The organism is Streptomyces sp. NPDC017095, assembly GCF_044332325.1.
Taxonomy (GTDB): Bacteria; Actinomycetota; Actinomycetes; order Streptomycetales; family Streptomycetaceae; genus Streptomyces.
This window is the reverse complement of sequence record NZ_JBIROU010000003.1, coordinates 1-456415: the sequence shown is the minus strand read 5'-3', so window position 1 is coordinate 456415 and position 456415 is coordinate 1. Positions and strand designations below refer to the sequence as shown.

The 456415-nt window shown below is 72.9% G+C and carries 394 protein-coding genes, 6 tRNA genes, 9 pseudogenes and 1 riboswitch (1 of these 410 cut by a window edge); of the genes and pseudogenes, 249 read left to right on the top strand and 160 right to left on the bottom strand.

What is annotated here, in order from left to right; all coding sequences use genetic code 11:
• The 7 genes from ACH4OA_RS08190 to trxA all read left to right on the top strand — a co-directional run.
• Positions 1 to 1541, top strand: partial view of a DUF6049 family protein gene (locus tag ACH4OA_RS08190; RefSeq protein WP_397968190.1) — the 3' portion only. It extends 832 nt beyond the left edge of the window; the window shows 1541 of its 2373 coding nt (coding positions 833-2373); its start codon lies off the left edge, out of view; it ends in the stop codon at positions 1539 to 1541.
• A gap of 45 nt (positions 1542 to 1586) precedes the next feature.
• Positions 1587 to 4001, top strand: coding sequence for a murein biosynthesis integral membrane protein MurJ (gene murJ / locus ACH4OA_RS08185; protein ID WP_397968188.1), 2415 nt, complete (start codon positions 1587 to 1589; stop codon positions 3999 to 4001).
• Between the two features lie 118 nt (positions 4002 to 4119).
• A complete protein-coding gene (locus ACH4OA_RS08180; protein ID WP_397968186.1) occupies positions 4120 to 5835 on the top strand; it encodes a protein kinase family protein in 1716 nt (571 codons plus the stop codon).
• 25 nt (positions 5836 to 5860) lie between these two features.
• Entirely contained in the window at positions 5861 to 6613 is a 753-nt protein-coding gene (gene sigM / locus ACH4OA_RS08175) for an RNA polymerase sigma factor SigM (protein WP_397945904.1), read from the top strand.
• On the top strand, positions 6610 to 7539 hold the full coding sequence (locus tag ACH4OA_RS08170; RefSeq protein ID WP_397968183.1) for an anti-sigma factor family protein: 930 nt from the start codon (positions 6610 to 6612) through the stop codon (positions 7537 to 7539). The genes sigM and ACH4OA_RS08170 overlap by 4 nt, the downstream gene beginning before the upstream one ends.
• Positions 7540 to 7693: 154 nt before the next feature.
• Positions 7694 to 8662, top strand: a complete 969-nt coding sequence (trxB, locus tag ACH4OA_RS08165) for a thioredoxin-disulfide reductase (protein ID WP_397968181.1) — start codon at positions 7694 to 7696, stop codon at positions 8660 to 8662.
• Between the two features lie 46 nt (positions 8663 to 8708).
• Positions 8709 to 9041 (top strand): thioredoxin, encoded by a 333-nt coding sequence (gene trxA, locus ACH4OA_RS08160; protein ID WP_365880081.1) that lies wholly within the window; start codon positions 8709 to 8711, stop codon positions 9039 to 9041.
• Positions 9042 to 9115: 74 nt separating this feature from the next.
• On the opposite strand, the gene ACH4OA_RS08155 is transcribed toward trxA, so the two are convergent.
• The 9 genes from ACH4OA_RS08155 to rpmH form a co-directional block, all read right to left on the bottom strand.
• Positions 9116 to 9733: a GNAT family N-acetyltransferase gene (locus tag ACH4OA_RS08155; protein WP_365880083.1), complete on the bottom strand. Its 618-nt coding sequence runs from the start codon at positions 9731 to 9733 to the stop codon at positions 9116 to 9118.
• A 198-nt stretch (positions 9734 to 9931) separates the two neighbouring features.
• A complete protein-coding gene (locus tag ACH4OA_RS08150; RefSeq protein ID WP_397945906.1) occupies positions 9932 to 11038 on the bottom strand; it encodes a ParB/RepB/Spo0J family partition protein in 1107 nt (368 codons plus the stop codon).
• Positions 11035 to 12108 (bottom strand): ParA family protein, encoded by a 1074-nt coding sequence (locus tag ACH4OA_RS08145; protein ID WP_397936776.1) that lies wholly within the window; start codon positions 12106 to 12108, stop codon positions 11035 to 11037. The genes ACH4OA_RS08150 and ACH4OA_RS08145 overlap by 4 nt, the downstream gene beginning before the upstream one ends.
• Positions 12109 to 12435: 327 nt before the next feature.
• The gene (gene rsmG, locus ACH4OA_RS08140; RefSeq protein ID WP_365871600.1) at positions 12436 to 13152 is read right to left on the bottom strand and encodes a 16S rRNA (guanine(527)-N(7))-methyltransferase RsmG; all 717 of its coding nucleotides are present in this window, start codon (positions 13150 to 13152) and stop codon (positions 12436 to 12438) included.
• 115 nt (positions 13153 to 13267) lie between these two features.
• Positions 13268 to 13780, bottom strand: a complete 513-nt coding sequence (locus tag ACH4OA_RS08135) for a R3H domain-containing nucleic acid-binding protein (RefSeq protein WP_365871602.1) — start codon at positions 13778 to 13780, stop codon at positions 13268 to 13270.
• A gap of 15 nt (positions 13781 to 13795) precedes the next feature.
• The gene (yidC, locus tag ACH4OA_RS08130) at positions 13796 to 15073 is read right to left on the bottom strand and encodes a membrane protein insertase YidC (protein WP_365871604.1); all 1278 of its coding nucleotides are present in this window, start codon (positions 15071 to 15073) and stop codon (positions 13796 to 13798) included.
• 3 nt (positions 15074 to 15076) lie between these two features.
• Positions 15077 to 15442: a membrane protein insertion efficiency factor YidD gene (gene yidD, locus ACH4OA_RS08125; RefSeq protein ID WP_365871606.1), complete on the bottom strand. Its 366-nt coding sequence runs from the start codon at positions 15440 to 15442 to the stop codon at positions 15077 to 15079.
• Positions 15439 to 15810 (bottom strand): ribonuclease P protein component, encoded by a 372-nt coding sequence (gene rnpA, locus ACH4OA_RS08120; RefSeq protein ID WP_365871608.1) that lies wholly within the window; start codon positions 15808 to 15810, stop codon positions 15439 to 15441. The genes yidD and rnpA overlap by 4 nt, the downstream gene beginning before the upstream one ends.
• Positions 15811 to 15831: 21 nt before the next feature.
• The gene (gene rpmH / locus ACH4OA_RS08115) at positions 15832 to 15969 is read right to left on the bottom strand and encodes a 50S ribosomal protein L34 (RefSeq protein ID WP_003956500.1); all 138 of its coding nucleotides are present in this window, start codon (positions 15967 to 15969) and stop codon (positions 15832 to 15834) included.
• A 371-nt stretch (positions 15970 to 16340) separates the two neighbouring features.
• On the opposite strand from rpmH, the gene dnaA reads away from it, so the two are divergent.
• The 9 genes from dnaA (at position 16341) to ACH4OA_RS08070 (ending at position 29462) form a co-directional block, all read left to right on the top strand.
• Entirely contained in the window at positions 16341 to 18233 is a 1893-nt protein-coding gene (dnaA, locus tag ACH4OA_RS08110; RefSeq protein ID WP_397945907.1) for a chromosomal replication initiator protein DnaA, read from the top strand.
• 1289 nt (positions 18234 to 19522) lie between these two features.
• The gene (gene dnaN / locus ACH4OA_RS08105; protein ID WP_397936545.1) at positions 19523 to 20653 is read left to right on the top strand and encodes a DNA polymerase III subunit beta; all 1131 of its coding nucleotides are present in this window, start codon (positions 19523 to 19525) and stop codon (positions 20651 to 20653) included.
• Positions 20654 to 20836: 183 nt separating this feature from the next.
• Entirely contained in the window at positions 20837 to 21712 is an 876-nt protein-coding gene (gnd, locus tag ACH4OA_RS08100) for a phosphogluconate dehydrogenase (NAD(+)-dependent, decarboxylating) (RefSeq protein WP_397936543.1), read from the top strand.
• Between the two features lie 35 nt (positions 21713 to 21747).
• Positions 21748 to 22869: a DNA replication/repair protein RecF gene (recF, locus tag ACH4OA_RS08095; protein ID WP_397936541.1), complete on the top strand. Its 1122-nt coding sequence runs from the start codon at positions 21748 to 21750 to the stop codon at positions 22867 to 22869.
• Positions 22866 to 23453 (top strand): DUF721 domain-containing protein, encoded by a 588-nt coding sequence (locus ACH4OA_RS08090; RefSeq protein WP_397968178.1) that lies wholly within the window; start codon positions 22866 to 22868, stop codon positions 23451 to 23453. Before recF ends, ACH4OA_RS08090 begins: the two co-directional genes overlap by 4 nt.
• A 375-nt stretch (positions 23454 to 23828) precedes the next feature.
• On the top strand, positions 23829 to 25910 hold the full coding sequence (gyrB, locus tag ACH4OA_RS08085) for a DNA topoisomerase (ATP-hydrolyzing) subunit B (RefSeq protein ID WP_397936538.1): 2082 nt from the start codon (positions 23829 to 23831) through the stop codon (positions 25908 to 25910).
• Positions 25911 to 25952: 42 nt separating this feature from the next.
• The gene (gyrA, locus tag ACH4OA_RS08080; protein WP_397936536.1) at positions 25953 to 28547 is read left to right on the top strand and encodes a DNA gyrase subunit A; all 2595 of its coding nucleotides are present in this window, start codon (positions 25953 to 25955) and stop codon (positions 28545 to 28547) included.
• Between the two features lie 18 nt (positions 28548 to 28565).
• Positions 28566 to 29297, top strand: a complete 732-nt coding sequence (locus ACH4OA_RS08075) for a DUF3566 domain-containing protein (RefSeq protein WP_365871624.1) — start codon at positions 28566 to 28568, stop codon at positions 29295 to 29297.
• An 88-nt stretch (positions 29298 to 29385) separates the two neighbouring features.
• Positions 29386 to 29462, top strand: a tRNA-Ile gene (locus tag ACH4OA_RS08070).
• A 216-nt stretch (positions 29463 to 29678) separates the two neighbouring features.
• Here ACH4OA_RS08070 and ACH4OA_RS08065 read toward each other — a convergent pair.
• From ACH4OA_RS08065 to ACH4OA_RS08055, 3 genes are all read right to left on the bottom strand, one after another.
• Entirely contained in the window at positions 29679 to 34262 is a 4584-nt protein-coding gene (locus ACH4OA_RS08065) for a WD40 repeat domain-containing protein (RefSeq protein WP_397968176.1), read from the bottom strand.
• 508 nt (positions 34263 to 34770) lie between these two features.
• A complete protein-coding gene (locus tag ACH4OA_RS08060) occupies positions 34771 to 35556 on the bottom strand; it encodes a glycosyltransferase family 2 protein (RefSeq protein WP_397968173.1) in 786 nt (261 codons plus the stop codon).
• 166 nt (positions 35557 to 35722) lie between these two features.
• Entirely contained in the window at positions 35723 to 36109 is a 387-nt protein-coding gene (locus ACH4OA_RS08055; protein WP_365871664.1) for a DUF6344 domain-containing protein, read from the bottom strand.
• A gap of 349 nt (positions 36110 to 36458) precedes the next feature.
• Between ACH4OA_RS08055 and ACH4OA_RS08050 the strand changes: the two genes are divergently transcribed.
• Positions 36459 to 36587: a DLW-39 family protein gene (locus ACH4OA_RS08050; RefSeq protein ID WP_003999697.1), complete on the top strand. Its 129-nt coding sequence runs from the start codon at positions 36459 to 36461 to the stop codon at positions 36585 to 36587.
• Positions 36588 to 37150: 563 nt separating this feature from the next.
• Positions 37151 to 38380, top strand: coding sequence for a hypothetical protein (locus ACH4OA_RS08045; RefSeq protein WP_397968170.1), 1230 nt, complete (start codon positions 37151 to 37153; stop codon positions 38378 to 38380).
• A 107-nt stretch (positions 38381 to 38487) separates the two neighbouring features.
• Here ACH4OA_RS08045 and ACH4OA_RS08040 read toward each other — a convergent pair whose 3' ends face one another.
• Both ACH4OA_RS08040 and ACH4OA_RS08035 read right to left on the bottom strand, forming a co-directional pair.
• Complete coding sequence (locus tag ACH4OA_RS08040) at positions 38488 to 40152, bottom strand: serine/threonine-protein kinase (RefSeq protein ID WP_397968167.1); 1665 nt, start codon at positions 40150 to 40152, stop codon at positions 38488 to 38490.
• Positions 40153 to 40271: 119 nt separating this feature from the next.
• Complete coding sequence (locus ACH4OA_RS08035) at positions 40272 to 40820, bottom strand: helix-turn-helix domain-containing protein (RefSeq protein WP_397936525.1); 549 nt, start codon at positions 40818 to 40820, stop codon at positions 40272 to 40274.
• 183 nt (positions 40821 to 41003) lie between these two features.
• Between ACH4OA_RS08035 and ACH4OA_RS08030 the strand changes: the two genes are divergently transcribed.
• The 3 genes from ACH4OA_RS08030 (at position 41004) to ACH4OA_RS08020 (ending at position 41975) form a co-directional block, all read left to right on the top strand.
• A tRNA-Ala gene (locus tag ACH4OA_RS08030) sits at positions 41004 to 41076 on the top strand.
• A gap of 219 nt (positions 41077 to 41295) precedes the next feature.
• Positions 41296 to 41580, top strand: coding sequence for a hypothetical protein (locus tag ACH4OA_RS08025; protein WP_397936523.1), 285 nt, complete (start codon positions 41296 to 41298; stop codon positions 41578 to 41580).
• Positions 41562 to 41975, top strand: a complete 414-nt coding sequence (locus ACH4OA_RS08020) for a DNA-binding protein (RefSeq protein ID WP_397968166.1) — start codon at positions 41562 to 41564, stop codon at positions 41973 to 41975. Before ACH4OA_RS08025 ends, ACH4OA_RS08020 begins: the two co-directional genes overlap by 19 nt.
• A 259-nt stretch (positions 41976 to 42234) precedes the next feature.
• Here the strand turns inward: ACH4OA_RS08020 and ACH4OA_RS08015 are convergent, their stop codons facing one another.
• The 5 genes from ACH4OA_RS08015 to ACH4OA_RS07995 all read right to left on the bottom strand — a co-directional run bounded on the left by ACH4OA_RS08015 (position 42235) and on the right by ACH4OA_RS07995 (position 46013).
• On the bottom strand, positions 42235 to 42711 hold the full coding sequence (locus tag ACH4OA_RS08015; protein WP_397968163.1) for a hypothetical protein: 477 nt from the start codon (positions 42709 to 42711) through the stop codon (positions 42235 to 42237).
• Entirely contained in the window at positions 42708 to 43049 is a 342-nt protein-coding gene (locus tag ACH4OA_RS08010; RefSeq protein WP_397968160.1) for a hypothetical protein, read from the bottom strand. Before ACH4OA_RS08010 ends, ACH4OA_RS08015 begins: the two co-directional genes overlap by 4 nt.
• Positions 43046 to 43585 carry a hypothetical protein gene (locus tag ACH4OA_RS08005; protein WP_397968158.1) on the bottom strand — a complete coding sequence of 180 codons (540 nt, stop codon included), beginning with the start codon at positions 43583 to 43585 and terminating at the stop codon, positions 43046 to 43048. Before ACH4OA_RS08005 ends, ACH4OA_RS08010 begins: the two co-directional genes overlap by 4 nt.
• 91 nt (positions 43586 to 43676) lie before the next feature.
• Positions 43677 to 44870 carry a helix-turn-helix domain-containing protein gene (locus tag ACH4OA_RS08000; protein ID WP_365871690.1) on the bottom strand — a complete coding sequence of 398 codons (1194 nt, stop codon included), beginning with the start codon at positions 44868 to 44870 and terminating at the stop codon, positions 43677 to 43679.
• A 237-nt stretch (positions 44871 to 45107) separates the two neighbouring features.
• Positions 45108 to 46013: a helix-turn-helix transcriptional regulator gene (locus ACH4OA_RS07995; protein ID WP_365871680.1), complete on the bottom strand. Its 906-nt coding sequence runs from the start codon at positions 46011 to 46013 to the stop codon at positions 45108 to 45110.
• A 251-nt stretch (positions 46014 to 46264) separates the two neighbouring features.
• On the opposite strand from ACH4OA_RS07995, the gene ACH4OA_RS07990 reads away from it, so the two are divergent.
• The gene (locus ACH4OA_RS07990; RefSeq protein WP_365871682.1) at positions 46265 to 47713 is read left to right on the top strand and encodes an MFS transporter; all 1449 of its coding nucleotides are present in this window, start codon (positions 46265 to 46267) and stop codon (positions 47711 to 47713) included.
• A gap of 718 nt (positions 47714 to 48431) precedes the next feature.
• Here the strand turns inward: ACH4OA_RS07990 and ACH4OA_RS07985 are convergent.
• From ACH4OA_RS07985 to ACH4OA_RS07970, 4 genes are all read right to left on the bottom strand, one after another.
• On the bottom strand, positions 48432 to 49922 hold the full coding sequence (locus tag ACH4OA_RS07985; protein ID WP_397945936.1) for a hypothetical protein: 1491 nt from the start codon (positions 49920 to 49922) through the stop codon (positions 48432 to 48434).
• A 150-nt stretch (positions 49923 to 50072) separates the two neighbouring features.
• Positions 50073 to 53804, bottom strand: coding sequence for an ACP S-malonyltransferase (locus ACH4OA_RS07980; RefSeq protein WP_397968155.1), 3732 nt, complete (start codon positions 53802 to 53804; stop codon positions 50073 to 50075).
• A gap of 307 nt (positions 53805 to 54111) precedes the next feature.
• Positions 54112 to 54774 (bottom strand): ScbR family autoregulator-binding transcription factor, encoded by a 663-nt coding sequence (locus tag ACH4OA_RS07975; RefSeq protein ID WP_397936507.1) that lies wholly within the window; start codon positions 54772 to 54774, stop codon positions 54112 to 54114.
• 97 nt (positions 54775 to 54871) lie between these two features.
• Positions 54872 to 55603, bottom strand: coding sequence for a response regulator transcription factor (locus ACH4OA_RS07970; RefSeq protein WP_397968153.1), 732 nt, complete (start codon positions 55601 to 55603; stop codon positions 54872 to 54874).
• Positions 55604 to 55991: 388 nt separating this feature from the next.
• On the opposite strand from ACH4OA_RS07970, the gene ACH4OA_RS07965 reads away from it, so the two are divergent.
• Both ACH4OA_RS07965 and ACH4OA_RS07960 read left to right on the top strand, forming a co-directional pair.
• Positions 55992 to 56951 (top strand): ScbA/BarX family gamma-butyrolactone biosynthesis protein, encoded by a 960-nt coding sequence (locus ACH4OA_RS07965; protein ID WP_397936503.1) that lies wholly within the window; start codon positions 55992 to 55994, stop codon positions 56949 to 56951.
• 28 nt (positions 56952 to 56979) lie between these two features.
• The gene (locus tag ACH4OA_RS07960) at positions 56980 to 57906 is read left to right on the top strand and encodes an NAD-dependent epimerase/dehydratase family protein (RefSeq protein WP_397968150.1); all 927 of its coding nucleotides are present in this window, start codon (positions 56980 to 56982) and stop codon (positions 57904 to 57906) included.
• 131 nt (positions 57907 to 58037) lie between these two features.
• Here ACH4OA_RS07960 and ACH4OA_RS07955 read toward each other — a convergent pair whose 3' ends face one another.
• Positions 58038 to 59495: a hypothetical protein gene (locus ACH4OA_RS07955; protein ID WP_397945939.1), complete on the bottom strand. Its 1458-nt coding sequence runs from the start codon at positions 59493 to 59495 to the stop codon at positions 58038 to 58040.
• Between the two features lie 138 nt (positions 59496 to 59633).
• The gene (locus ACH4OA_RS07950) at positions 59634 to 60887 is read right to left on the bottom strand and encodes an MFS transporter (protein WP_365872815.1); all 1254 of its coding nucleotides are present in this window, start codon (positions 60885 to 60887) and stop codon (positions 59634 to 59636) included.
• Positions 60888 to 61010: 123 nt separating this feature from the next.
• Between ACH4OA_RS07950 and ACH4OA_RS07945 the strand changes: the two genes are divergently transcribed.
• Together ACH4OA_RS07945 and ACH4OA_RS07940 are read left to right on the top strand one after the other, a co-directional pair.
• Positions 61011 to 61394, top strand: a complete 384-nt coding sequence (locus tag ACH4OA_RS07945; protein ID WP_397945940.1) for an ArsR/SmtB family transcription factor — start codon at positions 61011 to 61013, stop codon at positions 61392 to 61394.
• Positions 61395 to 61466: 72 nt separating this feature from the next.
• The gene (locus ACH4OA_RS07940; RefSeq protein WP_365872819.1) at positions 61467 to 62102 is read left to right on the top strand and encodes a pyridoxamine 5'-phosphate oxidase family protein; all 636 of its coding nucleotides are present in this window, start codon (positions 61467 to 61469) and stop codon (positions 62100 to 62102) included.
• Positions 62103 to 62126: 24 nt separating this feature from the next.
• Here ACH4OA_RS07940 and ACH4OA_RS07935 read toward each other — a convergent pair whose 3' ends face one another.
• On the bottom strand, positions 62127 to 65546 hold the full coding sequence (locus ACH4OA_RS07935) for a BTAD domain-containing putative transcriptional regulator (RefSeq protein WP_397968146.1): 3420 nt from the start codon (positions 65544 to 65546) through the stop codon (positions 62127 to 62129).
• Between the two features lie 195 nt (positions 65547 to 65741).
• Between ACH4OA_RS07935 and ACH4OA_RS07930 the strand changes: the two genes are divergently transcribed.
• The 4 genes from ACH4OA_RS07930 (at position 65742) to ACH4OA_RS07915 (ending at position 70572) form a co-directional block, all read left to right on the top strand.
• Entirely contained in the window at positions 65742 to 66284 is a 543-nt protein-coding gene (locus tag ACH4OA_RS07930; protein WP_397936491.1) for an SDR family oxidoreductase, read from the top strand.
• Between the two features lie 226 nt (positions 66285 to 66510).
• Positions 66511 to 67755: an MFS transporter gene (locus ACH4OA_RS07925; RefSeq protein WP_397936489.1), complete on the top strand. Its 1245-nt coding sequence runs from the start codon at positions 66511 to 66513 to the stop codon at positions 67753 to 67755.
• 187 nt (positions 67756 to 67942) lie between these two features.
• On the top strand, positions 67943 to 69349 hold the full coding sequence (locus ACH4OA_RS07920) for an NtaA/DmoA family FMN-dependent monooxygenase (protein ID WP_397968143.1): 1407 nt from the start codon (positions 67943 to 67945) through the stop codon (positions 69347 to 69349).
• Positions 69346 to 70572, top strand: a complete 1227-nt coding sequence (locus tag ACH4OA_RS07915; RefSeq protein WP_397936485.1) for an LLM class flavin-dependent oxidoreductase — start codon at positions 69346 to 69348, stop codon at positions 70570 to 70572. The genes ACH4OA_RS07920 and ACH4OA_RS07915 overlap by 4 nt, the downstream gene beginning before the upstream one ends.
• Positions 70573 to 70662: 90 nt before the next feature.
• Here the strand turns inward: ACH4OA_RS07915 and ACH4OA_RS07910 are convergent, their stop codons facing one another.
• Positions 70663 to 71352, bottom strand: a complete 690-nt coding sequence (locus ACH4OA_RS07910) for a DUF5324 family protein (protein ID WP_365872831.1) — start codon at positions 71350 to 71352, stop codon at positions 70663 to 70665.
• Between the two features lie 216 nt (positions 71353 to 71568).
• Here ACH4OA_RS07910 and ACH4OA_RS07905 point away from each other — a divergent pair, with 216 nt between their 5' ends.
• Together ACH4OA_RS07905 and ACH4OA_RS07900 are read left to right on the top strand one after the other, a co-directional pair.
• The gene (locus ACH4OA_RS07905; RefSeq protein ID WP_397936482.1) at positions 71569 to 72099 is read left to right on the top strand and encodes a peptidylprolyl isomerase; all 531 of its coding nucleotides are present in this window, start codon (positions 71569 to 71571) and stop codon (positions 72097 to 72099) included.
• 122 nt (positions 72100 to 72221) lie between these two features.
• Positions 72222 to 73109 carry a rhomboid family intramembrane serine protease gene (locus ACH4OA_RS07900; RefSeq protein ID WP_365872835.1) on the top strand — a complete coding sequence of 296 codons (888 nt, stop codon included), beginning with the start codon at positions 72222 to 72224 and terminating at the stop codon, positions 73107 to 73109.
• 272 nt (positions 73110 to 73381) lie between these two features.
• On the opposite strand, the gene crgA is transcribed toward ACH4OA_RS07900, so the two are convergent.
• Complete coding sequence (crgA, locus tag ACH4OA_RS07895; RefSeq protein WP_365872837.1) at positions 73382 to 73636, bottom strand: cell division protein CrgA; 255 nt, start codon at positions 73634 to 73636, stop codon at positions 73382 to 73384.
• Positions 73637 to 73788: 152 nt separating this feature from the next.
• Here crgA and ACH4OA_RS07890 point away from each other — a divergent pair, with 152 nt between their 5' ends.
• The 5 genes from ACH4OA_RS07890 (at position 73789) to ACH4OA_RS07870 (ending at position 77874) form a co-directional block, all read left to right on the top strand.
• Positions 73789 to 74577, top strand: a complete 789-nt coding sequence (locus ACH4OA_RS07890) for a DUF881 domain-containing protein (protein WP_397945947.1) — start codon at positions 73789 to 73791, stop codon at positions 74575 to 74577.
• 125 nt (positions 74578 to 74702) lie between these two features.
• Positions 74703 to 74864, top strand: coding sequence for a hypothetical protein (locus ACH4OA_RS07885; RefSeq protein ID WP_365872841.1), 162 nt, complete (start codon positions 74703 to 74705; stop codon positions 74862 to 74864).
• Complete coding sequence (locus ACH4OA_RS07880) at positions 74861 to 75499, top strand: aminodeoxychorismate/anthranilate synthase component II (protein ID WP_397936478.1); 639 nt, start codon at positions 74861 to 74863, stop codon at positions 75497 to 75499. The genes ACH4OA_RS07885 and ACH4OA_RS07880 overlap by 4 nt, the downstream gene beginning before the upstream one ends.
• A 563-nt stretch (positions 75500 to 76062) precedes the next feature.
• Positions 76063 to 77085 (top strand): class E sortase, encoded by a 1023-nt coding sequence (locus ACH4OA_RS07875; protein WP_397968361.1) that lies wholly within the window; start codon positions 76063 to 76065, stop codon positions 77083 to 77085.
• A 39-nt stretch (positions 77086 to 77124) separates the two neighbouring features.
• Positions 77125 to 77874: a class E sortase gene (locus ACH4OA_RS07870; protein ID WP_365872845.1), complete on the top strand. Its 750-nt coding sequence runs from the start codon at positions 77125 to 77127 to the stop codon at positions 77872 to 77874.
• A 71-nt stretch (positions 77875 to 77945) separates the two neighbouring features.
• Here ACH4OA_RS07870 and pknB read toward each other — a convergent pair whose 3' ends face one another.
• The 6 genes from pknB to ACH4OA_RS07840 all read right to left on the bottom strand — a co-directional run bounded on the left by pknB (position 77946) and on the right by ACH4OA_RS07840 (position 86345).
• Positions 77946 to 79961 carry a Stk1 family PASTA domain-containing Ser/Thr kinase gene (gene pknB / locus ACH4OA_RS07865; RefSeq protein ID WP_397936476.1) on the bottom strand — a complete coding sequence of 672 codons (2016 nt, stop codon included), beginning with the start codon at positions 79959 to 79961 and terminating at the stop codon, positions 77946 to 77948.
• Positions 79962 to 80157: 196 nt separating this feature from the next.
• Positions 80158 to 81642, bottom strand: coding sequence for a penicillin-binding protein 2 (locus tag ACH4OA_RS07860; RefSeq protein WP_365872850.1), 1485 nt, complete (start codon positions 81640 to 81642; stop codon positions 80158 to 80160).
• Positions 81639 to 83090: an FtsW/RodA/SpoVE family cell cycle protein gene (locus ACH4OA_RS07855; protein WP_397945949.1), complete on the bottom strand. Its 1452-nt coding sequence runs from the start codon at positions 83088 to 83090 to the stop codon at positions 81639 to 81641. Before ACH4OA_RS07855 ends, ACH4OA_RS07860 begins: the two co-directional genes overlap by 4 nt.
• A gap of 27 nt (positions 83091 to 83117) precedes the next feature.
• Complete coding sequence (locus ACH4OA_RS07850) at positions 83118 to 84803, bottom strand: Stp1/IreP family PP2C-type Ser/Thr phosphatase (protein ID WP_397968140.1); 1686 nt, start codon at positions 84801 to 84803, stop codon at positions 83118 to 83120.
• A 140-nt stretch (positions 84804 to 84943) separates the two neighbouring features.
• A complete protein-coding gene (locus ACH4OA_RS07845; protein WP_365872856.1) occupies positions 84944 to 85474 on the bottom strand; it encodes an FHA domain-containing protein in 531 nt (176 codons plus the stop codon).
• 10 nt (positions 85475 to 85484) lie between these two features.
• Positions 85485 to 86345 (bottom strand): FhaA domain-containing protein, encoded by an 861-nt coding sequence (locus ACH4OA_RS07840; RefSeq protein ID WP_397936470.1) that lies wholly within the window; start codon positions 86343 to 86345, stop codon positions 85485 to 85487.
• 466 nt (positions 86346 to 86811) lie between these two features.
• Between ACH4OA_RS07840 and ACH4OA_RS07835 the strand changes: the two genes are divergently transcribed.
• The 4 genes from ACH4OA_RS07835 to ACH4OA_RS07820 all read left to right on the top strand — a co-directional run bounded on the left by ACH4OA_RS07835 (position 86812) and on the right by ACH4OA_RS07820 (position 90145).
• Positions 86812 to 86895: transfer RNA gene (locus tag ACH4OA_RS07835), tRNA-Leu, on the top strand.
• Between the two features lie 531 nt (positions 86896 to 87426).
• Positions 87427 to 88767, top strand: coding sequence for a DUF2252 domain-containing protein (locus ACH4OA_RS07830; protein WP_397936469.1), 1341 nt, complete (start codon positions 87427 to 87429; stop codon positions 88765 to 88767).
• Positions 88768 to 88954: 187 nt separating this feature from the next.
• The gene (locus tag ACH4OA_RS07825) at positions 88955 to 89767 is read left to right on the top strand and encodes a hypothetical protein (RefSeq protein ID WP_365872862.1); all 813 of its coding nucleotides are present in this window, start codon (positions 88955 to 88957) and stop codon (positions 89765 to 89767) included.
• 48 nt (positions 89768 to 89815) lie between these two features.
• Positions 89816 to 90145 (top strand): rhodanese-like domain-containing protein, encoded by a 330-nt coding sequence (locus tag ACH4OA_RS07820; RefSeq protein ID WP_365872880.1) that lies wholly within the window; start codon positions 89816 to 89818, stop codon positions 90143 to 90145.
• A 162-nt stretch (positions 90146 to 90307) separates the two neighbouring features.
• On the opposite strand, the gene ACH4OA_RS07815 is transcribed toward ACH4OA_RS07820, so the two are convergent.
• From ACH4OA_RS07815 to ACH4OA_RS07790, 6 genes are all read right to left on the bottom strand, one after another.
• A complete protein-coding gene (locus tag ACH4OA_RS07815) occupies positions 90308 to 91372 on the bottom strand; it encodes a 2Fe-2S iron-sulfur cluster-binding protein (protein ID WP_397968137.1) in 1065 nt (354 codons plus the stop codon).
• On the bottom strand, positions 91372 to 91935 hold the full coding sequence (gene paaD / locus ACH4OA_RS07810) for a 1,2-phenylacetyl-CoA epoxidase subunit PaaD (protein ID WP_397968134.1): 564 nt from the start codon (positions 91933 to 91935) through the stop codon (positions 91372 to 91374). Before paaD ends, ACH4OA_RS07815 begins: the two co-directional genes overlap by 1 nt.
• A complete protein-coding gene (gene paaC, locus ACH4OA_RS07805; RefSeq protein ID WP_397968132.1) occupies positions 91929 to 92660 on the bottom strand; it encodes a 1,2-phenylacetyl-CoA epoxidase subunit PaaC in 732 nt (243 codons plus the stop codon). The genes paaD and paaC overlap by 7 nt, the downstream gene beginning before the upstream one ends.
• Positions 92657 to 92944 (bottom strand): 1,2-phenylacetyl-CoA epoxidase subunit PaaB, encoded by a 288-nt coding sequence (gene paaB, locus ACH4OA_RS07800; protein ID WP_365872870.1) that lies wholly within the window; start codon positions 92942 to 92944, stop codon positions 92657 to 92659. The genes paaC and paaB overlap by 4 nt, the downstream gene beginning before the upstream one ends.
• Positions 92941 to 93957, bottom strand: coding sequence for a 1,2-phenylacetyl-CoA epoxidase subunit PaaA (paaA, locus tag ACH4OA_RS07795; RefSeq protein ID WP_397945957.1), 1017 nt, complete (start codon positions 93955 to 93957; stop codon positions 92941 to 92943). The genes paaB and paaA overlap by 4 nt, the downstream gene beginning before the upstream one ends.
• A gap of 526 nt (positions 93958 to 94483) precedes the next feature.
• Complete coding sequence (locus ACH4OA_RS07790) at positions 94484 to 94639, bottom strand: hypothetical protein (protein ID WP_397968129.1); 156 nt, start codon at positions 94637 to 94639, stop codon at positions 94484 to 94486.
• A gap of 129 nt (positions 94640 to 94768) precedes the next feature.
• Between ACH4OA_RS07790 and ACH4OA_RS07785 the strand changes: the two genes are divergently transcribed.
• The 3 genes from ACH4OA_RS07785 to ACH4OA_RS07775 are packed head-to-tail and all read left to right on the top strand — an operon-like array spanning position 94769 to position 97328.
• Positions 94769 to 95356, top strand: coding sequence for a DUF5819 family protein (locus ACH4OA_RS07785; RefSeq protein ID WP_397968127.1), 588 nt, complete (start codon positions 94769 to 94771; stop codon positions 95354 to 95356).
• Positions 95353 to 96567: an HTTM domain-containing protein gene (locus ACH4OA_RS07780; RefSeq protein WP_397968124.1), complete on the top strand. Its 1215-nt coding sequence runs from the start codon at positions 95353 to 95355 to the stop codon at positions 96565 to 96567. Before ACH4OA_RS07785 ends, ACH4OA_RS07780 begins: the two co-directional genes overlap by 4 nt.
• On the top strand, positions 96564 to 97328 hold the full coding sequence (locus ACH4OA_RS07775) for a TrmH family RNA methyltransferase (protein WP_365884069.1): 765 nt from the start codon (positions 96564 to 96566) through the stop codon (positions 97326 to 97328). The genes ACH4OA_RS07780 and ACH4OA_RS07775 overlap by 4 nt, the downstream gene beginning before the upstream one ends.
• Before the next feature lie 39 nt (positions 97329 to 97367).
• On the opposite strand, the gene paaN is transcribed toward ACH4OA_RS07775, so the two are convergent.
• Positions 97368 to 99059, bottom strand: a complete 1692-nt coding sequence (gene paaN, locus ACH4OA_RS07770) for a phenylacetic acid degradation protein PaaN (protein WP_397968122.1) — start codon at positions 99057 to 99059, stop codon at positions 97368 to 97370.
• Positions 99060 to 99207: 148 nt separating this feature from the next.
• On the opposite strand from paaN, the gene ACH4OA_RS07765 reads away from it, so the two are divergent.
• Positions 99208 to 100722, top strand: coding sequence for a 3-hydroxyacyl-CoA dehydrogenase (locus ACH4OA_RS07765; protein WP_397936455.1), 1515 nt, complete (start codon positions 99208 to 99210; stop codon positions 100720 to 100722).
• Positions 100719 to 101306 carry a TetR/AcrR family transcriptional regulator gene (locus ACH4OA_RS07760; RefSeq protein WP_365883410.1) on the top strand — a complete coding sequence of 196 codons (588 nt, stop codon included), beginning with the start codon at positions 100719 to 100721 and terminating at the stop codon, positions 101304 to 101306. Before ACH4OA_RS07765 ends, ACH4OA_RS07760 begins: the two co-directional genes overlap by 4 nt.
• 42 nt (positions 101307 to 101348) lie before the next feature.
• Here ACH4OA_RS07760 and ACH4OA_RS07755 read toward each other — a convergent pair whose 3' ends face one another.
• Entirely contained in the window at positions 101349 to 101846 is a 498-nt protein-coding gene (locus ACH4OA_RS07755; RefSeq protein ID WP_397968120.1) for an Lrp/AsnC family transcriptional regulator, read from the bottom strand.
• A 174-nt stretch (positions 101847 to 102020) separates the two neighbouring features.
• Here ACH4OA_RS07755 and pdhA (ACH4OA_RS07750) point away from each other — a divergent pair, with 174 nt between their 5' ends.
• From pdhA (ACH4OA_RS07750) to ACH4OA_RS07720, 7 genes are all read left to right on the top strand, one after another.
• Positions 102021 to 103187, top strand: a complete 1167-nt coding sequence (gene pdhA / locus ACH4OA_RS07750) for a pyruvate dehydrogenase (acetyl-transferring) E1 component subunit alpha (RefSeq protein ID WP_397936452.1) — start codon at positions 102021 to 102023, stop codon at positions 103185 to 103187.
• On the top strand, positions 103184 to 104188 hold the full coding sequence (locus ACH4OA_RS07745; protein ID WP_397968118.1) for an alpha-ketoacid dehydrogenase subunit beta: 1005 nt from the start codon (positions 103184 to 103186) through the stop codon (positions 104186 to 104188). Before pdhA (ACH4OA_RS07750) ends, ACH4OA_RS07745 begins: the two co-directional genes overlap by 4 nt.
• Entirely contained in the window at positions 104188 to 105639 is a 1452-nt protein-coding gene (locus ACH4OA_RS07740) for a dihydrolipoamide acetyltransferase family protein (protein ID WP_397968116.1), read from the top strand. The genes ACH4OA_RS07745 and ACH4OA_RS07740 overlap by 1 nt, the downstream gene beginning before the upstream one ends.
• A 71-nt stretch (positions 105640 to 105710) precedes the next feature.
• Complete coding sequence (locus tag ACH4OA_RS07735) at positions 105711 to 106625, top strand: NTP transferase domain-containing protein (protein WP_397968114.1); 915 nt, start codon at positions 105711 to 105713, stop codon at positions 106623 to 106625.
• A complete protein-coding gene (locus ACH4OA_RS07730; protein ID WP_397968111.1) occupies positions 106622 to 108028 on the top strand; it encodes a molybdopterin molybdotransferase MoeA in 1407 nt (468 codons plus the stop codon). The genes ACH4OA_RS07735 and ACH4OA_RS07730 overlap by 4 nt, the downstream gene beginning before the upstream one ends.
• The gene (locus tag ACH4OA_RS07725; RefSeq protein ID WP_397936444.1) at positions 108025 to 109122 is read left to right on the top strand and encodes a potassium channel family protein; all 1098 of its coding nucleotides are present in this window, start codon (positions 108025 to 108027) and stop codon (positions 109120 to 109122) included. The genes ACH4OA_RS07730 and ACH4OA_RS07725 overlap by 4 nt, the downstream gene beginning before the upstream one ends.
• A gap of 29 nt (positions 109123 to 109151) precedes the next feature.
• A complete protein-coding gene (locus ACH4OA_RS07720; protein ID WP_397968109.1) occupies positions 109152 to 110132 on the top strand; it encodes an NAD(P)H-quinone oxidoreductase in 981 nt (326 codons plus the stop codon).
• 52 nt (positions 110133 to 110184) lie between these two features.
• On the opposite strand, the gene ACH4OA_RS07715 is transcribed toward ACH4OA_RS07720, so the two are convergent.
• Positions 110185 to 111024, bottom strand: coding sequence for a hypothetical protein (locus tag ACH4OA_RS07715; protein WP_397968106.1), 840 nt, complete (start codon positions 111022 to 111024; stop codon positions 110185 to 110187).
• Positions 111025 to 111198: 174 nt separating this feature from the next.
• Between ACH4OA_RS07715 and ACH4OA_RS07710 the strand changes: the two genes are divergently transcribed.
• Positions 111199 to 111741, top strand: a complete 543-nt coding sequence (locus ACH4OA_RS07710) for a bacterial proteasome activator family protein (protein WP_365871288.1) — start codon at positions 111199 to 111201, stop codon at positions 111739 to 111741.
• Positions 111742 to 112045: 304 nt separating this feature from the next.
• Here the strand turns inward: ACH4OA_RS07710 and ACH4OA_RS07705 are convergent, their stop codons facing one another.
• The gene (locus tag ACH4OA_RS07705; RefSeq protein ID WP_397945962.1) at positions 112046 to 113677 is read right to left on the bottom strand and encodes a protein kinase; all 1632 of its coding nucleotides are present in this window, start codon (positions 113675 to 113677) and stop codon (positions 112046 to 112048) included.
• A gap of 343 nt (positions 113678 to 114020) precedes the next feature.
• Between ACH4OA_RS07705 and ACH4OA_RS07700 the strand changes: the two genes are divergently transcribed.
• On the top strand, positions 114021 to 115667 hold the full coding sequence (locus ACH4OA_RS07700; RefSeq protein WP_397968104.1) for a protein kinase: 1647 nt from the start codon (positions 114021 to 114023) through the stop codon (positions 115665 to 115667).
• A 96-nt stretch (positions 115668 to 115763) separates the two neighbouring features.
• Here the strand turns inward: ACH4OA_RS07700 and ACH4OA_RS07695 are convergent, their stop codons facing one another.
• Positions 115764 to 116780: a phosphotransferase gene (locus tag ACH4OA_RS07695; protein WP_397936435.1), complete on the bottom strand. Its 1017-nt coding sequence runs from the start codon at positions 116778 to 116780 to the stop codon at positions 115764 to 115766.
• 517 nt (positions 116781 to 117297) lie between these two features.
• On the opposite strand from ACH4OA_RS07695, the gene pdhA (ACH4OA_RS07690) reads away from it, so the two are divergent.
• From pdhA (ACH4OA_RS07690) to ACH4OA_RS07680, 3 genes are read left to right on the top strand one after another with little or no spacing between them, the layout of a single operon-like run.
• On the top strand, positions 117298 to 118515 hold the full coding sequence (gene pdhA / locus ACH4OA_RS07690; RefSeq protein WP_365871296.1) for a pyruvate dehydrogenase (acetyl-transferring) E1 component subunit alpha: 1218 nt from the start codon (positions 117298 to 117300) through the stop codon (positions 118513 to 118515).
• 1 nt (position 118516) lies between these two features.
• A complete protein-coding gene (locus ACH4OA_RS07685; protein WP_397936434.1) occupies positions 118517 to 119494 on the top strand; it encodes an alpha-ketoacid dehydrogenase subunit beta in 978 nt (325 codons plus the stop codon).
• A gap of 10 nt (positions 119495 to 119504) precedes the next feature.
• The gene (locus tag ACH4OA_RS07680; RefSeq protein WP_397945964.1) at positions 119505 to 120914 is read left to right on the top strand and encodes a dihydrolipoamide acetyltransferase family protein; all 1410 of its coding nucleotides are present in this window, start codon (positions 119505 to 119507) and stop codon (positions 120912 to 120914) included.
• An 85-nt stretch (positions 120915 to 120999) separates the two neighbouring features.
• Here the strand turns inward: ACH4OA_RS07680 and ACH4OA_RS07675 are convergent, their stop codons facing one another.
• Together ACH4OA_RS07675 and ACH4OA_RS07670 are read right to left on the bottom strand one after the other, a co-directional pair.
• Positions 121000 to 121935 carry a Bro-N domain-containing protein gene (locus tag ACH4OA_RS07675; RefSeq protein ID WP_397968102.1) on the bottom strand — a complete coding sequence of 312 codons (936 nt, stop codon included), beginning with the start codon at positions 121933 to 121935 and terminating at the stop codon, positions 121000 to 121002.
• 219 nt (positions 121936 to 122154) lie between these two features.
• Positions 122155 to 123057: a D-alanyl-D-alanine carboxypeptidase family protein gene (locus tag ACH4OA_RS07670; protein ID WP_397936430.1), complete on the bottom strand. Its 903-nt coding sequence runs from the start codon at positions 123055 to 123057 to the stop codon at positions 122155 to 122157.
• Positions 123058 to 123268: 211 nt separating this feature from the next.
• On the opposite strand from ACH4OA_RS07670, the gene ACH4OA_RS07665 reads away from it, so the two are divergent.
• Positions 123269 to 123943 (top strand): GntR family transcriptional regulator, encoded by a 675-nt coding sequence (locus ACH4OA_RS07665; protein ID WP_397936428.1) that lies wholly within the window; start codon positions 123269 to 123271, stop codon positions 123941 to 123943.
• Complete coding sequence (locus tag ACH4OA_RS07660; protein ID WP_397936426.1) at positions 123940 to 125247, top strand: nitrate/nitrite transporter; 1308 nt, start codon at positions 123940 to 123942, stop codon at positions 125245 to 125247. Before ACH4OA_RS07665 ends, ACH4OA_RS07660 begins: the two co-directional genes overlap by 4 nt.
• Positions 125248 to 125287: 40 nt before the next feature.
• Here the strand turns inward: ACH4OA_RS07660 and ACH4OA_RS07655 are convergent, their stop codons facing one another.
• Complete coding sequence (locus tag ACH4OA_RS07655; protein ID WP_365871310.1) at positions 125288 to 126112, bottom strand: maleylpyruvate isomerase family mycothiol-dependent enzyme; 825 nt, start codon at positions 126110 to 126112, stop codon at positions 125288 to 125290.
• A gap of 189 nt (positions 126113 to 126301) precedes the next feature.
• Between ACH4OA_RS07655 and ACH4OA_RS07650 the strand changes: the two genes are divergently transcribed.
• The gene (locus tag ACH4OA_RS07650; protein ID WP_365871312.1) at positions 126302 to 127102 is read left to right on the top strand and encodes a carbon-nitrogen family hydrolase; all 801 of its coding nucleotides are present in this window, start codon (positions 126302 to 126304) and stop codon (positions 127100 to 127102) included.
• Positions 127103 to 127173: 71 nt separating this feature from the next.
• Here ACH4OA_RS07650 and ACH4OA_RS07645 read toward each other — a convergent pair whose 3' ends face one another.
• Both ACH4OA_RS07645 and ACH4OA_RS07640 read right to left on the bottom strand, forming a co-directional pair.
• Positions 127174 to 127668 (bottom strand): LURP-one-related family protein, encoded by a 495-nt coding sequence (locus ACH4OA_RS07645; protein WP_365941515.1) that lies wholly within the window; start codon positions 127666 to 127668, stop codon positions 127174 to 127176.
• 76 nt (positions 127669 to 127744) lie between these two features.
• Positions 127745 to 128728 carry a GlxA family transcriptional regulator gene (locus ACH4OA_RS07640; protein WP_397968100.1) on the bottom strand — a complete coding sequence of 328 codons (984 nt, stop codon included), beginning with the start codon at positions 128726 to 128728 and terminating at the stop codon, positions 127745 to 127747.
• Positions 128729 to 128780: 52 nt separating this feature from the next.
• Between ACH4OA_RS07640 and ACH4OA_RS07635 the strand changes: the two genes are divergently transcribed.
• From ACH4OA_RS07635 to ACH4OA_RS07625, 3 genes are all read left to right on the top strand, one after another.
• A complete protein-coding gene (locus ACH4OA_RS07635) occupies positions 128781 to 129185 on the top strand; it encodes a cupin domain-containing protein (RefSeq protein WP_397968099.1) in 405 nt (134 codons plus the stop codon).
• Between the two features lie 145 nt (positions 129186 to 129330).
• Positions 129331 to 130191 carry a calcium-binding protein gene (locus ACH4OA_RS07630; protein ID WP_397936421.1) on the top strand — a complete coding sequence of 287 codons (861 nt, stop codon included), beginning with the start codon at positions 129331 to 129333 and terminating at the stop codon, positions 130189 to 130191.
• A 75-nt stretch (positions 130192 to 130266) separates the two neighbouring features.
• Positions 130267 to 132087, top strand: a complete 1821-nt coding sequence (locus ACH4OA_RS07625; protein WP_397968096.1) for a thioredoxin-like domain-containing protein — start codon at positions 130267 to 130269, stop codon at positions 132085 to 132087.
• A 12-nt stretch (positions 132088 to 132099) separates the two neighbouring features.
• Here the strand turns inward: ACH4OA_RS07625 and ACH4OA_RS07620 are convergent, their stop codons facing one another.
• From ACH4OA_RS07620 to ACH4OA_RS07610, 3 genes are all read right to left on the bottom strand, one after another.
• The gene (locus tag ACH4OA_RS07620) at positions 132100 to 132357 is read right to left on the bottom strand and encodes a hypothetical protein (protein ID WP_365880927.1); all 258 of its coding nucleotides are present in this window, start codon (positions 132355 to 132357) and stop codon (positions 132100 to 132102) included.
• Positions 132358 to 132423: 66 nt separating this feature from the next.
• A complete protein-coding gene (locus ACH4OA_RS07615; protein WP_397936419.1) occupies positions 132424 to 133731 on the bottom strand; it encodes a M18 family aminopeptidase in 1308 nt (435 codons plus the stop codon).
• Positions 133732 to 133842: 111 nt separating this feature from the next.
• The gene (locus ACH4OA_RS07610) at positions 133843 to 135669 is read right to left on the bottom strand and encodes an acyl-CoA dehydrogenase (RefSeq protein ID WP_397936418.1); all 1827 of its coding nucleotides are present in this window, start codon (positions 135667 to 135669) and stop codon (positions 133843 to 133845) included.
• Positions 135670 to 135877: 208 nt separating this feature from the next.
• On the opposite strand from ACH4OA_RS07610, the gene ACH4OA_RS07605 reads away from it, so the two are divergent.
• Positions 135878 to 136357 carry an SseB family protein gene (locus ACH4OA_RS07605; RefSeq protein WP_365880921.1) on the top strand — a complete coding sequence of 160 codons (480 nt, stop codon included), beginning with the start codon at positions 135878 to 135880 and terminating at the stop codon, positions 136355 to 136357.
• A 113-nt stretch (positions 136358 to 136470) separates the two neighbouring features.
• Positions 136471 to 137442, top strand: a complete 972-nt coding sequence (locus tag ACH4OA_RS07600; protein ID WP_397936417.1) for a pirin family protein — start codon at positions 136471 to 136473, stop codon at positions 137440 to 137442.
• A 73-nt stretch (positions 137443 to 137515) separates the two neighbouring features.
• On the opposite strand, the gene ACH4OA_RS07595 is transcribed toward ACH4OA_RS07600, so the two are convergent.
• The 5 genes from ACH4OA_RS07595 to ACH4OA_RS07575 are packed head-to-tail and all read right to left on the bottom strand — an operon-like array spanning position 137516 to position 140084.
• Positions 137516 to 138124: an alkaline shock response membrane anchor protein AmaP gene (locus tag ACH4OA_RS07595; RefSeq protein ID WP_397945968.1), complete on the bottom strand. Its 609-nt coding sequence runs from the start codon at positions 138122 to 138124 to the stop codon at positions 137516 to 137518.
• 22 nt (positions 138125 to 138146) lie between these two features.
• Positions 138147 to 138932 (bottom strand): DUF6286 domain-containing protein, encoded by a 786-nt coding sequence (locus tag ACH4OA_RS07590; RefSeq protein WP_397968094.1) that lies wholly within the window; start codon positions 138930 to 138932, stop codon positions 138147 to 138149.
• A 52-nt stretch (positions 138933 to 138984) separates the two neighbouring features.
• Positions 138985 to 139383, bottom strand: a complete 399-nt coding sequence (locus ACH4OA_RS07585; RefSeq protein ID WP_397968092.1) for an Asp23/Gls24 family envelope stress response protein — start codon at positions 139381 to 139383, stop codon at positions 138985 to 138987.
• Positions 139380 to 139547, bottom strand: a complete 168-nt coding sequence (locus tag ACH4OA_RS07580) for a hypothetical protein (protein WP_397936411.1) — start codon at positions 139545 to 139547, stop codon at positions 139380 to 139382. Before ACH4OA_RS07580 ends, ACH4OA_RS07585 begins: the two co-directional genes overlap by 4 nt.
• A 48-nt stretch (positions 139548 to 139595) precedes the next feature.
• Complete coding sequence (locus ACH4OA_RS07575) at positions 139596 to 140084, bottom strand: Asp23/Gls24 family envelope stress response protein (RefSeq protein WP_365883651.1); 489 nt, start codon at positions 140082 to 140084, stop codon at positions 139596 to 139598.
• Between the two features lie 154 nt (positions 140085 to 140238).
• Here ACH4OA_RS07575 and ACH4OA_RS07570 point away from each other — a divergent pair, with 154 nt between their 5' ends.
• The 4 genes from ACH4OA_RS07570 (at position 140239) to ACH4OA_RS07555 (ending at position 143029) form a co-directional block, all read left to right on the top strand.
• Positions 140239 to 140814, top strand: coding sequence for a sigma-70 family RNA polymerase sigma factor (locus tag ACH4OA_RS07570; RefSeq protein WP_365883650.1), 576 nt, complete (start codon positions 140239 to 140241; stop codon positions 140812 to 140814).
• A gap of 98 nt (positions 140815 to 140912) precedes the next feature.
• Complete coding sequence (locus ACH4OA_RS07565) at positions 140913 to 141506, top strand: hypothetical protein (RefSeq protein ID WP_397968091.1); 594 nt, start codon at positions 140913 to 140915, stop codon at positions 141504 to 141506.
• Complete coding sequence (locus tag ACH4OA_RS07560; protein ID WP_365883648.1) at positions 141503 to 141889, top strand: hypothetical protein; 387 nt, start codon at positions 141503 to 141505, stop codon at positions 141887 to 141889. The genes ACH4OA_RS07565 and ACH4OA_RS07560 overlap by 4 nt, the downstream gene beginning before the upstream one ends.
• A 63-nt stretch (positions 141890 to 141952) precedes the next feature.
• Positions 141953 to 143029 carry an AI-2E family transporter gene (locus ACH4OA_RS07555; protein WP_397945973.1) on the top strand — a complete coding sequence of 359 codons (1077 nt, stop codon included), beginning with the start codon at positions 141953 to 141955 and terminating at the stop codon, positions 143027 to 143029.
• Between the two features lie 30 nt (positions 143030 to 143059).
• Here ACH4OA_RS07555 and ACH4OA_RS07550 read toward each other — a convergent pair whose 3' ends face one another.
• Positions 143060 to 145192: a SpoIIE family protein phosphatase gene (locus ACH4OA_RS07550; RefSeq protein ID WP_397968088.1), complete on the bottom strand. Its 2133-nt coding sequence runs from the start codon at positions 145190 to 145192 to the stop codon at positions 143060 to 143062.
• Positions 145193 to 145346: 154 nt separating this feature from the next.
• On the opposite strand from ACH4OA_RS07550, the gene aspS reads away from it, so the two are divergent.
• Positions 145347 to 147110, top strand: coding sequence for an aspartate--tRNA ligase (aspS, locus tag ACH4OA_RS07545; protein WP_397968086.1), 1764 nt, complete (start codon positions 145347 to 145349; stop codon positions 147108 to 147110).
• A 25-nt stretch (positions 147111 to 147135) separates the two neighbouring features.
• Here the strand turns inward: aspS and ACH4OA_RS07540 are convergent, their stop codons facing one another.
• On the bottom strand, positions 147136 to 147828 hold the full coding sequence (locus ACH4OA_RS07540) for a nucleotidyl transferase AbiEii/AbiGii toxin family protein (RefSeq protein ID WP_397968085.1): 693 nt from the start codon (positions 147826 to 147828) through the stop codon (positions 147136 to 147138).
• A gap of 97 nt (positions 147829 to 147925) precedes the next feature.
• On the opposite strand from ACH4OA_RS07540, the gene ACH4OA_RS07535 reads away from it, so the two are divergent.
• On the top strand, positions 147926 to 149269 hold the full coding sequence (locus tag ACH4OA_RS07535) for a polysaccharide lyase family 1 protein (RefSeq protein ID WP_397968084.1): 1344 nt from the start codon (positions 147926 to 147928) through the stop codon (positions 149267 to 149269).
• 74 nt (positions 149270 to 149343) lie between these two features.
• On the opposite strand, the gene metG is transcribed toward ACH4OA_RS07535, so the two are convergent.
• The 4 genes from metG to ACH4OA_RS07515 all read right to left on the bottom strand — a co-directional run bounded on the left by metG (position 149344) and on the right by ACH4OA_RS07515 (position 155873).
• A complete protein-coding gene (gene metG, locus ACH4OA_RS07530; protein ID WP_397968083.1) occupies positions 149344 to 151059 on the bottom strand; it encodes a methionine--tRNA ligase in 1716 nt (571 codons plus the stop codon).
• A gap of 148 nt (positions 151060 to 151207) precedes the next feature.
• Positions 151208 to 152944: a VWA domain-containing protein gene (locus tag ACH4OA_RS07525; RefSeq protein WP_397968080.1), complete on the bottom strand. Its 1737-nt coding sequence runs from the start codon at positions 152942 to 152944 to the stop codon at positions 151208 to 151210.
• An 85-nt stretch (positions 152945 to 153029) separates the two neighbouring features.
• Entirely contained in the window at positions 153030 to 154985 is a 1956-nt protein-coding gene (locus ACH4OA_RS07520) for an FUSC family protein (RefSeq protein WP_397968078.1), read from the bottom strand.
• A gap of 99 nt (positions 154986 to 155084) precedes the next feature.
• Positions 155085 to 155873: an alpha/beta fold hydrolase gene (locus ACH4OA_RS07515; protein ID WP_397968077.1), complete on the bottom strand. Its 789-nt coding sequence runs from the start codon at positions 155871 to 155873 to the stop codon at positions 155085 to 155087.
• 88 nt (positions 155874 to 155961) lie between these two features.
• Between ACH4OA_RS07515 and ACH4OA_RS07510 the strand changes: the two genes are divergently transcribed.
• Entirely contained in the window at positions 155962 to 157311 is a 1350-nt protein-coding gene (locus tag ACH4OA_RS07510; protein WP_397936395.1) for a PLP-dependent aminotransferase family protein, read from the top strand.
• Here the strand turns inward: ACH4OA_RS07510 and ACH4OA_RS07505 are convergent.
• Both ACH4OA_RS07505 and ACH4OA_RS07500 read right to left on the bottom strand, forming a co-directional pair.
• Entirely contained in the window at positions 157211 to 158137 is a 927-nt protein-coding gene (locus tag ACH4OA_RS07505; protein WP_397936394.1) for a hypothetical protein, read from the bottom strand. The two genes, ACH4OA_RS07510 and ACH4OA_RS07505, sit on opposite strands and share 101 nt — an antisense overlap.
• Positions 158138 to 158403: 266 nt before the next feature.
• The gene (locus ACH4OA_RS07500) at positions 158404 to 158886 is read right to left on the bottom strand and encodes a hypothetical protein (protein ID WP_397968075.1); all 483 of its coding nucleotides are present in this window, start codon (positions 158884 to 158886) and stop codon (positions 158404 to 158406) included.
• 203 nt (positions 158887 to 159089) lie between these two features.
• Here ACH4OA_RS07500 and ACH4OA_RS07495 point away from each other — a divergent pair, with 203 nt between their 5' ends.
• Positions 159090 to 160250: a PP2C family protein-serine/threonine phosphatase gene (locus ACH4OA_RS07495; RefSeq protein WP_397936773.1), complete on the top strand. Its 1161-nt coding sequence runs from the start codon at positions 159090 to 159092 to the stop codon at positions 160248 to 160250.
• A 108-nt stretch (positions 160251 to 160358) separates the two neighbouring features.
• Positions 160359 to 161681, top strand: a complete 1323-nt coding sequence (locus tag ACH4OA_RS07490) for a hypothetical protein (protein ID WP_397968074.1) — start codon at positions 160359 to 160361, stop codon at positions 161679 to 161681.
• A 5-nt stretch (positions 161682 to 161686) separates the two neighbouring features.
• Here ACH4OA_RS07490 and ACH4OA_RS07485 read toward each other — a convergent pair whose 3' ends face one another.
• Together ACH4OA_RS07485 and ACH4OA_RS07480 are read right to left on the bottom strand one after the other, a co-directional pair.
• Positions 161687 to 163642, bottom strand: coding sequence for a YncE family protein (locus ACH4OA_RS07485; RefSeq protein ID WP_397968071.1), 1956 nt, complete (start codon positions 163640 to 163642; stop codon positions 161687 to 161689).
• A 112-nt stretch (positions 163643 to 163754) separates the two neighbouring features.
• Positions 163755 to 164003 (bottom strand): hypothetical protein, encoded by a 249-nt coding sequence (locus tag ACH4OA_RS07480; protein WP_397936388.1) that lies wholly within the window; start codon positions 164001 to 164003, stop codon positions 163755 to 163757.
• Between the two features lie 65 nt (positions 164004 to 164068).
• On the opposite strand from ACH4OA_RS07480, the gene ACH4OA_RS07475 reads away from it, so the two are divergent.
• Positions 164069 to 165412, top strand: a complete 1344-nt coding sequence (locus ACH4OA_RS07475) for a tetratricopeptide repeat protein (protein ID WP_365881614.1) — start codon at positions 164069 to 164071, stop codon at positions 165410 to 165412.
• Positions 165413 to 165415: 3 nt separating this feature from the next.
• Here ACH4OA_RS07475 and ACH4OA_RS07470 read toward each other — a convergent pair whose 3' ends face one another.
• Complete coding sequence (locus ACH4OA_RS07470; protein WP_397936386.1) at positions 165416 to 166207, bottom strand: hypothetical protein; 792 nt, start codon at positions 166205 to 166207, stop codon at positions 165416 to 165418.
• A 242-nt stretch (positions 166208 to 166449) separates the two neighbouring features.
• On the opposite strand from ACH4OA_RS07470, the gene ACH4OA_RS07465 reads away from it, so the two are divergent.
• Entirely contained in the window at positions 166450 to 167415 is a 966-nt protein-coding gene (locus tag ACH4OA_RS07465; protein ID WP_397968069.1) for a nucleoside hydrolase, read from the top strand.
• Between the two features lie 15 nt (positions 167416 to 167430).
• Here the strand turns inward: ACH4OA_RS07465 and ACH4OA_RS07460 are convergent, their stop codons facing one another.
• Complete coding sequence (locus ACH4OA_RS07460; RefSeq protein ID WP_365881608.1) at positions 167431 to 168513, bottom strand: HoxN/HupN/NixA family nickel/cobalt transporter; 1083 nt, start codon at positions 168511 to 168513, stop codon at positions 167431 to 167433.
• A gap of 26 nt (positions 168514 to 168539) precedes the next feature.
• Positions 168540 to 168724: riboswitch (cobalamin riboswitch) on the bottom strand.
• Positions 168725 to 168803: 79 nt separating this feature from the next.
• Between ACH4OA_RS07460 and ACH4OA_RS07455 the strand changes: the two genes are divergently transcribed.
• Together ACH4OA_RS07455 and ACH4OA_RS07450 are read left to right on the top strand one after the other, a co-directional pair.
• Positions 168804 to 169154, top strand: a complete 351-nt coding sequence (locus ACH4OA_RS07455; protein ID WP_365881606.1) for a metalloregulator ArsR/SmtB family transcription factor — start codon at positions 168804 to 168806, stop codon at positions 169152 to 169154.
• Positions 169155 to 169234: 80 nt separating this feature from the next.
• The gene (locus ACH4OA_RS07450; RefSeq protein ID WP_397968066.1) at positions 169235 to 170893 is read left to right on the top strand and encodes a glycoside hydrolase family 13 protein; all 1659 of its coding nucleotides are present in this window, start codon (positions 169235 to 169237) and stop codon (positions 170891 to 170893) included.
• Here the strand turns inward: ACH4OA_RS07450 and ACH4OA_RS07445 are convergent.
• Positions 170890 to 171627, bottom strand: a complete 738-nt coding sequence (locus tag ACH4OA_RS07445) for a DUF4142 domain-containing protein (RefSeq protein ID WP_365941502.1) — start codon at positions 171625 to 171627, stop codon at positions 170890 to 170892. The genes ACH4OA_RS07450 and ACH4OA_RS07445 overlap by 4 nt on opposite strands.
• Before the next feature lie 299 nt (positions 171628 to 171926).
• Here ACH4OA_RS07445 and ACH4OA_RS07440 point away from each other — a divergent pair, with 299 nt between their 5' ends.
• On the top strand, positions 171927 to 172874 hold the full coding sequence (locus ACH4OA_RS07440; RefSeq protein WP_397968063.1) for an MIP/aquaporin family protein: 948 nt from the start codon (positions 171927 to 171929) through the stop codon (positions 172872 to 172874).
• Positions 172875 to 172957: 83 nt separating this feature from the next.
• Here ACH4OA_RS07440 and ACH4OA_RS07435 read toward each other — a convergent pair whose 3' ends face one another.
• The 3 genes from ACH4OA_RS07435 to ACH4OA_RS07425 all read right to left on the bottom strand — a co-directional run bounded on the left by ACH4OA_RS07435 (position 172958) and on the right by ACH4OA_RS07425 (position 175700).
• A complete protein-coding gene (locus tag ACH4OA_RS07435; protein ID WP_365883874.1) occupies positions 172958 to 173308 on the bottom strand; it encodes a cytochrome C oxidase subunit I in 351 nt (116 codons plus the stop codon).
• Positions 173305 to 175026, bottom strand: coding sequence for a cytochrome c oxidase subunit I (gene ctaD / locus ACH4OA_RS07430; RefSeq protein WP_397936377.1), 1722 nt, complete (start codon positions 175024 to 175026; stop codon positions 173305 to 173307). The genes ACH4OA_RS07435 and ctaD overlap by 4 nt, the downstream gene beginning before the upstream one ends.
• 368 nt (positions 175027 to 175394) lie before the next feature.
• A complete protein-coding gene (locus ACH4OA_RS07425; RefSeq protein ID WP_397968061.1) occupies positions 175395 to 175700 on the bottom strand; it encodes a hypothetical protein in 306 nt (101 codons plus the stop codon).
• On the opposite strand from ACH4OA_RS07425, the gene ACH4OA_RS07420 reads away from it, so the two are divergent.
• Genes ACH4OA_RS07420 through ACH4OA_RS07410 form a run of 3 tightly spaced genes read left to right on the top strand, consistent with a single transcriptional unit; the run spans position 175693 to position 177942 of the window.
• Positions 175693 to 176064 (top strand): hypothetical protein, encoded by a 372-nt coding sequence (locus ACH4OA_RS07420; RefSeq protein WP_397968058.1) that lies wholly within the window; start codon positions 175693 to 175695, stop codon positions 176062 to 176064. The two genes, ACH4OA_RS07425 and ACH4OA_RS07420, sit on opposite strands and share 8 nt — an antisense overlap.
• Positions 176065 to 176120: 56 nt before the next feature.
• Entirely contained in the window at positions 176121 to 176621 is a 501-nt protein-coding gene (locus ACH4OA_RS07415) for a SigE family RNA polymerase sigma factor (RefSeq protein ID WP_365883540.1), read from the top strand.
• A 58-nt stretch (positions 176622 to 176679) separates the two neighbouring features.
• On the top strand, positions 176680 to 177942 hold the full coding sequence (locus ACH4OA_RS07410; protein WP_397968057.1) for a hypothetical protein: 1263 nt from the start codon (positions 176680 to 176682) through the stop codon (positions 177940 to 177942).
• Positions 177943 to 178166: 224 nt separating this feature from the next.
• On the opposite strand, the gene ACH4OA_RS07405 is transcribed toward ACH4OA_RS07410, so the two are convergent.
• A complete protein-coding gene (locus tag ACH4OA_RS07405; RefSeq protein ID WP_397968360.1) occupies positions 178167 to 179474 on the bottom strand; it encodes a hydrolytic protein in 1308 nt (435 codons plus the stop codon).
• Positions 179475 to 179702: 228 nt separating this feature from the next.
• On the opposite strand from ACH4OA_RS07405, the gene ACH4OA_RS07400 reads away from it, so the two are divergent.
• The 4 genes from ACH4OA_RS07400 (at position 179703) to ACH4OA_RS07385 (ending at position 186700) form a co-directional block, all read left to right on the top strand.
• Complete coding sequence (locus ACH4OA_RS07400) at positions 179703 to 180425, top strand: LuxR C-terminal-related transcriptional regulator (RefSeq protein WP_397936371.1); 723 nt, start codon at positions 179703 to 179705, stop codon at positions 180423 to 180425.
• A 187-nt stretch (positions 180426 to 180612) separates the two neighbouring features.
• Complete coding sequence (locus ACH4OA_RS07395) at positions 180613 to 183798, top strand: hypothetical protein (RefSeq protein ID WP_397968054.1); 3186 nt, start codon at positions 180613 to 180615, stop codon at positions 183796 to 183798.
• A complete protein-coding gene (locus tag ACH4OA_RS07390; protein WP_397936368.1) occupies positions 183795 to 184502 on the top strand; it encodes a DUF4255 domain-containing protein in 708 nt (235 codons plus the stop codon). The genes ACH4OA_RS07395 and ACH4OA_RS07390 overlap by 4 nt, the downstream gene beginning before the upstream one ends.
• A 47-nt stretch (positions 184503 to 184549) precedes the next feature.
• Positions 184550 to 186700: an AAA family ATPase gene (locus tag ACH4OA_RS07385; protein WP_397968358.1), complete on the top strand. Its 2151-nt coding sequence runs from the start codon at positions 184550 to 184552 to the stop codon at positions 186698 to 186700.
• A 36-nt stretch (positions 186701 to 186736) separates the two neighbouring features.
• Here ACH4OA_RS07385 and ACH4OA_RS07380 read toward each other — a convergent pair whose 3' ends face one another.
• Entirely contained in the window at positions 186737 to 188692 is a 1956-nt protein-coding gene (locus ACH4OA_RS07380; RefSeq protein ID WP_397968051.1) for an actin cross-linking domain-containing toxin, read from the bottom strand.
• A gap of 247 nt (positions 188693 to 188939) precedes the next feature.
• On the opposite strand from ACH4OA_RS07380, the gene ACH4OA_RS07375 reads away from it, so the two are divergent.
• The 13 genes from ACH4OA_RS07375 to ACH4OA_RS07315 all read left to right on the top strand — a co-directional run bounded on the left by ACH4OA_RS07375 (position 188940) and on the right by ACH4OA_RS07315 (position 202831).
• Entirely contained in the window at positions 188940 to 190499 is a 1560-nt protein-coding gene (locus ACH4OA_RS07375) for a phage tail sheath family protein (RefSeq protein WP_397936364.1), read from the top strand.
• A gap of 52 nt (positions 190500 to 190551) precedes the next feature.
• On the top strand, positions 190552 to 190992 hold the full coding sequence (locus ACH4OA_RS07370; RefSeq protein ID WP_365879724.1) for a phage tail protein: 441 nt from the start codon (positions 190552 to 190554) through the stop codon (positions 190990 to 190992).
• Positions 190989 to 191510 (top strand): hypothetical protein, encoded by a 522-nt coding sequence (locus ACH4OA_RS07365; protein WP_397968049.1) that lies wholly within the window; start codon positions 190989 to 190991, stop codon positions 191508 to 191510. Before ACH4OA_RS07370 ends, ACH4OA_RS07365 begins: the two co-directional genes overlap by 4 nt.
• The gene (locus tag ACH4OA_RS07360; RefSeq protein ID WP_365879720.1) at positions 191507 to 191665 is read left to right on the top strand and encodes a DUF6760 family protein; all 159 of its coding nucleotides are present in this window, start codon (positions 191507 to 191509) and stop codon (positions 191663 to 191665) included. Before ACH4OA_RS07365 ends, ACH4OA_RS07360 begins: the two co-directional genes overlap by 4 nt.
• 4 nt (positions 191666 to 191669) lie before the next feature.
• Complete coding sequence (locus ACH4OA_RS07355; protein WP_397968046.1) at positions 191670 to 194909, top strand: hypothetical protein; 3240 nt, start codon at positions 191670 to 191672, stop codon at positions 194907 to 194909.
• 58 nt (positions 194910 to 194967) lie between these two features.
• The gene (locus ACH4OA_RS07350; RefSeq protein ID WP_397936361.1) at positions 194968 to 195393 is read left to right on the top strand and encodes a phage tail protein; all 426 of its coding nucleotides are present in this window, start codon (positions 194968 to 194970) and stop codon (positions 195391 to 195393) included.
• Positions 195394 to 195505: 112 nt separating this feature from the next.
• Complete coding sequence (locus ACH4OA_RS07345; RefSeq protein WP_397936359.1) at positions 195506 to 196228, top strand: LysM peptidoglycan-binding domain-containing protein; 723 nt, start codon at positions 195506 to 195508, stop codon at positions 196226 to 196228.
• On the top strand, positions 196225 to 198051 hold the full coding sequence (locus ACH4OA_RS07340) for a VgrG-related protein (protein WP_397936358.1): 1827 nt from the start codon (positions 196225 to 196227) through the stop codon (positions 198049 to 198051). Before ACH4OA_RS07345 ends, ACH4OA_RS07340 begins: the two co-directional genes overlap by 4 nt.
• A 45-nt stretch (positions 198052 to 198096) precedes the next feature.
• Positions 198097 to 198414 (top strand): PAAR domain-containing protein, encoded by a 318-nt coding sequence (locus ACH4OA_RS07335; RefSeq protein WP_365880523.1) that lies wholly within the window; start codon positions 198097 to 198099, stop codon positions 198412 to 198414.
• On the top strand, positions 198414 to 198836 hold the full coding sequence (locus tag ACH4OA_RS07330) for a GPW/gp25 family protein (protein ID WP_365880525.1): 423 nt from the start codon (positions 198414 to 198416) through the stop codon (positions 198834 to 198836). The genes ACH4OA_RS07335 and ACH4OA_RS07330 overlap by 1 nt, the downstream gene beginning before the upstream one ends.
• Positions 198836 to 200797, top strand: a complete 1962-nt coding sequence (locus ACH4OA_RS07325) for a putative baseplate assembly protein (protein WP_397968043.1) — start codon at positions 198836 to 198838, stop codon at positions 200795 to 200797. The genes ACH4OA_RS07330 and ACH4OA_RS07325 overlap by 1 nt, the downstream gene beginning before the upstream one ends.
• On the top strand, positions 200794 to 201357 hold the full coding sequence (locus tag ACH4OA_RS07320; RefSeq protein ID WP_397936351.1) for a phage tail protein: 564 nt from the start codon (positions 200794 to 200796) through the stop codon (positions 201355 to 201357). Before ACH4OA_RS07325 ends, ACH4OA_RS07320 begins: the two co-directional genes overlap by 4 nt.
• A gap of 700 nt (positions 201358 to 202057) precedes the next feature.
• Positions 202058 to 202831 (top strand): NADase-type glycan-binding domain-containing protein, encoded by a 774-nt coding sequence (locus ACH4OA_RS07315; RefSeq protein WP_397968041.1) that lies wholly within the window; start codon positions 202058 to 202060, stop codon positions 202829 to 202831.
• A gap of 69 nt (positions 202832 to 202900) precedes the next feature.
• Here the strand turns inward: ACH4OA_RS07315 and ACH4OA_RS07310 are convergent, their stop codons facing one another.
• Positions 202901 to 203287, bottom strand: a complete 387-nt coding sequence (locus ACH4OA_RS07310) for a MerR family transcriptional regulator (protein ID WP_365880533.1) — start codon at positions 203285 to 203287, stop codon at positions 202901 to 202903.
• 377 nt (positions 203288 to 203664) lie between these two features.
• Here ACH4OA_RS07310 and ACH4OA_RS07305 point away from each other — a divergent pair, with 377 nt between their 5' ends.
• A complete protein-coding gene (locus ACH4OA_RS07305; protein WP_397936350.1) occupies positions 203665 to 204039 on the top strand; it encodes a hypothetical protein in 375 nt (124 codons plus the stop codon).
• Between the two features lie 218 nt (positions 204040 to 204257).
• Here ACH4OA_RS07305 and ACH4OA_RS07300 read toward each other — a convergent pair.
• The 4 genes and pseudogenes from ACH4OA_RS07300 to ACH4OA_RS07285 form a co-directional block, all read right to left on the bottom strand.
• Positions 204258 to 204569, bottom strand: a pseudogene (locus ACH4OA_RS07300) (SCO5918 family protein); the annotation flags it as partial.
• A gap of 237 nt (positions 204570 to 204806) precedes the next feature.
• Positions 204807 to 206297: a DEAD/DEAH box helicase gene (locus ACH4OA_RS07295; protein WP_397936349.1), complete on the bottom strand. Its 1491-nt coding sequence runs from the start codon at positions 206295 to 206297 to the stop codon at positions 204807 to 204809.
• A 180-nt stretch (positions 206298 to 206477) separates the two neighbouring features.
• The gene (locus ACH4OA_RS07290) at positions 206478 to 206681 is read right to left on the bottom strand and encodes a cold-shock protein (protein WP_397936348.1); all 204 of its coding nucleotides are present in this window, start codon (positions 206679 to 206681) and stop codon (positions 206478 to 206480) included.
• A 652-nt stretch (positions 206682 to 207333) separates the two neighbouring features.
• Positions 207334 to 207555 (bottom strand): hypothetical protein, encoded by a 222-nt coding sequence (locus tag ACH4OA_RS07285; RefSeq protein WP_365883974.1) that lies wholly within the window; start codon positions 207553 to 207555, stop codon positions 207334 to 207336.
• A 404-nt stretch (positions 207556 to 207959) separates the two neighbouring features.
• Between ACH4OA_RS07285 and ACH4OA_RS07280 the strand changes: the two genes are divergently transcribed.
• A complete protein-coding gene (locus tag ACH4OA_RS07280) occupies positions 207960 to 208391 on the top strand; it encodes a hypothetical protein (RefSeq protein WP_397936346.1) in 432 nt (143 codons plus the stop codon).
• 123 nt (positions 208392 to 208514) lie between these two features.
• On the opposite strand, the gene ACH4OA_RS07275 is transcribed toward ACH4OA_RS07280, so the two are convergent.
• Positions 208515 to 208847 carry a nitrilase-related carbon-nitrogen hydrolase gene (locus tag ACH4OA_RS07275; protein ID WP_397968039.1) on the bottom strand — a complete coding sequence of 111 codons (333 nt, stop codon included), beginning with the start codon at positions 208845 to 208847 and terminating at the stop codon, positions 208515 to 208517.
• 403 nt (positions 208848 to 209250) lie between these two features.
• A complete protein-coding gene (locus ACH4OA_RS07270) occupies positions 209251 to 209598 on the bottom strand; it encodes a helix-turn-helix transcriptional regulator (protein WP_397936343.1) in 348 nt (115 codons plus the stop codon).
• Positions 209599 to 209729: 131 nt separating this feature from the next.
• Between ACH4OA_RS07270 and ACH4OA_RS07265 the strand changes: the two genes are divergently transcribed.
• The 4 genes from ACH4OA_RS07265 to ACH4OA_RS07250 all read left to right on the top strand — a co-directional run bounded on the left by ACH4OA_RS07265 (position 209730) and on the right by ACH4OA_RS07250 (position 212399).
• A complete protein-coding gene (locus tag ACH4OA_RS07265) occupies positions 209730 to 210200 on the top strand; it encodes an STAS domain-containing protein (RefSeq protein WP_397968037.1) in 471 nt (156 codons plus the stop codon).
• Positions 210201 to 210446: 246 nt separating this feature from the next.
• Complete coding sequence (locus tag ACH4OA_RS07260) at positions 210447 to 211529, top strand: alpha/beta fold hydrolase (RefSeq protein WP_397968035.1); 1083 nt, start codon at positions 210447 to 210449, stop codon at positions 211527 to 211529.
• 73 nt (positions 211530 to 211602) lie between these two features.
• On the top strand, positions 211603 to 211797 hold the full coding sequence (locus tag ACH4OA_RS07255; RefSeq protein WP_397968033.1) for a hypothetical protein: 195 nt from the start codon (positions 211603 to 211605) through the stop codon (positions 211795 to 211797).
• A 44-nt stretch (positions 211798 to 211841) separates the two neighbouring features.
• Positions 211842 to 212399, top strand: coding sequence for a CGNR zinc finger domain-containing protein (locus tag ACH4OA_RS07250; protein WP_397936336.1), 558 nt, complete (start codon positions 211842 to 211844; stop codon positions 212397 to 212399).
• A gap of 8 nt (positions 212400 to 212407) precedes the next feature.
• Here ACH4OA_RS07250 and ACH4OA_RS07245 read toward each other — a convergent pair.
• Positions 212408 to 212518 (bottom strand): annotated as a pseudogene (locus ACH4OA_RS07245) (TetR/AcrR family transcriptional regulator); the annotation flags it as partial.
• A gap of 126 nt (positions 212519 to 212644) precedes the next feature.
• Entirely contained in the window at positions 212645 to 213937 is a 1293-nt protein-coding gene (locus tag ACH4OA_RS07240) for a M6 family metalloprotease domain-containing protein (protein WP_397968030.1), read from the bottom strand.
• 275 nt (positions 213938 to 214212) lie between these two features.
• Here ACH4OA_RS07240 and ACH4OA_RS07235 point away from each other — a divergent pair.
• A pseudogene (locus tag ACH4OA_RS07235) lies at positions 214213 to 214907 on the top strand (tyrosine-type recombinase/integrase); the annotation flags it as partial.
• Positions 214908 to 215181: 274 nt separating this feature from the next.
• On the opposite strand, the gene ACH4OA_RS07230 reads toward ACH4OA_RS07235, so the two are convergent.
• Positions 215182 to 215646, bottom strand: coding sequence for a hypothetical protein (locus ACH4OA_RS07230; RefSeq protein WP_397936313.1), 465 nt, complete (start codon positions 215644 to 215646; stop codon positions 215182 to 215184).
• Positions 215647 to 216697: 1051 nt separating this feature from the next.
• On the opposite strand from ACH4OA_RS07230, the gene ACH4OA_RS07225 reads away from it, so the two are divergent.
• From ACH4OA_RS07225 to ACH4OA_RS07210, 4 genes and pseudogenes are all read left to right on the top strand, one after another.
• Positions 216698 to 216898 carry a hypothetical protein gene (locus tag ACH4OA_RS07225; protein WP_397968027.1) on the top strand — a complete coding sequence of 67 codons (201 nt, stop codon included), beginning with the start codon at positions 216698 to 216700 and terminating at the stop codon, positions 216896 to 216898.
• A 542-nt stretch (positions 216899 to 217440) separates the two neighbouring features.
• A complete protein-coding gene (locus tag ACH4OA_RS07220) occupies positions 217441 to 218025 on the top strand; it encodes a hypothetical protein (RefSeq protein ID WP_397946005.1) in 585 nt (194 codons plus the stop codon).
• Between the two features lie 369 nt (positions 218026 to 218394).
• Entirely contained in the window at positions 218395 to 218808 is a 414-nt protein-coding gene (locus ACH4OA_RS07215; RefSeq protein WP_397936308.1) for a hypothetical protein, read from the top strand.
• Positions 218809 to 219078: 270 nt separating this feature from the next.
• Positions 219079 to 219327: pseudogene (locus ACH4OA_RS07210) on the top strand (site-specific integrase); the annotation flags it as partial.
• A gap of 89 nt (positions 219328 to 219416) precedes the next feature.
• Here ACH4OA_RS07210 and ACH4OA_RS07205 read toward each other — a convergent pair.
• A tRNA-Gly gene (locus ACH4OA_RS07205) sits at positions 219417 to 219490 on the bottom strand.
• Between the two features lie 237 nt (positions 219491 to 219727).
• Here ACH4OA_RS07205 and ACH4OA_RS07200 point away from each other — a divergent pair.
• The 3 genes from ACH4OA_RS07200 to ACH4OA_RS07190 all read left to right on the top strand — a co-directional run bounded on the left by ACH4OA_RS07200 (position 219728) and on the right by ACH4OA_RS07190 (position 221214).
• Entirely contained in the window at positions 219728 to 219886 is a 159-nt protein-coding gene (locus tag ACH4OA_RS07200) for a hypothetical protein (protein WP_397936306.1), read from the top strand.
• Positions 219887 to 220121: 235 nt separating this feature from the next.
• Positions 220122 to 220697: a dCTP deaminase gene (gene dcd, locus ACH4OA_RS07195; protein ID WP_318202246.1), complete on the top strand. Its 576-nt coding sequence runs from the start codon at positions 220122 to 220124 to the stop codon at positions 220695 to 220697.
• 13 nt (positions 220698 to 220710) lie between these two features.
• On the top strand, positions 220711 to 221214 hold the full coding sequence (locus ACH4OA_RS07190) for a phosphoribosyltransferase (RefSeq protein WP_397936304.1): 504 nt from the start codon (positions 220711 to 220713) through the stop codon (positions 221212 to 221214).
• 71 nt (positions 221215 to 221285) lie between these two features.
• Here the strand turns inward: ACH4OA_RS07190 and ACH4OA_RS07185 are convergent, their stop codons facing one another.
• On the bottom strand, positions 221286 to 222398 hold the full coding sequence (locus ACH4OA_RS07185; protein WP_397968024.1) for a YIP1 family protein: 1113 nt from the start codon (positions 222396 to 222398) through the stop codon (positions 221286 to 221288).
• A gap of 171 nt (positions 222399 to 222569) precedes the next feature.
• On the opposite strand from ACH4OA_RS07185, the gene ACH4OA_RS07180 reads away from it, so the two are divergent.
• Complete coding sequence (locus ACH4OA_RS07180) at positions 222570 to 222929, top strand: antibiotic biosynthesis monooxygenase (RefSeq protein ID WP_365875508.1); 360 nt, start codon at positions 222570 to 222572, stop codon at positions 222927 to 222929.
• Between the two features lie 183 nt (positions 222930 to 223112).
• On the opposite strand, the gene ACH4OA_RS07175 is transcribed toward ACH4OA_RS07180, so the two are convergent.
• Positions 223113 to 225395 carry a (Fe-S)-binding protein gene (locus tag ACH4OA_RS07175; RefSeq protein WP_397947930.1) on the bottom strand — a complete coding sequence of 761 codons (2283 nt, stop codon included), beginning with the start codon at positions 225393 to 225395 and terminating at the stop codon, positions 223113 to 223115.
• A gap of 201 nt (positions 225396 to 225596) precedes the next feature.
• On the opposite strand from ACH4OA_RS07175, the gene ACH4OA_RS07170 reads away from it, so the two are divergent.
• The 5 genes from ACH4OA_RS07170 (at position 225597) to ACH4OA_RS07150 (ending at position 230895) form a co-directional block, all read left to right on the top strand.
• A complete protein-coding gene (locus ACH4OA_RS07170) occupies positions 225597 to 226625 on the top strand; it encodes an MraY family glycosyltransferase (RefSeq protein ID WP_397968021.1) in 1029 nt (342 codons plus the stop codon).
• 94 nt (positions 226626 to 226719) lie between these two features.
• Entirely contained in the window at positions 226720 to 228558 is a 1839-nt protein-coding gene (gene dnaK, locus ACH4OA_RS07165) for a molecular chaperone DnaK (RefSeq protein WP_365875514.1), read from the top strand.
• Positions 228555 to 229220: a nucleotide exchange factor GrpE gene (grpE, locus tag ACH4OA_RS07160; RefSeq protein ID WP_397936299.1), complete on the top strand. Its 666-nt coding sequence runs from the start codon at positions 228555 to 228557 to the stop codon at positions 229218 to 229220. The genes dnaK and grpE overlap by 4 nt, the downstream gene beginning before the upstream one ends.
• A 33-nt stretch (positions 229221 to 229253) precedes the next feature.
• On the top strand, positions 229254 to 230423 hold the full coding sequence (dnaJ, locus tag ACH4OA_RS07155) for a molecular chaperone DnaJ (protein ID WP_365875518.1): 1170 nt from the start codon (positions 229254 to 229256) through the stop codon (positions 230421 to 230423).
• Between the two features lie 4 nt (positions 230424 to 230427).
• The gene (locus tag ACH4OA_RS07150; RefSeq protein ID WP_365875520.1) at positions 230428 to 230895 is read left to right on the top strand and encodes a heat shock protein transcriptional repressor HspR; all 468 of its coding nucleotides are present in this window, start codon (positions 230428 to 230430) and stop codon (positions 230893 to 230895) included.
• A 71-nt stretch (positions 230896 to 230966) separates the two neighbouring features.
• Here ACH4OA_RS07150 and ACH4OA_RS07145 read toward each other — a convergent pair whose 3' ends face one another.
• Positions 230967 to 232451: a PA14 domain-containing protein gene (locus ACH4OA_RS07145; protein WP_397968019.1), complete on the bottom strand. Its 1485-nt coding sequence runs from the start codon at positions 232449 to 232451 to the stop codon at positions 230967 to 230969.
• Positions 232452 to 232745: 294 nt separating this feature from the next.
• Here ACH4OA_RS07145 and ACH4OA_RS07140 point away from each other — a divergent pair, with 294 nt between their 5' ends.
• Both ACH4OA_RS07140 and ACH4OA_RS07135 read left to right on the top strand, forming a co-directional pair.
• Positions 232746 to 233852, top strand: a complete 1107-nt coding sequence (locus ACH4OA_RS07140; RefSeq protein ID WP_397968018.1) for a sugar ABC transporter substrate-binding protein — start codon at positions 232746 to 232748, stop codon at positions 233850 to 233852.
• Positions 233853 to 234032: 180 nt separating this feature from the next.
• Positions 234033 to 235076 (top strand): LuxR C-terminal-related transcriptional regulator, encoded by a 1044-nt coding sequence (locus ACH4OA_RS07135; protein ID WP_365875526.1) that lies wholly within the window; start codon positions 234033 to 234035, stop codon positions 235074 to 235076.
• A 36-nt stretch (positions 235077 to 235112) separates the two neighbouring features.
• Here the strand turns inward: ACH4OA_RS07135 and ACH4OA_RS07130 are convergent, their stop codons facing one another.
• Positions 235113 to 236057 (bottom strand): helix-turn-helix transcriptional regulator, encoded by a 945-nt coding sequence (locus ACH4OA_RS07130; RefSeq protein WP_365875551.1) that lies wholly within the window; start codon positions 236055 to 236057, stop codon positions 235113 to 235115.
• 430 nt (positions 236058 to 236487) lie between these two features.
• Between ACH4OA_RS07130 and ACH4OA_RS07125 the strand changes: the two genes are divergently transcribed.
• The gene (locus tag ACH4OA_RS07125) at positions 236488 to 236823 is read left to right on the top strand and encodes a hypothetical protein (RefSeq protein ID WP_365875528.1); all 336 of its coding nucleotides are present in this window, start codon (positions 236488 to 236490) and stop codon (positions 236821 to 236823) included.
• 220 nt (positions 236824 to 237043) lie between these two features.
• On the opposite strand, the gene ACH4OA_RS07120 is transcribed toward ACH4OA_RS07125, so the two are convergent.
• Positions 237044 to 237457, bottom strand: coding sequence for a pyridoxamine 5'-phosphate oxidase family protein (locus ACH4OA_RS07120; RefSeq protein ID WP_397936294.1), 414 nt, complete (start codon positions 237455 to 237457; stop codon positions 237044 to 237046).
• Positions 237458 to 237581: 124 nt separating this feature from the next.
• Between ACH4OA_RS07120 and clpB the strand changes: the two genes are divergently transcribed.
• Positions 237582 to 240179, top strand: a complete 2598-nt coding sequence (gene clpB, locus ACH4OA_RS07115; RefSeq protein WP_365875532.1) for an ATP-dependent chaperone ClpB — start codon at positions 237582 to 237584, stop codon at positions 240177 to 240179.
• Positions 240180 to 240292: 113 nt separating this feature from the next.
• Positions 240293 to 240823 carry a YbjN domain-containing protein gene (locus ACH4OA_RS07110; RefSeq protein WP_365875534.1) on the top strand — a complete coding sequence of 177 codons (531 nt, stop codon included), beginning with the start codon at positions 240293 to 240295 and terminating at the stop codon, positions 240821 to 240823.
• 54 nt (positions 240824 to 240877) lie between these two features.
• Here ACH4OA_RS07110 and ACH4OA_RS07105 read toward each other — a convergent pair whose 3' ends face one another.
• On the bottom strand, positions 240878 to 242062 hold the full coding sequence (locus ACH4OA_RS07105) for a pyridoxal phosphate-dependent aminotransferase (RefSeq protein ID WP_365875535.1): 1185 nt from the start codon (positions 242060 to 242062) through the stop codon (positions 240878 to 240880).
• A 905-nt stretch (positions 242063 to 242967) separates the two neighbouring features.
• On the opposite strand from ACH4OA_RS07105, the gene ACH4OA_RS07100 reads away from it, so the two are divergent.
• The 14 genes from ACH4OA_RS07100 (at position 242968) to ACH4OA_RS07035 (ending at position 257900) form a co-directional block, all read left to right on the top strand.
• Positions 242968 to 243510 (top strand): DUF2617 family protein, encoded by a 543-nt coding sequence (locus ACH4OA_RS07100; RefSeq protein WP_365875539.1) that lies wholly within the window; start codon positions 242968 to 242970, stop codon positions 243508 to 243510.
• 120 nt (positions 243511 to 243630) lie between these two features.
• Positions 243631 to 245253 (top strand): polyamine aminopropyltransferase, encoded by a 1623-nt coding sequence (locus tag ACH4OA_RS07095; RefSeq protein ID WP_397968015.1) that lies wholly within the window; start codon positions 243631 to 243633, stop codon positions 245251 to 245253.
• 81 nt (positions 245254 to 245334) lie between these two features.
• A complete protein-coding gene (locus ACH4OA_RS07090; protein WP_397968014.1) occupies positions 245335 to 246507 on the top strand; it encodes an SRPBCC family protein in 1173 nt (390 codons plus the stop codon).
• Positions 246508 to 246552: 45 nt separating this feature from the next.
• Complete coding sequence (locus ACH4OA_RS07085) at positions 246553 to 247341, top strand: aldose 1-epimerase (protein WP_365875545.1); 789 nt, start codon at positions 246553 to 246555, stop codon at positions 247339 to 247341.
• Between the two features lie 10 nt (positions 247342 to 247351).
• Positions 247352 to 247900, top strand: a complete 549-nt coding sequence (gene pyrE / locus ACH4OA_RS07080) for an orotate phosphoribosyltransferase (protein ID WP_365875547.1) — start codon at positions 247352 to 247354, stop codon at positions 247898 to 247900.
• A 143-nt stretch (positions 247901 to 248043) separates the two neighbouring features.
• Entirely contained in the window at positions 248044 to 249066 is a 1023-nt protein-coding gene (gene fbaA / locus ACH4OA_RS07075) for a class II fructose-bisphosphate aldolase (protein ID WP_397936285.1), read from the top strand.
• A gap of 65 nt (positions 249067 to 249131) precedes the next feature.
• Complete coding sequence (locus tag ACH4OA_RS07070; RefSeq protein WP_397968011.1) at positions 249132 to 250628, top strand: MFS transporter; 1497 nt, start codon at positions 249132 to 249134, stop codon at positions 250626 to 250628.
• Positions 250629 to 250795: 167 nt separating this feature from the next.
• Positions 250796 to 251209: a DUF3151 domain-containing protein gene (locus tag ACH4OA_RS07065; RefSeq protein WP_397936282.1), complete on the top strand. Its 414-nt coding sequence runs from the start codon at positions 250796 to 250798 to the stop codon at positions 251207 to 251209.
• A 174-nt stretch (positions 251210 to 251383) separates the two neighbouring features.
• Positions 251384 to 252232, top strand: coding sequence for a tryptophan 2,3-dioxygenase family protein (locus ACH4OA_RS07060; protein ID WP_365879394.1), 849 nt, complete (start codon positions 251384 to 251386; stop codon positions 252230 to 252232).
• On the top strand, positions 252225 to 253409 hold the full coding sequence (gene kynU / locus ACH4OA_RS07055; protein WP_397968008.1) for a kynureninase: 1185 nt from the start codon (positions 252225 to 252227) through the stop codon (positions 253407 to 253409). The genes ACH4OA_RS07060 and kynU overlap by 8 nt, the downstream gene beginning before the upstream one ends.
• 208 nt (positions 253410 to 253617) lie before the next feature.
• On the top strand, positions 253618 to 254532 hold the full coding sequence (locus ACH4OA_RS07050; protein WP_397936278.1) for an alpha/beta hydrolase family protein: 915 nt from the start codon (positions 253618 to 253620) through the stop codon (positions 254530 to 254532).
• Positions 254533 to 254645: 113 nt separating this feature from the next.
• Positions 254646 to 256001: a sensor histidine kinase gene (locus tag ACH4OA_RS07045; RefSeq protein ID WP_397947914.1), complete on the top strand. Its 1356-nt coding sequence runs from the start codon at positions 254646 to 254648 to the stop codon at positions 255999 to 256001.
• Positions 255998 to 256663, top strand: a complete 666-nt coding sequence (locus ACH4OA_RS07040) for a response regulator (RefSeq protein WP_397968005.1) — start codon at positions 255998 to 256000, stop codon at positions 256661 to 256663. The genes ACH4OA_RS07045 and ACH4OA_RS07040 overlap by 4 nt, the downstream gene beginning before the upstream one ends.
• Before the next feature lie 19 nt (positions 256664 to 256682).
• Positions 256683 to 257900, top strand: a complete 1218-nt coding sequence (locus tag ACH4OA_RS07035) for a cytochrome P450 (RefSeq protein WP_397968003.1) — start codon at positions 256683 to 256685, stop codon at positions 257898 to 257900.
• 79 nt (positions 257901 to 257979) lie between these two features.
• Here the strand turns inward: ACH4OA_RS07035 and ACH4OA_RS07030 are convergent, their stop codons facing one another.
• Positions 257980 to 258807: a diacylglycerol kinase gene (locus tag ACH4OA_RS07030; protein ID WP_397936273.1), complete on the bottom strand. Its 828-nt coding sequence runs from the start codon at positions 258805 to 258807 to the stop codon at positions 257980 to 257982.
• Positions 258808 to 259004: 197 nt separating this feature from the next.
• Here ACH4OA_RS07030 and ACH4OA_RS07025 point away from each other — a divergent pair, with 197 nt between their 5' ends.
• Positions 259005 to 260288, top strand: a complete 1284-nt coding sequence (locus ACH4OA_RS07025; RefSeq protein WP_365883834.1) for an adenylosuccinate synthase — start codon at positions 259005 to 259007, stop codon at positions 260286 to 260288.
• An 84-nt stretch (positions 260289 to 260372) separates the two neighbouring features.
• Here the strand turns inward: ACH4OA_RS07025 and ACH4OA_RS07020 are convergent, their stop codons facing one another.
• The 3 genes from ACH4OA_RS07020 to ACH4OA_RS07010 form a co-directional block, all read right to left on the bottom strand.
• Positions 260373 to 261023 carry a hypothetical protein gene (locus tag ACH4OA_RS07020; protein ID WP_365941453.1) on the bottom strand — a complete coding sequence of 217 codons (651 nt, stop codon included), beginning with the start codon at positions 261021 to 261023 and terminating at the stop codon, positions 260373 to 260375.
• Positions 261024 to 261142: 119 nt separating this feature from the next.
• On the bottom strand, positions 261143 to 261838 hold the full coding sequence (locus tag ACH4OA_RS07015; RefSeq protein WP_365876980.1) for a GntR family transcriptional regulator: 696 nt from the start codon (positions 261836 to 261838) through the stop codon (positions 261143 to 261145).
• A gap of 155 nt (positions 261839 to 261993) precedes the next feature.
• The gene (locus tag ACH4OA_RS07010) at positions 261994 to 263349 is read right to left on the bottom strand and encodes an aspartate aminotransferase family protein (RefSeq protein WP_397936270.1); all 1356 of its coding nucleotides are present in this window, start codon (positions 263347 to 263349) and stop codon (positions 261994 to 261996) included.
• A 159-nt stretch (positions 263350 to 263508) separates the two neighbouring features.
• Here ACH4OA_RS07010 and ACH4OA_RS07005 point away from each other — a divergent pair, with 159 nt between their 5' ends.
• Complete coding sequence (locus tag ACH4OA_RS07005; protein ID WP_397968000.1) at positions 263509 to 265905, top strand: protein kinase; 2397 nt, start codon at positions 263509 to 263511, stop codon at positions 265903 to 265905.
• A 59-nt stretch (positions 265906 to 265964) separates the two neighbouring features.
• Here the strand turns inward: ACH4OA_RS07005 and ACH4OA_RS07000 are convergent, their stop codons facing one another.
• A complete protein-coding gene (locus ACH4OA_RS07000; protein WP_397936267.1) occupies positions 265965 to 266714 on the bottom strand; it encodes an SLATT domain-containing protein in 750 nt (249 codons plus the stop codon).
• A gap of 289 nt (positions 266715 to 267003) precedes the next feature.
• Between ACH4OA_RS07000 and ACH4OA_RS06995 the strand changes: the two genes are divergently transcribed.
• The 7 genes from ACH4OA_RS06995 to ACH4OA_RS06965 all read left to right on the top strand — a co-directional run bounded on the left by ACH4OA_RS06995 (position 267004) and on the right by ACH4OA_RS06965 (position 273504).
• Positions 267004 to 267345: a YbaB/EbfC family nucleoid-associated protein gene (locus tag ACH4OA_RS06995; protein ID WP_365877008.1), complete on the top strand. Its 342-nt coding sequence runs from the start codon at positions 267004 to 267006 to the stop codon at positions 267343 to 267345.
• Between the two features lie 73 nt (positions 267346 to 267418).
• The gene (gene recR / locus ACH4OA_RS06990) at positions 267419 to 268018 is read left to right on the top strand and encodes a recombination mediator RecR (RefSeq protein WP_365876988.1); all 600 of its coding nucleotides are present in this window, start codon (positions 267419 to 267421) and stop codon (positions 268016 to 268018) included.
• Positions 268011 to 268673: a DUF5063 domain-containing protein gene (locus tag ACH4OA_RS06985; protein WP_365876991.1), complete on the top strand. Its 663-nt coding sequence runs from the start codon at positions 268011 to 268013 to the stop codon at positions 268671 to 268673. Before recR ends, ACH4OA_RS06985 begins: the two co-directional genes overlap by 8 nt.
• Positions 268674 to 268884: 211 nt before the next feature.
• Positions 268885 to 270156, top strand: a complete 1272-nt coding sequence (locus ACH4OA_RS06980; RefSeq protein WP_365876993.1) for an aspartate kinase — start codon at positions 268885 to 268887, stop codon at positions 270154 to 270156.
• Positions 270156 to 271217: an aspartate-semialdehyde dehydrogenase gene (locus ACH4OA_RS06975; RefSeq protein ID WP_397967998.1), complete on the top strand. Its 1062-nt coding sequence runs from the start codon at positions 270156 to 270158 to the stop codon at positions 271215 to 271217. The genes ACH4OA_RS06980 and ACH4OA_RS06975 overlap by 1 nt, the downstream gene beginning before the upstream one ends.
• A gap of 368 nt (positions 271218 to 271585) precedes the next feature.
• Positions 271586 to 272266: a SigE family RNA polymerase sigma factor gene (locus tag ACH4OA_RS06970; RefSeq protein ID WP_397967995.1), complete on the top strand. Its 681-nt coding sequence runs from the start codon at positions 271586 to 271588 to the stop codon at positions 272264 to 272266.
• 143 nt (positions 272267 to 272409) lie between these two features.
• Positions 272410 to 273504, top strand: coding sequence for a hypothetical protein (locus ACH4OA_RS06965; RefSeq protein ID WP_397967993.1), 1095 nt, complete (start codon positions 272410 to 272412; stop codon positions 273502 to 273504).
• A gap of 31 nt (positions 273505 to 273535) precedes the next feature.
• On the opposite strand, the gene ACH4OA_RS06960 is transcribed toward ACH4OA_RS06965, so the two are convergent.
• Positions 273536 to 274327 carry an SURF1 family protein gene (locus ACH4OA_RS06960; RefSeq protein WP_365877001.1) on the bottom strand — a complete coding sequence of 264 codons (792 nt, stop codon included), beginning with the start codon at positions 274325 to 274327 and terminating at the stop codon, positions 273536 to 273538.
• 156 nt (positions 274328 to 274483) lie between these two features.
• Between ACH4OA_RS06960 and ACH4OA_RS06955 the strand changes: the two genes are divergently transcribed.
• The gene (locus ACH4OA_RS06955; RefSeq protein ID WP_397936259.1) at positions 274484 to 276289 is read left to right on the top strand and encodes a prolyl oligopeptidase family serine peptidase; all 1806 of its coding nucleotides are present in this window, start codon (positions 274484 to 274486) and stop codon (positions 276287 to 276289) included.
• A gap of 151 nt (positions 276290 to 276440) precedes the next feature.
• Here the strand turns inward: ACH4OA_RS06955 and ACH4OA_RS06950 are convergent, their stop codons facing one another.
• Both ACH4OA_RS06950 and ACH4OA_RS06945 read right to left on the bottom strand, forming a co-directional pair.
• Positions 276441 to 278387 (bottom strand): potassium channel family protein, encoded by a 1947-nt coding sequence (locus ACH4OA_RS06950; RefSeq protein WP_397967990.1) that lies wholly within the window; start codon positions 278385 to 278387, stop codon positions 276441 to 276443.
• 125 nt (positions 278388 to 278512) lie between these two features.
• Entirely contained in the window at positions 278513 to 280579 is a 2067-nt protein-coding gene (locus tag ACH4OA_RS06945; RefSeq protein WP_397936258.1) for an NAD(+) synthase, read from the bottom strand.
• A 161-nt stretch (positions 280580 to 280740) separates the two neighbouring features.
• Between ACH4OA_RS06945 and ACH4OA_RS06940 the strand changes: the two genes are divergently transcribed.
• A complete protein-coding gene (locus ACH4OA_RS06940; protein WP_397967988.1) occupies positions 280741 to 281139 on the top strand; it encodes a hypothetical protein in 399 nt (132 codons plus the stop codon).
• A gap of 475 nt (positions 281140 to 281614) precedes the next feature.
• Here ACH4OA_RS06940 and ACH4OA_RS06935 read toward each other — a convergent pair whose 3' ends face one another.
• The 6 genes from ACH4OA_RS06935 to ACH4OA_RS06910 form a co-directional block, all read right to left on the bottom strand.
• Positions 281615 to 282091, bottom strand: coding sequence for a DUF5994 family protein (locus ACH4OA_RS06935; RefSeq protein ID WP_397936255.1), 477 nt, complete (start codon positions 282089 to 282091; stop codon positions 281615 to 281617).
• A 186-nt stretch (positions 282092 to 282277) separates the two neighbouring features.
• Positions 282278 to 282565: an SCO5918 family protein gene (locus ACH4OA_RS06930; RefSeq protein WP_365880892.1), complete on the bottom strand. Its 288-nt coding sequence runs from the start codon at positions 282563 to 282565 to the stop codon at positions 282278 to 282280.
• A 46-nt stretch (positions 282566 to 282611) separates the two neighbouring features.
• Positions 282612 to 283019: a CBS domain-containing protein gene (locus ACH4OA_RS06925; RefSeq protein WP_397936252.1), complete on the bottom strand. Its 408-nt coding sequence runs from the start codon at positions 283017 to 283019 to the stop codon at positions 282612 to 282614.
• A gap of 189 nt (positions 283020 to 283208) precedes the next feature.
• Positions 283209 to 284666 carry a DEAD/DEAH box helicase gene (locus ACH4OA_RS06920; protein ID WP_397936250.1) on the bottom strand — a complete coding sequence of 486 codons (1458 nt, stop codon included), beginning with the start codon at positions 284664 to 284666 and terminating at the stop codon, positions 283209 to 283211.
• A gap of 271 nt (positions 284667 to 284937) precedes the next feature.
• The gene (locus ACH4OA_RS06915; RefSeq protein ID WP_007383480.1) at positions 284938 to 285141 is read right to left on the bottom strand and encodes a cold-shock protein; all 204 of its coding nucleotides are present in this window, start codon (positions 285139 to 285141) and stop codon (positions 284938 to 284940) included.
• A 241-nt stretch (positions 285142 to 285382) separates the two neighbouring features.
• Entirely contained in the window at positions 285383 to 285721 is a 339-nt protein-coding gene (locus tag ACH4OA_RS06910) for a MerR family transcriptional regulator (RefSeq protein WP_397936249.1), read from the bottom strand.
• A 354-nt stretch (positions 285722 to 286075) separates the two neighbouring features.
• Between ACH4OA_RS06910 and ACH4OA_RS06905 the strand changes: the two genes are divergently transcribed.
• Positions 286076 to 287173 (top strand): ATP-binding cassette domain-containing protein, encoded by a 1098-nt coding sequence (locus ACH4OA_RS06905; RefSeq protein ID WP_397936247.1) that lies wholly within the window; start codon positions 286076 to 286078, stop codon positions 287171 to 287173.
• Positions 287170 to 287964: an ABC transporter permease gene (locus ACH4OA_RS06900; protein ID WP_397967986.1), complete on the top strand. Its 795-nt coding sequence runs from the start codon at positions 287170 to 287172 to the stop codon at positions 287962 to 287964. Before ACH4OA_RS06905 ends, ACH4OA_RS06900 begins: the two co-directional genes overlap by 4 nt.
• Here the strand turns inward: ACH4OA_RS06900 and ACH4OA_RS06895 are convergent.
• Positions 287942 to 291100 carry an ATP-binding protein gene (locus ACH4OA_RS06895; RefSeq protein ID WP_397967983.1) on the bottom strand — a complete coding sequence of 1053 codons (3159 nt, stop codon included), beginning with the start codon at positions 291098 to 291100 and terminating at the stop codon, positions 287942 to 287944. The two genes, ACH4OA_RS06900 and ACH4OA_RS06895, sit on opposite strands and share 23 nt — an antisense overlap.
• Before the next feature lie 124 nt (positions 291101 to 291224).
• Here ACH4OA_RS06895 and ACH4OA_RS06890 point away from each other — a divergent pair, with 124 nt between their 5' ends.
• From ACH4OA_RS06890 to ACH4OA_RS06875, 4 genes are all read left to right on the top strand, one after another.
• Entirely contained in the window at positions 291225 to 291482 is a 258-nt protein-coding gene (locus ACH4OA_RS06890) for a hypothetical protein (RefSeq protein WP_397936244.1), read from the top strand.
• A gap of 52 nt (positions 291483 to 291534) precedes the next feature.
• Entirely contained in the window at positions 291535 to 292086 is a 552-nt protein-coding gene (locus ACH4OA_RS06885; protein WP_397967982.1) for a phosphatase PAP2 family protein, read from the top strand.
• A 97-nt stretch (positions 292087 to 292183) separates the two neighbouring features.
• Positions 292184 to 292612 (top strand): phage holin family protein, encoded by a 429-nt coding sequence (locus ACH4OA_RS06880; protein ID WP_397967980.1) that lies wholly within the window; start codon positions 292184 to 292186, stop codon positions 292610 to 292612.
• Complete coding sequence (locus ACH4OA_RS06875; RefSeq protein ID WP_365941455.1) at positions 292609 to 293121, top strand: DUF3618 domain-containing protein; 513 nt, start codon at positions 292609 to 292611, stop codon at positions 293119 to 293121. Before ACH4OA_RS06880 ends, ACH4OA_RS06875 begins: the two co-directional genes overlap by 4 nt.
• 119 nt (positions 293122 to 293240) lie before the next feature.
• Here the strand turns inward: ACH4OA_RS06875 and ACH4OA_RS06870 are convergent, their stop codons facing one another.
• Together ACH4OA_RS06870 and ACH4OA_RS06865 are read right to left on the bottom strand one after the other, a co-directional pair.
• Positions 293241 to 294107 (bottom strand): choice-of-anchor K domain-containing protein, encoded by an 867-nt coding sequence (locus ACH4OA_RS06870; RefSeq protein WP_397936239.1) that lies wholly within the window; start codon positions 294105 to 294107, stop codon positions 293241 to 293243.
• Positions 294108 to 294127: 20 nt separating this feature from the next.
• Positions 294128 to 294739 carry a hypothetical protein gene (locus ACH4OA_RS06865; RefSeq protein ID WP_397936238.1) on the bottom strand — a complete coding sequence of 204 codons (612 nt, stop codon included), beginning with the start codon at positions 294737 to 294739 and terminating at the stop codon, positions 294128 to 294130.
• A gap of 663 nt (positions 294740 to 295402) precedes the next feature.
• Here ACH4OA_RS06865 and ACH4OA_RS06860 point away from each other — a divergent pair.
• The 14 genes and pseudogenes from ACH4OA_RS06860 to ACH4OA_RS06795 all read left to right on the top strand — a co-directional run bounded on the left by ACH4OA_RS06860 (position 295403) and on the right by ACH4OA_RS06795 (position 310819).
• Complete coding sequence (locus tag ACH4OA_RS06860; RefSeq protein WP_397967978.1) at positions 295403 to 297064, top strand: serine/threonine protein kinase; 1662 nt, start codon at positions 295403 to 295405, stop codon at positions 297062 to 297064.
• Positions 297065 to 297302: 238 nt separating this feature from the next.
• The gene (locus ACH4OA_RS06855; RefSeq protein ID WP_397967975.1) at positions 297303 to 298388 is read left to right on the top strand and encodes a hypothetical protein; all 1086 of its coding nucleotides are present in this window, start codon (positions 297303 to 297305) and stop codon (positions 298386 to 298388) included.
• Entirely contained in the window at positions 298381 to 300033 is a 1653-nt protein-coding gene (locus ACH4OA_RS06850; RefSeq protein ID WP_365876356.1) for a polyprenyl synthetase family protein, read from the top strand. Before ACH4OA_RS06855 ends, ACH4OA_RS06850 begins: the two co-directional genes overlap by 8 nt.
• Complete coding sequence (locus ACH4OA_RS06845) at positions 300030 to 300710, top strand: hypothetical protein (RefSeq protein ID WP_397947889.1); 681 nt, start codon at positions 300030 to 300032, stop codon at positions 300708 to 300710. The genes ACH4OA_RS06850 and ACH4OA_RS06845 overlap by 4 nt, the downstream gene beginning before the upstream one ends.
• Before the next feature lie 109 nt (positions 300711 to 300819).
• Entirely contained in the window at positions 300820 to 301290 is a 471-nt protein-coding gene (locus ACH4OA_RS06840; protein WP_365876360.1) for a hypothetical protein, read from the top strand.
• A gap of 82 nt (positions 301291 to 301372) precedes the next feature.
• The gene (locus tag ACH4OA_RS06835; protein WP_397943697.1) at positions 301373 to 302089 is read left to right on the top strand and encodes a hypothetical protein; all 717 of its coding nucleotides are present in this window, start codon (positions 301373 to 301375) and stop codon (positions 302087 to 302089) included.
• A gap of 580 nt (positions 302090 to 302669) precedes the next feature.
• Positions 302670 to 302882, top strand: coding sequence for a hypothetical protein (locus tag ACH4OA_RS06830; RefSeq protein ID WP_397967972.1), 213 nt, complete (start codon positions 302670 to 302672; stop codon positions 302880 to 302882).
• A 61-nt stretch (positions 302883 to 302943) separates the two neighbouring features.
• On the top strand, positions 302944 to 303405 hold the full coding sequence (locus tag ACH4OA_RS06825) for a hypothetical protein (protein ID WP_397967970.1): 462 nt from the start codon (positions 302944 to 302946) through the stop codon (positions 303403 to 303405).
• 539 nt (positions 303406 to 303944) lie between these two features.
• Entirely contained in the window at positions 303945 to 304310 is a 366-nt protein-coding gene (locus ACH4OA_RS06820) for a hypothetical protein (RefSeq protein WP_397943692.1), read from the top strand.
• Entirely contained in the window at positions 304300 to 308562 is a 4263-nt protein-coding gene (locus tag ACH4OA_RS06815; RefSeq protein WP_397968356.1) for a DUF6531 domain-containing protein, read from the top strand. Before ACH4OA_RS06820 ends, ACH4OA_RS06815 begins: the two co-directional genes overlap by 11 nt.
• Before the next feature lie 14 nt (positions 308563 to 308576).
• Entirely contained in the window at positions 308577 to 309020 is a 444-nt protein-coding gene (locus ACH4OA_RS06810) for a hypothetical protein (RefSeq protein ID WP_397967967.1), read from the top strand.
• A gap of 56 nt (positions 309021 to 309076) precedes the next feature.
• A pseudogene (locus ACH4OA_RS06805) lies at positions 309077 to 309282 on the top strand (LacI family transcriptional regulator); the annotation flags it as partial.
• Between the two features lie 104 nt (positions 309283 to 309386).
• Complete coding sequence (locus ACH4OA_RS06800) at positions 309387 to 310187, top strand: phosphotransferase (protein WP_397968355.1); 801 nt, start codon at positions 309387 to 309389, stop codon at positions 310185 to 310187.
• A 167-nt stretch (positions 310188 to 310354) separates the two neighbouring features.
• Positions 310355 to 310819 carry a hypothetical protein gene (locus tag ACH4OA_RS06795; RefSeq protein WP_397967966.1) on the top strand — a complete coding sequence of 155 codons (465 nt, stop codon included), beginning with the start codon at positions 310355 to 310357 and terminating at the stop codon, positions 310817 to 310819.
• 373 nt (positions 310820 to 311192) lie between these two features.
• Here the strand turns inward: ACH4OA_RS06795 and ACH4OA_RS06790 are convergent, their stop codons facing one another.
• Positions 311193 to 312365 (bottom strand): serine hydrolase domain-containing protein, encoded by a 1173-nt coding sequence (locus tag ACH4OA_RS06790; protein ID WP_397967965.1) that lies wholly within the window; start codon positions 312363 to 312365, stop codon positions 311193 to 311195.
• A gap of 71 nt (positions 312366 to 312436) precedes the next feature.
• On the bottom strand, positions 312437 to 313780 hold the full coding sequence (locus ACH4OA_RS06785; RefSeq protein ID WP_397967963.1) for a tetratricopeptide repeat protein: 1344 nt from the start codon (positions 313778 to 313780) through the stop codon (positions 312437 to 312439).
• A 253-nt stretch (positions 313781 to 314033) separates the two neighbouring features.
• On the opposite strand from ACH4OA_RS06785, the gene ACH4OA_RS06780 reads away from it, so the two are divergent.
• From ACH4OA_RS06780 to ACH4OA_RS06760, 5 genes and pseudogenes are all read left to right on the top strand, one after another.
• Positions 314034 to 314162 carry a hypothetical protein gene (locus ACH4OA_RS06780; protein WP_397967960.1) on the top strand — a complete coding sequence of 43 codons (129 nt, stop codon included), beginning with the start codon at positions 314034 to 314036 and terminating at the stop codon, positions 314160 to 314162.
• A 52-nt stretch (positions 314163 to 314214) separates the two neighbouring features.
• The gene (locus ACH4OA_RS06775; RefSeq protein ID WP_397967958.1) at positions 314215 to 314502 is read left to right on the top strand and encodes a hypothetical protein; all 288 of its coding nucleotides are present in this window, start codon (positions 314215 to 314217) and stop codon (positions 314500 to 314502) included.
• 133 nt (positions 314503 to 314635) lie between these two features.
• Positions 314636 to 314803, top strand: coding sequence for a hypothetical protein (locus tag ACH4OA_RS06770; RefSeq protein ID WP_004939628.1), 168 nt, complete (start codon positions 314636 to 314638; stop codon positions 314801 to 314803).
• Positions 314804 to 314898: 95 nt separating this feature from the next.
• Entirely contained in the window at positions 314899 to 316095 is a 1197-nt protein-coding gene (locus tag ACH4OA_RS06765; protein WP_397967956.1) for a JmjC domain-containing protein, read from the top strand.
• Positions 316029 to 316888, top strand: a pseudogene (locus ACH4OA_RS06760) (aldo/keto reductase). The gene ACH4OA_RS06765 and the pseudogene ACH4OA_RS06760 overlap by 67 nt, the downstream one beginning before the upstream one ends.
• On the opposite strand, the gene ACH4OA_RS06755 reads toward ACH4OA_RS06760, so the two are convergent.
• Positions 316876 to 317733 (bottom strand): hypothetical protein, encoded by an 858-nt coding sequence (locus ACH4OA_RS06755; RefSeq protein WP_397967953.1) that lies wholly within the window; start codon positions 317731 to 317733, stop codon positions 316876 to 316878. The pseudogene ACH4OA_RS06760 and the gene ACH4OA_RS06755 overlap by 13 nt on opposite strands.
• A 335-nt stretch (positions 317734 to 318068) precedes the next feature.
• Here ACH4OA_RS06755 and ACH4OA_RS06750 point away from each other — a divergent pair.
• Positions 318069 to 318611: pseudogene (locus tag ACH4OA_RS06750) on the top strand (tyrosine-type recombinase/integrase); the annotation flags it as partial.
• 95 nt (positions 318612 to 318706) lie between these two features.
• Here ACH4OA_RS06750 and ACH4OA_RS06745 read toward each other — a convergent pair.
• The 3 genes from ACH4OA_RS06745 to ACH4OA_RS06735 all read right to left on the bottom strand — a co-directional run bounded on the left by ACH4OA_RS06745 (position 318707) and on the right by ACH4OA_RS06735 (position 320793).
• Positions 318707 to 318780, bottom strand: a tRNA-Pro gene (locus tag ACH4OA_RS06745).
• Between the two features lie 66 nt (positions 318781 to 318846).
• Positions 318847 to 319605, bottom strand: coding sequence for a Pr6Pr family membrane protein (locus tag ACH4OA_RS06740; RefSeq protein WP_397967951.1), 759 nt, complete (start codon positions 319603 to 319605; stop codon positions 318847 to 318849).
• 261 nt (positions 319606 to 319866) lie between these two features.
• A complete protein-coding gene (locus tag ACH4OA_RS06735; RefSeq protein ID WP_365873796.1) occupies positions 319867 to 320793 on the bottom strand; it encodes a metallophosphoesterase in 927 nt (308 codons plus the stop codon).
• A gap of 284 nt (positions 320794 to 321077) precedes the next feature.
• On the opposite strand from ACH4OA_RS06735, the gene ACH4OA_RS06730 reads away from it, so the two are divergent.
• A complete protein-coding gene (locus tag ACH4OA_RS06730) occupies positions 321078 to 321545 on the top strand; it encodes a GatB/YqeY domain-containing protein (protein WP_365873794.1) in 468 nt (155 codons plus the stop codon).
• 99 nt (positions 321546 to 321644) lie between these two features.
• On the opposite strand, the gene ACH4OA_RS06725 is transcribed toward ACH4OA_RS06730, so the two are convergent.
• Positions 321645 to 323996: a transglycosylase domain-containing protein gene (locus ACH4OA_RS06725; protein ID WP_397967950.1), complete on the bottom strand. Its 2352-nt coding sequence runs from the start codon at positions 323994 to 323996 to the stop codon at positions 321645 to 321647.
• A gap of 583 nt (positions 323997 to 324579) precedes the next feature.
• On the opposite strand from ACH4OA_RS06725, the gene wblA reads away from it, so the two are divergent.
• A complete protein-coding gene (wblA, locus tag ACH4OA_RS06720; protein ID WP_365873790.1) occupies positions 324580 to 324918 on the top strand; it encodes a transcriptional regulator WblA in 339 nt (112 codons plus the stop codon).
• Positions 324919 to 325420: 502 nt separating this feature from the next.
• On the opposite strand, the gene ACH4OA_RS06715 is transcribed toward wblA, so the two are convergent.
• Together ACH4OA_RS06715 and ACH4OA_RS06710 are read right to left on the bottom strand one after the other, a co-directional pair.
• The gene (locus ACH4OA_RS06715) at positions 325421 to 326836 is read right to left on the bottom strand and encodes an ArsA family ATPase (protein WP_397967947.1); all 1416 of its coding nucleotides are present in this window, start codon (positions 326834 to 326836) and stop codon (positions 325421 to 325423) included.
• On the bottom strand, positions 326833 to 327810 hold the full coding sequence (locus tag ACH4OA_RS06710; protein WP_397943667.1) for an ArsA family ATPase: 978 nt from the start codon (positions 327808 to 327810) through the stop codon (positions 326833 to 326835). The genes ACH4OA_RS06715 and ACH4OA_RS06710 overlap by 4 nt, the downstream gene beginning before the upstream one ends.
• Positions 327811 to 327905: 95 nt before the next feature.
• Between ACH4OA_RS06710 and ACH4OA_RS06705 the strand changes: the two genes are divergently transcribed.
• The 4 genes from ACH4OA_RS06705 (at position 327906) to ACH4OA_RS06690 (ending at position 330393) form a co-directional block, all read left to right on the top strand.
• A complete protein-coding gene (locus tag ACH4OA_RS06705; RefSeq protein ID WP_009189813.1) occupies positions 327906 to 328064 on the top strand; it encodes a DUF4177 domain-containing protein in 159 nt (52 codons plus the stop codon).
• Positions 328061 to 328525, top strand: coding sequence for a RidA family protein (locus ACH4OA_RS06700; RefSeq protein WP_397943666.1), 465 nt, complete (start codon positions 328061 to 328063; stop codon positions 328523 to 328525). The genes ACH4OA_RS06705 and ACH4OA_RS06700 overlap by 4 nt, the downstream gene beginning before the upstream one ends.
• Before the next feature lie 63 nt (positions 328526 to 328588).
• Complete coding sequence (locus ACH4OA_RS06695) at positions 328589 to 329566, top strand: NUDIX hydrolase (protein WP_397967945.1); 978 nt, start codon at positions 328589 to 328591, stop codon at positions 329564 to 329566.
• Positions 329563 to 330393: an MBL fold metallo-hydrolase gene (locus ACH4OA_RS06690; RefSeq protein WP_397943663.1), complete on the top strand. Its 831-nt coding sequence runs from the start codon at positions 329563 to 329565 to the stop codon at positions 330391 to 330393. Before ACH4OA_RS06695 ends, ACH4OA_RS06690 begins: the two co-directional genes overlap by 4 nt.
• A gap of 36 nt (positions 330394 to 330429) precedes the next feature.
• Here the strand turns inward: ACH4OA_RS06690 and ACH4OA_RS06685 are convergent.
• A pseudogene (locus ACH4OA_RS06685) lies at positions 330430 to 331017 on the bottom strand (nucleotidyltransferase domain-containing protein).
• A gap of 31 nt (positions 331018 to 331048) precedes the next feature.
• Positions 331049 to 331723 (bottom strand): Crp/Fnr family transcriptional regulator, encoded by a 675-nt coding sequence (locus ACH4OA_RS06680; RefSeq protein ID WP_014674022.1) that lies wholly within the window; start codon positions 331721 to 331723, stop codon positions 331049 to 331051.
• 350 nt (positions 331724 to 332073) lie between these two features.
• Here ACH4OA_RS06680 and nth point away from each other — a divergent pair, with 350 nt between their 5' ends.
• From nth to ACH4OA_RS06665, 3 genes are all read left to right on the top strand, one after another.
• Positions 332074 to 333093, top strand: a complete 1020-nt coding sequence (gene nth / locus ACH4OA_RS06675) for an endonuclease III (protein ID WP_397967943.1) — start codon at positions 332074 to 332076, stop codon at positions 333091 to 333093.
• 55 nt (positions 333094 to 333148) lie between these two features.
• On the top strand, positions 333149 to 333844 hold the full coding sequence (locus ACH4OA_RS06670) for an NUDIX hydrolase (RefSeq protein WP_397967940.1): 696 nt from the start codon (positions 333149 to 333151) through the stop codon (positions 333842 to 333844).
• Positions 333845 to 333936: 92 nt separating this feature from the next.
• The gene (locus ACH4OA_RS06665) at positions 333937 to 335136 is read left to right on the top strand and encodes a MarP family serine protease (protein WP_397967939.1); all 1200 of its coding nucleotides are present in this window, start codon (positions 333937 to 333939) and stop codon (positions 335134 to 335136) included.
• A 13-nt stretch (positions 335137 to 335149) separates the two neighbouring features.
• Here ACH4OA_RS06665 and ACH4OA_RS06660 read toward each other — a convergent pair whose 3' ends face one another.
• From ACH4OA_RS06660 to ACH4OA_RS06635, 6 genes and pseudogenes are all read right to left on the bottom strand, one after another.
• Positions 335150 to 335329, bottom strand: coding sequence for a hypothetical protein (locus tag ACH4OA_RS06660; RefSeq protein ID WP_365873769.1), 180 nt, complete (start codon positions 335327 to 335329; stop codon positions 335150 to 335152).
• A 139-nt stretch (positions 335330 to 335468) separates the two neighbouring features.
• Entirely contained in the window at positions 335469 to 336404 is a 936-nt protein-coding gene (locus ACH4OA_RS06655; protein ID WP_397947872.1) for an alpha/beta fold hydrolase, read from the bottom strand.
• Positions 336401 to 336889, bottom strand: a complete 489-nt coding sequence (locus ACH4OA_RS06650) for a phage holin family protein (protein ID WP_397943654.1) — start codon at positions 336887 to 336889, stop codon at positions 336401 to 336403. The genes ACH4OA_RS06655 and ACH4OA_RS06650 overlap by 4 nt, the downstream gene beginning before the upstream one ends.
• A gap of 119 nt (positions 336890 to 337008) precedes the next feature.
• A complete protein-coding gene (gene nhaA / locus ACH4OA_RS06645; protein ID WP_397967937.1) occupies positions 337009 to 338451 on the bottom strand; it encodes a Na+/H+ antiporter NhaA in 1443 nt (480 codons plus the stop codon).
• 199 nt (positions 338452 to 338650) lie between these two features.
• Positions 338651 to 340606 carry an acetate--CoA ligase gene (gene acs, locus ACH4OA_RS06640; protein ID WP_365873761.1) on the bottom strand — a complete coding sequence of 652 codons (1956 nt, stop codon included), beginning with the start codon at positions 340604 to 340606 and terminating at the stop codon, positions 338651 to 338653.
• A 450-nt stretch (positions 340607 to 341056) separates the two neighbouring features.
• Positions 341057 to 342733, bottom strand: a pseudogene (locus tag ACH4OA_RS06635) (SulP family inorganic anion transporter); the annotation flags it as partial.
• Positions 342734 to 342995: 262 nt separating this feature from the next.
• Here ACH4OA_RS06635 and ACH4OA_RS06630 point away from each other — a divergent pair.
• Complete coding sequence (locus ACH4OA_RS06630; RefSeq protein WP_397967934.1) at positions 342996 to 344264, top strand: hypothetical protein; 1269 nt, start codon at positions 342996 to 342998, stop codon at positions 344262 to 344264.
• Between the two features lie 3 nt (positions 344265 to 344267).
• Here ACH4OA_RS06630 and ACH4OA_RS06625 read toward each other — a convergent pair whose 3' ends face one another.
• Entirely contained in the window at positions 344268 to 345248 is a 981-nt protein-coding gene (locus tag ACH4OA_RS06625; protein WP_397943649.1) for an ATP-binding protein, read from the bottom strand.
• Between the two features lie 101 nt (positions 345249 to 345349).
• Between ACH4OA_RS06625 and ACH4OA_RS06620 the strand changes: the two genes are divergently transcribed.
• On the top strand, positions 345350 to 346186 hold the full coding sequence (locus ACH4OA_RS06620) for an oxidoreductase (protein WP_397947867.1): 837 nt from the start codon (positions 345350 to 345352) through the stop codon (positions 346184 to 346186).
• Between the two features lie 367 nt (positions 346187 to 346553).
• On the opposite strand, the gene ACH4OA_RS06615 is transcribed toward ACH4OA_RS06620, so the two are convergent.
• Complete coding sequence (locus ACH4OA_RS06615) at positions 346554 to 347384, bottom strand: HAD-IB family hydrolase (RefSeq protein ID WP_365875606.1); 831 nt, start codon at positions 347382 to 347384, stop codon at positions 346554 to 346556.
• Between the two features lie 593 nt (positions 347385 to 347977).
• Here ACH4OA_RS06615 and ssd point away from each other — a divergent pair.
• The 7 genes from ssd to ACH4OA_RS06580 all read left to right on the top strand — a co-directional run bounded on the left by ssd (position 347978) and on the right by ACH4OA_RS06580 (position 353287).
• Entirely contained in the window at positions 347978 to 349084 is a 1107-nt protein-coding gene (ssd, locus tag ACH4OA_RS06610) for a septum site-determining protein Ssd (RefSeq protein ID WP_397967931.1), read from the top strand.
• Entirely contained in the window at positions 349081 to 350271 is a 1191-nt protein-coding gene (locus tag ACH4OA_RS06605; protein ID WP_397967928.1) for a TadA family conjugal transfer-associated ATPase, read from the top strand. Before ssd ends, ACH4OA_RS06605 begins: the two co-directional genes overlap by 4 nt.
• Before the next feature lie 69 nt (positions 350272 to 350340).
• Positions 350341 to 351201 carry a type II secretion system F family protein gene (locus ACH4OA_RS06600; protein ID WP_397967926.1) on the top strand — a complete coding sequence of 287 codons (861 nt, stop codon included), beginning with the start codon at positions 350341 to 350343 and terminating at the stop codon, positions 351199 to 351201.
• A complete protein-coding gene (locus ACH4OA_RS06595; RefSeq protein WP_397967924.1) occupies positions 351198 to 351989 on the top strand; it encodes a type II secretion system F family protein in 792 nt (263 codons plus the stop codon). The genes ACH4OA_RS06600 and ACH4OA_RS06595 overlap by 4 nt, the downstream gene beginning before the upstream one ends.
• 212 nt (positions 351990 to 352201) lie before the next feature.
• Positions 352202 to 352339 (top strand): DUF4244 domain-containing protein, encoded by a 138-nt coding sequence (locus ACH4OA_RS06590; protein WP_397947861.1) that lies wholly within the window; start codon positions 352202 to 352204, stop codon positions 352337 to 352339.
• Positions 352340 to 352361: 22 nt separating this feature from the next.
• Complete coding sequence (locus tag ACH4OA_RS06585) at positions 352362 to 352700, top strand: TadE family type IV pilus minor pilin (RefSeq protein ID WP_397947860.1); 339 nt, start codon at positions 352362 to 352364, stop codon at positions 352698 to 352700.
• A gap of 131 nt (positions 352701 to 352831) precedes the next feature.
• Positions 352832 to 353287, top strand: a complete 456-nt coding sequence (locus ACH4OA_RS06580; protein WP_397943635.1) for an Rv3654c family TadE-like protein — start codon at positions 352832 to 352834, stop codon at positions 353285 to 353287.
• Between the two features lie 58 nt (positions 353288 to 353345).
• Here ACH4OA_RS06580 and ACH4OA_RS06575 read toward each other — a convergent pair whose 3' ends face one another.
• Positions 353346 to 355817 carry a DEAD/DEAH box helicase gene (locus tag ACH4OA_RS06575; RefSeq protein ID WP_397967923.1) on the bottom strand — a complete coding sequence of 824 codons (2472 nt, stop codon included), beginning with the start codon at positions 355815 to 355817 and terminating at the stop codon, positions 353346 to 353348.
• Positions 355818 to 355977: 160 nt separating this feature from the next.
• Here ACH4OA_RS06575 and bldG point away from each other — a divergent pair, with 160 nt between their 5' ends.
• The 13 genes from bldG (at position 355978) to ACH4OA_RS06510 (ending at position 377999) form a co-directional block, all read left to right on the top strand.
• Complete coding sequence (gene bldG / locus ACH4OA_RS06570) at positions 355978 to 356319, top strand: anti-sigma factor antagonist BldG (RefSeq protein WP_365873753.1); 342 nt, start codon at positions 355978 to 355980, stop codon at positions 356317 to 356319.
• Between the two features lie 403 nt (positions 356320 to 356722).
• Positions 356723 to 357154, top strand: a complete 432-nt coding sequence (locus tag ACH4OA_RS06565; protein ID WP_397967922.1) for an ATP-binding protein — start codon at positions 356723 to 356725, stop codon at positions 357152 to 357154.
• 299 nt (positions 357155 to 357453) lie between these two features.
• On the top strand, positions 357454 to 359859 hold the full coding sequence (locus ACH4OA_RS06560; RefSeq protein ID WP_397943630.1) for a sodium-translocating pyrophosphatase: 2406 nt from the start codon (positions 357454 to 357456) through the stop codon (positions 359857 to 359859).
• A 278-nt stretch (positions 359860 to 360137) separates the two neighbouring features.
• Positions 360138 to 360749 (top strand): small secreted protein, encoded by a 612-nt coding sequence (locus ACH4OA_RS06555; RefSeq protein WP_397947856.1) that lies wholly within the window; start codon positions 360138 to 360140, stop codon positions 360747 to 360749.
• A 61-nt stretch (positions 360750 to 360810) separates the two neighbouring features.
• The gene (locus tag ACH4OA_RS06550; RefSeq protein ID WP_397967920.1) at positions 360811 to 362331 is read left to right on the top strand and encodes a methyltransferase; all 1521 of its coding nucleotides are present in this window, start codon (positions 360811 to 360813) and stop codon (positions 362329 to 362331) included.
• Between the two features lie 273 nt (positions 362332 to 362604).
• The gene (locus ACH4OA_RS06545; RefSeq protein WP_365941464.1) at positions 362605 to 362802 is read left to right on the top strand and encodes a hypothetical protein; all 198 of its coding nucleotides are present in this window, start codon (positions 362605 to 362607) and stop codon (positions 362800 to 362802) included.
• A 256-nt stretch (positions 362803 to 363058) separates the two neighbouring features.
• Positions 363059 to 365902: a type I DNA topoisomerase gene (gene topA, locus ACH4OA_RS06540; RefSeq protein ID WP_397967918.1), complete on the top strand. Its 2844-nt coding sequence runs from the start codon at positions 363059 to 363061 to the stop codon at positions 365900 to 365902.
• A gap of 125 nt (positions 365903 to 366027) precedes the next feature.
• A complete protein-coding gene (gene tmk, locus ACH4OA_RS06535; protein WP_397967917.1) occupies positions 366028 to 369435 on the top strand; it encodes a dTMP kinase in 3408 nt (1135 codons plus the stop codon).
• Positions 369436 to 369710: 275 nt separating this feature from the next.
• A complete protein-coding gene (locus ACH4OA_RS06530; protein ID WP_397947851.1) occupies positions 369711 to 370916 on the top strand; it encodes a DNA polymerase III subunit delta' in 1206 nt (401 codons plus the stop codon).
• Between the two features lie 192 nt (positions 370917 to 371108).
• Positions 371109 to 372719: an alpha/beta hydrolase gene (locus ACH4OA_RS06525; protein ID WP_397967915.1), complete on the top strand. Its 1611-nt coding sequence runs from the start codon at positions 371109 to 371111 to the stop codon at positions 372717 to 372719.
• Positions 372720 to 372826: 107 nt separating this feature from the next.
• Positions 372827 to 372903 (top strand) — tRNA-Thr (locus ACH4OA_RS06520).
• 193 nt (positions 372904 to 373096) lie between these two features.
• Complete coding sequence (locus ACH4OA_RS06515) at positions 373097 to 373990, top strand: glycosyltransferase family 2 protein (protein WP_397943524.1); 894 nt, start codon at positions 373097 to 373099, stop codon at positions 373988 to 373990.
• A gap of 517 nt (positions 373991 to 374507) precedes the next feature.
• Positions 374508 to 377999 (top strand): BTAD domain-containing putative transcriptional regulator, encoded by a 3492-nt coding sequence (locus ACH4OA_RS06510; protein ID WP_397967913.1) that lies wholly within the window; start codon positions 374508 to 374510, stop codon positions 377997 to 377999.
• A gap of 118 nt (positions 378000 to 378117) precedes the next feature.
• Here the strand turns inward: ACH4OA_RS06510 and ACH4OA_RS06505 are convergent, their stop codons facing one another.
• Entirely contained in the window at positions 378118 to 379800 is a 1683-nt protein-coding gene (locus ACH4OA_RS06505) for a bifunctional 3'-5' exonuclease/DNA polymerase (RefSeq protein WP_397943521.1), read from the bottom strand.
• Positions 379801 to 380038: 238 nt separating this feature from the next.
• Between ACH4OA_RS06505 and ACH4OA_RS06500 the strand changes: the two genes are divergently transcribed.
• Positions 380039 to 381142, top strand: coding sequence for a DUF2786 domain-containing protein (locus ACH4OA_RS06500; protein WP_397943519.1), 1104 nt, complete (start codon positions 380039 to 380041; stop codon positions 381140 to 381142).
• An 8-nt stretch (positions 381143 to 381150) separates the two neighbouring features.
• Here the strand turns inward: ACH4OA_RS06500 and ACH4OA_RS06495 are convergent, their stop codons facing one another.
• A complete protein-coding gene (locus tag ACH4OA_RS06495) occupies positions 381151 to 381666 on the bottom strand; it encodes a DUF4232 domain-containing protein (RefSeq protein WP_397947817.1) in 516 nt (171 codons plus the stop codon).
• A 95-nt stretch (positions 381667 to 381761) separates the two neighbouring features.
• Positions 381762 to 382250, bottom strand: coding sequence for a hypothetical protein (locus tag ACH4OA_RS06490; RefSeq protein WP_397943515.1), 489 nt, complete (start codon positions 382248 to 382250; stop codon positions 381762 to 381764).
• A gap of 414 nt (positions 382251 to 382664) precedes the next feature.
• On the opposite strand from ACH4OA_RS06490, the gene ACH4OA_RS06485 reads away from it, so the two are divergent.
• The gene (locus ACH4OA_RS06485) at positions 382665 to 382934 is read left to right on the top strand and encodes a DUF397 domain-containing protein (protein ID WP_397943512.1); all 270 of its coding nucleotides are present in this window, start codon (positions 382665 to 382667) and stop codon (positions 382932 to 382934) included.
• A gap of 159 nt (positions 382935 to 383093) precedes the next feature.
• Here the strand turns inward: ACH4OA_RS06485 and ACH4OA_RS06480 are convergent, their stop codons facing one another.
• Positions 383094 to 383570 (bottom strand): ATP-binding protein, encoded by a 477-nt coding sequence (locus ACH4OA_RS06480; protein ID WP_397943511.1) that lies wholly within the window; start codon positions 383568 to 383570, stop codon positions 383094 to 383096.
• A gap of 364 nt (positions 383571 to 383934) precedes the next feature.
• Between ACH4OA_RS06480 and ACH4OA_RS06475 the strand changes: the two genes are divergently transcribed.
• The 6 genes from ACH4OA_RS06475 (at position 383935) to ACH4OA_RS06450 (ending at position 389678) form a co-directional block, all read left to right on the top strand.
• Positions 383935 to 384759, top strand: a complete 825-nt coding sequence (locus ACH4OA_RS06475) for a helix-turn-helix transcriptional regulator (protein WP_365873634.1) — start codon at positions 383935 to 383937, stop codon at positions 384757 to 384759.
• Positions 384760 to 384846: 87 nt separating this feature from the next.
• Entirely contained in the window at positions 384847 to 386307 is a 1461-nt protein-coding gene (locus tag ACH4OA_RS06470) for an aldehyde dehydrogenase family protein (RefSeq protein ID WP_397967911.1), read from the top strand.
• Positions 386308 to 386424: 117 nt separating this feature from the next.
• Complete coding sequence (locus ACH4OA_RS06465) at positions 386425 to 386973, top strand: DinB family protein (RefSeq protein ID WP_365873618.1); 549 nt, start codon at positions 386425 to 386427, stop codon at positions 386971 to 386973.
• A 26-nt stretch (positions 386974 to 386999) separates the two neighbouring features.
• Positions 387000 to 387641 carry a PadR family transcriptional regulator gene (locus tag ACH4OA_RS06460; RefSeq protein ID WP_365873616.1) on the top strand — a complete coding sequence of 214 codons (642 nt, stop codon included), beginning with the start codon at positions 387000 to 387002 and terminating at the stop codon, positions 387639 to 387641.
• Between the two features lie 76 nt (positions 387642 to 387717).
• Complete coding sequence (locus ACH4OA_RS06455; RefSeq protein WP_397943505.1) at positions 387718 to 388482, top strand: MerR family transcriptional regulator; 765 nt, start codon at positions 387718 to 387720, stop codon at positions 388480 to 388482.
• 200 nt (positions 388483 to 388682) lie between these two features.
• A complete protein-coding gene (locus ACH4OA_RS06450; protein WP_397967908.1) occupies positions 388683 to 389678 on the top strand; it encodes a VTT domain-containing protein in 996 nt (331 codons plus the stop codon).
• A gap of 3 nt (positions 389679 to 389681) precedes the next feature.
• Here ACH4OA_RS06450 and ACH4OA_RS06445 read toward each other — a convergent pair whose 3' ends face one another.
• Together ACH4OA_RS06445 and ACH4OA_RS06440 are read right to left on the bottom strand one after the other, a co-directional pair.
• Entirely contained in the window at positions 389682 to 391340 is a 1659-nt protein-coding gene (locus ACH4OA_RS06445) for a threonine/serine exporter ThrE family protein (protein WP_397943504.1), read from the bottom strand.
• Between the two features lie 133 nt (positions 391341 to 391473).
• Positions 391474 to 391965 (bottom strand): inorganic diphosphatase, encoded by a 492-nt coding sequence (locus tag ACH4OA_RS06440; protein ID WP_030734045.1) that lies wholly within the window; start codon positions 391963 to 391965, stop codon positions 391474 to 391476.
• 124 nt (positions 391966 to 392089) lie between these two features.
• Here ACH4OA_RS06440 and dacB point away from each other — a divergent pair, with 124 nt between their 5' ends.
• The 6 genes from dacB (at position 392090) to folE (ending at position 399671) form a co-directional block, all read left to right on the top strand.
• Positions 392090 to 393622 (top strand): D-alanyl-D-alanine carboxypeptidase/D-alanyl-D-alanine-endopeptidase, encoded by a 1533-nt coding sequence (gene dacB, locus ACH4OA_RS06435; RefSeq protein WP_397967905.1) that lies wholly within the window; start codon positions 392090 to 392092, stop codon positions 393620 to 393622.
• Positions 393623 to 393697: 75 nt separating this feature from the next.
• Entirely contained in the window at positions 393698 to 394831 is a 1134-nt protein-coding gene (locus tag ACH4OA_RS06430; RefSeq protein WP_397943500.1) for a zinc-dependent metalloprotease, read from the top strand.
• A gap of 191 nt (positions 394832 to 395022) precedes the next feature.
• Entirely contained in the window at positions 395023 to 396069 is a 1047-nt protein-coding gene (gene tilS, locus ACH4OA_RS06425; RefSeq protein WP_365873604.1) for a tRNA lysidine(34) synthetase TilS, read from the top strand.
• Between the two features lie 85 nt (positions 396070 to 396154).
• Positions 396155 to 396715 (top strand): hypoxanthine phosphoribosyltransferase, encoded by a 561-nt coding sequence (hpt, locus tag ACH4OA_RS06420; RefSeq protein ID WP_365873602.1) that lies wholly within the window; start codon positions 396155 to 396157, stop codon positions 396713 to 396715.
• A 196-nt stretch (positions 396716 to 396911) separates the two neighbouring features.
• Entirely contained in the window at positions 396912 to 398951 is a 2040-nt protein-coding gene (gene ftsH / locus ACH4OA_RS06415) for an ATP-dependent zinc metalloprotease FtsH (protein ID WP_365873600.1), read from the top strand.
• 114 nt (positions 398952 to 399065) lie between these two features.
• A complete protein-coding gene (gene folE, locus ACH4OA_RS06410; protein ID WP_365873598.1) occupies positions 399066 to 399671 on the top strand; it encodes a GTP cyclohydrolase I FolE in 606 nt (201 codons plus the stop codon).
• Between the two features lie 40 nt (positions 399672 to 399711).
• Here folE and ACH4OA_RS06405 read toward each other — a convergent pair whose 3' ends face one another.
• The 6 genes from ACH4OA_RS06405 to ACH4OA_RS06380 form a co-directional block, all read right to left on the bottom strand.
• Complete coding sequence (locus tag ACH4OA_RS06405; RefSeq protein ID WP_365873596.1) at positions 399712 to 400200, bottom strand: DUF3180 domain-containing protein; 489 nt, start codon at positions 400198 to 400200, stop codon at positions 399712 to 399714.
• 73 nt (positions 400201 to 400273) lie between these two features.
• Entirely contained in the window at positions 400274 to 400885 is a 612-nt protein-coding gene (gene folK / locus ACH4OA_RS06400) for a 2-amino-4-hydroxy-6-hydroxymethyldihydropteridine diphosphokinase (protein ID WP_397947807.1), read from the bottom strand.
• Positions 400882 to 401241: a dihydroneopterin aldolase gene (gene folB / locus ACH4OA_RS06395; RefSeq protein WP_397943496.1), complete on the bottom strand. Its 360-nt coding sequence runs from the start codon at positions 401239 to 401241 to the stop codon at positions 400882 to 400884. The genes folK and folB overlap by 4 nt, the downstream gene beginning before the upstream one ends.
• A gap of 260 nt (positions 401242 to 401501) precedes the next feature.
• Positions 401502 to 402032, bottom strand: coding sequence for a nuclear transport factor 2 family protein (locus tag ACH4OA_RS06390; RefSeq protein ID WP_397943494.1), 531 nt, complete (start codon positions 402030 to 402032; stop codon positions 401502 to 401504).
• Positions 402029 to 402958, bottom strand: a complete 930-nt coding sequence (gene folP / locus ACH4OA_RS06385) for a dihydropteroate synthase (protein ID WP_365873587.1) — start codon at positions 402956 to 402958, stop codon at positions 402029 to 402031. The genes ACH4OA_RS06390 and folP overlap by 4 nt, the downstream gene beginning before the upstream one ends.
• 125 nt (positions 402959 to 403083) lie before the next feature.
• The gene (locus ACH4OA_RS06380) at positions 403084 to 404922 is read right to left on the bottom strand and encodes a phosphatidylglycerol lysyltransferase domain-containing protein (protein ID WP_397943492.1); all 1839 of its coding nucleotides are present in this window, start codon (positions 404920 to 404922) and stop codon (positions 403084 to 403086) included.
• Positions 404923 to 405126: 204 nt separating this feature from the next.
• Here ACH4OA_RS06380 and ACH4OA_RS06375 point away from each other — a divergent pair, with 204 nt between their 5' ends.
• Positions 405127 to 406254 (top strand): alpha/beta hydrolase-fold protein, encoded by a 1128-nt coding sequence (locus ACH4OA_RS06375; RefSeq protein ID WP_397943490.1) that lies wholly within the window; start codon positions 405127 to 405129, stop codon positions 406252 to 406254.
• 96 nt (positions 406255 to 406350) lie between these two features.
• Positions 406351 to 407763, top strand: coding sequence for a hypothetical protein (locus tag ACH4OA_RS06370; RefSeq protein ID WP_397967903.1), 1413 nt, complete (start codon positions 406351 to 406353; stop codon positions 407761 to 407763).
• A gap of 80 nt (positions 407764 to 407843) precedes the next feature.
• On the opposite strand, the gene ACH4OA_RS06365 is transcribed toward ACH4OA_RS06370, so the two are convergent.
• Positions 407844 to 409190: a PH domain-containing protein gene (locus ACH4OA_RS06365; RefSeq protein ID WP_397943487.1), complete on the bottom strand. Its 1347-nt coding sequence runs from the start codon at positions 409188 to 409190 to the stop codon at positions 407844 to 407846.
• A complete protein-coding gene (locus ACH4OA_RS06360) occupies positions 409187 to 409690 on the bottom strand; it encodes a PH domain-containing protein (RefSeq protein ID WP_365875459.1) in 504 nt (167 codons plus the stop codon). The genes ACH4OA_RS06365 and ACH4OA_RS06360 overlap by 4 nt, the downstream gene beginning before the upstream one ends.
• Before the next feature lie 31 nt (positions 409691 to 409721).
• Between ACH4OA_RS06360 and ACH4OA_RS06355 the strand changes: the two genes are divergently transcribed.
• Positions 409722 to 410873: an NADH-quinone oxidoreductase subunit D gene (locus ACH4OA_RS06355; protein ID WP_365875461.1), complete on the top strand. Its 1152-nt coding sequence runs from the start codon at positions 409722 to 409724 to the stop codon at positions 410871 to 410873.
• Positions 410874 to 410938: 65 nt separating this feature from the next.
• Here the strand turns inward: ACH4OA_RS06355 and ACH4OA_RS06350 are convergent, their stop codons facing one another.
• Positions 410939 to 412063: an SAM-dependent methyltransferase gene (locus tag ACH4OA_RS06350; RefSeq protein ID WP_397967900.1), complete on the bottom strand. Its 1125-nt coding sequence runs from the start codon at positions 412061 to 412063 to the stop codon at positions 410939 to 410941.
• Positions 412064 to 412181: 118 nt separating this feature from the next.
• Between ACH4OA_RS06350 and ACH4OA_RS06345 the strand changes: the two genes are divergently transcribed.
• Positions 412182 to 413387: a sensor histidine kinase gene (locus tag ACH4OA_RS06345; RefSeq protein ID WP_397967898.1), complete on the top strand. Its 1206-nt coding sequence runs from the start codon at positions 412182 to 412184 to the stop codon at positions 413385 to 413387.
• Positions 413388 to 413504: 117 nt separating this feature from the next.
• A complete protein-coding gene (locus tag ACH4OA_RS06340) occupies positions 413505 to 414176 on the top strand; it encodes a response regulator transcription factor (RefSeq protein WP_365875467.1) in 672 nt (223 codons plus the stop codon).
• A gap of 33 nt (positions 414177 to 414209) precedes the next feature.
• On the opposite strand, the gene ACH4OA_RS06335 is transcribed toward ACH4OA_RS06340, so the two are convergent.
• The gene (locus ACH4OA_RS06335) at positions 414210 to 415313 is read right to left on the bottom strand and encodes a DUF5937 family protein (protein WP_397943480.1); all 1104 of its coding nucleotides are present in this window, start codon (positions 415311 to 415313) and stop codon (positions 414210 to 414212) included.
• Positions 415314 to 415503: 190 nt separating this feature from the next.
• Between ACH4OA_RS06335 and ACH4OA_RS06330 the strand changes: the two genes are divergently transcribed.
• Entirely contained in the window at positions 415504 to 415710 is a 207-nt protein-coding gene (locus ACH4OA_RS06330; protein WP_397947800.1) for a hypothetical protein, read from the top strand.
• A 180-nt stretch (positions 415711 to 415890) separates the two neighbouring features.
• On the opposite strand, the gene ACH4OA_RS06325 is transcribed toward ACH4OA_RS06330, so the two are convergent.
• Positions 415891 to 417213: a threonine aldolase family protein gene (locus ACH4OA_RS06325; RefSeq protein ID WP_397967895.1), complete on the bottom strand. Its 1323-nt coding sequence runs from the start codon at positions 417211 to 417213 to the stop codon at positions 415891 to 415893.
• A gap of 158 nt (positions 417214 to 417371) precedes the next feature.
• Here ACH4OA_RS06325 and ACH4OA_RS06320 point away from each other — a divergent pair, with 158 nt between their 5' ends.
• The 10 genes from ACH4OA_RS06320 to ACH4OA_RS06275 all read left to right on the top strand — a co-directional run bounded on the left by ACH4OA_RS06320 (position 417372) and on the right by ACH4OA_RS06275 (position 426669).
• A complete protein-coding gene (locus ACH4OA_RS06320) occupies positions 417372 to 418424 on the top strand; it encodes a Rossmann-like and DUF2520 domain-containing protein (RefSeq protein WP_397967893.1) in 1053 nt (350 codons plus the stop codon).
• Positions 418421 to 419422 carry a pantoate--beta-alanine ligase gene (gene panC, locus ACH4OA_RS06315; protein WP_397947796.1) on the top strand — a complete coding sequence of 334 codons (1002 nt, stop codon included), beginning with the start codon at positions 418421 to 418423 and terminating at the stop codon, positions 419420 to 419422. The genes ACH4OA_RS06320 and panC overlap by 4 nt, the downstream gene beginning before the upstream one ends.
• Positions 419419 to 421140 carry an L-aspartate oxidase gene (locus ACH4OA_RS06310; RefSeq protein WP_397967891.1) on the top strand — a complete coding sequence of 574 codons (1722 nt, stop codon included), beginning with the start codon at positions 419419 to 419421 and terminating at the stop codon, positions 421138 to 421140. The genes panC and ACH4OA_RS06310 overlap by 4 nt, the downstream gene beginning before the upstream one ends.
• Positions 421141 to 421144: 4 nt before the next feature.
• Complete coding sequence (gene nadC / locus ACH4OA_RS06305; RefSeq protein WP_397967890.1) at positions 421145 to 422122, top strand: carboxylating nicotinate-nucleotide diphosphorylase; 978 nt, start codon at positions 421145 to 421147, stop codon at positions 422120 to 422122.
• 5 nt (positions 422123 to 422127) lie between these two features.
• Positions 422128 to 422925: a type III pantothenate kinase gene (locus ACH4OA_RS06300; protein WP_365875483.1), complete on the top strand. Its 798-nt coding sequence runs from the start codon at positions 422128 to 422130 to the stop codon at positions 422923 to 422925.
• Positions 422926 to 423110: 185 nt separating this feature from the next.
• A complete protein-coding gene (locus tag ACH4OA_RS06295) occupies positions 423111 to 423767 on the top strand; it encodes a hypothetical protein (protein ID WP_397943529.1) in 657 nt (218 codons plus the stop codon).
• 1044 nt (positions 423768 to 424811) lie between these two features.
• Positions 424812 to 424985 carry a hypothetical protein gene (locus ACH4OA_RS06290; RefSeq protein WP_365875485.1) on the top strand — a complete coding sequence of 58 codons (174 nt, stop codon included), beginning with the start codon at positions 424812 to 424814 and terminating at the stop codon, positions 424983 to 424985.
• Between the two features lie 153 nt (positions 424986 to 425138).
• Positions 425139 to 425585 (top strand): BlaI/MecI/CopY family transcriptional regulator, encoded by a 447-nt coding sequence (locus ACH4OA_RS06285; RefSeq protein WP_397943528.1) that lies wholly within the window; start codon positions 425139 to 425141, stop codon positions 425583 to 425585.
• A gap of 9 nt (positions 425586 to 425594) precedes the next feature.
• The gene (locus ACH4OA_RS06280) at positions 425595 to 426128 is read left to right on the top strand and encodes an amino-acid N-acetyltransferase (RefSeq protein ID WP_365875489.1); all 534 of its coding nucleotides are present in this window, start codon (positions 425595 to 425597) and stop codon (positions 426126 to 426128) included.
• Positions 426129 to 426333: 205 nt separating this feature from the next.
• Positions 426334 to 426669 (top strand): Lsr2 family protein, encoded by a 336-nt coding sequence (locus ACH4OA_RS06275; protein WP_059251614.1) that lies wholly within the window; start codon positions 426334 to 426336, stop codon positions 426667 to 426669.
• Here the strand turns inward: ACH4OA_RS06275 and ACH4OA_RS06270 are convergent.
• Positions 426648 to 427364: an SCO3374 family protein gene (locus tag ACH4OA_RS06270; protein WP_397967888.1), complete on the bottom strand. Its 717-nt coding sequence runs from the start codon at positions 427362 to 427364 to the stop codon at positions 426648 to 426650. The two genes, ACH4OA_RS06275 and ACH4OA_RS06270, sit on opposite strands and share 22 nt — an antisense overlap.
• Positions 427365 to 427794: 430 nt before the next feature.
• On the opposite strand from ACH4OA_RS06270, the gene ACH4OA_RS06265 reads away from it, so the two are divergent.
• On the top strand, positions 427795 to 430320 hold the full coding sequence (locus ACH4OA_RS06265; protein WP_365941961.1) for an ATP-dependent Clp protease ATP-binding subunit: 2526 nt from the start codon (positions 427795 to 427797) through the stop codon (positions 430318 to 430320).
• Positions 430321 to 430430: 110 nt separating this feature from the next.
• On the opposite strand, the gene ACH4OA_RS06260 is transcribed toward ACH4OA_RS06265, so the two are convergent.
• The gene (locus ACH4OA_RS06260) at positions 430431 to 431162 is read right to left on the bottom strand and encodes an HAD family acid phosphatase (protein ID WP_397967886.1); all 732 of its coding nucleotides are present in this window, start codon (positions 431160 to 431162) and stop codon (positions 430431 to 430433) included.
• A gap of 465 nt (positions 431163 to 431627) precedes the next feature.
• Here ACH4OA_RS06260 and ACH4OA_RS06255 point away from each other — a divergent pair, with 465 nt between their 5' ends.
• Positions 431628 to 432179: a M23 family metallopeptidase gene (locus ACH4OA_RS06255; RefSeq protein WP_397947793.1), complete on the top strand. Its 552-nt coding sequence runs from the start codon at positions 431628 to 431630 to the stop codon at positions 432177 to 432179.
• 7 nt (positions 432180 to 432186) lie between these two features.
• Here ACH4OA_RS06255 and ACH4OA_RS06250 read toward each other — a convergent pair whose 3' ends face one another.
• The gene (locus tag ACH4OA_RS06250; protein ID WP_365883801.1) at positions 432187 to 432786 is read right to left on the bottom strand and encodes a helix-turn-helix domain-containing protein; all 600 of its coding nucleotides are present in this window, start codon (positions 432784 to 432786) and stop codon (positions 432187 to 432189) included.
• Positions 432787 to 432914: 128 nt separating this feature from the next.
• On the opposite strand from ACH4OA_RS06250, the gene ACH4OA_RS06245 reads away from it, so the two are divergent.
• Positions 432915 to 434483: an MDR family MFS transporter gene (locus tag ACH4OA_RS06245; protein ID WP_397943460.1), complete on the top strand. Its 1569-nt coding sequence runs from the start codon at positions 432915 to 432917 to the stop codon at positions 434481 to 434483.
• Positions 434484 to 434760: 277 nt separating this feature from the next.
• On the opposite strand, the gene cseC is transcribed toward ACH4OA_RS06245, so the two are convergent.
• The 5 genes from cseC to ACH4OA_RS06220 form a co-directional block, all read right to left on the bottom strand.
• Complete coding sequence (gene cseC, locus ACH4OA_RS06240; RefSeq protein WP_397943458.1) at positions 434761 to 436098, bottom strand: two-component system sensor histidine kinase CseC; 1338 nt, start codon at positions 436096 to 436098, stop codon at positions 434761 to 434763.
• 13 nt (positions 436099 to 436111) lie between these two features.
• Positions 436112 to 436810 carry a two-component system response regulator CseB gene (gene cseB / locus ACH4OA_RS06235; RefSeq protein ID WP_397943456.1) on the bottom strand — a complete coding sequence of 233 codons (699 nt, stop codon included), beginning with the start codon at positions 436808 to 436810 and terminating at the stop codon, positions 436112 to 436114.
• Positions 436811 to 436847: 37 nt separating this feature from the next.
• On the bottom strand, positions 436848 to 437450 hold the full coding sequence (locus tag ACH4OA_RS06230; RefSeq protein WP_397943454.1) for a hypothetical protein: 603 nt from the start codon (positions 437448 to 437450) through the stop codon (positions 436848 to 436850).
• A gap of 41 nt (positions 437451 to 437491) precedes the next feature.
• Entirely contained in the window at positions 437492 to 438031 is a 540-nt protein-coding gene (locus tag ACH4OA_RS06225) for a SigE family RNA polymerase sigma factor (protein ID WP_020941444.1), read from the bottom strand.
• 274 nt (positions 438032 to 438305) lie between these two features.
• The gene (locus tag ACH4OA_RS06220; RefSeq protein WP_365876560.1) at positions 438306 to 439181 is read right to left on the bottom strand and encodes an A/G-specific adenine glycosylase; all 876 of its coding nucleotides are present in this window, start codon (positions 439179 to 439181) and stop codon (positions 438306 to 438308) included.
• 180 nt (positions 439182 to 439361) lie between these two features.
• Here ACH4OA_RS06220 and ACH4OA_RS06215 point away from each other — a divergent pair, with 180 nt between their 5' ends.
• Entirely contained in the window at positions 439362 to 440195 is an 834-nt protein-coding gene (locus tag ACH4OA_RS06215) for a hypothetical protein (RefSeq protein ID WP_397967885.1), read from the top strand.
• Between the two features lie 79 nt (positions 440196 to 440274).
• Here the strand turns inward: ACH4OA_RS06215 and disA are convergent, their stop codons facing one another.
• Both disA and radA read right to left on the bottom strand, forming a co-directional pair.
• Positions 440275 to 441399, bottom strand: a complete 1125-nt coding sequence (gene disA, locus ACH4OA_RS06210) for a DNA integrity scanning diadenylate cyclase DisA (RefSeq protein WP_365876556.1) — start codon at positions 441397 to 441399, stop codon at positions 440275 to 440277.
• Positions 441400 to 441479: 80 nt separating this feature from the next.
• A complete protein-coding gene (gene radA / locus ACH4OA_RS06205; RefSeq protein WP_365876554.1) occupies positions 441480 to 442889 on the bottom strand; it encodes a DNA repair protein RadA in 1410 nt (469 codons plus the stop codon).
• Positions 442890 to 443110: 221 nt separating this feature from the next.
• Here radA and ACH4OA_RS06200 point away from each other — a divergent pair, with 221 nt between their 5' ends.
• Entirely contained in the window at positions 443111 to 444880 is a 1770-nt protein-coding gene (locus ACH4OA_RS06200) for a hypothetical protein (protein WP_397967884.1), read from the top strand.
• Positions 444881 to 444929: 49 nt separating this feature from the next.
• Here ACH4OA_RS06200 and ACH4OA_RS06195 read toward each other — a convergent pair whose 3' ends face one another.
• On the bottom strand, positions 444930 to 445790 hold the full coding sequence (locus ACH4OA_RS06195) for a hypothetical protein (protein ID WP_397967882.1): 861 nt from the start codon (positions 445788 to 445790) through the stop codon (positions 444930 to 444932).
• 71 nt (positions 445791 to 445861) lie between these two features.
• Here ACH4OA_RS06195 and ACH4OA_RS06190 point away from each other — a divergent pair, with 71 nt between their 5' ends.
• From ACH4OA_RS06190 to ilvD, 4 genes are all read left to right on the top strand, one after another.
• A complete protein-coding gene (locus tag ACH4OA_RS06190) occupies positions 445862 to 446794 on the top strand; it encodes a Ppx/GppA phosphatase family protein (protein WP_365876547.1) in 933 nt (310 codons plus the stop codon).
• Positions 446795 to 446919: 125 nt separating this feature from the next.
• The gene (locus ACH4OA_RS06185) at positions 446920 to 447738 is read left to right on the top strand and encodes a sugar phosphate isomerase/epimerase (RefSeq protein ID WP_365876545.1); all 819 of its coding nucleotides are present in this window, start codon (positions 446920 to 446922) and stop codon (positions 447736 to 447738) included.
• Entirely contained in the window at positions 447735 to 448343 is a 609-nt protein-coding gene (locus ACH4OA_RS06180) for a TetR family transcriptional regulator (protein ID WP_397943444.1), read from the top strand. The genes ACH4OA_RS06185 and ACH4OA_RS06180 overlap by 4 nt, the downstream gene beginning before the upstream one ends.
• A 94-nt stretch (positions 448344 to 448437) precedes the next feature.
• Positions 448438 to 450291: a dihydroxy-acid dehydratase gene (ilvD, locus tag ACH4OA_RS06175; protein WP_397967880.1), complete on the top strand. Its 1854-nt coding sequence runs from the start codon at positions 448438 to 448440 to the stop codon at positions 450289 to 450291.
• Between the two features lie 73 nt (positions 450292 to 450364).
• Here the strand turns inward: ilvD and ACH4OA_RS06170 are convergent, their stop codons facing one another.
• Positions 450365 to 452614 (bottom strand): serine/threonine-protein kinase, encoded by a 2250-nt coding sequence (locus tag ACH4OA_RS06170; protein ID WP_397967878.1) that lies wholly within the window; start codon positions 452612 to 452614, stop codon positions 450365 to 450367.
• Between the two features lie 163 nt (positions 452615 to 452777).
• Here ACH4OA_RS06170 and ACH4OA_RS06165 point away from each other — a divergent pair, with 163 nt between their 5' ends.
• From ACH4OA_RS06165 to proC, 3 genes are all read left to right on the top strand, one after another.
• Positions 452778 to 453104: an SH3 domain-containing protein gene (locus ACH4OA_RS06165; protein ID WP_365876536.1), complete on the top strand. Its 327-nt coding sequence runs from the start codon at positions 452778 to 452780 to the stop codon at positions 453102 to 453104.
• 97 nt (positions 453105 to 453201) lie between these two features.
• The gene (locus tag ACH4OA_RS06160) at positions 453202 to 453729 is read left to right on the top strand and encodes an EamA/RhaT family transporter (RefSeq protein ID WP_397943437.1); all 528 of its coding nucleotides are present in this window, start codon (positions 453202 to 453204) and stop codon (positions 453727 to 453729) included.
• A gap of 173 nt (positions 453730 to 453902) precedes the next feature.
• Entirely contained in the window at positions 453903 to 454715 is an 813-nt protein-coding gene (gene proC / locus ACH4OA_RS06155) for a pyrroline-5-carboxylate reductase (protein WP_397943435.1), read from the top strand.
• Positions 454716 to 454825: 110 nt separating this feature from the next.
• Here the strand turns inward: proC and trpS are convergent, their stop codons facing one another.
• Positions 454826 to 455851 carry a tryptophan--tRNA ligase gene (gene trpS, locus ACH4OA_RS06150; RefSeq protein WP_397943433.1) on the bottom strand — a complete coding sequence of 342 codons (1026 nt, stop codon included), beginning with the start codon at positions 455849 to 455851 and terminating at the stop codon, positions 454826 to 454828.
• Positions 455852 to 456415 lie beyond the last annotated feature (564 nt).

Here is a 456415-nt window from a genome sequence, read left to right as displayed (position 1 = left end):
GCACCCCCGGTTCGCGGGAGCACCAGGCGGCCGCCAAGCAGTGGCTGGCCGCCCTGCAGAAGGCGGTGGCCGGCAAGGAGGTCGTCGCACTGCCCTTCGCCGACCCGGACCTGGCCTCCCTGGCACACAACGGCACCAGCGTCACCGGCTCGCTCAGCCACCTCAAGGACGCCACCGACGTCGCCGCGACCACCGTCAAGACCGTGCTCCACGTCACGCCGAGCACCGACTTCGCCTGGCCGGTGAACGGCGCGGTGGACCGGTCCATCATGAAGGTCGCGACCTCCGCCGGGGCCGACCGGGTGATAGCCCGCAGCGACAGCCTCCAGGAGACCGCCGGACTGCCGTACACGCCGTCCGCCGCCCGCCCGGTCGGCGGCGGCACCACGGTGGTGGTCGCCGACACCCGGCTGTCCACGGCCTTCCAGGGCGACCTGACCAAGGCGGGCTCGGCCACCCTCGCCGTACAGCGGTTCCTGGCCCAGAGCCTGGCGCTGAACGCGCAGACGGACACCCAGCGCAGCATCGTCGTCGCCCCGCAGCGCCTGCCCACGGCGAGCCAGGCGCAGGCCATGGCCGCAGCGGCGAAGGCGCTCGAGGGCGGCACCTGGTCCCAGGCCCAGGACCTCACCGCGACCTCCAAGGACAAGCCCGACCCGGGCGCCACCACCCGGGTCCCGTCCGCGTCGGCCTACCCCTCCTCACTGCGCCGGCAGGAACTGCCGAGGACGGCCTTCGAGCAGATCGCCCGCACCCAGGACAAGCTGGACAACTTCCAGGTGATCCTCACCGACCAGTCCCGCGTGGTCACCCCGTTCGGCCGGGCCATAGACCGGGAGATGTCCACGTCCTGGCGCGGCCACGCCCGTGCGGCGGAGAGCTACCGCGGCGGCGTGGAGGCGTGGCTCGACGAGCTGGCCGACCAGGTCAAGCTGATCGACAAGTCCGAGACCAAGCTCTCGGGCCGCAGCGCCACGATCCCGGTGACCGTGCAGAACAACCTCGTCCAGCCCGTGGGCCACCTGGTGCTGCGCCTGGAGTCGACCATGCCGACGCGTCTGGAGATCGGCGGCAAGGCCTACTCCGAGCAGCGCGTGGAGGTCTCCGGCGGACACAGCCAGTCGGTGAAGTTCACCACCTCGGCCAACGCCAACGGCCGGGTCACGGTCATCGCCCGGCTGTACACCGAGGACGGCCGGCCCTACGGTCAAGCCGTCACCTTCGACGTGAAGGTCACCGAGGTCACCCCCACCGTCATGCTGGTCATCGGCGGCGGCGTACTGCTCCTCGTCCTCGCCGGCTTCCGGATGTACACGCAGCGCAAGCGCGCCGCCGCCCGGCAGCCCGAGGACGACGGCCCCGGCACGGCGGCCGGGAACCCGGACGAACCCGGGAACCCCGGGGCACCCGGGGACCGTCTCCCCCAAGAATCCGACTCCGCCCCCGGGGCAGAGGACCCGGAGCAGCCGAGTGACCCTGCGCCGGACACCGCACCGGAAAGCACCGACCCGTCCGGGACGGGTGAGAGAGTGGACCGTTGAGCGATGTCGTGGCCGGTGGGCCCGGGACGATGAGGTGGGGTAAGCATGAACGCGCCGTACGACGGTGACCGCGGCCAGGGCGCGGCCGGCTCGGGCTACCCCGAGCCACCGCCCGAGCCGGGCCAGGTGCCGCCGCAGCACGCGGCGGACATGTACCTCCAGGACGCCTACGAACAGGACCCCTACCGGGCGCAGGACCTGGCCGCCCAGGACCCGGTCGTGGAGGCGCTGTACGACCGCGCCGCGCATCCGCCGCCTCCGGGCTCGTACGACCCGCAGCAGCCGCTGTACGCACCGCCCGCCCCGTCGCCCTACGCCCCCGATCCGCGCGTGTGGGCGCAGCCCCCGGCGCCGGAGCCGGACGGCGCCGCCCCGTACCTGCCGTACGGCGACGACCCGCGCACGACCCAGTTCGTGGGGGTGGACGACCTGGTCACGCACTCCGGCGAGGAGCACCACGAGCCGGACGCCTTCGCGCATCTCTTCAAGGACCAGCAGCACAGCGGCGGGCACACGCCCATGGACCCGCAGGCCGGCCCCGGGCCGGCCGCCGCGCCGGGCGGGACGTACGACTCCGCCGCTCCGTACCCGCAGCAGCCGGGGCCGTATCCGCAGCAGCACGGGCAGAACCCGCAGGGCCACGCGTACGCCGGTGCCGGGTACCCGGCCGGTCCCGCCGCCGGCTACCCGGCGCAGTCCCCGGTGCCCGCTCCGGCCGCCGCTCCGGGTGCCGCCGGACCGTTCGGGGCGGGCGGGCCGGACGTCCTCGCGGCCGGTGGCGCCCCCGCCGTCCCGGCTGCCGCCGCTCCCGCCGCTCCCGCCAAGAAGGGCGGACGGGCGACCGGGCTGCTGAAGTCCAGCGCTGTGATGGCGGCGGGCACCATGGTCTCCCGCCTGACCGGCTTCGTCCGCTCCGCGCTGATCGCCGCCGCACTCGGTCTCGGCTTCCTCGCCGACTCCTTCCAGGTGGCCTACCAGCTGCCGACGATGATCTACATCCTCACCGTCGGCGGCGGCCTGAACTCCGTCTTCGTGCCCCAGCTCGTGCGCTCCATGAAGGAGGACGAGGACGGCGGCGAGGCCTTCGCCAACCGGCTGCTGACCCTGGTGATGGTGGCGCTGGCCGCGCTGACCGGGCTCGCGATGTTCGCGGCGCCGCTGCTGGTTCGGCTGCTGGCCAACCCCGTCGCCAGCGACCCCGCCGCCAACGAGGTCGCGGTCACCTTCACCCGCTACTTCCTGCCCTCGATCTTCTTCATGGGCATCCACGTGGTGATGGGACAGATCCTCAACGCGCGCGGCAGGTTCGGCGCGATGATGTGGACCCCGGTCCTGAACAACATCGTCATCATCGTGACCCTCGGCATGTTCATCTGGGTCTACGGCACCGCCGCCAACTCCCACATGGACGTCACCAGCATCCCGCCGGAGGGGCAGCGGCTGCTCGGCGTGGGTGTACTGCTCGGTCTGGTCGTCCAGGCCCTGGCGATGATCCCGTACCTGCGCGAGACCGGTTTCCGGATCAGGCTGCGCTTCGACTGGAAGGGCCACGGCCTGGGCCGGGCGGCGATGCTCGCCAAGTGGACGGTGCTGTTCGTCCTCGCCAACCAGGCGGGCGCCATGGTCGTCACCCAGCTGTCGATCGCCGCCGGCGCGGACTCCCACGTCAAGGGGACCAGCTTCGCCGCCTACGCCAACGCCCAGCTGATCTGGGGCCTGCCGCAGGCCATCATCACCGTCTCCCTGATGGCCGCCCTGCTGCCGCGTCTGGCGCGCTCCGCCGCCGAGGGCGACGCGGGCGCCGTCCGCGACGACATCTCCCACGGCCTGCGCACCACCGCGGTCGCCATCGTGCCCATCGCCTTCGGGTTCGTCTCGCTCGGCGTCCCGATGTGCACGCTGATCTTCGGCTCCGCCGGCACCGGCGCCGCCACCAACATGGGGTACATGCTGATGGCCTTCGGCCTCGGCCTGATCCCCTACTCCGTGCAGTACGTCGTCCTGCGCGCCTTCTACGCCTACGAGGACACCCGCACCCCCTTCTACAACACGGTCATCGTGGCCGCGGTCAACGCCGGCGCCTCGGCGCTCTGCTACTTCCTGCTGCCGCCGCGCTGGGCCGTCGCGGGCATGGCCGCCGCCTACGGGCTCGCCTACGCCATCGGAGTGGGCGTCGCCTGGCGCCGGCTGCGCAAGCGGCTGGGCGGGGACCTGGACGGCACCCGGGTGCTGCGCACGTACGCGCGGCTGGCCATCGCCTCGCTGCCGGCCGCCCTGCTCAGCGGCGCGGCCTGCTACGGCGTCGGGCACACCCTGGGCCTGGGCGTCGTCGGCTCCTTCGCCGCGCTGATCGCCGGCGGTGCCGTCCTGTTCGGCGTCTTCTTCCTCGCCGCCCGCCGGATGCGCATCGAGGAACTCAACTCGCTCGTCGGCATGGTGCGCGGGCGTCTGGGGCGTTGAGGCGGGGGTAGGCGCACAACCATCGTTCGCTGCCGCGTGTCGTGCATAGCGGCGGACTGTGGGCACAATTGGTTTCGGCGTCGGACAGCGCGCAACGGATGGGGAGGCAGGGACGACGGTGGCGGAACGGAGCACGGCTGCCGTCGACGTGGCAGACAACAGCGGTGAGCAGCCGCTGACCGCCAAGGCGGACCAGGCCACGGCCGACGGGGTGGCCACGAACCCGGAGCGGGACACGGACAGCGACGAGGCACAGGCGAGCGACGACACCGAGGGTCCCGGACGGAAGGCCTCCCCTCCCGAACTGCACAGCGGTCACAAGCTGGCCAGACGTTACCGGCTGGAGGAGTGCGTCACCCGTCTGGACGGATTCAGCAGTTGGCGTGCGGTCGACGAGAAACTCCGCCGGGCCGTCGGCGTCCACATCCTGCCCGCGGACCACGCCCGTTCCCGCGCCGTCCTCGCCGCGGCCCGTTCCTCCGCGCTGCTCGGCGATCCCCGCTTCGTCCAGGTCCTCGACGCCGTCGAGCAGAACGACCTCGTCTACGTCGTCCACGAGTGGCTGCCCGACGCCACCGAGCTGTCCACGCTTCTCGCCAGCGGCCCGCTGGAGCCGCACGACGCCTACCAGATGGTCAGTCAGGTCGCCGCGGCGATGGCCGCCGCGCACCGGGAGGGCCTCGCCCATCTGCGGCTGAACCCGAACGCCGTCCTGCGCACCTCCACCGGCCAGTGGCGCATCCGCGGTCTCGCCGTGAACGCGGCGCTGCGCGGCGTCGGCACCGACACCCCGCAGCGCACCGACACCGAGGCGATCGGCGCCCTGCTGTACGCGGCGCTGACCCAGCGCTGGCCGTACGAGAACGACGCCTACGGCCTGTCCGGTCTGCCCAAGGACATCGGCCTCATCGCGCCGGACCAGGTGCGGGCCGGGGTGCACCGGGGCCTGTCCGAGCTGGCCATGCGCGCCCTGGTCAACGACGGGGCCACCGCCTCCCGGCACGAGGCTCCGTGCACCACGCCGGAGGAACTGGTGCGGGCGGTCGGCGAGATGCCGCGCATCCGTCCGCCCGAGCCCGCCTTCACGGCTCCGCCGGAGTACCAGCGCACGACCTACCAGCAGGGCACCTACGGCCGTCAGGCCCCGCACCCCGGTGCCACGCAGCCGATCGCGCCCCCGCCGCCCCCGCTCCAGACCCGCACCGGCAAGGCCCTGAAGTGGGCGGTGTCGGCGCTGCTCATCGCCGCGCTGGGACTGGGCAGCTGGCAGCTGGCGGACGCCCTGATGGACCGGGACACCTCGGACGACACGCACAAGAGCCGGACGACGGACGGCGACAAGAACGCCACGAAGCCCAAGCCGGTGCCGATAGCGATCCAGGGCGGCCAGGAGTTCGTCGCCAAGGGCGACGCCCAGCACCCCGGTGACGTCCCCAAGACCTACGACAACGACACGTCGTCGTACTGGAGGACCAGGGCCTTCAACGAGGGCCCGACGATCGCCCCGTACAAACCGGGCGTCGGCATCGTGTACGACCTCGGCTCGGCCAGGAAGGTCGACACGGCCACCCTGGCTCTGCGCTACGACGGCGACCACACGACCGTCGAGCTGTACGCGGCGGACTCGCTGACGCCGGCGTCGCTGGACTCCATGACCAGGGTCGGCAGTGCCACGACGACGGGGAACACCGTGACGGTGAAGGTCGCCAAGCCGGACAAGACGCGGTACGTCCTGGTCTGGCTGACGGCCGTGCCGTATTCGGGCTACGACTCGACGCTGTTCAGCAGCGAGGGCTACAAGCAGGCCATCGGCGAAGTGAAGTTCACGGGCTGACGTCTCACCCGGACCGGAGGGGCAGATGGCGGAGGGCGCCGGATACGACGGAGTGGGCGACCGGGACCTGCTCGCCCGTCATGTGGACGGCGACCCCGAGGCGTTCGGCGAGATCGTACGGCGGCACCGCGACCGCCTCTGGGCGGTCGCCCTGCGCACCCTGGGGGACCGCGAGGAAGCCGCCGACGCGGTGCAGGACGCCCTGGTGTCGGCCTACCGGGCCGCCCACACCTTCCGGGGCCAGTCGGCGGTCACGACCTGGCTGCACCGGATCACGGTGAACGCCTGCCTGGACCGCGCGCGCAAGGCCGCCTCCCGCAAGACGGCCCCGGTGGACGATACCGAGCGGCTGGAACAGTTGCTGGAGCCGCAGGAGTCCGCCGCGGCACCGGCCGAGCGGAAGGACCTGCACCGCCAGCTCCTCGAAGCGCTCGGCACCCTTCCGCCGGAACAGCGGGCCGCGCTGGTGCTGGTGGACATGCAGGGCTACCCCGTGGCGGAGGCCGCGCGAATCCTGGACGTGCCGACGGGGACGGTGAAGAGCCGGTGTGCCCGCGGCCGGGCCAGGCTGCTGCCTCTGCTCACCCATCTGCGGCCCGAGGGCGCCGGACACCGCGGTATCGGCAACGGCAAGGAAGACGTCCCGGAAAACGGTCCGGTACGGAACCAGGGGCAGGGTCCATCCGTCCCACCGGCGACGGGGCCACCGAGCGGACACCGCGGGGCCGCGGAACCGAGTGATGCAGCCGTAGTGAAGGGCGGAGGTGGGCGAGCGTGACGACCACGGCGGACACGGCCGGACACCCGGACGTCGCGGAGATCTCCGACCTCACCGAGGGCCTGCTGCCGCCGGACCGGGACAGGCGGGTCCGGAGCCACCTGGCCACGTGTGCCGCGTGCGCGGACGTGTGTGCCTCGCTGGAGGAGATCCGGGACCTGCTCGGATGCGTTCCGGAGCCGGAGCGGATGCCGGACGACGTGGCCGCGCGCCTCGACGCCGCCTTGGCCGCCGAGGCCGCGCCGGCCGCCGGTGCGGAAGGCCCGGCGGTCTACCGCGCCGCGCACCCGGAGGCCGTCAGCACGGAGGATCCGACAGCCCCTGTTTCACGTGAAACATCGCCTCTTCCTGACCGCCCGGCAGGGCGCTCCCGCGCGGCCACCGGACCAGGGCGCAAGGATTCCCGGCAGGGGCGGCGCCGCGGGCGGTTCGTGTTCGGTGCCGTCCTCACAGCCGCCGTACTGGGCGCCGGCGGCCTGGTCGTGAGCTCGCTCCACGACAACTCCGGACAGCCCTCGGCCCAGGGCACTCCGACCGCCTCCGCGGGCACCTTCTCCGGTGACAGCGTGCAGAACCAGGTCCGCTCCCTCCTCACCACCGGCAAGACGCTGCCGCAGGGCAGTGACCGGCCCGGGCAGCGCGCCGAGGGCGGGACGGACTCGCCGGGCTCCACCGAGGGCCCCAGCACCCTGGTACAGACCGCTGTTCCGGTCCCTGACTGTGTCCGGCAGGCGCTCCACCAGAGCACTGACGTCCTCGGCGCCAAGACGGGCACCTACGCCGGGAAGGCCGCCTATCTCGTCGTCGTGGCCGACGCCCAGGACAGCAGGCGAATCACGGCCTATGTGGTCGACGCGGCCTGCGTGCGGCGGCAGACTCCGCCAGCCGGAACGGTCCTGCTGAAGCAGTCCCTCGCACGCCCCTGAGTTTCCGCGCGAACACTCCTGCGGCCGTCCCCGGCCGCGTGTGCCCAGACACACCGGGAATGCGGGCCCCGTAGGATCCGTTGGGTGGGGTGAGAGTCCCGAAAGGGGCTCTCACCCGGTCGACTGACGCAGACCAGAGACGAGGAATTTAGCCGTGAGCGACGTCCGTAACGTGATCATCATCGGCTCCGGGCCCGCAGGCTACACGGCGGCGCTCTACACCGCCCGTGCGTCGCTGAAGCCCCTGGTGTTCGAAGGCGCCGTCACCGCGGGTGGCGCGCTGATGAACACCACCGAGGTGGAGAACTTCCCGGGCTTCCGCGACGGCATCATGGGTCCGGATCTCATGGACAGCATGCGGGCCCAGGCCGAGCGCTTCGGTGCCGAGCTGGTGCCGGACGACATCGTCTCCGTCGACCTGACCGGTGAGATCAAGACCGTCACCGACACCGCGGGCACCGTCCACCGCGCGAAGGCCGTCATCGTCACCACCGGCTCCCAGCACCGCAAGCTGGGCCTGCCGAACGAGGACGCGCTCTCCGGTCGGGGCGTCTCCTGGTGTGCCACCTGTGACGGGTTCTTCTTCAAGGACCAGGACATCGCCGTGATCGGCGGTGGCGACACCGCGATGGAGGAAGCCACCTTCCTCTCGCGGTTCGCCAAGTCGGTGACCATCGTCCACCGCCGGGACACCCTGCGCGCCTCCAAGGCGATGCAGGAGCGCGCCTTCGGCGACCCGAAGATCAAGTTCGTCTGGGACAGCGAGGTCGCCGAGATCCAGGGCGACCCGAAGCTCTCCGGTCTGAAGCTGCGCAACCTCAAGACCGGCGAGCTGTCCGAGCTGCCCGTGACGGGTCTGTTCATCGCGATCGGTCACGACCCGCGCACGGAGTTGTTCAAGGGCCAGCTGGACCTGGACGAGGAGGGCTACCTGAAGGTCGCCGCCCCGTCCACCCGCACCAACCTGACCGGTGTCTTCGCCGCTGGTGACGTGGTCGACCACACCTACCGTCAGGCGATCACCGCGGCCGGCACCGGCTGCTCCGCCGCCCTGGACGCCGAGCGGTTCCTCGCCGCCCTCGCGGACGAGGACCAGGCGGAGCCCGAGAAGACCGCTGTCTGACCCTCCCCTTTCCCCACCCCACCGCACGCACGGTAAGGAGCCCTCCGTGGCCGGCAATCTGAAGACTGTGACCGACGACTCCTTCGACCAGGACGTCCTCAAGAGCGACAAGCCCGTTCTGGTGGACTTCTGGGCAGCCTGGTGCGGCCCGTGCCGCCAGATCGCCCCGTCCCTGGAGGCGATCGCCGCCGAGTACGGCGACAAGATCGAAATCGTCAAGCTGAACATCGACGAGAACCCGGGCACGGCCGCCAAGTACGGCGTCATGTCCATCCCGACTCTGAACGTCTACCAGGGCGGCGAGGTCGCCAAGACCATCGTGGGCGCCAAGCCCAAGGCGGCGCTCATCCGCGACCTCGAAGAGTTCATCACCAAGTGATGTTCCACGTGGAACACGAAGGGGCCAACCCGCTCGGGTTGGCCCCTTCGCTGTGACGGCTTCGCGTGGGCGTCTCACAACGGCCGGAGCGCGGGCTCCTTCTGGACCGCTCCCAGGAGCCGGTCGAGCGCCATCTCCACGTCTTCCTTCCACGAGAGCGTGGACCGCAGCTCCAGCCGGAGCCGGGGGTGCACGGGGTGCTGACGGACCGTCTTGAAGCCCACGGCCAGCAGATGATCGGCGGGCAGCAGACAGGCGGGCTGCTCCCACCGGGCGTCGCCGAACGCCTCGATCGCCTTGAAGCCCCGGCGCAGCAGATCCTTGGCGACCGTCTGCACCAGTACCCGGCCCAGTCCCTGCCCCTGGTAGCCGGGCAGGACCAGCCCGGTCATCAGTTGGACGGCATCCGGCGAGACCGGGCTCGTGGGAAAGGCCGTGGAGCGCGGCACATAGGCCGGCGGGGCGTAGAGCACGAAGCCCGCCGGCACGTCGTCGACGTACACCACCCGGCCGCACGATCCCCAGTCCAGCAGGACGGCGGAGATCCAGGCTTCCTTCTCCAGCGCGGTGGTGCCCGCCTTCAGCGCCGCTTCGCCGCTGACGGGATCCAGTTCCCAGAAGACACAGGAGCGACAGCGGTGGGGAAGATCCTCAAGGTTGTCCAGAGTGAGCGGCACGAGCCGACGCCCCATGAAGGCTGATCCTCGCTTCCTTCGCCCGCCGCATCACCTGCGGCTGCCGGCTGCTGTCCGGTGGATGGGCCCTACTGATCGCATCGTATCCACGATCGGATTCACTCGATACCGTCTCAAAGCAAAGAGCGGGCCGTGTCCGGTACCCATCGGACACGGCCCGCTCCACTGGCTCACCAGGCGCGACGGCGCCGGGGATCAGTCCTGCGTCTCCTCGCCGTCACCGTCGTGAAGGCTGTGCTGGAGGGCCAGCTTCTCGCCGGGGGCGAAGGCGCCGAGGATCCTCTCCAGGTCGTCCGCGGAGGCGAACTCGACGGTGATCTTGCCCTTCTTCTGGCCCAGCTCGACCTTCACCCGGGTCTCGAAACGGTCCGACAGCCGGGTGGCCAGGTCGTTCAGTGCCGGAGAGGGTACGGAGCCGGCCCGCGGCCCCCGGGCGCGCGAAGCCTTCTGCGGCCGCGAGCCCATCAGCGTCACAATCTCTTCCACGGACCGCACCGAGAGGCCCTCGGCCACGATCCGGTGGGCCAGCCGGTCCTGCTCCTCCGAGTCGTCCACGGCCAGCAGCGCCCGGGCATGGCCGGCCGAGAGCACCCCGGCGGCCACCCGCTTCTGCACGGTCGGGGACAGCTTCAGCAGACGCAGCGTGTTGGACACCTGCGGGCGGGACCGCCCGATCCGGTCGGCCAGCTGGTCGTGCGTGCAGTTGAAGTCCTTCAGCAGCTGGTCGTACGCGGCCGCTTCCTCGATCGGGTTGAGCTGCGCCCGGTGCAGGTTCTCCAGCAGTGCGTCCAGGAGGAGCTTCTCGTCCTCCGTGGCCCGCACGATGGCCGGGATGGCCTCCAGGCCGGCCTTGCGGCACGCCCGCCAGCGCCGCTCGCCCATGATCAGCTCATAGCTGCCGGGACCCAGCTGCCGCACCACGACGGGCTGGAGCAGACCGACCTCCTTGATGGAGGTGACCAGTTCCTGTAGCGCGTCCTCGTCGAAGATCTCACGCGGCTGGCGCGGGTTCGGCGTGATGGCGTCCAGCGGGATCTCGGCGAAGTGGGCTCCCACCGGAGGCGCGGGCGCCTCGGCGGCCGAGCCCGCCGGAGCCGGCTCGGATTCCTGGGCGACCGGCGGCAGCGTGGCCACCTTCGCCGCGGCCACTCCGCGGTCGCTCGTCAGCACCGGGACAGCCGCGGGAGAGCGGGACGCTCCGCCTCCGATCGTCGCCGGGGCCGAAGCCGAGGCCTTCTCCGTCGGGGCCGGGGGAATCAGTGCGCCGAGACCACGACCCAGCCCCCTCCGTCGCTCACTCACTGGATCCCCTCCACCATGCTCGGGTCGTTCTGTGCGCCGATATGGGCCTGGCTCGCGTCATAGCTGATGCCGACACCCCTCAGCGCGATTTCTCGGGCCGCCTCGAGATACGAGAGGGCACCGCTAGATCCTGGATCGTAAGTCAGCACCGTCTGCCCATAACTCGGCGCCTCCGAGATACGGACCGAGCGGGGAATGCTCGTCCGCAGCACCTCGTCGCCGAAGTGGCTGCGCACCTCTTCCGCGACCTGGGACGCGAGGCGCGTCCGGCCGTCGTACATGGTGAGCAGGATGGTCGACACATGCAGGGTGGGATTCAGGTGCCCGCGCACCAGGTCCACATTGCGGAGCAGCTGACCGAGGCCCTCCAGCGCGTAGTACTCACACTGGATCGGGATGAGCACTTCGGCGCCGGCGACGAGCGCGTTGACCGTCAGCAGGCCGAGCGAGGGCGGGCAGTCGATGAGGATGTAGTCCAACGGCTGCTCATACGCCTGGATGGCCCGCTGCAGCCGGCTCTCCCGGGCCACCAGCGACACCAGCTCGATCTCCGCACCGGCGAGATCGATGGTGGCCGGGGCGCAGAAGAGGCCCTCCACATCCGCGACGGGCTGGACGACCCCGGCGAGAGGCTTGCTCTCCACCAGGACGTCATAGATGGAGGGGACCTCGGCGTGGTGATCGATCCCGAGGGCCGTGGACGCGTTGCCCTGCGGGTCGAGGTCGATCACCAGGACGCGGCCACCGTGCAGAGCCAGCGAGGCGGCAAGGTTGACGGTCGTCGTCGTCTTGCCCACGCCGCCCTTCTGGTTGGCGACCACGATGATTCTGGTCTGTTCGGGTCGCGGCAGCCCTTCGCCGGCGCGGCCGATAGCCTCCACCGCCAGCTGGGCCGCACGACCGATGGGAGTGTCGTCCATCGGGGGTGGTGTTTCACGTGAAACATCCACCCCCATCGACTCGGTACGGGGACCGGGGACCGGATCGGTCATCGGTCCCGCGGTGTTGGCGTCGGACCGCAAGGATTCACTCTCCTCGACTTCAGGCTCGCGATGAACAGAGCCTCCCATGTCTTCAGGGTCGTGAACCAGTGAGGCCTGGTGTTCTGTGGAGAAATCCACCTCTGTGGACAACTCCGTCCCCCCGGAACGGGACGGAGCCGACGAAGGAACTGGATCATCCTCCCGGAGTCCACCGAGAGGCTTCCGGTCGCGAGGTTCGGCCGCGGCGCGGCCGCGACTGATGATGCCGTGCAGCAGTGAGCGACGTTTCACGTGAAACACGATGCACAGCGTCGGCAACGGGACCCCCGCGACACTCCGCCCGACATACGTGGCGCAGCTTGGGTGGAGTACGCCCCGTCGTCAGGATGGGTCAGTGCCGCCCGTCCCCCAGGGTCAGCGACGGCGACGGACGCGACCGGTACGGGCCGCCTTGGCGCGCTTCGCGGCGAAGCGCACCCCACCCGGGCTCTCTCCGACCTCGACCCGCACCACGGTCGACAGGGGATCCACCACGCCCTCACCCACGTGGAGGATGGACGTCTCGACCGCGCCCAGCTTGCTCAGCGCGGACGCAGCGGCCTTCAGCTCCTCCTCGGCGGTGTCGCCCTTGAGCGCGAGCATCTCGCCGTACGGGCGCAGCAGCGGGATACCCCAGGCAGCCAGACGGTCCAGCGGGGCCACGGCCCGTGCCGTCACCACATGCACCGGCGGCAGCTTGCCCAGGACCTCCTCGGCACGGCCGCGGACCACGGTGACATGGTCCAGGCCGAGCAGTTCGACGACCTCGGTGAGGAAGTTGGTGCGCCGCAGCAGCGGCTCCAGCAGGGTGATGTTCAGATCGTCGCGGACCAGGGCCAACGGGATGCCCGGCAGTCCGGCACCGGAGCCGACATCGCAGACCGTCACTCCCTCCGGAACGGCCTCGGAGAGCACCGCGCAGTTCAGCAGGTGCCGCTCCCACAGGCGGGGCACTTCCCGCGGGCCGATCAGGCCGCGCTGCACGCCCGCCTCGGCGAGAAGTTCCGCATAGCGGACCGCATCGGCGAAGCGATCACCAAACACTTCCCGCGCCTGCTCGGGCGCGGGGGGAAGCTCCGCTGCCTCCGTCACGGGGACCGTCCTTCCGTACCGCGCCGGTGCTTCGCGCACCGGCCATCAGAACTACCAGGCTGACAAAGTTCGGCCCCGCCTGCTCAACAGACGGGGCCGGTGGAATCGAGGCCGATCAGGCGGGCAGCACGACGACGAAGCGCTCCGGCTCCTCGCCCTCGGACTCGCTGCGCAGTCCAGCGGCCTTGACCGCGTCGTGCACGACCTTGCGCTCGAACGGGGTCATCGGCTTGAGCTTCACGGGCTCGCCGGTGCTCTTCACGTCGGCGGCGGCCTTGGCACCCAGCTCGGACAGCTCGGACCGCTTGTTGGCACGGTATTCCGCGATGTCGAGCATCAGCCGGCTGCGGTCACCGGTCTCCCGGTGCACGGCCAGACGCGTCAGCTCCTGCAGCGCCTCCAGCACCTCGCCGTCCCGGCCGACCAGCTTCTGCAGGTCACGGCTGCCGGTGTCGCTGACGATCGACACGGAGGCGCGGTCGGCTTCGACGTCCATGTCGATGTCGCCGTCGAGATCGGCGATGTCCAGCAGACCTTCCAGGTAGTCCGCCGCGATCTCGCCCTCCTGCTCCAGGCGGGTGAGGGTGTCTGCGCCCTCGGCAGCGGCAGAGGTGGTGCCTTCCGTCACGGGATGGGCTCCTTCTTACTTCTTGGACGGGGACTTGGGCCGCTGCGGGCCACCCTTGCGCTGGCCGGACTGGGCCTTGCTGCGGGTGCCGGAGCCGGGCTTCTGGGGCTGCTTGGCAGCCGCGGGCTTGGCGTCCCGCGGCTCGTCGGTCTTCTCCAGCGACAGGGAGTCATCCGTCCGGGTCACCCCGGACTGCCGCTGGGACTTGGACTGACGCTTGGGCTGCTGGCGCCGGGGAGCGGCGACGGCGGCCGTGTCGGTGCCGGTGACCTCACCGTCCTCGGTCTGCGCCGCGGCCTGGACCACGCTCTTGGTCACGGAGCCGTCGGGCTGGGCGGCGAGGCCGGCCTTGTTCAGCGCGTTGATGAACTTGCGCTCGAACTCGTTGCGGTCGCGGCCCTTGGCGACGATCGCCTTGACGATGGTCTTCTCGCTGCGCCGGCGGATCTTGCCGTGCTGCGTGACGTGCTTCGTCAGCCGGTCCAGGTAGGCGGCCTGGGCCTTGGAACCCGGGGTCGGGTTGTTGTGGATGACGTACATCTGCTGGCCCATGGTCCACACGTTGGTGGTCAGCCAGTAGACGAGGACACCGACCGGGAAGTTGATGCCGAAGAAGGCGAACATCAGCGGGAAGACGTACATCAGCATCTTCTGCTGCTGCATGAACGGCGTCTTCACCGTGGTGTCGACGTTCTTCGTCATCAGCTGGCGCTGCGTGTAGAACTGCGACGCCGACATCATGACGATCATGATCACGGTCACGACGCGGACGTCGGTGACCGAGGCGCCCAGCGCGTGGATCGTGCTGGAGCCGTCCTTGAACTTGGCGGCGAGCGGGGCCCCGAAGATGTGTGCGTTACGGGCACTGGACAGCAGCGACTCGTTGATGACACCGATGGTGTCGCCCGAGGCGATGCCGTTGAGCACGTGGTACAGGGCGAAGAAGAACGGGGACTGCGCCAGGATGGGAAGGCACGAGGAGAGCGGGTTGGTGCCCGACTCCTTGTACAGCTTCATCATCTCTTCGGACTGACGCTGCTTGTCGTTCTTGTAGCGCTCCTGGATCTTCTTCATCTCGGGCTGGAGCGTCTGCATGGCCCGGGTCGCCTTGATCTGCTTCACGAAGAGCGGGATCAGGCAGATGCGGATCAGGACCACCAGGGACACGATGGACAGGCCCCAGGCCCACCCGGTGTCAGGCCCGAAGATCGCTCCGTACACCCTGTGGAACTGGACGATGACCCAGGAGACGGGCCAGGTGATGAAACTGAAGAGGCTGGCAATCGTGTCCACTAATCATGCTCCTTGGGCATGGGACGAGGTCTCTGCGGCCGGGCTCGAAGGAGACTCGCGATGAAGCTCCGTCTCGGTGGCCGGTTCGGCGGCGGAGGGCCCCGCCTTGCGTGCGCGCCACGCGTTGCGCAGCATTTCGTGCCACCGCGGGCGCTTGCGCGGCGGAACATGGTCCACACCACCCAGCGACCACGGATTACACCGGAGGATGCGCCAGGCGGTGAGTGCCGTTCCCTTGATCGCACCGTGCCGGTCGATGGCCGTGTAGCCGTAGTGAGAACACGACGGGTAGTACTTGCACACCGGCCCCAGCAGCGGACTGATCGTCCACTGGTACAGCTTGATCAGAGCCAGCAGCGGGTACTTCATCGCGTGCCCCCTCCCAGCAGCCGCTGGAGAGCGGCGTCCAGGTCTCGGGCCAGCTGTGCGTGGTCTGCGTCGCCCGCTCCGGGCAGCGCTCGTACGACTACCAGGCTACCGGGGGGGAACAGGGCGACTCGGTCACGCATCAGATGACGCAGTCTGCGCTTCACCGTGTTGCGCACGACCGCGCCACCCACGGCCTTGCTGACGACGAAACCCGCACGCGTCGGGGGAGCGCTCTCCCCTGGCGCGTGCGGGTCCGTGGCACCGCTACGAAGGTGGACGACGAGCGTCGGGCGACCGGCCCGGCGCCCTCGTCGTACCGCGGTCGCGAAGTCCTCGCGCCGCCTCAGCCGGTTCTCGGTGGGCAGCACGATGTCATGACCTGACCGGGATCAGGCGGACAGACGGGCGCGACCCTTGCTACGGCGGGACGCGAGGATCGCGCGGCCGGCACGGGTGCGCATACGCAGCCGGAAGCCGTGGGTCTTCGCGCGACGACGGTTGTTCGGCTGGAAGGTGCGCTTGCTCACTCGGGGGCTCCAGAAGAATCAGTAGTGGCGGGGTGCCGTCCTGGCTGTCACCGTGCGCCCACGAGTAGCTCGCTTCACGCCCGAGTGCACCGCTTCCCGATCACCTGACGTGATCTGTGCCCATCGGAGGCAGGCGGCAGCAGCCATCGACAACTCGACCTGGTTACGGTACGCGGGACTGCGCCATTCGGTCAAACCGGGGGTCGACGAGAGACACTATCCACAGGCTGGGGACAACGACTTGAACCCTACCCGCCGCGCTGACTACCGTGGCTGAACTCCGATTCGTTCCTTATCCCCGCCCGATCCGATTTTGATCCCGACCCGTCCCCGAACCACACGTTCGTGGGACCTGTGAGAGAGCGTGCCCTGTGGCTGACGTACCTGCCGATCTTGCCGCAGTGTGGCCACGAGTGCTGGAGCAGCTCCTCGGCGAGGGCCGCGGACAGGGCGTGGAGTCCAAGGACGAGCACTGGATCCGGCGCTGCCAGCCGCTCGCGCTGGTCGCGGACACCGCCCTCCTCGCGGTGCCGAACGAATTCGCGAAGGGCGTACTGGAGGGCCGGCTCGCGCCGGTCGTCAGCGAGACCCTGAGCCGTGAGTGCGGCCGTCCCATCCGGATCGCGATCACCGTGGACGACTCGGCGGGCGAACCGCCGGCGCCCCCCGCCCAGCAGCCGCAGCCGCGCTACGAGGAACCGGAGCTGCCCTCGGGGCCGTACGAGGGCTACGGCCGCCACCGCGGCGACCAGCACCCGGGCCCCGACCCGCGGTCCGATCAGCATCCGTCCGGCCGCCCGGACCAGCTCCCCACCGTGCGCCCGGTCTACCCGTCCGAGTACCAGCGCCCCGAGCCCGGCGCCTGGCCGCGCCACGGGCACGAGGAGTACGGCTGGCAGCAGCCCCGGCTCGGCTTCCCCGAGCGGGACCCGTACGCCTCGCCGTCCTCCCAGGACGGCTACGGCTCCGGCGAGGACGCGTACGGCTCGCCCCGGGACTACCGCCCGAAGGGCGCGGACCGGCAGCCGTACGAGCAGCAGCGCGGGGACTACGAGCCGTCCCGCCAGGACTACGACTCCGGGCGCGGCGAGTACGACCAGCGCGACCCGGTCCGCCGTGAGCTGCCCGACCCGGCGGCGCACCGCGGCACCGGCCGCCCGGACGTGTCCGCCGGCGGCGCCCCCGGTCCACCGGCCGCACAGCCGGCGCAAGCGCCGGGCGCCGGGGAGCCGACCGCGCGGCTGAACCCCAAGTACCTGTTCGACACGTTCGTCATCGGCGCCTCCAACCGGTTCGCGCACGCGGCGGCGGTCGCGGTCGCCGAGGCGCCGGCCAAGGCGTACAACCCGCTGTTCATCTACGGGGAGTCCGGGCTCGGCAAGACCCACCTGCTGCACGCCATCGGGCACTACGCGCGCAGCCTCTACCCGGGCACGCGGGTGCGGTACGTCAGCTCGGAGGAGTTCACCAACGAGTTCATCAACTCCATCCGCGACGGCAAGGGCGACAGCTTCCGCAAGCGCTACCGGGAGATGGACATCCTGCTCGTCGACGACATCCAGTTCCTCGCGGACAAGGAGTCGACGCAGGAGGAGTTCTTCCACACCTTCAACACGCTCCACAACGCCAACAAGCAGATCGTGCTCTCCAGCGACCGGCCGCCCAAGCAGCTCGTCACCCTGGAGGACCGGCTGCGGAACCGGTTCGAGTGGGGGCTGATCACCGACGTCCAGCCTCCCGAGCTGGAGACGCGGATCGCGATCCTGCGCAAGAAGGCGGTCCAGGAGCAGCTGAACGCCCCGCCGGAGGTGCTGGAGTTCATCGCCTCGCGGATCTCGCGGAACATCCGTGAGCTGGAGGGCGCGCTGATCCGGGTGACGGCGTTCGCCTCGCTCAACCGGCAGCCGGTGGACCTGGGCCTGACCGAGATCGTCCTGAAGGACCTGATCCCCGGCGGCGAGGACAGCGCGCCGGAGATCACGGCCACGGCGATCATGGGCGCCACGGCGGACTACTTCGGGCTGACGGTGGAGGACCTGTGCGGCACCTCGCGCGGGCGCGCGCTGGTGACCGCGCGGCAGATCGCCATGTACCTGTGCCGCGAGCTGACGGATCTGTCGCTGCCGAAGATCGGCGCGCAGTTCGGCGGCCGTGACCACACCACCGTGATGCACGCCGACCGCAAGATCCGCGCGCTGATGGCCGAGCGGCGCTCGATCTACAACCAGGTCACCGAGCTGACCAACCGCATCAAGAACGGCTGAGACCGGCCGCAGACCGGTACGGAGGGCGTCCTCGGGATCCACGCGGTCCCGCGGGCGCCTTCTCGCGTCAGGGAGGCCCGCACGAACGCGTCGCCTCACGGACGGCCCCTGCCCCGCTCGGTGGCCGGCGCCGCCGTCGCGGTCGTCCACTGCCCTGCCTCGGTGCCCGGCGCCGCCGTCGCGGACGGCCGCTGACGCGCTCGGCGCCCTGCCACGCCCGGTGCCCCTGGCCCGCCAGGTCCCCCTGGCCGGCGTTCCCGCCGTCGCCGCCTGGGGTCCTACCCCGGGCCGGCCGGGCCCCGCTCGGCCCCCACAGGCCCCACCGCGCCCCCAGCCGAACGCCCGCCCGGCCCTCGCCCAGCCACGCCCCGTCTCACCCGGCCTCGCCCCACCCCGTTCAGCCCCATCCGGACCTCGTCCGGCCCCCATCCGGCCCCCCTCCACCCCGCGCAAGCCCGTTCCGGGCCGTCCGGGCCGGCTTCCGGTGGCTTCGGACGGGCCGGGGACCGTTCCTCGGTCGTCACCTGGTGTTCGATTACCTGCCGGGTTACGGCCTTCCTCCACAGATTCGGTGACTTTCTTCCGTCCACACCCTGGGGACTGCCGAGTTGTCCAGAACGCTGTCCACAGGAAGGCTGGGGCCAAGACGTCCGCCCAGCTCAGCACCCTGTGGAATCGTGGACAAACGATCTCCACAGGGTGTGGATAACCCTCGGGCCCGCGAACGAGGGCCGAGGTTGTCCACGGCTACCCCACAGGCTGGGGACGGTTGTCCCCAGCAGAACCGGGCTTCTCCACATCGCTGTCCACTGTTCGGCAACCCGACGCACCCGCTCACCGCGTCGAGTGAAAGGCGTCACAGGAAGCTGCCGGATTGGGCTGTGGGAAACCTGGGTATTCCTGGGGACGCAGCTGGGGAGAACTGCCCTCAGCCTGTGGGCGCTGTGTGCAGAACTTTCTGTTCTCCACAGAAGGGCCTGGTTGTCCACCGCCTCCGTACACAGGGTCGGTGGATAAAATTCCTGCGCTGAGCTGGGCAAACGTGGTTATCCACGGTATCCACAGGCCCTACTACTACTCCCGACTAGAGAGAGTTCGGCGACCGTTTCGAAGCGGGGGCTGTGCACAACTCGCTGTCTCGGGCCCGGCTGCCCCTCGGCCCGACTTGACCCCGACGGGCGCCTACTGTCAGTGCCGTGCGTCAGACTGGTCCCCGGTGTCCTGCCCGTCGCAGTGGGCGGTGACACCGAGTCGGAGGACTCAGTAGCAACAGCAGGAGGCGGCTTACGGTGAAGATCCGGGTGGAACGCGACGTACTCGCGGAGGCAGTGGCCTGGGCGGCACGCAGCCTCCCGGCCCGTCCGCCGGCGCCTGTCCTCGCCGGCCTGCTGCTGAAGGCCGAGGACGGCCAGCTGAGCCTGTCCAGCTTCGACTACGAGGTCTCCGCCCGGGTGAGCGTCGAGGCGGAGGTCGAGGAGGAGGGCACCGTCCTGGTGTCCGGCCGGCTGCTCGCCGACATCTCCCGTGCCCTGCCCAACCGGCCGGTGGAGATCTCCACAGACGGTGTACGGGCGACCGTGGTCTGCGGCTCCTCCCGCTTCACCCTCCACACCCTGCCGGTGGAGGAGTACCCGGCGCTGCCGCAGATGCCGAACGCGACCGGCACCGTGCCCGGTGAGGTCTTCGCCGCGGCCGTCGCCCAGGTGGCCATCGCCGCCGGCCGGGACGACACCCTGCCGGTGCTCACCGGTGTGCGGATCGAGATCGAGGGCGACACCGTCACCCTGGCCTCCACCGACCGCTACCGCTTCGCGGTCCGCGAGTTCCTGTGGAAGCCGGAGAACCCGGACGCCTCCGCCGTCGCCCTGGTGCCGGCCAAGACGCTGCTGGACACCGCCAAGGCGCTGGGCGCCGGGGACACCGTCACGCTGGCGCTGGCCGGGGCCGGTGCCGGTGAGGGCCTGATCGGCTTCGAGGGCGCCGGGCGGCGGACGACCACCCGCCTGCTCGAAGGCGACCTGCCGAAGTACCGCACGCTGTTCCCGACCGAGTTCAACTCCGTCGCCGTGATCGAGACGGCGCCGTTCGTGGAGGCGGTCAAGCGTGTGGCCCTGGTCGCCGAGCGGAACACCCCGGTGCGGCTGAGCTTCGAGCAGGGCGTGCTGATCCTGGAGGCCGGCTCCAGCGACGACGCACAGGCTGTGGAAAGGGTCGACGCGCAGTTGGAGGGCGACGACATCTCGATCGCCTTCAACCCGACGTTCCTGCTGGACGGCCTGAGCGCGATCGACTCGCCGGTGGCGCAGCTGTCGTTCACCACGTCCACGAAGCCGGCGCTGCTGAGCGGCAGGCCCGCGGTGGACGCGGAGGCCGACGACGCGTACAAGTACCTGATCATGCCGGTGCGGCTCAGCGGCTGACCGTCGTCCACAGGGTGTGCACGGGCCGGGCGTCCGGTGTGGATGCCCGGCACCGGGCCGGGAGCACGTGGGTCTCCGCAGGTGAGCGGCTATGCCCACAGCTGTGCATGAGCGTCCGGGTTTAGGCTCGGCTCGGCACCTCGGTGCCTTCCACGCCACACAGCGACCTAAGGAACACAACTGATGGAGCTCGGTCTCGTCGGCCTCGGCAAGATGGGCGGCAACATGCGCGAGCGGATCCGCCGCGCGGGCCACACCGTCATCGGATACGACCGCAACGCGGACCTCGCGGACGTCGACAGCCTGGAAGAGCTGGTGAGCAAGCTCAGCGGCCCGCGGGTGGTCTGGGTGATGGTCCCGGCCGGCGAGGCCACCCAGTCGACCGTGGACCGGCTGGCCGAGCTGCTGGAGCCCGGCGACGTGGTCGTGGACGGCGGCAACTCCCGCTGGACCGACGACGAGCGGCACGCCGAGGAACTGGCCGCCAAGGGCATAGGCTTCGTCGACTGCGGTGTCTCCGGTGGCGTCTGGGGGCTGGAGAACGGGTACGCGCTGATGTACGGCGGCGACGCCGAGCACGTCGCCAAGGTGCAGCCGGTGTTCGACGCGCTGAAGCCGGAGGGCGACTTCGGCGCGGTGCACGCGGGCAAGGTCGGTGCGGGCCACTTCGCCAAGATGGTCCACAACGGCATCGAGTACGCGATGATGCAGGCCTACGCCGAGGGCTGGGAGCTGCTGGAGAAGGTCGACTCCGTCACGGACGTCCGTGAGGTCTTCCGCTCCTGGCAGGAGGGCACGGTCATCCGCTCCTGGCTGCTGGACCTCGCGGTCAACGCGCTGGACGAGGACGAGCACCTGGACGGTCTGCGCGGTTACGCGCAGGACTCCGGCGAGGGACGCTGGACCGTGGAGGCCGCCATCGACAACGCGGTGCCGCTGCCGGCGATCACCGCGTCGCTGTTCGCGCGGTTCGCCTCCCGCCAGGAGGACTCGCCGCAGATGAAGATGATCGCCGCGCTGCGCAACCAGTTCGGCGGCCACGCCGTAGAGAAGAAGTAAGCCGCAGCAGGAGCAGGGAGGTCGGCGGGACGACCATGCACGTCACGCATCTTTCGCTGGCCGACTTCCGCTCGTACGCCCGGGCCGAGGTCCCGCTCGACCCGGGCGTCACCGCCTTCGTCGGCCCCAACGGGCAGGGCAAGACCAACCTCGTGGAGGCGGTCGGCTATCTGGCGACGCTCGGCAGCCACCGGGTCGCCTCGGACGCGCCCCTGGTCCGCATGGGCGCCGAGCGGGCGATCGTCCGGGCGCAGGTCCGCCAGGGCGACCGGCAGCAGCTGATCGAGCTGGAGCTGAACCCGGGCAAGGCCAACCGGGCCCGGATCAACCGGTCCTCGCAGGTCAGGCCGCGCGATGTGCTGGGCATCGTACGGACCGTGCTGTTCGCGCCCGAGGACCTCGCCCTGGTGAAGGGGGATCCCGGGGAGCGGCGGCGGTTCCTGGACGAGCTGGTCACCGCGCGCTCGCCGCGCATGGCGGGCGTGCGCTCCGACTACGAGCGGGTGCTCAAGCAGCGCAACACCCTGCTGAAGACCGCCGCCCTCGCGCGCCGGCACGGCGGGCGGTCCATGGATCTGTCCACGCTCGACGTGTGGGACCAGCATCTGGCGCGCGCGGGCGCCGAACTGCTCGTCCAGCGGCTGGATCTCATCGCCGCGCTGGGTCCGCTGGCCGACAAGGCGTACGAGCAGCTCGCTCCCGGCGGCGGTCCGGTGGCGCTGGAGTACCGGTCGTCGGCGCCGGGCGAGGCCCACACGCGCGAGGAGTTGTACGAGCAGCTGAGGGCGGCGCTCGCCCAGGTGCGCAAGCAGGAGATCGAGCGGGGCGTCACGCTGGCCGGCCCCCACCGGGACGACCTGGTCCTCAAGCTGGGTGAGCTGCCCGCGAAGGGCTACGCCTCGCACGGCGAGTCCTGGTCCTACGCCCTCGCCCTGCGGCTGGCCTCGTACGACCTGCTGCGCGCCGAGGGCAACGAGCCGGTGCTGATCCTGGACGACGTCTTCGCCGAGCTGGACGCCCGCCGCCGGGAGCGGCTGGCGGAGCTGGTCGCGCCCGGCGAGCAGGTGCTGGTCACCGCCGCCGTGGACGACGACGTGCCCCAGGTGCTGGCCGGCGTCCGGTACGCGGTGGCCGGCGGGACGGTGGAGCGCGTATGAGCACCGGCGAACCCGCACCCGACGCCCCGGACGTCCGCAGCACCCCGGCGGCGCCCAAGGCGCCGGCCGCCCGGGGCGCGAAGGAGCCCTCCGGTGTCGACCTCGCGCGCGTGGCGTTGCGCGCCGCGAAGGAGCAGGCACGCGCGCGCGGGGACGCGGCGCGCCAGCGCAAGCAGGTGCGGCGCGGTGCCGGGCTGCGGTCCGGGGCGCGCGCCGACGGCCGCGATCCGATGGCGCTGGGCTCGGCGATCAACCGGCTGATCACCGAGCGCGGCTGGGAGACGCCGGCCGCGGTGGGCGGTGTGATGGGCCGCTGGCCGCAGATCGTCGGCGAGGACCTGGCCAAGCACTGCGTGCCGCAGCGGTACGACGAGGACGAGCGCGTGCTGACCGTCGGCTGCGACTCGACGGCCTGGGCGACCCAGCTGCGGGTGCTCGCCCCGGCGCTGGTGGCCCGGCTCAACGAGGACCTCGGGCACGGCAGCGTACGGGTGATCAAGGTGCTCAACCCGGGCGGTCCGCCCCGGCGCTACGGCCCGCTGCGGGCCCCGGGGAGCACCGGCCCCGGCGATACGTACGGGTGACGTACCTCACGTCCTGCCAGGTGCGCCGGAGGGCCGTCGTAGCCGCGTGCCACCGGTGTGGACCAGGGCCGGACGGGCCCGGGACGGCCTTCTGACCCGCCGGTAGCCAGGGGTTGACGGCCCGAAGCGCTGAGTGCCGCTGTGAGCCCCTTGGGGGCCCCTTCCACATATCGGGACCCGGCGGAGACCGGTTGAGGGCGGCACATGGGAGCCCAGGTGCCCGCAAACCCCCATCGATGTCAGTGCTACCGGTAGACTGGAAGACAATCCCGCCCCCATGTGGGGACCGCCCGGGAAAAGCTGAGCAACGCTGATCAAGGCTTACCAACGCAACATGCCGCAGCCGCTCCGGCAACCTGCCGACGAGCCCGGCTCGTGCTGTGCCAGAAAGGGCGCTTCGTGGCCGATTCCGGCAACCCCAACGAGAACATCCCGTCCACCGACGCCGGCGTGAGCGGCGAGGCCGCCGGGACCCCCGCGGCCTCCGCCTCCTACGACGCCAGTGCCATCACCGTGCTCGAAGGGCTGGACGCGGTCCGCAAGCGGCCCGGCATGTACATCGGCTCCACGGGCGAGCGCGGTCTGCACCACCTGGTGTACGAGGTAGTCGACAACTCGGTCGACGAGGCGCTGGCCGGTTACGCCGACACCATCGACGTGACGATCCTCGCCGACGGCGGCGTGCGCGTCGTCGACAACGGCCGTGGCATCCCGGTGGGCATCGTGCCCTCCGAGGGGAAGCCGGCGCTCGAGGTCGTGCTGACCGTGCTGCACGCGGGTGGCAAGTTCGGCGGCGGCGGGTACGCGGTCTCCGGTGGTCTGCACGGTGTCGGTGTGTCCGTGGTGAACGCGCTGTCCATGAAGGTCGCCGTCGAGGTGAAGACCGACGGGCACCGCTGGACGCAGGACTACAAGATGGGCGTGCCGACGGCCCCGCTGGTCCAGCACGAGGCGACCGAGGAGACCGGGACGTCGGTCACCTTCTGGGCCGACCCGGAGATCTTCGAGACGACCGAGTACTCCTTCGAGACGCTGTCCCGGCGTTTCCAGGAGATGGCGTTCCTCAACAGGGGCCTGACGATCCGGCTCACCGACGAGCGCGAGTCGGCGAAGGCCACCAGCGGCGCGGACGAGGCGGGCGCCGACGAGAAGGCCGAGGTCAAGGCCGTCACGTACCACTACGAGGGCGGCATCGTCGACTTCGTGAAGTACCTCAACTCCCGCAAGGGAGAGGCGGTGCACCCGACGGTCGTCTCGCTGGAGGCCGAGGACAGGGACAAGAGCCTGTCCCTCGAGGTCGCCATGCAGTGGAACAGCGGCTACAGCGAGGGCGTGTACTCCTTCGCGAACATCATCCACACGCACGAGGGCGGCACCCACGAAGAGGGCTTCCGCGCGGCCCTCACCAGCCTGATCAACAAGTACGCGCGCGACAAGAAGCTGCTGCGCGAGAAGGACGACAACCTCACCGGCGACGACATCCGTGAGGGTCTGACCGCGATCATCTCGGTGAAGCTCAGCGAGCCGCAGTTCGAGGGCCAGACGAAGACGAAGCTGGGCAACACGGAGGCCAAGACCTTCGTGCAGCGGGCGGTCTACGAACACCTCAACGACTGGCTGGACCGCAACCCGGTGGAGGCCGCGGACATCGTCCGCAAGGGCATTCAGGCGGCCACCGCGCGCGTGGCGGCCCGCAAGGCGCGCGACCTGACGCGGCGCAAGGGCCTGCTGGAGTCGGCCTCCCTGCCGGGCAAGCTGTCCGACTGCCAGTCGAACGACCCCACCAAGTGCGAGATCTTCATCGTCGAGGGCGACTCCGCCGGCGGCTCGGCCAAATCCGGCCGCAACCCGCAGTACCAGGCGATCCTCCCGATCCGCGGCAAGATCCTGAACGTGGAGAAGGCGCGGATCGACAAGATCCTGCAGAACCAGGAGATCCAGGCGCTGATCTCGGCCTTCGGCACGGGTGTGCACGAGGACTTCGACATCGAGAAGCTCCGCTACCACAAGATCATCCTGATGGCGGACGCCGACGTCGACGGCCAGCACATCAGCACCCTGCTGCTGACCTTCCTGTTCCGCTTCATGCGGCCGCTGGTCGAGGCCGGGCACGTGTACCTGTCCCGCCCTCCGCTGTACAAGATCAAGTGGGGCCGGGACGACGTGGAGTACGCCTACTCGGACCGGGAGCGCGACGCGCTGATCGAGCTGGGCCGCCAGCGCGGCAAGCGGGTCCGCGAGGACTCCATCCAGCGCTTCAAGGGCCTCGGCGAGATGAACGCCGAGGAGCTGCGCGTGACCACCATGGACCAGGAGCACCGGGTCCTCGGCCAGGTCACCCTCGACGACGCCGCCCAGGCCGACGACCTGTTCTCGGTCCTCATGGGCGAGGACGTGGAGGCGCGCCGCCAGTTCATCCAGCGCAACGCCAAGGACGTCCGCTTCCTCGACATCTGAGTCGGTCTCAGCTGACCGCACCAGGAAGGATTCCCACCAGCAATGGCCGACGAGAACACCCCCGTCACCCCGGAAGAGGGCGGCGAAATCGTGATGCGTGTCGAGCCCGTCGGGCTCGAGACGGAGATGCAGCGCTCGTACCTCGACTACGCGATGTCCGTCATCGTCTCCCGCGCGCTGCCCGACGTCCGTGACGGTCTCAAGCCCGTCCACCGGCGGGTGCTGTACGCGATGTACGACGGCGGCTACCGCCCCGAGCGCGGCTTCTACAAGTGCGCCCGTGTGGTCGGCGACGTCATGGGCAACTACCACCCGCACGGCGACTCCTCCATCTACGACGCCCTGGTGCGCCTCGCCCAGCCGTGGTCGATGCGGATGCCGCTGGTGGACTCCAACGGCAACTTCGGCTCCCCGGGCAACGACCCGGCGGCGGCCATGCGCTACACCGAGTGCAAGATGGCGCCGCTGTCGATGGAGATGGTCCGCGACATCGACGAGGAGACCGTCGACTTCACGGACAACTACGACGGCCGTTCCCAGGAGCCGACCGTCCTGCCGGCCCGCTTCCCGAACCTGCTGATCAACGGCTCGGCCGGCATCGCGGTCGGCATGGCCACCAACATCCCGCCGCACAACCTGCGCGAGGTGGCGGCCGGCGCCCAGTGGTACCTGGAGAACCCCGAGGCCTCCCACGAGGAGCTGCTGGACGCGCTCCTGGAGCGCATCAAGGGTCCGGACTTTCCGACCGGTGCGCTGGTGGTCGGCCGCAAGGGCATCGAGGAGGCGTACCGCACCGGGCGCGGCTCCATCACGATGCGCGCGGTGGTCGAGGTCGAGGAGATCCAGAACCGCCAGTGCCTGGTGGTCACCGAGCTGCCGTACCAGGTGAACCCGGACAACCTCGCGCAGAAGATCGCCGACCTGGTGAAGGACGGCAAGATCGGCGGCATCGCGGACGTCCGGGACGAGACCTCGTCGCGTACCGGCCAGCGCCTGGTGATCGTCCTCAAGCGGGACGCGGTCGCCAAGGTCGTGCTGAACAACCTGTACAAGCACACCGACCTGCAGACGAACTTCGGCGCCAACATGCTGGCGTTGGTCGACGGCGTGCCGCGCACCCTTTCGCTGGACGCGTTCATCCGGCACTGGGTGACGCACCAGATCGAGGTCATCGTCCGCCGGACGAAGTTCCGGCTGCGCAAGGCCGAGGAGCGGGCGCACATCCTGCGCGGTCTGCTCAAGGCCCTGGACGCCATCGACGAGGTCATCGCGCTGATCCGGCGCAGCGATACCGTCGACGTCGCGCGCGGCGGCCTGATGGGCCTGCTGGAGATCGACGAGATCCAGGCCAACGCGATCCTGGAGATGCAGCTGCGGCGGCTGGCGGCCCTGGAGCGGCAGAAGATCGTCCAGGAGCACGACGAGCTGCAGGCGAAGATCAACCAGTACAACCAGATCCTCGCCTCGCCGGTCCGCCAGCGCGGGATCGTCAGCGCGGAGCTGACCGCGATCGTCGACAAGTACGGCGACGACCGGCAGACCAAGCTGATCCCGTACGAGGGCGACATGTCCATCGAGGACCTGATCGCCGAGGAGGACATCGTCGTCACCGTCACGCGCGGCGGTTACGTCAAGCGGACGAAGACGGACGACTACCGGGCGCAGAAGCGCGGCGGCAAGGGCGTGCGCGGGGCGAAGCTGAAGGAAGACGACATCGTCGACCACTTCTTCGTCTCCACCACCCACCACTGGCTGCTGTTCTTCACCAACAAGGGCCGGGTGTACCGGGCGAAGGCGTACGAGCTGCCCGACGCCGGCCGGGACGCGCGCGGACAGCACGTGGCGAACCTGCTGGCCTTCCAGCCGGACGAGGCGATCGCCGAGATCCTCGCGATCCGGGACTACGACGCGGCGCCGTACCTGGTCCTGGCCACGAAGGCCGGCCTGGTAAAGAAGACGCCGCTGAAGGATTACGATTCGCCGCGCTCCGGCGGTGTCATCGCGATCAACCTGCGCGAGCGCGAGGACGGCAGCGACGACGAGCTGATCGGCGCGGAACTGGTCTCGGCCGACGACGACCTCCTGCTGGTCAGCAAGAAGGCCCAGTCGATCCGGTTCACCGCCTCGGACGAGTCCCTGCGCCCGATGGGCCGTGCCACCTCCGGTGTCAAGGGGATGAGTTTCCGGGAGAGCGACGAGCTTCTCTCGATGAATGTCGTCCGACCCGGTACGTTCGTGTTCACTGCCACCGACGGTGGGTACGCGAAGCGGACCGCCGTCGACGAGTACCGCGTCCAGGGCCGCGGCGGCCTCGGCATCAAGGCCGCCAAGATCGTGGAGGACCGTGGGTCGCTCGTCGGCGCGCTGATTGTCGAGGAGAACGACGAGATCCTCGCCATCACCCTCTCCGGCGGTGTGATTCGTACGCGAGTCAGCGAGGTCAGGGAGACGGGCCGTGACACGATGGGCGTCCAACTGATCAACCTGGGCAAGCGCGATGCCGTGGTCGGCATCGCACGTAACGCCGAGGCCGGGCGCGAGGCGGAGGAAGTCGACGGCGACGTGGCCGTGGACGAGACCGCCGAGGGTGCCGCGACCGCCGGCACGGACGAGGGTGAGGCACCCTCGGCCGAGTAGCACGAGGAGTGAGTCATCGTGAGCGGAGCCACGGGCGCCGGATCGGCCGGTACCTCCACGGGTACGGAAACGGACGGCGGCGGCCGTGGCTCCGCCGCGCGTACGGCAAGTGCGAGCGACCCGCACACGACGAACCTGAAGCCGGTGAAGGCGTCCGAGAGGGACTCTTCCCGTACGTCTGGATCCCAGGGGGGAACGTTGACGGACACCCGAGGTCCGGCCGCGGCCGGCGAGGCACGGGCGGCGTCGCCGCTGCCCGGCGAGCGGCACCCGGAGCAGCCCGGCGGGCCGTACCACCCGCCGCAGGCCTATCCGGCGCAGGCCCCGGCCGGCGCGGTCCGCAAGCCGCGCACCGGCGTGCGCCAGCCGACGGCGCCGCGGACCCGCAAGGCGCGGCTGCGGGTGGCCAAGGCCGACCCGTGGTCGGTGATGAAGGTCAGCTTCCTGCTCTCCATCGCGTTCGGCATCTGCACGATCGTCGCCTCGGCGGTGCTGTGGATGGTCATGGACGCGATGGGCGTGTTCTCGACGGTCGGCGGCACGATCTCGGAGGCGACCGGCTCGAACGAGGCGAACGGCTTCGACCTCCAGGCGTTCCTGTCCCTGCCGCACGTCCTCACGTTCACGTCGGTCATCGCGGTCATCGACGTGGTCCTGGCCACGGCGCTCGCGACGCTCGGCGCGTTCATCTACAACCTCTCCGCGGGCTTCGTGGGCGGCATCGAGCTGACCCTCGCGGAGGACGAGTGACGGCCCCCGACAACCGATTTTGGGACTGACGGGATCGTGCGCTAACCTTCAGGAGTCAGCGCGCGGGACACACACCGCAAAGCGCGGCGGGGCTATAGCTCAGTTGGTTAGAGCGCATCCCTGATAAGGATGAGGCCACAGGTTCAAATCCTGTTAGCCCCACCAGCGAGAAGAACCCCCAGTCTTAACGACTGGGGGTTCTTGACGTTTATGGGTGACCTCTTCTTCCCGTCGGTATCCCGGTGCCGAAGGGGGCCGGGGAGACGGGAATGCCCGACCGCTGGCGACGGGGGATGCACCAGCGATCGGGCTATGGCCAAGGGTAACAAGGTTGCCGGTGGCGTGGGGCCAAGTCCGGGGGGAATCAAGCAGGTTGGCCGATCATCGACCGCACGGAGGGTCGTAGGAGAGGCGGGGCAGGTACTCGTGCCAGCGCTGTTTCGTCAGGACGCCCCGGGTGACCGCGCAGATGTGGCGGATCGCCGTTCCGGTGTCCAGGTTCCACAGGCGGACCGTGTCCGTGCCGCTGGAGACGCCGAGGACGCGGCTGCCGGGACTGAAGGACAGGAACGTGCCCGTCTTGGCGTTGGGGCTCATCGACTGGCCGACCGGGGTGGCGTCGGCGGGGTCGGCGACGTTCCACAGGCGGACCGTGTTGTCGTTGCCGCCGCTGGCCAGCGTGTGGCCGGCCGCGGCGAACGTCAGGGACGTCACCGCCTCGGTGTGGCCGGTCAGCGGGGCGCCCAGGGCGCTCGCCGCGGCCGGGTCGGTGACGTTCCACAGCCGTACCGTGTCGTCGTCGCTGCCGCTGGCCAGCGTGTCCCCCCGCGGGCTGAAGGCGAGCGTGTTGACCGGCCCGGTGTGCTCGGTGAGCGGCTTGCCGAGCGCCGCGGCGCGCGCCGGGCGGGTGACGTCCCATAGCCGGATCGTGCTGTCCGCGCTGCCGCTGGCCAGCGTGTGCCCGTCCGGGGCGAAGGCGAGGGCGTTGACATAGCCCCGGTGGCCGGTGAGCGGTGTGCCGAGCCGTACGGCGTGCGCGGGATCGGTGACGTCCCACAACTGGATGGTGCGGTCGTCGTAGGCGGTGGCCAGGGTGTGCCCGTCGGGGCTGTAGGCCAGCGCGTCCGGGCCCATGAAACGGGTCCGCAGGATCAGCGGCGGGCCGGCCGCGACCGGGTGGGCGGGGTCGGTGACGTTCCACAGGTGCACCGTGCGGGCGCCGGTGAGGACGGCGAGGACGCGGCCGTCGGGGGAGAACAGCAGCGAGCGCTGGTCGCCGTCGGCCCGCATGAACGGCCTGCCGAGCGGCACGGGCCGGCCGGGCCGGGTCACGTTCCACAGCCGTAGCCTGCCGTCCCGGGCGGCCGTGGCCAGCACCCGGCCGTCCGGCCGGAACGCACCGGTCCGGCCGATCATGTCCGAGGCCGGCACCGACCACAGCCGCACCTTGCCGTCCCCGCTGCCGGTGGCGAGGGTACGGCCGTCCGGGCGGAACCCGAGCGCGTACATCTCCCCGCTGCTGCCCGCGAGCGGCTCGCCGACCTGGGACGGGGACGCCGGGTCGCTGACGTTCCACAGGCTCGCGGTGCTGTCCGCGCTCGCGGCGGCCAGCCGGTCCCCGTCGGGACTGAACGCCACCGACCAGACCGGCCCGGTGTGCCCGGTCAGCGGCGAGCCGGCCGGCGCCGCGCGGCCGGGCACCCGTACGTCCCACAGCCGTATGGTGTCGTCCGCGCTGCCGCTGGCCAGGGTGTGCCCGTCGGGGCTGTAGGCCACCGAGTGCACCAGGTCCGTGTGCCCGCGCAGCGTCCTGACCTGGGCGGGCCGGCGCGGCGCGGACACGTCCCACAGCCGGATCGTCTCGTCGTCGCCGCCCGTCGCCAGCGTCCGCCCGTCCGGGCTGAACACCACACAGCGCACCGCGGCGCTGTGGCCGCGCAGCACGGACAGCGCGACGGGCCGGCGCGGGTCGGTCACGTTCCACAGCCGTACGGTGCTGTCCTCGCCGGCCGTGGCCAGGGTGCGGCCGTCCGGGCTGAACGCGACCAGGTAGATCGTGCCCCGGTGGCCGGTGAGCGGCGCCCCGAGCGGCAGCGGGCGCGCGGGGTCGCCGACGTCCCACAGCCGGACCGTGCCGTCGTCGCCGGCGCTGGCCAGGGTGCGGCCGTCCGGGCTGAAGACGGCGCTGCTCACCCAACTGGTGTGCCCGGTCAGGGGCTTGCCGAGCGGGGCCGGGCGGTGCGGGTCGGCCACGTTCCACAGCCGGACCGTGTGGTCGTAGCTCGCCGTGGCCAGGGTCTTGCCGTCGGGGCTGAACGAGGTGAGGTAGACGGCACCGGTGTGGCCGGACAGCGGGGTGGCCAGCGGCGCGTTCACGATCGACAGCAGCCTGCTGTACGTGCCCTCGTCGTCGGACCGCAGCCGGTGCGCGACCAGGTCGAGCTGGGCGGCCAGCGACGGATCGCTGTGCTGCACCCGGTCCGCCTCGGCGAGGACCTGCTCGAACACGGCGTCGTCGCGCTGCTTCCAGGCGATCACCGCGGAGCCGGCGGCCAGCACGGCCAGTGCCACCAGCGCCGCCACCGCGGCCCTGCTCAGCCACACCGTGCGCTTGCGCAGCCGCACCGAGGCGGCCAGGAACTCCACCGCGCTGCGGGTCAGATAGGTGTCCCCGGCCGACCGGGCCCAGCTACGGGCCTGCTCCAGCCGCGAGCCCCGGTACAGCAGCGAGCTGTCCCGGCCCGAGTCCTCCCAGGCCCGGCCGTCCTCCTCCAGCCGCTGGCGCAGCAGGTGGTCGCCCCGGCCCTCGTCGATCCAGTGCCGCAGCCGGGGCCAGGCGTGCAGCAGCGCCTCGTGGGTGATCTCCACGGTGTCCGCGTCCAGCGTCACCAGCCGGGCCCGGACCAGGGCCTCCAGCGACTCCTCGGTCTTGTCCGGGTCCGCCGACTCCTCGGCGAGCTGCCGCCGGGTGCCGCGCCGGCGCGTGGCCTGGGTGTCCTCGCCCAGCCGGACCAGCCGCAGCAGCAGCAGCCGGGCGGCGGCCCGGGCCGCGGGGTCCAGGCCGGACCAGGCCCGCTCGGCGGTCGCGGCGACCGCGCCCTGGATGCCGCCGGCCGCGCGGTAGCCGGCCAGCGTCAGCCGGCCGGCCTTGCGGCGCTGCCAGGTGGCCAGCAGGGCGTGCGACAGCAGCGGCAGCACGCCCGCGTCGTGCGCCCCGCGCGGGCCGTCGGCGCTCACCTCGCGCACGATCAGCTCCGCGAGCCCCGGCTCCAGCTCCAGCCCCACCGCCTTCGCCGGGCCGGTCACCGCCTCGCGCAGTTCGGTGCCGGTCAGCGGGCCGAGCACCATGTGGCGGTGCTGGAGGGCGTCGGCCAGCTCCGGGTAGCCGAGGCACTGCTCGTAGAAGTCGGCCCGTATGCCGAGGACGACCCGGACGGGCGCGGGTCCGGCGGAGCCGGGGGGCGGGGTGCAGGCGGCGTGCAGGAAGCGGATGAAGGTACGCCGGTCCGCCTCGTCGGCGCAGAGGGTGAACGCCTCCTCGAACTGGTCCACGATGACGACCGGCCGGGCGTCCGGCGCGGTCGCCCGGCCCGCCCAGGCCGCGACCGCCTCGCGTACGGCCCGCGCGATGTGCGGGGCGTCGCAGCCCGGCAGCGCCGGGTTCCGCGCCGCCGCCCGCTCGGCCCGGCACGCCTTCGCGGCCACGGCGGCCAGCTCGGGGATACGGCGCACCAGCTCGCCCAGCGGATCGGGGCCGGGGACGAGCTGGAGGACGGGGCCGGGGGGATCGGCGGGGTGGGCGGGAGCGGGGCTTGCGGATGGGTCGGAGGGGGAGGGAGGTGCGGGGGATGCGGTGGGATTGCCGGTACCCGTGGGGCCGTTGGTGCTGCTGGGAGTGGTGCCCGGGGCACCCGTGGGCCTGCTGGTGCCGGTGGCACCGGGAGGCCGGCCGGTTCGCTGCGGGGCGGGGTGGAGCGGTGCCGCCTGGTCGTGCGGGGCGGGATGGCGGGGCGGGGCCGGGGACGGGCGGGCCGTGGCATTCGGGTCGGCCGGTGACGGGCGGGTCGTGGAGTCCGGGTCGGCCGGGGCGGGCTGGGACGGGAGAGGAAGGGAGATCTGCCCGGCGGGACCGGCGGCCTGGGCAGGGTGTGCCGCCCTGTCGTGCCGGGCGGGACGGGCCTCGGACGGGTGGGCCGTCGTGTCCTGGCGGCCGGGGGCGGCCTGGGCAGGGTGGGTTGCCGGGTCCGGGCGGGCCGGGGTGGTCTGGGTCGGGTAGGTTGCCGGGTCCGGGCGGGGCCGGGGGGACGGGAGCCGGGTGTCGGGCGGTGGGGCGGTCCGGGCCGTGGGGGTACTCAGGGCGCCGCCGCGGATGGCGGGGACCAGGCCGGCGTTGAGCAGGGACGACTTCCCGGCGCCGGACGCGCCGACCAGCATGACCAGTCCGCCCGACCGCTCGGCCGCGCGGAGCTGGGCGACGAGGGCCCTCGTACTGCGTTCCCGGCCGAAGAACCACCGGGCGTCCTCCCACCGGTAGGGGGCCAGCCCGCGGTACGGGCACACACCCCCGGCGACGGGCGGCGCCTGGGCCGGCGGCCGCCGGTTCTCCTCGGCGGGCGGCGCGTGGCGGTCGCCGGCCGGGCCGGTCAGGGCCAGCTCCCACAGCCGCTGCCAGTGGGCGAGGTCGTAGAGTCCGGTGGAGACCGGGGCGGGGCGCAGCCGCCGGGCTTCCGGGATCAGGATCTGGAGGACCGCCGCGAGGGCGGCGAACTGGGCCGGTACGTTCTTGGCCCGGCGCCAGTCACTGATCCGCTGCGCGGACACCCGTACGGGCCGGCCGCGTTCGTCGACCCGCTGCAGCCGTACGACCGCCTCGGCGACACTCTTCAGGGGAGGGTTTCCGGCCTCCTTGTACAGCAGCGCGAGCCGCTCGGCGAAGGCTGTGCGTGCCCCTGAGTCGGAACTCAAGGCCCCACCCCTTACTTTCCCCCGCGTGTGGACGTCCGGACCGGAAAACCCACCCTATACGTCTGACCTGCGGTTAAGGGGAGGACTTCAGTCCGGAACCTCCTCGTGGGGGACGACAGATGGCAGGATCCGAACCCGGTAGTGGACCGGTCACCCACTGTCCGGACAGGCCACCGCCTCAGTGCTCGGAGAGACAGCCCGCGGCACCGAACGTTCTCGGTCAAATTCGGTCACCCCGCGCCGCGTGCGGCGGCTGAGCCACGCGCGACCCAGAGAGCCGGCACTCCGGCCCCGATCTTCGATCCGTGCCGCGCCGACATGGCACGGGTCGACGGCCCCGCACCGTTCGGCACCGGTCCCCACGAGGGGAGGGACCGGTGCCGGGCGGGCGGGAAGCTGAAACCGGCGGTCTTCCCCACGCCGTCCGTCCACACCGCCCGTGCGCCTCGGCGGTGCCCCGGCCGCAGTGGAAGTTCAACCGTCGTGGGAGCTCAACCGTCGTGGGAGTTCAGCCGGCCGGCGGGACATCAGCCGGCGGCCAGCTCCAGCCGTAGCCGGCGAGCGCGCGGGCCCGGGCCTCCGCGACCGCCGTACGGGCCGCCAGTTCGGCGGGGTCGGCATGGGCGGCCTGGCCGGTGACCTGTCCGCCCCACTTGCGGTACAGCAGACCGGTCCGCGCGGTGAACCAGCCGCGGCTGACCGCGTCCAGCGCCAGCAGCAGCCCGGTGTCCTCGGAGGCCGGCAGCGCCATCCAGCCGCCCAGGGCGAGCAGCAGCTCGCGCCGTACGCACAGGCTCGCCGGATGGACCGGCAGGCGGAAGCCGTTCCGCTGCCAGCGGGCGAGCACGGTCCCGCGCTCCACCGGGCCGTCGCCGGGGTCGCCGGGGAAGCCGGCGGTGGAGCCGTCGGGCAGCAGGTCCAGGACGCGGGAGGCCGTCCAGCCGACGGCCGGGTGCGCCTCCAGCACGGCCAGGTCGCGGGCGAGCGCGCCCGGCGTGAGCTGGTCGTCGGCGTCCAGCACCTTGACGTACCCGCCCTCGGCGCGCGCCAGCGCGAGCGTCCGGGCCACGCCGGGGCCGCCGGGCCGGCCCTGCCGGAAGGAGACGCGCGCGTCGTCCGGGACGTACGGCCGGACCTCGTCCGTCGTGCCGTCCTCCTGGACGAGCCACTCCCACTCCCAGCCGGCGGGCAGCCGCTGTGCGCACAGGGAGGCGTACGCGTCCGGCAGGAACCGGGCGGACGGGCCGTGGACAGCGGTGACTACGGTGACGCGCCGGCTCACGGCAGCGCTCACCACCTTTCCGTGGGGCGGGGCGAGTTGCGGCTGCCAGCATGGCCTACGGCGGGCCGGGGCAAACGCGAGACCCCCGGCCGGTGCGGCCGGGGGTCTTTCCGTTTCGACTGGTGCGTACGCAAGTCGCCGTGGTGTCGAGACGTTGCGGTACTGCGCGCGGGCCGGCTCAGCACAGGAGCGGCGCCGGGGCGTGGCCCGGGGCCGGGACCTCCGCCTGCCGCGGCTGGGCTTCCGCGGATGCTTCCGTCTGGACTTCCGTCTGGGCCGGTGTCAGGGGCCGGTGGCGGCAGCTCGGGGACTTTCCGTGGGCCTCGGCCCTGATCCGCTGCTTCATCGTGGGGGGCAGGGCCCTGGCGTGGGACCAGGCCCAGTGGCGCGTCGCCGGGACCGCCGGGTTCGTGCGGTGCGCGGTGCCGGTGCGCGGGCTCTCGGTCCGGGGACCGGCCGCGGCGGCGGTGGCGGTGCCCGCGGTGACGAGACCGAGCGCCGTGCACAGCGCGAGGAAGGCGGTGACGATGGCGGTCCACAGCTTCATGACCTTGTTCTGGGCCATGACCCCTCACTTTCGGGTTGGGCGATTTGCGTACTTTGTTCATCATGTGTATGGGGGCGGGGAAGTGGTGGACCGACGCCCGTGGCGCGTCGATGTTCCGATGAACACCACCCGGATGGCCGCAAGGCGGTCGGAAAGCTCCCATAAGCCGATGAGCGCGAGCGAAAGGGGAGCAAGGTAACTGTACGTGCGGGTGTGGTCACCCTGCGGCCAAGACGGCGTCCGACCTGGGCTATCGCGCTCGCGGGGGCGGGAGTTGGGGCCCGGCGCAGGTCACCGATCGATATCGGTCGGTGTGTATAGTCGGGCGCCAGAGGTCCCCTACGTCAAGGAAAGACGAGGTCGCGCGGTGAAGAAGCTGCTCCTGGTCGCACTGGCCGCCATCGGCGGGCTCCTCGTGTACCGCCAGATCCAGGCGGATCGCGCCGAGCAGGACCTGTGGACGGAGGCGACTGACTCCGTGCCCACGGGTTCGTGAGTCCCGAAACCGAAGCACATACCGAATCTGTACGGACCCCGGCCGCCTGAGCGGCCGGGGTTCTGTGCTTCCCGCCGGGCCTCCGGGGCGTCTCGCGTTGCGGGGGCGTGCCGGGTGAGGTAGGCGGAGGGGCGGGGGCGTGCCGGGGTGGCGCCGGTTTCGGACGGGTGTACCCGTTGCCCGGATGGCGCAGGGCCGGCCGGGGCAGGATGGGCCCGGTCCGGCGGGTGGTGCGACGACGGGGGTGGTGGCGCGTGCGGAGGCGAGCGGGCGGGGCTGCGGCGGGACGGTGGCGGCGGGCCGCCGCGAGGGCCCGGCGCGTCGCACTGGTGCTGCCGGCGGCCTGGGCCGTCTCGCTGTCCGGCCCGGTGACCGCCCTGGCCGGCGCCGCGTCGGCGGCCGCCGCTCCGGTTGTGGCGGCGCCGGCTGTCGCCGCTCCGGCTGTCGCCGCTCCGGTTGTCGCCGCTCCGGCCGTCGCCGGTGCGCGGTCGGAGTCGGGGCGCGCATCGGGAGTGGGGCGCGCATCGGGAGCGGTGCCGGAGGCGGGGCGGGGCTCGGGAGCGGTGTCGGAGGCGGAGTCGTACGCCTTCGTGCCCGGCGCCCGGAGTGTCGTGGGCGCGGCGGACACCTCGGCCGCCGAGGCGCTGGAGGCCGGCCAGACCTACCGCAGCTCCCTCCCGCGCGGCGGCAGGCTCTACTACCGGCTGCGGCTCACCGCCACGGACACGGCGTACGTCCCCGTCACCGCCGTACCGCCCGCGGACGCCACCGTCACCGCCACCGACGGCATCCGCGTCTCGCTCCGGGACGCGCACGGCACCTCCTGCTCCTACGCCTCCGCCCGCTTCGGCGCCGGGCTCAGCCCGCGCCCGGTCACGGCCCTGGGGCAGCGCGAGACGGGCAAGGCGCTGTGCCAGGGGGCGGGCACGTACTACCTGCTCGTCGAGCGTCTCGACGCCCAGGGTGCCGGCACGGCGGCCACGTCCGGGCGGTGGGACCTGGAGATCACGCCCGCCACGGAACCGGGCCTGGCCCGGGCCGGCGCCACGGACCCGCCGCGCGCCTGGGACTCCGCCACCCCCGCGCCCCTCCCCGGCCGGCCCCGCGACCGCACCGGCGGCACCGGGTTCGCCACCGCGCGCCCGCTCGGCCAGGGCGTCTGGCGGACGGCCCTCACCCCCGGCGAGACCCGGTTCTACGCGGTGCCGCTGGACTGGGGCCTGCGCCTGCACGCCTCGGCCGGGCTGGACGGCGCCCCGGGCCACGGCTACGCCGGCGGCGCCCTGAACCTCTCCCTCTACAACCCCGTCCGCGGTTACGTCGACGGCATCTCCCTCGGCTACACCGGCGCCGCGAAGTCCGCCGCGCTCGCTCCGCTGCCGCCGGTGGAGTACGCCAACCGGTACGCCGTCCCGGCCGGCGTGACCTCCGTCCGGTTCGCCGGCCACTACTACCTGGTCCTGCACCTCAGCACGCGTCTGGCCGGCACGTTCGGGCAGGGGCCGTTCGAGGTGACCCTGCGGGTACGGGTGGCCGGGCGGACGCACGCGGGACCCGGATACGCCGGCAGCCCCGAGCCCGGGGGCGTCTTCACGGTCACCGAGCGGGACCGCGCGGCCGCGCTGGCCGGGGGCACAGGAGGCACCGGGGGCCCGGGACCGGGCGGGGCGGGCGGCGGGAACCGGGCGATGCGGCTGGTCGCCGTCGGCGGGATCGGCTCCGGGACAGCGCTGCTGCTGGTCCTCGGCGGCTGGACGGTGGCGGCCCGCCGCTCGCACGCGCGCACCCGGTGAGGTGAGCGGGCCCGGCCCCGGCGAAGACCGGCTCGGGCGGCGCAGAGCCGGTCAGCAGCCGACCTGTGGCCGGTCAACAGCCGGTCGGTGGCGGGGGCAGTGGCCGGTCAGTAGCGGGTCAGCGCCCAGAAGCCGACCGCGTAGCAGGCGAGCGCCAGCAGCAGGATCACGAGTACGGCGCGGGCGGGCGGTCCGGGCCGCGGGGCCGCGCGCCGCGCCCGCCGGTGCCGGGGCTGCGAGACGGGACGGGCGGGAGAGACGGGAGGGGCCCCTGCGGTGGCTCGCGGGTCGCGGGCCGTGTACGCGGCGGTGTCGGTGGTGGCGTCGAGGGGCGGGGGCGGCAGGGGCCCAGGAGCCCGCGTCGGCATCGGCACGGGTGCGGGAGGGGGCGGGAAGGTGTGTGGGTGCGGGGCGGGTACGGGATCGGGGGGCGGGGGCTGCTGGGGTGGCGGCAGCCGGAAGCTGCCGGTGTCCGACAGGGAGCCGGTGTGGGTGGGTTCGCCGGAACCATGGGCGGGCGTGCCGGAACCCGTGACCAGGCTCCCGCTCGTCCCCGCGCTCATGCCCGCGCTCGCGTCCGCCCGCGCGCCCGGCGTACCCGCGCTCACACCCCCGCCCCCGTCCGCCCGCGCGCCCGGCACCGCTCCCGTGCCCGAGTGCCCGCCCGAGCCAGTGTCGGTGCTGTCGCCCGTAACGCCGCCCGTGCCCGGTGCCGTACCCGGACGCCTGGCCGAGTCCGTGCCCGTGCCGTCCCCTGTAATCCCGCCTGTGCCCGGTGCCGTACCCGGACGCCTGCCCGGGTCCGTACCCGTGCCAACCCCCGTAACCCCGCCTGTGTCCGGCGTCGTCTTCCTCCCCGGCACCAGGTCCAAGGCGACGCCGGACGCCTGGCGGAGGGGGCCTGCGGGGCCGAAACCGGGGGGCAGGGGGCCGAGTTGGTCGAAGATCTCGACGAGTTCGTCGTCGGGGCCGGGCTCCGGCAGGAGTTCCGCGGCGTCGGCGAGCGCCTTGCGCGCTCCCGTGGCCGTACGGAAACGCCGTGCGGGGTCGGGCTGGAGCAGCGAGGCGACGACGCCCCAGACCGGTTCCGGGATGCCCTTCGGCGCGCCGGGCGTGCCGTGCTCCTCGAAGTACCGCACGAGGGCGCCGGCGTCCGGCTTGGCGCCCTGGAGGAGGTAGAGGGCGACCAGGCCCACGGCGAACAGGTCGGCGGGGAAGTCGGGTTCGGCGCCCAGTAACTGCTCGGGGGCGAGGTAACCGGGCGTGCCCACCACGAGGTTGGTCTCCGTCAGCCGGGGTTCGCCGAGCCGCATGGCGATGCCGAAGTCGGAGAGCCTGAGGCGTGGCCGGCCGGTGCCGGTGGCTTCGAGGAGGACGTTGGCGGGCTTGATGTCCCGGTGGACGACGTCGTCCGCGTGGACGGCGGCGAGCCCGGACAGCAACTGGTCGAGGAGCGTGCACACGAAGGCCGGCGGCAGGGGGCCGTAGTCGTTGACCAGGTGGACCAGGGAGCCGCCGGCGACCAGGTCCATGGTGAACAGCACCTTGTCGTCGTCGGCGGCCCAGCTGGCCGGGGCGAGGACGTGCGGGTGGTCGATGCGCAGCCCCTGCTCGCGGACGAAACGGAGCAGGGAGTGGGCGTCGCGCTGCCGCAGGACCTTCGCGGCCACGTAACGCCGTCGGCGATGGTCCCAGGCACGCCATACGGCGCCCACGCCACCGCGTCCGATCGGGTCGGCCAGCTCGTACCGGCCGGCGAAGACCTCACCCATGACAGCCGCCGCTCCTCTTCCCGGCCCTGTGCGGCCGACCGCTCGCGGACATCCCGTGCCCCGGCCGGTCCGGTTCCCCCCGGCGGACCGGCCCGTGGATCAGTTCGGGCGGGAGTGGATCAGTTCTGGTGGGACTGGTAGTGCGCGACGGCGTCGGCGGTGCGGCCGGCGCCGTAGACGCGGAGGAACTCCGCGAGTTCGGGGTGGCTCGGCGCGAGGGCGTCCGCGGCGTCGATGATGTCGCCGGCGGCGGCCACCGAGCGGAGCAGCGACTGGATCTCGCGGACCACGCGCTTGACCGTGGGCGCGCCCGAACTGGTGGTGGTCTGGGTGGTGTTGTTGAGCACGGATCCCCCTTGCGACTTCTTGATCTCGTCCATGCGGTCGGTCGCCTCGGCGGCGCTGACACTGCCGTCCGCGACCTGGGCCGCCAGGTCCTGGAGCAGCTGCACCCGCTGGACGACCGCGGGATTGCCGATCTTGGCACGCTGACCGCTCATCAGCTGGGAGAGCATCGGAGCGGAAAGACCGAGGACCGCCGCGAGCCGCGCCTGGTTCAGCCCGAGATCGTCGATGAGCTTACGGAAGAGCGCCCCCAGCGGCTCCCCGTACCAGTTCCGCTGCAGCTCGCGCGCTCTGGCGGTGGCTTCCTGCTGTGCGGCGTCCATGGCGTCTCCCCATCGCTTCCCCTGAAGAACCGCGGTTCGCTGTAGCGAACCACGTCGAGCATCTTACGGAGAGTGGTCATCCGCGGGGACCCCCAATCTTTTTGCGGAATACGGGGGGTGACCCGGTACTCTGGTCTGCGGCACCCGCCGGGAAGCAGACCGTCCGGCCGGGAGCCGCTGCGCGGGGCCTTAGCTCAGTTGGTAGAGCGCCGTCTTTGCATGGCGGATGTCAGGGGTTCGACTCCCCTAGGCTCCACTCCTCGAATGCCCCTCTGACCTGCGGAAACGCTGTCAGGGGGGTCTTTTTGTCCTGATTATCTGTGCTGGCATGTCAGCACGATGGTGCTGACATGTGTCGCCTCCCCCGCTGGAATCCCCTAGGCTCACGCAGCTCTCGTGGCGCTGGTCCCAGTGGCTTCCAGATGACCTTGGTGTGCGACTTTCTGGTTTCCTACTTGTTTGACACAATGGGGTCATGTCTGAGACGACGTACAGCATTGGCGAGGGGCCGGCGACGCGGGTGAGCCTCTCCCTGCCCGAAGGAACCGCAGAGGCCATCCGTGCCAGGGTTGGTAAGCGGGAGTTCTCCGCGTTCATCGCCGCAGCCGTCGAGCGGGAGCTGCGGGGGCAGGTGCTGGACGAGTACCTGGCTGATTACGAGAGTCGCAAGGGGCCGGTCTCCGAGCAGGCACGGCACCAGGCGCGGCAGGTGCTCGACGAAGTGTTCGCCGAGAAAGACCAATGGCCCGCCGCAAGCTGAGTCACGAGGGGACGCTGGTCCTGGACAGCGAGGGGTTTTCCAAGCTGCTTGCCGATGACGAGACGGTGGTGGCCCTGGTCGTGGAGGCGCGCTCGCGTGGCATGGAAGTGGTGATCTGCGCACTCACCATCATCGAGGCCGTGCACGCCCGCACGAACAAGGCTCGGCTGAGCTGGCTGCTGTCCGGCCTCCGCGTCATCCCGGTGGGGGATGAGGAGGCGAAGGCGGCCTCAGCCCTGTTGATGGCCGTCGGCTTGCACGGTCATAAGTACGCCATCGACGCGGCCGTGGCCGAGGCCGCCCTGCGGCAACAGCGTCCAGTGGTCATGATGACGTCCGGCATCGACGACATGGCCAAGCTCTGCGGTGACCGGGTTCGGCTCGTCGCGGTGTGAGGCGCGAAGCGAGTGATCCGGAGAAAAGCACCAGATATGCAGCGAGGGTGAACTCAGTCGGGCGTGATGCAGACGCCTGGTCAGCCGGTCGACCGAGAACTCGAAGAGAATCCGTGTCTTACCTGAGCCTGCGGCCAGACGAAGGGCGGTCTGCAACGCGGAAATCCGGTGCTGGCCATCGGTCAGTACCGGAGGGATGGGGGATGGCGTCGGTGAGAGTCCGTGGAGCAGGCCGGAAGCGCTGCACGGGGTACCGGCGTCATTGTCTGCCCGGCCTTTCGGTCAGGCACCGGACGTGGGCGTAGCCGAGGCGGGGCGCGAAGGTCGTCGGGCTGTGCCAGAGCAGCGGCGCGGCCCTCTCCGCCGGCAGGAGGGGATTCCGGCAGGGGAAGCAGGTCGGCTGCGGTTTGTCGGCCAGCCTTGCCGTCTGTTCGTGCAGGATGCGGCGACCGCGGCCGACGTGGCAGGTCCGGCGCTGCCGACAGGGGACGCAGCTCTCGTGGTGGTCGTGCCAGTCGTACCAGGTGACGTACCAGGCGAGCCTGGCCGAGTAGCAGGGCAGGCAGCCCCACCAGGGAAGAGCAGCCGACAGCTCCACGGTGGTGGTCTCGGCCGGGCTGGTGCACCAGACGCACGCCTCGCCGGCCAGGGCCGCGGGAGGCAGGGCCTGCGGGAACTCGTGTACGGCGATGAGCTGGTGCAGGCGTGCCAGCTCACCGGCGTCCTGCACGGTCACCGGCCCAGCTCCATCAGCAGGTCGTGCAGGGCATGGCGGATCGGGCAGAGGTTGGTGAAGTCCGTGCAGTCCGGGCAGTCGCCGGGGTGTCGGCCGCGGGCGGCATGTACGGCGCTGCGCAGGCAGCGACGGCAGGCACGCGGGAACCAGTGCGCGCCGCTGTCGGTGACACGCTCGTTCAAGTCGATGGCCGTATCGGTGGTCAGCACCTCCCCGCCCCACACGCACTCCGCGCCGCGCGTCCGGGCGTCGCATAGCAACTCCAGCCGCGGCAACAAGATGTGCGGCACGAAGTCGACCGGGAGAACCAGCACCGCAGTGGTGCGGGCAGATGTCATGCCGGTACCTCCGTCGCATCACGGCCCCGCTGGATGAAGGCGGCGACGTCCGGCAGCTCGCAGAGATGGTCACGGCCGTAGGGCTGCACCACCCAGTAAGCACCGGGCGGGGCGGTGATGCCGAGGTCCGGTACGCCGAGGTAGGTGCCGGGGCCGAGCAGCGGCGTATCCGTGCCCCCGTCCCAGCGGGCGTCGGCGCGGTAGGGCACCAGCGCCCAGTAGGTCGGACCCAGAGCGGTGCGCACGTCCTGGATGACCGGGCCGTTCAACTGATCCCGGACGGCGGCGGCCACCGCACGGGGCTCGCCGGTACCCACGGCCGCGTGCACGATGCCTCCCGGCATCCGCACGGCGCCGAGCCCGATGCGGAGCGGCAGCACCGCCAGGCGCTGCATCGACCACTCCAGGCGCACCTGACCGGTCGTGCCGTGCGCACCGGCGAGCCAGGCGCGGATCACCTCGGGAGGTTCGGGCGTTCTCGACTTGCTGATACCGGGGTGTGGCGGGTTCACCACGCTCGTGATGTCGCTGGACATGAGTCGGACCTCCACGATCGGCGCGATGAGGAAACGCGACCGACCGTAGAGGCCTACGCACTGAGGGTGAGGCAGGGATCCTGCCCCGTACTCACGCGGCCAACATGCCCAGCTTGACCGCCAGCTCCGATGCGCGCTGTCGGCGCTCGGGCTGTTTCGCCTCGGTCTCCTCCAGCACGATGCGGCGCGCGTACCCGTTGTACTGGATCGTCTCGGGCGCCGACTCCCACGCCTTGTCGAGCGTTGCCAGAGCGGTGTCCGGCTGCCCGTCGAGCTGGTAGGCGCGGGCCTCCTCGATCCTGTGCCGGGCCCGGCGCGGCCGTGATTTGATCACTTGCTTGTCCGCGCGCGCGGCCTGCCGGACGGACTCGCCACCCTGGTGTAACTCGACGGCGACGGTGACGGCGTGGGCGCCCATGATGGCCCGCGAGAAGCTGGTCACCGGGTGGTAGTAGTCGGCGGGCAGCTTCTTCGAGGTCTTCTCCGCTTTGTCCCACCACCCCCATGCCTCTCCGACCTCGCCGCGGCGGGCGGCCGTGTACCCGGCCTCGAACTGGAGGGCGCCGGCGATGGCCAGCACCTTGTCGTCGGCGTCGGGGAGGTGCGGTTCGAGGTAGCGCAGAGCTTGCAGGGCGACTGCGTCGGCTGCGTCGAAGTGCGCCGACCCGCTGTCGCGGTGGGCTTGGGCGGTGAGCCACGCGGCGACGCCGACGGCGTGCGGGTCTTCGGAGTCCTGGGCGGCGACCATGCCGCGTTCAGCGACCCGCCACAGCAGGGCGGCGTCGGGCTGGTAGGCGACGAAGAACTGCGACAGCGAGTACACCTCGGAGAGGACGGCCTGCGCCGCGCGCCGGTCCGCCGCGGTGCCGGCTTGCCAGGCGGCGAGCTGCGCATCCCGGATCAGGTCCGGGAGCAGGCCGCCGACGACCTCGCGATGGTTCGGCGCCTTGTGCCGGGCGGCCCATGCGGCGTCGAGCCGGTGGCGGAGGTGCAGTGTGGACGGTGCCTCCCTGTCGGCTGACCGGGGGAAGGCGTCCACTGCGGCTTTCACGGCGCCGAGCTTCGGATGGCCGGGGCCGGTGAACAGGTCGACGTGCAGGCTCTGGTCGCCGGTGAGGTCGGCGAGGTCGCGGACGCGGAGGAGTTCGGCGATGCGCAGGATCATGGACAGCTTCGGGGGGTGCATCACACCGGTCTCCACCTGCTTCACCCAGGAGACGGACTTGCCGAGCAGTCCAGCCAGGACGGTTCGGCTCATGCCTCGGCGCTGACGCAGGACCTGCATCCGTTGTCCGAAGACGAGCGGGGTGGCATAGGGGTCGGGGGTAGCAGCAGATGGCACGGTCTCGCCCCAATCTCTGTCAGCTTCGTCACTGTCAGGGTATGGGGCGGGACCTTCCTCATGTCAGCCCTTGCGGAGGTGGGCGGCCAGGAGCACGTATCCGTCGAAGGCGCGCACTCGTGACGTCAGGCTGTCGACGAAGCGCGGGTGGGACGGGCCCGGGTCAGGGGGTGGGTGGGGTCACCGTGTCGCCGGGGTCGTGACGCGGCGGGCCGTCGTGGTGTCCTGTGCGACCGGGGCCGTCGCGCTGCCCAGGAGTCGCAGTGCCGCCTCGGACGGTGAGCCGGGCTCGGCGGTGTAGGCGATCATGCGCTGACCCGAGGTGCCCGGCAGGACGAGGTTCTCGAAGCTGAGTTCCATCGCGCCGACCAGCGGGTGCCGCAGGTGCTTCACCCCGGAAGTGCAGGTGCGCACGGGGTGCCTGGCCCAGCGGGAGGCGAACTCGTCGCAGTTCATGGTGAGCTGCCCGACCAGCTCGGCCAGCGAGCGGTCGTCGGGGTGGCGGCCGGCCTCCAGCCGCAGGGCGGCCACGGCGAGTTGCGCCTGGTCGTCCCAGTTCGCGTACAACTCGCGGTACTGCTCGTCCAGGAACAGCATCCGGGTCAGGTTCGGGCGGGTGGCCGGTGTCTCCGGGCTCTCGGGCGCCAGGTGGCCGGCGAGCAGCGCGTGGCCCAGGTGGTTCCAGGCCAGGACGTCGTTGCGCCGGTCCAGGATGAGGGCCGGCACGTCGGTCATGGCCGCCAGCAACTGCCGGGCGGAGGCGCTGGCGTGCGCCACCCGGGGCGGTGCGGGGCGGGACGACGCGGTGGCGGGACGGGCGAGGTCCTTCAGGTGGGCCGTCTCGTCGTCGGTGAGGCGCAGCGTGCGCGCGAGTGCGTCCAGCAGGCCGTCGGAGACACTGGTGGCGCGGCCCTGCTCGAGGCGGGTGTAGTGGGTGATGCTGATGTTGGCCAGCATCGCCAGTTCCTCGCGGCGCAGACCGGTGACGCGGCGGCGGGTCGGGTGCGGGGTGATGCCGACTTCCTCCGGGCGCAGCGCGGCGCGGCGCGACTTGAGGAAGTCTCCCAGCTCGGACGAGGCGTCCATTCATGCCTCCAGGGCGGCGGAGTGCGACAGGCTGTGCCAGTGATCTCCCATGATGCCCGCCGGGCGTAAAGGCTGGAAGCCGTAAGGGTGGTCCTGTGATGACTACCCTCGTACTGGCTGTGCAACGCAGGGTTCTGGCTTGGAATCCGCACGCCGACGAGCCTTTTCCTCAACGGCGCGTGCCGCGAACGAGAGCGCCGCGTGTCAGGAACCAGAGAACCAGAGGATCCAGAGGAAAGGGACTCGACGTCATGTCTGTCACTGATACGGAGGCGGCCGGTACCGCGCCCGGCACTGCCGTCGACCCGGCACCAGCGGTGCTCACCCCCCGGCTCCGACTGGTGCTGGTACTGCTGCTCGCCACGCAGTTCATGCTCGCCGTGGACTTCGCCATCCTGAACGTGGCGCTGCCGGTGATCGGCAATGACCTGGGCTTCTCGCTGTCGCGCCTGCAGTGGATCGGTACCTCGTTCGCGCTGTGCGCGGCGGGCTTCACCCTGCTCTTCGGCCGGGTCGCCGACCTGTTCGGCCGCCGCCGGCTGTTCCTCGGCGGTCTCGTGGTCCTGGGCGCGGCCTCCCTCGTGGGCGGCCTGGCGCAGAACCCGGAGATGCTGATCGTGGCCCGCGTGTTCCAGGGTCTGGCCACCGCCGCCGTGACCCCGGCCGCGCTGTCGCTGATGACGACCTCCTTCCCGGAGGGCCCGCTGCGCCAGAAGGCGCTCGGCCTCAACGGCGCGCTGATGTCCAGCGGTTTCACCACCGGCGCCATCCTCGGCGGCGTGCTGACCGACCTGCTGTCGTGGCGCTGGTCCTTCTTCATCAACGTGCCCGTCGCCATCGCCGTACTGATCATCGCGCCGACGGTCATCAAGGAGTCCCGCCTCGAAGAGCGTCCCAAGCTGGACCTGCCCGGCGCCATCAGCGTCACGCTCGGTCTGCTGGCCATCATCTTCGGCCTCACCCAGGCGGGCGAGAAGGGCTGGGGTTCCGCGCAGGCCCTGCTGTCGCTGGCCGCGGGCGCGGTGCTGCTGGTGGTGTTCTACGCCGTCGAGCGCAAGGTGTCCGCTCCGCTGGTGCCGCTCAGCGTGCTCGGGAAGCGGTCGGTGGCCTGGGGCAACGTCGCCGGTCTGATCGCGTTCCTCACCGAGTGCTCCCTGGTCTTCCCGCTGACCCTCTACTTGCAGGACGTGCTCGGCTTCTCCGCGCTCGCCGCCGGCCTGTCCTTCGGCATCCTCGGCCTGGGCACCGTCACCGGTGGTGTCACGGCCCCGAAGTTCATCGGCAAGCTGGGCAGCAAGCAGACGCTGATCGTCGGCGGCATCCTGCAGACCGTGTTCACCGCGGCCCTGGTCGGCCTCGGCGACGACCGCTCGTGGATGTGGCTGATGCTGGTCGCCAGCTTCCTCGGCGGTGTCGGCAACATGCTCGTCATCGTGGGCTTCATGGTGACCGCCACCACGGGTCTGCCCAACCACGAGCAGGGTCTGGCCACCGGCCTCGCCACCATGACCCAGCAGGTCGGCATCACGATGGGCACGCCGATCATGAGCGCCGTCGTCACCGCGGCCATGGCAGGGACGGGAGCCACCGCCATCCTCGGCGGTCTGAAGGTCGCGATCGCGGTGAACGCGGCCATCGTCCTCCTCGGTGTCCTCACCAGCGCCGTCTTCCTGCGCAGCGACCGGACCCCCGCGCACTGACCGCGCACGGCACCGGCCGGCTTCCCCTCCCGTGCACCGCCCTCCACCCGGAGGGCGGTGCACGCGTATGAGGAGAAGGGGAGACGAGGGGAGAGGGGCGGAGAGGGGCGGAGAGGAGGGAGAGACGGGCGGGCCGGCCGGGAGCACCGGATCCTCGGCGGCCTGGCCCGGACCCGCCCGTACGACTCGACGACGAGCCCTCGCCGCCACTCCTCCACGCCCGCACCGGGCGTGTTCTTTCGTGCTCCGGGACCTGCGGCAGGCGCGGCGGGACGGTGTGGGTGAGCGGGCGTATCGGACGCCTTCAGGCGGGCGGCCCCACAGGGGCTCGGCGGGCCGCCCTCACCACCGAGCCCACCGAGCCCACCGAGTGCGCCGAGCCCACCGAGCGTCCCCGCCCACTCCGCACGTGCCGTGCGTGCCGCACGTGCCGTGCGTGCCGGACTCTCCCGGACTCCGAGGAGACGACGGCGTACCCCCGGACTCCGGGACGAGAAGGCGCACCCCCGGACTCCGGGGACGAGAAGGCGTACCCCCGGACTCCCAGGAGGAGAAGCCGTACCCCCAGCCTCCCGCCCCGTACACGCAAGGTGGGTGGGCACCCCGTGCGTAGGCACGGCGTCGGACCCCGCACACGCCGAAGCCTCGCCTGGCCGGCTCCCGGGATTCGGGGGCCGGCCAGGCGAGGCCGAGGGGTGGGGGGTGGCGCGCTGCGGTCTTACGCCGTGAAGGGGAACGTGAAGTTCTTGAACAGGTCGGTCTCCCCCGCGTCGGCGCCGCGCAGGCGCAGGGCGTAGCTGAGCAGGGAGTGGTCGAGCATCGAGATGCGGTCGCCCTCTTCCCTGGCGCCCTCGGACAGGTCCTCGATGACCCAGGCGATGGCCGAGCGGCCCTCGTAGCGGTCCCGCGGGGCGAACATCAGCTCCGGGGCGCCGATCTCGCCGAGGATGTTGAGGACGTAGCTGACCGGGAACGCGCGGTTCGCCCGGTTGTCGTCGATGCGGTTCTCGTAGGGGCCGGTGCGGTCCAGGTCGGGGAACGAGTCGGCCATGCGCACCAGTGCCTCGTCCGGGATCAGGTCCATCCGGCCGGTCATCATCGACAGTTCGATGATGTACGGGTAGGCGTTGCCCCGGGGCGAGTAGTTCTCCCCGGGATCGACGGTGTCGAGGACCGCGGCGACGTCCTTCATGAAGGTGTCCAGGTCGGGCAGTTCGTCCGCCAGGCGCCCCAGGTTGTGCAGGGCGATGACGTAGTACTGCGACATGTGGACGCGGGTGTCCCAGGGGATCCGGCCCATCAGGTCCCTGGCCTCGGCCAGGGCGTCGATCGGCTGCGTCAGATACTCCGGCCTGCCGCACATGGCGACGGCGTTCAGCATCGTCAGCAGCGGATAGACCTTCTTCCACGGGGTCGGCATGGGGTTGGGGAAGGCCGGCCAGTTGCCCACCTCGTCGGCCCGCGTGAGGTATTCGAGGACCTCCCGCATGTAGTCGCGCTCGCCGTCGAAGATGTGCTCGGTGTAGTCGAGCAGTGCGAGCACGGACATCAGCATGCCGCCCACGCGTCCGCAGAAGTAGGGGATGGGGATGCGGTCCAGCAGGTTCAGCGCCTCGACGACGTGGTTGCGCTCGGCGGTGACCAGGCGGTCGCGCAGACCGAGCTGTCCGAGGGCGAGGAAGACGGTGCAGCAGGCGGAGACCCGCTCGTACTCGCCGTGCCGGCCCTGGTTGTCGTCCTCGATCTGGTCCGGAGCGATCTCGTCGAGCATGCCGAGGACCTCGGCCGGGAAGTCCACGTCCTCGTTGACCAGCAGGGACAGGTCGAGGTCCAGCTTGGCGAACGCGTCCATGAGGATGCTGCCGGCCGTGGCCCGGTAGTACGGGTTGGGCACGGCCCGGACGGCGTCCAGCAGCGGTCCCACGGCCGGCTCTATCCAGGCGCGGTCGCCGCCGGGTTCGAGGACCCGCAGCGTGAAGTCCGCCATGTCCCGGCTGAACAGGGTGTAGCCGTCGGACGGCGACACCTTCTTCGCGAGCTGGTCGAAGCTGTCGCGGATGTGGCCGGCGATCGCCGGGTCGTAGTCGATGGGGTACTGGCCGAGTCCGATGCCGCGGAGCATGCGGCTCCACGGGGTCGCGATCATCCGGGACTCGTTGGGCATCTCGTTCAGCCCGGAAAGGGGAAGGGAACGCGGGACAGCGTGCATGGGTGCGGTCCTCCAATGGGGACGGTCGCCGTACGAGGGCTTTTTCAGGGAATTCGAGGGGCGGGTGAACGGGGGCCGTTCCCGAGGGGTGCCCTTAGGGTCTTTCGTTTGGAGCAGCCCGCGAGCCCGGCGTGATCCAAACGGGAGGCCCTAGCCCTCCAGATAGGGCAGCGGGGGCACCGCGAGGCCCAGGAACTCGGTCCTGCTGCCTTCCAGCATGTGCAGGGCCCAGTTCAGCCATTTGATGCCCTCGCAGTAGATCGCGACCGGGCGGCGCTGGGTCTGGTAGGTGTCGACGAGCGTGCCGTCCAGTTCCTTCTGGAAATGGAAGGGGGGCATCGCCGTGAAGTGCTGGCCCATCATGAACACGAACCGGATCAGCCAGTACGGGTCGTCCCTGAGATAGGGCGACTCGGGGTCGTCCAGGCCCAGCGCGGCCGTCATGACCGGGGCGAAGTAGTCCTCCATCCCCTGCGGGGCCTCGGGGTCGACGGTGCCCCCGGCCGCGATCACGTCCCGTACCCGGTACGCCTTCTGGTACGGGTTGCCGTGCCGGAACGCGATGTCGACGCTGGGCGTGCGGCCCTCGCCGACGTCGACGCTCATGGCGAACTGCTCGAAGTGGATCTCGTCGTAGTGGCCGATGGAGTTGTGCCACGGCTTGTTGTCGTACATCGCGTCGTCGCGGGTGTCCTTGCCCTCGCTCTTGAAGCCGATGGCCCGCGGGTCGAGGAACCTGATGCCCAGGGTGGCGGGGGTGATGGCCGCCAGGGCCGCGTCGACGTCCTCGCGCGGTGCCCCGGACTCGATCAGGCGCTGGGCGTGCCGCAGCGGCTCGGTGTGGGTGAGCTTGATGTTCTCCGTGTTGGTGTCCCCCATGACGAGGGAGTGGAAGGCGGGTTCGAGGATCTCCGCGTACTGCGGGGTGTCCCGGAACCGCTTCAGCAGGGCCGTGTGGTTCAGGTAGGAGACGCCGTTGACGACGATCCGTTCGGTGTCGAGGAGGTGCGCGCAGAAGGTGCGCGGAGCGGTGCGGCGGCACAGGTCCAGCCGGTCCTCGATCTTCCTGAAGTACGAGGTGTCGAGCGTCTCGCCGGGTGCCGGCACGCGGCCGATGCTGTGCACCTCGTCGTTCAGCACCCGGATGACTTGCTCGTAGAGCCGGGCGACCACGGCGGGCGGCGGGGTGTGCTTCTCGACGTACCGGCTCACCTCCTCGCCCGCGATGTAGCTCATCTCGTAGATGACTTCCCGGTCGACCGTGTGCTCGTCGGTCCGCAGGTGGGACGGGACGGGGGTCTCGCGCTCCAGGACGGAGAAGACCTCGGGGAAGTAGGCGCGCACCGGTTCGGGCAGGGACTGCAGGTACTCGGCCTGCTTCCTGGCCTTGGTGAACGGCGGGAGCATCACGCCGTCACCGTCCGGGTCCCAGCGCGCGGTGGTCAGCGCCTCGCTGAGGACCTTGCGGACCGTGATGTGCTCCTCGCCCTCCTTCCGGACGAAGACGGTCATGGACTCGCTGCCGCCCTGGCCGAAGCCGACGATCGTCTCGTCGCTGTGGATGTAGGCGTGGACCGTGCTGGACAGGACCCGGCGGCTGCGCGCGTTGGCCAGGACGGCCGCGTTCTCCTCGGTGAGGTCGAGGACGCAGGCGTACTCGAAGGCGTCGAGGGCGGGGTTGACCCGCTTCTTCCAGACCTCGGCCGGCTCGGTGACGGCGACGATGTGCGTGGCGTACGGCCCGGTGTCGACGTCGGTCGCGGCCGGCTCCGAACCGAGGGCGACGAGCTGGCAGTTGCCGTTCAGGTGGATGCGCCGGACCGGGGTGTCGAGAGCGCCGTCCCGGAGCACGGCGCGGGTGGCGTCCGCCAGGTCCTTGCGGGACTGGACCGGCACGCCCTCGGGGGAGACGAGGGGTATCCCGGCCGGGGTGAGGCCGCTCAGGATGCGCTCCGTCACGTCCTCGGGAGCCGAGCCGGTGCTCAGGGTGACCGCGTCGGCCAGGGAGACGGCGCCGGAGACGGCCAGGGCGGCCAGCCAGCCGGGGACGTCGTCGCCTTCGAGGTAGTGGTCGCTCTGCGCGAACAGGGCGGGCCGGTGCTGGGCGAGCGTGCTGAACAGCAGGTACTGGTAGACGACCCGCTGTCCCGCCGGGTGCAGGGCGCCGTCGGGGTGCGGGCCCCCGAGCATCCGGTCGTGCGTCTCGTACGCGGTCGGCTGGGTGTCCAGCAGCAGCCGGGTCCTGCGGGCCAGCGCCTCGCCGCCGGGGCCGGACGGGCCGCCGAAGTGGAAGACGACCACCTCCGGACGGGTGGTGTGCAGGGTCCGGGTGCGGACGTCGCCGGTCGCGTCCCGCACGGTGAGTTCCACGTAGGCCTTGCCCAGGAGCGTGGAGTCCCCCGCGGTGATCCGCTTCTTCGTCCGCGCCCGGGTGACGAGTTCGCCCCGGTCGACGGCGATGTGCTCGCGGTGCGCGCGGGTGTGCTGGAAGATCTCCAGGAACCGGTAGAAGGCGGGTGAGCCCTCCCGGTCGGGGCGCAGCATCTCCGCGGTGATGACGCGCCCGAGAGTGCGGGAGAAGTAGTCGTCGCAGAAGCTGTTGTCGGCGGCGAGGCGGAACATCTCGTGCAGGAGGTGGTGGTCCTCGCGCGTCAGCTCCTCCTCAGAGCCGTACAGCTCCTCCAGCCGGGACATCAGGGCGCTCACCACGTTCACGGCGCGCAGGAACCTGGCGGTGTCCTCGTGGCTTCCCGTGTAGGCCGTGACGGGGGAGGCGACGTCGTTGTCCTGGAGCAGCCGGACGGACTTCGCGCCCAGTCCCAGCTCCAGCACCATGTCCACGTCGAGACTGTTCAGGCTCTCGCAGGTGTCGCGGGAGGCCATGACCCGGTCCGTCATGGCCAGGACGCCCTCGCGGACGTCGAAGGCCGTGGTGAGCAGGGACATGTCATGGTTGGACACCACGGGCACGCGGGGGCCGGCGAAGTGGATCCGGTGGGTGACGAAGAACCGCTCCAGGGCCTCCCGGGCGGGCCGCATCCGCGCCGAGTGGGCGAGGAAGACGGTCGGCTCCTTCAGATCCCAGCTGGTCGCGTCCGTGAAGGTGGCGACGAACGCGTCGAATGCGGGCCTGGCTCCGGCGCGGACGTAGAGGTTCGCCTGCGTCGGCGCGTAGGTCTTGTGCAGCTCTACGTCCGTGAGCGCGAAGGCCGCGCGGATGCCGTCCAGGACCACCGCGAGGGCGTCCGGGCTCGGCGCCCGTACGGCGACCACGTGGTGCGGCTCGCCGACCAGGGGCGTCTGCCGGACGGACTCGTCCAGGTAGGAGGCGATGTCCCGGGCGAAGGGCTCGTCCGTGCTGTGCGCGCCGGCGGCCTGGAGCATCAGCGGCGTGAACGCCTGGGCGATCTTGGTGCCGTCGAAGACGGAGAGGGCGCCGCTCGCCACCGCGGCCGTCAGGACGCCGAAGCTCTCGCCGGTGTAGGCGACGAAGTCGACGGGGACCCCGTTCTTCGCCGTCCGGTCGCGGAGGTAGGCGTCCAGGGCGAGGCTGTGCACCAGCAAAGACGCGCCGATGAAGCCCTGGCGCTCCATCTTGCCGTCCGGGAGGTTCTCCGGGTCCAGCAGGAGCAGGTCGGGGCGGCCGGGGAAGCCGAGGGCGCGGGCGGCTTCCCGGTAGACGCCGGTGACCTCGGGGATGCCGGAGTCGAGGAGCTGCCGGCCGAGGCCGCGGTAGAAGCCCCGGCTGCCCAGGCCGGGGAAGAACCCGGCCACGCGGATGCGGTCCTTGGTGCTGAGGACGTCGTCGACGAGAGCGGGCCGTGCGGCCGGGGCCAGTGCGGGATGGGCGGGAGAAGGAGCGGGGGACAGAGAGCGGGACACAAGCATCGCCTCTCGGGTTCTTCTGGGCGGTAACATCGCACGCTCGCCTTTGGGCGCGGGGAATCACATCCTCATTCCCGGGTACGGTATTTATTCTTTCGGTTCGCCAGAACCCGTTTCAACACATTCCGATACAGGTTTCTCCAAGCCTCTGTGAGGCTCTGTAAGCGTCTGCAAGGGAATGTCAGAGAACTTCAAAGATGCTGGTGGGAGAGGTGCTCGGCCGGGTCCCGGGCCGGGAGAAAAAGAATCGGGGCCGAGAGCCCGGAAGGCTCTCGACCCCGATTCTTTTCGGTGCTTGACGCTGTCAGTCGGACGGCGCGGAAGGCGCGGACGGCGTGAATGGCTCGGGCTGCTCGGACGGCTCGGGCGGCAGGCTGGTGCGCAGCCGCGGCAGCATTCCCGGCGCGGCGAGCCCGGGCAGCAGGAGCCGCCAGAGCGCGGAGATGCGGGCGGGCAGGTCCCGCCGGCTGCTGTAGGCCTCCGACATCACCTGAAGGCCGGTGAACGCGCCGACGATGGTCGCGGCGACCTCCGACAGATCGGCTCCCGGCAGCAGTTCGCCCTGCTTCTCGGCCTGACACAGCAGGTCCTCGACCAGGGTGATCGACTGGTTGTAGGGCGCCTGCGCCGAGGCCGAGAAGGACGACCGTTCGACGGCGAGCCGCACACTGGCCCGCAGCACCATGTCCGTCTGGAGCCGGAGCGAGAACGCCAGCGTGAGGTCGATGACGGACTGGAGCTTCACGGGATGGTCCGGTACCACCAGGGCCTCGCCCTGTGCCTCCGCCAGCGCCGAGGCGATCGCCTCCTTGGAGGGGAAGTGGTGGTACAGCGCGCCGCGGGTGAGGCCGGCCCTGGCGAGGATCTCGTTCGTGCTCGCCGCGTCGTAACCGCGTTCGCCGAACACAGCCGCGGCGGCCTCCAGGATCGAGCGTTTCGACCTGATACCTCGCTCCTGTCGGGCCATCCGTCGGATCCTCACATCTCAGGTTCTAAAACATACAAACTTGCCTGCACTATATTCCACCGGTGCCCTGTCCTCGGATACGAGCGGCCGTATTGAGTCACGCATGCCCGATCCGGAAACCGACGCCGCGCACCGTGACGATCCAGCGGCTCGAACCCAGCTTGCTGCGCAGGCTGCTGACGTGCGTGTCGATGGTGCGGCTGCGGTGCGACCACTCGTCGTCCCACACCTGGCTGAGCAGTTGACGCCGGGAGAGGGTGGTGCCGGGCTGCGAGGCGAGCTGGCACAGCAGGTCGAACTCCTTGGGAGTGAGGTCCACCCTCCGTCCGTCCATGAGCAGTTCGCGCGCGCCGGTGTCGATCCGCAGCGGGCCGTGGGTGATGACCCGCGCCGCCGGTGACCGGGGGCGCACCCGGCGCAGCACCGCTTCCATGCGGGCCAGCAGTTCCCGCAGGCCGTAGGGCTTGACGAGGTAGTCGTCGGCGCCGGCCTGGAGCCCGAGCACACAGTCGAGTTCGGCACCGCGCGCGGTCATGGAGATGATCGGCACATTGCCGGCCACCCGTATCCGGCGGCAGACTTCCAGGCCGTCCAGATCGGGGAGATCGAGGTCCAGCAGGACGATGTCGACACCGCCGAGCGCCTGCAAGGCTTCCGCACCGGTGGACACACTGCTGGCCACATAACCGTTTCTGCGCAGCTCCTGCGTCAGCTCGTCCGCGGCCGGGGTGTCGTTCTCGACGACGAGCACCTGCACGGCCTGTACCCCCGCCGGCGACTGCCCTGCCCCGCTGTGTGGTCTCGCCAGATCCATGACCTGCCGATTCACGTAACGCTCCTTCCCCCAAGGGCGCAACAGAACTTTTGAGCGTCAGAGTACCAGGCAAGGTTGTCTGTTTGTCAACGCGATCAGGCCCGTACGGCGGCCTGGGCGCGGGTTGGTTGAGGGTTCACTGAACGGAGAACTTGCATGCAGAGGGCACGGACATGGTCCTCCAAATGCCTATCTACTGGCATTAATTGCTGCGTGACAGCTACGTATGGTGCGTGTGGCTATTGCGTTAACCGGTCGGGGAACCGCTTTTTATGCATCTTTTACTTTGGAATCAAGCCGACCTGTCTGTATGTTCAAGGGGTGCGCCTTCCGTGGGGGGACGGGGGGGAGGGGCGCACGTCTGGCTGGCCCCTGTCCATGAACAGAGCAGGAGTGCCGCATCGTGACCACGGCTCAGACGACCGTGATCGACCGTGCTTCGACCACGGGCCCGCTTCTCACCACCACGGTTCCGCGCGAGTACGTCCACCGCGCCTCCGTGGCGGAGGTGTTCCTCACCGGGTGGGTGCCCGACGAGTCCGTCCCGGACGCTTCGTCCGACTCCTTCGTGGTGCGGGCCCAGTGGCCGCGCAGCCACGCCCTCTTCGCACCGGTGGACGGCCACCAGGACCCGCTGCTGATGGTCGAGTCGATCCGGCAGACCGGAAGCCTGCTGGCCCACGCCGAGTACGCGGTCCCGTTCGGGCACCAGTTCCTGATGCGGGACATGTCCTTCACCGCCTCCGCGGCGGCGTTCCGGATCGGCTCCGCCCCGACCGAGGTCGAACTGCACACGGTCTGCCGGGACCTCGTCCGCAGGGGCAGGACCATCGCCGGCATGCGCTACGAGGTCCGGGTCCGGCGTGACGGAGTGACCGTCGCCACCGGCAGCGCCGGCTTCAGCTGCACCAGCCCGGCCGCCTACCGGCGGCTGCGCGGCGAGCGTCCCACCGCCACCGGCCGGGCCCTGCCGGCACCGGCCGACCCGGCCGAGGTGGGCCGGACCGACCCGGAGCACGTGCTGCTCGCCGCCCGCGCCGAACCCGGCGAGAACCGGTGGGAGCTGCGGGTCGACACCGGGCACGCGGGCTTCTTCGACCACCCGGTGGACCACGTCCCCGGCATGGTGCTGATCGAGGCCGCCCGGCAGGCCGCCCGGGCCGCGACGGGACAGCCCCGGGCCCTGCTCCTCGGCCTGGAGACCGAGTTCACGCGGTACGCCGAACTCGACGCCCCGTGCTGGATCGAGGCCCGTGTCGACGAATCCGGCACCACCGGGGACCTCCGGGTCCGGGTGACCGCCACGCAGCAGGGGGAGCGGGTCTTCGCCGGGACCGTGTCCCTGCGCCGCCCGGCCGCCTGATGCCGACGCGTCCCACGGAGAGTCCCACGTGCGTACCGTCCTGATCACCGGGGCCGCGGGTTTCGTCGGCGGCCACGTGGCCCACGAGGCCGCGCGGCAGGGCGCGGCCCTCACCCTGCTGTCCCACAGCCGTCCGGTCGCCGCCGGGTCCGGGCAGCGCCTCCTGCCGGCCGATCTCACCGACCCCGCGTCGCTGCGCGGCGTGTGCGAGGGCGTGGACGTCGTGCTGCACTGCGCGTCGTACATCGGCGCGGAGCCCGGCGGCAACGAGGCCGTCAACGCCCGCGGTACGAGAAACCTGGTCGCCGAGGCCCGCCGCTGCGGCGTGCCCCGCATCGTGTACGTGAGCACCGCGTCCGTCTACGGCCGGGGCACCTTCCGGGGTGCCGCGCCCGGACAACTGGTCAGGAACCCGAGTTCGCCGACGTCGGTGAGCCGGGCCAGGGCCGAGGACGCCGTGCTCGAAGCCGGCGGGATCGTGCTGCGGCCCCATCTGGTCCACGGTCCCGGGGACAGGTGGGTGGTCCCCGGCATCGTCCGGCTGCTGCGCGCGCTGCCCGGCACGGTGGAGGGCTGGACCGCCCGTGTCTCGCTGGTCTCCGCGCCGGACCTGGCCCGCCTCGTGGTCGGGACCGGCCTCGCGCCCGAGCCCGCTCTGACCGCCCGGACGTACCACTCGGCCCATCCGGTGCCGGTCGGCGCGGCGACGCTGCTGCGCGCGGTCGCCGCGTGCGCCGGGCTGCCCTGGCCGCGCGGGGAGCTGACCGTGGCCGAGGCCCGGGCGCGGCTGGCGGGGGACGCCCGGCTGGCGCACGCGCTCGACATGCTGCGGACCGACCACTGGTTCGACGGCGGGCCGCTCTGGCGTGACCTGCGGCTGTCCCCCGCCGCGGACTTCGAGACCGGGTTCGCGGAGTCGGCGCGGTGGTACCGCCGGACGCTGGTCGCCGTCTGAGGGGCTGCGGGGCCGGCGCCGGTCCTCGGCACGGGCGCGGTCGGTGGCATGGGCCGGGTCCTCGGTATGGGCCCGGTCCTCCGGACCGGCCTTGCCCAGGAGCGCGCCGGTCACGGGTGGCCGGGGTGCGTTCAGGGTGAGGGCGGTGCGGTCCGTTCGTACAGCGTCACCCGGCGGCCGCGGACCTGCCGGTCCGCCACCGGCGTGAAGTGGCTGCGCAGCACGGACATCTTTGTCTTGTCCTGTTCCGTGACCGCCGCTCTCGCCGCCCCGGTCGCGTCCGTCACCAGGACGATGTGCCGCTCGGCCAGCATCGCGGTGCGGAGGTCGGCCGCGCGCGCCTCCACGCCCCGGAAGTTCCCGTACTCCTCGGGGCCGCGGACCAGCGCGATGTCGCGCAGACCGGTGAAGGCGTCCGGGGTGACGACGGCGGTGTCCCGGCGGTCCGACGGGAGGAACAGCACGGCGCTGCCGTCCGGCTTCATCCGCCGTACGTCCGCAGCGACGGCCAGGACGTCGTCCACCCTGCTCGCCGGTGACCGCATGGCCAGCGACTCGGGCAGCAGGGCCAGCACCGCCGTGACGACGACGGCGGGCAGGAGCCACTTCGCGGCCCCGGGGAACCGGGGGACGGCCGCCCGGACCGCCGCGTCGACGGCGGTGCCGATCAGCAGCGCCAGCCCGAGCATGCCGAAGAGGACGTAGCGGTCCAGGAACAGGGGTTTGACCAGGGAGACGGCGATCAGACAGGTCTGGGGCACCGCCAGCAGCGGCAAGCCGACGGCCGCGACGGACAGCCGGGAGCCCCGGGGGCGTTCCAGCAGGGCACAGGCGCCGCCGATCGCCAGCAGGACCGCGGGGCCGATCAGCAGGTGCCAGGACAGGGGCGGGATCCACGCCACCTGCCCGGACTGGTCCCGGCTGACGAGGATCAGCGGCAGCACACCGGCCGTGGCGGCGGCGGACGCCAGTGCCCAGCGCCACCCGGTCCCGCGTCCGGGCCGTACCCACAGCAAGGTCGTCAGGTGGGCCGCGAGGAGCAGCAGCGACAGCCAGTTGAGCCAGCCCGTCAGCGCGACCGTGCCGCCGTACGCGACCCAGGTCCGGGTGCGGACGGGCCCCTGGAGCGCGGTGACGAGGAGCAGGGTGGAGAGGCCGGCGCCGGCCGCGACCAGCGCGTAGGGGCGGCCTTCCTGGAGGTGGAACTGCACGGCCGGGAGGAGTCCTAACGCCATTCCGGCCGCCAGGCCCGTCCGGGCGCCGCCCAGCCGGTGGCCGACGGTGGTGACACAGGCCGCCGCCACCGCCATGGCCAGCACCGAGGGCAGCCGCAGGGTCGTGGTGCCGGCGCCGAAGCAGGTGAACAGCCCGTGCATCAGCAGGTAGTAGCAGCCGTGGACGACGTCGACGTGCTCCAGCAGAAGGCGCAGGCCCGCCGGGGAGCGCCGGGCGGCCTGCCAGGTCGCGGCCTCGTCCCGCCACAGGCTGTCCTCCCGCGACAGTCCCCACAGACCGAGCGCGACGGTCCACAGCGCCGGGAGCAGCCAGAGGGGGACGGGGCGGCGCGGGGGCGCGGAGCCGGGGGCCATGGGTGGCGTTCCGGTGGTGGACGTCGGATCGGACGGACGGGCTGTGGGCATCAAGAAGGGCCTTCGTGGCGGCAGTTGAGGAGGGCGGACCGGCCGGGACCGGCTCGCCGAGCGCCCACCGTATGCCGTCCGGGCCTCTCAGGAGGTCTCGCGCCGAGCGGCCGGTGGCCGATCCGGCACGGGTGCCGCGCTCTTCCGGGGCTGTGGCGCGGGTCCGGTGCGCTCCGTGCGGGCGGTGACGGCCGTGACGGCCGCCGCGGCGAGGACGAAGGCGGCGCCCGCCCAGGCGATCCAGACGGCGCCCGCGGTGCCGAGGATGCCGGCGCCCAGGACGCTGGACAGGGAAATGGCCAGATACATGACGGCCGCGTTGAGGGAGACCGCCAGCGGCGCGCCGCCGGGCCCGGCCAGTGCCATGACGCGCTGCTGCTGGGGCGCGGTCACCGACCAGGAGGCGACGCCGCCCACCGCGGTCAGCGCGGCGGCCGCCGGGTAGGAGGAGCGGCCGAGGGCCATGAGCGCGTAGACGGCGGTGAGCAGCAGTGTCGCCCCGATGACGACCGTGGCCGGTCCCCTGCGGTCGGCCAGCCGGCCGGCGGTGAGGTTGCCGGCGGTGCCGGCCAGGCCGAACACCAGCAGCAGGACGGCCACTTTGCCGCCGTCCCCGCCGGTGGCGGGCGCGAAGAGGGCGCTGATGTAGGTGTAGGGCAGGTAGATGCCGGTGAACGCGATCAGGGTGCCGGCCAGCACGCCGGCCGTCCGGCGGTCGGTGAGCGGGGCGAGGCGCCGGCGCAGCGGGGCGGGTCCGGCGGCGGGGACGTCGGGCAGCCGTACGGCGATGACCGGGGCGACGAGCAGGGCCAGCGCGGTGACGAACCACAGGGCGGCCCGCCAGCCCAGCGCGTCGCCGAGGGCGGTGCCGAGCGGGGCGCCCAGGGCGAGCGACCCGGTCAGGCCCACGGTGACGATCGCGATGGCCCGGCCGCGCCGCTCGGGACCGGCCAGCGTGGCCGCGGTCGCGCCCGCGTTGGGGGTAAACAGCGCGGCGCCCGCCGCGGCGATCACCCGGGCCGCCAGCACCAGCGGGTAGGCCGGGGCGAGGGCGGTCACCACGTTGCCTGCCGCGAACACGGCGAGCGCCGTGATCAGCACCGTACGCCGTGACCAGCGGGAGGTGAGCGCGGCGAGCACCGGCGAGAGCAGCGCGTAGGCCAGGGAGAAGACGCTCACCAACTGGCCTGCCGCGCCGAGGGAGACGCCGAGGGAGCCGCTGATCTCGGGCAGCAGGCCGGCGATGACGAAGGCGTCGGTCCCGACGGCGAAGGTGCCGAGCGCGAGCACACCGGCGTGGGTCCGCCAGGTCCGCCCGGCCGGCGCGTGGGTGAGGGGCATGGAGACACCTGCCATTCGATGGGCGTCGGCTATGTCGATGAGCATCGTAGTAGTTGTTCGATGTGTATCGTAGCTGTCGAGCCACATCGACATAGGTGCCCGCGGGCACGGCCTGGAGGCGGGATGCGCACGACGGAGGAGACCCGGCTGCCGCAGCCGGACCTCGGCACGGTGGAGATCGGCACCGTGCTGCAGGCCCTCGCGGACCCGGTGCGGCTGCGGATCGTACGGCTGCTCGGCGACCTCGGCGAGGCGCCCTGCGGCGGACTGGACCTGCCGGTCAAGCGCTCCACCGTCTCCCACCACCTGCGCACCCTGCGCGAGAGCGGCCTGGTCGAGACCCGGCTGCGGGGCAACACCCGGGTGAGCCGCATCCGCGGCGAGGAACTGGACCGGCGTTTCCCCGGCCTGCTCACCGCGGTCCTGGGCGCCGCACCGGCCGTTCCCCGGGACCGGGGCGAGGCCGGGGGCGACGAGGGCCGGGCCCGGAGCGAGGCCGGGGACTAGCCAGGGCAAGAAACCGGATCAGGGACCGCGGAGCCGCCCGGAACCGGCGGCCGCGGAGAAGGAGGAGACCGGATGGGACGGTACGCACACCTGGTCTACACGGACAGCGTGCGCCGGGTCCAGGAGGAGGAGGGCAGCGCCCAGCTCGGGTTACGGGCCCTCGCCCAGGACGACGCCCGGCCGGACGAACTCGGCCCCGACGAGGCCGCGTTCCTCACCACGCGCGACGGGTTCTACCTCGCCACCGCGAGCGAGACCGGCTGGCCTTACGTCCAGTACCGCGGCGGCCCGCCCGGCTTCGTGCACGTCCTGGACGAACGGCGGCTGGCCTGGGCGGAGGTGCGCGGCAACCGGCAGTACGTCACCACCGGCAACGTGCGGGCCTCGGAGCGGGTGGCGCTGTTCTTCATGGACTACGCCCGGCAGGCCCGGCTGAAGATGTTCGGCCGGGCCCGCACCGTCCCGCTCGACGAGGACCCCGCGCTCACCGAGCGCCTCGGCCGCCGGCGCACCGACGGACAGGTGGAGCGCCTGATGGTCGTCCAGGTCGAGGGCCTCAACTGGAACTGCCGCCAGCACATCACCCCGCGCTACACCGAGCGGGAACTGGAGTCGGCGCTCGCTCCGGTCCGTGCCCGCCTGGACGCCCTGGAGCGGGAGAACGAGCAGTTGCGGGCCCGGCTCGCCGAACTGGATATCCCGGGCTGATACGGCTTGAAGCGGGCGTTCCGCTCAGTCGTGGGCGGCGCGTGCGAGGCCGTCTAGGACCGGCGCGGCCTCGCGCAGCGCCTCCTCCGGTGCCAGCCGCGCCCCCTGGCCGAACGCCTCGCCGAAGGCCCGTTCGCCCAGGACGGCGCGGGCCGCGCGCGTGATCCGGTCCACGTCGGCGCGCTCGGCCGGCGGCAGCGGCGCGTCCACGCCGCGCCGGGCCGCGTCGGCCGCGCCGAGCAGCAGGGCCGCGCAGCCGGCGGCGGGCCCGGTGCCGTACCGGGCCGCCGCGCCGGCCAGGCCCTCCAGGGACAGCGCCAGGGCGCGCGGCTCGCCGATCGCGCGGGCCACGTCCAGGCCGCGCAGATGCAGATCCGCGGCCGCCCCGGCGTCGCCGCGCAGCTCCGCGACGAACCCCAGTTCGGCCAGCAGCAGATGGTCGCCGGCCTGCGAGGACACGTCCGCGTAGCCGTCGCGCAGCTCCGCCAGGTGCGCTTCGGCGGCGTCCAGGTCGCCGGAGCGGCGGGCACCGAGCGCGAGCCCCATCCCGGAATGGATCTCGCCGTACTTGTAGCCCTGCTCGGCCGCGCTGCGCCGCGCCTGTTCGTGCAGGTCACGCGCCCGGTCCCAGTCGCCGGCCAGCAGCGCGAGCCGGCCCAGACCGGACAGCCGGGCCGACACCTCCGCCGCGAGGCCCAGCTCGCGGGCCATCCGCAGCCCTGCGTGCTGGCGGTTCGCGGCCTCCTCGTACTCGCCCTTGATCTCCGCGAGGTTCGCGAGCGGCGAGACCGTCTGCAGCTCGCCCCAGCGGTCGCCCACCTCGCGGAAGAGCGCGGCGCTGCGCCGTCCGTCCCGTCCGAGCCCGGCGAGGTCGCCCCGGACCAGCGCGAGCGTGGCCCGCAGGCCCAGCGCGGCGGCGGTGCCCCAGCGGTCGCCGGCGGCGGTGAACAACGCCAGCGCCCGGTCGTTCAGTTCCTCGCTGCCGGCCGTCGAGCCCGTGCTGAACAGGCCGTACGCGCACAGCCACAGTGACCGCGCCCGGCACACCGGGTGGGGCACGGCGGGCGCGCCCGCTACGGCGGCCTGGCTCGGTACGGCGGTGTCGCTCGCCAGGGCGGTCCCGGTCGGCAGCGCGGTGTCGTCCGGCAGGGTGGCGGCCGGTTCCCGGTCGCCGGTGAGCAGGGCGAACGCCGTGTGCAGCAGCGTCAGTTCGGACGGCACGGAGTCCGGGGCGGCGGCCGGCAGGGTGTCCAGGACCGCGCGCAGAGCGCGACGGGCCTGGGTGAACCGGCCGCGCAGCAGCCACCACCAGGCCAGCGCGACGGCCAGCCGCGCGGCCTGCCCGGGGGCGCCCGCGGCGGCCCGGCGCACGGCCTCGTCCAGGGCGGCGCGCAGATTGCCGGACTCGGCGTCGAGCCGGGCGAGCCAGGACCGCTGCCCGGGACCGCGCAGCTCGGGCTCGGCGCGTTCGGCGAGCGCGAGGTAGTGGCGCAGGTGCCGGTCGCGTACGGCGGCGAGGTCCGCCATCTCGTGCAGCCGCTCGGTCGCGTAGGCGGCGACGGACTCCAGCAGCCGGTAGCGCGGGCCGGCCGGTCCGGGTACGACGACCACCAGGGACCGGTCGACCAGCCGGGTCACCAGGTCGGGCACCTCCGCCGCGGTGACACCGTCGCCCGCGCACACCGCCTCGGCCGCCCGCAGGTCACAGCCGTCGCTGAACACGGCCAGCCGGCGCAGCACGATGCGCTCGGGCGCGCTCAGCAGCTCCCAGCTCCAGTCGATCACCGCGCGCAGGGTCTGCTGACGCTCGGGCGCGCCGCGCCGGCCCGAGGACAGGAGCCGGAAGCGGTCGCCGAGCCGGGCCGCCAGCTCGCGCACGCCCAGCGCGCGGACCCGGGTCGCCGCCAGCTCCAGGGCGAGCGGGATGCCGTCCAGGCGGCGGCAGATCTCCGTGACGGCGGCCCGGTCGGCGTCGTCGCAGGCGCCGGGGCCGAGGGCGAAGCCGGGCGCCGCGGCGGCGGCGCGCTGGGCGAACAGCCGCACCGCGTCGGCGGTCGGCAGCGGCTCGACCAGGAAGACCTCCTCGCCCGGCAGCCCGAGCGGCTCCTGGCTGGTGGCCAGCACGCGCAGGCCGGGCGCGGTGCCGAGCAGCAGGGCGGTGAGTTCGGCGGCGGCGTCGACGACGTGTTCGCAGTTGTCCAGGACGAGCAGCGCGCGCCGGTCGCGGAGCACGGCCGCGAGGCGCCGCGCCGGCGACCGGTCTCCGGTGCCGGCGCCGGAGAGCGGTACGGCGGCGGGCGCGTGGTCGCTGATGCCGAGCGACGCGGCGACGACCTGGGCCAGGTCGGCGACGGCTCCGTCGGCGACCCCGGCGAACTCCACGAACCAGATGCCGTCGGGCAGTCCGGCGGCGGTGGCGGTACCGCCCAGCGCGTCGGCCGCCGCCACGGCCAGCCGGGTCTTGCCCACTCCGCCGGGACCGGTGAGCGTCACCAGGCGGGAGGTGCGCAGCAGCCCGGAGAGCCGGCCGAGGGCTTCGCGGCGGCCGATGAGCGGGGTGAGGGAGGCGGGCAGGCCGGAGGGGCCGGGGAGGGCGGGGGCGCCGGGCCCGGGCGCTTCCGTGGGCGTCTTAGTGACCGTGGTCGTAGGTGCCATGGGCGCGGGTGTCCCGGGGAGGGCGCCGAGGGCGGGCGCGGTCCGCGGGGGCGGTGTCAGACCGGGGTCCTGGCGCAGTACCGCCTGGTGCAGGGCGGCGAGTCCGGGGCCCGGTTCGACGCCCAGTTCGGTGACGAGCCGCGCGCGCAGCTCGTCGTAGGCCGCGAGCGCCTCGCCCTGCCGGCCCGCCGCGTACAGCGCCCGTATCTGGAGCGCGCGCAGCCGTTCTCGCAGCGGATGCCGGGCCACCAGGCCGGCCAGCTCCCCGGCGAGGAGGACGTGGTCGCCGGCCGCGAGGCGGGCCTCGGCCTGCTCCTCCAGCACGGACAGCCGCTGCTCGGCGAGGCGCTGTGCCACCCCGCGGACGAAGGCGTGGTCGGCGAAGTCGGCGTAGGCCGGTCCGCGCCACAGTCCCAGCGCCTCGGTGAGCAGGGCGGCCCGCCGGTCCGGGTCCGGGACGGCGCGGGCCCGCTCCACCAGCTCGCGGAACCGTACGGCGTCCACCTCGTCGGTGTCGTCCAGCCGCAGCCGGTAACCGGCCGGCTGGCGCGGTACGCGGTCCCGGCCCAGCGCCCGGCGCAGTTGCGAGACCTTCGCCTGGAGCGCGCCCGTGGGCCGGCCGGGCGGGCGGTCGCCCCACAGGTCGTGGATGAGGCGGTCCGCGGAGACCGGTCCGCCGTCGTGCGCCAGCAGGTCGGCGAGCAGCGCCCGGACCTTCGCCTCCGGAACCCTGACGGCCGCCCCCTCGTCGTCCCACACCGCCAGTGGGCCGAGCACCCCAAACCGCATGCGCGTCACTGTACGTCAGGGCATCGTGCCGCCCGCCGCCGCTCGTGAGCCGTGCACAGGCCGCTCGCAGCGGCCCCTGAGCCGACGGCCGACCGTCAGCCGGCCGTCAGCCGTTCCGAAGGTTTCCCGAAGCGCGCCGGCGCAGGGTCGTGTGCACCGGCGGTCGAAGCAGGGTGCGGCGGAGGAGGCAGCGGGATGACCAGGTACGCGGGCCGGACGGCCGTAGTCGTCGAAGAGGTCACCGCCATCGGGCTGGCCGTGGCCAAGCGCCTGGTGGAGGGCGGCGCCCGGGTCGTGCTGACCGCCCGCACCGAGGCGCAGCGCCACCGCCTGTGCGGGGAGCTGGGCTCCGCCGCCCGGGTCGTCGCGCCCGCCGACGTGACCGCCTGCCTGGGCCCCGGCGGCCTGGCCGACCTGCTGTTCGCCGATGTCGTGGCCACCGCCCGGCCGCTGCTGCCGCACCTGCGGGACGGCGGTGCGGTCGTCCTGATGACCCCGGTCTGCTCGACCGCCGCCGTGCAGGCTCTCGCCGCCGAGCTGGTCCGCCGCGGCATCCGCGTGAACGCCGTGGCGCCGGGCTGTATCGAGGCGCCGGGCGGCGCGGGCGGGCCCCTGCCGCCCCTGGGCCGCCTCGGCGCCGCCGAGGAGGTGGCCCGGGCCGCGCTCTTCCTGGCCACCGACGCCACGTTCACCACCGGCGTCCGGTTCCCGGTCGACGGAGGCCTCGGCCGGCCCTGACCGCGCACCGGGCACCGCCCGACCACGGCGGCGCACCGGACACCGCCCGCCGCACTCCACGGCGGCGGACCGCACTCCTCGGCGGCGGACCGCACTCCTCGGCGGCGGACCGAACTCCTCGGCGGCGCACCGGACACCGCCCGCCGAACACCACGGCGGCCCCCGGCCCCGAACACCGGCGGCGCCCCGCCCCGATCCCCGACGTCCGAACTCCTGGAGCACACCCATGAGCACCACACCCGACACCGAGGCCGGTGCGTCCGCGCGCACCGGCGCCGGGGCGAGTTCCCGGCGGGCCGGCGAACAGCCGCGGAAACTGCCCATGTCCGCCCTGCTGGCCCTCGCCACCGCCGTCTTCATCACCAGCCTCACCGAGACGCTGCCCGCGGGCCTGCTCCCGGCGATCAGCCACGACCTCGGCCGGAGCGAGTCCGCGACCGGGCAGACGGTCACGGTCTACGCGCTCGGCACCGCGCTGACCGCGATCCCGCTGACGGCGGCGACCGCCCGCTGGCGCCGCAAGCGGCTGCTGCTGACCGCCATGGCCGGCTTCGCCGTGGCCAACACCGTCACCGCCGTCTCCTCGCTCTACGGGCTGACCATGGCGGCGCGTTTCGTCGCCGGCGTCGCGGCGGGCCTGGCCTGGGCGCTGCTCGCCGGGTACGCGCGCCGGCTCGCCCCGCCGCACCTCCAGGGCCGGGCGATCGCCGTCGCGATGGCGGGCATCCCGGTCGCGCTCTCGCTCGGCGTGCCCGCCGGCACCTTCCTCGGCCAGGTGACCGACTGGCGCGTGGCGTTCCTCGCGATGACCGCGCTGACGGTCGTGCTGCTGGCGTGGATCGCCGTGGCCGTACCGGACTTCCCGGGCCAGGAGGGCGGCGAGCGGCCGAGGATGCTGCGCGCCCTGCGGGTCCCGGGCGTGGTCCCGGTGCTGTTCGTGACGCTGGTCTTCGTCCTGGCCCACACCCTCGTCTACGCCTACATCGCCACGTTCCTCGACGACCTCGGCCTCGGCGGGCAGACCGACCTGGTGCTGCTGGTCTTCGGCGCCGCCTGCCTGGTGAGCATCTGGATCGTCGGCGCCCGGATCCACCAGCGGCTGCGCGCGCTCACCCTCGCCGGCTCCGTGCTGGTCGCGGTGGCCGCCGCGGTGCTGGCCGTGCTCGCGGACCACACCGCGCTGGTCTACGTCGCCGCCGTGCTGTGGGGCCTGGGCTGGGGCGGGGTGCCGACCCTGCTGCAGACCGCGGCCGGTGACGCGGGCGGGGAGGCGGCCGACGCGGCCCAGGCCATGCTGGTGACGCTGTGGAACGTCGCCATGGCGGGCGGCGGAGTCCTCGGCGGTGTGCTGCTCGGCCTGAGCGGCAGCGACTCGCTGCCGTGGAGCGTGCTGCTGCTCATGCTGCCGGTGATCGCCGTCGTCGCGCTCGCCCGGCGCCACGGCTTCCCCGCCGAACGGCCCCCGGCGTGACCCCGGCCGCCGCGACCCGGACGGAGCACGGGAACGCGCCCCACCCGGCCCCGCTCCCACCCGCGGACCGCACCCGGCCCCCTGCCCCATCCCCTACACCGACCCCGCCTGGAGGTCCCCCCGTGTCCGAGATCCCGCCGCCCGCGCCCGCCGCGTTCCCGCGGCGCCCCGTCTCCCCGGCCGCCTCATGAGCGGGCCCGGCACCGCCCGCAGACAGGTGCACCTCGCGGCCCAGCTTCCCGGCATCCACAACGTGACCGTCTGGTCGGACCCGCGCTCGCGCAGCCAGATCGCCTTCGACTCCTTCCGGCACCTCGCGCGGACCGCCGAACGCGGCCGGTTCGACTTCTTCTTCCTGGCCGAGGGGCTGCGGCTGCGCGAGCACAAAGGGGAGCTGTACGACCTGGACGTGGCGGGCCGGCCGGAGAACCTCACCCAGCTGAGCGCCCTGGCCGCGGTCACCACCCGGCTCGGCCTCGCCGCCACCGTCAACGCCACCTTCAACGAGCCCTACGAGGTGGCGCGCCGGCTGGCCACGCTCGACCACCTCAGCGGCGGACGCGCCGCCTGGAACGTGGTGACCAGCTTCGACGCCTTCACCGGGGAGAACTTCCGGCGGGGCGGCTTCCTCGCCGAGTCCGACCGGTACGGGCGCGCGGCGGAGTTCCTGGCCACCGCGCGCGAGCTGTGGGACAGCTGGGCCGAGGAGGACCTGCGCGCGGACGCGACGGCCGGCGCGTTCGTCCGGCCCGGCGCCGGCCGCTTCGCACACCACGGGACGCACTTCGGCATCTCCGGCCGGTTCACCACGCCGCGCCCGCCCCAGGGGCACCCGGTGATCATCCAGGCGGGCGAGTCCGGTCCGGGCCGCGAGTTCGCCGCCGCCGAGGCCGACGTCGTCTTCAGCAAGTACGACCGGTTCGACCAGGCCCGCGCCTTCTACCAGGACGTCAAGGGCCGCCTGGCCCGGTACGGCCGTACCCCGGACCAGTTGAAGATCCTGCCGACGGCCACCGTGGTGGTGGCCGACAGCGACGCGGAGGCCGCCGCGTACGCCGAGGAGATCACCCGCGCCCAGATCGGCCCGCGGACCGCGCTCGCGCACCTGGAGGCGGTCTGGGGCCGCGACCTGTCCGGCTACGACCCCGACGGGCCGCTGCCCGACATCGATCCGGAGCCCGGCGCGCAACTGCTCCGGGGCCACTCGCTGTTCCGCCGGGACCGCGCCGAGACCGCCCGGCGCTGGCGGTCCCTCGCCGAGGAGCGCGGCCTGAGCATCCGGGAGCTGGTCATCGAGATGTCCGGCGGGCAGACCTTCGTCGGCGCCCCGCACACCGTCGCCGACGCGGTCGACCACTTCGTGCAGAGCGGCGGCGCCGACGGCTTCGTCCTCGTCCCGCAGCTCACGCCCGGCGGCCTGGACGACTTCGTGGACCGGGTGGTGCCGCTGCTCCAGGAGAAGGGCGTCTTCCGGCGGGACTACACGGGCCCGTCCCTGCGCGACCACCTGGGCCTCGGCCCCGCCCCGCGACGGGCCCCCGAGGCCACCGCCGGACAGCCGGCGGTCTCCGCCGCCGGGCAGGAGGTCTCGTGACCGCGCGCCCGCTGCACCTCGCCGTCGCCCTGGACGCCGCCGGCTGGCACCCGGCGGCCTGGCGCGCCGCGGACGCCCGGCCCGCGGAGCTGTTCGGCGCCGGCTACTGGACGGACCTGGTCACCGAGGCCGAACGCGGCCTGCTCGACTTCGTCACCTTCGAGGACGCGCTCGGGATGCGGTCGGCCGCCTTCCACCGGCCCGACGACCGCACCGACCAGGTCCGCGGGAGCCTGGACGCGGTCCTGCTCGCGGCCCGGGTGGCGCCGCTGACCACGCACATCGGCCTGGTCCCGACCGCGAACGTCACCCACACCGAGCCGTTCCACGTCTCCGCCGGCATCGCCACCCTGGACCACGCGAGCACCGGCCGGGCCGGCTGGCGCCCGCAGGTCGCCGCGCGGGCCGCCGACGCGGCCCACTTCGGCCGCCGTACGACACCGCTGCTCAGCGACGACGACGCCCGCGACCCGGAGCGGATCGGCCGGCGGCTGAGCGCGCTGTTCGACGAGGCCGCCGACGCGGTGGAGGCGGCCCGGCGGCTGTGGGACAGCTGGGAGGACGACGCGGAGATCAGGGACGCCGCCACCGGCCGCTTCCTCGACCGGGACAAGGTGCACCCCGTCGACTTCCGGGGCGAGTACTTCGGCGTCCGGGGCCCGGCCGTCGTCCCGCGCCCGCCGCAGGGCCTGCCGCCGGTGATGAGCCTGGCGCACGCCACCGTGCCGTACGAGTTCGCGGCGCGCTCCGCCGACGTCGTGTGGGTGACGCCGCACGACCGCGCGGGGGCCGCGGCGATCCTCGCCGAGGTGGACGCGGCCGCCGGCCGCGTAGGCCGGGACACGCGGGCCCGGCCGCTGCTGCGGTTCGCGGACCTGCTCGTCTTCCTGGACGGTGAGCCGGGCGCCGCCGCGCGCCGCAAGGCCCGCCTGGACGAGCTGGACGGCGCGGAACTCGCCTCCGACGCCGAGGTGTTCACCGGCACCGCCGACGCACTCGCCGACCTGCTGCTGGACTGGCGGGAGGCCGGGCTCGACGGCTTCCGGCTGCGGCCCGGCGTGCTCCCGCACGACCTGGCCGGGATCACCCGCGCCCTGGTGCCCGCACTCCGACGGCGTGGGGTGTTCCGTACGGCGTACGACGCGACGACGCTGCGCGGCCATCTGCGCCTGCCGCGCCCCGCTAGCCGCTACGCGCGGACGGGCGGCCACCCGAAGGGGTGATCCGGGGGCATGCGCGCGTACCCGCACACCGTGGGACCGGTGTGCGGGTACGCGCGAAAGTGCCTGCCCGGACGGGGACGGGGGCCGGGCTCACGGCTGGTCGTCGCCGGCCTCGTCCTCCTCCGACTGCTTGGCCTGCACCTCGGGGTCCAGGCCGGTGCCGTCGACCGAGGTGAGCCGGGGCGAGTCCGGCACCTCCGTGGCCGCGGGCGGTTCGACCAGCCAGTCGGGGTTGGCCTGCTTGTCCCACCACTTCCAGGCCGCGAAGGCACCGCCCGCGAGGACGGCCAGCACCGCGGCCGTCTTCACGGTGCGGCCGGTGCGGGAGCGCCGCTCGGCCCGCCGGACCAGCTTCTGGATGTCCCGCGCCGAGACCTGGCCGCGCAGTGCGGCCAGGGCGGCGGCGCTGCGCGCGGCGGCCTCGTCACGGACCGGACCGGCCGCGGCCCGCGCCTGTTCGATCTTGGGACGGGAGTAGGCGGCGGCCTGGGCGGCCGCCTTGCGGGTACGGACGGCGGCTTCCTGCGCGGCCAGGTCCACCTTCGGCGGGACGTGCGCGAGTGCCTGCTCCAGACGCGGGGCGAGCCGGGCGTCGTACTGCACGCGGGCCTGCTCCGCGGCCTGCGACACCACGGGCGCCAGCCGTACGCGTGCCTCCTGCGCGTAGTACGCGGCACGCTCCTTGGCCGTGTCGGCGTAGGGCGCCACCACTTCCGCGGCGTGCAGCACGCTGTCCTTCGCCGAGCCGGTCGCGGCGCGCACGCTCTCGATGCGGGTCACGGGTTCCTCCTCCTCGGTGGCGTACGGTAATTCGACTTTCCACCCTTTTACGGATCATGCCTGCCGGTCGCCGGTGTAGCACGCGCGGACGGGCATACGGGTGCCGGACACCCGCCCGGCGTGGCGGCGGACCGGTGCGGCGACGGACCGGCGACGCGGGCCCGGGAGCGTGGAAGGATCTGGGGTACCGCGGCTGACGACGAAGGAAGGCGGACCGTGGCCGACCAGCTGTATGCCACCCTGAAGACCACCCTCGGCGACATCGAGGTGCGGCTCTTCCCGCTGCACGCGCCCGTCACGGTCCGGAACTTCGTCGAACTGGCCCGCGGCGAACGCGAGTGGACCCATCCGCGCACCGGGGTGCGCAGCAGGGACCGGCTCTACGACGGCACGGTCTTCCACTCCGTCATCGGCGGGTTCATGATCCAGGGCGGTGATCCGCTGGGCAACGGCCTGGGCGGCCCCGGCTACGGCTTCGAGGACGAGTGCCACCCCGACCTGGCCTTCGACACCCCGTACCTGATGGCGATGGCCAGCGCCGGCCCAGGCACCAACGGCTCCCAGTTCTTCATCACCGTCACCCCGAGCACCTGGCTGAACGGCAAGCGCACCATCTTCGGCGAGGTCACCGGCCCGGCCGGGCGGAAGGTCGTCGACGCCATCGCGAGCGTGCCGACGGGACGCGACGACCGGCCGCTCCTCGACGTCGTGATCGAGACGGTGCTCGTCGAGTCGCGCGCGGGCTGAGCCGCCCGCGCCGAGGGCTCCGGAGGGAACCAAACACACCGCTCGTCCGTAAGGATGAGCGGAGCAGGACGGTGCCGCCGGGCACCGGGACGACGACCGGACGAGACGACCAAGGGGATCTGATGGAGCAGGCCGCAGGGAGCGCGCGGGACGCCCGCAGCGTGCCCGGGTGCTACCGGCATCCGGACCGTGAGACCGGCGTGCGCTGCACCCGCTGCGAACGGCCCATCTGCCCCGAGTGCATGGTCAGCGCCTCCGTCGGCTTCCAGTGCCCGGACTGCGCCCGCGGCGGCACCGGCGAGACACCCCCGCCCCAGGCGTCCCGGCCGCGCACGCTCGCCGGCGGCACGGTCACGGCCGATCCCCGGCTGCTCACCAAGCTGCTGATCGCGGTCAACCTCGCGGTGTTCGTCGCGATCAAGGCCCGCCCCTCGCTCGGGTACGACTTCGTGCTCTACGGCGCCCTGCCGTCGAAGCCGTTCGCGCCCACCTCGGGAGTCGCCGCGGGCGAGTGGTACCGCTTCGTGTCGTCGATGTTCTCCCACGAGGAGTACTGGCACCTCGGCTTCAACATGCTCAGCCTGTGGTGGGTGGGCGGCCCGCTGGAGGCCGCCCTCGGCCGGGCCCGCTATCTGGCGGTGTACTTCGTCTCCGGGCTGGCCGGCGGCGCGCTGACCTATCTGCTCACGGCCCCGGACACCGCCTCGCTCGGCGCCTCGGGCGCGATCTACGGCCTCTTCGGCGCCACCGCCGTGCTGATGCGCCGGCTCAACTACGACCTGCGGCCGGTCCTCGCGCTGCTGGTGGTCAACCTGATCTTCACGTTCAACCCGTCCATGCACATCGCCTGGCAGGCGCACATCGGCGGGCTGGTCGCCGGTGTCGTCACGGGGTACGCGATGGTGCACGCGCCCCGGGAGAACCGGTCGCTGGTGCAGTACGGCACCTGCGCGGTCGTCCTCATCCTGGCGCTGGCCCTCGCGCTGGTCAGAACCGCTCAGCTCACCTGACCGAGTGGGGGAACACACAGTTCCCGAACCGTTGTCCACAGCGCGTGGCGAATCTTGTGCATACGGTGCGGACACAGCTGTGCCCCCTGCCGCTCGAATGAGTTTCCGCAGCTCAGGCAGGGGGCGAACGGGTGTCTGAGGTGTGGTGGGCCAGTCACACCGGCGTCAACACCCGATGAGTTATCCACAGATCGTCGTTCTTTTTCCCCACTGTGGAAAACCGCTGTGGATAACTCGGCGGAGGGTCTTGGGCAGAGCTGTGGGCCGCCCTGCTACTTCCACTGCGTGGAGACACCGAACCCGGCGGCGATGAAGCCGAAGCCGACCACGATGTTCCAGTTGTCCAGGCTGTCGACGGGCAGCGAACCGTCCGTCACGTAGAAGACGACGATCCAGGCCAGGCCGATCAGGAACATGGCCAGCATGACCGGCGCGACCCAGGCCCGGTTGGTCAGCTTGATGGCCTGCGCCTGCCTCGCCGGGGGCGGCGTGAAGTCGGCCTTCTTGCGGATACGTGACTTCGGCACGAGGGTCTCTCCTGTCGATGCGCTGCGTGGCCGCGCAGGTAGCTGGGTCGGGCTCGGGGCAGCGTACAAAGGGCCGGCATGACGACTTCGTGTGCTCCCCCGGGCGTCCGTTAGCGTAGTGCTTCCGTGGCGCCGAAGGAGATAAGGGTACGTTGAGCAATTCTGCCGACTCCCCCGGGACGGGAGCAACGGGCCCCGCTCCCGCCCGCAGGCCGCGCTTGCGGCCGGTGCGGGTGCTCACGGCGGCCGTCTTCGCGCTCGCCGGGCTCATCTTCTTCACCAGCTTCAACACGGCCCGGGGCACCGACATCCGCCAGGACAGTTCCCTGCTGAAGCTGTCCGACCTGATCCAGCAGCGCAGCCGCAAGAACAAGGAGCTGGACGAGTCCAACGCCACCCTGCGCGACAGCGTGGAGTCGCTGGCCGAGAGCGACGACGGCAGCACCGAGGCCGAGGACCGCGCGCGCAGCGGGCTGGAGAAGAGCGCGGGCACCGACCGGCTGACCGGCCGGGCCGTCACCGTCACGCTGAACGACGCGCCGCCGGGCGCCACCGCCAAGCTGCCCGGCTACCCCGAGCCGCAGCCCGACTACCTGGTCATCCACCAGCAGGACCTCCAGGCCGTGGTGAACGCGCTGTGGCAGGGCGGGGCCAAGGGCATCAAGGTCATGGACCAGCGGCTGATCTCCACCAGCGCCGTGCGCTGTGTCGGCAACACCCTGATCCTCCAGGGCCGCGTCTACTCACCGCCGTACAAGATCACGGCGGTCGGCGACCCGGACCGGCTCAAGCAGTCCCTCGCGGACAGCAAGGCGATCCAGACCTACATGGTGTACGTCAACGTCTACGGCCTGGGCTGGAAGGTCACCGACGACGGGACGGTCACCCTGCCCGGCTACTCGGGCACCGTCGACCTGCACTACGCCAGGCCCGTGGAGTAGAACACCTCTGCGCCGGGGCGGGGCCCGCCGATGCACGCCTGCGACAGGCCCCGCGCCGTTAGTCTGGTGAGGTACGGCGTGGGTCGGGTGCCGTAGGGGACACGGAAGGGACGGCAAGGGACGGCATGTACGGCTGGATCTGGCGGCATCTGCCGGGCAACGCGTGGATGAAGGCGCTCGTCTCGCTGGCACTGGTCCTGGCCGTGGTCTACGTCCTGTTCCAGTACGTCTTCCCGTGGGCCGAGCCGCTGCTGCCCTTCAACGATGTGACGGTGGACAACCAGTGAGTGCGCGGATTCTCGTCGTCGACAACTACGACAGCTTCGTCTTCAACCTCGTCCAGTACCTGTACCAGCTCGGCGCCGAGTGCGAGGTGCTGCGCAACGACGAGGTGGCGACCGGACACGCCCAGGACGGCTTCGACGGCGTGCTGCTCTCGCCCGGCCCCGGCACACCGGAGCAGGCGGGCGTGTGCGTGGACATGGTCCGGCACTGCGCGGCCACCGGCGTCCCGGTCTTCGGCGTGTGCCTCGGCATGCAGTCGATGCAGGTGGCGTACGGCGGTGTGGTCGACCGGGCGCCCGAGCTGCTGCACGGCAAGACCTCCCTGGTCGAGCACGGGGGCAAGGGCGTCTTCGCCGGCCTGCCCTCCCCCTTCACGGCGACCCGCTACCACTCCCTGGCCGCCGAACCGGCCACGGTCCCGGCCGAGCTGGAGGTGACCGCCCGCACCCACGACGGCATCATCATGGGCCTGCGGCACCGGGAACTCCCGGTCGAGGGCGTGCAGTTCCACCCCGAGTCGGTGCTGACCGAGCACGGCCACCGGATGCTGGCCAACTGGCTGGCGGAGTGCGGCGACCACGACGCCGTGGCGAGGTCGGCGGGGCTCGCCCCGGTGGTGGGCAGGGCCACGGCGTGACCGCGCTGCGCCCCGAGCGCGAGGACTTGTACGACGGCGACAGACCGTACGAGTCCCCCGGCGGCGCGCGACCGACCCCGGCCCCCCACCCGGCGGACGACCCACCGACAGCCCCGATGCCCCGCCTGCCCGCCCCGACCCGACCAGCACCGGGGCACGGCACGCCCGGCGCGACGGGACGGGGTGTGACCGGCGGGGCGGGGGGTGCACCGGCCCCCCGGGTGACGGACGATCCGCCGACCGCGCCCATGCCCCGGGTGACCGGGGCGAACCGCTCGGCGCCGAGGCACGGTGTGTCGGGCGGACCTGGGGGTGCGCCGCTGCCCGGCGCGGCTGGGCAGGCCGGGGGTGCGCCGCTGCCCGGCGCGGCTGGGCAGGCCGGGGGTGCGCCGAGGCCGGGTGCGGCCGGGCAAGGCCCGTCTGTGCCGGTGGCCCGGGTAATGGACGATCCGCCGACCGCGCCCATGCCTCGGGTGGCCGGGGCGAACCGGTCGGCGCCGAGGCACGGTGAGGCCGGGAGCGCTCCGGTGGCCCGCGTGACCGATGATCCGCCGACCGCGCCCATGCCCCGGGTGACGTCGTCGGGGCGGTCGATGGGGGACGGTCGGGACGTGCCGCCGCCCCGCGGGAGCGGTGCTGTGCCGGTGGGCGCCCGTGATGACGAGACGATGGCGTTGCGGGCCGTAGGACCCGCGGGGGCCGCTGCGCGTCCCGCTGCGGCCTCTTCCGCCGCCCCGGACGCCCCGGTCGCCCCGGGCGGCCGTGCGGCCCGCAGAAAGGCCGCCAAGCGGCGCGGCGGCGGCCGGCACGGCGGTGGCGCCCACCGGACGGCCCCGGCCCCGGCCCCGGCGGAGCCGGACCCGCACCGGCCCCTGACCCGGGTGGAGGCCCGGCGGCAGGCGCGGCTGCGCAAGCCGAGCCCGGCCACCCTCGCGAGCCGCGCCGTCGGCGAGGTGTTCATCACCACCGGTGTGCTGATGCTGCTCTTCGTCACCTACCAGCTGTGGTGGACCAACGTCCGCGCCCACGCGCAGGCCGGCGACGAGGCGCACCAGCTCCAGGACGACTGGGCCAGCGGCAAGCGCAACCCGGGCGTCTTCGAGCCGGGCCAGGGCTTCGCCATCCTGCACATCCCGAAACTGGACGTGGTGGCGCCGATCGCGGAGGGCGTCAGCAACAAGCGGGTGCTCGACAAAGGCATGGTCGGCCACTACGGCCAGGCCCCGCTGAAGACGGCCATGCCCCAGGACCGCACCGGCAACTTCGGCCTCGCGGCGCACCGCAACACGCACGGCGAGCCGTTCCGGTACATCAACCGGCTGGTGCCCGGCGACCCCGTGGTGGTCGAGACGCAGGACACCTACTTCGTGTACAAGGTGACCTCGACGCTCCCGGTGACCTCGCCGTCCAACGTCAGCGTCCTGGACCCCGTGCCGCCGGGCTCCGGCCTCACCGGGCCCGGCCGCTACATCACCCTCACCACCTGCACCCCCGAGTTCACCAGCAAGTACCGGCTGATCGTCTGGGGCAAGATGGTCCAGGAACGCCCCCGCAGCGAGGGCAAACCGGACGCGCTCATCGAGTAGGGCATCGGATACGGCTCAGCGAGTAAGGGCAGAGGAACTGTGGCAGCGACCGCCGACGAGACCGAAGACACCACGGACGCGTCCGGACCCGGCCCGGCCCCGCGCCGCCGCCCCGGCCGGATCGCGCTGGCGGTCAGCGTCTTCGGGGAACTCCTCATCACGGCGGGCCTGGTGCTCGGTCTGTTCGTCGTCTACTCGCTGTGGTGGACCAACGTGATAGCGGACCGCAAGGCGGACCGGCAGGCCGACAAGGTGCGGGAGCACTGGGCACGGCAGAAGGACTCCGGTCCCGGCGCGCTCGACACCAGGGACGGCATCGGGTTCCTGCACGTGCCGGCGATGCGCAACGGCGAGGTGCTGGTCGAGAAGGGCACGGGCACGGACGTCCTCGACGACGGCGTCGCCGGTTACTACACCGATCCGGTCAAGGCCACGCTGCCCACGACCGGCAAGGACGGCAACTTCGCCCTCGCCGCCCACCGCGACGGCCACGGCGCGAAGTTCCACAACATCGACAAGCTGGACGAGGGCGACCCGATCGTCTTCGAGACCCGGGACGACTGGTACGTCTACAAGGTCTTCTCGATCCTGCCCGAGACCTCGAAGTACAACGTCAAGGTCCTCTCCGCGGTCCCGAAGGAGTCGGGCAGGACCAAGCCCGGCCACTACATCACCCTGACGACCTGCACCCCCGTCTACACCTCCCGCGACCGGTACGTGGTCTGGGGCGAGCTGGTCCGCGTGGAGAAGGTCGACAGCCACCGCACCCCGCCGGCGGAACTGCGCTGATCCCGGGCCGGTACGACGCGTGGGCCCTGCCGGGACGTCCCGGCAGGGCCCACGCGCGAGTGGCGGACGCGTCAGCCGTCGAGGCCGCCGAAGATGTTGCCGCCGTTGTCGTTGTTGCCGTTGCCGTTGTCGTGTCCCTGGCCGCCGCCGAAGGAGATCGTGGTCAGCGTGACCGTGGTGGCGTTCGGGTCGGCGTTGCCGCCGCCCTGCGGGTCCTGCTGGCTGACGAACGCGTTGTCGTCACCGGAACTGCCGGGCGCGAACTGGATGTTGTTGAAGCCGGCCTGCTGGAGGATCTTCTTGGCCTCCTTCACCTGCTTGCCGACGACACTCGGCACCGGGGTCTGCTGCTGCTGCAGCTTGCCGACGTTGACGGTCACGCTGGTGTTCTTGACGACCGGCTGGCCGGCGGGCGGGTTGGTGTTCTGCACCTTGCCGTCCTGGGCCGGGTCGGTGACCGGGGTGTCGGCGCAGTTCGGCACCAGACCCTGCGCCTGGAGCGCGGCCTTCGCCTCGTCGCAGGACTTGCCGGTGAGGTCCGGGACGGCGACCTTCTCCTCGGGCTTGGCGACCGTGAGCGTGATCGTGCTGCCCTTCTCCTTGCTTGTGCCGCCCGACGGGTCCTGGGCGGTGACCACGCCGGGTGTGCGGTCGGACACCTCGGTCTTCTTCTCGACCTCGAAGCCCTTGTCCTTCAGCTGGGCCTCCGCCTGCTCGTACTGGGCGCCGAGCACGTCCGGCACGGTGATCTTCGGGGCGCCCGTGGAGATCACCAGGCTGACCGTCGCGCCCTTGTCGACGTCCTCGCCGGCCTTGGGGTCCTGCGAGCAGACGTTGCCCTTCGGCTGGTCCTCGCAGGCCTTGCGGACGGGTTCGGCCAGCTTCAGGTCGGAGTTCTCCGCCATCTTCTGGGCCTTGGCGTAGGTGGAGCCCACGAAGTTCGGCGCCGGGAAGGTGGTGTCGTCGTTCCCGCCGCCGGCGGTCACCCACTTGCCGATCAGGATCGCGCCGACCAGCACCAGCAGGCCCGCGATCACCAGGAGGACCGTGGAGGTGCTGGACTTCTTCTTCTGCTGGCGGCGGCGGTCCGGGCGGTCGTCGTAGCCGTAGCCGCCGTCGTCCGGGCCCATCGGCGGGAGCATGGTGGTGGCTCCCGGGCCCGCGTCCGAGCGCAGGGCGGTCGTCGCCTGCTCGTCGGGGTAGCCGCCGTAGCCCACCGCGCCGAGCGCGGCCGTGGCCGCGACCGGCTGGCCGTCCAGGCACGCCTCGATGTCGGCGCGCATCTCGTCGGCCGACTGGTAGCGGTAGTCGGGGTCCTTGACCAGCGCCTTCAGGACGATCGCGTCCATCTCGGGCGTGATCTCCGGGTCGAAGACGGACGGCGCCTGCGGTTCCTCGCGGACGTGCTGGTAGGCCACGGCCACCGGGGAGTCGCCCACGAAGGGCGGCCGTACCGTCAGCAGTTCGTACAGCAGACAGCCGGTCGAGTACAGGTCCGACCGGGCGTCGACCTGCTCGCCCTTCGCCTGTTCCGGCGAGAGGTACTGGGCGGTGCCGATGACCGCGGCCGTCTGGGTCATGGTCATGCCGGCGTCGCCCATGGCGCGGGCGATGCCGAAGTCCATCACCTTGACCTGGCCGTTGCGGGTCAGCATGACGTTGGCCGGCTTGATGTCGCGGTGCACGATGCCGCTGCGGTGCGCGTACTCCAGGCCCTGGAGGATGCCGATGGTCATCTCCATCGCCCGCTCGGGCAGCAGCTTGCGCCCGGAGTGCAGCAGCTCGCGGAGCGTGGACCCGTCGACGTACTCCATCACGATGTAGGGGATGGAGACCCCGTCGATGTAGTCCTCGCCCGTGTCGTAGACCGCGACGATCGCGGGATGGTTGAGCGAGGCGGCCGACTGGGCCTCCCGGCGGAACCGGGCCTGGAAGGACGGATCGCGTGCGAGGTCCGCGCGCAGCGTCTTCACCGCCACGGTGCGGCCGAGCCGGGTGTCATGCGCGAGGTAGACCTCGGCCATGCCACCGCGGCCGAGCACCTGGCCCAGCTCGTACCGGCCGCCGAGGCGACGCGGCTCTTCCATAGCTACCTACCAGCCCTCTCCGTCGGTCTCGGCCGCGCACCCCTGTGCGCGGCCGGAGGCTGCCGTCCGGGCCTACCGTACCCGGCTCGCTCTGTGTGACCTGGCCAAGCCCGTAACCCGATACAGGACCGGTACCGCAACGTGCGGCGATGCGCAGGAGGTGTGAGGGTCGTCACTTCCAGGGGCTGGGGAGCGGTCACTTCTTGGAGTCGATGACCGCCTCCATGACGTTCTTCGCGATCGGCGCGGCCAGGCCGCCACCGGAGATGTCGTCGCGGTTGGCGCTCTCGTCCTCGACCACCACGGCCACGGCGACCGGCGAGCTGCCGTCGGGCAGCTTGGCGTAGGAGATGAACCAGGCGTACGGGTTCTCGCTGTTCTCCACACCGTGCTGGGCCGTACCGGTCTTGCCGCCGACCGTGACGCCGTCGATCTTCGCGTTCGTGCCGGTGCCCTTCTCGACCACCGTCTGCATCATGTCCTGGAGGACCTGCGCGTTCTTCGGCGACAGCGGCCGGCTCAGCTCCTCCGGCTCGGTCTTGGTGACCGGGTCCAGGTTCGAGGACTGCAGCGAGTCGACCATGTACGGCTTCATCAGCTTGCCGTCGTTGGCGACCGCCGAGGCGACCATGGCCATCTGGAGCGGCGTGGCGGCGGTGTTGTACTGGCCGATGGAGGACAGCGCGGTCTGCGACTGGTTCATGTCGTCGGAGAACACCGAGGCGCTGGAGCGGACCGGGGTGAACTGCTCGGCGTCGAAGCCGAACTTCTTCGCCTCCGCGAGCATCTTGTCGTTGCCGAGGTCCGCGCCGATCTTGCCGAAGACGGTGTTGCAGGACCAGCGCAGCGCCTCACGCATGGTCGCGTTCTCACACGGGATGTTGCCCTCGTTCTTCAGCTGGGTGGTGGTGCCCGGCATGGTCCACGGCAGCGGCGACTGGGTCTTCTCGTCGGCCGAGGTGTACTTGCCGTTCTCCAGCGCCGCCGCGGCCGTGACCACCTTGAAGGTCGAGCCGGGCGGATAGGTCTCGCGCAGCGCCCGGTTCAGCATCGGGTCGCTGGGGTTGTACTTCTTCTGGAGCTTCTTCCAGGCCGCAGCGTCGTCGTCGCTGTTGCCCGCGAACGACGAGGGGTCGTACGACGGGTAGGAGGCCAGCGCCAGGATCTTGCCGGTGGAGGGGTCCAGGGCGACGACCGCGCCCTTGCCGCCCTGCTTCTTCAGACCGTCGTACGCCGCCTTCTGGGCCGCGCCGTTGAGCGTGGTGACGACGTTGCCGCCCTGCTGCTCCTTGCCGGTGACCATGTCCAGCGTCTTGCGGAAGAACAGCCGGTCGTCGTCGCCGGTGAGGATGCCGTCCTCGATGGACTCGAGCTGGGTGGCGCCGAAGGCCTGCGAGGCGTAGCCGGTGACCGGCGCCCACATGGGCCCGTTCTTGTACGTCCGCTTGTACTTCAGGTCGTTCAGACCGGTCTTGCTGCTCTCCGCGGACCCGGTGATCGGATCGCCGTCCACGACGATGTCACCGCGCGGGGTGGCGTACCGGGCGATGGTGACGCGGCGGTTCTTCGGGTCGTCCTTGAGGCCGTCCGCCTTGACGTACTGGAGCCAGTTGTCCCGGATCAGCAGGGTCAGCATGAGGAGGCCGCAGAAGAGCGCGATCCGGCGCAGGGGCTTGTTCATGACGGGCGGACCACCTGGGTCATCTCGGCGTCGGGGTTGGCGGCGGGGGCGGGCGCCGGGCGGCGGGCGGTGTCGCTGATGCGGATCAGGATGGCGATCAGCGCCCAGTTGGCCAGCACGGAGGAACCGCCGGAGGCCAGGAACGGCATGGTCATACCGGTCAGCGGGATGAGGCCCATGACACCGCCGGCCACCACGAAGACCTGGAGCGCGAAGGCACCGGACAGGCCGACGGCGAGCAGCTTGCCGAACGGGTCGCGGGCGGCGAGGGCGGTGCGCACGCCGCGCTCCACGATCAGGCCGTAGACCAGCAGGATCGCCATGACGCCGGCCAGGCCCAGCTCCTCGCCGAAGGTGGCGAGGACGAAGTCGGAGTTGGCGGCGAACTTGATCAGGTCCGAGTGGCCCTGGCCCCAGCCGGAGCCGAGGGTGCCGCCGGAACCGAACGCCCACAGGGACTGCTGCAACTGGTCGGAGTGCAGGATGCCGTCGTGGGTGATCTGGCGGCTCAGCTCGTACTCGCGCATCGGGTCGAGCCAGGCGCGTACCCGGGTCTGGATGTGCGGCTCGAAGCTGGCCACGCCGACGGCGCCGGCCGCGGACATCAGCAGACCGAAGACGATCCAGCTGGTCCGCTCGGTGGCGACGTACAGCATGATGACGAACATTCCGAAGAACAGCAGCGAGGTGCCGAGGTCCGTCTCGAAGACCAGGATGAGGATCGAGATCGCCCAGACGACCAGGATCGGGCCGAGGTCGCGCCCGCGCGGCAGGTACAGGCCCATGAAGCGGCGGCTGGCCAGGGCCAGGGCGTCCCGCTTCACCATCAGGTAGCCGGCGAAGAACACCGCGAGGACGATCTTCGCGAACTCGCCGGGCTGGAGGGAGCCCAGGCCGGGGATGCGGATCCAGATCTTCGCGCCGTAGATGTTGGCGCCGAGACCGGGCACCAGAGGCAGGATGAGCAGCACCAGGGCGCCGAACATCGAGATGTAGGTGTAGCGCTGGAGGACACGGTGGTCCTTCAGGAAGATCAGCACGACGGCGAACACGGCGATGGCCAGCGCGGTGTACAGCAGCTGTCGCGGTGCGGACGGCGAGAAGCCCGGCAGCGACTGCAGCAGCTTGGACTGGTCCAGCCGCCAGATCACGACCAGCCCCAGCCCGTTGAGCAGGGTGGCCAGCGGCAGCAGCAGCGGGTCGGCGTACGGCGCGAACCTGCGCACGGCGAGATGGGCGACGCCGGCCAGCAGGCCGAGTCCCAGGCCGTAGCTCAGCAGGCCGGACGGGACCTCGTCGCTGATGGCCAGGCCCACGTTGGCGTAGGCGAACACCGGGATGGCCACGGCGAAGACGAGCAGGGCCAGCTCGGTGTTGCGACGGCTCGGCGCGCCGATGGCGCCGATCGTGGACGTGTGATGCGTCGGCGAATTCGTAGTACTGCTCATCGTGTGACGGGGCCTCTCACGGCTTGCCTACTGCTTACCGCACAGCGAGACGACCTTCTGCTCATCCTCCGAGAGAGTGGGGCCGGGGCTGGGGGTCGCGGACGGGGTCGTGGACGGAGGCTTCGAAGGGGACGCCGGGGACGTCTTCGAGGCCGACGGGTTCGGGGCCGGGGTGGCCTTCGTGACGAGGGAGGCCGTGACGGCGGAGGTCAGCGAGGTGCCGGTGCCGGTGAACGCGGTGTGCGTGGCCGTGCCCGCGACGCCCGTCCCGGTGGCGGTGCCGGCACCGGTGGTGCCACCTGTGCCGGTGGTGCCGCCCGTGCCGGCGGTGCCGCCGGTTCCGGTGGTGCCGCCCGGCTTGGGCTTGCCGGCGCCGGCGTTCGCGCGCGCGGCCTCCTCGGCGGCCTCGCGGTCGGCCTGCTTGCGGCAGGCGGAGGCCTGCACGGACAGCTCCTGGACCTTCGTCCGGGCCGACTCCAGGCCGCCTTCCGCGATCGTGGCCTTCACCTGCTTCTGCTGGTACGGCGGCAGGTACTTGAGTTCGATCTCGGGGTGGTCCCGCTCCACCTTCGACAGCGACACCCAGGCCAGGTCCTGGCTGATCCCGCGGTACAGCGCGACGTGCTCGCCCTTGGTGCCGACGTAGTACTGCGTCTGCGTCCAGCGGTAGCCGCCGTACAGGCCGCCGCCGACGACGGCGAGGGCGAGGGCGCCGTAGAGCGAGGTCTTCAGCCATCTGCGCCGGCCGCGCGGCTTGCCGAAGTCGCCGTCGTAGTCGCCGAAGCCGCCCTCCGGGGCGTAGCCGGCCTCTCCGGAGCCGGGCGGGCCGAACTCGCCGCCGCCGTGCCCCTGGCCCTGGCGCCCCAGGTGGGAGGCGCGTCCGGCCGGCGTCTGCATGATGCCGTTGTCGTTCAGGTGGTGCTGGTTCTCGGCGACCGCGCCGACCACGACCGGCTGGTCGGACAGCTGGCCGGCGAGCGTGTCGCCCTGGTCCAGGTCCAGCACGTCGGCGACGATCACGGTGATGTTGTCGGGGCCGCCGCCGCGCAGCGCGAGCTGGATCAGCTCCTGCACGGTCTCCTGCGGGCCCTGGTAGCTGGCGAGGGTCTCCTCCATCGTCTGGTGGGAGACCACGCCGGACAGGCCGTCGGAACAGATCAGATAGCGGTCGCCGGCGCGGACCTCGCGGATCGACAGATCGGGCTCGACGTGCTCGCCGCTGCCGAGGGCGCGCATCAGCAGGGAGCGCTGCGGGTGGGTGGTGGCCTCTTCCTCGGTGATCCGGCCCTCGTCGACCAGCCGCTGCACCCAGGTGTGGTCCTGGGTGATCTGGGTGAGGACGCCGTCCCGCAGCAGATAGGCGCGCGAGTCGCCGACGTGCACGAGACCGAGCCGCTGGCCGGTCCACAGCAGGGCGGTGAGGGTGGTGCCCATGCCCTCCAGCTGCGGGTCCTCCTGGACCATGGCGCGCAGCTGGTCGTTGGCGCGCTGCACGGCGACACCGAGGGAGGTGAGGATGTCGGAGCCGGGCACGTCGTCGTCGAGCGCCACGATGGTGGAGATCACCTCGGAGGAGGCGACCTCGCCGGCCGCCTGGCCGCCCATGCCGTCGGCGATCGCCAGCAGGCGCGGGCCGGCGTAGCCCGAGTCCTCGTTGTGCCCGCGGATCATGCCCTCGTGCGATCCGGCGGCAAAGCGCAGTGACAGACTCATGCGCACCTCGCCCGTCGGCTCCGAATGCAGCCGGTCGTGTCGAGCCACACTGCCCACCCTCCGGTCGGGAGCGCGCCGGAGACCGGGTGGCGGCCTGCCGCTGCGTGCTCGCTCCGCTCGCGCTTACTCATGATGTAGCACTACTTCCGCAGCTCGATTGCGGTCTTGCCGATGCGGATCGGCGCGCCCAGCGGGATCGGTGTGGGGGTCGTCAGCCGGGACCGGTCCAGGTACGTGCCGTTGGTGGATCCGAGGTCCTCGATGATCCACTGGCCGTCGCGGTCCGGGTAGATCCTGGCATGACGGCTGGAGGCGTAGTCGTCGTCCAGCACGATCGTGGAGTCGTGCGCCCGGCCCAGGGTGATGGTCTGGCCCTGGAGCGCGACGGTGGTGCCCGTCAGCGTGCCCTCGGTCACGACCAGCTTGCTGGGGGCGTTGCGGCCGCGGCGGCCGCCGCCGCCCTGCTGGCCGCGCTGCTGCGGCGGCGCGGCCTGCTGCCGGGCCGCCTGCCGGCCGGACGGCTGCGGCCGGGCCGCTTCCCTACGCGATCCGCGCTGGGTGACGCGCGTACCGAACAGGTCGCTCCGGATGACCTGCACGGCCACGATCACGAACAGCCACAGTACGGCCAGGAAACCCAGCCGCATGACCGTGAGGGTCAGCTCTGACATTGCCCCCGCTTCACCCTTCGGCTTGCCTATAGATAACGGTGGTGCTGCCCACGACGATCCGCGAGCCGTCGCGGAGCGTAGCGCGGGTGGTGTGCTGCCCGTCCACCACGATGCCGTTGGTGGAGCCGAGATCCTGGATCGTCGAGGGCGTTCCGGTCCGGATCTCGCAGTGCCGGCGGGAGACGCCGGGGTCGTCGATCCGCACGTCGGCGTCGGTGCTGCGGCCCAGCACCAGCGTCGGGCGGGAGATCTGGTGGCGGGTGCCGTTGATCTCGATCCAGTAGCGGGTGCGCGCGCCGCTCATCGGCGGCGCGGCGGGCCGCTGGGTGGCCGGCTGCGGATAGCCGTACCCGCCGGGGCGGGCGCCGGGCGGCGGCGCGGCCGGCATCGGCGGGGCACCCGCGGGAGCGGCCGGCGGATAGCCGTAACCGCTCGGGGCGCCCGGTGCCGGGCGGCCGCCGGCAGACGGCGGCTGCGCTGCCGGCTGCTGGCTGCTGGAGGAGGCGAGGGTGCGCGAGCGCACCCGGTACAGGCCGGTGTCCAGGTCCTCGGCCTTCTCCAGGTGGACCTTGATCGGGCCCATGAAGGTGTAGCGCTGCTGCTTGGCGTAGTCGCGCACCATGCCGGCCAGCTCGTCGCCGAGCTGCCCGGAGTAGGGGCTGAGGCGCTCGTAGTCCGGCGCGCTCAGCTCCACGATGAAGTCGTTGGGCACGACGGTGCGGTCGCGGTTCCAGATGGTGGCGTTGTTGTCGCACTCCCGCTGGAGCGCACCGGCGATCTCCACGGGCTGGACCTCGGACTTGAAGACCTTGGCGAAGGTGCCGTTCACCAGACCTTCGAGACGCTGCTCGAACTTCTTCAGGACTCCCATGGGGCACCTCCTCCGTCCCTGCCGTCGTCTTGCCTGCTGTGTGCCGCTGCCTTGCCGGGTACTGCTGGTACTGCTCACTGATCGTATCTACGCGCCCGCCAATCAGCCGGTTCCCCCAGCGGCTCCCCTTCGAACTCCTGGCGCGCGTCCCGCTGCCATGGATCGTAGAGGCGGGAGAAGACCAGTGTCCCGCACCCGGCTGTGCGGCCGGCCCGCCTCCGGGGGAGATGGCCGGGACCGGTACGAGGTTGATACGTGAACCGTGTCTCCTTGATACGCGGTCGGCCGGACGGAGCGCCGGGCGCGGGCAGGGGCGCGGCGAGGGAAAGACGGGTGCGGGCGGGGGCGCGGCGGGTGTGAGCGGGCGCTCGGCAAGCGAGGTGAATCCACCCCCTGCGACGTGCTAATGTTCTCGATGTCGGAAGGGGCCAGCCCGAAAGGGAAGGACCCGGAAGACACACCCAATGCGCGGGTGGCGGAATAGGCAGACGCGCTGGATTCAGGTTCCAGTGCCCGAAAGGGCGTGGGGGTTCAACTCCCCCCTCGCGCACAGTGAGACACGGGTCTCCGCAGTGACGAAAGTCACGGCGGGGGCCCGTTTCTCGTTTCTCTCCCTGGTATCCCCACGGGGCTTCCGCGGGCCGCGATGCAGCTCCACGGAATACGTCGGAATTCGTCGGGGTACGACGCGGGCGCGACTGCGCGTGGTCCCAGATGCCGACGGGATCGGCCCGGACCCCGTGACCTATCTCACGGCACCCCGCTGTACCGTCTCCCGCGAGTTGTTCGTGCCGACACCTGTTCGAAGGTGGGCGGTGAGCGCGGGGGAGGCGGTCACATGACCGGAACCGGTGGGGAAGCGGCGGCGGCAGGACAGACGGCGGTACGGAGTGCGCGCCGACTGCCCCGGGTGCGCGGATTCGCGCCCTGGCCGCCGGAGGGCTCGGCGGGGCCGGACGGTTCTGCGGACTCCGAGGGCTCCGAGGGTTCTGCGGGTTCTGCGGGTTCTGCGGGTTCGGACGGTTCTGCGGGTTCGGTGGGTTCTGCCGGTTCGGTGGGTTCTGCGGGCTCGGTGGGCTCGGTGGCTTCGCCGAAGCGGGAGGGCAAGGCGCTGCGAGCCGTTGTGCCCCGCTCCGCCCACGGCGTGTTCGACCCGGACGCCGGCCGTCCCGACGCGGTCGGCGCGGTGCGGGAGTCCAGCGCCGGCCGCATACCCGAGCTGGTCCCGCTGCGCGTGGGCCGGATGGCGGCCGGCCCGTTCGCGTTCCTGCGCGGCTCGGCCGGACTCATGGCATACGACCTCGCCCGCACCCCGGTCACCGGGATCGGCACCCAGATATGCGGCGACGCGCACGCGGCCAACTTCGGCCTGTACGGCGACGCACGCGGCGGCCTCGTCATCGACCTCAACGACTTCGACGAGACCGTCCACGGGCCCTGGGAGTGGGACCTGAAGCGGCTCGCGGCCTCGCTGGTGCTGGCCGGCCGGGAGGCGGGCGCCGACGAGGACACCTGCCGCGCGGCGGCCCACGACGCGGCCGGCGCCTACCGCCGCACCATGCGGCTGCTCGCCCGGCTGCCCGTGTTCGACGCCTGGAACGCCATCGCCGACGAGGAACTCGTCTCCCACACCGACGCCCACGATCTGCTCGGCACGCTCCAGCGGGTGTCGGAGAAGGCCCGGGCCAACACCAGCGGCCGGTTCGCGGCCAGGTCGACCGAGACCCTCGCGGACGGCGGACGCCGGTTCGTCCCCGCGCCGCCGGTGCTGCGCGCCATCCCGGACGGCGAGGCCGCCGCGGTCGCCGCGTCCCTGGAGGAGTACCTCGGCACGCTCGGCGAGGACCGTCATCCGCTGCTCGCCCGGCACGCCGTGCACGACGTGGCCTTCCGCGTGGTCGGCACCGGCAGCGTCGGCACCCGCTCCTACGTCGTCCTGCTGCTCGACCACCGCGGCGAACCCCTGGTCCTCCAGGTGAAGGAGGCGCGCCCGTCCGCGCTCCTCCCGCACCTGGCCACGGCCGGCTTCCCGGCCGGCCCGGTCGCGCACGAGGGCCGCCGGGTGGTCCTCGGCCAGCGGCGGATGCAGGTCGTCAGCGACATCCTGCTCGGCTGGACCACGGTCGACGGGCGCCCCTACCAGGTGCGCCAGTTCCGCAACCGCAAGGGCAGCGTCGACCCGGCCGCCCTCGCCGCCGACCAGCTCGACGACTACGGCCGGATGACCGGCGCCCTGCTGGCCCGCGCCCACTCCCACAGCGCCGACCCGCGGCTGATCGCCGGGTACTGCGGAAAGAACGAGGAACTGGACGAGGCGGTCGCCGCGTTCGCCGTCGCCTACGCCGACCGCACCGAGGCCGACCACACCGACCTCCTCACGGGCATCCGCACGGGCCGCATCGCGGCGGAGACGGGCGTGTGAGGGTCGCTCGAGGGCGTGTGAGGACGAGTGAGGGGAGTGACGGCGTGTGCGCGGCTGTACGCCACGGCTGTGCGCGGCTCCCGGCGGGGCCGGGGAGCGGGCGGTCCGGCCGCGGCGGGAAGCGGTCCGGGCCGCCACGGCGCGGCACCGGCCGGTCCCGCCCCGGGTACAGCGCTACGCTGAGCGGGTGACCACCCCCGAAGCCGGCCAGTCCCAGGCGCCGCGTCCCGAGGAACGGCTGGAACGGGCCGTCCGGGCCGCCGAACAGGCGCTGATCGAGTACGAGATCGCCGTGGAGACCTTCCGCGTCGAGGTCGAGAACTTCTCCCGCCTGCACGAACAACGGCTCGGCCCGCTCTACCTGCGGATCGAGGAGCTGGACGCGGAGATCGCCGAGGCACGGGCCGCCCGCACCGGCGACCCCGAGGACGCCCGCCGCGCCGCCGAGGCCCGCGCCCGGGTGCTGCCGCTGCCGGGCGTGGAGGAGCTGCTGCACGGCTGGATGGACGGTGACGGCCTGTTCCCGGAGGCCACCGCCATGCTCACGGACCAGCCGGTGCGGCCGCCGCAGCGGGTGCGGCCCAGCGAGGAGGCCCGCAAGCTGTACCGGGACCTCGCCCGCAAGGCCCACCCCGACCTGGCCCAGGAGGAAGAGGAGCGCAAGCGGCGCGAGGAGTTCCTCAGCCGGGTCAACACCGCCTACGCGCGCGGCGACGAGTCCCTGCTGCGGGAGCTGGCCGCGGAGTGGGCCGCGGGACCCGTACCGCCCGAGCGCCGCCCGAGCCCCGCCGAGGAGCTGTACGCCCGCCTCGAATGGCTCGCCCAGCGCAAGGAACTGATCGCGCTGGTCGCCCGCGAACTGGAGGAGGGCGCCATCGCCGGTCTGCTCCGGCTCTCCCCGGACGACCCCGACAGGCTGCTCGACGAGATCGCCGACCGGCTGCGCGCCGACATCGCCCAGCGGGAGGCCGAGCTGGCCGGTCTGCTGGGACAGGGCTGACCGGCCGGGGTTTCGGGTAGCGTCGGAGCCATGAACTTCGGAGCCGGTGTGCCCACGGTCCAGGTCACTGACCTCAAGGACGATGCCTTCCTGCTGGACGTCCGCGAGGACGACGAGTGGCGGGCGGGTCACGCCCGGGGAGCGCTGCATATTCCCCTCAGCGATTTCGTGGCCCGCTACGGCGAGCTGACCGAGGCCGCCCCGCAGGACGGCCGCGTCCACGTCATCTGCCGCTCGGGCGGCCGCTCGGCCCAGGTCACCATGTACCTGGTCCAGCAGGGCATCGACGCGGTGAACGTCGACGGCGGCATGCAGTACTGGCAGCAGACCGGTCGCCCGGTCGTCACCGACGAAGACCAGCCCGGCTTCGTCCTCTGAACACCCGGGGCAGGCACCCGGTCGACTCGGACACACGGCTCGGACAGCCGGTCAGGCGCCCGGGTCAGGCATCCAGGTCGGGCGCCCGGGTCCAGTACCCGGGCGGGCCCGGCCGCGCCAAGCGGTCGTCGTCCCAGGTGTCCCGGAGGAGGGGCCGGTGCGTCAGCGGTCGAAGTCCAGTTCCACCCGTTCCGTCAGCGGATGCGACTGGCAGGCCAGCACATACCCGGCCTCCGTCTCCTCCGTCTCCAGCGCGAAGTTACGGTCCATGCGCACCTCGCCCCCGACCAGGAAGGCCCGGCACGTCCCGCACACCCCGCCCTTGCAGGCGTAGGGGGCGTCGGGCCGGTTGCGCAGCACCGTCTCCAGCAGCGACTCGCCCTCCCGCACCGGCCAGGTGCCGCCGCGGCCGTCGAGGCGCGCGGTGACGGTGCTGTGCGAGGGAGCCGTCGCCGTGACCGCCGGGGCCGATCCCGCGTCCACATGGAAGATCTCCTGATGGATCCGGTCCCGTGCCACGCCCAGACCGCGCAGTGCCCGCTCGGCGCCCTCCACCAGCCCGTACGGCCCGCACAGGAACCAGCCCGCCACCCGCTCCACCGGCAGCAGCGCGGGCAGCAGCCCGGCCAGCCGCTCCCGGTCGAGCCGGCCCGAGGGCAGTCCCGCCTGCTGCTCTTCCCGGGAGAGCACGGTCACCAGCTGGAACCGCTGCGGATAGCGGTCCTTCAGATCGGCGACCTCCTCCAGGAACATCGTCGAGGCGGCCGTACGGTCGCTGCGTATCAGGCAGAACCGGGCCGCCGGCTCGCGGGCCAGCAGGGTGGTGACGATGGACAGCACCGGGGTGATGCCGCTGCCGCCGACCACCGCCGCGTACAGCCCCGGCGCCGGCTCCAGCGTGAACCGGCCCGCCGGGGTCATCACCTCCAGCTCGTCCCCGATGCCGATCTCCTTCAGCGCGTACGCCGAGAAGGCCCCGCCCTCCACCAGCCGCACCCCCACCCGCAGCGTGGCCGGGCCCTCGCCGGCCGGGTCGGGCGCGGGCGAGCAGATGGAGTAGGTGCGCCGGATCTCCGTGCCGTCGATCCGGCGGCGCAGCGCGAGGTGCTGGCCGGGCGCGTGCCGGTACTCCGCGCGCAGTGCGGGCGGGACGGTGAGGGTGAGGGCGACGGAGTCGTCCGTGAGCCGGTCGACCGCGGCCACCGGGAGCGGGTGGAAGCGCGCCATCACAACTCCTTGAAGTGGTCGAACGGTTCACGGCAGGCCAGGCACCGGCGCAGCGCCTTGCAGGCGGTGGAGGAGAACCGGCTCAGCAGTTCGGTGTCGGACGAACCGCAGTGCGGGCAGCTGATCGGGTCCCACCCGGGATCCGTGCCGCCGCCCGTGCCGTCCTCCGTGCCGGTGGCATGGGTGCGGGTGGGGCCCAGGGCCAGCGGCACCGGACCGCCGGCGCGGTGCACCCGGGGCGGGGCGATGCCGAACTCCCGGAGCTTCTCGCGGCCTTCGGGCGTGATGTCGTCGGTCGACCAGGCCGGTGCGAGTACCGTGCGGACGGTGACCTCGCGCATGCCGTGGGCGCGCAGCACCCGCTCTATGTCGGCGCTCATCGCCTCGATGGCCGGGCATCCGGTGTAGGTCGGGGTCAGCTCGACCTCCGCCGCGTCCGTGCCGTGGACGCGGACCGCGCGGAGCACGCCCAGCTCTCGCAGGCTGAGCACGGGCAGCTCCGGATCGGGCACCGCGCCGGCCAGCTCCAGCAGCTCCGCCTCCAGGGCGGTGGCGGTCACCATGACGCCCCCGGATGGCTGCGGTGCAGGTGCTGCATCTCGGCGAGCATCCGGCCGAACGACTCGGTGTGCACGCCCTGGCGGCCGGCCCCGGCGGACCAGGCACCGGTGCGCGGGCCCTCCGGGAGGGCGAGGGTGGCACGGGTGAGGACGTCCCCGATGGCCTCCAGCCAGCGCCGCTCCAGGCCCGCCCAGTCGACGCCCAGGTCCTCCACCGGCTGGAACATCTCTCCGGTGAACCGCCACAGCGCGGCGCACGCCCGGCTCATCCGCTCATGGCTGGTCTGCGTGCCGTCGCCGAGCCGCAGCGTCCACTGCTCGGCGTGGTCGCGGTGGTAGGCGACCTCCTTGACCGCCTTGGCGGCCAGCGGCGCGAACGGTCCGTCCCCGCCGGCCAGTTCGGCGTACAGCAGGTGCTGGTACACGGAGAAGTACAGCTGGCGGGCGATGGTGTGCGCGAAGTCGCCGTTCGGCTGCTCGACCAGCTGGAGGTTGCGGAAGGCGCGTTCCTCGCGCAGGTAGGCCAGTTCGTCCTCGTCGCCGGCCAGCGACAGCAGCGTCCGGGCCTGGCCGAGCAGGTCCAGGGCGATGTTGGCGAGGGCGACCTCCTCCTCCAGGACGGGCGCGTGCCCGGCCCACTCCCCGAGGCGGTGGGAGAGCACCAGGGCGTCGTCGCCGAGGGCGAGCGCGGCGGTCACCGGGACGGTGGCGGGGCCGGTGGCGGTCACAGGTGCTGCACCCCTTCCGGGATCTCGTAGAAGGTCGGGTGGCGGTAGGGCTTGTCGGCGGCCGGCTCGAAGAAGGGATCCTTCTCGTCCGGCGAGGAAGCGGTGATCGCGGCGGCCGGCACCACCCACAGGGAGACGCCCTCGCCGCGCCGGGTGTACAGGTCGCGGGCGTTGCGCAGGGCCAGCTCGGCGTCGGGCGCGTGCAGGCTGCCGGCGTGGGTGTGGGACAGGCCGCGCCGGGAGCGCACGAAGACCTCCCACAGGGGCCAGTCGGTGGTGCTCATGCGCGCGTCTCTCCCGTCTCACCGGTGCCGCCGGTGTGCTTGGCCGCGTAGGCCGCGGCCGCTTCCCTTACCCACGCGCCCTCGTCGTGGGCCCGCCTGCGCTGGGTGATCCGCTGTTCGTTGCACGGGCCGTTGCCCTTGAGGACCTCCCAGAACTCCGTCCAGTCGATCGGACCGAAGTCGTAGTGCCCCCGCTCCTCGTTCCACCGCAGCTGCGGGTCGGGGAGGGTGAGGCCCAGGGACTCGGCCTGCGGGACGCAGATGTCCACGAAGCGCTGGCGCAGCTCGTCGTTGGAGTGGCGCTTGATCTTCCACTCCATCGACTGCGCCGAGTGCTGGGACTCGTCGTCGGGCGGGCCGAACATCATCAGCGACGGCCACCACCAGCGGTCCACCGCGTCCTGCGCCATGGCGTGCTGCTCCGGGGTGCCCTTGCTGAGGGCCAGCAGCAGTTCGTACCCCTGGCGCTGGTGGAAGGACTCCTCCTTGCAGATCCGGACCATCGCGCGGGCGTACGGGCCGTAGGAGCAGCGGCACAGCGGGACCTGGTTGGTGATGGCGGCGCCGTCCACCAGCCAGCCGATCGCGCCGACGTCGGCCCAGGTCAGCGTCGGGTAGTTGAAGATCGAGGAGTACTTCTGGCGGCCCGTGTGCAGCTTGTCGAGCAGCTCGTCGCGGCCGGTGCCGAGGGTCTCGGCCGCGCTGTACAGGTACAGACCGTGGCCGGCCTCGTCCTGCACCTTGGCCATCAGGATGGCCTTGCGGCGCAGGGACGGCGCGCGGGTGATCCAGTTGGCCTCCGGCTGCATACCGATGATCTCGGAGTGCGCGTGCTGGGCGATCTGCCGGACCAGGGTCGCGCGGTAGGCGTCGGGCATCCAGTCGCGGGGTTCGATGCGGTCCTCGGCGGCCACGGCCGCGTCGAAGGCGTGCTGGTAGGCCGTCGTGTCGACGGTGTCCGGCGCGCCGGCCGCCGCTGTGCGGGCCGTGCGGTGCGCGGCTGCTGTGGCCATGCGGTCCCCCTGTCCTGTCCTCGGCTCTGCGGTGAACGCCGTCCGCCGGCGGGTACCACTCCACCCGACCGATCGTTCGGTCCGTGCGCATCCATGGTGTGCCGGGCCGCCACGGGGTGTCAACCGCTGTGGAAAACTCCCCGGGCCGCCTGTGGAAAACCCGCGGGAGGCGGTCGGTCCGCAACCCGGGGCTGCGCCCGGTGCCCCCGGCTGAGTACCGTTCCGTGCGGGCGTCCGCACGTGACGCTCGTGCAGCCTGCGGCGCCTGTGCCGAACCGCGCCGCGAGCTGCCCCGCCCGGCGCCTTACGCCGGGCGGACGACACCGGGCGGGAACGACCGGGCCGAACGAGCGCGAGCCGAGACGGGGGACGGGACACGATGGACGCGTACGACGAGGACGCGCGGGAACCACGGGCTCCCGGCGGGCCGTCCGGGTCGCGTCGCCCGGGCTGGGCCCCGGGCCAGTCACCGGATCCACTCCCGGCCCAGGGCCAGTCACCGGATCCACTCCCGGCCCAGGGCCAGTCACCGGATCCACTCCCGGCCCAGGGTCCGTCTCCCGCTGATCCGCTCCCGGACCAGGACCAGTCCCCTGCTCCGTCCCCGGCTCAGACCCAGGGCGAGTCCTCCGCTCCGCTCCGGGTCCAGGCCCAGGACCGCCAGTTCCCTGATCCGTCCCACGCCCACGCTCAGGACCCGTCCCCGGAGTCTCCGGAGTCCTCTCCGGCGTCCGCCGCCGCGCCGTCGCCGCCTACCGGTGTCGCCGCGCTCTCCCTCGGCTACCAGGTCGGCGCCGCGCTGGTGGTCGCGGTGATCGCCGTCGCCACCGGCGTGCACCTGCTGATGGTGTTCCTCAGCCTCGCGCCCTCCAACACGGTGACCAAGCAGCACGGCAAGGCGGTGGAGCGCTGGGTGTACCCGGAGTTCGAGCAGAACTGGAAGCTGTTCGCCCCGAACCCCCTCCAGCAGAACATCGCCGTACAGGTACGCGCCGTGGTGCGCGCGCGGGACGGCGGCCTGCGCACCACCGGGTGGACCGACCTGTCCGCCCAGGACGGCGCCGCCATCGACGGCAACCCGGTGCCCAGCCACACCCAGCAGAACGAGCTGCGCCGGGCCTGGGACTTCTTCGCCGCCACGCACGGCACCGACAACCGCGCCGTGGGCCTGCGCGGTTCCCTGTCCGAGCAGTACCTGCGGCGGATCGTCGTGATGCGCCTGTACCGGGACGACCCGACCAGCCGGGAAGGCGTGATCCAGCGCGTGCAGATCCGTTCCAGCACCACCAATGTGCAGCCGCCGCCGTGGAGCCGGGAGCGGGTGCCGGACAAGCCGGTCTACCGCCTGCTGCCCTGGTGGTCCCCGTCCTCCGACGAGGCCGCGCGAGGTGTGCGGTGAACCGTCTCTCCCCGATGCTGTCGCACGCTCTGGCCCGAGTCACCGGAGCCGCCCTCGGGCCGTACCAGAGCGCCGTCGTCCGGATCGGCTTCGCCGGGACCTGGCTGCTGTTCCTGCTGCGCGAGTTCCCCCACCGCCGGGAGCTGTACGGTCCCTCCGGGCCGTGGGGCTGGAACCTCGCCAAGCAGCTGACCGCCGACAATCACGCCTTCACCGCGCTGCTGTGGTCCGACGGGCCGCTGTGGTTCGAGTGCTGTTACGCGCTGGCCATCCTGGCCGCCGCGGCCCTGGCGCTCGGCTGGCGCACCCGGACCGCCTCCCTGCTGTTCATGGTGGGCGTGCTCTCGCTGCAGAACCGCAGCGTCTTCGTCGGCGACGGCGGCGACAACGTCCTGCATCTGATGTCCCTCTACCTGGTGTTCACGCGCTGCGGACAGGTCTGGTCGCTCGACGCCCGCCGCGCGGCGCGCGCGGCGGCGGCGCACGCGCGTGGGGAGCGGATGCCCGCCGACCGGGTGGGACCCGTGCTGTGGACGGTGTCCGCACTGGCGCTCGGCACGGCGTCGCTGACCGGGCGGTTGTTCGACCACGGCTGGCTGGTCCCGGTGCTGCTGTGGACGGCCTGGGCCGCCCTCGGGCTGTGGTGGGCCGCGGCACGCCGGGCGGCCTGGCGGGAGCCCCGGATGCTGCTGGACGTCGTCGCCAACGTCCTGCACAACTGCGGACTCGTGGTGATCATGGCCGAGGCGTGCCTGATCTACGCCACGGCCGGCTGGTACAAGGTCCAGGGCTCGCGCTGGCAGGACGGCACCGCCGTCTACTACCCGCTCCACCTGGACTACTTCTCGCCCTGGCCCGCGCTCGCCGACCTGATGTCCTCCAGCGGCACGATCATGATGATCGTGGCCTACGGGACGGTCATGATGCAGGTCGCCTTCCCCTTCACCCTGTTCAACCGGCGGGTCAAGAACGTCCTGCTGGTGCTGATGATGACCGAGCACGCGGTGATCGCGGTCGTCCTCGGGCTGCCGTTCTTCTCGTTGGCGATGATCGCCGCCGACGCGGTGTTCCTGCCGACGTCGTTCCTGCGCCGGCTCGGCGGTCTCGTGGCCCGTGTGCGCGACCGGCTCGTCGGGCGGGCCGGCGGCGCGGTACCGGCGCCGCGCGCGCCGGAGGAGAGCCCGGCCGGCCACGTAGGGTTCACCGCATGACCGACCCGCTGAGCCGCTGGCACGCGTGCGCGGAGGGCGCCGTCCTGCTCGACGGTTTCCACGCCCTCAAGCACGCGCTGCGCTTCGGTGCCGAGGTGCCGGTGGCGGTCACCACCGACCGGGAGGCGGCACTCGCCCTCGCCGGGGAACTGGCCGCCGACGTGCGCGACAGGCTGGACGCCCTGCTGACGGCAGTGTCCGCGCAGACGTACGCCTCCCTCGTCCCGCGGCCCCATCCGACCGGGGTGGCCGCCCTGGCGGTACGGCCGTCCCGCGAGGCCCGGGTGCGTGCGCTCGTCCGCACTCCCCGCACCGCGCCCGTCGTGCTCCTGGACAATCCGCGCAACCTGGGCAACGCCGGTGCCGTGATCCGGCTGGCCGCCGGCTTCGGGGTGACGGGAGTGGCCACCACGGGCACGCTCGACCCCTGGCACCCCACCGTGGTGCGCGGCGGTGCGGGGCTGCACTTCGCGACCGCCGTGGAGCGCCTGGACAGCGGCGAGCTGCCCGCCGGGCCGGTGTTCGCGCTGGACCCGGAGGGCGAGGACATCCGCGGCACCCGGCTGCCGGACGACGCCGTACTGGCCTTCGGCTCGGAACGCACCGGCCTGTCACCGGAACTGCGCGCGCGGGCCGACCACCTCCTGCGCCTCCCGATGCGCCCCCAGGTCTCCAGCTACAACCTGGCCACCAGCGTGGCCATGACGCTGTACCACTGGAGCGCGACCGGGGGCGCACCCGATCCGGACGAGAGGCTGTAGAGCCTCTCGTTTGGATCCGGCCTGATCCAAGCGAAGGACCTAGCCCTCCCGCCGCACCTCCACCACCCGGAAGCGGCTGGCCACGAACGCGCCGTCGGTGAGGGCCGCGTTGGCCGCCGGGTTGCCGCCCGAGCCGTGGAAGTCGGAGAAGGCGGCCGTCTGGTTGACGTAGACCCCGCCGGTCAGGTTGAGGGAGAGCTGGGCCGCCTCCTCCAGGCAGACCTCCTCGACGGCCCGCTCGGTGGCGGCGTCCGTGGTGTACGCGCCGACCGTCATCGCGCCCTTCTCGCGGATGGTGCGGCGCAGCAGCTCCACCGCGTCCGGCACCGAGTCGACGGCGACCGCGAAGGAGACCGGGCCGAAGCACTCGCTCATGTACGCGGCCTCGGCGTCGGGCTTGGCGCCGTCCAGCTTGACGATGACCGGGGTGCGCACCACCGCGTCCGGGAACTCCGGGTTGGTCAGCTCGCGGGAGGCGAGGACGACCTCGCCGAGACCGGCCGCGGCCTCCAGCCGGGCCTTGACGTCCGGGTTGACGATGGCGCCCAGCAGCGCGTTCGCGCGCGCGTCGTCACCGAGCAGGCCGTCGACCGCGCGGGCGAGGTCGGCGGTGACCTCGTCGAAGGTCTTGGGGCCCTGGTCGGTGGCGACGCCGTCGCGGGGGATGAGCAGGTTCTGCGGGGTGGTGCACATCTGGCCGCTGTACAGGGAGAGCGAGAACGCCAGGTTGGACAGCATGCCCTTGTAGTCGTCCGTGGAGTGCACGACCACGGTGTTGACGCCGGCCTTCTCCGTGTAGACCTGCGCCTGGCGGGCGTTGGTCTCCAGCCAGTCGCCGAAGGACGTCGATCCGGTGTAGTCGATGATCCTGATCTCGGGGCGGGTGGCGAGGGTCTTGGCGATGCCCTCACCGGGGTTCTCGGCGGCCAGGGCCACCAGGTTCGGGTCGAAACCGGCCCCGGCCAGCACCTCCCGGGCGACCTGGACGGTCAGCGCGAGCGGCAGCACCGCGCGCGGGTGCGGCTTGACCAGGACCGCGTTGCCGGTGGCCAGGGAGGCGAACAGGCCCGGGTAGCCGTTCCAGGTCGGGAAGGTGTTGCAGCCGATCACCAGGCCGATGCCGCGCGGCACCGCGGTGAACCGCTTGGTGAGGACGAGCGGGTCGCGCTTGCCCTGCGGCTTGGACCACGATGCCGTGTCGGGCGTGCGGACCTGCTCCGCGTACGCGTACGCCACCGCTTCCAGGCCGCGGTCCTGGGCGTGCGGGCCGCCCGCCTGGAACGCCATCATGAACGCCTGTCCGCTGGTGTGCATGACCGCGTGCGCGAACTCGTGGGTCCGGTCGCTGATGCGCTTGAGGATCTCCAGGCAGACCACGGCGCGGACCTCCGGGCCCGCGTCCCGCCAGGCCGCCTGCCCGGCCCGCATGGCGGGCAGCAGCACGTCGGTGTCCGCGTGCGGGTACGTCACGCCCAGCTCGACGCCGTACGGCGAGACCTCGCCGCCCACCCAGCCGTCCGTGCCGGGCTGGCCGAGGTCGAGCCGGGTGCCCAGCAGGGCGTCGAAGGCGGCCTTGCCCGCCGCCGCGTCCAGGCTGCCGTGCTCGCCGTAGGCCTTGGGGTGCTCGGGGTGCGGCGACCAGTACGCGCGCGTGCGGATGGCTTCCAGGGCCTGGTCGAGCGTGGGCCGGTGCTTCTCGATCAGCTCGTGGGCGGTCAGTTCGGCGGCCATGCGGGACCAACTCCTCGTCTGGGAAGCTCTTCGTCGAGTCCGTGACCTGGGCAGGGGCTGCCAGTCAGAGCTAGAGTAACCGAACGATCGGTCGGGACAAGGGGGTCCGCCGCATCTGTGGAAAACGTCGTGCGGGAGGATCGCGCCCATGACAGCACTCGACCTCAGCAGCCCCGTGGCCGTCGTCGGAACCGGCACCATGGGCCAGGGAATCGCCCAGGTCGCGCTGGTCGCCGGCCACCCGGTGCGACTGTACGACGCCGTGCCCGGGCGGGCCCGGGAAGCGGCCGAAGCGATCGGCGCCCGGCTCGACCGGCTCGTGCAGAAGGGCCGGCTCGCCGGTGCCGAGCGCGACGCGGCCCGCGCCCGCCTCACGCCCGCGGACGACCTCGCCGAGCTGGCCGACTGCGCCCTGGTCGCGGAGGCGGTCCTGGAGCGGCTGGACGTCAAGCAGCGGCTCTTCGGCGAACTGGAGGAGATCGTCGCCGAGGACTGCCTGCTGGCCACCAACACCTCCTCGCTGTCGGTGACGGCCATCGGCGGCGCCCTGCGCCACCCGGGCCGCCTCGTCGGCCTGCACTTCTTCAACCCGGCGCCGCTGCTGCCGCTGGTCGAGGTCGTCTCCGGTTTCGCCACCGACTTCACGTCGGCCACGCGCGCGTACGAGACGGCCCGTGCCTGGGGCAAGACCCCGGTGGCCTGCGCCGACACGCCGGGTTTCCTCGTCAACCGGATCGCCCGCCCCTTCTACGCCGAGGCGTTCGCCGTCTACGAGGCGCAGGCCGCCGACCCCGCCACCATCGACGCCGTCCTGCGCGAGTCGGGCGGCTTCCGGATGGGCGCCTTCGAACTGACCGACCTGATCGGCCAGGACGTCAACGAGTCCGTCACCCACTCGGTGTGGCAGTCCTTCTTCCAGGATGTGCGCTTCACCCCTTCGCTGGCCCAGCGCCGGCTGGTGGAGTCCGGTCGGCTCGGCCGCAAGAGCGGACGCGGCTGGTACGACCACGCCGAGGGCGCCGAGCGGCCCGAGCCGCACACCGCCGACAAGGAGCAGCCGCCCGCCTACGTAGTCGCCGAGGGCGGCCTGGGCCCGGCCGCCGAGCTGCTGACGCTGATCCGCGAGGCGGGCATCGAGGTCCGCACGGAGGAGGAGGACCACGGCACCCGCCTGGTGCTGCCCAGCGGCGGCGACCTGGTCCTCGCCGACGGCCAGACCTCCTCGGAGTTCGGGGACGTCGTCTACTTCGACCTCGCCCTGGACTACCGCGCGGCCACCCGGATCGCCCTGTCCGCCTCCCAGGACACCGCACCGCGGACCCTGGCCGAGGCCGTCGGGCTGTTCCAGGCGCTCGGCAAGCAGGTCAGCGTCATCGGCGACGTGCCCGGCATGATCGTCGCCCGCACCGTCGCCCGGATCATCGACCTCGCCCACGACGCCGTGGCCAAGGGCGTGGCCACCGAGGAGGACGTCGACACCGCGATGCGCCTGGGCGTCAACTACCCGCTCGGTCCCTTCGAGTGGGACCGCAGGCTCGGCCGCGACTTCGCCTTCGACATCCTGGACGAGATGCACGAGCGCGACCCCTCCGGACGCTACGCGCCCTCCCTCGCGCTCTACCGTCACGCCTATGCCAACGACCGGCGGGAGAGCACCTCATGACCACGGCCCGACGCGACACCTACACCCCCGAGACGCTGCTCTCCGTCGCCGTGCGGGTCTTCAACGAGCGCGGCTACGACGGCACCTCCATGGAGCACCTGTCCAAGGCGGCCGGCATCTCCAAGTCGTCGATCTACCACCACGTCAGCGGCAAGGAGGAGCTGCTGCGCCGGGCCGTCAGCCGCGCCCTGGACGGCCTGTTCGCCATCCTGGACGAGGAGCAGGCGCGCACGGGGCGGCCCGCCGGCCGGCTGGAGCACGTCGTACGCCGCATGGTCGAGGTGCTCATAACCGAGCTGCCCTACGTGACGCTGCTGCTGCGGGTGCGCGGCAACACCGAGACCGAGCGGTGGGCGCTGGAGCGGCGCCGCGACTTCGACCACCGGGTCGCCGGGCTGATGAAGGCGGCGGCGGACGACGGCGACGTGCGCGGTGACATGGACGCGCGCCTGGCCACCCGGCTGCTCTTCGGAATGATCAATTCCATCGTGGAGTGGTACCGGCCGGACGCGCGGGGCGCGACCGACCGGGAGGTGGCCGATGCCGTCGTACGGCTGGTCTTCTCGGGCCTGCGGCAGGGCTGACGGGGGTTCCGCCGGGGCGGCGGGGCGGTGCCGGGGGCGGTCTCAGCCGTCCGGCTCCAGGTGTTCTTCCTCGAACACCAGCAGCGTGCGGGTGCTGAGCACCTCGGGAATCGCCTGGAGCCGCGTGAGCACCAGTTCGCGCAGGGCCCGGTTGTCCGGGGTGTGCACCAGCAGCAGGACGTCGAAGTCGCCGCCCACCAGGGCGATGTGCGAGGCGCCGGGCAGCTCCCTGAGCTGCTCGCGGACGGTGCGCCAGGTGTTCTGGACGATCTTCAGGGTGATGTAGGCGGACGTGCTGTGCCCCGCCCGCTCGTGGTCCACGCGGGCGCTGAAACCCCGGATCACCCCGTCCTCGACGAGCCGGTCGATGCGCGCGTAGGCGTTGGCGCGCGAGACGTGGACGCGCTCGGCGACGGACCGTATCGAGGCGCGGCCGTCCGCCTGGAGGATCCTCAGGATGTCCTGGTCGATGGCGTCCAGCGGACGCGGCGGCAGCGCACCGGTCTGCGGCGGCCCCCCGGCCATTTGTTCATGCGTCATGTCCCCCCGCTTCACCGCCGTGGACGTCCTGCCTTCATTCCAGGCTGTGGAGAACCGTTTGTCCACAGCATGGAGGTGCCTGTAGCCAAAATGTGCCGTCGACCGAACAATCGGTAGGTGGGACGGGTCACAGCCGACACGTCTCCGTAGCCGCTCCCACGAGGAGGTGCCGTCATGACGGTTCTGGAGCAGCGGGGCGCGTACCGGCCTTCGCCGCCGCCCGCCTGGCAGCCCCGTACGGACCCCGCGCCGCTGCTGCCCGACGCCGAGCCCTACCGCGTCCTCGGCACCGGATCGGCCGCCGAGACCGACCCCGGCCTGCTCCGCCGGCTGTACGCCCAGCTGGTGCGCGGTCGCCGCTACAACGTCCAGGCGACCGCCCTGACCAAGCAGGGCCGGCTCGCCGTCTACCCGTCCAGCACCGGCCAGGAGGCCTGCGAGATCGGCGCGGCGCTGGCCCTGGAGGAGCGCGACTGGCTCTTCCCGAGCTACCGCGACACGCTCGCCGTCGTCGCCCGGGGCGTGGACCCGGTCGACGCGCTCACCCTGCTGCGCGGCGACTGGCACAGCGGCTACGACCCCTACGCGCACCGGGTGGCCCCGCTCAGCACCCCGCTCGCCACCCAGTTGCCGCACGCCGTCGGCCTCGCCCACGCCGCCCGCCTCAAGGGCGACGACGTGGTCGCGCTCGCCATGGTCGGCGACGGCGGCACCAGCGAGGGCGACTTCCACGAGGCGCTGAACTTCGCCGCCGTCTGGCAGGCACCGGTCGTCTTCCTGGTGCAGAACAACGGCTTCGCGATCTCCGTGCCGCTCGCCAAGCAGACCGCCGCGCCCTCCCTGGCCCACAAGGCCGTCGGGTACGGCATGCCGGGCCGGCTGGTCGACGGCAACGACGCGGTGGCCGTGCACGAGGTCGTCGGCGAGGCCGTGCGGCGCGCGCGCACCGGGGGCGGCCCGACCCTGGTGGAGGCGGTGACGTACCGCGTCGACGCCCACACCAACGCCGACGACGCCACCCGCTACCGGGAGGACGCCGAGGTCACGGCCTGGCGCGCGCACGACCCGGTCGAGCTGCTGGAACGCGAGCTGACCGGGCGGGGCCTGCTGGACGAGGCCGCTGCCGAGGCCGTCCGGCAGGACGCCGAGGCGATGGCCGCCGCGTTGCGGGAACGCATGAACCAGGACGCCGTGCTCGACCCCATGGACCTCTTCGACCACGTCTACGCCGAGCCCACGCCCCAGCTGCGCGAGCAGCGCGCCCTGCTGCGGGCCGAGCTGGAGGCCGAGCGGGAGCAGCACGGCGCGGCGTCCGGCGCCCCGGAAGGCGGCGCCCGATGACCACCGTCGCCGCCAAGCCCGCCACCCTCGCCCAGGCCCTCACGCGCGCGATGCGCGACGCCATGGCCGCCGACCCCGCCGTGCACGTCCTGGGCGAGGACGTCGGCACCCTCGGCGGTGTCTTCCGCGTCACCGACGGGCTCGCCAAGGAGTTCGGCGAGGACCGCTGCACCGACACCCCGCTCGCCGAGGCCGGCATCCTCGGGACCGCCGTGGGCATGGCCATGTACGGCCTGCGCCCGGTGGTGGAGATGCAGTTCGACGCCTTCGCCTACCCGGCGTTCGAGCAGCTCGTCAGCCATGTCTCCCGGATGCGCAACCGCACCCGCGGCCGGATGCCGCTGCCGATCACCGTCCGTGTCCCCTACGGCGGCGGCATCGGCGGTGTGGAGCACCACAGCGACTCCTCCGAGGTCTACTACACGGCGACCCCGGGCCTGCACGTCGTCACCCCGGCCACCGTCGCCGACGCCTACGGACTGCTGCGCCAGGCCATCGCCTCCGACGACCCGGTGGTCTTCCTGGAGCCCAAGCGGCTGTACTGGTCGAAGGACGCCTGGAACCCCGAGCAGCCGACGGCCGTGGAGCCCATCGGGCGCGCGGTGGTCCGCCGCCCCGGCCGCAGTGCCACCCTCATCACCTACGGCCCCTCGCTGCCGGTCTGCCTGGAGGCCGCCGAGGCCGCCCGGGCCGAGGGCTGGGACCTGGAGGTCGTCGACCTGCGCTCCCTGGTGCCGTTCGACGACGAGACGGTCTGCGCGGCCGTCCGGCGCACCGGACGCGCGGTCGTCGTCCACGAGTCCACCGGATTCGGCGGTCCGGGCGGCGAGATCGCGGCCCGGATCACCGAACGCTGCTTCCACCACCTGGAGGCACCGGTGCTGCGGGTGGCCGGCTTCGACATCCCCTATCCGCCGCCCATGCTGGAGCGGCACCACCTGCCCGGCGTCGACCGCATCCTCGACACCGTGGCCCGGTTGCAGTGGGAGGCCGAGGGCTGATGGCTCAGGTGCTGGAGTTCAGGCTGCCCGACCTCGGTGAGGGGCTCACCGAGGCGGAGATCGTCCGCTGGCTCGTCCAGGTCGGGGACGTGGTCGCCGTCGACCAGCCGGTGGTCGAGGTGGAGACGGCCAAGGCGATGGTCGAGGTGCCCTGTCCGTACGGCGGGGTGGTCACCGCCCGCTTCGGCGAGGAGGGCACCGAACTGCCCGTGGGCGCCCCGCTGCTGACGGTCGCCGTGGGCGGACCCGAGGAACGGCCGGAAGGCTCGGGCAACGTCCTGGTGGGCTACGGCACCCAGGCCCCGGCGGCCCGCCGGCGCCGGGTCCGGACGGGCCCGGCGGCCGTCGACGGGCAGGCCCGGCGGCCCGGCACCGCCGAAGCCGCTCCCCACGGGCTGGTGGCCGCACCGACGCCTCCGCCCGCCTCCGCCGGCGGAGGGCCCGGGCCCGCGGAAGCCGCGCCGCACGCGTGCGTGGCCGCACCGCAGCCTGCACCCGCGCCCGCCGGCGGACGGCCCGGGACCACCGGAGCCGCACCGCGGCCGGCGCCCGCCGCCGGGCCGGTGCCCGTGATCTCCCCGCTCGTGCGCAAGCTGGCCCGTGACAACGGCGTCGACCTGCGGCGGCTGACCGGATCCGGCCCGGACGGGCTCATCCTGCGCACGGACGTCGAGAACGCGCTGCGGGCCGGGACCGCACCCGTGGACGCGGCGGCCGGGGAGCAGGCCGTGCCGACGCCCGCGGCGGCGCCCCGCACCGAGGGCGCGGTCCGGATCCCGCTGAAGGGCGTCCGGGGCGCCGTCGCCGACAAGCTGTCCCGCAGCCGCCGGGAGATCCCCGACGCGACCTGCTGGGTCGACGCCGACGCGACCGAACTCCTGCGCGCCAGGACCGCGATGAACGCCTCCGGCGGCCCGAAGATCTCCCTCCTCGCGCTGCTCGCCCGCGTCTGCACCGCCGCGCTGGCCCGGTTCCCCGAGCTGAACTCCTACGTCGACACCGAGGCCCGCGAAGTGGTCCGGCTCGACCACGTCCACCTGGGGTTCGCCGCGCAGACCGACCGGGGACTGGTGGTGCCGGTCGTCCGGGACGCCCACGCGCGCGGCGCCGAGTCCCTGACCGCCGAGTTCGCCCGGCTCACCGAGGCCGCCCGCACGGGCACGCTGACGCCCGGGGAACTCACCGGCGGCACCTTCACGCTGAACAACTACGGGGTCTTCGGCGTCGACGGCTCCACCCCGATCGTGAACCACCCCGAGGCGGCCATGCTCGGCGTCGGACGCATCGTGCCCAAGCCGTGGGTGCACGAGGGCGAACTGGCCGTCCGGCAGGTCGTGCAGCTCTCGCTCACCTTCGACCACCGGGTGTGCGACGGCGGCACGGCGGGCGGCTTCCTGCGGTACGTGGCCGACTGCGTGGAACAGCCGGCGGTGCTGCTGCGCACCCTGTGAGGTACGGGAGCTGAGCATCCTGTGACAAACGCCGGGTCCGCAAGCGGGAGCGGACGGGACATACTCGTGGGGTGACCGACGCCGCACCCGCCGCTCCCGGCCCGCCCGCGCCGTACGACGCCGTCGTGCTGGCCGGCGGGGCCGCCCGGCGGCTCGGCGGGGCCGACAAGCCCGGGGTCCGCGTCGGCGGCCGCGCGCTGCTCGACCGGGTGCTCGCGGCCTGCGCGGACGCCCGGACGACCGTCGTCGTGGCCACGCCCCGGCCCACCGCCCGGCCGGTGCGCTGGGCCCGTGAGGAGCCGCCCGGTGGCGGTCCGGTCGCCGCGCTCGCGGCCGGGCTGCGGCAGACCACCGCCGGGCACGCCGTCGTCCTCTCCGCCGACCTGCCCTTCCTCGGACGCGGCGCGCTGCACCGGCTGCTGGCCGCCCTGCGGGACACCGGTGCCGACGGCGCCCTGCTCACCGACGCCGACGGCCGCGACCAGCCGCTCGTGGCCGCCTACCGCACCGCCGCCCTGCGCCGCGAGCTGGCCACCCTCGCCGCCGCGCACGACGGCCTCACCGGACTGCCGCTGCGCCGGCTGACCGGTGCCCTCCGCCTCACCCGCGTCCCGGACCCGCTCGCGTCCTTCGACTGCGACACCTGGGACGACATCGCCGACGCCAGGGCACGGATCAGGGAGCATGGCTCTGTGTTGGATGAATGGATCACCGCAGTCAAGGACGAGCTGGGCCTCGACCTGGACGTCGACACCGGCGCCCTGCTCGACCTGGCCCGGGACGCCGCGCACGGCGTGGCCCGTCCCGCCGCACCGCTGACCACCTTCCTCGTCGGCTACGCCGCGGCGCGGGCCGGGGGTGGGCCCGAGGCCGTCGCCGAGGCCGCCCGCAGGGCCGCCGCGCTGGCCCTGCGGTGGCAAGAGGAGAACGACGGCGGCGCGCAGGACCGGAGCGGCGGGGGCCCGAGCGTCCCGGACGCCGGATGACCGCCCCCGGCACCCCGGCCGACGCGCCCGCCGCCGACACCGACGACCTCGATGTCGAGGAGGCCCTGGCACTGGTGAGGGAAGCCCCCAGGGAACCCGGGGACGACGGCGCCGGGCTGCCGCCCGGCCCGGCCGCCGGGCCGTCCGGTGAGCGGCCCGCCGAGCGGCACCGGGCCATCCCCTGGCCCCACGCCCGCGCGATCGCCGCCCGCGCCGCGCGCGGCCAGGCCCCGAAGAAGGCGGAGGGCACCCCCGCCGGCCCCCGGCGCGCGCCCGTCTCCGTCTCCCTCGGCGACGCCCTCGGACTGGTCCTGGCCGCCCCGCTGGACGCGCTCACCGACCTGCCCTCCTTCGACACCTCCGCGATGGACGGCTGGGCGGTCGCCGGACCCGGCCCCTGGCAGGTGCGGGAGGAAGGGGTGCTCGCCGGGCACGCCCCGCCCGGGCCGCTCACGGACGGCGAGGCGGTCCGGATCGCCACCGGCGCCCGCGTCCCCGCCGACACCACCGCCGTCCTGCGCAGCGAGCACGGCCGGATGGACGCCCAGGGCCGGCTGCACGCCACCCGGGAGATGCTCCACGGCCAGGACATCCGCCCGCGCGGCCAGGAGTGCCGCACCGGCGACCGGTTGCTGCCCGTCGGCACCCTGGTCACCCCCGCCGTCCTGGGCCTCGCCGCGGCGGCCGGCTACGACACGGTCACCGCCGTCCCCCGGCCCAGCGCCGAAGTGCTCGTCCTCGGAGACGAGCTGCTGACCGCGGGCCTGCCGCACGACGGGCTGATCAGGGACGCGCTCGGTCCCATGCTGCCGCCCTGGCTGCGCGCCCTCGGTGCCGAGGTCCTCGCCGTCCGCCGGATCGGTGACGACGCCCGGGCGCTCCGCAAGGCGGTCACCGCCTCTCCGGCCGACCTGATCATCACCACCGGCGGTACCGCGGCCGGACCCGTCGACCACGTCCACCCGGTCCTGGAGCGCGTCGGCGCCGAACTCCTCGTCGACGGCGTCCAGGTGCGCCCCGGCCATCCCATGCTGCTGGCCCGCACCACGGACCACCAGCACCTCGTCGGGCTGCCCGGCAATCCGCTCGCGGCCGTCTCCGCTCTGCTCACGCTCGCCGAACCGCTGCTGCGGACCCTCGCCGCGCGTCCCGCGCCCGAGCCGTACACACTGCCCCTGAAGGAGGCGGTGCAGGGCCACCCGTACGACACGCGGCTCGTCCCCGTGGTGCTGCGCGGGGACCATGCCATGCCGCTGCACTACAACGGCCCGGCGATGCTCCGCGGTATCGCCGCCGCCGACGCGCTGGCCGTCGTACCGCCCGGCGGGGCCCGGCAGGACGAGGAGACGGAACTCCTCGACCTGCCCTGGGCCAGCGCCGGGATCGGGGTGTGTTTCACGTGAAACAACCGGGTCATGACGCCATCGGCCGCCAGGCTGGTGATCATCTGGCGTCCCAGCGGGTGCAACTGCCGAAACCACTGGTGGACCGGCCGATCCGCCAAGTGCTCAAGCGCCTGGTCATGGCTCTGACGGTGCTGGTCGCCACCGCGCTGATCGTCTACGCCGACCACGACGGCTACCACGACAACGCCGACGGCTCGGTCAGCCTCCTGGACGCCTTCTACTACGCGACGGTGACCCTCTCCACCACGGGCTACGGCGACATCACCCCGGTCGGTGACGGCGCCCGGCTCACCAACATCTTCCTCATCACGCCCCTGCGTGTGCTGTTCCTGATCATCCTGGTCGGCACCACGCTGGAGGTCCTCACCGAACGCACCCGTGAGGAATGGCGCCTGAACCGCTGGAGGTCCGCCTTGCGCGACCACACCGTCGTCATCGGCTTCGGCACGAAGGGCCGTTCGGCCATCCAGACCGTCTGCGCGACCGGACTGAAGAAGGAGCAGGTCGTCGTGGTCGACCCCAGCTCCAAGGCGATCGACGCGGCGACCGCGGAGGGCTACGCCGGGGTCATAGGCGACGCCACCCGCAGCGAGGTGCTCAAGCGGGCCGAGGTGCACAAGGCCCGGCAGATCATCGTCGCCCCGCAGCGCGACGACACCTCGGTCCTGGTCACCCTCACCGCTCGCCAGCTCAACCGCGGCGCCAAGATCGTGGCCGCCGTCCGCGAGGAGGAGAACGCCCCGCTGCTCAAGCAGTCCGGCGCCGATGCCGTCATCACCAGTTCCGGCGCGGCCGGCCGGCTGCTCGGCCTCTCCGTGCTGAGTCCCGCCGCCGGCATGGTGATGGAGGACCTGATCCAGCAGGGCAGCGGGCTCGACATCGTGGAACGGGCCGTGGTCCGCGGCGAGGTCGGCAAGAAGCCGCGCGAGACGGACGACCTCGTGGTGAGCGTCCTGCGCGGGCACCGGGTGCTCGGTTACGACGACCCGTCCGTCGGCACCCTCCAGCTCACGGACCGGCTCATCACCATCGTCCGGGTCAGTCCGGGCGTCCAGGTCACCGCGGACACCCGCCCCCTCCCACACGGCTGACAGCGGTGGTGGAGGGTAGCGTCACGGGCATGCATGCGATCACGATTCCCCAACCCGGTGGTCCCGAGGCGCTGGTGTGGGACGAGGTTCCCGATCCGGTGCCCGGTGAGGGCGAAGTGCTGGTCGAGGTGGTGGCCAGCGCCGTCAACCGCGCCGACATCCTCCAGCGCCAGGGCTCCTACAACCCGCCGCCCGGCGCCTCCGCCTACCCCGGCCTGGAGTGCTCCGGCCGGATCGCCGCGCTCGGCCCCGGCGTCTCCGGCTGGGCCGTCGGCGACGAGGTGTGCGCGCTGCTCGCGGGCGGCGGCTACGCCGAGAAGGTCGCCGTACCGGCCGGGCAACTGCTCCCCGTGCCCGAGGGCCTGGACCTGAAGCAGGCGGCGGCGCTGCCCGAGGTGGTCTGCACGGTCTGGTCCAACGTGTTCATGGTCGCCCACCTGCGTCCGGGCGAGACCCTGCTGGTGCACGGCGGCTCCAGCGGCATCGGCACCATGGCCGTCCAGCTCGCCAAGGCCCTCGGCGCCAGGGTCGCGGTGACCGCCGGCACGAAGGAGAAGCTGGACTACTGCGCCGAGCTGGGCGCGGACGTGCTCATCAACTACCGCGAGCAGGACTTCGTCGCCGAGATCAAGCAGGCCACCGACGGCGCGGGCGCCGATGTCATCCTCGACAACATGGGCGCCAAGTACCTGGACCGCAACGTCCAGGCCCTCGCCGTCAACGGGCGCCTCGCCATCATCGGCATGCAGGGCGGCTCGAAGGGCGAGCTGAACATCGGCGCGCTGCTCGCCAAGCGGGGCGCGGTCAGCGCGACCTCGCTGCGCTCCCGTCCGCTGGACGAGAAGGCGGCCATCGTCGCCGCCGTACGCGAGCACGTGTGGCCGCTCCTCGTCGACGGGCACGTCCGTCCGGTCGTGGACCGCGAGGTGCCGATGCCGGAGGCAGCCGAGGCGCACGGCCTGGTGGAGGCGAGCGGTCACATCGGCAAGGTGCTGCTGGTGGCGCCGTAGCGCGCAGCCTCGGCAGCCAGGTGGTGCCGTCCTGGCGGTGGAGGCCGGGTGGTCAGGTCCTGCGGAGCCGCAGGCCCAGCAGGCCCAGGCCGAGCCCCAGGCCGATGAGGACCAGACCGCTGCCCAGCGGGAGGATCCGCAGGACCGGCTCCGTCGCGGCCTCGCTCCGCCCGGTCGCCTGCCGGGACCGCGGCGGGGCCGTGGCGGAGCCGAGTCCGGCCCCGTCGGGCGGCTGGGAGGCGGCGGGCACGTCCGTGATCTCCGGTTCCGCCGGCTGGGCGGCGGGCGTGACGGAAGCGGTGTCGTCGTCGTCCTCCGCCTCCGGCTCCGCCTCGGACCGGTCCGGCCGGCCCGGCCGCATCCGTCCCTCACCGGCCCGGCTGCCCGCCCGGGTCGGCTCGCTCCAGGCGAGGGAGTGGTACGGACGGACCGACGCCGAGGCGGAGTCGGACGGCAGGGGGATGAGGGCGGGCGCGTCGGGGCGCGGGAGGCCGGCGGGGGCGGACGGCCCGCGGTCCGGGCGGTCGTGGCCGGGACGGCCGTGATCCGGATGCCCCTCCTCACGCGGCCCGTGCCCCGGCGCCGGATGGTCCGCGGCGGGGTGGCCCTGCGCCGGATGGTCCGCGGCCGGGCGGCCCTGCGCCGGGTGGTCCGGGGACGGATGGTCCGCGGCGGGGTGGCCCTGGGGCGAGTGGGCCGGGGACGCGTTCCCCGGGGCGTCCCGCCGCTGCTCGCCGCGTCCGGTGGCGGACGCGTGGGCGGGGCCCGGCTCGGCGGCGCGCGCGGGCGTGCCGCCGTACACGACGGTGACGCCGTACAGCGGCAGTGCCGCCGCCGCGAGGACGGCGGGCAGCCGCAGACAGCGGAGCGTGAGTCGCAGGCGTGGCGGCACGTCGCTGACCTCCCGGAACCCAGGTGTCGTGACCGGTGGATGACTGACGGGAACAAGCCTCACATTCAATCCGGCCGAGGGCATTCCGGATTGGTCCGTCGGGTCGAAACGCCGGATCGGCCACACCGGGGGGCGCCACGGTGATGAGGTGGGGGCGTGCGAGAGAATGGCGGCATGGAGATGCCGAGGAACGAACGGTCGCCGGAGAATCCGCAGATCCTTGTCGTGGGTCAGGACGGGATGGCGCTCGGCGGTGGCGGAGACGATGACTCCCGTGAGACCCCGGTGACGGAGCAGGTGGAACAGCCCGCCAAGGTCATGCGGATCGGCAGCATGATCAAGCAGCTGCTGGAGGAGGTGCGGGCGGCTCCCCTCGACGAGGCCAGCCGCGTGCGGCTGAAGGAGATCCACGCCAGCTCCGTCAAGGAGCTGGAGGACGGTCTGGCCCCCGAGCTGGTCGAAGAGCTGGAGCGGCTGTCCCTGCCGTTCACCCACGAGGCCACCCCGAGCGACGCGGAACTGCGGATCGCGCAGGCGCAGCTGGTGGGCTGGCTGGAGGGTCTCTTCCACGGGATCCAGACGACGCTGTTCGCCCAGCAGATGGCCGCGCGGGCCCAGCTGGAGCAGATGCGCCGCGCGCTGCCGCCGGGGGTGTCCGGTCCCGAGGGCGGTGACGACCCGCACGTGGCCGGCCGTTCGGGCGGGCCGTACCTGTAACCCCCGCGAGCCCGGTACGCGGCTCTCATCCGGTCACGACACACGAAGGGCCCGGCGGACGACCGCCGGGCCCGGCTCATGCGCCGCGCGGACCGGTGAAGCGCCGCCGGGCGCGGCGCACCGACCGGGTCGCACCGGCCCCGGGCGGCTCACACGCCGTGCGCACCAGCCCGGAGCGCGCCGCCGGGTGCGGCTCACAGACCGTGTCGCACCGGCCGAGGCGTGCCGCCGGGCCCGGCTCACGCGTCGTACGGACCGGCGGGAGCGTGCCGCCGGGTCCGGGTCCCCGGCGTCCTGCCGCCCGTCACTGCGGAGGGTTGCCCGTCGACACGCTCAGCTCGATGGCGTCCATGTGGTCCGGGTCGACGTCGGTGCCCTGGGCGGGGAACTGGTTCAGCACGGTGCCGTCGCCCCAGGTGTTCTCGTTCTGGTCGTCGATCCTCCACTTCCAGCCCGCGGCCTGGAGGCACTGCTTCACGGAGCCGATGTCCTTGTACCGGAAGTCGGGCAGCTGGATCTTGTCCGGGTCCCGCCACGACTCCTGCGGGTCGGTGCACTTCTCCTTGTCGATGCGCCGGGAGGTGTCCGCCGTGCGGTAGCCCGCCGGGTGGGAGGAGGACGCCGAGGCGCTGGTGCCGCCGGCACCGCCGTTGGTGTCGTCGCCGCCGTTGCGCAGCGTCAGCGCGACGGTCAGCCCGACGGCCACGATGACCGCCACCGCGGCCGAGGCGAGCAGGACCGGCCGCCGGTTCCGGCCCGCGCCGGCGGGCTGCCCCGGCCGCTGCGCGACCGTGTAGGGCGGCGGGGTCTGCGCCGCGGGCTGCGGGCCGTAGCCCGCGGCGGGCGTCTGGTAGCCGCCCTGCTGCGGATAGCCGTAGGCCGGTGCGGGCGTCTGGTGGCCGTACGGATGCGGGGCCGGGGCCGGCTGGTACGGCGTCTGCACCTGGCCCTGCGGGACCGGTGCCGCCTGGTCGACCGGCGGGAACACCGCGGAGCCGACGCCCGAGCCGCTCTGCCGGGGCCCGGCGCCGGGCACGATGTTCGGCGCGGCCCCCTGGAGGGAGGCCGCGACCCGCAGGCACTCCTGGCGCATGGCCTCGGCGCTCGGGAAACGTTCGTTGGGGTTCTTCCGCAGCGCGCGGGCGACCAGCGCGTCCACGGCGGGCGGCAGCGCGCGGTTGACCGAGGAGGGCGCCACCGGCTCCTCCTGTACATGCGCGTACGCGATCGCCAGCGGGGAGTCCGCGTCGAACGGCAGCCGGCCGGTGACCAGCTGGAACAGCATGATGCCGACCGAGTACAGGTCGGACCGGGCGTCCACGCCCCGGCCGAGGGCCTGCTCGGGCGAGAGGTACTGCGGGGTGCCCACGACCATGCCGGTCTGCGTCATGGAGGTGACGCCGGACTGCATGGCGCGGGCGATGCCGAAGTCCATGACCTTGACCACGCCGCGCCGGGTCGTCATCACGTTGCCCGGCTTGATGTCCCGGTGGACCAGCCCCTTCTCGTGGCTGATCTCCAGGGCGGCGAGCACGTCGGCGGTGATCTCCAGCGCCTTGCCGGCGGGCATGGCGCCGTACTGCCGGATGTCGTCGGCCAGGACCGAGCCCAGCGGCCGGCCCTCGACGTACTCCATGACGATGTACGGCGTCGCCATGCCGTCCACGTCGTCCTCGCCGGTGTCGAAGACGGAGACGATGTTGGTGTGCGTGAGCTTGGCCACGGCCTGCGCCTCGCGGCGGAAGCGCTCGCGGAAGGCCTGTTCCCGGCCGAGTTCGGTGTGCAGGGTCTTGATGGCGACCTGGCGGTCCAGCACCGTGTCGTACGCCAGGTGCACCGAGGCCATGCCGCCCTCGCCCAGCAGGTCGCGAAGCTGGTAGCGGCCCTGGGCCAGCGCCCGCCCCGCGTACCGGCCGTGTGCGCCGTCCTGGCTCATCTCTGCGCGTCCCCCACTGACCGTCCGGCGCCGTGCTCCAGCGGACAGGCCTTGATCGAATGTCTCATTCCCGGCCAAGTCTGCCCGAGGGCACCGGCACGTCAAGCTCGGTGCCCGTTCCGTGACCGTACGCGCAAGAAGCGTCGTGGAAGCGTTACCGGGGGCGTACGGCCGGCACACATAATTTGCACGACAGCGCGTGCTGGAGGTTTCATGGCCGGTCCGTCCCGGGCCCGTCCCGGGTGCCGTTCCGGACCGGCGGCCCCCACGGAGGCTGTAGCGTGGCCGACGGAGACCGTGACAACACCGCGCGCACCGCGGGCAGAAACGACGGCGAGGACTGATGGCACAGACGCAGCGCTCTCAGGGCCCGTCCGACCCCGAGGCGACTGGCGGCGGCATGTCGGACGCGCCGGAACTGTGGGGCAACGGCGGGCTCGTCGGCGACGGCCGGTACCGGCTGACGCACCGGCTGGGCCGGGGCGGCATGGCCGAGGTGTTCGCGGCCGAGGACGTCCGGCTGGGCCGCACGGTCGCGGTCAAGCTGCTCCGCGCGGACCTGGCCGAGGACCCGGTCTCCAAGGCGCGCTTCACCCGCGAGGCGCAGTCCGTCGCGGGCCTGAACCACCATGCGATCGTCGCCGTGTACGACTCCGGCGAGGACGTGGTGGGCGGTCAGTCCGTGCCGTACATCGTCATGGAGCTGGTCGAGGGCCGCACCATCCGCGACCTGCTGATGAACGCCGAGGCGCCGGGCCCGGAGCAGGCCCTGATCATCGTCTCCGGTGTGCTGGAGGCGCTCGCCTACTCGCACCAGCACGGCATCGTGCACCGTGACATCAAGCCGGCGAACGTCATCATCACCCACAGCGGCGCCGTCAAGGTGATGGACTTCGGCATCGCCCGCGCCCTGCACGGCGCGTCCACGACGATGACGCAGACCGGCATGGTCATGGGCACCCCGCAGTACCTCTCGCCGGAGCAGGCGCTCGGCAAGGCCGTCGACCACCGCTCCGACCTGTACGCCACCGGCTGCCTGCTGTACGAACTGCTCGCGCTGCGGCCCCCGTTCACCGGCGAGACTCCGCTGTCGGTGGTCTACCAGCACGTCCAGGACATGCCGGTGCCGCCGTCGCAGGTCGCCGACGGCACCTGCCCGCCGGAGCTGGACGGCCTGGTGATGCGCTCCCTCGCCAAGGAGCCCGACGACCGGTTCCAGACCGCCGAGGAGATGCGCGGCCTGGTCCAGTACGGCCTGCAGATGCTGTACGAGCAGGGCGCCCACACCGGCACCTGGAACACCGGTCCGGTGCAGGCGCAGGACGGCCGGCACACCCCGGCGGCCGGACTCGGCGGGACGACCGTCATGCCGGTGGACGCGGGCGGCACCGCGCAGATCCCGCAGCCGATCCTGCCCACGGGCTACGGCAGCGGCGACGACGGCGGCTTCGAGGGCCACGGCGCCCGGCGCGGCGGCCGCGGCAAGATGTGGATCCTCGCCGTCCTCGCGGTCGTCGCGATCGCGGCGGGCGTGGCGCTGGCGCTGAACGGCGCCGAGGGCGACGGCGGCAAGGGCACCGACACCAAGCCGACGACGACGCACTCCAAGAGCACGAAGAAGGAGTCGCCCAAGCCGACCCCGACCGACGAGGAAACCGACCCGCCCTCGGACCCGGCCACGCAGGACGGCAGCTCGGGCACGGGCACCGGTTCCGGCTGGCCGCCGGCGTCCACGCCCTCGTACACCCCGTCGCAGACCGCCCCGTCGACCCCGACCGACGAGCCGTCCGCCCCGCAGCCGACCCAGACGCAGCCCACGGCGACGACCGACGGCGGTACCACGGACGGCGGCACGGTCGGCGGCACCACGGACGCCGGTACGACGGACGGCGGGACCACCGACGGCGGCGGGACCACGACCGACGGCGGCGGCGACACCGCCGACGGCGGGACCACGGCCGACGGCGGCACCGGCGAGACCGCCGGTTGAAGCGAACCTCCGGCGACCGGCCCGGCGTCACCCTGAGCCGGCGCCGGCCGCCCGCCGCGGCGCGCGCCGCCCGGTGACCCTTCTCCCGCCGGGCGCTCACCGCACGAACGCGTCGCACACCGCGTCGTACTCGCGCGTCCACCACACCGCGAGCGCGGACGCGGCCGGGAACTGGCAGTCCGCGCGGGTGTCGCCGCGCTCGTAGTGCCAGCGCAGCATCCAGAAGTCGTTCAGCCGCTCCCACCACACGCGGTGCACGGCCGCCGCCAGCTCCGCGGGCGCGGCGCCGGCCGCGCGCCGGTACGCGCGCGCGTAGGCGCGCACTTTCGGCAGGTCCAGCCGTCCGGCGGGGCGTACGAAGAAGATGGCGGCGGCGCGTACGGCCTCCTCCGCGCGCGGCTGTACGCCGAGCCGGTCCCAGTCCACGATGGCGGCCGGGGCGTCGTCCCGGTAGAGCACGTTGAACGGGTGGAAGTCGCCGTGCACCCAGCCCACCGGGCCGCCGCGCGGCGGACGCCGGTGCGCGTGCTGCTCCAGCAGGGCCCGGCGTTCCAGCAGCCGGTGCCGGGCGAGTTCGTCGAAGGTGTCGGCGGGCCGGTGCCGGCGGACGTGCGCGAGCAGGTCGTCGATGAGGGCGTGGGTGTCGGCCGGGTCGGCGCTCTCCACGGGGTGCGGGCTCGTCGCCGGGCGCGTGCGCCCCTTGGGCGGCATCACGCGCTCCAGACAGGCGTGCACGGCCCCGAGGACGGCGCCTAAGCGGGCGCTCTCGCCCCGGGTGAGCTGGCCGCCGTGGCGGTGGCCGCCGTCGATCCAGGGGTGCAGGGCGTAGGCGTGGCCGCCGACGACCGCGACCGTGCGGCCCTCGCGGTCCGCGAGCGGCGGGGCGACCGGGACGCCGAGGTCGGCGAGGCGCTGGGTGGCGCGGTTCCGGCGCTCGATGGCGGCCGGGTCGGCGGTGTCCGGGTCGAAGTGGTGCTTCAGGAAGTACCGGCCGCGGGTGGTGTTCAGCCGGTAGCCGCGGTTGAGCAGGCCCTGGTCGACCGGCTCGCAGGTGAGGACGGTGCCCGCGGCGTACAGACGGAGCAGGGTGCCCACGGGGGGCGCGTGGGGCACGACGGGGGGTACACATGAGCGCGGCACGCGCCAGATGTTAGGGCACGCGGCGAGCCCGTGAGCTGGGCATTGTCACAGGCAGTCGCCGACGGTCGCTTTCGGTCACGACACGGGCTTTTCCGGGGCCGTGCGGAGATTGCCGGTGGCTTCCGGGGCGGCCGATCGGGCATGTCCCCACTTTTCCGTCTTCGTGTGCGAGGCCGGTGTCACAGTGGACTCTTCCCGTGACCTGGGTGCGCGAGATAACGTGCGCTTGCTCCGGACTGCGACAAGGCTGTGACCAGCACGCTTTCACGCCCCCTCGATTTACTTGGAAATCCAAGCAAAATCGCAGGTCAAACGGGGTTTCACAGAAATGTGAGGCACTGGGTAACGTGTTGGTTGCAGGGCGCTCGCCGGGGCACCTGTCACGCCTGTTCCCGGCCGAGTGGCACCCACCCCGTGCCCGGTGGTCGGAACAGGTGAGCCGCACTGGCCTACCGGCAACCCCGGGGGCCGGAACGACGGAGGAGCACACGTGACCGTGGAGAGCAGTGCCGCGCGCAAGCCGCGACGCAGCGCCGCAGGCAAGGCCGGCACCACCGGCAGCAAGACCGGAGCCACCGGCACCGAGCGCACCACCCGTACCACCCGCAGTACCGCGAAGAAGAGCACCGACCCCGAACTCGTGCAGCTGCTGACCCCGGAGGGCGAGCGGGTCGCGAACGCCGAGTACGACGCCTACGTCGCCGGCCTCACCCCCGACGATCTGCGCGGCCTCTACCGCGACATGGTGCTCACCCGTCGCTTCGACGCCGAGGCCACCGCCCTGCAGCGCCAGGGGGAGCTGGGCCTGTGGGCGTCCCTGCTGGGCCAGGAAGCCGCCCAGATCGGCTCCGGCCGCGCCACCCGCGAGGACGACTACGTCTTCCCGACCTACCGGGAGCACGGCGTCGCCTGGTGCCGCGGCGTCGACCCGGCCAACCTGCTCGGCATGTTCCGCGGCGTGAACCACGGCGGCTGGGACCCGAACAGCAACAACTTCCACCTGTACACGATCGTCATCGGCTCCCAGACGCTGCACGCCACCGGCTACGCGATGGGCGTGGCCAAGGACGGCGCGGACTCCGCGGTCATCGCCTACTTCGGCGACGGCGCCTCCAGCCAGGGCGACGTGGCGGAATCGTTCACTTTCTCCGCGGTCTACAACGCCCCGGTGGTGTTCTTCTGCCAGAACAACCAGTGGGCGATCTCCGAGCCGACCGAGCGCCAGACCCGCGTCCCGCTGTACCAGCGCGCCCAGGGCTACGGCTTCCCGGGCGTCCGGGTCGACGGCAACGACGTGCTGGCCTGCCTGGCGGTCACCAAGTGGGCGCTGGAGCGCGCCCGCCGCGGCGAGGGCCCCACCCTGGTGGAGGCGTACACCTACCGCATGGGCGCCCACACCACCTCCGACGACCCCACCCGCTACCGGGGCGACGAGGAGCGGCTGGCCTGGGAGGCGAAGGACCCGATCCTGCGCCTGCGCCGCCACCTGGAGGCCGCACACCACGCGGACGAGGGATTCTTCGCGGAACTCGAGGCCGAGTCCGAGACGTTGGGCAAGCGGGTGCGCGAAGCGGTCCGCGCCATGCCCGACCCGGACCGCTTCGCCCTCTTCGAGAACGTGTACGCGGACGGACACGCGCTCGTGGACGAGGAACGCGCCCAGTTCGCCGCCTACCAGGCGTCGTTCGCCGATGAAGGGGGTCACTGAGATGGCCGAGAAGATGGCGATGGCCAAGGCCATCAACGAGTCGCTGCGCCGCGCCCTGGACGCCGACCCCAAGGTCCTCGTCATGGGCGAGGACGTCGGCAAGCTGGGCGGCGTCTTCCGGGTGACGGACGGTCTGCAGAAGGACTTCGGCGAGAGCCGGGTCATCGACACCCCGCTCGCCGAGTCCGGCATCGTCGGCACCGCGATCGGCCTGGCCCTGCGCGGCTACCGCCCGGTGGTGGAGATCCAGTTCGACGGCTTCGTCTTCCCGGCCTACGACCAGATCGTCACCCAGCTCGCCAAGATGCACGCCCGCTCGCTGGGCACGGTCAAGATGCCGGTCGTCATCCGCATCCCCTACGGCGGCGGCATCGGCGCGGTCGAGCACCACTCGGAGTCGCCGGAGGCGCTGTTCGCCCATGTGGCGGGCCTGAAGGTGGTGACGCCCTCGAACGCCTCGGACGCGTACTGGATGATGCAGCAGGCCATCCAGAGCGACGACCCGGTGATCTACTTCGAGCCCAAGCGGCGCTACTGGGACAAGGGCGAGGTCGACCCCGAGGCCATCCCGGCCCCGCTGCACAAGGCACGCGTGGTCCGCGAGGGCACGGACCTCACCCTGGCCGCCTACGGCCCGATGGTGAAGCTCTGCCAGGAGGCCGCGGACGCGGCGGCCGAGGAGGGCAAGTCCCTGGAGGTCCTGGACCTGCGCTCGGTCAGCCCGCTCGACTTCGACGCGGTCCAGGCGTCGGTGGAGAAGACCCGCCGCCTGGTCGTGGTGCACGAGGCGCCGGTGTTCCTCGGTTCCGGCGCGGAGATCGCCGCGCGGATCACCGAGCGCTGCTTCTACCACCTGGAGGCACCGGTCCTCCGTGTCGGCGGCTACCACGCCCCGTACCCGCCGGCCCGCCTGGAGGAGGAGTACCTGCCCGACCTGGACCGCGTGCTCGACGCCGTCGACCGCTCGCTGGCGTACTGAGGAGAGGGTCGTGACGACGATGACGGAAGCGTCCGTACGCGAGTTCAAGATGCCGGACGTGGGCGAGGGACTCACCGAGGCCGAGATCCTCAAGTGGTACGTCCAGCCGGGTGACACGGTCACCGACGGCCAGGTGGTCTGCGAGGTGGAGACGGCGAAGGCGGCCGTCGAACTGCCCATCCCGTACGACGGCGTGGTCCGCGAACTGCACTTCCCCGAGGGCACCACGGTGGACGTGGGCACGTCCATCATCTCGGTGGCCGTGGCCGGCGCAGCCCCCGCGGACGCGCCCGCCGCGCCCCCGGCGGCGGAGCCCGCCCCCCAGGAGGAGCCGAAGCCGGCGGGCCGTCAGCCGGTCCTCGTCGGGTACGGCGTGGCGGCCAGCTCCACCAAGCGCCGCCCGCGCAAGGGCCCGCAGGTCGCCGTCCCGGCGCCGGTCCAGGCGGTCCAGGCGGTCCAGCCCGGACTGAACGGGCACGGCTCCACGGTCCCCGGCGCGTCCCGCCCGCTGGCCAAGCCCCCGGTCCGCAAGCTGGCCAGGGACCTGGGCGTCGACCTGGCCGTGATCACCCCGTCCGGCCCGGACGGCGTCATCACCCGCGAGGACGTCCACGCGGCCGCCGCACCCCCGGCCGCCGCACCGGCCGCCCAGGCCCCGGCCGCCCCGGCGCAGGCCGCCGCGACCGTGGCCCCGGCGCCCGCGGCGTCGTACGACACCGGGCGCGAGACCCGGATCCCGGTCAAGGGCGTGCGCAAGGCCACCGCGCAGGCGATGGTCGGCTCCGCGTTCACGGCGCCGCACGTCACCGAGTTCGTGACGGTGGACGTGACCCGCACGATGCGGCTGGTCGAGGAGCTGAAGCAGGACAAGGACATGCAGGGCCTGCGGGTCAACCCGCTCCTGCTGATCGCCAAGGCCCTGCTGGTCGCCATCAAGCGCAACCCGGACATCAACGCCTCCTGGGACGAGGCCGCCCAGGAGATCGTGCTCAAGCACTACGTGAACCTGGGCATCGCGGCGGCCACCCCGCGCGGACTGATCGTCCCGAACATCAAGGACGCGCACACCAAGACGCTCCCGCAGCTCGCCGGGGCGCTGGCCGAGCTGGTGGCGACGGCCCGCGAGGGCAAGACCTCACCGGCGGCGATGCAGGGCGGCACGGTGACCATCACCAACGTCGGCGTCTTCGGCGTCGACACGGGCACCCCGATCCTCAACCCGGGCGAGTCCGCGATCCTCGCGGTGGGCGCGATCAAGCCCCAGCCGTGGGTCCACAAGGGCAAGGTGAAGCCGCGTCAGGTCACCACGCTGGCGCTCAGCTTCGACCACCGCCTGGTCGACGGCGAGCTGGGTTCCAGGGTGCTGGCGGATGTCGCGGCGATCCTGGAACAGCCCAAGAGACTGATCACCTGGGCGTAGGCGCGCCAAGCCGGGTACGCTCGACAGGTGGAGGGGACGGCCGCAACTTCGTTTTGCGACCGCCCCCTCCGCTTTCTCAGGTTTCTCAGGCCCGGTGCAGCACGTACACCGGCGCTCCGTCCTCCGTCCCGCCCTGTGACCGGATGCAGGCGTGCTTGCGCAGCAGACGCAGGCACTCGTTGACCCGGTGCACCGTGAGGCCGGTGCGCGCGGCGATGGACTCCAGCGGTTCGCGCAGCTCGCCCTTCTCGACCAGGACCGGCGCGATCACCACCGCCACCGCCCACACGTCCTGGGTCACGGACAGCCGCTGCCGCCAGTCGGCCAGGACGGCCTCCGTGGTGGACGGCGCCGCGAGGGGACCGCCGGAGCCGGGGCGGGCGGCGGCGAAGGTGTCGAGCCGGTCCGCGATGCGCTCCATCGCCCGCACCAGGGCCTGCTGCACGGCGAGGTTGGCCTTCCCCAGTTCGATCAGCTCGCGCTGCCCGCCGGCCAGTTCCTCGTCCAGCCGGAGGTTGTGCGCCTCCAGCCGGACGATGGCCTCCGCGACCTGTTCCGGCATGGCGTAGGCGACGGGCGCGCCCGGTTCGGCGGGCTGCACCTCGGCCTCTTCGAGAGTGTAGGAACCCTCTCGCTGTACGGTCTCGATGACTTCGGCGACCCAGAGTTTGAAGGGTGTGCAGGCCGCCTTGGTGCAGGCGTTGACGAGCAGGACGAGACCCTGCAGAGAGATGACGTTCAGGTCTCGACGCCACTCTCTACCTGCGGGAACGCTGAGACCGTAAGCTCCAGTTACGGTCTCGAGGGTCTTTCGGTGCTCTCCGGGGACATGGTCGGCGAGAGCCTGGCGCGCATTGGTGTGTCCGAGTTCCTTGCAGACGTCCACCGCCGGGAACCAATGGGTTCCGTCCGGCATCGTCAGCCGGCGGACCCGGGCTCCGGTCGCCGCGTAGACGAAGTCGCTGACGTCGAGTGCCTGCCGCCGGTCCGCGGGGCCGGGCTGCTTCCTGAGTTCGTTCATGTGAACCACCTCCGCCGCGGAACGTAGAGCGACAGAAATCGAATATGCCAATTGCAGGAGCAATATTCATGATTGTCGGTGAATTACCCGGATGTGCCGGACACGGGACGGGGTGGCGCGGTATGAGTGGGCGTTTTCCCCGCCGGCGCGGTGGCCGGCCCGGGGCAAACGGAAAGGGCCCCCCGCGAGGTGCGGCGGGCCCTTGGCGGTGATCCGGTGTCAGCCGAGGCGGGCGAAGCCGTAGTTGAGGAGCTTCTTCGCGTCGGTCTCGCGCTGGGTGATGGAGGAGGAGGCGAGGACGGTGCCGATGACCGTCTTGCCGTTCCGGGTCGCGGCGAAGACCAGGCAGTACTTGGCCTCCGGGCCGGAACCGGTCTTCACGCCGATGGTGCCGCTGTAGCTGCTGAGCAGCCCGTTGGTGTTCTTCCACGGGGCCATCGTGCGCGTGCCGCCCGACTTGGTCTGCGTCTTGGCGGTGTACGACTTGGTCTTGACGACCGTACGGAACGTGGCGTACTTCATCGCGCTGCTGGCGATCTTCGTCAGGTCGCGCGGCGTCGAGTAGTTGGAGCCGTTGCCGATGCCGTCGAAGGAATCGAAGTGGGTGTGGGTCAGCTTCAGGTTCTTCGCGGCGGTGTTCATCTTGCCGATGAAGTTCGTCACGCGCGCGGCGCGGGTGCTGCCGGAGCCGAACTTGTCGGCGAGCGCGTAGGCGGCGTCACAGCCGGACGGCAGCATCAGGCCGTACAGCAGCTGACGGACGGTCACCCGGTCGCCGACGATCAGGTGGGCCTGCGAGGCGTTGTTCTTGACGACGTAGTCGCTGTACGCCTTCTGGATGGTCACCTTGGCGTCGAGGTTGAGGTTCGACTGCGCGAGCACGACCTTGGCGGTCATGATCTTGGTGGTGGACCCGGTGGCGAGCCGGGTGTCCGCCTGCTTCAGGAACAGCGACGAGCTGTTCGCGTTGTTCATGAGGTACCCGCCCTTGGCCACGATCGAGGGCGCGGTGACGGCCTGTGCGGGCGCTGCGGTGAGGGCACCGGTGGCGACCAGTGCGCCGGAGGTGACGGCGACGGCCGCGGCCTTGCGAAGGCGGGTGCCCATAATGCCGGTAATCAAGTGATGTACCTCGAATGTGTTGAATGCCCCTGTTGTGCGGCCGAGTTGAGGTGGGAGCGGTAGGAGGGCCGCATGTGTGTGACATGTAAGTAGCACAGAAGGTTGTGCGGACGCCGGGAGAGGGGCGTTTTCGCGCCCGCGCGGGGCGCGGTCCCGTCCGCATCATGGACGGTGCTCCTGCTTGCGTACGTGTTGTATCTATCCTGTGGGCATGAAAACGGCCGCCGCGCAGCCCGCCCCGCAGTCCCTCAAGCCGCCACCCGCCGCCGACCGCGTGTACACCCACGTCAAGCAGGGTGTGCTCGACCGCCGCTACGAGGGCGGCACGCTGCTCACCGAGGGCGAGCTGGCCGAGGCCGTCGGCGTCTCGCGCACGCCCGTCCGGGAGGCGCTGCTGCGGCTGGAGGCCGAGGGCCTGATCCGGCTCTACCCGAAGAAGGGCGCCCTGGTCCTGCCCGTCTCCGCGCAGGAGATCGCCGACGTGGTGGAGACCCGGCTGCTGGTCGAGGAGCACGCGGCCCGCAAGGCCGTGCCCGCGCCGCCGGACCTGCTGGAGCGGCTGACCGGGCTGCTGGAGCGGCAGAAGGCGCAGGCCGCCGCCGGCGACCTGGCCGCCGCCGCGGTCACCGACCGCTGCTTCCACGCCGAGATCGTGCGCAGCGGCGGCAACGAGATCCTGTCCCGGCTCTACGACCAGTTGCGCGACCGGCAACTGCGGATGGGCGTCGCCGTCATGCACTCCCACCCCGACCGGATCGCCAAGACGCTCGCCGAGCACGAGGAGATCCTGGACGCGCTGCGCGCCGGGGACGCGCAGGCCGCCGTCGCCGTCGTTCACCGGCACGTCAGCTGGTTCTCACACCTCGCGCGGGGTGAGGTCCGATGAGCGCTGCTGAGCGCACCGCCGCCCTGCCGGGCGACCCGCCGGGCGGACGCCGGGCCGTCGCCGTGTGGTCCATAGGCGTGGCGGTCTATTTCGTGGCCGTCATCTTCCGTACGTCGCTGGGCGTGGCCGGTCTCGACGCGGCCGACCGCTTCCACGTCAACGCCTCCGCCCTGTCGGCGTTCTCCATCCTCCAGCTGCTGGTCTACGCCGGCATGCAGATACCCGTCGGCCTGCTGGTCGACCGGCTCGGCACCAAGAAGGTGCTGAGCATCGGCGCGCTGCTGTTCACCGCGGGACAGCTGGGCTTCGCCTTCTCCCCCTCCTACGGCACCGCGCTCGCCTCCCGGGCGCTGCTGGGCTGCGGCGACGCGATGACCTTCATCAGCGTGCTGCGGCTGGGCACCCGCTGGTTCCCGGCCCGGCGCGGCCCGCTGGTCGCCCAGCTCGCGGGACTGGTCGGCATGGCGGGCAATCTGGTCTCGACCCTGGTCCTGGCCCGGCTGCTGCACGGCGTCGGCTGGACCCCGGCGTTCGCGGGCAGCGCGCTGGCGGGCGCGGTCGTGCTGGTGCTGACCCTGCTGTTCCTCAAGGACCACCCGGAGGGACAGGAGCCGGAGCCGTCCGGGCACCGGGGCGGGGTCTACGTCCGCCGGCAGATCGCCGCGTCCTGGCGGGAGCCGGGCACCCGGCTGGGCCTGTGGGTGCACTTCACCACCCAGTTCCCGGCGATGGTGTTCCTGCTGCTGTGGGGCCTGCCGTTCCTCGTCGAGGCGCAGGGTCTCAGCCGCGCCACGGCCGGCGAGCTGCTCACCCTGGTCGTGCTGTCCAACATGGTGATCGGCCTGGTCTACGGCCAGATCATCGCCCGGCACCACGCGGCGCGGCTGCCGCTGGCGCTGGGCACGGTGGGCGCCACCACGCTGCTGTGGGCGGCGACCCTGGCCTATCCCGGGCGGCACGCGCCGATGTGGCTGCTGCTGGTGCTGTGCGCGGTGCTCGGCGCGTGCGGGCCCGCGTCGATGATCGGCTTCGACTTCGCCCGGCCGGCCAACCCGCCCGAGCGGCAGGGCACGGCGTCCGGCATCACCAACATGGGCGGCTTCGTCGCCTCCATGACGACCCTGTTCGCCATCGGCGTGCTGCTGGACGCGACCGGGGACGACTACACCGTGGCCTTCTCGGCGGTGTTCGTCCTCCAGGCGCTCGGCGTCAGCCAGATCCTGCGGCTGCGCGGGCGGGCGGCGCGGCGGGAGCGGGAGCGGTTGATCGCGAGCCGGGTGGAGACGGTTCACGTGCCCGCGTAGGCACCCCGGGGCGCGGCGGGACGGAGGCGGGCCTGCCGGGTCACTGGGTCACGGCGAAGTGGCGCAGGATCGCCGCCGCCAGGTCCTGGTCGCCGTCGGTCTTCACCCGGTCCGCCACGGCCTCGGGGCCGACCCGGCCGCAGGCCAGGCGGACGTAGGTCTCCCAGTCCAGCGTGAGCGTGGCGGCGGGGCCGAGGGCGGGGACGGTCTCCACCGTGCCGCGGCCCTGGATGTCGACGCGGACGGTGCGCAGGAACTCCACCGGGCCGTGCACGTCGAACACGATCGCCGAGCTGCGCGGGGCGTCGGCGTCGTGGGCGACGACCTTGGGCAGCTCCTCCAGCAGGACGTCCCGCACGACGTACGCGCCCGGCGAATCGAGGTTCCCGGGGCGGCCGAGCGCCGTGCGCAGGTCCTGCTCGTGCACCCACACGTCGAAGGCCCGGGCGCGGTAGGCCTGTTCCACGGTGATCTCCTTGCCGAGCGGGCCGCGCACGAGGGCGCCGGGGTCCCGGGACTCGTTGCGCAGCTGGCGGTTGCGGCGGATCACCGTGTACTCCAGCTCGGCCGTCATCTCCGGCGCCGTGTGGTGGCGGCGGACGTCGACCTGCATCTCCATGTAGCGCTGGTGCTCGGTGGTGACGTGGAAGAGGTCGCGCGGCAGGGCGTGGATGGGGCGCGGGTCGCCGAGCATCTCGCAGTCCATGCCGATCACATGCGACACGATGTCCCGCACCGACCAGCCGGGGCACGGGGTCCGCCGGTTCCACTCGCCCTCGACGAGCGACTGCGCCATCTCGGATATCGCTTCGATGGAGTGCGTCCAGGCGTCGGCGTAGGGCTGGAGAGTGGGATGCAGACTCACGGAAACGGGACCCCTCGGCGGTCGGTACACGGGCAGGTTGCGGCGGCGTTGCCGTTCGGCGGACGGCGCGAAGCACGTCGGCGGGTGTCTTGAGACGCTAAGTTACGCTGCTTACCGGCACCCCGGCAGTGCTTTCGTGTGACGATCGTAGGCCCGTGTGGACAACTCGAATGCCAGGACGGTGGTAGTGTGCGCGCCTCGCTGATCCAGATCTCGGTGCACGAGGAGGAACCGGTCGACTCCCGGCGGCAGCGCGTGGCCGCGCTGGTGCGGGAGCAGAGCGGCGCCGACCTCGTCGTACTGCCCGAACTGTGGACGACCGGTGCCTTCGCCTACGAGGAGTTCGGCCGGGAGGCCGAGCCGCTCGAAGGGCCGACGTACGAGACGATGGCCAAGGCGGCGAGCGACGCGGGCGTGTGGCTGCACGCCGGGTCCATCCCCGAGCGCGATCCCGAAGGCCCCCTCTACAACACCTCGCTGGTCTTCTCCCCCTCCGGTGAACTGGCCGCGGCCTACCGCAAGATCCACCGCTTCGGCTTCGACAAGGGCGAGGCGGTGCTGATGGGCGCGGGCCGGGAGCCGGTGACGGTCCGGCTGCCCGGGACCACGCTCGGCGTGGCCACCTGCTACGACCTCCGGTTCCCCGAACTCTTCCGCGCACTGGTCGACGCCGGCGCCGAGACGCTGGTGATCCCGGCGGGCTGGCCCGAGCGGCGGCGCGCGCACTGGACGCTGCTGGCCCAGGCGCGGGCGGTGGAGAACCAGGCGTTCGTGCTCGCCTGCGGGACGGCCGGGACGCATGCCGGGGTCCCGCAGGCGGGCCACTCGATCGTGGTCGACCCGTGGGGCGAGGTGCTGGCGGAGGCCGGTCCCGGCGAGGAGGTCCTCACCGTCGACATCGACCCGGCGAAGGTGGCCGCCACCCGCGAGCAGTTCCCGGCGCTGAAGGACCGCGTGCTGGGCCTGGAACGGCCCCGGCAGCGGGCCTGAGACCGGCACACGGAGGCGGCGCCGGACCGCCTCGGGTGCGCCCTGGCCGTCCCCGGCCGCCCCGGCCGGTCTCAGTCCTCCTCGCCCTCCTTCTCGGCGAGGTGGATCACGCACACGGCCACCGCGATCAGCAGCGCCGGATCGGCGTCCTCCCGGACGACGTCCACGCCGTAGGTGTCGCGGAGGGTCAGCCAGCGACGGGAGATCACCGCGAGGAGTTCGCCGTCGTACTCGACGGCGAACTCCCGGTCCAGGATCTTGCCGCTGACGTCCAGTTCGGTGCCGTCCGCCAGGGCGACCCGGTAGTGGTGGCGCAGCAGGGACAGCCGCTTGCGGCGGATCCTGGCCAGCGGCTCGCCGTCCCGTTCGATCACCATGGTGTCGCGCAGGGCGAACATCTTCTGGTGGATGTCGGCGAGCACCCGCCCCTGGGCGTCCTTCAGCTCGAAGGTGTCCCGCAGGCGCATGGCCTTGCCGTCGACGAGGTAGACCTTCCGGCCGTGCTCGTCCTCGATCCACCAGTCGTCGCCGATGCCGAGGATGCGGTCGCGTACGAGGAATCTCATACGGGTCATGCTTCCCCGTGACCGGGCGATCGTCACGAAGCCGTCCAACGGGAAGCGGCGGGAGGAACCCGGCCGGTCACCCGGGCGTGCCCGCGAACCGCCTGCGGTAGGCGGACGGGCTCAGGCCCGTCTCGCGCCGCAGCCGGACCCGCAGGTTGGCCGCCGTCCCCAGGCCGCTGCGCGCCGCCACGACGTCCAGCCGCTCCTCGCCCCGCTCGATCAGCCGGCACGCCAGGGCCACGCGCTCCGCGGTGAGCCAGGCCAGCGGGGTGGTGCCGAGCTGGTCGCGGAAGCGGCGGTGCAGGGTGGCGGGGGAGACGGCCGCGCGGGCGGCGAGCGCGGCGACCGACAGCGGTTCGCCGAGCCGTTCCTGCGCCCAGGCCAGCAGCGGGCCGAGCGACGCGTCGGGCACCGCGGGCACCGGCCGCTCCACGAACTGCCGCTGGCCGCCGTCCCGGTGCGCGGCGAAGACGAGCCGCCGGGAGACGGCGCCCGCGAGTTCGGCGCCGTGATCGCGGCGCCAGAGGTGCAGCCCGAGATCGAGCGCGGCGGCGCTGCCCGCGGCGGTGAGGATGTCCCCCTCGTCGACGAACAGCACGTCCGGCTCCAGCAGGACCCCGGGATGCAGCTCCCGGAAGGCGTCCGCCCACATCCAGTGGGTGGTGGCCCGGCGGCCGTCCAGCAGCCCGGCCTCGGCGAGCGCGAAGCTGCCGGTGCAGAAGCCGACGATCCGGGCGCCCCGCGCGTGCGCGCGGCGGATCGCGGCCAGGACGTCGGGCCCGCGCGGGACGACGTTGTCCGGCCGGCCGGGCACGATCAGCGTGTCCGCCGCGTCCGCCGCCGCCAGGCCGGACAGGCCGCTCATGGTGAAGAAGCCGTGGTTCATCCGGATCTCCGGAGCGGGCCCGCACAGCGTGACGTCGTAGAGCGGCCCGGTCCGGCCCAGCTCCGGCCGGGGCAGCCCGAACAATTCGGTGGCGACACCGACTTCGAACGGGTTGGTGCCCGCGTCGACGATCACCGCCACCCGGTGCGGAGCCTGAGAGGATTGTTGCGGCATGCGCGATTTCTAGCACTCGTGCGCGCCGCCCGGCCACCCGCACGATGAGCGCATGGAACACACGGAACGCACCATGCCCGTCTCTCTCGGGCAGGCTCTCGCCTCCTTCACCGAGCAGTGGAGCCCCCGCATCGTCACCAAGGTCAACGACTACGACGTACGGGTGACCAAGGTCGAGGGCGAGCACCTGTGGCACACGCACGCGCACACCGACGAGTTCTTCCTGGTCCTCTCCGGTGAACTGCGCATCGGTCTGCGGGAGCCGGCCGGCGAGCGCACGGTGGTGCTGTCCCAGGGGTCGGTGTTCACCGTGCCGCGCGGCATCGAGCACAAGCCGTACGCGCCCGTGCCCACCGAGATCCTGCTCTTCGAGCCCTCCGGCACCAGCACGGTGGGCGACCGGCATGACGAGGTGCCCGCGCACGTGGACGTGACGACGGGCCACGCGCTCGGCTGACCGGGCCGCGGAATCCGCCCGGACGGCAGGTGTCCCGCAGGTGAACTTCCGCTCCCGGCGCGGAAGTCGCGCAACCGAACCGGTGGTCCGCCGAGTCGGACGTGGGGTAAGGCGCACGACCGCGCACGTCCTTCCGGAGGTTCCCATGCCCGTTCGTCCCGCCCGCCGCCGGGTGCTCCACGCCGTCTCGGCGGCGACCCTGGTCCTCGGCACGGCCCTGGCCGCGCCGCTCGCCCTGGCCGGCAGCGCCGGCGCCGCCCCGGCGCCGGCCACCGCCGAGGTCAACGAGTACGACTGGCAGCTCACCTACCAGGCCGCGGCCGGCCAGGCCAACAAGGCCGCCGTCACCGCGACGCCCACCGCCGACCGCACGGGCATCACCTATGTGATCGACGACGTCGTGCCGGTCCAGGCGGGCCACGGCTGCGTCCATCCCGTCGCCGCGGACCCCACCAAGGTGTCCTGCACGGTCACCTTCGTGGACAGCCAGGACCCGTACGCCGCCCTGGTCGTGGACCTCGGCGACCGCGACGACACGATCACCTACAAGAACGCCACCGACCAGATCTACTCCTACGCCCAGATCTCGCTGGGCGCCGGCCAGGACAAGGCGACCGACTCGGGCCGGCTCGACGGCGCCTACGTCTCGGGCGACGCGGGCGACGACACGATCACGGTCGGCAAGGAGGGACTGGCCTGGGGCGGGGACGGCAACGACACGATCACCGCGAACGGCGGCGGAAACATCGCCAAGGGCGGCAAGGGCAACGACACGCTGCACGGCGGTGCCGGGGCCCAGGACCTGGCCGGTGACGACGGCAAGGACACGATCACCGGCGGCGCCGGCGCCGACACCCTGTACGGCGGCAAGGGCGACGACGTGCTGTACGGCAACAGCGGCGACGACAGGCTGTACGGCAACAGCGGCAACGACAAGCTGTACGGCGGCGCGGGCCGCGACACCCTCTCCGGCGGCCCCGGCCGGAACGTGGTCCACCAGGACTGACGGCCGGCCCGCCGCGGCCCGGGGTTGTCCACAGGCGCCGGACCGGCTTCCGGCGACAGGTGGCACCCTGGAGCCATGACCGATTCCGCACCCCGACGCGCCCGAGTACGCGCCCCCGAGCTGATCGGCAAGGGCGGCTGGCTGAACACGGGAGACCAGCAGTACACCCTCGCCGACCTGCGCGGACGCATCGTCGTCCTGGACTTCTGGACCTTCTGCTGCATCAACTGCCTGCACGTCCTGGACGAGCTGCGCGAGCTGGAGGAGAAGCACCGGGACACGCTCGTGGTGATCGGGGTGCACTCGCCGAAATTCGTGCACGAGGCCGAGCACCGGGCGGTCGTGGACGCGGTGGAGCGCTACGGCGTGGCGCACCCGGTCCTGGACGACCCGGAACTGGCCACCTGGAAGCAGTACGCGGTGCGCGCCTGGCCCACCCTCGTGGTGATCGACCCCGAGGGCTATGTCGTCGCCCAGCACGCGGGCGAGGGCCACGCGCACGCCATCGAGCGGCTGGTGGCGGAGCTGGAGGCCGAGCACGAGGCGAAGGGCACCCTGCGCCGCGGCGACGGCCCCTACGTGCCGCCGGAGCCCGAGCCGACGACGCTGCGCTTCCCCGGCAAGGCGCTGCTGCTGCCGTCGGGGAACTTCCTGGTCAGCGACACCACCCGGCACCGGCTGGTGGAGCTGGCCGAGGACGCCGAGACGGTCGTGCGGCGGCTCGGCTCCGGCCGGCGCGGCTTCGCGGACGGCGGCCCGGAGCAGGCGTCCTTCAACGAGCCGCAGGGCCTGGCCCTGCTGGACGACGGCTCGGTGGTGGTCGCCGACACCGTCAACCACGCCCTGCGCCGCCTGGACCCGGCCACCGGCGAGGTGACCACCCTGGCCGGCACCGGCAGGCAGTGGTGGCAGGGCTCGGCCACGTCCGGCCCGGCCCGCGAGGTGGACCTCTCCTCACCGTGGGACGTGGCGGTCTTCGGCGGCAAGGTGTGGATCGCGATGGCGGGCGTCCACCAGCTGTGGACGTACGACCCGGCCGCCCGCACGGTCGCGGTGGCGGCCGGCACCACCAACGAGGGCCTGGTGGACGGGCCCGGAGCGGAGGCCTGGTTCGCCCAGCCGTCCGGTCTCGCGGCCACCGCCGACCGGCTGTGGCTCGCCGACTCCGAGACGAGCGCCCTGCGCTGGGTGGACACCGACGGGCGGGTGCACACCGCCGTCGGCACCGGCCTGTTCGACTTCGGCCACCGGGACGGCGCCGCGGACCAGGCGCTCTTCCAGCACCCGCTGGGCGTCACCGCCCTGCCGGACGGCTCGGTCGCCGTGGCGGACACCTACAACCACGCCCTGCGCCGCTACGACCCCGCCACCGGCGAGGTCACCACGCTCGCCACGGATCTGCGCGAGCCCAGCGACGCGGTGCTGGCCGGTGCCGACATCGTGGTGGTGGAGTCGGCCCGGCACCGGCTGACCCGGCTGCGGCTGCCCGAGGAGGCGGTGCGGGTGGAGTCGGTGGCCCACCGCACCCGGCGGGCGGCCACCGAGGTCGCGCCGGGCCGGCTCCGCCTGGACGTGATCTTCCAGGCGCCCGCGGGCCAGAAGCTGGACACCAGGTACGGCCCGTCGACCCGGCTGCTGGTCTCCTCCACCCCGCCCGAGCTGCTGCTCAAGGGCGAGGGAGCGGACACGGACCTGTCCCGCGAACTGGAGCTGGACCCGGCCGTGACCGAGGGCGTCCTGCACGTCTCGGCGATGGCCGCCTCCTGTGACGACGACCCCGCCAACGCCTACCCGGCCTGCCACGTCCACCAGCAGGACTGGGGCGTCCCGGTCCGCCTCACCGAGGGCGGGACGGACCGCCTGCCCCTCGTCCTGGCGGGCATGGACGAGCAGTAGGCAGGCGGTGCGTCAGACGCCGTAGCCGTCGCTGTAGCCGTCGACGCGGTGGTGGTGGTGATGCGGCTCCTCCTCCACCACCGGCGCCGCCGTCGGCATCACGACACGCCGGCGCCGTGCGATGCCGCTGAACGTCGCCACCCCGATCAGGCCCACGGCCATCAGGATCAGGCCGACGACGGTGACGTTGACGCCGTGCATGTGCCAGTCGGTCGCGAACGTGAGAATGGCCCCCACGGCTATGAGGATGATGCATCCGCCGAGCCCCATGAGGCTTCGCCTCCCCTGTCGGTGCCGGAACTTCCGGTAGGGACCGGGTACCCGGCACCGGCCCGGCTAGCCCTCCAGGAAGGCCGTCAGCGCGTTCGCGAGGAGGAACGGGTCGTCGGCGCCGCACAGTTCGCGGACGCTGTGCATGGACAGGATCGCCACGCCGATGTCGACCGTGCGGATGCCGTGCCGGGCCGCGGTGATCGGTCCGATGGTGGTGCCGCACGGCATGGAGTTGTTGGAGACGAAGCTCTGGAAGGGCACGCCGGCCTTCTCACAGGCCGCGGCGAACACCGCGCGGCCCGAACCGTCCGTGGCGTAGCGGTTGTTGACGTTCACCTTGAGGATCGGGCCGCCGTTGACCCGCGGGTGGTGCGTCGGGTCGTGCCGCTCGGCGTAGTTGGGGTGCACGGCGTGGCCGGTGTCGGAGGACAGGCAGACCGTGCCGGCGAAGGCGCGGGCCCGGTCCTCGAAGGAGCCGCCGCGGGCGAACACCGAGCGCTCCAGGACGGATCCGAGCAGCGGACCGTCGGCGCCGGTGTCCGACTGGGAGCCGTTCTCCTCGTGGTCGAAGGCGGCCAGCACCGGGATGCGGCCGAGCGGGGCGCCGGAGGCCGCGACGGCGGTGAGGGCGGCGGCACCGGCGTGCACGGACAGCAGGTTGTCCATGCGCGGGCCGGCGACCAGGTCCCGGTCCCGGCCGAGGTAGGCGGGCGGCTCCACCGGATGCGTCATCAGGTCCCAGCCGGTCACCGAGCCGGCCGTCAGCCCGGCCTCCTGCTCCAGGAAGGCGATCAGATCGCCGTCGCGCACCTCGTCGCCCAGGCCCCACACCGGCTGGAGGTGGCGCTGCTTGTCCAGCTTGAGCCCCTCGGTGCCGACCGAGCGGTCCAGGTGGATGGCGAGCTGCGGCACCCGCAGCAGCGGCCGGTCCACGTTGACCAGGACCGTGGAGCCGTCGCGCAGGGTGAGCCGGCCGGCCAGGCCCAGGTCCCGGTCCAGCCAGGAGTTGAGCAGCGGGCCGCCGTAGATCTCCACGGCCACCTGGCGCCAGCCGTGCGCCCCGGTGTCCGGGCGCGGCTTGACCCGCAGGCTCGGGGAGTCGGTGTGGGCCCCGATGATGTGGAAGGGCGTGTGCGGCTCGGCGCCCTCGGGCACGTACCAGGCCACGATCGCGCCGCCGCGCAGCACGTACCGGCCGCCGTGGCCGTTCGCCACGGCGTCCCAGGCGTCCGTCTCCGCGACCTGCCGGAAGCCCGCCTTCTCCAGCCGCTCGGCGGTGTTCGCCACGGCGTGGTACGGCGACGGGCTCGCCGCCAGGAAGGACATCAGGTCGTCGGTGTGGCCGCGGTCGAAGCGGGCTGGTGCGCTCATGGGATTCACCTTAACGACGTGCACGGGCCCGCTCCCGGAAAGAGAGCGGGCCCGTGCGAGGTATCGACGGGGACGTCCAGGACATCTGGAACGTCCGGAAGGTCCGGGAGGTCAGAACGCGGTCTCGTCCAGCTCCATCAGGTCCAGCTCGACGGTGCCGGCGACCTTGCGGGCGAGGGTGACGCCCGGCAGGACGTTGGCCGCGAAGAACTTGGCCGCGGCGATCTTGCCGGTGTAGAACGCCTTGTCCTTCGCCGAGGCCGTGGCCAGCTTCTCGGCGGCGATGGCGGCGCCCTTCAGGAGCAGGTAGCCGACGACCACGTCACCGGAGGCCATGAGCAGCCGGGTGGTGTTCAGGCCGACCTTGTAGATGTTCTTGGTGTCCTGCTCGGTGGCGGCCAGGTCGGTCAGCATCAGGCCGACGATCGCCTCCAGCTCCACGGCCGCCTTGGCCAGGTGCTCGCGGGCGCCGGCCAGCTCCTCGCCGCCGGTGCCGAGGGCCAGGAACTTCTTGATGTCCTCGGCGAGGGAGTTCAGCGCGGCGCCCTGGTTGCGGACGATCTTCCGGAAGAAGAAGTCCTGGCCCTGGATGGCCGTGGTGCCCTCGTACAGGGTGTCGATCTTGGAGTCCCGGATGTACTGCTCGATCGGGTACTCCTGGAGGAAGCCGGAGCCGCCGAAGGTCTGCAGCGACTGGGCGAGCTGCTCGTAGCCCTTCTCGGAGCCGTAGCCCTTGACGATGGGCAGCAGCAGGTCGTTCAGGGCGTGCTCGGCGGAGGCGTCCTCGCCGTCCGCCTCCTTGATCTGGATGGCGTCCTGGATCGAGGCGGTGTAGAGGACCAGGGCGCGCATGCCCTCCGCGTACGCCTTCTGCGTGATCAGCGAGCGGCGCACGTCGGGGTGGTGGGTGATGGTGACCTTGGGCGCGGTCTTGTCCATGAAGTTGGCCAGGTCCGGGCCCTGGACGCGCTCCTTGGCGTACTCCAGCGCGTTCAGGTAGCCGGTGGAGAGCGTGGAGATCGCCTTCGTGCCGACCATCATCCGGGCGAACTCGATGATGCGGAACATCTGGCGGATGCCGTCGTGCTTGTCGCCGATCAGCCAGCCCTTGGCCGGGTGCCGGTCGCCGAAGGTCATCTCGCAGGTGTTGGAGGCCTTCAGGCCCATCTTGTGCTCGACGTTGGTGGCGTAGACGCCGTTGCGCTCGCCCAGCTCGCCGGTCTCGAAGTCGAAGAGGTACTTCGGGACGAGGAAGAGGGACAGGCCCTTGGTGCCGGGGCCGGCGCCCTCGGGACGCGCGAGCACGTAGTGGAGGATGTTCTCCGACATGTCGTGCTCACCGGAGGTGATGAAGCGCTTCACGCCCTCGATGTGCCAGGAGCCGTCCTCCTGCTGGACCGCCTTGGTGCGGCCGGCGCCCACGTCCGAGCCCGCGTCGGGCTCGGTGAGGACCATGGTGGAGCCCCACTGCTTCTCGACCGCGATGCCGGCGATGTGCTTCTGGACGTCGTTGCCCTCTTCGAAGAGGATGCCGGCGAACGCTGGGCCGGAGGAGTACATCCACACGGCCGGGTTGGCGCCCAGGATCAGTTCGGCGTAGGCCCAGATGAGGGAGCGCGGCGCGGTGGTGCCGCCGATCTCCTCGGGCAGCCCGAGCCGCCAGTACTCGGAGTCCATGAAGGCCTGGTAGCTCTTCTTGAAGGACGCCGGGACGGGCGCGGTGTTGGTCTCCGGGTCGAAGACGGGCGGGTTGCGGTCGGCGTCCGCGAAGGACTCGGCCAGCTCGTTCTCGGAGAGGCGGGTCAGCTCCTCCAGGACGCTCTTGGCGGTGTCGACGTCCATCTCCTCGAACGGGCCGGTGCCGTACACCTTGTCGCGCCCGAGTACTTCGAAGAGGTTGAACTCGATGTCGCGGAGATTCGACTTGTAGTGCCCCATGGCGACGGCTCCGTTGAGAGAGATCGGCGAGGCACTGGCTCCTCGCACCTAAGTTCACGTACCAGCAACTGTCTACGATGATGCTACCCGTCGGTAATAAGACGCAACCCCAGTCCGGGCATCTGTGACCCGTCTCAAGTCCCTGCTCCGCGGGGTTCCGGCGCCGTAACCCGTCCGGGCGGCGGGGCGGCTCGGTACGCTTCTCCGCATGTACGGCTACGACCAGAACGCGGGCGCCCAGCAGCAGTACGCCCCGCCGCAGCAGCAGATGCCGGGCGGTGTCGGCGGGTACGGCCAGCAGCCGCCGCTGTATCCGGAGCCGTCCCCGCCCTCGCTGGCCGACGCGGTGCGCGCCTTCACCACCGGTCAGATGTCCGCCGAGGACTTCCAGCAGATCTTCGCCACCTCCAAGGTGTACTGCCCGCGCGGCGACACCCCCGGCTTCCTCGCCCTGCACAACACCCAGCAGCCGGTGATCCCGATGTTCACCTCGCTGAAGGAGCTGCGCCGGTACGCGGGCAAGGAGTCCAAGTACTTCGTGATCACCGGCGCCGAGGTCATCGACCTGCTGCCGACCGGCTACGGCTTCGTCCTGGACATGGAGGGCGAGCACCGGATGGTCTTCGACGCCAAGGCGGTCGAGCAGATGGTCGACTTCGCGATGCGCCGGATGTACGGCGGCGTGTGAGTGCGCCGTGACCGCGGCGGGGCCCGGAGGGAATTCCCTCCGGGCCTTTTCCGTTGGGGGTGGCAAGAAGTTCAACGCTCAACTAAAGTGGGCGTACCAAGGAGGTACCGACCATGCCCGCAGTGACCGTCGAGAACCCGTTGACGCTGCCCCGTGTGACCGCTCCCGCCGACGCCGTGGCACGTCCCGTGCTCACCGTCACGACCGCTCCCAGCGGTTTCGAGGGCGAGGGCTTCCCGGTGCGCCGGGCGTTCGCGGGGATCAACTACCGCCATCTCGACCCGTTCATCATGATGGACCAGATGGGTGAGGTGGACTATCAGCCCGGCGAGCCGAAGGGCACGCCCTGGCACCCGCACCGCGGCTTCGAGACCGTCACCTACATCATCGACGGCGTCTTCGACCACCAGGACTCGCACGGTGGCGGCGGCACCATCACCAACGGCGACACCCAGTGGATGACGGCGGGTTCGGGCCTGCTGCACATCGAGGCCCCGCCGGAGCACCTCGTGGTGTCCGGCGGTCTCTTCCACGGCCTCCAGCTGTGGGTGAACCTGCCCGCCAAGGACAAGCTGATGGCCCCGCGCTACCAGGACATCCGCGGCGGCAGCGTCCAGCTGCTCACCTCCCCCGACGGCGGCGCGCTGCTGCGCGTCATCGCCGGCGAGCTGGACGGCCACCAGGGCCCCGGTGCCACCCACACGCCGATCACGATGATCCACGCGACCCTCGCGCCGGGCGCGGAGATCACCCTGCCGTGGCGGGAGGACTTCAACGGTCTCGCGTACGTCCTCGCGGGCCGGGGCACGGTCGGCGCCGAGCGCCGCCCGGTCCACCTGGGCCAGACCGCCGTCTTCGGGTCCGGCTCCTCGCTGACCGTCCGCGCGGACGAGCGGCAGGACGGGCACACCCCGGACCTGGAGGTCGTGCTGCTCGGCGGCCGGCCCATCCGGGAGCCGATGGCCCACTACGGCCCGTTCGTCATGAACACCCAGGACGAGCTGGTGCAGGCGTTCGAGGACTTCAAGAAGGGACGCTTCGGCACCGTCCCGGCGGTGCACGGGATGACCGAGGGCGGCCTGTAGGCCCCGGCCGCCCGTCGGCGAGGCTCCGCCCCCAACCCGGGGCGGAGCCTCGCCGCGTCCGGAGCGCGGCGGCTCACTGCGCGCGGTGCGGCGGGTGGCGGGCGACCTTCAGGCGGACCTCGGTGGGCATGTCGGGCAGGCCGGTGGACCGGTGAGCGGTCCGCAGCGGGCCTTCGCACAGGGCACCGAGAGCGGCGCCGGGAGCGCCGTGCGGGGTGAGGGTGAGCCCGACGCGGGTGCGCGGCCGGGCGGCCCGGCCGGTGATGCGTACGGCCGCGTCCCGGACCTCCGGCAGGGCGCCGGCCTCGGTGGCGATGGCGTCGCCGAGCGCGCGGTCGCTCAGTTCGACGCCCTCCGGCGGGGGCGTGCCGCCGACCGGCAGCGCTCCGGGACGGCGCCGGCTCAGCTGGGTGAGCAGCCACCACAGGGCGAGCAGGGCGGCGACGGCGAGCGCGGCGATGACCGCCGGCCACCACCACCAGCCCTGGCCGCTCCAGCGGATCCGGTCGGCGGTGCCGAGCAGGACGTCGTCCGGGGCGGTCAGGGGCCAGCCGGCGGGCGGGCCCAGGCCGTGCCGCCGGTAGACGTCGAAGCCGGCGAAGAGGATCAGCAGTCCGCCGCCGAGCAGGACCAGTCCGGCGAGGGCCAGCAGAGTGCGGTTGAGTGCGGATCGCGGGGTCATGGCGCGTGCTCCGGGTTCTGCGTCAGCCGGTGCGTCGCCGCACCCGTACGACGATGCGGGCAGGGGCCGCGAGGGCGAGCCGGTCGCGTTCCTCGCCGAGGACGGCGGTGAGGTCGTCCTTCACCTGGCGGGGATCGCGGAACCGGACGTCCGCGCGGGCTTTGACGCGGTGCCGGCGGACCCGGACGTGCGCCGCGCCGACGCCGGGGACCCGCAGCGCGGCGTCCCGCAGCAGGCCGGCGGCGCCGTCGCGGTCCAGCGAGGCCCGCAGCCGGGGGCAGCCGGCGGGGGAGCGCAGCGGCAGCCAGTGCCGCAGCCCGGGGGTGAGGGCCAGGGCGATCAGCCAGAGGCCGGCGGCGGCGGCCACGGCGGCTCCGGTGAGCATCCACACGTCGTCCACCGGCCGGGTGGCCAGCGCGTCGGTCAGGTGCCGCCGCCAGGCCGCCGACGGGCGTCCGGCCCGTACGGCGACGACGTCGGCCAGCGCCGCGACGGCCGCCACCAGGATCACCGCGGCGGTCAGCGCCGCCGGTACGCGGCGCGCGGACCACGGGCGGTGGGTCCGGCGCCCCCCGCCCCCTGCCATGGCCGTGGGGTCCTCCGGCTCGGGCATGGCACGCCCGGGCGGACCGGGTTCCTTCGCCAGCGGCACGGTGGGACGCGCGGACGGGGTGAGACCGTGGCCGGGCGAGGTGGGGTCGGGCGCGGTGTCGTGGCCGGGCGGGGTGGGGTCGGGTGCGGTGTCGTGGCCGGGCCGGTCTGGGTCGGGTGCGGTGTCGTGGCCGGGCCGGCCGGGGGCGGGTGTCATCGCGGGCTGCCTTCCCGTGCGGCGGGCCGGGAGGTCCGGGGCGCGCGGCCGTTCACCGGACCCGCCCCCGGCCCGGGTCGGCGGCGGTCACCAGCCGCCGGACGGTGAGGGTGACCTCGCCCACCTGGAAACCGGTCAGCCGGGCCACCCGTTCGGCGACGTCCCGCTGGATGCGCTCGCAGACGTAGGCGAGGTCGGCGGGGTAGGGCAGGTCCATGGCCAGGTGCACGCGCACCGAACCCGCGCGGACCGCGGCGGTGGCGCTCGGCGCCGCCGCCGTACCCGGGCCGGGCGGTACGGCCGCGTGCCGCGCCTGCGCCGTGCGGGCGGCCCGGGCGGCGATGCGCGCGACCACCCGGTCCGGGATGACGGTGGCGCCCCGCTCGGCCGGGGGCGGCAGCCCGGTGGCGGGCGCCGGGCCCGGGCCGGCGGAACCGGTCCGGCTCCTCACCGCTGCCTCCGCGTTCCGAGGCCGAGGTCGCCCTGCACGGCGAGGCCGGCGATCAGCCCCGCCGCACCGAGGACCAGGACCAGCAGGAAGGCCCAGAAGCCGCCGAAGAAGCCGGCGAAACCCAGGGCCATGCCGGCCACGAGGCCCGTCGTCGCTGCGTTCATCTCGCACTCACCCGTCTCGCCCGCGCCCGCCCGGGACGCGGAGGTGGATCACCGCACGCGGCTCTCGTCCGGTTCGGCCGGTTCTTCCTCGTCGGGCAGGTGGACGTCGTCGACGGCGATGTTCACCTCGACGACCTCCAGGCCCGTCATCCGCTCCAGGGCGCCGATCACGTTGGTCCGCACGTCACCGGCCACGTCGACGATGGAGACGCCGTACTCGACGACGACGTCCAGGTCCACGGCGGCCTGCCGCTCGCCGACCTCGACCTTCACCCCGCGGGTGACGCCCGTGCCGCCGCCCCCGCCGGGCACGCGGTCGCGCACGGCGCCGAAGGCGCGGGCCATGCCCGCCCCGAGGCTGTGGATGCCCGGTACCTCGCGGGCGGCCATGCCCGCGATCTTGGCCACCACGCCGTCCGCGATGGTGGTCCTCCCCCGGGTCTCGGCCGGGGCCCCGGCCCCGGTACGGCCCTTCAGTGCGCTCACGCCCGCGTCGGGCCGGCTGCCCCCGCCGACGCTGGTGATGTTCTCCGTCATGGCGGTCGCCTCGATCGGTCGGTCGGACGCCGGTGTGACGCCCTCGCAAGGTTGGACACAACGGGCGGGACAGGTCTCACGCGTATCCAATGTGACCTGCATCACAGAGGGGTGGCCGGGTACCCGGGCGGTCCGAGCCCCGCGCGGGAGCGCCATGACCGAACGCACTGCTTTCCCAGCCCCGGCATACGACCTGCCGGACGGCTTCCTGGCCGTACGGGCGGCCGAGGGGGACGAGGACGCCTTCGCCGTCCTCGTCCAGCGGCACGGCCGGTCCCTCCTCGCCCTGGCCCGCGGCATGCTCGGCAACCCGCAGGACGCCGAGGAGGCCGTTCAGGACGCCTTCGTCAGCGCCTGGCGGCGGCTGCCGGAATTCCGCCGCGCCGCGGAGTTCCGCACCTGGATGTACCGGATCACCGTCAACCGCTGCCTGGCCATGCGCCGGCGCCGGCCGCCGGCCCTCCCGCTGGACACGGCCGCCGAACCCGCGGCGCGGGACGCCCGGAGCCAGCCCGCCCGCTGCGCCGAGCAGGACGCGGCCGTCGCCGCCCTGTCCCGCGCGCTGGGCGATCTGCAGAGCGGGCAGCGGCTCTGCTGGATCCTGCGCGAGGTGCAGGGCCTGTCCTACCGGGAGATCGCCCAGATGACGCGGACCAGCGAACAGACCGTGCGCGGCAGACTCTTCCGGGCACGCCGATCCCTCCAGGAGGCGATGGGCCCATGGCGCTAGACGACGCGCGGGCGCGACCCGCCGGACCTGCTGGTCCCGCCGGACCCGCCGGGGCCGGTGGACCCTCCGCCGGACCTCCCGCGGGCCCGGCCGTCGGCGTGCCGTCGTTCGCGGGTGACGAGGTGCTGCCCTGCGGCCGGCTGCTCAGCCGGGTCTGGGAGCAGGCGCGGGACGCGGCGCCCGCCGCCGACCCGCACACCGTCTCCTGTCCGCACTGCCGCGAGGCCGTGGAGGGACTGGCCACGGTGGACGCGGCCACCCGGGCGCTGCGCGCCGAGGACGCCGCCGCCCAGCACGCGCTCACCGGCCGCGTCATGGAGATCGTCAGGGCGGAGGTGCGGCTGGGCCGGCTGCTGCCCCTGGCCGACCCGGACCGGGACCTCCGGATCACCGAGAACGCCGCCGCCAGGGTGCTGCGGCAGGCGGCGGACGCGGTGCCCGGCGCGCACACCGCGTCCTGCCGGCTCGCGCCCGCGGACGAAGGCACCGGTGTGCGGGTGACCATGACCCTGGCCGCCGCCGCGGACCGCCCGCTGCCCGACCGGGCCGGCGAGGTGCGCCGGTCGGTCCTCCGCTCGGCCGGACAGGACCTCGGACTCGCGCTGACGGCCGTCGACATCACCGTCGTCGACCTCCTGGTGCCCGAGCCGGCCCCGCGCCCCGGTCCGGCGAGCGACGGCGGTGTGCGATGAGCGCCGTCCGGCCGGCCGCGCTCCTCGGCGTCGCGGCGGAGGCGGCCCTCGCGGTGCCCGGCGTGGCGGCCCTGCACCCCCGCTTCTCCCACCGCCTGGCGGTGGCCGCCGCGCCCGCCCGGACGGGCGCCGTACCGCACCGCGCGGCACCCGAGGCGGGCGTCCGCGCCGGGCGCGCGCCGGACGGCGGCGGGTGGCGCGTCGAGGTGCGCTGCGTCCTGGCCGAGGGCCGGCGGGTGCTGGACACCGCCCGGGACGTCCACGACCGGGTGGCGGCCGCCGTCCTCGCCCACCTCACGGCGCACGACGCGGTGGAACGGGTCACCGTCGAGGTCACCGTGACCCGTACGGTCCCCGGGCCGGAGACGGCGGCAGGCGGGTGAGGGGTGCGGCCGTTCGGCGCCGGCCGGCGGGACAGGCCGCGGCCGGTGTGGTCGGCTGGGCTCGTGCCTCCGCTGCCCGATCCCGTCCGCCGGCTCGCCGCCTGGTGCGTCGTCCTGCTGCTCGTCGCCGCCGTGGGCTGGGTCGGGGTGCTGCTGTGCGGGGAGCTGCGCACGGCCGTCATCCCGGTGCTGCTCGCCCTGCTCGGCACCGCGCTGCTCGGGCCGCTGTACCGGCGGCTGGTACGGGCGGGCGTGCAGGCCTCCGTCGCGGCCGGGCTCACCTGTGTCGTCGTCGTGGCCGTGGTCGGCGGTGCCGTGTACATCGTCGTCGCCGCGCTCGTCGACACCGGCGGGCAGATCCTCGCCTCGCTGCGGGACGCCGCCAAGGCCGTCTCGCGGCACTTCGGCTCCCCCGGGACCGGACTGGACGACCTCGCCGGGAACGCCCGGCACCTGCTCGGGAAGTTCGGCGGGACGGCCGCGTCCAACGTCGTCGGCGGGGTCAGCATGGTCGCCGAGTACATCGCCATGGCCGTACTCGCGCTGCTGCTCGTCTTCTTCTTCCTGCGCGACTCCCAGCGGGCCATGGCGGGTCTGCGCTCCCTCGCGCCCGGCGGCACCGCCGACACCCTGGAGGCCATCGCCCGGCGGGCCTTCGCCGCGGTGGAGGGATTCATGCGGGGGACGACCCTCATCGCCCTCATCGACGCCCTGTGCATCACCGTCGGCCTGCTGGTCCTGCGGGTGCCCGGCGCGGTGGGGCTCGGCGCGCTGGTCTTCGTCGGCGCCTACATCCCCTATCTGGGCGCCTTCATCTCCGGGGCGGTGGCGGTGCTGGTCGCCCTCGCCGACCGGGGTGTGGTGATCGCGCTGTGGGCGCTCGGGGTGGTGCTCGCGGTGCAGGTGCTGGAGGGACACGTGCTCCAGCCGGTGATCCAGAGCCGGACCGTGCAGATGCACCCGGCCGTGGTGCTGCTGGCGATCACCGCGGGCGCCTCCGTCGCGGGCATCCTCGGCATGCTCCTCGCCGTCCCGCTGACCGCGGCGGCCTTCGGGGTCGTGGCGGAGCTGCGGAGCCGCGCGGGCGAGCCGGCCGAGCCGCCGGCCGGCGAGCCTCCGGGCGCACCGCGCGATCGGTAGCGCTCCCCGGCGTTACCCGCCTCCCGGCCCTCAGCCCACCGGCGCCCCCGCCGGCTCGTGCAGCGCGAACCAGATGCTCTTGCCCTCGCCCCGCGGCTCCACTCCCCAGGTGTCCGCGAGGAGTTCGATCAGCATCAGACCGCGCCCGGAGGAGGCCAGCTCGCCGGGGCGGCGCTTGTGCGGGAGGTCGTCGCCGGTGTCGAAGACCTCCACGCGCAGCCTCCTGCCGTCCCCCTCGCAGGTCACCTCGGCGAGCAGCAGCGCGTCGGCGTCGGTGTGCACCAGCACGTTGGTGACCATCTCGGAGACCAGCAGCACCGCCGCGTCCACCTGCTCGGCCGAGGCCCAGTCGTGCAGCAGCTCGCGCAGGTGCCGGCGGGCCTCGGCGATCCGCTCGGGCTCGTCCTGCCCCACCGACAGCAGGGTGCGCCGCACCGGCCGCCGCACCGCGACGGTGTCGCCGCAGCCGCAGCCTCCTCCCGGCCGGCACAGCAGCAGCAGCGCGATGTCGTCCTCGCGGCGGTCGGTCAGCGGGCCGGTGCTGTGGTGCGAGGACGGCCCGTGCACCGCCTGCACCAGGGTGTCGGCCAGCGACTCCAGGTCGTCCTGGTGGTCCTCCAGGATCGCGCGCAGCCGGCGCCAGCCGCTCTCCAGGTCGTGTCCGCCGGTCTCGATCAGGCCGTCGGTGCACAGCATCAGCGTCTCGTCGGGTTCGAGCGTGAACCGGGTCCTCGGATAGTCGGCGTCCGGGTCGATGCCCAGCGGCAGCCCGCCCGTCGTGGGCCGCAGCATCACCGTGCCGTCCGCCATCCGGATCACCGGGTCCGGGTGTCCGGCGCGGGCGATCTCCAGCATCCCGGTCGCCGGATCGGCCTCCACGTACAGACAGGTCGCGAAGCGCAGGTCGGTCAGGGCGTCGTAGCCGCGGGCGTGGGTGATGCCGTGCAGGAAGCGGGAGGCGCGGGAGAGGACGGCGTCGGGGCGGTGGCCCTCGGCGGCGTAGGCCCGCAGCGCGATGCGGAGCTGGCCCATGAGCCCGGCGGCCCGTACGTCGTGGCCCTGGACGTCCCCGATGACCAGCGCGATACGGCCGGAGGGCAGCGGGATCATGTCGTACCAGTCGCCGCCGACCTGGAGTCCGCCGCCGGTCGGGATGTACCGGGCGGCCACCCGCATCCCCGGGATCTCCGGGACCAGCGAGGGCAGCATGGAGCGCTGGAGGCCCTCCGTCAGCTCCCGTTCGGACTCGGCGGCGCCGGCCCGGGACAGCGCCTGGGCGAGCATCCGGGCGACCGTGGTCAGCACGGCGCGCTCGTCGGGCGTGAACGCCACCGGATAGGTGAACGCGGCCATCCAGGCGCCCCTGGTGCGCCCGGCGGCCGTCAGCGGCAGGAACGCCCAGGAGCGGCGGCCGAAGTGCCGGGCGAGCGGCCAGGTGGCCGGGTAGCGGTCCCGGTACTCCTCCGGGGAGGACAGATAGACGGCCTGGCCGGTGCGGACCACCTCGGCGGCCGGGTAGTCGGTGTCCAGCGGCATGTGGGAGAACGGGTTCATGTCGCCGGGATGGTGTCCGTGCTGGCCGGTGATGGTCAGCCGGTCGCCCTCCACGCCGTAGACCACGAGCCCGTCCGGGGAGAAGCCCGGCATCGACAGCCCGCCGGCCACCCGCAGCACCTCGGCGGTGGACCGCGCCTCGGCCAGCGCCCGGCCGGCGTCCAGCAGGAACGCCTCCCGGGAGCGCCGCCAGTCGCCGGTGACCGCGCTGCGGGCCGCCGCGGTGCCCGGGGTCGGCTCGGTCACCTCCTGGAGGGTGCCGATCAGCTCATACGTGCGCCGCTCGGGGTCGAAGGACGGCTTGGACCGGCTGCGGACGACCCGCAGGATGCTGCCGTCCGCGTCCATGACCCGGATGCGGACCTCGGCGAGGGTGCCCTCGGCGACCGCCAGCCGTACCACGCCGGTGATCTCGTTCCAGTCGACCGGGTGCAGCCGGGCGCGGGTCTGGGCCTCGGTGAGGGTGACGGGCTCGGCGGGCAGCCCGAGCAGCCGCGCCGCCTCCGCGTCCACGGTGACCAGCCCGGCGGCGGTGTCCCAGTGCCACAGCCCGGTCGCGAGGGCGGCGAGGACGTCCCCGACGGACGGCAGGGGCTCGCCTGTGCGCATTGCCCCACTTTAAGAACAGGTGACCGATGCCTGCCACCGTAGGCCGCCGGGCGGTAATGGTGGGGAGCCGATCTTGGGGTCCCCGGTACCCTGGGGATGGCCTGGGCCGTACCCGCCAGGCGACACCCGATCCGCACAGACTGGATGAACGACGATGCATCGGTACAGGTCCCACACCTGCGGCCAGCTCCGCGCCTCTGACGTCGGCACCGACGTCCGGCTGAGTGGCTGGCTGCACAATCGGCGCGACCTGGGCGGCATCCTCTTCATCGACCTGCGCGACCACTACGGCATCACCCAGCTGGTCGCCCGCCCCGGCACCCCCGCGTACGAGGCCCTGGACACGATCTCCAAGGAGTCCACGGTCCGCGTCGACGGCCGCGTGGTTTCACGTGGAACCGAGAACGTGAACCCCGACCTGCCCACCGGTGAGATCGAGGTCGAGGTCGCCGAGGTCGAACTGCTCGGCGCGGCTCAGCCGCTGCCCTTCACCATCAACACCGAGGACGGGGTCAACGAGGAGCGGCGCCTGGAGTACCGCTTCCTGGACCTGCGCCGCGAGCGCATGCACCGCAACATCATGCTGCGTACGGCGGTCATCGGCGCCATCCGCCAGAAGATGACCGCGCTCGGCTTCAACGAGATGGCCACGCCGATCCTGACGGCGACCTCGCCCGAGGGCGCCCGTGACTTCGTCGTCCCCTCCCGGCTGCACCCGGGCCGGTTCTACGCCCTGCCGCAGGCCCCGCAGCAGTTCAAGCAGCTGCTGATGATCTCCGGCTTCGACCGCTACTTCCAGATCGCGCCCTGCTTCCGTGACGAGGACGCCCGCGCCGACCGGTCGCCGGGCGAGTTCTACCAGCTCGACGTCGAGATGAGCTTCGTCGAGCAGGAGGACGTCTTCCAGCCGATCGAGCGGCTGATGACCGAGCTGTTCGAGGAGTTCGGCGGCGGTCGCCACGTCACCTCTCCGTTCCCGCGCATCCCGTTCCGCGAGGCGATGCTCAAGTACGGCTCCGACAAGCCGGACCTGCGCGCCAAGCTGGAGCTGGTGGACCTCACCGACGTCTTCGAGGGCTCGCAGTTCAAGGCGTTCGCCGGCAAGCACGTGCGCGCCCTGCCCGTGCCGGCCGTCCAGGACCAGCCGCGCAAGTTCTTCGACCAGCTCGGCGACTTCGCCGTCTCGCTGGGCGCCAAGGGCCTGGCCTGGGTCCGGGTCGGCGAGGACGGCGCGCTGTCCGGTCCGATCGCGAAGTTCCTCACCGAGGAGAACGTCGCCGAGCTGACCAAGCGGCTCTCCCTGGCGCCCGGCCACGCGGTGTTCTTCGGCGCGGGCGAGTTCGACGAGGTCTCCAAGATCATGGGCGCGGTGCGGGTCGAGGCCGCCAAGCGCGCCGGTCACTTCGAGGACGACGTCTTCCGCTTCTGCTGGATCGTCGACTTCCCGATGTTCGAGAAGGACGAGGAGACGGGCAGGATCGACTTCTCGCACAACCCGTTCTCGATGCCGCAGGGCGGCATGGAGGCGCTGGAGACACAGGACCCGCTGGACATCCTCGCGTGGCAGTACGACATCGTCTGCAACGGTGTGGAGCTGTCCTCGGGCGCGATCCGGAACCACGAGCCGGAAATCATGCTCAAGGCGTTCGAGATCGCGGGCTACGACCGCGAGACCACCGAGCGGGAGTTCGCGGGCATGCTCCGCGCGTTCCGCTTCGGCGCCCCGCCGCACGGCGGTATCGCCCCGGGTGTGGACCGCATCGTCATGCTCCTCGCCGACGAGCCCAACATCCGCGAGACGATCGCCTTCCCGCTCAACGGCAACGCCCAGGACCTGATGATGGGCGCCCCGACCGAGCTGGAGGAGTCCCGCCTGCGCGAGCTGCACCTCGACATCCGCAAGCCGCAGCCGAAGTAGGCGGCGGGCCGTGCCGTAGGACCGTTCAGCCGTCCTGTCCGCCGCCGTCGGTGTCCGGACAGGCGCCGTCCTCCAGCAGCCGTTCGGCGATGTCGTCGGACCAGTGCTGGGCCCAGGCGCGCAGGGCGGCGATGCGGTCCTCGGCCAGGCCGTAGCGCAGGAAGTCCCGGTCGGCGTAGAAGTCCGTGCCCGTCAGCCGGGACTGGAGGGTGGGCAGGTCGAACGGGTCGTGGGCGTGCCGGCGGCCGAGTTCCTCCAGGGCGGGCAGGGTGAACCGGGCCGCGCACGCGCGCGCGTCGACGAGGTCGACGGCCGCGCCCCGGTCGTACAGGGCGCGGATCTTGGTGCCGACGGCGTCCGCGAGGGAGAGCGCCGGGCCGTACGCGGTGAGCTCCGGCGGCTGCCAGAACGCCTCCTTGTGCAGCGCGAGCACCTGCGGCTCGCCGGTCGGCGGGTCGGTGACCGTCAGCTGCGCGGTGCGCGCGGTCACCGCGCCGGTGCGCACCCGCCGTCCCCGCGCCTCCAGGGCCGCGCCGACGGCGGCGGCGATCCGCTCCATGGCGTCGGCGCTCTCGGTGGCCAGATCCAGGTCGGCGTGCGGCCGGCACAGCAGCCCGTGCGCCTGGAGGGCGTAGCCGCCGGCCAGCACCAGGCCGAAGGGTCCGCCCGCAAAGGCGGCGTCCGCGAGGAGCCGGCGATGGGGTTCGGGGATGTCCACGGGACGATTATTCTCGCGGCGCGCGGCAACCTCCGGCGGCACGGCGGCCACTGAGGGAACGTAAGGCACGTTCGACAGACCCGTAAGGACTTCCTCCGTGGCAGCTCCCTCCCACCGCCGGTCCCTCCGCAGGCGGCGCCTCCTCGCCGTGTCCGCCGCCGTCGTGGCCGCGGGTGCCGGCGCCGGGGTGTTCGTGATGCACGCGAACGCCGACGCCGTCGACCTGTACCACCAGACGCTTCCCGCCAAGGACGGCTGGGCCGCCTCCGGCACGGGGACCACCGGCGGCGCGAAGGCCGACTCCGCGCACACTTTCACCGTCTCCACCCGCGCCCAGCTCGTGAAGGCGCTGGGCTCGGCCTCCGACACCACGCCCCGCATCATCAAGATCAAGGGCACGATCGACGCCAACACCGACGACAGCGGCAAGAAGCTGACCTGCGCCGACTACGCGGCCGGCACCGGCTACTCGCTGCCGGCCTACCTCAAGGCCTACGACCCCGCCGTCTACGGCCGCTCCAAGCTGCCCTCCGGCACCCAGGAGAAGGCCCGCGCCGCCGCCCAGGCCAAGCAGGCGAAGAACATCGTGTTCAAGGTGCCGGCGAACACCACGATCGTGGGCGTGCCCGGCACCGGCGCCGGGATCACCGGCGGCATGCTCCAGATCCAGAACGTGGACAACGTCATCGTCCGCAACCTGGCCTTCTCCGCCACCGAGGACTGCTTCCCGCAGTGGGACCCGACCGACGGCGACGACGGCAACTGGAACTCGGACTACGACGCGGTCACCCTGCGCGGCGCGACCCACGTCTGGGCGGACCACAACACGTTCACCGACGCGCCGCACCTCGACAAGGCGAACCCGAAGTACTACGGCCGCGAGTACCAGATCCACGACGGCGCCCTCGACATCACCAAGGGCTCCGACCTGGTGACCGTGGAGCGCAACCGCTTCACCGACCACGACAAGACGATGCTGATCGGCTCCAGCGACAAGGACAGCACCGGCAGGCTGCGGGTGTCCATCCACCACAACGTGTGGAAGGGCATCGTGCAGCGCGCCCCGCTGACCCGCATCGGCCAGGTCCACATCTACAACAACTGGTACGACACGACGCCCGTCGACGGCTACGCGCCCGCGTACAGCATCAACTCCCGCGCGAACGCGCAGGTCGTCGCGGAGTCCAACTACTGGACGGTGCCGTCCGGCGGCAAGGTCGCCAAGCTGCTCAGCGGCGACGGCACCGGCGCGGTCGCGGGCGGCGGCAACCTGGTCAACGGCACGGCCACCGACCTGGTCGCCGCGTACAACGCCGCGAGCTCCAAGAAGATCAAAACGACGGTGAACTGGACCCCGGCGCTCACCGCGGGCCTGGAGACCAGCGCGAAGAACCTGCCGGTGGAGCTGGCGGGCACCACGGGCGCCGGCGTGCTGAAGTAGGCCCGCCGGCGGACGGGTGAGGGCGCCGGCCCGGCCGGCCCGGCGCCCTCACCGCACGAGAGGAACGGGCCCGGTCAGCCCTCCTCGCCGCCGAAGCGCTCCTTGTACGTCTCCAGGTCCTCGTCCGTCAGCTTGGCGAACAGCACCGGCGGGACCGTGAACGGGGTGCCGGCCGGGACGGCGGTCAGGGCCCTGGCCTCGTCGGCGGTGATCCAGCGGGCGGTGTCGTCCGGCAGCGCGAAGGCGCCGCGCATCGCCGCCGAGGTGGCCGGGATCAGCGGCTCGGAGACCACCGCGTACAGCCGGATGAGGTTCATCGCCGTGCGCAGGGTGAGGGCGGCGGCGTCCTTGTCGGTCTTGATCTCCAGCCAGGGGGCCTTCTCCTCCAGGTAGGAGTTGCCGGCCGACCACAGGGCGCGCAGCGCGGCGGTGGCCTTGCGGAACTGGAGGGCCTCCATCTGCCCCTCGTACTCCGCGAGCAGGCGGGCGATCTCCTCGCCGAGCCGGGTCTCCGCCTCGCCGGGCGTCCCGCCGGCCGGGACCTCCTCGCCGAAGCGCTTCTTGCTGAAGGACAGCACGCGGTTGACGAAGTTGCCGAGGGTGTCGGCGAGGTCCTTGTTCACCGTGGCGGTGAAGTGCTCCCAGGTGAAGGACGAGTCGTCCGACTCCGGGGCGTTGGCGATCAGGAAGTAGCGCCAGTAGTCGGCGGGCAGGACGTCCAGGGCCTGGTCGGTGAAGACGCCGCGCTTCTGCGAGGTGGAGAACTTGCCGCCGTAGTACGTCAGCCAGTTGAACGCCTTGACGAAGTCGACCTTCTTCCACGGCTCGCGCACGCCCAGCTCGGTGGCCGGGAACATGACCGTGTGGAAGGGGACGTTGTCCTTGGCCATGAACTCGGTGTAGCGGACGGTCTCGTCGGCGTCGTACCACCACGCCTTCCAGTCGCGGTTCTCCGGGTCCTGGTCGGCCCACTCCTTCGTCGCGCCGATGTACTCGATCGGGGCGTCGAACCAGACGTAGAAGACCTTGCCCTCGGCCGCCAGCTCCGGCCAGGTGTCCGCCGGGACCGGGATGCCCCAGTCCAGGTCACGGGTGATCGCCCGGTCGTGCAGGCCCTCGGTCAGCCACTTGCGGGCGATGGAGGAGGCGAGCTGCGGCCAGGCGTCCTCGTGCCGGGCGACCCACTGCTCGACCTCGTGCTGCAGCTTGGACTGGAGCAGGAAGAGGTGCTTGGTCTCGCGGACCTCCAGGTCCGTGGAGCCGGAGATCGCCGAGCGCGGGTCGATCAGGTCGGTCGGGTCCAGCACGCGGGTGCAGTTCTCGCACTGGTCGCCGCGGGCCTTGTCGTAGCCGCAGTGCGGGCAGGTGCCCTCGACGTAGCGGTCGGGCAGGAAGCGGCCGTCGGCCGGGCTGTAGACCTGGCGGATCGCCCGCTCCTCGATGAAGCCGTTCTCGTTCAGCTTCCGGGCGAAGTGCTGGGTGATCTCCACGTTCTGCGCGCTGGAGCTGCGGCCGAAGTAGTCGAACGCGAGCGCGAAGCCGTCGTAGACCGCCTTCTGGGCGTCGTGCGCCTGCGCGCAGAACTCGGCCACCGGCAGGCCCTGCTCCTTGGCGGCCAGCTCCGCGGGCGTGCCGTGCTCGTCCGTCGCGCAGATGTACAGGACATCGTGGCCGCGCTGGCGCAGGTAGCGGGAGTAGACGTCCGCCGGGAGCATGGACCCCACCATGTTGCCCAGGTGCTTGATCCCGTTGATGTAGGGAAGGGCGCTGGTGATGAGGTGTCGAGCCATCGTGGCTGCTCCCAGGTCGCTGCTTTTTCGCGGTTTCGAACCTTGAAATCGTAGCCGACACGGGTGGGCCGCCCGCTTCCCGTTTCGCTGGCTGGGAAGGGGCGGCCGGGTGACTACCGTCGGTGACGGGTGGTGTGCCAGGGGCGTGCTAGGGGCGCCAGGCGGCGAGTACGCCCTCGTACAGCTCGGTGTCCGTCAGCTCGCGGGGGGCCGGGCCCGCGTGGAAGAACGACGTGTTGCCGCTCTTCAGTTTGCGGAGGTAGTCGAACGCCTTGTTGTCGTGCTCCCCGAAGGCGACGAAGGAGAAGAACAGCGCGGGGTGGCTCCCGGCGGCCTCGGTGAGGGCCTGGGTGGCGGGGGTCTTGGCGTCCGGGGCGCCGTCGGTCTGGAAGACGACGAGGGCGGGGGTGCCGGGGGTGTGGTGCCGGTCGTAGTGCTCGCGTACGGCGGCCACGGCGGCGTGGTAGCTGGTACGGCCCATCCGGCCGAGGCCGGCGTGCGCGTCGTCGATGCCGGTCTCGTGGCCGGGGGCGAGGGTGAGGTCGGTGGTGCCGTCGACCTCCGTGGAGAAGAAGACGACGTGGACCGTGGCCTCGGGGTCGAGGTGGGCGGCGAGGGCGAGGGTCTGGTCGGCGAGGGCCTGGGCGGAGCCGTCCTTGTAGTACGGGCGCATGCTCGCGGAGCGGTCCAGTACGAGGTACAGCTTGGCGCGGGTGCCGGTGAGGCCGGTCTTCGCCAGCGTGGCCGTGGCGGCCTTGTAGGCGGCGGTGAGGGCGGGAGTGCGGGACTTGACCTTGGCGAGGGTGGTGGCGGGCTTCGCCTCGCCGGCGGGCTCGGGGGCCTCGGCGTCGTCTTCGGCGCGGGTGTCGGTGCGCGCGTCCGCCTCGGCTTCGCCTTCGGCGCGGGTGTTCCCACCCGCACCACCCGTGCGGGTTTCGTCGTCGGGTGCGGGCGGCCCCTGTGGGGTGTCCTCGCCGTCGGCGGCCTGCGGGTCGGCTGCCGCATCACCGTCCGCGACGGCCCCGGCCACGGCGTCGGCGGGCTCCGCCGTCTCCGGCTTCGCGTCGGGCACGGGGTCGGTCGCCTCCGGCTCCGTGTCGGCTTCGGCCTTCGGCTCGGCCGTCTTCGGCTCGGCCTCGGCTGCCGTGTCCGCCTCGGCTTCGCCTTCGGCGTCGGTGTTCCCACCCGCACCACCCGTGCGGGTTTCGTCGTCGGGTGCGGGTGGCCCCTGTGGGGTGTCCCCGCCGTCGGCGGCCTGCGGGTCGGCTGCCGCATCACCGTCCGCGACGGCCCCGGCCACAGCCTCGGCCGGCTCCGCCGTCTCCGGCTTCGCGTCGGGCACGGGGTCGGTCGCCTCCGGCTCCGTGTCGGCTTCGGCCTTGGGCTCGGCCGTCTTCGGCTCGGCCTCGGCTGCCGTGTCCGACTTCGCTTCCGCCGTTTCCGGCTCCGCGTCGGGCTGCGCCGTTTCCGAGGTCGTTTCCGCCTCGGCTTCGGTCGTCCTCGCCGTCTCGGGCTCGGGTTCTGCTTCCGCAGGGGCCGTTTCCGGCTCCGGGGTCGCCTTCGCCGTCTCGGGCTCGGGTTCCGCTGCCGCCGCCGGCGGTTCCGGTTCCGGTTCCGCCTCTGGCTTCGGGGCCTCGGCGTCCGGGGCCGGGTCTGTCCTCGGGGCGAGGGTGATCACCGGGGTGGTTGCGTCCCCGGGGGCCTTGACCTTGTCGAAGGCCGCTGCCACCAACTCGTGTTCCGTTTCGGGCTCCGCAGGAGAGCGGCGGGGCTCCGGGACGGGGGCGGGGGACTGTGCGGGGGTCTCGTTCGCACCCTCCGGGTCGGTGGCTCGGGACTTGCGTGAGCGGCCGAACGCGTTCCGCAGGAGAGTGAGAATGCCCATGTGCGCAACCCTTCAGTGAGTTGTAGCCCGTCGATCGCTGGCCAGGACGGACACGTAAGGTTAGCGGCCCCGCGGTACCGGACGGTCAATGCGGGGACGCGATCGAGCGGGCCGCCGCCACCTCCTGCCGCAGCGGCTCCAGGACGCTGCCCGCCGGCCCGGTGAGGTCGGTGCGTACGGCGGTCAGGGTCCGCGCCCGCCGTACGCCGTCGGACAGCTCCCGCAGTTGCAGGGTCACCTGCGTGATCTCGGCGGCGGACGGGGGCGGGGCCCCGTGGCGGACGCGGACGCGGGCCGCCGTCGTGGCGTCCACGATGCGTTCCACGGCGACGACGAGCGGCCACCACGCGGCGGCGCGCCGGCCGGTCGGCGGCGGTTCGGTCAACGCCCGCTGGAACTCCGTGCGGATGACGGACAGGTCGCGGTAGAGCCGGCGGCGCATCCGGGCCCGTGCGGAGGGGTCCGCGGCGGCGCCGAACGCCGCCTCGACGTAGGCCGCCGTGTCGGCCACCGCGTCGGCCAGCCGGTCGCCCACGCGGGTGTGCCAGCTCTCGGGCCAGAACAGGTACCCGGCGGTCAGGGTGATCGCGCAGCCCAGCAGGGAGTCGTTCAGCCGGGGCAGCAGCAGGGCCGTGCCCTGGTGGTTGAGGACGTCGGAGAGCAGGAGGATCACCGGGGTGATGGCGGCGGTCTGGTAGCCGTAGCCCCGGGGCGTGAGCGCCGGGACGAGCGGGGCCAGCAGGAACAGCACGGGCACGTCCCACCAGCCCAGCGGCACCTCGGCCAGGACCACCGCCGCGATCACCAGCCCGGCCACCGTGCCCAGGGCGCGCAGCAGGGCGCGGGAGAAGACCGAGCCGAAGTCCGGCTTGAGGACGAAGGTGACGGTCAGCGCGACCCAGTAGGAGCGGGGCACGGGGACCAGGGAGACCAGGGCCTGGGCGGTGCCGATGCAGACGGCCAGGCGTACGCCGTAGCGCCAGGAGTTGGCGGAGAGGACGACGCCGCGCGCGGCGCGCGCCGTGCGGACGCCGAGCGCGGCCGGCCGGCCCAGGCGGTCGTCGATGCCCCGCGGGTCCACGTCGGGCGCGGTGACGACCTCGGCGGTGTGCCGCAGGGCGTGGTCCACGGCGCGGGCGGTCTCGGTGAGGGCCAGGGCCAGGGCCAGGGGCAGGCGCGGGGGCGGGAGGGTCCTGTCGTCCGCCTCCACGGCGCGGGCCAGCCGGCGGAGCGCGTCGGGGAACTGCGGCGGCAGCGGGCGGGCCGCGAGGTGGGCGGCGGGCGCGGCCTCGATCACCGGGGTGATGGCGTTCAACTGGGCGAGCAGCCGCGTGAGTTCCGGGCTGCGGCCGTGGTGGCGGGCGCGCCGGGCCAGAATCAGGTCGTAGGACTCGTTCAGGGCGTGGGTGGCGGCGCGGCGGGCCTCCTCGTACGCCTCGGCGCGGGCGGTGCCGGCGGTGGCGAGCAGGTCGGCGACGGCGCGGTAGGCGGCGGCGACGGCGGTCCGTTCGGGGACGCCGGCGCGCAGCGGCCAGGACAGCAGGGCCAGCAGCAGGACGAGGAGGCCGCCGCCGGTCATCAGGGCCGGGGCGAGCCACCAGGGGGCGGGCAACGGGAGGCCGGCGCCGATCACGCAGTTCAGGAGCAGCAGCAGGCCCGAGACCGAGGCCACCGCGCCGATCGTGGAGATCATGCCGGAGACCAGCGCGACGCCGGTGACGCCGGCCACCGCGTACCAGCCGTGGCCGTACACCAGGGTGCCCAGGGTGACGCCGAGCGCGCCGAAGAGCTGCGGGACGGCGATGTTGAGGATGCGCATGCGGTAGGCGTCGGCGGTGTCGCCGATGACGCCGGACAGGGCGCCCATGGCGGCGAGGGCGCCGTAGGCCGGGCGGCCGGCGGCCAGACCGGCGGCCAGGGGCAGGGCCATGGCGACGGCGGCGCGGACCACGGCGGCCCGGTTGACGGGCGCCTGCTGGGGGGTGAGGTTCCGGACCAGCCAGTCGGGAGGGGTGAGGCCGATGGGGAACTCTCGGGGCATGCGCCCATTATGGGTGGTCGGGGTGGTTCCGGTCGGGTTCGGGGGCGTTGCCGCCGGCCGGCGGGGCCGTGGGGCGGTGCCTCTCCCGGCCGCCGGGGGCTACGGCCGGCCGTCCAGCCGGGTCAGGAAGTCGCCCAGGGCCCGGTTGAACTCCGCGGGGCGCTCCAGGTTGGGCAGGTGGGCGGCGCCGTCGACGACGTGCAGGACGGAGTCGGGCAGGGCGGCGTGCATCGCCTCGGCGTCGGCGACGGGCGTGTAGGTGTCGTCGGCGCCGACGAGGACCAGGGCGGGCACGGTGACCCGGGTCAGCAGCGCGCGGTAGTCGGGGCGTTCGGCCCGGCCGCGCAGGGCCGCCGCGGCGCCCGCCGGGGAGGTGGCGGTCATCATGTGGTGCACATGGGCCTTGACTTCCGGGTCGGCGTACGGCGCGACCATCTTCTCCAGAACCTCGTCGGCGTAGCCCCGCATGCCCTCGGCGAGCAGCCGGTCGGCCATGGCGTCGCGCAGCCGGCGGCCCTCGGGTGTCTCGGCGGCGGGAAAGGTGTCGGCGAGGACCAGGCCGCGGATCCGGTCGCCGAGGCGGTCGTGGCACTCCATGACGATCTGGCCGCCCATGGACAGGCCGGCGAGGACGAAGCTGTCCACGCCCAGGTGGTCCAGGAGGCCGGCGAGGTCCTCGGCGTGGCGGGAGAGCGGGACGGAGCCGGGGGTCACGGGCGAGGCGCCGTAGCCGCGCAGGTCGGGGGCGATCACCCGGCGGCCGGCGGAGAACTCCGTCAGCTGCGGGTGCCACATCGTGTGGTCGAAGGGGTGGCCGTGGACCAGGACGAGCGGGACGCGTGCGGAGTTTTCGGGACCTTTGTCAGCGTATGCGAGGAAGGGGGGCATGGCCCCGACCCTAGGCCGCCCCGGCAGTCGGTGCAATAAAATCTTTGCTCTCGGTGCAATCCCAACGCACCCGGGGAACGGGGGACTTGTGGACGACTACCGGCGCATCGCCGACCGGATCGCCGCCGCCATCGCCGACGGCCGGCTCCGCCCGGGCCAACGGCTGCCGCCGCAGCGCGCGTTCGCCCGTCGGCACGGCATCGCGCCGTCGACGGCGGGCCGTGTCTACGCCGAACTGGTGCGCCGGGGGCTGGTGGTGGGCGAGGTCGGGCGGGGCACGTTCGTGCGGGCCGCCGCGCCGGACGGACAGCCGGGGCACGCCCTCACCGAGGCGGCGGCCGCGGCCCCGCTGGTGAACCTGGAGCTGAACTACCCGGCCGCGCCCGGCCAGGCCGAATTGCTGGCCCCGGCCCTGGCGTCGCTGCTGCGGCCGGACGCGCTCGGCCAGGCGCTGCGGCCGGCCGCCGCCACCGGCACCCCCGCGGCCCGGGAGGCGGTCGCGGCCCTGCTGGCCCAGGGCGGGCTGCGCACCGGCCCGGAGCGGATCGTGTTCACCGGCAACGCCCGCCAGGCGATCGCCGCCTCCCTCGCCTCGCTGGTCCGGCCGGGTGGCCGGGTCGGCGTGGAGCCGCTGACGTATCCGCTGGTCAAGGAGATCGCGGCACGTCTCGGCCTGACCCTGGTCCCGCTCGTCACGGACGCGGAGGGGCTCGTGCCCGAGTCGGTGGCCGACGCCCACCGGGGCACGCCGCTGTCCGCGCTCTACCTCCAGCCGGCCCTGCACAACCCGACCTCGCTGACCCTGGGCGCCGGGCGGCTGCGGCGGCTGGCCGACTGTGTCCACAGGCTGGGGATACCGGTGGTGGAGGACCGGATCTGGGCCTTCCTCGACCAGGGCGGGGCCCCGCCGCTCGCCGCGCTCGCGCCCGGCCTCACGTATCTGGTCGACAGCCTGTCCAAGCGGGTCGCGCCCGGGCTCACCGCCGGTTTCGCCGTCGTCCCCGGCGACCGCGTCGAGGCGGTGGCGCGGGCGGTCAGGTCCGGCGGCTGGAGCGCGGGCGGGTTCGCGCTGGAGGCGGTGGTGCGCTGGCTCGGCGACGGCACCGTGGACCGGCTGGTCGCCGCCAAGCGGCAGGACGCCCGGCGGCGGCAGCGGCTGGTCGCCGAGAAGCTGTCCGACTTCGCCGTACGGTCCGACCCGGCCGCCTGTTTCGCCTGGTGGGAGCTGCCGGCGCCGTGGCGTGCCGACACTTTTACGGCCGCCGCGCGGGCGCGCGGGATCGCCGTCACGCCGGGTACGGCCTTCAGCGTGGGCCCCGGCCGCACCCCGGACGCGGTCAGGCTCGGGCTCGGGTCGGTGCCGGAGCGGGAGCTGGCGCGGGCGCTGACGGTCCTCGCCGGTGTCGCGCGGGACGCGGCAGCCGCAGCCGGCGGGTGAGCCAGGCGGTCAGCGCCACGGCGAGGCCGAGGCCGAGCAGCAGCCAGGCGGTGGTGCGCAGGGAGCCGGTCAGGGCGTCGTAGACCGCGCCCGCCGCCGCGTGGGAGACCCCGGCGGGCAGGTCCGCCAGGGTCAGGCCCCGGCCGAGGGCGAGGGCGAGGACGAGCAGGGCGCCGCCGAGGGCCGTGCCCAGGGCGGTGGCGGCGACGGCCCGGCGCCGGCGGACGGCGAGCGCGATCCCGCCGGCGGCGAACGCGACGGACGCCACCGGCAGCCAGAAACCGGCGATCTCGAGCACGTGGAATCCCCTCCGGAGCGTGGCCAGCCGGCTCGCCGGAAGCACGGCGAGGGCCGTGTGCTCCACCGGGATGCGCGCGGCGAGCGGCACGTGGTCGCGGGCGAGCTGGCGTTTGACCTGGGCGGTGACGGGGGCCAGGTCGACGGTGACGGGGTGCGCGTCCCGCGCGCGCAGGGCGCGCAGCACGGTGTCGTGGGTGACCTGGTTGCCGGTGTCCCAGGCCAGCCGGAACGCCCGGGTCTGGGTGAAGGAGCGCACCGCGTCGTGCACGAACGGGCGGACCGGGCCCCCCGCCGGGCGGACGTCCAGGTGCGCGTCCACGGCGCGCAGGATGCCGTCGCCGACCGTGTCCGCGACGGCCTCCCGCACGGCCGGGTCGGTGGCGAGCGGCGCCATGGCGGTGACGTACCGGCCCGTGTCGGCCAGCCCGTACGCCGCCCAGGCCGCCAGCGCGCCGAACGGGACGAGGAGGCAGGACAGGGTGATCAGTACGGCCGACAGGTCGCTCCGGAGGCGTCGTGGGGGCACGTCTCCAGGCAACGGCCCCGGACCCGGCCGCGCGAGCGGGCCGCCCGCGTTCGGGCGGCGGAAGAACCCTTTCAGCGCAACCGGGGCCCCGCGCCCCGGTGCTCCGGGGTGGGCGGTGTTCCGGTGGAGGGTTCGCCCGGACGGGTGTTTCCTGGTGCTGGTGGGATTGATGGGGACAGGGGAGCGCGTGGGCCCCGGCCGGACCGGCCGGGGCCCACGCGTGTCCTGCCCGGCTCAGCGGACGCGCCGCCCGGCCACGCGTCTGCTCAGCGGACGCGCCGCCCCGCCGCGTCCTCGTGGGTGTAGTAGCGGTAGAAGAGCGCGACGAAGGTGCCCGCGGCCAGCACGAGCGCGATCAGCACCGCCAGCCACACCGGAGGCGTGGACTGGATGTAGAGGAACCCGAAGGCCGCGCCGGTGAACGCCGACCACGCCAGCGCGTGCACCTCCCGCCGCAGCCGCGGGGCCAGGGTCAGCAGCGCCGCCAGCAGCACGCCGAACACCAGCGCGGTGACGAACCCGAACAGCAGGTTCCAGCCGGTGACGGGGCCGCCGAAGCGCCGGTTGGCCGCGGCCCAGTAGCCGTAGAGCAGGCCGAGCACGACCGGGGCGGCGCGCCGGGCCATCCGGTGGGCGCGCTCGTCGAAGACATCGGGCGGGCGGGCGGGTGCGCCGGTCTTCCGGCCCTCCGCCCCGGGCGTGTGATCGGGCCGGAACATCCCGCCGGACGTGGGTGCCGCGTGCGTCATGAGGGCACTCCTCTCTCCTCGTCGCTCCTCGTCCCCGATCCGCCCCCGGCTTCCAGGGCACACCGGGGCACCCGGCCCGGCAACTCGGCCGGGCGCGGCCCCGGGAGGCGGCCGGAGGTGCCGGTGCCCGGATGCGCGCGGCGGGCCGCCGTGCTTCGCTGAGGGAATGGAGGGCTGATGGAGGGCTGCCGGCCGTGACGCAGATGGAGTTCGGGCGGCGGCGCCCATTGCTGCGCATCTGCGGGCGGGGCGTCGCGTGGCTGCCGCCCATGCTGCTGCTCGTCGGCATCATCCTGCTGGACTTCAACACCGGCGAGCGGTTCCGGATCGTCTCCTGGATCGTCCTCGTCCCGGGCATCGCCGCCGCGATCTGCGGGCCCTGGCTGACGGCCGTCTACGGAGCGGTGTCGGTGCTGACGTACGTCCTCGTGGACAGTGCCTGGCCCGACCAGTACCAGGCCGGGCTCGCGGACTTCATCCTGGTCGCCCTCGGCGGTTTCCTGGCCACGCTCGGCGCCCTCGTGCGCGGCCGCCAGGAACGGCAGGTCCTGCACATGCAGGACATCGCCGACACCACCGGGCGCACCGTGCTGCGGCCGCTGCCGCCGGACTGGGCCGGCCTGTCGCACGCGGGCGTGTACCTGGCCGCCGACGTCGACGCCCGGGTCGGCGGCGACTTCTACGACATCCAGCCCGGCCCGCACGGCGCCCGGGTGCTCGTCGGCGACGTGCAGGGCAAGGGGCTCGGCGCGGTGGAGGCCGCCGCGGCGCTGCTCGGCACCTTCCGCGAGGCCGGTTACCACGAGAAGGACCTCGCGACCGTCGCCGAGCGCCTGGAGATCCGGATGCTGCGGCACCGCTGCCACACCGCCGCGCTCGGCCACAACGACGGCGACCGGTTCGCCACCGCCGTCCTGCTCGGCTTCCCGGCGGACTCGCCGGACACGGTGGAGATCGCGAACTTCGGCCACGAGCCGCCGCTCGCCGTGGGCCCGGCCGGGGTCCGCGAGCTGCCCAGCGGCGACGGGGCGCCGCTCGGCCTCGGCGACCTGGCCGGTCTGCCGCCCGTGCACCGGGTGCCGCTGGCCGGGGACGAGACGCTGCTGCTGGTCACCGACGGGGTGACCGAGGCCCGGGACCGGTCCGGCGCCTTCTACGAGCTGGCCCGCGAGGTGGACCGCGCGGTCCGCGCCGACCCGGAGCGCACCGAGCCGCACCGCCTGGTCCGCCTGGTCCGCGACGGCGTGCTGCGGCACAGCCGGAACCGGCTGCACGACGACACGACGATCTTCGCGCTGCGCCCGCTGAGGAGCGCCGCGGACACCCCGGACGAAGACCCCGAAGAGGGACGTTCGCGGTCCTGAGGCTCCGGTTCGCGGTGCCAGCGGCTACGGTGCTGGCTGGAGAGCGGATCTACGGGATCCCCGGGCCCGGCGGGTCCATGGGTCCACAGGGTGACAGGGGGACGCGCGATGCCCGGAACCGTGCTGCTGCTCGCGGCCGCGCCGCTGGGCCGGAACCGCCTGGTGGACGCGGGCGGTGTGCTGCCGGTGCTGGCCGCCGTCGCACCCGCCGTGCTGTCCGGCACCGACACCGCGAACATCGTGGAGCTCGCCGACCCCGTGCAGCCGCAGGCCGTGCTCACCCGGCTCCGGGCCGCCGCGGCCGCGCCCGGACCGCTCACCGTGTACCTCACCGGGCAGCTGCACCTGGACCGGCGCCAGCACCAGCCGCATCTGGCGCTGGCCCGCACCACGCCGGCCACCCTGCGCTACACCGCGCTGCCCTGGCAGTGGATCCGCGAGGAGCTGCGCCTGCGCTCGGCCGCGGACACCGCCCTGGTCGTCGACCTGCACGCGGACGCCGAGGCCTGGCGGTACATCGGCGAACGCGGCCTGGACTGCGGCCCGCACACCGCCGTGTACGGCCGTGTCGCCCCGCCCGCCGGCCGGCGCGGCCTGGCCGAGCCGGCGTACATGAAGACGGTGGCGACCCTGCTGCGCAGCGGCCACCGGCCCCGGCTGGACATCCTGCACGGGCAGGCGCTGGCCCGGATCACCGAGGAGACCCACGGCAACCTGCTCCTGGCCCACACGGGAGGCCCGATGACGGGCGCGCCGGTGGTGGGAGGCCTGGTGGCGGGGTCCCCCGTGACGGGGGCGCCCGTGGCGGGGGTTCCCGCGCAGGGCGGCGCGGGAGCGGCCCGCAGCGGACCGCCTCCCGGCGGACCGCACGTACCCGCCCCCGCCCCCGCCGGCCCGGCTCCGGTGCCCACGGGCACCCCGGCGGACGCCCCGGCCCCCGGACCCCGGCCCCCCGAATCCCGGCCCCCGGCCCCCGGCCCCCACGCCCCCGGCCCCCGTGCCGCCGTAGAGGATCCGCACGCGCTCGTCAGTGCTGCTGTGCGGGGTGGGCGGCATGGGGAGGCCGACGGGATCGCGGCGCGGCATGAGGAGGAGGCCGTGCGGGCGCACGGCGCCGCCTCCGAGCAGGCGCTGCACTGGCGGGAGGTCCGGGCGGACCTGGCGATGTTCGCGGGCGACCCGGTGGCGAGCTGCCGGGCCTGGCTGGCGGTGGCCGAGGACCGGCTCGCGGCGGGGCAGGCGGCCGACGCGCCCGCCGTGGAGTCGGCCGTGGACCGGGCCCACCACCAGTGGGCCCGGATCGAGGACACGGCGCGGGCCCGGGAACTCGGGCCCGCGCTCGCGGAGCTGCGGCACCGGGTGCCGGGCCGCCGGCACGGCGCGCTGGAGGACATCCGGCGGCAGCTGGTCCGGCTGGAGGCGGCCCGGTAGCGCGCCTACTTGGTGAAGGTGAAGTACTTCCAGGCGCCGTGCGTCGTGGAGTTCACGCTGTCACCGGAGGAGCCGTTGATGTACGACGAGCGGACCCGGAACCGCCAGCCGACGTCCTGGCCGTGGTCACCGGTGATGCTGACCCGGGACACGCCGTCGGAGCCCAGCTTGAAGTACGCGGGGTCGCCCGGGTACCAGCGGCCCTGGTAGTACACCTGGTACTCGAACTTCTGCGCCCGCCCCCAGTAGTACGACATCTTCGTCGCGATCAGCGGGTTCTTCGTCTTGTGGAAGAAGTAGTAGGTGTGATTCCACACCGACTTCGTCTTGTAGTGGTTGCCGACCGACGTGGACACGCTGACCTTGGCGCCGACCGTGCTGGCGGCGGAGGCCGAGGTGTACCGGGAGTCGCCCGAGAACTTCGCGGTGACCTTGGCGTCCCGCTTCAGGTCCAGGGTGACCGACAGGTTGCCGTGGGAGTCGACCTTGCCGGTCTTGACCCGCTTGTTCGGCTTGTCGGAGCCGAACGGGTCGGCCCAGATCTCCACCGTGCGGTTCTTGTACGTCGTACCGAGGTGCGCGGTGAACTTGACGTCCTTGCCGTACGCGTACACCTTGCCGTTGTTGTTGATCGTCAGTGACGGCTTGGCGCGGGAGACCGCGACGGAGTCGGCGGCCTTGGCGCCGGTGTGGGCGGCGTCGCCCTCGTAGGTCACCGTGTACGTGACCCGGCCGCCGGACGGAGGCGAGTCGGTGAAGGCGAACGTCCCGCCGGTGCCGAGCGGCTTGGTGCCGAGCGACTTGCCGTCGGGCGACTCCATGTCGGTCCGGGTCACCTTCAGCGGAGTGCCGGCGGGCAGCGCCAGGCCCGAGGTGAGCTTGCCGGTGACCTTCAGGGACTTGGCGCGCGGGGCGGACGCCGGGGCGTCGACGGTCAGCTTCGTCTCGTAGGCGCGGGGCCGGTCGATCCGGTGCAGCTTGGCGGACGAGCCCGGGTCCTTCTGCACGAACAGCTTCGCGCCGTCCGCCGACCAGCTGATCGCGTGCGCGCCCCACGGCATCCAGTCGTGCGAGACGTTGCGGACGCTGGGCCTGGCCGGGCCGTTGGTGAAGACGTAGGTGTCGCCGATGTCGTCGGTGTCCAGCACGGTGGCCGCGACGGTGCCGTCCGGGGCGATGCTCACCGTCTCCGGCTGGTCCTTGACCGGGTAGGTGCGCACCTCGGCCAGGTCGGAGAGCCGGTACTCGGTGAGCGCGCGGGTGCCGGGGCCGGCGACCACGATGTCCTGGCCGTCGGGGGTGAGCGCCGCGTCCTTGTAGAAGCCGCCCTTGTCCGCGCTGACCCGGATCGCCGGGGTGGCGGTGGACACGTCGTACACGACGACCGGGCCGGAGCTGATGCTCGCGTCCAGGGCGACCAGTGTGCCGGGGTTGTCCGGGTCGGTGTACAGCTTGGGCGGGCCGGCGAAGTCGTGCCCGCCGGCCAGGTCCAGGGTGACCGTCGGCGTCTCGGTGGTCAGGTCGACCACGCCGAGCCCGGACTCCCACTGGTCGCCGTAGCCGAACCAGAGCCTGCCGTCGGCGTAGGCGACGCTGGAGGGCGCGGTGCCGGCGCCGGTCGGGTACTCGGCGGTCACCGTGAGCCGTGTGGTGTCGATCGCCACGATCTTGTCGGCGCCGTACAGCGCCGCGTACAGGGTGGCGCCGTCCGGGCTCAGCTCCAGGTCCCTGACCTGGGGCAGACCCGGGATCCGGCCGGTCACCTTGCCCGTGGTGTCGGTGACCACGACCTGGTGCTGGTACCGGTCGGCCAGGTACAGGTGGTGGCCGTCCGCCACGGTGTCGCCGGCGTCCGAGAGCGGAATGGGCCGGTCGGTGTCGGCGTACGACGGCACCGCGAGGGCCGTCGGGCCGATGAGGGCTGCCAGGATGGCGGCAGCCGTGAGAGAGCGCTTGCGCACGCTGATGTCGAACCCCCCGGAACGAATGGAAAGTGCGGCACAGATTAGGTCATGCCCCCGACAACAAGGGCGGCGCTCAGGGCTTTTCCGGAATTCCGGTACGGCCTCGTGATCAACGCGGCGGCTGATCCGGGAGGAAAGGCGCGCGCGCTCCCTCGCCGGGGGCGTCCGCCGCGTGCGCGCGGTGCACCGCCGGGGCGCTGGACGCCGCGCGGGCCGGGCCGGCGTTCGCCGCGAGGAGCAGAGTCGTGGTGGCGATCACCGCGGCCGTTACGGCCCTGCGCGCGGTGGGGCGTGCGTAGGGTGCGGATGTACGTCCGGACACGGCGACCTCGCAACACGACAGCGGCCTGTCAAGCATGTTTAATACGCCGTTTAACCTAGGCGCTGCCGGACGGTGACGGCAAGAGCGGCCAGGGGGCGCGGATGCGGGAACGGGACGAACCGGAGGTCATCGGCCGGCGGGTGCAGCGGCTGCGCGGCCAGCGGGGCCTGACGCAGCGGCAGGTGGCGGAACCGGCGTACACGCCGGCCTACATCTCCACGCTGGAGGCCGGCCGGGTGCGGGCCTCGGACGAGGCGCTGCGCCATATCGCCGGCCGGCTCGGCGTGGCCTTCGAGGAGCTGGCCGTGGGCCGGCCCGCCCACCTCGCCACCGAGCTGCGGCTGCGGCTCACCGAGGCGCAGCGCGTCCTCGCCGACGGGCGGGCCGAGGAGGCCGCCGCCCAGTACGGCGTGCTGCGCGCAGAGGCCGCGGCCCACGAGCTGGCGGGCGAGCAGGCCGCCGCGCTGCTCGGACTGGGCGAGTGCGCGCTGGAGACCGGCGAGCTGACCCGGGCGCGCGAGTACTTCGAGCAGGCCGAGGAACGGCTGTCCGGCCAGCCGCTGCCGGCCCGGGTGCCCGCCCTCCGCGGCCGGGCCGTGGCCCACTACCTGGCGGGCGAACTCCGGTACGCGGTCTACCTCCTGGAGACCGCGCTGGACGAGCTGAACCGCGGCGGGCTGCACGACCCGGACGCGCTGCTGCTGCTCTACGCCAGTGTCATCGGCCCGTACATGGACATGGGCGCCCACGCGCGCGCCGCGCAGGCCGCCGAGTTCGCGCTCGCGCTCGCGCCGCGGGCCGGTGATCCCGCGCTGATCGCCCGGATGCACCGGTCGGTGGCCCGGACGCTGCTCGCCGAGGGCCGGATCGCGCAGGCCGACGCCGCTCTGGCCAAGGCGGCCGAGCTGTACCGGCAGCTGCGGCTGCGCACCGAGCTGGCCAACTGCCACTGGATGCGCGGTTACGTCTGCGCGCAGAACGGCGAACTGGAGCGCGCGGAGGAGGAGTTGCGGCAGGCGTACGCCATGCTGTCGGAGAGCCGCGCCGCGCTGTACCGCAGCCAGGCGGCCGTGGAGCTGGCCGACGTCCTGCACCGCCGGGGCAAGTCCGGGGAGGCGGCCGGGCTGCTGGAGGGCGTCCTCGGGGACTTCTCCTCCGAGCGCGGCGCCGTCCACGCCGCCGCCGCGCACCGTCTGCTCGGCATCATCGCCGAGGACGCCCGGGACACCGAGGCCGCCGAGGAGCACTACGTCCGCGCCCTGAGCCTGCTGGAACGCGCGGGCGCCGCCGGTGACCTGGCCGACCTGTGCCGTCTGCTGGGCGATCTGCTGCGCCGCACGGGCCGTACCGAGGCCGCCCTGGACGCCTACCGCACCGGTCTGCGCCATCGTGCCGCGCCCGGCACCACCACCCTGGGCCCGGCCCCGGCCCAGCCGCCGCTGTGAGCCTCACACCTGGGCCAGGCCCTGCCGGCGGATGTCGGCCAGGCGCAGGGCGCCGATCTGGACGGCGGCCTGGGTGGCGTCGTTGGGCACGTCGCCGAGACCGCCGTTGGTGAGGGCGAAGGCGTCCTCGCCGACCCGGACGGCGGCCACGTCCAGGGTGAGCAGGAAGCGCTGGTCGTCCGGTGCCGTCCCGGCGACGGTGACACGCAGGCCCTGCCGCGCGTCCCCGACCTCCGGCAGCGGCGCGTCCACGACCTGCACGTCCTCCACGAGGCCCTGCTCGGTGACGGCCGTGAACCGGGCGCAGCGCACCGGCAGCGTGCCCAGCCAGGCCAGTGCCGCGTCCACGTCCGCCGGCCGGCGCCCGGCGATCTGGAAGCGGAGCTGGGCCTCGGTGTCGGCGTCGTCCAGGCCCACGGCGACGCGGGCCGGGGCGCCGAGGAGTTCGTCGCCGTAGAGGGCGTCCAGCAGCGGCTGGCACTCGCCGGCCGAGGTGCGGCTCTTGAGCAGCCCGTCGCGCCAGGTGGCCGCGCCGCGCGTGGCGGTCCAGGGGGCGCCCAGGTCGGTCTGGGTGAGCAGTGCCGCCTGCGCCTGCTCGTCGCTGAGCGTGGAACCGTCGGCCCGCGCCGACGCCCTGGGGGTCCGGCTCGGCGGCTCGACCGTGGGCAGCGGGTGCGGTGCGCTCGCCGGGTGGTCGAGGCTCAGGGCCGCGCAGCCGCCGCCGAGCAGCAGGGCCGTGGCGAGGAGGGGGCGCTGCACGGCACGGGGTATGCGGGGGCGTATCGCGGGGGACATCGAGGCCTCCTGGCTGCGCGCGGCCGGCGAAAACTCCTGCTCTCACGGCACCACCGCCGCCCCGGCCCCACCAGCGCTCCGGTCCGTACGGGTGAGCGGGCCGTGGCCGCACGGCCGCCGCGGGAGAAGCCGGGGAGCGCGGCGCGGGCCGGCTGCGGGTGGCCCGGAACCGTGGATGCCGGGGACGGCCGGTCCCGGCGCGCCGGGGTGATCTATCGTCGGCTCGACGGAAGGAGTCCGCCGTGACCGGTCAGCCCATTCCCGTGATCATCGACTGCGACACCGGGGTCGACGACGCCCTGGCCCTGCTCTTCGCCGTACGCCACCCCGGGCTCGACCTCAGGGCGGTGACCTGCGTGGCCGGGAACACCGACGTGGACGGCGTGGTCCGCAACACCCTGACCGTGCTGGAACAGGCCGGCGCCCCCCGGGTCCCGGTGGCCCGGGGCGCCGAGCGGCCGCTGATCGAGCCGGCCCGTACGGCGCCGGTGCACGGCGTCGACGGCATGGGCGACCTGGGGCTGCCCGCGCCCGCCCGGACCGCCGCCGACGTGGACGCGGTGACCTTGCTGCACCGGGAGATCCTCGCCTCCCCGCGCCCCGTCACCCTGATCCCGACCGCCCCGCTGACCAACATCGCGCTGCTGCTGCGCACCCACCCCGAGGTGACCCGGAACATCGAGCGGATCGTGTTCATGGGTGGCGCCGTGACCACCGGCAACGCGACCCCGGTCGCGGAGTTCAACGTCTGGCACGACCCGGAGGCGGCGGCCATCCTGCTCACGGCCGGTGTGCCGGTCACGATGTACGGCCTGGACGTGTTCACCCGGGTCGTGGTCCCCGCCGAGGAGGTGCACCGGCTGCGCGCGAGCGCCGAGCCCGGCACCCGGCTGGCCGGCGAACTCCTCGCCCACCGGCCCACCGCCCAGGGCGAGGCGCCGGAGGCCGAGGAGGCGGGCGGTCTCGGCGACGCGGGCGCGGTGTGCGCGGTCGCCGACCCGGCCGGCCTCACCACCCGGCGCCTGCCGGTCGAGATCTCCCTCGCACCCGGCCCCACCCGGGGCCAGACCGTCGTCGACCGCCGCCTGCGCCCCGGCGAGTCCGAACTCCACGAGGGCGGCCGCGAACGGGCCCTCGTGGACGTGGCGCTGGACGTGGACGTCGACCGGTACGTGCGGCTGTACCTGGAGACGGTGGCCCGGCCGTAGCGTCCGGGGCGGCGGTCAGCCGGAGTCGGCGGGGCGGGGGGTCCAGCGCTGCTCGACCTTGGCCACCTTCCAGTACGCCAGCGCCGCCGCCCACACCACCACGAACAGGCCGACGATGAGATAGCCGACGTTGTCCAGGTCCAGGCCGGCGATCCAGCCGGTGACCTCGTCGTGCAGGCCGAACTTCTCGTGCAGGACGCCGACCAGCTCGATGGTGCCGATGAAGAAGGCGACCGCGATGGACAGGCCGGTGATGGCGAGGTTGTAGAACACCTTGCGGACGGGGTTGGAGAAGGCCCACTGGTAGGCGAAGTTCATGAACGTGCCGTCGAGGGTGTCGAACAGGCTCATCCCGGCGGCGAACAGCAGCGGCAGGCACAGGATCGCGTACCAGGGCAGGCCGGCCGCCGCACCCGAGCCCGCCATCACCATCAGCGTGACCTCCGTGGCCGTGTCGAAGCCGAGGCCGAAGAGGAAGCCCAGCGGGTACATCTGGCCGGGCCGGGAGACCGACTTCGTCAGCCGGCCGAGGACTCGGTTCATGAAACCGCGCGAGTCCAGGTGCGCCTCCAGCTCCTTCTCGTCGTAGGTGCCCGCGCGCATCGACCGGAACACCTTGAGGATGCCCGCCAGCGCGACCAGGTTCAGCGCGGCGATCAGGTACAGGAACGTGCCGGAGACCGTCGTGCCGAGGAAGCCGAGCACCTGGTGGGTGGCCGAGCCCTCGTTCATCACCTTGCCGGCCAGCGAGGTGCCGCCCGCGATCAGCAGGGCCAGCAGCACCACGACGCTGGAGTGGCCGAGCGCGAACCAGAAGCCCACCGACACCGGCCGCTTGCCGTCGGCCATCAGCTTGCGGGTGGTGTTGTCGATCGCCGCGATGTGGTCGGCGTCGAAGGCGTGCCGCATGCCGAGCGTGTAGGCGGTGATGCCGAGCCCGACCCCGAAGACGTCACCGCCGACCGTGTAGTGCTCGGGGGTGACGAGCAGGAAGAGGATGCCGAAGGCGACGGCGTGCAAGGCGACGATCACCGCCAGCAGTCCCGCCGTCTTGACGGTGTCCTCGCGTCGCCAGCGGAAGACAGCAGCATTGGCCATAGGTTCACGCTCCAGCACCTCGTGGATCACTTCGTGAGTGCCGTGGCCGGTCTCCTGGCTTACGGGTCGTGCGTCCGCCGTTCCTGCCTTCCCGGTCGTAGGACCAGTGGCCCGGCGCGTGCCGGACGGAACGGGAACTCCCCGATCACAGTGGCGAGGGCCGCGTCGACCTTGCATCGACTTCCCGAACACCACGGCCCGCCCACCGTAGAGGGGCACGCGGTTTCCTGCATAGCTGCGTACCTGCGCAGGTATTCAAGATCACACCGCGGCCTGGGAGGATGGGGGGCATGCATCTCGTGCCTGCCGACCGTGCCGGCCGCCGGACCATCGACGGTCACCGGGTGTGCGAGGCGATCGCCGCCATCGGTGACGCCGGCCGTCTGCGTGGCTGGGCCGACCGCTTCTCGCTCCTGGCCGACGCCAACCGGCTCGCGCTGCTGCTCGCCCTGCACCGCACCGGCCCGCTGGCCGTCTCCGACCTCGCGATCGCCACGGGCATGAACGACCCGGCCGTCTCCCAGGCCCTGCGGCTGCTGCGGGCGGCCGGCGTGGTGGCGGGCGAGAAAGAGGGGCGCGTGGTGCGCTACCGGGTGGTGGACGCGGAGGTACAGGGCTTGTTGGAGCACTGCACCGCCTGACCGCGCGCGCGAAGGTTCCCTTTCCGGGCAAGGTGGACAGATACAGGTTCTGTACCGTCGTCCGCCCCTTGGGAGCCCGTATGGCCGACCTCTCGCCGGACCTCTCGTCCAGGAACCCCGACTGGTGGCGGCAGGCCGTCGTCTACCAGGTCTATCCGCGCAGCTTCGCCGACGCCGACGGCGACGGCCTCGGCGACCTGCGGGGTGTCACCGAGCGGCTGCACCACCTCGCCGCGCTCGGCGTGGACGCCCTGTGGCTGAGCCCGTTCTACCCGTCCGAACTCGCCGACGGCGGCTACGACGTCGTCGACCCGCGCGGGGTCGACGAACGCCTCGGCACCCTGGACGACTTCGACGCCCTGGTCGCCGAGGCGCACCGGCTCGGCCTGAAGGTCGTCGTGGACATCGTCCCCAACCACACCTCCCACCTGCACCGCTGGTTCCAGGAGGCGCTGCGGGCCGGCCCCGGCTCGCCCGCCCGGGACCGGTACGTCTTCCGGCCCGGCCGGGGCGCGCACGGCGAACACCCGCCGACCGACTGGCAGTCCGTCTTCGGCGGCAGCGCCTGGCGCCGGGTGCCCGACGGCGAGTGGTACCTCCACCTCTTCGCCCCCGAACAGCCCGACCTCGCCTGGGACCACGAGGAGGTCCGCGCCGACTTCCGCGCCACCTTGCGCTTCTGGTCCGACCGGGGCGTCGACGGCTTCCGGGTGGACGTCGCCCACGGCCTGGCCAAGGACCTCACCGAGCCGCTGCGCGACCTCGGCGACATCGGCGCGACCGGCGAGGCCGCCCTGCCCCGGATGGCACCGGGCAGCCACCCCTACTGGGACCGCGACGAGGTGCACGAGATCTACCGCGACTGGCGCAAGGTCTTCGACGCCTACAGCCCGCCGCGCACGGCCGTCGCCGAGGCCTGGGTGCCGGGCCCGCGCCGCGCGCTGTACGCCCGCCCGGACGAACTCGGCCAGGCGTTCAACTTCGAGTACCTGGAGGCGGGCTGGGACGCGGCGGAGCTGCGCGAGGTCATCACCGGCTCCCTGGCCACCGCCCGCTCCGCCGGGGCCTCCGCGACCTGGGTGCTGTCCAACCACGACGTCGTACGGCACGCCTCCCGGCTGATGCTGCCGCCCGGCACCGACCCGGCCGCCTGGCTGCTCTCCGGCGGCACGGCGCCCGCGGTCGACCCGGCGGCGGGGCTGCGCCGGGCCCGCTCGGCGACCCTGCTGATGCTGGCGCTGCCCGGCTCGGCCTATCTCTACCAGGGCGAGGAACTCGGGCTGCCCGAGGTCGCCGATCTGCCCACGGAGGTGCTCCAGGACCCGATCTGGGAGCAGACCGGTCATGTCCGCAAGGGCCGCGACGGCTGCCGGGTGCCGCTGCCGTGGACGACGACCGGACCGTCGTACGGCTTCGGGCCCGGGGCCGGCTGGCTGCCGCAGCCGGCGTCCTTCGCCGGCTACGCGGTCGAGGCGCAGGCCGGCACCGAGGGCTCCACGCTGGAGCTGTACCGCACGGCCCTGCGGCTGCGCCGCAAACTGCTGGCCGGCGAGACGCTGGACTGGGCGCCGGACGCGCCCGCCGACGTGCTGGACTTCCGCCGCACCGACGCCTGGCGCTGCGTCACCAACCTGGGTGCCGCACCGGTGCCGCTGCCGGCCGGCGAGGTCCTGCTGTCCAGCGCGCCGCTGCCGGCCGCCGGCACGCTGCCCCCGGACACCACCGTCTGGCTGGCCTAGGGCGTCCGGCCCGGGGCCGGCGCCGCCCCGGGGGTGCCGCCCGCGATGCCGTCGATGTCCACCGGTGTGGCGGTGGCCGTCGGCGGCGGGGTGAGCACCACCTGGGGCCGGCCGGCGGACGGGGGCGGCGGGGTGAGGTCGGAGTCGGGCAGCTTGGGCGGGGTGGTCTGCTGGAAGAGGGTCTGGTCGAAGTCGACCAGACCCGTCTTCTCCATCACGGTGATGTGGTCCAGGACGGTGTCGTTGGCCTGGTCGGCGAGGGCCCGCACCAGCGCGTTCTTGGTGGTGGAGCGGATCTTGGCGATCGTGTTGAAGATCGAGCCGTGCGTCATCCGCAGGATGTTCGCGAAGTCGGTGTCGAACCGCCGGCCGCTCTCCGCCTCCAACTGGCGCACGAAGCCCTGCTGCTGCGGGCTGGCCACGTCGGGCAGCGTGATGTCCAGCATCGGCGCGATCTTCCGGCAGGTGGTGTCCAGCGCGGCGTGCCCGTCGATCAGGTGCCGGCTGGCCGTGCGCACGCCCTCGGAGGCGCCCTTGCGCAGCCCGATCCGCCCGACCGGGTACTCCCACAGCCCGGCCGCCCGGACCTTCACCACGAAGTCCCGGTCCTGCTCGGTGAGCGGCCCCCACTGGGTGTCGGCGATGACGCGGTCCTGCGCGGTGGAGACCGTGCTCAGGCCGAGCATGCCCGGGTAGGCGAGCGCCGCGAGGGTGAGGGCCATCGCACCGCCCACGAACGCAGTTCCCGTCGCGTTCCGCGAAAAGCGCACCGTTCCTCCTGCTGGGGTCGCGTCCGGCGTTCAGACGCACAGCAGTACGGACGCGGGGGCCGTCCGTATCAGCGGCGCGGGCAAAGAATCCTCCGGGTCCGCTGACCGGAGGCCGACGGCTCCCGCGGAACCGCGGCGGTCCTCTTCCGGACCGCCGGAGCGGGCTCCTGTACGGGTGATGCGGGACGTTCACCCTGCACGGCGTGGCTTTATGCCTCAATATAGGGACATTGGCCGCACTGCTCTCTTCAAAGGGGGCCTCCATGGCTGTCGACATCCCCGCGCTCGTCAAGCCGTCCCGTCTCAGAAGCCGGGGCGGCCTGCTGGGCGAGTGCCTGGCGGAGTTCCTCGGGACCTTCGTCCTCATCTGCTTCGGCTGCGGTGTGGTCGCGATGGCGGTCGCCGCACTGCCCGGTTCCGGCCGGGCCGCCACCCCCACCACGATCTTCCTGGCCGCCGGCGACTGGCTGCTCGTCACCTGGGGCTGGGCCCTGGCCGTCATGTTCGGCGTCTACGTCGCAGGCGGCGTCAGCGGCGCCCACCTCAACCCGGCGGTGACCCTCGCCATGGCCCTGCGCCGGGGCTTCGCCTGGGCCAAGGTCCTGCCCTACTGGTTCGCCCAGGTCGTCGGCGCGCTCACCGGGGCGGCGCTGGTCTACCTCGTCTACCACGACGCGATCAACACCTTCGACCGCACGGTCACGGCACCGAAGGTCGACGGGCACACGAACACCACGTTCTCGATCTTCGCGACCTTCCCGGCCCCGTACTTCCACGGCGGCATCTGGGGCCCGCTGATCGACCAGATCGTCGGCACGGCCCTGCTGCTCATGCTGATCGCCGCCGTCATCGACCTGCGCAACCAGGCCGTACGGGCCAACCTCGGGCCGCTGGTCATCGGCTTCGCCGTGGCCGCCATCGGCATGTCCTACGGCGCCAACGCGGGCTACGCGATCAACCCGGCCCGCGACTTCGGCCCGCGCCTGTTCACCTACGCGGCCGGCTGGGGCAGTCTGGCGTTCCCCGGCAGCGTGTCCGGTTCCTTCAGCGCCTATTGGTGGATCCCCATCGTCGGCCCGCTGATCGGCGGGGCGATCGGCATCCTGGTCTACGACCTGTTCATCGGCGACGTCCTGGTCGTCCGCTCCCAGCTCGCCGAACTGCCCCCGCCGGGACGCTCGACCCCGGTCCGCACGAGCGACGAGGACTGACATCGGAGGGCGGACGGACCGGCGACGCCGGTCCGGGGGTCAGAGCCCCGGGCGGCGGACGGGCGGCGAGCCGGTCCCGGGGGTCAGAGCGCGAGCAGGAGCGTGGCCAGGGCCGTGCAGCCGGCGCACACCGCGAGCGTCACGGCCACACAGCGCCGGCGCAGGGCCGCGTAGCGCTGCTCGTACTCGGCCCGCAGCGACACGCACCGGGCCGCGATCCGCTCCAGGTCCGCCCGGGCCCGGCGCAGGCTGTCGGTGACGTAGCACCGCTCGATCTCCTCGCGCTGGGCCGTCGTCAGCCAGTCCAGCGGGCCGGTGAACTCCCGCGCCCGCTGCTCCGCCTCCGCGATCCTGGCCTGCCACAGCAGGTAGCCCTCCACCTCGTTGCCGAGGTCGCCGCCCGCGCCGGTGTCCCGCTGGGGCAGACCGCTCATCCGCGGCTCCGGTCGCTGGTGGGGATCTCGTAGCCCTCCTGCTCCCGCATCGCGATGTCCGGGTGGTGCAGGTCGAAGGCCGGGGACTCGCTGCGGATCCGCGGCAGGGTGACGAAGTTGTGCCGGGGCGGCGGGCAGGACGTCGCCCACTCCAGCGAACGGCCGTAGCCCCACGGGTCGTCCAGGCCGACCGGTGTGCCGTAGCGGGCGGTCTTCCACACGTTGTAGAGGAACGGCAGCATCGACAGGCCGAGCAGGAAGGAGCTGACGGTCGACAGCGTGTTCAGCGCCGTGAAGCCGTCCGAGGCCAGATAGTCGGCGTACCGGCGGGGCATGCCCTCGGCGCCCAGCCAGTGCTGGACCAGGAAGGTGCCGTGGAAGCCGACGAACAGCGTCCAGAAGGTGATCTTGCCCAGGCGTTCGTCGAGCATTTTGCCGGTGAACTTGGGCCACCAGAAGTGGAATCCGGCGAACATCGCGAAGACGACCGTGCCGAAGACCACGTAGTGGAAGTGGGCCACCACGAAGTAGGTGTCGGAGACGTGGAAGTCCATGGGCGGCGAGGCCAGGATGATGCCGGTCAGCCCGCCGAAGAGGAACGTCACGAGGAAGCCGGTCGCCCACAGCATCGGCGTCTCGAAGGAGACGCTGCCCTTCCACATGGTGCCGATCCAGTTGAAGAACTTCACCCCGGTCGGCACGGCGATCAGGAAGGTCATGAAGGAGAAGAACGGCAGCAGCACGGCGCCGGTGACGAACATGTGGTGCGCCCACACCGTGACCGACAGGCCGGCGATGGCGATGGTCGCGGCCACCAGGCCCATGTAGCCGAAGATCGGCTTGCGGGAGAACACCGGCAGGATCTCGGTGACGATGCCGAAGAACGGCAGCGCGATGATGTACACCTCGGGATGGCCGAAGAACCAGAAGAGGTGCTGCCACAGGATCGGTCCGCCGTTGGCCGCGTCGTACACGTGGGCGCCGAAGATGCGGTCGGCGGCGAGCGCGAACAGCGCGGCGGCCAGCACCGGGAAGGCGAACAGGACCAGCACACCGGTCAGCAGCACGTTCCAGGTGAAGATCGGCATGCGGAACATGGTCATGCCGGGCGCGCGCATGCAGATGATCGTGGTGATGAAGTTGACGGCGCCGAGGATGGTGCCGAAACCGGAGAACGCCAGGCCCAGGATCCACATGTTCGCGCCGAACCCGGGCGTGCGGATCGCGTCGGACAGCGGGGTGTAGGCGAACCAGCCGAAGTCGGCCGCGCCCTGCGGGGTGAGGAAGCCGCCGACCGCGATGAGCGAGCCGAACAGGTACAGCCAGTAGGCGAGCATGTTCAGCCGCGGGAACGCCACGTCCGGCGCGCCGATCTGGAGCGGCATGATCCAGTTGGTGAAGCCGGCGAACAGCGGAGTGGCGAACATCAGCAGCATCACGGTGCCGTGCATCGTGAACAGCTGGTTGTACTGCTCGTTCGAGATCATCTGCAGACCGGGGCGGGCCAGCTCGGCCCGGATGATCAGCGCCATCACCCCGCCGAACAGGAAGAACGCGAACGACGTCGACAGGTACAGCGTGCCGATCGTCTTGTGGTCGGTGGTGGTCAGCCACTTCACCACCACATTGCCGGGCTGCTTGCGCCGGACCGGCAGCTCGTTCTCGTACGAGTCCTCGGCTGGCGTGGCACCGCCCTCAGGTTCGTTCAGGATGCTCACAAGTGGTCCGTCTCCCGATGTTCGCGTCCGCCCACGACATGACGTCAGTCACCGGCCATCCTCACCGCACGAGGGCGGCCCAGGGCCTCTGAGCGGCCGAGGTGCGGCCGTACGGGTGAGGGATACACCCGGATGCAGCAGCGGGGCGGGGACACGGAGGGTGGCGACGCGGGCGGCGCGGGGTGACGGGCGGCGACCGGGGCGCGGCGGGGAGGCAGGGCCGGACCGGTCCGCGCCGGGCGCTCACGCCGTATCCGCCGGGCGCTCATGCGTATCGGCCGGGCGTCTGAGCCGTACCCGGCGCGCTTGCGCCGTATCCGCCGGGCGTCTGAGCCGTACTCGGCGCGCTTGCGCCGCTTCGGCCGTGCTTATGCAGCTTCCGCCGCCCGTGGGGCGGAAGCCGGCCGTATCCCGGGGGCCGTCTCCCGTATGACCTCGCGGGTGAGGGCCGCGAAGTGCCGCAGTGCCTCGTTCGCGTCGCCGGAGCGCCACATCAGGGCGTAGCGCAGCGGCTCGTCCTCCTCGACCGCGACGTACGACACACCGGGCCGGCCGTGGTAGAGCGCGCTGTGAGCGGCCGTCAGCATGGCGCCCAGGCCGCCGGCCACGAGCGTCAGCGCCTCCTCGAAGCCGCTGACGGCGCTGGCGTACGGGCCGCTGACGATCGTGGCCACGGAAGGAGTCGCGCAGGAGGAGCAGGGACTCGCGGGCGGCCTGCTCTACACCTCGTTCCAGTTCGGCGCCGCGCTCGGCCTCGCCGCCGTCACCGCGGTCGCCGCCCACGCCGACGCGGACACCGGCCGGCTGGGCGGGTACCGGGCGGGCCTGCTGGTGCCGTTCGCTGCGGCCCTCGCGGCCACGGCGATCAGCCTCACCGCCCGCCGCACGCCCCGCGCGGACGCGGCGCCGCGCCGGTGCCGGAGGGGCGGCACCGAGGGCTCGTCCCGCTGCGGGAGGGCGGCACCGAGGGTTCGTCCCGCTGCGGGAGAGCGGCACCGGGCGCACGCCCCGCTGCGGAATCGAGGCCGGCCGCCGTAACGCGCCCGCACTCCCACCGCGTGTAAGAGTCGACGCTCGGCACGAGAGGACACACGGTGAGGGAAGCACCCGCGGACTACCTGGAGTTCGCAGCCGCCCGCAGCGGGCCGCTGTTCCGGACGGCCTGCCTGCTCACGGGCGACTGGCACCTCGCGGAGGACCTGGTGCAGGAGACCCTCGCCAAGATGTACCGCTCCTGGCGGCGGATCAACCGCGCGCAGTCCCCGGTGGCCTACGCCGACACCGTGCTGGTGCGCACGTACATCTCCCAGCGCCGGCGCCGCAGTTCGACCGAGCGCCCCAGTGACCGGATGCCCGACACGGCCGCCGGGCCGGCACCGGACGCCGAGCTGCGGCTGGCCCTGCTGGACGGCCTGGCGCGGCTGGCGGCCCGGGACCGCGCCGTGCTGGTGCTGCGCTACTGGGAGGACCGCTCCGTGGAGGAGACCGCGCAGGCGCTGCGGCTGTCACCGGGCGCCGTGCGGGCCCGGAGCCTGCGCGCCCTGCAACGGCTGCGCGCCGTGCTCGGTACCGAGCTGGCCGACCTGACCGCATGACGAGCGCGGCCCGGCGGCGTCCCGCGCCGCGGGCCGGCGCGAGAAACGGAGACCCAGCATGTCCGACGAGGAGTACGAGAAGCGGCTGGCCCGCGCCCTGGGCCGCACCGCCGGCGGGTTCCCGCCGCACTCCGCCGACCTGGTAGGACGCTCCGTCGGCCGGGGCCGCCGCAAGCGGCTGCTGGCCGCCGCGCGGACCGCCGTGGCGGCCGTGGCGGTGGTCACGGCGGGCGGCGGCCTGCTCGCCGTGGGCGGGTTCGACGGCCACGGCGGCACGTCCGAGCGGCTGCTCCCCGGCAGCCGGGACAGCGCCGCGCCGCGGCCGTCCGCCACGGCGGCGCCGGTCGGCGGCGAGGAGCTGGTCCGCATCCTGAAGAGCCTGCTGCCGCCCGGCGGCACGGTCTCCGGGGCGTCGGGCCGGGGGACGCAGGGGGAGGACGGCGCCGTCTCGCCGACGGCCGCGCTCACCTACTCCACCGCCCGGGGCTCCACCCGCGTCGACGTCACCCTCGCCCGGCTCGACCCCGGCCTCCCGAGGAACCAGCAGGGCGCCGGCGGCTGCCTGCCGGTGGAGGTCCGCCCCTACGACACGTGCACCAGCCGGAGACTCGCCGGCGGAGCGGTGCTCGACACCACCGAGTCGTTCACCTACCCCAACAGCGACAGCGGCCAGAAGCGCTGGTACGCCGTGCTGACCACCGCCGACGGCGCCCAGGTGGCGGTGGAGGAGTTCGGCGGCGGCGGTGAGAAGGAGACCTCGGACGGGGCAGATCCGCTGCTGCCCATGGACCGGCTGGCCGCGATCGCGCGCAGCCCCCGCTGGAACGGGGCGCTCGCCGCGCTGCCGGCCCCCCGGACCAGGCCCTCCACCGAGGGGCAGCGGGCACCCGGCGCCCGCCTGACCCGCGTCCTGAAGACCCACCTGCCCCCGGGCGGCACCCTCTCCGACCTGAACGCCGCCGACGGCCTCGTCCAGCTCGTCTACGACGACGGCCACGGCAGGAACATGGTGGAGGTCGACGTGCAGTACGACATGACCGACGCGCTCGCCGGCCACATGGGCTGCACCGGCGTACCCGGCGACTGCGAGGCCACGACACTCGACGACGGAACCCGGGTCAAGCAGGTCCGGGGCCACTCGGAGAAGGGCGGCTCCGCCCAGGTCTGGCAGGTCGACGCCCTCTACCCGGACGGCCGCCGGGTGGTGGCCCGCGAGATCAACTCCTATGCCGAGAGCGCCCCGACGACCCGTCCCCGCCCCGCACTGACCATGGCCCGGCTGCACGACATCGCCCTGGACCCGCACTTCTTCACCGACTGACCGACACCCACGGCCCGCCCCGGCCCGCCCCCGGCCGATCCAGCGCGCCGGCCCCGAACTCGCTGATGTGTCACGCAGCGTGCTCGGTGGCCGGCCTTTTCGGCATCAGTGGGGGGCGGTGTCGGTTTTCGGTCATCTGGTGGTAATTTTTTGGACGAAGGCGTGGGTAACCCTTGGCAGGTACACCCAAGGTCACTCGACAATGCGTGGGTGTGAGCTTGTAGTTACTGGGTGGTACGGCTGAGTACGCCACTGACGTTCAGGACCTCGTGGCACCCCTGCGCCCGGCGGCCGGTCGCCGGTGTACCGGGCTTCTCGCAGGTCACTTCGACGGTCACGGTGTCGTTCTCGGGGATCTTGATGGGGGTCACCCAGTGGTAGTCCTGGTTGCGGAAGGTCTCCAGCGCGATGGTGGTGATCTTGCGGTCGCCGAACGTGATGGTCAACAGACCCTCATCGCCCTGGAAGTTGGCGACAACGATGTCCGTCACACCGAACACGTTGTCCTTGGGCACCTGATAGGTGCCGGTCTTCGTCTCCCCGGCGGACGTCTGCACGTCGATGGTCTGCGAGGTCTGCTGGCCGCCGCCGGCCGCCGTACCGCCGTCGGCCGAGGTGCCGTCACCACCCGCACCCGGCGCGGCCGAACCGCCCGTCCCCTTGCCCCCGGGCTTGCTGCCGGTGCCGGTGCCCGTACCGGTGTCGCCCCCGGCGCCCGGGACCTGGCCGGCCTCTTCCCCGGCGGGCGTGGGACGCGGCTGGACCGCCTCGGTGGCCGCTTCCTTGGCCGCGCTGCGCACCGCCGGGCGGACCAGCGCGAACCAGGCGATCAGCAGCGCCAGCAGCGCCGCGAGCAGGGCGATCAGCCACTTGGGGAAGATGGGGATCTGGACGAACTCCGCGTCCAGCGGCGCCTGGACGATGAAGTCCTCCGGCCGGGTCTCCTGCTGCTCACCGGTCTCGGCGGTGGCCACGGTGAACGGCCACACCGCGGGCTTGCCGAACCACACCGGCTTGCCCGTGCGGACCCGCAGCCCGATCTCCGCCGACTCGCCCGGCTCCAGCTTCTGCTGCGCCGGAGTGAAGGCGAAGGCCAGTTCCTCGCCCGGCTGACCGGGAGTGAAGCCCACCTCGACCGGCGCGTTGCCCTGGTTGCGCACCGCAAGGCGGTAGCGGCCGCGCAGCCAGCCGCGCCGGCGGCGCGGGGCCAGTTCGGTGTGCAGCTCGCGGAACCGCGTGATGTGCACGGTGGTTTCCAGCACGCGCACCGACTCGGGGTGCTCGGCCGGCAGGACCCGTACGCCGAGCGGCATTTCACCGGCCCGGACCTCCGGGGAACGCGGTGGCTCCAGGCGGATCGTCACGGTCTCGGAGGTGCCGGGATACAGGGAGACCCGCGCGGGTTCCACCGTGGTCCAGGCGGCGCAGTCCCCGACGACCTCCAGGCTGTACGCCTCGACGATGTCGCTGTCGTTGCGCACGGTCAGGCTGGTCGTAGCGATGTCCCCGGGCGCCACCGTCACTTCCGGGATGTCGAGACCGGGCGCACCGGGACGGGAAGAGGCTGCAGAAGGCGTCACGCCAGCACGGTAGGACCGCGCCCGGAGCCACCGCGAGGAGCGCGAGGGCAACGCCCGGGCAGTCGCGGTGCCCTGGCGGTTACGCACCATCACGCTCGCGCCGGCTCGATGGCGAGACCGGCCGCCGTCCCTGGCGCGCCGCCTTCCGGCGCTCGCTCCACTCATGAGAGGTAAGCCCCTATGTCCAGCGCAGAGGAAAGCGGGCCGGCGACGCCGGCTGTCTCAGCACGGGTGCCCACCGCGGCTTGGGCCATGCACAGAACTTCTTCGTCCGACCGGCCCGCCCGGGTCACCGTCGCCGTCTACGCCGCCGATCCGGTCCTGCGTCTGGGTGTCGTGCAGCAGTTGCGCCAGCGCCCCGAGGTCGACCTGCTCGCCGACGCCGACGCGGAGCGGGCCGAGGTGTCGCTGGTGGTCGTGGACCACGTCGACGACGACGTGGCCACCCTGCTGCACCGGCTGCGGCACAACACCGGCACCCGCACGGGACTCGTGGTCGCCACCCTGGGCGCCGGCTCGCTGCAACGCGTCATCGAGTGCGGTGTCGCCGCGGTGCTGCGGCGCGCCGAGGCCGACCAGGACCAACTCCTGCGGCTGGTCCTGGCCATAGCCAACGGCGAGGGCGTGCTCCCCGGCGATCTGCTCGGCAAGCTGCTGTCGCACGTGGGCAGCCTCCAGCGTTCGGCGCTGGACCCGCGCAGCCTGTCCCTGTCCACGCTCTCCACGCGCGAGGCGGACATGCTGCGCATGGTGTCGGAGGGCCTGGACACCGCGGAGATCGCGCGCAAGACCTCGTACTCCGAACGGACCGTGAAGAACGTGCTGCACGAGATCATCACGCGGCTGCAACTGCGCAACCGGGCGCACGCGGTGGGCTACGCGCTGCGCAACGGGCTGATCTGACGGACCCGTTCCCGGCCCCGTCCGGGAACGGGCACTGCCCGAAAGCGCACCCCGCGCTTCCCCCGGACATGGCCCCGCCGCCCTGCCCCGCCGCGCGCGGCCGTAGCAGGGTGGCGGGGGCACATCCGGATGCCGCACCAGAGCGCGGGCGACACATCCGATGCCGCACCAGACTGCGAGGGAAACCGTGATCGGAACCGCTGGCCCCGGCGGACGGTACCGCCTGGGGCGGCTCGGCGCGTCCGCGCTGCTGCTGATCCCGCTGCTGGGGGCGACCGCGGCCGCCCGGCAGGACAGCTCCGCTCCCGTGGCGCGGGTGACCGGCGCCACGGAGACCCGGGTCGCGTACGCCGGCACCCGGCACCGCAGTCTCGGCGCGGTCACCGGCACCACCACCAGCGCGCCGCTGTTCGGCGGGCGGCTGGCCCACTTCGACGTCCAGCCGGCCGCCCTCGACGAGCAGATGGTCTTCGCGAGCCGCCGCGACGAGCCGAAGCCGCAGGTGTACCTGCGGTCCGCCGACGGTTCCGTGAGCCGCCTGACCTGGGGAATGGACGCGGCGAACCCCCGGCTGACCCCGGACGGCCTGTCCGTGGTCTTCGACGCCGCCGCGCCCGGCGGCCGGGACGGCGGCACGCAGCGCGACCTGTGGCTGGTCCACACCGACGGCACCGGTCTGACCCCGCTGACCGACACCCCGGACGACGAGGAGCACCCGACCGTCTCACCGGACGGCACGCGCCTGGCGTACTCCTGCGACACCGGTGCGCCGGGCGGTGCGCAGGTCTACGTACGGCCCCTGGACGGCGGCACCCCGACCCAGGTCACCCACCCCGTGAACGGCGCCGCCACCGAGCCGGTGTGGAACCCGGTCGGCGACACCGAGCACCGGGACCTCATCGCGTACACCGCGACCGGAACGGGCGGGCCCCGGCTGCGCGTGACGGACGGGACCACCGGGGCCACCGACGGGCCGCTGCTCGGCGGCGACCGGGAGCAGTGGCGCGCCCACACGGCGTCCTGGCTGCCCGACGGGAACCAACTGCTGTTCCTGAGCCCGGAGATCACCTGCCAGTGCGAGGGCGACTGGGACCACGTGTTCCGGACGACCGCGCACGCCACCGGGACCCCGGGGCTGGTACTCAACGAGGACCGCGAGGTCGGCTCGGCCACCTGGCTCGGCCCGCTCGACGGCGGCCGCGCGGTGGTGGAGCACATCTCGGCGGCCGGCCCGCACGAGGTGACGCTGCAGGACATCCGCACGGACGGCTCCGACCCCCGCGACCTGGGGCTGACGATCCTGAACGAGGACCCCGAGGCCGACACCAACACCGATGCCGCGAAGGACCCGCTGTTCAGGCCCCGGGCCGACTACGACCCGTGGACCGAGCGGCAGAGCTACACCCCGGACGGCCGCCGGATCGTCGTGACCCGCTTCGAGGGCACCAAGGGCAACCGGATCGAGCGGATCTGGATGGCGGACGCCGACGGCAGCCACGAGGTGGCCCTGCCGCTCGCCGGCCGCGGCCCGCGTGACTGGGACACCGACCCGGCGCTCTCCCCGGACGGCAGGTACCTCGCCTTCACCCGGACGTCGCCGGGCGGCACGGGGGAGAACGCGGGAGCCAGCCGCATCCTCATCGCCGACGCCGCCACCGGCGCGATCACCGGCGAGGTCGTCCCGCCGGCCGGGCAGCTCCAGGGCCAGGACGCCCAGCCCACCTGGTCCGCCGACGGCACCACCCTGGCCTTCACCCGCAACCAGGTGATCGGCGGGGGCGGCGGCAACAAGCACATCTGGACCGTGCCCGTGCGCGACCTGGCCCGGCAGCGTGACCTGAGCGCCGCGATCTGCCCGGGCGACTGCCAGGTCATCGACGACAGCCCGGCGTTCTCCCCGGACGGCCGGAACATCGCCTTCAACCGCAAGAACGGCGGCGGCCGGATCGACGAGCACGCCGGCATTCTGCTGACGTCCCTGTCCGGCGCCGACTGCCGGGTGCTGATGCCCGCCACCGGCCGTGACGTGCCCAACGCCTGCCGCCGGGAGGTCCCGGAGGCCACCGGTCCGTTCCAGCCGCGGGACGCCGCCTGGACGGCCGACGGCAAGGCGCTGGTGATCAGCACGCGCCCGAACCGTCCGGTCAACTCCCCCGAGAAGCTGAAGCTGCTGGACATCGCCTCCGGCAAGCTGACCAAGCTCACGAACGACCTGCCGGGCCGGCAGAAGGAGCCGAGCGTCCAGCAGTCCGTGGACCTCGCCGTCCGGGCGCCGGGCACCCTGCCCGAGCTGACCGTCGGCGGCTCCGCCACGGTCCGCGTCGACGTCGTGAACAACGGCCCCGCGGCCTCGCCCGGCACCCGCCTGACCATCGCCCCGCCGCCCGGCGTGCGCGTCACCCGGATCACCTGGCCCGGCGGCACCTGTGACGCCACCGCCCTCCAGTGCGACGTCGGAGTGGTGCCGCCCGGCACGTCCGTTCCCGTGAAGGTCACCCTCACGGGCGACGTCGCGGGTGACGCGCCGGTCGACTGGTCGGTCACCGGTACGGTCCTCGACCCGCACCCCAACGACAACGCGGGCCGGACCGTGGTGCCGGTGCGCACGGCCCCGCCGGCCCCGACTCCGACGCCGACCCCCACGCCGACGCCCACGCCTCCGCCGGTGCCGACCCCGCCGGCCCCGACCCCGCCGCCCACCGTGCCGCCGCAGCCGCCGGCCCCCGAGGCCGGACCCGGCGTGCGCGTCACGGCCCAGCCGAACCCCGGCTACGTCGGCGGGCGGGTCGTGGTGACGTACACCGTGCGCAACGGCCGCAACGCGCTGGCCACCGGGCTGCGGCTGCGCATCGGACTGCCCGCGCGGATCCCGAACAACGGGCCGCCGCCGGGCTGCGACGCCTCCTGGGTGTGCGCGCTGCCGGACCTGGCGCCGGGCGCGAGCACCGTCGTACGGGTCGTCCTCAGCCCCGACAAGGCGCTGACCGGCCGGGTGACCGGCGTCCTCACCACCACCGGGACGGACGCCGACCGCGCCGACAACACCGCCCGGCAGCGGCTGCGGATCCTCCAGCCGCGCATCATCGCCGTGCCGGAGATCGGCCGGCCCGGGTTCGTCACCTCCGTGCGCGGCAAGGACTTCCCGCCGGGCGTGCCGGTGCGGTTCGTCTGGAAGCCGGGGATCACCGCGGCGGCGGCGCCGACCGTGCCCAAGCCGGACGGCACGTTCATCGGCCAGCTCCTCATCCTCGCCAAGGACCAGACCGGGCCGCGCACCATCACCGCCAGGGGCCCCGGCTTCTCCCCGGTGAAGACGGACTTCCTGGTGGTCAGCGGCAGCGTGCAGCCGCCCGACGAGGTGACCCGCCGGTGATCCACGAGGTCGACGAGGGACTGCGCCGGCTGCTCGGCGAGTCCGGTCTGGAGGCGTCGGGCGTCGAGGTGGTCTTCGACGCGCCCACCCGGGACTGGGCCGCGCGCCGCAGCGGCCCGACGGTCTGCGTCTTCCTCTACGACATCCGGGAGGACGCGACCCGGCGCGGCAGCGGCGCCGGGGAGGTGTACGACGCGGAGGGGCAGCTCGTGGCGCGGCGCACCCCGCCCCGCTGGTTCGACCTGACGTACCTGGTCACGGCGTGGGCGAACCGCCCGCAGGACGAACACCGGTTGCTTTCCCAGGCGCTCGCCTGTTTGGTGGCCGCCGACACCCTGCCCGCGCGGCTGCTCACCGGCACGCTCGCCGAGCTGGGCCTGACCGTGGCGCTGGACATCGCCGGGACCGAGGGCGACCTGCCGGCGCCCGCCGATGTGTGGTCGGCGCTCGGCGGGGAGCTGAAGGCGTCGCTCGCGGTGCGGGTGCGGGCGCCGCTCGCCGGGGTGGTCACGGCCGTCGCGCCGCCGGTCACCGAAGGACTCGTCGTACGCTCCGCCGTCCGGCGCGAGGGCGCGGAAGCGGAACCGGGGCGCCGGCTGCGCTACACGGAGGTCGGGGACCCGGGCCCGGAGGGCTTCGCCGGTCCCCGCGACCGGCGTCCGGCCCCGGCCCGCCGCCGCCACCGGGGAGACCGCCAGCCGTGACCCGCACCACCGAACGGACCGAGCAGCACATCACCGGACGACGCACGATGACCGAGGCCGAACCCGCCACCGAGGCCACCCCGTCCTCCGAGGCCGAGCCCACAACCGAGGCCGAGCCTGACACCGGCACCGATCCCTCCGCCGCTCCCGGCGGTGCCCATGCCGAGCATCTGTGGGCGCGGCTGCGGGCGGTCGAGGAGCGGGTGCGGCGGGCGGTGGCCGGACGGCAGGCCGTCGATCCCGACCCCGACGACCCGTACCGGGGCCAGTACCTCACCCCGGAGGCGGCGGCCCGCATCCTCGGGGCGCCGGGCGGACTCGACGTACCCGCCCACGACCCCTGGCAGCCGCCGCCCGGTTCCGTGCTCGGCACGCTCGCCGCGCGGTTCGGGCTGTCGGCGCTGGACCTGGACCTGCTGCTGATCGCGGTCGCCCCCGACCTGGACGCGCGGTTCGAGCAGCTCTACGGCTACCTCAACGACGACCTGACGCGCCGCCGTCCCACGGTCGGCCTCGCCCTGGAGCTGTGCGGGCTCACCGGTGCGGCACCCGCCCGGTTCCGGCTCGCTCCCGGAGCGCCGCTGCTCGCGGGCGGCCTGCTGGAGGTCACCGAGCCGGAACGCCCGCCGCTGTCCCGGGTGCTGGTGGTCCCCGACCGGGTCACCGCGCACCTGCTGGGCGACACCCGGCCGGACGCCCGGCTCGCCGGTGTGCTCGACGAGGCCCGCGAGGACCCGACCGCCGAGGCGGCGGAGGTCAGCCGGGCGGCGGCCGCGGCCGGCACCGGCCTGGTCCATCTGCGCGGCCGGGGCGGCGACGCCGAGGGCCTGGCCACCGCGGCCCTGCGCGCGGCCGGACTGCGCCCGCTCGCCCTGGACGCGGCGGCCCTCGCCCGGCGCCCGGCCGACGTGACCGAGCTGGCGCGGGTGGCCGCGCTCGAGGCCCGGCTGACCGGTGCGGGCGTGGTGCTCGGCCCGCTGGAGGCGCTGCCCGGGGAACCCGGCGAACGGGCCCGCACCCTGCGGGCCGTGCACACGGCGCTGCGCGGCGTCCCGCTGCTGACCCACGGCGGCGTCGGCTGGGACCCGGCCTGGGCAGCCGACACACCCGTCGTCCTGACCGTGCCCGCGCCCTCCGCCGAGCGGCAGGCCGCGCGCTGGCGGCACGCCCTGGAGCGGGCCGCCGGCGACGGCGCGGCGACCGGTGACGCCGGGGCGCTGGCCCTGGCGGTGGCCGCGCACCGCCTGGACGCGGGCCAGTTGCGCCGCGCCGCCGACGTGGCGGTGCGCACGGCCGCCCTGGAGGGCCGCCCGGTGCGGCCCGACGACCTGCGCACCGCCGTACGGGCGCAGAACGGCGCGGGGCTCGACCGGCTCGCCCGCCGGGTGGAGGCGGCGGTCGGCTGGGACGACCTGGTGCTCCCGCCGCTCACCCACCGGCGGCTGCGCGAACTGGCGCTGCGGGCCCGCCACCGCGACCAGGTGCTCGGGCAGTGGGGGATGCGGCCCGGCGGCGGGCGGGGGCGGGGCGTGATCGCGCTGTTCGCGGGCGAGTCGGGCACCGGCAAGACCATGTCCGCCGAGGTCGTCGCCGCGGATCTGGGCATGGACCTGTACGTGGTGGACCTGTCGACGGTGGTCGACAAGTACGTGGGGGAGACCGAGAAGAACCTGGAGCGGATCTTCACCGAGGCGTCGGCGGTCAACGCCGTGCTGCTCTTCGACGAGGCCGACGCGATCTTCGGCAAGCGCTCCGAGGTGAAGGACGCCCACGACCGGCACGCCAACATCGAGTCGGCGTACCTGCTCCAGCGCATGGAGTCGTTCGACGGCATCGCGGTGCTGACCACCAACCTGCGGGCCAACCTGGACGAGGCGTTCACCCGCCGGCTGGACGTGGTGGCGGACTTCCCCGTGCCCGACGCCACCCAGCGCCTCGCCCTGTGGGAACGCTGCCTGGGCGACCGGCTGCCGCGCGCCGGCGACCTCGACCTCGCCTTCTGCGCGGACCGCTTCGAACTGGCCGGCGGCTCGATCCGCGCCTGCGCGGTGACCGCGGCCTACCTCGCGGCGGAGTCCGGGGCGCCGCTCACCATGCGGCAGGTGGTCACGGCCGTGGCGCAGGAGTACCGCAAGCTGGGCCGGCTGGTCCTGGAGAGCGAGTTCGGGCCGTACCTGGCGGAGGCGGTCGGCGCGTGAGGGGCGGGCGGCGCGGCCGGGTGCCGCCCGTCTGCCTCAGCCCGTGGCGTTCCGCTTGATCTGCTGCCACTTGTCGGGGTGCTGCACCATGATCCACATGGCTTTCTGATTCGCCGCCGCGAGGGTGACGACCCGCGCCGGCGGCTTGTCGCGGTGCTTGTCGAAGGTCTCGCAGTACCACTCCTTGAAGGCGGCCTGGTGGGCCGCGTCCTGGAGGAAGGCGTTGATCTCCCGGACGCCGGCGGCGCGGCCGGTGCCGAGTTCCGCCAGCGGGTCGCTCACCGCGACCGCGTTCTCCGGCTCCTTCGGCGCGTACTTCTTCAGCTGGTCCGGGATCTCCCGGAATTCGAAGAGGGCGGCGCTCTCCCCGCCGACGGTCGCGTCGTTGATGCCGTGACCCGCCACCTCGTTGCCGTAGAGGATGTAGTTCCTGGCGGCGGTCCAGGCGGCCGCGTCCCCGGCGGGGGCGGTCTCGCGGAGGAGTGCCTGGGCCGCGCTCTTGTCCTGCGGCTGCAGGGTGCCGAGCATGAGGCTGGGCTTGGTCCGCGGCAGGATCTTCCACTGGTTCTTGACCTGCGGATCGGTCAGTCCCTGGGCCTGCTGCGCGCCCTCGGGCTCGTAGCCGTCCATGGGCAGGGCGAACCGGACGATCAGGTTCGCGGTGAACGCGATGACCGAGGCGAGATACGCGTACACGTTGGCCACGCTGTCGGCGTCCTGCGCGGCCGGCTTGCCGCCCTGGAGCCGCTCCAGCGCGTAGTTCCTGCGCTCGGGCTGGTACCAGGGCGCGGATTCCAGCAGCCGCACCTCGTCCGTGGCACCGGTGCCGAAGTCCTTCGCCTTGATGCCCATGGTGGCCTGCTGCCCGCCGGCCGGCATGGAGACCGAGGGCGGTGCGTCGGCCTGGGAGCCGTTCCCGCTCGCCAGGATGTGGACCGGACTCGTCACCTCCAGCACGAACTGGCCGTCCGGGCTGGTCGCGGTCTCCAGCGGCTGGTGATTGCGGGTGGCGAGGTGGGACCTGAAGTGATCGAGGAGGAACTGCACGGCGAGGTTCCGGCCGGCGGTCTGCGCGTCGTCGCTCATGAGCGAGGGGTAGGTGACCAGCTCCACCGTGTGCACCAGCCACCTGCCCCGCGGGGCCGTCGCGCCGGGCACCGGATTGCGGTAGGGGCCCTGGGCCATGTCCTTGGTGACCATCACCAGCGGATCGCCCGTGGCAGCCGACTTCACATAGGCGAAGGTCCGGCTCGCCGTCTCCGGGAGGGCGCAGACGAATCCGCCCAGCTCGCTCTCCACACCGATGGAGGGGCCGGCGAAACTCTTGCCGAACTCCGGTGCCCCGCCGGCCCGCTGGACCGGTCCGTCCGCCGCCGCCGTCCGCTGTGCGGCCAGGGGAGCCGCCTGCCGCGGTCCGGCCGGGGCGCGCATCACCCGGAAGGCGTTGGCCTCCGCCTCGCGTTCGAAACGGTCGCCGGGGTCGCTGATCCGCAGTCCGTCGCCGTGGTCGGTGCCCGAGACCGGGCCCTGGCGCTGCTGGACGACATGGGTGAGTTCGTGGGCCAGGGTGTGCTTGTCGCCGCCGCCGTCGCCGATGACGACATGGCTGCCCGAGGTGTAGGCGCGCGCTCCGATGGACCGGGCCGAGCGGGCGGCGGCCGCGCCGGTGTGCAGGCGCACATCGGAGAAGTCCGTGCCGAAGCGGGACTCCATGTCGTGGCGCACCGGGGCCGCGAGGGGTTTGCCGGCCGAGCGCAGCACCTCGTGCACGCCGGTGTCCTGCTGCTCCGGGGCGGGTGCGGAGCGCGCGCGGCGGGCGATCATGCCGGTGACCGCCGCGTTGCCCGCGCTGCTCTGGGCCGCGCGCAGGGCCTCGGCGGTGAGCGGGGGAGGTGCGGCGGCGCCGCCGGCGGGCGCCTTGCGGCCGGTCGCGGCGCGGTGGGCCGCCGGCTCGTCACCGGCCTGCTCGGCGCGCGGCCTGGACGTCCGCATCTGCTGCCTCCTCGTCGCACATACCCGCTGCGGCCCCAGTGGATCTTGGGGCCGGACGGGGCGTCCAGGTCCCTATGGGCAGGACGGGGGCAAGTCGAGGTGGCGACCGGGCGGTCCGCGCGGGCAGGGAAAGGCAGCGTTCCTGCCCCCGGTCGGGGCCGCGCGTCCCTTTCCGGGCGGGCGGGCCGCCGGTGAGACTCGCCCTGGACACACGTGACCCACCAGCAAGAACCCCGAAGGAGCGAGCATGCCGACGTACCTCACCCCGGGCGTGTACGTGGAGGAGGTGCAGTCCGGTGCCCGGCCCATCGAGGGGGTGGGCACCGCCGTCGCCGCGTTCGTCGGGTTCGCCGCGACCGGGCCGTTCCACACGCCGACCCTGGTCACCAGCTGGGACCAGTACACCCAGCTGTTCGGCAACTTCACCGAGGGCACCTACCTCGCCCACGCGGTCTACGGCTACTTCGCCAACGGCGGCGGCGCCGCGTACGTGGTGCGCATCGGCGGTTCCGCCGAGGACGCCTCCGCCCCGGCGGCCGGCACCGACCGGCGACGGGAGGCCAAGGCGGCGCAGCCCCTGGAGCTGGGCGGCTTCCTGGTCACGGCCCGGCCGGGCGCGTCCGGCGTGTCGGTGGAGATCGCCGACGCGGACGGCGAGAACCCGCCGGAGGACCGCTTCAAGCTGCTGGTCCGCCAGGGCGACCAGGTCGCGGAGACGTACGAGGCCTCCACCCGCAAGAACGTCAAGGGCTACCTGGTCACCCAGGTCCGTGCCTCCCGGCTGATCGAGGTCGCCGAGCAGCAGGGCGCCGCGCAGAGCAGGCCCGCCAACCAGACCGTGGCGCTGGCCGACGCGCCGGCCGTGCCCGCGGCTCCCGCGTCCGGCGAGGTGTCCCGGCTGGACCCGGCCGAGTACGTCGGCGACGCCGGCGCCCGCACCGGGTTCGGCGGCCTGGAGACCATCGACGAGATCACCATGGTCGCGGTGCCGGACCTGATGAGCGCCTACCAGCGCGGCGACATCGACGCCGAGGGCGTGCGCACCGTACAGCTCGCCGTCATCTCGCACTGCGAGCAGATGGGCGACCGGGTCGCGGTCCTGGACACCCCGCCCGGGCTCACCGCCCAGCAGGCGCGCACCTGGCGCAACGACGAGGCGGGCTACGACTCGCGGTACGCGACCCTCTACTACCCGTGGGTGCGGGTCTTCGACCCGGCCGTCGGACGCAACGTCACCGTCCCGCCGAGCGGTCACATCGCCGGCGTGTGGGCGCGCAGCGACGCCGAGCGCGGTGTGCACAAGGCGCCCGCCAACGAGGTGATCCGCGGCGCGGTCGACCTGGAGCTGCGGCTCAGCAAGGGCGAGCAGGACCTGCTCAACCCGATCGGCGTGAACTGCGTACGGGCCTTCCCCGGCCGGGGCATCCGGGTGTGGGGCGCCCGCACCCTCTCCTCCGACCCGGCCTGGCGCTACCTGAACGTGCGCCGGCTGTTCAACTACCTGGAGGAGTCGATCCTCCTGGGCACCCAGTGGGTGGTCTTCGAGCCGAACGACGACCGGCTCTGGTCGAGCATCCGGCGCAACGTCACGGCGTTCCTCACCGAGGAGTGGCGCCGGGGCGCGCTGTTCGGCCGCACCGCCGAAGAGGCGTTCTACGTCAAGTGCGACCGCGACAACAACCCGCAGGAGTCCATCGACCAGGGCCGGGTCGTCTGCGAGATCGGTGTCTCCCCGGTCAAGCCCGCGGAGTTCGTGGTGTTCCGGCTGGCCCAGTTCTCCGACAGCACCAGTCTCATCGACGAGTGAGACGAGCCAGACCAGTGACCCGCGGGTCAGCAACGGAAGGTGACAGACAGTCATGGCAACGGGCGATGCTCTTTCCACCCACGTCTTCGGCGTGCAGCTCGGTGGCTACCTGGTCGAGTCGATCCAGGAGATCAGCGGACTGACCGTCGAGGAGGACGTCGTCGAGGTCAAGCAGGTCACCGCCGAGGGCAAGCAGATCATCCGCAAGCAGCCCGGCGGCCGGCAGGCAGGCGAGATCACGATCACCCGGGGACTCGACCAGAGCAGCGAGTTCACCAAGTGGATCAAGGAGACGCTGAACAACGGCGCCGTGAACACCGCGCGCCAGAACCTCACCATCGAGATCAAGGACACCGAGGGCAACACGGTCCGCCGTATCCAGCTCATGCAGGGCTGGGCCTCCAAGTGGGAGGGCCCGTCCCTGAAGGCGGGCGAGTCGGCGGCGGCCACCGAGTCCGTCACGATCGTGTTCGAGGAGATCGTCGTCGAATGAGGCGCCGTACGGTGACGGCGGGCAACCTGGACGAGATCCTCCAGCTCACGACGCCCGCCCAGGGAACCGAGCAGCCGGCGGCACCTTCTGCTGCCGCCGCGCCTGCTCCCGCCCCCGCGCCCGTCCCGCCGCCCCGGGAGGAGGGCGGGCTGCGCACCGAGTTCGAGTTCGAGCTGCCGCGCGGCTACGTCGACGAGGCGGGCACCGTGCACCGGCACGGCACGATGCGCCTGGCGACGGCCCGGGACGAGCTGCGGCCCCAGATCGACCTGCGGGTCAAGGAGAACCCGGCGTACCTGAGCGTGGTGCTGCTGAGCCAGGTGATCACCCGGCTCGGCTCCATCACCGACGTGCACGCCGGGATCGTGGAGCGGATGTACGCCACCGACGTGGCCTTCCTCCAGGACTTCTACCGCCGCGTCAACAGCGAGGGCCACACCCGGGCCGCGGTGACCTGCCCGCACTGCGAGGGCGGCTTCGAGGTCGACCTCTCGGGTGGGCGCCTGGGGGAATCGTGACGTACGCCCTTCCCCGGCTCCGGGAGGAGATCGCGTACATCGCCTACCACTTCCACTGGGCGCGTGAGGAGATCCTCGATCTGACCCACGACGAGCGGCGGCAATGGGTGGCCGAGATCGCCCGTATCAACATCCGCGTGAACGAAGGCGGCTGAGCACATGGCATGGCGGGACAGGCTGCGCCGCCGGGCCGCCGTACCGTCCGCCGCCGACGGTACGGCCGGCACCCCCGGCGCGTCCGCGGCCGGCGGCGGGGACGGCACGGGCCCGGACCACGGCGTGTCCGGCGTCCCGGCCGCGACCGTGCCCGGTGACTGGGACGGCGGCTGGCGCCGTACGGCAGCGCCGGACCTCACCGTCTCCCGCGCTCCGCTCGGCGTCAGCGACGGCCTCGCCTTCCGCGCGCGCCTCGCCTCCTGGCAGAACCCGTCGTTCGACGCCGGCCTCGGCCACGCCCTGCTGCCCACGGCCCCGCCCGGCCTGGTGCGCGGCGTCGCCCGGCCCGCCACGCCGCAGGCCGCCCCGGCCGGCGGCGGCCCGCTGCTGCTGCGGGCGCTGCGGCCGGCGGGCGCCGAGGTCCCCGAGGCGGCGGGCGGACCGCAGGGCGGCGCACCGGTCGCCGGGGCGGCGGGCGGCTCCGGCCGGCCGTCGGGCGCCCGCGCGTCCACGCCCACGTCCTCGCGCCGGGCCGCTCCGGCAGAGCGCGCGCCGTCCGTCCAGTCATCGCCCGGTCCGGCGTCGTCCGGTCCGGCCGCTCCGGTCGTACGGCCGTCCCGTGCCGGTTTTGCCGGTGCGGGCGCGGACTCCGGTGCGCGGCCCGTGGTGGCGCGTCCCGGCGGCAGCGGAGAGCAGGGCCGCCAGGGCGAGGCTCCGCCCAGCCGCGGCATCACGTCCGCGGACTCTCCCGCCGTGCTGTCCGCCTCGTCCCCCGCCGTCCAGCGGGCGGCCGAGCCGGGCGCCGGCCCGGTCGTCACGCCCGCGTCCGCCGGCCCCGGTCACCGGCCGGCCGCACCCGCGATCCCGCTGGTACGGCGGGTGGCGGTGGTCCCCGGCACGGTCGCCGGCACAGCCGTGGCCCGGCCCGCCGCCGAGCGGACCGTGGCCGGACCCGGCGCCCGGCCCCCGGCCGGCAGCGGCGGGCGGACCCCGTCCGGCCCGGCCGCCCGGCAGACCGCGCCGGAAACCCCGGACGCCGGCGCGTCCCGCCCGGCCGTCCGGCCCCGCCCGGCAGGGCCGTCGCTGACCGTCGCCCGGCGCCCGGCACCCGTGCGCCGCGTCACCGCCCTGCGGCCCGCAGCTCCGCCCGCACCCGCCTCCGCGCCCGCCACCACCCCGGCTCCCGGCGTGGCCCCCGACGCACCCGGCCGCCCCGCAGCGACCGCGCCCGCCGCCCCGACCGCGCCGTCCGGGACGAGCACGCCCCCGGCCGTCCCGGCGCAGGGCGCGCCCAGCCGTGCGCCGCTCGGTGCTCCGCTGAGCGAACTGCCGTCCACGGCCGTGCCGTTGGCCCAGGACGCCCCCGTGGCGCAGCGCACTCCCGCGACCGGTGCCGCGTCCGGCCCCGCGCTCCCCGTCGTCCAGCGTCGCGCCGACGACCCGGCCGGCACCTCGGGACCGCACGGCGGCGGGACGCCGTCCCCGGCGCGCGGCACCGCGAACGGCCCGGCCGCACCGGCCCCTGCGGCTCCACCGTCCGGTACCGGCCGGCGCGCCGGGGCCCGCGCGCGCGGCGGCCTGGGCGCGCCGCTGCCCGCGCTGCCGCCGACCGCCGGCCCGCCGGATGCCGCCGCGTCCGGTCCGGGCGACCGGACCGCTCCGGTACGACGCGAGGACCGGCCCTCCGGTGCCGCTCCGGCGGCGTCGCCGGCCACGGCACCTCCCGGCCGGACGCCGTCCGGGCCCGCGTCCCCCGCGACGGGAGGGAGCGGGCCGGACGCCCCCTTGCTGGGGACGGCCGGCGTACAGCGCCGTCTCGCGGCCGACACCCCGGCGCCTGCGGATCCCGTGCGGCACACGGACGGCCCCGCCACGCCGCTGGTGACACCGGCCCCGGCCACCGCGTCCCGGGCAGCCGAACCGGCGCCCGCCGCCGGCACGGCGGCCGGGGCGGGCCACGCGCGGCGGCCCGGCACGGCGTCCGGCGCCGGCCCGGTGCCCGGCGGACGGCCCGAGCGGGGCACCACCGCCCCGGTCCCGGTCGTCGTCGCCCGGTCCGTGGCCGGCGGCACGCCGGGGACCACGGGAACCGGCGGAACCCCGGGTGTCCGGGCCCCGGGCGCGGCCGACGCGCCCCCGCTCACCGTGACCCGCTCCGCGGCGCGCCCCGCCGCGACGGCGTCCCGTACCCTCTCGCTGCTCGCCGCGCGCCCGCTCACCCTGAGCACCCGGCTCCCGGAAGGCGCCGCACCGGCCGCCGCCCGCCCCGCCCGCCCCGTGGTGGCGGCGCGCTGGCCCGGCACACCGGCCGTCGCCCGCGCCACCGGCCCGGCCCGGCCGGACCCTGCCCCCGCCCCGGGCGCCCCGCAGCCGGGCCCCGGGTCCGCGCACCCGGTGCCGCGCCGGTCCACGGGCGCCCCGGTGCCGCCTCCCGTCCAGCGGGCCGCGGCCGCACACCCCGCGCCGGGGAACCCGGCCGCCCCCGGACCGGGCAGCCCGAGGTCCCACGGAGCGGAGACCCGGCGAGCCCCCGGCCCGGCGGACCCGGCGCCCCACGGCCCGGCGGGCCCCGTGGCCCACGCCCATGTCCCGGCAGGCCCCGTGACATACGGTCAGACGGGTCCGGTGGCCCACGGTCCCGCGGGCTCCGTCGCCCACGGCCAGACGGCTTCCGCGGCCCACGCCCCGGCGGTCCGGGAGGCGCGGGCCGCCGTTCCCGCGTCCGCGCCCTCCGTCCAGCGGGTCCCGGTCGTCCGGCCCGCCCCGCCCCGGGCGCCGGCACCCGCGTTCGGGGCGCCCGCCCCGTCCGGTGCCGTACCGGCGCGGCCGCTGCCGGTGACCGCCCCGCAGGCGCCGCCGCTCGCCGACCGCCCGCCGGTCGTGCCGGCACCGGCGGTGACCGTGCCCGTGGTCCGGCGCACGAGCGCCGGTCCGAACGGCCGGACGGCGCCCCCGGTACAGCGCACCGGCGCCGGTGACGCCGTACGCCCGGACACGTCGGCCGGGACCGCGCCGGGCCGCAACCGCCCCCGGTCGGCGTCCGTGTCCGGCACCGGACCCGGCAGCGCGTCCGCCACCCGCAAGACCGCGGCCCGGCACACCGAACCGGCACCCGCACCGGATCCCGGTCTCGACCTGGACGACCTGGCGCGCCGTCTGCTCGACCCGGTGGCCCGGCTGCTGCGCGCCGAACTGCGGCGCGGCCGGGAACGCACGGGGCGCCCCCACGACGGGCGCCGCTGAAGGCCACGCGACGGACGGCAACAGGAACCAATGAGGTCAGGGAACGGATGACGGACGGATGACGGACAGCATCTTCGCGACGAGCGTGTTCTTCCGGCTCGCGATCGGCGGCAACGACCTGGGTGCTTTCAACACCTGCTCGGGCATGGGCGCCGAGGTCGAGATGGAGACCTACGCCGAGGGCGGCAACAACGGTTTCACCTGGCAGCTCCCGGGGCGGGTGACCTGGTCGAACATCACGCTCACCCGGCCGGTCACCGCCGACACGGCGAAGATCGGCCGCTGGCTCGACGAGACGCTGAAGCGGGTGGAGCCCAAGGACGGCGAGATCGTGGCGCTGCGACCGGACAGGACCCCGATCATGAGCTGGCAGGTGGCCGGTATCGTCCCGGTGCGCTGGCAGGGGCCGTCCTTCGACCCGAGCAGCTCCGAACCGGCCGTGGAGACCCTGGAGATCGCCCACGAGGGTCTGCGCTGGTCCTGACCCGCCGCCCCCGGCCGCTCCCGCCCCGCACCGCCCACGACCGCTCCCCGCCCCGCACCGCCCACGACGACCGTTCCACCCCGCACCCGCCGCACGGAAAGGAGGTTCCGGCATGGCTCCAGGCGTCCGCTCCAGCCGGGCCCGGGCCCAGCTCACCCTGAAGGAGCCCCCGGCCTCCGTCGGCGCCAAGCCCGGCGGCACGATCGCCCGGCTCGACCTCCAGTTCAACCCCTCCACCCTGGAACTGCGCAAGACCACCGAGTGGCGGCGCACCCCGTCCCGGATGGCGGGGCAGTCGGCGCTGCCCGAGTTCGTCGGCAGCGGTCCGCGCGAACTGAGCCTGGAGGTGTTCCTGGACGCCACCGCCACCCACGACAACTCCGTGGAGCAGGCGGTGGAGAAGCTGATGAAGGCGTGCGTGCCGACCCCGGCCAGCCTGGGCCGCAAGAAGCCGGCCAGCCCGTGGGTGCGGTTCGAGTGGGGCACCGCGCGGACGACCTCGTTCGACGGCGTGCTCTCCAGCCTGTCGGTGACGTACACCCTGTTCGACGTGGACGGCAAGCCGCTGCGGGCCACCTGCGCGCTGTCCATCGAGGAGGCGAGCGTCGACCCGCCGGGCCAGAACCCGACCTCCGGCGCGCGCACCGCACGCAGCACGCACACCGTGGTGGCGGGCGACAGCCTGGCCATGCTGGCCTGGCGGGAGTACGGCGACGCGACGGCCTGGCGGGTCATCGCGGAGGCGAACGGAATCGACGACCCGATGGCGCTCGTGCCCGGCACCGAACTGGTGGTGCCGGGGCTGCGGGACGCGGGCGGTGAGGAGGAGCGGTGACCACACCCGAGGCACGGGGCGGCCGGTCGTTCGCGGCGGACCCCGTCATCGAGACGCCCGGCGAGCTTCCACCGGTCTGGGCCGCCCAGCTGGTCAGCTGCGTGGTGGACGAGAACGTGGGTCTGCCGGACACGGCCCAGCTCACCTTCCGCGACCCCGACCACGAGTTCCTGCGGGCGGTCGGCATCACCATCGGCACCCCGCTGCGGGTGTCGGTGGTGACCGTGTCCGGGCAGGCCCGCGAGCGGCTGTTCAACGGCGAGGTGACGGCCCTGGAGGTGGACCGGGACCGCACCGGCTCGTTCACGGTGGTGCGCGCCTACTCCAAGGCGCACCGCCTCCAGCGGGGCCGGAAGGTGGTGGCGTACCGGAACATGACGGCCGCGGCGATCGTCCGCAAGGTGGCCGCCGGGGCCGGGCTGGCCTGCGGGACCGTGGAGGCGGCGCCGGTCACCTACCGGCAGCTGTCGCAGGCGAACGTGTCCGACTGGGACTTCCTGCAGTACCTGGCGGCCGAGAGCGGCGCCCAGGTGCGCGTCGACGACGAGGGGCTGCTCCAGTTCACCCGGCCGCGGAAGGCATCCGGGGCGCCCGCGCCGTCGACCCCGGCCACCCGCAACCCCATGGTGCTGGAGTACGGGCGGAACCTGCTGGCGCTGCGGGCCTCGCTGTCGGCCGCGGACGGCGCGTCGCAGGTCGAGGTGCGCGGCTGGGACGTCACCACGAAGCGTCCGCTGGTGGCCCGCCAGCCGTCGGTGGACAGCGACACGGTGGTGCCGGGCCTGAGCCCGGCGTTCGCCGCCCGCTTCGGGAAGTCGGTGAAACTGACCGTCACGGACACGCCGTACCGCACGCAGGCGGAGACGACGGCGGTCGCGGACGCCGTGGCCGCCCAGGTCAGCGCGGGGTTCGGCGACCTGGAGGCGGTGGCCGAGGGCAACCCGCGGCTGCGGGCGGGCAAGCCGGTGGCGCTCGGCAACGTCGGGCAGGCGTTCTCGGGCAAGTACACGGCGACGGCCGTGCAGCACGTCCTGGAGCCGCACGGCGGGTACCGGACGACGGTGTGGGTGAGCGCCAGCCCGGACCGCTCGCTGGCCGGTCTGGTGACCGGTGCCAACGCGCCGAGCCGGGGGCCGCGCATGCCGGGGCTGGCGATCGGCGTGGTGACGGACGTACGGGAGCCGGGCGGCGCCGAGAGCGGCGCGGTGAAGCTGAAGTTCCCCTGGCTGGACGACACGTACACCACCGACTGGGTGCGCAGCGTGCAGTGGGGCGGCAAGGGTGGCGGCGGCGTGGTGAGCCCCGAGGTCAACGACGAGGTCCTGGTCGGCTTCGAACAGGGCCTGCTGGACAGCCCGTACGTCATCGGCGGGCTCTACAACGGCGTGGACAAGCCGTCCCCGCACGACGTGCCGCTGGTCGACCAGACCACCGGCCGGGTCAACCGCCGTTCCATCGTGTCCCGTTCGGGGCACCGGGTGGAGCTGCTGGACGCGCGGGCGCCGGGTCCGTCCGGTCTCCGGCTCCGGACCGGTGACGAGCGCCTCGAAGTCTTCCTCGACGACCGGCGGGACCGGATCGAGCTGACCGTGTACTCCGGGAAGGGACGGCAGGCCCTCACCTCCGTCCTGCTCGACCGCGACGGCATCACCCTGGACGCGGGACGGGGCGATGTGAGCGTGTCGGGCCGCAACGTGGACATCCAGGGCCGGGTCGGGGTGAAGGTCGGCGGCCGCTCGGTGAGCGTCACCGGCAGCTCGGACGTCACCGTCGACGGCGGCCTGCTGGGCGTCCTGAAGGCCAGGCTCATCCGGATCAACTGACCCCCGCCCCCGTCCCCCGACCCGTCCGACTCCCGAGGAGCGCCCATGCCGGCCGCAGCCCGTACCGGTGACCCCACCGACCACGGTGGGGTGATCGCCACCCCGCCGCCCGGCGCCGCCGCGTCCGTGGCCCGCGTGCTGATCGGCGGCCGGCCCGCCGCCGTCGTGGGCAGCCTGCACACCTGCCCGATGCCGCCGCACGCGGCCACCGGCCCGGCCAACGTGATCCTGCCCAACCCGGCCGCCATGGTCGCGGGCGCGGTCCTCATCGGCGGGCTGCCGGCCGCGCGGGCGCGCGACCGGACCGCGTGCGGCGCGACGGTCCTGACCGGCGCCCTGAACGTCCTGATCGGAGGTGTGTGATGAGCGAGCGGTTCATCGGCCGCGGCTGGGCCTTCCCGCTGCGGGTCGGGCCGACCGGCGGCATCGCCATGGTCGAACGGGACCGGGAGATCGAGGAGGCGATCCGCCTGGTGCTCGGCACCGCGCCCGGCGAGCGCCCCATGCGCCCCGAGTTCGGCTGCGGCATCCACGACTACGTCTTCGCGCCCGGCGACGGCGCCACCGCCGGCCGGATCGCGCAGCAGGTGCGCGAGGCCCTCGAACGCTGGGAGCCGCGCATCGCCGTGGAGGACGTGGCGGTCGCCTTCGACGCCGTCGAGGACGGCACCCTCTACATCGACGTGCACTACACGGTGCGTTCCACCAACGACCGGCGCAATCTGGTCTTTCCCTTCTACACCATCCCCTCCGAGGAGGGGGCCGAGGATGTGCTCGCGGACTGATGGCCCTGCCCTCCCCGAACCTGGACGACCGGCGGTTCCAGCAACTCGTCGACGAGGCGAAGCGGTACGTGCAGCAGCGCGCCCCGGAGTGGACCGACCACAACGTCTCCGACCCCGGCGTCACCCTGATCGAGACGTTCGCCTACCTCGTGGACCAGTTGCTGTACCGGCTGAACCGCGTCCCGGACAAGAACTACACCGCCTTCCTCGACCTGCTGGGCATCCGCCTGTTCCCGCCGGCCGCGGCCGTGGCCGAGGCGGACTTCTGGCTGTCGGCGCCGCAGCCCGACACGGTGGCGCTGCCCGCGGGCACCGAGGTGACCACCACGCCCGGTGAGACCGACGAGGCCGTGGTGTTCACGACCACCGAGCACCTGAACATCGTGCCCAGCGAGCTGACCCGCCTGGTGACCGCGTACCGCAGCGGCGAGCAGACCGACCGGACCGGGACGCTCGCCGAGGGCCGCGACATCCCCTGCTTCCAGGCCGCGCCGGAACCGGGCGACGCGCTGCTGTTCGGCCTGCCGACGGCGGTGCCCGGCTGTATCGTCGCGGTCCGCCTGGACAGCCGCGTGGAGGGCGTCGGCGTGGACCCGCGCCAGCCCCCGCTGGCCTGGGAGGCGTGGGACGGCGGCGGCTGGCGGGTGTGCGAGACCGGCACGGACACCACCGGTGGCCTGAACCGGCCCGGCGAGATCATCGTGTACGTGCCGGCCGGGCACACGGCGTCGGTGATCGGCGGCACCCGGGCCGGCTGGCTGCGCTGCCGCGTCACCGCACCGGAGCCGGGCCAGCCGTTCTACTCCGAGTCCCCGACGGTCCGTGAGGCGTCGGTGTTCACCGTGGGCGGCACCATGACCGTCGAGCACGCCGAGACCGTGACCGACGTACCGCTCGGCACCTCCGAGGGAGTGCCCGGGCAGACGTTCCGGCTCGGCCGCCCGCCGGTCCTCCTGGACCGCGAGCCCCCGGTCGTGGAGGTCTCCGCGGCCGAGGGCTGGCAGCGCTGGGAGCTGGTCGAGCACTTCGGCCGCTCCGGGCCCGCCGACCGGCACGTCCGGGTCGACGCCACCACCGGCGAGTTCAGCTTCCCGCCGGCGCTGCGCGAACCGGACGGCACGCTGCGCCAGTGCGGCGCCGTGCCGCCCAAGGGCGCCCAGGTGCGGGTGGCCCGCTACCGCACCGGCGGCGGCCCGGAAGGCAACGTCGCCCGCGGCGCGATCTCCGTGCTGCGCAGCTCCGTCCCGTACGTCGCCCGGGTCACCAACCGGGAGGCGGCGCGCGGCGGGGTCGCCGGGGAGACCGTCGAGAACGCCAAGCTGCGGGCACCCGAGGCGCTGCGGATGCAGGAGCGCGCGGTGACCGCCGAGGACTACGAGATCATCAGCCGGCAGGCCGCGCCCTCGGTGCGCCGGGTGCGGTGCCTGCCCGCCGCGGACGGCGCGGGCGCGGTACGGGTCCTGGTGGTGCCGGACGCGGTGGCCGACGAGGGCGACGACCGGCTCCGCTTCGAGCAGCTGATCCCCTCCGACCAGGTGCTCCAGGCGATCACCGCGAGCCTGGACGAGCGGCGTCTGATCGGCACCCGCCTGGTGGTGGAACCGCCGGTCTACCAGGGCGTCACCGTGGTGGCCCGGCTCGTGGCGGCACCGGGCGCCACCGACCGGGTGCGCGACGCGGCGCTCGCCGCGCTGTTCCGGCACCTCAACCCGCTGCACGGCGGCCCGGACGGCACCGGGTGGCCGTTCGGCCGGCCGGTGCAGTACGGCGAGGTGTTCGGCGTGCTGCAGCGCGCGGCCCGCGACGCGCTGGTGGAGGAGATCCGGCTGTTCCCCGCCGACCCGATCACCGGCCGGCGCGGCGCGCCCACGGACCGCATCGACGTGGCCCCGGGCGCGCTGGTCTTCTCCTACCAGCACCAGGTGGTCGTCACGGCGGCCGAGCCGGGAGGACGGGCATGAGCCGCGCCGCCGTACCCGGCCTGCCCAGCCGGTACCCGATCGGTGCGCAACTGCCGGCCCTGTACGCCGACGACGACTTCGCGCAGCGGTTCACCGCCGGCCTCGACACCGTCCTCGCGCCGGTGTTCACCACGCTCGACAACCTGTCCGCCTACCTCGACCCGCGGGTGACGCCGGTCGACTTCCTGGCCTGGCTGGCGTCCTGGGTGGGCGCCGCCGACGACCCGCGGTGGCCGGCGGAGCTGCGCCGCGAGGCGGTCGTGCGCGCGATGGAGCTGCACCGGTGGCGCGGCACCGCGCGCGGCCTGGTCGAGGGCCTGCGGCTCGTGCTCGGCGTGGGCGCCGAGGTGACCGGGGACGGCGGCGCCGCCTGGTCGAGCACGCCCGGCGCCGATCTGCCGCCGGCGTCGCCCGCCGGGCCCGTGGTCCGGGTGTGGCCGGAGCGCGCGGCCGAGGTGGACCCGGACAGGGTCCACGAGATCGTCCGGGCCATGTGCCCGGCGCACACCGTCTGCCGGGTGGAGATCCTGCCCGGCCCGCCCGCCGGCGAAGGGAGGTGACGTCGTGCGCGCGTGTCCCTCGTGCGGGGCGTCCAACGGTCTGACGGACGACTTCTGCGGCAACTGCGGCGCGTACCTGGGCTGGTCGGACACCAGCCCGGCCCCGGCCGCCGACCCGCCGGCTCCGGGCGCGGATTCCCCGGGCCCGGCTGCCGAGCCTCCGCCGCCTCCTCCGACCCCGTCAACTTCGGCGTCTACGTCCACCGAGCCTCCGGTTGCGTCGGGTCCGGCCCGGACGAACTCCCGGGACTCGCGGGGTGGTCAGGACACCCCGGATGCTCCGGTTGTGCCGGACACCCGGGAGACCGCGGGCGCCCGCCCCGCGGCCGACGCGGCTCCCGCCCGGCGCCGGGAGACGACGCCCCCGGCGCCCGAGGACAAGCCCGCCGGAAGGGGAACCCGCGCACCGGCAACCCCGGCCGCGCCGAAGCGCCGTGAGTCCCCGGAGTCCCGGCAGACACCGAAGCGCCAGGAGTCCCCGGGGTCCCGGCAGACACCGAAGCCCGCGGAATCCTCGCCGCCCCCGCGGCCTCCGAGGGCCCCCGCTCCCAAGGAACCGACCCAGGACCGCGCGCCCTCGGTACCGCCGGTACCGCCGGTACCCCCGGCATCCCCGGCACGTCCGGTATCGCCGGCACCTCCGGTATCCGCCGTACCTCCCGTAGCGCCGGCCCCGCCGGCCTCCGCCGTACCGCCGGTCATGCCCGTCCAGCCCGCGAAGCCGGTGGCCCAGCGTCCCGTCGTACGCCCCGTGGCGGTGCCGGACGACGAGGTGACGGGCGTGCCCTGCCCCGCCTGCGGTACGGCCAACCCCCCGGGGCGCCGGTTCTGCCGGCGCTGCGCGGCGGAGCTGACCCCCGCCGAGAAGCCCGCCCCGCTGCCCTGGTGGCGGACCGTGTGGCCGCTGCGCCGCCGGGTGCGGGCGGGTTCGGGCCGGGCGGTGCGGCTCATGGTGATCCTGGCCGTGGTGGCGGCGCTGTGCGCGGGCGGCTTCCTGCTCCTGCCGGCCGGCCGCGCCCTGTTCGAGGACACCCGGGACAAGCTGGGCAAGCCCAGGCCCGTGACGCCCACGTCCACCAGGGCGAGCGCCGCGGTGCCGGGACACCCGGCGACCAACACCACGGACGGGCTGAGCAACCACTACTGGGGCGCTCCCGCGCCGGGCGCGTCGGTGACGTACACCTTCGGCAAGCCGTTCCGGCTGGTCGACCTGATCATCGTCAACGGCGCTTCCAAGACTCCGGAGGCGTACGCCCGCGAGGCCCGCGCGCTCCGGATGGACCTGGAGGTGACGACGCGGGACGGCGAGCGGCACCACAAGGACATCACGCTCAGCGACAAACCCGGTCCGCAGACGATCGCCACCGGGATCAGCGACGTCACGGAGGTGCGGCTGGTCCTGCGCTCGGCCGTGGACCTGACCGCGGGCCGTCATCTGGCCCTGGCCGAGGTGGAGTTCTTCGAACGGAGCTGAACCGGTGCCCGCGCCCGGCCCGGGTCACCGCGACGCGGGCCGGGCCGGACGACGTCCTCTTCGGCTGCTTCAGCGGAAGTCGGAACCGGGGCCGGCACCGGGGCCACGGCCGGCACCGGGGCCCGGGCCGCCCGCCGTCTCGCCGGCGGCCCGGCGGTACTCGGCGTTGATGCGCTGGGCCTCCTCCAGCTGGTCCTCCAGGATGACGATGCGGCACGCGGCCTCGATCGGGGTCCCCTGGTCGACGAGTTCGCGGGCGCGGGCGGCGATCCGCAGCTGGTAGCGGGAGTACCGGCGGTGTCCCCCCTCCGAGCGCAGCGGTGTGATCAGCCGGGCCTCGCCGATGGCCCGGAGGAAGGCCGGGGTGGTGCCGAGCATCTCGGCCGCCCGGCCCATCGTGTACGCCGGGTAGTCGTCGTCGTCCAGACGATCATTCAGGGGGTTGTCCGATGTCATGTCACCTCGCTGTGCAACGCGTCGAGGGCCCCGGTGCCGTGTGGCACCGGGGCCCTGAGGGGAATTCAACACCATCCGCCGGTCCGACTGCTGTGCCGACCCGGCACTGCCGACGGTGACCTGCGTACTTCCTGTCCAGCCGACCACCAGTTCATGTCTGGCGGTCCTTCTCCGACCGTGTCTACGAGCAGAAGCATACCCATGCCGGACGGAAATTCTCTACTCGTCAGATAAGTTTTCACTCTTCCGGCGGCGGAAGAAGCCTGCCGCGCTGGGGTCGCAGCACCCGGCCCGGAAGGTCTCCCGCCCCGTCCGCGGGCCGGTTTACCGCCCGGCGGGAGGTTCGGGGACCGGAAGGGCTAATAGGCTCTGCTGTCATGTCGAACCCTGATGAGCTGCTCGTCGCCATTTCCGCCGCAGTGGAGTCCGAGCGAAGCAATCAGATGGCGCTGACCGTGGTCGTCGGCGGTGCCGTCATCACCGGCCGGCTGGCTCCGGAGGCCGTCTGGCGGGAGCGGGTGGCCGAGGTCCTGAAGGACTCGGACCGCCTCGGCCCGTTCTCCGACGTCTTCGCGCGGACACCACGGGAGCACCGGACCGGACGCGGCGAAGCGCCCACGCATCTGCACTTCCACCTCGCCCGGATCCTTCAGGGCAACCTGGGGATCCCGGAGACGGGCGGTATGTACCGGGTCGCGATCAAGGACGTCAGCGCGTGGACCGTGGGCGACGTGAGCTACTTCGACCGGTGACGGGCGGGACGCCGTCCGCACCGCGTTCCCCGGCCGACGGGCCCTGACCGGACGGTGACATGGCGACGGGGCCCTGCCGACGTGGGTCGGCAGGGCCCCGAAAGGTTTCCGCGGGCGCTTGCCCGCCGTCCTCAGACGGCCACGGAACCGGCGCCGCCGAGCAGCGCGGACGCGGCCTGGAGCCGAGTGGGTCCGTCGAGCAGCGCGGGCGCCGTCGGGAGCGACGTGGCTCCGCCGAGCAGCGCGGACGCCGTCTGGACCGGGGTGGAGCCGCTCACGGGCGTGGTCTCGGGCCGCTCGTGACAGGTGAAGCCGAGGCGCTTCATGGCCCGGGTGATCTCGCCGGCGGTGAAGTCACGGCGGTCCTGCCGCGTGATGACCTCGCCCACCTGCTTGACGGGGTAGCGGCGGCGGCCGATGGTCACGGACTCGCAGCCGCCTGTGACCAGCTCGGGTCTGATGCCCTTCATCGAGGCAACGACCTCGAACTTGGTCAGGTCGAACGGGTACCGGGCGATGACACAGCGCATGGTGCCTCACAAAGGAGAAGTGGGGGGAGGGGCACCGGCCGCCCGGGGCGGGACGGACCGGTGCGAGACGGCGAGCCGCGTACCACAACGGCGGCGATACGCCCGTACCACGGCGGCGGCGATAGGTCCGTGCCACAGCGGGGGCGGCAGACCCGTACCGCTGCGGCGGGCGATACGCCCGCACCGCAGCGGCTTCCAGGGGCCCCTGGGGCCCCACGGGCCCCCGGTCCGGCGGTCCTACGCGGCCGACTCGTTGCCGGTCCGTCGCGGGGCCCTGCGGCCGCCTGCCGCGCCGGCGGGCCGGCCCGAGCCACCGCGGCCCCGGCGGCTCCGGGACGGCGAGGACGTGCGGCGGACGCTCTCGGCGACGGGCACGGTGATGACCACCGGGACACCGGAGGGCGCCTGGGCGCCCGTGATGCGGCTCAGCTCGGCCTCGCCCGAGCGGACCGGGGTGACCTGCGGGGTGATGCCGGCGGACGCCATCAGCCGGGTCATGCCGCGGCGCTGGTCCGGGGTCACGAGGGTGACGACGCTGCCGGACTCGCCGGCGCGGGCCGTACGGCCGCCACGGTGCAGGTAGTCCTTGTGGTCGCTGGGCGGGTCCACGTTGACGACCAGGTCGAGGCTGTCGACGTGGATGCCGCGGGCCGCGACGTTGGTGGCCACCAGGACGGTGACGTGACCGTCCTTGAACTGCGCCAGCGTCCGGGTGCGCTGCGGCTGGGACCGGCCGCCGTGCAGGGCCCCGGCGCGGACACCGCTGCTCAGCAGGTGCTTGGTCAGCCGGTCCACGGCGTGCTTGGTGTCCAGGAACATGATGACCCGGCCGTCCCGCGCCGCGATCTCCGTGGTCGTGCGGTGCTTGTCCGCGTCGTGCACGTGCAGCACGTGGTGCTCCATCGTGGTGACGGCACCGGCGGACGGGTCGACGGAGTGCACCACCGGATCGGTCAGGTAGCGGCGGACCAGCAGGTCCACGTTGCGGTCCAGGGTGGCCGAGAACAGCATCCGCTGGCCATCGGGGCCCACCTGGTCGAGCAGGGCGGTGACCTGGGGCATGAAGCCCATGTCGGTCATCTGGTCGGCCTCGTCGAGCACCGTGATGCCGACGTCGACGAGCCGGCAGTCGCCGCGGTCGATGAGGTCCTTGAGCCGGCCGGGCGTGGCGACGACCACCTCGGCGCCGCTGCGCAGCGCACCGGCCTGCCTGCCGAGGGACATCCCGCCGACGACGGTGGCGAGCCGCAGGCCCACGGAGCGGGCGTAGGGAGCGAGCGCGTCGGTCACCTGCTGGGCCAGCTCACGGGTGGGGACGAGGACCAGTGCCAGCGGCCGGCGCGGCTCGGCACGGCGGCCCGCCGTACGGGCCAGGACCGCGAGACCGAAGGCGAGGGTCTTGCCCGACCCGGTGCGGCCGCGGCCGAGCACGTCACGGCCGGCCAGCGAGTTCGGCAGGGTCGCGCCCTGGATCGGGAACGGCACGGTCACGCCCTCCCGGGCGAGCGTGCTGAGCAGGGGCGCCGGCATGTCGAGCGCGGCGAACGACTCGACCGCGGGCAACGCGGGCGTGACCGTCTTCGGCAGCGCGAACTCGCCCTGCGCGGACTGCCGGTTCCCGTAGCCGCCGGAGCGGCGCGGGCCACCGGAGCGCTTCGGGGCGGAGCTTCCCCCGAAACGGTCGTACGTGCGAGTGGAGCGTGTGCGATCGGTACGCGTGCGGTTCATGCAGAACCTTCCTCGATGCGGGCACGTATCAAGGAAATTCCGCAGCAGAACGAGCGGCGCAGAGAATCGCGAGAACGAGCCGAAAATGTCGGGGCCGAAACGCCCCGGGAATAAAGCGAGCTGGGGCCCGCACCCCAAGGTGCGGGCCCCAGCTGCGAAGAATGCGTCAGTGCCGGTGCGTCAGGCGGGAACGATGTTCTCGGCCGTCGGGCCCTTCTGGCCCTGCGCGATGTCGAACTTCACCTTCTGGCCTTCCTGGAGCTCACGGAAGCCCTGGGCGGCGATGTTCGAGTAGTGGGCGAAGACGTCGGGGCCGCCGCCGTCCTGCTCGATGAAGCCGAAGCCCTTTTCCGCGTTGAACCACTTCACGGTACCAGTAGCCATTTTGTTTCTCCTTCGGAGACGGTGCCAGGAAAACACCCTGTGTGTATTCCGTGTCGCCGTGATGATCTGCCGTCGGAAAAACCTTCTGGCAACCACACCTGCAACTGATGACGACACTAGCACGCCGGCACCGGCCCTGCACGGCAACTAATTCGGCGCCGCTCGGTCCCGCAGGAATATGAACGGAGCGCCGTATCGATTTCTTACACGGCGACCACAGATATTGGTTCCCGGGGGCGCGGTATTGCCGTACCGGTGTTTGCCCGGCGGCGCTGTGACCTCCTGCGACGCCCCGTACGGCCCCGCTGCCGCCCCGCCGGCCGCGACGGGGGACAAGTCAGCCGAAACCCGGCGAGGAGACGAAGCCCACAGGGCGTTTCGGGCGAGTCCGACGGTGCCCCCACGCGGCCATGGCGCCGCCGGAGCCGGTGTGCACGGGTGCACGGGTGCACGGGCAGGAAACCGAAGCCGGTGTGCACGGGCGCCCGGCAGGAAACCGAAACCAGGGTTCACGGGCGCGCGGGCACGAAAAAGGCCCGGCACACGATCTCGCCTGGGCGAGGGTGCACCGGGCCGGACGAGAGTGAACCGGGCCCGACGAGGCGGTCCCCCCGGAGGGGCTGGGGGTGTGCCGTGACCGGGTACGGCGGTCCTACAGCTTGGTCATCTTGTTGTACGGGCTCAGGATCCGCATCTGCGCCGAGCCGAAATCCACGAGAGCCGCGATTCCGTCCTCGATGCCGACGACCCGGCCGAGGCCGTACACGTCATGGTTCACCTGGTCGCCCACGGCGAAGTGCTTGGGCGCCGGTGCGACCGGGGCCTTGAAGGGGCTGGTGGCCAAGTGACGCTTCGGTGCAGCAGGCTTTGTCATGGTTCAGTATGAGCCTATCTGCGGCCCGCTTGCTGTGGCCGTGGGCACAGATCGCCACGGCGGCACCCGCGCCACGTCTCTGACCTGCGCTTACGAGATCCGGTCCGGCAAAAATCGACCGCAGATCTCCTTCGCCGACTGTATCCGACCCCCGCGCCCGGCCCACCGGCGAACACCCCGCACCCATCCCCGACCAGCCCAACCCCACCCATTCCACCCCCGCCCCGCCCCCGGCCCCGGCGGGCCCCGAGGGTCGGAACCGGGCGAGGGGCTCGCGCCCGGCCTGGGCGCACGTCACCCGGTCGGGCTAACGCCTGTGGCCGGAACGGGTGCACCGAACGGATAGTCGAAGCAGTCGGACGTACGTCCCGCACGGCGTCCGCCGTTCGAGAACGGAGCGTCCCATGACCGCACAGCCCCACGCCGGGTCCCCCTCCGGCGGTCACACCCGGAACAGCCCCTTGGCCGCCGGCGGCGCCGTCTTCGCCGGCGTGCTGTTGCTGCTGAACGGCATCCTGGCCATCCTCCAGGGCATCTCCGCGCTCGCCGCGGACGACGTGTACGCCCGGATCGACCACTACGTCTACAAGATCAACCTCACCGGCTGGGGCTGGATCCTGCTGATCCTCGGCATCATCGCCGCCCTCGTCGGCGGAGGCATACTCGCCCGCGCGACCTGGGCCCGCGTGGCCGGCATCGTGCTCGCCTCGCTGAGTCTGCTGGCCCAGTTCCTCTTCCTGCCGTACGCGCCCGTGTGGTCGCTGATCACGATGGCCATCGACGTGTTCATCATCTGGGCCCTCGCCACGTACCACCCGGAGACAGCACGCCGCTGACGCGGCGACGGCCCCTCACCGAGGCGGGCCGGCGGTACGGTGCCGAACGCCGGGAACCGGACGCGCTCCCCGAGGCGCGCAGCCCGCGCGCGTTCATCGAGATGTTCGCGTCGGCCACCGGCGTCACACCATGAACGAACCCTTCGCCGGGAGCGCGGCGGCGCGGTCCAGGTTCCGGAGCATGGTCAGGCCGCGGCGGGTCCCGGCCGGCGCCGCCTCGTCGAGGTCGGTCACCACCAGTTCCGCCGCCCGGTCACCGGCTTCCGCCAGGGTGCGCCCGTCCGGTCCGTACACGGCGCCACGGCCGCAGAAGTCCCACGGCCCCTGCGGACCGACGAAGTTGGCGCACAGCACGTAGAAGGTGTTCTCCAGTGCGCGGGCCGGGAAGTACACCGAACGGCGGTGGTCGGAGTCGCCCCGGACGAACGCGCCGCCGCACAGCCGGTGGCCCGGCACGCCTCGCGGACCGCGGTCGGTGCGGGGCCGTCCAGGGCCAGGGCGCCGCCGGGCAGGTGGGTCGTGAGCCATCCGGGCTCGCACCCGGTGAGGAAGAGTGCGGGGAACTGGACGACCCGGACCCCGGCGTCCGCCACGCGGGCGATGGCCGCGGCCGCCTCGGCCGCGTTGTGCAGCGTGGCGCCCGGGCGGGCGACGGTCTGCCGCGTGGTCGCGGCGCCGTGCGGCAGCCTGCCGCCGACGCACAGCTCCGTCACGGCCGTGCCCCCGGCCTCCAGTGGGCCGTGCGGCCTCCACCGTGAGAGCGAGAGCCGATCCCACGCAGTGGCCCCAGCGCATCAGCGGCCGGTCGCCGGCCGCGGGCTCGCCGCCGGGGCCGCCGGAGGAGGGGACTGGCCGGCGGTCAGGCCGTCGCGGGCTGCCGGCCGGGCTGGTCGCTGCGGTCCGCCTCGTCCGCGACGAGCAGGGAGAGCAGCGAGGCCACCGTCAGCCCCTGGTCCGCCTCGGCGGGATGGCGGAGCACCTTCGTGGGGTCGATCTGGTACGTGTTCCCGCGCCCCTCCCGCCTGTGCGAGAGGTAACCGTCCCGTTCGAGGTCAGAGATGATTTTCTGAACGGCGCGCTCGGTGAGCCGGCAGTACGCGGCGATGTCGCGGATCCGCGCGTTCTGGTTGTCCGCGATGGCAGCGAGGACGCGGGCGTGGTTCGTCAGGAAGGTCCAACCAGTGTGTGTCTCGGGCACTCCGTCCATGCTGCGAGTTTACCCAACCCTACTTTCACGCATCCGGAAACACGTATTACATTTCATGTATCGGCGGACGTGCCCCGGGCGTACGGGGAGACGTGGCCGTAGACGTCGTCGACCAGACGCGGGAGCGAACCATGCACGGCCTTGCCCACGGCGGTACGACCGCGACGCCCGGCCTCACCGGCCCTGGCGGCACGCAACGCCGTACGCCGCCCAGCCTGGTGACCGCCGCGTACACGCCGTGCGGTAGCCGGACCCGGGTGACGGTCCTGGGGGAACTCGATTTCGACTCCGCCCGCGCCCTGTGGCCCGGTCTCCAGGAGGCGCTCGCCGGTGCGTCCGCCGGCCTCGACTTCGATCTCGGCGGTGTCGACTTCTGTGACTGCGCCGGGTTCAACTTCCTGCTGGACCTACGCCGGCAGGCCCTGGGTCAGGGCAAGACCGTCGCCCTCCACGCCGTCAGCCCCGCGGTCGACAGACTGCTCACCCTCATCGGGGCCCGGGAACTGTTCACCGCACCGCGTCCGCACTGCGCCGACGGCCCCCTTCCGGCGGACGCCGAGCACGCCCCTGTTCTGCTGCGGAGCCGGGCCGACGCCGGATGACGGGGCCCGTATGCCCCGCGGTGTCGCTGGTCCGGCTGAGAGGTCGCTGCTGTCCGTCACCGATCTAAGCGGTGATCGTGCGCGTCCGGTCGGATGTCATTAGGTGGCATAGGTAGAAATTCCGCTCCTTTTGGGAGTCAATCCCTCGCCGTAGGTAGGATGGATGTCACCGCCTTGACCGGTGACGCCACGTGTGGAACAGTCGGTCACCCGCAGGCCGGTGACAACAGCACACGGAGGATGCGCATGATCGACAGGCGCAGTTTCGGCAAGGTCCTGGGCGTGGGCACAGGCGCGGCCGCCGCTTCACTGGCCGGCCTGCACACCGCGTCGGCCACCACGCGGAGCGCATCCACCGCGTCCGCTGCCACCCCGACCACATCCACCGCGCCGGCCGTTCCCGCGACCGTTCCCGGCGCACACCCCGCCTTCCCGCGGCTGAAGCAGATCAAGGCCGGACTGCTGAACGTCGGCTATGCCGAACTGGGCCCGGCCCACGGCCCCGCCGTCATCTGCCTGCACGGCTGGCCGTACGACATCCACAGCTACGCCGATGTCGCTCCGCTGCTGGCCGAGGAGGGCTACCGGGTGATCGTCCCGTACCTGCGCGGTCACGGCACGACGCGCTTCCTGTCCGACCGGACGTTCCGCAACGCCCAGCAGTCGGTCATCGCGCTCGACATCATCGCCCTGATGGACGCGCTGAAGATCGAGAAGGCCGTACTGGCCGGCTTCGACTGGGGCGCCCGCACCGCGGGCATCATCGCCGCGCTCTGGCCTCGTCGCTGCAAGGCCCTGGTGTCGGTGGGCGGATATCTGATCACCGATCGCGAGGCAAACCTGAAGCCGCTGGCACCGGAAGCCGAACACGCCTGGTGGTACCAGTACTACTTCGCCACCGAGCGTGGCCGGCTCGCCCTGGAGGACAAGAGCCTGCGGCACGACCTGACCAGGCTCGTCTGGGACACGGTCTCCCCGACCTGGGAGTTCGACGACGCCACTTTCGAGCGCACCGCGGCGGCCTTCGACAACCCCGACTACGCGGCCGTCGTCATCCACAACTACCGCTGGCGGCTGAGCCTCGCGGACGGCGAGCGCGGCTACGACGGACTCGAAAAGCAGCTCGCCGCGCGCCCGGTGATCGGGGTGCCCGCCGTCACGCTCGACGCCGGGCGCGACCCCTTCACCGCTCCGGGCGACGGGACCGCGTACCGGGACCGGTTCGTCGGCGCGTACGCGCACCGAACCCTGCCGGAGACCGGCCACAACGTGCCGCAGGAGGCACCCGCAGCCTTCGCCCAGGCCGTCATCGACGCGGACCGCCTCTGACGGCACGACGCACCCCCCGGACTCACCCACTGGACGGGTGATCCGACCGCCGTACACCGAAGGGAGTCCGGTCATGGAGATCCGGGATGCCGGGGACGGCGCCGCTGCGGCACGCCGAGCTCGGTTCGGCACGCTGCCCGAGCGGGTCCGCCCCCGGGACATGGTCCAGGAGCGGCCGGTCGCGCCGAAGGACCCGGCGCGCTACGCCTACGACCCGGAGGCCACCTGGAGGTCCTTCTCGTGTCTGGCCGCCGACCTGGGCCTCTGATCCGGATTCTTGCCCGGTGAACAGTCACCTGTCAGGATGGTGACGTGAACCTCGATCACGTCTTTGTCTGCGGAGACCCGGCACTCGATTTCGTCGCGACGCTGCGAGCACGCCGTTCGGCGCGCTTCGAGATGTTCGTGACGCCGGACAGGCTGAACGCCTGGTACGTGGAGTCCGGCATCGTCGACGCGGTCTCGCCCGGTCAGGAGGCCGACGTCGAGCAGGCGACGACCGTACGGGAAGCGATATACCGACTGGTCACCGCCCGCCGGCTCGGCGAGCGGTACGACGGGGCGGCGCTGACCGTGGTGAACAACGCGGCACGGAAGCCGCCCGCGGTGCCGCAGCTCACTCCGGCGGGGCGGTGGACGCAGGCGACACCGGAAGAAGCCCTCTCCGTGGTGGCCCGCCGCGCCATCGAGCTCCTGAGCGGGCCGGACGTACCCCTGCTCAAGGAGTGCGGCAACCCGGAGTGCACCCGCACCTACATCGACCGCTCGCGCGGCATGCGCCGGCAGTGGTGCGGGATGGAGTCCTGCGGCAACAGAATCAAGGCAGCCGCATACCGGGCCCGGAAGAAAACCCCGTCCCCTACTGGCTGACCCCGCACGCGGAGATGCCCGATCCCGGCGTCCAGCGCCGCCTCGCGGCGGGCCGAGTCACCCGCCGACATCATGAGGGCCACGCCTCCCTGGACGCCCGCCAGCAGCGCGGCGGCCGTCATGGTCCACGGCGTGAACGTCAAGGCACCGTTCTTCCTCACCGCCACGGAGCCGCCCACGAACGCGGTGATCGTGGGCGGCCGGGCCCGTGCGGACCGCCGGTCGGCCCGGGCGACGCCTGGCCGTCACCACTTGACGGTGTTCACCGTGCTGGTGTGGGCGTCGGCGGACCGGACGGTGAACTGGACGTTGGCGGCTCGGTCGAAGAAGGTCTGGCCGGGCTGCCAGGTGGCCATGTCCAGCGTGCCGCAGCCTGCCGGTGGCGCCGCGGCGGCGGGATTGGGCACCACCCGGATCGGCCCCTGGCCGTTCGTGACGGAGGTGTCGACCTTGTAGATGACGACGCCCGAGGAGCAGGCCCCGGAGTCGTTGTGGGCCTTCCTGCGGGCCTCGGCGACGTAGGCGGTGGTGGCGCCGGTCTTGACCACCAGCAGTTTGGTGCCGCCGACGTACTCCACACCGTTCAAAGTGGCGGTGTTCTGGGTCCTGTTCTGCCACACGCACACGGTCTGGCCGTCCCCCGTCCAGCCGAACTTCCAGGAGAGCCAGCCGAAGTACTGCGGTGCGGCTCCGGCGATGTGGCCCATCACGTCCCAGCCGCCGACGTACCGGTGCTGATCACCGCTGAAGGCGTACAGGTCCGGTGCTCCGAAGACGTGAGCGGTCTCGTGGGCGGCCACCTTGTACCCCCAGTGCCACATGTCGGTGCCGAACGTCACCGCCCAACGGATCGTCGTGCCCTTGATGACGATCGGCTGGGTGGGCGTCCAGTACCACGCGTGGGAGCCGCTGACCTGGGAGTGGGCGGTGGAGACGATGTAGTACAGGTCGTACCTGGCCAGATCGGCGCCGGCGTCGGCCGCCGCGCGCAGCGCGTCGGTCACGTACCGGGTGTGCTGTTGGTAGGTGGGGCTGGAGGTGCCGTAGGCGTTGGAGGGCGACGGCATCCGGATCCAGCGGTTCACGACCGGCCGCATGCTCAGCCCGGTCTTGCCGTACGAGGCGTTCCACACCCAGTCGGCGGCCGGTGTCAGGAGGTTGTAGTAGTCGGCGACGCCGCCGGCGCCGGCCACGTCGGGGAAGTCCACGTAGACCACGCCGACGTTCTTGACCCCCAGGGGATCCAGGAATTGGGTGTAGTCGGTGTTCTGGCCCTCGTCGACCGTGGTCCCCCGCCCCTGCAGGGCACACGGCGAGGTGCTCCCGTTGACGGCGTGGGCACGTTGGGCGGGGACGGTGGTCGCGGTCAGGGCGAGCAGCCCCGCGAGGACCCACAGGGCCAGTAAGGGGAGGAGCGGGCGTCGCGTCCGGCGGGCCCGGAAGCGCGGGATGTCCCGGCCTCCCCCCGGCAACCGGGGCACACGGTCCGACCGGACCTCCGCCGGAGTCCCCTCACGCGGTACTCGTGTCTCACTCATGGGACGACCATCCCGGCCATAACGCGACAGGCCGGAGCAACAGCGGCAAACTCATCCCATGGAGTGGAGCGGGGGCGCTCCGGCGCGTGACTGCCCAGCCGGCGAACAGACCCCGCTGCTCCCCGCTCGATCCGGTGCGCTGGTGGTTGCGGCCGTGGCGCGCACACCACGGCCGCAACCTTGTGATCCGTAGCTCGGGAGAAGGCGCCGACTGGCTCGCTGCCCGCTCCGCCCGCCGGGCCTGACTGACTAGGCATCACGCTGCCGTGAGCTTCAGGCGGTCGGGCCGGATCAAGGGGGCGGGCAAGGAGTCGGCCACCGAGCGGCGCATTGCCACCGTCGCCCAGGCCGACGCCCTCGCCGACGCGATCGGTATCCGCTGGCGGCTCATGGTCTACCTCGGCGCGTACGGCCCGATGCGCCCGGAAGAGCTGGCCGGCCTCCGCCGCCGGAACGTCGATGCCGACAACCTCGTCATCCGCGTCCGCCGCGCCGAGCCCGAGCGGACCAACGGCAAGCGCGCCCCGGGCCGGCCAAGTCGGACGCGGGTGCCCGGGTCGTCGTACTCCCGGCCTTCCTCCACAAGGAGCTGAGGCAGCACCTCGCGTGGTTCGCCGAGAAGGGACCTGACGGCCTGGTCTTCGTCGGCGAGAAGGGCGCACCGTTCCGCCGTACCTCCTTCGGACGGAAGTGGCGGCGTGCCCGAGCCGCCGCCGGTCTCCCCGACGACTTCCGTGTCTACGACCTTCGTCACACCGGACACACTCTCTCCACCCGGTCCAGGGCCACCCTCAAGGACACGATGGTCCGCGCCGGGCAGTCCTCCGAGAAGGCCGCGCTGGTCTACCAGCACTCCGACGATGAACGGCAGGAAGAGGTCACCGCCGGCCTCGACGCCACGGTAGGGAAGGCCCGGGCTGAGGCAGCCAAGAAGACGGCTGCCGCACCTTCTGGCACGCATCTGGCACGCGGCGACGGATCACCGGACACAACAACAAGGCCCAGGTCTCTGACCTGGGCCTTCAGCATGGAGCGGGTGACGAGAATCGAACTCGCGCTCTCAGCTTGGGAAGCTGCGGGCCTTTGCGGTCGGTTCGGGCGCTGATCTGGGCGAATGTGTGGATTGCAGCTCCTCGTGTTGGGCCGCTTTCACCGTGATTCCCCGCTGTTCCCCGCTCGATCTGGTGCGCTTGTGGTGCGGTCTGTCGGCGTTCGGAATCAGCCCAGGGGCCTGTGCAAGTAGCTCAAAGGTGCTGCTTCGCTGAGCCGACGAGTCGGCTGATGTTGTCACGGGTCCGTGCTCTCAGCTCGTCCAACTCAGCCCTGGCGTCCGCCTTGGGCAGCTCTGTGATGTCCGCAAGCACGCCTTCCGCGGCCCGACTCAGACGGTCGTCATCCGTCAGCATCTGCACCCGGAAGAGGGCCTCCTGGGCGCTGGAGCGCAAGTCGTAGGCGCGGATGCGCACCGCGTCTGGGTCCTCCGGTGGTGGCTGCTCATGCTCACAGAACCACAGATGGACCAGGCAGCGGCGATAGTTGACCAACGCGCCGGCGTAGGCGGAGTAGGCATCGAGTCGCTCCTGCCGGAGCTTCTCGCGGCGGGTGAACTGATGGCTCCTGTCGGTGGTGCGCTGCTGAAACGCCAGAGTGATCCCCGACCCCAGCAGGGTTCCGAGAACAGCTATGGCGCTGGCGATGATGGAATCCACGCCTCAAGCTGATCACGTCTTGCCGCCATGGGTGGGCCGCTGGCCCAACTCGGCGCCAAGTCGGCGCTGCCCTCGGCATCACTGACGCCGAGGGCATGGCCTTCTGATCCGTAGCTATAAAGAGATGGGTCGGAGACGGTCATGCAGGTTGCTTGGCGGCCCATGACGGCCGGTGCGGGGTGCTGCCGGTTGCTCGGGTTGCTGTACCTGGCTGCTGTACCGCAACTCCCCGCCGTCATCCCGTTGTCAGTCCCCCCTGTTAGCTTGCCTGACGGGATGAGACCGGTCAGAGAACCTTCGAGGTCCGCGGTCAAGGGGGGTGGGCACAAAGGTCCCCGGGAGCCACCTCGGGACTATGTTGCAGGCCGCAGACCCCACCCCCCTCATCGCCTGGCGAACACGCTTTCCAAGGCCGTCGGAGTCCGGACGGTCCGTTGCTATCGCTCTGCTGTGCCTCGGTCGTCGGGGCTCGCAGGCTCGTCCTCACCCTGACGCTCGGCTTGTCCACGCATCGCCTGGACAGCCCGACGCCATGAGTCCAGGACAGCAGGTAGCTGATCCAGCGTGCCCTTGATGGCGAACAGCGCAACAGTGATCACGCTGGAGATCGTCAGGATGGCGAGGGTCAAGCTGTCGCCCAAGGTTCCGGCCTCTCTGAGAGCGGTCGGACCTCCCGGCGGGAGCAGTCCGACCATGTCTGCGATGGTCGAACTGGCTTCCCGCCGGCACAAGAATGCAGTTCGGGGCTACGGCCCCACGTGGTATTGCGGGTACTGCAAAAGGGGGCGGCTCCGAGGAGCCAACAGGGCCCGACAGGGAGTGGTGCCGGCCACTGCTCCTGCAGGCGTCTGCTCTTCCTGGCACCCCAGCGCGAAGCCGGGCCGCCCAGGGCGCGGACAGGTGACGCCGAGGCACACCTGAGATTGCTTCGAAACCTAGCGCAGACTGCTGATGCCTCGCCATTTTTGGCCGTTTCGTCGCGCAAGCATGTGGTCTATGGCATCCTGCGTCCTTTCACTGCGGTGCCGGTGGAGGGTGGCACCGTCTCGCGGTGAGAACCGAACTCGCGTTCGGGGCATCGACCGTGAACCTGGAACGCGCCGTGCATCTGCTCGGCCGGCATCAGCAGCCGGTTCGCCCGGGACAGATCAGGGCCGCCGATGGATCCTGGACGTTCATGCTGTTCATCGCCGTCGCCGATGAGGGCAGCAGGCTGATCGCGTGCACTGGCGTGCGGCGGCTCCAGGTCTGAACCTCGGCCGACGACAGTCAGCCACGATGGCGGGTGCGTCAACCGATCAGGCGCGCGTGTGTAGCGCTGCCCCCACCGCCCCCAGCCACGCTGCTCGATCGGCGTCTGTCAGAGCAAGCTGCGACGGCGGAACCGCGGAGATGAGGCATTGCGCGGCGACTTCTTCGTCCCGAAGCAACTCGGGTAGGAGCGCCGCCTTGGGCTGGTGCGGCTCTCACCTGCGCTCATGGTCCGGGCGGTCCGCAGGCGTTCGCGCTTGTCCGCTGCTGTGCGTCGGCGTTGTCACGCAGTTAGACACTCACTCCCAGCTCGTCGGGGCCCTGCTGACCTGATGCTTGGCAAGCGGGATTGGGGGAGCAACCACCTCTCCGCCCACCTTGTGACCACGGCGAAGCGGCGCGAGGCCCACTGTCGCGACGGCGTGTTGCCATAATCCGGGAGCCTTACCCGTATATCGTCAAACAGGCTGATGGCATGTTGCGCAAAGAAGTGAGTAGAAGGGCTCATCCTACTGACTATTGCGGCGAATAGGTGGAGCGGGAATGGAAAATGGGGAGCCCAGCAGTTCGAGCCGGAAGAATAAGCGCCGCCTGCCTGAGATCAACTCCGCTTCACGGCGCATCGCGACCGCAGCAGCGGGTGGGACGCTCGTCATCTGGTGGCCAGCGTTTACGTTGGGCGCGTATAACGCCATCTTCTTCGACAACGTGATGGCTCTTTGGGCGGTGGCTACGGCCGTACTGCTCTCGGGCCTGGTGTCGGACAGGAGATCGGCCGTGCCCTGGAGCAACAGGATCGCATTGCTGCTGCCCACACTCTGGATCGTTGTGGGCATGGTCGCGCCAACGGGAAGTAGTTTTCATTACATCCACTATTTCGAAGTAGTGATTACGGTGGTAAGTGCCCCATATCTGACCTGGCTGCTGACGAAAATCCTGCTGTCCGACTACGACGAACTTCCTGCGATGCGGCGATTCGAAGCCGTCGGCATCACCGTAGCCATCGGGGTTCTGGCCTTCCTGCTCGGTAAATTCAACTATCTTTTCCTTACGTGTGCAGACTTCAACGAGAGTGGCAATAACACGCCGTCCGGCTGCGCCCAAGGACCGCCTTTCCGTCTGCGCTGAGTTCCCGGGAGATGCTCCTGCTCCCCGCAACAGTTCCTGGCCCAACCGGAGACGTTGCCTGATGCGGCACTAATAGGCGGCGTCTCTGTCTGCTGACTCTGACGTCCAAAAACCTCGCGGCGTTGGATGGGCCACTGGTTTCCGCCTCGATCCGGGTTCGTCCGCCGCTGTTGGTGTCAGGCACTGATGTCAGACATGAGTGGGGCCACTGTCACTCGTCTGCACTGTCGGGGGCGACAGCGAACAGCCGTCCGCTGAGGCTGGGACCTGACGCAGGTGCGGCGCGCTGCCTGTTCAGGAGCCAACCGGGCGAATGGGATCGCGGCGCGGCAGGCACATGCTGCTGAAGAAGGGCGAAGGTACCTCCGCATGCCACACCACGCCGCGACGGTGCCGGAGTCTGCCTGGGTGGCCAGGTGGGCGGGAGCTCTGCTGTGCCTCGCGGTGGCCGCCATCCATGTCGTGGACCAAGGCGGCATCACGGCGACGAGGGATCCCAATTACATCGGGATCGCCTACCACGTCCTGGAGATCGCGGCTGTAGTCACCGCCGTTCTGCTCCTCATCGGCTTCGTCCGACCGGGATGGCTGCTGGCAGCCGGGGTCGCCGCCGGCCCCCTGCTGGGCTACATCCTCTCCAGGGGGCCGGGACTGCCCGACTTCCGCGATGACATCGGCAATTGGACGGAACCACTCGGGCTGGTCAGCCTGGCCGTCGAGGGAGCCCTGCTCCTGCTGTCGGTGCCGCTCTTCGTGCGGAGCCTGCGCCGCAGAACCTACTAAAGCTTGTACACGCTGGCGCACCGGACGGTTGCGTCAAACCTATGGATTGCTCTCGGTAGTGGCTTAAGCCATGCATATGCCTCAACCCACCACTCACCCCTGCTCCCATCCCGTCCGCCGTCGACCCACACGTCTGCGGAGCGGGCGTAGTTCATGGCGTCCAGGTGGAGCGCCCCGCTGGACGAACGACCTGGACGCCATGGGCCGCGTCTGCTCGGCTTGCCTGGGTCGATGGTGGTCGGGATGGGAGCCCCCAACGCTCGCCACGATGACGGCTTCCGTTTCTACGACCTTCGTCACACCGGACACACGCTGTCGACCCGTTCCGGCGCCACTCTCAAGGACACGATGGTCCGCGCCGGGCAGTCCTCCGAGAAGGCCGCGCTGGTCTACCAGCACTCCGACGAGGAGCGGCAGCGTGATGTTGTCGCCGGCCTGGACGACATGGTCCGCGCGGAGCGTGCGAAGCACCACATCGGCAAGAGCGCGCACCACAAGGAGAAGCCCACGGGCAGCTAGCCGCCGCTTATGGTGCGGATGTGGTGCGCGGCCCGCCCACTGGTCCAGACAACAAACAACCCCCAGGTCTCTGACCTGGGGGTTTCTCATGGAGCGGGTGACGAGAATCGAACTCGCGCTCTCAGCTTGGGAAGCTGATGTTCTACCATTAAACTACACCCGCGTATGTACGGACATGGTGCTCGGTGAGTCCCTTGTCCGGACGCTCGCTTACTGTACATCATCTCCGACTTCCCGTGTTCCGGGCGTGGGGGATCCGGCTGCGGGTGGCGTGTAGTTGGGGCGTAGCGTGGGGGCGGAGTGCCGCCTGGAGACTCGTCTCTTTGATCCCGTAATGTGGCTTTTGGCGTCCGGGCAGAACCCCGGACGCGGCTCTTGGGGAAGGGACTTGAGGGACTTGATGGAACGCACCGTCGTCCGCTGTGCGGACGGGCACGTCTTCAGCACCACTTCGTTCCCGATGCAGCAGGCCGGGCGGCTCGGACCCGGCCGGCTCGTGCGGTGCCCGCGGTGTGCCCGGCTCCGCAGCGCGGTGCCCGTCGTCCTGCAGAAGCAGTGACAGGGCGCGGGAGCGGTACGCCGTAGCGTGATCCCGTGATCCCGTGATCCCGTGATCCCGTGATCCCGTGATCGCGGGAGCGGCGCGGTGGCGCCCCGTTGAGGTGGCGCCGCCGGTCTCCCGGGTGCGGCGGGCGGGACGGAGGGTGGATACCCGCCGTAGCGGCATGGTCACGGCAGGCGCGTGGAGTGGTCTTGATTGCCATGGTTCCGCGCGCCTTGCGTATCCTCGCTACGTGCTTCTCTCAGACAAGGACATCCGGGCCGAGATCGACGCCGGGCGGGTGCGGATCGATCCGTATGACGAATCCATGGTGCAGCCGTCGAGCATCGATGTACGGCTGGACCGTTACTTCCGGGTGTTCGAGAATCACCGCTACCCGCACATCGACCCCTCCGTCGAGCAGGCGGATCTGACGCGGCTGGTCGAGCCGGAAGGCGACGAGCCGTTCATCCTGCATCCCGGGGAGTTCGTGCTCGCCTCCACCTACGAGGTCATCACGCTCCCCGACGACCTGGCCTCGCGGCTGGAGGGGAAGAGTTCGCTCGGGCGGCTCGGGCTGGTCACGCACTCCACGGCCGGGTTCATCGACCCCGGCTTCAGCGGGCACGTCACCCTGGAGCTGTCCAATCTCGCCACGCTCCCCATCAAGCTGTGGCCGGGCATGAAGATCGGCCAGCTGTGCATGTTCCGGCTGACCTCGCCCGCCGAGTCCCCGTACGGCAGTGAGCGCTACGGCTCCCGGTACCAGGGGCAGCGCGGGCCGACCGCCTCGCGGTCCTTCCTCAATTTCCATCGGACCCAGGTGTGAGGGCGACGACAGCATGAGCAGCGCAGACGTGCGGGAGAACCTGACCTACGAGCGGTTCGGGACCGCGATCCGGGAGCTGGCGCAGACCATCGCCGACGACGGGTACGAGCCCGATGTCGTGCTGAGCATCGCCCGGGGCGGTGTGTTCGTCGCCGGCGGCCTCGCCTACGCCCTGGACTGCAAGAACATCCACCTGGTGAACGTGGAGTTCTACACGGGCGTCGGTACGACGCTGGAGATGCCGGTCATGCTCGCCCCGGTGCCGAACGTGATCGACTTCTCCGACAAGAAGGTCCTGATCACCGACGACGTCGCCGACACCGGAAAGACCCTGAAGCTGGTCCGCGACTTCTGCCTGGACACCGTCGCCGAGGTGCGCTCCGCGGTGGTCTACGAGAAGTCCCACTCCCTCGTGAAGTGCGAGTACGTCTGGAAGCGCACCGACGACTGGATCAACTTCCCGTGGAGCGTCGAGCCGCCCGTCGTTCAGCGCGCCGGTCAGGTTCTCGACGCCTAGCCGTACCGGCGAGCCAAGCGCGTAGGGAAAAGGGCCCCCGGCTGCCGGGGGCCCTTCCGTGTTCCGGTGGGTCAGAACGTGCCCAGCTTCACTATCGACAGCAGCGCGATCAGCTGGATCGCCGACGCGCCCAGCGCCTTCGGCCAGGGCAGGTCGTGGGAGCGGGAGACCATCAGGGTCAGCAGGGCGCCCGCGCCCAGCCAGGTGGCCCAGCCGAGGATCTGGACGAAGCCGGCGTCGCCGCCGAAGAACATGGCGACGATCAGGCGGGGCGCGTCCGTCAGGGCCGTGATCAGCATGGACAGGCCCACCGTCGGCTGCCAGGCCCCGTCGCCGCCGAGCTGGCGGGCCAGGGTGTGGGTGACCACGCCCAGGACGAACAGGCCGAGCACCATCACGACCGCCGTCAGCAGCACGATCGGGACCGCGTTGGACAGCGTCGCGCTGATCGCGTCCTGGCGGGCGCCGTCGAAGCCGAAGACGGCGAGCAGGCCGTAGAGGAAGGTCACGATGAGGGCGGGCGCCCACATCGTGTAGTCCCGCATGCGCAGGAACGTGTCGTCGGGGGAGAGGACGATCCCCTTCAGCAGGTCCTTCCAGTGCAGCGGCGGGCCGAGTGGGGCGGCCGGCGCGGGGGCCGAGCCGGCGTGGTAGGTCGCGCCCTGGGTGTAGCCGGCGGCCTCGTCGAGGGAGAACGCCTGGGTGTGGCCCGGGTTGTCGGCCGCGTAGGGGTCGTGCGCGCCGGGATTGGGGGCCGCGTAGCCGCCGTCGCCGAAGTACTCCGGGCCGTCGTCGGCCGGCTGCGGATAGCCGTACGGCTGGCCCTGCCCCTGGCCCTGTCCCTGCCGCGGGTACGGCGGCTGCTGCGCCGACGGGTAGCCGTACGAGGGGCCCGCGGGACCCGACGGCCCCGGGCGCCCGCGTGAGGGCTGACCGTACGGCGGCTGACCGTGCGACGGCTGCCCGTAAGCCGGCTGACCGTACGACGGTCCCCCGGGCTGAGCGGGGCCGTGCCCGTGCCCGTACGACGGTCCCTGGGACGCCTGCTGTCCTTGGGGGGTGCGGTTGTCCCGGCCCCCTCGTCCGATCCTGAATCCAGCCACGTCATCGAACGTACCCGGTCCCGGCGGCCGGTGTACCCGCCCCCGTGTCCCGGGCCCGGCTTTGCGGCCGACCTGTGACATCCCCTAAGGGGCCGTCAGGCAGCGCACCCGGGGTGTCTCAGGGGCGCACCGGGGTTTGCCGGGACGCGCCGGCGGGCCGGCCGGCGCGTGGGTGGTGCGCACGGGTTGCGCGTGCGCGCGGAAACGGCCGGAGAGCGCCGTGCCCGGCGGGGCATGGTCCAGGATGGGGGCATGAGCGTAGTGAAGATCAACGTGCTGACCGTGCCCGCCGAGCAGCGGGAGACGCTGGAGAAGCGGTTCGCCTCGCGGGCCCACGCGGTGGAGAACTCCGACGGTTTCGAGTGGTTCGAGCTGCTGCGGCCGGTCGAGGGCACCGACCAGTACCTCGTCTACACCCGGTGGCGGGACGAGGAGTCCTTCCAGGCGTGGATGGAGGGGCCGATGAAGGCCGCCCACCAGGGCGGCGCGTCCGGTCCCCAGGGCGGCGAAGGCGGTCCTCAGGGCGGCGAGGAGCGGCCGAAGCCCGCCGCCTCCGGGTCCACCCTCTGGTCCTTCGACGTGGTCCAGCAGGCCGCCCCCAAGGGCGCCTGAGTCCCCACCCCTGGGCCCGCTCACGGGCCCAGGGGTGGGCTGGCACCAGCCCACACCGGCTCCCGCACCGGCCCCGTACTAGCGGAATCGCCCCCCCGCACCCGCCGGACACACCACGACGCCCCCTGCCTCTACGAAGCAGGGGGCGTCGTCGTACGGGGGCCGCTGTCGCCCCGCCGGCGGTTACTTCACCGGTTCCGGCTCCGGCGCGCTCTCCGACTCCGCCTCGCCCGCCGGGTCGACCGGCGTCCTGACGGAGTCGAGCAGGAGCTGGGCCACGTCGACCACCTGGATGGATTCCTTGGCCTTGCCCTCGTTCTTCTTGCCGTTCACCGAGTCGGTGAGCATGACGAGGCAGAACGGGCAGGCGGTGGAGACGATGTCGGGGTTGAGGGAGAGGGCCTCGTCGACGCGCTCGTTGTTGATGCGCTTGCCGATCCGTTCCTCCATCCACATCCGGGCACCGCCGGCGCCGCAGCAGAAGCCGCGCTCCTTGTGGCGGTGCATCTCCTCGTTCCGCAGGCCCGGGACCTTGCCGATGATCTCGCGCGGAGGCGTGTAGATCTTGTTGTGGCGGCCCAGGTAGCAGGGGTCGTGGTAGGTGATGATGCCCTCGACCGGGGTGACCGGGACCAGCTTGCCCTCGTCCACCAGGTGCTGGAGCAGCTGGGTGTGGTGGATGACCTCGTAGTCGCCGCCGAGCTGCGGGTACTCGTTGCCGAGGGTGTTCAGGCAGTGCGGGCAGGTCGCGACGATCTTCTTCGCGGACTTCGGCTTCCTGCTCGCCGGGTCCACCTCGCCGTCCTCGTCGAGGGACTCGCCGAAGGCCGTGTTCAGCGCGGCGACGTTCTCCATGCCCAGTTCCTGGAACAGGGGCTCGTTGCCCAGGCGGCGGGCGGAGTCACCGGTGCACTTCTCGTCGCCGCCCATGATCGCGAACTTGACGCCCGCGATGTGCAGCAGCTCGGCGAAGGCCTTGGTGGTCTTCTTGGCGCGGTCCTCCAGGGCGCCGGCGCAGCCGACCCAGTACAGGTACTCGACCTCGCTCAGGTCCTCGATGTCCTTGCCGACGACCGGGACGTCGAAGTCGACCTCCTTGGTCCACTCCAGGCGCTGCTTCTTGGCCAGGCCCCAGGGGTTGCCCTTCTTCTCCAGGTTCTTGAGCATCGTGCCCGCCTCGGACGGGAACGCGGACTCGATCATGACCTGGTAGCGGCGCATGTCGACGATGTGGTCGACGTGCTCGATGTCCACCGGGCACTGCTCGACGCAGGCGCCGCAGGTGGTGCAGGACCACAGCACGTCGGGGTCGATGACGCCGTTCTCCTCGGCGGTGCCGACCAGCGGGCGCCCGGCCTCGGCGAGCGCGGCGGCGGGCACTGCGGCCAGCTGCTCCGCGGAGGCCTTCTCCTCGCCCTCCATGGTCTTGCCGCCGCCGGCCAGCAGGTACGGCGCCTTGGCGTGCGCGTGGTCGCGCAGGGACATGATCAGCAGCTTCGGGGAGAGCGGCTTGCCGGTGTTCCAGGCGGGGCACTGCGACTGGCAGCGGCCGCACTCGGTGCAGGTGGAGAAGTCCAGCAGGCCCTTCCAGGAGAACTGCTCGACCTGGGAGACGCCGAAGACGTCGTCGTCGCCCGGGTCGGTGAAGTCGATCGCCTTGCCGCCGCTCGTCATCGGCAGCAGCGCGCCGAGGGAGGTCTCACCGGTGGCGTTGCGCTTGAACCAGATGTTCGGGAACGCCAGGAACCGGTGCCAGGCCACACCCATGTCGGTCTTCAGCGAGACCGTGATCATCCAGATGAAGCTGGTCGCGATCTTCAGGCCGGCGAAGAAGTACGTCAGGTTCTGGAGCGTGGAGAGGTCCATGCCCCGCAGCCAGGCGACGACCGGGTACGAGATGAAGAAGGAGGCCTCGTAGCCGTCCACGTGGTGCTGGGCGCCTTCGAGGGCGTGCAGCATGAAGATGCAGACGCCGACGATGAGGATGACGGCCTCGACGAAGTACGCCTGGCCGAAGTTGGAGCCGGCGAAGCGGGACTTGCGGCCCGGCTTGCGCGGGTGGCTCAGCTGGCGGATGCCGATCAGGACGAGGATGCCGAGCACCGTCATGGTGCCGATGAACTCGACGTAGACGTTGTACGGCGTCCACTCGCCGAGGACCGGCAGGAGCCACTCCGCCTTGAACAGCTGCCCGAACGCGTTGACGATCGTCAGCAGCAGCGTGAAGAAGCCCACCGCGACGAACCAGTGCGCCACGCCCACGATGCCCCAGCGGTTCATCCGGGTGTGGCCGAGGAACTCCTTGACCACGGTGACGGTGCGCTGTGCGGGATCATTGGTCCGCGCGCCGGCCGGCACCGGCTGGCCCAGCCGCATGTGGTGGTAGATCCGGAGGACGGCGCGGCCGAACAGTGCCACGCCGACCACGATCAGGACCAGCGACACGATGATCGCGGCGAGTTGCATTGGGGCTCCTGAGGCGGCCTCGCTCTGAGACGAGCTGTCCGAGCTGATCGACATTACTAAGCGGTAACTTATGCAGTCCGTCTGAGACTACCCTTATCTTCCGCCGGGATGCAGCAGAGCGCGGGGTGATCTGGGTCGCCGCCCGGCAATCAGATCGTGTTATTCGTACCGAATTGATACTTTCGCCCCTACCTTAGAGCCGTGCTCTACGGGATCGCCGCCGCCACCGCCGCCCTGCTCCTCACCGCCGTGCTCGCGGCGGCGCTCCGGGCGCCCGCCCTGCGGGCCGGCATCCTCGACCGGCGCCGGCAGCGCCCTATGCCGCTCCTCGGCGGGTTCGCGGTCGTGGCCGTCACCTGCCTGGTCGCCGGGGTCGGGCAGTGGAGCCGGGTCGCGCCGCTCGGGGAAGGGGTCGGGACCCTGCTGGTGGCCGCCGCCGCGGTCGCCGCGCTGGGGCTGGTCGCCGACGTGTGGCGGCTGCGCGCGCGGGTGCTCGTCGCCGGTACGGCCGTGGCGGCGGCCTGGGTGGTCCCGTACGACGACACGGGTCTGCCGGGCGGGCTGCTGGCCGTCGGCTGGATCGTCCTGTCCTCCCTCGCCTTCAAGGGGCTCGACCACGCCGACGGGCTGGCCGGGACGGTCGGCGTGGTCACCGCCTTCGGGGTGGGCGCCTGCGCCGCGGCGGAGGTGATGGACGGGCTGGCCGTGCTGCTGAGCGTGGTCGCCGCCGCCCTCACCGGCTTCCTGATGCACAACTGGCATCCCGCGCGGATCGGCCTCGGCGCGTGCGGCTCGCTCTTCACCGGGTTCGTGCTGTCCTCCGCCGTCGTCTTCACGCGCGCGGGGTACGCGCTCGGGCCGAGCGCGGCGGTGGTGTTCTGCCTCGGCGCGGTCGCCGTCGCCGACGCGCTGCTGGTGGTCCTCGCCCGGAGCACGGCCCGGCGCCCGCTGCTCAGGCGCGGCCCGGACCACCTCGGGCACCGGCTGCGCCGGCTCGGGCTCACCACCCAGGGGTCGGTCGTGCTGCTGGGGGCCGGGTCCTTTTCTTCCGTGCTCGTCGGGGTACTGGTGCACGCGGGGTGGACGGGGGACGAGGCCGCGCTCTGGGTGGCCGGCGCGATGGTCCTGGGCGTGTTCGTGCTCGTACTCCTTCGCACGCCCGTCCAACAGCAGGCCCGGCATACGACGTCCACGCAGGTCAGCGGCCACTTGCGCGTAAGGAACGGATAAGACTTGAGCCTGGCTGGCTCAGGTCTGTTGACCCAGCGGTTCTCCTCAGGCACACTTGAGCCTGTTCCACTCAAGTCAGCTGGAGGAATCAACCATGGCACGTGCGGTCGGCATCGACCTGGGCACGACTAACTCCGTCGTCAGCGTTCTGGAGGGCGGCGAGCCCACCGTCATCACCAACGCCGAGGGTGCCAGGACCACGCCGTCCGTCGTCGCCTTCGCCAAGAACGGCGAGGTGCTGGTCGGCGAGGTCGCCAAGCGCCAGGCGGTCACGAACGTGGACCGGACCATCCGCTCGGTGAAGCGCCACATGGGCACCGACTGGAAGATCGCGCTGGACGGGAAGGACTTCAACCCGCAGCAGATCTCCGCGTTCATCCTGCAGAAGCTGAAGCGGGACGCCGAGGCCTACCTGGGCGAGAAGGTCACGGACGCGGTCATCACCGTCCCGGCCTACTTCAACGACTCCGAGCGCCAGGCGACGAAGGAGGCCGGCGAGATCGCCGGTCTGAACGTCCTGCGCATCGTCAACGAGCCGACCGCGGCGGCGCTCGCGTACGGCCTCGACAAGGACGACCAGACGATCCTCGTCTTCGACCTCGGCGGCGGCACCTTCGACGTGTCCCTGCTGGAGATCGGCGACGGCGTCGTCGAGGTGAAGGCCACCAACGGCGACAACCACCTCGGTGGTGACGACTGGGACCAGCGCGTCGTGGACTACCTGGTCAAGCAGTTCCAGTCCGGTCACGGCGTGGACCTGTCCAAGGACAAGATGGCCCTCCAGCGCCTCCGCGAGGCCGCCGAGAAGGCCAAGATCGAGCTGTCGTCCTCCACGGAGACCTCGATCAACCTGCCGTACATCACGGCCTCCGCCGAGGGCCCGCTGCACCTGGACGAGAAGCTCACCCGCGCCCAGTTCCAGCAGCTGACGGCCGACCTGCTGGAGCGCTGCAAGACGCCGTTCCACAACGTCATCAAGGACGCCGGCATCTCCATCAACGAGATCGACCACGTCGTCCTCGTCGGTGGCTCCACCCGTATGCCCGCCGTCGCCGAACTGGTCAAGGAGCTGACCGGCGGCAAGGAGGCCAACAAGGGTGTGAACCCGGACGAGGTCGTCGCCATCGGCGCCTCGCTCCAGGCCGGTGTCCTCAAGGGCGAGGTCAAGGACGTCCTGCTGCTCGACGTCACCCCGCTGTCCCTCGGCATCGAGACCAAGGGCGGCATCATGACCAAGCTGATCGAGCGCAACACCACGATCCCGACCAAGCGCTCGGAGATCTTCACCACGGCCGAGGACAACCAGCCGTCGGTGCAGATCCAGGTCTACCAGGGCGAGCGCGAGATCGCGGCGTACAACAAGAAGCTGGGCATGTTCGAGCTGACCGGTCTGCCGCCGGCGCCGCGCGGCGTCCCGCAGATCGAGGTCTCCTTCGACATCGACGCCAACGGCATCATGCACGTCACGGCGAAGGACCTCGGCACCGGCAAGGAGCAGAAGATGACCGTCACCGGCGGCTCCTCGCTGCCGAAGGACGAGGTCGACCGCATGCGCGAGGAGGCCGAGCGGTACGCGGAGGAGGACCACAAGCGCCGCGAGGCCGCCGAGACCCGCAACCAGGGCGAGCAGCTCGTCTACCAGACCGAGAAGTTCCTCAAGGACAACGAGGACAAGGTCCCCGGCGAGGTCAAGACCGAGGTGGAGTCCGCCGTCGCCGAGCTGAAGGAGAAGCTCAAGGGCGAGGACACCGCCGAGATCCGCACCGCCACCGAGAAGGTCGCGGCCGTCTCGCAGAAGCTGGGCCAGGCCATGTACGCCGACGCCCAGGGCGCGCAGGCCGCCGGCGGTGCCGCCACCGGTGAGGCCAAGGCCGACGACGACGTCGTGGACGCCGAGATCGTGGACGACGAGCGCAAGGACGGTGCCGCGTGACGGAGGAGACCCCGGGCTTCGAGGAGAAGCCCGACGTCCCCTCCGGCGCCACCTCCGACGACGCCGAGCCGAAGGCCGCCACCCCCTCCGCGGAGGAGGCGGCGGCCCCGGCCGGGGACGCACCCGAAGAGAACGCCGGCCTGGTGGCCCAGCTGGACCAGGTGCGCACCGCGCTGGGCGAGCGCACCGCGGACCTCCAGCGGCTGCAGGCCGAGTACCAGAACTACCGCCGCCGCGTCGAGCGGGACCGCGCCGCGGTCAAGGAGATCGCCGTCGCGAACCTCCTGACCGAGCTGCTGCCCGTGCTCGACGACATCGGCCGGGCGCGCGAACACGGCGAACTGGTCGGCGGCTTCAAGTCGGTGGCCGAATCGCTGGAGACCGTCGCGGCCAAGCTGGGCCTGCAGCAGTTCGGCAAGGAGGGCGAGCCCTTCGACCCGACGATCCACGAGGCCCTGATGCACAGTTACGCGCCGGACGTCACCGAGACGACCTGCGTGGCGATCCTCCAGCCGGGGTATCGCATCGGCGAGCGCACCATCCGCCCCGCGCGGGTGGCCGTCGCCGAGCCGCAGCCCGGCGCGCAGACCGTCAAGGCGGAGGAGGCCGAGGAGAACGCGGCGGCCGACGACAAGGAGAACGGTGGCCCGGAGGAGGGCTGACGTCATCACCGGCAGGAAGGAGGGACGTCGGGGATGAGCACCAAGGACTTCATCGAGAAGGACTACTACAAGGTCCTCGGCGTCCCCAAGGACGCCACCGAGGCCGAGATCAAGAAGGCGTACCGGAAGCTGGCGCGCGAGTTCCACCCGGACGCCAACAAGGGCAACACCAAGGCGGAGGAGCGCTTCAAGGAGATCTCCGAGGCGAACGACATCCTCGGCGACCCCAAGAAGCGCAAGGAGTACGACGAGGCGCGCGCGCTGTTCGGCAACGGCGGCTTCCGCCCCGGACCGGGCGCGGCCGGCGGCGGCTCCTTCAACTTCGACCTGGGCGACCTCTTCGGGGGCGCCGCCCAGGGCGGAGGCTTCGGCGGCGGCATCGGTGACGTCTTCGGGGGCCTGTTCAACCGCGGCGGCGCCACGGGCACGCGGACCCAGCCCCGGCGCGGCCAGGACGTCGAGTCCGAGGTCACGCTGAGCTTCACGGAGGCCATCGAGGGCGCCACGGTGCCGCTGCGGATGTCCTCCCAGGCGCCCTGCAAGGCCTGTTCGGGCACCGGCGACAAGAACGGCACGCCGCGCGTGTGCCCGACCTGCGTCGGCACCGGGCAGGTCGCCCGGGGCTCCGGCGGCGGCTTCTCGCTGACCGATCCCTGCCCCGACTGCAAGGGCCGCGGTCTGATCGCCGAGCACCCGTGCCTGGAGTGCAAGGGCAGCGGGCGCGCCAAGTCGTCGCGGACCATGCAGGTCCGCATCCCGGCAGGGGTGACCGACGGCCAGCGCATCCGGCTGCGCGGCAAGGGCGCGCCCGGCGAGCGGGGCGGCCCGGCCGGCGATCTGTACGTGGTGGTGCACGTCGGGGAGCACCCGGTGTTCGGCCGCAAGGGCGACAACCTCACCGTCACCGTGCCGGTGACGTTCGCCGAGGCCGCGCTCGGCGGCGAGGTGCGGGTGCCGACCCTCGGCGGCCCGGCCGTCACTCTGAAGCTGCCCCCCGGCACCCCGAACGGCCGTACGATGCGGGCCCGGGGCAAGGGCGCGGTCCGCAAGGACGGCACCCGCGGCGATCTGCTGGTCACCGTCGAGGTGCGGGTGCCCGCGGACCTGTCGGGGAAGGCTCGTGACGCGCTGGAGGCGTATCGCGAGGCGACCGCGGGGGAGGACCCGCGGGCGGAGCTGTTCGAGGCCGCGAAGGGAGCTTGAGAGGATGGACGGCCGTCGTCCCCGTCAGCGCGGGGGTTTCTCGCCGTACGAACTGACCGATGAGACCCCGGTCTACGTCATCTCGGTGGCGGCCCAGCTCTCCGGCCTCCACCCGCAGACGCTGCGCCAGTACGACCGCCTGGGCCTGGTCTCCCCGGACCGCACCGCGGGCCGGGGCCGGCGCTACTCGGCCCGTGACATCGAACTGCTCCGCCAGGTGCAGCAGTTGTCGCAGGACGAGGGCATCAACCTGGCCGGCATCAAGCGGATCATCGAACTGGAGAACCAGGTCGCCGCGCTCCAGTCCCGGGTCGTGGAGCTGGAGGCGGCCCTGGACGGCGCGGCGGCGGCGATGCGGCAGCGCGAGGCCGCGGTGCACGCCTCCTACCGGCGCGACCTGGTGCCGTACCAGGAGGTCCAGCAGACCAGCGCGCTGGTGGTGTGGCGGCCGAAGCGGCAGCAGCAGGACTGACCGACGCGCGCGGCACGGTACGACGAGGGGCCCGGAGACCGGGCCCCTCTCGCTTTTCCGGCGCGTCCCGGTCAGGCCGCCGGGGTCACCGGGCCGCCGGCGGAGGCGGGTTCGGTGCCGCCCTCGGAGGCCGGTTCGGTGCCGTCCTCGGCCGGGGGCGTGCCCAGCTCGGTGGCGACCACCACGTCGGCCTCGCCGGTCTGCCGGTAGCGGGAGTTCCAGGAGTCGTCGACGGCCTCCACGAAGAAGCAGCGCTCCTCGCCGTCCGGCGTCGTCTCGTACCGGTAGGAGGTCTGGTCGGGCATCAGCCAGGCGGTCTCGGAGGCCGAGCAGACCCGGTCCCCGCCGTCGCTCAGGATGCGGCCGGTGTAGACGGAGTACCGGTACAGGTCGGGCGCCGGGTTCGGGTCCCAGGCCAGCTCGAAGCCGTAGTCGGTCGGGGTGGCCGTCAGTCCGGTGACGGGGGGCGGCGGGGTGTCGTCCCGGCGCGTGCCGTCGAGGGCGGCGGACCGGGCGGACTCGTTGCCCGCCGCGTCGACCGCGGTCACTTGGTAGTAGTACGTGGTGCGCACCGCCGCCGTGGCGTCCTGGTAGGAGGTGTCCGTGGCGGTGCCGAGGCGGGTGTAGGTGCCGTTCGCGCTCGTCGCCCGGTACACCCGGTAGGAGACCGCGCCGGGCTGGGCGCTCCAGCCGAGGCGCAGGCCGTTCTGCTCGGAGGCGTCGGTGATCTCCAGACCGGCGGGGGCACCGGGCGCGGTCCGGTCGGCGGTGGTGACGGGCAGGTCCGCGGTGCCCGTGGACTCGTTGCCGGCCTTGTCGTAGGCACGGACCTCGTAGTAGTACGTCTCGCCGGTCACCGGCAGGGTGCTGTCGGTGTAGCTGGTGGCGGTGGTCCTCACCAGCGGCGCGGCCTCGTACGGGGAGCCCTTCAGGCGCCGGTAGACGCGGTAGCCGGCGAGGTCCATCTCCTTGCTCTTCGACCACGAGACCTTGGCCCGGCCGGTCGCCGCGTCGTAGGTCACCGAGGCCCCGGCGGGCACCAGGGGCTTGACCTTGTCCACGTCGGCCGTGGTGCGGGGCGTGTAGGCGAAGGAGACGTTCGCGGCGCCGGTCCAGTTCACGAAGTCCACGCGGAGCGTGTGCTTGCCGGACGGGATGGTGACGTTGACGGTCTTCGTCTGGGTGGTCGACACGTTCTTCCACAGGTCGACCTTGCGGGTGCCGTCCAGGTACACCCGGATGCCGTCCTGGGCGGAGACCGGCAGCGCGAAGGGGCCGCCGGAACCGAAGTCGCGGGTCACGGTCCAGCGGACGCCGAAGTTGTCCTTCGGCAGGCCCGTGGCCGGGGCGCCGGTGCCCCACTTCTCGGCGACGGCGCTGTCGCAGTCGGTCTTCTTCGGCGTGCCGGAGAACGAGGTGTTCGCGTAGAACTGCCGCTGGTAGACGGGTGAGGCGCAGCTCACGGCGGCGGACGCGGACGGGCTGACGGCGCTCAGCAGGGCGCCGGAGGCGGCGAGCACGACGGCCGTGGCGGTCGCACGTCTGGCTGGGTTCATTCGTTCCTCTGATCGAATCGGAGCGCGGCTCGGGGCCGCCGGAGATCACGACTCGTGGCGAACCGGGTTGGTTGTACGGATCTTTGCCGTCCCGTGAACTCCCTTTGGATGGACGGGCCGTAAAGAGCCGTTGAAGGAGGTTTCGCGCAATCTCCACAAGTGCAGCCCAGCGTGGTGTTGCGCACTCGTTAAGTGATTCTCCTTGACGCCGGGTGTGGGCTCCGCGTTGTCTTTTCAGACACCTGGGTCGTATAGCAGCACCCACGTCCGGAACACACCTGAAGTGAGCTTCGCATGCGTCGTATCGCCATAGCCGTGGCCGCGTCCACGATGACCCTCTCGCTCGCCGGCTGTGGGGTGCTGAACGCGACGGGGGACGGCGCGAGCGCGAGCCCGACCAAGGGCAACGACATCACCGTGGGGCTGCTGCTGCCCGAGAAGGCGAACACCCGTTACAACAAGTTCGACTATCCGATCGTCGAGCGGAAGGTCGCCGAACTCACCAAGAAGCACGGCAAGGTCGAGTACGCCAACGCCGACGCGAGCGCCACCCGGCAGGTCCGGCAGTTGCAGGACATGATCGACGGCAAGGTCGACGTCATCCTGCTCGACGCGGTGGACGCGCACGCCATCGCCGGCGAGGTGCGGAAGGCCAAGGACGCGGGTATCCCGGTCATCGCCTACGACCGGCTCGCCGAGGGCCCGATCGACGCCTACGTCTCCTTCGACAACGAACTGGTCGGCGAGGTGCAGGGCCGCACCCTGCTGGAGGCCCTCGGCGCCGGCGCCGGCCCCTCCGCCAAGGTCGTCATGATGAACGGCTCGCCCACCGACCCCAACGCCAGGCAGTTCAAGCAGGGCGCGCTCTCCGAGCTGAACGGCAAGGTGACGATCGCCCAGAGCTTCGACACCACGGGCTGGAAGCCGGAGAACGCCGAGGCCAACATGGCCAAGGCGATCGCCGCGCTCGGCAAGGACGGCATCGCCGGCGTGTACGCGGCCAACGACGGCATGGCGGGCGGTGTCATCAAGGCGCTGAAGGCGGCCGGCGTCACCGAGCTGCCCCCGGTCACCGGCCAGGACGCCGAACTCCCCGCGGTGCAGCGGATCGTGGACGGCGAGCAGTACATGAGCGTCTACAAGTCCTACCCGGACGAGGCCGAGACCGCCGCGCAGATCGCCGTCACCAAGGTGCAGGGCAAGGACATCCAGTTCGACGCCCTGACCCAGGACCGGGTGGACAGCCCCACCGCCAAGGACATCCCGTCGAAGCTGGTCCAGGTGAGCGCGCTGACCAAGGGCACCATCAAGGACACGGTCGTCGCGGACGGCATCTACTCGGTGGACGACATCTGCACCGCCAAGTACAAGGCGGCCTGCGCCGCGATCGGCCTGAAGTAACCGCCGCGCCGCCCCGGCGTCACCGCAGCTTGTTGCAAGGTGAAGGACGGAGCATCGCCAAAACCCGGACACAGCAGGTCTTTTCCATCGCCGCCACCGGATGAGCCGTGTTGCGGACCCGGTCGCCGCCGCGCATAGTTGCGCTGCGGAAGTGGCAGCACACCGGGGGTGGAATGGGCGATGACCGGGCGCGGGGCGGAGGAGCACCCTCACGGTGCCGACCGGCTGTGTGAGGCCGGCGATCGGGTGTACTCCCGTGCCGTGCGCCGGGGACGGGTGCCGCGCGCGGACGCCGGACCCGTGCCCTGCCTGCTGGAGCTGGCCCTGCTGCACCCCGACCCCGACGACATGGACTGGCTGGTGCCGACCTCCCCGCAGGAGGTCATGACCCGGCTGCTGCGCGGCGTCTACGACGAGGTCAGCGCGAGCCAGCGCCGGGTGGGCTCGGCGGTGGCCGCCTTCGAGTGGTACGCGGGCCTGGGCCGGCAGCCGGACACCCCGGCGGCACCGGCCGAGGGCAGCGCGATCCGCGTCCTGGACGGACTCGCCCGCATCCAGGCCGCGATGGACGAGGCGACCGAGGCGTGCACCACCGAGGTGCTCACCGTGCAGCCCGGCGGCATCCGGCGGGAGGCCGAACTCACCGAGGGCCTGCACCGGGCGCTGGCGCTGCGCGGCCGGGGCGTGCGCATGCGCGACCTCTACACGCACGTGGCGCGGCACGGGCAGGGCCTGCTCACCTACCTGGAGCTGATGGGCGACACGGTGGAGGCCCGGACCCTGGACGAGGTCATCGACCGGCTGATCCTGTTCGACCGCACGGTGGCCTTCATCCCCGCCAACACCGACCGCACCATGGCGCTGGAGCTGCGCCACCCGGCGCTGGTCGAGTATCTGGTGACGGTCTTCGAGCGCCTGTGGAGGCTGGCCATCCCGCTGACGGCACCGCTGCCCGACACCGGCATCGAGGGCATCTCGCACCGCGAGCAGTCCATCGCCGCGCTGCTGGCGGAAGGCCACCAGGACGCGGTGATCGCCGAACGCCTGGGCATCAGCGTCCGCACCTGCCGCGCCCACATCGCCCGGCTGTCGGAGACGCTGGGCGCGGCCAGCCGTACCCAGCTCGGCGTCAGGATCGCCCAGGTGGGCCTGGACGGCCACCGCCCGGCCCGGCCGGCCACCGCGCTCACCGCACCGGACCAGGACCCGCCTGCCGGGCGCTGAGCGGCCCCCGGCGGCCGTCGCCCGGCCGTCCCCGGCTCAGTGGTCCCGCTCCAGGATGCCGGACTGCGCGATGAGGAAGCCGAGCTGGGCGCGGCTGCCGCTGCCGAGGGAGGTGGCCAGCTTGGCGATGTGGGCCCGGCAGGTGCGGACGTTCATCCCGAGGCGGCGCGCGATGGCCTCGTCCACATGGCCCTCGACCAGCAGCTTGGCGATGGAGTGCTGGACCTCGGTGATGCCGTCGGGGGCGGTCTCGTACGGGGCGCCGGCGCTGAGCGGGACGGCGCGGGCCCACATGAACTCGAAGACCTTGATCAGATAGCGGACGAGCCCCGGGTGGCGGAGTTCGAGCGCGACCTCGCCGTCGTCCCGGGTCGGGATGAAGGCCACGGTCTCGTCGCAGATGATCAGCCGCTCGACCAGTTCGTCGATGGTGCGGTACTCCACCTTGCCGTCGGCGAACTGGGCCACGTAGGCGAGCGTCTCGGGGCTGTAGCGGGCCGGGTGCTGGTAGAGGGTGCGGATGCGGCAGCCCCGCTCGATCAGCGGCCGGTCGCGCTCCAGCGCCTTGGCGAGGGTGTGTTCCAGGCGCCTGCGGCTCGGCTGCACGGTGAGCATCTCGGTCTGGCACTGGGCGGTGGCCAGATCGAGCGCCGCGTTGATCCGGTCCAGGCCCTCCAGCACGGTGATGGAGTGCGTGGTCGCGGTCGGCTGGGCACTGATGTGCATGAACGGCTCGAATGCGTCGGCGAGTTCGACGGACTCCCGGCGGCGCTGCGTGATCTCCCGCTCGATCGGGTTCAGCCGCTGCGCCAGCGCGATCGACGGGGGCACCGGGCGCAGCCAGTTCGGGTCGTCGGGGTCGGGATGAAGGAGGGCGAACTCCATCAGACACGGCGCCGGTTCCACGTCCGCACGAGCTATACGTCCCGTCCGGAGAGCGTTCCCGTAGAGTCGGCTCCCTTCCTCGCACAGGTCGGTCAGCCCGTGGGGATGTGTCCGTTTAATCTCGTTTATCGCCAAATCTCCACCCCCCAGGGTCCTGAACGTGCAGGAACATGATGCATCGATTGTGTGGCCATGACGTGCCGGAATGGGCCATCGTCGTATCCGGACGGGGGAGAGGTGACCTTCACATGAGGACGAAGCCGACTATGCATAAGACAATGCTTCGCTCGGCGCTTGTCGCCGCCTTCTCCGCCGCCTTGGCCTTCGGCGCACTGACCGGTCATGCGGAGGCGAAGGATGCTGTCGCGCAGGACAGCAGCTGGCGCGTACAGGCCGCTGCCGGCGCCGGTGCCGGCGACAGCAGCTGGGTGATCGCGGCAGCCGGGGCCCCGGGCGACAGCTCCTGGGTCGCGCCCGCGGACAGTTCCTGGGTCGCCCCCGCCGACAGCAGTTGGGCCGTGCGGTCATGACCACTCCACCCGACGACCGGTCCTTCCGGCGCGAGATGGCCACCGCCTACCGCTCCGGCTGGCACTTCATCGACCTGGTCACCGCCATCCCCCACAGTGGTGACTCGTTGATGGTGACGGTGTTCGGCGAGCCGGTCGTCGTCACGCGGGACGACGACGGAGACGTACGGGCGTTCCGGTGTCTGCGCAGGCCGCGCGGCGCGCCCCAGCCGGTGCGCTGTGCCATCCGGTACGGAATGATCTTTGTGAACCTGGACCAGCGGGACCACCGGCTGACCGAGCCGGTGGAGTCCGACCTGAGGACCATCTCGGCCACCCCCCGCAGTGCCTGACGCGATTCCCCCGTCGTAAAAGATCGCTCAGGCGCTTCCCCCCGCAGCGGCGTCACCGTGACCTGAACACGGTGACGCCGCTGCAGTTTGCGGGGAGATTTCGAGGTATGCCGCCATTTCCAGGGTGGCTGAAAATCGACTGTGCAGGCCGGGAGTCCCCGCTTCTCCGGCTGGGGCTGTCGCGCCTTTGGCCGGCGACCGGCACGTGCGCGGCCGGGTGTCAGCCGTGGCCCAGGGTCCGCTCGACCTCGATCTCGATCACCACGCGGGCCGGATTCGGGCGCGGCACGCGCGCGTAGCGCTCGGCGTAGCGCCGCTCCGCCTCCGCCACCCGGTCCGGCTCGGTGCGCACCCGCGCCCGCCCCTCCAGCGTCGCCCAGCGCCGGCCGTCCACCTGGCACACCGCGACCCGGGCGCCCGCCTCCCCGGCCGCCCGCACATGCCGGGCCTTCGCGCTGGTGCCGCTGGTGATCACCCGGGCCAGCCGGGCCTCCGCGTCGTAGGTCACGCCCACCGGCACCACGTGCGGGCTGCCGTCGGGACGCAGGGTCGTGAGCGTGCACAGGTGCCGTTCGCGCCAGAAAGCGAGGTACGGCTCGTCCGGAGCGGCCGGATCCATGGAATGCCTGGTCATGCGCGCAACCTAGCCCGGAACCCCTCCCCGGCGAACCTTGAGCGGAATAGACTCAACTTTGTGTACGCTGATGTAGTCAGCGCCACTCGCAGGAAGTGCCAGGACGAGGAGGAGAACGGACACCGTGGATGCCGAGCTGACCAACCGGAGCCGGGACGCGATCAACGCGGCGAGTCAGCGCGCCGTGACCGAGGGGCACCCGGACCTGACCCCCGCCCACCTGCTGCTGGCCCTGCTCCAGGGACAGGACAACGAGAACATCACCGACCTGCTCGCGGCCGTCGGCGCCGACCAGGCGGCCGTACGCTCCGCCGCGGAGCGCGTCCTGGCCGGCCTGCCCAGCGTGACCGGGTCCACCGTCGCCCCGCCGCAGCCCAACCGGGACCTGCTGGCCGTGATCGCCGACGCCGGCGAGCGCGCCCGGGAGCTGGGCGACGAGTACCTGTCCACCGAGCACCTGCTGATCGGCATCGCCGCGAAGGGCGGTGCGGCCGGCGACCTGCTCAAGGGGCAGGGCGCCGAGGCGAAGAAACTGCTGGAGGCCTTCCGCAAGGCCAGGGGAGGACGCCGCGTGACCACCGCCGATCCCGAGGGCCAGTACAAGGCCCTGGAGAAGTTCGGCACCGACTTCACCGCCGCGGCCCGCGAGGGCCGGCTGGACCCCGTCATCGGGCGGGACCAGGAGATCCGGCGGGTGGTGCAGGTGCTGAGCCGCCGTACCAAGAACAACCCCGTCCTCATCGGCGAGCCCGGAGTCGGCAAGACCGCCGTGGTGGAGGGGCTGGCCCAGCGGATCGTCAAGGGCGACGTGCCCGAGTCGCTGAAGGACAAGCGGCTCGTCGCGCTCGACCTCGGCGCGATGGTGGCCGGCGCCAAGTACCGCGGCGAGTTCGAGGAGCGCCTGAAGGCCGTCCTCGCCGAGATCAAGGACTCCGACGGGCAGGTCATCACCTTCATCGACGAGCTGCACACCGTCGTGGGCACCGGCGCCGGCGGGGACTCCGCCATGGACGCGGGCAACATGCTCAAGCCCATGCTCGCCCGCGGTGAGCTGCGCATGGTCGGCGCCACCACGCTGGACGAGTACCGGGAGCGGATCGAGAAGGACCCGGCGCTGGAACGCCGCTTCCAGCAGGTGCTGGTCGCCGAGCCCACCGTCGAGGACACCATCGCCATCCTGCGCGGGCTCAAGGGCCGCTACGAGGCCCACCACAAGGTCCAGATCGCCGACAGCGCGCTGGTGGCCGCCGCCACCCTGTCCGACCGCTACATCACCTCCCGCTTCCTGCCCGACAAGGCCATCGACCTCGTCGACGAGGCGGCCTCCCGGCTGCGCATGGAGATCGACTCCTCGCCCGTCGAGATCGACGAACTCCAGCGCGCCGTCGACCGGCTGCGGATGGAGGAGCTGGCGATCGCCAAGGAGACCGACCCGGCCTCCGTCGCCCGCCTGGAGAAGCTGCGCCGCGACCTCGCCGACAAGGAGGAGGAGCTGCGCGGGCTCACCGCCCGCTGGGAGAAGGAGAAGCAGTCCCTCAACCGGGTCGGCGAGCTGAAGGAGAAGCTGGACGACCTGCGCGGCCAGGCCGAGCGCGCCCAGCGCGACGGCGACTTCGACACCGCGGCCAAGCTGCTGTACGGCGAGATCCCGCAGCTCGAGAAGGAGCTGGAGGCCGCCTCCGCCGCCGAGGAGGAGGTCGCCCGGGACACCATGGTCAAGGAGGAGGTCGGCTCGGACGACATCGCCGACGTGGTCGGCGCCTGGACCGGTATCCCGGCCGGGCGGCTGCTGGAGGGCGAGACGCAGAAGCTGCTGCGCATGGAGGAGGAGCTGGGCAAGCGGCTCATCGGCCAGAGCGAGGCCGTGCGGGCGGTCTCGGACGCCGTACGGCGCTCGCGGGCGGGAATCGCCGACCCGGACCGGCCCACCGGCTCGTTCCTCTTCCTCGGCCCGACCGGTGTCGGCAAGACCGAGCTGGCCAAGGCGCTCGCGGACTTCCTCTTCGACGACGAGCGGGCCATGGTCCGCGTCGACATGTCGGAGTACGGCGAGAAGCACAGCGTGGCCCGCCTGGTCGGCGCGCCTCCCGGCTACATCGGCTACGAGGAGGGCGGCCAGCTCACCGAGGCGGTGCGCCGGCGCCCGTACAGCGTGGTGCTCCTGGACGAGGTGGAGAAGGCCCACCCGGAGGTCTTCGACATCCTGCTCCAGGTGCTCGACGACGGCCGGCTGACGGACGGCCAGGGCCGCACGGTCGACTTCCGCAACACGATCCTGGTGCTCACCTCCAACCTGGGCAGCCAGTTCCTGATGGACCCGCTGAGCAGCGAGGAGCAGAAGCGGGAGCAGGTGCTGGAGGTGGTCCGGGCCTCCTTCAAGCCCGAGTTCCTCAACCGGCTGGACGACCTGGTGGTCTTCTCCGCGCTGACCAAGCCCGAGCTGGAGCGGATCGCCGGACTGCAGATCGGCCGGCTGGCCCGGCGGCTGGCCGAGCGGCGGCTCACGCTGGACGTCACGCCCGCGGCGCTGGCCTGGCTGGCGGAGGAGGGCCTGGACCCGGCCTACGGCGCCCGGCCGCTGCGCCGGCTGGTGCAGACCGCCATCGGCGACCGGCTGGCCCGCGAGATCCTCTCCGGGGAGATCACGGACGGCGACACGGTCCGCGTGGACCGCTTCGGCGACGGCCTGCTGGTCGGACCGGACACCGGCAAGACACTCTGACCGCGCCTTCCCCCTCCGACCCGCCGGTTCAGGGCCGACCGGCGGGTCGGGGCTTGCCACGCCCCTCCCCGCATGGGGGAGGATGGCGGCATCCGCATGAAGGGAAAAACACGGTGAGCATCGACCCGTCCTCCATTCCGAACTTCGGGGGCCAGCCCGAACCGCAGCCCCAGGGACCGGCGGGCCCCGTCCTCCCGGATCAGGACCTGGTGAAGCAGCTTCTCGACCAGATGGAACTGAAGTACGTCGTGGACGAGGAGGGTGACCTCGCCGCGCCGTGGGAGCAGTTCCGCACCTACTTCATGTTCCGTGGCGAGGACGAACAGGCCATCTTCTCGGTGCGGACCTTCTACGACCGGCCGCACAAGATCGACGAGAAGCCGCAGATCCTGGAGTCCATCGACGACTGGAACCGCCGCACCCTGTGGCCCAAGGTGTACACCCACACCCACGACGACGGCACCGTCCGGCTGATCGGCGAGGCCCAGATGCTGATCGGCACGGGCGTCGACATCAACCACTTCGTCTCCTCCACGGTCAGCTGGGTGCGGGCCGCGATCGAGTTCGACAAGTGGCTGGCCGAGCAGCTGGGCCTGGAGCAGGAGGCCGACGACTCCGGCACGCCGGAAGAAGACGGCGAGTAACAGCCGTCCCGGCCGGCCCGGGGGCGGTCCCGCCCCGGGCCGGTCCCGCCGCGCTCACATCCGCCGCAGCCGCTCCGCCGCCTCCCGCAGCACCTCTTCCCGCTTGCAGAAGGCGAAGCGCACGAACGGCGCCCCCGCCTCCCGGTCGTCGTAGAAGACCGCGTTCGGGATGGCCACCACGCCCGCCCGCTCGGGCAGGGCGCGGCAGAACGCGAAGCCGTCCTTCTCGCCGAGGGAGCGGATGTCGGTGGTGATGAAGTAGGTCCCGGCCGGCCGGAGCACCGTGAACCCCGCCTCCGTCAGCCCCCGTGCCAGGATGTCCCGGCGGGCCAGCATGCCCCGGCGGAACTCCTCGAAGTACGTCTCCGGCAGGGCGAGCGCCTCGGCGACCGCGTACTGGAAGGGGCCCGAGGCGACGTAGGTCAGGAACTGCTTGACCGAGCGGACCGCGCCGACCAGCTCCGGGGACCCGGTCACCCAGCCGACCTTCCAGCCCGTGAACGAGAAGGTCTTGCCCGCCGAGCCGATGCTCACCGTGCGCTCGCGCATCCCCGGGAAGGTGGCGAGCGGCAGGTGCTCGGCGCCGTCGAAGACCAGGTGCTCGTAGACCTCGTCGGTCATCACCAGCAGGTCACGCTCCACCGCCAGCTCGGCGATCGCGGCCAGTTCCGCGCGGGTGAGGACGGTGCCGGTCGGGTTGTGCGGGGTGTTGATCAGCAGCAGCCGGGTGCGGTCGGTGACGGCCGCGCGCAGCTCGTCCAGGTCCAGCCGGAAGCCGTCCTCGTGCGGCCGGAGGGTCACCGGCACCCGCCGGCCGCCCGCCATCGCGATGCTCGCCGCGTAGGAGTCGTAGTACGGCTCCAGCGCGACGACCTCGTCGCCCGGCTCGACCAGGGCCAGCAGCGTGGCCGCGATCGCCTCCGTGGCGCCCGCCGTGACCAGCACCTCGGTGTCGGGGTCGTAGGACAGGCCGTAGCGGCGCAGCTGGTGCGCGGCGATCGCGGTGCGCAGCTCGGGGATGCCGGGGCCCGGCGGGTACTGGTTGCCGCGGCCGTCGCGCAGGGCCCGGACGGCCGCCTCCCGGATCTCCTCGGGGCCGTCGGTGTCCGGGAAGCCCTGGCCCAGGTTGATCGAACCGGTCGCCGTGGCCAGCGCCGACATCTCGGCGAAGATCGTGGTCCCGAACTCGGCGAGCCGGCGGTTGAGGTGAGGGCGTGCGCTGGAGGTCATGCCGGTCATCCTGCGCGCAAGCTCTGGAGTTCCTCAACTCTGCTTTGGGCACGATCCGGGCCGGGCATCCCCTCGGCACCGCGAGACGCGGTGACACGGCGAGGCGCCCACGGGGGGCCGCTTCGGGGGAACGGAAGGAGGGTGACGCCATGACCGAGGGCATCATCCTGGCGGTGTTCGCGCTGCTGGTGTTCACGGTGGGCCGGACCCGCCGCGGCCGGCGCGGCAGGCAGTCCGGCGGGGGCGGCGGACGGAACCGGGGGCGGCGCTGGTCGTCGTCGTCATCGTCGTCGTACGCGGGCAGCGCGGGGGCGGGGAGCTGGTGGGCCGGCGGCGGGGACTCCGGCTCGTCGGGCGGCGGCCACCACGGGCACCACGGCGGACACGGGCACCACGGGGGTCACTCCTGCGGCGGGGGCCACTCCTGTGGCGGCGGGTCGTCCTGTGGCGGCGGGTCGTCGTGCGGCGGCGGGGGCGGATGCGGGGGAGGCGGCTGACGGGGGCAGCCGGGCGTGGCTGACGGGGGGGCAGCCGCGCTTCCGGACACGGGGTGGCCGGGCTTCCGGAGTCGGGCAGCCGCGCTTCCGGACAGGGGGAAGCCGGGCTTCCGGAGACGGGGGCCGTGTCCGGGCCGCATCGCGCCGGGTGTGCGCCGGGTACGCCATCCGGCGGGCGCCCGGCGGGCGCGCATCCGCGCCCGGCGCACGCCGGGGTGGAACAGTTGAGCTGTGGAGCCCCCTGAGGGATGGAAACCCCCCAGAGTTGGGTAAAAACGCTGTGGCGTCACCGCTGTTCATGATTCCCTCTACTTCGCCAACGCAGCCCCTCGGATGCCCCTGACTGCCCCCTCCGGCCGGGCCGGCCGGGCTGACATGGCCGATCTCCCCCTTCTTGCGTGTTAGCGGAGCCGATCCATGCTCACGACCCTGAACACCTCCTACACCGATACGCGCGCTGCCGACCTCGCCTGGGCGCTGGGCCGCGAACCGCTGCCCGCCCTGGCCACCCTCGATCTCGAACTCACCGGCGCCAAGCTGCAGTTGCGGCTGCTTGGCGCGTCCCACCAGGTGCTCGTGGAGGAGGAGCGCGGCAACTGCTCGGAGACGGTCGCGTGCATCCCCGGCTCCAGCACCCCGCTGCCGCTGGGCGTCGCCAAGCGCGTCGACGACTGGGAGTACGAGTTCGCCGCCCGTGTGGAGGTGCTCACTCCCGGCTCGTTCGCCGGCCGCGCCCAGGAGCTGCTGGCCCTCGTCTCCGACCATCCGCACGGTCTCGCCGGCGTCTTCCCGGGCAGCCCGCACGCCTTCACCGCGATGCTGGCCCAGCGGCGCGAGGGCCAGGTGCACTGGCGCACCTGGCACGCCTACCCGCAGGACGGGCAGCTCGTGGCCACCCGGACCCGGGTCGGGGCGCGGTCCCGGGCCGGGTCGCGGACGCGGGTGACGCGCTCGGGCTGACCGGCGGACAGGCCCGGGCCGACCGCTTTTCGGCGACATAAACCCGTTGTGCGTCAACCGCCCCTTATTTCACACCCGCGGGTGACGTGGTGTGCCGGGTAAGTGACGTAACGTCACAGCGTGATCGCATCGCACGCCCCCGCGCCGCCGGGCGCCCCGCCCTGCCGGACCCGCCCCGCGCGGCTGCCCGTCCGGCCCGGCACCGGGCGGTTCCTGGTCCTCGTGTGCGTCTTCGTCTGCGCGGCCTGCGGACTCGTGTACGAACTGGAACTCGTCGCCTTCGCCTCGTACCTGACCGGCGACTCGGTCACCCAGGCGTCCGTCGTGCTGTCCGTGATGGTGTTCGCCATGGGCCTCGGCTCCCTCGGCGCCAAGCGGCTGCGCCGGCACGCGGCGGCCGGGTTCGGCGCGGTCGAGTCGGTCCTCGCGCTGGTCGGCGGGTGCAGCGCCATGGCCCTGTACGCCGTGTTCGCCTGGACCGCCGGCTGGGGTGGGCCGTGGGCCGCCGGACCGCGCTGCCTGCTGGTCGCCTTCGCCCTGGTCATCGGCCTGCTCATCGGTGCCGAGGTCCCGCTGCTGATGGAGCTCATCCAGCGCATCCGCCGGCAGGACGCGGGCGGCGCGGTGGCCGACCTGTTCGCGGCGGACTACGTGGGCGCCCTCGTCGGCGGCCTCGCCTTCCCCTTCCTCCTGCTGCCCTGCCTCGGCCAGCTGACCGGGGCGCTGCTGACCGGCACGGTCAACGTGGTCGCGGGCGGCACGCTGGTCCTCGGCCTGTTCCGGCGCGACCTCACCCGCGGCGCCCGCCGGACCCTCCTCGTCACCGGCCTCGCCGTCCTCGGCGTCCTCACCGCCGCCGCCCTCCTCGCCGGCGACTTCGAACGCGCCGCCCGGCACGCCGTGTACGGCGCGGACGTCCGGGTGGCGGTGCGCACCGACGTCCAGGAGGTCGTCCTGGCCGGCGGCACCCGCGGCCGGCCCCTCGGCCTCTTCCTCGACGGCCGGTTACGGGTCGACGGCCGGAACGAGCGCCGCTACCACGAGGCCCTGGTCCACCCGGCCCTCACCGGCCCGCACGCCCGCGTGCTGATCCTCGGCGGCGGCGACGGGCTGGCCGCCCGCGAGGTGCTGCGCCACCGCACGGTGCGCCGCGTGGACGTCGTGGAACTCGACCCCGGCCTGGTGGACCTGGCCCGCCGCGACCCCGGCCTGGCCGCCGCCAACGCGCACGCCTTCGCCGACCCGCGCGTCCGCGTCACCACCGCCGACGCGCTCGCCTGGCTGCGCCGGGCGCGCGGACCCGCGTACGACGTCGTGATCAGCGACCTGCCCGACCCCGGCATCACGGCCGGCGCCAAGCTGTACTCCCAGGAGTTCTACGGCCTGGTCCGCCGGGTGCTGGCCCCGGACGGCCGCCTGGTGGTGCACGCCGGTCCGCTCACCGCCCGGCCCCGCGCCTTCTGGACCGTCGCCGCGACCCTCCGCGCGGCCGGCCTCGCCGCCTCGCCCTACCGCGTCCCCGGCCACGACCCGGGCGCCGCCCCGGGCCCCGGCCGCTCGCCGGGCGCGCGGGCCTGGGGTTTCCTGCTGGCGGGCCGGGGGCCGGTCCCGCCGGTCCCGCGGCTGGGCTCCTGGCGGTCCGGCACCCTCACCCCGGCCGGGCTGGCGGCGGACGTCCGGGCGGCCGGACGGACCCGGATCGGCGGCCTGCCGGCGTCCACGCTGGCGCACCCGCGGTACTGAGCGCGCACCGGCCGCGGCCTGCTGCCTCCGGGTGACCGGGTTCGGGTGAGTTCCGGCCCCGAGTGGGTAGGCTCCCCGACCATGGAGCACCAGGTCTTCGTCCCGGCCCCCACCGACAGGCTCGGCGCCGCGCTGACCGACCCCGCTCGCGTGGCCCGCGCCGTCCCCGGCCTGCACCAGGACGCCGGTGCGGAACCGGTCGCCGGGCGGCTGAAGCTCCGCGTCGGCGGCCACTCCGTCACCTACCGGGGCACGGCCCGCGTGACCCGCCGCGAGGACGGCGCGTACACCGTGACGGCCGAGGCCACGGAGGCCCGCGGCGCCGGCTCGGTCTCGCTGGCCCTGACTCTGCGCCTGGCGGGCGCCGAGGGCGGCTCCACGGTCACGGTCGAGGGCACGGCGGACACGGCCGGCCGCATCACGGAACTGCCCGCGGAGACGGTCGCGTCGGCGGCGGCCAGGCTGCTGAGCCGGTTCCTGGAGGCGCTGGCCACGGAGGAGGACCCGGCCGAGGACCCGTCGGAGGCCGAGGACCCGTCGGAGGACGAGGGCTCGGCGGAGGACGAGGGCTCGGCGGACGGCGGGGGTTCGGCGGAGGGCGAGGGTCCGGCCGCCCACGAGGGCCCGGCAACCGGCGACGGTCCGGCCGCCGGTGAGCACGTGACCGACGCGGACGAGAACGCGGCGGACGGCGGAGCCCCGGACGGGGACGCTTCCCGTCCGGGCGGCGAGGACGCGTCCCGTCCGGGCGGCGAGGACGTGGCCCAGCCGCCGGACCGGGCCCCGGACACGGGCACCGCCGAGCAGCCGCACCCACCCGCCGGTGCCGCCCCCCGCCCCTCCGTCTTCGACACCGAGGTCCCCCCGCCCGCCCTCGATCCGGCGACGGACGACGACACCGCCGACACCGACACCGCCGACACCGACACCGCCGCCACCGGAACCGGCGGCGCCACCGGCAGCGGCACCGGCGTCCGCAGCGGTGACGGCCACCGCCCCGCTCACCCGGACGGCCTCGCCGAGGACTTCGCCGACACCGGCGAACCGCCCGCCGAGGCCGCGCACGCCCGCCGCACGATGATCGGCCGCAGCGCCGAGGAGGTCGACCACGCCCCGCCGCGCGGCCGGTACGCCCCCGTGCCCGCCCCGCAGGCCGGCAGCGGCCACCCGGTCCTGCGCTGGGCGGCCCCCGCCGCCGCGGTGGCCCTCGCCTCGGCGATCGTGGTCTCCCGCGCTCTACGCAGACGACGCTGAACGTCCTGCGTACACCGCCCCGGGCAGCCCGCTAGGGTCGGTCGGGTGAGCAACGAAGACATCACGCTGACCGCGGGTGAAGCGGAAGTACGCGTCAGTCCCGCAGGCGGCGGCCGGATCAGCGGGCTCAAGGTCGGCGACCTGGAACTGCTGCGGCAGGGCCCCCGCTTCGGCTGCTTCCCGATGGTGCCCTGGTGCGGCCGGACCCGGGACGGCCGCTTCCTGGACGGCGGCACCGTGCGCCGCATGCCGCTGAACGCCCCGCCGCACGCCATCCACGGCACCGCACGCGACGGCGCCTGGCGCACCGCGCGCGTCTCGGCGGACGAGGCGGTGATCACGTACGAGCTGACCGAGCCCTGGCCGCACCCCGGCCGCGTCACCCAGGTCGTCGCGCTCGCCGAGGACAGCCTGACGCTGACCATGTCCGTGGAGACGTACGAGGACTCCTTCCCGGCGCAGCTCGGCTGGCACCCGTGGTTCCAGCGGAACCTCGGCGGCGCGGACGTGCGGCTCGACTTCAAGGCGGCCTGGCAGGAGGAGCGCGGCGCCGACCACCTGCCCACCGGCAACCGGATCGCCCCGGAACCCGGCCCGTGGGACGACTGCTTCGGCATGCCCGGCGGAGTCGACGTCACCCTGACCTGGCCCGGCCGGCTCCAGCTGAAGGTGGCCAGCCGGGAGGAGTGGGTGGTGGTCTACGACGAGCAGGCCGAGGCCGTCTGCGTCGAGCCGCAGACCGGGCCGCCCAACGGCCTGAACACCCTTCCGCGCCTGGTCACCCCGCTGGACCCGCTGGAGGCGAGCACCACCTGGACCTGGCGGCGCCTCTAAGCTGGTCGCCATGACGGACGTACGTGGCGCACTGCTGCAGCAGATCAAGGACAAGGCCGTGGTGCACGGCAAGGTGACCCTCTCCTCCGGTCTGGAGGCCGACTACTACGTCGACCTGCGCCGCGTGACCCTCGACGGCGAGGCCGCCCCGCTGGTCGGCCAGGTGCTGCTGGACCTGACCGCCGACCTGGAGTTCGACGCGGTCGGCGGGCTCACCATGGGTGCCGACCCGGTCGCCGCCGCCATGCTGCACGCCGCCGCGGCGCGCGGCCGGCGGCTGGACGCCTTCGTCGTCCGCAAGGCCGCCAAGGCGCACGGGCTCCAGCGGCGCGTGGAGGGCCCGGACATCGCGGGCCGCCGGGTCCTGGTGGTGGAGGACACCTCCACCACCGGCGGTTCCCCGCTGACCGCCGTGGAGGCCGTGCGGGAGGCCGGGGCCGAGGTCGTCGCCGTCGCCACCATCGTGGACCGGGCGACCGGAGCCGCTCAGAAGATCGAGGCCGGTGCGGGTGTTCCCTACCGGTTCGCCTTCTCGAAGGACGAACTGGGTCTGGACTGACGCCCGCAAGCACCGGTTTCCACCGGCGCGTGGACCATCGGCTCAGGTCTGGGAAGATGGGGCCGACGATGACGTCGCCCCCCAGGTCTAGGTCAGGGCCGTAGTACGCAGAACGCCAACCCGCACACCCAAGGAGCGGACAGATGCCCATCGCAACCCCCGAGGTCTACAACGAGATGCTCGACCGGGCGAAGGCAGGCAAGTTCGCCTACCCGGCCATCAACGTGACCTCGTCGCAGACCCTGAACGCGGCGCTGCGCGGCTTCGCCGAGGCCGAGAGCGACGGCATCGTCCAGATCTCCACCGGCGGGGCCGAGTTCCTCGGCGGCCAGTACAGCAAGGACATGGTGACGGGCGCGGTCGCCCTCGCCGAGTACGCGCACATCCTGGCCGAGAAGTACCCGGTCAACATCGCGCTGCACACCGACCACTGCCCGAAGGACAAGCTGGACGGGTACGTGCGTCCGCTGATCGCGGTCTCCGAGGAGCGCGTGAAGGCCGGCCGCAACCCGCTGTTCCAGTCGCACATGTGGGACGGTTCGGCCGAGACCCTCGCCGACAACCTCGCCATCGCCCAGGAGCTGCTGGAGCGCACCCGCGCCGCCAAGATCATCCTCGAGGTGGAGATCACCCCGACCGGCGGCGAGGAGGACGGTGTCACGCACGAGATCAACGACGAGCTGTACACCACGGTCGACGACGCGATCCGCACCGCCGAGGCGCTGGGCCTGGGCGAGAAGGGCCGTTATCTGCTGGCCGCCTCCTTCGGCAACGTGCACGGCGTGTACAAGCCGGGCAACGTCGTGCTCCGCCCCGAGCTGCTGAAGGAGCTGAACGACGGCGTCGCCGCCAAGTTCGGCAAGGTGTCCCCGTTCGACTTCGTCTTCCACGGCGGCTCCGGCTCCAGCGAGCAGGAGATCCAGACGGCGCTGGAGAACGGCGTGGTGAAGATGAACATCGACACCGACACCCAGTACGCCTTCACCCGGCCGGTCGCCGCGCACATGTTCCAGAACTACGACGGCGTCCTGAAGGTCGACGGCGAGGTCGGCAACAAGAAGGCCTACGACCCGCGCACCTGGGGCAAGCTGGCCGAGGCGAGCATGGCCGCGCGTGTCCTCCAGGCCACGCAGCACCTGCGCTCGGCGGGCAACAAGATCAAGTAAGCACGCGCGGTACCCGGCGGGCCCGGCGGCTGTCCAAGCCGCCGGGCCCGCTGTATACCTGGGGCATGCCCGGTGTCCGGCTGGCCTCGTCCCGGGGCCGGTGGCTGCTGTTCACCACGGTCCTCGGGTCCGGCATGGTGATGCTGGACTCCACGGTCGTCAACGTCGCCCTGCCGCGCATCGGCCGCGATCTGCACGCGAGCCTCGCCGCCCTCCAGTGGACGGTCAACGCGTACCTGGTGACGCTGGCCGGCCTGATCCTGCTCGGCGGTTCGCTCGGCGACCGGTACGGCCGCCGGAAGGTCTTCGTGCTCGGCGTCGCCGCGTTCGCCGCGGCCTCCCTGCTGTGCGGTCTGGCCCCGACCCCCGGCGTGCTGATCGCGGCGCGCGCGGTGCAGGGCGTCGGCGGCGCCCTGCTGACGCCCGGCTCGCTCGCGCTCATCCAGGCGTCCTTCCATCCCGACGACCGCGGGCGGGCGGTCGGCCTGTGGTCCGGCTTCGGCGGGATCGGCGCGGCCGTCGGCCCGTTCCTGGGCGGCTGGCTGGTGTCCGGGCCCGGCTGGCGCTGGGTGTTCCTGCTGAACGTGCCGCTGGCGGTGCTGTGCGTGCCGGTCGCGCTCCGGCACGTGCCGGAGTCCGCCGGCCGGCGGGCCCACGGCCGCTTCGACGTCCTCGGCGCGGTGCTGGGCGCGCTGGCCCTGGCCCTGCTGACGTACGCCCTCATCGAGGCCCGCGCGGGCCTGCTGCCGGTGGCCGTGACCGGGGCGGCGGGCCTGGCCGCCGCGGTGGCCTTCGGGTACGTCGAGACGCACCGCGCGGACCCGATGCTGCCGCCGGACATCTTCGCCGGCCGCCAGTTCACGGCGGTCAACCTGGTCACCGTGTGCGTGTACGCGGCCTTCGGCGGCTTCTTCTTCCTCACCGCGCTCCAGCTCCAGGTGGTGGCGGGCTACTCGCCGCTGGCCGCCGGCACGGCCCTGCTGCCCACCACCGCGCTGATGCTGCTGTTCTCGGCCCGCTCGGGTGCGCTGGCCGACCGCACCGGCCCCCGGCTGCCGCTGACCGCCGGCCCGCTGCTGTGCGCGGCGGGGACGTTGCTGATGCTGCGGGTGGGGCAGGACGCCGACTACCCGAGGGACGTCCTGCCCGCGCTGCTGGTGCTGGGCGCCGGCATGGTCACCCTGGTCGCCCCCCTGACGGCCACGGTCCTCGCCTCCGTGGACACCGCGCGGGCGGGCCTGGCCAGCGGGGTCAACAACGCGGCGGCGCGCGCGGCGGGCCTGCTGGCCGTGGCGGCGCTGCCGCTGCTGACGGGAATGGGCCCGCAGGCGTACCGGTCGCCCACGGCGTTCGACGCGGCGTACGACCGGGCGATGCCGCTCTGCGCGGGCGCGCTGGTGCTGGGCGCCGTCCTGGCCTTCGCCCTGGTCCGCCGCCCGGCCGCGGACCGCCCCCGCCCGGAGTGCCGCACCCACGGCCAGGTGACCGCCCCGCCGCTGGAGGGGGAGCCGCCGGAGGGCGGGCGCGAGCGCCGGGGCGGGGAGCGGGCGGACGAGGGCTGACCGGGCTTCCCGGGGCACGGATGGCTCCGGGCGCGGCTGCGGTCACTTCCCGGACGCGGGTTGCGGTCACCTCGGTACCGGCCGCGGTCACCTCCGTACCCGGCCACGGTCGCTGACGTACCCGGCCGCGGGAGTCCGTCGCCGTGCCCGTACGCCACACTGAACCCATGACGATTCACGAGAACCTCCTCGGCGGCCCGCCCCCGACCCGGCTGCCCGACGACCCCGGGCCCCGCGAGGCCCTGGCGGCCGGCACCCCGCCCGCGGACGTCGCCGCCAAGCACCCCACCTCCTCCCTCGCCTGGGCCCAGCTGGCCGACGAGGCGTTCGAGCGGGGCTCGGTCGTGGAGTCGTACGCCTACGCCCGTACGGGCTACCACCGCGGTCTGGACGCCCTGCGCCGCAACGGCTGGAAGGGCCACGGCCCGGTGCCCTGGGAGCACGAGCCGAACCGCGGCTTCCTGCGCGCCCTGCACGGCCTCGCCCGCGCCGCCCAGGCGATCGGCGAGCAGGAGGAGTACGAGCGCTGCGCGCAGTTCCTGAAGGACTCCTCGCCGGCGGCGGCCCAGACCCTGGGCTGACCCGCACGGGTGCCACCGGAGTCGCCGTGATCACACCGGTGAAGGCCCGTCTGGCGACAGGCGGGCCTTGCCGTACCCCGGGGCATTGCGCAGGATGGCGGGGTGGGGACCGGGGCCCCCGTGCCGGCATCGGCAGGGGCGGACCGCTACCCGGAGTAACAACAGGAGACAGCGATGTCCCAACAGGCTCACCCCCCTCACCAGGCCGCTGAGCCCGAGACCCCGAACCTGGATTTCGCGGGGACGACGCCGTACGAGGACTACGTCAAGGCCGACGTGCTCACCCACCTCCAGCACCTCCTCTCCGACGACCCCGCGGAGATGGTCTTCCTGGTGACCACCCAGGTCATGGAGCTGTGGTTCACGGTGATCGTGCACGAGTGGGAGACGGCCGCCCGGGCGCTCCGCTCGGACGACGTGCCGGCCGCGCTCGCCGCGCTGAAGCGGTCCACGCGCGAACTGGAGGCCCTGAACGCCTCCTGGAAGCCGCTCGGACAGCTGACCCCGGCCCAGTTCAACGCCTACCGCGGCGCGCTCGGCGAGGGATCCGGCTTCCAGTCGGCGATGTACCGGCGCCTGGAGTTCCTGCTCGGCGAGAAGTCCGCCTCCATGCTCGTCCCGCACCGCGGCGCCCCGCGCGTCCACGCGGAGCTGGAGAAGGCACTGCACGAGCCGAGCCTGTACGACGAGGCGGTACGGCTCCTCGCGCGCCGCGGCCACGCCGTCCCCGACGCCGTGCTGGACCGGGAGGTCTCCGCGCGGTACGAGCCCTCGGACGCCGTGGAGGACGCCTGGGCCGCCGTCTACGCGGGCGACCCGGACGACGAACTGGCCCGGCTGGGCGAGGCGCTGACGGACGTGGCGGAGCTGGTGTGGCGGTGGCGCAACGACCACCTGGTGGCCACCCGGCGCGCGATGGGCGCCAAGTCAGGCACGGGCGGCTCCGCCGGCGTTGCCTGGCTGGAGAAGCGGGCCCGCAAGAACGTGTTCCCCGAGCTGTGGACGGCGAGGTCCCATGTCTGAACTGTCCCTGCACGCCGAGAAGCTGGACGCGGCGGACGACCTCGCGCCGCTGCGGGACCGCTTCGTCCTGGACGACGTGGTCTATCTGGACGGCAACTCGCTGGGCGCCCTGCCCGCGCACGTCCCCGGCCGGCTGGCGGACGTGGTGCGCCGCGAGTGGGGCCAACTGCGCATCCGTTCTTGGGAGGAGAGCGGCTGGTGGACGGCGCCCGAGCGGGTCGGCGACCGGATCGCCCCGCTGGTGGGCGCGGCGCCCGGCCAGCTCGTCGTCGGCGACTCGACCAGCGTCAACGTCTTCAAGGCGCTGGTCGCGGCGGTCCGCATGGCGGGGGACGGCCGTGACGAGATCCTGGTCGACGCCACGACCTTCCCCACGGACGGCTACATCGCCGAGTCGGCGGCCCGGCTGACCGGCCGCACTCTGCGCGCCGTGACCCCGGCCGAGGTGCCGGGGGCGCTGAGCGGGCGCACCGCCGCGGTGCTGCTCAACCACGTCGACTACCGCACCGGCCGGCTGCACGACCTGCCGGCGCTCACCGCCGCGGTCCACGCCGCGGGCGCCCTCGCGGTGTGGGACCTGTGCCACAGCGCGGGCGCGCTGCCGGTCGGCCTGGACGAGCACGGCGTCGACCTCGCGGTGGGCTGCACCTACAAGTACCTGAACGGCGGCCCGGGTTCACCGGCGTACCTGTATGTGCGCCGGGAACTCCAGGACCGCTTCGACTCGCCGCTGCCGGGCTGGAACTCGCACTCCGAGCCGTTCGGGATGAACCCCGCCTACGCCCCGGCGCCGGGTGCCCCGCGCGGCCGGGTCGGCACGCCGGACATCCTCTCGCTGCTCGCGCTGGAGGCCGCCCTCGACGTCTGGGACGGGGTGTCCGTCGCCGCCGTCCGCGCCAAGTCCCTGGCGCTGACGGACTTCTTCCTGCGGTGCGTGGCCGAGTACACCGAGCCCGGCCGGGTGGAGTGCGTGACGCCCGAGCGGCATGCGGAGCGGGGCAGCCAGATCGCCCTGCGCTGTCCGGACGCGGGCGAGGTGATGAAACGCCTGATCGCCCGCGGGGTGGTCGGCGACTTCCGCCACCCCGACATCCTCCGCTTCGGCTTCACCCCGCTCTACCTGGGCTTCCGCGAGACGGAGCGGGCAGCGCGGGTGCTGGCGGAGGAGCTGGCGTAGGGGAGCGGACCGGGCGGGCACGGGCGCCGGACAGGCAGGGCGCGCCCGTGCCCGCCCCTCTCGTCACCGTGCGTGACATTCCGGTGTCCCCGCATGTCACCGGCCTGGTACCGTCCCCGCCAACGGCCGGGCCCGCACCCGGTCCGCCGTCCCTTCCCGCAGCGGCCCGAGCCCGGGAGGGACCCCATCGTCGCTGAGAGGTTGGAGCATGCCGGACGACGCCGCAGCAGCCCGCGCCGCCGCCGAGGAGGAGTCGGCCTTCTCGCACGCGCCGGTCGGTCCGGACGCCACCGCCGCGTACGGCGACCACCCCGACCAGGTGATCGACTTCTACGCCCCCCGCTCCGGCCCGGGCACCGCCGCTCCCGCGTACCCCGCCCCGCTGGTCGTCGTCCTGCACGGCGGGGCCTGGCGCGCCCGCCACGACCGCCGCCACGTCACTCCCTTCGCGGACTACCTGGCCCGCCGGGGGTTCGCGGTGGCCAACGTCGAGTACCGGCGCGGAGGCACGCCGCTGATCCCGGCGCAGCCCACCGGGTCGGAGGCGGACGACGTGCCGCCCGCCGGGCGCTGGCCCGACACCTTCGACGACGTGGCGGCGGCCCTGGACGCCCTGCCCGCGCTGGTCCGCCGGGCGCTGCCGCAGGCGGACGCCCGCCGCACGGTGCTGACCGGCCACTCGGCGGGCGGCCACCTCGCGCTGTGGGCGGCGGCCCGGCACATGCTGCCCGCGGACGCTCCCTGGCGGACCGGCGGTCCGGCGCCGCTGCGCGGGGTGGTCGCGCTCGCGCCCATCGCGGACCTGGAGGTGGCGGAGAAGCTGGCGGTGTGCGCGCACGCGTCCCGGCAACTGCTGGGCGGACGCGAGGCGTTCACCGGGCGCCGGGCCTATGCGGACCCGGCGCTGCTGCTGCCGACCGGTATCGCCACGACCCTGGTCCAGGGCCGGGCCGACCTGGTGGTGCCGTATCCGGTGGCCGAGTCGTACGCGGAGGCGGCGGCGAGGGCGGGGGAGGTGGTGGGGCTGACGCTGCTGGAGGACGTGGGTCACTTCCCGCTGATCGACCCGGCGGCGGACGCCTGCGCGGTGGTGGCCGAGGAGATCGCCCAACTGGCCTGGTGACAGCCCGTAGTGCCTGACCGGCCTGGTGACAGCCCGTAGTACCTGAGAGGGACGCCCGAAGACCCCTCTCCAAGGGGACGACCGGGCCCCCGGCCCGCGCCTACCGTCTTCCCGTGACCGAGACGACGCATACGCAGACGACACCGCCGAGGGCGGCCGGACGGCCCCGCAGTCCGGAGCTCCGGCTGGTCGCCGACGCTCTGCGCGGACTGCGGCAGGACCTGTTCCAGGGGGCCTTCGCCTACCGCCCGCTGCCCCGCGCGGCCGTCGACGGCCCGCTCGCCCGCCACCTGTCCGCCCGCGCGCGGCAGTACGCGGCCTGGACCCCGCACCTGCTGGTGGCCGGCGCCGGCGTGGCCGCGCTGTTCGCCAACGCGGCCGCGTTCCGCGAGGGCCAGGTGCCGCGGCTCCTGTACGGGTTCCTCGCGCTGGCCCCGGTGCTGCTGACCCTGGTCCGTCCGGTCGGCGCGTTCTGGCTGTCGCTGGCGGCGACCGCGGTCACCGCGGCGGCCGGCGACAGCTGGGACAGCTGGCCGTGGCTGCCCGGCAGCTTCCTCGCCCACGTCGTGGTGCTCACGGTCGTGGCGCTGCGCACCCGGCCGCGCGCCGCGGCCTGGATGTGGCTGCTGTCCGCGGTCTACGGCCTGTGGAGCGTGTCCGTCCTGGGCGCGAACCACTACCAGGTCGACGCGGCCCAGATGATCCTCCTGTCCGCGCTGCTCCTGCTGGCCGTCGCCGTGCGGCACATCCGCCGGCAGGCCCGGCAGGAGGTGACCGCCCAGCAGACGGTGACCGAGCACGAGCGCTCGCGCCGCACGCTGCTGGAGGAGCGCACGACGATAGCCCGCGAGCTGCACGACGTGGTCGCCCACCACATGTCGGTCGTCGCGATCCAGGCGGAGGCCGCGCCCTACCGGGTGCAGGACCCGCCGCCGGAGCTGGAGCAGGCGTTCGTCACCATCCGGGAGAACGCGGTGGCGGCCCTGACCGAGCTGCGCCGCGTCCTCGGCGTGGTCCGCGCCGAGGACTACGAGGCCCCGGACACCCCGCAGCCCACCCTGGCCGATCTGGACGGCCTGCTCGCCAACGTCCGGGAGGCCGGCGTGGCGGTGGAGAAGGCGGTGACCGGCGCGGTGCGGGAGCTGCCGCAGGGCGTGGAGCTGTCGGCGTACCGGATCGTGCAGGAGGCGCTCAGCAACACCCTGCGGCACGCGCCCGGCGCGAGCGCCCGGGTCGAGATCGGCTATGTCCTCGGCGGTCTGGGACTGCGCGTGGTCAACGGCCCGCCACCGGCTCCGCACCTGTCCAAGGCGTCCCCCGGCGCCGGGCACGGCATCACGGGCATGCGCGAGCGGGTCTCCATGCTGGACGGCGAGATGACGGCACAGGCCACGGCCGCGGGCGGCTACGAGGTGACGGTGTTCCTGCCGGTGCCGGCCGCGGTCCCGGCGGCCGGGGACGGGGCATGACGATCCGGGTGCTGGTCGCCGACGACCAGATGATGGTCCGGGAGGGCTTCTCGGTCCTGCTGAACGCGATGCCGGACATCGAGGTCGTGGGCGAGGCCGTCAACGGCCGGGAGGCGGTCGAGCGGGTCCGGGAGCTGACTCCGGACGTGGTGCTGATGGACATCCGCATGCCGGAGCTGAACGGCATCGAGGCGACCCGGGAGATCGTCGCCGCGGACGCGTCGGCCAAGGTGCTGGTGCTGACCACGTTCGACCTGGACGAGTACGTGTACCAGGCGCTGCGCGCGGGCGCCTCCGGGTTCCTGCTCAAGGACGCCTCGGCCCGCCGGCTGGCGGACGGGGTGCGGGTGGTGGCGGCCGGCGAGGCGCTGCTGGCTCCCTCGGTCACCCGGCGGCTGATCACCGAGTTCTCCCGGCTGGCGGACAGCCCGCGGCTGACACCGGCGGCGCGGACGGCGTACGGGGAGCTGACGGAACGCGAGACGGAGGTGCTGGTGCTGATCGCCCGGGGTCTGTCGAACGCGGAGATCGCCGCCCGGCTGGTGGTGGCGGAGTCGACGATAAAGACCCATGTGAGCCGCGTGCTGGTCAAACTCGGCCTGCGCGACCGCACCCAGGCGGCGGTGTTCGCGTACGAGGCGAGGCTGGTCACACCCGGGTGAGGCGGGCTAGCGTCCGTGCATGGCTGCTGCGGACCTCGCCTTCGACCCGTGGGACCCGGCGTTCCTCGCCGATCCCCGTCCGGCCTACGCCGAGCTGCGGGCCCGCGGCCGGGTGATCCGGTACGAGCCGACCGACCAGTGGCTCGTCCCGCACCACGCGGACGTCTCGGCGCTGCTGCGGGACCGCCGGCTCGGCCGCACCTACCGGCACCGGTTCACGCACGAGGAGTTCGGCCGTACCCCGCCCCCGCCGGAGCACGAGCCGTTCCACACCCTGAACGACCACGGGATGCTCGACCTGGAGCCGCCGGACCACACCCGGATCCGGCGCCTGGTGGCGAAGGCGTTCACCCCGCGCACGGTGGAGCGGCTGCGGCCCTACGTCCACGGGCTGGCCCGGGACCTGGTGGCGGCCCTGGTCCGCGCGGGCGGCGGTGACCTGCTGACGGACGTGGCGGAGCCGCTGCCGGTGGCGGTGATCGCCGAGATGCTCGGCATCCCCGGGACGGACCGGGCCCGGCTGCGGCCGTGGTCGGCGGACATCTGCGGGATGTACGAGCTGAATCCGTCCGAGGAGACGGCGGCGAGGGCGGTCCGGGCGTCGCGGGAGTTCTCCGACTGCCTCCGCGAGCTGATCGCGGCCCGCCGCCGGGAGCCCGGCGATGACCTGATCTCCGGCCTGATCGCGGCCCACGACGAGGGCGAGCGCCTCACCGAACAGGAGATGATCTCCACGGCGGTGCTGCTGCTCAACGCGGGCCACGAGGCGACGGTCAACGCCACGGTGAACGGCTGGTACGCCCTGTTCCGCAACCCCGGCCAGCTCGCCGCGCTGCGCGCCGACCACCGGCTGGTGCCGTCCGCGGTGGAGGAGCTGCTGCGCTACGACACCCCGCTCCAGCTCTTCGAACGCTGGGTGCTGGACGACATCGAGATCGACGGCACGACGATCCCGCGGGGCTCCGAGATCGCCATGCTGTTCGGCTCCGCCAACCACGACCCGGCCGTCTTCGCCGACCCCGGCCGCCTGGACCTCGCCCGCGCGGACAACCCGCACCTGTCGTTCAGCGCGGGCATCCACTACTGCATCGGCGCCCCGCTGGCCCGCATGGAACTCGCGGCCTCCCTGACGGCCCTGCTGGAGCAGGCGCCCACGCTCACCCTGACGGCGGAACCGGAGCGCAGGCCGAACTTCGTGATGCGGGGACTGCGCGGACTGAGCGTGGCGATGGGCTGACCCCGGCCCCGGGCGGGTCGCCCGGAGGGGCACCCGCACCGGCGCGGGCGTCACCGCCGCGGACCGCCCGGGGGTGCCGTCACCGGTCGGCGGGCAGGACGAGCCCCCAGGCGCCCTCCGCCACCCGCCAGGTCCGCCGGCGCACCGGCCCGGTCACCGACGCGTCCGCCCGGTAGCGGAAGTCCGCCCCGGTGACCGTCACCGTGCGGCCGGTGGCCAGCAGCGGCGTCGCCTCCGCGCCCACCGACAGCGGCCGCACCTCCACCGCGGCCACCCCGTCCGCGCCCGGCGTCACCGACACCGCCTGCACGGGCTGGTCCAGGTCGATCACCGTCGCGCCGTCCACCTCCACCCGGAGCCGGGCCGGACCGGTGGCGGGCCGCACGGGCCGCGGGGCCAGGGTGCGCACCAGGGAGCGGTACCAGGGCCGGCCCGGGACCGCCGGCACCGGCTCGGCGGCGGTCTCGCGCACCGGCGCCGGCGGGATGCCGAGCATGCCCAGCACCACGCCGTCGCTGTCGTCGACCAGCAGGTCGAGCCGCCGCTCGACACCGTCCAGGACCGCCCGCGCCGCCGCGACCGCGCCACCGGGCACGCCGAGCGACTCGGCGAGGGCGGTGTCCCCGACCGGCACCACCGACAACGGGCACCCGGCCAGCTCCCGCCGTCGGTGCAGCACGGCGACCGCCCGCGCCAGGGCCCGGCCGTCCCCGATCACGACCGGCCGCCGTGCACCCCTCCGGCCCAGTGCCCGGGCGAACTCCTCCGGCCCCTCCGGCAGACACAGTTTGGCCGCCGCACCCGCGCTGAGCACGTCTTTCGCGATCCGTACGGACTCCCCGTCCGTCTGCCGTGCCGCCGAATCGATGATCACCAGCAGCTGATCGGACGTCGCGGAAGTCGCCACCTCGGTCCTGCCTCGCTTCCTCGGGTAGCATCTTTGTGCAAGAGCCCCTTGCGCTATTGCGCCAGGGGCTTCGTCTATTCCGGGGCATCCGGTCCGACGGTTGTGCGACCAACGACGGTCGCGGTGGTACGCGGCGGTGAACCTTACGCCCACGCCCCCGACCTTGGACATGCCCCGCCCGGAAGGGGTGTACGCGCGTGCCCGCACTTGTGCTGCTCGGTGCTCAGTGGGGTGACGAAGGCAAGGGAAAGGCGACGGACCTGCTCGGTGGTTCCGTCGATTACGTGGTGCGTTACCAAGGCGGCAACAACGCCGGTCACACGGTCGTCGTGGGCGACCAGAAGTACGCACTCCACCTCCTCCCTTCCGGAATCCTGTCGCCCGGCTGTACGCCGGTCATCGGCAACGGTGTCGTCGTCGACCCGTCGGTCCTGCTCTCCGAGCTGAGCGGTCTGAACGAGCGTGGCGTCGACACGTCCAAGCTCCTGATCAGTGGTAACGCGCACGTCATCACGCCGTACAACGTGACCGTCGACAAGGTGACGGAACGCTTCCTCGGCAAGCGCAAGATCGGCACGACCGGCCGCGGCATCGGCCCGACCTACGCGGACAAGATCAACCGCGTGGGCATCCGGGTCCAGGACCTGTACGACGAGTCGATCCTCCAGCAGAAGGTGGAGGCGGCCCTCGACGTCAAGAACCAGATCCTCACCAAGCTGTACAACCGGCGCGCGATCGCCGCGGACCAGGTGGTCGAGGAGCTGCTGGGCTACGCCGAGCAGATCAGGCCGTACGTCGCCGACACGGTGCTGGTCCTGAACCAGGCGCTGGAGGACGACAAGGTCGTCCTGTTCGAGGGCGGCCAGGGCACCCTGCTGGACATCGACCACGGCACCTACCCCTTCGTCACCTCCTCCAACCCCACCGCGGGCGGTGCCTGCACCGGCGCCGGTGTGGGTCCGACGAAGATCAGCCGGGTCATCGGCATCCTCAAGGCGTACACGACCCGTGTCGGCGCCGGCCCGTTCCCGACCGAGCTGTTCGACGAGGACGGCGAGGCGCTGCGGCGCATCGGCGGCGAGCGGGGCGTCACCACCGGCCGGGACCGCCGCTGCGGCTGGTTCGACGCGGTCATCGCCCGCTACGCCACCCGCGTCAACGGCCTGACCGACTTCTTCCTCACCAAGCTGGACGTCCTCACCGGCTGGGAGGAGATCCCGGTCTGCGTGGCCTACGAGATCGACGGCAGGCGCGTCGAGGAACTGCCGTACTCGCAGACCGACTTCCACCACGCCAAGCCGGTCTACGAGACCCTGCCGGGCTGGAGCGAGGACATCAGCAAGGCGAAGACGTTCGCCGACCTGCCGAAGAACGCCCAGAACTACGTCAAGGCGCTGGAGGAGATGTCCGGCGCCCCGATCTCCGCGATCGGCGTGGGCCCGGGCCGGAACGAGACGATCGAGATCAACTCGTTCCTGTAGGCACCGCGCGGTCCCTGGTGCCGGCGCCCGCCGGTCCCGCCTCCGGGCGGGCCGGCGGGCGCCGGCGTCTCCGGCCCGGCCGGCCTAGCTGAACACGATCATCGAGCCCTGGGCCAGGGAGCGGGTCGCCGCCGCGTGCAGACCCAGCCAGACGTGGCGTTCGCGGGCGAAGGGACTGGGGTCGTACGGGGCGGGGACGGCCGGTTCCTCCAGTTCCGTGGGGGCCGCCGGCGGGGCGGGGGCCGCCGGGGGGTTGGCCGCGTCGATGCCGATCGACGGCGCCACGTACTGCAGTTCCCGCAGCAGGGCGTGCGCGGAGCCCAGCGGGCCGCCGCCCGCGAGGAGTTCGTCGTTCGACAGCGGGTGCGGGAAGTCCACGGGAACGTACGCGCCCGCGTGGTCGTAGTGCCAGACGAGGTGCGACTGCTGGGCGGTCGACTCGAACATCTCCAGCAACTGCTCGTAGTCCCCGCCCAGTTCGTCCACCGGAGTCACCGGCAGGCCGCAGACCTGGAGCAGGTAGGCCCGGCGCAGGAAGTGCAGGGCGTCGTAGTCGAAACCGGCGACCGGGGCGACGTCGCCGGACAGGCCCGGCATGTACTGGTACACCGGCACCGGGGGCAGGCCGGCCTCGGCCAGGGCCTTGTCGTACTGCGCGAGTTCCTCGGCGAAGGGGTTGTCCGGGGTGTGGCACAACACGTCCACGAGCGGTACCAGCCACAGATCACAGGCCAAAGAGAGCTCCTCGCATCGGCGGGCGCGCGGTCACGCACGGCAGCAGGTTCAGGGAAGGGTAGTCCGTACGGCCCAGCAAAGGCGCCCCTCGTACGGACCGTGGGGGCCGTATCGGTCATCTACCCGTTGGTCAGGTGTTCCAGCAGTGCCAGCGAGTGCGCGTTGGAGGCGGCCACGACCGACCGCGCGGTCTCGGCCTCGCGGCGGGCCAGCGCGTCGACCAGCTCGGTGTGCCCGGCCCACAGCCGGCCGCGCAGGTCGGGCAGGCGCAGCAGGTGCTGCACGGCGCAGACCCAGGACTGCACGCGCAGCCGGTGCAGGAAGTCGCCGAGGTAGGGGTTGCCGAACAGGGCGCTCAGCTCGCGCCAGAACCGCAGGTCGTAGCCGATGAGGATGGTGAGGTCACCGGCCGCGGCGGCCCGCTGGGCCTCCTCGCCGCGGCGGCGCACGGTGGTCAGGGCCGCGGCCGTGCGCGGGTCGCCGGGCGGGGAGTGGAAGGCGGGGTGGCCGGCGGTGAGGGCCTGGAACATGCCGTCGGTGACCAGGCTGCGCGCCTCGATCATGTTCCGGTAGTCGGTGACCGAGTAGTCGGGCACGCGGAAGCCGCGGTGCTGGTCGGCCTCCAGGATGCCCTGCGCGGACAGGTCGACCAGCGCCTCGCGGACGGGAGTGGCGGAGACGCCGTACTGGTCGGCGATCTCCTTCACGGTGAACGCCCGGCCCGGGCGCAGCCGGCCCGCGAGCACCTCGTCACGGAGCGCGTCCGCGATCTGCTGGCGCAGGGTGCTGCGCGTCACGGTGCCGTGGCCGGGCATGGTCCGTGCCTCTCCTCACACGTCCGGTTACGTACTTGTTCGACTCGTGATCACACGAGTCCCCATTGCTTACGAGCACGTCACCTTACGCGTTCGAATCGGTTCGAAGGCAGTCGTGGTTCGTCGGTGGTTCGTCTCTTTTCGACTGCCGACCGTCACACCGTGTGCTCGTCCGCCACGCTCAGCGCGGCGTCGAGCGCGGCCAGGCCCTCCTTCAGCTCGGCCTCGGTCGCGTTGCACGGCGGGACGACATGGGTGCGGTTCATGTTCACGAACGGCCACAGGCCGTGCCGCTTGGCGGCGGCCGTGAACGCGGCCATCGGCGCGTTCGCCTCCCCGGAGGCGTTGTACGGCACCAGCGGCTCGCGGGTCTCCCGGTCCCGCACCAGCTCCAGCGCCCAGAACATGCCGGTGCCGCGCACCTCGCCGACGCTCGGGTGCCGCGCGGCCAGCTCGGCGAGACCGGGTCCGACGACCGTCTCGCCCAGGCGCCGGGCGTTCTCCACCACGCCCTCCTCGGCCATCACGTTGATCGTGGCGACGGCGGCGGCGCAGGCCAGCGGGTGACCGGAGTAGGTGAGACCGCCCGGGTAGGGGCGCTTGCCGAAGGTCTCCGCGATCCGCCCGGACACGGCCACGCCGCCCAGCGGCACGTAACCGGAGTTCACGCCCTTGGCGAAGGTCATCAGGTCCGGTACGACGCCGAACAGGTCCGCCGCGAACCACTCGCCGGTGCGGCCGAACCCGGCCATCACCTCGTCCAGCACGAAGACGATGCCGTACTTGTCGCACAGCGCGCGCACACCGGCCAGGTAGCCGGGCGGCGGGACCATGATCCCGGCGGTGCCCGGCACGGTCTCCAGGATGATCGCGGCGATCGTCGCCGGGCCCTCGAACTCGATCGTCGTCTCCAGGTGCTCCAGCGCCCGGGCGCACTCCTGCTCCTCGGTCTCGGCGTGGAAGCGGGAGCGGTAGAGGAACGGCGCCCAGAACCGGACGACCCCGGCGGTGCCGCCGTCGGACGCCCAGCGGCGCGGGTCACCGGTGATGTTGACGGCCTGCTGGGTGCCGCCGTGGTACGAGCGGTACGCCGAGAGCACCTTCGGCCGGCCCGTGTGCAGCCGGGCCATGCGCACCGCGTGCTCGACGGCGTCCGCGCCGCCGTTGGTGAAGAAGATCTTGTCCAGGTCGCCGGGGGTCCGCTCGGCGATCAGCCGGGCCGCCTCCGAGCGCGCCTCGATCGCGAAGGCCGGCGCGAACGTGGTCAGCCGCGCGGCCTGCTCCTGGATCGCGGCGACGACCCGGGGGTGCTGGTAGCCGATGTTGGTGAAGACGAGCCCGCTGGTGAAGTCCAGGTACCGCGTGCCGTCGTAGTCCCAGAAGTACGACCCCTCGGCGCCGGCCACGGCGAGCGGGTCGATGAGGTCCTGCGCGGACCAGGAGTGGAAGACGTGCGCACGGTCCGCGGCCTTGACTGCGGCACCGGCTTCGGGGCTGGGCTGAGGGGTCATGCCGGTGAGGGTAGATGTCCGCGATGCGGAAACGACATCGGCGTCTTGTTCCGTGGACGCGGCGATTCCGCGACAGGTTGTCGACGGCCCGGTCCGCCGTCCAGCCCGGCCACTATTCTCGGTCGTCGCAGACCTATGGGGGGGAAGGCGGGCACGGGGATGGAGAAGCTGGGAGCGGGTGATCCGCTCGGGGAGCCCCCGGCCGGCGGCCGGGGGCGGCTGGGGAGCTACCGGCTGCTGGCGCGGCTCGGCGCGGGCGGTATGGGCCAGGTGTACCTGGCCCGGTCCGACCGGGGCCGGACGGTCGCCGTCAAGGTCGTCCGGGAGGAACTGGCCGCGCGGGAGGAGTTCCGGGCCCGGTTCCGGCAGGAGGTGGTGGCCGCCCGGCGGGTCGGCGGGTACTGGACGGCGCCGGTGCTGGACGCGGACACCGAGGCGGCCGTGCCGTGGGTGGCGACCGGGTACGTGGCCGGGCCGAGCCTCCAGCAGGTCGTCGGGCACGACCACGGGGCGCTGCCCGAGCGGTCGGTGCGGATCATGGCGGCGGGGCTCGCGTACGCGCTCAAGGACATCCACGCGGCCGGGATCGTGCACCGGGACCTCAAGCCGTCGAACGTGCTGGTCACCATCGACGGGCCGCGCGTGATCGACTTCGGGATCGCGCGGGCGCTGGAGTCGGGGACCGCGGACGGGGCGGGGCTCACCCGGACCGGGGCGCTCGTCGGGTCGCCCGGGTTCATGGCGCCCGAGCAGGTGCGCGGGGACCGGATCACGCCCGCCTGCGACGTGTTCTGCCTGGGCTCCGTGCTGGCCTACGCGGCGACCGGCGCGCTGCCCTTCGGGACCGCCGACAGCGGGGTCCACGCGCTGATGTTCCGGATCGCCCAGGAGGAGCCGGACCTGACGGGGGTGCCGGAGGGCATCGCCGATCTGGTCCGGGACTGCCTGCGCAAGGACCCGGCGCAGCGGCCGTCGCTGGACACGGTCCTGGAGCGGACCGGCGCGGAGGACACCGTGGCCGGCGGGCGCTCGCGGGACCCCTGGCTGCCGGCCTCCCTGGTCGCCCAGCTCGGCCGGCACGCGGTACGGCTGCTGGAGGTGGAGGACCCGGAGCGGGAGGGCGTCCCGGCACCCGCGTCCGGCGGCCCCGACGCCCGGCTGGTGCCGCCGCCGGGAGTGGACGGCTCGGGTGGCCACCCGGGTGTCGGCGACGGTACGGCGGCCTCGTCGGCGGGTGCGGGTGGTTCCGAGGGCTGGCCGGCGCCTTCGCCGCACGTGGACGGTTCCGGTGGTCAGCCGGGCGTCCGCGGTCCGGCGGTCTCGTCGGCCGGTGTAGGTGGCGCCGATGGCTGGCCGGTGCCTCTTCCCCGCGTGGACGGCTTCGGTGGTCACCCGGGTGGCGTCGGCGGTCCGGCGCTTTCGTCGGCCGATACCGGCGGCCTCGGCGATGGCAAGGTGTCGTCGGCCGAGGCGGGTGGTGTCGATGACTGGCCGGTGCCTCCGCCGCGTGTGGACGGCTCCGGTGGTCAGCCGGTGCCCCCGGCCGGCGCGGGCGGCCTCGGCGGCGGGTGGGAGGCGCCCGGTGCCGACGGCTGGCCGGTGCCCCGTGCGGGCGGTCCCGGTGACCGGCCGGTCCCGGTCGCCGGTGCCGGTGCGGGGCCGGGGAGCGTGCCGGGCGGTGCCGGGGCGTCGCCCGAGCATGCCGCCGTGTCGGACGGCCGGCCCGGCGGGGGCGACCATCCGCCCGGTGTCGCCCCCGGCCAGGCCCCGCCGCCCGCCAGACCTCCGGTGCCGCCCGGGTTCGGGACCGCGCCCTCCGCGCCGTACGGCGCCCCGCACCCCGGGCACCAGCCCTCCGCCTACGGCTATCCGCAGCAGCCCGGCGCCGGGCCCTGGGGCACGGGACAGCCGCTGTACCAGCCCTATGCCGGCGGACCCGGCGCCCCCGCGCCGTACGGCCCGCAGGACGCCGGCGGGCCGGCGGAGGAGCGCCGCAGCGGCCGGTCCACCGCGCTGCTCCTGGTGATCGCGCTGGTCGTGGCGCTGGGCGCGGGCGGCTCGGTGTACGCGCTGATGAAGAACGGCGGCGAGGACAAGGACGGCGGCACGGCCGGCCCGGCGCCCACCGGCCGCTCCGCGCCCCCGGTCACCTCACCCGGACCGACCGCCTCGAAGGACTCCGCCTCGCCCTCGGCCGCCGGGGCCGTCCCGGACGCCTATCTGGGCACCTGGCGGACGGTCATCGGCAACGCGAGCGGGACCAACACCCGCGAACTGACCATCCGGCAGGGCGAGGTGGGCGACACCGTGCTGACGCTGGTCGCGGAGGGGCCGGCCGAGGGCGGCGGGTCGTACCACTGCGTCTTCGAGGCGGAGCTGGCCGCACGGCCCGCCGGCGACGGTCCGCTGGCGATCGGGCCGTCCACCGTCACCTCCGGGGAACCCGCGTCCTCCTGCGCCCCGGGCGAGGCCACCGAGGTCAGCCTGTTGCCGGACGGCCGGCTGAAGCGGGCCAAGGCGACCGGCGCGGAGAGCCTGACGTACGACAAGGAGTGACCGGGCGGCCCGACGACGGCCCGGCGCGACCGGGGCCGGCATGATCCGACGGAGAGGCCCTAACGCGGCTCCGGGGGCCGCTGCCGCGGCATGTTCGGCCGGTTCCCGTTCACCGGCGGCAGCGGCAGCCGGCCGCCCGCGCCCCCGGCCTCCTGCCGCGGCACCGCCGCCACCGCCGTCTGGATGCCGAGCGGGGCCGAGCCCGTGCGGAACTCCACCATCCAGTCGGTGGTCTCCGTGCGCACCAGCTCCGTGACGTCCTCCGAGAAGCGCCGCAGCACCGCCAGGCACCGCTCGGCCGCCTCGCTCGCCGTGCCCTCCGCCGGCCCGAGCACCTCCCGCACGCTCTCCGACGCCCAGTCGAACTGCAACACCTGGAGCCGCCGCTGCACCGCCTGGGCCGTGGCGACGTCCCTTATCCAGCCGGAGGTGAACCCGAAGAACCGGTCGGTGCCCACGCCGGCGACCCCGAGCAGCAGGGCCAGACAGCCCCAGGGCGCCACGCCGTCGGCCGCGCCGGTGAGGTCCAGCAGCGGCAGCGCCGCCCCGGCCACCGCGCCGGACGCCGCCGCGACCCGCAGCGCGCGTGCCCCGCGCCGCTTCCAGATCCGGTCCCGCAGATACCAGGCGGCCGTCTCCAGCGCCCGGCGCTCCACCCACCGGTACAGCTCGTCCAGCCGTTCGGCGGGCTCGCCCCAGTCCCCGAGCGGAAAGGCCCGCCCGGTCAGATCGCCCGGCCGCAGCCCGGCCGCGCCCTCGCCCCGCCCGTCCTGAGGCGGACCCTCGGGCTGCATCTCCGGCTGACCCACCCGGCACTCCCTACTGATCACGACCGGTCGCGTTGCGTGACATTCCATGCCGACGCGCGGCCACCTTCCTACCGCCCAACGGGTGGCGGAGAGGGAGCTTCGCCGCCTTTTCCGCTCGGAAGAGGGTCTTGATCAGGTAGAGGACTGGGGGCATCCTCACTCGAAAGAGTGGCAGGGCAGTGGCCGCGTGGACCACGTAGGCTCGTTGACGACTGAGGAGATGCCGCGGACGTCCTGGACGCCCGCGGGCATCGCAGACGACGACACGGAAGACGGCGAGGAGCTGATCGTGATCCCCGGTGGCCAGCCCAACATGCAGCAGTTGCTCCAGCAGGCGCAGAAGATGCAGCAGGACCTGCAGCGGGCGCAGGAGGAACTGGCGAACACGGAGGTCGACGGGCAGGCGGGCGGCGGCCTGGTGAAGGCCACCGTGACCGGCGCCGGTGAGCTGCGCGCGCTGAAGATCGACCCGAAGGCGGTGGACCCGGAGGACACCGAGACCCTCGCCGACCTGATCCTGGCGGCCGTCCAGGCGGCCAACGAGAACGCGCAGTCGCTCCAGCAGCAGAAGCTGGGCCCGCTGGCGCAGGGGCTGGGCGGCGGCTCCGGCATCCCGGGCCTGCCGTTCTGAGGACTCCGCCTTCCGAGCGGAGGCGGAAGCCAACTACCGTACGTACCGAAAGGTCTCCAGGAAGGGCAGTCCGTTGTACGAAGGCGTGGTCCAGGACCTCATCGACGAACTGGGGCGGCTCCCCGGCGTCGGTCCCAAGAGCGCGCAGCGGATCGCCTTCCACGTGCTGCAGGCGGAGCCGGCCGACGTGAAGCGGCTCGCGCACGCCCTCCTGGAGGTGAAGGCGAAGGTCCGATTCTGCGCGACCTGCGGCAACGTGGCGCAGGAGGAGCTGTGCGGCATCTGCCGCGACCCGCGCCGGGACGTCTCCGTCATCTGCGTGGTAGAGGAGCCGAAGGACGTCGTGGCGATCGAGCGCACCCGTGAGTTCCGGGGCCGGTACCACGTGCTCGGCGGCGCGATCAGCCCGATCGAGGGCGTGGGACCCGACGACCTGCGTATACGGGAACTTCTCGCGCGGTTGGCCGACGGGACGGTCACGGAGCTGATCCTGGCCACGGATCCGAACCTGGAGGGCGAGGCGACGGCGACGTACCTCGCCCGCATGATCAAGCCCATGGGCCTGAAGGTCACCCGCCTGGCCAGCGGCCTCCCGGTGGGTGGCGACCTGGAGTACGCGGACGAGGTGACCCTCGGCCGCGCCTTCGAGGGGAGACGACTGCTAGATGTCTGACGCCACGCTGCATGCCACGACACGGGACCCGGACGACTTCGCGGTCCAGATCGCGGACCAGATGGAGAGCTTCCTGGTGGCCGTCACGGAGGTGGCGAGAGGCGACGAGCCGGAGTCGGCGGTCCCCTTCCTCCTCCTCGAGGTCTCCCAGCTCCTGCTGGCCGGCGGCCGGCTGGGCGCCCACGAGGACATCGTCCCGGAGGAGCGCTACGAGCCGGACCCGGGCCCCGAGCCGGACCTGGACGAGCTGCGCATGAACTTCGCCCGGCTGCTGGACCCGGTCGACGTCTACTCCGAGGTCTTCGACCCGTACGAGCCCCGCAAGGCGCCCGTGCCGGCGAGGATCTCCGACGACCTCGCCGACATCATCACCGACCTGCGGCACGGCATGGTCCACTACCGGGCGGGCCGCACCACCGAGGCCCTGTGGTGGTGGCAGTTCTCCTACTTCTCCAACTGGGGCCCCACGGCCTCCGCCGTGCTGCGCGCCCTGCAGTCCGTGCTCATCCACGTCCGGCTGAACCAGCCCCTGGAGGAGCTGGACGGCCTGGACACCGACCAGGCCGACATCGGCGACGAGACGCTGGAGTTCGAGGCGGGCCGGGTGATGGCGGAGGAGATCGGCGGACCGCTGGGGATCCGGCCGGGCTCCTAGGCCGTACCCGCCGTACCCGTCGTACCCGCCGTACCCGCCGGGGCCGCGTCCCGCGGCGCTGTGACCCGGGGCACGTTCCGCGTGGCCGGGCGCACGGTGGGCAGGTTCCGGTCGCGGGCGCGCCGGATGTCTCACCATGCGGGACCAGGGTGGGGGAATTCGGGCGCTCGTTAGACTGAGCCGACATCAACGAACCGAGCGAGGAGCGCACGTGGGCCTTGTCGTGCAGAAGTACGGAGGCTCCTCCGTAGCCGATGCCGAGGGCATCAAGCGCGTCGCCAAGCGGATCGTGGAAGCGAAGAAGAACGGCAACCAGGTTGTCGTCGTCGTTTCCGCGATGGGCGACACGACGGACGAGCTGATCGATCTCGCCGAGCAGGTGTCTCCGATGCCTGCCGGGCGGGAATTCGACATGCTGCTGACCGCCGGAGAGCGGATCTCCATGGCCCTGCTGGCGATGGCGATCAAAAACCTGGGCCACGAGGCGCAGTCCTTCACCGGCAGCCAGGCAGGCGTCATCACCGACTCGGTCCACAACAAAGCCCGGATCATCGACGTCACGCCGGGCCGCATCCGCACCGCGCTGGACGAGGGCAACATCGCGATCGTCGCCGGTTTCCAGGGCGTCAGCCAGGACAAGAAGGACATCACCACGCTGGGCCGCGGTGGGTCCGACACGACGGCCGTGGCGCTGGCCGCCGCGCTCGACGCCGAGGTCTGCGAGATCTACACCGACGTCGACGGCGTCTTCACGGCCGACCCGCGGGTGGTCAAGAAGGCCCGGAAGATCGACTGGATCTCCTTCGAGGACATGCTGGAGCTGGCCTCGTCCGGTTCCAAGGTGCTGCTCCACCGGTGTGTGGAGTACGCCCGCCGCTACAACATCCCGATCCACGTCCGGTCCTCGTTCAGCGGACTGCAGGGCACGTGGGTCAGCAGTGAGCCGATTGGGGACAAGAAGGTGGAGCAGGCCATCATCTCCGGTGTCGCACACGACACCTCCGAGGCCAAGGTCACGGTCGTCGGTGTGCCGGACAAGCCGGGTGAGGCCGCCGCGATCTTCCGGACCATCGCCGATGCCGAGATCAACATCGACATGGTCGTGCAGAACGTGTCCGCCGCCGCCACCGGCCTGACGGACATCTCCTTCACCCTGCCGAAGACCGAGGGCCGCAAGGCCATCGACGCGCTGAAGAAGAACCGTCCCGGCATCGGCTTCGACTCGCTGCGCTACGACGACCAGATCGGCAAGATCTCCCTGGTCGGCGCCGGTATGAAGACCAACCCGGGGGTCACCGCCGCCTTCTTCGAGGCGCTGAGCGACGCGGGCGTGAACATCGAGCTGATCTCGACCTCCGAGATCCGCATCTCGGTCGTCACGCGCGCCGACGACGTGGCGGAGGCCGTCCGCGCCGTGCACACCGCCTTCGGGCTGGACTCCGACACCGACGAGGCCGTCGTCTACGGAGGCACGGGCCGCTGATGGCACCGACCGGCAGGCCGACGCTCGCGGTCGTGGGGGCGACCGGAGCGGTCGGCTCGGTCATGCTCCGGATCCTGTCCCAGCGGGCGGACGTCTGGGGCGAGATCCGCCTGTTCGCCTCGCCGCGCTCGGCCGGCCGCAAGCTGGCCGTGCGGGGCGAGCAGGTCGAGGTGGCGGCCCTGACGGAGGACGCCTTCGCCGGGGTCGGCATCGCGCTGTTCGCGGTGCCCGAGGAGGTGGCCGCGGTCTGGGCGCCGGTCGCCGCCGCGCACGGCGCGGTCGTCGTCGACGGCTCCGGCGCCTTCCGGCAGGAGCCGGACGTGCCGCTCGTCGTGCCCGAGGTCAATCCGCACGCGGTGCGCACCCGCCCGCGCGGGATCGTCGCGAGCCCCGACGGCACGACCCTGACGATGATCGTCGCCCTGGGCGCGCTGCACGCCGAGTTCGGCCTGCGCGAGCTGGTGGTGTCCTCGTACCAGGCGGTGAGCGGGGCTGGGCGGGCCGGCGTGGAGACGCTGCGGGCCCAGCTCTCGCTGGTGGCCGGCACCGAACTGGGCACCACGCCCGGGGACCTGCGGCGGGCCGTCGGGGACGACACCGGTCCGTTCCCGGAGCCGGTCGCGCTCAATGTCGTCCCGTGGGCCGGCTCGCTGCGCGAGGACGGCTGGTCGTCGACGGAGATGGCGGTCCGCGACGAGTCCCGCAAGATCCTCGGCCTGCCGCGGCTGCCGGTCGCCGTGACCTGTGTCCGGGTGCCGGTGGTCACCACGCACTCGCTGACCGTGCACGCCCGCTTCCAGCGCGAGGTCCCGCTCGACGGCGCCCGGGAGATCCTCGCGACCGCGCCGGGCGTGGTGCTGTGCGACGACCCGGCCGCCGGCGAGTTCCCGACGCCCGCCGACGTGGCGGGCACCGATCCGGCCTGGGTGGGCCGGCTGCGCCGGGCCCTGGACGATCCGGCCGCGCTGGAGCTGTTCGTGTGCGGCGACAACCTGCGCAAGGGCGCGGCGCTGAACTGCGCCCAGATCGCCGAGCTGGTCGCGGCGGAGGCCTCCGGCTGACCGGGCCGGGGCCGCATGTCCGTCAGGCCCCCGCAGCTTTGTAGAACTTTGTAATATCTACGTAAGCAGTGTGGCCGGGAGCATGGTCCAAAACCCTTGAACCGCCCCTCTTCGGCAGCAGAGGATTTCACTCCCCGCCCTTCCGCAACCGTACGGAGGGCGGGGAGCGTCTTTGCGGTCACCCTTGCGGGACCTGGGGACGTGATGATCCTGGCGTGGGGACGCCGTGATCGGGGCGTGGGGACGCCCGTTCAAATGGGACATAAGGGAAGAGCGGGACGCATGACGGCAGTTGAGGTACCGCCGGTGGTCGCACATGTGACGCCCGGCACGTACAACCCCGGAGGGGGGATGCGTGTCCAACTGGCGTGGCAGAGGTACTCGAACTCAGTGTGGCCCGCGGCGGCTCGGCCCTGCGGCCCCGTGCGGCGCTCCGGCCCCGTGCGTCCGGCGGCATGCCGGTGATCGCGCCCATGCCCGCAGCGCGGCCCGCCCGCATACCCAGTCAGCGTGACGGCGCCGAGGATGTCGCGGGCGCCGTGACGGCTGAGGCCGCCGGAACCACCGTCGACCACCTCACCGAGACCTACCGGGCGCACTACCGCTCGCTGCTCGGCCTCGCCGCACTGCTCCTCGACGACACCGCCTCCTGCGAGGACGTCGTCCAGGAGGCCTTCATCCGCGTCCACTCGGCCCGCAAGCGCGTCCGCGACCCCGAGAAGACCCTCGCCTATCTGCGGCAGACGGTCGTCAACCTCTCCCGGTCCACGCTGCGCCGGCGCATCCTCGGCCTGAAGCTGCTGGCCAAGCCGATGCCCGACATGGCGAGCGCGGAAGAGGGCGCCTATGACCGGCTGGAGCGCCGGGACCTGATCAAGGCGATGAAGGGCCTCCAGCGCCGCCAGCGCGAGGTGCTGGTGCTGCGCTACTTCGCGGACATGACCGAGGCCCAGGTCGCCGAGACGCTCGGCATATCCCTGGGTTCGGTGAAGGCGTACGGCTCACGGGGGATCGCCGCGCTGCGGGTGGCCATGGAGCAACCGGTATGAGCGCCCACGCCGAAGGGCGCGACGCCCGTGACGGCCACGCCGGCGAGCGCCACTCCCACGAACGTCACGAGCCCTACGCCTGGCACGAGCCGACAGACGGCCAGGGGCAACCGCACACGCCAACGCACGCTGGGAACGCAACTGTGAACCACGGCCCCCAGGACAAGGGCCCCGACAGACTCGGCCCGGACACCGACGGGCCGGCCGGGCCCGCCGGATCCGCCCCGGACGAACTGGCCCTGCGCCAACTGCTGCACTCGGCGGTCGACGGCATCGAACCGCGCCGGGGCACCCTGGACCATCTGCGCCGGGCCGTCCCCGCGCGCCGCGCCCGCAAGCGGCAGGCGGTCGTCGGGCTGGCCGCCGCGGCCCTGTTCATCGGCACCGCCATCCCCGCCCTGGTGCACGTCTCCCAGACCGGCGGCACCGACCCCAACACCGCCATGGCCGGCCAGACCTCCCAGGCCCAGGGCGGCACCGGCCAGGGCAAGGACAAGGGCAGCCCGGACAAGGGCGGCCACCCGGACACCGGGAGCACGACGGTCAAACCCGGCCGGGAACCGGGCAAGCGTGACGAGGAGCCCGAGCGGGGCGGCCACAGCGGCACCGCGCCCGGCGGCACCGGCCCGTCCGCCACCCCGTCCGCCGGCACCCCGCAGTGCACCCCGGCCCAGCTCGGCTCCGCCACCGGCAGCGTGAACGCCCCCGACTCCGCGGGCGTCGTCTACGGCACCTTCCGCGTCGCCAACGTCTCCGGCACCGCCTGCGCCGTCGACGGCCCCGGCAGCGTCACGCCCCTGGCACAGGGCGCCGCCGATCCGGCCAAGATCTCCGCGGCCCGGCACACGGCCGGGGACGCGGCCACCGCTCTGCCCGACCCGTCCGTGGAGGTCGCCACCCTGGTCCTCCAGCCCGGTGAGGCGTACGCGGAGCAGTTCGCCTTCGTGCCCTCCGAGACCTGCCCCGCCACCGGCGGCACCGGCACCACGGGCAGCCCCGACCCGGGCGACCCGTCACCGGACCCGACGCCGACCGAGGAGACGAGCGCGACCGGCGGGACGACCGACACCACCGGGGCCGCGGGCACCACACCCCAGCTCGTCACCGAGGACGGCACGGCCGACGGCAGCGTCGCGGTCACCCACACGGCGCAGGGCGGCGCACCGGCGGCGACGGCGGTGGTACCGGGCGCGTGCGCGGGCACGGTGTACTACACGGGGCTGCTGGCGGGCTCCTGAGGCACCGCGGGCGGCGCCTCGGCCCGCGGGCTCAGCCGCTCGCCACCGGGGTCTGCTCCGGCTCCTGCGGGACCAGCCCCAGCGCGGCGTCCCGCTGGAACTCCAGCTCCCGGCGCAGCAGCCGGAACCACATGAACGCCACGAAGCCCGCGAACACGAACCACTCCCCGGTGTAGCCGAGGTTCTGGAACGCCTTCAGGTCCAGTCCCGTACCGCTCGGCGCGCTCGCGGGCACGGCCTTCATCCCGGCGTCGCCCCGGTCGAGTGTCACCCACGCGTCGTACAGCCGGTACGGCACCAGGTTGACCAGTGACGCCGGGCTGATCGCCGCCGTCTGCCCGGCGGGCAGTCCACTCTGCGCGCCGACCCCGTTGTCCCCGGGCGTCTCCGGGGCCTGGAGCGCGCCGGTGACGGTGACCTCGCCGGCGGGCGGCGCGGGCGCCTTGGCCGGATCCGCCGTCCCCGGCAGCCAGCCGCGCACCACGGGCAGCGCCTTGCCGGAACCGGTGCGCAGCAGGCCGAGGACGTAGAAGCCGGGCTTGCCGTCCAGCTCCCGGCCGGGCACCAGCAGCTGCTCGCCGTACCGTCCGCTCGCCGTGACCCGCCGCCCCGCGGTCCCCTTGTCGACGGGCACCATCGAGTCCAGCGGGCGCGCGGCCTCGTGCCGGCCGGCGGCGGCCTGCTCGGTCGCGGCGCGGTGGTCCTGCACCCGGCCCTCGAACCGGCCCAGCTGCCAGGACCCCATGAAGACGCAGAACGGGATGGCGAGCAGCACGAAGACGTTGATGCCCCACCAGCGTGGTGTCAGCAGAAACCGGTACACGCCCTCCACGGTACGGCGCCGCCGGCGGGCCGCCGCCCGCGGGTCGGCCCCTGCCGGTGCCCGGACGCGCCGCGGACGGGAAGTTATCCACAGGCTGGGCACACCCGTCCCCCACTTGTCGGCGCGGCCAGGCAGTATGGGCGCATGACTGGGGCCATGAGTGAGAGCAGCACACCGGACACGCCGGACATGCCGGACTGGGAGAAGCGCTTCCGGGCGCCGCGGGTCTCGCTGCCCGACTGGGCGGAGGACGCGCCGGACCGCTCCCTGTTCGTGTCGAACGCGACGGGGACGTACGAGCTGTACGCCTGGGACCGCGCCACGGGCGAGCAGCGGCAGGCGACGGACCGGCCGAACGGCACGACGGACGGCGTGCTGTCCCCGGACGGCGCGTGGATCTGGTGGTTCGACGACAAGGACGGCGACGAGTTCGGCGTCTGGCGCCGCCAGCCCTTCACGGGCGGCCCGGACGAGCCGGCCGTGCCCGGTCTGGCCCCGTCGTACCCGGCCGGTCTGGCGCTGTCCCGGGACGGCCGCACGGCGGTCGTCGGCCGGTCCACGGACGAGGACGGCACGACGATCCACCTGGCCCGGCAGGGCGCGGAGCCGGTGGAGATCTACCGCCACCGCGAGTCGGCGGGCGTCGGCGACCTCTCGCACGACGGCTCCCTGATCGCGATCGAGCACACCGAGCACGGCGACGCCATGCACGCGGCCCTGCGCGTGCTCCGCCCGGACGGCACGACGGTCGCCGAGCTGGACGACACCAAGGGGGGCACCGAGGAGCTGGGCCTGGAGGTGCTGGGCTTCGCCCCGGTCGACGGCGACACCCGGCTGCTCATCGGCCACCAGCGCCGGGGCCGCTGGGAGCCGCTGGTGTGGGACGTGGCCACCGGCGAGGAGACGGACCTGGCGCTTGAGTTGCCGGGCGACGTGGGCGCGGAATGGTATCCGGACGGCTCGGCCCTGCTCGTCGCCCACGGCTTCGAGGCCCGCAGCGAGTTGTTCCGGTACGACCTGGCGGCCCGCGAGCTGACCCGCATCCCCACCCCGCCCGGCACGGTCTCCGGTGCCACGGCCCGGCCCGACGGCAGCGTGGAGTACCTGTGGTCGTCGGCCGCCGAGCCGTCGGCGGTGCGGTCCACGGCCGGCGGTGTGGTGCTGGACCCGCCCGGCATGGCGTGTCCGCCGTCGGTGGCCGTGGAGGACGTCTGGGTGGACGGCCCCGGCGGCCGCATCCACGCCCTGATCCAGAAGCCGGCCGGCGCCACGGGCCCGCTGCCCACCGTCTTCGACCTGCACGGCGGCCCGACCTGGCACGACAGCGACTCCTTCGCGGCGGGTCCGGCCGCCTGGGTCGACCACGGCTACGCGGTGGTCCGCGTCAACTACCGCGGCTCCACCGGCTACGGCCGCGCCTGGACCGACGCCCTCAAGCACCGGGTGGGCCTGATCGAGCTGGAGGACGTGGCCGCGGTCCGCGACTGGGCCGTCTCCAGCGGTCTCGCCGACCCCGCCCGCCTGGTCCTCACCGGCGGCTCCTGGGGCGGCTACCTCACCCTGCTGGGCATCGGCACCCAGCCGGACGCCTGGGCGCTGGGCATCGCGGTGGTGCCGGTCGCGGACTACGTCACCGCGTACCACGACGAGATGGAGGCCCTGAAGGCCATGGACCGCACCCTGCTGGGCGGCACCCCCGAGGAGGTCCCGGAACGCTTCGAGGCGTCCTCCCCGCTCACCTACGTCGACCAGGTCAAGGCCCCGGTCTACATCTCGGCGGGCGTCAACGACCCCCGCTGCCCGATCCGCCAGATCGACAACTACGTCAAGCGCCTGGAGGCCCGCGGCGCCACCCACGAGGTCTACCGCTACGACGCGGGCCACGGCTCCCTGGTGGTGGACGAACGCATCAAGCAGGTGCGGCTGGAACTGGAGTTCGCGGAGCGCCACCTGGGCCGGTAGAGCCCGGCCCCCGCCGGCCGGGCCGGCGCAGCCGCCCCGGGCCCCGGGGCGCCCCGGCCTCCCGGGTCGCTCTGGCCTCCCGGGTCGGCCCGGCCCCGGATCGTCCTGGCCGCCGGGTCGTCCCAGCCTCCGAGCCGACCCGGCCCTCCGGTCAGCGCAGTTCCGCCAGGCCCCTGCGGGTCGCGGCGATCACGACCCGGTCTCCCTTAGCCAGCACGTGGTCGGCCGAGGTGTCGGTGCGGCCCTCCAGCGCCAGCACCCGCCACGCCCCGGCCCGGAACGCCTCCCGCACGGTGCGGCCCTCCAGCTGGCGGTGGCCGTCCACGTCGACGGCGGCGAACAGCAGGACCCGCCGTTCGACCGCGATCGCGCCCAGCACCTGCCGGCCCAGCATGGCCCCGGCGAACGCGGGCGCGGCCAGGTGGGTGACGCTGCGGCTGCGGGTCAGCGCGTGCGGGTGGGCGGCCCGCAGGGTGCGGTAGACGGCGGTGGCGAAGTCGTCGTCGTAGAGGCGCAGGACCACGCGGAGATCGGGGCGCACGGTCCGCGCGTACAGCACGGCCTCCAGGTTGGTGGTGTCGGCGCTGGTCACCGCGAGCAGTGTCTGCGCCCGGTGGATCTGCGCCGCTTCCAGGACGCCTTCCTGGGTGACGTCCCCGAGCACCACCGGCACCCGCAGCCGGCGCGCGGTGGCCAGGCCGCGTGCCTCCGGGTCGGACTCGACGCAGACCACGGGCACGTTCAGCTCCCGCAGCCGGGTCAGCACCCGGGTGCCGATCTTGCCCAGTCCGAGCAGCACCACATGGCCGCTCAGCCCGCGCGGCGGCCGGCGCAGGGCGGAGGCGGTGCGGAAGGTGCCGAGCGCCTCCAGCGCGGTGGCCAGCAGCACGGGCAGGAGGAGCAGTCCGACCAGGGCGGACAGGAGCTGGAGCAACTGGCGGCCCGGGGGCGCGCCGAGGGCCGGGTCGTCGATGGCGAACAGGTCGAGAAGGGTGAGGTAGAAGGCGCCCAGCGGGTGGATGCCGGTGACCAGCCACAGGGCGACGGCGAGGGCGGCGACGCAGCAGAACAGGCCGGCCAGGGACCAGCGCAGCCGCCGGGAGAAGAGGGAGGCGAGCGGCATGACGCCGGTGATCCGGCGGGCGGGTGCGGCGGACTCCGCGCCGGCCGCGGCGGAGACGTTCTCCAGCACCACGGCGTGCCGGCCGGCCGCCTGCCGTACCTCCTCGTCGTCCGGGAGCAGGCGCGGCTGTTCGCCGGCGAGGTCCGGTTCGCCGCCGGTGAGCAGCGCGAGCGTGCACAGCCCGGGGCCGGTGGCGGGGCCGGTGCCGTCCGCGGCCAGCGGCCGTTCCACGGCCCGCAGCAGCAGGCTCTCGGTCTGGACGACCTTGCTGGTGCCGGCGACGGCGGTCGCGGCCAGCGCGGGCGCGGCGGTGTCGGCGTCGGACAGCACGGTCGTGGCGGTCTCGGCGCCGGTGCCCGGGCCGTCGGTCTCGCTCCCGGCGGCCAGCGCGGCGGCCTGGTCGAGGAGTTCCTCGATGTGCTGGCCCAGCCGCCGGTTGTAGAGGCGCAGGACCAGCCGCAGCCGCGGGTTGAGCCGGCGGGCGGTCAGCGCGGCGCGGATGTTGGTCTCGTCGTCGTCGTAGACGAGGGCGAGCGCGGCAGCCCGGGCCACCCCGGCCTCGGCGAGCACCGCCTCGGTGGGCTCGGCGGCCTCCATGACCGCCTCGCCGTCCGTGCGCTGGCCGGCCGCCGGCCCGGCGGCCCCGCCGGTCCCGCCCGCCCCACTGCCCCGGCCGGCCCCTGCGGCCGCCCCGGCTCCGCTCCCGCGCCCGGCGGACCCCGCTGTCGTGCCCGCCCCGCTGCCGCGCCCGGCGGGTCCGCCGGTCGCGGTGGTCCCGCCCGCCCGGCCGACGGTGCCCACCGCCGCGCTGACCATGCGGTCCAGCAGCGCCGACGCGGCCCGGGCCCGGCCGACCACCGGCGGCCGGGCGGTGCGCTCGTTCGGCGGGACGACGAGGGTCACCTGTTCGCCGTAGACCCCGCGCAACTCGGCCGCCAGCCGGTGCGCGAGCCCGTCGTCACCGCACACCACCATGTGCGCCTGCGGGGACCCGGGCCCCCCTTGATACGGAACACTCGCCACAAGGGAAGAGAGTGGCCCGGGCGGACGCCCGGTTCCACACCGGACGCGCCGCCGGGAGGGCGCCGGGCGTCAGCGGCTCAGCCGTCCGTCCGCTCCGACGGCCAGTCGAAGCGGTCCAGGTCCCGCAGCCACGCCTCCGCGTTGCCGTCGGACGGGGCCCGCCAGTCGCCGCGCGGGGAGAGGGAGCCGCCCGCCGAGACCTTGGGCCCGTTCGGCATGGCCGAGCGCTTGAACTGCGAGAACGCGAAGAAGCGACGGCAGAACACCTCCAGCCAGTGCCGGATCTCGGGCAGGCCGTACGCCCCGCGCTTGTCCTCCGGGAAGCCGGGCGGCCAGGCGCCGGCCTCCGGGTCGTGCCAGGCGTGCCAGGCCAGGAAGGCGATCTTGGAGGGCCGGAAGCCGTAGCGCAGCACGTGGAAGAGGGTGAAGTCGTGCAGCGCGTACGGGCCGATCTTCGACTCGGTGGACTGCATCTCCTCGCCGGGCACCAGCTCCGGGCTGATCTCGGTGTCCAGGATCGCGGTGAGCACCTTGCCGGTCTCGTCGTCGAACTGGCCGCTGCCGACCACCCAGCGGATCAGGTGCTGGATGAAGGTCTTCGGCACCCCGGCGTTGACGTTGTAGTGGCTCATCTGGTCGCCGACGCCGTACGTGGACCAGCCGAGCGCCAGCTCCGAGAGGTCGCCGGTGCCCAGGACGATGCCGCCGCGCTGGTTGGCCAGCCGGAACAGGTAGTCGGTGCGCAGACCGGCCTGCACGTTCTCGAAGGTGACGTCGTACACCGGCTCGCCGGAGGCGAAGGGGTGGTCGATCTCCTTCAGCATCAGCCGCGCGGTCGGCGTGATGTCCAGTTCGGCGGCGGTGACGCCGAGCGCGCGCATCAGCTTGTGCGCGTTGTCCTTGGTGTGGTCGCTGGTGGCGAAGCCGGGCAGGGTGAAGGCCAGGATGTCGCTGCGCGGCCGGCCCGCGCGGTCCATCGCCCGGGCGGCGACGATCAGCGCGTGGGTGGAGTCCAGGCCGCCGGACACGCCGATGACGACCTTGGGGCCGCCGATCGCCGCCAGCCGCTGCTGGAGCCCGGCGACCTGGATGTTGTACGCCTCGTAGCAGTCCAGGGCGAGCCGCTCGGCGTCGGCGGGCACGAACGGGTACCGCTCGACGCGCCGCCGCAGCCCGAGGTCGGTGAGCGGCGGGTCCAGCTCGAAGGAGATCGTCCGGAAGTCCCCGGTCCGGCCGGCGTGCGTCCGCCGGTTGTCGTCGAAGGTGCCCATCCGGTGCCGCTCCTGCCGCAGCAGGTCCAGATCGACGTCGGCGACGGCGCACTGGTCGCCCAGCGGGAAGCGCTCGGACTCGGCGAGCAGCACCCCGTTCTCGTAGATCATGGTCTGTCCGTCCCAGGACAGGTCGGTGGTGGACTCGCCCAGTCCGGCCGCCGCGTAGACGTAGGCGGCGAGGCAGCGGGAGGACGCCGAGCGGCACAGCAGTTCGCGGTCCCCGGCCCGGCCGACCGTGATCGGGCTGCCGGAGAGGTTGACCAGCACCGTCGCCCCGGCGAGCGCGGCCTCCGCGCTGGGCGGCACCGGCACCCACATGTCCTCGCAGATCTCGGTGTGCAGCACCAGCCCGGGCACGTCCGCGGCCTCGAACAGCAGGTCCACGCCGAACGGCACCTCCGCGCCCGCGACGCGGAGGGTCCCGCCGCGCTCGTCGTGGCCGTCGGCGATCTGCCGGCGCTCGTAGAACTCCCGGTAGTTCGGCGGGTACGACTTCGGCACGACTCCGAGGACGCGGCCCCGGTGGATGATCACCGCGCAGTTGTAGATCCGGTGGCGGTGGCGCAGCGGGGCGCCGACGACCAGCACCGGCAGCAGGCCGGCCGAGCCGGCCACGACCGTCCGCAGCGCCGTCTCCACCTGGTCGAGCAGCGCGTCCTGGAGCAGCAGGTCCTCGATGGAGTAGCCGGTGAGGCCCAGCTCGGGGAAGACGGCGACGGCGACGCCCTCGTCCGCACACCGGCGGGCCTGGCGCAGGACCGTTTCCGCGTTGGCCTGCGGATCGGCGATGACGGTGTGGCCCGTGCACGCGGCGATGCGCGCGAAGCCGTGGCTGTAGAGCGACCAGAAGTTCAACGGGGCTTCCTTCATGATTCAACAGACGGCGCGGACGAGGCGGATCTCCTCCAGGACAAAGCCTAGATCCCGGCCACGCGGCGGCCCGGTCCTGGCCGCGTACTCGGGCGGGTACCCGGACACGGCTGAGTACGTGCGCTCTGGCCGCCGCCGGCGTACGGCGCGACGGTGGAGGCATGCGACAAGATCCGAGAAGGCTTCTGCTCCGCACGCTGCCGCTGCTCGCGCCCGCCGTCGTGGCGTCCCTGGCGTGGGCCGCCTGGCTGGGCTGGGACCAGCAGCGGGATGTGGCCCCGGACGGCACGGTGTCCGGGCCGTACGAGAGCTGGCAGGTGATCGGGCTGGTCCTGACCCTGCTGCCGCCGGTGTACTGGGCCACGGTCCGGCACCACCCCGTGAGCGCCGTCCTCGGCACCTCCGCCGGCCTGACGGCCGCCGCCTGCTACGACTGGTCGGACGACTCCAGCGGGCTCTTCGTGATCGGTGTGGGACTGGTGCTGGCCGGCAGCCTCGCCGCGACCGCCGCCGTCTGCGGGATCATCGGCTTCACACGCCGCGCCACCGCCACGGCGTAGGCCGGCGGGAGCGGCGGTGGTGCGGGCCCGTGGTCAGGGCGCTGCGGCGCCGCGGGCGACGGCGGGGGCCACGGCGCGGCCCCGCCCGGAGAGTCGGCGGTCCCGGCCTGGAGGGCGTCGGTCCCGCCTGAAGGGACGGCGGTGGTGCGGGCCCGTGGTCAGGGCGCTGCGGCGCCGCGGGCGACGGCGGGGGCCACGGCGCGGTCCCGCCTGAAGGGCCGGCGGCCCCGCCCGGCGGGCCGGCGGTCCCGGCCTGGAGGGGTGGCGAGGGTGCGGTCCCCTGGTCAGGGCGCTGCGGCGCCGCGAGCGACGGCGGCGGTCACGGCGCGGCCCCGCCTGAAGGGCCGACGGTCCCGGCCTGGAGAGTCGGCGGTCCCGGCCTGAAGGGACGGCGGTCCCGGCCTGGAGGGTCGGCGGTCCCGGCCCGGAGGGCGTCGGTCCCGGCCTGCAGGGTCGGTGGTCTCGCCCCGGAAGGTCAGCTGTCGTCGAAGTCCGCCTGGGCGAGGGCCAGTATGTGCGCGGCCGTCAGGGCGTTCCACGGGTCGGCGGCGGTGCGCAGCAGCCAGTCGGCCGCGGCGGCGGGCTGTCCGGGCGGGACGACCAGCAGCGCCCAGCGGCCCACCGTGCCGCAGTCCAGGGTGATCGAGTGCGCCTCGGCGTCGACGTCCGACAGGGCCACCTCGATCAGCTGGCCCGGCGCCAGCACCGTACGCGGGGCGGCGGGCCAGGCGGCCGTGTCGACCATGACCCGGGTGACGCTGCCCGGTACCGGGTTCAACGCGTCGACCAGCGCGGGCAGTTCCAGTTCCAGCGCGTCGCAGCGGGGCCACCAGGCTCCGTCCAGCGGGCCGTGGCTGACACCGGGGGTGAGCGTCAGCCGGGGCGCGGGCATCCGGTAGACGCGCGCTGCGCCCGCGGGGCCGTCGTCGGGGGAGCTTGTGGTGTCGCCCATCAGCAGATCCCGTCCCGAACGGCTCGCGGCCGTCCGCGTTCGTCGTCCGCGGGAGCGGCACCGCGGTGGCCGCGCTGCGCGAGGGCTCCCGGTAGGGCCAGGGTACGTCCGGCCGGAGGGACCCGGCGCGGCCCTCTCCCGGGCGCGGTGGCCCGCGGTGCCGGCCCGGGGAGGGGAGCGTGCGGGTCACCGGCTCCAGGGCAGGTCGTCGGCCCGGACCTCCGGGACCGGAGCGGCCGCGGGGACGTCGTGGCAGGTGAAACCGAGCCGGGTCAGAGCCCTGCGCACCTCGTGCGCCGTGAAGTCGCGGCGGTCCTGCCGGGTGATCACCTGTCCGACCTGCTTGACCGGGTAGACGCGGCGGCCGATGGTCACGCACACCCCGGTGGCGGGCTCGGGCGGGATGCCCTCCATCGAGTCCTCGACCTCGCTCTTGGTCAGGTCGAAGGGGAAACGGGCGATGACACAGCGCATGATGCCTCCAAGGACGAGCGGTCGGGCGGCGGGGTGTGACGGTCGGTCAGGGCGTGAGCGCGAGGACGCCCAGGGCGTAGCCCTGCTCGTCCACGACGGGCGAGGCGTCCAGCGTCCGCAGGCGCATCGCGGCCTCCGCCTCGCCGAGCACGGCCGCGGAGGCGGTGAACGGACCGCGGTCGAGAGGGAGGTCCCGCAGCCGCGTCCGGTCGGCGTACCAGGAGCCGCCGCGGTGCGCGGCGAGCTGCGACCGGGTGACCAGTCCCGCGCACCGGCCGTCCTCGTCCCGCAGGAGCAGGTGCGGGACCCGGGCGCCGAGGAGGACCGACAGCGCCACGTCGACCGCCATGTGGTCCTCGACCTGCGGTCCGGGAGCGTGCATGGCGTCACGGGCGGTCAGGTCCGTGCCGCCGGTGGGGCCGGCCTGCCGGGTCCGCGGCGGGAACTGCGTCAACGGCTTCTCCTCGTCGGTTGCGTCGTGCGGGTCGGGTGCGTCTCGCCGTGCGGGGCGGGTCCGGCGGTCGGTGGTGGCGTGCGGGGTGCGTCTTTCCGTCGTACGAGAGGGGCGTGCGGCCGTCGCGGGCGCGGTGCGCCGGCCGTGCGGGCCGGGCCGTCGGGCAGCCGACAGCCCGGCCGGCGGCTGTTACTGGCCGCGGTTGGCGCGCGGGGCGGAGCGGCGGCCCCGGCTGCTTCCCCGGCCGCCGCGGCCGCGGCCGGCGGAGCTCTTGCGCTCCTCGCGCTGCTCGGCGGCGGGCACGGTGATCGTGACGGGCACGCCGGACGGCGTCCGGGCACCGGTGATGCGGGTCAGCTCGGCCTCGCCCGGGCGGACCCGCGCGCTGTTGGCGGTGATGCCGGCGTCGGTCATCATCCGGTCCATCGCGCGCCGCTGGTGGGGCAGGACGAGGGTGACGACGGTGCCGGACTCGCCGGCCCGGGCCGTACGGCCGCCCCGGTGCAGGTAGTCCTTGTGGTCGGCGGGCGGGTCGACGTTGACGACCAGGTCGAGGTCGTCGACGTGGATGCCGCGGGCGGCGACGTTCGTCGCGACCAGGACCGTGACGTGCCCGTCCTTGAACTGGGCGAGCGTCCGGTTGCGCTGCGGCTGGGACTTGCCGCCGTGCAGGGCGGAGGCGCGCACTCCGACGGACAGCAGGTGCCGGGCCAGCTTGTCCGCGGCGTGCTTGGTGTCCAGGAACATGATCACGCGGCCGTCGCGGGCGGCGATCTCCGTCGCGGTGGCGTGCTTGTCGTCGTCGTGCACGTGCAGCAGGTGGTGCTCCATCGTGGTGACGGCGCCCGCGGACGGGTCGACCGAGTGCACGACCGGGTCGTGCAGGTAACGGCGCACCAGGAGGTCGATGTTGCGGTCCAGGGTGGCCGAGAACAGCAACCGCTGGCCGTCGGCGGGCACCTGGTCGAGCAGGGCGGTCACCTGGGGCATGAAGCCCATGTCGGCCATCTGGTCGGCCTCGTCCAGGACGGTGACGGCGACCTGGTCCAGGCGGCAGTCCCGCCGCTCGATGAGGTCCTTGAGCCGGCCGGGGGTCGCGACGACGACCTCGGCGCCGCCGCGCAGGGCGCTGGCCTGGCGGCCGATCGACATGCCGCCCACCACGGTGGCGAGCCGCAGCCGCAGCGCGCGGGCGTACGGCGTGAGCGCGTCGGTGACCTGCTGGGCCAGTTCCCGGGTGGGGACGAGGACCAGGGCGAGCGGCTGCCGGGGCTCGGCGCGCTGCCCGTCCAGCCGGGCCAGCAGGGGCAGTCCGAACGCGAGCGTCTTGCCCGAACCGGTGCGCCCGCGGCCCAGGACGTCCCGGCCGGCCAGGGCGTTCGGCAGGGTGGCCGCCTGGATGGGGAAGGGGGTGGTGACGCCCTCGGCGCCGAGGGCGGTGAGCAGCCGTTCGGGCATGTCCAGCTCGCCGAACGTCTCGACGGCGGGCAGCGGCTCGGTCAGCGTGACCGGCAGCGCGAACTCCTGCTGGCGCGGGGCGGAGCGCGGCCCCCGGTTGCCGGTGCGCCCGGTGGCCGGACGGGGGCTGCGGCGGCGCGTCTCCTGTGTGCGGGGGCGGCCGGAGCGTGCGGACTGTGTGCGGTTCAAGGGGAACCTTCCTCGATGCGGCACGTATCGAGGAATTCCTCCGGCGGGTTGCACACCGCACGAGTCGTACGAGGAATCACAAGAAAAGAGCCGGGGTGAAAACCGACGGCCGGGGTCTGCGGACTGCGCCTGCCGGAGGCAGGGCCGGGCCTGTCGGGAAGAGGGGAAAGCAAACGGGCTGGAACCCGCACCCGAAGAGCGCGGGCCCCAGCCACGTGATGCACGAGCCGTACGGCGTGGAGCCGTACGCCTGCGTGGGTTCGCGTCAGCGTCAGGCGGGAACGATGTTCTCGGCCTGCGGGCCCTTCTGGCCCTGCGTGACGTCGAAGGTAACCTTCTGGCCTTCCTGAAGCTCGCGGAAGCCGGAGGTGGCGATGTTCGAGTAGTGGGCGAACACGTCAGCGCCGCCGCCGTCCTGCTCGATGAAGCCGAAGCCCTTTTCCGCGTTGAACCACTTCACGGTGCCAGATGCCATATTGAATCTCCCTTGGGGGGCAGTGCCGGAGTCCGCACTTTACGGATCCCGAGTCGCCGCGATGATCACCCCTCCGGAAAGATCCGGAAAGCTCTGCGAAAGAAAAGATCCTGAAGAGATCTCTGGTAACCAAAACTGCAACTGGTATCACGCTAACACAGGTCACCGGAAAACTGCAGGCATTTCGCGGCCGTCCGGATATTCTTGCCCCGCCGGTGCCCGTATATCTGTAACGGTGGCGTCAGATTTCCAGGCCGTGCTCGGCCAGCTTCCGGCGCAGGTCCTCGGTGCGGCGCAGGGCGTCGGCGAGCCGGTCCTCCAGTTCGACGATCCGGCAGGCGGCCTCCACGGGGGTGTTCCGGTCGACCAGTACCCGGGCGCGGGCGACGATCCGCAGCTGCCGGCGGGAGTAGCGGCGGTGACCGCCCTCCGACCGCAGCGGGCTGATCAGCTCCGTCTCGCCCACCGCCCGCAGGAAGGCGGGCGTGATGCCGAGGACGGCGGCGGCCCGCCCCATGGTGTAGGCGGGGTAGTCGTCATCGTCGAGGAGGCCGGCGGCCGGCGGGTTCTCGGCGGGCATGGCACCTTCGTTCAGGGGCGGGGTGGCGGACGGGGCGCGCGCGGCGCCCCGTGCTCCGAAGGATTCGCCACCATCTGTCTCGTGGTCCAACCCTAGTCCCGTCGAGCATGGAGATCTGGTACGGCCGCGACAGATTCGGTGCCGGCGGGGGAGCCGCATCCCGAGCGGGCGGCGACGGCAGGTCCCTGGTCCGCGAGTCCCCCGTCCGGCGTCGCCGTCCCGGCGCCTCCGGTCTGCCGTCGCCGGCCCGGCGTCCCCGGCCCGCCGTGCCGGTTTCAGTGCGCCGCGCGGTCCTCCGGGGGCTGAAACCCGGCTGAAGCCGTTCTGAACCGTCCGGGCCGCACGCTCTGCGGCATGACGACGACCGACCGAGAACTCGCGATCGCGGCCACCGGGCTGCGCAAGTCCTACGGAGACAAGACCGTCCTCGACGGCATCGACCTCCACGTGCCCGCCGGCACCGTCTACTCCCTGCTCGGGCCGAACGGCGCGGGCAAGACCACGGTGGTCGGCATCCTGTCCACGCTGGTGCCCGCCGACGCCGGACAGGCGCGGATCGCCGGGCACGACCTCACCGCCGAGGCCCACCAGGTGCGGGCCGCGATCGGGGTCACCGGCCAGTTCTCCGCGGTCGACGGGCTGATCACCGGCGAGGAGAACATGCTCCTGATGGCCGACCTGAACCACCTCCCGCGTGCCGAGGGCCGGCGTGTGACGGCCGAGCTGCTGGAGCGCTTCGAGCTGACCGAGGCCGCGAAGAAGCCCGCGTCCGCCTACTCGGGCGGGATGAAGCGCCGGCTCGACATCGCCATGACCCTGGTCGGCCGGCCGCGGATCATCTTCCTCGACGAGCCGACCACGGGCCTGGACCCGCGCTCCCGCCACACCATGTGGCAGATCGTCCGCGAGCTGGTCGCCGCCGGCACCACGGTCTTCCTCACCACCCAGTACCTGGAGGAGGCCGACCAGCTCGCCGACCGCATCGCGGTGCTCAACGGCGGCCGGCTGGTCGCCGAGGGCAGCGCCGCGGAACTCAAGCGGCGCGTGCCCGGCGGTCACGTCCGGCTGCGCTTCTCCGACCCGGTGGCGTACGAGCGGGCGGCGGCCGCGCTGCGCGGCACGCACCGCGACGACGAGGCGCTCACCCTGCAGATCCCGAGCGACGGCAGCCAGCGCGAGCTGCGGGCCATCCTCGACTGGCTCGACGCCACCGGCACCGAGGCCGACGAGCTGTCCGTGCACACGCCCGACCTGGACGACGTGTTCTTCGCCCTGACCGGCAGCCCCGTCCCCGCACAGCCCACCGGCTCCCCGGACCGAACCGGCCCCGTGGACCCCGCCGGTTCCCCGGATCCCGCCGACACCCCGGACCCCACCGCCCCCGCACGGCCCACCGCCTCCGCGCACCCCGCCCCGTCCGCGCGCCCCGCCGGCAAGGAGACCACCCGATGAGCGCCGCCACCCACGCCGTCCGCGACAGCATGACCATGCTGCGGCGCAACCTCCTGCACGCCCGCCGCTACCCGTCCCTGACCCTGAACCTCCTGCTCACCCCGGTCATCCTGCTGCTGCTCTTCGTCTACGTCTTCGGCAACGTGATGAGTTCCGGCATCAGCGGCGGTCCCGCCGACCGCGCCGGCTACGTCGCCTATCTGGTCCCCGGCATCCTGCTCATGACGGTCGGCGGGACCGCCCTCGGCACCGCGGTGTCGGTGGCCACCGACATGACCGAGGGCATCATCGCCCGGTTCCGCACCATGGCGATCTCCCGCGCCTCCGTGCTGGTCGGCCATGTGCTCGGCAGCGTGATCCAGACCCTGATGGCGCTCGCGCTGGTCCTGGGCATCGGCGTGGCCATCGGCTTCCGGCCCGACGCGACCTGGGCGGAGTGGCTCGCGGCGGCCGGGCTGCTGGCCCTGGACAGCCTCGCGCTGACCTGGATCGCGGTCGGTATCGGCCTGGTCAGCCCGAACGCCGAGGGCGCCAGCAACCTGGGCATGCCGCTGATGGTGCTGCCCCTGCTCGGCAGCGCCTTCGTGCCGGTGGACCTGATGCCGGGCTGGTTCCGCTGGTTCGCCGAGTACCAGCCGTTCTCGCCGGCCATCGAGACCCTGCGCGGGCTGCTGCTGGGCACCGGCATCGGCACCACGGACGCCGTGCTGGCCGTCGCCTGGCCCGTGGGCCTGACGCTGCTGGGCTTCTGGTGGTCCACGGCCCGGTTCAGCCGCGCGTCTGGGCGGTGAGTTCGCGCAGCGCCGCGGTCCACAGCTCCTCCCGCCCCAGGGCGGCGTACGCCGACTTCGCCGCGGCGTACGCCGCCCGGTCGGCCTGCTCCGCTGCCTGCCGGCAGCGGGCCGAGGACAGCGTCGGGAACTCCCGCACCACCGGCATGCGTTCCGCCAGCGCCACCAGGCGTACGGCCGACGGATCGCCCGCCGCCAGACCGGCGAAACCGAGCCCGAGCAGGACGGTGCCGTACACGGGCAGTTCCACCGGGGCCGCCCCCTCGCCGGCCGGCGCCGACAGCATGGCCAGCAGCCGGGTCCGCAGCCGTCCGGCGAGTCCGGCCACCGGTTCCGGCCGGCCGTGCTGGGCGTGCGCCGCCAGCGCGGCCGACTGCACCTGGAGCGCCCAGGTGTCCAGGAACGGGTCGTCGGCGTACGCCGGGCCGGCCGCCCCGGTCCGTTCGACCGCCCGGCGCCACAGCCCGAGCCCGACCTCGGTCAGCCCCCGGGCCAGCGCGATCTCCGCCCGGGCCGGCAGGTCGGGGCTGTAGCCCTGCTCGGGGTCCGGCCGCTGGTCCAGGGCGGCGAGCCCGAGCCAGTACTCGGCCTCGTCGATCTCCCCGCGCTGGAGACAGGCGAGCACCAGCCCCCAGCGGACGTCGATCGGGTCCGCCCAGTCGCCCATCTCACCGAGCACCTCCAGCGCGGCGCGCAGATGCCCGTACGCCTCGTCGCCGCGCTCGGCCTGGAGGCACAGCTCGCTGATCCGCCCGTGCCCGAGCAGCAGCATCGCCGGATTGCCGAGCGGTTCCAGCGCGTCCAGCATGCGCCGGGCGCACTCCAGGGCGCGTTCCGTCTCGTGCTCGGAGTGCCACATGTAGCTGGCGACACCCGACGCGACGCCCGCGAGCAGGGGCTCGGGGGCGTCGCACAGCTCCTGCAGCCGCGTGAACCGCGGCGGATATATCTCCGGTACGGCGCACAGCACGGCGGCCAGCGCCCGGACCAGGGTGTCCGGCGGGGCGGGCGGCAGCCGGCGCAGCGTGACGAGCTGCCGTACGGCGTGCGGGCCGTGGCCCATGAACAGGCTGGCCGCGCACACCGCCGCCGCGCTCCGGGCCGCCTCCAGATCCCCGGGCTCCCCGGGCCCGGGACGGAAATGCGACAGGGGCCCGGCGGTCTCCGCGGCGAGCGCGGCGAGCCGGGCGTAGTTGCTGTCGGTGGCCCACAGCGTGGACAGCACGGCGGTGAGCGCCGCGGTGGCGGGCCCGTCACCGCGGGCCAGCGCGAACCGCAGGGCCAGGACGAGGTTGTCCTGCTCGGCCCGGACCCGGTTCCAGGCCGGCAGCGGCCGGGCGCGGAACAGCGCGTCGTGGTGGGCCCGGCCGAAGTCCCGCGCCCAGGCGAGGAACCGGCCGGCGACCCGCTCCTCCTCCCCGGCCTCGGCGCGCCGGGCGGCGCCGAACTCCCGCAGCGTCTCCAGCATGTGGAAGCGCATCCCGGCGGGACTGTCCCCGGCCTTGATCAGGGACTGGCCGGCCAGCTGCTCCAGCAGGCCCAGCACGTCCCCGGTCCCGTCCAGCACCCGCTCCGCCGCGTCCGCGGAGAACCCGCCGGGGAACACCGACAGCGCGCGCAGCGCCGCCCGGCCGTCGGGTTCCAGCAGGTTCCAGCTCCACTCGACCACGGCCAGCAGGGTCCGGTGCCGTTCCGGCGCGTCGCGCGCGCCGCCGCGCAGCAGCGCGAAGCGGTCCTGGAGGCGGCGCGCGATGTCGGCCACCGACAGCACCCGCACCCGGGCCGCGGCCAGCTCCACGGCCAGCGGCAGCCCGTCCAGATGACGGCAGATCCCGGCCACCTCGCCGGCCGGCAGCTCCACGCCGGGCCGGGCCGCCCGCGCCCGCTGCGCGAACAGCTCGACGGAGGTGGCCAGGGACAGCTCCGGCAGGTCGTACACGGACTCCGAGGTCAGCCCCAGCGCGGCCCTGCTGGTGGCGAGGACCCGCAGCTCCTTCGACCGCGACACCAACTCCTGTACGAGTCCGGCCGCGCCGGCGATCACCTGCTCGCAGTTGTCCAGCACCAGCAGCGCCGGCCCGGGGCCCAGCGCGCCGAGGATGCCGTTCACGGCGTGCTTGTCCGTGCCGCCGCCGGTGAACGGCCGGGCCTCGGCGGCCCCGACGGCCGAGGCCACCTCGCCGGCCACGTCCGCGTCGGCGGTGACACCGGCCAGCGTCACGAAGTGCACCACCGGCTGTGCGGCCGCCCGGCTCACCGCGTGCGCGAGGCGGGTCTTGCCCAGCCCGCCCGGACCCAGGACGGTCACCACCCGGGCCGTGCGCAGCAGCCCGGTCACGGCGGCGAGGTCGGCGTCCCGGCCCAGCAGCGGGTTCGGGTCGTGCGGCACACCGTGGCGGAGCGGTGGCGCGTCCGCGTTCAGCAGCTCCTGGTACACGGCCTTCAGCCCCGGCCCCGGGTCGGTCCCCAACTCCTCGCGCAGCGCGCGCCGGTAGGCGTCGTACCGGCTCAGCGCGGTGGCCCGGCCGGCCGTACCGGCCTCGCAGCGCAGCAGCTCGGCGAGCACCTCCTCGTCCCGCGGCAGCTCCCGGGCCAGCCCGGCCAGCGGCTGGACCGCCTCCGCCCGCCGGCCCACCCGGGCGAGGGCGAGCGCCCGGGACCGCAGCAGGGAACGGAACGCCCGGACCCGGCCGGCGCGCAGCGCGACCACCGGGTCGTGCAGGTCCTCGCCCACCGCGGCGCCCACGGTCCCGTCCCACAGCGCCAGGCCCGCCTCGGCCTCGGCCAGGGCGCCCTCGTGATCGCCCGCCCGGGCCCGCTCGGCGCTCGCGGCCTCGTGCAGCAGCAGCGCGGAGCTGTCGATCCGCGTCTCGTCCAGGCCCAGCCGGTATCCGGCCGGGGTGCTCACGACCAAGTCGGCGCCGGCCTGCGCCCTGAGCCGCGACACCAGCACCTGCACCGCCTTGCCCGGCCGCTCCGGCAGCTCGTCCGGCCACAGCCCTTCCACCAGCCGGGCGGTGCTGCACCCGGTGCGCGGATCGTCCCCGAGCAGCGCGAGCAGACCGCGCAGCCGGGGCGCGGTGATCTCCCGTCCGCGACAGGCGACTCGGGACAGCAGGATCAACTCGGTCGTCACGCGTGCAGAGTAGCCAAGAGCCTTTCGCGGGACCCCCGTCACAACATGTTCACACCAACGGTCCGGTGACCGGAGGCGCCCCGGGCACCCGTTCACGGCTGTCTGCCGGGGAGGAGCCCGAGCCGTGGTCGTCATCGCCTGCCTTCTGCTGCCCGTCATGGGAGTACTGCTGTACGGCATGGACCGTGTCGAGAACTGGCTGACGCGTCCGGCCCGGCCGCCCCGCCACGCCGGCGCGCGCCCTCTGCGCCTGCTCCAGGGCGGCCGCCGCGAACCGTCCGTGCGCCGCGCACCGTCCGTTCTCCGTGAACCGTCCGTGCGCCGGGTGCCGGTGACCGGACGAGTGCCGGGAGCCGGAGAGGAGCACCGCCGGGCCGCCTGAACCGGGGGCCCCAGGGGCGTCTACGTCGCCGAGTGCGGGATACCCGCAGGTCATGAGGTTGCCGACGGAGTTGCGTGACATTGATGGTGCCGGGGCACGGGCAGCCGCCCGCCGTATCCCGCCGAAGCCGGCCAAGGTGCTGTCGGCGGTCGAAGAGGCGGCGGAGAGTACGAAGCTGTGGTGCGGCGCCGCCGTGCTGATGGCCGCCACGGGCGGCCGGCGGGGCCGGAAGGCGGCGGCCGCGGGACTGGCCGCGGTGGCGGTGGCACAGCTGCTGTCCAACGGTGTCTGCAAGCAACTGGCCGGCCGTGAACGGCCGCCCGAGGAGTGGTTCCCGCACGACGAGGTCCACGACCGCCCGGACTCCTCCTCGTTCCCCTCCGGGCACACCGCCGCCGCGGCCGCCTTCACGGCGGCGGTCGCCCCGGCCTGGCCCGCGGCCGCCGCGCTGTGCGCCGTACCGGCCGCGATGGTCGCGCTGGAGCGCGTGCAGTCCGGCGCCCACTACCCGAGCGACGTCGTGGCGGGCGCCGCCGTCGGTCTGCTCAGCGCCGGGCTGGTACGGCGGGCACCGCGCCGGCTGCTGCGGCGCGCCCCGTGGTGAACGCGGTGGCGGCCGGGCCGAAACCGGTGACCTGAACGGCGGACACCGGGGTACTCGCGAGCTGACCGGACATAAGCACAGACGGGAGGTGAGCGCCGTGTCGAGTACGCAGCCCCGCACCGGAACGGACGGGCACGCACCGGTTCCGGAGCCGGTGGGGGAACTGGTGCAGCGTGCCTCGCAGCAGCTGACGGAGCTGGTACGCGGTGAACTGCGCCTGGCGCAGGCGGAGATGGCGGAGAAGGGCAAGCGGTACGGCAAGGGAGGCGGACTCTTCGGCGGCGCCGGCGTGGTCGGCTTCCTGATGCTTCAGGCCCTGGTGGCCACGGTGATCGCCGCGCTCGCGGTGCCGCTTCCGGTGTGGGCCGCGGCCCTCATCGTGACCGCGGTGCTCGGTGTGATCGCCGCGGTGCTGGCGCTGAACGGCAAGAAGCAGGTCGCCCGGGCCGCGCCGCCGACCCCGCAGCAGACGATCGAGAACGTGAAGGCCGACGTGGCCGAGATCAAGGAGAGTGCGCATCGATGACCCAGCCGCCCCACGACGAGCCCACCGCCGCGAACCCCGGCGAACTGCGTGAGCAGGTCGAGCAGACCCGCCAGGAACTCGGCAAGACGGTGGAAGCCCTCGCGGCCAAGACCGACGTCAAGGCACGCGCCCAGGAAAAGGCCAACGAAGCCGCCGCGAAGGCCGGTGAGCTGAAGGAACAGGCGGTGGCGAAGGCGGGTGAACTGAAGGAGCAGGCCGCCGTGAAGGCGGAGGAGCTGAAGGGACAGGCCGCCGTGAAGGCGGGCGAGCTGAAGGAGCAGGCCGCCGTCAAGGCGGAGGGGCTGAAGGAACAGGCCGCCGTCGGGGCGGGCACGGCCCGGACCAAGGTCGCCGAGGCGGCGGCCAAGGCCCAGGACAGCGTGCCCGAACCGATCAGGGACAAGGCGGTCCAGGGCGTTCGGCTGGCCCGGCAGAACCGCCCTGTGCTGCTGGCGGTCGCCGGCGCCGCGGCCGTCGTCTGGCTGGCCTGCCGCCGGCGCAAGGGCTGAGCGTGGCCGGAGCGCCGCCGGAAACCGCACCCGGTTCCCGGCGGCGCTTTGGCGTACGCGGACCCGGCCGGCCCGGAGCCTCGCCGCACCCCGGCCTCACCCGCCACCGCGGGTTGTGCTTACGGGGCGCCGGTCTTGTTGAAGCCCTTGTCCAGGTAGGGGGACTGGTCGACCACGAAGCCGTCGTCCGCGACGAGGCGGGCGATGCCGCCCTGGTCCCGCCAGATCTCGCTGGAGGAGCCGAAGGAGAAGCCGCCGTACTCCGGGTGGTTCTCGTTGGTGTAGACGCGGTAGCGCTGGCCGGGCTGGACGACCGTACCGGGCGGGAAGGCGAAGGAGTACCCGGTGGGCTTGGCCTCCACCTTCCAGCCGGTCAGGTCCTGCGGTGCGCCGCCCTGGTTGAGGATCTCGACGTATTCGTCCGCCTGGCCCGTGCCCGTGCCCTGGTAACGCAGGCCGGAGATGACCACGTCGGGCTCGTCGAGCGTGAACATGCAGACCACGTGGGCGAAGTTGATGCCGCCCTCGGGGCTGCGGAACTGCCGGACGATCTGGCCGTTGCGCTCGAACCCGCTGAGCACCGCACGGTACTGCTTGCCGTCGACCGTGACGGGCTGCGGGTGGACGAAGGTCTGCAGGTCGACCAGGTCGTCGTCCGCGGGACTGGTGCCGGTGGTGTTGGGCGTCTCGTCGTGGTGGAAGCTGAAGGTGAGGTCGGTCGTGGTGCCGTCCTCGAACATGACGGTGACGGTGAGCTGGACGTCGAACCGGCTCGGGGTGACGGTCGTGGGCTTGTTGCGGTGCACGAAGGTGCCGATGACGAACTCGGTGCCGTCGAGCTGGACGTCCGCGGCCGCACCGCGGAACTGGTACCCGCTCTGGCTGCCGGCGCTGCCCCACTGGATGTAGTCGGTGCCCAGGCCGCTGACCGGCGAGATACCCGGGTTGGTGGACGTGAAGACGCCGGAGGTGACGACGGTGGTCATGGTGTCTGGTTCCCGCTTCCTCAGTCCTCGTCCTCGATGACCTCGGCCTTGAGCCGGGCCGGCGGCGCGGTGCCGATCTGGGCGGTGCCGTCGGTGTGGCGGCCGGGTGCGGCCCCGTCGACGGCTTCCAGTCCGCAGGTGTAGACGATGCAGTCCTTGTCCTGGTCGCCCGTGTTCAGGTGCACGTGGGAGGTGAAGGTCAGCGTGCGTCCGTCGTCGCTGACCTTCGCCTGGACGGGGGGCAGGCCGCCGCCCGTGGTCTGGTCGATGCGCTTGTACTGGGCGCCCACCGTGCCGTTCCAGCGGAAGCCGGTGGGGGCGGTGAACACGTGCTCGCGCTCGCCGGCGTCGACCGTCTCGTTCCAGTTCGGCGTGCGGACGCAGATGTTGACGGTGGTGCCGAGGCCCCCGGGCGCGTCCTCGACTCCGCCCTCCTGCCACACCACGAGGTCGAGCTTCTGGGCCCGGCCCTGCTCGTAGCCCCAGTCGTAACCGTTCGCGTACTGGTCCTGCTCGCCGCGCGCACCGTCGCGCGGCGGGTCGGCGTAGGGCTTCCCGGCGAGCGCGTCGGCGCGTCCCTTCTCCTCCCCCCGTTTGTACGCTTCCCTCTTGGTCTGCACATCGGTACTCATCTCCGGGGCCTCCTGGGGCTGTGGTCGACGCGTGCGACGGAAGAAGGGACGTCCTGGTGCGGGTCGCCCCGGCGTGCGGGAGGCGGGCAGGCCCGACACCGCACACCGCGCGGGTTCGCCGGACGCGGATCGTTATGAAGGGTGCGTCCGCGAGACGGACCTCGGGGCGCTGCCCGCGGCTTCCGGCGGGGCGTCCGCGTGGGTGTCGCGGCACGCACCGGACTTTCCTCCGGGTCCATCGTTAGCCCGGACCTGCCGGTGATATGCCGTCATTCCCCCGTTTGGTATGCCGAATCGATTCCGCGTCACTTGTGCGAGTGAGATCGAGGCGTACTACGGCGCAGGGGAGCGGAGAAGAGCGCGTCAGCGCGCCCCCTGTCGCGTGCGCCGGTGCGGGCGCCGGCCCGCAGTCCTCCTGTACGGCCCCGCCTCCGTCCCCGCCTCCCTGTCCTGCCGCTCCGTCCCCGTCCCTGCCTCCCGGTTCCTCCCCCGTGCGGGTGGAGCGCCCGGTGGCGGCGCCCGCCGTGTCGTCCGGGCCGGTATGCAGGGGAAATGCCGATGGCGGAGCGGAAGGAGACGGAAGATGCGCAAGACGAGGCCGTGGACGCGGGAGGTGCCGGGCGCCGGCGAGGTCCGGCCGCGTGCGGGCCGGGGGGTGGCGGCGTGACGGCCGGGGCGGCGGCGCGGCAGGCACCGGACGTGCCGGACGCGGACGGCCCCCCGGTCACCGTGGCGGGCGACGGCACGGCCGGGTTCTCCGGGGACGGCGGGCCCGCGCCGGACGGGCAGTTGGCCTTCCCGGCGGATGTGGCGGTGGGAGGCGGCGCGGTCTACGTCGCCGACCACGCCAACCACCGGGTCCGCCGGATCGACGGCACCGGCACCCTGACGACGGTCGCCGGCGACGGGCTGCGGGGGTTCGCCGGGGACGGCGCCGACGCGGCGCGCGCCCGCCTCGGCTTCCCGTCCGCGCTGGCGGCCGCCCCGGACGGAGCCGTGTTCGTCGCCGACGAGATGAACCACCGGGTCCGCCGGATCGATCCCTCGGGCGTCATCGCCACCGTCGCGGGAGACGGCTCGCGCGGCGGCGGCGGGGACGACGGTGACGGCGGCCCGGCCGGCCGCGCCCGGCTGGCCGCCCCGTGCGCCCTGGCCGTGGACGGCGCCGGAACGCTGTACGTCGGGGAAGCCGGCACGCCCCGGGTGCGCAGGGTCGGCGGCGACGGTGTCATCAGCACGGTCGTCGCGGCATCCGGACGCTCCGGCGGCAGTGCCGCGGCCGACGCGGGCGAGGAGTTCCTGCCCGCCGGCCTGGCGGTCGACGCGGCCGGCCGGCTGTACATCGCCGACCCGGTGGGCCGCCGGGTGCTGCTGCTCGACCCGGACGGGGCGCTGCGGGTACTGGCGGGACCGCCGGACGGGGACGCCGGCGCCACGGCGGTCGACTGGGGCGCGCCGTGCGCGGTGGCGGCCGACGGCGAGGGCACGCTCTACGTCGCCGACCAGACCGGACACCGGGTGTGGCGGCTGGCCGGCGGAGCGGCCCGAATCCTCGTGGGGCCGCCGGGTGCGGTGGGGAAGGAGGCCGGCCCGGCCGGTGACGCGGCCGGTGACGGGGCCGATGCCGCCGTCCACACCGCGCTGCGCTACCCGTGCGGTCTCGCCGTGGACCCGGCCGGGCGCCTGCTCGTGGCGGACAACTTCCACCACCGGATCGCGGCCGTACCCGTCACCATCGCTCCCCTCCAGGAGACCGAGCCGGTACGGGACGGGGAACCGGAGCCGGTACGGGACGAAGAACCGGCACCCGCTCCCGCCCCCGCGCCGGCACCCGCTCCCGCCCCCGCGCCGGCACCCACCCCTGCCCCCGCGCCGTCGCCCGCCCCCGCGCCCCCGCCGTCCGCCAAGCTGCTGGTCCGGCAGGAGGTCGGCCTCGAGATCCCCCGAGGGGCGAGCGAGTTGCTGCACGTCCGGATCTCCTCCGCCGACCCCTGGGCTCCGGGACGGGTGGAGCACCGCTTCACGGCTCCGACGGGTTTCGTCTTCGACGGGCGGGTGACCTGCGCCTACTACCGCGCCGACCGGACGGTGCTCCCCGGCGGGGACCCGGCCGGCACGGCCGGGAACGACGGCAGGACGCTGACCGTCACCGACGAGCCCCGCCTGAACACGTCCGGCCACCCGGCGGCGGCCCTGGTCTACACGCTCGGCATCCACGCCCTGGGCGACGCCGAGCCGGGCCGGTACACCGACGGGCGCGCGGTGATCGCAGGCGGCCCGGAAGCGCCCCTGAAGGCAACCGTTCTCGGAGACGACGAGGACTGACGACGACCGGTGACGACCGACGACGACCGACACGGATCGGTGCGGACCGACGGCGGCCGATGACGCCTGACGGGGGCGCGGTCGCGTCCGGAGCCGTCCACGGCGGACCACTCACCGTGGACGGCTCCGCGCGACCTCAAACCCTGAAGGGGCAGGTAATCGTTTCTGTGCTCCCACGTCACCCCCCTGATGGTCACGGATTGCAGGTCGCCGACCACGGTGGGTTAGCGTTCGATACGTGTTCACGCCCACCCTCCCGAGGCTCGGCCCGCCGGGTCCCTTTCCGCGCGCGTCCCTTGCCCATCAGCTCGACCGCAAGTGGCTGCACTACGCGTTCCTGTCTCGGTGCGGTCGGCACGCGCTCATCGCGAACCTGTCCGTCCTGGGGTCCGCCAGCGGCGTGGTCGACGCGGATCCGGGCGCCCCGGCCACCGGGCGCCGCAGCGGCACCGGCACCGCGGCCGAGGGACAGCACATGGCGATCCTGCTGCTCCACGGGGAGGACCACGGCTGGAGCGCGACGCAGTTCAACGCCGAACAGCCCGAACTGCCCTGGTCGGCCTTCCGGCTGCCGCACCCGCACGGCGAGCCCGGCGCGTTCCGGGTGGCGGCCCGGTCGGCGGCGCCGGCGGCGGACGTCCGGCTGACCCGGACCAGCAGGCCGTGCACCTCGCAGTGCGCGCCGTTCGGCGCGGACGAGCACCTGCGCTGGCAGTCCGAGCCCGGTGTCCTGGGCACCGGCACCCTGCGGCACGGCGACGGCACGGCCACGGAGACGGACCTGCTGGGCTACCACGAGCGGGTACGCGGCCGATGGTCGTGGCCCACGCTCGGCGGCTGGGTGTTCGGATTCGTCAACGACCCCTCGGGCCCCGCCGGCCAGGCCCCGCCCTCGGCGGTCGTCTTCACCCTGATCCAGCCCGCGTACCCGGCGGACGCGGCCAACGGGTCGGTGATGCTGTGGCGCGACGGGCGCATGATCCGCCACTTCCCGCGGCGCAGTCTGCGGGTGGCGGTCAGCGGCAGCCTGGACCGCGACCGGGTGGCGGTGGTCCCGCCGCTGGCGGGCCTGCTGGGCACCCCGCCGATGGCCGCGGTGCCCGGCCGGCTGCTGATCACCGCCCGGCTCGGCGAGGACCGTCTCGTCCTCGACTTCCGCTCGCACACGGCGGGCCGGATCGCCAACCCGTCCGAGACCAGCCTGCACCCGTTCAGCGTGCACGAGACCCTCGGCCCGTGCACCGTGGAGGGCCGTGTCGGCGGACGCCGTATCGGCTTTTGCACCGGGGGCATCGTGGAGTTCGCCGGGGGTGCCCATGACTGAGACCGCCCCCGCGTTCACCGGGGCCCGGCTGCTGGACGAGACCGTCACCGCCCTGTCGGACCGGGCCCCGGCCGTTCTCGCCGCCGCGGCCGGCCAGCTGCGCGGCATCCGGCTCGGCCTGCACTTCAACGACGACAGCCACGCCACGCTCACCGCGCGGCACAGCCGTCTCCTCGTACGCCGGGAGCGCTGCCCGGACCCCGATGTCGAGGTCGCCTTCGACAACCGGGCCATGAACCTGCTGTTCGACCTCCAGCGCCCGCCCGTCGACCAGGTCCTGCCCGACAGCCTCGACGTCCGGGGCTCCCGCGACGACGCCCTCGCCGTGTGGCGGGCCTTCACCCTGCTGGCCCAGCGCGCGGCGGGCCTGCGCAGCATGCAGGAACTGTGGGGGTCCTACCGCGAACAGGCACCCCAGCTCTGGGGCGGGGTGCCGCCCCAGGTCCGGGAACCGGCCGCCGACCCGGTCGACTGGACGGCGCTGGACTTCCTCGCCCGGCGCTCCCCCGAGGACGCGCCCGCACCGCCCGCGCTGATCGGCGACACCACCGTCACCGCGCCGCGCCTGCTGTGGGACGGCCGCGCGAGCACCGACTGGTCGCTGGAGGACACCGTCCAGGACGCGGACCTCCTGGAGACCATGCGCCGGTGCCGGGCCCGCACCAACGAGGAGATCGAGCGGCTGCTCCCGGACCGCGAACCGCGCGCCGAGCTGTACGACCTCATGCGCTCCTACCCCGCCCGCCAGGGCAAGGGCCTGCGCCCCACCCTGACCATCGCCGCCTGTGCCGCCTTCGGCGGGCGCCCCGACGACGCCGTACGCGCCGCCGCCGCACTGGAGCTGTTCCACAACGGCTTCCTCGTCCACGACGACATCGCCGACGAGTCCACGCACCGGCGCGGTCTGCCGACCATGCACGAGGAACACGGCCTGGGCCTGGCCGTCAACGTCGGCGACGGGCTGAACCTGCTCGCCGTCGACGCCGTCCTGTCCAACCTGGAAACGCTCGGCCTGGTCCGCACCCTCGGCCTCATCCACGAGGCGGTGCACATGTGCCGGGAGTCCATCGAGGGCCAGGCCATGGAGCTGGGCTGGATCCGCCACGAGGTGGTCCCCGGGCACGACGACGCCTACTTCACGATGAGCACCAAGAAGACCGGCTGGTACACCTGCATCAGCCCGTGCCGCATCGGTGCCGTCTGCGCCGGCATCACCGACCCCTCCGTGCTCGGCCGGTTCGACGAGGCGTTCCGCCTGATCGGCATCGCCTTCCAGATCCAGGACGACATCCTCAACCTGATCGGCGAGGAGGCCCTGTACGGCAAGGAGCCCCTCGGCGACCTCCTCGAGGGCAAGCGCACGGTGATGCTGATCCACCTCTTCCGCTCGGCGTACGCCCACGAGCGCCCCCGCCTCCTCGACGTCCTGCGGCAGCGCCGTACCGACAAGACGCAGCAGCACGCCGAGGAACTCCTCGCCGCCATGCGGCGGCACGGCTCCATCGAATACGCCACCGACCTCGCCGACCGGCTCGCCGCCGAAGGCATCGCCCGCTTCGAGGAAGACCTCCGGTTCATCCCCGAGAACGAGGGCAAAGCCGTCCTGCGGCAGATCGCCCACTACGTCACCTCAAGGCCACTGTGACCACCACCATGCCCCCGCCCCCGCCGGCCGGCCCCGCCGGCACCGGCCCGCTGACCGCCACCGACCTCCGGGCCTTCGCCTTCCTCGGCCACGTCAACAGCAGTCTGCGCCGGTCCCTGTGCACCCTGGCCAGACACGGCGTGGCGCTGCGCCGCGACGCCCCGGACCGCGCCCGCCTCCTGCTCGACACCGTCCGGCCCTGGCCCCTCTACAAGGGCGGCCAGTTCCTCTTCGACCTGATGGAGTGGGAGGACCTCATGGTCGACGGCGACCCTCCGCCCGTCCTGCCCACGGAGCGGATCGTCTCCGCCTGCACGCTCCCCGTGCAACTGCTCGCCGCCGCCACCGAGGAGGCGTCCGCAGCGACGGGAGCGGTGCCCGGCCAGCGCACGGCCGCCGCCTTCGACCTCCCGCTGCGCCTGCTGGCCGGCACCGCCCGCACCACCCTCCTGGGCGCCGCGCAGGACCTCACCGACCTGCTCGGCACGCCCGCCCACCGGACCGGACCCGACGGCGACGACCCGGAAGACACCACCGCTGCGGAGAGCACCGATCCCGAACTTCCGCCGCTGGAAGCGGGTTTCTACCTCTACGAGGACATCGCCCTCGGCGCCCTGGCCGTCCTCGGCCCGCTCCTGGCCGGCCACGCACCGGCCGGCTCCGCGACATCCGCCTAGCTCATGAAGCCCGTCGCCGCTTCCGGCGGTCCATGAGCGGGCCCGGTCACCAAGCCCGCCACCGGCGGATCCGCTCACGCGGACCCCTCCACCCACAGAAGGGACACCCATGGCCACGCAGACCCAGTCACCCGTCCAGCCGGGCTCCGAGAACAAGCTCTACATCCTCCAGCAGGGCATCGTCGAGGACGCGCCCGGCGGCGTACCGGCCCACCTCAGCTTCGGCATCCTCAGCACCGTCCCCGACCCGGTGAACCCCGGCGACATCACCTTCACCCTGAAGGCGCCCACCGGCTTCGCCTTCACCGGCTGGCTCTCCTGGGCCTACCACGACGTCAACACGCTCCAGGCGAAGGGCAACCTGGAGACCACCCAGGGCACCCTCGGCGACGGGGGCCGCACCCTGACCTTCACCCACAACCCGTACCTGTCCACCAACCAGGAGTGCCTCGGCTACGGCGCCCAGGTCACCGCCGTCGACGGCGCGACGCCTGGCCGCTACACCGACGGCCAGCTCAAGGTGGGCGCCGCCACCCCGATCAAGCTCAAGGGCCGCGTCCTGGCCACCGACGAGGACTGAGCGACCCTCACCAGCCGCCCGTCGGTGCCGTGCCGGCACGACCGGAGCCACCGACGGGCCACGCGGAAAGGAAGGACGGAGCATGCGCGGAGCAGGAAACCGCGCCGGGCGCCGTACCGGGAGCACCGCCGCCCCGGCACCCGCGCGGCGCCGGGGACGCCGGGCCATGTGGACCCTGGGCACGCTGGCCGCGACGACGCTGCTGGCATCGTCACTGCCCGCGACCACCGCCACCGCGCAGGCCGGGCCCGCCCCGGCGGCGCGGACCACGGCGGCACGCGACCCGGAGTGCGTCCAGCCGGGCAACGCGTGGCTCAACCCGCGGTTCTACTGGCGGAACGTCTTCGGCACCCGGCTGGGCGAGGGCACGATCAACGAATCCTCGTCACCGAACCCGTTCGGCGGCCGGATCGCGCCGGGCTCGACGTTCACGTTCCGCTGGCGCCCGGACACCACCCGCAACCCCGTGGGAGCGCAGTACCACGTCCACCGGGTCAACCTGGCCTCGGTGCTGGCGGTGGCCGACGCGGAGTCGGTGACGGGTCCGGGCACCTTCTCCGGAACGACACTGAGCGCTCAGGAGACACCGCCGCAGAAGCTGGGCGACACCGTGGTGCGCTTCCGGATCAGGCCCGGCACGGAGGGCCGCACGGCCACCCTCTCCTCGGCCGACCACAGCCTGACCACGAGGTGGCTGTTCACCAACATCAACAACATCTGGGAGAACACCGGAAGCATCTCCTTCACGGTCGCCTCCCGCGCCGCACTGGGCTGCACGTCGTCATCGATCCTCGGCTGACGGATCCCCTCGCCGGCCCCTCGGCCACGACTGTGACCGAGGGGGTCCGCCGGAAGCAGATCCGGCCCGCGACCCACGTCCGGTCGGCGGCCTGGTGCAGCCGTACCGCCACGATGTGCCCGGACTCCTCAGCGTCGGAACTCTCGTTCATCCGACTCTGGCCCAGGAGGCGGTACCGGGCCAGGTTCGTCTCTCCGGCAGGCCCATCTCGTGCGGACGCAGGCTCGCCCGGCGGTCCCGCAGGGGCCCCACTCTCCGCCGCTGAGGGTCTCACCGTGTACGTGGGCGCCCGCGACGCCGGACGCGGGCAGCGGGCCGTCGAGGAGATCGGCACCGACGCCCGCCTGCTGATCCCCCACCGGCCGATCGCGCAGACTGATCACCGGCGATCAACTGTCGGACGCAACACGTCATTCCGCGCCCGACTGGCCGAGCAGACGGCACCCGGTCACAGGCCGGCCCCCTTGGGTCCGTACGGCTGTGCGCTGGAGGACCTAGGGGGGCGCTGGCACCGCTCGCCCGAAGGACTGGACTACGGTCCGGGTTCGACCGAGGGGCGCCGACCGAGGAGCAGGAACCGATGGACAAGGTCGCCTGCGCGCACTGCGGCCAGGGCTGGATGCGCTGTTACGAGCGCAAGGACACGGGACACAGGTTCTTCCTCTGCCCCGAGTGCGAGTCCGTCTGGGAACTGGAGGACGACCTCCACGAGGACACCGACATGTATCTGAGCCAGTACGTGCTGACCGGGGACCCCGCAAAGGACTGGCAGATCATCAGTCCGTGCGGCTGAGGAGGCCGAAGGTGTGTCGGTTCGGCACAGCAGACACGCCTCCCGCCGCGGAAGGTGGTAAGTGAAGTACGTGACGGCCGTCTGGAATGATGGTGGGTTCTACGTCGATCCGAGGGACTACCTGGCCGAACTCCCCGCATTTCTTGATCGACTGCCAAGCGGGGCAAGAGAATTCGCGTCGGATCCGGCGCATTACGCTTTGGGGCACGGTAATAGTCGCTGCGTCAAGGATCTGGAATTGTCTGGTATTCAAGTGTCCACCGACAAAAGTGGAGGGCTCACCCTGGAATTCGCCCCGAACCAGTGGAAGCATGACGCCGGGCTGCGCATCAGCTACTCAGGAGTGACGCACTTCTCCATCGACTATGAGCACTCCATCGACTGGATGCTGGTCGACACCGTGCTCCTCGACGAGATTCTCCCGGGCGAGGACGGGGGCTGCGTGCACGAGATCGCCCTCACTGACGCGTCGATCACCGTCCGCTGCGAGGACCTGCAAGCCGTTTGGGGGGACGCGAGCTGAGGGGGCAACCGAGACCGTCGGTCTACAGGGCACCGGCTCATCGTCGCCCCGGCGGACAGGAAGCACGTCATCATCTTCATCCGGCGCAAGAGGCTTTCCCTGGTGCGGCTTCCGGAGGGAGTAAAGGGGAGCCGTCCGGATGCCAGATCTCTAGCCGGCCCCCAAGAGACCCTCGGAAACCACTCAGGCCCCCGACCTGGTACTACGGCGTCGACATGGTGGGATGCGAACCCACGACCTCTTCGTCCCGACCAAGGTTCGGTTGGTGAGTCTGCCAGTTTCGATGGCGTTCCGCAGGTCGGGTGGGTGGGCTCGGTTGGTGAGGCACAGGGCCGCATCACCGCGGCCCCCTTGGTCATCCCCCGGCTGGCGAGGCGATCACCGCCCGTTCCCGGGAACGCCATCACGGCCAGCCAGCAGCAGGACTCTGAGACGAACACTCGACGGGCGGCATCACGCGCGAGGCTGTCGACATGGAACTTCCTTTACCTGTCTGCCCTAGGGTCGGAGCCGCAGCTGCGAAGGGGGAGGCGACACCGATGGGCGACGGCAAGGTCCCCGGCAAGGTCCTGGACATCAAGACCGCCGACATCAAGGCGGCGGCACCGGCCTTCCACCAGGGCGCCATCGATCTGAGCAAGGCGCTGACCACGCTCATCCAGACCCTGGACGGCCTGGGCGAGCCCTGGGGCCACGACGAGCAGGGCGACAAGTTCGGCAGCGCCTACAAGCCGCAGCAGAAGAAGATCGAGAGCGCGGCGGGCATCCTGGTGCTCGGTCTGACGAGCATCCACGAGGCCATGGTGGACCTCTCGGACGGTCATGTGGACAACGACCAGCTCATTGCCGGCATGTTCACGCGGGTGAAGCCCGACAAGCAGAGCGACGGTGCCGGTGAGCGTTGAGGACAAGGCCCGCCACATCCTGCTCAAGCTGGGCCTGTGGTGGCCGGAAGCCGACTCCGGCAAGCTGCGGGACGCGGCGAAGGCCTGGCGTGCCTTCGCCGACTCGGTGGACGACGTCCGCGCCCCGGTGCACCGCAGCGCGTCGTCGATCATCCACAACAACACCGGTGAGTCGATCGAGGCGTTCGACACGTTCTGGGGCCGCTACGCGAAGGACCAGGACGGCGGCTGGCTGAGCGACCTCGCGAAGTCCTCGCGGGAGATGGCCAAGGCGCTGGAGAAGTTCGCCGACGCCATCGACGACGCGATCAACAAACTCTGGACGCAGATCGGCATCGACGCCGCCGTCATCGCGGGCGGGGTGACGCTCGCCTTCCTCACCGCGGGCCTCGCCTCCGGGGCCGCCGTCGCGGCGGCCGACGCGGTCATCGAGTTCGGCGCCACCATGGGCATCGCCGTCACGACGACGGTGGCCGAGATCGCAGCGGGCACCCTCGTCGCCGCCGCGTTCGGCGGTGTCGAGTCGGTCGCGGTCGACCTCGCCGTGGCCCAGCCGCTGAAGATGGCGACCGGTCTCCAGCAGGGCTTCAGCCTGGACGAGGTGAACCAGGCCGCCAAGGACGGCATGATCTTCGGCGGCGCGCTGGGAGCGGGCGGCGGCGTGCTGAAGGCGAGCATGGAGGGCGGCCTCGCCGACACCACGCCGCTGCTGCTGCGCCCGCCGTCACTCCGCCCCGACCTGGTGGAGCTGGGCCCGGCGGCCCGCAACGCCGAGCGCACCCCGTGTGTCGGCGAGCCGATCGACGTGGCGACCGGCGCCATGCTGATGACCCAGACGGACCTGACCCTGCCCGGCAGCCTGCCCCTGGAGTTCACCCGCACCCACCTCTCCTCCTACCGCGGCGGTGTCTGCTTCGGCCCGACCTGGATCTCCACCCTGGACGAGTGCCTCCAGATCGACGGCGAGGGCGTCGTCTTCGCGGCGGCCGACGGCATGCGCCTGGTCTACCCGGTACCGGAACCCGGCGTTCCCACGATGCCGGCCAAGGGCGCCCGCTGGCCGCTGGAGTGGGACGGCAAGCCGGACGGCGCGATGACGGTCACCGACCCGGCGACCGGCGTGACCCGCACCTTCGCCGCCCCCGTCCCCTCACCCACCTTCGGCGTCTTCCACCTGGCCCTGGACTCCTGGTCGGACCGCAACGGCAACCGCATCGACATCGAACGCGACGACGAGGGCATCCCGTCCGGCATCCGCCACTCCGGCGGCTACTACGTCGCCGTCGACACCCAGGGCCCGCGCATCACCGCCCTGCGCCTCCTGGACGAGCCGCCCTCCCGCTACCACCCGAACCCCTCGACCGACGAGGGCACGGTGGTGATGCGCTACGCCTACGACACCGCCGGCAACCTCACCGAGGTCGTCAACTCCAGCGGCCAGCCCCTGCGTTTCACCTACGACACCGAGGGCCGCGTCACCCGCTGGACCGACCGCAACGGCACGTGGTTCTCGTACGTCTACGACGACCGCGGCCGGGTGGTCCGCACCGAGGGCGTCGACGGCATCCTCTCCGGCACGCTGACCTACGACGACACCACCCGCACGACGACGTACACGGACTCGCAGGGCCATGTCTCGGCCCACCGGTACAACGCCGAGGGCCTGGTGGTGGAGGAGACGGACCCACTCGGCCACGTCACGCGCACGGAGTGGGACGAGCACGGAGCCCAGCCACTGTCGGTGACCGACGCCCTGGGCCACACGACGCGGTACGCCTACGACGACGCGGGCAACGTCACGAAACTCACCCTGCCCGACGGCTCGGTCGCCCGGGCCGCGTACAACGCGCTCGGCCTGCCCACGGAGGTGGTCGAGCCGGGCGGCGCCGTCTGGCGGCACACGTACGACGAGCGGGGCAACCTGCTCGCCACCGTGGACCCGCTCGGCGCCGAGACGCGGTACACGCAGGACAGCGCCGGCCGGCCGACGGCGATCACCGACGCCCTCGGTCACACCCGGACGGTGGCGTACGACGCGGCAGGCCTGCCCGTCTCCCTCACGGACGAACTCGGCCACACGACGACGGTCCGCCGCGACACCTTCGGCCGCGTCATCGAGGTGACCGACCCTCTCGGCCACAGCACCCGCTTTGGCTGGACGACCGAGGGCAAACCGTCCTGGCGGGAACAACCCGACGGCACCCGCGAGTCGTGGACGTGGGACGCCGAGGGCAACCTCCTCGCACACAGCGACCCGGTGGGCAGCACGACACACCACACGGCAACCCACTTCGACGTACCCGCCACCCAGACCGAACCCGACGGAAGCCGATACGAGTTCGCCTACGACAGTGAGCTTCGGCTGACCGGGGTCACCAACCCCCAGGGCCGCACCTGGACGTACACCTACGACGAGGCCGGACGTCTGGTCGCCGAGACGGACTTCAACGGCCATGCGCTGACGTACACGCACGACGCGGCCGGACGGCTGGATTCCCGTACCAACGGCGCTGGGGAAACAGTGCAGTTCACGCGGGACGCGGTGGGCCGGGTCGTGGAGCAGCGGTTCGGCGAGGAGGACATCACGACGTTCTCCTACGGCCCGGACGGCGGCCTGGAGCAAGCCGCCAACGGCGACGCCGTGGTCGTCCTGGCACGGGACGCCCTCGGCCGCGTGGTGTCCGAGACGGTGAACGGGCATACGACCACCTACGGCTATGACGCCGTGGGGCGCCGGATCCGACGGACGACCCCCTCGGGACTGACCTCGGCCTGGTCGTACGACGAGGCCGGACGTCCGCTCACCCTGAGCTCGCCCAGTGGTTCGCTGCATTTCGTCCACGACGCGGCGGGTCGTGAGACAGCGCGCCACATGGGTGCCGAGGTGACATTGACGCAGGCCTGGAGTGGGACAGGACGGCTGCTCGCGCAGACCCTGACCGCGGGAGCGGAAGCCCCTGCCCACCGCCTCCTGCAACACCGCACCTACACCCATCGGGCCGACGGCTACATCACCGAGATCCGCGAGCTGACCTCGGGCACGCGCCGCTTCGACCTCGACACCAACGGTCGGGTCACCGGCGTCCGAGCGCACGGCTGGAGCGAGGACTACGCCTACGACCTGGCCGGAAACGTCGTACGCGCCACCGCCCCCGGCCACGCCGCCTCGGGTGACCGTGAGTTCGAGGGCACACTGGTCCGCTCAGCCGGCCGGACCTCGTACGCCCACGACGGGCACGGCCGTCTGATCCGCAGGACCCGCAGGCTGCTGAACGGCCAATGCCGCACGTGGACCTACGTGTGGAACGCCGAGGACCGGCTGACGGAGGTGGTTGACCCAGACGGTGACCGCTGGCGCTACGCCTACGACCCACTCGGCCGCCGCGTCTCCAAGCACCGCGTGTCGATGGACGGCACGGAAACCGACCGCACGGAATTCTCCTGGGACGACTTCGCCCTGGCCGAGCGGTCCGCTCCGGACGGACGGGTTACCACGTGGGACTACGCACCGGGCACCCATCGCCCGGTGGCCCAGACCGATCACCTGCCGCAGGACGCATCAGGCAACACCTCGGTCCTGGCCCGACTGGCCGAGGAGACGGATCCCGGACACGCGCCTCGGCTCCATGCCGTGGTGACGGATCTCATCGGCGCCCCGATGGAACTGGTCTCCGGCGCGGGAGATCTCGTCTGGCAGCACCGCACCACTCTCTGGGGCACCGGGTTCTCGACCCCGGAGCCCGATACCGCCTCGGTCGACTGCCCGCTGCGCTTCCCGGGCCAGTACGCCGACCACGAGACCGGGCTGCACTACAACCTCCATCGTTACTACGACCCGGAGACAGCCCGGTACATCAGCCCGGATCCGCTGGGCCTGGCGCCCTCCAGCAATCCCCACGCGTACGTGGTCAACGCCCTCGGCTGGACGGACCCGCTTGGGCTGGCCCCCAAGTGCGGAATCGACCTCTCCAGTGCTACTCCGCACAGCGGTCGTTTCCCCAATTCCGCGAAACCGGACGAGGTCCTGGTACGCCGGAAGGATGACGGGAGCGTGACGGCCTACGCTGTGTACGACGATCAGGGGCTACCCATCAAACGCGTAGACGTCGACCCGGACTCCAAGCCGCACGGCGGGGTGCCGGCACCTCACGTGTTGGAGACCACCAGAAACGTGAACCCGAAGACCGGCCAGACGTTCCTCACGTGGAAGAAGATGCCCAGGCCCGCTCGCCCCGACGAGCTCCCTCAGTGAGTGTGAAGGACGGAATGATGGACCCGCTGAGAGTCCGGGATGTGCGGGAGTGGACACAGGCGGTCGGTGACGACGCCGATTACCTCGACTACCTGTCGCAGCAGGCAGGACTGGGCGAGTGGGCGGCCTTCTCACGCGCGTTCATGCCCCGCTTCGTGGAAGTGGAGGGATGCGTTCTGTGGGACCGCGTCTACGAGCCCGGCAACTTCCGCAGCTGGTACGAGCGGCTGCGTGGGGACGCCACCTCGATCGAGGCCACGTTGAACCAGTTCCGCCTGGCGCTCTACATCGACATCCCGGAGGATTCCGACTCCGAGGCCGCCGCCCAAGCCCTGGCCGAGGAGATCGCTCGCTCTTGGCACAGGTGTCTGCACGACACCTTCCCGGACCGCTCGTTCCAGGTCGTCGCGAGCGAAACGGAGGACGGCCCGGTCGTGAGCTTCACGACGATCCGCTGACGCAACGCCGTCAAGGTTCATAGCGTAGAGCCCGCAACTCAACTCACCCTGATCACTCTCGGGGCGAGGCTCAGCGGGCAGCGGCCGAGGCCGAGAACAAGGACCGTCGCGGCGACTGGCGCGACCCGGCTCTCGGCCAGGAGACCTTCGGCGAGTACGCGAACCGCTGGTACGAGGCCCAGGACCTGGCAGCCTCCAGCATGCAGAACTACAAGCGCCACATCGAGGAGCACCTCCTCCCCGGTTCGAAGACAAGGCGCTCGGCGCTCCACCTGATCCTCGTCCTGCGGGTGAGCCTTGGGTGCTTGTTCGCGCGAGTTCGGGGACCGGCCCGCGCGGGGTTGATCTGACGGTAGCGTGATCGTCATGACGGCTGGGGGCGAGGCGCTGGCCGGCGGCATGGCGAACGCAGGGGCGGTCTTCCGCCGTGGTGCGCTGGTGGAGCGCCCGGCGCCGCGCAACGCGCGCGCCCTGCATGCCTACCTCCTGGCGCTGAAGGAGCATGGCTTCGACGCAGCGCCGACCTTCATCGGTCTCACCGAAGATGGCCGTGAACAGCTGACCTTCATCCCTGGCGACGTGGCTCTACCACCGTTCCCGGACTGGGCGATGACGCGTTCCGCCCTCGAATCGGTGGGGAGCCTGCTGCGGCGTCTGCATGAGAACAGCGCGGCCGTCGAGTTCGACACCCATGCCGAGTGGCCCCGAGACCTGGCCGACCCGGAGGGGGGAACGATGCTGTGCCACAACGACGTGTGCCCGGAAAACGTCGTCTTCCGCCACGACCGTGCCGCTGCCCTGATCGATTTCGACCTGGCGGCCCCTGGCCGCCCCCTCTGGGACATCGCCATGACCGCCCGCTACTGGGTGCCCGTGCTGGATCCCGGATCCGCAGCCGCTCTCTACCCCTCCGGGCTGGATGTGCCTGCACGGCTGCGGATCCTTGCCGACAGCTACGGCCTCTCGACGGGGGACCGCGCCGAGTTGCCCGGCGTCATCGAGCAGGCCACGGAGGTCTGCCGGGCCTTCGTCGCCCGCCGCGTGGCCGACGGTGACCCCGCCTATCTCCAGGCGCTGGCCGAGCGCGGTGGATGGGAACGCTGGGACCGCATGCAGACCTGGCAGGTGGACCACCGCAAGACGTTCACGGCCGCCCTGCTGAGCTGACCGGAGCGGACGTCCGAGGACAAACTCACCGGGCGTTCTTGGCGCCGTGCCTTCAAAGGGCGAGCCATTGACCCGATGCGCAAAGTCGGGCGTATCGGACCCAAGGGAACCGAGGACATCTCCGGCGACAAATGGCGTCGCTCTCCCCTCTCACAGGAAGGTTGTCCATGAAATACGTCAAGGCGGTCTGGGATCCCGAGGTGCCCGGGTACCGTCTGGATGCGCACGCTTACCTGGTCGAGCTGCCGCGTTTGCGTGCGGACCTGCCCCCGGGCGCCCGAGCTTTCGCCATCGATCCCGGGCACTACGATATCGCGGGCGCCATCCGCTGTGTGAAGGATCTGGAACTCGCCGGCATTCACCTAGCCACCGACAAGAGTGGCGGGCTGGTGCTGGACTTCGCACCCAACAAGTTCAAGCACGATTCCGGCCTGCGCATCAGCTACTCGGGCGTGACGCATTTCTCCATCGACTATGAACACTCCATCGACTGGATGAGCGTCGACACCGTCCTCCTCGACGAGATCCTTCCCGAGGAGGACGGTGGTTTCCTGCACGAGATCGCGCTCACCGATGCGACGATCACCGTCCGCGCTGCGGACCTCCAAGCCGTTTGGGGGGATGCCGGCTGAGGAGTGTCCGTCCGTCAGGTGACGTCGATCCGGCGAGAGCTTCGACCCGACGACCCCTGGTCACTGTGCAGTTCACCGTAGGGCCCGGTCAGGGCGACGCCAGAAGCCCGGGCCCCGGGATGGTGGCGGATCAGGAGCGGAGACACCCGCGCCGGACCGGCTCTGCCTTCCCGCAGTCGTTGAACGGGCGGTGCGAGGGCTGAAGTTCGGGAATGCGCTGCCGCCACGCCTGGCGGAGGCGACGCTGTCGGCCCGACTGGCGGACCTGACAGCCGCAACAGCAGTACCAGCCGACCCCGTACGTTTTGTCGCCGCCGGTAAGTGACGCAGTACATGACTCGCCGAATGATCACACCGTGTGAGCGCCAGGTCATTACGCCAGAGATCGGCGCACTGCCTCGGCCAGCGTGGCCGCTCGCACATCGTCGCCGCCACCGATGACGCGGTTCATCGCGTAGGCGAATGCAACACCGTGCTCCGGGTCGGCGAAAGCGAGTGACCCTCCTCGGCCGGTGTGACCGAAAGAGCTCGGCCCGAGCATCGGGTTGCTCTTGGTTGGCAGCATGTACCCGGCGCTGAAGCGGCTGGGGATCAGCATGACCTGGTCCTTCCCGCTGGCCTGCTCCTCGGCCGCCGCCGCCAGGGCATCCGGGGAGAGCAGGCGCACGCCGTCCACCTCGCCGGTCAGCGCGGCGTACATGCGCGCAAGAGCGCGTGCGGTGCCGATGCCGTTGGAGGCCGGGAGCTCCGCGGCCTGCACCTCCGGTGAGTCGAAGTCGATCTCAGGCGGGTCGGTGACGGCGTACGCCCTGTTGCTGAATGAGTTAGGGTCCCGCCATGCGGCGACCTGCTCGCGGAGCTCCTCGGGCACCGACTTGGTGGGCAGGGTAGTGAGGTCGACGTCCGGCCGCTGGTACACCATGCGGCTGACTCGGTCGCGTTCGTCGGCGGGCAAGCCGATGAAGAAGTCCAAGCCCAGTGGGGCCGCGATCTCGTCGGCGAAGAAGCGGCCCAGTGAGCGGCCGGACACCCGTCGGATCACCTCGCCGACCAGCCATCCCCAGGTACGGCCGTGGTAGCCGTGCGCTGTGCCCGGAGTCCAGAGGGGGTGCTGCGCGGCCAGTGCCGCCGCCATCGGGTGCCAGGCCAGCGCCTCCTTCAACGGCACCGGCTGATCCAGCGCGACCAGGCCGGCCTGGTGCGACAGGAGCCAGCGCAGCGGGATGTCCGCCTTGCCGTTCGCAGCGAACTCCGGCCAGTACGTCGCGACGGGCGCGTCCAGGTCGAGCGCTCCGCGCTCGGCCAGCATGTGCACGGCGGTTGCGGTCGCTCCTTTGGTCGCCGAGTAGACCAGTTGCAGTGTGTCCCGCGTCCAGGGACGACCGGTGTCGGCATCGGCCACACCACCCCACAGGTCCACCACCGGTCGACCGTTCCGGTACACGCACACCGCCGCGCCGAGGTCCCCGTGCCGGGTGAAGTTCTCCATGAACGCCGCCCGCACCGGCTCGAACCCCGGTGCCACCTCGCCGTAGATCGTCGTCATGCCGGCCATCCTGGCAGTCTTGCAGCCCTCGTCACCGAGACGGGCTCGCCCCCGGTGTCAGGCGATCGACATCAAACGGCAACGGACAATTCCCGCAGACGCTCGCGGAACTCTTGTACGGAGGGAACGGACTTGTGCGGCTCCAGCCGTGTGGAGAACTCCTTGAGGCGGTCGAGGGCCCGGACGGATCCGACGCAGTCCTCCAGCAGTCCGGCGCCGTAGTTCCCGGCGTCCAACGCACCCTCCAGATCACCGCCGGCGAGCCGCGCCTCGGCCAGACGGCTGGACCGTACCGCCTTGTCCCGAGGGGCGGCTCTCGTCACAGACGTCTCCAGGGAACTGGTCGCGCGTTCCACCTGCCCCGAGCGCAACAGGACCTTTCCCTCGGTCGACCGCAGCTGTGCCTCGCCGAACCAGCCCAGCCAGTCGGGGTCGTCGTCCGTCACCTGGCGCTCCCACAGGCAGATGGCACGGTTCAGGGCGGTGCCTGCCTCGCGGTGGTCGCCGTCCCGTGAGAGAGCCTCCGCCTTGTGGAGGTAGAGGAACGACTGGGTGCGGGGCGACAGAGAAGGTGGTGCGTTGTCGATGGCGGTCGAGACGAGGTCGACGCGCTCGGCGGTGCGCCCGGCCTCGGAGACGTGCACGCCCATCTCCGCGAGGATGAAAGCGCCGAAGGCGTCGTCAGCGGCGGTGCGGGCGCTGCGCAGGGCACCGACGTAATAGCGCTGCCCTGCGGATCGTAGACCGGCGTCGTAGGCCATCCATCCGGTCAGGTGCGACACGCGGGCCGCCAGCGCGTACAGCCGGAGCCTGACTTCGTCCGTGTAGCGGCCACCGCCGAGCAGACCGGTGACCAGAGCCAGGTCGCCTCGCGCCTGTTCCAGCAGTCGAGCGCCGCCAAGCTGGTCGTCGAGCGTACGGAGAGTGCCGATGCGCCGCTCGATCATCGAGACCGTCGTGTTCGTGACCCGGTCACCGTTGAGCGCCGCGGCCATGGCGGGGGGCGCGTCCACCCAGCTCGCCGTGAGACCGGTCAGGGCGGCTCCTGTGATGGTGAGGAAGCCTCTGCGATCCACCCGTCCACTCCCCACCAGATCGGACAACGCCTCGACGGTACCCGCCTCTGTCCACGGGGCGGTGAGCCCGGTCACCTCCCACACAGGGAGCCAGCGGGGCCATCCCTCCGCACGGGCCTGCGCGTACGGGACGCCCAGCAGCCCTGCGAGGACGCGCTGGGCGTCCGTGTCCGGGGCCTGGCCCTGTGCCCACTTCCACACGGTCGTCCGGTTGGTCGCGAGTGGAATCCCGAGCTTCCTCCCGTGTTCTTGCATGAGCCGGGCGAATTCGGCCTTGCCCCATCCGCGCGTCTGGAGGAGGAAGGTCAGCGGGTGGACTGCTAACGGCTCGGTCGGCACGTCATCACTCCTGTCATCCCGTCACGGCGTGATGGGAAGGCTACTTCTCGTGTCCGAGCAGGGGGAGGGGCGTCCCCAGGAGAAACCCCCTGGAAACGTTCCGGTGAGCCGGGGCAGCGCCGTTGACTGAGTACCTGCCGCCAGCGAGCGAACTCGGTCGGACGCTTGCGGAGCGGTTCCTCAGATCGGCGGCTCCATTCCGTGTCCCCTATCGGGGATGGAGCCGCTCTCCAGCTCTTCGGAGGCGTCCGTCATGCCCACGCTCGTCCATCGGTTCATGCTCGCGGGTATCGAATCCGAAGTGCTCCTCATCACCAACGCCGTCGTCCACGGGGCGGAGCCGATCACCGTCACCTCTGCAACCGGCCCGGTCGCTTGGTGATCGATTGATGGGGAGGCACGCAGTACGAGCGGCTCTTTCTCCGGACCGCGATGTGGTCTTCCGCCCCACCCACCGCGACATCTACCTCGTCACCGGCGAGCCGACGGCCTATGCGCTGTGGGACCGGCATGAGCGGCCGGCGCGTGGCGACTGCTGGCTGGGGTGTGGCCGTGACGACGTCGAGGTGACGTGGTGCGGGCCCGCCCGGTCGAGCGGCATGCACGCGGCCGTCTTCGGATGCCGTGCGTGCCTGTACAAACTGGACCAGCGCGCCCTGGAGGCCGACATGCGTCAGGACGCGGCCGTTCTGCCGGTGAGCGGCCGGTCCATGCGGCCGTAGGCGCAGAGCTGCGGCTCACTGGGCCACCCCATGACCGCCGCCTCACGGAAATTCCGTCTCTGCCACGGCCGTGAGGCGGCTATGACCTCCCGTCGAAGCCCCGGCGGGAGACCCGAAGAGGAAGGAGCACGAGGTGGAAGAGCGCACGGCACCGCCTCCGGCCCGTAGCGGCCTGCTGATGGCGGTCGAAGAGCTGACCGCCGTCCACGACCGGTACGACAGCCTCCGGTCCGACAACGCCGGAAGCTCCGGTGACGCTCCGTGGCCCGGAGGCGACGGCAACCTGCACGACAGCGAGTAGGTACGCACGCACCAAGCGGCTGGGGCCGGCACGACCGGTCGTGCCGGCCCCAGCCGTGTCCGCATCAGGTGACCACACCCCTTGGAGGCACAGCGATGCACCATCAGCTGATTGACGCGATCGAGACAGCACTCGGGTGGAGCGGGGCCGAGGAGCTGGGCAAGGGCTTCGCGCGGGGCAGTCTGGACGACCCCGCGCTCCTCTCCCGCGTCCTGACCCCCAACCGGCTGCTCGACATCGCCATGCGCAGGAGCCTGAACCGCCCGCAGTTCCGGTGCTTCCAAAACGGTGTGGAGGTGCACCCGGCCGTCTACTACACCGACAGCGTCAGCCCCCGGGGCCAGAGCATCCCCATGGTCGACATGCGCAGCCTCGGGAGGCTCCTGCGAGAAGGCGCGACGCTCATCCTCGACCAGGCCAACGTCTTCGACCCGACGATGGAGGTCGCGTGCCGGGCGCTGCAGTGGTGGTCCCATGAGCGTGCGCAGGTCAACGCATATCTGACGACGAACGACGCCGCCGGCTTCCCTCTGCACTGGGACGACCACGACGTCGTGATCGTGCAGCTCGCGGGCGAGAAGGAGTGGGAGGTGCGCGCGGCTTCCCGCAAAGTCCCCATGTACCGGGACTCCGACCCCAACAGCACCCCGAGTGACGAGATCATCTGGTCCGGCGTGATGAGGCCCGGCGACATCATGCACATTCCCCGAGGCCACTGGCATCAGGCGACCCGGACCGGCAGCGGCTCGGGGAAGAGCCTCCACGTCACCTTCGGCATCACCAAACGCACCGGCGCCGGCTGGCTCGCCTGGCTTGCCGACTGGTGCCGCGAGCGCGAGATCTTCAGGCACGATCTGGACCGCTGGCACGGTCCCGACAGCGCGGCTCTGACCGAGGCCGCCGAGGCCCTGCTCGGCGAGCGTTCCCCGGCCGACTACCTGGCCGCATACGAGCAGAAGACGATGCTGCCTCGGCAGGTGCCGTTCCTCGACATCCTCGGGCCGCTCGACGCCGTGGTGTGCACCACCCACTTCCCTCCCCGGATCCAGGAGGGTGGGGAGACCGTCGACGTCTTGGCCTCGGGGAAGAAGCTGACCCTCGCGGCCAAAGCCCTCCCGGCGCTGCGTCTGCTGTTGAGCGGCAGGCCGGTCGTGTTGGAACAGGCCGTGGCCGTCGTAGGGGCCGAAGTGGTGGAGGTCGCCGAGATTCTGGTGAAGGAGGAGCTGTGCGCGGTTCTGAGCCCCGAGTTGTCCTCGGGCTACACCGGTCTCGTCACGAACGCCGGCTCCTGACCGGCGCGCTGGATCTGGGCGTCACCGCGCTCGACACCAGCACCAACTACGCCGGCTTCCGCTCGCACCAGATCCTGGCCCGGACAGCCGGCGACCTGCTGCCGAAGTTCACGGTCTCGTCACGAAGGTGGGCTACTTCCCGGGGCCCGACGGGGAGGTGCACTCCCTGAATCCCACGCGGCTGACCTTGGCCGTGAAAGAGGTGGCCAAGGACCTCGGACGGGAGCCGGACCTTGTGTTCCTGCACAACCCGGAACGCTCGCTCCGGGAAGCCGTGCCGCGCAACAAGGATCTGCTCGCCGCGGCGTGCACCGCCCTGAATGACGCAACAGAGAAGGGGCTGTGCGCCGCCTGGGGCGTCGCGTCGTGGGATCCGTCCCCGCTGCTGAGCCTGGTCGCCCCGGCGGTTCCGAGGCCATCAGTGTTCATGGTCCGCGTCGGCTTGCTGGTCGGTGCCAGGACGCTGGACGCGGCGGAGACCCTCATCAACGCGTGGAATCCGGGTGGTGCCGAGGTTCGGGGGATGAGCCCCTTCGGAGGCAGCACCAGTGCCTCGGTGTGGGACAGGGTCGACCCGCGCCTTTTCCTCCAGGACGGCGACCGGCTCTCCCGCGTCCAGGCAGCGTTCAGAGCCGCATACCACCTTCCGCGGGTCGACTCCATCGCCGTCGGCACCGACAAGCCGGCCCACCTGGGGGAACTCGTCGGAGCCCTGGCAGGCCAGGTGGAGGAGCGAACCGTCCAGGAGTACCGCAGGCTCCTCCGCGACCGCTCGCGTAATCAGTCGGCCTGAAGTTCTTCGATGACCTGCTCCGCCATGTGCCGTGCGGGCTGCAACCGAGGATCCTCCGGGTGGGCGCACGGCCCGAGGATCTTCGAACAGACGAACAACGTCATCAGCTTGCCGTCCCGGCTCTCGAAGTCCCGCCGACGCTCCTGCCGTACACGATCGGCCAGAGACGGGACGGCAAGTGAACTCGCCCACAGTGAGGCCGAGTCCAGTCCCTGCGGGGCGTTCCCCCAGTCCTCCCAGTCGAAGAGACTGAACACCGGGGCTGTCACGTTGGCCCAGTTCAGGTCGGCGTGGGCCGGCACCCAACGCTGGACGGTCGGATCGAAGTCGCCGGAGAAGACGGCTCGGAGGGACTCGGTGACCGACGCCTGGGTGATGGCGTCGGTATCGGGCGTGGCCACCCGCCTCGTCCGGTGCGCTGCCAGCGCGTCCAGAGAGGCGTTCAACCCATCCCACCACTCGTCCGGGAGTTCGGGGGCCGCACTAAGAATGGCGTTTCCGACGGGAGCGGCCGGCAGGAGGTCAGTTTCGTCGGCTCGCCACATCACCGGTTCGTTCGTGTCCCGCCAGACCACGCATGCCCGCCATGTCGGCTGGGTGACACCATCCAGGCGAGCTGCGCACTCCGCGCCGTTCCAGCCTTGATCGGCGATCTTGTCGAGTAGGCGTCGCTCGATGCGGACCCAGGTCTCGCGGTCTGTCCGGGCACCCACGGACCGGCGCTTACGTACGACCGTATCCGGGAGGAAACGCACCTGAAGAGATCGCGCGACGCGGTCCAGAACCTCGTCAACCGGCTGTACGCGTAGGTCAACAACCTGACTCGTGGAGACCGAGAGCGTCATACACGCGACCGTAGCAGCGGAGCAGCGAGAGGTCGTCCAACACGGGGAACCAGTGGCTACCGCCGACTGCGACGAGCACTTCGCGGGACGGGACCGCATGAGCGCGACACCGGAACCGCCAACTACTACCGACAGTTCCGCCTTGGCATCCTCGAAGACATCGCCGCGGCGGTCTGCGACGCTTGCGACGTCGGTGCCGGCACCGGACTGGTCGTCGAGGCGTTGCTCGGCCGCTTCGATGACGCCATCGCCATCGCCATCGCCATCGCCATCGACGCCGACATGCCGCCGCGGCGGAGTCGGCACTGCGCTCGAAGCCCTCCCGGGGGCACGCGACTGCCGCTCGTCGAGAGCACCGCCGAGGACTTCGTGCCGCCCGCTGGCTGGAAGGCCGACCCGGTCACGCTCTGCACATCGCGGTATGGCGCTCCGTCCGGCGGGGTGGGGACACCAAGACCCGGAAGTCCCGGCGCACCCTCGCTCTGCCGGCGCGCTGTGTCGATGCCCTGTGGCAGCAGTTCGAGGATCAGGGCTGGGATCGGCTCGCCGCTGAGGACAAGTGGGAGGAACACGGCCTCGTCTTCTCCTCGGCCGTGGGCAAGCCGCTCGACGCGGCCAACGTCCGCCGTGCCTTCCGCCAGGCGCTAAGGGGCATCGACGGGATCAACCCTGACGAGTGGACGCCGAGGGAGCTGCGGCACAGCTTCGTGTCCCTGCTGTCCGACCGAGGTGTCCCGCTGGAGGAGATCTCCCGGCTCGTCGGCCACTCCGGGACGGCCGTGACCGAGGAGGTCTACCGGAAGCAGATCCGGCCCGTGATTCAGACCGGTGCCGTGGTCATGGACGGCATCTTCGGGGCGCAGGAGCGGCGGCCGTAGACACGCGGAGAGCGATAGTCACGCAGATAGACACGCACACAGAACAGGTGAGGCACCTACAAACGTTTGTAGGTGCCTCACCTGGTGTTTCTCTGTCGGGGTGGCGGGATTTGAACCCACGACCTCTTCGTCCCGAACGAAGCGCGCTGCCAAGCTGCGCTACACCCCGATGTCGCTGCTTCTCGCGGCGACGTCGTTTACTTTAGCCCACCGGGGGCCGTAGACGAAATCCGGTTCAGAGGCGGTGGCGGGTCGGGGACGGGCGGCCGTGGTCCAGGGTCACCAGGAGGACTGCCAGGGCGTAGACCGCTAGTCCCAGCAGGAGGGCGTTCGCCAGGGTGCTGCGGTAGCCGTGGGCCGTCACGTCCAGGAAAGGGTAGAGGTGGCGCGAGGGCTCGGACGGGGGGACGACGGCGGCCCGGATGAAGGAGAAGGCCAGGTAGGCCAGCGGGTAGAGGAGCCACCCCGCGGCCTGGCGGAGGTGCAGGCGGGCCGCGGGGGTGAGCAGGAGCCAGTCCAGTACCGCTGCCGCCGGGACCAGGACGTGCAGCACCTGGAGAGCCGCCCACTCGGCGTGCCACCGCTCCGGAGGGGCCGTCGCGCCGGTCATGGAGAACGGGGGCGTCGTGTGGTCCAGGAGCAGGTGGTAGACCAGCGCGCCGATCACGGCGTAGAGGAGCGTGGCGCCTGTCACGGCGGAGGGGAGCGGGCGGCGGGCCCGCCAGGCCCTCGTCGCCGACAGGAGCATGACCACCGCCAGCAGGATGTCGGCCTGGACGCTGAAGTAGCTCAGGACGCGTGCCGGGCTGCCCAGCAGCAGTTCCAGCGTGACTCCGCCGGCCGCCGCCACCGCGGTCAGCAGGCGGAACACCGCGGCCGGCGGGCGGCGGACCGGGGCCACCACCGCCGTGGCCGGCACCGGGGCGGGCAGCAGGACGGGCGGGCCCGGGACCGCGGGCAGGTCCGGGATGTCCCTGGGTATCGGGGCGGTCATGCCCCTCACGCTAGGAGCGCGAGAGCGGGGCGGCCACGCGGACTGGGCCGGGTGGGTTACGGCCCGACGTGCGGGGCAGCCGGCCAGGCGCGGCCAGGCGATTGTTCGGCCCGGCCGCCCGGGTTGGTCGCCCGGTCGTCCGCCCCGGTGCTCGTTCGTCCCGGCCGCCGGACCGGTCGCCCGCCCCTCCGCGATCACTCGCCCAGCCCGCCCCCGGCGATCACCCCCGGCCGCCGGGCTGCTCGCCGCTCCAGTCGTTCTCTACGCCCTCTCCACCAGCGTCAGCAGCGTCGCCTCCGGTGGGCAGGCGAAGCGGACCGGGGTGTAGCGGTTGGTGCCGCAGCCCGCGGAGACGTGGAGGTAGGACGTACGGCCCTCCGCGGTGTGCGTGGACAGGCCCTTCACCCGGTCCGTGTCCAGGTCGCAGTTGGTGACCAGGGCGCCGTAGAAGGGGACGCACAGCTGACCGCCGTGGGTGTGGCCGGCCAGGATCAGGGGGTAGGCGTCCGCGGTGAACGCGTCCAGTACCCGCAGGTACGGCGCGTGGACCACCGCGAGCGAGAAGTCGTACGTCCCCGAGGGCCCCCCGGCCACCTGGGCGTAGCGGTCGCGCTTGATGTGCGGGTCGTCCAGGCCGGTCAGCTCGATCGAGGCGCCCTCGGCCTTGAGGACTCCGCGCGTGTTGGTCAGGTTCAGCCAGCCCGCCGCGTCGAAGCCGTCCCGCAGTTCCTCCCACGGGTTGTGGATCGCGCCCACCGCCGGCGGGTTGCCGTTCAGACCGTGGCGTCCGCTCGTCTTCTCCAGCAGATAGCGGGCGGGGTTGCGCAGCTTGGGACCGTAGTAGTCGTTGGAGCCGAAGACGTACGCGCCCGGGAACTCCAGCAGCGGGCCCAGAGCGTCCAGTACCTCGGGGACGCCCTCCGGGTCCGACAGGTTGTCGCCCGTGTTGATCACGAAGTCCGGGCGCAGCCCCGCCAGGGACTGCAGCCAGCGCTGCTTCTTGCGCTGGCCGCTCACCATGTGGATATCGGAGACCTGGAGCACACGCAGCGGGCGCATGCCCGGCGGGAGGACGGGGACCGTGACCCGTCGGAGGCGGAAGGAGCGGGCCTCGAAGCCCGCCGCGTACACCAGACCGGCGGCGCCGGCCGCCATGATTCCCAGGGGAATTCCGTATCGCGCGCGCATGTGTCCATCGTCTCAGACCGGCCGGGCGCGGCGGGAACGGCCGCCGGTCACGTGGACGGGCGGGCGGCCGGGCGAGCACGCGCGTGCTCGCGTGGACGGGCCGGCGTGCGTCCCCGCGTTGAGACCGGCATGCGTCTCCGCGTTGAGACCTGCGTGCCTCCCCGCGTCGGACCGGGAGTACATCCCCGCGTCGGGACCAGCGCGCGTCCCCGCCTCGGTGCCGGCCGGCGTCCGCCCGGTAAATGGGCGGGCGTGCGCTGCCGTGCACCTGCGACAATCGCGTCATGACCACCACGCTCAAGTCGAAGCTGCACGACGACCTCAACGCCGCGATCAAGGAGCGTGACGAGCTGCGCTCCTCGACGCTCCGGCTGACGCTCGCCGCGATCACCAAGGAAGAGGTCGCGGGCAAGGAGAAGCGGGAGCTTTCCGACGACGAGGTCGTCCAGGTGATCACCCGTGAGGCGAAGAAGCGCCGTGAGGCGGCCGACGCGTTCGCGCAGGGCGGCCGTGCCGAGCAGGCCGCGCGGGAGAAGGCGGAGGGCGAGGTGCTCGCCGAGTACCTGCCCAAGCAGCTGTCCGACGAGGAGCTGAACGCGCTCGTCGCGCAGGCCGTGGAGGAGGCGAAGGCCGGCGGCGCCGAGGGGCCGCGGGCCATGGGCGCCGTCATGAAGATCGTGAACCCGAAGGTGGCCGGCCGGGCCGAGGGCGGCCGGGTCGCCGCCGCGGTGAAGAAGCTGCTCCAGGGCTGAGCGGCCGCCGCCGCACCCTCCTGACCCACGCTCCTACGGCCGCGGGGCCGCACCCCTTCCCAGAGGTGCGGCCCCGCTGTCGTGTCCGGAGAGCGCGGCCTAGTGCCGGCCGCCTCCGTGTCCGTTCCTGCCGGTTCCGCCGTTCGTCTGGCCCTCGAAGAGGCCCTCGGGGAAGGAGAGCGTCGGCGTCGGGAACGGGTTGCGGGGAGCGCCGGTGGCCGTGCCGGTCGTGGCGCCGGTGGTGCCGCCGTCAGCGGTTCCCCCGCCCGTCGGCCCGCCGGTCGGTCCCCCGGTCACCTGTCCCGGCGTGTCCCCGTTGTTGCCGTCCGTCGCCCCCCTGTCGCCTTTTCCCTGATCATCGTCCTCGTGGGAGCCGTCGGGGATGTCGACCAGATGGAAGTCCGGCGCCGGCCTGCCGTCCAGCGCGCCGCTCATCATGTCGCGCCAGATCGGGCCCGGGACCTCACCGCCGTAGACCTTGTCGTGCGGGATGCCGCCGATGGTGATGGCGGTCATCTTGCGCTTGTGCTGCGGGTCGCCGACCCAGACCGCGCCCGCCATGTTCGGCGTGTAGCCGACGAACCAGGCGGCGAACCGCTCGTCCGTCGTACCCGTCTTGCCCGCGCTCGCGCGGCTGCCGAGGCCGGCCTCCTGGCCCGTGCCGTCCTCGACCACGCCCTTGAGGAGGGTGCTCACCGTGTCCGCGGTGTTCTCCGACATCGCCCGTGAGCAGGTCGACTTCGGCACCTCCAGGGACTTCTGCTCGCTGCCGGCCTTCCGGGTGACCGACTCGATGGCGACCGGGGTGCAGTACATGCCGCGCGAGGCGAAGGCGGCGTACGCGCTCGCCATCGTCAGCGGGGACATCTCCTGGGTGCCGAGCGCGATGGAGGGCGCCTGCCTCAGCTGGCGGCCGTCCGCGCGGTGCACGCCCATCTTCTTGGCCATGTCGACGACCGGGCAGATGCCGATGTCGCTGATCAGCTGCACGTAGTAGGTGTTGACCGACTTGGCGGTCGCCTCCTTCATGCCGTACGGGCCGTGCTCCTCCTCGTTCTCGTTGGTCAGCTTGGTGGGCTTGCGCGGGTCGTCGCGCCACGTCTTGCCGTCGCACGCGGAGACCGGGCTCGGGTACGTCATCTCGTACGGCGACGAGTACTCCTGCGTCGCGGGCTTCCCGCCCTCGATGGCCGCCGCGGCGACGATCGGCTTGAACGTGGAACCGGGCTGGTAGCCGACGCCTCCGCCCATGTCGTGGTTGACGGACAGGTTGATCGTCGTCTCGTCGTTCCTGACGTTCACGCCGTACGGGCGGGACTGGCCCATGGCGAGGATCTTGCCGGTGCCGGGCTCGACGATGGTCGCGGCGGTCGCCACGGGGTCGCTCTTGTAGACGTGGTCCTTGATGGACTCCTGCACGGACTGCTGCGCCTGCGGGTCGAGCGTCGTACGGATCGTCAGGCCGCCCCGGTTCCACAGCTTGGCCCGCTGCTCCTTGGACTTGCCGAAGACCGGGTCGGTGAGGACGACCTGGCGGACGTAGTCGCAGAAGAAGCCGGCGCCCTTCACGGCGGTGATGCAGCCGTTCTTGGGGCGGCTGGTGTGCAGGCCGAGCGGCGTCTGCTTCGCCTGGTCGGCCTCCTTCTGGGAGATGTCGCCGAGTTCCGCCATCCGCTGCAGCACGATGTTGCGCCGCTTGGTGGCCTCCGCCTCGTCGTTGACCGGGTCGTACCGGCTCGGGGACTGCACGATGCCGGCCAGCAGCGCCGATTCCTGGACGTTCAGGTCCTTGGCGTGCTTGGAGAAGTAGCGCTGGGCGGCGGCTTCGACGCCGTAGGCCTGCTCACCGAAGAAAGTGATGTTCAGATAGTTCTCGAGGATCTTCTTCTTGCCCAGCTTGTCCTCGATCTGGATGGCGTACTTCAGCTCGCGGATCTTGCGGCCCAGGGTCTGCTGGGTGGCCTCGGCGACCTTGGTCGGATCGTCGCCGGCCTCTTCGATGAAGTAGTTCTTCACCAGCTGCTGGGTGAGCGTGGAGGCGCCCTGGGCGACCCCGCCCTCTTGGGCGTTCTTGTTCACGGCGCGCAGGACGCCCTTGAGGTCCACGGCACCGTGTTTGTAGAAGCGCGAGTCCTCGATCGCGACGATCGCCTTCTGCAGGTACGGCGAGATGTCCTTGAGGTCGACCACCGTACGGTCGCGGGAGTACACGGTCGCGATCTGCTTGCCCTGGTCATCCAGGATCGTGGTGCGCTGACTCAGCTGGGGACTCTTCAGATTGGCCGGGATCTCGTCGAAACCCTGGACCGAGCCCTTGGCCGCGAGGCCCAGCGCGCCGGCCGCGGGCAGCGCGATGCCCGCCATCACGGCTCCGGCGAGCACACTGACACCGAGGAACTTGGCGGCCTGCTGCATGGGCGACAGACCGCCGCCCGAGCGCTTCTTTGGCATGGGGGCAGCCTAATCCGTACTGTTGAGCGTTCCGAGGGAGCGACCGCTTCTCGGGATGTTCCGAGTGCCGGATCGTGATGTACCGACGGCACCGCCGGCGCCGTCGGCGACCCTGGGAGCCGGGCGGGGCGCCGGTCTCCGTCACGGCCCGGTAAAACAGAACGCGTACGTTCTCATTCGCCGGACACGCTGACAGGCCTTGGCCTAAGCTGCTCTCAACTGTCACAACCGAGCGGTCATCTCTCCATACGTACGGCGGCGGCGAGCCGTTCCGGACCCGGCCCGGAATTACCGGGGCGTCCGCCCTTTTTCGGGAGGGGCGGGCCCGAATTCGCCGGGTGTGTCGCCCGACGCCCGGTGTGGCATACCGCGACTGCCCCGCTTTGTCGGGATAACCACGAATGTCGCCAGCTCACTCCCGCGGGTGATCTGCCGCTTACCCATAGTCCGTTCGGGCCATTCAAGATTGGGCCCGAAGGGGGTGTTGCGGTGTGCCCGCCTTCCGTAACGTCCTCAACTGGCGGCGGTGAATATGCCGCTGCCGCCGTGGGGGAGCCTGGATTCGGGAGAGGACGGCGCCGGTATGGGCTGGGTAACCGACTGGAGTGCGCAGGCTGCCTGCCGCACTACCGATCCGGATGAACTGTTCGTTCAAGGAGCAGCGCAGAACAGGGCCAAGGCGGTGTGCACCGGATGCCCGGTACGCACGGAATGCCTGGCCGACGCGCTGGACAACCGGGTGGAGTTCGGCGTGTGGGGAGGCATGACGGAGCGGGAGCGCCGCGCGCTGCTGCGCCGGCGGCCCACCGTGACCTCCTGGCGCAGACTGCTGGAAACCGCCCGCTCGGAGTACGAGCGGGGAGCCGGGATCGTGCCCCTCGACAGCGACGAGGTGTACGAGAGCTACGCCGCGGTGAGCTGAGGGCACCCCCTTCCGCACGCTCCCGTGGCACCCCTCTCCAGCACGCCGCCACCGCAGGCGCGCTCCAGAGGCACCGCTTCGGCAGGCGCCAGAGGCGCACCGCACCGGCAGGCCGGCCCCACCGGGCGTGGCCCCATCGCGGAGCGACCCCCCACTTCTGGCAGCCGCCCCAGTCGGGTGAACGACGCCCGCCGCGCACGCGCCTCCGGCCGTCCGCGCGCACACCCGCGTCCATCGCGGCTGCTCCCGCGATACCCGCGTACACCGCGCCTACCGCGTACACCCACGACCGCCCGCGCACGCTCCCGCCGTACGCACGCGTGCCAGTGCCACACGTCCCGTGCCCGCACGGCCAGTGCCATACGGCCGCTGCCCACACGACCAGGCCCCGCCCCGCACGGCCCCGCACGGGCGGTCCCGCACGGCCAGTGGCTGCACGGCCCGCCCGCACCTGTGCAGACGGTCCATGCGCGGATGACCCGTGCACGGATGACCCGTGCGCCTATATGTGTCCCCGTCCTTCCGGCCGTTCGCCCGCCAGGCGGTCCCCGATGTCGCGCAGGCCCGCGAGATCGTGGACGTCACCGGGCAGCGCGGGCACCTCGACCACCGCCACCTCGGGGTGGCGGGCGGTGAAGCGATCGCGCGTGCGCTGCTCGCGCGCGAGCACCTGCATGCGATCGGCGTGCAGCCTCAGCAGGCCCGCCGTGAGCCGGTCGACCGAGCGTTCCGCGTCGGCGGGGGAGCCTTCGTCGGGAGCGGCGACCGCGGTCTCGGCCGCGGGAGCAGATGAACTGCCGGTTGGATCAGAAGAGTTACGAAGTCCAGCTTTCCCGCCCCCCTGATCCACAATGCGGGGGTCCTCAAGATTTTCCGCGGCGGCGAGTGCCCGCTCGGCCGACAGCCGCCCGGCACCGCTGCCGTGGACGCGGTTCAGCACCAGACCCACCAGCGGCATCTTCTCCGCGGCCAGCCGCTGCACGAAGTACGCCGCCTCGCGCAGCGCGTCCCGCTCCGGGGCCGCCACCACCAGGAAGGCCGTACCGGGCGCCTGGAGCAGCTTGTAGGTGGCGTCCGCGCGGGTGCGGAAGCCGCCGAAGGTGGTGTCCATCGCGGCCACGAACGTCTGGACGTCCTTCAGCAGCTGACCACCCAGCAGCTTGCCGAGGGTGCCGGTCATCATCGACATGCCGACGTTCAGGAAGGCCATCCCCGCGCGGCCCCCCAGCTTCGCCGGCGCGGTCAGCAGGCGGATGAGCCGGCCGTCCAGGAAGGAGCCGAGCCGCTTGGGCGCGTCCAGGAAGTCCAGCGCCGAACGGGACGGCGGCGTGTCGACCACGATGAGGTCCCACTCCTCCCGCGCCCGCAGCTGGCCCAGCTTCTCCATCGCCATGTACTCCTGCGTGCCCGCGAAGCCCGCCGAGAGCGATTGGTAGAAGGGGTTCGCCAGGATCGCGGCGGCCCGCTCGGAGTCCGCGTGCGCCTCCACGACCTCGTCGAAGGTGCGCTTCATGTCGAGCATCATGGCGTGCAGCTCGCCGTCGCCCTCGGTGCCCTTCACCCGGCGCGGCACGTTGTCGAGGGAGTCGATGCCCATGGACTGGGCCAGCCGCCTGGCCGGGTCGATGGTCAGGACGACCACCTTGCGGCCCCGCTCGGCGGCTCGGAGCCCGAGGGCCGCCGCGGTCGTCGTCTTGCCCACGCCGCCCGAGCCGCAGCACACCACGATCCGTGTCTTCGGGTCGTCGATCAGCGGGTCCACGTCCAGCACACGCGCGGGGGAGAGCCGGCGGCCCTGCTCAGACCCCGCGGACGCCCCGGACCCCGCGGCCGTCCCGGACCCCTCGGAACCCCCGGAGGCCCCGGACACCTCAGCCATTTCAGTCGCCTCGGGTGCCTCGGCCGGGTCCGCACTCATGACAACCCCTGCTTCCGCAGCTCGGTGGCGAGTTCGTACAGGCCCGCCAGGTCCATGCCCTCGGCGAGCAGCGGCAGTTCGTGCAGCGGCAGGCCCAGCCCGGCGAGGACCGCGCGCTGCTCCTGTTCCAGCGTGTACCGCTCGGCGTACTCCGCGGCCTGCTCCAGCAGCGGGTCCACCAGCTTCTCGGCATCCCCGCCGCGCCGGGCCCCGCCCAGACCGGCCGCCGAGAGCGCCCGTGCGACCGAGGAACGCTCCACGGCCGACGCGAGTTCCAGATCGGCCGCGTCCAGCACCTCCGGACGGACCATGTTCACGATGACCCGGCCCACCGGCAGCCGGGCCGCGCGGAGTTCGGCGATGCCGTCGGCGGTCTCCTGGACCGGCATCTCCTCCAGCAGCGCCACCAGGTGCACCGCCGTCTCCTGGGACTTCAGCACCCGCATCACGGCCTGGGCCTGATTGTGTATCGGGCCGATCCTCGCCAGGCCCGCCACCTCGTCGTTCACGTTCAGGAAGCGGGTGATGCGGCCGGTCGGCGGGGCGTCCATGACCACGTAGTCGTACACGAACGCGCCGGAGCGGTCCTTGCGGCGCACGGCCTCGCACGCCTTGCCGGTCAGCAGGACGTCCCTGAGGCCGGGCGCGATGGTGGTGGCGAAGTCGATCGCTCCCAGTTTCTTCAGGGCCCGGCCGGCGCCACCCAGTTTGTAGAACATCTGGAGATAGTCCAGAAGGGCCCGTTCCGGATCGATGGCGAGGGCGAACACCTCCCCGCCGCCCGGAGCGACCGCGATCTTCCGCTCCTCATAGGGCAACGCCTCCGTCTCGAAGAGCTGGGCGATGCCTTGCCGGCCCTCGACCTCCACGAGAAGCGTCCGCTTCCCCTCGGTCGCGAGGGCCAGCGCGAGTGCGGCGGCGACCGTCGTCTTTCCGGTCCCGCCCTTGCCGCTGACGACCTGGAGCCTGCTCACGCCTTCGAGACTAACCAGTCCGGGCGACGGCCACGCGCGAGGCTGTGGATAACGCGGGTCACCGGGCCGCCCGGCACAGCGGTTACAGTCGGCCCATGACCAAGTGGGAATACGCAACCGTGCCGCTGCTCGTCCATGCCACGAAGCAGATTCTGGACACCTGGGGCGAGGACGGCTGGGAGCTCGTCCAGGTCGTGCCCGGGCCGAACCCCGAGCAGCTCGTGGCCTACCTGAAGCGGGAGAAGCAGGCGTGAGCGCGGTCGAGGCCAGGCTGGCCGAGCTGGGTCTGACCCTGCCGGAGGTCGTACCGCCGCTGGCCGCCTACCAGCCGGCCGTGCGGTCCGGGGTGTACGTCTACACCGCCGGGCAGCTGCCGATGGTGGAGGGCAAGCTGCCGGTGACCGGCAAGGTGGGCGCCGAGGTCACGCCCGAGGAGGCCAAGGAGCTGGCCCGTACCTGCGCACTGAACGCGCTGGCCGCCGTGAAGTCCGTCACCGGCGACCTGGACCGCATCGCGCGCGTGGTGAAGGTCGTCGGTTTCGTCGCCTCGGCGTCCGACTTCACCGGGCAGCCCGGCGTCGTCAACGGCGCCAGCGAGCTGCTCGGCGAGGTGCTCGGCGACAAGGGCGTGCACGCCCGCAGCGCGGTCGGTGTCGCGGTGCTGCCGCTGGACGCGCCGGTCGAGGTCGAGATCCAGGTGGAACTCGTCCCGTAGCCACCCGCCCGCCGGTCTCGGGCACCTCTCGAACAATCGCCCTACACGGGATAGCCTCCGGCCATGGCGAACGGTCAGTGGTACCCCCCGGAGTGGCCGGACCGCATCCGCGCGCTCGCGGACGGCACGCTCACCCCGGTGACCCCCCGGCGCGCGGCCACGGTGCTGCTCCTGAAGGACACCCCGGCCGGCCCGGTCGTCCACATGCTGCGCAGACGCGCCTCCATGGCCTTCGCCGGAGGCGCGTACGCGTATCCCGGGGGCGGCGTCGACCCGCGGGACGACGACCGCCAGATCCGCTGGGCGGGCCCCGCGCGCGCCTGGTGGGCGCGGCGGCTCGGCGTCGACGGGGCGGCCGCCCAGGCGATCGTCTGCGCGGCCGTACGGGAGACGTACGAGGAGGCCGGTGTGCTGCTGGCCGGCCCGGACCCGGAGTCGGTCGTCGGCGACACCACCGGGGACGACTGGGAGGCCGACCGCGCCGCCCTGGTCGCGCGCGAGCTGTCCTTCGCCGAGTTCCTCGACCGGCGCGGCCTGGTGCTGCGCGCGGACCTGCTGGGCGCCTGGACCCGCTGGATCACCCCCGAGTTCGAGGCCCGCCGCTACGACACCTGGTTCTTCGTGGCGGCGCTGCCCGCGGGGCAGCGCACCCGCAACGCCTCCACGGAGGCCGACCGCACGGTGTGGATCCGCCCGGCCGAGGCCGCCGCCGGGTACGACCGGGGCGAGCTGCTGATGATGCCGCCCACCATCGCCACCCTGCGCCAGCTGCTCCCGTACGGCACCGCGGCCGAGGCGCTGGCCGCCGCGCCCGCGCGCGACATGACGCCGGTGCTGGCGCGCGCCCGGCTGCGGGACGGCGGGATCGTCCTGTCCTGGCCCGGCCACGACGAGTTCACCCAGCACGTCCCGACCGCGCCGGCGACCGCGCCGGCGACCGCGCCGGTGGCCGCTTCGACGGCCCCCGGGACGGCCGCGCAGGCGTCCGCGCCCGTGACCGCTCCGACAGCCGCTGAGACGCCCGGTGGAGGCCCCGTATGACCGACGCAAGCGCCCTGCCGGGCCAGCCCCGGGGCGGTGCCCTGTCGGGGCCGGCCACCGAACGGGCGGTCAACGTCCTCGCGCCCAACGCCTCCGCGATGACCCTGGACGGCACCAACACCTGGATCGTGGCCGAACCCGGCTCAGAACTGGCCGTGGTGATCGACCCCGGGCCGCTCGACGACGGCCACCTGCGCGCTGTCGTGGACACGGCCGAGAAGGCCGGCCGGCGCATAGCGCTGACCCTGCTGACCCACGGCCACCCCGACCACGCCGAGGGCGCGGCCCGGTTCGCCGAGCTGACCGGCACGCGCGTGCGTGCCCTCGACCCGGCACTGCGCCTCGGTGACGAGGGCCTGGCCGCCGGGGACGTGATCACGGTCGGCGGCCTGGAGCTGAGGGTCGTACCGACCCCGGGGCACACCGCGGACTCGCTGTCCTTCCATCTCCCGGCCGACCGGGCGGTGCTGACCGGTGACACCGTCCTCGGCCGCGGTACGACCGTGGTGGCGCACCCGGACGGCCGGCTCGGGGACTATCTGGACTCGCTGCGCAGGCTGCGGTCCCTGACGGTGGACGACGGCGTGCACACCGTCCTGCCGGGCCACGGGCCGGTCCTGGAGGACGCCCAGGGCGCCGTGGAGTTCTACCTCGCCCACCGCGCCCACCGGCTCGCCCAGGTGGAGACCGCGGTGGAGGACGGCTACCGCTCCCCGGCGGAGGTCGTCGCCCACGTCTACGCCGACGTGGACCGCTCGCTGTGGCCGGCGGCGGAACTGTCGGTCCGGGCCCAGCTGGACTATCTCGGCGAGCACGGCCTGATCTAAGGCCCCTCACGGGGCAGGAACCGGGCCGGGCCGGATTCAGAGGGCGGAAGCGGCCCCCTGGCCGGCCGGACGGGGCGCTTTGACGCCGTGCACGCGCGCGTACTCGTCCGCGAGCCAGGGCCCGAGGTCGTCCACGTACGACCGCAGGACGTCCGGATCGCCGACGGGCTCGTGGCCGTACCGCGCCGCCGTGCGCAGCTGTGCGGCCCGCTCCGGGTAGGACGCGGCGAACGCCCCGGCCATCTCCCGCAGGTCGCTGGTCCAGCCCCGCCAGCGGGGCATGACCAGGGTGAAACCGGCGTAGAGCAGCGTGCCCACGCCGTCGATCTGTCCGAACTCCCGGTCCAGGGCGCGCCGAAGGCTCGTACGGCCTCCCGGTCGGCGTCGGCCGGCTCGGCGTGCAGGGCGACCAGCAGGTCCAGGTCGCTGTGGCCGGGGCGTGCGGTGCCGCGGGGGACCGAGCCGTAGAGGTACGCGCTGTGCAGCCGCGTCCCGAAGACGTCCGGGAGCCGGGAGCGGACGGCGGAGACGACCGGGCGGAAGGCGTCCGGCACGCGCGAGGGAGCCCTCGCGCACGAGGAAGCCCTCGGCGTCGAGTCCGGGGCGGGGGAGCGGTGCGGTCATGGGACCACCGTGCCCCGCGCGGGCCGGCGCGTCAGCGCGACCGCTTGGCCAGCCTCTCCACGTCCAGCAGGATCACGGCCCGCGCCTCCAGGCGCAGCCACCCGCGCTGGGCGAAGTCCGCGAGGGCCTTGTTCACGGTCTCGCGGGAGGCGCCGACGAGCTGGGCCAGCTCCTCCTGGGTGAGGTCGTGGACGACGTGGATGCCCTCCTCGGACTGCACGCCGAAGCGGCGGGAGAGGTCCAGCAGGGCCCGGGCCACGCGGCCGGGGACATCGGAGAAGACCAGGTCGGACATGGCGTCGTTGGTCTTGCGCAGCCGGCGCGCGACGGCGCGCAGCAGGGCGCCCGCCACCTCCGGGCGGGCGTTCAGCCAGGGCTGGAGGTCGCCGTGGCCGAGACCGAGCAGCTTGACCTCGGTCAGCGCGGTCGCGGTGGCCGTGCGGGGACCCGGGTCGAACAGCGACAGCTCGCCGATCAGCTCGCCGGGGCCGACGACGGCGAGCATGTTCTCCCGGCCGTCGGGGGAGGTGCGGTGCAGCTTGACCTTGCCCTCGGTGACGACGTAGAGCCGGTCGCCGGGGTCGCCCTCGTGGAACAGGGAGTCGCCGCGTGCGAGGGTCACCTCACTCATGGAGGCGCGAAGCTCCGCGGCCTGCTCGTCGTCGAGAGCCGCGAAGAGCGGGTTGCGCCGCAGGACGTCGTCCACGAGTTCTCTCCTTGTCGACCTGCTCAGGGGATGGTGTTCCCCCGTGTGCCAGGGGTCCGTGTTCCCCATTTTGCCGGACGGTCCAAACAGTGTGATCTGTCACAAGGATGCCGTACGGGTGTCCCGGGGTAAGCGTCAGGGGTCCGTTCGGGGACCGGTCCGCCGGGTCCGGGGCGGATGTCGGTGCCGGGCTTTAGGCTGGCCGGGTGTCCAAATCGCCGGTGAGAGCAGAGGGCAAGGGGGTTGGGCGGGTGGTTGTACGGCGCGATTCCGCTGTGGGCGAACGCGAGCCCGAAGGAAGTAATAAAACGGGCAAATCGTCCAAAAAGGCTGCTGCCGCGAAGAAGGCCGTGAAAAAGGTGGCGGCCGCGAAGAAGGCGGCCCCGGCCGTGGCTCCGGCCGAGCGCGCCGCCCCTGCGAAGAAGGCCGAGCGCGCCGCCCCCGCGAAGAAGGCGGCTGCCGCCAAGCGCGCCGCCCCGGCCGGGAAGGGCGGGTCCGCCGCCGGTAAGGGCGGGTCCGCCGCGGCCGTCGCGTCCGCCGGGCCGGCCGTCGAGAAGGCCGCGCCCGTCCGGAAGATCGCCGTCTCGCCGCCGGGCGGCGAGTCCCCCACCGCCCTCGTCCGCCGTGCCCGCCGCATCAACCGCGAACTGGCCGAGGTATACCCGTACGCCCACCCGGAGCTGGACTTCGACAGCCCCTTCCAGCTCCTGGTAGCCACCGTGCTGTCGGCCCAGACCACCGACCTGCGCGTCAACCAGACCACCCCGGCCCTCTTCGCCAGGTACCCCGCTCCCGAGGACCTCGCCGCCGCCAACCCGGAGGAGATCGAGGAGATCCTGCGCCCCTGCGGCTTCTTCCGGGCCAAGACCAGGTCGGTCATAGGGCTGTCCAAGGCGCTCGTCGAGAACTTCGGCGGCGAGGTGCCCGGCAGGCTGGAGGACCTGGTGACGCTGCCCGGCGTGGGGCGCAAGACCGCCTTCGTCGTCCTTGGGAACGCCTTCGGCCGGCCTGGAATCACCGTGGACACCCACTTCCAGCGGCTGGTCCGGCGCTGGCGGTGGACCGACGAGACCGACCCCGACAAGATCGAGGCCGCCGTCGGCGCGCTCTTCCCGAAGAGCGACTGGACCGACCTGTCCCACCACGTCATCTGGCACGGCCGCCGCATCTGCCACGCCCGCAAGCCCGCCTGCGGCGCGTGTCCCATCGCCCCGCTCTGCCCGGCCTACGGGGAGGGCGAGACCGACCCGGAGAAGGCCAGGAAGCTGCTGAAATACGAGAAGGGCGGTTTCCCGGGACAGCGGCTGCGGCCGCCGCAGGCCTACCTCGACGCGGGCGGCACACCGGCGCCGCCGCTGGGGGCCGCGTGACGGAACGATTTCGGGACCCCCGGGCGTTGGAGTCAGCGAAGCGACGGGGGTGGCGATGACGAGGACGAGCGACACGCAGGGCGGTCCGGTGGCGCTCAGCAAGGAGGGGCTGCCGGACTGGCTGGCGCCCGTCGTGCGCGCCGCCGAGACGGTGCAGCCGCTCCAGCTGAGCCGCTTCCTGCCGCCGGAGAACGGCTCGGGGCGGCAGTCGGCCGTGCTCATCCTGTTCGGCGAGGGGGAGCGCGGTCCGGAGCTGCTGCTCATGGAGCGCGCGGGCTCCCTGCGCTCGCACGCGGGCCAGCCGTCCTTCCCGGGCGGCGCGCTCGATCCGCAGGACGGCGACCCGCAGGGCGAGGGCCCGCTGCGGGCCGCGCTGCGCGAGGCGGAGGAGGAGACCGGGCTCGACCCGTCCGGGGTGCAGCTCTTCGGTGTGCTGCCCCGGCTGTACATCCCGGTCAGCGGCTTCGTCGTCACGCCCGTGCTGGGCTGGTGGCGCGAGCCCAGCCCGGTCGGCGTGGTCGACCCGAACGAGACCGCGCGGGTCTTCACGGTGCCCGTGGCGGATCTCACCGACCCCGCCCACCGCGCCACCGCCGTCCACCCCCGGGGCCACCGCGGTCCGGCATTCCTGGTCGAATCGGCCCTGGTGTGGGGTTTCACGGCCGGGGTGATCGACCGTCTGCTGCACTACGCGGGCTGGGAACGCCCCTGGGACCGTGAGAAGCAGGTCCCGCTCGACTGGCGCGCATGACAGGGTGATCCCCGAGCTGTGTTCCCCGGGGGTCGTCCCCCGGACCCCGGCCGAGCTGCTGGGAGCGGAGTGAGTAGGCGAGGCCTGAAGCAGTGAACGTGCTGGACATCCTGTTGCTCGTCGCGGCCGTGTGGTTCGCGGTGGTGGGCTACCGCCAGGGCTTCGTCGTCGGGATCCTGTCGGTGACCGGCTTCCTGGGCGGCGGCCTGGTCGCCGTGTACGCGCTGCCCGTCATCTGGGACGCGATGACCGGCAACGCGCGGGTCGGCACCACCGCCGCCGTCGTCGCCGTGGTGGTCGTCATCGTCTGCGCCTCGGTGGGTCAGGCCCTGACCACCCACCTCGGCAACAAGCTGCGCCGGCACATCACCCGGTCCCCGGCCCGCGCCCTGGACGCCACCGGCGGCGCGCTGGTCAACGTCGTCGCCATGCTCCTGGTGGCCTGGCTGATCGGCTCCGCCCTGGCCGGCACGACCCTGCCCACGCTCGGCAAGGAGGTCCGCGGCTCCAAGGTGCTGCTCGGCGTCTCCCGGGCGCTGCCCGCGCAGGCCGACACCTGGTTCGCGGACTTCTCCGCCGTGCTCGCGCAGAACGGCTTCCCGCAGGTCTTCAGCCCGTTCTCGGACGAGCCGATCAAGGACGTGGAGCCGCCCGACCCGGCCCTCGCCCGCAGCCCGGCCGCCTTCCGCGCCCAGCGCTCCATCGTCAAGGTCACCGGCACCGCCCAGAGCTGCGGCAAGGTCCTGGAGGGCACCGGCTTCGTCTTCGCCGACCGCCGGGTGATGACCAACGCGCACGTGGTCGGCGGGGTGGACGCGCCGCGCGTGCAGATAGGCGGTGAGGGCCGCAAGTACGACGCCCGGGTGGTGCTGTACGACTGGAAGCGTGACATCGCCGTACTCGACGTACCGGACCTGCGGACGTCCGCGCTGCGGTTCGCCGGGCCGGACGCGGCCGGCGGGGACGGCGCGATCGTCGCGGGCTTCCCGGAGAACGGCGCGTACGACGTGCGTGCCGCGCGCGTGCGCGGGCGCATCACGGCCAACGGACCGGACATCTACCACCGCGGCACGGTCCGCCGCGACGTCTACTCCCTGTACGCCACCGTCCGCCAGGGCAACTCCGGCGGCCCGCTGCTCACCCCGGACGGCAAGGTGTACGGCGTGGTGTTCGCCAAGTCCCTCGACGACGCGGACACCGGCTACGCCCTGACGGCGGACGAGATCGAGGCCGACATCGAGCGGGGACGCACGGCGAACGAGCAGGTGGGCACGGACAGCTGCGCCCTGTAGGACGACGGGGCGGTCAGGGCCGCGGGTGGCGCAGGCGCACCGAGACCCAGCGGGCCCGGCGGCGCAGGATGTGCGGGATCCCCACCCGAGGGTCGCCTTCCGCGAGTTGCGGGGTGCCTCGCTGAGGCGTGCTCAGGCCCGTGGCCGAGCGGCGGTTGCGGGGTGCGTCACTGTAGTCGTGCGTCCAGCCCATACCCGGACGTGTGCCCCCGCCCGAAGGTCCATAACCGCCTGGGCGCCCCCCAATTGGCCTATGCGGAAGGCATGTGGCCATTCGGGGGACAAGTGTTCAGGAACCGGATACCCCACGCACCCGAACCGTCACCAAACGGTCACCTGTCCGGCTCGGGGTCCTTCAGCCAGTTGATCAGCTCCGTGGAGAAGGCCACCGGGTCCTCCTCGTGCGGGAAGTGCCCGAGACCGTCGAACAGCCGCCAGCGGTACGGCGCTTCCACGTACTCGCCCGAACCGGCCGCGCTGCGGGCGCGGGTCACCGGGTCCAGCGAGCCGTGCAGATGCAGCGTCGGCACCCGTACGGGCCGCTTCATCCGGCGGTAGAACTGCACGCCGTCCGGACGGGCCAGGGAGCGCACCAGCCAGCGGTACGGCTCGACGGAGCAGTGCGCCGTGGAGGGGATGCACATGGCCCGCTGGTACGTCTCCACGGCCGCGTCCTCCGGCGGCCGCGGACCGGACCAGTCCCGGATCAGCTTCCCCACCAGCGCGCCCCCGTCCGCGGTCAGTTGGCGCTCGGGCACCCAGGGCCGCTGGAAGCCCCAGATGTGGGAGTTGGCGGCCGTCTGCCGGGCGTCCCGCAGCATCGCCGCGCGCCAGCGCCGCGGATGCGGCATGGACGCCACGGCGAGGCGCCGCACCAGCTTGGGTCGCATGGCCGCCGCCGTCCACGCCAGATAGCCGCCGAGGTCGTGGCCGACCAGCGCGGCGTCCGGCTCGCCGAGCGAGCGGATCACCCCGGTGACGTCCAGCGCCAGGTTCGCCGGGTCGTAGCCGCGGGGCGTGCGGTCGCTGCCGCCGACGCCCCGCAGGTCCATCGCCACCGCCCGGTAGCCCGCGCCGGCGAGCGCGGTCAGCTGGTGCCGCCAGGTCCACCAGAACTGCGGGAAGCCGTGCAGGAGCAGCACCAGGGGCCCGTCGCCCAGCTCCGCGATGTGGAAGCGGGCGCCGTTGGCGGCGACGTCCCGGTGGGTGACCTGGCTTCCGTCCGGGAGGCCGAGCCGGACGGAGGAGGAGGCGGCTGGGTCGGTCATGACGACGAGCGTGCCACAGCCTCGAGGGCGGCGGGAGCCGGTTCCCCGGGCAGTTCCGGGCGCGGGTGCGGCTTGGCGTTCTGCAGGACGCCCGCCGTCCGCTTCATCGAGGCGGCCGTCTTCTGCGGGCCCCGGCCCTGCTTGGCCTTCTTCGCGAACACCAGGCCGATGAGCCCGAGGAGGCCGGCGACCAGCACGTTGGCCGCGAAGGACAGCACGAAGCAGATCGCCAGGTTCCAGTGGCTCCAGGTGCGGATGCCGTAGGCCAGGGCGAAGTTGAGCATCGGCAGGGAGAACACCAGTACGGCGCCGGCCATCGAGAAGGCGCCGCCGCTGACCGCGCCGCGCTTCACGTCCTGCTTGAGCTGGGCCTTGGCCAGCGCGATCTCGTCGTGCACCAGCGCCGACAATTCGGTCGTCGCCGAGGCGAACAGCTGGCCGATGCTGCGTTCGGCGCCGACCGGGCTGCCGTCGGGTGCGCTCATCGCGTTCTCCCTCAGAGTCTCGTGCCGCGCAGGTGCTGCGCCGCCGGCCGTGGTGCTCGTACGGCCGTCCGGGCAGCCGCCGCGTGTGCGGCCGTCTTGTTTTGTACCGTCTCGTCAGATCATGCCGGACGGCCGCCCTCCTCGCCTGCCCCGCCCGGCACTTCCGCAAGCCCGTGGCGTGCCGCGGCCGCCCGCTCGGCGGCCAGCCGCCGGTGTTCGGCGGCCTTGCGCTCGTGGATATCGGCCATCCGCAGGTGGTAGGCCGGGTCGTCCTGCTCGTAGACGTCCGGAATGCCGTCGAGGTCCTCGTCGCGCTCCTCCTCCTCGCACAGCCTGCGGTACCGGTCGTTGCGCAGCTTCAGCAGCACGGTCGCGCACACCGCCGCGATCAGCGAGCCGGCCAGGACGGAGGCCTTCACCTCGTCGGTGAGCACGCTGTCGCCGGCGAAGGCCAGCTCACCGATGAGCAGCGAGACCGTGAAGCCGATCCCGGCGAGCGTGGCCATGGCGAAGACGTCGGCCCAGGCCAGTTCCTCGCTGAGCCGCGCGCGGGTGAAGCGGACGGTCATCCAGGTGCCGCCGAAGATGCCGATCGCCTTGCCGACGACCAAGCCGAGGACGACACCGAGTGTCTCGGGGTGGGTGAACACGTCCCCCAGCGCCCCGCCGGACAGCGACACACCGGCGCTGAACAGCGCGAACAGCGGCACGGCGAGTCCGGCCGACAGGGGCCGCACCAGATGCTCGATGCGCTCGCCCGGCGAGTGCCGCTCGCCCTCCCGGGTGGTGCAGCGCAGCATCAGGCCCATCGCCACACCGGCGATGGTGGCGTGCACGCCGCTGTTGTACATCAGCGCCCAGACGACGACGCCGAGCGGCACGTACACGTACCAGCCGCGCACGCCCTTGCGCAGCAGCAGCCAGAAGACGGCGAGGCCGGCGACGGCGCCGCCGAGCGCGGCGAAGTTCAGCCGGTCGGTGAAGAAGACCGCGATGATCAGGATCGCGAGGAGGTCGTCGACGACGGCGAGGGTGAGCAGGAAGGCGCGCAGGGCGCTGGGCAGGGAGGTGCCGATGACCGCGAGCACGGCGAGCGCGAAGGCGATGTCGGTGGCGGTGGGCACCGCCCAGCCCCCCAGGGAGCCGTGCCCGGCGAGATTGGTGAGCGTGTAGACGAGCGCGGGTACGGCCATGCCGCACAGCGCCGCCGCCACGGGCAGCACGGCGGCCTTCGGGTCGCGCAGGTCCCCGGCGACCAGCTCGCGCTTCAGCTCGATGCCGGCGACGAAGAAGAACACGGCGAGCAGTCCGTCGGCGGCCCAGTGGGCGACCGAGAGGTGCAGGCCGAGGGCGCCGGGGCCGAGCTCGAAATGGCCGACCGTCTCGTAGGCGTGACGCAGGCCGGGGATGTTCGCCCAGGTCAGTGCGGCCACGGCGGCGAGGAGTAGCAGGACACCGCCGACGGTCTCCGTGCGCAGCGCGTCCGCGACGTAGGTCCGCTCGGGCAGGGAGAGCCGGCCGAGGACCTTGCGGGCGGTGGTGCGGGTGTCGGGCGTGGTCACGGGAGACCTCCGAAAGGCAGGCGGAACTCACATGCCGACCAGACTTCCCGGCGCACCTGACGTGTCACGTCCTGCGACACTTTGCTTAGTTTACCTAAAGTGGCGCGGGCCGGGTGCGGTGCCTTCACCGAAGACGCCCGCGGGGCACCCGGCACGTCGCTCGCCGGGTGCCCCGCGGGCCGCCGTTCACTCCTGTCGCTCAGTCCTCGCCGGGCGCCGCCGGCAGCTTGGCCTGGATGAGGTCCATGACCGCGCTGTCGGTCAGGGTGGTCACGTCGCCGAGGGTGCGGTTCTCGGCGACGTCCCGCAGCAGACGGCGCATGATCTTGCCGGAGCGGGTCTTCGGCAGCTCCGCCACCGGCAGGATCCGCTGCGGCTTGGCGATCGGGCCGAGGGTGGCGCCGACGTGGTTGCGCAGCTCGCCGACGAGCGCGTCGTCCTCCGTGACCGTGCCCCTCAGGATGACGAAGGCGACGATGGCCTGGCCGGTGGTCTCGTCGGTGGCGCCCACGACGGCGGCCTCGGCGACCGACGGGTGCGAGACGAGCGCCGACTCCACCTCGGTGGTGGAGATGTTGTGCCCGGAGACGAGCATCACGTCGTCCACCCGGCCCAGCAGCCAGATGTCCCCGTCGTCGTCCTTCTTGGCCCCGTCGCCGGCGAAGTACCGGCCCTCGAAGCGCGACCAGTAGGTGTCGATGAACCGCTGGTCGTCGCCCCAGATGGTGCGCAGCATCGACGGCCACGGCTCGGTCAGCACCAGATAGCCGCCGCCGCCGTCGGGCACCTCGTTCGCCTCGTCGTCCACGACGGTCGCGCTGATGCCGGGCAGCGGGCGCTGGGCGGAACCGGGCTTGGCCTCGGTGACACCGGGCAGCGGCGAGATCATCATGGCGCCGGTCTCGGTCTGCCACCAGGTGTCCACGACGGGCGTCCGGTCGGCACCGATGTGCTTGCGGTACCAGACCCACGCCTCGGGGTTGATCGGCTCGCCCACCGAGCCGAGCACCCGCAGGGAGGACAGGTCGAACTTGGCGGGGATGTCGTCGCCCCACTTCATGAACGTCCGGATCGCGGTCGGGGCGGTGTAGAGGATCGTGACCTGGTACTTCTGCACGATCTCCCAGAACCGGCCCTGGTGCGGGGTGTCCGGCGTGCCCTCGTACATCACCTGCGTGGCGCCGTTGGCCAGCGGGCCGTACACGATGTACGAGTGGCCGGTCACCCAGCCGACGTCGGCCGTGCACCAGAACACGTCCGTCTCCGGCTTGAGGTCGAAGACCGCCCAGTGGGTGTAGGCCGTCTGGGTGAGGTAGCCGCCGGAGGTGTGCAGGATGCCCTTCGGCTTCCCCGTCGTACCGGAGGTGTAGAGGATGAACAGCGGGTGCTCCGCGTCGAACGCCTCCGGGGTGTGCTCGGCGGACTGCCGGCCCACCAGGTCGTGCCACCACACATCCCGGCCCTCGGTCCAGCCGACGTCCTGGCCGGTACGGCGCACCACCAGGACGTGCTCGACGTTGCCGGCCTTGGCCACCGCCTCGTCCACGGCCGGCTTCAGCGCGGACGGCTTGCCGCGCCGGTAGCCGCCGTCGGCGGTGATGACGACCTTGGCGTCCGCGTCCTGGATGCGGGTCGCGAGCGCGTCCGCCGAGAAACCGCCGAAGACGACCGAGTGCGCCGCGCCGATCCGGGCCGAGGCCAGCATCGCGATCGCGGTCTCCGGGATCATCGGCATGTAGATGGCGACCCGGTCGCCCTTGCGCACGCCCAGCTCCAGCAGGGCGTTGGCGGCCTTGGAGACCTCGTCCTTCAGCTCCGCGTAGGTGATCGCGCGGCTGTCGCCGGGCTCGCCCTCGAAGTGGATGGCGACGCGGTCCCCGTGACCGGCCTCCACATGGCGGTCCACGCAGTTGTAGGCGACGTTCAGCTCGCCGTCCTTGAACCACTTGGCGAACGGCGGGTTGGACCAGTCCAGCGTCTCGGTCGGTTCCTTGGCCCAGGTCAGCCGGCGGGCCTGCTCGGCCCAGAAGCCGAGCCTGTCAGCCTTGGCCTGCTCATACGCCTCCGCCGTGACGTTGGCGTGCGCGGCCAGGTCGGCGGGGGGCGCGAACCTGCGTTCTTCCTTCAGCAGGTTGGCCAGGCTCTCGTTGCTCACGACATCTCCCTTTCCAAGGGTGTCCGTTGTGTCCCAGGCCACAGCTCATCAGACGCGGGGGGCCGATGACAAGGGTCGACGGGGAAATTGGTTTAGACCTGTCGGTGCCGGGCGGCCGGCACCGGTCCGTGTGCCGCCTCACCTCCGCCGATACCGGCCGCGATGTCGCGCGTCTCAGGCGGGCCGCGCGGGCTGGGTGCCTGTTCGGCTGTGTGGTCCTGCGTGCTGGGCGGGCCGTGTGGGCTCGGCGGCCGTCGGGCCGTGACGTTCCGCGACCGGGGCGGGCCGCGTGGGCTGGGTGCCCGCGGGCGGCGCGGTGGTGTGCTTGGGCAGGTCGCTGTCCGGAGTCGGTTCCGCGTGTTGAGGCGGACTGCTGTCCGGGGTCGGTTTCACGTGTCGGGTCGGGCCGCTGGTCCGGGTCGGTTCCGTGTGCTGGGGCGGGTCGCCGGCGCGGGCCGGTTCCCGGCCGGCCGCCGGTCCGCCGGGGGTGGCGGGTGGCTCGGCGGCCGGGGAGCGGTGGTCGCGCCTCGGGGGCCGGGGGCGGCACCGGCCCCCGGCGGCGGGGGCCGGTCGGGCGGTCCGGATCCCCTCCCGCCGGCCCGCCAGCTCGGCCGTCCCTCCCCGCGCGGTGTGGGCGCCGCGCCAGTCCCGCAGCGACTCGTACGCCGCGTGGTCCATGAACGAGCCGTCCAACTCCACGACGGCGTGGGCGCCGTGCGGTACGAGGTGCAGGGCGCTGCTGAGCCGGGGCACCGCGAGGAAGGTCAACTGGCCGCGGACCCGGACGTGGTGGACTCCCTTCCTCTCTTCATGGGTGACGCGGGTGCGGGTGAGGCGGTGCAGGGCGAGGGCGACCGCCACGGCGATCCCGAGGAACACGCCCTGGAGGACGCCGAGGAAGACCACGCCGAGGGCGGTCGCGGCGTAGACCGGCACTTCGCGGTGGCGTGTCACCGTGCGGATGTGGTGCGGGGACACCATCTGGATGCCGACGGCCAGCACCAGGGCGGCGAGGGAGGCGAGCGGGATCTCCTCCAGGGCCGGGACCGCCAGCAGCGCGGCGCCTGCTATGAGAACGCCGTGCGTCATCGTGGAGTTCCGGCTGACCGCACCCGAGGTGACATTGGCGGTACTGCGCACCGCGACCCCCGCGACCGGCAGCCCGCCGAGAGCGCCCGAGACGATGTTGGCGGCGCCCTGGCCGCGCAGTTCACGGTCCAGGTCGGAGCGGCCGGTGCGGGGCCCGGGGTCCGGCCGGGCGGCGGTCAGCCGGTCCACGGCCACCGCGCCGAGCAGCGACTGCACGCTGCACACCAGGGTGGTGGTGAGCACGGCCGCGGCGATGCCGAGCGCCGGGCCCTCGGGCAGCCCGGCCAGGGCGTGGCTGTGCCAGGACGGCAGGTCGACCCGGGGCAGGTCCAGTCCGGCGAGCGCGGCGGTGCCGGCCGCCCCGGTGACGGCCACCAGGGCGGGCGGCACCCCGCGCAGCAGCCGTCCGACGCGGCCGGGCAGGCGCGGCCAGGCCACCAGCAGGACCAGGGTCAGCGCGCTCATCGCCACGGCGGCCGGGTGCGGGTCGGCCACCTGGGCGGGAAGCCGGCGCAGGTTGGCGAGGACGGAGCTGTCCGGGCTGCCGCCGAGGACGATGTGCAGCTGGGCTACGGCGATGGTGACGCCGATGCCGGCGAGCATGCCGTGCACCACGGCCGGGCTGACCGCGAGCGCGCCGCGCGCCACCCGCAGGCAGCCGAGGCCGAGTTGGGCGAGGCCGGCCAGCACGGTGATACCGCAGGTCGCCCGCCAGCCGTAACGGTGGATCAGGTCGGCGGTGACCAGGGTGAGTCCGGCCGCGGGCCCGCTGACCTGGAGCGGGCAGCCGCCCAGCCGGCCGGCGACGACCCCGCCGACCGCGGCGGCGACGAGACCGGCCTGCAGCGGGGCGCCGGTGGCCAGGGCGATGCCGAGGGAGAGCGGCAGGGCGATCAGGAAGACCGCGACGGCCGCGGACAGGTCGGCGCCCGCGACGGGGAGGCGGCGGCGCGCGGCCCCGTCCGCCTGGCCGTCCGGCGGGTGGGTGTCGTGGGGCGGGTGGGGGCGCTGGGCGGGGGGCGGTGCGCAGGCTGGCATGTCCCGTCTCCTCCGGGGCGGCGGGATGGAGTAACGCTCGGTAAAGGAAGCGTAATGCCACGTAAAGACAAAGCATAGTTTTCCGTGGCAAACAGCGCAGAAGATCGCGCGTCAGGGTGAACTAATCATTTGATCGGCTTGTCGTACTAATTCCTTCTCGCTCCCGTGCGACCTTGACGGCGCTGTCGGGACAAGCCCGGCACATCACCAGAAACGGCCCTCGTCAACGTGTGCCTGAGACAAGGAAGAAGGTGGGCGGAACATGGCCGCCACCCAGCAGAGGATCGCCGTCGGCGCCATGGTCGCCGCGGCCTGTGCCGCGTCGCTCACCGGTTGCGCGAGCGACCCCGTCCGCACGAAGGAAGGGGCGCCCGGCCCGGAGCGGGGCGCGCCGGCACCGGGCAGCGTGCTCCGGCCGATCGGTGACGGATCCACCGCGTACACCGGTTCCCAGCCGCATCTGCCCAGACCCGAGCGGCTGAGCCCCGGACAGAAGCCGCCGCAGTTCGTCGTGTTCTCCTGGGACGGCGCGGGCGAGGACAGCCAGAAGCTGTTCTCGCACTTCCGCCAGGTCGCCAAGGACAACAACGCGACCATGACGTACTTCCTCAGCGGTGTGTACCTGCTGCCGGAGGAGAAGCGCGACCTCTACAAGCCGCCGCAGCATCCGGCGGGCCGCTCCGACATCGGCTTCAACGACGAGCGGGGCATCGCCGACACCCTGGAGCAGGTACGGCTGGCCTGGCTGGAGGGCAATGAGATCGGCACCCACTTCAACGGCCACTTCTGCGGGCCCGACGGCGGGGTCGGCACCTGGTCGGTGGACGAGTGGAAGAGCGAGATCGCCCAGGCCAAACGGTTCGTGAAGTCCTGGCGGACCACCACCGGCATGCGGCAGGCCTCCGCCCTGCCCTTCGACTACGACAAGGAGCTGATCGGCGCCCGCACGCCCTGCCTGGAAGGGCAGAAGAACTTCGTCAAGGCCGCCCAGGACCTCGGCTTCCGCTACGACTCCAGCGGAGTCAACAACCAGGTCTGGCCCAAGAAGAAGGGCGGTCTGTGGGATCTGTCGATGCAGCTGGTGCCCTTCCCGGGCCACACCTACGAGCAGCTGACCATGGACTACAACTTCATGGTCAACCAGTCCGGCACCGAGACCCAGGGCGACCCCGACAAGTTCGACTACTGGGGCGACCAGATGCGCGACGGCCTCCTCAAGGGCTTCTACCGCGCCTACGACGGCAACCGCGCACCCCTGATCATCGGCAACCACTTCGAGTCCTGGAACGGCGGCACCTACATGCGCGCCGTGGAACAGGTGGTCAAGGAGGTGTGCGCCAAGCCCGACGTGCGCTGTGTCTCCTTCCGCCAACTGGCCGACTGGCTGGACGCCCAGGACCCGCAGACCCTGGCGAGGCTGCGCACCCTGGAGGTCGGTGAGGCGCCGCGGCAGGGCTGGGCGTCCCTCCTGGCCGGCCGCCCGGCCCCGGCGCCCAGGGGAGTGCCCGGGGCGCCGGCGGACAAGCGGTAGGCGTCAGGCGGGCGCTGCCACGCTCTCGCCGAGCACGAAACCGGGGTCGACCTGCGCCGCCAGGTCGGCCCCGGTGCGCTCGTTCCCCCAGGACTCGGCGTTCTTCAGGTGGAAGTGCACCATCTGGCGGGTGTAGCGCTCCCAGTCGCGCCGCTCGTAGGTGGCGTCCACGGCGGCCCGCAGGGTCTCCAGAGCCCCGGCGTTGGCCTCCTCCAGGAGATCGAACCGGGGCGGGCGGCCCTTCTCCATGGCGCGCACCCAGTCCGACCGCCCGACCGTCACCAGCAGGTCGTCCCCGACCTCCGCGCGCAGGAACTCGACGTCGTCCGGGTCCTGGATCTTGTTGCCGACGACCTTCAGGGCGACGCCGAAGTCGCGGGCGTACTCCTTGTACTGGCGGTAGACGGACACTCCCTTCCGGGTCGGCTCGGCGACGAGGAACGTCATGTCGAAGCGGGTGAACATGCCGGAGGCGAAGGAGTCCGAACCGGCCGTCATGTCGACCACGACGTACTCGTCGGCGCCGTCGACGAGGTGGTTCAGGAACAGCTCCACCGCTCCGGTCTTGGAGTGGTAGCAGGCGACCCCCAGGTCGGCGTCCGTGAAGGGGCCCGTGACCATCAGACGGACGGCACCGCCGTCGAGTTCCACCGGGCGCGCGCAGGCGTCGTAGACCGGGTTCGGCTCCCGCACCCGGACCAGCCGCGAGCCCTCGCCGGGCGGGGTCGTCTTGATCATCTCCGCGGCAGAGGCGATGCGCGGGTTGGTGCCGCGCAGGTACTCCTTGATCAGCGGCAGTTGTCCGCCCAGGGCGGGCAGCGCCGCCGCCTCCTCCTCGCCGAGGCCCAGGGCCGGGCCGAGGTGCTGGTTGATGTCCGCGTCGATGGCGACCACCGGGGCCCCGGCGGCCACGAGATGGCGGACGAAGAGGGAGGAGAGCGTCGTCTTGCCGCTGCCGCCCTTCCCGACGAAAGCAATTTTCATGTTCACCAAGCGTAGCGGTGTGTTAGCTGTGGGTGGCACCGGAACGTGAAGAAGACCACTCCTTCGTGGGGTGGGCCCGGAGGATGCGTACTGTCGTACCCATGAGTACGACAGGCGCGACCGCCGATGGCAGGGGTGACCCCCTCGCGGCCCTGGGCTCGCTGCCCGGTGTGGCCGAGTCCGTGGAGTCCGTGCGCAAGTCCGTGGACCGGGTCTACGGACACCGTGTCATGCGGCGCCGCAGCAACGAGATCACCGCCGAGGCGGCCCTGCGCGGCGCCCGCGGCTCGGCGGCGCTGTCCGGCGCGGACTGGGCCCTGGAGGAGGTGCGGCGGCGCACCGACTTCGGTACCGAGCCCGAGGCCCGGATCATGGGAGCGGCCCTGCGGCTCACGGCCGAGGCGGGACAGCTGCTGTCCATCTGGCGCCAGTCGCCCCTGCGGGTGCTGGCCCGGTTGCACCTGGTGGCCGCGGCGAGCGACGACGGCCGGGTCGGCAGGCCGCGCCTGGCCGGCGAGCCGGTGGACGAGCCGCTGGTCGAGCTGCCGCTGCCGGACGCCGGGGAGGTCTCGGGCCGGCTGGAGGGACTGGCGGACCTGATCATCGCCGGCACCTCGGCCCCCGCGCTGGTGACGGCCGCCGTGGTGCACGGGGAACTGCTCGCGCTGCGCCCCTTCGCCTCCCACAACGGCCTGGTCGCGCGCACGGCCGAACGGATCGTGCTGATCGGCAGCGGACTGGACCCGAAGGCGGTCTGCCCGGCCGAGGTCGGCTACGCCGAACTGGGCCGCGCCTCCTACCTGGCCGCCCTGGACGGGTACGTCTCCGGCACGCCCGAGGGCATGGCCGCCTGGATCGCCCACTGCGGCCGGGCGGTCGAGCTGGGCGTGCGCGAGTCGACGGCGGTGTGCGAGGCGCTGCAGCGCGGCGCGGCCTGAACCGGCATCCCGGACAAGGAATGCGGCGGTACGAGTTCTCGTACCGCCGCTGGCATGTTCACCCGGTGACCAAGCGTCCTCGATATTCGCCCATCAGGCCGGGGTGCTTTGCCCGTCCCTGGTGCGGCTGGCCCGTAATCGACGGGTCGACGTCGCGTGGGTGCCCGGTGTGCATGCGGGGGTCCGTGGGGCCAGGTGCGTAGTGACAGGGGATCCTCTCGGATGTCCTCTGGTCTCGCGGGCCTGACTTCTTTGTACCCCGAGTCGGGAGAAAGCGGTACCCCTGCCCGCACTTCTTTACTTTCCCCTTCGAACGGTGCGAAAAGGGCGCTGCTCGGCACGGCTCCGGAGCACCCGGCGGGGCCGGTCAGGCCGTACCGCGCCGTCGGCTGGCGTACCAGACGAGTCCGGCGGTCGCCGCCGCCGCGCCTATGGCCGCCGCCGCGACCAGCGCGGGGCGGGGCGGCACGGAGAACGCCGGCAGCCGCTTCTTGAGCGGCACCGGGCGGCGGAACTCCAGCACCGGCCAGCCGTTCGCCACGGCCTCACGGCGCAGCGCGCGGTCCGGGTTCACGGCGTGCGGGTGCCCCACGGCCCGCAGCATCGGCAGGTCGGTCGCAGAGTCGCTGTAGGCGTGGCAGCGGGCCAGGTCGTAGCCCTCGGACTCGGCCAGCTCCCTGATGGCCTCCGCCTTGGTCGGGCCGTAGGCGTAGTACTCCACCTCGCCGGTGAAACACCCGTCCTCGCCCACGACCATGCGCGTGGCCACCACCCGGTCCGCCCCGAGCAGTTCGCCGATCGGTTCGACCACCTCCGCGCCCGAGGTGGACACGATCACCACGTCCCGGCCGGCCGCGTGGTGCTCCTCGATGAGGGAGGCGGCCTCGTCGTAGATGATCGGGTCGATCAGGTCGTGCAGGGTCTCGGCGACGATCTCCCGCACCTGCTGGACGTTCCAGCCGCGGCACAGCGCGGAGAGATACTCCCGCATGCGTTCCATCTGGTCGTGGTCCAGACCGCCGGCCAGGAAGACGAACTGGGCATATGCGGTACGAAGGGCGGCCCTGCGGTTGATCAGCCCTCCTTGGTAGAAGGACTTGCTGAAGGTGAGCGTGCTCGACTTCGCAATGACCGTCTTGTCCAGGTCAAAGAAGGCCGCCGCGCGGGGCGAGGAGTGGTTTTCCACGCCCCTGAGCATAGGCGCCCACCATTCGGCGTAAGGTGGGGCGCGTGGGTTTGCCTGAGAAGGCTCTCGGGTACACCATGGAAGTCACGGATCGTTCGCGACCGTGCTAACCCGGCCCGACTCCTCCCCCCCCGAGTCGGCCGTGGGGACGACCCCCGCTCTCCCCCCCGGCGGGGGTCGTCGCATGTCCGGGTGGGTTTTCTCCCTCTCCTTCCTCCCGTACGCGGCCACCGGGCCGGCCTCGCGCCGTCCGGGCCGCAGCGCTCGCATGCCCATGATCTGTAACTGACGGTAATCATAGGGATGCTCGGAGAAGTCGCCGCGGGATCGGCGCCGGTCTCACCGGTATGGGTGACGGAGTTATTCACAGGGGCCGGGGTTGTCCACAGTTATCGACCAAGATCCCCATTATTTCGCGGAGCGCGGCACCGTGATTACAGCGCGCTCACGTCGCGGCGAGTTCATGGCCGGTTCCGATTGCCGGGAGCGCGTTTGGCCGGTTTCTGTCGGCGGCTCTTATGGAGGCCGCTTACCGGCTCTTCACATCTTGGGGAATCGCGTGGCCGCCGGGGCCGCGCGGCCCGCCCAGCGAAGGGGGAACACCCGTGACCGGAACCGTCACCCACGACCCGCCGCCCGGCCCCGCGGACCGTCCCGGACGGCCGCTCATCGTCACCGAGGACGCCCTGCTCCTGGACGATCTGCTGCGCCTGTGCGCGGCGGCGGGCGCCACGCCCGAGGTCCACCACGGTGTTCCGCAGGCCACAGACGGCTGGACGGCGGCCCCGCTCGTCCTCGTCGGCGACGACGCCGCCCGCCGGGTGAGCGGAGCCGCGCGCCGGCCCGGAGTGGTGCTGGTCGGCCGTGACCAGGACGACCCCGGAGTGTGGAAACGGGCCGTCCAGCTCGGCGCCGACCACGTCCTGATGCTCCCGGACGGCGAACCGTGGCTGGTCGACCGCATCGCCGACGTCGCCGAGGGCCTCGGCCGCCCGGCCCTCACCGTGGGCGTGATCGGCGGCCGGGGCGGGGCGGGGGCGTCCACGCTCGCCTGCGCGCTCGCCGTGACCTCCGCGCGCGAGGGGCTGCGCACCCTCCTGGTGGACGCCGACCCGCTCGGCGGCGGACTGGACGTGCTCCTCGGCGGCGAGGGCGCCGAAGGGCTGCGCTGGCCCGCCTTCGCCGCCTCCCGCGGCCGGGTCGGCGGCGGCGCCCTGGAGGAGTCGCTGCCCGAACTGCACTCGCTGCGCGTCCTGAGCTGGGACCGCGGGGACTGCGTCGCCGTGCCGCCGCCCGCCGTGCGCGCGGTGCTGGCCGCCGCCCGGCGGCGCGGCGGCACGGTCGTGGTCGACCTGCCCCGCCGGCTCGACGACGGGGTCGCCGAGGCCCTCGCCCAGCTCGACCTGGCCCTGCTCGTCGTCCCGGCCGAACTGCGGGCGGTCGCCGCCGCCGGCCGGGTCGCCTCCGCCGTCGGCATGGTCGTGCGTGACCTGCGGGTGGCGGTGCGCGGACCGTACGCGTCCGGCCTGGACGACCACGAGGTGGCCCGGTTGCTCGGCCTGCCGCTGGCCGGCCGGGTGCCCGTCGAACCGGCGCTGCTGCGGCCGCAGGGCGGCGCCAAGGCGCCCGGGGCGACGGGGCGCGGTCCGCTCGCCCGCTTCTGCGCCGGCTTCTGGGAGCGCGCGCTCGTCGAGGCGGGAGGCACCCGGTGACCCTGCCCGGACTCGGTCTGCCCGACGGCGCGGCCCTGCTCGACGGCGTCCGCCGCCGGCTCGCCGAGAGCGGCGCCGAACCCACTCCCGCGCGCGTGGCCCAGGCGCTGCGCGAACAGGGCCGGGTGCTCGGTGACGCCGAGGTCCTGGGCGCGGCCGAGCACCTGCGCTCCGAACTCGTCGGCACCGGCCCGCTGGAGCCGCTGCTCGCCGACCCGGACGTCACCGACGTGCTGGTTTCCGCCCCGGACCGGGTGTGGGTGGACCGCGGCAGCGGCCTGGAGCTGACCACGGTCACCTTCCCGGACGCGGCGGCCGTACGGCGGCTCGCGCAGCGGCTGGCCGCGGTGGCCGGACGCCGGCTGGACGACGCCCGGCCCTGGGCGGACGCCCGGCTGCCGGACGGTACGCGTTTCCACGCGGTGCTGCCTCCGGTCGCCGTGGGCTGCGCCTGCCTGGCCCTGCGGGTGGTGCGGCCCCGCGCCTTCACCGTCGAGGAACTGGTCGCGGCCGGCACGGTCCCGCCCGGCGGCGACCGGTTCCTCCGGGCCCTGCTCGCGGCCCGTCTGTCCTTCCTGATCAGCGGTGGGACCGGCAGTGGCAAGACGACCCTGCTCAGCGCCCTGCTGGGACTGTCCGGGCCGGGCGAGCGGATCGTGCTCGCCGAGGACGCGGCCGAGCTGCGGCCCGACCACCCGCACGTCGTCCGGCTGGAGACCCGGCCGGCCAACCAGGAGGGCGCCGGCCTGGTCACCCTGGAGGACCTCGTGCGGCAGGCGCTGCGCATGCGGCCGGACCGGCTGGTCGTCGGCGAGGTGCGCGGACCGGAGGTCGTCCATCTGCTCGCGGCTCTCAACACCGGCCACGAAGGCGGCTGTTGCACGGTCCACGCCAACGCCGCCGCGGATGTGCCGGCCCGGCTGGAGGCGCTGGCCACGGCCGCCGGACTGGACCGGGCCGCGCTGCACAGCCAACTGGCGGCGGCCCTGTCGGTGGTGGTGCACCTCGTACGGGACCGGTCCGGGCGGCGCCGGATCGACGAGGTGCACGTACTGGAGCGGGATGCCAGCGGGCTGGTGCGGACGGTCCCGGCGCTGCGCTCGGGCGAGCGGGGGTTCGCGCGGGAGCGGGGCTGGGAGCGGTTGCGGCGCCTGCTGGGACCTTCCGGGGAGGACGGGGGCGGATGAACTCCAGCGGTGTGCGGGCGAGAGGGCGAGCCGGTGAGGTGCGGAGCGATGAGAGAGGTGACGGGAGCGATGGGTGAGACGTCCATGGGGGCCGCGGTGCTCTGCCTCGGCGCGCTGGCGTGGCTGCTGGGCGGCCGGCCCCACGGGGCGCGGCGGGCCCGGCTGCTGCTGGCCGGCGGCGGCGTGGTGGCCACCGGGCCGCCCGCGTGGGAGCGGGCGCTCGCGCAACTGCGGCGCCGGCGCGACCGGGTGGGGGCCGAGTGGGCGGCGCTCGGGGCCGGGGTGGTGATCGCCCTGTGGGGCGCCTCGGTGCTTCCGGTCGTCGCGGGGGCGGCCGGGGTGCCGGTGCTGCGCCGGGTACGGCTGGCCCGGCAGGCCCGGCGCGTCCGGGAACGGCGGGCCGACGCGGTGATCGCCCTGTGCGGGACGCTCGCCGGGGAGGTCAGGGCGGGACGGCAGCCGGGAGCGGCGCTGCTGCGGGCCGCGGCGGACTCCGGCGGGCTCGGTGCCGCGCGGGCCGCCGTGGTGGCGGCGGCGCGGTTCGGCGGCGACGTGCCGGGCGCGCTCGCCGTGGCGGCACGGCGGCCGGGCGCCGAGGGGCTGCTCGGACTCGCCGCGTGCTGGCGGGTGGCCGTGGACCAGGGTGCGGGGCTGGCCGCCGGCCTGGACCGGCTGGACGGCGCCCTGCGCGCCGAGCGGGACCAGCGAGCCGATCTGCGGGCCCAGTTGGCGGGCGCCCGGGCCACCACGGTGCTGCTCGCCGCCCTGCCCGCCCTCGGACTGCTGTTCGGCACGGCCATGGACGCCGATCCGCTGCGCGTGCTGCTGCACAGCGGGGCCGGCCTCGGCTGCCTGGTGACCGGCGCGGTGTTGGAGGCGGCCGGGATGTGGTGGGCGACGCGGATCGTGCGGGGAGCGGAGGCGGTGTGAGCGGGGACATTGTCCACAGGCTGGGGACGGCCGGGGTCCTGCTGCTGGTCCTCGGCTGGGGTGTACGGCGGCTGGAGCTGGCCCGCCGGCGGCGCCGGGAGCGGCGCCGGGCGGCCGGTCTGCTGGGACGCGACGCGCACGGGGAAGCCCCGGGGAAGACGCGGTTCGCGGTCCCGGATGTCGTACGGCGGTGTCTGCCGCCGGCCGGCGCGGCGTGCGGTGTGTGGGTGCTGGCGGGCGGGGCGCTGGGGGTCGTGCTGGGGCTGGGCGCCGGCGCGGTGCTGTGGCGGTGGCGCGGCCGGCGGGAGACGGCGGCCGGGCGGCGGGAGGCGGCCGACACCGCGGGCGCGGCGCGTCAGCTCCCGCTCGCGGCCGACCTGCTGGCCGCCTGCATCGCCGCCGGCGCCGGTCCGGTGATCGCCGCCCACGCGGTGGGAGAGGCCCTCGGCGGGCCCGTCGGCCAGGCGCTGGCGCGGGGCGCGGCGGAGGTCCGGCTCGGCGGCGCACCAGTGGACGCCTGGCGGGGCCTGGCCGCGCTGCCCGGCGCCGGCGCCCTGGCACGGCTGCTGGAGCGGGCCGGTGAGTCCGGGCTGCCCGCGGCCGGCCCGGTCACCCGTCTGGCGGCGGACGCGCGCGCGGAGTGGACCCGCGCGGCCACGGCCCGGGCCCGCCGGGCGGCCGTACTGATCTCCGCGCCGGTCGGGCTGTGCTTCCTGCCCGCGTTCATCGCGGTCGGCGTGCTGCCCGTGGTGATCGGGCTGGCGAGCGGGGTGACGGGAGGGGGCTGAGACGGCGGGAGCGGAGGGACACGCGGGGACGGGCAGGCGCGCAGAACGCGTACGGACCGGCACAGGCACGTACGGACCAGAGCAGACAAAAACCGACGAGACCGACGAGACAGACGAGACAGACGAGAACCGACCTTACGGGGGTTGAGATGTTCGGAAGGATCAGGGAAGCGGTGGCCCGGGCGCGCGGGGCGTGCCGTGAGGACGCCGGGATGGTGACGTCCGAGTACGCGATGGGGATCATCGCGGCCGTCGGATTCGCGGTGGTGCTCTACCACGTCGTCACCAGCGGCCAGGTGCAGGCGGAGCTCCAGGAGATCGTGAAGAAGGCCCTCGGTGCGCGGATGTGAGCGGGGCGGGGACCGGGGGTTCGTGACCGCGGAGGCGGCCGTGGTGCTGTCCGTGCTGGTGGCGTTCACGATGGCGCTGGTCTGGGGGCTGCTCGTGGTGGCCGCACGGATCGAGTGCGTGGACGCGGCCCGCGCGGGCGCCCGGGCCGCCGCCCGGCAGGACCCGGCCGAGTCGGTGGTGACGCTGACCCGGCAGGCGGCGCCGCGCGGAGCCCGGGTGACCGTCACCCGCGAGGGCGACCGGGTCCGGGTGGCGGTGGTGGCCCGTCCGCCGATGCTGACGGGGCTGCCCTTCGAGGTGCGGGAGGAGGCGGTGGCACTCGCCGAGGACACCGTGGGGACGGGGGAGGCGGGACCGTGACGTACGGGACCGAACCGGCCGGCGGGCGGTGGCACGCCGAGAGCGGAGGAGGGTCTCCGGGCCGATGGTGGACGGGCCGGCGGTGGACGGGGCGGCGGTGGACGGGACGGTGGCGGGCCTGGGGAGGGCAGGTGGCGGTACCGGACGGTGCGAAGGGCCGTCCGGCGGGGCGGAGTCAGGAGTCGGACCGGGGGTCCGCGACCGTGTGGAGCCTGGGGGCGATCGCCGTGCTGTGCGCGGTGTTCGGCGCCGTGCTCGCGCTCGGGCACGCCGTCGTCGTACGGCACCGGGCGGCCGGCGGCGCGGACCTGGCGGCGCTCGCCGCGGCGGACCACTGGACGCAGGGCGGTACGGCGGCCTGCGACCGGGCCGGACGGCTGGCGGCGGCCCAGGGTGTGCGGCTGGTGCGGTGCGTGATCGTGGGCGACACCTCGGACGTGACGGCGGCGGCCGGGAGAGGCCCGTTCACGGTGGAGGTCAGGGCCAGAGCGGGACCGCCGGGGCCGGTGCCGCCCGGCGCGCCGGACGGGTCCGGGACCGGACCGCCCGGCCCGCCCGCGGTGTCCGACGGGTCCCGGCCACGCTGACCCACGCGCCCCCGGGACCCGCCGCGCCGGACGGGTCCCGGACCACACCGGCCTGCCGCTAACCCCTTTCGGCCTCCTCCACAGCCTTCTCCACAGCCGTCTCCCCGGCCCTCTCCACCGCCTTCTCCACCGGCCGCTCCTCGGCCTCCTCCTCCGGCGGCTCCCCCGGGGCTCCCCGCAACAGCACCGTGAGGAGCCGTACCGCCCCCCTCTTGTGCAGCGGGTCGTTGCCGTTGCCGCACTTGGGGGACTGGATGCAGGACGGGCAGCCCGCGTCGCACTCGCAGGAGGCGATGGCCTCGCGGGTGGCGGCGAGCCAGGCGCGGGCGGTGTGGAAGGCACGCTCGGCGAAGCCCGCGCCGCCGGGCTGGCCGTCGTAGACGAAGACCGTCGGCAGGAGCGTGTCGGGGTGCAGCGGGACCGAGACACCGCCGATGTCCCAGCGGTCGCAGGTCGCGAAGAGGGGCAGCATGCCGATGGAGGCGTGCTCGGCGGCGTGCAGGGAGCCGCCGAGGATCTCCGGGGTGACCCGGGCCTCGTCCAGCTGGTCCTCGGTGACCGTCCACCACACCGCGCGGGTGCGCAGCGTACGGGGAGGGAGGTCGAGTTTCGTCTCGCCCAGCACTTCGCCGGTGATGAGGCGGCGGCGGAGGTAGGAGACCACCTGGTTGGTGACCTCCACCGAGCCGTAGCACAGGCGGCCGGCGCCCCACGGGACCTCGGTGTCGGTCTCCAGGACGGAGATCGACGTGGTGTCGCGGGCGACCGTCGAGTAGGGCGGGTCGGCCTGTTCGACCAAGGCGACCGAGTCCTCCAGGTCCAGGGAGCGCACCAGATAGGTGCGGCCCTGGTGCAGGTGGACGGCGCCCTCGTGGACCGTGGAGTGCGCGGCGCCCGCGTCGACCGTGCCGAGCAGCCGGCCCGTGCCGGACTCCACGATCTGCACCGGGCGGCCGCCGGTGCCCCGGATGTCGGTGAGGTCGGCGGCCCGCTCCCGGCGGGTCCAGTGCCAGGCCCGCGTGCGGCGGCGCAGCAGCTTCGCGGCCTCCAGCTGCGGCAGCACGTCCGCGCAGGCGGGGCCGAAGAGGTCGAGGTCCGCCTCGGTCAGCGGCAGCTCGGCGGCGGCGGCGCACAGGTGCGGGGCGAGGACGTAGGGGTTGTCGGGGTCCAGGACCGTCGATTCCACCGGTTGGTCGAACAGGGCCTCGGGATGGTGGACGAGGAAGGTGTCCAGCGGGTCGTCGCGGGCGACGAGGACCGCGAGGGCGCCTTGGCCGGAGCGGCCCGCGCGGCCCGCCTGCTGCCACAGGGACGCGCGCGTGCCCGGGTAGCCGGCGATCACCACCGCGTCCAGGCCCGAGACGTCCACGCCCAGCTCCAGGGCCGTCGTGGCGGCCAGACCGAGGAGTTCACCGGAGTGCAGGGCGCGCTCCAGGGCGCGGCGCTCCTCGGGGAGGTAGCCGCCGCGGTAGGCCGCGACACGCCGGACCAGGGAGCGGTCCACCTCGGCGAGTCTCTCCTGGGCGATGACCGAGATCAGCTCGGCGCCGCGCCGGGAGCGCACGAAGGCGACCGAGCGCACGCCCTGCACGGTGAGGTCGGTCAGCAGATCGGCGGTCTCGGCGGTGGCGGTACGCCGGACGGGTGCGCCGCGCTCGCCGTGCAGGTCGGTGAGCGGCGGCTCCCAGAGGGCGAAGACCAGCTCCCCGCGCGGGGAGGCGTCGTCGGCGACCTCCACGACCGGCAGGCCGGTCAGCCGGCGGGCGGCGACCGCCGGCTCGGCGGCGGTGGCCGAGGCCAGCAGGAATACGGGGGAGGAGCCGTAGCGGGCGCACAGGCGGCGCAGCCGGCGGAGCACCTGGGCAACGTGCGAGCCGAAGACGCCCCGGTAGGTGTGGCACTCGTCGATGACGACGTAGCGGAGCGATTTGAGGAAGGAGGACCAGCGCGGGTGGGAGGGGAGTATCCCGCGGTGCAGCATGTCCGGGTTGGTCAGGACGTAGTTGGCGTACTGGCGGATCCACTCCCGTTCCTCGAACGGCGTGTCGCCGTCGTATACCGCGGGGCGCACCGAGGTGCCGAGTGGTTGTGAAAGTTCCTTCACCGACCGGCACTGGTCCGCCGCGAGCGCCTTGGTGGGGGCCAGGTACAGGGCGGTGGCGCCCCGTCCGTTGGGGGCCTCGGAGCCGTCCAGGAGGGCGGACAGGACGGGCACGAGGTAGGCGAGGGACTTGCCGGACGCCGTGCCGGTGGCGACGACCACCGACTCGCCGTCCAGGGCGTGCTCGGCGGCCAGCGCCTGGTGCGCCCAGGGATGCTCGATGCCGCACGCCTGGACGGCCGCGATCACCTCGGCCCGAATACGGTCAGGCCAGACGGCATGGCGGCCCGCTCGCGGGGGCAAGTGCTCCGTATGAGTGATGCGCGCGGCGCGGCTCGGCCCGGAGGCGAGCCGGTCCAGGACCGCGCCCGGAGACGGGCGGGACGCCGGGGCCGCCGGGGTTCGATCGGATCGGTGATTCTTGGCCATCGGCACCGAGTGTGTCACCGGCGTGACGGACAATGGGGTCAAGGCGTCGTGCACGCCTGCCGTAAGTGATTGAATGCCATGGCGGCTGGCGTTGCGTCCCGGGGGTCGCAAGCCGAGAGCCCGAGGGGCGACCGCTCGATAGCAAGGTGCTGGAGGATCCGTGGACCTGTCCCTGTCGACCCGTACCGTCGGCGATCGTACGGTCGTCGAGGTCGGTGGCGAAATCGACGTATATACCGCGCCCAAGCTGCGCGAGCAGCTGGTCGAGCTGGTGAACGACGGGAATTTCCACCTCGTCGTCGACATGGAGGGCGTGGACTTCCTCGACTCCACCGGGCTCGGCGTGCTGGTCGGCGGCCTGAAGCGGGTGCGTGCCCATGAGGGCTCGCTGCGCCTGGTCTGCAACCAGGAGCGCATTCTCAAGATCTTCCGGATCACCGGCCTGACCAAGGTGTTCCCGATCCACAACTCGGTCGAGGAAGCGGTCGCGGCCACCGACTGACCGCTCGCCGGCCGACCGGTCACCGGCTGTTCGGCCGCTGACCGGTCACCGGCCGATCCGGACCGGTCGCCGGCGCCCGGGCTCCTGCCGGGGCGCGGTCGCCGGCCGGTCCGTCCCTGGTCGCCGCCGCGGTCGGTCCCGGCCTCCCCGGCCGGTACCGGCCCGCCGGAACCGGCCGACCGATACGGCCGCCCGGCCGACACCGGCCGACACCGGCCGACACCGGCCGACACCGGCCGACACCGGCCGACACCGGCCGACAGAGGCCGACAGCGACCGGTATCGGCCGACGCGGCCAGGCGGAGGATGCGGACGGACGGCCCGGGGCACAGATGTACACGCAGGGGGCGGGTCGCCCGGCGGCCCGCCGTCGACCGCACGCCCGTAGTCGCGAGGGGGATGCATGGCCACCGTCGAACTCCGCTTCAGCGCGCTGCCCGAGCACGTCCGGACCGCCCGGCTGGTGGCGGCAGCGGTGGCGCGCAGGGCCGGAGTGGACGAGGCCGTCCTCGACGAGGTGCGGCTCGCCGTGGGTGAGGCCTGCTCACGCGCCGTCGGACTGCACCAGAGCAGTGGCGTCACGGCACCGGTGAAGGTGGCGCTGATCGAAGAGGAGAAACAGTTCTCCATCGAGGTCGGCGACGAGGCGCCGCACGCCGTCCCGGGCGGCGACACGCCCGGCGCGCAGGACGTCGAGGCGGAGATCGAGGAGGACGAGATGGGCCTCGCGGTCATCAGCGGGCTCGTCGACGACGTGGAGGTCAGCACCGGACCGGGCGGCGGGCTGATCCGCATGACCTGGCCGACCACCCCGCCGGCCGCGGCGCTCGTCTGACCAGCCGTCGTACCCGTACGTCCAAGGGCCCTGCTCAGCAGGGCCCTTGTCGTTTTCCGCCGGCCCTCCGGAATGTCGTGAAGAAATTCACGATCAATAGTCCGGTAATTCGATCAAGCGCCAATGCGGTCGTCAATGCCCTGAAGGCGTTACTTCTTTCGGGCCCCGTGTCGTTACCTCGATCATTCGCTGAAGAGCGGGAGGAGGCTGATTTCGTTTACCGTCCTCTTTTTAGATCACCCCGGGGTACCTACAATCCGTCCACATCTTGAGCTCAGCCCAAGCGTCAAGGAGGACGAATGGCGGGGCTTTCTACCCCTCTTCAGTCGGGTCATCCCACTTCTCTCGCGGCCGCGGTCCTGACCGACGACAATCGGATCATCGTGGCCGTCATCGCGGCCGTCGCCCTGGCCGCGCTGGTGGTCGCGGGAGTCCTGGTGCGTCAGGTCCTCGCGGCGGGCGAGGGCACCGAGAGCATGAAACGGATCGCCGAGGCGGTCCAGGAAGGTGCCAAGGCGTATCTCGCCCGGCAGTTGCGCACCCTCGGCGTATTCGCCGTCGTCGTCTTCTTCCTGCTCATGCTGCTGCCCGCGGACGACTGGAATCAGCGGGCCGGCCGATCGGTGTTCTTCCTGATCGGTGCGGCGTTCTCGGCGGCCACCGGCTATATCGGCATGTGGCTCGCCGTGCGCAGCAACGTACGGGTCGCCGCGGCGGCCCGGGAAGCCACTCCGGCGGAAGGCGAACCGGAAAAGGATCTGACCACCGTCTCGCACACCGCGATGAAGATCGCCTTTCGCACGGGTGGCGTCGTCGGCATGTTCACGGTGGGGCTCGGCCTGCTGGGCGCCTCCTGCGTCGTGCTGGTGTACGCCGCCGACGCGCCGAAGGTGCTGGAGGGCTTCGGCCTCGGCGCCGCACTGATCGCGATGTTCATGCGGGTGGGCGGCGGCATCTTCACCAAGGCCGCCGACGTCGGCGCCGACCTGGTCGGCAAGGTCGAGCAGGGCATTCCGGAGGACGACCCGCGCAATGCCGCGACCATCGCCGACAACGTGGGCGACAACGTCGGCGACTGCGCGGGCATGGCGGCCGACCTCTTCGAGTCGTACGCCGTGACCCTGGTGGCCGCGCTGATCCTCGGCAAGGCCGCCTTCGGCGACGCCGGACTGGCCTTCCCGCTGCTGGTGCCCGCCATCGGGGTGCTCACCGCGATGATCGGCATCTTCGCGGTCGCCCCGCGCCGCAGCGACCGCAGCGGCATGAGCGCGATCAACCGCGGCTTCTTCATCTCCGCGGTGATCTCGCTCGCGCTGGTCGCGGTGGCGGTCTTCGTCTATCTGCCGGGGAGGTACGCCGACCTCGGCGGTGTCACCGACGCGGCGATCCGGGGCAAGGCCGGCGACCCGCGCGTCCTCGCGCTGGTCGCGGTGGCCATCGGCATCCTGCTCGCCGCCGTCATCCAGCAGTTGACCGGCTACTTCACCGAGACCAACCGCCGTCCGGTGCGGGACATCGGCAAGACCTCCCTCACCGGGCCGGCCACCGTCGTCCTGGCCGGCATCTCGGTCGGGCTGGAATCGGCGGTGTACACGGCGCTGCTCATCGGGCTCGGCGTGTACGGCGCGTTCCTGCTCGGCGGCACGTCGATCATGCTGGCGCTGTTCGCCGTGGCCCTGGCCGGCACCGGTCTGCTCACCACGGTCGGCGTGATCGTCGCCATGGACACCTTCGGGCCGGTCTCGGACAACGCGCAGGGCATCGCCGAGATGTCCGGCGACGTGCAGGGGGCGGGCGCGCAGGTGCTCACCAACCTGGACGCGGTCGGCAACACCACCAAGGCCATCACCAAGGGCATCGCCATCGCCACCGCCGTCCTCGCCGCGTCGGCGCTGTTCGGGTCGTACCGCGACGCGATCACCACCAATGTGCAGGGCGTCGGCGCGAAGCTGACCGGACCGGGCTCGCCGCTAACCCTGTCCATGGACATCTCGCAGCCCAACAACCTCGTCGGCCTCATCGCGGGCGCCGCGGTCGTCTTCCTCTTCTCCGGGCTGGCCATCAACGCCGTGTCGCGTTCGGCCGGGTCGGTGGTGTTCGAGGTGCGACGGCAGTTCCGCGAGCACCCCGGGATCATGGACTACACCGAGAAGCCCGAGTACGGCCGGGTCGTCGACATCTGCACCAAGGACGCCCTGCGCGAGCTGGCCACGCCCGGACTGCTCGCCGTCATGGCGCCGATCTTCATCGGGTTCACCCTCGGCGTCGGCGCGCTCGGCTCGTATCTGGCCGGCGCGATCGGCGCGGGCACGCTGATGGCGGTGTTCCTGGCGAACTCCGGCGGCGCCTGGGACAACGCCAAGAAACTGGTGGAGGACGGCCACCACGGCGGCAAGGGCAGCGAGGCGCACGCGGCCACGGTGATCGGCGACACGGTCGGTGATCCCTTCAAGGACACCGCCGGACCCGCGATCAACCCGCTGCTGAAGGTCATGAACCTGGTGTCGCTGCTCATCGCGCCGGCGGTGATCAGGTTCTCCTACGGCGACGACAAGAACATCGGCGTCCGGATCGGCGTCGCGGTCCTGGCGCTGCTGGTGATCATCGTCGCCGTGTACGTCTCCAAGCGGCGCGGCATCACCGTCGGGGACGAGGACAGCACCGAGCGGGTGGCCAAGTCGCCCGACGCGGCGGTCGTGTCGTAGGACGAGACCGGAAGTCCCGCGGAACGGGCGGGCGGACGGCGCGCGATGGCGTGCCGCCCGCCCGCTTCCCTTGCGCGGCCCCCGCACGCCCTCCGTTACGCGGCCGCCTTGCGCCGCCGCCGCCGCACGCCCTCCGGTGCGCGGTCGCACGCCTCGTGAGCCTTCTCTCCTCCGGTGCAAAAAGTCACAAAACCTGACCGATGCCTCTCCCGGCGCGGGGAGGGAGGCCGTCCGCGTGTAGATTCCGGGGGCCGAGAGCCATGGAAGGGACCAATCCGGTGAACAAGAAGCTCGCGGCCGCGCTGTCCGGCGGTGCGGTACTGGTGGTGGCGATGACGGGGTGCGGCAGCAGCGGCCCCAAGGAGCCCGACCCCAAGCTGGTGTCCTGGGCCAAGACGGTGTGCGACGCCATACCCGCGCAGACCGCGAAGATCCGGTCGGCCAACGCCTCGATCGCGTCCATCGCCACGGACAGCAACCTGCCGCCCAAGGACGCCCAGAAGACGTACGTGGCGGCCTTCCAGGACATGTCCGACGGTTACAAGGCGCTCGCGGACGCCCTCGACAGCGCCGGCGCGCCCCCCGGTATCGACGGCGGCGCCAAGCTGCAGCGGGACGCGGCGAAGAACCTCGCCGACCTGTCCACGTCGTACACCGGGCTGAAGAAGACGGTCGACGGGCTCGACACCAAGAGCCAGAGCAAGTTCGCCAAGGGCCTCAAGGAGGTCGCCGGCCAGACCAAGGAGGTCGGCAAGCAGGGCGACAACGGCACACAGGCGCTGAAGCGGCTGGAGCAGGGCGACGTCAAGGAGGCCATGGCCAAGCAGCCCAGCTGCAAGGTCGCCGCGTCCGCGACGGCCCGCGCCACGGCGCCCGCGACGGCCGGCTGACCTCGGCGCCCGGGTTGCGCGCAAGCGGCCCCGGGCCGCCGCGGCGGGCCACAATGGGGGCGTGACTGACTCCGGACCCGCTCCCCTGCCCGCTTCCGACCGGCCCGACACCGCCGCGCGCCTGAGGGACGCGCTGCTGGCCGCCTCCTTCACCGCCGACGGGCTGCTCGACCTGCTCGGCGCCGCCGCGTACGCGGCGCTGGCCCGCAGCGAGACCGTGCCCGCCCTGCGGGCGACCCGCGGCGACACACCGCTGGAGACGCTCGTCCGGCTGTTCCTGCTCCAGCAGCCGGTGCCCCGCGCCCGCGTGGCGGACGTGCTGCCGGTGGCGGAGGCGCTGGAGGGAGGCTGGCTCACGCCCGTGGGCGGCGACGAGGTGGCCGCGACCGTGGACGTACGGCCGTACGGCGGTCCCGGCGGCGAGGACTGGTTCATCGTCTCCGACCTCGGCTGCGCGGTCGGCGGTGCCGGCGGCATCGGACAGCACGACGAGGGAGTCGTCCTGGGCGTCGGCGGCGCCTCCACGACCCTGGCCGGCATCACCGTCCGCACCCCTGTCGCCGCCGCGCTGGACCTCGGCACCGGTTCCGGCATCCAGGCGCTGCACGCCGCCCAGCACGCCACGCGCGTGACGGCGACCGATCTCAACCCGCGAGCGCTGCACACCACGGCGCTCACGCTGGCGCTGTCCGGCGCGCCCGCGGCCGACCTGCGCGTGGGATCGCTGTTCGAGCCGGTCCGGGACGACGAGACCTTCGACCTGATCGTCTCCAACCCGCCGTTCGTCATCTCGCCGGGCGCCCGGCTGACGTACCGCGACGGCGGCATGGGCGGGGACGATCTGTGCCGCTCGCTCGTTCAGCAGGCGGGGGAACGGCTGACCGAGGGCGGGTTCGCGCAGTTCCTCGCGAACTGGCAGCACGTGGCGGGGGAGGACTGGCAGGACCGGCTCAGGTCGTGGGTGCCCCGCGGGTGCGACGCCTGGATCGTGCAGCGCGAGGTGCAGGACGTCACCCAGTACGCCGAGCTGTGGCTGAGGGACGCCGGCGACCACCGCGGCGACCCGGCGGAGTACCAGGCGCGGTACGACGCGTGGCTGGACGAGTTCGAGGCGCGCAAGGTCAGGGCGGTCGGCTTCGGCTGGATCACCCTGCGCCGGACCGGGTCCGCCGAGCCCGTCGTCACGGTGGAGGAGTGGCCGCACCCGGTCGAGCAGCCGCTCGGCGAGACGGTCCGGGCGCACTTCGACCGCCTCGACTACCTCCGGGCGCACGACGACGCGGCGCTGCTGGAGAGCCACTTCAGGCTGGCCGGCGAGGTGGTCCAGGAGCAGGTCGGGCTGCCCGGCGCCGAGGACCCGGAGCATGTGGTGCTGCGCCAGCACCGCGGGATGCGCCGGGCGACGAAGGTGGACACGGTCGGCGCCGGGTTCGCGGGCGTGTGCGACGGCACGCTGAGCGCGGGCCGCATCCTGGACGCCATCGCCCAGCTCGTCGGCGAGGACCCGGTGCTGCTGCGCGACCGCACGCCGGCGCAGATCCGGCTGCTGGTGGAGCAGGGGTTCCTGGAGCCGGTCGGCTGAGCGTGCGGGGCCGCCGCCGCACCCGGCGCCGGCCGTCCTGGCGGTGGGCTGAGCGCGCGGGGGCGCCGCGCGGCGGGGGGTCCGCCGCGCGCGCCGGCGCCTTTCCGGAAAACGGCCGGAAAAATATGGCCGACGCGATCGGGCCTCCCGGTTCGAGCGCGTTCGATTTCGTACCGGTCCCCCCGTTCACCCCGATGTCGCCCGTCGGCCTCCCGCGCGTGGCACCCTCCCGGCACCGGGCACGGCCGGCGGCGGGGAAGGGGCGGACGGGCGATGGAGAGTGGACCGGCGATCTTCGCGGGAGCGGTGTTCGCCCTGTTCGGAGCCGGTCTGCTGGCCTGGACCGGCACGCGTCTGCGGCGCCGGGAACCGGTGGCCCTCGATGTGAGTCCGGTCGCATCGGCCACCGTCGCGAGCGTGGCCGGGACGGTCGCGCTGGCCCTCGCCGCGTACTGCCTGACCCGGTGCTGAGCCGGGCGTCGGCCGTTCCCCGGCGTGAGGGGGGCGTTACGCTCCGGACAGGGGTGCGAGGGCGGCCCCACGATCCGGGCGGCAGGAATGCCGGTAGTCGGGTTACCGTTCGAGTGGCCGTTGTGGGCTTTTCCCGTTTGACACGGGGGCGGGATGTAGCGTCACACTCCGCAGCGTCACACGAGCCAGCAGTACGCCGCGACCCCGGGACGAAGGACTGGGGAGGCCCAAGCGTCGACCGGAGAGAAGAGCGAAGTTGTCCCCGACCAGCGAGACCGCACACGGCGGTCGCCGACTCGTCATCGTCGAGTCGCCTGCCAAGGCGAAGACGATCAAGGGCTATCTCGGCCCTGGCTACATCGTCGAGGCGAGCGTCGGGCACATCCGCGACCTTCCCAACGGCGCCGCGGAGGTGCCCGAGAAGTACACCGGCGAGGTCCGTCGCCTCGGTGTGGACGTCGACCACGACTTCCAGCCGATCTATGTGATCAACGCGGACAAGAAGGCTCAGGTCAAGAAGCTCAAGGACCTGCTGAAGGACTCCGACGAGCTGTTCCTCGCCACCGATGAGGACCGGGAGGGCGAGGCGATCGCCTGGCACCTCCAGGAGGTCCTGAAGCCGAAGATCCCGGTCAAGCGCATGGTGTTCCACGAGATCACCAAGGACGCGATCCGCGCGGCCGTCGCCAACCCGCGCCAGCTCAACCAGAAGCTGGTCGACGCCCAGGAGACCCGCCGCATCCTCGACCGCCTCTACGGCTACGAGGTCTCCCCGGTGCTGTGGAAGAAGGTCATGCCCCGGCTGTCGGCCGGCCGCGTGCAGTCCGTGGCCACCCGGCTCGTCGTGGAGCGGGAACGCGAGCGCATCGCCTTCCGCTCCGCCGAGTACTGGGACCTGACGGGCACCTTCGCGACCGGCCGCGCGGGAGACTCCTCGGACCCGTCCTCGCTGGTCGCCCGCCTCCAGACGGTCGACGGCAGGCGCGTCGCGCAGGGCCGCGACTTCGACTCCGTGGGCCGGCTCAAGAGCGACAGCACCCTCCACCTCGACGAGGCGACCGCCCGCGCCCTCGCCGCCGCGCTGGAGGACACCCGCTTCTCCGTGCGGTCCGTCGAGTCCAAGCCGTACCGCCGCTCGCCGTACGCCCCGTTCCGTACGACGACGCTCCAGCAGGAGGCCAGCCGCAAGCTGGGCTTCGGCGCGAAGGCGACCATGCAGGTCGCGCAGAAGCTGTACGAGAACGGCTACATCACGTACATGCGTACGGACTCCACGACGCTGAGCGAGACCGCGGTCGCCGCGGCCCGCGCCCAGGTCACGCAGTTGTACGGCGCCGACTACCTGCCTCCGCAGCCGCGCACCTACGCCGCCAAGGTGAAGAACGCGCAGGAGGCGCACGAGGCCATCCGTCCGTCGGGTGATCGTTTCCGCACGCCCGCGGAGACCGGTCTGACTGGCGACCAGTTCAAGCTGTACGAGCTGATCTGGAAGCGGACCGTCGCCTCCCAGATGAAGGACGCGACCGGGAACAGTGTCACGGTGAAGATCGGCGGCAGGTCCGCCGACGGCCGGGACGTCGAGTTCAGCGCGTCCGGCAAGACGATCACCTTCCACGGCTTCCTGAAGGCCTACGTCGAGGGTGCCGACGACCCGAACGCCGAACTGGACGACCGTGAGCGCCGGCTGCCGCAGGTCGCCGAGGGCGACGCGCTGTCCGCCGACGAGATCACGGTGGACGGCCACGCGACCAAGCCGCCGGCCCGGTACACCGAGGCCAGCCTGGTCAAGGAGCTGGAAGAGCGCGAGATCGGCCGCCCGTCGACGTACGCGTCGATCATCGGCACGATCCTCGACCGCGGCTACGTCTTCAAGAAGGGCACGGCCCTCGTGCCGTCCTTCCTGTCCTTCGCCGTGGTGAACCTGCTGGAGAAGCACTTCGGGCGGCTCGTCGACTACGACTTCACCGCGAAGATGGAGGACGACCTCGACCGCATCGCGGCGGGCGAGGCCAAGGCCGTGCCGTGGCTGAAGCGCTTCTACTTCGGCAAGGGCACCGTCACCGGCAGCGCGGCCGACGCGGGCAACGGCGACGGCGACCATCTCGGCGGCCTCAAGGAACTGGTGACCGACCTGGGCGCGATCGACGCCCGCGAGGTGTCGTCGTTCCCCGTGGGCAACGGCATCGTGCTCCGCGTCGGCCGCTACGGCCCGTACATCGAGCGCGGCGAGAAGGACACCGAGGACCACCAGCGCGCCGACATCCCCGACGACCTCGCGCCGGACGAGCTGACCGTCGAGCTGGCCGAAGAGCTGCTGGCCAAGCCGAGCGGCGACTTCGAGCTGGGCGCCGACCCGCAGACGGGCCACCAGATCGTCGCCAAGGCCGGCCGCTACGGTCCGTATGTCACCGAGATCCTGCCCGAGGGCACCCCGAAGACCGGCAAGAACGCGGTCAAGCCGCGGACGGCCTCGCTCTTCAAGTCCATGTCACTCGACACGGTGACGCTCGAGGACGCGCTGAAGCTGATGTCGCTGCCGCGGGTCGTCGGCACCGACGCGGACGGCCAGGAGATCACCGCGCAAAACGGCCGCTACGGCCCGTACCTGAAGAAGGGCACGGACTCGCGGTCGCTGCAGGCCGAGGACCAGCTCTTCACGATCACGCTGGAGGAGGCGCAGGCGATCTACGCCCAGCCGAAGCAGCGTGGCCGGGCCGCGGCCAAGCCGCCGCTGAAGGAGCTGGGCGAGGACCCGGTCTCCAACAAGCCGGTCGTGGTCAAGGACGGCCGCTTCGGCCCGTACGTCACCGACGGCGAGACGAACGCAACCCTCCGGTCGGGTGACAGCGTCGAGACGATCACTCCTGAGCGTGGTTTCGAGCTGCTCGCGGAGAAGCGCGCCAAGAGCCCGGCCAAGAAGACCGCGAAGAAGGCGACGGCCAAGAAGACCGCCCCGGCGAAGAAGACCGCGGCCAAGAAGACGGCCGCCAAGACCACGGCCGCCAAGACCACGGCCACCGCGAAGAAGACGGCCGCCAAGAAGACCACCGCCAAGAAGGCGACGGCTTCGAAGGCGACGGCTTCCGGCACGGAGGACTGACCCTCCCGGCTTCGCCCAGCGCACGTCCGCCCCGGTGCCCGTAGGCCCCGGGGCGGACGTACGTGCGCAACCGGGGACACGGACACGCGAGGTGTGCTGTCAGCGCCTGCGGATAGGCTGAACGCATGACGCGAGCCGAGCAGCCAACGGCCCATCCCACAGCCCCGGACGACGCCCTGGTCGCGGACTCCCGCGAGCGCGCCGTCCGCTCCCTGCTGCGCCGGCCGCAGCTGAGGCGCCTGTGGAGCGCGCAGCTGGTCAGTGGTGTCGGCGACACCCTGTCCCTCCTCGTCCTCGTCGTCCTGGTCCTCCAGGCGGCGATCTCCACGGGCGCCTTCGGCGGCGGCTACCGAGGCGTGGCGTTCGCGGTGGCGACGGTCTTCGGTGCCCGCGTCCTCGCGACGCTGCTCTTCGGCGCCGTCCTCCTCGGCCCGGTGACCTCGCTCACCGCCCAGGAGGGCCCTCTCGACCGCCGCTGGACCATGGTCGGCGCCGACGGCCTGCGCGCCGCGCTGCTGATCGTCGCGCCCCTGTGGATCGACTGGACCCCGGACGACGCGCTCGCCGTGCTTCTGGTCACCGCCTTCGTCACCGGCGTCGCCGAGCGGCTGTGGACGGTCTGCCGGGAGAGCGCCGCCCCCGCCCTGCTGCCGGCCCCGCCCCCGGAGGGCGCGACCGTACGGCCGCTGCCTGACCACCTGGACGCCCTGCGCCGCCTCGCGCTGCGCACCGGCTTCCTCGCGGTCCCGCTGGCCGCCGCCGCCCTGGTCGTGGCGGGCCTGCTGAACAACCTGCTGGGCACCGGCGTCGCCTGGTTCGGCCAGCACCAGGCGGCCCTCGGGTCGTACGTCGCGGCGGGCCTGTTCGCCGCCTCCCTGTCCGTGCTGACGTACCTGGAGGTGCCCGGCACGCGCACCCCGCGCGCGCGGTCCCCGCTGGAGGGTCTGCGCCGCCCGCGCACCGGCACCGGCGTCGACAAGGGCCGTACGGGCGCCGTCCCGCTGCTGGTCCCGGCCTGCGCCGGGGTCGCGGGAGCGATCGCGGCGGCCGTCTCGGTGTGCGTGCTGCACGCCAAGGACCTCGGCGGCGGCCCCGTGCTGTACGGCCTGCTGGTGCTGGGCCTGACCGGCGGTGTCGCCGCCGGCATCCGGACCGCGCCCGCCCTGCTGCCCTCGCTCTCCCGCCGCCGGCTGCTGGCCCTGGCCATCGCCGTCACCGGCATCGCGCTGCTGGCCGCCGGACTGGTCCCGGACGTCACCACGGTCCTGCTGCTCGTCACCCTGGCCGGCGCCGCCGCGGGCGTGGCCGCCAACACCGGGCACACCCTGCTCGACCAGGAGACCGAGGACCACCGCCGGGCGCGCACCACCGAGCACCTGCACGCCGTGGTCCGCGTCTTCATAGCGCTCGGCGTCCTGATCGCGCCCCTGTTCGCGGCGCTGATCGGCCCGCACCGGCTGGAGAACGGCAAGTTCGTCTTCGCGCACGGCGGCGCCGCGTTCACGCTGATGCTGGTCGGCGCGCTGCTGCTGCCGATGGCCGCGCTGGTCCTCGCCAAGGTCGACGACCGCTCCGGCGTGCCGCTGCGCCAGGACCTGCGGGACGCGCTGCTCGGCGGCGACGACCCGGTCACCACCCCCGCGGACAGCGGCTTCTTCATCGCCCTGGAGGGCGGCGACGGCGCCGGCAAGTCCACCCAGGCCGAGGCCCTCGCCGAGTGGATCCGCGCCAAGGGCCACGAGGTCGTCGTCACCCGCGAGCCCGGCGCCACCCCGGTGGGCAAGCGGCTGCGCTCCATCCTGCTGGACGTGTCCTCGGCGGGCCTGTCGCACCGCGCGGAGGCGCTGCTGTACGCCGCCGACCGCGCCGAGCACGTCGACACCGTCGTACGCCCCGCCCTGGAGCGCGGAGCGGTCGTCATCTCGGACCGCTACATCGACTCCTCCGTCGCCTACCAGGGTGCCGGCCGCGATCTGTCCCCGACCGAGGTCGCCCGCATCAACCGCTGGGCCACCCACGGTCTGGTCCCGCACCTCACCGTCCTGCTGGACGTCGCCCCGGAGACCGCCCGCGAGCGGTTCACCGAGGCGCCGGACCGGCTGGAGTCGGAGCCGGCGGAGTTCCACGCGCGCGTGCGCTCCGGTTTCCTCACGCTGGCCGCGTCCGACCCCGGCCGTTATCTGGTCGTGGACGCCGGACAGGAGCCCGAGGCCGTCACCACCGTGATCCGGCACCGGCTGGACACCGTGCTGCCGCTGTCCGAGGCCGAGGTCAAGGCCCTGGAGGAGGCCCGCCGCAAGGCCGAGGAGGAGGCCCGCCGCAAGGCCGAGGAAGAGGCCGCCCGCAAGGCCGAGGAGGAGCGCCTGGAGCGCGAGCGCCAGGCGCAGCTCGCCAAGCTGCGCGCCGAGGAGGAGGAGCGCAAGCGGCGCGAGCTGGAGGAGGCGCAGCGGCGCGAGGCCGAGCGGCAGGCGGAGGAGGCCCGGCAGCGGGCCGAGGAAGCCGCCCGGCGCGCGGAGGAGGAGCGGCAGCGGCTGCTCGCCGAGGAGAAGGCGCGCGCCGAGGCGGAGGCCCGCCGCAAGGCCGAGGAGGAACGGCGCCGCAAGGAGGCCGAGGAAGAAGCCCGGCGGCGCGCCGATGAAGAGGCCCGGCAGGCCCGGCTGCGCGCGGAGGAGGAGGCCCGGCGGCTGGCGGCGCAGCGCAAGGCCGAGGAGGCGCTGCTGCGCGCCGAGGAGGCCCGTCGGCAGGCTGCCGAGGCCGCGGCGGCGGCCGACGCGGCGGCCCGCAGGCCCAGCACGCCCCCGCCCGCGGCACCGGCCGCGGCCCCCGACGCGGCCACGGCGCCCGCACCGGACACGGACCGGGGCACCGACGTGACCGTCCCGACCCCGGTGGTGTCCCCGGACGCACAGGCTCCGGACGCGGCACGGCGCCGGACGGACGGGCGGCCGGACGGGCGCCTCTCGGACGACACCACGGTGCTGCGGCCGGTGCGCGAGGAGCGCGGCGGCTCCGGCGGCGGCGCCCGGGGCGCCTACCCGGACTCCGAGGTGACCGCCGAACTGCCGCAGCCGCCCGCGCCCGGCCCGGCCGAGGAGACGGCCGTCCTGCCGCGGATCGTTCCGGGCGCGGCGGACGAGACGGCGGTCCTGCCGCCGGTGTCCGCCGAGCCGCCGGCCGGGCAGGCGTCCGCGGGTACGGGCGCGGCGGACGAGACCGCCGTGCTGCCGCCCGTACGGCGCGACGGCCCGGCGGACCGGGTGCCGCCCGGTTTCTTCCGGGACGAGCGGCCGGGGCCGGACGGCTCCGAGCCCCGCACGCGCGAGCTGCCCCAGCTCGACGCCGACGGCATGCCCCGCCGCCGCCCGCGCCCCGACTGGGCCGAGGAGACCCCGCTGGACGACCTGCCGACGCTGGCCGACGAACTGCTCGGGACGTACGACGAGCGGGACCACGGCGACCCGGGCGACGGCGGGGGACAGGACCGGGCGGACCGCGGGAGCCGGGACGGCCGAGGCCGGGGACGCCGCGACTGAGACGGACGGATGGACGGACGCCGGGGTTCCGGGCAGGCCCGCCGGGCGGTTTCTGACCGGTCCCGCCGGGCAGTTCCGGACCGGTCTGTCCGAGAAGTTCCGGGCCGGTCCCACGAGAGGGGGCCGGTCCCCCGAGGGGTTCCGGGCCGGTCCGGCCGGGGGCGACGGACGCCGCCGCAGGTCCGGGGCCCGGACCTGCGGCGGCGTCCGTTGTCAGTGCCCGCCCGCACAATGGATCCCGGAACGCGGAATGTGACGGAAGGGCGGCGTGACCCATGACCGTGTGGGACGACCTCGTCGGGCAGGAGAAGGTGAGCGCGGTGCTCGACGCGGCCGCGCGGGACGCCGACGCCCTCGTCACGGCCACCTCGACCGGCCGGCCGCCGCCCGAGGCGTCGAAGATGACGCACGCCTGGCTGTTCACGGGCCCGCCGGGCGCCGGCCGCGGCCAGGCGGCGCGGGCCTTCGCCGCGGCCCTCCAGTGCGTGAGCCCCGACCGCGCGCTGGGCGGCTCCCCCGGCTGCGGCTTCTGCGACGGCTGCCACACCGCGCTGCTCGGCACCCACGCGGACGTCACGACGGTCGCCGCGGTCGGCTCCGAGATCCTGGTCAAGGACATGCGGGACACGGTCCGCAAGTCGTACACGGCCCCGGCGACCGGCCGCTGGCAGATCATCCTGGTGGAGGACGCCGAGCGGCTGAACGAGAAGTCGGCCAACGCCGTCCTCAAGGCCGTCGAGGAGCCCGCCCCGCGCACGGTCTGGCTGCTGTGCGCGCCCTCCATCGAGGACGTCCTGCCCACCATCCGCTCCCGCTGCCGCCACCTGAACCTGCGCACGCCGTCCGTGGAGGCGGTCGCCGACATGCTCATACGGCGCGACGGTATCGAGCCCGAGGTCGCCGCGTCCGTCGCCCGCGCCACCCAGGGCCATGTCGACCGGGCCCGCCGGCTGGCCACCGACCCGGCGGCCCGCGAGCGCCGTGCCGCCGTGCTGCGGCTGCCCCTGCGGCTGGACGAGATCGGCGCCTGCCTGAGGGCGGCCCAGGAACTGGTCGACGCGGCGGCGGAGGACGCCAAACAGCTCGCCGAGGAGACGGACGGCAAGGAGACCGAGGAGCTGAAGGCGGCGCTCGGCGCGGTCCAGGGCGGCCGGATGCCGCGCGGGACGGCGGGGGTGATGAAGGACCTGGAGGAGATGCAGAAGCGCCGCAGGACCCGCACGCAGCGCGACAGCCTGGACGTCGCCCTCGGCGATCTCACCGCCTTCTACCGCGACGTCCTCGCCCTCCAGCTCGGCACGCGCGTGGCGCTCGCCAACGCCGACGCCGAGGACGCCCTGGAGCGGCTGGCGCGCGGCAGCACCCCCGAGTCCACGCTCCGCCGCATCGAGGCCATCGCCGCGTGCCGCGAGGCCCTGGACCGCAATGTGGCGCCGCTGCTGGCGGTGGAGGCGATGACGATGGCCCTGCGGGCGGGCTGAGGCGGTGTCGGTGGTGGTGCGGGCGGGGCCGGGGGCGTGGCCGCAGACCGGGGCGGGGAGGCTGTCCCGGGCGCACGCGGATGTCCTCGCCGTCATTCCCGGCCCGGGGCCCAGCGCCCCGGCGTGTCCCCCGTAGGAGGCACAATCTGCACGCATCGCACCTGAGTCGTCGCGCAGCGTTACGCTCGCCTGATGCACACCAGGCCCTCTCCCCGACCCCGCCGGACCCGGGACGCCCGCTCCCGGACGACGGCCCGTCTCACGGCCACCCTGCTCACGGCCGCCGCCCTGCTCGTGTCCGCCTGTTCCGCCGGGAGCCCGTCCACGTCGGTCGGCGGGACGGTGCAGGCGGGGCTCGCCGCGCTGCCGCGGGCGACGCCGTCGGCGCTGACGCCGTACTACGGCCAGCGGCTGCGCTGGCGCGACTGCGGTGCCCCCGGGTTCCAGTGCGCGACGATGAAGGCACCGCTGGACTACGCCGACCCGGGCGCCGGCACGGTCCGGCTCGCCGTGTCCCGCAAGAAGGCCACCGGCACGGGCAAGCCGCTGGGCTCGCTGCTGGTCAACCCGGGCGGTCCGGGCGGATCGGCGGTCGGGTACCTCCAGCAGTACGCGGCCCTCGGCTACCCGGCACGGATCCGCGCCCGCTACGACATGGTGGCGGTGGACCCGCGGGGCGTCGCCCGCAGTGAGCCCGTCCAGTGCCTCGACGGGCGGCAGATGGACGCGTACACGCAGACGGACGTGACACCCGACGACCAGCGGGAGCGCAAGGCGCTGGTCGCGGCGGACCGCACGTTCGCGGAGAGCTGCGGGACCCGCTCCGCGCGGCTGTTGCGGCACGTCTCGACCGTGGAGGCCGCCCGGGACATGGACATCCTGCGGGCGGTGCTCGGGGACCGGAAGCTGAACTACGTCGGGGCCTCCTACGGCACGTTCCTCGGCGCGACCTACGCCGGGCTGTTCCCCGGGCGGGTCGGCCGGATGGTGCTGGACGGCGCGATGGACCCGTCGCTGGACGCCCGCAGGCTGAACCTGGACCAGACGGCGGGCTTCGAGACCGCGTTCCAGGCGTTCGCGAAGGACTGCGTACGGCATCCCGGCTGCCCGCTGGGCGGCAAGGGGGCCACGCCGGCACAGGTCGGCGACCGCCTCCGGGCGTTCTTCCGGGCGCTGGACGCCCGCCCCGTCCCGGCGGGGGACGCGGACGGCCGCCGGGTGGGAGAGGCGCTGGCCACGACCGCGGTGATCGTCTCGATGTACGACGAGGCGTCCTGGGCGCAGTTGCGCGAGGCGCTGACCTCGGCGATGAAGGAGCACGACGGGACCGGGCTGCTGGCCCTCTCCGACAGCTACTACGAGCGGGACGCGAACGGCCACTACAGCAATCTGATGATGGCCAACGCCGCCGTGAACTGCCTGGACCTGCCGGCGGCCTTCTCCGGCCCCGAGGAGGTGGAGAAGGCGCTGCCCGCGTTCGAGAAGGCGTCCCCGGTCTTCGGCCCGGGCCTGGCCTGGGCCTCGCTGAACTGCACGTACTGGCCGGTGCGGGCCACGGGCGAGCCGCACCGCATCACGGCGGAGGGAGCGGCGCCGATCGTGGTGGTCGGCACGGTCCGCGACCCGGCGACGCCGTACCGCTGGGCCCGTTCCCTGGCCGCCCAGCTCTCCTCGGCGCGCCTGCTGACCTACGACGGCGACGGCCACACGGCGTACGGCCGCGGCAGCGCCTGCATCGACACGGCGATCGACACCTACCTCCTCCAGGGCACCCCGCCGGCCGCCCGAAAGCGCTGCTCATAGCCCCTGCCACCCACCCCGGGGTCACCTTCCCGGGGTGGGTACGAAGCACCTCGGGAAACTGTGTAGACTTACCGACGTTGCCGATCGCACCATGGTGCGGGCAGCGCGCCGCTTTAGCTCAGATGGCCAGAGCAACGCACTCGTAATGCGTAGGTCTCGGGTTCGAATCCCGAAAGCGGCTCCACTGAAGCCCAGCTCAGACACTGTCTGAGCTGGGCTTTTGCGTTGCGTTCAGGGGCGGCGGCGGTGGCCGTCAAAGACGTGGCAAAGCGGGTCGGGGCCCGGTGAACCCGTGGCTGGGCAGCGACATCTTGGTGAACGGCGGGCAGCGCGCGTTCGGGCGGCGGTGCCGCCGGCGGCCGGATGGGGTGAGGGACGTGCAGGCGCCGAGGATCGCCGTCGCCGTGGTGACGATGGGCAACCGGCCCGCCGAGGTCGACGCCCTGCTGGAGTCCGTGGCCGGGCAGGACCTCGCCCCCGCCCGCATCGTGATCGTCGGCAACGGCTGCCGGCTGCCCGAGTTCACCCGCCGGCTGTCCCTGCCCGGCGAGGTCACGACCGTGGACGTCGAGGAGAACCTCGGCTGCCCAGGCGGCCGCAACGTCGCCCTCGCCCGGCTGCGGGAGTTCGGGGACGTCGACGTCGTCGTGGAACTGGACGACGACGGACTGCTCGTCGACCCCGGCGTGCTGCGCCGCGTGCGCGACCTGTACGCCGCCGACCCCCGCCTCGGCATCGTCGGCTTCCGCATCGCCGACGAGCACGGCGAGACACAGCAGCGGCACGTGCCCCGGGTGGGCAAGTCCGATCCACTGCGCGGCGGTTACGTCACCGGGTTCCTCGGCGGCGGGCACGCCCTGCGGATGGCGATGCTGGCCGAGACCGGGGACTGGCCCGCCGCGTTCTTCTTCGCGCACGAGGAAACCGACCTCGCCTGGCGAGCCGTCGACGCCGGCTGGAAGATCCTCTACGCCCCCGAGCTGCTTCTCCGGCACCCCAGGACCTCACCGGCCCGGCACGCCATCTACTACCGGGTCAACGCCCGCAACCGGGTCTGGCTCGTCCGGCGCCGGCTGCCCCTGCCGCTCGTCCCGCTGCACCTCGGGGTGTGGACGCTCCTCACCCTCGCCCGCACCCGTTCCCCGGCCGGGCTCCGCGCGTGGTGCGGCGGGTTCGCGGAGGGGTTGCGGGAACCGGCCGGCGAGCGACGGCCGATGCGCTGGCGGACGGTGTGGCGGCTCACCCGGCTGGGCCGGCCGCCGGTGATCTGAGCGGCCGGTGAGGGTTGGGCGGCTGGTGAGTGCTGGGCGGCTGGTGAGCGCTCGACGGCCGGTGAGCTTTGGGCGGCCTGCCGCCGGTCGCGCCATGTGAAGGGCGCGTCCTGGCCGGCGCGGGAAAGCGGGACGGGGCCCCGGTCGTTCACCTCCGACGGCCGGGGCCCTTGTTCGTCCCCGGATCCGGCCAGCGGCGACACTCCCCCGAGTTACGCGACATACGCGCGCGCCGTCGAGCCGGATCCGATGTGTTGATCACATCAGGATTCGCCAACGGATCGCTAACATGTGGCCAACGGTTCGTCGGCGGGCCGCCGAACGGTTGGCCGGAAGTTGTCCCTCGACAGCGGGAAAAGCCCCTCGGACGGGCTGATTCCGCCTGCGGCCGGGCACACGGAAGGTGGCGGGAAACCGTTGCGGACAGGGCGGGTTTCCGCCAGGCAGACGGCGGGCACGGGCCCGCCGCGGAGCGCGGGTCGGCCCCGACCGCGCGGGAAGGCTGTGGAGCGGCGTGATGCGGCGGTGCGAGCTGCGCTTCGGACTGCTGGGACCGCCGGTCCTCTACGACCGACTCCCCGACCGACCGCCCCACGGCCTCCCGTACGACCCACCCGCCCACGTCTTCGGCCCTCCGCCCACCGGCGCCCCGGGCGAGCCCGCTCCCGGCACCGCCGCCGGTATCTCCTCCCGTACCGCCAGTGCCTCCGGTACCCCTGTTCCCGGCCATAAGAACGAGAAGACCGCCGAGAGCGCCACCGCGGTCGACGCTCCGGACGACGGTGTCCGGCCCATCGGCAGTCCCAAGGTCCGGGCCCTGCTCGCCGCGCTGCTGCTGGAGCCCGGCCGGGTCGTCTCCGTCGAGTCGCTGAAGGACGCGCTGTGGGGCGGCGCGCCGCCCGTCTCCGCCCAGGCGTCCCTGCACAACCACGTCACCCGGCTGCGCCGGCTCCTGGACGATCCCGAGCGGCTCAAGGCCGTACCGCCGGGTTATGTGCTGCGGGTCGACCAGGGCGAGCTGGACGTGCACGTCTTCGACGCCCGGGTCGCCGAGACACGGGCCGCGCACGCCCGGCGGGACTGGCCGGGCGTCGTACGGGCCTGCGCCGCCGCGCTCGCGCTGTGGCGCGGCACCCCGCTCAGCGGGCTCCCCGCCGACATCGGCGGCTACGCCCTCGTGCAGCGCCTGGACCAAGCCCGGCTGCTGCTGCTGGAGTGGCGTTACGACGCCGAACTGGCGCTCGGCGGCGCCCGGCCGGCCGCGCTCGTGCCCGAGCTGACGGCCCTGGTCGCCGAACATCCGCTGCGCGAGGCGTACCACCGTCAGCTGATGCTCGCCCTGCACCGCACCGGCCGCCAGGCCGAGGCCCTCGCCGTCCACCGCGATCTGCGCGCCCGCCTGGTGGAGGAACTCGGCATCGAGCCGGGCCCCGCGGTCCGCGAGGCGCACGTCGAGGTGCTGCGGTGCGGCGACGGGCAGCAGCGGCCGGGCGAGACGTACGGCGCACCGCGGCCGGGCGCACCCGCACCGGCCACACCGGCCGGATCGTCCTGGCGGCCGGGGAAGCCGCCCCTCACCGGCACCGACGACGACCCGGAGCGCGCCGCCGGCCCCGAGCACACCGCCAGCGACTCCACACCGCCCGCGCCCTCCACCGCCCCAGACCCCACCGCAAACACCGCCACCCCCGCTCTACCGCCCACTCCCTCCCCCCACCACCCGCACACCCCCCACTCCCCACCGGCCCCCGCCGCCCGCCAGACCCCGCGTCCGGCGCAGTTGCCCGCTCCGCCGGCCCACTTCACCGGGCGGGTGGACGTACGGCGGGAGCTGCGCCGTGCGCTGACCGAGCCGCCCGCGCCGGCCTCCGTCGTCGCGGTGATCAGCGGTATGGCCGGAGTCGGCAAGAGCGCTCTCGCGCTGCACGTCGCCCATGAGCTGCGGGAACGTTTCACCGACGGTCAGCTCTACGTCAACCTGCGCGGCGCCACCCCCGGCATGACCCCGCTCACCGCGGCCCAGGCGCTCGGCGCGCTGCTGCGCGACCTCGGCGTGGACGCCCGCAACATCCCCGAACACCCGGACGCGGCCGCCGCGTTGCTGCGCTCGCTGCTCGCGCCCGCCCACATCCTGCTGGTACTGGACGACGCCGCGCACGCGGCCCAGGTACGGCCCCTGCTCCCGGCCGGCCCCGGCTGTGCGGTGATCGTCACCAGCCGTTCGCCGCTCACCGCGCTCGACGGCGCCCGGCGCTTCCCGCTCGCGCCGCTGACCGGCGAGGACAGCGCGGCCCTGCTGCGCGCGGTGAGCGGCCGCGCGGGGCTGGACGCCGCTCACGCCCTGGTCGAGCTGACCGGGCGGCTCCCGCTGGCGCTGCGTGTGGTCGCCGCCCGGCTCGCCGCCCGCCGCGCCCTCACCCCGGACGCCCTGGCCGGTCAGCTCGCCGAGACCGGCGGGCGCTTGCGCCATCTGGAGTACGACGATCTGAGCGTCCGGCGCTCCCTGGCCGTCGCCCACGACGCGCTCGCCGCCGCCGCGCGCGAGGCCGACCGGGACGCGGCCCTCGCCCTGCGCCGTATCGGCGCGCTCGACCTGCCGACGTACGGCGCTCCGCTGATCGCCCGGCTCACCGGCACCGACGAGCGGCGGGCCGAGGCCGCCCTCGACCGGCTGGTGGACGTGACCCTGCTGGAGGAGACGGCGTTCGGCCGCTACACCCCCCACGACCTCGTCCGCGACTTCGCCCGGGAACTCGCGGACGCCGACGCGCGGGCCGCCACGAAGGCGACCGCGACCGCCCGCGGCACCACCGCCACCGGCCGCACCGGCGACAGCACCGGCACCGCCGACCTCATCGCCCTGCGCTGGTACGGCGCCGTGGCCGAACGGGCGCTGACGGCGGTCGCGGAAGCAGGGCCGGACCAGGACGACCGGCGGCGGCCGACCGCCGCGCAGCCGGCCGGACACGCGGCCGAGGTGGCCGCGCTGGCGTCCTTCGAGTCGGCCGGGGACGCGTTCGCCTGGGCCGACATGGAGCTGGAGAACGTCGTCACGCTGGTGGCGCGGAACGCGGACACCGAGGATCCGCACCTCGCCGCCCGCCTCTCGGTGCTCGCGCGGCTGCTCTTCCCCTTGGTGCAGCGCAGCGGCCGGATCGCCGAGATGGAGGTGCTGGGGCGGGCCGCGCTCGCCACGGCGCGGCGGCTGGGGGACCAGGCGGCGCAGGCGTACGCGCTGGGCGACCTCGCGGCGCTGCACTTCCTGACCGGCCGGCAGAACGACGCGCTCACCCTGACCGACCAGGCCCTGGAGATCTGGGGACGGCTGGGCGTGGCCTCCCGGATCCGGCGCTGCCTGAACAACCGCGGGCTGCTGCTGGAGGGGCTCGGGCGGTTCGCGGAGTCGGGGGAGGCGCTGCGGCAGAGCCTCGCCTACTCGCGGCTGCTGGACGACCCGTACGGCGAGGCCGTCACCCGCAGCCACCTCGGCAACCTCTACGAGCACACCGATCCGCGCGCCGCCATCGAGCAGCACCGGCGCTCGCTGGCGATCGGCGAGCGCATCGGCGCGGTCGTCGTCCGGCACTCGGCGCACTGCAACATCGGCTACGCCCATCTCACCCTCGGCGAACCGGACGCCGCCGCCCGGCACTTCGAGGAGAGCCTGCGCATCCTCGGCGGCCACGGCGACTGGCACGGCGAGTCGCAGACCCGGCTCGGCCTGGTCCGCGCGCTGCGGCAGCTCGGACGGGCCGAGCGGGCGGCCGGCGAGTGCGCCGAGCTGCTGCGCCGGGCCGAGGACCGCGCCGACCGCTACACGGGCGGGCTGGCCCTGCACCAGCACGGGCTGCTGCTGCGCGAGCAGGGGCGGGGGGCGGAAGCGTACGACGCCTGGCGCACGGCGTACACGGCACTGGACGGCACGGACGAACAGGCGGTCCTCACCGAGCTGCGGGAACTGCTGAGCGCGGGCGGCCCGGACGGCCCGCGAAGCGGAGCTGCGGAATGACGGCGGCCCGAGCGGCCCGAGCGGCCCGAGCGGCCCGAGCGGCCCGAGCGGCCCGAGCGGCCCGAGCGCGGGAGCCTGGGAGGTGGCCGGTGAGGGACGCGCCGCCCCGCGTGGCCGTCTACTTGGCGTCGGCGTAACACTCCACCACCGCCGTCGTGAACGGGAACCGCACCGGTGTGTCGCCGAAGGTCAGCCGGCCGGCGAGGGCGGCGGACTCGCGGATGGCCTCCGCGACCGCGTCCGCCTCCTCGGCCGGGCAGTGGACGATCACCTCGTCGTGCTGGAAGAAGACCAGCTCGGCCGCCATGTCCCAGAGGGCCTGGCGCAGCGCGGCGAGCAGCAGCAGGGCCCAGTCGGCGGCGCTGCCCTGGACGACGAAGTTCCGGGCGAAGCGGCCCCGCGCGCGGGAGTTCGTCGAGGCGTAGCCGGGAACCCAGCCGGACTGGATCTCCGGTTCCTCCTCGCCGACCGGGATGCCCGCCTCCTCCGCCTCGCCGCTGCCGGCCGCCGGCGGGCAGGTGCGGCCCAGCCAGGTGCGCACGAGCCGGCCTTCCTCGCCCGCGCGGGCCGCCTCGTCCACATAGGCGACGGCCGTCGGGAAGCGGCGGCGGAGCGCGGCGAGGTTCTTCAGGCCGTCGCCCGAGGTCTGGCCGTAGATCGCGCCGAGCACGGCGAGTTTGGCGTGGTCGCGGTTGCCGGAGAAGGCGCGCTCGGAGACGGACTGGTAGAGGTCGCTCTCCCGGCCGGCCACCTCCATCAGGCCCGGGTCGCGGGAGATCGCGGCCAGGACGCGGGGTTCCATCTGGTCGGCGTCGGCGACCACCAGCCGCCAGCCGGGGTCGGCGACCACGGCCCGGCGGATCACCTTCGGGATCTGCAGTCCGCCGCCGCCGTTCGTCGTCCAGCGCCCGGTGACCGTGCCGCCGGCGAGGAACTCGGGGCGGAAGCGGCCGTCGCGCACCCAGTCCTGGAGCCAGGACCAGCCGTGCGCCACCCAGATGCGGTACAGCTTCTTGTACTCCAGCAAGGGTGCGACGGCCGGGTGGTCGACGGACCGGATCTCCCAGCGGCGGGTGGACTTCACCTTGATCCCGGCCTGGGCGAAGGCCTTGACCACATCGGCGGCCAGGTCCGGCCGCACCCGGCGGCCGAAGGCGGTGGAGATCTGGTCGGCCAGTTCGGCGAGGCGGCGCGGCTCGCCGCCGCCCGCGTACCGCTCGCCGAGCAGGGTGTGCAGCAGCTCGCGGTGGACCGGGGCGCTCCAGGGCAGACCCGTCCGGTTCATCTCGGCGGCCACCAGCATCCCGGCGGACTCGGCGGCGGTCAGCAGCCGCATCCGGTCGGGGTGGGCGGTCCGCCGGTGCCGTCCGAGCTGGTCGGCGTAGACCGTGAGCAGGTCGGACAGGGGCAGGCGGGTGCCGGTGGGCACGAACAGCGGGGACTGGGCGCCCGGTGCGGCCGCGTGCTGCGGCGGGTCGGGCGGGACGGGGCCGCCGCGGAGGCGGGCCAGGGCGGCGGCGGCCGAGCGCGGCTCGCCGTACCGGCCCTCGTGGCCCAGCAGGAGCGTCTCGGCGTCCTCGATGTCGTAGCACCGCTCCACCCGCACCCCCGCGGCGAGCAGACGCGGATAGACCTCGGCGGTCGACCGCCACACCCAGCGCGTCACCTCCGGGCGGCTGCGCACCGCCCCGGCGAGATCGCCCTCCCGCCGCACCGGCCCGGCGGGCAGCCCGTCCGGGCCGAGGGGGGCGACGTCCACGCCCGCGTCCTCGGCCGGTGCGAGCGCCCACCGGTCGGTCATGTCCGCGAGTGTGGCAGGCGGGTCCGACAATCGCCCGCGACCTGCGGTGCCGTTCCGCGCGCGGCGCCCCGACACGGCACGCAGGCCGGTGGCGGTGATACCGTCCCGCCTCGAAGATCCCGTTATGTCCGAAGGGTTCCCGCCCCTCCGTGAAGCTGCGCCACAGCACCCCGGCCCGTTGTCCACAGCCTGTGGACGGCCGTGTCCCGTTGTCGGTGGCGCATGGCACGATCGATCCGTGACCAGTACCGCCACCGTCGAGCGGGCCTTCCGGGCCGCCCTCTACGACGACACCGACACCGGCCTCGACACGGGTGCCTCCCTGCTCGCCGCCGACCCGGCCGCCGACGCCGAACTCGCCCGGCACGGCGAGGAGTTCGTGGCGACGGCGTGGCGGCGCGGCTGGCAGCCCGCCGATGTCGTACGGCTGGTCCGGCGCGAGCTGGAGGACACCCACGCCGGCCTGGTCGCCGGGCTGATCCGGGCCCAGGCCGGGCGGGACCGTCCGCGCGGGCGCCGCTGGGCCGCCCAGCTGGCGGAGCTGCCCGCCGGCGAGCGCGCCGCCGACCGCTTCTCCCGGGCCACGGCCGTCCTGGAGCTGTACCGCCTGCTGCTGCGCCTGCCCGCCCTGGAGCCGCTGGAGGACGAATCCCGCCCCGCTGCCGGCCCGGCCGCCTCCCGCATGCTCACCCGCATCCGCGCGCTGCTCGCCAAGGCCGAGGCGACCGGCTTCCCGGAGGAGGCGGAGGCGCTCAGCGCCAAGGCGCAGGAGCTGATGGCACGCCACAGCGTCGACGAGGCGCTGCTCGCCGCCCAGGCGCCCGCGCCGGACGCGCCCGGCGCCTGCCGCATCGGGGTCGAGCCGCCGTACGAGCAGGCCAAGGCGGTCCTGCTGGACGCGGTGGCCACGGCGAACCACTGCCGGGCGGTGTGGAACGAACCGTTCGGCTTCTCCACGGTCGTCGGCTTCGAAGCGGACCTGGAGGCCGTCGAGCTGCTCTACACCTCGCTGCTGGTGCAGGCCACCCACGCGATGAGCAAGGCGGAGGCGGCCCAGCGGGCCGGTGGCCGCAAGCGGACCAAGACCTTCCGGCAGTCGTTTCTCGCGGCCTACGCCCACCGCGTGGGCGACCGGCTCGCGGCCGCCGCCGAGACGCAGGTGACCCGGGATCTGCTGCCGGTGCTGGCCACGCGCGCGATAGCCGTGACCGGCCGGCTGGAGCGGATGTTCCCGCAGACCACGACGTCCCGGCTGCGGGGTGTCAGCGACGCGGCGGGCTGGACCGAGGGCGCCCGAGCGGCGGACCGGGCCCAGGTCAGGGCCCGCCCGCGGCTGGAGTGACCCCCGCCTCAGTCGCCGACCTGCTGGAAGGCGCCCACGGAGGCGTCGGGCTGGTTCCCGCCGGCCTTCCCGGCGACCGGGCCGTACTTCCACGGGAAGCTGCGGCTGGTGTGGGTGCCGGGCAGGGTGATCTTCACGGTCTGTGCCGCCAGGGTGTTCCGCGCGCCGTCCGCCCCGCGCACATAGCTGACGGAGAAGGTCGCGGAGTCGCCCTTGGCCAGCTTCAGCTTCTGGGCCTTCGCGCCCTTGAGCACGGGCACGGCGGCCTCCTTGCCGCCGCCGCCCAGCACGACCTCGGGGAAGTGGTCCAGGGTGCAGGGCGCGCTCTGGTTGGTGAGGCTGACCGGGATCTCGCCGCTGTCCCCGGCGGCCGGGGCCACGCTCGCCGACCCGATCTGCACGGAGACGCCGCCGATCTCGCAGGCCGAGCCGGCGCTGTTGCCGTTCTTGCCGCCACCGTCGTCGCAGGCGGTCAGCAGCAGGGCGGCGGCGAGGGCGGTGACGGTGAGCGGAATGGCGCGCATGAGCGGGTCCCTGTCCTGGTGGTGACGGTGCCCTTGCATCATGGCGCCTGCCCGCGCATCCCGTACGCGCACCCCTGTCCAAACCACCGGAACGGTCAGCGCTCCAGCCGCGTCGGGAAGCCCGACGGCAGCTTCCCGCCCTCCGCCTTGGTGTACGTCTCCCGGCCCGGCCTGCCCGACCAGGTCACCGTCAGCGTCGTGCCGTTCACCGAGTCGACCGTGCCGGTGGTGCGCTCCCCGGCGCCCTGGGCGCAGGTCAGGCGGATCGTCCGCACGCCGGTCCCGGACCCCGCCGTCCCGCCGCACACGGTCCGGTCGGTCGAGAAGAGTCCGGCCTGCGTCCCGGTGATCACCAGGGCCAGGACCCTGCCGCCGGCGGTGGTGATCCAGCTGCCCTCCAGGGCGGCGGCGCCGGTCACGGCGGGGGAGACGGTGGCCGTCGGCGGGGTCGCGGAGGCGGCCGGCCGCGGCGAGGCGTCGGAGGTGTGCCCGGACGTGCCGCCGTCGCACGCCGTGAGCGCCAGCGCGCCCGCCACTGCCGCGGCCAGGGCCGCGCTCCGCACTCTCGCCGTTGCACAGGTCACCGGAACGCTCCTCGGACGGTAGCGGCCGGCCGTCCTCACCGGACGGCCCGCAGCGCAAGTTACCAGTAGTTACCCGGACGATTTCCGGACGCGCGGCAGGACTCCCGGAGGGAATCCCCGGTGCGCCGGATTCGCGCGTATTTCGGGCCGGGGCGGCGGAATCAGGGAACAAGAAGGGCGCGGTTCGCGTCTGTTGTGGAGGAGGGGCGTTTCGGCCCCAGGACATCTCCTGCCTGCTCCGGGGCACCCGCCGGAGGAACCCGGGTAAAGCGCGCGTCAAAGCTGTAATCGCGGGGCCACGGTTCGTGCACGTGCATCTGCTCATGCGTGTGCACGTGAACAGAGCTATGATCCGGGTCAGTTGACCACTGCATCTATGGCCTCACCAGCCAGTGCACCACCGGGGAGCGATCTGTGGACCGCGACGTTGACGGCGTGTACGGGGGGTACGACGTGTACAACGGCATGGCTGCCACGCAGCTGGACGGAGTGGCCTGGCAGAAGAGCAGGCACAGCAACTCGCAGGGGTCCTGCGTGGAGTTCGCGCGGTTGCCGGGCGGTGAGGTCGCCGTGCGCAACTCGCGCTTCCCGGACGGCCCGGCGCTCGTCTACACGCGCGCGGAGATCGAGGCGATGCTCCTCGGGATCAAGGACGGCGAGTTCGACCACCTGATCGCGAGCTGACCGCCGGCCACGCTCCGGCACGGACCCTGGCAACGATGTCGGACGGGGCCGCGGAGAGCCGGCAGCCGCAGAGAGCGGAGGAATCGGGGGAAGCGGGGAAGCCCACGCGTCCGCCGGCAGCGCGCCGTAGCGGATCAGCCGGCCACGCGCCGGACCGGATCAGCCGGTCGTGCGCAGCCGGAACAGGGCCCAGACCACCTTGCCCTGCAGCGTGCCGGCGAGCGGGTGCCAGCCCCAGCTGTCGGCGAAGGAGTCGACCAGGAACAGGCCCCGGCCGGACTCGGCGGAGAAGTCGTCCGACTCCTGGGGCACCGGCGTCTCGTGGCTCGGGTCGCGCACCGCGCACACCAGCCGCTCGCTCCAGCGCATCAGGTGCAGCCGCACGGGCGGCAGATGCGTGTCGGTGCGGCCCGCGTCCGCCGGCACCGCGTGGCGCAGGGCGTTGGTGACGAGTTCGGAGACGACCAGACACACGTCGTCGAAGCGTTCGCCGATGTCCCACGGATCGAGGGTGTCCCGGGTGAAGCGCCGGGCCTCGCGCACCGCCTCGTACCGGGCGGGGAGAACGCAGGAGGCGGCATCGGACACGGCCGCGGGGTCCAACGGCGGAAGGCCCTGCCGTAACGGCTTGAGCATGGTCGATCCATTCGTCCCCATGCGAGGCACTCCCGGGAATTCGCGGTCGTTGCGATGCAGCGGTGGCGCGGACCCATGGTTTCGGATGCGTAAGTCAGATGCAAGGGCAGATGCACGTGCACGCGACCGAAATGGCCCTGACCGTACCGCTTCTTGGCCATTTTTTCCGGCCTCTTCCCCCGTGGTCGCCGCCAGAGGTCCCGACCTGTGCCCGGCCCGGGCCGCCCGAAACGGCCGAGGCTTTCCGTTTCCGTAACCATGCGAGTACTGCTCGGAGTGTTTTAGTGGCAGACTTCGGCCCTTGAGGACGGTTGGGGAGGCTGGCGAAGTGAGCGCGGGAGAGCCCGGATCGGTGGTGCGGCGGATGCTGCTCGGTTCGCAACTCAGGCGGCTGCGTGAGGCCAGGGGGATCACGCGCGAGGCGGCGGGCTACTCGATCCGCGCCTCGGAGTCGAAGATCAGCCGGATGGAACTGGGCCGGGTGAGCTTCAAGACCAGGGACGTGGAGGACCTGCTGACGCTCTACGGCATCACCGACGAGGCGGAGCGCGAGTCGCTGCTCTCCCTCGCCCGTGAGGCCAACGTGGCGGGCTGGTGGCACAGTTACACCGACGTCCTGCCCAGCTGGTTCCCGACCTACGTGGGCCTGGAGGGCGCCGCCTCGCTGATCCGCGCCTACGAGGTGCAGTTCGTGCACGGCCTGCTCCAGACCGAGGAGTACGCCCGCGCGGTGGTCCGGCGCGGCATGAAGGGCGCGAGCGTCGCCGACGTCGAACGCCGGGTCGCCCTGCGCCTGGAGCGGCAGAAGTACCTGCTCTCGGCGAACGCGCCGGAGTTCCACATCGTCCTGGACGAGGCCGCCCTGCGCCGGCCCTACGGCGACCGCGAGGTGATGCGCGGCCAGCTCCAGCACCTGATCGACCTCTCCGAGCGGCCCAACGTACGGCTCCAGGTCATGCCGTTCAGCCTCGGCGGGCACTCCGGCGAGAGCGGCGCCTTCACCATCCTCAGCTTCCCCGAGTCCGATCTGTCCGACGTGGTCTACCTGGAGCAGCTGACCAGCGCCCTCTACCTGGACAAACGCGAGGACGTCGCCCAGTACGAGCAGGCACTGAAGGAACTCCAGCAGGACAGCCCCGGCCCGGACGAGAGCCGCGACCTCCTGCGCGGTCTGCTGCAACTGTCCTGACCCGCCCCAACTCTGGTGACTCGCAAGTAGGATGACGCTCGATCAGACCTGGCGTGGATCTGTGGCCGCTAGCGATTGAGGGATCACATGTCGTCCTACTTCACCGACCTGGCCCGGCAGTACATCGACGGCGAGTGGCGCCCGGGCACGGGCTCCTGGGACGTCATCGACTTCGATCCGTACAACGACGAGAAGCTGGCCTCGATCACGGTGGCCACGGTCGACGAGGTGGACCAGGCCTACCGGGCCGCCGCCCGCGCCCAGAAGGAGTGGGCCGAGACCAGCCCGTACACCCGGCGCGGTGTCTTCGAGCGGGCGCTGCGCCTGATAGAGGACCGCGAGCAGGAGATAGCCGAGCTGATCGTCGCGGAGCTGGGCGGCACCCGGGTGAAGGCCGGCTTCGAGCTGCACCTCGCCAAGGAGTTCCTGCGCGAGTCGGTCCACCTCGCGCTGCGCCCCGAGGGCAGGATCCTGCCGTCGCCCGCCGACGGCAAGGAGAACCGCGTCTACCGGATGCCGGTCGGTGTCGTCGGCGTGATCAGCCCCTTCAACTTCCCCTTCCTGCTGTCGCTGAAGTCGGTCGCCCCGGCCCTCGCGCTCGGCAACGCCGTGGTGCTCAAGCCGCACCAGAACACCCCGATCGCCGGCGGCACCCTGATCGCGAAGATCTTCGAGGACGCCGGGCTGCCCGCCGGCCTGCTGAACGTCCTCGTCACCGACATCGCCGAGATCGGCGACGCGTTCCTCGAGCACCCCGTCCCGAAGGTGATCTCCTTCACCGGTTCGGACAAGGTCGGCCGGCACGTCGCCACCGTGTGCGCCCGGCACTTCAAGCGCGCGGTACTCGAACTGGGCGGCAACAGCGCGCTGGTGGTGCTGGACGACGCCGACATCGACTACGCGGTGGACGCGGCCGTCTTCAGCCGGTTCGTGCACCAGGGCCAGGTCTGCATGGCCGCCAACCGCGTCCTCGTGGACCGCTCCGTGCTGGAGGAGTTCACCGAGAAGTTCGTCGCCAAGGTCAGGACCCTCAAGGCCGGCGACCCGCGCGACCCGGAGACCGTCATCGGCCCGGTGATCAACTCCGCGCAGGCGGCCGCGGTCTCCGGCACGGTCGAGCAGGCGCTCGCCGAGGGCGCCACCGCCCTGGTGCGCGGCACCACGACCAACAACCTGGTCGAGCCGAGCGTGCTGACCGGCGTCCCGGCCGGATCCCCGCTGCTCCAGCAGGAGGTGTTCGGCCCGGTCGTCTTCCTCATCCCGTTCGACGGCGAGGAGGAGGCGGTCCGGATCGTCAACGACACGCCCTACGGCCTCAGCGGCGCCGTCCACACCGGGAACACCGAGCGCGGTGTGGCCTTCGCCAAGCGCGTCGACACCGGCATGTTCCACGTGAACGACGGCACCGTCCACGACGAGCCGATCGTGCCGTTCGGCGGGGAGAAGCACTCCGGTCTCGGCCGGCTCAACGGCGAGACCACGCTGGAGGCGTTCACCACGGTCAAGTGGATCTCGGTCCAGTACGGCCGCAGCCGGTTCCCGTTCTGATCCGCGTCTTCGCGTGCACCGGGCCATGGAGGACAGAACCTGTCCTCCATGGCCCGTAGCGTCGTTCGTGCCGGGGACGACCGCCCCGGCGGACGGCCAGACGGAAGGCGGCAGGCCATGGTCACACACGTGCCGGCGGAGGAGCAGGGCGACGAGCGCGGGGCGCTGCTCGCGTTCATCGAGGAGCAGCGCGGCGGCATCCGCCGGGCGCTGCTCGGACTGACCGAGGAGCAGGCCCGTACCCGTCCCAGCGCCAGCGAGCTGTCCCTGGGCGGTCTGCTCAAGCACGTCGTCGAGGTGGAGCAGAGCTGGGCCGCCCGGGCCCGGCAGGAGCCGCCGGCGGTGCGGCGCGACGCGTCGAACTGGCACGAGACGTTCCAGCTCGTCGGCGAGGAGACGGTCGCCGGGCAACTGGCCTACTGGGAGCGGGTGGCGGCCGGGACCGAGCGGCTGGTGCGCGCCGCGCCCAGCCTGGACGACACCTTCCCGCTGCCGCCGGACCCCTGGTTCCCGCCGGAGGGCCGCGTGTCGCTGCGCTGGCTGTGCCTGCACCTGATCCGGGAGACGGCCCGGCACGCCGGCCACGCCGACATCATCCGCGAGTCGCTGGACGGCCGGACGGCGTTCGAGCTGGTGGCCCTGGAGCGGGAGGGTTCCGGGGGCTGAGCGAGGCGGGTCCTAATCTGGACCCCATGTCAGCGATCCGTCTCCTCGTGCTCGGCGCGGTCCGCCAGCACGGGCGGGCCCACGGCTACCAGGTGCGCAACGACCTGGAGTACTGGGGCGCGCACGAGTGGTCCAACGCCAAGCCCGGCTCGATCTACCACGCGCTGAAGCAGATGGCCCGGCAGGGACTGCTGCACGCGCACGAGACCGCGCCCTCCACGGCCGGCGGCCCGCCGCGCACCGAGTACGAGCTGACCGGCCGCGGCGAGGACGAGTTCCTGCGGCTGCTGCGCGAGTCCCTGGTCTCCTACGACCAGAAGACGGACCTCCAGTCGGCGGCCGTCGGCTTCCTGGTGGAGCTGCCGCGCGCGGAGGCCCTGGAGCTGCTGCGCGAACGGATCCGCCGGATCGGGCGGTGGCGGGACTCCGTCACCGGGAACTACCTCCCGGACGGCGGCCCGGAACAGCTCGGCCACATCGGCGAGATCATGCGCATGTGGCTCCACACGGCCGACTCCGACGCGGCCTGGACCCAGGGCCTGATCGACCGGCTGGAGGCGGGCGCGTACACCTTCGCGGGCGAGGGCGAGCCGTTCGTCGGCGTCCTCGCCGAGGGCCAGGAGAACCCGTACGCGACGGGGGAGCGGCACCCGGAGGACGACCGCTGAGCAGGGGCGCGGACTTGCACCTCACGTGACGTGAGGCGGCAGCGTGGACGCGTACCGACCGAAGGAGCGGAGAACAGTGAGCTACTCCGTGGGACAGGTCGCGGGGTTCGCCGGCATCACGGTGCGCACCCTGCACCACTACGACGAGATCGGCCTGCTCGCGCCCGGCGAGCGCACCCGCGCCGGCCACCGGCGCTATACCGACGCCGACCTCGACCGGCTCCAGCGCATCCTGTTCTACCGGGAGCTCGGCTTCCCGCTCGACGAGGTCGCGGTCCTGCTCGACGACCCGGACGCGGACCCCCGCGCGCACCTGCGCCGCCAGCACGACCTGCTGGCCGCCCGGATCGAGAGGCTCCAGAAGATGGCCGCGGCCGTGGAGCACGCCATGGAGGCACACAAGATGGGCATCGACCTGACGCCGCAGGAGCGGTTCGAGGTCTTCGGGGACAACGACCCCGAGCAGTACGCCGAGGAGACCGAGCGGCGCTGGGGCGGCACGGAGGCGTACGCCGAGTCGCGGCGCCGCACCGCCGGCTACACCAAGGAGGACTGGCAGCGCATCCAGGCCGAGGCCGGCGCATGGGGCGAGCGGTACGCCGCCCTGGTCGCCGCCGGCGAGCCCGCGGCCGGCGAGGCGGCCATGGACCTGGCCGAGGAGCACCGGCGGCACATCAGCCGGCACTACTTCGAGGTCCCGTACGACACGCACCGGTGCTTCGGGCAGATGTACGTCTCCGACGCGCGCTTCAAGGAGTTCTACGACGCGCTGCACCCCGGTCTCGCCGAGCACCTGCGCGACGCGATCCTCGCCAACGCCGACCGCCACACCCCGGCCTGACCTCCCGGTCCGGGAGCGCACGGGGTCCGCTCCCGGACCGGAACCACACCGGACGCCCGGGCCACGGCTTTCTCCCGGGCGCCGGGCAGTGCATCCTGGAGCCACCGGTGGAACCCGGAACGGTCGCCTCACGTTGATAGCTTTGTGCGGCCGCACATGGACGCCGCAGCCGCCTCACCCCTCAGGAGCCCGGACCCGTGATGACACTCGCCCTAGGCCCGAGCTGGCTCGATCCCGACTATCTGCTCGGCACCTACGGCATCTGGGGTCTGCTGCTCGTCGTCTTCGCCGAGTCCGGGCTGCTCATCGGCTTCTTCCTGCCGGGTGACTCGCTGCTGTTCACCTGCGGCCTGCTGATCACCTCCGGCCAGCTGGACTTCCCGCTGTGGGCCGCGATCGCCCTGATCTGCCTCGCGGCCGTCCTGGGCGACCAGGCGGGCTTCATGTTCGGCAAGAAGGTCGGCCCGTCCCTGTTCAACCGCCCGGACTCGCGTCTGTTCAAACAGGAGAACGTCACCAAGGCGCACGAGTTCTTCGAGAAGTACGGCCCGAAGTCCCTGGTCCTGGCCCGCTTCGTGCCCATCGTGCGCACGTTCACGCCGATCATCGCGGGCGTCAGCGGGATGCGGTACCGCTCGTTCCTGACCTTCAACGTCATCGGCGGCGTCCTGTGGGGTGCCGGTGTCACCCTGCTCGGGTCCTGGCTCGGCAACATCGGCTTCGTCAAGACCAACATCGAGGCGATCCTCATCCTGATCGTCCTGGTCTCGGTGGTCCCGATCGCGATCGAGTTCCTGCGGGCCCGCGGCAAGGCGAAGAAGGCCGCCCGGTCCGCCCCGCGGCAGCCCGAGGCCCCGCGGCAGCCCGAGGCCCCGCTGTACCGGCAGCCGCCGGTGATGGACACCTCCACGACCCAGCTCCGCCGCATCGACCCGGAGCAGCCGTACGAGCAGCAGTTCGAGCAGCCCTATGAGCAGCCGTACGAGCAGCAGTACGGCGCACCGCAGCAGTACGACGGGCAGTACGGCGCACCGCAGCAGTACCCGCAGTACGGCCAGCAGCAGCCGTACCAGCAGCCCCAGCAGCACCCCCAGCCCCAGCAGCAGGACTGGGACCAGCAGCACCACGACCCGCGGCAGTACCCGCAGCAGCAGTACGACGAGAACGGCTACCCGTACGACCACCGCCCCCGGTAGCGGTCAGAAGCCTCGCGTCCGCTTCGCCGCCCGGCGCTTGCCGGCGGAGCCGACCCGCAGGAACAGCCGGGAGATCTCCGAGCCCAGATTGACCCCGATGGCGATGGCCATGGCCAGCGACGCGGCCTTGGCCAGCGACACCAGGCCCTTGTTCACGTCGTTCTGCGCCATGGACAGCAGCCCGAAGTAGGTCGACGAACCGGGCAGCAGCGGCCCGATCGCCGCCGTCGTGTAAGGCAGCGCGGAGGCGAACCGGTACCGGGACAGCAACTGCCCGAACAGTCCGACCAGGCCCGCCGCGACCGCCGTGGAGGCCACCGGCGAGATGTCGCCGGCGTAGCGCATCGCGCCGTACACCGACCAGGCGACGCCTCCGTTGAGGGTCACCCAGAGCACGGTGGACCGTTCCTGCTGGAGCAGCACCGCGAAGGTCAGCGACAGCAGCATCGAGGCCGCGATCTGCAGCAGGGGCGACTCGGAGGTGCTCAGCGCCGCGTCCGGGTTGAGTTTGCCGCCGAACTTCACGCCGAAGTACAGGACGGTCAGCACCCCGGCGACGATGCCGACGAAGAAGTACATGACCTCCAGCAGCCGCGCGGAGGCGGTGATGTAGAAGCCCGTCAGGCCGTCCTGCACCCCCGCCACCAGCGCCCGCCCGGGCAGCAGCGCGAACAGCCCACCGGTGATCACCGCGGAGCCCTTCACGTCCACGTGGGCCAGGGTCAGCGCCACACCGATCGCGGCGGCCGGCATCGCGGCCACCGTGAACTGGTAGAACTCCGGCAGCCCGCGCCCCGCGCACAGCCACGCCAGCCGGTCGCCGAGCATCGCGCCGACGGCCGCCGCGAGGAACACGATCGGGTCCGCCTCGCCGCCGACCAGCACGGACGCCGCGCCGGCCAGCAGCCCGCCGGCCAGGGTGAGCGCCCAGCCGGGGTACGGGTGCCGGTTGCGGCGTATCTCCGCCAGCCGCCGGTACGCCTCCTCCAGGGAGACATGGGTCTCCGGGTCGGTGAGGTCGTCCACCAGGCGGAAGACGGCCGCCAGCCGTGTGTAGTCGGTGCCCCGCCGCCGTACCGTCCGCGACGCGGTCACCGGGTCCTCGACCAGGGACGGCTGGTGGGAGATCGACAGCAGGGTGAAAGTGACGGTCGGCTCGCACCGGTCCAGGCCGTAGGACCGGCACACCGCGAACATCGCGGCCTCCACGTCCTCAGCGCCCTCGCCGCCGGCCAGCAGCAGCTCCCCGATGCGCAGGGTGAGGTCCAGCACGCGCGGGACGGCCGGGCCGTCCTCCTCCTCGCGCTGCACCGGTTCGGGCGCCGGCCGCTCGGTCACCGGCATCCGCAGCATCGTGCGCATCCGGTCCTGCCAGGGCGCGTCCTTGATCAGGCTGACCAGTGGCACCCCGGCGGGGGGCGTGAACGCGCTCGGCGCGTCCTTCGCGCTGTAGGTGCGCGGCGGGCTGAACGCCGAACCCTCCGGCTCCGCGCTCGGCGGCTGCGGCGTCTGGAGCCCCTGCGGCACCGCGAACTCGGAGGTCGTCTCCGACTCACCGCCCCTGGGGACACCGAGACCCTTGGGAACGGCGAACTCGGACGTGATCTCCGGGTCGTACCGCGCCTCGTCGGACCCGGGCTTGCGGTCCTCCGCCTCCGTCACCTCGCACCGCTCCCTGAACGACACCTTCCGTAAGCCTCAGTATGCGCACACGTACCCGGTCGGGCCGTATTCGTGCCCGCATGCGGAACGGGCCGCACGCATGCGCGTGCGGCCCGTTCCGGTGGGGCGGGGGTCAGTGACCGCCCTGCTCCTTGAAGCGCTTGTACGACCGCTCGATCTCCGTCTCGGCGTCCGTGCGGCCCACCCAGTTGGCGCCCTCGACGGACTTGCCGGGCTCCAGGTCCTTGTACACCTCGAAGAAGTGCTGGATCTCCAGGCGGTCGAACTCCGACACGTGGTGGATGTCGCGCAGGTGCTCCACGCGCGGGTCGGTGGCCGGCACGCACAGCAGCTTGTCGTCGCCGCCCGCCTCGTCCGTCATCCGGAACATGCCGATCGCGCGGCAGCGGATGAGGCAGCCCGGGAACGTCGGCTCGTCCAGGATGACCAGCGCGTCCAGCGGGTCACCGTCCTCGCCGAGGGTGTTCTCGACGAAGCCGTAGTCGGTCGGGTAGGCGGTCGAGGTGAAGAGGCGACGGTCCAGGCGGATCCGGCCGGTCTCGTGGTCCACCTCGTACTTGTTCCGCGAACCCTTCGGGATCTCGATCGTGACGTCGAACTCCACCGGTGGCTCCTCCATGATCAGCACATAGTTCTGGTGGTTAAGTGTCCCTCACGCAGGTGTGTGATCGCGAAAGGGGCTGGTGGTCGTGCCAGAGCCGAGACCTTGGCGAGCCGCGGGACCGCGGGTGGCGCGGCTCGCGGACGCCGTACGACCGCGTCTGGCGCGCGCCGTCAGGGCCGCGCGGCTGCCGCCGGCCGTGCGCTCCGGCTCCGTGCACCTCCCCCGTCTCCCCCGTCCGCGGACCGTCAGGACCTGGCAGTACACCGCGGGCGCCGCCACCGCCGGCCTGGTGCTGGCCGCCGGTGTGGTGACCGCGGCCGGACCCTGGGACGCCAACGGTCAGCGTACGGCCGAGCGGCTCCGGGCCGCCGCCCCGGAGCGGGCAGGTGGCGCAGATCACGGTGCCACGGCCGGCGGCGCGCCCCGGCCCGCGCCGAGCGCCGGACCCGTCCTGACGGCCCTCGGCGCCGCCGCGGACGCCGTGGGCACCGGCAAGACCGCCCAGGAGGCCCCGGCGCTCCCGGACGTCCTCGGGCCGCTGCTGGACGATCCCGCGCTCGGCGACCGCCACGCGGCGGCCGTCGTCGACGTCACGACCGGCGAACGGCTGTACGACGCCGACGCCGGCCAGGCCCTCACGCCCGCCTCCACCACCAAGATCGCCACCGCCGTCGCGGCCCTGTCCGCCCTCGGCCCCGACCACCGCCTCACCACCCGCACCGCCCTCGACCCCGACACCCGGGAACTGGTCCTGGTCGGCGGCGGCGACCCCACGCTCACCGCGCACGCCCGGACCGGCGGCTGGGCCGGCCTGCGTGACCTGGCGGCGGACACCGCCCGGGCCCTGCGCGAGCGCGGCATCCGCAAGGTCACCCTGTCCTACGACACCACCCTCTTCACCGGCCCCGCCCTGCACCCCATCGGCGTCAACGACAACCTCGCCCCGGTCAGCGCCCTCACCGCCGACGAGGGGCGCGCCGACGGCTCCGCCCGCGGTCCGGCGCCCCGCGTGAGCGACCCGGCGGCGGACGCGGCGGCCAAGTTCGCGCGCTTCCTGAAGAGCGCCGGCATCACCGCCACACCGCCCGGCCCGTCCAAGGCGGGCACCCGCGCGCAGACCCTCGCCACCGTCTCCTCGCCGCCGCTGTCCGCGCTGGTCGAGCGGATGCTGACCAACAGCGACAACGACATCGCCGAGGCCCTGGCCCGGCACACCGCGCTGGCGAGCGGGCGGCCGGCCGGGTTCGCCGGCGGCGCCCAGGCCATCGCCACCCAGTTGCGCGGGCTGGGCCTGCCCATGGCGGGCGCCGCCTTCCACGACGGCAGCGGCCTGGACCGCGCCGACCGGCTCACGGCCGGCCTCCTGACCGGCCTGCTGGCCAAGGCGGCCGACCCGGACCGGCCCGGCCTGCGCCCGGTCCTCACCGGCCTGCCCGTGGCCGGCTTCACCGGCACCCTGAGCGGCCGCTACACCGACGGCGCGGCCGGCGCCGTACGCGCCAAGACCGGCACCCTCACCGGTGTGAACACCCTGGCCGGCACGGTCGTGGACCAGGCCGGACACCTCCTGGCCTTCGCCTTCCTGGCCTCGGATACCTCCGACGCCCTGGCGGCCCAGGCGGCGCTGGACCGGGCCGCGACGGCGCTGGCGGGCTGACGGCCGGGCCGCCCGGTCCCGCGCGGGCCGGCGCACGGCTGCCCGAAGTGGCACCCCTCACGTACGGTTGACAGCATGACTGGCTTCGGTGGCACCGCATCTGTCGGGATGGTCGACTGGAACCTCGCGGTGGCGACCGCGACACGGCTCGTACGCCCCGGACCCGACGTCAGCCGCGACGAGGCCAGGTCCGTCGTCGCGGAGCTGCGCCGGCACGCGAAGGCCTCGGAGGAACACGTCCGGGGCTTCACCCGGATGGGCACCGGGGACGCCCACGACACCCCGGTCCTCGTGGTGGACCGCCCCGGCTGGGTCCGCGCCAACGTCGCCGGCTTCCAAGAGATCCTGCGGCCCCTGCTGGAGAAGATGCAGGAGCGGCGCGGCGCCGGACCGGGCGGCGCGGTCCTCGGCGCCGTCGGCGGCAAGGTCACCGGCGTGGAGCTGGGCATGCTCCTGTCCTTCCTGTCCTCCCGGGTCCTCGGCCAGTACGAGACCTTCGCCCCGGCCGCCCGCGACCTCCCGGCCGGCGCCAACGGCGGCGGCCGGCTGCTGCTCGTCGCCCCGAACATCGTCCACGTGGAGCGCGAACTCGACGTCGACCCGCACGACTTCCGCCTGTGGGTCTGCCTGCACGAGGAGACCCACCGCACGCAGTTCACGGCCGTGCCCTGGCTGCGGGACCACCTGGAGAGCGAGATCCAGTCGTTCCTGGCGGAGACCGACGTCGACCCCATGACCTTCCTGGAGCGCATCCGGGACGCGGTCCAGTCCCTGGCCGGCGGCCGTCCCGAGGGCGAGGAGGAGGACGGCGGCCGCTCCTTCGTGGAACTGGTGCAGACCCCGGCCCAGCGGGAGATCCTCGCCCGGCTCACCGCCGTGATGTCGCTGCTGGAGGGGCACGCCGACTTCGTGATGGACGGCGTCGGGCCCAGTGTCGTACCGACCGTCGCGGAGATCCGGGAGAAGTTCCAGCAGCGCCGCGCCAAGGGCGCCTCCCGGCTGGACCTGGCCCTGCGCAAGCTGCTCGGACTGGACGCCAAGCTGCGGCAGTACCGTGACGGCGAACGGTTCGTGCGGGCCGTCGTCGAGCAGGTCGGCACCGACGGCTTCAACCGCGTGTGGACCTCTCCCAACACCCTGCCCACCAAGGCGGAGATCGCCAAACCGGCGGACTGGGTCGCGCGGGTGCACAGCAGGACCGAGGAGTGAACGGCGCGGGGGAGTCGTGAACCGAATCCCGCCGACGGCAGGCGAACGCCCCTCCAATCACCCGTCCGAGGGACCGTAAGCCATGCGTAGGCGTGCGATGCTCGGGGAACGGCCCGCTTCTGTCACCATCTACACACTCTGAGTGACCGACTCGGGCTCATCCCCCCGAAACTTCATGAAGGGAACCGGACATGGGTCCCCATCCTGCGGTCGCGGCGATACGCCTGGCGGTCCGCCGCGTCCTCCACGACCTCCTGAACGACCACATCGCGCCCGCGCCCGTGCACGCGGGCAGCCACCCCGCACGCACCGCCGAGCGGCCCCCCTCTCCGCTCGTCCTCGTCGCGTGCTCCGGCGGCGCCGACTCCATGGCTCTCGCCTCCGCCCTCGCCTTCGAGGCCCCCAAGCTGGGTGTCCGGGCCGGCGGTGTCACCGTCGACCACGGCCTCCAGCCCGGCTCCGACCTCCGCGCCGAGGAGGTCGTCCTGCGCCTGCGCCAGCTCGGCCTGGACCCCGTCGAGTCCATCGCCGTCACCGTGGGCCGCGAGGGAGGACCCGAGGCCGCCGCCCGGGACGCCCGCTACGCCGCCCTGGACGCCACCGCCGAACACCACGGCGCCGCCGCCGTCCTGCTCGGCCACACCCGCGACGACCAGGCCGAAACCGTCCTGCTGGGCCTCGCCCGCGGCTCCGGCATCCGCTCCCTGTCCGGGATGGCCGCGGTCTCGGGGGCCGGCGGCCGTTACCGGCGGCCCTTCCTGCACCTGGACCGGCAGACCGCCCGCAACGCCTGCCTGGCCCAGTCCCTGCCGGTCTGGGACGACCCGCACAACGCCGACCCGGCCTACACCCGCTCCCGGCTGCGACACGAAGGACTGCCCGCCCTGGAGAAGGCCCTCGGCAAGGGCGTGGTCGAAGCGCTCGCCCGCACCGCCCAGCTCTCCCGCGACGACGCCGACGCCCTGGACGCCTGGGCCCGGCAGGCCGAGGACTCCGTACGGGACGCCGCCGGCCGGCTGGAGTGCGCCAAGCTGTACGCGCTGCCGCCCGCCGTGCGCCGCCGGATCCTGCGCCGCGCGGCCATCGAGGCGGGCGCACCGGCCGGCGCGCTGTTCGCCCGCCACATCGAGGAGGTCGACCGCCTGATCACCGGCTGGCGCGGCCAGGGAGCCATCAATCTCCCGGGCCGGGTCGTCGCTCAGCGGCAGGGTGGCAGACTGGTGATTCGGCAAGGCTGACGACCGGCCCCGCGGAGTGCCCTCCGGCGGACCGGGCAGCCGCGGGCCGTTTCCTACGGCCGTAAGTGCGGGACGACCGAAAGTGATGCGGGTGGACGCGAAAGACATGGGTGCCGACCTTCAGCAGGTGCTCATCACCAAGGAAGAGATCGACGCGAAGCTGGCCGAGCTGGCCGCGAAGATCGACGCGGAGTACGCGGGCAAGGACCTGCTGATCGTCGGTGTGCTCAAGGGCGCGGTGATGGTCATGGCCGACCTGGCCCGGGCGCTGTCCACCCCCGTCACCATGGACTGGATGGCGGTGTCCTCCTACGGCGCGGGCACCCAGTCCTCCGGTGTGGTCCGCATCCTCAAGGACCTCGACACCGACATCAAGGGCCGGCACGTCCTGATCGTCGAGGACATCATCGACTCCGGTCTGACCCTGTCCTGGCTGATCAACAACCTCGGCTCCCGGGAACCGGCCTCGCTGAAGGTGTGCACCCTGCTGCGCAAGCCGGACGCCGCCAAGGTCGCCATCGACGTCGAGTGGGCCGGCTTCGACATTCCGAACGAATTCGTCGTCGGCTACGGCCTCGACTACGCCGAGAAGTACCGCAACCTCCCGTTCGTCGGTACGCTCGCGCCGCACGTCTACGGCGGCTGAGCCAGTCGGCCCAAGACTGGTAGGACGATCGGGAACCCCAGCGGGTTCCGTGCCGTTGAAGCAAGCGGAGACGGGTTTTCCCAGCCGTCGAAACGGCTCCGTGCGGCTTCGGGCAACAATGCTGGGGTACCGTCAGAAGAACTGTCTTATCAAACTCACTATGGCAGGAGGGACGGGGCGGCACCGCTCCGTATGGATGGACGTGAAGCGATACTTCCGTGGGCCGGTCATGTGGATCGTGCTGGCCGTCCTTGCCGTGGTCGTGTTGATGCAGGTCGTCGGCTCGTCCGGCGGCTACAAGACGGTGGACACCGGCCAGGTCGTGGCGGCGATCAACGACAACAAGGTCGAGTCGGCCAAGCTCACCACCGGTGACGAACAGAGCATCAAGGTCACGCTCAAGGACGGCTACAAGGTCGACGGCAGCTCGAAGATCCAGGCGAGCTACATCGGCGACCAGGGCGCGCAGCTCGCCGGGACGCTGCAGACCAAGTACCAGGCGAAGCAGATCACGGACGGCTACACGGTCTCGCCGTCGAAGCAGAACCCGTTCGTCGGCGTCCTGCTCTCGCTGCTGCCCTTCGTCCTGATCGTGGTCGTCTTCCTGTTCCTGATGAATCAGATGCAGGGCGGCGGCTCCCGGGTCATGAACTTCGGCAAGTCCAAGGCGAAGCTCATCACCAAGGACACCCCCAAGACCACCTTCTCCGACGTCGCCGGCTGCGACGAGGCCGTCGAGGAACTCCAGGAGATCAAGGAGTTCCTCCAGGAGCCGGCCAAGTTCCAGGCCGTCGGCGCCAAGATCCCCAAGGGCGTGCTGCTCTACGGCCGCCCGGGCACCGGCAAGACCCTGCTCGCGCGCGCCGTCGCCGGCGAGGCGGGCGTCCCCTTCTATTCGATCTCCGGCTCCGACTTCGTCGAGATGTTCGTCGGCGTCGGCGCCTCCCGGGTCCGCGACCTGTTCGAGCAGGCCAAGGCGAACGCCCCGGCGATCGTCTTCGTCGACGAGATCGACGCGGTCGGCCGGCACCGCGGCGCCGGCCTCGGCGGCGGTCACGACGAGCGTGAGCAGACCCTGAACCAGCTGCTGGTCGAGATGGACGGCTTCGACGTCAAGGGCGGTGTGATCCTCATCGCCGCCACGAACCGTCCGGACATCCTCGACCCGGCGCTGCTGCGCCCGGGCCGCTTCGACCGGCAGATCGCGGTCGACCCGCCGGACCTCCAGGGCCGCCTGGAGATCCTCAAGGTCCACCAGAAGGGCAAGCCGGTCGCGCCCGACGTCGACCTGGCCGCCGTGGCCCGCCGCACCCCGGGCATGACCGGTGCCGACCTCGCCAACGTGCTGAACGAGGCCGCGCTGCTCACCGCCCGCGGCGACCAGAAGCTGGTCGACAACAAGGCGCTGGACGAGGCGATCGACCGGGTGGTCGCGGGCCCGCAGAAGCGGACCCGGATCATGTCGGACAGGGAGAAGAAGATCACCGCGTACCACGAGGGCGGTCACGCCCTGGTCGCGGCGGCCTCGCCGAACTCCGACCCGGTGCACAAGATCACGATCCTGTCCCGCGGCCGTGCCCTCGGTTACACGATGGTCCTGCCCGACGAGGACAAGTACTCGACCACGCGCAACGAGATGCTCGACCAGCTCGCCTACATGCTGGGCGGCCGGGCGGCCGAGGAACTGGTCTTCCACGACCCGACCACGGGTGCCGCGAACGACATCGAGAAGGCCACCAACCTGGCCCGCGCGATGGTCACGCAGTACGGCATGACCGAGCGGCTCGGCGCCATCAAGTTCGGCGGCGACAACAGCGAGCCGTTCCTCGGCCGTGAGATGGCTCACCAGCGGGACTACTCGGAAGAGGTCGCCGCGCTGGTGGACGAAGAGGTCAAGAAGCTGATCGAGACCGCGCACAACGAGGCCTGGGAGATCCTGGTCGAGAACCGCGACGTGCTCGACAACCTCGTCCTCCAACTGCTGGAGAAGGAGACGCTGGGCAAGGAGGAGATCGCCGAGATCTTCGCCACGATCGTCAAGCGTCCGCCCCGGCCCGCCTGGACCGGTTCCTCCCGCCGCACCCCGTCCACCCGCCCGCCGGTGCTCTCCCCGAAGGAGCTGGCCCTGACCAACGGTGCGAACGGCGCGACGGCGTCGATCAGCACGGTCAAGTCGACGGCGAAGGAGTCCGCCCCGGTGACGGAGCAGACCCCGGAGGACCGCTCCGAGAGCTGACCGCGGTCCCGGCCCGCGGGCCCGGAATGAATGCCGCGTCCCCCAAGGTTCTAGCCTGGGGGGCGCGGCATTTCCGTATGCCCGCGGGCAGGACGCACAGGAACGAGGCATCAGATGACCGACCCCGTCACGCTGGCCGGCGACGGCTTCATCGGCGAATTCGACGAGAAGCGTGCGGAGAACGCCGTGCGCGAACTCCTGATCGCGGTGGGCGAGGACCCGGACCGGGAGGGCCTGAGGGACACGCCGGCCAGGGTCGCGCGGGCCTACCGGGAGATCTTCGCCGGTCTGTGGCAGCAGCCGGAGGACGTGCTGACGACGACGTTCGACCTGGGTCACGACGAGATGGTCCTGGTGAAGGACATCGAGGTGTACTCCACCTGTGAGCACCACCTGGTGCCGTTCCGCGGGGTCGCGCACGTCGGCTACATACCGGCCGAGAGCGGCAAGATCACCGGCCTGTCCAAGCTGGCCCGGCTGGTCGACGTCTACGCGCGCCGACCCCAGGTGCAGGAGCGTCTCACCACGCAGATCGCGGACTCCCTGATGGAGATACTCGAGCCGCGCGGTGTGATCGTCGTGATCGAGTGCGAGCACATGTGCATGTCCATGCGCGGCATCCGCAAGCCGGGCGCGAAGACCCTCACGTCCGCCGTGCGCGGTCAGCTCCGGGACGCGGCCACGCGGAACGAGGCGATGAGCCTCATCATGGCGCGCTGAGCGCGCTCAGCGCGCCGACCGCGCCGGGCGGGGCCGGCGGTCAGGCCGCCGGCTCCGCTCCCGGGGGGTTCTCGTCGTCGTCCTCGGGGAGCCGGCAGACCCGCTCAAGGAACAGGGCCGCCGCTATCACGCCGATCCCGGCCAGCAGCGAGAAACCGGCGTAGATCGCCTGGTCGCGGCGGGCCGGGAGGTCCAGCAGCTCCAGCAGGAAGACGCCCGTGCCGCCGTACATCCCGGCCACCAGGGCGGCGACCAGGGCGCTGGCCTGGCCGAAGACGACCGCGCGGGCGGCCATCAGCGGGTCGACGCCCTTGGCGCCGGGCCGCCGCTCGCGCTGGGCCCTCAGCCGGGCGCGCAGCGACAGCGCCGTCGAGAGCAGGACCACCGCGATCAGCGCGAGGACGACGGGGGCGGCCAGGGGGACGCTCGGCAGGGTCCCGACCGAGTTCCAGAGGCGGGCGCCCGCCCAGGACAGGACGCCGGCCACGACGAACACGCCGGCCAGCACCCTGATGCGCAGCTCTTTCACGGTGTCCCTTCAGCTCCCCCGGACCGTCCCGGACGGTACTCGTCTTGGTCGTGCACCGTCTTGACCTTAACGACTACTCGGGCAGCCGGAGTTCCAGGTCGTCCCGGTGCGTCACGCCGTCCCGGGTGACGGCGGAGAGCAGGTCGGCCACCGTGCCGCGGCCCGGGAGCTGTGCCTGCGGGTCCACGTCGTGCCAGGGCGCGAGCACGAAGGCGCGTTCGTGGGCGCGCGGGTGCGGCAGGGTGAGGCACGGGTCGTCCGAGGTGACACCGGCGTAGGCGACGATGTCGACGTCCAGCGTGCGCGGGCCCCAGCGCTCGTCCCGGACGCGGTGGAAGGCCTCTTCGACGGCGTGCGCCCGCTCCAGCAGGGAGGCCGGGGGCAGGGTCGTCTTGAGCACCACGACCGCGTTGAAGTACGACGGCTGGCTGCCGGGCTCGACGCCCCACGGCTCGGTCTCGTACACCGGGGAGACGGCCTTCACCCGGACGCCCGGGGTGTCCTCCAGGGCGTCGACGGCCCCCTGGAGGGTCTCCAGGCGGTTGCCGAGGTTGGAGCCGATGGAGACGACGGCCCACTGCGGGTTGTGCAGGGTGGTGTCGGCGGCGTCCACCTTCTCGACGACCGAGGCGGGCACCGGCTGGACGGTCGGGTCGCTGTGACCCGGGCGGAACGGTCGGGTCATACTCGGCTCCGGGTGATGGTGACGGTCACGTCGTCGAAGGGGACGGTGATCGGCGCGTCCGGTTTGTGGACGCAGACCTCGACCTCCTCGACCCCGTCGTGCTTCAGACAGGTCCGGGCGATCCGTTCGGCCAGGGTCTCGATGAGGTTCACCGGCTCGCCCTCGACCACGGCCACGACCTCTTCGGCCACGATGCCGTAGTGCACGGTCTTCGTCAGGTCGTCGTCGACCGCGGCCGGCCGCGTGTCCAGACCGAGGACGAGGTCCACGATGAAGGTCTGGCCCTCCTCGCGCTCCTTGGGGAACACCCCGTGGTGCCCGCGGGCCTTCAGGCCGCGCAGCGCGACACGATCCACGCGAATCACTCCTGCAATCGTCGGGAACGACCGGGCCGTACCGCGTGCGGGCGGTACGCCGGTCCTGGACGAATCTACCCGCGGGCACCGGCTCGGCCGGGCCGCGGGGGCGTGGGCCCGCGGCGGAACCTGGAGGGTTCACCGGGTGTTTCCCCCGGGAACCCGGCTCTGCCAGGGGCTGGTAGCCGCTTCTACCCGGCGGTAGGTGATTCCAACCACGTCCCGGTCCGCCGGGTCGGGTCCGCCGCGGGCGTGCCTGGTCAGGCGAGCGGGCCGTCATCCGGGGGCACGTCGTCCGCACCGGGGCCCTCGTCGTCGCCGCTCTCGGCCAGCACCGGGGAGGCGTGGTGCGCCCAGAGCTTCCAGCCGGAGGGCGTGCGCCGGAACACGTTCGTGGCGACGACGAGCTGGCCGACCAGCGGGCCCAGCTCCGCGCCCTCCTCCGGGGCGGGGCCGCCGCTGAGGATGTTCTCCGTGCAGGTGACGAGCGCGGTGTCACCGGTGACGGAGACGTGCACATCGGTCAGGAAGAACTGGATGTAGTCGGTGTTGGCCATGATCAGGGCGTACGACCTGAGGACCTCGCCGCGGCCGGTGAGCACCGGCCAGCCGGGGTGCACACAGGAGATCACGCCGCTGTCCGCGGGGTCGTGGTAGGTCTCGTCCACGCCGAGGTCCGCCGGCGTGAGCCAGAGGGCGGAGACCTCGTCGAAGTCCCCGCGCTCCAGTGCCTCGTAGAAGGCGGTGTTGGCGGCCTCGACCTGTTCGACGTCGGTGTGCGCGGTGCTCACCGCTCTCCTTCCGCCGGGCGCGGGCCCGGGGTGCCGGGCGCGTGCCGCGCCGGGCACGCCCCGTCCGCGCGCGCCGCGTCCACGGCCTGGGCCACGCGCACCGCGTCGGCGGTGGCGCGCACCTCGTGCACGCGCACCGCCCAGGCGCCGGCGTGCGCCGCGAGCGCGGAGACGGCGGCCGTGGCCGCGTCCCGCTCCCGGGCCGGCGGCGGCGCGCCCTCCGGTCCGGCGAGGACACGGCCGAGGAAGCGTTTACGGGAGGCGGCGACCAGCAGCGGGTGGCCGAGGGCGCGCAGCCGGTCCAGGTGGGCGAGGAGGGCGAGGTCGTGCCCGGCCCCCTTGGAGAAGCCGAGGCCCGGGTCGACGACGACGCGGTCCGGGGCGATCCCGCCGGCCAGTACGGCCTCCACGCGCGCGTGCAGCTCGTCCACGACTTCGGCGACGACGTCGTCGTAGACGCCCTTGACGTTGCCGCCCTGGAGGAAGCCGCGCCAGTGCATGACGACGAAGGGGGCGCCCGCGGCGGCGACCACCGGGATCATCGCGGGGTCGGCGAGGCCGCCGCTGACGTCGTTGACGAGGGCGGCGCCGGCGGTGAGGGACTGTTCGGCGACGCGGGCGCGCATGGTGTCCACGGAGACGACGACACCCTCGGAGGCGAGGCCGCGCACCACGGGGATCACCCGGCGCAGCTCTTCGGCCTCGTCCACGCGGGTGGCGCCGGGCCGGGTGGACTCGCCGCCGACGTCGACCAGGTCCGCGCCCTGGGCGACCAGGTCCAGGCCGTGTTTGACGGCGGCGGTCGTGTCGAACCAGCGGCCGCCGTCGGAGAAGGAGTCGGGGGTCACGTTCACGACCCCCATGACCGCGCACCGGTCCCATGCCGGAAGGCCGGCCACCCGGCCGCGCCCGCTGATGCTGTTCATACGTTCAGCGTAGGCCCCGGCCGGTACCGCCGAACGCGCGGCGGCCCGGGCGGCGGCCCCCGTGCCGGAGGGGCGGGGCCGGCGCCCGGGCCGGTTCCCGGGCCGCGGCACGCGGCGCGTCCGGATCAGGCCGCCCGGACGTCCCGTTCGCCCACCGCGTGCGCGCAGGGGCGGGCGAGGGCCGTACGGCGCCGGCGCAGGAAGCGCGGCAGCGGCACGGCGAGGTCGACGAAGCCCTCCGCCTGCATGGCGGCGAAGCCGATGCGGGGCAGGTCCGCGGAGGCCCGGTAGACCACGAACCGCGGCTCCCAGCGGGGCTGGAACTTGGCGTTGAACTTGTACAGCGACTCGATCTGGAACCAGCGCGAGAGGAACACCAGCAGCCCGCGCCAGGCGCGCAGCACCGGGCCGGCGCCGATCTTCTCGCCGCGCGCGAGGGCGGAGCGGAACATCGCGAAGTTCAGCGAGACCCGGGTGATGCCGAACCTCGGGGCGGCCTGGAGGGCGGCGACGATCAGCAGTTCGTTCATGCCGGGGTCGGCGGCGCGGTCGCGGCGCATCAGGTCCAGCGACACGCCGTCCTTGCCCCAGGGCACGAAGTGCAGGACGGCCTTGAGGTCGCCGAACTCGCCCGGTGCGTCGTCCTGCTTGTGCGCGGTGGCGATCAGGCAGTCGCCGTCGGCCGCGTCGCCGATGCGGCCGAGCGCCATGGAGAAGCCGCGCTCGGTGTCCGTGCCGCGCCAGTCCTCGGCCGCGCGGCGGATGCGGTCCAGCTCGGCGTCGCCGAGGTCACGGATGCGCCGCACCCGGGTTTCGTAGCCGGCCCGCTCGATGCGCTTGACCATCTGGCGCACGTTGCGCATCGCGCGTCCGGCCAGCGAGAAATCCGCCACGTCGACCACCGCCTCGTCGCCCAGTTCCAGGGCGTCGAGACCGGTCTCGCGGGTCCAGACCTCGCCGCCCGTCTCCGAGCAGCCCATGACGGCGGGCGTCCAGGAGTGGGCCCTGGCCTCGTCCATGAAGCGCTCGATGGCACCGGGCCAGGCCTCGACGTCGCCGATGGGGTCGCCGCTGGCGAGCATCACCCCGGAGACGACCCGGTAGGTGACCGCCGCCTTGCCGCTCGGCGAGAACACGACCGCCTTGTCGCGGCGCAGCGCGAAGTGGCCGAGCGAGTCGCGGCCGCCGTGCTTGTCCAGCAGGGCGCGCAGCCGGGCCTCGTCCTCCTCGGTGAGGCGGGCGGCCGGGTGTTCCGGCCGGAAGGCCAGGTAGGCGGTGGTGGCCGCGGTGATCCAGCCGAGCGCGCCGAGGGAGAAGGCGACCGTCCAGGAGGTGTTGCCCTGGTAGTCGACCGGTCCTTCGAAGCCCAGCAGGCCGTAGATGACGTGGGTCAGCCGGTCGGCCAGGCTCGGGTCGCCGATCGTCCGGTCCGGGTGGACGCTGACGATGACGAGCCCGAGGAGCAGCGAACCGGCGCTCATCAGCACGAAGTTGGCGAGCGCGCGCCACCGGCTGCGCGGGTCGGGCAGCGCGGCGAACTCCGCGCGGTGGCGCAGCAGCGGCACCAGCAGGACGACCGCGATGAGGACGCCGACGAGCGAGTGCCGGTAGGCGAACTGCGCCACCGCGCCCGCCGGGAGCAGCGCCACCGCGGCCCGCCAGGCCCGCCGCTTGCGCCGCCTCAGCCCGTGCGCGAGCAGCAGCAGCAGCACGCCCGCGCTGAGCGAGAGCGCCGCCGCGAACGGCCCGAAGGAGCCCGGCAGCACCTCGGCCAGGGCGTGCATCCGGCTGTGCCGGAAGCGCGGGAAGACACCCGCGGCGATGTCCAGGAGGCCCACCAGCGCGGCCGCCCGGCCGACCAGGGAGGGTACGGCTTCGGGGCGCGGGCCGCGCAGTATGCGCCGCGCCCGGCTTGATCGGCCCGGAACCCCGCCCGACACTTCCCCATCTATCCTGACAGACATCGCATCCCGTAGTTCTGCGAGAGACCTTGGACCCGGGCCCGTTCAGGGCATCCGGCGACATTGCGCCCTCTAGGACGGTGTCTCGGGGGGAGAGGTTCACTCCCTACCGGAAAGTCGGGTCAAAGGCCAAGGAAAGCCCCGGGCAAGTCCGCGCGACCGCGTGTGGACACAGTACGGGCGGAAAGCGCAGGCAGGGAACAGCCCATGGGTCTCACGAGCAACAAAGTGCTGGTGCTGGCGATAGTGGCCGCCGTCGTGCTGTTCATCGGCACGGTGTGGCTGTGGCCGCGGCTGGCCCGGCAGAGCTGGCGGACCGTCAGCGGACGGATCGGTCTGCTGCTGGCCACGCAGGCGGCGCTCTTCGTGTCCGTGGGGCTCGCCGCCAACCAGGCGTTCGGGTTCTACGCCAGCTGGGGGGACCTGTTCGGCACGGAGACCGACCAGGGGATAGTCGTCGACCACTCGGTGCACGGCGGCACCGGCGGCCCGCTCCAGGTGGTCTCCACCTCCGAGGTGCCCGGTGTGCGCGCCAAGCGGCCGGAGACCGGCGGACAGATCCAGAAGGTCGACATCATCGGCCGGACCACCCACATCGCCACACCGGCGTACGTGTACCTGCCGCCGGAGTACTTCCAGCCGCAGTACCGCACGCGCACGTTCCCGGCGGCGGTCGTGCTGACCGGCTACCCGGGCACCGCGCGTTCGCTGGTGGACAAGCTGGACTACCCGAGCACGGCGCAGCGGCTGACCAAGGACGGGCGCGTGCAGCCGATGATCCTGGTGATGCTGCGGCCGACCGTGGCGCCGCCGCGGGACACCGAGTGCGTGGACGTGCCGGACGGGCCGCAGGCGGAGACGTTCTTCGCGAAGGATCTGCCGGACGCCGTGCTCAGCCACTACCGGGCCGGCAAGCGGCCGGGCAGCTGGGGCGTCATCGGCGACTCCACGGGCGGCTACTGCGCGCTCAAGCTGGCCATGCACCACCCCGGCGTGTACGCGGCCGGCGCGGGCCTGTCGGCGTACTACACGGCGCCGATCGACCCGACCACCGGCGACCTCTTCCACGGTGACCGCAAGCTGCGTGATCGCGCCAACCTGTGGTGGGTCCTGGGACACCGGCCAGCGCCGGACACCTCGCTGCTCGTCACCAGCAGCAGGGTCGGCGAGCACAACTACAAGGCCACGATGAAGTTCATCGAGCAGGTGCAGGCCACCAACGTCACCCGCATCTCCTCGATCATCCTGGGAAGCGGCGGCCACAACTTCAACACCTGGCGGCGGGAGATCCCGCCGGCGCTCCAGTGGCTCAGCGGGCGGCTCACCGACCGCTGAACCGCCGCGTCCCGGGCGCCTCGTGGGCCCGTGGGATGGCCGTGTTTTTACGGGGCCGGGGCCCATGAAGTGCCTACGCGCGGTAAGTTTCTGGCCATGCCACGTGGACGCCACCGCCATTCCCCTCCTCTGCACCGGCTGTTGCCTCCCTCGGCGATCGCCGGCGTGTCCGTCGTCTGCGCGCTGGGTCCCTGGGCGTTCTCCGAGGCCACGGTGTTGCGCGCGCTGGCCGCCGCGGCCGCGGCCACCGCGGTCGCCGGCGCGGTCGTGATGCGCCGCTGGGACACGCAGGCGGGCCGGCAGGTCGCCGAACTCATGCGCGCGCGGGCCGGTGACGAGTGGCGCTTCGAGGAGCGGGTCGCCGAGCTGGAGACCGACCTGGAGGAGTCCCGGGCCCTGCGCGGGAAGCTGGAGCAGCGGCTGCGCGCCAAGCGGGCCGAACTGGCGGGCCTGCGCAACGAGCACGCGGCCCTGCTGCGCCGGTACGCCACCGCCGAGACCGAGCGCGCCAGCGCGCTGGAGGGCCGGCGGCTGCTGGAACTGGAGACGACGGCGCCCGGGCAGCGGCCCGCGGCCTCTTTGGCGCCCGCCCTGCCGCCCGCGCGGCGCGGCGCGCCCGCGATCGCCGGGCCCGCCCGGCCGGCGGCCCCGGCGTCTCCCGCGGACCCGCCGTCGGGAGCGGCCGGGGAGGGGCCGGCCGCGGCGGCGGTGTTCTCGCCCGAGGGCGCCCGGCTGTACCGGCGGGCCCTGACGGCGCTGGCCCGGCTCGACCCGGAGGCCCCGGGCGGATCGCCGGACCCGGCCGGCGGCGGCCCGGAGGGCGGGGGCGGCACGACCACCGGGGCCGGCCCCGGGACGGCGGAACCGGGGGCCGCGCTTCCCGGATCCGCCGGGGCGAACACGTCCGGGAGGGGTACGACGGGCACTTCCGGAACGCAGACCTCCGGAACGGAGACCTCCGGAACGGAGACCTCCGGGACGGACGCTTCCGGGGCGGCTGCCGAGGGTGGCGAAACCGAGACCGGGGCCGCCCGGCCCGTGGCCTCGGAGTCCGTGGCCACGGGGTCCGAGGCCACGGGGTCCGGGGAGCCTCCCGCGGACGCCGGCGCCACGTCGGCGAGCGGTCCCGGAACCCGGCCCGCCGCGCCGCCGTCCGCCGTGCGGCGGCAGCAGCCGTCGCCGGCCCAGCCGGCGGCCGGGCGCTTCGCGGTGCCGGCCGCGGTGGCCGTCGTACCGGCCCCGCCCGTACGGCGCCCGGTGACGGAGGGCGGATTCGACTTCTTCGGCACCCAGAAGGGCGCGCCGAAGGCCGCGCTGGACGCCGTGCAGAACGAGGACCTCGCCGATGTCGTCGGCCCCGAGGCGCTCGCCGTGCACAAGGCCGAGGCGGAGTCCGGCTTCAAGCCCGCCGACGAGCGGTCCCGGGGCGTCGGCCAGGTCATCGACCTGACGGCGCACGACGAGACCGAGCAGATCGACGTCCAGGGACTGCGCAGCGCGGCCTCCTGAGCCGTCGTCGGACCGCGCGCCCGGGCCCGGCTCCCCACGGGGGGAGCCGGGCCCGGGCGCGTGCCGGTCCGGGGCGCCGGTCAGCCGCTGGTCATCCACCGGTCCGGAAGGGCGTCCCCGCGGCCCGTACGGGATCTCTCCGCCTGCTCGTGCAGCAGCCGCGCGGCCTCCGCCGCGCCCCGCAGACGGCCCGTCACGGTCTTGTCGGCGCCGGTGTCCACGTGGACGTCGGCGAGCCCCAGGCAGCGCTTCCAGGGACCCTGGGTGAGCCGGACGCTCTGCACCTTGGCGTGCGGGACCAGCGAGAGCCGGCGGCACAGCAGGCCGCTCCGGGCGGCGAACACCGTGCCGGTGACCGCGAGCCGGTGCCCGCGCCACCACAGCGGCAGGCACCACCGGGCCCGGCGCGGCGGCCGGGAGAGCCCGGCCGGGACCGTCACCCCGGGCAGCACGCGCGCGAGGACCGACTCGGCCGCCGCGCGCGGGGCGACCGGAATCAGCACGGAGTTGTCGGAGCCGGCCACGTCGAGTTCGACCCGCACCCAGTCCCGGCGCCGCCACAGCAGCGGTTCCACGATCCGTACGGTCTGCACCCGGCCGGGCGGCACCGTCTCGTGCGTCCGGTCGAGCAGCCCGTGGTCGATGCGCAGCCCGTCCGGTGACTCGCTCACCGTCCAGTCGAACTCGGTGGCGAACCGGCCCCCGCCCCGCGCCCCGGCCGCGCCGAGCAGGGGCAGGGCGGTGGCCAGGACCGTCCACAGGTTGTGCGTGACCAGCCACAGGACGGCCGGCGCGACCAGCGCGACGCCCAGCGTGCCCCAAGTGGCGCCCGTCAGCGCCAGGGAGCGCGCCAGCTCGCGCGGCGGCACCCGCAGCAGGATGCGCGCCGGCGCCTCGCCGACCTCGCGCGCCGTCTCGGGCGCGAAACCCGCCGCGCGCGCGAGCAGCTCCGCGCGCAGGGCGCGCGCCTCCCGCTCGCCCAGGAAGGCCAGTTCGTCCTTCCTGTCGGCGCCCACCACGTCGATGCGCAGCTTGGCGACGCCGGCCACGCGCGCGAGCAGCGGACGGGAGACGTCCACGGCCTGGACGCGCTCCAGCCGGATGTGCGCGGTGCGCCGGAACAGCAGCCCGGTGCGGATGCGCAGTTCGGTGTCGGTGACGGCGTAGTGCGTGAACCACCAGGACAGGAAGCCGTACAGGCCGGCCGCCGGCACCAGTACCGCGAGCCCCAGCAGGAGCATCGTGTGGGTCAGCCGCGCGAGCTGCTGCTGGGCGCCGTTCGGGTCGTGCACCGCCCAGCCGGCCAGCACCGCGAGCGGCGCCCACGCCCGGCGGAAGGGCGTGACCGGATGCAGACGGCGCTCGGTGACGGGCGGGTGCCGCGGTATGCCGCCGTCCTGGTCGCCGGCGCGGCCCGGGGAGGTCACAGGCCCGCCGATCGTGCCTCGCCCAGCTCGGTGAGCCGATCGCGCAGGCGTTCCGCCTCGGCCGGGTCCAGGCCGGGGATGGTCGCGTCGGTCGCGGCGGCCGCCGTGTGCAGCTGTACGGTGGCCAGCCCGAAGCGCCGCTCCACGGGCCCGGACGTCACCTCCACCAGCTGCATCCGGCCGTACGGCACCACGGTCTCCTCGCGCCACAGGACACCGCGGCTGATCAGCAGGTCGTCGGCGCGCTCGGCGTAGCGCCAGGAGCGCCAGTTGCGCCCCAGCAGCCGCCGGCACCAGAGGGCGGCGGCCGGTGGCAGCAGCGCCCAGGCCGCCCACCACGGCCCCGCGAGCAGCCCCGGCAGCAGCCCGGCGGCCACCGTGAGCAGCGCCGTCCACACCGCCAGCAGCAGCCGGCGCATCCGCAGCAGGGCGGGTTCCAGCCCCCGCCACACCGGCTGGTCCGCCCGCGCCCCGGTCTCTTCCCCGCTCCCCGTTTCCATGCGTCCAGCGTACGTAGGGGAAACTGGGGCCATGACTCCTACGACGGAGACCACGGTCGGCATCGGCGGCGCGGCGGAGAGCACCGACATGGTGCTCAACATCGGGCCCCAGCACCCGTCCACGCACGGTGTGCTGCGGCTCAGGCTCGTCCTGGACGGGGAGCGCATCCTGCGCGCGGAACCGGTGATCGGCTATATGCACCGGGGTGCCGAGAAGCTGTTCGAGGCACGCGACTACCGGCAGATCATCGTGCTCGCCAACCGGCACGACTGGCTGTCGGCGTTCTCGAACGAACTGGGCGTGGTCCTCGCCGTGGAGCGGATGCTCGGCATGGAGGTCCCCGAACGGGCGGTGTGGACGCGCACCCTGCTCGCCGAGCTGAACCGGGTGCTGAACCACCTGATGTTCCTCGGCTCCTACCCGCTGGAACTGGGCGGGATCACGCCGGTGTTCTACGCGTTCCGGGAGCGCGAGGTGCTCCAGAACGTCATGGAGGAGGTCTCCGGCGGGCGCATCCACTACATGTTCAACCGGGTCGGCGGCCTCAAGGAGGACCTGCCGGCCGGCTGGGCGGCCCGCGCGCGGGAGGCCGTCGCCGTGGTGCGCTCGCGCATGGACGTCTTCGACGACCTGGTGCTCGGCAACGAGATCTTCCGGGGGCGCACGCGCGGGGTCGGGGCGCTCTCACCCGAGGCGGTGCACGCCTACGGCGTGAGCGGGCCCATCGCGCGCGCCTCGGGCGTCGACTTCGACCTGCGCCGCGACGAGCCGTACCTGGCCTACGGCGCCCTCCAGGACGTGCTGAAGGTGGTGACCCGCGCCGAGGGCGACTGTCTCGCCCGCTTCGAGGTGCTGCTGGAGCAGACCCACAACGCCCTCGACCTCGCCGACGCCTGCCTGGACCGGCTCGCGGAGCTGCCGCCGGGGCCGATCAACCAGCGGCTGCCGAAGGTGCTGAAGGCGCCCGAGGGGCACACGTACGCGTGGACCGAGAACCCGCTCGGCATCAACGGCTACTACCTGGTCAGCAAGGGCGAGAAGACGCCGTACCGGCTGAAGCTGCGCTCGGCCTCGTACAACAACATCCAGGCGCTGACCGAGCTGCTGCCGGGGACGCTGGTGGCGGACATGGTCGCGATCCTGGGCTCGCTGTTCTTCGTGGTCGGCGACATCGACAAGTAGGCCGCGCGGGGCCGCCCCGGGTCTGCCACGGCGGGCGCGGAGCAGTTACGGCGGTCGCGGGGCCGTTACGGGACCGGTTCCAGCGGGTCCGGGACGCCGACCGGCTGGAGCAGCCAGCCGAAGTCGCCGAGGCCGCCCGGTGCCGTGAGTTCGGCGGCCTCGCCGGCGCCGGCCAGGGCGCGCACGTAGGCGGCGGGGTCCGTGGAGGCCAGCGCGAGCGGAGGGCGCGCGCCGGTGAGGCCGAGGGCGTGCAGGGCGGCGCGTTGCGTGAGCAGGCGCGCGGGAGGAAGGTCGCGCGCCGGGGTGCGCGCGGTTTCGGAGGGCGTGCGGGTCGGTGCGCCCGCCGGGGCGGAGGCCGCGCGCGGCGCGTCCGGCAGCGGGCCCGGGGCCGCCGCGCACGCGTCGAGCGCGACGTGCGCCGTGAGGTCGCAGGTGCCGTCCGGCACGGGCGCCGTCTCGCGTCCCGCGCGAAAGCCGGTGAGCGTCCCGAACGGCGGGCGGGTGTCCGCGGTGTGCGCGTAGTCCACGGCCACCGCCAGGCCCCGCGCCACCCGGCCCACGGCCGCCGCCCAGGCGCGGTCCCGGGGCAGCCCGATCTCCGCCCGCAGCCCCTCCTCGGCCGGCAGCGGCCACCAGCGCGCCAGCCAGTCGGCCGCCGCGCCCGTCACCGGCTCCCCGAGCCGCTCGGAGCCGTCCGCCGCGACGAGCACCAGCCGGGGCACGCCCGCCGGGTCCACCTCGACCACGTCCACGGGGACGTTGTCCAGCCACTCGTTGGCGAACAGCAGCCCGGTCACCGCGTCCGGGACCTCGCGCAGCCAGGTGATCCGTCCGTCCAGGCCGGCCGGGCGGTCGGCGATCTCGACGGCGTACGCCCGCGCGCGGGCGGCCACCTCGGCCGGCAGCGCGGCGAGCACCCCGGTGACCAGTTCGCCGCGTCCGGCGCCCAGGTCGACGAAGTCCAGCACCGCGGGCCGCCCGAGCGCCGCGTCCACCCGGCACAGCAGCCGGGCGACGGCCCGCGCGAACAGCGGGGAGGTGTGCACGGAGGTGCGGAAGTGACCGGCCGGGCCCTCCGGGCGCCGGTAGAAGCCGCCCGGCCCGTACAGCGCCGCCTCGGCCGCCGCGCGCCAGCCGCGCGGGCCCGGCCGCCCGCCCGGTCCCTGCGCCGTCGTCGTCTCATCCGTCACCGGGCCAGCGTAGGGGCCCGAACGATCACGGCATCCACCTTGGGGAGTACACGCGCCGGGCGCGGATCGGCCCATCGGTTGACCCCTGCACGCATCCGGTTTCCCTACGCTGGGTTACGTGCAGCGCCTCTATGACTTCCTCCGCCGTCACCCGACCGGGGTCGACGCCTTCTGGGCCGTCGTCCTGTTCGGGATGTCCGGACTGAGCGTGGTCAGTCTCGACGGGGTGCGGGACCACCACGGGACGGTCCCGGCCGGGCTGGCCGTGTCCGCCGTCCTGTGCGCCGTCGTGGCGCTGCGCCGCCGTCTGCCGGAGCCGATGCTGCTGGTCGCCCTGGTGGCCGGGCTGGCCCAGCTGGTCCTGGACGTCGAGACGACCGTCGCCGACTTCGCCCTGCTGGTGATCACCTACACGGTCGCGGCGGTCGGCGCGCGCTGGTCCTCCCGGCTCGCCCTCGCCGTCAGCCTCTGCGCGGCGACCGCGGCCCAGATCCGCTGGCCGGCCGAGAACACCGGCTTCCCCGGGCAGGCCGCCATAGCGGTCTTCCAGACGGTGCCCTTCGCCCTCGCCTGGGTGCTCGGCGACTCCATGCGCACCCGGCGCGCGTACTTCGCCCAGCTGGAGGAGCGCGCGGCCCGGCTGGAGAAGGAGCGCGAGGCGCAGGCGAAGGTCGCGGTGGCCGCCGAGCGCGCCCGGATCGCGCGGGAGCTGCACGACGTCGTCGCGCACAACGTGTCGGTGATGGTGGTGCAGGCCGACGGGGCCGCCTACGTCATGGACGCCGCGCCCGACCAGGCGAAGACGGCCCTGGAGACGATCTCCTCCACCGGCCGCCAGGCCCTGGCCGAGATGCGCCGCCTGCTGGGCGTGCTGCGCACCGGCGAGCACCAGGAGAGCGGGGAGTACGTCCCGCAGCCCGACGTCGAGCAGATCGACGACCTCGTCGAGCAGTGCCGCACCTCCGGCCTCCCGGTCGACTTCAAGGTGGAGGGCACCCCGCGCCCGCTGCCCAGCGGCGTGGAGCTGACCGCGTACCGGATCGTGCAGGAGGCGCTGACCAACACCCGCAAGCACGGCGGGCCGGGCGCGGGCGCGAGCGTACGGCTGGTCTACTTCGACGACGGACTGGGCCTGCTGGTCGAGGACGACGGCAAGGGCGCCCCGCACGAGCTGTACGAGGAGGGCGGCGCCGACGGGCAGGGCCACGGTCTGATCGGCATGCGCGAGCGCGTCGGCATGGTCGGCGGCACGCTGGACGCAGGACCGCGCCCCGGCGGAGGATTCCGCATCAGCGCCCTGCTGCCGCTCAAGCCGGCGCACTGACCCCGGACCCCGCGCCCCCCGCGGGCCTTCGCACTCCCACAGGTGTCGCACCCTCCCACGGCGCCGGACGCGCCGCCCGAAGACCCCGAAGACCCCGAAGACACGGAAGAGGACCCGATGACGATCCGCGTGATGCTCGTCGACGACCAGGCGCTGCTGCGCACCGGGTTCCGGATGGTGCTCGCCGCCCAGCCGGACATGGAGGTCGTCGCGGAGGCGGGCGACGGTGTGGAGGCCCTCCAGGTGCTGCGGTCCGCCGCCGTCGACGTCATCCTGATGGACGTCCGGATGCCGAAGCTGGACGGTGTGGAGGCCACCCGGCGGATCTGTGCCGAGCCCGACGCGCCGAAGGTGCTTATCCTGACCACGTTCGACCTGGACGAGTACGCCTTCTCCGGGCTGAAGGCCGGTGCCTCCGGCTTCATGCTCAAGGACGTGCCGCCCGGGGATCTGCTGGCCGCCATCCGGGCCGTGCACAGCGGCGACGCGGTCGTCGCGCCCTCCACCACCCGGCGCCTGCTGGACCGCTTCGCGCCGATGCTGCCCTCCGCCGGCGGGGAGCCCCGGCACAAGGAGCTGCAACGGCTCACGGAACGCGAACGCGAGGTCATGGTGCTGGTCGCGCAGGGCCTGTCCAACGGCGAGATCGCGGCCCGGCTGGTGCTGAGCGAGGCGACGGTGAAGACCCATGTGGGCCGCATCCTGACCAAGCTGGGCCTCAGGGACCGGGTGCAGGTGGTCGTGCTGGCGTACGAGACCGGGCTGGTCCGGGCGGGCGGCCACGGCTGACGCCGGTACGGGCGCCGGCCCGGGACCGGCGGCTCAGCGCAGGACGCCCTCGATGAAGTCGCTGCCGAGCCGGGCCACCGCGGCCAGGTCCAGCTGGTGCTGCACGTACCGGCCGCGCCGGCAGCCGGTGATCAGGCCCGCCTTCTTCAGCACGGTCAGGTGCCGGGATATCTCGGGCGCGGTCATGCCGTGGGCGTCGGCCAGTTCGCTGGTGGTGTGCGGGGCGCGCGCGAGGTGCCGGCACAGCCGCATCCGCACCGGGTGCGCCAGCGCCTCCATCCGGCGGGTGAGCTGTTCCACGGAGGGGGCCTGCGGGCGGGAACCGCTCGCGGGATAGGTGATCGAGGGCTGCCAGCCGTACCGGTGCAGGACCATCAGGTGCGGCCAGCCGAGGCTGGTCGGCACCAGCACCAGGCCGCCGTCCCCGGTGACGGCACGGCCCACCAGCAGCTTGTCGATGGTGATCAGCGCGGACTCCTCGTCCAGCGAGACGGCCCCGGACAGGGACGCGAGGGCCTCGCCGAGGCCCTTGCGGCGCAGCAGCTCGGTCTTGTGCCGGGCGTCCGCGGCCAGTTGCGGCTGGACGCGGGCCCAGGTGTCGGCGAAGAAGGCGTCGTCGCAGTCGAGCAGCAGCTGCCGGAACCAGGCGCGGACGGCCGGCGGTTCCGTCAGCAGCCGGCGCGTGAACCGCTCCTGCACGGCACCGCGCGCGGCGGCCAGCTCCAGGGAGCGCCGGCGCAGCTCCGGGTCGTCCAGCGGGCCGGGCTCGCGCACGTCGTAGCGCAACTGGCAGGTGAACTCCAGGGCCGCGTTCACGAACTGCTCGTCCGTCAGCTTGTCGAGCTGGTCGAGTTCCTCGGCGAGCGTGGCCCCGGGCAGCGCGCGTCCGCCCGGGAGGCCGGCGAACGGGGCGAAGACGTCCGAGAACGTCGTCCGCCACAGGAAGTCCGCCTCGCACAGCCGGTCGGCCAGACAGGGGTCCAGCCGGGAGGAGACGGCGGTGGCCCAGCCCCGCAGCTCCGGGTGGTGGCCGGGCTCGCTCAGCGCGTGCAGTGCCATCCCCAGCTCCGCCAGCGGAGAGGGCATGACGTGCACCCGCTCCAAGGGCAGCCCGGTGATGTCGATCGTCACGCTCATGCGTCCATCCTGCACCCGCCCGCCGACAACGCCCGCGCCGATTGACGCCGGCCGTCAATCGACGGGACATCCCGGGGGCGCGGCAGCAGGCTGTGGGCACCGGGGCAGCCGCGGAGCCCGGTCCGGCACCGAGCGGCCGGTGACCGGTCCACGTCCCGAGAAGTCCGAGAACCCGAGAAGGCGATCCGCCATGAGCATCACCCAGCAGTACCTCCTCGACAGTTACCGCGCCCGGCTGCACGGCGAGCCCGAGCCGCCCGCGCCGGGCCGCCACGACCTGGACGCGCTGCGGGAAGCACGGGAATACCGCCGCTTTGACGCGGTCGTCGCCGGGCGCCCGGCGCACGGGCGGTTGCGGTACGCCCTGCGCCGGTGGCTGCGGCCACGCGCACTGTGACGAGCCTGCGGCGCTGTGACCGCGCGCGACACTGTGACGGCCCTACGGCGCTGTGAGCGCGCGCGGCGCTGTGCGGGCCTGCGCGCCGTGACGTCCGCGGCGCTGCCGTGGGGGCTTGTGCGCCGTGACCGCCCGCGCGCGCCGTGAGGGTCCGCGCGGACGGTACGCCGTCCGCGCCGGTTACGCGCCGGGCAGCCGGCGCGCGAAGTCGGCGACGGCCGCCCGTACGTCGTCCGCCGTCCACTCCAGGCCGGGCGAGCGCACCGAGACCTCGGTGCGGGCCAGCCCCGGCCCGCCCGCGTCCCAGTGGTCGGCGAAGAGGAACACGCCCGTCTCCTCGGCCTGCCGCACGGACGCCTCCAGCAGGACGCCGGGGTCGTACGGCAGCCACACCTGGAACTCGTGGGTGTGCGGCTCGTCGGGGTGCACCCGGGCCCACGGCACGCCGGCCGCGGCGAAGCCCTCGCGCAGCGCGGCGGCGACCACGCGCGCGTGCCGCACGTACCGCGGCAGCCGGGGCAGTTCGCGCTCCAGTCCGACGAGCGCGGACAGCGCGGTGGGGAACTGCTGGAAGACCATGCCGCCGTACCGGTGCCGCCAGGTCTTCGCCTCCTCCACCAGCGTCCTCGGGCCGGCCAGCGCGGCACCGCCGAAGCCGTCGAGGGACTTGTAGAACGACACGTAGACGCTGTCCGCGAGACCGGCGATCTCCGCCAGCGGCCGGCCGAGGCGGACCGTGGACTCCCACAGGCGCGCGCCGTCGAAGTGCACCACCGCGTCACGCTCCCGGGCGGCCGCCACCACCTCGGTCAGCTCCTCCCAGGAGGGCAGCACGAAACCGGCGTCCCGCAGGGGCAGCTCCAGCATCAGCGCCCCGAAGGGCTCCTCGAAGTCCCGTATCTCGGCCGCCGTGGGCAGCCGGGGCTCACTGGTCACGCGCACCGGACGCAACCCGCTGACCTCGCTGAACGCATGCCGTTCGTGCACCTCCGGATGGCTCAGGGCGTGCAGGGCCACCGTGCGGTCGCCGGTGCGGCCCGCCCAGCAGCGCAGCGCCACCTGCTGGGCCATGGTGCCGGTCGGGAAGAACGCGGCGGCCTCGGTGCCGAGCAGCTCCGCGACCCGCTTCTCCAGGTCCGCCACGATCCCGTCGCCGTACAGGTCCGTGTTCCGGTCCAGGTCGTACACCTCGGGCGCCGCCTCCTGGAGGTCCGCCAGGCGCTCCCGGATCGTGCGCCGGAAACCCGGGCGCCCCAGCACGCGCTCGGCCCGCGCGAAGGCGGCCCGGCGCCGCGCCCGCAGCCGCTCCTCGGCGGACTGCTCCGGAGGCTCGGCACCCGGCTGCCCCGCGCCCGCGCGCTCCGCGCCCGGCTGCTCCGTGCCGGTTTGCTCCGCGCCCGCGCGCTCCGCCCCCGGCTGCTCCGCGTCCGCGCGCGCCGTGTCCGGCTGCCCGGTGCCCGCATGAGGAGCATCCTGCTGTTGTGGTCCCGCCGCGTCAGTCATGTGCGGATCATGCCGCGCGGCCCTGCGTGCGAGCAGCCGGATTTCCGTGGCGTGACCCCGGCCTGTGGACGACCGGCCGCCGTCCCACCCGATAGCGTTAACATGACGAGAAATCGTCCGGTACCCAGAGCGGACTGGAACGGGAAGGCCGCCGTCGCGTGAGTACAGTCCACCAGCCAGACCTCAAGGACCGCCCCGCGCGGCTCACCGTCGGTGTCGTCGGCGCCGGCCGCGTGGGCCCCGCGCTGGCCGCGTCCCTCCAGCTCGCCGGGCACCGCCCGGTGGCCGTCTCCGGAGTCTCCGACGCCTCCCGCAGGCGTGCCGAGAGGCTGCTCCCGGGCGTCCCGCTGGTGCCGCCCGCCGAGGTGCTCCAGCGCGCCGACCTGGTGCTGCTGACCGTCCCCGACGACGCCCTGCCCGGCCTGGTCGCCGGGCTCGCCGAGACCGGCGCGGTCCGGCCGGGCCAGCTCCTGGTGCACACCTCCGGCCGGTACGGCGTGGCGGTCCTCGACCCGGCCCTGCGCGCGGGCGCCCTGCCGCTGGCCCTGCACCCGGCGATGACCTTCACCGGCACGCCCGTGGACGTCCAGCGCCTCGCGGGCTGCTCGTTCGGCGTCACCGCGCCCGGGGAACTGCGGCTGGCCGCCGAGGCCCTGGTGATCGAGATGGGCGGCGAACCGGAGTGGATCAGCGAGGAGAACCGCCCGCTGTACCACGCGGCCCTCGCGCTCGGCGCGAACCACCTGGTCACGCTGGTCGCGCAGGCGATGGAACTGCTGCGCACGGCCGGCGTGGGGGCGCCCGACCGGATGCTCGGCCCGCTGCTCGGCGCCGCCCTGGACAACGCGCTGCGCTCCGGTGACGCCGCGCTGACCGGCCCGGTCGCGCGCGGGGACGCCGGCACGGTCGCCGCGCACGTCGCCGAGTTGCGCCGGCACGCTCCGCAGACCGTGGCCGGCTATCTGGCGATGGCCCGCGCGACCGCCGACCGCGCGCTCGCGTCCGGCCTGCTCAAGCCGGAACTGGCGGAGGACCTTCTCGGGGTACTCGCCGACGGAGGCCGGACGAGCCCCGCAGGCGGCACCGGCCGCACCGACCGTCCGCACGGCACGACCGGCGATGACGGCTCGAACCGCACCGACGACAGCACCGGCACCGACGACACTGACGACACCGACGGTCCGACCGGCACCGAGGGGAACGACCGATGACCACCGCCCTGCTGAGCACCGCCGGGGAGCTGCACGCGCGCGTGCGCCGCGGCCGCCGCGCCGTCGTGATGACCATGGGTGCCCTGCACGAGGGCCACGCCACCCTCGTCCGCTCCGCGCGCCGGATCGCCGGCCCGGACGGCGAGGTCGTCGTCACGGTCTTCGTCAACCCGCTCCAGTTCGGCGCCGGCGAGGACCTGGACCGCTACCCGCGCACCCTGGACGCCGACGTGAAGCTGGCCGGGCAGGCGGGCGCGGACGCCGTGTTCGCGCCCTCCGTGGACGAGGTGTACCCGGGCGGCGAGCCCCAGGTGCGCGTCTGCGCGGGACCCATGGGCGAACGCCTGGAGGGCGCCTCGCGGCCCGGCCACTTCGACGGCATGCTCACCGTCGTCGCCAAGCTGCTGCACCTCACCCGCCCCGACGTCGCGCTGTTCGGGCAGAAGGACGCCCAGCAGCTGGCCCTGATCCGGCGCATGGTGCGGGACCTGAACTTCGGCGTCGAGATCGTCGCCGTACCGACCGTGCGCGAGGAGGACGGGCTCGCCCTGTCCAGCCGCAACCGCTACCTGTCGCCCGTGGAGCGCCGTACCGCGCTCGCGCTGTCCCGCGCGCTGTTCGCCGGCCGGGACCGGCACGCGGCCCAGGAGGCGCTGCGCGCGCGGGCCCGGGAAGTGCCCTCCACGCACGCGCGGGCCGAGGCGCTGAGCGCCATAGGCGAGTCCCGCGCGGCGGCCGACGCGCACGCGGTGGCCACCGCCGCGCCCGGCGCCCCGGCGGCCGTGCGCGCCGCCGCCCGCCAGGTCCTGGACGAGGCCGCCCGCCTCGACCCGCCGCTGCGGCTGGACTACCTGGCGCTGGTCGACCCCGCCGACTTCACCGAGATCGGCGACGACTTCACCGGTGAGGCCGTGCTCGCCGTCGCCGCCCGGGTCGGCACGACCCGGCTGATCGACAACCTCCCGCTCACCTTCGGAACCCTCGGAGCCGCCTCGTGACCAGCACAGGCATACGACTGCACGCGCCCGCCCCCGGCTGGGCCATCGCCGCGGACGTGGTCGTCGTCGGTTCCGGCGTGGCCGGGCTGACCGCGGCCCTGCGCTGCGAGGCCGCCGGCCTCACCACCGTGGTCGTCACCAAGGCCCGGCTGGACGACGGCTCCACGCGCTGGGCGCAGGGCGGCATCGCCGCCGCCCTGGGCGAGGGCGACACGCCCGAGCAGCACCTCGAGGACACCCTCGTGGCCGGTGCGGGCCTGTGCGACGAGGAGGCCGTACGCATCCTCGTGACCGAAGGCCCCGACGCGGTACGGCGGCTCATCGACACCGGCGCGCACTTCGACGAGTCCTTGGAAGGCGGCCTGGAACTCACCCGCGAGGGCGGCCACCACCGCCGCCGTATCGCGCACGCCGGCGGGGACGCGACCGGCGCGGAGATCTCCCGGGCGCTCGTCGAGGCGGTCCGCGCGCGCGGGCTGCGCACCATCGAGAACGCGCTGGTGCTGGACCTGCTGACGGACGCCGAGGGCCGTACGGCCGGGGTGACCCTGCATGTGATGGGCGAGGGCCAGCACGACGGCGTGGGCGCCGTGCACGCGCCCGCGGTGGTGCTGGCGACCGGCGGCATGGGCCAGGTGTTCTCCGCGACCACCAACCCGTCGGTGTCCACCGGCGACGGCGTGGCGCTGGCGCTCCGGGCGGGCGCCGAGGTCTCCGACCTGGAGTTCGTGCAGTTCCACCCGACCGTGCTGTTCCTCGGCGCGGACGCCGAGGGCCAGCAGCCGCTGGTCTCCGAGGCGGTGCGCGGCGAGGGCGCCCACCTGGTCGACGGCGACGGCGTGCGCTTCATGGTGGGCCAGCACGAGCTGGCCGAGCTGGCGCCCCGGGACATCGTCGCCAAGGGCATCCTGCGGCGGATGCTGGCCCAGGGCGCCGAGCACATGTACCTGGACGCCCGGCACTTCGGCGCCGACATGTGGGAACACCGCTTCCCGACCATCCTGGCCGCCTGCCGCGCCCACGGCATCGACCCGGTCACCGAGCCGATCCCGATCGCCCCGGCCGCCCACTACGCCTCCGGGGGCGTCCGCACCGACGCCCACGGCCGGACCACCGTGCCCGGACTGTACGCGTGCGGCGAGGTGGCGTGCACCGGCGTGCACGGCGCCAACCGGCTCGCCTCCAACTCCCTGCTCGAAGGGCTCGTGTACGCGGAGCGGATCGCCGCCGACATCGCCGCCGCGCGCGCGGCGGGCGGCCTGCCCGCGCGCGTGCCCGCCCCGGTGCCGTACCCGGACCGGCCCGTCCACCCGCTGCTCGCCCCGGAGAGCCGCTTCGCCATCCAGCGGATCATGGCCGAGGGCGCGGGCGTGCTGCGCTCGGCGGAGTCCCTCGCCGGGGCCGCCGACCGGCTCCAGCGGCTGCACAACGACGCCCGGGACGCGCTGGAGGAGAACGGCAAGACCGCCGAGCCCGGCGTGGACACCTGGGAGGCGACGAACCTGCTCTTCGTCGCCCGGGTGCTGGTCGCCGCCGCCCGGCTGCGCGAGGAGACCCGCGGCTGCCATTGGCGCGAGGACCGCGCCGAGCGCGACGACACCCACTGGCGGCGCCACATCGTCGTACGGCTCAAGCCCGACCGGTCGCTGGCCGTACGCACCACGGACACCGCAGACTTCCCCCCGACCCGGCCAACCCCGCGCCCCCAGGAGCAGTGACGACGTGAGCACCGACGACCTTCCCCTCGCCCCGACCGGCGGCTGCGGCGACGGCTGCGCCTGCGGCGCCGAGGGCGACGAGGAGTACCTGGAGTGCGGGCTCGACCCCGCGCTCGCCGAGCTGCTGGCCGCCGCCGGACTCGACCCCGTGGAGGTCGAGGACATCGCCAACGTCGCCATCCAGGAGGACCTGGCCGGCGGCGTGGACGTGACGACGGTCTCCACCATCGCCGAGGACGCCGTCGCCACCGGCGACTTCACCGCGCGGGAGGCGGGCGTCGTGGCCGGCCTCCGGGTCGCCGAGGCCGTGCTCTCCGTGGTCTGCACGGACGAGTTCGAGGTCGAGCGGCACGTGGAGGACGGCGACCGGATCGAGGCCGGGCAGAAGCTGCTGTCGGTCACCACGCGCACCCGCGACCTGCTCACCGCCGAGCGCAGCGCGCTGAACATCCTGTGCCGGCTGTCCGGCATCGCGACCGCCACGCGCGCGTGGGCGGACGCGCTGGAGGGCACCAGGGCGCGCGTGCGGGACACCCGCAAGACGACCCCGGGCCTGCGCTCGCTGGAGAAGTTCGCCGTCCGCTGCGGCGGCGGCGTCAACCACCGCATGTCGCTGTCCGACGCGGCCCTGGTCAAGGACAACCACGTGATCGCCGCCGGCGGCGTCGCGCAGGCGTTCACCGCCGTACGGGAGGCCTTCCCGGACGTGCCGATCGAGGTCGAGGTCGACACCATGCACCAGCTCCGCGAGGTCGTGGACGCGGGCGCCGACCTGATCCTGCTGGACAACTTCACGCCCGGCGAGTGCGAGGAGGCCGTCGGCATCGTCGGCGGCCGGGCCCTGCTGGAGGCGTCCGGGCGGCTGACCCTCGCCGACGCGCGCGCGTACGCCGGCACGGGCGTGGACTTCCTGGCCGTCGGCGCGCTCACCCACTCCTCGCCGATCCTGGACATCGGCCTGGATCTGCGCGAGGCGGAGTAACGGCCATGCTGCTCACCATCGACGTCGGCAACACGCACACCGTCCTCGGCCTGTTCGACGGCGAGGACATCGTCGAGCACTGGCGCATCTCCACGGACGCGCGCCGCACGGCGGACGAGCTGGCGGTGCTGCTCAAGGGCCTGATGGGCATGCACCCGCTGCTCGGCGAGGAGCTGGGCGACGGCATCGACGGCATCGCGATCTGCGCGACCGTCCCGTCGGTGCTGCACGAACTGCGCGAGGTCACCCGCCGGTACTACGGCGACGTGCCCGCCGTGCTGGTCGAGCCGGGCGTGAAGACGGGCGTGCCGATCCAGTTCGACAACCCCAAGGAGATCGGCGCCGACCGCATCATCAACGCGGTCGCGGCGAACGAGCTGTACGGCGGCCCGGCGATCGTGGTCGACTTCGGTACGGCGACCACGTTCGACGCGGTCTCCGCGCGCGGGGAGTACGTCGGCGGTGTCATCGCCCCGGGCATCGAGATCTCGGTGGAGGCCCTCGGCGTCAAGGCCGCCCAGCTGCGGAAGATCGAGGTGGCCCGGCCGCGCAGCGTGATCGGCAAGAACACGGTCGAGGCCATGCAGGCGGGCATCGTGTACGGGTTCGCCGGCCAGGTCGACGGGGTGGTCGAGCGGATGGCCCGGGAGCTGGCCGACGACCCCGACGACGTGACGGTGATCGCCACGGGCGGGCTCGCGCCGATGGTGCTGGGCGAGGCCTCGGTGATCGACGAGCACCAGCCGTGGCTGACGCTGATCGGGCTGCGCCTGGTGTACGAGCGGAACGTGTCGCGGCTGTGACGGACGGCCGGTGCCCGGCGGGCGCCGGCCGCTGCCGGCGGCGCGTGCCGGGTCACCCGCGCGGGGTGGCCCCGGACGAGGGAACCGGCGTACGACACGCGCCGAAAAAACGTCCTGGAACGTCACTTTTGTCCGATTAGCGATAGCGTCGCCGCATGCCCACGCCATACGGATCCCGCGGCGGCATGGCGTTCGGCGCGGAGGAGCTGCGTGTGCTCCGCCGCGCCCTCGCCCTCGCCCTCCACCCCGGCCACGCCTCCGCCGCGGACGTGCAGGACTGTCTGCGGCTCGCCGAGTCGCTCGACGAGGCGGTGTGCGAGGGGGCCAGACTGCGCGCCTTCCTGGTGGCCGACCTGGGCCGCTACCGGGCCGCTCTGCCGGGCACCGCCGCCGGGTACCTGACGCTGCTGGAGGAGGCCCTCGGGGCGGGGCACCGGCCGGTGCCGGACGACCTCGCCGCGCTCCGGGCGCTGCGCGGGAACCCCGTGGCGGCGGCGCTGCTGGACCGCTGCCGGGCGCTGGCCGAGCAGGACGTACGGGCACGGTTCGGGCAGGGTGCCCGCAAGGTGCCGGCGCCCGCCGTGCCGCCCGCGCGGACGCGCCTGCTGGCCCTTCCCGGCGGCGCGGGGGACCCAGGGGTCCGCCAGGACGACGGGCAGTCCCAGGAGCCCGTACAGCCCGCCCAGGAGCCCGCGCGGAAGCCGTCGCCCGGCCCGGCGGAGCGGCCCGTGCCGGACCCGGCCGCCCCGAAGCGGCCCATCCCCACACCGGGAGAGGTCTTCCCCCGTCGCAAACCGTCCCCACCCGCAGAACGCTCCGCCCACCAACTGACCGCGGTCTGACCCACCCACCCCGCGGCCGAGCGGCGGCGCGCTGCGCCCACCTTCCGGCCCGACCCCGCCTCGCCCCCTGCGCCGCCGCGCGGGCGGGCGGGCGGTCCCGCCGGGTGGCCACAGGGCTGGCCCCGCCCCGGCAATCCCGTCCTGCCGCCTGCGCCGCCGCGCGGGCGTGCGGCCGGACCCGCCGGCCGACTGTGGGCTGGGCCCATCGTTCGGCCTGGTCCCGTCTCTTTCCGGCCCCGTCTGGCGGTCTGCGCGGGCGTGCGGCTGGCCCTGCCGGGTCGCTGCGAGCCTGCCTCGCCCTCGGCCGGACTCGGGCCGGTCCCACGGTCCGCGCCGACGCGCGGCCGGGCTCGCCGGGTGGCTGTGGGCCGGCTCCGTCCCTCGGCCGTCCCGTCTCGCGGCCCGCGCCACCGTGCCACTGCGCGGCCGGGCTCCCGGGTCCGGACCCGGGAGCCCGGGCCCGTCCTGTCGTCCGGCAACCGCCGTGCGGGCGCGTGGCCGCGCCGCCGGGGGCGTCCTCCCTTCGGCTGGTTCCATCGCCTCCTGCCCCGCCGAGCCGGCGCGCGGCTGAGCTGCCTGCGGACTGGCTTCGCCCTTCGAGCCGGTTCCGTCTCGGGCCTGCACCGCTAGGGGCCGCGGGCCCGCTTGCCTAGCCTTGGCCTGACCCGGGCGCGGGCACTGGCCCGTCCCGCCGCGCGGGCGCGTGGCGGCGCCGCTGGGGCGCTGGGGCCGGCCTCGCCGGTAGTCGGGCCCCTCTCGCCGCCTGCTTCGCCGCGCGCGGGCGTGGCCGGGCCTGTCGGGTGGCCGTAGTCCTGCCTCGCCTCGGCCGGGCCGGGGCCGTCCCTCTCATCCGTATCGCCGTGCGGGCGTGTGGCCAGGCCCGCAGCCGCCGGGGTATCCGTGGCGGCGGCCGTGAGGCCGTGGCGCGGGTCGGAGGGGTGTTCGGCCGGAGGGTTCGCGGAGCGGGGTTGTTCTCGGTGGGGCGCGACGCGCAGTCGCGTACCCCGTACCTTTCGCCCGGTGCCCCGTGGCTACTCTGGAGGCATGGACTACGTCTCCGCGCTCGTGCCCCCGGTCGTCATGGCCGCGTTCTTCATCGGTGTGGTCAGGGTGATCGTGAAGACCCAGGGCGGGGCCGCCAAGGCCAAGGAGGACGCGGCCGTCGACGCCGCTCTCGCGCGCGTGGAAGCCGCCTCCGCGCGCCCCGCCGACGTCTGAGCCACGCCCGGACAACCCGCGGCCCGCGGCCCGCGCCCGAGCAGGCAGGCGCGGCCCGTATGCGCCCTTTTTGCCCGCGTTTGCCGCCATAGCGCACGTCCGGCACGCCATTGCCGGGATCTCCCACTATTGTTCTGAGCTGTGCCTCGCCCATTGGGAGAACTCGAAGACGCGGTCATGACGCGGGTGTGGAAGTGGAACCGCCCGGTGACCGTTCGAGAAGTCCTGGAAGACCTCCAGCAGGAACGGTCGATCGCCTACACCACGGTGATGACCGTTTTGGACAATCTCCATCAGAAGGGCTGGGTGCGCCGGGAGGCCGAAGGCCGGGCCTATCGATATGAGGCCGTGTCGACACGCGCCGCCTACGCCGCGGCCCTGATGAACGAGGCCTGGTCGCAGAGCGACAACCCGGCCGCCGCTCTCGTCGCCTTCTTCGGCATGATGAGCGAGGAACAGCGCCAGGCCCTCAGGGACGCCGTACGCATCGTCCAGGGACCGGAAGAAACCCGGGAAGCCGCCGCGGCCCGGCAACGCGAAGCCCCGGAAGCCCGGCAAGAGGAGAACCCCGGCTCGGCGGAGGACGCGGCCGGGCGATAGCGTCCGCTCATGTCAGCAGAGCGTCCCGAAGTCTCCGCAAAAGCCATCACCGTCCGGCGGGCCCGGACCGGCGATGTCCCGGCCGTCCGCCGCCTCCTCGACGCCTACGTCCGTGACCGCATCCTGCTCGACAAAGCCATGGTCACGCTTTACGAGGACATCCAGGAGTTCTGGGTCGCCGAACGCGACGACAACGCCGAGGTCGTCGGGTGCGGCGCGCTGCACGTCATGTGGGAGGACCTGGCGGAAGTGCGGACTCTGGCGGTGAAGCCCGGCCTCAAGGGCGCCGGCGTGGGCCATCAGTTGCTGGAGAAGTTGCTCCACACCGCGCGCTGGCTCGGCGTTCGACGCGTTTTCTGCCTCACCTTCGAAGTGGACTTCTTCGCGAAGCACGGGTTCGTGGAGATCGGGGAGACGCCGGTCGACACCGATGTGTACGCCGAGCTGTTGCGTTCCTATGACGAGGGCGTCGCGGAGTTCCTCGGTCTCGAACGAGTGAAGCCGAACACCTTGGGCAACAGCCGGATGCTTCTGCATCTGTGATCGTCATTGCCCAGGTGCCCTATGTCCGAAACGCGCATGTTTCCGGACGCGGGCGGACCGCTGAGGCTCTCCCGAGGGTTTGTGTTTTTCCGGCAAAAGCGGTTTGCTTTCCGACGTACTGCAGTACTGCATATAACAGGGGCGGCGAAACGGCGGACGCCGCACACCCCCTGCCCCCTCAACGTTATCGATGAAAGGAAATGCGGTGGCACAGAAGGTTCAGGTCCTTCTTGTCGACGACCTCGACGGCGGCGAGGCGGACGAGACGGTGACGTTCGCGCTGGACGGCAAGACGTACGAGATCGATCTCACGACTGCCAATGCGGACAAGCTGCGCAGCCTTCTTGATCCCTATGTGAAGGGCGGGCGCCGCACCGGCGGCCGTGCTTCGGGCGGGCGTGGAAAGGCGCGTGCCGCTTCCGGCGGCAACCAGGACACCGCGGCCATCCGCGCCTGGGCGAAGGAGAACGGCTACGAGGTCAACGACCGCGGCCGGGTTCCCGCGTCGATCCGCGAGGCCTACGAGAAGGCCAACGGCTGATCCCGCCGCCCGGCGGGACACCCGGCGCGCACGCGCCGCAGCCGGACGCGGTGACAGTGCGCTGCCACCGTGTCCACCAGGCGCACGAGATCGGGGGCGCTCCCCGCGCCCGCGTTCCCCGCGGCCGATCCGGCCGCCACACCCAGTGCACCCGGCGCACCACCTGGCACACCCGGCATGGCCGGCAGCGAGGTCCCGGCCCCGGGTCCCGGTCCGGGGGGCCGCAGCCATACCGCGGCCCCCTGCGCGGACCCGGCGGCCTCCCGCGCGAAGGCGGGCCGCCCGGGACCGGCCGGCACCGGAGCCCGAAGCGTGCCGCCCGGCCCGAGGACGCGCAGGTCCAGCGGGACCGGGCCCCATTCCAGCCAGTCCAGCAGCCCGGGCAGTTCCTCGGCGCTGCCCGGCGCCACCAGCAGCGCCATCCGGTCACCCCGCAGGAGCACCGGCGAGTCCGGCGCGAGATGCCGGAGCGCGTGCGCGCCCGCCTCGGCCGGCACGTCCAGCGCGTCGAACCGCACCCCCGTGAGCAGCCGCAGCGGCCGTCCGGGCACGGTCGGCCACCCCAGTTCGTTCTCGTACCAGTGCCGGGCCCGGGCCTCCGGGCCGGCCGGCAGGGCGCCGGCGGCCGGTGCGCCCGGTCCGGGGGGCCGGCGGGGAAGGGGGAGCGCGGATGTCAGGGGGACGGAGCCAGCCATGCCGGGTGCAACCGCCGCGAGGCCGTGCGGGTTACGCTGGGTGTCCTGTCGGCTGCGCACCGTGCCGGGAATGGGGAGGCGCGCGGGCCCGGGGGGACGCAAGGTTGTTCGCCCGTAGCGGAGGGAACCGGTGCGCTCGGCATGGAGTGTCGGTGCCCGCGGGTAAGACATGCCTAGTGGGAGGGGGCGACACGCAGAATGGGCCGTCTCACGTTCGCCAACGGCGTACTGGCGAGTGGGGTAACTGCCTGGCCTGCGGGAACATCGTCTCGCACCATCGGGTTGGAGCAGATGTCGGCGTTCGGGGTCAGGAGGCCATCGACGGTGTCGGCAGTTGGAATGAGCGGTCCCCGCTTGCGGGACTAAGCTGCGGAAGGACAGGGAGGGGAAGTTCCCCCCACTGCCTGACCGCTCTGAGGAGCGATTAACGATGTTCGAGAGGTTCACCGACCGCGCGCGGCGGGTTGTCGTCCTGGCTCAGGAAGAAGCCCGGATGCTCAACCACAACTACATCGGCACCGAGCACATCCTCCTGGGTCTCATCCACGAGGGCGAAGGTGTCGCCGCTAAGGCCCTGGAGAGCCTCGGCATTTCGCTTGAGGCGGTCCGCCAGCAGGTGGAGGAGATCATCGGCCAGGGCCAGCAGGCCCCGTCCGGCCACATCCCCTTCACCCCCCGTGCCAAGAAGGTCCTGGAGCTGTCGCTCCGCGAGGCCCTTCAGCTGGGCCACAACTACATCGGCACGGAGCACATCCTGCTCGGCCTGATCCGCGAGGGCGAGGGCGTCGCCGCCCAGGTCCTGGTCAAGCTGGGTGCAGACCTCAACCGGGTGCGGCAGCAGGTCATCCAGCTGCTCTCCGGTTACCAGGGCAAGGAGACCGCCACCGCGGGCGGCCCGGCCGAGGGCACCCCCTCGACCTCTCTCGTCCTGGACCAGTTCGGCCGGAATCTCACCCAGGCCGCTCGTGAGTCCAAGCTGGACCCGGTCATCGGGCGCGAGAAGGAAATCGAGCGGGTCATGCAGGTGCTGTCCCGCCGCACCAAGAACAACCCGGTGCTGATCGGTGAGCCCGGCGTCGGCAAGACCGCCGTCGTCGAGGGCCTCGCCCAGGCCATCGTCAAGGGCGAGGTGCCCGAGACGCTCAAGGACAAGCACCTCTACACGCTGGACCTCGGCGCCCTCGTCGCCGGCTCCCGCTACCGGGGTGACTTCGAAGAGCGCCTGAAGAAGGTCCTCAAGGAGATCCGCACCCGCGGCGACATCATCCTGTTCATCGACGAGCTGCACACGCTGGTCGGTGCGGGTGCCGCCGAGGGCGCCATCGACGCGGCGAGCATCCTGAAGCCGATGCTGGCCCGCGGCGAACTCCAGACCATCGGCGCGACCACGCTGGACGAGTACCGCAAGCACCTGGAGAAGGACGCGGCCCTGGAGCGCCGCTTCCAGCCCATCCAGGTCGCCGAGCCGTCCCTGCCGCACACGATCGAGATCCTCAAGGGCCTGCGCGACCGGTACGAGGCGCACCACCGCGTCTCCATCACGGACGAGGCCCTGGTCCAGGCGGCCACCCTGGCCGACCGGTACATCTCGGACCGCTTCCTGCCGGACAAGGCGATCGACCTGATCGACGAGGCCGGTTCCCGGATGCGCATCCGCCGGATGACCGCTCCGCCGGACCTGCGCGAGTTCGACGAGAAGATCGCCGGCGTCCGCCGCGACAAGGAGTCCGCGATCGACTCGCAGGACTTCGAGAAGGCCGCCTCGCTGCGCGACAAGGAGAAGCAGCTCCTGGCCGCCAAGGCGAAGCGGGAGAAGGAGTGGAAGGCCGGCGACATGGACGTCGTCGCCGAGGTCGACGGCGAGCTGATCGCCGAGGTCCTCGCCACGGCCACCGGCATCCCGGTCTTCAAGCTGACCGAGGAGGAGTCCAGCCGTCTGCTCCGCATGGAGGACGAGCTGCACAAGCGGGTCATCGGCCAGAACGACGCCGTCAAGGCGCTGTCGAAGGCGATCCGCCGTACCCGCGCCGGGCTCAAGGACCCGAAGCGTCCGGGTGGTTCGTTCATCTTCGCCGGCCCGTCCGGTGTCGGTAAGACCGAGCTGTCCAAGGCGCTCGCGGAGTTCCTCTTCGGTGACGAGGACGCGCTGATCTCCCTCGACATGTCGGAGTTCAGCGAGAAGCACACGGTCTCGCGTCTCTTCGGCTCGCCCCCCGGCTACGTGGGGTACGAGGAGGGCGGCCAGCTGACCGAGAAGGTGCGCCGCAAGCCGTTCTCCGTCGTCCTCTTCGACGAGGTCGAGAAGGCCCACCCGGACATCTTCAACTCGCTGCTGCAGATCCTGGAGGACGGTCGTCTGACCGACTCCCAGGGCCGGGTCGTGGACTTCAAGAACACGGTCATCATCATGACGACCAACCTCGGCACCCGGGACATCTCCAAGGGCTTCAACCTGGGCTTCGCGGCCTCGGGTGACACGAAGACCAACTACGAGCGCATGAAGAACAAGGTGTCGGACGAGCTGAAGCAGCACTTCCGCCCCGAGTTCCTCAACCGCGTCGACGACGTGGTCGTCTTCCCGCAGCTGACGCAGGAGGACATCCTGCGGATCGTCGACCTGATGGTCGACAAGGTGGACGAGCGCCTGAAGGACCGGGACATGGGCCTGGAGCTGTCCCAGTCCGCCAAGGAGCTGCTGGCCAAGAAGGGTTACGACCCGGTGCTGGGCGCCCGGCCGCTGCGCCGCACGATCCAGCGCGAGATCGAGGACACGCTCTCGGAGAAGATCCTCTTCGGCGAGCTGCGCCCCGGTCACATCGTGGTCGTGGACACCGAGGGCGAGGGCGACACCGTCACCTTCACCTTCCGGGGTGAGGAGAAGTCGGCACTGCCGGACGTCCCGCCGATCGAGCAGGCCGCGGGCGGGGCCGGACCCAACCTGAGCAAGGACGCGTAAGCCTCCTGCGGTCGGACCGACGAGAGGGGCCGGTGCCTTCGGGCACCGGCCCCTCTCGTCTGCGCGCCCGCGCTCCGGCCGCCGCCGGGGCGGGCTCCCGCGGTGCTCGGCTACGACAACCGGCCGTCGTAGTCGGGCAGTTTGTACGTCTTCCCGGCGTGCCCGCCGGACAGGTCCGAGGCGTTGTTGCCGATGTTCGCGAGGATCGTGTAGCCGTCGTCCTCGATGCCGGCGCGCTGCGCGGTCTTGTAGGCGGCGACGTCCTTGAAGAGGTCGGACAGGCCGCGCACGCGCAGCCCGGAGACGTTGTAGCCGTCGTGCCGGAGGTTGTACGCGGTGGGCCAGTACAGGACGCCGGGGCGGGCGGTGACGAAGAAGAGCGAGACGCCGTGCTCCTGGGCGTAGCGGGCGACGGCCAGGACGGGCTTGTTGGCGGGCTGCGGGTAGCTGAAGCCGAAGTCGGTCTCCAGCGTGGTGTTGTCGATGTCGAAGACGACCGCCTGCCTCTCGCCGGGCCGGGCGGCGGCTATGCGCTGCTTCAGGTACGGCAGGGCCTGGTCCATGACCGTCTGGCAGTCCCGCTGCCAGGCGGCGTAGTCCACCTTGGCGGCGGAGGCCGGGGCAGGGGCGGAGCGGGCCCCAACGACGGGCGTGGCGGCCCCAACCGCGGGTGAGGCAGCCGGGGCCGCGGGTGAGGCGGCCAGGGCCGCGGGCGAGGGGCCCGTGCCGGTCGTAGCGGCCTCGGCCGGGGCGGTCAGGGTCGCCAGGGCGGCCACGGAGGCGGCGGCCAGGCAGACGGCGGTCACGGGGCCGCGGCGCGCCCGGGGGCGGGTGGTCGTCACGTGGGGGTCCTCTCACGTCCGGACGCGCGTCCGGACGCGTCCTGAATGTCAGGGACATGCTCCGAGCCGGGGGTGGCGAGCGGGGAACCGCAGGGTTACCGGACGGTAGGTGCGGAGAGGCCCGCGTCACAATTCCGGGGCCGCCTTTTTATCCCGCCGGTGATAAGCGGCACAGGCGGTAAGTAGCCTACTAAGGCACATCGTGAGTGGAAATAGGCGGATAAAAGGGACATTCACCCCCGAAGATCCCAAGGGAAAACCCCGTAGTCAGAGGGGGTGTCCGTCCGGCGGAGCGGGTGTCAAGAGCCGGGTCGTTTCGGGGTCGTCTACTAGACGATGCCGTAGATGGGGCTTTTGTCAGGACTCGGGGTGGTCGGTTACCAAGGGATGGCCGCTTCGGGCAGATGTCTTTTCGGACGTCTGTGCGCCGGGTGGCCCACAAGTCCCCGAGTACACGAGGTCACGATGTTCCGACGCTTCACGTCCCGCTCTTCCCGTACGTCCTCGCTCCGCAACCGCGTGGCCGTCCTGGCCGCCGGAATCGGCACCACGGCCGTGCTGGGCACCGGGCTCGCGAGCGCCGCCACCGCCCCCGCCACCTCCTGGGTCGACCCGGTGAAGACGTACACCCTCTCCGCCAGCTTCATGCAGGCCGGCAGCCACTGGGTCGCCAAGCACAGCGGCCAGGACTTCGCCGTGCCGACCGGCACCGAGGTCCTCGCCGCGCACGGCGGCACCGTCGTCAAGGCCGGCCCGAACGGCGCAGGCGACGGCCCGGCGTACGGCAACGCCATCGTCATCAAGCACGGCAACGGCACCTACTCGCAGTACGCGCACCTGTCCCGGATCGACGTCCGGATCGGCCAGGTCGTGAGCACCGGCCAGCACATCGCCCTGTCCGGCTCCACCGGCAACTCCACCGGTCCCCACCTGCACTTCGAGATCCGCACGACCCCGAACTACGGCTCCGCCGTCGACCCGGTCGCGTTCCTGCGCGCCCAGGGCGTCAAGGTCTGACCCGGGCCTAACGCGTCTCGCGGGCGTGCCGGTGCGCCTGCCCGACCATGTCCAGGGCGACTTCGAGAACGGCCTCGCGCCTCTTCTCGGAGTCGCCTTCGAGGTCCTGCATCACGAACATCCCGGCGTGCAGCGTGAACAGCGCGCTGACCGAGCGGACCTGGTCCACCAGCTCGGACTCGGGGTCGACGAGGATGTCCCGCAGTCCGCGCATCCGGTCCTTGAAGATGTCGCCGATGCGCAGTTCCCGCACCGTCGCCTGGTTCTCCTGCATGAAGCGGAAGAGCGGTTCGGCGCCCGCGAGCGCCTCGCTGTAGCGGCGGATGATCTCTTCTTTGGTGGCCAGCGTGTGCGGCTGCCCTCTGCCCCAGTCGATCAGACCCTCGATCGGTTTCGTCAGGTCCTCGAAGAGGCTGGCGATGATCTCTTCCTTGGTCTTGAAGTGGTAGTACAGGGCCGCCTTGGTGACGTCGAGGCGCTCGGCGATCTCCCGCAGGGAGGTCTTTTCGTAACCCTGCTCCGCGAAGAGTGCGAGTGCCACGTCCTGGATGCGCTGGCGGGTGTTGCCGCGGCGCTGGTGCTTGGTGCCGTCCATGGTGAGGCCCATCCTCGTACTCCTCGCGCTCCCGAGAAACTTACTTGACGCCCGGCTAGTAGCGCGTCTACCGTCCCAGTGTAGTGATAACTAGCCGGGCGGCAAGTAAGTAGCGCCGCCCAGGGGGAAACGGGAAAACGATGGCGGACACGGTGCAAAGCGAAACATCGGGCAAACGCCCCAGGAGCGTACGAGTAGTGCTGCTCGCGCTCATGATCGCGATGATGCTCGCGATGCTCGACAACATGATCGTGGGTACGGCGATGCCGACGATCGTGGGCGACCTCGGCGGCCTGGAGCACCTCTCCTGGGTCGTCACCGGCTACACCCTGGCCACCGCCGCCTCCACCCCGATCTGGGGCAAGGTCGGCGACATGTACGGGCGCAAGAGCGCCTTCCTCAGCTCCATCGTGATCTTCCTCATCGGTTCGGCGCTGAGCGGCATGGCCCAGGACATGGGCCAGCTGATCGGGTTCCGGGCCGTGCAGGGACTGGGCGCCGGCGGTCTCATGGTCGGCGTCATGGCGATCATCGGCGACCTCGTGCCGCCGCGGGAACGGGGCAAGTACCAGGGCATGATGGCCGGTGTGATGGCGCTGGCCATGATCGGCGGTCCGCTGGTCGGCGGCACCATCACCGACAACTGGGGCTGGCGCTGGGCCTTCTACATCAACCTGCCGCTGGGCGCGGTCGCCCTGGCGCTGGTCACCGCCGTACTGCACCTGCCGCGCAAGCGGTCCAAGGCGGGCATCGACTACCTGGGCGTCGTCCTGCTGACCGTCGGCATCACCGCCATCGTGCTCGTCACCACCTGGGGCGGCAGCGAGTACGCCTGGACCTCCGCGCGGATCATGGAGCTGATCGGCATCGGCGTGGCCGCGCTCATCGGGTTCGTGTTCTGGCAGACCAAGGCCGCCGAACCGGTCCTGCCGCTGCACATCTTCCGCAGCCGCAACTTCACCCTGATGGCGGTCATCGGCTTCATCACCGGCTTCGTGATGTTCGGCGCCACGCTCTTCCTGCCGCTGTACCAGCAGGCGGTGCAGGGTGCCTCGGCGACCAACTCCGGACTGCTGCTCCTGCCGATGCTCGGCGCGATGCTGGTGACCTCGATGGTGGCCGGCCGGATCACCACCAACAGCGGCCGGTACAAGATCTTCCCGATCGCCGGCGGCGTCCTGATGACCGTCGGGCTGTACCTGCTGTCGATGATGGACACCGACACGACCCGGCTGACCTCCGGTGTCTACATGGCCGTGGTCGGCGCGGGCATGGGCTGCCTGATGCAGATCACCATGCTGGTCGCGCAGAACAGCGTGGAGATGAAGGACATGGGCGTGGCGTCCTCGTCCGCCACCCTGTTCCGTACGCTCGGCTCCTCCTTCGGCGTGGCCATCATGGGCGCCCTGTTCAACCACCGCGTCCAGGACGTGATGGCCGAGCGGGCCGGCTCGCAGGGCTCGCGGCTGACCGAGAAGTCGGCGCAGCTGGACGCGGCGAGCCTGGCGAAGCTGCCGGCCCAGGCCCGCGAGGCGTACCAGCACGCGGTGTCCTCGGGCACCCACTCGGCGTTCCTGCTCGGCGCCGTCATCGCGGTGCTGGTGCTGATCGCGGCGGTGTTCGTCAAGGAGGTGCCGCTCAAGGGCGGTCCGAAGGCTTCCGGGGAGGGCGCCGAAGCGGCGCCGCCGGCCGTGATCGAGGCCGTCTGATCCGGTCCGGGGCGGACGGCCGGCGACCCAGGGTCGCCTGAGCCGTCCGGCCCCGAAGGCCCCGGTGCGTGTCCGCCGCCGGGGCCTTCGGCCTGTCCCGGCGGACCCGGGAGCGGGACCCACGGCGCCCCCGCCGACGGCTGCCGGCGACGCGCCCGCCGTTCCTCTCCGTCGGCCAGCGGCTCGCCGGCCTGCGGGTACGGCTTGAGGACCAGCCCCTCCCGCCGGTACGGCCTGCGGACCGGCCCCTCCGGCACGGCGCCGCCCGGCCCCGGACTTACGGGAGCATCGGATAGCTGCCCGTGTTGGTGGGGGCGTGTTCCGGCAGCCACAGCACGGCCACCGCGCCCTCGGCGGGGATGCCCGCGGGCGCGCCGACGGGCCGTACGTTGCGGAAGGTCAGCCGCGCGCCCAGCACTCGCGCCTGGCCGGCCGCGATGGTCAGCCCCAGCCCGTGGCCCTGCCCGGCGCGGTCCTCGCTGCCGGTGCGGAACCGGCTCGGCCCCTCGGCGAGCAGCTCCTCCGGGAAGCCGGGGCCGTGGTCGCGCACCCGGATCACCCGGCCCTCCACGGTCACCTCGACCGGCGGCCGGCCGTGCCGGGCGGCGTTGGCGAGCAGGTTGAACAGCACCCGCTCCAGCCGCCGCGGATCGGTGGTGACCTCCGACTCGTGCACCACCCGTACGGTGATCTCCGGGTCCTTGGCCGCCACCCGGCGCGAGACGAACTCGCCCAGCAGGAGGTCCTGGAGCTCCGCCCGTTCCGAGGCGCTGTCCAGCCGGGCCACCTCCAGCACGTCCTCGACCAGCGTGCGCATCGCCTTCGCCCGGTCCAGGACCAGTTCCGTGGGCCGGCCGGGCGGCAGCAGCTCGGCGGCCGTCAGCAGACCGGTCACCGGGGTGCGCAGCTCGTGCGCGATGTCGGCGGTGACCCGCCGCTCGGCCTCCAGCCGCTGGCGCAGCGCGTCCGCCATGGCGTCCACCGCGCGCGCGAGATCGTCGGTCTCGTCCCGGACGACACCGCCGATGGCCTCCCGCACCCGGACGTCGGTCTCGCCCCTGGCGACCCGGTTCGCGGCGGCCGCCGCCTTGCGCAGCCGGCGGGAGAGCTGGCCGCCGATCAGCACGCCCAGCGCGCTGCCGCCCAGCACGACCGCGACCGAGCCGATCACCAGGGCCTGGTCCAGGTCCTTGAGGATGTCGGTGCTGCGGTCCGGCAGGTGCAGGTGCACGGAGAGTACGTGCTCGCCCTTCACCGGCACGGCCGCCCAGATGTCGGGGTCCTTGTCGTGCTGGGAGACGTCACTGGCCCGCCGGCCCCGCGCGACGCTGGCGCGCAGCGCGGCCGGCAGCTCCGGGTCGTCGACCTTGACGTACGGGAAGACCGGACCGCGGTTCAGCTCGTAGTTGCGCTGGGCCAGCAGCAGCCGGTCGACGGCCAGGTCGCGCGCGTTGTCCAGCATCGAGACCCGGGCCGCGTTGTGCACGACCAGGCTGAGCACGACCGCCACCAGCCCGGCCACCAGCGCGATCGCCGCGCTCAGCTTCCAGCGCAGCCCGGTGCGCAGGTCCGCGCGCTCCATCCGCCGGACCGGATGCCGAAGTATCCCCCGCATACCGCCGCTCCGCTCAGGCCTTCAGCTTGTAGCCGAAGCCGCGGACCGTCTCGATCCGGTCCTGGCCGATCTTCTGCCGCAGCCGCTGCACGTGCACGTCGACGACCCGGGTGTCCCCGCCCCAGCCGTAGTCCCACACGCGTTCCAGCAGCTTGTCGCGGGAGAGCACGGTGCCCGGCGCGGAGGAGAACTCCAGCAGCAGCCGCATCTCGGTCGGGGTGAGCGCCACCGGCTGTCCGGCCCGGCGCACCTCCATGCCGTCGGTGTCGATCTCCAGGTCCCCGAAGGCCAGCGTGCCGGTGACGGCGGAGCCGGGCTCGGCCGGCTGGGCGCCGCCGGCGTGCCCGAAGCGGCGCAGCACCGCGCGGATGCGGGCCACCAGCACGGCACCGTCGAACGGCTTGGTCACGTAGTCATCGGCGCCCGCCTCCAGGCCGAGCACGACGTCGATGGAGTCGGCGCGCGCCGACAGCATGATCACGGGCACGGTCGACTCGTCCCGGATCCGCCGGCACAGGCTGACCCCGTCCAGGCCCGGCACCATGACGTCCAGCAGCGCGATGTCGGGGCGGTCCGCCCGGAACGCCGCCAGCCCCGACAGGCCGTCGGGCATCGCGGTGACCGCGAAGCCGTCCCGCTCCAGGGCGAGCTGGGTGGCCTCACGGATGACGTCGTCGTCCTCGACGAACAGGACGTGGGTCTGGTCTGCCATCCCGGTGCTCTCAGTCCTCGTGGTGTGCGTGTGGTGATCAGTTGGCCGGCACGGGCCGCGCGCTCTGGCCCGCCGGCTTGCCGTACTCGTTGCGGGTGGGTTTCCCGGGGACGAACCGGCCCGCCTTCCAGGTGTACGGCGTCACGATGTCACCGGACGGGCTGGAGATCGGGTCGTCCTGGTCGTAGTACTGCCGGGTGACCGACAGGGTGCCCTGGTCGATCTCGGCGTAGACCGGGGACTCCTCGCTCTTGAAGACGTTCCTGAACACGCCGTCGTCGTCCCGGTACACGTACGAGCCGATGCCGACCCAGTCGGCGCAGGTCATCACGTTGACGACGACGTCCTCCACCGGGGCGTCGGTGAGATCGCCGTACGAGACGTCGACCTGGTAGTTGTCGCCGTCGCACGGCTTCAGCTCCTGCTTGACCGCCTCCGACACCGACGGGTCGCCCTTGAGCAGCGCCACGGCGTCCACCCGCCGGAACGTGCCGGTGACGGGGCTGGCCGAGGGGGAGGCGCCGGCGTCCGCCACCGCGGAGGCGTGCGCCGGGCCCTCGTCCCGGGCGCCGGTGCCCCCGCTGCCGCACGCGGCGGCGAAAAGGCCGAGGGCGGCGAGCGCGGTCCCCGCCGCGATCACCGCCTGTGAACTGCCTCGGGCCCCTCGGGACCCGGCCCCGGTCAGGCCGCGCAACGCTCCCGCTCCTCACGCTCCAGCGCGCGTGCGTCCAGATCGCGGGCCTCCAGCTCCTCACGGAGCCGGGCGAGCGCCCGGTGCAGCGTGCTCTTGACCGTACCGGCCGACATGCCGAGGGCCGCGGCCGTCTCCTCTGTGGACATCTGCTCCCAGTGTCGCAGCACCACGACGCTGCGCTGCTTCGGTGCGAGCACCTTCATGATGTCCATCAGCAGGGCCCGGTCGGCGTGCTGCTCGGTGGAGTCCTCCACGGAGGCGTCCGGCAGCTGCTCGGTCGGCACTTCCTCCAGCTTGCGCGCACGCCACCACTCGGTCCGCGTGTTGATCATGACCCGGCGCAGATAGGCGTCGGCGAGCCGCTTGTCGGCGATGCCGTCCCAGCGGCCGTACGTCCGTACCAGCGCGGTCTGCAGCAGGTCCTGGGCGTCGACCGGGTCCGGCACCAGCCGGCGGGCGCTGCGCAGCAGCGCGTCCTGCCGGGTGCGCACGTACTCCTCGAATTCGAGCACCTCGCCCTGCGCCATGATCGACCGCCTCCGTTCCCCGTCGTGCCTCCGGCTCCTGCCGGAAGTCCCGCTGTCCCCGCGCCCGGTGGTCCGCCGGGCACGAAGAAGAAGCTACGGAGTGGTTGTCACGGGGCTGTGCGGACCAGCCTGCGGCTGGCAATCGGCTATCCGTCGGTTGTGTAACGGATGAGGGAACGGGGTAGAGGGAGCGGGCCATTTGCCCTTGTGTGGGGCGATTTGTCCCGCCTGGTCTTTCGTAACGTACGCGCGGGGACTGTGAACTGGCTGAGCGTCAGCCCAGCGGCAGCCGGTACAGACCGCCGGGCAGCGGTTCCACCAGGCCGTCCGCGACCAGTCCGTCGAGCGCGCGGGCCCGCTGCACCGGCTCGTGCCACACCCGGTCCAGCGCCGCCTGCGGCACCGGCGTGTGTGCCTCCCGCAGCACGGCCAGCAGCTTGCCGCGCACCTGCCGGTCCGTGCCGGCGTACGTCTGCCCGCGCCGCGGCGGCCCCGCGTGCTCCGGCTTGCCCGCGAGCCGCCAGGCGCACTGGGCGGCGATCGGGCACCGCTGGCACCCCTCGTTCTTCGCCGTGCACACCAGCGCGCCCAGCTCCATCGAGGCGGCGGCCCAGCGCGCGGCGGTCCGCTCGTCCGCGGGCAGCAGCTCGCGCGCCAGGCGCCGCTCGGCGGCCGTGGTGGCGTTCGGCGGGTACCGCACACCCGTCACCGCCCGGGCGATGACCCGGCGGACATTGGTGTCCAGCACCGCGTGCCGCTGCCCGTAGGCGAACGACGCCACCGCGGCGGCCGTGTACTCGCCGATGCCGGGCAGCGCCAGCAACTGCGCGTGATCCGTCGGCACGTCGCCGCCGTGCCGTTCCGTTATGGCGACCGCCGCGCCGTGCAGGCGCAGCGCGCGGCGCGGGTAGCCGAGCCGGCCCCAGGCGCGCACCGCCTCGCCCGGCGCCTCCTTCGCCAGGTCGGCGGGGCGCGGCCAGCGGACCAGCCACTCCTCGTAGACGGGCAGCACCCGGTTCACCGGGGTCTGCTGAAGCATGAACTCGCTGACCATCACACCCCATGGACCCGCCTCCGGGCGGCGCCAGGGGAGGTCACGGGCATGGGCGTCGAACCAGGCGATCACGGGGGCGTGGAGCTTCTCAGTCATGGCCTTCCGATCCTGCCACGGGTTGGCGGGCCGACGACGTGAGCGCGCGGTCACCGAGCGTGCCGATACGTGAAGAACCGCACCGTCCAGTGCAGTTACCAAAATGATGATCGGGAAAAGTTGGCCGTGGCGCGGCGGGTGAAGCGAGCGCGCGCGGTGATCTCTCGTACAGTTTGGGCCGTGGGATCTCTGCGCAATCCGGTCGGGCCGCTTCCCTCCTCCATCTACTGGCGTCGGAGGGCCGTCATGCTGTCCGTGTTCGCCTTGCTGGCGCTGGTGATCACTTGGATCGTCACCGCCGGCGGCGGGGGCGGAAGGAAGGACACCGGCGGGGCGGACGGCAAGAATCCCACCCACACCATCACGCCGGGGCCCTCCTCGTCCGGGCCCGCGATCAGCCAACGCCCGGGCGGACGCGACGATTCGGGCGGCGACGGCGGCTCCGGGTCCGGCGGCGGCTCCGGTGACGGCGGCGGTTCGGCGGGGACGGCCGGCAACTCCGGTGGCTCCGCGGGCTCCTCGGGGTCTGCCGGCTCCGCGGGCGGTACGGGCGGTGCGTCCGGCGGTGGCGCCGTCGCCGCGGCCGACGCGCTCCCGGGCTCCTCCGCGCTGCCCGACTGCACGTCCGGCGCGGTGGTGTTGAACCTGCGCAGCGTGCGCAACTCCTACTCGCCGGACCAGACGCCGACGTTCGAACTCACCGCGAAGAACGCCTCGTCGGCCGACTGCAAGGTCGATCTCGGCCCGAAGAGCGCGGTGTTGACGATCACGCCGGCGGACGGGGAAGACGCGTACTGGGCGTCGGACGACTGCCCCGAGGGCCCGGGGAGCCTGGTGTTCCGGGTGCCGGCCGGCCAGACGATCACGTACACCGTGAAGTGGGACCGCAAGCCGAGCACCGCGCACTGCGGGACGCCGTCCGGCGGGCCGGCGAAGACGGGCACCTACCTGCTGGAGGCCAAGGCACCCGGCTTCGCCAAGGCGCAGGCTTCCTTCGTGCTGTCGGCGGACTAGCGGTACCGGCAGTACCAGGGGTACTGGCGGTACGGCCTGGAGCGTCGCCGGCACGGCCGGCCGGTGGGCGGCCGCCGGGTCAGACGTACCGCTCCAGGATGGAGGACTCGGCCAGGCGGGACAGGCCCTCCCGGACGCTGCGGGCCCGGGCCTCGCCCACGCCGTCCACGGCCTGGAGGTCGTCCACGCTCGCGGCCAGCAGCTTCTGCAGGCCCCCGAAGTGCTCCACCAGCCGGTCGATGATGGCGCCCGGCAGCCGCGGCACCTTGGCCAGCAGCCGGAAGCCCCGCGGCGACACTGCCGAATCGAGCGACTCGGGAGACGCGGTGTAGCCCAGCCCGCGCGCCACCGTGCCCAGCTCCAGCAGCTCCGCGTGGGACAGCGCGTCCAGCTCGGCCAGCGCCTCGCCGACCGTGCGGGACCGCTTCGCCGTCGGCTCGGGCACATAGTCGCGCACCACCAGCTCGCGGTCCGGCTCGACGCCCGCGATCAGCTCCTCGAGCTGGAGCGCGAGGAGCCGGCCGTCCGTGCCCAGCTCGACCACGTACTCGGCGATCTCGGTGGCGATACGGCGGACCATCTCCAGCCGCTGTGCGACCGCCGACACGTCCCGGACCGTCACCAGGTCCTCGATCTCCAGCGCCGACAGCGTGCCCGCGACCTCGTCCAGCCGCAGCTTGTACCGCTCCAGGGTGGCCAGCGCCTGGTTCGCGCGGGACAGGATCGCCGCCGAGTCCTCCAGGACCCGGCGCTGACCGTCCACGTACAGGGCGATCAGCCGCATCGACTGGGAGACCGAGACCACCGGGAAGCCGACCTGCTTGCTCACCCGGTCCGCCGTGCGGTGCCGCGTGCCGGTCTCCTCGGTCGGGATCGTCGGGTCCGGGAGGAGCTGCACGCCCGCGCGCAGGATCTTCGACAGGTCCGACGACAGCACGATGCCGCCGTCCAGCTTGCACAGCTCGCGCAGCCGGGTCGCGGTGAACTCCACGTCCAGCACGAAACCGCCCGTGCACATCGCCTCGACCGTCTTGTCGGAGCCGAGCACGATCAGGCCGCCGGTGTTGCCGCGCAGGACCCGCTCCAGGCCGTCCCGCAGGGGCGTGCCCGGTGCCACGGCGCTCAGCGAGGAGCGCATCAGGCCATCGGTACCGGCACTCCCACCGGACTTTCCGGGAGCTGCTGCCCGGTCGTTGGCTGCCACTGCACTCCTCCGGTCGCAGGTTCTGACGCCCTCCCGCACCCGCACTCGGTTCGTACGGACGGGCGAGACCAGGGCAAAGTCTACCGGCGCTCCTCCGCCTCCCGTGGGGCCTCCCGGCGACGGGAGCGCGGCAGAACCCGCAGCGCGTCCCCCATGTCGGCGACTTCCAGGACCTTCATGCCGGCCGGCACCTTCCCCGGATCGGTCGGTACGAGCGCGTGCGTGAAGCCCAGCCGGTGCGCCTCGGAGAGCCTGCGCTGCACGCCCGTGACCCGCCTGACCTCGCCCGCGAGACCCACCTCCCCGATCGCCACCAGGTTCTTCGGCAGCGGGGTGTCGCTCGCGGCGGAGGCCAGGGCGAGCGCGATGGCGAGATCGGCGGCGGGCTCCGACAGCTTCACGCCGCCGACCGTCGCGGAGTAGATGTCCCGCTTGCCCAGCGCGCTGATCCGGCCGCGCTGCTCCAGCACCGCGAGCATCATCGACACCCGGGAGGTCTCCAGACCGGATGTCGTCCGCCGCGGGGAGGGGATCTGGGAGTCCACGGTCAGCGCCTGCACCTCGGCCACCAGCGGACGGCGGCCCTCCAGGGTGACGGTCAGGCAGGTGCCCGGCACCGGCTCGGCGCGGCGGGTCAGGAACAGGCCGCTGGGGTCGGTGAGGCCCGTGATGCCCTCGTCGTGCAGCTCGAAGCAGCCGACCTCGTCCGTCGCCCCGTACCGGTTCTTCACGCCGCGCACCAGGCGCAGCCGCGCGTGCCGGTCGCCCTCGAAGTGCAGCACGACGTCCACCAGGTGCTCCAGCAGGCGGGGGCCCGCGATGGCGCCGTCCTTCGTGACGTGTCCCACCAGCAGCGTGGACATGCCGCGTTCCTTGGAGGCGCGGATCAGGGCGCCGGCCACCTCCCGGACCTGGGCCATGCCGCCGGGCGCACCCTCGATCTCGGGCGAGGCGACCGTCTGCACCGAGTCGAGGATCAGCAGGGACGGCTTGACCTCGTCCAGATGGCCGAGGACGGCGGCCAGGTCCGTCTCGGCGGCCAGATACAGATGGTCGTCCAGGGCGCCGATGCGGTCGGCGCGCAGCCGCACCTGGCTCGCCGACTCCTCGCCGGTGACATAGAGGGTGCGGTGCTCGGCGCTGGCCGACTTGGCGGCCACGTCCAGCAGCAGGGTGGACTTGCCGACGCCCGGCTCGCCCGCCAGCAGCACGACCGCGCCCGGCACGAGTCCGCCGCCGAGCACCCGGTCCAGCTCGGGCACGCCGGTGGTGCGGGCGGTGGCCTGCCGGCCGTCGACCTGGCCGATGGGCACCGCGGAGTGGGTCACCCGGCCCGGCGCCGTCGTCCGGACCGCGGGCGTGCCGTACTCCTCGACCGTGCCCCAGGCCTGGCATTCGGGGCAGCGGCCGAGCCACTTGGCCGTCTGCCAGCCGCACTCGGTGCAGCGGTAGGACGGACGGTCCTTGGTGGTCTTGGTACGGGCAGCCATGCGGAAACCGTAGCCCCCGGCACTGACAACGGGACCGGGGGACCGCCGCCGGACGGCCCGGGACACGGAAGAGCGACCCGGTCTCGGCCACCAGCCGTCGGTATCCGGACGCGGAACAGAGCGTTCCTGTCCCCTTATGAGGGATCGTTTCACCCGTACGGATTAAAAGTGCTCAAGGTGCCCGAAGGGGCACTCCGCGGCCGCCTACGGTCGCACGGGTGATGAGCAGCAGTCCGGAGACCACCGCCGCCCGCAGGACCGGAGCGCACCGCGCGTCGCGTGCGGCGGAACGTGAGGCGCGCGAGGCGCGTGAAGCGCGCGACCGCGCCGCCGCGCGCGCCGTCGCCGAGCGCACGCCGGCGCGCTACGAGCCGTACCTGGACGGCCTGTTCACCTACTGCCTGTCGGTGCTGTGCGACCACGACGCGGCCACCGCCGCCCTCGGCGACGCCCTCGCCGTGGCCGGGCGCCGCGGCCACCGGTCCGCCGCGGCCGCCGACGACCCCAGGGCCTGGCTGTACGCGCTGGCCCGCTGGGCCTGTCTGCGCGAGCTGGCCGAGGCCAGGCAGAAACGTCAGGCCACCCACGCGGCGGGCCGTCCGGGCGGCGCGGGCGCGGACGGGACCGCAGAGGGCGCCGGGGCGGAGGCGGCCGGCCAGGGCACCGGCACCGCCGCGGAGGCGTCCCCGTCGGCCGAGGCGCGGGAGCGGCGGCGCCGCGAACTGGCGCTGCTGGCCTGGCCGGAGGCGGCCGGCACCACACCCGAGCAGCGCGAGGCCCTGGAACTCGCCGTCCGCCACCGCCTCGCCGCCCACGAGGTCGCCGCCGTCCTCGGCCTGGAGCCCGCCGCCGCGCGGGAACTGCTCGCCTCCGCCGCCTGCGAGGTGGAACGCACCCGGGCGGCCCTCGCCGTGGTCGACGCGGGCGGCTGCCCCGGTGTGGCCCACCTCACCGGCGACAGCCGGCTGGTCCTGAGCACGGCCCTGCGCCAGGAGCTGGTCCGGCACGTCGACGACTGCCCGCGCTGCCGCCGCACCGCCGAGCGCGCCGCGTCCGGCCACTGGCCCGGCGCCACGGTCACCCCGGCCGAGCTGCCGGTCCTCCAGGCCCCGCGCACGGCCCTGCGCGCGGCGCCGGCCCGCCTCCCGCGCGCGCGGGGCGCGGCCGTGCCCCGCTTCGACCGGCGCGGCTTCCCGATGGACCCCAAGGACCGCGCGGCCCGCCGCGACCGGCTGCGCGCGCGAGCCGTCACCACGACGGTGGTCGCCACGGTCGTCGCCGCGCCCGTGCTCGCGCTCTGGGCCGCCTACCGGGGCGGGCCGGCCGGCGAGGACGACGGCCGCCCGGCGACCGCGCGCGAGGCGCAGAGCCCCGAGGCGCTCGGCGGCGGCCCGGGCGGCGGCTACGCGAACGCGGGGAACGCCGGCGTGAAGCCTGGGCCGCGCACCGGCGCGAACGGCACGGCGGACGTCTCCGTGGAGGTGGTCGGCATCGGCGGCGCGGGCGGGAAGGACGCGGCCCGGCTCGCCGTCAGCGCGGCCAACGACGGCGACACGACGCTGATCACGCTCACCGCCTCCGGCGCCTCCGGCGCCTCCGCCCTGCGCTGGTCGGTGTCCACCCCGGCCGCCTGGCTCTACTTCAGCCGGTCTGCGGGCACCCTCGGCCCCGGCCGGACGGTGACGGTCCGGGTGTACGTCGACCAGTTGCGCGAGCCGTCCGGGCACTGGCACGCGCGGGTGGCGGTGGCCCCGGCGGGCGCGGTGGTCTCCATCGACGGCCACGGCACGGCGCCGGCCCGCCCGGCCCCCCGGCCGTCGCCCGTCCCGCCCTCGCCCCCGCCCGGCACACCTCCGGGCAGCCCGCCGGCCAGCCAGGCCCCGCCCTCCCCGGAGCCCACGCCGGCCCCGACGACCCCGCCGCCCACCGAGTCCCCGGCACCCACACCGACCCCGTCGGACCCGGAGACACCGAGCCCCGCGGAAAGCTAGGCCCTCGCGTCCGGATCACGCCGGGCGGGCAGCGAGGTCCCGCCCCCGGTCACGGCGCCGGGTCGGCCGGGTGCGGGGCCACCAGGGGGAGCTGGGAGGCCAGCCGCTGGGCGCACAGTTCGGCCAGGCGGTCGTAGCCGGCCTTGCCCATCAGCTCCGTCAGCTCGGCCCGGTAGGAGACGTACACCGGCTCGCCGGCGCCGTGGGCCGAGGTCGCCGAGGTGCACCACCAGTGCAGGTCGTGGCCGCCCGGCCCCCAGCCCCGCCGGTCGTACTCACCGATGGACACCTGGAGCACGCGCGTGTCGTCCGGCCGGTCGATCCAGTCGTAGGTCCGCCGGACCGGCAGCTGCCAGCACACGTCCGGCTTGGTCTCCAGCGGCTCCCGCCCCTCCTTGAGGGCCAGGATGTGCAGCGAGCAGCCCGCGCCGCCCGCGAACCCGGGCCGGTTCTGGAAGATGCACGAGCCCTGGAAGGGCCGGGTCTGCCGGGAGCCCTCCTCGTCCTCGGCGATCCAGCCGTCCCGTGTGCCCTCGGCGTGGTGCTGCCAGATCTCCGGAGTGAGCCGCGCCACGTGCCCGGCGACCCGCTTCTCGTCGTCCTCGTCGGAGAAGTGCGCGCCCAGCGTGCAGCACCCGTCGTCCGCGCGGCCCGCCTGGATGCCCTGGCAGCCGCTGCCGAAGATGCAGTTCCAGCGCGAGGTCAGCCAGGTCAGATCGCAGCGGAAGACCTGCTCGTCGTCGGCCGGGTCCGGGAACTCCACCCAGGCGCGGGCGAAGTCGAGCCCCTGCTCGTCACTCATCTTCGCCTCCTTGAGAGCTTTGGCGGCTTTCGCTCCGGCTTTCAGGACCTTGTCGGCCTTGCCGGGCTTGTCGCTTTTGCTGGAGTTCGCCTTTTTCGTCTTTGGCACTCGTCCAGGGTAAGTGGCCGGGTGCCACCGGGAACACCGAGGACGGACGTTCTCGCAGTAGCGTTCCGCATATGAGACTCGGTGTCCTGGACGTGGGTTCGAACACGGTGCATCTGCTGGTGGTGGACGCCCACCCCGGCGCCCGCCCGCTGCCCGCGCATTCGCACAAGGCCGAACTCCGCCTCGCCCAACTCCTCGACACCGACGGGGCCATCGGCGACGAGGGCGTCGACCGGCTGATCGACGTCGTACGGGACGCGCTCCAGGCCGCCGAGGACAAGGGCGTCGAGGACCTGCTGCCGTTCGCGACCTCCGCCGTGCGCGAGGCCCGCAACGCCGACGCCGTCCTCGCGCGCGTGGCCGACGAGACCGGCGTACGGCTCCAGGTCCTCAGCGGAGCGGAGGAGGCCCGGCTCACCTTCCTCGCCGTACGCCGCTGGTTCGGCTGGTCCGCCGGGAAGCTGCTGGTCCTGGACATCGGCGGCGGCTCCCTGGAGATCGCCTACGGCATCGACGAGGAACCGGACACGGCGGTCTCCCTGCCGCTCGGCGCCGGCCGCCTCACCGCCGGCCGGCTGCCCGGCGACCCGCCCGCCGCGGCGGACGTCCGCGCCCTGCGCCGGTACGTCCGCACGGAGATCGCCCGCACGGTCGGCGAGTTCGCCCGCTTCGGCGCCCCCGACCACGTGGTCGCCACCTCCAAGACCTTCAAGCAGCTCGCCCGGATCGCCGGCGCCGCCCGCAGCGCCGACGGCCTGTACGCGCAGCGCGAACTCAAGCGCGAGTCCCTGGAGGCCTGGGTCCCCAGGCTGGCCGGCATGACGGCCGCCCAGCGCGCGGAGCTGCCCGGCGTCTCCGAGGGCCGGGCCGGCCAGCTCCTCGCGGGCGCCCTGGTCGCCGAGGCCGCGATGGACCTGTTCGGCGTGGAGAGCCTGGAGATATGCCCCTGGGCGCTGCGCGAGGGCGTGATCCTGCGCCGCCTCGACCACATGGGCCCGGTGTGACCTGCCCGGAGGGACGCGCGGGGACCGGCCGGGAGCCCGCCGCGCACCCGCCCGCATGGCATACCTCACACCGGCGAGCAGCCTCCGGACACCCGGGCGGGCCGACGCCGTAAGGTGTCGGAGTGGTGGCTGAACGAACGGACGTGGACGTGCGCATCGCGCTGTCGACCGCCTCCGTCTACCCGGAGTCGACGGCGACGGCCTTCGAGATCGCCGCGCGCCTCGGATACGACGGCGTCGAGGTCATGGTGTGGACCGACCCCGTCAGCCAGGACATCGAGGCACTGCGCCGCCTGTCGGACTACCACGGCATGCCCATCCTGGCCGTGCACGCCCCCTGCCTGCTGATCACCCAGCGCGTCTGGTCCACCGACCCCTGGACCAAGCTGCGGCGGGCGCGGGCGGCGGCCGAGAAACTGGGCGCCTCCACCGTCGTCGTCCACCCGCCGTTCCGCTGGCAGCGGCAGTACGCCCGGGACTTCGTCACCGGGATCTGGCGGATGGCGGACGAGACGGACGTGCGGTTCGCCGTCGAGAACATGTACCCGTGGCGCTACCGCGACCGCGAGATGCTCGCCTACGCCCCCGACTGGGACGTCACCCACGACGACTACCGGCACTTCACGGTCGACCTCAGCCACACGGCGACGGCCCGCTCCGACGCCCTGGACATGGTCGACCGCATGGGCGACCGGCTCGCGCACGTCCACCTCGCCGACGGCCGGGGCTCCGCCAAGGACGAGCACCTGGTGCCCGGCCGCGGCACCCAGCCCTGCGCCGAACTGCTGCACCGCCTGGTGCGCACCGGGTTCGACGGCCATGTCGTGCTGGAGGTCAACACCCGGCGGGCCATGTCCGGCGCCGAGCGCGAGGCCGACCTCGCCGAGGCGCTCGCGTTCACCCGCGCCCACCTGGCCGCCGCGGTCCGGGTGCCCCGGCGATGACCCAGCCCGCGGCCCCGCGCCGCCGGGGCCGCCCGCCGCGCACCGAGTCCGCCGGCACCCGCGACCGCATCCTCACCGCCGCCCGCGAGGAGTTCTCCGCGCGCGGCTACGAGAAGACGTCCGTACGCGGCATCGCCAAGGCCGCCGGCGTGGACGCCGCGCTCGTCCACCACTACTTCGGCACCAAGGAACAGGTTTTCGAGGCGGCCATCGAGGTCGCCTTCGCGCCCGCCCTGCACGCGCCGGAAGCGATCGCCGACGGCCCGCTGGACGAGGTCGGCGAGCGGCTCGTCCGGTTCACCTTCGGCATCTGGGAGGACCCCGCCACCCGGACACCGCTGCTGGCGATCCTGCGCTCGGCCGTCACCAACGACACGGCCGCCGCCGTCTTCCGCCGCATGGTCGCCGCCCAGCTCGTCAGCCGCATCGCCGCCCAGCTCCGGCAGCCGGACGCCGAGCTGCGCGCCGAGCTGGCCGCGGCCCAGCTGGTGGGCTGCGCCCTGCTGCGGTACGCCGTCAAGGTGGAGCCGCTGGCCTCGGCCGACCTGGAGCAGCTCGTCGCCCGCCTCGCTCCCGTCGTACAGCGCCATCTGACGGCTCCGTGAAACAGCCGTCCCGCGATACGGACACCTTGTCCCGCCAGCTGGATGACCGGCGTACGCTCGAAGCAGCCACACCCGTCTGAAGGAGCGAGCGACGATGCCCCAGCTGAGGTCCCGCACAGTCACCCACGGCCGCAATATGGCGGGCGCCCGCGCCCTGATGCGCGCCTCCGGTGTACCCGGTGCGGACATCGGCCGCAAGCCCGTCATCGCGGTCGCCAACTCCTTCACCGAGTTCGTGCCGGGCCACACCCACCTCCAGCCCGTCGGCCGGATCGTCAGCGAGGCGATCAAGGAGGCCGGCGGCATCCCGCGCGAGTTCAACACCATCGCGGTCGACGACGGCATCGCCATGGGCCACGGCGGCATGCTGTACTCCCTGCCCTCCCGCGACCTGATCGCGGACTCGGTCGAGTACATGGTCGAGGCGCACTGCGCCGACGCCCTGGTCTGCATCTCCAACTGCGACAAGATCACCCCGGGCATGCTGATGGCGGCCCTGCGGCTGAACATCCCGACGGTCTTCGTCTCCGGCGGCCCCATGGAGTCCGGCCGCGCCACCCTGGTCGACGGCACGGTCCGCACCCTCGACCTGGTCGACGCGATCTCCGACGCCGTGAACGACAAGATCTCCGACGAGGACATCCTCCGCATCGAGGAGAACGCCTGCCCGACCTGCGGCAGCTGTTCCGGCATGTTCACCGCCAACTCGATGAACTGCCTGACCGAGGCCATCGGCCTCTCCCTGCCCGGCAACGGCTCGGTCCTCGCCACCCACACCGCCCGCCGCGCCCTGTACGAGAACGCGGCCCGCACGGTCATGGACCTCACCCGCCGCTACTACGAGCAGGACGACGACACCGTCCTGCCCCGCACCATCGCCACCTTCCAGGCCTTCGAGAACGCCATGGCCCTGGACATCGCGATGGGCGGCTCCACCAACACGATCCTGCACCTGCTGGCCGCCGCCCAGGAGGCGGGCGTCCCGTTCGGCCTGGACGAGATCGACGCCGTCTCGCGCCGCGTGCCCTGCCTGGCGAAGGTCGCCCCGAACGTCGCCAAGGACCGCACGTACTACATGGAGGACGTGCACCGCGCCGGCGGCATCCCGGCCCTGCTCGGCGAACTGCACCGCGCGGGCCTGCTCAACGAGGACGTGCACGCCGTGCACAGCCCCTCGCTGGCCGACTGGCTGAAGACCTGGGACATCCGCGGCGGCTCGCCCTCGCCGGAGGCGGTGGAGCTGTGGCACGCGGCGCCCGGCTGCGTCCGCTCCGCCGAGGCGTTCTCCCAGTCCGAGCGCTGGGAGGCGCTGGACGAGGACGCCGAGAACGGCTGCATCCGCTCCGCCGAGCACGCCTACTCCAAGGACGGCGGCCTGGCGGTCCTGCGGGGCAACCTGGCGGTCGACGGCTGCGTGGTGAAGACGGCCGGCGTGGACGAGTCGATCTGGACCTTCGAGGGCCCGGCCGTGGTCTGCGAGTCCCAGGAGGAGGCCGTCCAGCGCATCCTCACCCAGGAGGTCAAGGACGGCGATGTCGTCGTCATCCGCTACGAGGGCCCCAAGGGCGGCCCCGGCATGCAGGAGATGCTGTACCCGACCTCGTACCTGAAGGGCCGCGGCCTCGGCAAGACCTGCGCCCTGATCACCGACGGCCGCTTCTCCGGCGGCACCTCGGGCCTGTCCATCGGCCACGCCTCCCCCGAGGCGGCCTCCGGCGGCACCATCGCCCTGGTCAAGGACGGCGACCGCATCCGCATCGACATCCCGAACCGGACGATCGAGCTGCTGGTCGACGACGCCGAGCTGGCCCGCCGCGCGCAGGCCCTGAACGGGGTCTACGCCCCGAAGAACCGCGAACGCAAGGTCTCCGCCGCCCTGCGCGCCTACGCCGCGATGGCCACGAGCGCGGACAAGGGCGCGGTCCGGGACGTGTCCCTGCTGGGCTGACCGCCGGCCGCCACAGCCGACGCCGCGGTGGCCGCCTCCGCTTGGAGGCGGCCCCCGCGCCGTCCGCGGGCGTTCACCAGGCCGCCGGCGCCCGGCCGTCCACGGTGAAGACGGTGCCGTCCGGCGCGGCGGCGCAGACGCGGTCGCCTACGGGCACCGGAGACGGCGGAGTGCTCACGACCCGCGCCGCGTGGGCGCCCAGCCGCGCGCGGGTCTGCCCGACGAGCCGCCCAGCGCGGGCGTCGACGGCGAGCAGCCGGCCGTCGCTCGCGGTGAAGTACACCCGGCCGTCCCGCACGACGGGCACCGAACCCCGGCTCACCGACGTCTCCAGGTGCCACAGCCGCCGGCCCGCCGCCACGTCCACCGCGTCCAGCGAGCCGCCGGTGGCCAGCACATAGGCCACGTCCCCGTGCACGGTGGCGTGCGCCCCGTCGAGCACGACGGGCAGCGCGACCCGGCGGACGGTTCCCGGCCCGGGCGTGTAGCGGACGATCTCCCGGGCGCCGTAGCCGCTGTCGACGGCCAGGAAGTACACCGAACCGTCGGCCCGGGCGCCGAACGGCTTCAGCCAGCCCCGCAGCCGTACGTCCCACCGCACCCGGCCGGTGCGCGGGTCCAGCGCGCTCACCCGGGTGCTCGACCCGTCGGCCGCCGTCCGCGTCGCGTACGCGCTCCCGTCCGCCGCCCCGGGGAAGGTCACGAAGGACGGCGCGCCCTGACCCGGGACCGCCGTCCGCCACCGGGTGGCGCCGGTCGCGCCGTCCACACCGGTGACCGTGCCGTCGGGTCCGGTGAGCAGGGCCGTGTCACCGGCGTACCGGACCGTCGTCCCCGTGGGCAGCCGGCGCCGCCACACCTCCGCGCCGGAGGCCGGGTCCAGGCCGGCGAGCCGTGGTCCGCCGTCGGTGTAGGGCTGCACCAGGCCGCCCGCGACGACCGGCGGCCCGCTCGGGGACCGGGTGCCGACCGGGTGCCGCCACAGCAGCCGGCCGTCGGACACCGCGAGCGCGAAGACGGCACCGGGCCGTGCGCACAGCAGCTTCCCGGCGCCGTACGCGCACAGCGGCATGCCGGCGCCGTCGGCCGCCGGCCGGGCCGTCCAGCCGCCGGAAGCCGCCGCCAGGTCCGGCGCGCTGCCCGGCTGATCGTTTCGTCCCGAGACCCAGACACCGGCGAGGGTGCCCACCAGCGCCAGCCCGAGGACCGCCGCCGCCAGCACGACCGCGCGCCGCCGGCCCACACGCCACGCGGACCGCCACCAGGCCACCGCGGACCCGGGCGGGGTCTCGGGCCTGGCCCCGGGGCCGGTTTCCGGTCCGGTCCCGGGACCGCTCTCCGGTCGGCTTCCGGGTCCGTTCTCCGGTCCGGTCCTCACCGAGGAGACCGGGCCGGACCGCAGCGCGGCCCCTGACGGCGACTCGCCCGCGGACTCCGCCGCCGGCCCGTCCCCGCCCGCCCGCTGTGCCGGTATGAACGCCTGGGTGTCGTACGAGGCCGCCACCGAGCGCAGTTCCCGCATCAGCTCGTCCGGCGTGGGCCGGTCCTCGGGCTCCTTGGCGAGGCACCGCCGCACCAGCACCGCGAGTCCGTCCGGCACGCCGGTCAGATCGGGCTCGTCGTGCACGACCTGATAGGCCACGACGTACGGACTGTCGGAGTCGAACGGCCCCCGTCCGGTCGCCGCGTGCACCATCACCGAGCCGAGCGCGAAGATGTCGGCGGCCGGACCGACCTCGCGTGGCCGCCGGAACTGCTCGGGCGCCATGAACGGCGGCGTGCCGATCAACTTGCCCGTCTCGGTGCGCAGTTCGCTGTCCGTCGGCCGGGAGATGCCGAAGTCGATGACCTTCGGGCCGTCCTCGGCGAGCAGCACGTTGCCGGGCTTCAGATCCCGGTGCACCACGCCGACCCGGTGGATGTCGCGCAGCGCCTCGGCGAGCCCGGCCATCAGCCGCCGCAACTGCTCCGGCGCCATCGGCCCCGTCCGCTTCACGTGTTCCGCGAGGGTCGGGCCCGGGATGAACAGGGTGGCCATCCAGGGCCGCGCGGCCTCCGGGTCGGCGTCGACCACGGGCGCCGTGAACGCACCGCTGACCCGGCGCGCGGCGGCCACCTCCTGCCGGAAACGGCCCCGGAACTCGGGATCCCGGGCGAACTCGGCGTGCACGACCTTCACCGCGAGCCGCATCCCCGAGGTGCTCCGGGCCAGGTGGACGACGCCCATGCCACCGGAGCCCAGACAGGACTCCAGCCGGTAGTGGCCGCCGTACTCGGGAAGTTCCGCTTCCGCGCTCGTCCCGGTGTTGCGCCGTGGCGCCATGGACCACCCCCGTGCTCTTCGTCCGTGCGCGCGACGCACGGAGCCTAGTCGAAGACTCGTACGGGACAGAGGCGGCTTGCTAGCGTCTGGGGGCGAGTCGCGCGCGGCCGTGCCGCGCCGGCTTGCACCGAGTTCGGGGAACCAACGGGGGAGGACCACTTTCATGTCTGTCGAGCGTGCGCAAGAGACGACGAGCGCGGCCGGGGGCCAGGACGGGACGGCCACGGGGGCGGTGGCGGCCGTCCGCACCTACGCCGTCGCCCCGGGTGTCCGGCTGAACGTCCGCAGCGGCCCGGGCACCCAGTACAACCTGGTCCGCGTCCTGCCCGAAGGCGTCAGCGTCCCGATCTACTGCCAGACACCCGGCACGACCGTCACCGGTCCCTACGGCACCACCAAGATCTGGGACCTCATCGACAGCGGCGAATACGTCTCGGACGCGTACGTCCACACGGGCAGCGACGGCTACATAGCCCCACGCTGCAGCTGACCCGTCCCACCGGCTCCGCCTCGGCCACCGGCCCCACCCGGCCCGTCGGTCCGGCCCCGGACGGGAGGCGGTGGGTGGGCGGAGCCATAATCGAGGCGTGAGCGACGACGTGAGCGGCACCCCGGACAGCCCGGCCGGTTCCACCGGCGAAGCGGCGCGGGGCGAGGGTCCCCGGCCCGAGCCCCTGCGCTTCTTCGGCACGTCCTGGGTGCACCACGACAACGGCTACGCGGCCCGCCGCGCCGGTGTCGCCGCCGGCTCCCTCGCCGCGGCCGCCGCCTCCTGCCTGGTGCTCCGCCTCGCCTACGACGGCATCCGGATCGCCGACACCGGCTCCCTGGTGTCCGTGCTGGTCGTCGTCATGTTCGCGATCTGCAGCGCGCTCGCCTTCCGCAACACCTGGGAAGGCTTCGGCAAGCGGCCCGACCCGCAGCGCCAGGCCTCCCTGCGCGGCCTGCTCGCCATCGGCTTCGTCGGCTCCCTCCTCGCCTACTTCTTCCGCTCCCTCATCGAGGCCCCGGGCGAGAAGCTGCACCGCGAGGAGTACGAGCAGGCCCGTGAGGCCCACGCGCGCCGCACCACCCGCCGCACCGGCAACCCGTCCCGCAGGAAGCGCCGCCGCTGAACACGCGCCGCCGCTGAGCCACCGCCCGAGGCGGGCTCTTCGACTCCGCCGCCCAGCACGCCGGGAACCGCCCCGCCCCGCTGCCGGCCCCGGCACAACCGCCGCGCGCCGCCCCCGTTCCGCTCACCGGACAACCGGCCCGCGCACCGCCCGCCGGTGCCAGACTGAGCCGCATGAGCCAGAAAGTCGCAGTCCTCGGCACCGGCAAGATCGGCGAAGCCCTGCTCAGCGGAATGATCCGGGCCGGCTGGGCGCCCACCGATCTCCTGGTCACCGCACGCCGCCCGGAACGCGCCGAAGAACTCCGCGCCCGTCACGGAGTCACGCCGGTCAGCAACACCGAGGCCGCCAAGACCGCCGACATCCTGATCCTCACGGTGAAGCCGCAGGACATGGGCACCCTCCTGGACGAACTCGCCCCGCACGTGCCCGCCGACCGCCTGGTCATCAGCGGCGCCGCCGGCATCCCCACCTCCTTCTGCGAGGAACGCCTGCCCGCGGGCATCCCCGTCGTCCGCGTCATGACCAACACCCCGGCCCTCGTCGACGAGGCCATGTCGGTCATCTCCGCCGGCAGCCACGCCACCGAGCAGCACCTCGCGCACGCCGAGGAGATCTTCGGCGGCGTCGGCAAGACCCTCCGCGTCCCCGAGAGCCAGCAGGACGCCTGCACCGCGCTGTCCGGCTCCGGCCCGGCCTACTTCTTCTACCTGGTCGAAGCCATGACCGACGCCGGCATCCTGCTCGGCCTGCCCCGCGACAAGGCCGCCGACCTCATCGTCCAGTCCGCGATCGGCGCCGCCGTGATGCTCCGCGACAGCGGCGAGCACCCCGTCAAGCTCCGGGAGAACGTCACCTCCCCGGCCGGCACCACGATCAGCGCCATCCGCGAGCTGGAGAACCACGGCGTACGCGCCGCCCTCATCGCCGCCCTGGAAGCCGCCCGCGACCGCAGCCGCGAACTCGCCACCGGCACGAAGGACTGACCGGCCCGCCCCGCACCCCGTGGGCGGCCCACCCGCCGCCCACGGAAGAGGGGAAAGTGCGAGCGGAGAACGGGCGCGCGCCCGGCCGGCGGACCGGACCGCCGTAGCGCTTACCGCGCCACGCTCAGCGCACTCTCCGCCACCGGCGGCAGCAACCCGATCGCCCGGTAGGCCCTGTCGACCGTGGGCCGTGCCACCGCCCGCGCCTTCTCCGCGCCGTCCAGCAGCACCCCCTCCACGTACGCCGGATCGGCGCACAGCTCCCGGTGCCGGGCCCGCACCGGCCGCAGCACCTCCACCACGGCCTCCGCCGTGTCCTTCTTCAAAGCGCCGTACGAGTCGTATCCGTCCGCCAGCGACGCCGGATCCCCGCCCGTGCACGCGGCGAGGACATCGAGCAGGTTCGCGACGCCCGGCCGCTCCTCCCGGTCGTAGACGACGTCCCGTCCGCTGTCCGTCACGGCCCGCAGCACCTTCTTGCGCACCACGTCCGGCTCGTCCAGCAGATAGACGACCCCGTTGCCCGAGTCGTCGGACTTCCCCATCTTCCGCGTCGGGTCCTGAAGGTTCATCACCCGCGCCGCCACCTGCGGCAGTGTCGCTCTCGGCACCACGAACGTGTGCCCGTACCGCTCGTTGAACCGGACCGCCAGGTCCCGGGTCAGCTCGACGTGCTGCGCCTGGTCCTCGCCGACCGGCACCTCGTCCGTGCGGTACGCCAGGATGTCCGCCGCCATCAGGACCGGATACGTCAGCAGCGACAGGCGTACGCTCCCGCCGCGTCCCCGTTCCCTCGCGGCCTTCTCCTTGTACTGGATCATCCGCCGCATCTCACCGTCGGTCGCCACGCACTCCAGCAGATACGACAGCCGCGTGTGCTCGTCGACGTGGCTCTGCAGGAACAGCGTGCACACCTCGGGATCGAGCCCGGCCGCCAGCAGCAGCGTCGCCGTCTGCCGGCTGAGCCTGCGCACCCGCGCCGGATCGTGCTCCACGGTCAGCGCGTGCAGGTCCACCACACAGAACAGCGAGTCCGCCCGGTACTGGTCGGCCTCCGCCCAGCGCCGCATGGCCCCGAGGTAGTTGCCCAGGGTCAGGTGCCCGGTCGGCTGAATCCCGCTGAAGACCCGAGTCATCTCCACTCCACCTTCTGGTCGGGGCCGCCGCTCCTGCGGCCGGCCCCCGGTTCCGGAGGGAGAGACGAGAACGGCCGCCGAAGCGGCGGCCGTTGCGTGCATACGTGCGTGCGGCCGCCGTCAGGCGGCCCACCAGAAACGGGTGCACGTACGCGTCATCACGCCCTCCACCGTACGCGCCGGGAGGGTGTCCCGGGCAGAGTTGACACACCTCGCACCCGTGCGTACTGTTCTCCGGGTTGTCCGACGTGAGCGCCGACCTCGGTCGGTCCCCGGACAGCCACTCCACAAGCACCACTCACTCTCTCGACGCCCAGGTGTCGACTGTATTGGCGTGTGTATTTGCGGAATGAGGAATCCGCGTTCGAAAGGACGCCGGCCCCGATTAGCTCGGGAGCCAGGAATCCGCTAAAGTCTCACTCGTCGGAAGGGCCCAACAGCCCGGAAGACAAACCCCGCTGACCGGGGATCGGACGCCGAAAGGATCTGATAGAGTCGGAACCGCCGGAAAGGGAAACGCGGAAGCGGGAACCTGGAAAGCACCGAGGAAATCGGATCGGAAAA

Bases quoted from the DNA above. Each gene is read 5' to 3' on its own strand.
- ACH4OA_RS07385 (WP_397968358.1), top strand. From the start codon at position 184,550: ATGACCGAGGCCGAACCCGCCACCGAGGCCACCCCGTCCTCCGAGGCC.
- metG (WP_397968083.1), bottom strand. From the start codon at position 151,059: ATGGCTCGACACCTCATCACCAGCGCCCTTCCCTACATCAACGGGATC.
- ACH4OA_RS06940 (WP_397967988.1), top strand. From the start codon at position 280,741: ATGCGACAAGATCCGAGAAGGCTTCTGCTCCGCACGCTGCCGCTGCTC.
- ACH4OA_RS06670 (WP_397967940.1), top strand. From the start codon at position 333,149: ATGACGAGGACGAGCGACACGCAGGGCGGTCCGGTGGCGCTCAGCAAG.
- ACH4OA_RS06180 (WP_397943444.1), top strand. From the start codon at position 447,735: ATGACCCAGCCCGCGGCCCCGCGCCGCCGGGGCCGCCCGCCGCGCACC.
- ACH4OA_RS06340 (WP_365875467.1), top strand. From the start codon at position 413,505: ATGACGATCCGCGTGATGCTCGTCGACGACCAGGCGCTGCTGCGCACC.
- ACH4OA_RS06800 (WP_397968355.1), top strand. From the start codon at position 309,387: ATGACGGCTGGGGGCGAGGCGCTGGCCGGCGGCATGGCGAACGCAGGG.
- ACH4OA_RS07185 (WP_397968024.1), bottom strand. From the start codon at position 222,398: ATGTCACAGGTCGGCCGCAAAGCCGGGCCCGGGACACGGGGGCGGGTA.
- ACH4OA_RS06915 (WP_007383480.1), bottom strand. From the start codon at position 285,141: ATGGCATCTGGCACCGTGAAGTGGTTCAACGCGGAAAAGGGCTTCGGC.
- ACH4OA_RS06225 (WP_020941444.1), bottom strand. From the start codon at position 438,031: ATGGCGCAGGGCGAGGTGCTCGAATTCGAGGAGTACGTGCGCACCCGG.
- ACH4OA_RS07615 (WP_397936419.1), bottom strand. From the start codon at position 133,731: ATGAGCGCACCAGCCCGCTTCGACCGCGGCCACACCGACGACCTGATG.
- ACH4OA_RS07310 (WP_365880533.1), bottom strand. From the start codon at position 203,287: ATGACATCGGACAACCCCCTGAATGATCGTCTGGACGACGACGACTAC.
- ACH4OA_RS07920 (WP_397968143.1), top strand. From the start codon at position 67,943: ATGAGCGGGCCCGGCACCGCCCGCAGACAGGTGCACCTCGCGGCCCAG.
- ftsH (WP_365873600.1), top strand. From the start codon at position 396,912: ATGGACGTGAAGCGATACTTCCGTGGGCCGGTCATGTGGATCGTGCTG.
- ACH4OA_RS06735 (WP_365873796.1), bottom strand. From the start codon at position 320,793: ATGCGCGCGCGATACGGAATTCCCCTGGGAATCATGGCGGCCGGCGCC.
- ACH4OA_RS06270 (WP_397967888.1), bottom strand. From the start codon at position 427,364: ATGGCTGGCTCCGTCCCCCTGACATCCGCGCTCCCCCTTCCCCGCCGG.
- ACH4OA_RS08020 (WP_397968166.1), top strand. From the start codon at position 41,562: ATGGCCCGCCGCAAGCTGAGTCACGAGGGGACGCTGGTCCTGGACAGC.
- ACH4OA_RS08000 (WP_365871690.1), bottom strand. From the start codon at position 44,870: ATGCAGGTCCTGCGTCAGCGCCGAGGCATGAGCCGAACCGTCCTGGCT.
- paaD (WP_397968134.1), bottom strand. From the start codon at position 91,935: ATGGTGACCGCCACCGCCCTGGAGGCGGAGCTGCTGGAGCTGGCCGGC.
- ACH4OA_RS06560 (WP_397943630.1), top strand. From the start codon at position 357,454: ATGGCGGGGCTTTCTACCCCTCTTCAGTCGGGTCATCCCACTTCTCTC.
- ACH4OA_RS06625 (WP_397943649.1), bottom strand. From the start codon at position 345,248: ATGAAAATTGCTTTCGTCGGGAAGGGCGGCAGCGGCAAGACGACGCTC.
- ACH4OA_RS07280 (WP_397936346.1), top strand. From the start codon at position 207,960: ATGACCGCACAGCCCCACGCCGGGTCCCCCTCCGGCGGTCACACCCGG.
- ACH4OA_RS06250 (WP_365883801.1), bottom strand. From the start codon at position 432,786: ATGGGCCTCACCATGGACGGCACCAAGCACCAGCGCCGCGGCAACACC.
- ACH4OA_RS08090 (WP_397968178.1), top strand. From the start codon at position 22,866: ATGAGCACCGGCGAACCCGCACCCGACGCCCCGGACGTCCGCAGCACC.
- ACH4OA_RS06935 (WP_397936255.1), bottom strand. From the start codon at position 282,091: ATGGGCGACACCACAAGCTCCCCCGACGACGGCCCCGCGGGCGCAGCG.
- ACH4OA_RS06950 (WP_397967990.1), bottom strand. From the start codon at position 278,387: ATGGTGGTGTGCGGTGACGACGGGCTCGCGCACCGGCTGGCGGCCGAG.
- tilS (WP_365873604.1), top strand. From the start codon at position 395,023: ATGGGTCCCCATCCTGCGGTCGCGGCGATACGCCTGGCGGTCCGCCGC.
- ACH4OA_RS07035 (WP_397968003.1), top strand. From the start codon at position 256,683: ATGGCTGCTGCGGACCTCGCCTTCGACCCGTGGGACCCGGCGTTCCTC.
- ACH4OA_RS07365 (WP_397968049.1), top strand. From the start codon at position 190,989: ATGAGGCGCCGTACGGTGACGGCGGGCAACCTGGACGAGATCCTCCAG.
- ACH4OA_RS06810 (WP_397967967.1), top strand. From the start codon at position 308,577: ATGATGGACCCGCTGAGAGTCCGGGATGTGCGGGAGTGGACACAGGCG.
- ACH4OA_RS06945 (WP_397936258.1), bottom strand. From the start codon at position 280,579: ATGAAGGAAGCCCCGTTGAACTTCTGGTCGCTCTACAGCCACGGCTTC.
- ACH4OA_RS07700 (WP_397968104.1), top strand. From the start codon at position 114,021: ATGGCACAGACGCAGCGCTCTCAGGGCCCGTCCGACCCCGAGGCGACT.
- ACH4OA_RS06830 (WP_397967972.1), top strand. From the start codon at position 302,670: ATGGACAAGGTCGCCTGCGCGCACTGCGGCCAGGGCTGGATGCGCTGT.
- ACH4OA_RS06695 (WP_397967945.1), top strand. From the start codon at position 328,589: ATGGCGAACGGTCAGTGGTACCCCCCGGAGTGGCCGGACCGCATCCGC.
- ACH4OA_RS07990 (WP_365871682.1), top strand. From the start codon at position 46,265: ATGTCTGTCACTGATACGGAGGCGGCCGGTACCGCGCCCGGCACTGCC.
- ACH4OA_RS06615 (WP_365875606.1), bottom strand. From the start codon at position 347,384: ATGCTCAGGGGCGTGGAAAACCACTCCTCGCCCCGCGCGGCGGCCTTC.
- ACH4OA_RS06245 (WP_397943460.1), top strand. From the start codon at position 432,915: ATGGCGGACACGGTGCAAAGCGAAACATCGGGCAAACGCCCCAGGAGC.
- cseB (WP_397943456.1), bottom strand. From the start codon at position 436,810: ATGGCAGACCAGACCCACGTCCTGTTCGTCGAGGACGACGACGTCATC.
- ACH4OA_RS07815 (WP_397968137.1), bottom strand. From the start codon at position 91,372: ATGGCGCGCTTCCACCCGCTCCCGGTGGCCGCGGTCGACCGGCTCACG.
- ACH4OA_RS07525 (WP_397968080.1), bottom strand. From the start codon at position 152,944: ATGGGCATTCTCACTCTCCTGCGGAACGCGTTCGGCCGCTCACGCAAG.
- fbaA (WP_397936285.1), top strand. From the start codon at position 248,044: ATGCCCATCGCAACCCCCGAGGTCTACAACGAGATGCTCGACCGGGCG.
- ACH4OA_RS07855 (WP_397945949.1), bottom strand. From the start codon at position 83,090: ATGAGCAGTACTACGAATTCGCCGACGCATCACACGTCCACGATCGGC.
- ACH4OA_RS07660 (WP_397936426.1), top strand. From the start codon at position 123,940: ATGAGCGCTGCTGAGCGCACCGCCGCCCTGCCGGGCGACCCGCCGGGC.
- ACH4OA_RS06280 (WP_365875489.1), top strand. From the start codon at position 425,595: ATGTCAGCAGAGCGTCCCGAAGTCTCCGCAAAAGCCATCACCGTCCGG.
- cseC (WP_397943458.1), bottom strand. From the start codon at position 436,098: ATGCGGGGGATACTTCGGCATCCGGTCCGGCGGATGGAGCGCGCGGAC.
- ACH4OA_RS07475 (WP_365881614.1), top strand. From the start codon at position 164,069: ATGCGGGAACGGGACGAACCGGAGGTCATCGGCCGGCGGGTGCAGCGG.
- ACH4OA_RS06705 (WP_009189813.1), top strand. From the start codon at position 327,906: ATGACCAAGTGGGAATACGCAACCGTGCCGCTGCTCGTCCATGCCACG.
- ACH4OA_RS06465 (WP_365873618.1), top strand. From the start codon at position 386,425: ATGGTCACACACGTGCCGGCGGAGGAGCAGGGCGACGAGCGCGGGGCG.
- ACH4OA_RS06470 (WP_397967911.1), top strand. From the start codon at position 384,847: ATGTCGTCCTACTTCACCGACCTGGCCCGGCAGTACATCGACGGCGAG.
- ACH4OA_RS07665 (WP_397936428.1), top strand. From the start codon at position 123,269: ATGAAAACGGCCGCCGCGCAGCCCGCCCCGCAGTCCCTCAAGCCGCCA.
- ACH4OA_RS07120 (WP_397936294.1), bottom strand. From the start codon at position 237,457: ATGACCAGGCATTCCATGGATCCGGCCGCTCCGGACGAGCCGTACCTC.
- pknB (WP_397936476.1), bottom strand. From the start codon at position 79,961: ATGGAAGAGCCGCGTCGCCTCGGCGGCCGGTACGAGCTGGGCCAGGTG.
- ACH4OA_RS06765 (WP_397967956.1), top strand. From the start codon at position 314,899: ATGCACCATCAGCTGATTGACGCGATCGAGACAGCACTCGGGTGGAGC.
- ACH4OA_RS07345 (WP_397936359.1), top strand. From the start codon at position 195,506: ATGGCTCCAGGCGTCCGCTCCAGCCGGGCCCGGGCCCAGCTCACCCTG.
- ACH4OA_RS06375 (WP_397943490.1), top strand. From the start codon at position 405,127: ATGGGTCTCACGAGCAACAAAGTGCTGGTGCTGGCGATAGTGGCCGCC.
- kynU (WP_397968008.1), top strand. From the start codon at position 252,225: ATGTCTGAACTGTCCCTGCACGCCGAGAAGCTGGACGCGGCGGACGAC.
- ACH4OA_RS07145 (WP_397968019.1), bottom strand. From the start codon at position 232,451: ATGAACCCAGCCAGACGTGCGACCGCCACGGCCGTCGTGCTCGCCGCC.
- ACH4OA_RS07570 (WP_365883650.1), top strand. From the start codon at position 140,239: ATGACCGAACGCACTGCTTTCCCAGCCCCGGCATACGACCTGCCGGAC.
- ACH4OA_RS07015 (WP_365876980.1), bottom strand. From the start codon at position 261,838: ATGCCCGGCCACGGCACCGTGACGCGCAGCACCCTGCGCCAGCAGATC.
- dnaK (WP_365875514.1), top strand. From the start codon at position 226,720: ATGGCACGTGCGGTCGGCATCGACCTGGGCACGACTAACTCCGTCGTC.
- dnaJ (WP_365875518.1), top strand. From the start codon at position 229,254: ATGAGCACCAAGGACTTCATCGAGAAGGACTACTACAAGGTCCTCGGC.
- ACH4OA_RS07270 (WP_397936343.1), bottom strand. From the start codon at position 209,598: ATGGACGGAGTGCCCGAGACACACACTGGTTGGACCTTCCTGACGAAC.
- ACH4OA_RS06870 (WP_397936239.1), bottom strand. From the start codon at position 294,107: ATGACCACCGTCGTCACCTCCGGCGTCTTCACGTCCACCAACCCGGGT.
- ACH4OA_RS06840 (WP_365876360.1), top strand. From the start codon at position 300,820: ATGGCCACGCAGACCCAGTCACCCGTCCAGCCGGGCTCCGAGAACAAG.
- ACH4OA_RS06525 (WP_397967915.1), top strand. From the start codon at position 371,109: ATGCACACCAGGCCCTCTCCCCGACCCCGCCGGACCCGGGACGCCCGC.
- ACH4OA_RS06300 (WP_365875483.1), top strand. From the start codon at position 422,128: ATGCTGCTCACCATCGACGTCGGCAACACGCACACCGTCCTCGGCCTG.
- ACH4OA_RS07605 (WP_365880921.1), top strand. From the start codon at position 135,878: ATGTACGGCTACGACCAGAACGCGGGCGCCCAGCAGCAGTACGCCCCG.
- ACH4OA_RS06755 (WP_397967953.1), bottom strand. From the start codon at position 317,733: ATGACGCTCTCGGTCTCCACGAGTCAGGTTGTTGACCTACGCGTACAG.
- ACH4OA_RS07945 (WP_397945940.1), top strand. From the start codon at position 61,011: ATGCGCACGACGGAGGAGACCCGGCTGCCGCAGCCGGACCTCGGCACG.
- ACH4OA_RS06495 (WP_397947817.1), bottom strand. From the start codon at position 381,666: ATGCGCGCCATTCCGCTCACCGTCACCGCCCTCGCCGCCGCCCTGCTG.
- ACH4OA_RS07515 (WP_397968077.1), bottom strand. From the start codon at position 155,873: ATGCCCCCCTTCCTCGCATACGCTGACAAAGGTCCCGAAAACTCCGCA.
- ACH4OA_RS07320 (WP_397936351.1), top strand. From the start codon at position 200,794: ATGAGCCGCGCCGCCGTACCCGGCCTGCCCAGCCGGTACCCGATCGGT.
- ACH4OA_RS07335 (WP_365880523.1), top strand. From the start codon at position 198,097: ATGCCGGCCGCAGCCCGTACCGGTGACCCCACCGACCACGGTGGGGTG.
- trpS (WP_397943433.1), bottom strand. From the start codon at position 455,851: ATGACTCGGGTCTTCAGCGGGATTCAGCCGACCGGGCACCTGACCCTG.
- ACH4OA_RS06975 (WP_397967998.1), top strand. From the start codon at position 270,156: ATGGCACCGACCGGCAGGCCGACGCTCGCGGTCGTGGGGGCGACCGGA.
- panC (WP_397947796.1), top strand. From the start codon at position 418,421: ATGACCACCGCCCTGCTGAGCACCGCCGGGGAGCTGCACGCGCGCGTG.
- ACH4OA_RS08055 (WP_365871664.1), bottom strand. From the start codon at position 36,109: ATGGCCCAGAACAAGGTCATGAAGCTGTGGACCGCCATCGTCACCGCC.
- ACH4OA_RS07190 (WP_397936304.1), top strand. From the start codon at position 220,711: ATGAGCAGCGCAGACGTGCGGGAGAACCTGACCTACGAGCGGTTCGGG.
- gnd (WP_397936543.1), top strand. From the start codon at position 20,837: ATGGAGCTCGGTCTCGTCGGCCTCGGCAAGATGGGCGGCAACATGCGC.
- ACH4OA_RS07470 (WP_397936386.1), bottom strand. From the start codon at position 166,207: ATGTCCCCCGCGATACGCCCCCGCATACCCCGTGCCGTGCAGCGCCCC.
- ACH4OA_RS07940 (WP_365872819.1), top strand. From the start codon at position 61,467: ATGGGACGGTACGCACACCTGGTCTACACGGACAGCGTGCGCCGGGTC.
- ACH4OA_RS07350 (WP_397936361.1), top strand. From the start codon at position 194,968: ATGACGGACAGCATCTTCGCGACGAGCGTGTTCTTCCGGCTCGCGATC.
- ACH4OA_RS06900 (WP_397967986.1), top strand. From the start codon at position 287,170: ATGAGCGCCGCCACCCACGCCGTCCGCGACAGCATGACCATGCTGCGG.
- ACH4OA_RS07885 (WP_365872841.1), top strand. From the start codon at position 74,703: ATGTACGGCTGGATCTGGCGGCATCTGCCGGGCAACGCGTGGATGAAG.
- ACH4OA_RS07005 (WP_397968000.1), top strand. From the start codon at position 263,509: ATGGAGAAGCTGGGAGCGGGTGATCCGCTCGGGGAGCCCCCGGCCGGC.
- ACH4OA_RS06600 (WP_397967926.1), top strand. From the start codon at position 350,341: ATGGGTGAGACGTCCATGGGGGCCGCGGTGCTCTGCCTCGGCGCGCTG.
- ACH4OA_RS06955 (WP_397936259.1), top strand. From the start codon at position 274,484: ATGAGTGAGAGCAGCACACCGGACACGCCGGACATGCCGGACTGGGAG.
- ACH4OA_RS07685 (WP_397936434.1), top strand. From the start codon at position 118,517: ATGGCCGAGAAGATGGCGATGGCCAAGGCCATCAACGAGTCGCTGCGC.
- ACH4OA_RS06630 (WP_397967934.1), top strand. From the start codon at position 342,996: ATGGCCGCCACCCAGCAGAGGATCGCCGTCGGCGCCATGGTCGCCGCG.
- sigM (WP_397945904.1), top strand. From the start codon at position 5,861: ATGGCGGAGGGCGCCGGATACGACGGAGTGGGCGACCGGGACCTGCTC.
- ACH4OA_RS07580 (WP_397936411.1), bottom strand. From the start codon at position 139,547: ATGAACGCAGCGACGACGGGCCTCGTGGCCGGCATGGCCCTGGGTTTC.
- ACH4OA_RS07600 (WP_397936417.1), top strand. From the start codon at position 136,471: ATGCCCGCAGTGACCGTCGAGAACCCGTTGACGCTGCCCCGTGTGACC.
- ACH4OA_RS06360 (WP_365875459.1), bottom strand. From the start codon at position 409,690: ATGGAAACGGGGAGCGGGGAAGAGACCGGGGCGCGGGCGGACCAGCCG.
- ACH4OA_RS07180 (WP_365875508.1), top strand. From the start codon at position 222,570: ATGAGCGTAGTGAAGATCAACGTGCTGACCGTGCCCGCCGAGCAGCGG.
- ACH4OA_RS07975 (WP_397936507.1), bottom strand. From the start codon at position 54,774: ATGGCCCGACAGGAGCGAGGTATCAGGTCGAAACGCTCGATCCTGGAG.
- ACH4OA_RS06910 (WP_397936249.1), bottom strand. From the start codon at position 285,721: ATGCCCGCCGAGAACCCGCCGGCCGCCGGCCTCCTCGACGATGACGAC.
- ACH4OA_RS08035 (WP_397936525.1), bottom strand. From the start codon at position 40,820: ATGGACGCCGCACAGCAGGAAGCCACCGCCAGAGCGCGCGAGCTGCAG.
- radA (WP_365876554.1), bottom strand. From the start codon at position 442,889: ATGGCTGCCCGTACCAAGACCACCAAGGACCGTCCGTCCTACCGCTGC.
- recF (WP_397936541.1), top strand. From the start codon at position 21,748: ATGCACGTCACGCATCTTTCGCTGGCCGACTTCCGCTCGTACGCCCGG.
- ACH4OA_RS07135 (WP_365875526.1), top strand. From the start codon at position 234,033: ATGACCGGGCGCGGGGCGGAGGAGCACCCTCACGGTGCCGACCGGCTG.
- ACH4OA_RS07175 (WP_397947930.1), bottom strand. From the start codon at position 225,395: ATGCAACTCGCCGCGATCATCGTGTCGCTGGTCCTGATCGTGGTCGGC.
- ACH4OA_RS06430 (WP_397943500.1), top strand. From the start codon at position 393,698: ATGACTGGCTTCGGTGGCACCGCATCTGTCGGGATGGTCGACTGGAAC.
- ACH4OA_RS07755 (WP_397968120.1), bottom strand. From the start codon at position 101,846: ATGACGCATGAACAAATGGCCGGGGGGCCGCCGCAGACCGGTGCGCTG.
- ACH4OA_RS06165 (WP_365876536.1), top strand. From the start codon at position 452,778: ATGTCTGTCGAGCGTGCGCAAGAGACGACGAGCGCGGCCGGGGGCCAG.
- ACH4OA_RS06190 (WP_365876547.1), top strand. From the start codon at position 445,862: ATGAGACTCGGTGTCCTGGACGTGGGTTCGAACACGGTGCATCTGCTG.
- ACH4OA_RS07745 (WP_397968118.1), top strand. From the start codon at position 103,184: ATGACCACCGTCGCCGCCAAGCCCGCCACCCTCGCCCAGGCCCTCACG.
- ACH4OA_RS07370 (WP_365879724.1), top strand. From the start codon at position 190,552: ATGGCAACGGGCGATGCTCTTTCCACCCACGTCTTCGGCGTGCAGCTC.
- ACH4OA_RS07520 (WP_397968078.1), bottom strand. From the start codon at position 154,985: ATGCCCCGAGAGTTCCCCATCGGCCTCACCCCTCCCGACTGGCTGGTC.
- ACH4OA_RS06875 (WP_365941455.1), top strand. From the start codon at position 292,609: ATGACCCAGCCGCCCCACGACGAGCCCACCGCCGCGAACCCCGGCGAA.
- ACH4OA_RS06575 (WP_397967923.1), bottom strand. From the start codon at position 355,817: ATGGCCAAGAATCACCGATCCGATCGAACCCCGGCGGCCCCGGCGTCC.
- ACH4OA_RS06930 (WP_365880892.1), bottom strand. From the start codon at position 282,565: ATGCGCTGTGTCATCGCCCGTTTCCCCTTCGACCTGACCAAGAGCGAG.
- ACH4OA_RS07495 (WP_397936773.1), top strand. From the start codon at position 159,090: ATGGAGTTCGGGCGGCGGCGCCCATTGCTGCGCATCTGCGGGCGGGGC.
- yidD (WP_365871606.1), bottom strand. From the start codon at position 15,442: ATGAAGTACCCGCTGCTGGCTCTGATCAAGCTGTACCAGTGGACGATC.
- pdhA (WP_397936452.1), top strand. From the start codon at position 102,021: ATGACGGTTCTGGAGCAGCGGGGCGCGTACCGGCCTTCGCCGCCGCCC.
- ACH4OA_RS08005 (WP_397968158.1), bottom strand. From the start codon at position 43,585: ATGTCCAGCGACATCACGAGCGTGGTGAACCCGCCACACCCCGGTATC.
- folE (WP_365873598.1), top strand. From the start codon at position 399,066: ATGACCGACCCCGTCACGCTGGCCGGCGACGGCTTCATCGGCGAATTC.
- ACH4OA_RS06725 (WP_397967950.1), bottom strand. From the start codon at position 323,996: ATGCCAAAGAAGCGCTCGGGCGGCGGTCTGTCGCCCATGCAGCAGGCC.
- ACH4OA_RS08145 (WP_397936776.1), bottom strand. From the start codon at position 12,108: ATGGGAGGCTCTGTTCATCGCGAGCCTGAAGTCGAGGAGAGTGAATCC.
- murJ (WP_397968188.1), top strand. From the start codon at position 1,587: ATGAACGCGCCGTACGACGGTGACCGCGGCCAGGGCGCGGCCGGCTCG.
- folP (WP_365873587.1), bottom strand. From the start codon at position 402,958: ATGAACAGCATCAGCGGGCGCGGCCGGGTGGCCGGCCTTCCGGCATGG.
- ACH4OA_RS07220 (WP_397946005.1), top strand. From the start codon at position 217,441: ATGGAAAATGGGGAGCCCAGCAGTTCGAGCCGGAAGAATAAGCGCCGC.
- ACH4OA_RS07935 (WP_397968146.1), bottom strand. From the start codon at position 65,546: ATGCGGTTTGGGGTGCTCGGCCCACTGGCGGTGTGGGACGACGAGGGG.
- ACH4OA_RS07645 (WP_365941515.1), bottom strand. From the start codon at position 127,668: ATGAGATTCCTCGTACGCGACCGCATCCTCGGCATCGGCGACGACTGG.
- ACH4OA_RS07710 (WP_365871288.1), top strand. From the start codon at position 111,199: ATGGAGATGCCGAGGAACGAACGGTCGCCGGAGAATCCGCAGATCCTT.
- ACH4OA_RS07720 (WP_397968109.1), top strand. From the start codon at position 109,152: ATGCATGCGATCACGATTCCCCAACCCGGTGGTCCCGAGGCGCTGGTG.
- ACH4OA_RS07265 (WP_397968037.1), top strand. From the start codon at position 209,730: ATGCACGGCCTTGCCCACGGCGGTACGACCGCGACGCCCGGCCTCACC.
- ACH4OA_RS06510 (WP_397967913.1), top strand. From the start codon at position 374,508: ATGCGGCGGTGCGAGCTGCGCTTCGGACTGCTGGGACCGCCGGTCCTC.
- ACH4OA_RS07380 (WP_397968051.1), bottom strand. From the start codon at position 188,692: ATGCGGACGTCCAGGCCGCGCGCCGAGCAGGCCGGTGACGAGCCGGCG.
- ACH4OA_RS07440 (WP_397968063.1), top strand. From the start codon at position 171,927: ATGGCTGTCGACATCCCCGCGCTCGTCAAGCCGTCCCGTCTCAGAAGC.
- ACH4OA_RS07215 (WP_397936308.1), top strand. From the start codon at position 218,395: ATGCCACACCACGCCGCGACGGTGCCGGAGTCTGCCTGGGTGGCCAGG.
- ACH4OA_RS07060 (WP_365879394.1), top strand. From the start codon at position 251,384: ATGTCCCAACAGGCTCACCCCCCTCACCAGGCCGCTGAGCCCGAGACC.
- pyrE (WP_365875547.1), top strand. From the start codon at position 247,352: ATGACGGACGTACGTGGCGCACTGCTGCAGCAGATCAAGGACAAGGCC.
- ACH4OA_RS07325 (WP_397968043.1), top strand. From the start codon at position 198,836: ATGGCCCTGCCCTCCCCGAACCTGGACGACCGGCGGTTCCAGCAACTC.
- ACH4OA_RS07090 (WP_397968014.1), top strand. From the start codon at position 245,335: ATGGAGCACCAGGTCTTCGTCCCGGCCCCCACCGACAGGCTCGGCGCC.
- ACH4OA_RS07490 (WP_397968074.1), top strand. From the start codon at position 160,359: ATGCCCGGAACCGTGCTGCTGCTCGCGGCCGCGCCGCTGGGCCGGAAC.
- ACH4OA_RS06475 (WP_365873634.1), top strand. From the start codon at position 383,935: ATGCTGCTCGGTTCGCAACTCAGGCGGCTGCGTGAGGCCAGGGGGATC.
- ACH4OA_RS06835 (WP_397943697.1), top strand. From the start codon at position 301,373: ATGCGCGGAGCAGGAAACCGCGCCGGGCGCCGTACCGGGAGCACCGCC.
- ACH4OA_RS06730 (WP_365873794.1), top strand. From the start codon at position 321,078: ATGACCACCACGCTCAAGTCGAAGCTGCACGACGACCTCAACGCCGCG.
- ACH4OA_RS07775 (WP_365884069.1), top strand. From the start codon at position 96,564: ATGACCGACCCGCTGAGCCGCTGGCACGCGTGCGCGGAGGGCGCCGTC.
- aspS (WP_397968086.1), top strand. From the start codon at position 145,347: ATGCATCGGTACAGGTCCCACACCTGCGGCCAGCTCCGCGCCTCTGAC.
- ACH4OA_RS07150 (WP_365875520.1), top strand. From the start codon at position 230,428: ATGGACGGCCGTCGTCCCCGTCAGCGCGGGGGTTTCTCGCCGTACGAA.
- ACH4OA_RS07590 (WP_397968094.1), bottom strand. From the start codon at position 138,932: ATGACACCCGCCCCCGGCCGGCCCGGCCACGACACCGCACCCGACCCA.
- ACH4OA_RS07460 (WP_365881608.1), bottom strand. From the start codon at position 168,513: ATGGCCAATGCTGCTGTCTTCCGCTGGCGACGCGAGGACACCGTCAAG.
- ACH4OA_RS07315 (WP_397968041.1), top strand. From the start codon at position 202,058: ATGCCCGTCCAGCCCGCGAAGCCGGTGGCCCAGCGTCCCGTCGTACGC.
- ACH4OA_RS07125 (WP_365875528.1), top strand. From the start codon at position 236,488: ATGACCACTCCACCCGACGACCGGTCCTTCCGGCGCGAGATGGCCACC.
- ACH4OA_RS07375 (WP_397936364.1), top strand. From the start codon at position 188,940: ATGCCGACGTACCTCACCCCGGGCGTGTACGTGGAGGAGGTGCAGTCC.
- ACH4OA_RS07575 (WP_365883651.1), bottom strand. From the start codon at position 140,084: ATGACGGAGAACATCACCAGCGTCGGCGGGGGCAGCCGGCCCGACGCG.
- ACH4OA_RS07260 (WP_397968035.1), top strand. From the start codon at position 210,447: ATGATCGACAGGCGCAGTTTCGGCAAGGTCCTGGGCGTGGGCACAGGC.
- ACH4OA_RS06460 (WP_365873616.1), top strand. From the start codon at position 387,000: ATGTCAGCGATCCGTCTCCTCGTGCTCGGCGCGGTCCGCCAGCACGGG.
- ACH4OA_RS06865 (WP_397936238.1), bottom strand. From the start codon at position 294,739: ATGAGTACCGATGTGCAGACCAAGAGGGAAGCGTACAAACGGGGGGAG.
- ACH4OA_RS07705 (WP_397945962.1), bottom strand. From the start codon at position 113,677: ATGAGCCAGGACGGCGCACACGGCCGGTACGCGGGGCGGGCGCTGGCC.
- ACH4OA_RS07635 (WP_397968099.1), top strand. From the start codon at position 128,781: ATGGAACACACGGAACGCACCATGCCCGTCTCTCTCGGGCAGGCTCTC.
- ACH4OA_RS07455 (WP_365881606.1), top strand. From the start codon at position 168,804: ATGCATCTCGTGCCTGCCGACCGTGCCGGCCGCCGGACCATCGACGGT.
- ACH4OA_RS06545 (WP_365941464.1), top strand. From the start codon at position 362,605: ATGGAGAGTGGACCGGCGATCTTCGCGGGAGCGGTGTTCGCCCTGTTC.
- ACH4OA_RS07625 (WP_397968096.1), top strand. From the start codon at position 130,267: ATGACCGATTCCGCACCCCGACGCGCCCGAGTACGCGCCCCCGAGCTG.
- ACH4OA_RS07930 (WP_397936491.1), top strand. From the start codon at position 65,742: ATGACCAGGTACGCGGGCCGGACGGCCGTAGTCGTCGAAGAGGTCACC.
- ACH4OA_RS06450 (WP_397967908.1), top strand. From the start codon at position 388,683: ATGACACTCGCCCTAGGCCCGAGCTGGCTCGATCCCGACTATCTGCTC.
- ACH4OA_RS07765 (WP_397936455.1), top strand. From the start codon at position 99,208: ATGACAGCACTCGACCTCAGCAGCCCCGTGGCCGTCGTCGGAACCGGC.
- ACH4OA_RS07140 (WP_397968018.1), top strand. From the start codon at position 232,746: ATGCGTCGTATCGCCATAGCCGTGGCCGCGTCCACGATGACCCTCTCG.
- ACH4OA_RS07860 (WP_365872850.1), bottom strand. From the start codon at position 81,642: ATGAACAAGCCCCTGCGCCGGATCGCGCTCTTCTGCGGCCTCCTCATG.
- ACH4OA_RS06790 (WP_397967965.1), bottom strand. From the start codon at position 312,365: ATGACGACGATCTACGGCGAGGTGGCACCGGGGTTCGAGCCGGTGCGG.
- ACH4OA_RS06985 (WP_365876991.1), top strand. From the start codon at position 268,011: ATGTCTGACGCCACGCTGCATGCCACGACACGGGACCCGGACGACTTC.
- ACH4OA_RS07740 (WP_397968116.1), top strand. From the start codon at position 104,188: ATGGCTCAGGTGCTGGAGTTCAGGCTGCCCGACCTCGGTGAGGGGCTC.
- ACH4OA_RS06885 (WP_397967982.1), top strand. From the start codon at position 291,535: ATGAGGTTGCCGACGGAGTTGCGTGACATTGATGGTGCCGGGGCACGG.
- ACH4OA_RS07040 (WP_397968005.1), top strand. From the start codon at position 255,998: ATGACGATCCGGGTGCTGGTCGCCGACGACCAGATGATGGTCCGGGAG.
- ACH4OA_RS06780 (WP_397967960.1), top strand. From the start codon at position 314,034: ATGCCCACGCTCGTCCATCGGTTCATGCTCGCGGGTATCGAATCCGAA.
- ACH4OA_RS06380 (WP_397943492.1), bottom strand. From the start codon at position 404,922: ATGTCTGTCAGGATAGATGGGGAAGTGTCGGGCGGGGTTCCGGGCCGA.
- ACH4OA_RS07410 (WP_397968057.1), top strand. From the start codon at position 176,680: ATGTCCGACGAGGAGTACGAGAAGCGGCTGGCCCGCGCCCTGGGCCGC.
- ACH4OA_RS07295 (WP_397936349.1), bottom strand. From the start codon at position 206,297: ATGAACCGCACGCGTACCGATCGCACACGCTCCACTCGCACGTACGAC.
- ACH4OA_RS06795 (WP_397967966.1), top strand. From the start codon at position 310,355: ATGAAATACGTCAAGGCGGTCTGGGATCCCGAGGTGCCCGGGTACCGT.
- ACH4OA_RS07355 (WP_397968046.1), top strand. From the start codon at position 191,670: ATGGCATGGCGGGACAGGCTGCGCCGCCGGGCCGCCGTACCGTCCGCC.
- ACH4OA_RS07105 (WP_365875535.1), bottom strand. From the start codon at position 242,062: ATGACCGGCATGACCTCCAGCGCACGCCCTCACCTCAACCGCCGGCTC.
- ACH4OA_RS07285 (WP_365883974.1), bottom strand. From the start codon at position 207,555: ATGACAAAGCCTGCTGCACCGAAGCGTCACTTGGCCACCAGCCCCTTC.
- ACH4OA_RS07330 (WP_365880525.1), top strand. From the start codon at position 198,414: ATGAGCGAGCGGTTCATCGGCCGCGGCTGGGCCTTCCCGCTGCGGGTC.
- ACH4OA_RS07730 (WP_397968111.1), top strand. From the start codon at position 106,622: ATGACCGCCCCCGGCACCCCGGCCGACGCGCCCGCCGCCGACACCGAC.
- ACH4OA_RS07240 (WP_397968030.1), bottom strand. From the start codon at position 213,937: ATGAGTGAGACACGAGTACCGCGTGAGGGGACTCCGGCGGAGGTCCGG.
- ACH4OA_RS06265 (WP_365941961.1), top strand. From the start codon at position 427,795: ATGTTCGAGAGGTTCACCGACCGCGCGCGGCGGGTTGTCGTCCTGGCT.
- ACH4OA_RS08040 (WP_397968167.1), bottom strand. From the start codon at position 40,152: ATGGGTGAGGTCTTCGCCGGCCGGTACGAGCTGGCCGACCCGATCGGA.
- ACH4OA_RS08155 (WP_365880083.1), bottom strand. From the start codon at position 9,733: ATGGGGCGTCGGCTCGTGCCGCTCACTCTGGACAACCTTGAGGATCTT.
- ACH4OA_RS06690 (WP_397943663.1), top strand. From the start codon at position 329,563: ATGACCGACGCAAGCGCCCTGCCGGGCCAGCCCCGGGGCGGTGCCCTG.
- ACH4OA_RS06740 (WP_397967951.1), bottom strand. From the start codon at position 319,605: ATGACCGCCCCGATACCCAGGGACATCCCGGACCTGCCCGCGGTCCCG.
- ACH4OA_RS06820 (WP_397943692.1), top strand. From the start codon at position 303,945: ATGGGCGACGGCAAGGTCCCCGGCAAGGTCCTGGACATCAAGACCGCC.
- ACH4OA_RS07845 (WP_365872856.1), bottom strand. From the start codon at position 85,474: ATGTCAGAGCTGACCCTCACGGTCATGCGGCTGGGTTTCCTGGCCGTA.
- ACH4OA_RS06650 (WP_397943654.1), bottom strand. From the start codon at position 336,889: ATGAGCGCACCCGACGGCAGCCCGGTCGGCGCCGAACGCAGCATCGGC.
- ACH4OA_RS06565 (WP_397967922.1), top strand. From the start codon at position 356,723: ATGGCCACCGTCGAACTCCGCTTCAGCGCGCTGCCCGAGCACGTCCGG.
- ACH4OA_RS07950 (WP_365872815.1), bottom strand. From the start codon at position 60,887: ATGCCCCTCACCCACGCGCCGGCCGGGCGGACCTGGCGGACCCACGCC.
- ACH4OA_RS07595 (WP_397945968.1), bottom strand. From the start codon at position 138,124: ATGACCCCGCGATCCGCACTCAACCGCACTCTGCTGGCCCTCGCCGGA.
- ACH4OA_RS06620 (WP_397947867.1), top strand. From the start codon at position 345,350: ATGAGTACGACAGGCGCGACCGCCGATGGCAGGGGTGACCCCCTCGCG.
- ACH4OA_RS07900 (WP_365872835.1), top strand. From the start codon at position 72,222: ATGGAGCAGGCCGCAGGGAGCGCGCGGGACGCCCGCAGCGTGCCCGGG.
- proC (WP_397943435.1), top strand. From the start codon at position 453,903: ATGAGCCAGAAAGTCGCAGTCCTCGGCACCGGCAAGATCGGCGAAGCC.
- ACH4OA_RS06325 (WP_397967895.1), bottom strand. From the start codon at position 417,213: ATGACTGACGCGGCGGGACCACAACAGCAGGATGCTCCTCATGCGGGC.
- ACH4OA_RS07255 (WP_397968033.1), top strand. From the start codon at position 211,603: ATGGAGATCCGGGATGCCGGGGACGGCGCCGCTGCGGCACGCCGAGCT.
- ACH4OA_RS06255 (WP_397947793.1), top strand. From the start codon at position 431,628: ATGTTCCGACGCTTCACGTCCCGCTCTTCCCGTACGTCCTCGCTCCGC.
- ACH4OA_RS06200 (WP_397967884.1), top strand. From the start codon at position 443,111: ATGAGCAGCAGTCCGGAGACCACCGCCGCCCGCAGGACCGGAGCGCAC.
- gyrA (WP_397936536.1), top strand. From the start codon at position 25,953: ATGGCCGACGAGAACACCCCCGTCACCCCGGAAGAGGGCGGCGAAATC.
- ACH4OA_RS07010 (WP_397936270.1), bottom strand. From the start codon at position 263,349: ATGACCCCTCAGCCCAGCCCCGAAGCCGGTGCCGCAGTCAAGGCCGCG.
- ACH4OA_RS07050 (WP_397936278.1), top strand. From the start codon at position 253,618: ATGCCGGACGACGCCGCAGCAGCCCGCGCCGCCGCCGAGGAGGAGTCG.
- paaB (WP_365872870.1), bottom strand. From the start codon at position 92,944: ATGAGCACCACCGACTGGCCCCTGTGGGAGGTCTTCGTGCGCTCCCGG.
- ACH4OA_RS07760 (WP_365883410.1), top strand. From the start codon at position 100,719: ATGACCACGGCCCGACGCGACACCTACACCCCCGAGACGCTGCTCTCC.
- ACH4OA_RS07200 (WP_397936306.1), top strand. From the start codon at position 219,728: ATGGAACGCACCGTCGTCCGCTGTGCGGACGGGCACGTCTTCAGCACC.
- ACH4OA_RS07290 (WP_397936348.1), bottom strand. From the start codon at position 206,681: ATGGCTACTGGTACCGTGAAGTGGTTCAACGCGGAAAAGGGCTTCGGC.
- ACH4OA_RS07610 (WP_397936418.1), bottom strand. From the start codon at position 135,669: ATGGGGCACTACAAGTCGAATCTCCGCGACATCGAGTTCAACCTCTTC.
- ACH4OA_RS07840 (WP_397936470.1), bottom strand. From the start codon at position 86,345: ATGGGAGTCCTGAAGAAGTTCGAGCAGCGTCTCGAAGGTCTGGTGAAC.
- ACH4OA_RS07070 (WP_397968011.1), top strand. From the start codon at position 249,132: ATGCCCGGTGTCCGGCTGGCCTCGTCCCGGGGCCGGTGGCTGCTGTTC.
- ACH4OA_RS06850 (WP_365876356.1), top strand. From the start codon at position 298,381: ATGACTGAGACCGCCCCCGCGTTCACCGGGGCCCGGCTGCTGGACGAG.
- ACH4OA_RS06530 (WP_397947851.1), top strand. From the start codon at position 369,711: ATGACCGTGTGGGACGACCTCGTCGGGCAGGAGAAGGTGAGCGCGGTG.
- tmk (WP_397967917.1), top strand. From the start codon at position 366,028: ATGACGCGAGCCGAGCAGCCAACGGCCCATCCCACAGCCCCGGACGAC.
- hpt (WP_365873602.1), top strand. From the start codon at position 396,155: ATGCGGGTGGACGCGAAAGACATGGGTGCCGACCTTCAGCAGGTGCTC.
- ACH4OA_RS06330 (WP_397947800.1), top strand. From the start codon at position 415,504: ATGAGCATCACCCAGCAGTACCTCCTCGACAGTTACCGCGCCCGGCTG.
- ACH4OA_RS07480 (WP_397936388.1), bottom strand. From the start codon at position 164,003: ATGCTTGACAGGCCGCTGTCGTGTTGCGAGGTCGCCGTGTCCGGACGT.
- ACH4OA_RS07985 (WP_397945936.1), bottom strand. From the start codon at position 49,922: ATGCACGCTGTCCCGCGTTCCCTTCCCCTTTCCGGGCTGAACGAGATG.
- ACH4OA_RS06170 (WP_397967878.1), bottom strand. From the start codon at position 452,614: ATGGCGCCACGGCGCAACACCGGGACGAGCGCGGAAGCGGAACTTCCC.
- ACH4OA_RS07560 (WP_365883648.1), top strand. From the start codon at position 141,503: ATGAGCGCCGTCCGGCCGGCCGCGCTCCTCGGCGTCGCGGCGGAGGCG.
- ACH4OA_RS06220 (WP_365876560.1), bottom strand. From the start codon at position 439,181: ATGACTGAGAAGCTCCACGCCCCCGTGATCGCCTGGTTCGACGCCCAT.
- ACH4OA_RS06505 (WP_397943521.1), bottom strand. From the start codon at position 379,800: ATGACCGACCGGTGGGCGCTCGCACCGGCCGAGGACGCGGGCGTGGAC.
- ACH4OA_RS06905 (WP_397936247.1), top strand. From the start codon at position 286,076: ATGACGACGACCGACCGAGAACTCGCGATCGCGGCCACCGGGCTGCGC.
- paaA (WP_397945957.1), bottom strand. From the start codon at position 93,957: ATGGCCACAGCAGCCGCGCACCGCACGGCCCGCACAGCGGCGGCCGGC.
- ACH4OA_RS07450 (WP_397968066.1), top strand. From the start codon at position 169,235: ATGGCCGACCTCTCGCCGGACCTCTCGTCCAGGAACCCCGACTGGTGG.
- ACH4OA_RS06295 (WP_397943529.1), top strand. From the start codon at position 423,111: ATGGCGTTCGGCGCGGAGGAGCTGCGTGTGCTCCGCCGCGCCCTCGCC.
- ACH4OA_RS07955 (WP_397945939.1), bottom strand. From the start codon at position 59,495: ATGGCCCCCGGCTCCGCGCCCCCGCGCCGCCCCGTCCCCCTCTGGCTG.
- ACH4OA_RS06660 (WP_365873769.1), bottom strand. From the start codon at position 335,329: ATGGGCTGGACGCACGACTACAGTGACGCACCCCGCAACCGCCGCTCG.
- ACH4OA_RS07925 (WP_397936489.1), top strand. From the start codon at position 66,511: ATGAGCACCACACCCGACACCGAGGCCGGTGCGTCCGCGCGCACCGGC.
- ACH4OA_RS07400 (WP_397936371.1), top strand. From the start codon at position 179,703: ATGTCCAGCGCAGAGGAAAGCGGGCCGGCGACGCCGGCTGTCTCAGCA.
- ACH4OA_RS07640 (WP_397968100.1), bottom strand. From the start codon at position 128,728: ATGCCGCAACAATCCTCTCAGGCTCCGCACCGGGTGGCGGTGATCGTC.
- ACH4OA_RS07500 (WP_397968075.1), bottom strand. From the start codon at position 158,886: ATGACGCACGCGGCACCCACGTCCGGCGGGATGTTCCGGCCCGATCAC.
- ACH4OA_RS07305 (WP_397936350.1), top strand. From the start codon at position 203,665: ATGTCGAACCCTGATGAGCTGCTCGTCGCCATTTCCGCCGCAGTGGAG.
- ACH4OA_RS06715 (WP_397967947.1), bottom strand. From the start codon at position 326,836: ATGAGTGCGGACCCGGCCGAGGCACCCGAGGCGACTGAAATGGCTGAG.
- paaN (WP_397968122.1), bottom strand. From the start codon at position 99,059: ATGGCCGCCGAACTGACCGCCCACGAGCTGATCGAGAAGCACCGGCCC.
- ACH4OA_RS07875 (WP_397968361.1), top strand. From the start codon at position 76,063: ATGCCCCGGGTGACGTCGTCGGGGCGGTCGATGGGGGACGGTCGGGAC.
- ACH4OA_RS06290 (WP_365875485.1), top strand. From the start codon at position 424,812: ATGGACTACGTCTCCGCGCTCGTGCCCCCGGTCGTCATGGCCGCGTTC.
- ACH4OA_RS07065 (WP_397936282.1), top strand. From the start codon at position 250,796: ATGACGATTCACGAGAACCTCCTCGGCGGCCCGCCCCCGACCCGGCTG.
- ACH4OA_RS06480 (WP_397943511.1), bottom strand. From the start codon at position 383,570: ATGCTCAAGCCGTTACGGCAGGGCCTTCCGCCGTTGGACCCCGCGGCC.
- ACH4OA_RS06590 (WP_397947861.1), top strand. From the start codon at position 352,202: ATGGTGACGTCCGAGTACGCGATGGGGATCATCGCGGCCGTCGGATTC.
- ACH4OA_RS08010 (WP_397968160.1), bottom strand. From the start codon at position 43,049: ATGACATCTGCCCGCACCACTGCGGTGCTGGTTCTCCCGGTCGACTTC.
- ACH4OA_RS07550 (WP_397968088.1), bottom strand. From the start codon at position 145,192: ATGCGCACAGGCGAGCCCCTGCCGTCCGTCGGGGACGTCCTCGCCGCC.
- wblA (WP_365873790.1), top strand. From the start codon at position 324,580: ATGGGCTGGGTAACCGACTGGAGTGCGCAGGCTGCCTGCCGCACTACC.
- ACH4OA_RS07995 (WP_365871680.1), bottom strand. From the start codon at position 46,013: ATGGACGCCTCGTCCGAGCTGGGAGACTTCCTCAAGTCGCGCCGCGCC.
- folK (WP_397947807.1), bottom strand. From the start codon at position 400,885: ATGACCCGACCGTTCCGCCCGGGTCACAGCGACCCGACCGTCCAGCCG.
- ACH4OA_RS07850 (WP_397968140.1), bottom strand. From the start codon at position 84,803: ATGAGTCTGTCACTGCGCTTTGCCGCCGGATCGCACGAGGGCATGATC.
- ACH4OA_RS07100 (WP_365875539.1), top strand. From the start codon at position 242,968: ATGCTCACGACCCTGAACACCTCCTACACCGATACGCGCGCTGCCGAC.
- ACH4OA_RS07435 (WP_365883874.1), bottom strand. From the start codon at position 173,308: ATGAGCGGTCTGCCCCAGCGGGACACCGGCGCGGGCGGCGACCTCGGC.
- ACH4OA_RS06655 (WP_397947872.1), bottom strand. From the start codon at position 336,404: ATGACCGACCCAGCCGCCTCCTCCTCCGTCCGGCTCGGCCTCCCGGAC.
- ilvD (WP_397967880.1), top strand. From the start codon at position 448,438: ATGCCCCAGCTGAGGTCCCGCACAGTCACCCACGGCCGCAATATGGCG.
- ACH4OA_RS08025 (WP_397936523.1), top strand. From the start codon at position 41,296: ATGTCTGAGACGACGTACAGCATTGGCGAGGGGCCGGCGACGCGGGTG.
- ACH4OA_RS06355 (WP_365875461.1), top strand. From the start codon at position 409,722: ATGACTCCTACGACGGAGACCACGGTCGGCATCGGCGGCGCGGCGGAG.
- ACH4OA_RS06370 (WP_397967903.1), top strand. From the start codon at position 406,351: ATGCCACGTGGACGCCACCGCCATTCCCCTCCTCTGCACCGGCTGTTG.
- ACH4OA_RS06335 (WP_397943480.1), bottom strand. From the start codon at position 415,313: ATGAGCGTGACGATCGACATCACCGGGCTGCCCTTGGAGCGGGTGCAC.
- ACH4OA_RS07675 (WP_397968102.1), bottom strand. From the start codon at position 121,935: ATGAACGAACTCAGGAAGCAGCCCGGCCCCGCGGACCGGCGGCAGGCA.
- ACH4OA_RS07630 (WP_397936421.1), top strand. From the start codon at position 129,331: ATGCCCGTTCGTCCCGCCCGCCGCCGGGTGCTCCACGCCGTCTCGGCG.
- ACH4OA_RS07620 (WP_365880927.1), bottom strand. From the start codon at position 132,357: ATGGGGCTCGGCGGATGCATCATCCTCATAGCCGTGGGGGCCATTCTC.